We start from the raw sequence: 448,925 nt of genomic DNA on the forward strand, positions 1-448,925 counted from the left end.
TCAGCGTCCCCTCCCACCTTGATCGAGCCCCCGACAACGACCTCGGCTGCCCTCAGGTTCCCGGTCACGCTCGCCGCGCCGCCTATCTTCAGCGCCTCGACCTCCAGGTCCCCGTCGACTTGTAGAGACCCCCCTACGTCGATCCTACTCGCTTTGATAGGGCCCCTCAACTTGACGCTACCGCCAACCCGGAGCTCTTCTATGCCCACCGAGCTCACCCGGTGACCACTTTTGGCTCGCAGTCTAAAATAGGAGACTCACGAAATGTGAGCTTTTGTATACACGTGAGTAACTAGCCCCTTAGTACAGCTTCGAAGCGCACTCAGAGGGGTCTGCGGCGCGTGGTGTAGACCCGAGGGCGTGGGGCTCTCGCGTTTTCCTCGTCTCAAGACACCTACCTCTCTTCCTTCTAGGGACGTCGTCCCGATACGCGTGGTGCCGGCTTGAAGCTTCCGATACCTAGCCTTTCGATTTCTGACACCGGTGTCACGTAATGTAAGGATTCAGTAGGCACCCCTACCTCTCCACGGAGGCGAGGACTGCGGAAGCGCGCGAACAGCAGTTTTGTACCCGACGGCAAGGGGGCTAGCAAATCAATCTGCGTAAACAAAACAGGCCTTGGGGCCGGCCCAAGGGGTGGTAGTGTGAAAAATGAGGTGAGGGAATACAGGCTTACTTGCACTTCTTGGCCTTCTTCTCCTCAGCCTTGGGTTTCGCCTCGGCCTTCTCTTTCTTCGACATGCGCCTACCTCGGTCTTCACAGTAGTCTACAATGACCTCAGTATAAAACCACTAGGAAGCCACAAGGGGTCGGCTCTCCACTTCGTCAACGCTGTAGGACCCGAGCCCGCACTGTCCTCTGGGCCCCTAGCGGCCCTACCGTTGGCCAACTCCGCTACTTCTTCCACACGTCTGCTTACCGCGGTACTAGACCACATCTATGTTACCGTTAACAGTGTGATTTACACCGCTTGCGGACCATGACTCGTGTAGGAGAGTCGTGGCCGGTAAAAAGATATAGCACGCCTAGGGGGGTGCGGGCCTGCCGAGGGATAGGGGCGTGTAAAAAACGGTGTGGGCTCATCCCGTGGTCTTGTAGATGGTGTAGTAGGGCATCAGCATAGGAGGCCCTATCTCGACGCCGTGTACGTTCTTGGAGTGCACCACCATTAGGTTGCCCTGTAGTAGTGGTATGAACGGGGCGTCCTCCGCGAGGATCCTCTGGACCTGTACGTATAGCGCCTCTCTCTCGGACTGGCTCGTCTTGACCATGGCCTCCCTGAGCAGGTTGTCCACAGTCGAGTTCGCGTAGCCCGAGCCGGTCCACTTGTTAGCCGTGCTCAGCAGGAAGGGGGAGAGGAAGTCGTCCGGGTCGATGTAGTCGGGGTACCAGCCGAACAGGCTCAGCATCATCCTCCCGTTCCTAGCGTTGTCCACGTACGTAGCCCACTCGGCGCTCTTGACCTCGACCTGTATCAAGCCTGTCGCCTCGAGCTGGCTCTTGATCAAGGTGGCGACGTCCGCCTCTGTGTCCCCGTAGTGGGTCGGTGTGTACCAGAGCTCCAGCTTCAGCTTGTTCGACTCGCTGTACCCGGCCTGCCTCAGCAGCTCCCTCGCCAGCGTCAAGTTGGGGCCGGGGCCGTAGGCGTCCTTGAAGGCGTCTATGTGGCTCCACATGCCGGCCGGTACGAGGCTGTAGAGAGGCGTCATGGTGCCGAAGAACACCCTCTCGGCGATCTCGCTCCTGTTGAGGGCCGCCGCAATAGCCCTCCTGACGAGCACGTTGTCGACGGGGCTCATCTTGGTGTTGACTATTATGTACCTTATGAAGGAGCCGGGTATGCTCTCCACGACGAAGTTGGGGTTGCTACCGAGCGCGACGTAGTCCTGGGGCCTTAGGGTCCTCCAGGCGATGTCCACTTCGCCGTTCTCCAGCGCGAGCCTCAGCGATGTGGCGTCCCTGTAGAACTTGATCACGACGGTCTTGGTCATCGGTTTCTCGCCGTAGTAGTAGGGGTTGGCCTCTAGGACTATGTACTCGTCCCTCTTGAAGTCCTTAATACAGTACGGCCCCGCCCCACCCCACGTCGCGTCGCTCACGATCTTGTCGTCGGGGTAGTTCGGGCTCACAGGGAAGTACGGGGGCGTGGCCGCTAGCGCGAGGAAGTAGCTCGCCGGGGTCTTGAGCTTGAACTTGACCGTGAAGTTGTCGAGCGCGACCACGTCGTCCACGAACTCGGTGACTAGCCAGGAGGGGTCTCCCTGGATCTTCATAACCCTCTTAACGCTCCTCACCACGTCCTGGGCAGTCACCTGCCTCCCGTCGCAGAAGTACACGTTGTTCCTCAGCTTGAACACCCATTCAGACCCGTCGGCCGAGACGCTCCAATTCGCTGCTATACCCGGTACCAGCTGGTCTGTGCCAGGCTTGTACTTCACGAGCCCGTCCATAATGTTGGTCAAGACCTCCCAAGTGAAGAAGTCGTAGGCGTTGGAGGGGTCGAGGTCTGTCACCTTGTCTGTGACCCCTATAACGATCTTCTCGGCGTAAGCGGGTGTTGTAGTCGTAGGCTGGGCCGGCCTGATTGCGAGGTAGTAGTACGAGGCGACGGCCACGGCGGCCACTAGGACGACGGCTACGGCGATGAATATTCCTCTACGCATCAAACCCCCACCACTTTTCCAATATGTAATAGTCCGTTCGAGTTAAAAGCATATTTGTGATAAACATTGGTGAAGCCATATTACCGGGTGAGTAATGGCATGGGTTTGCTTAGATATGTGGCTATAAGAGGTACGTTGATCATACCCACAATCCTTATCCTCTATACTTTGGTCTTCATAGTCCTCAGAATCCTGCCGGGCAACCCCGTACTCGCCGCGCTGGGCACGAAGAACATACCGGAAGAGCAGTTGAAGGCCATCATGGCGGAGCTGGGCCTCGACAAGCCCCTCTACATCCAGTACTTCGAGTACCTCGCCAACTTCCTGAGGGGCGACATGGGGATGTCCATGGTTGTGAGGGGTAGGCCTATAACGAGCGACATCGCGGACAAGCTCCCGGCTACACTGGAGCTGACCGTCTGGAGCATTCTCGTGAGCCTCGTCATCGGTGTCGGCACCGGCTACCTGGTCGCTAAGCGGAGGAGCAGGTACCTAGAGGCCTTCGCGAGGGTCTTCGGCTCAGTCGTGTTCGTGGTCTTCATACCCGCGCTCGGCCTAGCCCTACAGCTCGTCTTCTCGAGCTACCTCAAGATACTCCCGTCCGGCGGGAGGATATCGAGTATCGAGGGGTTCAAGCCCATTACAGGGATCTACACCCTCGACGCACTAATCGAGTTGAACCCCCGCGCCTTCGTAGACGCCCTCTCACACCTGGTACTGCCGTCTCTCACACTCGGCCTCGTAATCTCCGGGCCCTACATCAGGCTGGCTCTAAACAACCTAGAGGCCGTCATGTCGTCCAAGATGGTGGACGCGTACAGGTCGAGGGGGATCAGGGAGCCCAAGGTGATAAGGCACGCCTTCAAGCACGTCTTGATCCCCATAGTCACTTACACAGGTCTACAGTTCTCGCTCTTGATGGGCGGCGCGGTTTTGACCGAAACGACCTTTAACTGGCCGGGTATCGGGACATACCTCGTCGACAAGGTCATGTACAGGGACTACACGGCTATACAGGCGGTGATACTGATCTTCGCCTTCATAGTCGGCTTGACAAGCCTCATCGTCGACGTGGTCTACGCCTTGATCGACCCGAGGGTGAGGTACTAGGTGGTGGAGTTGAGGCTCGCCCACATATTTAGAGACGCCTACATAGCAACGGGCCTAGCCATAATAGTGTTTTTCGTACTACTCGCGCTCCTAGCCGACGTCATAGCCCCCTACTCCCCCGTGAACTCTGTAGGTGCGCCACTACAGCCGCCCAGCCCCGGGCACATAATGGGGACGGACAACCTCGGCCGGGACATCTTCTCGAGAGTGGTCTACGGGTCCAGGATAGTCCTGGCGATCGTCGCCCTCTCCATCGCTTTGAGCGGCTTCGTGGGGACCCTCCTAGGCCTCGTGAGCGGTTACCTGGGCGGTCTGCTCGACAGGGTGCTTTCCTTCGTCATGGACTCGATATACGCCTTCCCATCCCTTATACTCGCCATAGCCCTCTCGGTGGCCTTGGGGCCGAGCCCCGTAAACGCCGCTGTCGCAATAGCTGTCGTCTACGTGCCGACGTACTTCAGAATGATCAGGGGACAGGTCCTCAGCGTGAAAAACGAGGGGTTCATCGAGCAGGCCCGCGTCCTGGGCTTACCGCCCTCGAGGATCGTGGTGAGGCACATACTACCTCACGTGTCGAGGACTATGATGGTGGTCTTCAGCATGAACAGCGCCGACGCTATTTTGACAGAGGCGGCGTTGAGCTTCATAGGCTTAACTGTTCAGCCCCCAACCCCGGACTGGGGCTTCGACTTGTACAAGGGGAGGGGCTTCGTCTTGGACGGCAAGTGGTGGCTCATGGCTTTCCCGGGCCTCTGCATAACACTGCTGGCACTAGGCTTCGCCCTTGTGAGCGAGGGGGTGTCGAGAATAACTGGTGCGAGGCTGAGGTAGGTTGGCCGGCCACGTCCTGGAAGTCGAGGACCTGTGGGTGAAGTACTACACGATGAGCGGGGTTGTACACGCGGTCTCCGGCGTGTCCTTTAAGCTACGGAGAGGCGAGATGCTGGCCGTAGTGGGCGAGAGCGGCAGCGGGAAGTCCACGCTAGCGTACGCTCTGATGAACATGGTCCCGAAGCCGGGTAAGATCGTAAGGGGGAGGGTCCTACTCGGGGGTGTTGACCTGTTGACCCTCATGACAGAGGAGCTCAGGAAGGTCAGGGGGAGCAGGATATCCATAGTCTTCCAAGACCCGTTCACTACACTCGACCCTCTGAGGAGGGTCGTCGACCAGTTCACCGAGTTCCTCATGGAGCACGGGCTCGACAAAGCCACAGCACTGCGTGTAGCCCGGGAGTACACGGAGGCCGTCGGCCTCCCCGAGAGAGTTCTCGAGTCCTACCCGCACCAGTTGAGCGGGGGTCAGAAACAGAGGGTGGCGATAGCGATGGCGATCAGCCTGAGCCCCGAGGTGGTTATCGCGGACGAGCCCACTACGGCGCTGGACGTGATAGTCCAGAAGCAGATCATGGACTTAATAGACGATGTCAGGAGGAAGTACAAGTCCTCGTTCATCCTGATAACACACGACCTAGCCCTAGCCCTAGAGAGGGCGGACACCGTCATGGTGATGTACGGGGGTTACGTGATGGAGTACGCCGATAAGAGCGAGCTGGTCCGCGACATGCGACACCCCTACACGAGGGCCCTCTTAGAGTCGCTGCCCAGGCTCGGCCAGAGGGGGCTGCCCAGCTTCCTCCCCGGCTACCCACCCGACTTGAGGAACCCGCCCAGCGGCTGCGTGTTCCACCCGAGGTGCCCCCTGGCGAGGGAGAAGTGCCGGGCCGAGCAACCGCAACTCGTGGAGGTCTCGAAGGGGCACTACGTGGCCTGCCACTACGCGGGGGTGGTGAAATGAGCAGGGTGGTCGAGCTCAAAAGCGTTGTCATGGACTTCGAGGTCAGCTTGTTCGGTCGTAAGAAGAGGGTGAGAGCAGTCGACAACGTGACGCTCGGCATCGCGGAGAACGAGATCTACGGCCTCGTTGGGGAGAGCGGTAGCGGGAAGTCGACTATTGGGAGAATCACGCTGAGGCTCTACAGGCCGACTAGGGGCAGGGTCTTCTTCGAGGGGGTCGACATAACGGACTGGAGCGAGAGGAGTTTGAGGAGGATTAGGAGGAGGATGCAGCTCATCCCCCAGGACCCCTACAGCGCTATAAACCCTGTCCAGACGTTGGGCGAAGCCCTAGCCGAGCCCTTGATCGTCCACGAGAAGCTCGATAAGCGTGAAGCCCTCGATATCGCGGCGAAGGCCCTCGAGGAGGTCGGGCTGGTGCCCCCTGAGGACTTCATTCACAGGAAGCCCCACGAGCTGAGTGGTGGCCAGTTGCAGAGGGCGGTGATAGCGAGGTCCATGATACTGAGGCCGAGGTACGTCGTTGCAGACGAGCCGACCAGTAACCTAGACGCCTCTATTAGGGCCTCGATCGTCAAGCTGCTCTTAGACCTCAAGAGCCGCTACGGCTTGTCCATGCTCTTCATAACGCACGACATAGTACTGCTCAGCCTCATAGCCGACAGGATCGGTGTCCTGTACATGGGGCAGCTCGTCGAGGAGGGGGCCGCTGACAAGGTCGTGAAGGAGCCGCTACACCCGTACACGAAGGCCCTCTTATCGGCCATACCCCGCGTCGGGGGTGAGGTGGAGACCGAGAGAGTAGACCTGAAAGGGGAGATAGGAGACCCCTCCAACCCGCCACCAGGCTGCCGCCTCCACCCCAGGTGCCCCTTCGCGACGGAGAGGTGCCGCAGAGAGGAGCCGCCCCTCGTCCGCGTCAACGGCAGGTGGGTCAAGTGTTGGCTTTTCTACGGTAAGTAGCCGTTTACTGCTAGCGAGACGTGGAGGGCCCGTGATCGGGCACTCACGATGAGAATTATCGCGTAGACCCGCCAGGGGACCGGCGAGGGTTTTAGTAGTGGAGACGGCATAGGTCGCCCGCCCACGCGAGGGCGTAGCAACATTATGGCCCGACCTCTAGGCACCTAACACCTGCTTTTAGGTTTAGCGAGTAGAGTGCTGAGACCGCGCCGAGGACTAGAGATTAGCCCCAACCGCCGCTCTCTAAAAGACACTCTTCCGTATCTTGCACTACAGAGTTCTCACACGCTAGGGAACATCGTGTGAACCTCTTGTTGGGCGGGGTATTACTCACACACGGCGTGCGTGGTGATCCCGCGTTGCCGGGTTCTAGAATTCGTAGTTGACTTCAAGGCCGAGCTCGCTCTTGACCGCCTCGACGAACTCGTAGAACTCCACGCTTCTCAGCACGAACTCCAGCGTCCTCCCGTCGACGGTCTCCACTACCACGTAGGCGCATCCATGGCAGGTGAAGGTCGTCTTGGAGATCAAGCCCAGACCCCACACCACGTCGGCTAGGATTTGAAAGGCGTTGATGGTGCGGATGTCTCCCCTCGTCAAAACTAACCTTTTACGCCTGAGAAACCCCATGACGACTTCGAGACGCCCGTACAAGACCGCCACGACAACGGGCTCCCGGAAGAGTAGAACGAACAAGATGAAACCGAAGAGTGCTGTGAAGATTAGGAGTAAGAACACGATGAAGTTGAGTGGACCGAAGACTGTTATAATCACGTTGAGCATGAAGAAAACGTAGACGAGCAAGAGGGAGCCTAAAACCACCATCGAAAAAGCGTAGGCCTTGTGTACTATGTAAGCCCCCAAATCTAGTCCCCAGTACTCAATATTCACAGAAACAGAAAAATAAAAAGTCCAAATTTACATAGTCACGCGCGACTCTATTGAGGCCAAGCAGCCCAGACGAGTGAGCCGCGGCACCTCCTGAACAGGCCCAACCTGGCGCGCCTGCCTCAAGCACCCAGTAGGCGAGGGGCTCACGGCTACTCGTCAGCGTCCAGGCGGCCGCGAAGACATAGCGTGGTTTGGACCGAGAGCGGGGGCGACTTCGGGTGCGGGCGAGGTCTACCCGGCCTTTTTAAGGTAGTCCTCGACGATCTTAGCCAGCTCGTCCATTCTCTTCACGCCCTCGACCTTCACGCTCCTCGCGATCCTGCCGCCGTTCTCGACTGTCATTATCAGAGTCGTGGGCGAGGCGTGGACGTCGAACTTCTCGAACGCCTTCGAGGCCGCCTTGCTCCCGCAGTCCTTGCTGAACCAGTTGCACAGGACTACGAGGTAGCTGAAGGGGTAGGCGTCACCTAGCAGCTTGACGAACGGGTACCAGTACATGTCGTAGACTCTACACGCGGGGCACTTCGCGTTGTCGAAGTAGACGACGTAGTTGCCCGGCTCCAGCTTCTGAGCGAAGTCCTCGTCGTCGACGGATATCAGCACCCACTTAGAGGTCTCCCTCGAGTACCTGTACACGCCGTGAGGCGAGTCCACGTCGACCTGGTCGAGCGCGAGCCCGACCTCGCCCTTCGCAAGAGTGCTCTTCTCCTCGGCCCTCAGCAGCTTCCTCAGTATGGTGATAAACAGGTCGCGGTCTTCCAACGGTTAAGCACCTCTCTATTCAGGGTCAAGTAATATTATTGGGCTATATATAAAATAAACAGCCTTCAGGCGATCTCTATGGGCCCCACGTTTAGAGTCTACAACGGCGGCGTGAACCTCGTGTTCGGCGTCAACGGCCTCGCGGATTTCAAAAACGTGCTGTCGTCGATGCGAATGCCTGTTATCGTGACCGGGAGGCGCTCGGCAGTGGAGAGCGGCGCGCTAGCAGAGGTGACGAAGATACTAGAGGAGAGCGGTGTGAGCTACGTGGTCTACGACAGGGTGACGCCTAACCCGACCCTCCAGCAGGCAGAGGAGTTGGCCGAGTACTACAGGAGCGAGGGTTGCAGGGAGTTCATCGCTATAGGGGGTGGGAGCGCGATAGACCTGGCCAAGTCTGCTAGGGCCCTCGTAGCGGGGGGTGGGAGTATACGCGAGTACTTCTACGGGATGAGACAAGTCCCCAAGGAGAAGCCGCTGTTGTTCGTCGTGAACACTACGCACGGGACGGGTAGCGAGGTGGACAGGTTCGCCGTCCTCACCGACGAGGGGGAGGTCGAGAAGAGGGGCTTCCCAGCGGGCTACCCCGACTACGGGGTAGACGACCCGAGGTACACGCTCACGTTGCCCCTCAACCAGTCGGTCTACACCAGTATAGACGCACTGTCCCACGCGATCGAGGCCGCGACGTCCAGGGTGTCCAGCCCCTACACGGAGTTGCTGTCCGTGGAGGCGTCTAGGAGGGTCTTCGAGTACCTGCCCAGAGTGGTTGGCAGCCCGAGGGACTTGGAGGCGAGGTACTGGCTACTATACGCCTCTATGCTCGGAGGAGTAGCAATAGACCACTCGCTAACACACCTTGGGCACGGCTTGGAGCACCTACTCAGCGCCTACAACCCTAAGCTACCCCACGGCGCGGGACTCGCCCTCGTCCACGCGAAGCTAATCGAGTACATCTACAAGGCGAGACCCGAGACCACTTGGCGGATCCTCTCCTTACTAGACCCCGGCTTGAGGCCGAGGAGCGAGGATGCTCCCAGAGCCGCGTCTGCCTTCAGGGGGTTCCTAGAGCGGGTGGGGTTCGGTGAAGGGCTCGGCGACTACGGTTTCACACCCGGTGAAGTGGAGAGGCTGTTCAAGGCCATCGCTTCGAGGAAGAGCATGAGGAGGTACTTGGAGCTGGCCCCCTTCGAGGTGACAGAGGACCTCTTATCTGAGATCGCGGCCGGCCTACCCTATTAGCAAGGTTAACTTTATTAACTTCGGTTTTAATCTAAGAGTTAGGAATCCGAAAAGGTGAGTTAGATGAGCGAGCTGGGCAACCTCATATACACGCCTCAGAGGGCTAGCGGGGAGGCGATCACCAAGGTAGAGTCCCACACGCCTAAAATACACGCCCCCGACAAGGTGAGTAAGAACACCCCGTTCAAGGTCAGGGTCGAGGTGGGACCCCACCCCAACACCGTCGAGCACAGTATTAGGTGGATTGAGCTCTACTTCAAGGAGGAGGGTAGGGCCTTCAACCCCGTGTTCCTGGGAAGGTACGTGTTCGAGCCGGTCTACCACGAGCCCGTGGTAGAGGTAACCCTCAAGCTCGCCAAGAGCGGGAGGCTCATAGCGGAGTCCTACTGCAACCTCCACGGAGTCTGGGAGTCCTCCAAGGACATAGTCGTCGAGTAAGGAGGTGGTTCTTTTTGGACAAAAACAAGAAGTATTTTTTCGTGCTAAAGTCCATAGAGCTCTACAACAGGTTCCGGGCCCCCGAGGCCGAGGCTAGGCTCGTAGACGTGAGAGACGACGGTACCGTGGTCGTCGAGTTCCAGGGGTCCTTCTGCCACACCTGCGGTATCAGGGACTGGGTCGAAGACCTCGCCTACGTGATGAAGAGCCTGGGCGGGGACGCCGAGTTAAAGGAGTACATAGAGCCGGAGGGCGAAGAGGACTATAAGAGAGTCGGCGTTTTCAGGGTAAGTAAAGTGCCGGACAGGTTCGATGAGGAATGGTCGACGAAGTAGACTTGCGGATAATCGATAAGTTGCTGAGGAACGCCCGCTCCACATACAGCGAGATCGCGAGAGAGATCGGTCTAAGCGACGTGGCGGTGATGAAGAGGGTCCGGAAGCTGGAGCAGGAGGGCGTCATAAAGAAGTACACCGCTATAGTAGACCCATGGAAGCTCGGCTACGGTAAGGTCAGTATCACGGGTGTGAACGTCCAGCCCGACAAGCTGTTCAACGTGATAGAGGAGCTCAAGAAAAGAGACTATGTGAAGCACCTGGTAGTGACCTCCGGAGACCACAACGTGATCGCACTCATACTCGCGAGGTCGTCCGAGGAGATGATAAGGATACACGACGAGATATCCCGGTTAGACGGGGTAGTCAAGGTCTACCCCGCTATTGTGAGCGACATTATCAAGGACGAGATGAGGATCTAGCCCCCGGGCCTGAAACACCCTCCTCGGGCTCCACCCTATAACTGTGTGTGCCCTCGTACGCGAGGCGTATTTGAATACGGGGCTCAGTAGTATACACTCAGGTGAGACGCCCCTGGCTGGGAGAGTAGAGGAGGTCTACTTACTGTCTAAGCTGATGTGCAAACTGTACGCCGCGTCTAGGAGAGACACCCTCACCAACATCTCGAGGAGGCTGGGCGTGTCTGTGCAGGAGTTGAGCAGGATAATGCACGGCAAGGAGCCGGTAGGCGCTAAAAGAGTAGCCGACCTGGTCTCTAGGCTGGCGTACGTTGACGAGGACGCCGAGCTGAGGAGGAGCATCCACGAAGCCCCGCTCCCCTTCCCCCACTTGAACAACTTGACGTCACGCTACCCCCTCAGCCTCTACTGCTTCCTGTACAAGGCCATGGACGCGGTTAGAGGCCTCGAGTTCGGCTACATAGTCACCGTAGAGGGGGCCGGGCTGGTCCTGGCCACCCTGATGGCGGTAGCCCTCGGGAAGAGGCTGGTCTACGGTATAAAGGCGGCTAAGGTGGCCGGGGGCCGCTCCTTTACAGCTGGTCAAGGGCCGGTTTACTCCCTCGACGCGACTCGTAGGATAGTCTCCTTCCCCAGCGCACTGGACCTCAAAGGAGAGATGGCTGTTGTCGTGGACGGGGTGGTGTGGACGGGGGCGACCGTGAAGTCTATGTCCAGGTACGTCGTGAAGAAGGGGGGTGTGGTCGAGGCCGCCGTTTTAATGGTGACGACGCGCGAGGTGGTAGAGAAGCTGGAGAGGGAGCTGGAGTACCCAGTACACGCCCTCCTGACACTATGACGACATGTACGCTGGCGGGATAAAAAACTTAGGAGACGAGGACCTCCACGTCTACCTCGAAGACCCTCCCGCCGCGCAGTACCTTGAGCGTCACGTAGCCCCTGTCGATAGCCTCCTCAACCGTCTCCCTCAAGTCGCTGGTCCTCGCGAGCTCCCTGCCGTCGGCCTCCAAGAGGATGTCCCCGTCTCTCAGTCCACTGTGGTGCGCGGGTGTCCCGGGGATAACCCTGGCCACTATAAGGCCCTTCTTCACTCCCAGCTTGTAGAAGCCGGCCACTGTGGGGTTGAGTGGGGCGACGTAGACGCCTATCCACGCCCTGACAGGCCTGCCGTACCTCTCGATCATGAGTATGAACCTCTTCACCGTGTTGATGGGTATGGCGAAGCCTATGCCCTGGGCGTAGGGGACGATGGCGGTCGTCACCCCGACGGCCTGGCCGCGGAGGTTGACCAGAGGCCCCCCGCTGTTACCCGGGTTTATAGCGGCGTCGGTCTGGACCAGGTCCTCGAGCATAAGCTCCTCGGTGTAGATGTTCCTGCCCGTCGCGCTAACGACCCCCATCGTGACGGAGTGCTCGAAGAGCCCCAGGGGCGAGCCGACGGCTAGCACTATCTCGCCGACTCTTATCTGCCTGGAGTCCCCGAGCTCTATGGGCGGCCTGTAGTCCGGCACCTCGAGCAGTGCGAGGTCCCTGCTGGCGTCGGCGGCTATCACACCAGCCTCGTGCGAGTAGCCGTCGCTGAAAGTCACGGCTACTCTAGAGGCGTTCCTGACGACGTGAGCGTTCGTGACGGCAATGCCCTTCCCCACGATGAAGCCGGAGCCGAACCCCCTCAACGACTCGTAGCCGAAGAAGAGCAGGGGCACCTTGATCTCTGTGGCCACCGTTATAACCGAGTCCTTGACCCTCTCGACGATGCCCGCGATCTCCTCGTTGAGCTCCTCCAGCCTCACCTAGACCACCTACTCCTCCCCTGCCTCGACTTTGTAGAGTAGGTACCTGTCGTATAAGTCCGTGGACAGTATGTCGAGGAGGGCGATGAGTATGAGCTCCTCGTCCTGGCTCAGCTCCTCCTTATTAAGGAGCTCCACAGCCCTCTTGACTATTCCCGCGGCACCCTCCCCGCCCTCGCCCCGCTTCCAGAGGAGCTCGATGTACTTCGCCTTCATGTTGTTGTAGAGCGTGTCCAGCTCGTCTGCCAGGTCAACGGCCTCGTCCTCGCCCAGTTGGAAGTACCTCTCGACCGCCCTAGCGAGCTCCCTTCTCTCCATGAGGACACCTGTCTATAAGTGTGAGCAAGGGGCTATATGTACATTACCCCTTAGGCCTACCTAACGCCGCAAACTATTTTTACCACGCATACACCTTATTGAGAACCGTGGTCCTGTCATGGTAGAGTTTACGCACCTCCTTTTCGCGATCCTCGCGGCCCCCTACATCGCCGCTGTCTTGATGTACACCGCTAGGGCGGTGAAGGGGCCCACTGTACCCGACATAATCCTCGCAGTCGACTGCATATCCTACGACCTCGCAGTTTTCCTAGCCCTCCTCTCGGTCTACTACCAGTCCCCCCTCATGATCGCCCCGGCCATCCTCCTAGCCCTCTGGGCGTACCTACTAGACGTCTTCGCCTCCAAGTACCTGGTCTCCAAGGAGGTGGGGGCTTGACGAGCGACCTCGTCTTCTGGGCGGGGGCCGTGGTGGTCTTGGTAGGAGGGGTCTTCGACTTCATAGCGGGGCTGGGGATGCTGAGGTTCCCAAACTTCTACGTCAGGCTCCACGCGGCTACGATAGGGGCCATCTACGGCGCTGTCCTACCGCTGATCGGCGTGGCCCTCATGGCCCTCGGCACGCCTATACCGAACAACGCCTTTATCGCGGGCGGCTGCCTAGCCACAGCACTCGTCCTCTTCCTCGTGGCGCCCATAGGAAGCCACCTGCTAGCTTACGCAGCCCACAAGGCGAGGGCGGTGGAGTGGAGCCCCGTCGTGGACCAGCTGGGTGAGGAGGAGTGATACTGGTCTACCTCGCCCTGGTGTTCGCGGGTCTCCTGAGCACACTATTCACGTACCTGGCTGTCACGGAGAAGGACCTACTGAAGGCAGTGGCCTACTCGGCTGGGCAGAGCATCGCTTACAGTATACTTTTCCAAGTCTTTGCGGCGACAGACATACTCTTGGCCTACATCGCCATCTCGGTCGGCGTGTACTCCGGACTACTGATATTCATTGTGAGTAAGACCGAGAGGTTCGAGGTGTAGGCCTTGAGCAAAAGGCTGCTGGGTCTAGTCTTCGTCTACTGCCTTGCGATAGCACTGGCCCTACTAGTTTATGCTACTGGCAGCCTCCAAGCACCCAGCGAGATCAAACGGCTCGGGGTCTTCTACGTGGAGGAGACCTTCTTCGGGAACATGACCGCGATGAGCCCGGAGGCCGTGACCGCTATCGTGTGGGACTACAGGGGCCTCGACACGGTCTACGAGACCGCAGTCTTCTTCCTCGCCGTAGTAGCGGGTCTAGCCGTGTTCAGGGTATCCAAGACCCCGCCGTTGAAGAGGGGCGTGGGGCTGACGGAGATATCCCGGACCTCCACGAAGATAGTCGCAGCCCTGATAGTCGTGGTCTCCGCCTCTATAGCCCTCCACGGCCACCTGACGCCGGGCGGCGGGTTCCAGGGCGGCTCAACCCTCGCTATAGCCCCCCTACTAGTGATCCCAATATTCTCCTACTACGCGCTCCTCGCGAGGAGGTTGACCCCGGGCCTCCTCGTCACCCTCAGAGGGCTGGCCCTCACGGCGATAGGCCTAGTGGCGATCCTACCGGTGTTCAAGGGCCTCGAGGTAGTGACAAACATAAGGTTCTACCCCGCCTACATCCTGGGCCAGCTCGTCAGCGGTAGCCTGTTCCTCTACAACTCGTCGGAGTACATAGCCGTAGCCTCCGGGTTCGCTGCGGTTTTCCTCTACCTGTCCTTCGAGGAGGAGTTCTACGAGGAGGAGAGGGGCGAGGACCGTGAGTGAGGCCGGGCTAGTGTGGAGCCTTCTCGTAGGGCTGCTGGCAGTCAACCTCCTGGTGTCCGTCTACGGGATTATTTACGGGAGGAGCCTGACGAAGAAGCTTATCTCCCTGACGATCTTCTCGGACACGGTCTACGTCTTCTTCATAATGGTGGGCTACAGGCTCGTCTACCCCACTGTACCACCAGTCTACGTGGAGCTTACACGCGACCAGCTGGAGTACCTGGCGAAGCACGCGGTGGACCCCGTACCCCAGGCCCTCGTATTGACGGGCATAGTCATCGGGATGGCCGTGAACGCCCTGATCGGCTTCGGGATCATTCAGGCCTATAGGCTGAAGAAGACCGTGACCGCGAGGGAGCTGGTCGGTTTCGAGGAGGTGGAGTAGCGTGTTCAGAGAGGTCCTAGTCACCCTCTGGCTCTTCCTCTTCTACATCGTCTACACCGGTAGCAACACCCCCTACGACGTAGCCACCGGACTAGTCGTCGCCGCGCTCGTCGGGGTCCCCGCCTCGAGAGTACTCGTGTCAGACGAGAGGAAGCTACTGGACGTCAAGCGCTACATCCACCTCTTCTACTACGCGCTGAAGTACATGACCGTGATCGAGTTCAAGGCGCACATGGACGTCGTGAAGAGGGTGTTCACGATGAGGCTGAACCCGGGCATCGTGAAGATACCCGTGTACGCCAAGAGCAGGTACGGGAGGCTGTTGATAGCCGTCTCGATCACCAACACACCGGGAACGGTCGTGGTCGACGAGAGAGACGGCTGGTTCTACGTCAACTGGATAGACGTCACCTCGACCAAGCCCGAGGAGGCGAGGCTGGCTATAAGCGCAGAGTTCGAGGACTACGCCTTCAAGATATTCGAGTAGGGGTGGGACCTTGAAGAGCCTGGTTGGGCTAGTCCCCCTCACCACCGTCCTCGGGGCCTTCACAACGCCCGTCGTCTACCTCGTCACGAAGTCTAGGAGGGCCACGTTCGCCTACGTGACGCTCTTCTCCTTGTCCGCGCTCGTTCTCAGCCTGGCCGTCGCCGTGGAGGTCTACGCCGGCAAGGAGGTCGTCGTCTACAACGCGGGAGGGTGGCCGGGGCCTGTCGGGATCGTCTACGTGGTGGACGAGGTCAACGCCCTCCTCGCGCTGGTGACGGCGCTCGTCTCCTTCCTCGTCTTCGTGTACAGCTACGAGTACATACGCGACTCGGGCTACCCGTGGTACCTGGTGATGCTGCTCGGGGCCGAGACTGGGCTGCTCGGCGTCATATACACGGGGGACGTCTTCAACCTGTTCGTCATGATCGAGGTCACGGCGATATCCAGCTACGGGCTCGTCATGTACTACAGGTGGAGAGCCACCTCGATCGTCTCGGGCCTGAAGTACGCCTTTATAGGCGCCCTCGGGACCACGGGCTTCCTCCTCGCACTCGCGATAGTGTACGCCGTGTTCGGCAGCCTGAACCTGGTCGACATAGGCCTTAAGGCCATGGGCTACCCTGGCAGCTCGGTGACAGGGGGGCCGCTGGAAGACGCTGCGCTAGCCGTCGGGCTTGTCCTCGCCCTCTCGCTCTGGGCCTTCACGATCAAGAGCGGTGTTTTCCCCAACCACTTCTGGCTCCCCGACGCCCACCCAGCCGCCCCCACCCCCGTCTCCGCCCTTCTCAGCGGGCTTGTCGTCAACGCTGGGGCGGTCTCCTTGTACAAGGTGCTGTACCTCGGCTTCAGCGCGTCTCAGCTACCCGGGGTAAGGGTAGTCGTGGAGTCGGTCTCGCTCATCGCTCTGGTGACGGGGTTGGTCTCCAGCTTCCTGGGAGGCCTGCTAATGGTCGTCCAGGCAGACGTGAAGAGGCTCATAGCCTACTCTACAGTCATGAACATGGGGTTCGTCTTCATGAGCATAGCTACGCTCTCGCCTATAGGAGTACTGGGCTTCGTCTACTACACGGTGGTCCACTCGCTGGCTAAGGCCACTCTGTTCCTCTCCGTGGGCCCGGTGATCAGGGCCGCGGCCTCGAGGAGGCTCGACAGCATAGCGGGCCTCGGGCGGAGTATACTGCCTTCGGGTGTGGCCCTCGCTGTGTCGACCCTTACGCTCGCCGGGATACCGCCTCTACCGGGCTTCCTCGGTAAGCTCCTGATATACCAGGCCCTCTTCCAGTACAACGTCGCTGCGGCTGTCCTGTTCGTGGTATCAAGCGCTATAGGGCTGGTCTCTTACATGAGGCTCTTCTACGTCCTCCTCGTCTCCCCACCAACCCAGACCCCTGCGCCCGTTCACGCGCCGCTCATGAAGAGCGTGCTGGTTGTTCTAAGCATCCTCCTCGTCGCGGCGGGCCTGGTGTTCACCTTCAATAGGGCCGCCTTCGACTACGTGTTCTACGAGCCGGTAAAGGTCGTGGGAGACGTCGCGTCGTACCTCAAGTCTCTGAGCACCAGTCTCTACGGGCTGCCCGGATAGCGCCGTTTTTGCTACCGCTGTCTATATTGTTAGTCCCACCCGAGTAGCCCCTCCTTGATCACACAACGAGTGGGACTCACGTAAAATTTTGTTTGTATAATGTATTTATAAGAGTCAATACGCTTAACTTTACATGGGGGGCTACTTGGACTACATGAACTTTGCTTTCCTCTGCCGCAGCAAGCCCACGTCAAAGAATCTGAGGGTCGCGGTGATCGGCGCTGGGCCCGCCGGCCTCGCCGCGACGGGCTACCTTGTCTGCCGGGGCTTCGAGGTCGACGTCTTCGACAAGCAGCCCCTCCCCGGGGGTATGATGGTCTTCGCGATACCCCCCTGGAGGATCCCGAAGCAGAGGGTGCTCGAAGGCGTCAAGAGGCTGGAAGAGGTCTTCGGCGTCAGGTTCTACACTAGGACGAAGGTGTTCGCTGGAGAGGTGAGGCACGAGGAGGGAGACTCACTGGTCGAGAAGAGCCTCCCCCTAGAAGAGGTCGTCAACGACTACCACGCTGTTCTCATCTCGACGGGTACCTGGGAGTCGAAGATCCCGAGGCTCCCGGGCGTGGGCTCCGAGGGGGTGACCTCGGCCCTCGACTACCTCTACAGGGTTAGAGTCTTCGAGCTCGGCTTCACGGCGTCGCCTCCGCCGAGGTCGAGGAGGGCTGTCGTGATAGGAGGGGGCTACAGCGCTATCGACGCGGCTGAGCAGGTCAGCAGAATGGGAGGCGACGCGACCATAGTGTACAGGAGGACCATTAGAGAGGCGCCGGCCGGCGTATACGAGGTCGAGAGAGTCAGGAGAGAAGGCGTGGAGTTCGTGGAGCTCGCCTCCCCTGTCGAGGTGGTAGCCGAGAACGGCCGGGTGAAGGGCGTGAGGTTCCAAAGGATGAGGCTCGGCCCACCAGACGAGTCGGGTAGGCCTCAGCCGGTCCCCATAGAGGGTGCCGACTTCGTCCTAGAGGCAGACCTGGTCATCTTCGCGACGGGGGAGGCACCCACTCCGCCGGTCTCGCGTAGCGAGGATGTCTTGAGGAAGCTGGGCCTTAGCCTCAAGAAGGACGGGTCTGTATCGGTGAACAGGATCTACCAGACCAGCAACCCGAAGGTCTTCGCAGCAGGCGACGTGGTGACAGGGCCCTCCAGGGTCGGGCCCGCGGTGAGGTCCGGGCTTTACGCGGGGAGGTTCGTCGAGAACTGGCTCGAGACGCAACTGGTTAAAGCCCCCTTGACTGCGAGGTGAGCTCGCGTGGCGTCCGCACCCCAGCCCAAATACCTTAGGGTCATAGACCTAGGCGCGTGCATAGGCTGCGGCGCGTGTGAGGCGGTGTGCGACTTCCTACACGACGGCAGGCCGTTCATTAAGGTGTACAGGACATCGCTAGGCCTGGACATACCCCTCTCGTGCTTCCACTGCTCGAAGGCCCCCTGCGTAGAGGTCTGTCCGACGGGCGCCATGACGAGGGACCAGTCCGGGGCGGTGTACGTGGAGAAGAGCAAGTGCATTGGCTGCCTCGCCTGCCTCTACGCCTGCCCGTTCAGCATACCGGAGCTGGAGCCAGTACTCAAGGTCTCCAGTAAGTGCGACCTGTGTAAGCCGCTGAGAGAGATGGGGCTGACACCGGGCTGCGTGTCGATGTGCCCAGCCGGCGCGATCCTGTACGGGGAAGAGGCCCTCGTCTACGAGGCTGGCAAGAAGAGGATAGCGGAGTCCATGGCCAAGGCAAGGTTCGAGGCGTTAAGGTAGCGGGTATATGTCGCCCCTCCCCGCGACTACACTGGCCTTGTCGCTCAGCGCGGCGACCCTAACCCTCTCGGCGGGTAGACGCGGCTCAGCTGGTTTGCTCTTAGCCCTCTCATCAGCTTGTTTGTTCACTTTCGCCGTGCTCCTCCTGTACAACTACTCTGTAGTCGACTGGGTTTCGCTAGTACTCTCCGTGACGTCTTTCGCTCTAGTAGTAGTCGTCACACTCTACACCACCTACTACGTGGAAATGGAGAGACTACCGAGGTTCTTCCCCTGGCTAGTCTCGCTATTCGGCTTCTCCATATCTTTGACCTACCTGGCTGTGAACCTCCTCTTGTTTGTCATAGCCTGGAGCTTCATGGAGATCATCGGCTTCGTGCTCGTCAGGATCGGCGAGGAGTACTCGACGGAGGGGTCGCTGAGGGCTGCCAGGGGGTACCTGCTCACCTCCACGACCGCTTTCGAGATAACCGTGTTCACGCTCATCGTCCTCTCCGTCCCGTCGATCGTGTCGTCATACAACCCGAGCGTCTTATACCAGCCCTTCGCTTCGGTGACCCCGGTTGTGGAGGTCTCTAGCCCGGTGCTCCTAGGCCTTCTCCTGGCAGGTTTTGTTGCAAAGGCAGCTCTCTTCCCCCTCCACTTCTGGCTACCGGGAGCGCACTCTACAGCGCCCTCGCCCGCGTCCGCCCTGTTGAGCGGCCTTACAACACCTCTCGGCTTCTACGGGCTCTTCAGGCTGACCGAGATAGTCGACCTTACAGCGTGGTCGCAGCCGCTTGCCTACCTCCTGCTAGCCATGGGTCTGTCCTCCATCGCTTACGCGGGGCTAGAGGCGCTGGGACAGAGGGACGGCAAGATAATGCTGGCGTACACGACTATCCTGACCAACGGCTTCACAGCCGTGCTCTTCGCGCTCTACTTGTCCAGCCCTGCCAGCACCCTCCTACTGGTGGCTGTAGTGCTCGTAATGCTCATGCAGATGAGCTACAAGACCGTCCTGTTCTGCGGCATGGGGCTAATAGAGCTCGCGTACGGGACGAGGTACATCCAGGGCCTCGCGGGCGTCTCCCAACAGCTGAGGACCTCCAGCCTGGGAGTGTTGATAGCGGTGTACACACTCATCGGAGTGCCCGGCACGGTCGGTTTCCTAGCGAAGCTCCTGTCGATGTACCTGCTACTCACCGACGTCGTAGAGGGAGGCGGCCCACCAGCGGTCGCGGCTCTAGCGGGGGCCGTCCTCTACATAGCCCTCTCCGCAGTAGTGGGGGTGAGGGTCCTCTCGGTGTACACGGCGAGCATGAGGTCTAGGAGGCCGTCCCTCGAGTTCAAGCAACCGAACACCCCGCTTGAAGCCGCGGTTCTGGTGATGGGCTTGCTGAGCCTCGCCCCGTCAGCCCTGCTACTACAGGGCCTGGGCGGGCCGGGGTGGCTTGTAGCCCTGGTTGTGTCGACGCTCCCAATCCCGCTCTTGGTCTCCCTGCTACAGACTGCCAGGGTGGTGACAGGCGTTGCCCGAGCCCCTGTTTAAGGCCCTGGTCGACGCCCTCGCCATGGGGCTCGTGCTGGCGGGCGCCCTCTCGGTCGACTCGCGCCCGAGGCTCAGCAGGGCGCTGAGGCTAGCGGGCTTCGCGGTGCCGCTGGTCTCCCTGGTCTACGCTCCCTACGGGCTCCTGTGGTTCCAGTACTTCTTCCTTGTCCTCTCCTTCCTCGTCTCGATCGGCGTGAGCCTGCACAACGAGGACTACTACAGGGTAGTGTACGGCTCGGCCTCTTACCCTCAGGCTGTCATAGACCTCAGCCTAGTCCTGCTCGAGGTGGCGTTCTCCTCGGTCAACCTCATCGAGCTATTCGTCGCCTGGTTCACCCTGGACCTCGTCCTGCTCCTCGTGATCCTGCTCGAGAAGGGGATGGAGAACTACAGGGTGGCCGTCACGTACATAGTTCTGAGCATGCTCCCCTGCGACCTCTCCCTGTTCACCTTCTGGGTGCTCGTCTCGGCCCGCACAGGCGTCTACGAGGCGTTCACAGCGAGCTTCAGCGAGCTCGCGGCAACGCCCGCGAGCGTGGGCCTCGTCCCAGCCCTGCTACTAGTGGCCGGCTTCACGGCCAAGCTAGCCCAGTTCCCCATTCACATGTGGCTACCGATCGTCCACCCGGAGGCCCCCTCGCACGGCTCCGCCATCCTCAGCGGCCTGGTCGTGAAGCTAGGCGCCTTCATGCTCCTCATGACGCAGACCCTGTTCCAGTACCCGGCGGTGGTCAACGCCGTCCTGGTCGCCCAGGGCCTGGTATCGTCGCTGTACGGTTTCCTGGCCGCGTCCGCCCAGGACGACCTGAAGAGGCTGCTCGCCTACAGCACCATAGGCCACACCGGGGTGATAACGGTCCTACTAGGCCTAAGGGGCCTACTACCCGTGGACACGGCTCTGCTGGCTGTCCTCTACGTCTTCTACCACGGCTTGACGAAGACGCTCGGCTTCCTAAACGCTGGGCTCCTAGAGCAGGTCGCCGGCTCGCACAACCTTTACGACCTCGGCTACGTGGACAGAGTGGCCCCGGAGGCCACTACGCCAGCCGTCGTGGCGGCCATGAGCCTCGCCGGCGCCCCGCCGACGCTCGGGTTCACTATGAAGGCCCTCACTATATACGCCGTCTTGACAGTTGCGCTGAGCCGGGCGGCCTCCCCCGAGGGACCCGCTTGGTGGGCGCTTGTGGTAGCGGCCGCCCTAGTGGTCTCGAGCGTTCTCTCGGTGATCTACAGCGTCAAGCTGGTGGCCTCCTACACTTCCTTTCCGGCCAGGGCCGGGCTTAATAAGCCGGAGGTGGGGAGGCTCGAGGTGGCCAGCGAGAGATTCCTCTCCGGTCTCATAATCGCGAGCCCCGCCCTCGCACTACTGGTCCCGTCCGCCCCCGCGGTCTTCGTGCTCGTGTCCTACGCAGCGCTAGCACCCTTCGTCATTGGGCTCCATCTCAGGAGGGCCGCGTTACCCGAGGAGAAGCCCTGGGCTACGGGTGTCGAGCTATGACGTCCTACTTCAAGTCGTCTATAGGCAGGGTGTTGGAGGAGCTCAAGGAGAAGACTGTGAGCAGGCTCAGGATGAGGGGGCTGACCTTCCTAGACGTCACGTCTTTCACCATGAGGCTGGGCGAGAGGGTTTTCTCCACAGTCTCCTACGTATTCGAGAGGCTGGCGGTCGTCTTGAACAAGATGCAGGTGAGGATGATAGAGCCCATGATCATGGCGGCCATCTGGTCGTGTATAGTCTTCGTGGTAGTAGTGCTCGCATCGCTGCTGTTTAGGTGATGGCCGTGGAGGAGGCCCTCGCAGCCACTATCGCCACGTCCGCCACACTAGTCCTGCCGCTCTTCATGGACGGCGTCGAGAGGAAGGTAAAGGCCTGGGTCCACTCCAGGATCGGCCCGCCGGTCACCCAGACCCTACTCGACGCCCTCAAGCTGTTGAGGAAGGAGACGCGCGTCTTCGGCTCGATACCCTACTACTTCTACCTCTCCTCGACGGCCGCCGTCCTGACAGCACTTGGCGTGTTCAGCGCTTACATGTACTTCGCCACGCTCAACACCGCGTACGTCGTCTACACCCTGGTCTTCTACCTCACGTCGCAAGCCGCGCTAGCGCTGTCGTATTTAATCATCCCAAACCCATACAGTGTTATAGGAGGCTTCAGGGAAGTCTTTGTGTCCCTCGTCAACGAGCCCTTCATGGTCCTGGGAGTAGTCCTCTACGCGGTCTCCTTCTCGTCCCGGCCGGGTCTCTGGGGCTACGTGGCAGCCGGCTTCTCGTTCTCCGCAGTCCTTGTAGCGAGCTACGTCTCCAGCCGGAGGACCCCGTTCGACCTGAGCGAGGCCGAGCCCGAGATCGCCTCAGGGGGGTTCATCGAGCTGAGCGGCAAGGCCCTGTTCCTCGCCCTCTACAACCTCCTCTTGTCGAGGTCCCTCTCGCAGCTGATACCCCTGTCCCTCGTGGCGATGGCCGCGGGCCCGGGCGGCCCGCTGGCCCCCCTGGCCTACCTGGCGTCACTCGCCGGCGTGTGGGCGTTGTACGGGCTCGCCTCGACTCTCATGGGAAGGGCTAGAGTCGACACGGCGTTGAAGTCCCTAGTCAAGCTCTACCTTGTCCTCATAGCGGGTGCTTTCGTGGGGCTGGTGGTGTAGATGCCCGGGGTAGAGGAATACGTGAGGCTGGCCCAGGAGCGGGGAGGTAGGTGGGTCGTCCACGGTGACACAGTACACCTGGTTGTCGACCCCTCCGACCTGAGGCCCATAGCCGACAAGATCTTCAACGAGTACGGCGCGTGCTTCAGGACTTGCGTGGGGACGGACGAGAGGCCTTTGAACAACCACTTCTCCATAACCCACCTGTTCACAGACGACAGGAGCGGCCTCTACATAGCGTTGAAGTCCTACCTAGACCCAGAGAACCCCGTGGCGCCGAGCATCGCGGACGTGGTCCCGGCGGCCGACTGGTGCGAGCTCGAGGCCTGGGACATGCTGGGTATAAGGTTCGAGGGGAGGAGGCTGGAGAGGCTCGTCCTCCCCTACTGGTGGCCCGAGGGCGTCCACCCCCTGAGGAAGGAGTTCGACTACAAGAGCAGGCCCGACGTCTCGCTCGCGAGGAGCGAGAGGGTCACGCTGAGGAAGGAGGTGGGCACCGTCCCGCTCGGCCCCTACCACCCGGCCCTGCACGAGCCGGAGTACTTCGAGCTCTACGTCAAGGGGGAGAGGGTCGTAGACGTGAGGTACAGGGGGTTCCACGTACACAGGGGTATTGAGAAGCTCGCGGAGTCGAGGATGAACTACCAGCAGGTCAACTTCCTCGCGGAGAGGATATGCGGGATATGCGGCTTCGAGCACAGCACGTGCTACGCCCTCGCAGTGGAGAAGGCCGCGGGGGTGGACGTCCCGGAGAGGGCGCAGTTCATAAGGTCGATAGTACTGGAGGTCGAGAGGCTCCACAGCCACCTGCTACTGCTAGGCGTCGCCTTCCACTTACTGGGCTACGACGCGGGCTTCATGCACATGTGGCGCGTCAGGGAGAGGACCATGGTGCTGGCCGAGATGCTGACCGGCAGTAGGAAGACCTACGGGATCAACCTCGTGGGGGGCGTGAGGAGGGACATCAACGAGGAGAAGAAGAGCAAGGTGCTGTCCGAGCTAGGGGAGCTCGTCAAGGACTTCAAGAGGGTCGTCGAGATCGCCGTCTCGGCCCCCAACGTAAAGAGGAGGCTGACGGGCACCGGCCTACTCCCCAAGGAGGACGCGCGGAGGCTGGGGGTCGAGGGGCCCGTGGCTAGGGGCTCGGGGATAGACAAGGACGCGCGGAGGGACCTGCCCTACGCCGCCTACAAGTACGCCTCGTTCAGGGTACCCGTCTACACCGAGGGCGACAACATGGCGAGGGTCCTCGTGAGAGTGGAGGAGGTCTTCGAGTCCGTCTCGATCATAGAGCAACTGCTCGACAAGCTGCCCAAGGGGCCGATCATGGCCGAGAAGGTCGAGATACCCCCGGGCAGAGTGGGCGTACAGGTCGTGGAGGCGCCCAGGGGCGGCGACGTACACTACGTCCTCACGGGCGACGGGAGGCCCTACCGCTGGAGGGTCAGGGCCCCGACCTACGCGAACATACCGGCGCTAAAGGTCATGCTTAGGGACCAGCGCCTCGCGGACGCCCCGATCACCATCGCGAGTATAGACCCGTGCTTCTCCTGCACCGACCGCGTAGTCGTCGTAAGGGACGACGGGGTGGTTGAGAGGCTGGAGGTGGGGGCGTCGTGGTGAGAGTACTCAAGCCAGTGGAGCTGATAGTCGTCGCGTCGGAGAAGGGGAGGGTCACAGTAAAGTACCCCTACCAGGAGCCTCTCGTCACGAGTGACTTCAGGGGGGCTATCAGGATAGACGCGTCCAAGTGCATAGGCTGCGGGGCCTGCGTCAAGGCCTGCCCGCCCAACGCGCTGGAGCTGTTGGAGTCCCCGGAGAGGCTCGTGATAAGGTACTTCGTCGGCAGGTGTATATTCTGCTGGAGGTGCGTCGACGTCTGCCCTGTCAAGGCCGTCGTCGGCACGCGTGAGTTCGAGCTCGCCACCGACAGGGTGGAGGACCTCTTCAACTACACGGTTCACAGGAGGGCTGAGTGCCGGGAGTGCGGTAGCGGGTTCGCCACGAGGAGGATGGTCGAGTACGTGACCGAGAAGTCCGCTGTGTCGGAGTACTACGCCAACGAGTGCCCGGAGTGCCGGAAGGCGAAAATACTGAATGCGGTCGCGAGGAGGAGGGGCGGTGTCTGAGAGCGTCAAGAGGAGCATATGGGTCTACCACTTGAACACAGGGGGTTGCAACGCCTGCGATATCGAGGTCCTCGACGCTCTCACCCCTTGGTTCGACGCGGAGAGGTTTGGCGTCAAGCTTGTCCCCTCGCCGAGGCAGGCCGACGTGCTACTCTTAACCGGCCCAGTGACTATCGAAGCCTTACCCAAGGTCGTCAACGCTATAGAGGCCATGCCTAGGCCCAGGTACATCGTAGCACTCGGCTCGTGCGGCGTCGGTGGCGGTATCTGGCACGACACCTACTCGACTATAGGTGGGGTGAGAGAGCTCCTCAAGATCCTCGAGGCCCGCGGGGTAAAGGTGGACGGTGTCTACTACGTCCCCGGCTGCCCCGTGAGGCCGGAGAGCATACTCTACGCCATCGCCCTCTTCAAGGGCCTGGTCGAGAAGAAGGTCAAGAGCGAGGTGGCCTACAGCGACTGAGGAAGTGAAGGTCTACAGGTGTACCCCGAGGGAGTACAAGCCCCCGTTCCCGAGGCACTTCATAGCGGACATTCACCAGTGCGTCGAGGAGGCCTCGATAAGCCTAGAAAGGGCGAGGGGGGTACTCCCCGAGGACCTGTTCAGGGAGTTGGTGAGCAAGAAGAGAGTGCTGGTGACAGACCACGAAAACGCTAGGAAGATTTTAGGAAAGGAGCTCTTGGGTGAGACTTACCTACTACTCTCTCTCGAGGCTGGGGGCCCGGGGTTAAAGTAATATAGCTTAAGGGCAGATTAGGAAGTGGGGTGAGGGCCTTGTTGAAGACCCCGATCATACACCCCGAGCTCCTCTACGAGCTATCCAAGCTCGGGCACACAGATGTGTTTGTCATAGCAGACGCAGGACTCCCCATACCACCTGGCAAGAAGAGGATAGACCTGGCATTCGCCCCGGGGAAGCCAGGCTTCCTAGAGGTCTTGGGGGTGGTGCTGAGCAACGTGGTGGTCGAGAGAGCCGTTCTAGCCAACGAGATAAAAGACCGGAACCCCGAGATGCACAAGAAGATACTCGAGCTGATTGAGGCCAACAAGGCGTCGTGGAAGAACTTCGAGCTGAAGTACGTGCCTCACGAGGAGTTCAAGGCCGTGTACGTGGCTTCGTCCAGGTTCGTGGTGAGGACGGGCGAGTACACGCCGTACTCTAACATAGCTCTAGTCGCTGGCGTCCCCTTCTAGGAGTGGGGTCTCAGCCCACCTAAAGTACTACACGTAGTAGAAAAAGCTAAACGTATATATCGCACGAGTATAAAGAGTTATTTAAAGTCCGTTAACGTGAGGTTAATGATAACAGTCCTCGGAAGTATACACGTGGACTTCGTAATTAGAGTTAAGAGGTTCCCGCACCCCGGCGAGACGATCCTGGGACACGGCTTCACGATACTCCCCGGGGGTAAAGGCGCTAACCAGGCCGTGGGCTGCGGGAGGCTGGGAGTAAAGACCTTCATGGTGGGTAAGATCGGTAGGAGCTTCCGGGACATGCTCGTTGACAACTTCAAGTCGAACAACGTCGACACCTCCTACATAACGTTCACGGACGAGTACGAGACCGGTGTAGCCGTCATCTACGTCAACGACGAGACAGGCGAGAACATGATAGCCGTCGACCCTGGGGCGGACTACGCGTTGTCGAGAGGGGACGTAGATAGAGCTGAGCCAGCCCTCTCCTCCTCCAGGGTGTTCCTCACCCAGTTGGAAATACCCATCGAGCTAGTCGAGTACTCGCTCGCGAAGGCGGCCGAGTACGTCGACTACGTAGTGCTAAACCCCGCGCCCGCGAGCAGTTTGCGTGGAGAGGTCTTGAGGCACGTAGACGTCATCACGCCAAACAGGTCGGAGGCCTCGCTCCTCACGGGTGTGAAGGTCACCGACGTCAAGAGCGCGGTGGAGGCGGGTCGGAGGCTAATTGAAATGGGTGTAGAACACGTGGTCGTTACAATGGGGTCTGAGGGAGCGGTCCTAGTCGCGAGAGACCACGCACTGTTGTTCCCGGCCTTCCGGGTGAGCGTGGTAGACACGACTGGAGCGGGGGACGCGTTCAACGCCGGCCTGGCGTACGGGCTGGCCGCAGGCCTCCCCCTCCCGGAGTCCGTGAAAATAGGCGTCGCGGCAGCGGCTATAAAGGTGACGAAGCCGGGCGCCCAGACGGGGCTCCCGTGGAGGGCCGACCTAGACGTCTTCGCCCAGAGGAGGGAGTTCCAGGAGTACGAGCCGGTCGTGGTGGCCTAGATGAGCACACCCCCCGCGGTCAAAGCCGTCAACTTGACCAAGACATTCCCGGGCGTCGTGGCCCTAAACAACATCGACTTCGACGTCATGTACGGCGAAGTCCACGCCGTAGTGGGGCAGAACGGGGCCGGGAAGTCCACGCTTGTCAAGGTACTTAACGGTATACACCCCCCTGACAGAGGCGAGATCTACGTCGACGGGAGGCAGGTGAGGATCAGGAGCCCGGCCGACGCCAAGAAGCACGGTATCACCCTCGTACACCAGGAGCTCATGGTGTATCCGAACCTCACAGTAGCGGAAAACATATTCGTGTCGAGGATGTCGCGTGGCCGCACGTCTAGCTTTGTTATAAGTAGGAGGGAGCTGGACGACTACGCCGTCAAGTACCTTAAAATGGTCGGCTTGGACGTCGACCCCTCGACGAAGCTGAGAGACCTCGGGGTAGGGGAGCAACAGCTGGTGCAGATAGCCAGATCGCTCGCGGAGGACGCTAAGGTTATCTGCCTCGACGAGCCCACGAGCGCCCTTACACCCGGCGAGGTGGAGAGGCTGTTCAGCGTGATAAGAGAGCTGAAGTCTAGGGGGAGGGCAGTCGTGTACATAACGCACTACATCGACGAGGTCTTCAAGATCGCCGACAGGGTCACCGTGTTGCGCGACGGGGTGAAGATAGCCACTAAGAGAGTCGCGGAGACCAACGCGTCCGAAGTGGTCTCCCTAATGCTGGGCAGGAGCCTTTCAGAGTTCTACGCTTATAAACCGGTCTCCGAGACTACAGGGCACCCCCTGTTAGTAGTCAAGAACCTCAGCACCCAGCCGACTAGGCCGTCTGAGGTGCCTCTCAAGAACATCAGCTTCGAGTTAATGAGGGGCGAAGTACTCGGGGTCCTAGGCCTCTTAGGCTCTGGTAAGACCGAGCTCGCCAAGTCGCTGATCGGTATGCAGAGAGTGGTCTCTGGAGAGATATGGGTTGAGGGGAGGAGAGTGGAGGTGAAGAGCCCCCTCGACGCCGCGAGGCTGGGGATCTTCTACCTCCCCGAGAACAGGAGGCTGGAGGGCATCGTCCCTCTCATGAGCGTGAAAGACAACATCCTACTGCCGTCAATAGACCTCGTCGACAAGTTCGTCAGGAAGAACTCGCTGGAGGAGACTATAGCAAGCGACTGGGTTAGAAGGCTCAACATCAAGACGCCCTCCTTGTACACGAAGGTGTCCAACTTGAGCGGGGGGAACCAGCAGAAGGTGGTCATAGCCAAGGCCCTGGCACGCAGGTCCAGGATACTCATATTCGACGAGCCCACGATGGGCATAGACATCGGCGCCAAGGTAGAGATCAGGAGGATCATCGCCAGACTGTCCGAGGAGGGGCACTCGATCATCCTCGCGACCTCAGACGTCGACGAGGCTCTTACTCTCTCCGACAAGATACTCGTTCTGTACAAGGGGGAGGTCAAGGGTTATTTACGTAGAGGAGAAGTAAGTAGAGACAAGGTCGTGAAGTTGATGTCCGGCTACGGGGGTTGAGCCGTGGGCTTAAAGGGGACCAGCCTGTCTGCTCTCGTGAGGAAGTTTCTGTCTCTCGAGGAGTCTAAGCCTCTCGTAGCGCTGCTAGTCCTGTACCTCGCCTCAGCGGTGATCTCGCCCTACTTCCTAACGGTCTACAACCAGAAGATCCTCCTACTACAGGCCTCGCCCCTGGTCATGCTAGCTCTAGGCGAGTCCATGATCATTATGATGGGGAGTATCGACCTATCGCCCGGTTCGACAATGGCGCTCGCAGGCCTAATAGCCGCGCTCGCGAGCAACGTCTACGGGTTCCCCCTAGTACTCAGCGCGCTGATCGGGGTCGGGGTGGGTGCTTTGATCGGCCTCGTCAACGGCCTGGCTGTGACCAAGGCGAAGATCCCCTCCTTCGTCGCGACGCTCGCCTCCATGGTCGCCGCGAGAGGCCTAGTCCTCCTCGTGACGGGCGGGACGTCCATATACGGGCTGGTGGGCTACGAGTGGCTCACCGACGAGACAGCTGGCCTTGCCAACATGGTCTGGCTGTTCATCGCCTTCACCGCCTTAACGTACTTCATACTGAAGAAGACCACGCTGGGCTTGAAGGTCTACGCTATAGGCGGCAACGAGGAGGCTGTAAGGTACTCCGGGTTGAACGCGGACAACGTCAAGATCGCCGTGTTCACGATAGCGGGGTCTTTCTACGCCATCGCCGGCCTGATGATGGACGCCAGGCTCCAGGCCGCTTACCCGTGGACAGGCTACGGTAGCGAGCTCGACGCCATAGCAGCCTCGGTGCTAGGCGGGATACAACTCACAGGCGGTGTCGGGTCGCCCGTGGGCTCGTTCATAGGAGCGTACATTCTGACCTTGATATCGAACATACTCATCCTCCTCGGAGTGAACCCGTACCTCCAGTGGGTGGTCAAAGGCTTCATACTAGGTGTAGCGGCCCTCACGCTGACCCGCGGGCTCCGCTACGTCAAGTAGGGCTACCTCGGTAAACACGTATTCTATTTTCTGTAAGTACGAACACGTGTTCAAGTTAGACTTATATACTACCAGGCTAAACTAGTTATTTAAAGTGCGACAGTTGAGTCCTATGGGTAAGGCCCTGTCTAAAACCATAACCTACGTCATTATAGCTATTGTCGTCATCGCCGTTGCCGGCGGGCTCGCGTACTGGTACTACAGTAGCCAGAAGCCCTCTGGGATCAAGGTAGGCCTCTTCATAAGCAACCTAGGCAACCCGTACTTCGCGCTTCTACGCGACGGTGCCCAGGCGGCTGTCAACGAGCTCAAGAACAAGGGAGTCAGCATAGAGATGGTGGTCTACGACGCTAAAGACGACCCTTCGCTCCAGTCCAACCAGATAGAGACGGCTGTGGGCCAGAAGTTCAGCGCCCTCGTCGTCAACCCAACGGACATACAGGCCATCCAGCCGTCGCTGAGCAAGGCTAAGAGTGCTGGCATACCTGTCGTGACGACTGACCGTGACGTGGCCGACAAGACCCTGAGGTTCGTCTTCATCGGTACCGACAACGTTAAGGGCGCTGAGCAGGCGGCCAACGCGCTGATCCAGGCCCTCACAGAGAGCGGTAAGCCGACCCCGTGGAAGGTCGTGATACTCAACGGTATCCCGGGCACCACCGCCGCCATTGACAGGAACAAGGGCTTCCACAACGTCCTAGACCCGCTTGTATCGCAGGGTAAGGTCGTGATCGTCGCGGAGGAGGTCGCCAACTTCAGGAGGGACGAGGCCCTGAGCAAGATGGAGTCGATACTAGCCGCCAAGAAAGTGGACGCGGTGATAGCGGCTAACGACGAGATGGCGCTCGGCGCTATACAGGCCATCAAAGGGGCCGGGCTCACGCCGGGCAAGGACATCATAGTAGTGGGCTACGACGCCATCCCAGACGCCGTCGCCGCCGTGAAGGCGGGAGAGATGTACGCCACGATAGCCCAGTCGCCCTTCCTACAGGGCTACTGGGGTATCCTGGCCGCGTACTACAGGGTCACCCAGAACTGGAACCCGCCCGCAGACTGGATCCCCACACCGACCGTCGTGGTGACGAAGGCCAACGCCGACACATTCCAGCAGGAGGTCTCCACGCCTAAGCCGCTGCCTGGAGCCCCGTAGAACCCTTACCATTTTTCCCCTTCTCACCTCAAACCCCCTTTTTAACCCAGGCCCCCCATTAGGTGTACCAGGGTGCGGGGCCTTGTCGCGGCAGGAGTACGTTGAGGTCTCGGCCCGGGCTGGTGTCTCGAGGGTTTTAGCACGGGCTGGGTACGAAGTCCTAGAGGTCGCCCTCGGCGTCCTAGCGCTCGCGGCCTCGAGCAAGGCCCGTTTCGCGACCCCCCTGTCCCCCGTGCCGTTCACGCTGCAGACGCTCGTACTCCTCTACATCATCCTCGTGTTAAGGGAGAGGGCTTGGAGGCCCGTCTTGTCGTATATCGCCCTCGGCCTAGCGGGCCTGCCGGTGTTTGCTTACGGGGGTGGGCCGGCATACGTGTTCTCCCCCACCTTCGGCTACCTAGTAGGCTTCCTACTGGCCAGCTTCGTGGGAGGGAGGCTGGCGTCCGGGAGGGTCCTGACCCCCAGGAAGCTCGTCTTGTCCTCCCTCGTCTCGACACTGGTGATCTACGCGGCCGGCTACGCCTACTTGACGGCGTGGCTCGCGGCTGTGGCTAGAACCAGTCTGGCCGCAGCCCTGGTGGCGGGGCTCGTGTCCGGTGTGCTCATATTCATACCATGGGACCTGCTCAAGGCGCTCGCGGCGGCCGTCCTGGTCGTCGCCACCAACAAAGTGAGGGCGAGGCTGCTCAAAGAGCTGAAAGAGTACGCGTCGCCCTAGAGAGCCCTCTGCGCCAACCCCTAACTCCGACAGGCCGCCGGTGGGCGTCTTCCCCCGAGGTCCCTACTGCCTCCCCAGGTAGCCCTCCACTTCCCTCCTCAGGCTGCTCTTCAGCTCCCTTATCCTCTCGGCCTGCTCGAGGGCCCTGTTTATCCAGTCCCTGCTCGCCTCAATACCCTTCCTCGTGAAGTAGGCCACGGCCTCGCTCCTGCTCTTGAATACACCGGCGTCGACGAGCCTGTCTATGAGCTCCAGGTCGCTACTGTGGATCCTGGCCGAGACGACCACGGTCTCGGCCACCGCCCTCGTGACCTCCCTGAAGACCTCGCGGAGGTTCTTGAAGGCGTCCTCGGCCGTCCTCGCCGTGTGCCTAAGCGCCTCCTCCACCATCTTCGAGAACGCGCTGCTGAGCTCCGCGGCCTTCGCAGCCGCCCTCCCCTTGTGCTCCGACACCACCTTGTCGATGTGCTTCCTAAGCTCGTCTAGCTCGGCCTCGATCCTCGACTTGAACTCCTCGACCTCCCTCTCCAACCCCTGCCTCTGGGCCTGGCCGAGGCTGGCCTCTAGGAACTTGCTGATCTCGGCGATCTCCCTCGCGATCCTCTCGAGCCCCTCTGCCAGGGCCTTGACCGCCTCGCCCTCCCTACCCTCCCTGTAGAGCTCCTCGAACCGCTTCTCCGTCTCGGAGACAAGCCCCCTAACTCTAGCCAAGAACTCCTTCATCTTCTCCGAGAAACTCTCCCCGCTCATGTTTACCCCATTACAGTATTACAAGATTACAGCCTTTTAAGCGTTACAGGGGCCCACCCCGAGGGCGGAGCAGCCGGTTGAGGAGGGTTGAGACCCCGCGCAGGATAAACAGGGTGACCTCCACACGGGTCAAGGCCTGGCCGAGGCCGCGGACCTCACCCTCGTCGTAGAGCTAGGCGAAAAAGTGGGGGCGAGGTCAGCGGAGAACTGTGCGTAAACGTTCGTGTACAACGTCGCCCAACTACCCCTGGCTACAGGAGCGCTGTACAGCCACTGCGTCTCTCTGAGGCCGGAACTAGGGTGCTGAGCGGCATAGGCGTCGTGCTTAACCCCCTAGGGCTGCTGAGAGCGGGGCCAGCTAGCGCGGTCCACCCCGTGCCCTGGAGGCCTCTCACGGGAGGACAGAGAAGCCGCGGAGAGCATCGTCAAACACACTGCTGAAGAGGGCGGCGAGGCGCTCTACAACGCTCCAAGATACTGGGCAGCAGTCCTCGTACTGGACGAGGACGAGAATTAAGCCTTAGACGCGGCGCGACCGATTAGAGGAACGGCTGCTAGAAAAGCCCCGGCTTCGGCCTGGGGGTTCGTAGTGCCGGCGTGTCCTTGAGAGAGTTGGGGGGAGGCCCTCTAGACAACGACTACTCTAACGCCGGCTTTGACCGCCGCGGTGGCTTGCGAGCTCTCGCTGGTGACGGGCTCAGTGTTCTTCTCGAGGGCTAGCGCTATGAAGAGCGCGTCGTACACAGTTGTCTTGTGCTTTGAGGCGAGCTCGAAAGCACCAGCTAGGTAGTCCCTCTCGTCTACAGCTGGTATAGCGTCTTCCAGTAGAGCCCTAATATAGTGAGCGCTACGTTGTAGTCGATTTCGCCCCTGGTAACCCTCTTCCATAGGGCGTTCGCGACTTCTTTAACGGCGAGGTCGAGGGTTACGACGCCATCCATTAATAACTCCCTGACCTTCTCCCACCCGGCTTCACGTGTAAAGTACTTCACCAGAGCGGACGAGTCAACGACTCTCACGGTCCTCCCTCACGGACAGTGCCGAAAAGCCCTCCTCGGCCGGCTTGACTTTGCTTAACAGCTCGTCCCAGACCTTCACGTACTTCCTGGTCTTGACCCTTGCTGCGAGCTCTTCGAGAAACCTCTTTACCTCCTCGCTAATGTCAACACCGCTCTCCTCAAGCAGCTTCTTAACCTCTTCTCTAACTCTCACACAAACGACTACCGTCTTCAACGGACAACCCGCTTTATACCAGCCAACTACTAGATTATAAACGCACATGCCTACAGTAGTGTAGACATAGCAAACCTCACTGAGCGACGCTGCTACACGAGCGCCGAGCCCCGAGTACCTCGCGGCGTCAACCCCCCTTATTGTAGTAGAAAGAAGCCCCGTGGCCTGGGGCACTGTCTAAGCCTGTGTTGCGCGGGGGGAGACCGCTCGGCAGTTAAACCCCGTACTCATAACGGCTGGTAGTGCTTCTACACGACTCGGCCGCCTGTTGTACCGGTGGCTGACAAGGTGCTTCCACAGTAGTACCAGGAGTGAGGCGACCGCCCGGGTAGAGGGTGTGAGGGGCGCCGGGCCGAGAAGAAAAGGTGGTCTCAGACCTCCACGTGGCCCTCGTTCGCTCGGTAACACGGGCGGCGGCTCGACAGGCCCGGGCTCTCGGCGGGCTGTCAGAGTTCTAGGGCTCGCTGGTACTCCTTGCTGTGCTTCCCCAGCTCCTCGAGCGCCTCGGGGTTCTTCTCCACGAGCTCGTTGACTATGCTGAGGTACCTCGCCACCCTGACGGCGTTGGGCGATATCTTCTTCAGCTCTCTTCCGTCTACTACCACGTAGTGCTCTCTGTCGACTTTCTCTCCGAGTATGTACTCCGCCTCGTTCACCGACGCCTGGAGGGCGAAGCAGTGGGGGCTCCCGTCGATTGTCACGACAACGAGCTTCCTCGGCTTCGTGGACCTTATCATGCTAGCGAGCTTGCCGTAGTAGGCTGCGCTCTCCCGCTCCGGGCAGGCCAGTAGGACCGCGCGGTTCTTGGAGAGCTTCTCGAACAGCTCCGGGTTTACAACGGGCAGGCAAGCGGAGGCTACTAGTATCTCGCCGCCCTCTAGGTGCGGTGCCTTGACCCACGTGCTCCATACCCAGGAGACTCCGCGCCTCTGCTCCTCAGAGCTCAAGGCCCTCACCGTACCTCTCGAGTAGCTCCTCTACCGAGGGCTCCCTCCTGCCCCGCGTGTACTTGTCTAGGAGTAGGAATACGCAGTACTGGCCGCACATTGTACAGGACTTCAACGCGGCACCGCCGAACTGACCCCTGATCTCCGCTGCCCTCTCCGGGTCGTACGCGTTCTTCAGCTGGTACTCCCAGTCGAGCTTAGCCCTCGCGACGCTCATCTTGACGTCCGGTAGAGCCGCCCTCCTTCCGAGCTTGACTAGGTCCCCGGCGTGAGCGGCTATTTTGGAGGCTATCAGGCCCTCCTTGACCTGTTCCTCGTTTGGGAGGCCGAGGTGCTCGGCTGGTGTCAGGTAGCATATCAGGTCTGCGCCCGCCGCTGCCGCTAGGGCTGCCCCTATCGCCGCCGCTATGTGGTCGTACCCGGCCGCCGTGTCCGTTACGAGGGGGCCTAGCACGTAGTAGGGTACACCGCCCGAGAGGGACTTCGCGAGCTTGACGTCCGCCACCACCTTGTCTAGCGTCACGTGGCCTGGGCCCTCGATCATCACCTGGACCCCCTTCTCCACGCTCTCTCGCGCGAGCTTGGCGTTCAAGAGCAGCTCGCCCACTTGGAGCTCGTCGAGGGCGTCGGCCGTCGCGCCCGGCCTGAGGGCGTCGCCCAGGCTTATCACGGCGTCGTACTCCCTGAACAGCTCCAGTACCTGCCCCCAGTTCTCGAGGTACGGGTTCTCCCTGCCGGTCTCCAGCATCCACGCGGAGACCATTGAGCCGCCTCTACTCACTATGGGCATGACCCTCCTGCTCTTCACCGCCCTGGAGGCGAGGTCCCTCGTTACGGCCGCGTGTATGGTCATGAAGTCCACCCCGTCCCGCAAGTGCCTCTCCACCACCTCGAGGAACCAGTCAGGGGGTATGCTCGCCACGCTACCGTACCTCCTCACGCCCTCTATCCATGCCTGGTAGGTGGGGACTGTGCCGAAGGGCGCTCCCCCCGACTTCTCTATGAGCCTCCTCCTCACGTAGTCGAGGTCGCCGCCCGTGCTCAAGTCCATCAGCGTGTCCGCCCCGTACCTCAAGGCGAGCTCCACCTTCCTCTCCTCCAGCTCGTAGTCCACGTAGACGCCGCTCGTCCCCACGTTCACGTTGACCTTGGTCGTAAGCCCTTCACCGACCCCGACCAGCCTAGCCCCCTTCTTCCTGTTGTTCCTCGGTATAACTACTCGGCCAGCCGCGACCCTACGCCTCAGCAGGTAGTAGTCGACACCCTCCCGGGAGGCCACCTCCCTAATGAAGTCTACCTCGCCCCCCGACCTAGCCTCCAAGATCAGGGTCATAAACCCACCGCATTACAGGTATATTATAATCAGGATATAAACAGATCAATAACCGGGTTATAACACCTTGCTGGGCTTACTTCTCCCCTCACAAGGTTGAGACACCATCCAGCCTGCCTGCTACTACATTTCTATGATGGAAATGTCCCCCACCACGGAGACGTGGTTCAAGACGCCTCAGAAAGTGAATTACAACTATGACCCTGGGCATCTCTATTGGTTGGGTCGTCTATGCTCTGATGCTTGCCCATTTTGCTGTGGTGACTACGCGAAGTGTTTTCCCTTTGTACAAGGAGATTGATAAAAGGTAAGGTAGTGAAGGTAAGGTAGTGGTGGTTATAGCACGACTGTCTTAGCAGGAGCCTTAATAAAAAAGCGTGAAGGACCTAAGGTTTGGTCCCCGTGCACTGCTTTAGCTCGTCTGCTAGCTCTACTTTCCAGTACTCGACATACAGCCTCCCTACCTCGTCGCTGCTCGTCCTCCTCTCATAATCCGCTACTAGGTTGTCAGCAACTATTAGGGCGCCTGTAATAGACGTGACAAGCCTGTGAAGGACTGCCTTGTCAACGTTGGGATATCCAGAGAGACTGTCGAGCGACGTGTAGGACTTCGCGTAAGTGCCTACGTACGCAGCAACGTTCTCGAACTCTGTGCCTTTAACCGCCTTCATGACCTCGAGCACCTTTGAGCACTGCCCGCAATAATTCGAGTTCCTGCACACGCCTTCAAGCTTGTTCAGGAAGGTCTTGACACGTGGATTGGTAAAGCCTTTGATGGCCCTGGCCATCACCTCTGCGTTTTTCTCCGCGTCCTCACTAAGGAGCACCTTTGCGGGGTGCCTGCCGGGCTGTGCTGCGTGGTGTCTGCTCACGACCTTTGCTAGAAGGTCGTAATAGGCCTTCAAGTGCTCGTTAGATTCGCGAAGCGCCAGCCACTCTAATACTACTCCAACTACGTGCTCGTGTAGGGGGAACGTGAGCTCCTTCTTACTCTGTCTCCGATAGTTTTTCTTGAATTCTTCGAGGTAGTACCCAGAGGCCTTACCAAGGTCGTGCAAAACACCGGCGCAGTAGGCCAGTTTAAGGGGGTCGAGAGCTTCGGGTAGCTTGTTGCCTAGAGCACTCTTTAAGACCTCTAGTCTGTCTCTAAACAAGCATACCATGGTCTCCGCAACGTCATGGAGGTGATTCACGAGCGGGACAATGATTTGTTGCCCGCAGTCGGCGTAAGCGAGAGGCCAATTATTCTCAACAAGGTTGGGGCAGTCTACTGCCACAATAACAACCCCTCCCCATTCTTGTAGCAACCTTCTTTTGCCTTCAAGTAGACGCCTTCAAAGCTCTCGCCACGCTTGGCAGTTGGGTACAACCCTTTGATCGCCTGGATGAGGTTAGCTTTCATCAGGTTGCGAGTACTGTCTTTAGATGTGCGTTCTTCGAAAACCTCGATGTTGTTAACGCGCTTCACGATTAAAACCTTGAGGTACCTGGACTCACTCCCCTCTTCCTTCTTAATTTCTGTTTCGAGACACTTGTACCCGCTCTTCTCCTCGTACTCTATGAGCTTTGATAACTCTACAGCCACAACCTCTAGATTTTTGTAGTTCACTGGTTTTCCGACACGCACGTTGCTGACAACCACAGATACAAGCACGCCGCTCCTTGCTAATTGTTTCACGTACCCTTTTTCTAGTATGGTGGCGAGATCGTCCGGTTGTGCATCGCTCTTCAAGTAGCTTTCAAGAATTGTAGACTTAGACATAGCCGCGTATTCTAGGATCCTGCCCGCGCCAACTTCCTCTAGTAGCTCCGCGAAGCTCCTGTAACCATCTCTGTTGCTGAGGAGTCTCCACTCTACTTCCTCTCCGCTTTTTAGAACTTCGCTTATTTTTTCAATTGAGCCACGCACGCGTTTCTCATCGTACATGTTCGCGAACTCCTTGGCGACTTCATCGGCTGTTTTGTTGCTTGGCATGATTATATGGACTTCTGCCCCCCTCTCCTTGCACGCGCCGAAAAGCGGAGATGTCTCTCTACAAAGCCTTCCAGCTCTCTGTGCCAGGTTTTCCATTGGCGCCGGGTCTGTGAACAGCACTCTGCCTCCGAACTCTACCCCGGCCTCGACGACCTGCGTTGAGACTACCGCCCCACGGCAGTTTTCTAAGATGTTTTTAATTCTCCGCAGTGCATCATCCCTGTCCTTGTTGCTGAGCAAACCGTGGATGAGCACAACGTCGCCGCCGCATGCTTTTCTCTCTACCAGGGCTTTGTAGGTTTCTACAGCAGACTTCACGGTGTTCTTGATTACGAGCACAGGCTCTTTACTACAGTATATCTCTACTTTACCGACTAAGTCGCTCGGGTCTACGAAGTACGTTCTCCAGGCTATTCGGTGGCTTCCCTCGAAGCCGCTGTCACATATACGTATAAGCTCGCCGTTCTTTACCAGCTTCTCCAGATTGTCCAGTTGTGTGTTTCCGCAACCAACGTATATAATTGGGACCCTGCGGTCTTTTCCTTCCGCTATCTTCACTAGCTGCTCTATAATACTGCTATGCATTGTGGCCGTTTCTACCACGAGCGGTAGATTTAAGTCTAAGAGGTACCTCAGCGCTGCGAGTAGGGCAGTGTAGGAGTCCTCTTCGCGTCCGAAGGCGTCACCGCCGAGGTAAATGTGCGCCTCGTCGAGAACCACTGTGGAGGTGTTTATCGAGAGCTCGAGAGGATAGTAGTGGCCATGCGTTACAAATTCCTTTCCGAGGACTTTGAACATTTCTGCAACAGGGACCCTGTAGAGGTTGTAGACGAAGCTGTCGAGCGTCGTGACCACTAGCTTTTTGAGGAAGTAGGGGGACTTACCTTGAGGGTCAACGTCGTCCATAGACTGGTAGCCGGAGCCGTTGTAGTACCTCTTGAACTTCTCGAGGTAGATCTCCTTCACGAGCGCCCTGTAGGGGACTACGTGAATGAGCCCCGCCGCTATCTTCCCGTGGTAAGCCTCCTCGAAGAGCCACAGAGAGGTTAGGGTCTTGCCGTAGCCCGTAGGGGCAATAAGCACTACTGTCTTCGTCTCAACGAACTTCTCTACTAGCTCCTTCAAGGCTTGTCGAGAGCTGAAAAAACTACTGAGTTGTTCGGGGTATTCCATACAGAGACCTCGCTAGCTAAGCCAGCTTAGAGAGCAATTTTAGCAGCGAAGCGTAGTCATTGACGGCACTGCAAGCCACTTTATCGTCCTTAGCGCATTCAAGGTAGAGTTTGTCATAGACCCTTGCGAGCCTGCTGCCGCACGAGGCCAGCGCGTCGATGAAAGACGTCTCTACGTAGGCAAACAAGTCTTCGATGCAGCTAGCTATAATACTGTCGAGGTTTTCGATTTTACCCGCCAAGTTCTTGAGGTGGCCGATTGCTTTATCGAGGTACTTCACCAAGGCCAGTGCGCCCTTAGAGTCGAGCATGCTCAGTACGTGTGTGAGCGTTAGAGGTCTCTCCCACACGACCTGGGGTCTCTGCTGTCCGGCTCCGGTTATGTTGATCAGCCTGAACGCCTCTGGTTTATCGTAGAGAATGCTGGCTGAACTGATCAAGTTGTAGGTTTTGTAAGCGTCGTAGGCGAGCATTGTAAAAGCCAGTAGAACCGCCAGCTCTAGGCTGAGGCTTTCCACTTGAGACGCATGTCTCAAGTAGCTCTCGATAGACGGCGTACCGCCCACTTTTTGTCTAACAACAGCACCCACATGCATAAGTGAGTACATGAGAGGTGCTGCCGATAACGAAGCGGCGGACGCGTCCGGGACTAGGAATAAGTCGTAGATCTTCCTCTCACCACCTACAATCTTAGTGACCTTTCCAGTAATCGATATCACGCTGCCCGCTAAGGCGAGGTAGAGTGACCCGACGTTTATCTTTTCTTTACTTGCCAACACTCCTTCTTTATATGCTGAAAACACGTACGTCCTTAGCAGCATTGGCACGCTAGTGGTTATTGCGGCATTGTTCACTAAGCCCCCGTTCTGGTAGAAGTCTACAAGCGCGCTGCAAAAGTCTTTTCCGGTAATGTCGATTCCAGCGTTCGCAATGATTTGTTTATCGGACGTATTACCAGCTTTATAGAGACTGGGCCTACTTCTCTTCACATCACATACATTAGTATTCAGGAACGCTGCTACCTCCCTGCATAGCGTGTCAAAATCGGTTACACTGAGCCGCGCTACTCCGGTTTCAAAGCCATTTAGGATCTCACTTTTTGTGTGGGATGGGAGCTTGTCGTATACCGCTCCTATGGCCGCAGCCTGGAAGTACCTTCCAATGCTCCTCTCGCCGAGAATTTGGACATCGATTATGCTTGTAGTGCTCATGGCTAACCCCCACGAGCATCTCGGCTAAGGGAGCACATACCGTCTCGTGGGGTTCTACAGCTCTGCGCTAATACCTTTTTGGGAGTGAGAACTACTGTCATAGCTCATCACCACCACAAGTCCTTCGACTTCTGGTGCCTGTACTGCCCTGCAGGGCTCTACTAGCTTAAAGAGCGGCAGAACGTGTTCGGGTAGGGGGACTACAACGTTATGCGATGCGAGCTGCGATGGCACGTAGTAGCGCTTCGACCTATAGTTTAGGTCTGGCATGGGTAGCACTTGCGTAGCTACCGGGTCAAGAGACTCTACGCACGTGCTGTCAACGTATAGCCAGGTTCGAAACTTGTCCCCGGGTCCAAGCAACTTTACGTTTTTGACGTACATGGACCTCGAATAATCGACTGCTAGAAAACCCTCTTTACTCCCCAGCCTCACGACGCCGAATGGAGCTTTCTCGGCAACAGCGTCTAGCTTCTCAAGCTGTATCCCCAATTCCCTAGCTAGCTTATCACCATCTACAACCCACGCCAATCCAACTGTCACGCCTGGCGCATACGTGGCCCCGACTCCCTGTACCGGCATCGCCCTCGGGATAGCGCTTTCAAAAGGCTCCGTCTTTATTCTCCCGCGTTCCGTGTCGCCCTTGTAAGGGCTGGCTATGATTCTTCCAGGCTCCTGTGCCGTTGCGAGGCCCGTGCTGTGGGGGTGCGCGCGGACCCCCGCCGCGGCCGCTATCGTCGCCTCTAGGAACACCTTCATGGTCGACGATATCAACCTCCCATCCCCCCACTTGACCTCGCTCTCAGCGTTGGGATTCAGCCCCAAGACCCTAGCAAGTGGGTACGCGAAAGCCCCCACAACAGTAGTGGGCGGAGGGAGGACATAGGCTGGCTGTGCGGCCGAGGCCCCCCTGTGCCTGACTACAAAGCCCCAGGAGAGGAGGGCCTCGGTGTAAAAAACCCTAATCGCGCTCAAGGAGACCATCTGCTGCTACACCATGAACAGTAGTTCGAGCAACTTAGCTAGCTTCTCCCTAGCCTTCTCTAAGGCTTCCGTATGCGTTGAGGCTTTCTCGAACGTCACGTCTTTCAGTTGACCCGCTACTGTTGGTTCCTCTAAACCCTCTCCATTATAGGCGAATATGTTGATGGTCTCTTTACTACCCTTTTCGTTGAGGATCTTTGTAAGCGACACAGCTCTCTCGTACGTCTTCTTGATATAGTCCCGCGTGATACCGGGGCTCGTGACGAACTCTACCGGCCCCTTGCTCAAGGAGGCGACTAAGCTCTTGACTTCCCACACTGGTGTGTACCTAGACCGCTTGGCCCCGAAGACCATGCCGTCGACCATAGCTATGAGGGCGTCCACTGCCGCCTTTGCCCTTTCGGGTGCCTGCTTCTTCAGGTCTTGGTCTAGCTCGCCGTAATACAGCCTAGAAATATCGCTTGCAACGAGCTCGGCTGAGAACGTGTAGACGGCTGTACCGCTCTCGATGTAGAAGAGCTTCTGAGCCCCCGCAAGCTCGGGTGGCGAGTACCTCGTGTGGAGTTGCGGCACAACTGCAACACCGCCGCCTTCAATGGCGTCAAGTGTTGGGAGCATGTAGCTGAACCTGATCGCCGAGTTCCTCTTCACGGTCTTCGGCGTGTAGAGGAAGCCGGCGACGTCTGCGACCACGCTTGCCTTCACAAACGCCTTTTCTATTGCAGCAGCATTGGCACTCTTGAGCCATTGATCAACACTTGCTGAGCCTGTGACTCGCGTGAGTTCGCCACCATAGAACGTTGTTACCACGGTGTCATCCGAGAACTTCAAGAAGTAGCCTAGCTCATCCATTCTGGTCACGGGTAGACCCCTTTCCTTGGCTATTTGTGCTAGGAGTAGCTGGTAGCTGTGCGCCAGTGACTCTCCGCTGACGGCTGGGACGTATACGACTGTATAGCCGTTTTCGGTCTTCAAGACTACGGGGGCTTTGCGGTGCCTGGTATAGTTGCCAACGGCCTCCGCCATGTTCAGCGCTTCAGCGTTAACGGCGACCCTAACCGAGAGGGAGAGCGACAAGATCACGGTCCCACCCTACTGCTGTGCCTGTGGAGCTGGCTGTTGTGCTTGCTGGGTTGGCTGTTGCGCTTGCTGAGCGGGCTGGCTACACTTAAGCTTATCCCTGACCACCGGTATCTCGGCGTATGCCTTTAGCGCGATTTCCCTTGACAGCTTTATCATCTCCACCCTAGTCGACTTGCCGAGCTTGGCGAGCATCACTGACACGGCTTTATCAATACTCTCTGCGTCAATGCTTGGGCAGTACACGCCCAGGTTCTTCTCCTTATCGTAAATGACGCACTTGGTCTCTCCCAGACAGTTGGTGTAGTAGGCCCTGATGGCATCCCTCACGGACTCCATGAGGGTTACTTCGTCAACGGCGTTGCCGATTCGGTCTATGTAGCTGTAGTCGCCTATCGCTCCAAGGAAGGCGAGTATCTCGATTATCTCCGGGTACATTATTCCACCCAGGGCACCCTTGGCCCTACTATATACTCTGTAGCGGTCTCCTTATAAACTTTTCTCAAGTGATGGGATTATACAATAGCTTGGAACAAGATCGGTAATGACTGAAGTTCCAAAACCCGAAACACTACTCCCTGCACGTTATAGTTGCGTGCGGCTTGCTCGAGTAAACCCCCGTAGCGACCTCCTGGACAAGCCCGGACTCCATTAGCTCGGTAAGCCTCCTATGGGTGGTGGACTTGGGCAGACCTGCTTCCCTGGCGATCTCTGAGAGCTTGGCTCTCCCGGCCTCTAGGGCGCTCACTATTCTAGCGCTCTTCTCGTCGAGCCTGAGTTTCTCGGCCAGTACGCGCGGGTCAACCCGCATTTCGCAGTCAAAGCCCTCTCCCTCGACCACCACTCTCACCTTTCCGGCGAGCTCCCCGGGTAACATTAGTGCTGCCACGAGGAGAGCTGTGACGAGCATTCGCGGGCCTCCCGTCAAGTAGAGCTCTAACTCCTGAGCTTCGGAAGCGGCTTTGAGCAACGTCGAGTAAACAGACCTCAGCATCTTCTCATCGGGTACTACGGGCTCTAAGGTGCACTCCACTCTCATCGATGTGCAGATTAATGAGAGCGTAGCAAAGGCCTTCTGTACCCTTTCAAAGCCTCTAGCAGTCTTGAGCGCTAGCAACAAGACTTTATCGAACTTGCCAGAGGCCATCTCCCTAAATACGAAATCTATGTCGAATCCGAAGCTGGCGACTAGATAACGCATCGCCCACCCCACATCAATTATCTGAAACACCCAGTTATAGCCTGATCGAGTAGCCGCAACACAAACTCTCACGAGACAGTATGCTCGCGGGCAAGCATTAAAGACCAGGGCTCTTCTGGAGCTATTTGAGGCGCTCCCCGGACTTCGGCGAGGACTTCTCGTTGAGGGGCTTCACAGGACTTAGCGTGAGCCCGGCGGCACGCTGGTGTTCCGCCTAACGCGAAAGGGGCGCATTAAGCTCTGCGGGAGAGTTCGCAGGGGGGCTATGGTCTCCTCGAGGGCAAGACGCTTAGGTCAGTTAAGGTGAAGCCAAGCGCTGGTGAAGGGCCCGGCTGAAATCCTGAGGGCCGGAGTAGCAGACCTCAGAGACTAGTCCTGAAGACAAAGGTCGTGCTAAACGCTTTCCGGGACAGCCTGCATACATGGAGATGGGAAGGGGCTTAAAGCAGGGGACGCGCACGGTCAGTCACTATTGTAAACACAACTATTTCGCGCTCTACCAACGAGCCCATTTGGTGGTTGCCCCAGCTAGGTCTTCCCAGACAGCTGAGTGTTACGCGGAGAGTGATAGGCTTTATGCGGGAGTCTCGTCTCATCTCCTTGATAGCTTCGCTAGGAGGTCCTTCCACTTCTCTAGGCTACTGTGGAGGTTTACTATGTCCTCGTAGCCTAACACGGTGAGCCTGTCTTTTATCTTAGCAAAGGAGGCCCTGAGGCGCGGCTCGACGAGGTTCATGACTCTTGAGGCTTTGGCCTCGTCGCTTACGACCAGGTACAGTTGCTCGCAGTTCCACATATCCTTTGCGTGCGCCAACCTGGCCAGCGCCACGTCTACGTTTCCCTTGACGTCTACTTCGAAAGCCTTTAGTGGGGCGTGCCCGGGGGCGTCTCTCTAGGTAACATCCAATATATAAAGACCATCCGGCGTTTTCTCTTCTACCTTAACTACGAAGCCCAGCCACTCTCCTATGTCGCGAACCATTTCCACCAGCCTGCGATGATTCGGAGTCTCGGAGATGTAGCCTCTTTCTCGCGGGGACTCCACGTCAAACCTAGCAGTGGCGACAAGAACCCCCGCCGCCTTGTCTCTTATGCCATTGATAATAGTATCGATGATCCCGGGCCTTATGAGCGTGAAGCCGTGTATTTGCCACTCACTTAGAGGTCTCCTCCCCTGTGGCACGATATCGCCACACTCTCCCAGCTTTACAGGCCTTTTATACGCAGTTAGCCCTCTGAACTGTATGACCCAGGCCCACTCTCCAATTCTCGAGAAGGGTGCTTCGCCAACTTCAAAGGCACGCGCACAGTACTTTTCTTCGAACTCGCTGGCATCGACGCGGGCAACCTTTTCAACTGTGAACTCCCCGAGGAATTCCCACTCGTTCCTAGGACTTCTTGGCGATGGTTTCGCCAGCACTAGACACACGCTGCCCTCAGTAAGATTCTTAATCCCTGGAGGTTGCCTGCCAGGAGGAAAGTGAAAAACTTCGCAACTGGTCTCAAGACACCTGTCAAACCACTCTCGGGTTGTTAACACGATACAGCCGTACTTTCCCACCCCAGCCAACCAAACCCCCGCCATCTAGTTGTGTGAATTGAAAAGCGAGCTTATAGTCTTTTGCCAGCTGGCGACGCCGACCCCAAGACACTATTAACCCTGGTGTGTATGACAAGGTACAAATACGGTGTTCTCAGCTTCACCTTTTGATTACCTGAGCTCGGAGTACTGCCCATACTACTGGTGGCTACTCACGCGTAGCGGTGGCTCGCTTGCCCATATAGTAATAATGTTTCATGACCTGAGTGCTTGGAGAGCGACGTCCTCGAATGATTATCATAGCTATGCCCATATTCGAGAAATGGCGTAACGGCATGGTCTAGCCCAAGCATTCACACATTGTTCGCCGTAGGGGACGTATGATAAACGTGTTATAGGAGTCTTATTAACCTGATTATAACGTAGTGTTTGTGGGTGGGTTCCTTGGAGCTCGAGTCTATTATAACCAGGCTTGTAGTGGAGGAGTCGGCGCGGGAGCTGGTCGAGCTCTCGGAGAGCGACGTGCTGGTCGTGGGTGCGGGGCCCTCGGGTCTGACGGCCGCTAAGTACCTGGCCGACAAGCACCTCAAAGTGGTGGTCCTGGAGAAGAGGCTCAGCTACGGGGGCGGGATCGGGGGCGGTGGCAGCCTGTTCCACAAGGTCGTGGTCGACGAGAGGGCTCTCCCCGTCCTCGGGGACTTCAAGGTGAGGTACAAGGCGGCGGGTGTCGCAGGCTACTACGTCGTGGACTCCGCGGAGCTCATGAGCAAGCTGGCGGCGGGCGCCCTTGACTCCGGCGCGAAGATCATCCTAGGCGCCGAGGTCGAGGACCTCGTGGTCAGGGACAACCCGCTCAGGGTGGTCGGGGTCATGTTCAAGTGGAGCGCTATAACAGCCGCCGGCCTGCACGTAGACCCCTTGTTCGCCCTCTCTAGGGCTGTTGTGGACGCGACCGGGCACGAGGCGGTGCTGGTCAGCATACTGTCGAGGAAGAACAGGGTCGCCGGCGTCGCCGTTCCCGGCGAGAGGTCCGGCTTCGCCGAGAGAGCCGAGAGGGACGTCGTGGAGTACACGGGTAGGATGGTCCCGGGGCTCTACGTGGCGGGGATGTCGGTGGCGGCAGTCCACGGACTCCACAGAATGGGCCCAATCTTCACGGGCATGCTCCTCTCGGGTCGGAAGGTGGCGGAGGCGATCGCCAGAGACCTGGGTGTCCCGCAGTGACGAGCTGGAGAATACCCGTGGCTATGACCATCGCCGGCAGCGACTCCGGCGGCGGGGCCGGCGTTGAAGCGGACCTGAAGACCTTCAGCGCGCTGGGGGTCTACGGCACAGTCGTCATCACGAGCGTGACAGCCCAGAACACCCGGGAGGTCAGGGGGGTGTACGACCTGCCCCCCGACTTCGTGTACCTGCAGATCAAGACCGTTGTAGAGGACATCAGGGTGGACGCCGCTAAGACGGGTATGCTGAGCAACCCCGGGATAGTGGGGGCCGTCGCCGATGCCGTGGGGGAGTTCGGGATCAGGCTCGTCGTGGACCCGGTCATGGTGGCCAAGAGCGGCGCGAGACTACTGAGGGACGACGCGCTAGAGGCCCTCACGAGGAGGCTGCTCCCCCAGGCTCTCTTGGTCACACCGAACGCGAGCGAGGCCGGCGTCCTCGCGGGCTTCCCCGTCGAGTCCGTCGAAGACGCCAAGAGAGCGGCTAGGGCCATACACGATAAGTACGGCGTCCCCGCGGTCGTGGTCAAGGGGGGCCACTTGAAGGCGGACAGGGTTGTCGACGTACTGTTCTACGAGGGCGACTACTACCTGTACGAGGCCGAAAGGATCGAGTCGGGCTGCCTCCACGGAGCCGGCTGCTCATTCTCGGCCGCGGTAACGGCCTTCCTGGCGAGGGGGTTGAAACTGCCGGAGGCCGTCAAGATGGCTAGGGGGTTCATGGACTACGCTATAAAGTACGGGGTCAGGGTCGGGGGCGGCCACTGCCCGGTGAACCCGATGGCCTACCTAGAGGTGCCGGCCTACAAGTACGCCGCCATAGAGAACGTCAGGAGGGCTGTGGAGGCCCTCCTAGAGAACCAGGCCCTCGTAATGCCCTACGCTCCGGAGGTGGGCATCAACGTGGTGGAGGCGCCGCACCCGCTCTACGCTACGAGCCCGGGCGATGTGGTTGGTGTAGAGGGGAGGATCGTCAGGGCGGGGGGCAGGCTTGTCAAAGTAGGCGATGTCAGGACTGGCGCTTCGAGCCACCTCGCAAGGCTCGTACTGGCGCTGGTCAAGAGGGGGCTCAAGGTGAGGGGGGCCGTCAACGTAAGGTACGGCGAGGACCTGGTGGAGAGGGCTAGGAGAGCCGGTCTAAGAGTTGTGTTCGTGGACAGGAGGCTGGAGCCCCCAGAGCTGAAGTCCCGCGAAGGGGGTAGCATGGAGTGGATCGCGGGGCTCGCCGGCGGGGAGGAGCCCGACTTGATTTACGACGTAGGGGACGTCGGCAAGGAGCCCATGGTCAGGGTCCTCGGAGAAGACGCCGTGGACGCGGTGACGAAACTGCTCTCGATCCTCAAGACAGGCTGAAGCCGAGGCTTATCCACCCGGTGGAACCTAGAGTCCCGGCGACCCCGCGGAAAAGGAGTACACTGCTTACTTCAGTCTACCACCGGGGTTCGCAGGGGCGGCGTAGAGCTGGAAAGCCCAGCAGCTCTTATCTAGGTTGGCTACAGGCGGCTCTTCGCGACTCTTCCGGCAGGGTCGCGCACCTGAGGTCCGCGCTCTTACTACTCCTAGTGCAGAGAGCTCTTGGTTTCAGCAAGTGCGTGCTCTCGCAGGCCGCTTTATTCGAGCCGAGTCTGAGGTGGGTGTACAGGTAGAATCGCCGTGGTCTCGGGCCGCTAGACGGACCCGCAAACAACGGCCCTCGTAATACGCACGGATCACCTTTGTCTATGGAGACCCTCCGGTGTCTCGCCACCGCCGGCCAAGGAGGATCTAAGCTATTAGCCCGGCACGGCTACTAGGAGTCTTGGGGGCGTGGGTCCTTGGCCCGGAGCAGCGCCGTCAACGCTATGAGGCACTGCGCGGGCGCGCTCGCCGAGTTGAGGAGGTGCGCCAAGCTCCTCCCGGGTTCGAGGGTCTCGCTCACCGAGGGCTGCGAGGAGCTGCTGGACAAGTTCCAGGAGTGCGTTGCCCTCTCCTTCGTCCCCCTTGAGGAGGTGGAGAGGGCCCGCCGCTACGTCCAGGAGCTGAACAGCCTGCTCTCCGAGGTCACAGCGAACCTCGGCGGGAGGGGCTGGGCCCTGCCCAGGGAGACCAGCGACTTCTCGAGAGACCCTCTCGAGCACCTGAAGAAGAAGATCACACTCTACACCTACGACCTCCTCAGGAGGAAGACGACCATCACAGAGTACGCGTCGAAGGCGAGGTCCGCGCTGGGCTCTAGTATGAGGTCTAACCTCAGGATAGTCTTCGAGGTCTACGTCCTCGCATCGGTGGTCAAGCACCTCGCCGGGCACGGGGCGAGAATAGTGTACCCGGAGCACAAGTTCATTTACTTCGACAGGCAGGGGAAGCAGGCCTCTGGCTCCATACCCCCCAACCTGGCCGTGGAGCTGGACGAGGGGGTCCTCAGCTTCTTCCTGGAGGCCCCTAGGCCCCTGGGCTGGAGGGGCCTCAAGGACCTGAGCAGGGTGTGGAGGTTCTACGTTACCCTGAGGCCCGACATCATGGTCTACTCAGGCCTGGTCCTGGACATAGTCGACCTCTCTAGTAACGGGCCTCCCGTTAAGCGGCCGGACGTGATAGTCGAGTGCAAGGAGCTGGAGGACTGGTACGCGAGGACCAGGGAGCTCAAGGGGCCCGTGAACCCGTCTCTCAGCTTCAGCGAGTGGTTCAGGAGGTGGTTGTCCGGCCTCTGGAGCGGGCTGGCCGACGTCCTCGGAGTGGACCCCAGCGTGGTGAGAGAGGTCGCGGAGGGGGAGAGGAGGGGCGTGAGGGTCACGGAGGCCCAGCTCGTCAAGTTCTACAAGGCCTTCTACGACCCCAGGAGGTTCTACCTCGTCTCCTCACCCAGGCTACCCGGCTACGTCCGCTCCGACCTTGAGTCCTCGGGGATAGTGGTCTACGACGGCGTGAGGATCGGGGAGCCCGGCGCACTAAGGGAGCTCGCCGAGGAGCTCGCGAAGTTCGCGGAGCCCGTGGAGGAGCCCTCGAGGCACTTGAGGAGGGTGAGGGAGGCCCTCCGAGGGCTGGGTCTCGAGCTCAGCGAGGACGAGCTGTCGAGGCTGCTAGCCGAGTTCGCCCTCAGCAGGTTGGGCGAGTTCAAGGACTTCACCCTGTCTAGAAGGGCCGAGACAGCCGCGTAGACAGCCGCGCCCATGGGCGCAGGCGGGGAGCCGGTCGAGATCCCCGAGACAGCCCTCACTACTCGGGACGCGGCCTCTAGGCCTCATCCCGGCCAGTAACCTACTATGTCACACACCCCTTAAAGCATGACAGGAGAGAGGGGGTCAGTAGTGCGCGACCACTTCACCCCTCAGCCCTGCAGCCCTCTTCACCCCCGGCTCAGAGGCCCCCCAACAAGCCTTCATCCCCTCTCCGAGTCGTGGAGTCGTCGTCACAGCCCTTATAACAGTTTCCCCGTTTCACCGGTATAAAGGCCTAGCCGCACCCCCACGGTGGGCCGGTACATGCGGCGGGGCCCTACCCCACTGCTCCTCCGGCGACCCTGCCCGTTTATTACCTCGCTAAGCCCTCATAGATCCGTGTGCTGCCTATGGCGTCGGGCATATCCGCGAAGAGGCGGTGGATGGCCAGCGAGAGGATCGCGCTGAGCGTTCTCGGCGAAATGGGTTTCAGGGTGCTGGAGACGGGGAGGAGGGTGGTGGTGAACGGGGTCGAGGTGGGTGAGGTCGACGCGATCGCCGAGGACTCCGAGGGGAACGTCTACGCTGTCGAGGTGAAGGCCGGGAGGCTCGACGTGAGCGGTGTCAGGCAGGCCTACGTAAACGCCCTGCTCGTGAACGCCAAGCCGATGGTGGTGTGCAAGGGCTTCTCGGACGACGCGGCCAGGGAGCTCGCGGAGAGGCTGGGTGTCAGGGTGGTCCAGTTGTCGGACGTCTTCCTGGTGGAGAGCGAGGAGCTCTACTCCCTTATGAGGGAGGTCGTGGAAGAAGTTTTGACGGACTACCTAGAGGTATTCTACGGCTACAGCCCCCAGCTCAAGCAGGAGCACCTCGAAGTGCTGCAGGCCATAGCCTCGTCGGCCGACATCGGCGACGCGGCCGGTAAGCTGGGCATCGACGCGCAGGCCCTCGCCAGGAAAATCGAGGAGCTGAGGAGGGCGGGCGTACTGCCGAGGTGGGCGGTCAAGTACTCATCGGTGAGGAGGGTGGCGCAGGTCCTCGTGTGGAGGCGCAGCCTCGCCAGCGCGCTGGAGGAGAGCAGTAGGCTGGTGGAGACTGCGAGAGTTCTGAGAGAGGAGCTCAGGGAGCTCAAGGCAGCGGTCAGCGGCCTCGCCGCACAGCTGAAGAGGCTTTCGGAGACAGCCGCGGCGGTGGAGGAGAAGTCGAGGGCCTCCCAGGCCCAGGGGCAGCAGTAGGGGCCCCGGCACTCCAGGACGCGGCGGGGCCCGGGTGGTGTCTAGCCCACCCTACCAGGCGGGCTCTGGGGGTGTGCGTTAAAAGAGGTCTCAGAGGTTCGTGTGGGCGGGTGCTACGCGGGCGGCCTCCCACTACTCCATACGCTCTCGAAGTAGCTCGTGACCTCCTGTGCCAGCTTGGTCGAGTCGACTAGCAGGGTCGTCTCGTGGTTCCTCGTCAGCGCGCTCTCGGTCCAGTTGTGGCTACCTATGAAGACGTACTTCCCGTCGATGATGACTATCTTGGCGTGTGTGGTGACGCTCTTCGACTCGTCCAGCTTTACGGGCACGCCGTTTTGGACGAGGTAGTTGATGGTGTCGGGGTAGCTAATTAGCGTCTGGTCGTCTACGACCACCCTCACGTCTATGCCCTTCTTGTAGAGGTCTACGAGCTTCCTCAACAGCTTGTTCACCGGGTCGTCGGGGTATCTCGGGTCGTACTTGACGACGTACATCACGACGTAGACGCTCTTGTTCGCCCTGTCCAGGTAGTAGGTGAGGTTACCGTAGTACGCTCTGTCGGGCAGGAAGAAGACTCCCCCCTCGGGCGCCGCGGGTTGCTGTCCCCCGGGGCCCGCCACGTGTAGAGCCACGTAGTAGCCCACCACCAGGCCGGCGATGAAGACGGCCACGAGGGCGCCCAGGCCCACGCCCCTCAACACAGACACCCCCATCTTGATCAGGGGGGCGGACGGCTTTTAGGCTTTGTATTCGTTGGCCCCTTGATCGCACGGTCGTCGAGGTAGAGGGGGCCTCAGTGGACGGGGCCTCGACCTACTTATTAGACTGTGTAAAAATAGTTGCACGAGGTCTGCGGGATGCAGTGCCCTCCAAGGGACAGGCTGCTAGAGGCGTTGGTAGAGGGGCTTGTCAGCGCTTTCAAGAGCGTCTTCGGCGATAGGCTTGTCTCCCTCGTCCTCTACGGCTCCTACGCAAGGGGGGACTACAGGTCTGACAGCGACATTGACCTGATAGTAGTGCTGGAGGAAGTGGGCGACAGGCTGGAATTACACAGGGAGCTGGACCTAGTCGAGGAGGCCCTCCGGCCAGTCTTCGACTGCTTGAGGGAGGCGGGGCTCAGGCCGGTCCTGTCCCCCGTCGTCTTGGACAGGCAGTCGGCCTCTATTACTAGGCCTCTCTACCTCGACGCCGTGTTCGACGCGAGGGTCCTCTACGACAGGGGCGGCTTCATGACCAGTGTCCTAGAGAGGGTGAGGAGGCGGCTGGAGGAGTACGGTGCGGAGAGGAGGAGAGTAGGCAGCAAGTGGGTGACCGTCTTGAAGAGGGAGTACAAGTTCGGGGAGGTGATCGAGCTTTAACAACGTCGAGATGGCGAAGTCCTACTTCGAGGAGGCGGAGAAGAGGGTAAGGGTTGCCGAGATGATGTTGGGCGAGGGCTCCTACGCGTACGCCATAAGGCAGTGCCAGGAGGCTGTAGAGCTCTCCCTCAAGGCGTCGCTGAGGCTGGTGGGCGTAGAGCCCCCTAAATGGCACGACGTCGGCCCTGTCCTAGTAGAGCTCTCCGACAGGTTCCCCGACTGGTTCAGAGACAAGATACCCGAACTGGCCGCCATCTCGAGGTGGTTGAGGAGGGAGACGGAGCCCTCCATGTACGGCGACGAGGAGACGGGACTACCCCCTTCCAGGCTCTACACGAGGCCGTACGCGGAGAAGGCCGTAGAGGCGGCGAAACTCGTGGTCTCCTACGCCAAGCGCCTACTATCCGAGTACACGCGGGGGCCGGGCTGACCGCCACGCAGCAGCGCCCGTTGTCCTCGGGCCGGCCCTCCTGCTACGTGGCCACTCTCGCCACCCTCCTCGTGGCCACCACATCAGTACAGCAGACGTCTCTCAACACTACGTCGCCTATGTTGACGGGCGCCCTCAAGACGACGTCCTTTAGCTTCTCCATCACCAGCCAGATACAGCCTTTGGGTACCGGGCGCCTCGTCTTGACGGAGACCGCTGGCGCATCGCCCGTGGGAGCAATGCCCCAAACCCCGCGGACCTCAACCTAGACGGGAGCCGTGTGCCGTTGGGCTCGACAGCCGCCCATGAGCCCACACGGGTACCCAAATCCCTGTAGGCGAGGTGGAAGTCCCTACACCTGACCATGAACGGATGTAAAATAATTGAAATGGAGGTGGAGGGGCAAACGGTTTACAAGAAGTACGCGGCTAGGGAAGGGAGCAGGGAGAGGGACTTTATAAACAAGCTGATGGCAGGTCCGAGAAGGATACTACCAAACTCTATCCACGTCTTCGAGGATCTAGATAAAGGAAATCTTGTTAGCAGAAAATGGTTAAAAAGAGGAGAAGGAGAAACGCTGGAACGCCTTGGAGGAGCATACACAGGAGAGTGTCAGAAGCAGCCCTAGCAGCTTTCGTCAACCCCGAGAACACGCCCCGCGATAGCCCCTACACTAATTAGCTGGCGACAAACAACCATAAAGGGTTATCTATCAGCATGAAAAAGGATTCGACCCTAGAGGCTAGGCTCTCGGTTATACCCAGGTTTTTTTAGTCCATTCTCGAGAGCTTGAATATAGGGATGGCCCTTGGCCACCGCAAGTAGCGGCACGGTCAGCCCCGAGGAGGACGAGAGGCTGAAGGAGAGACTCGCGGAGGCGGCGGTCTCGGCGCTTGACGCGGGCTTGGAGCTCGCGAAGTGGCTGTACGTATTTGAGGCTCTGCACTTATGGGGCGCGTCCAAGACGGTGGGTATCCGCTTCTTGGACGGTGGGTACGTGGAAGTGGACTTCTGTAGTGAAGAGGGTTGCCTTAATATCCTGTCCGTTGAAGGCACTAGTCTCGTGATCGACGCCAAGTCTCTGTGCCAGCTCATGGGCCTGGACGACGGGGTGTGCAAGGAGTGGGCCTGGTACCCTAGACCCGAGTATTCGCACAGGTTATTGGTGGGAGAGTTCTTCGACGTTGTCCACAAGATGGCGAGGAGGGGCCTCCTAGACAAGCTGGTGGAGTTGCTCGACGCGGCTCTCGAGAGGGCTGAGCGGGGCGAGTACCAGTACGACGGCGCCCTCAAAGAAGCGAGAATAATCGTCCCCACAGAGGGCGACCCGCTGAAGACCCACAGGGGAGTCGCCGTAATAGTCGGAACCGAGGACGGGGGCAGGGAGACCGCGGTCGAGAGGCTGAGGTGGGTGCGCGACCTGGTCAAGACGCTCAGGGACTTCTCGAGACGGCTCTCGGAGTCGGGCTTGGTGGACAGGGTTGCGGACGGGGTGCTGGAGGGCGCGCTACGCCGGGTTGGGGAGGTCGTGGAGTCCATGGCGCAGGATCGGGGGGCGCTGGAGAAGCTCGTCAGGGACGCGGTGGGGAGACAGGTCGACTTTCACCTCTACCATTTCAAATACGAAACTGAGCACGGGTCTATTAAAATCGAAGAACTGGCGAGGTCTGCGGTATCCCCCTTTTATGACTACGAGTACGCCGTGTCCCTGCCAGACGGGGAAGTAAAGAGGGGGTGGAACTTAGATTGGACTCCTAGAAGCTGGGTGAAGCTGGGTGAGGTCGAGTTCCCCGATGTTGATTCGCTTGCCGACCTCGTTGTGGAGGCTGTGCGACCAAGTCACGAGGCGCCCACCTCTTCCTCGAACCAGCCACCCGCGGCGCGCTACGAAATGGTCCTTGAACTGGGCGAGTGCATAGGGGGTCACGATCCTAGGGATGTCAAGCCTTACGCTCTCCTCAGAATCGGGGGTATTTCGCTCGCCGCCCTCGTGCCCGCCAAAGGCAGGGATGAGACGGAGGTGTACCTGGTGGTGTCGGGTCTGACCGCCCTCGGCCTAGCCGAGAAGGTGAGGCCGGGCACTACAAGAGAGGTTCTGCGGAAGCCCGAGGAGGCAGTTAAGGAGAGGTTGCGGGACGCTGTAGTGACGGAGCTATTCTACAGTTTGCTGAGGGAGCAGTACGGGTGGCAGGGCCCGGGCGCCTAGCGTGGCGGCCACGGCTACGCCCCCAAGCCTAGACGGGGCCGCTCTTCCGCTCACCTACCCGCCCGACTCGCGTCGCCTCCCCCATAAGCTGGGCCGCTCCACCGTTGTTTACTCGAGTGGGGTTCGAGACAGCCCTGTACCTCGTGCCGGGAGCGGCCTTAAACCCCCCGTTGGATAATAAGGGCACTGAGGGTGATGACGGCATCCTAGCCCGACCGCGATGAGGAGGGTCGCGGAGCTGACGCGGCCCCGTCCACCCAACCTACTCGGTGAGCGGCCAGCGTGAGCTGAGCCGCCGTGCCCCAAAAGCCTGGCGCCGCGACCAAGTAGACCGCGGGGCACCCAGCTCGGCGAGTTATACGGCCCGGCGCGAGGGTTCGACCGGCCCTGTCTACGAGGGGGTGCGGGCGCGGCTCCCGCGGCCCGTTAACGGGGTCCCCAGAGAATCGGTTGGCCGGGGCCGCAGCCTGGGCTGCCGGTGCGCTCGTGTGCGCTCAGATCCCCCTCATCAACGCGATCGCCGCCCTCTGTAGTGTGGCGGGGATGTACCTCATGTACTTGAGCGCGCTGTAGCTGTCCCCCCACAGCCTCAGGTACCTGGAGGACGCCTCGTCTAGAAGCCTCACGTCTTCCTCGCCGAGGGTGAGCTCCGCGGCGCCCGCGTACTCCTCGACCCTCTCGGGGGTCCTCGAGCCGGGTATGGGGATGGCCCCCTTGGCCACCAGCCAGGCCAGGGCCACCTGGGCCATGGTCGCGCCCCGCCTAGACGCCACCTCCTCTAGTGCGGCCCTGAGCCTGACGTCGCCCAGCGCCTCCCTGAACACCCTGTCCCTCCTCTGAGCTGGCGCGGAGGCCTCCCTCGCGCCCGCGAGGGCCCCCTTGGCAAGGGGGCTCCAGGCTACCAGTGCCAGACCCCTCTCCCTCATGAAGCCCAGCAAGTCGACCTCCGGCGTCCTGTAGGCGAGGCTGTACTGCACCTGGTTGCTGACGGGCTCCACCCTCTTCGCGCACTCCAGGGCCTCCTCCAGGAGCTCTCGGGGGAAGTTCGAGAGCCCGTAGTAGCCGGCGAGCCCGCGTGCGACCGCCTCCTCGAGCCCCCTCACAGCCCAGCAGACGGGCCAGGGGTGGGGCGGCGGCCAGTGCAGCTGTATAACGTCGACCCTGAAGCCGAGCCTCCTGTTAACGCCCTCCACGCCCTTAAGCACTGAGTGCCGCGTAACCCTGTAGCCGGCCACCTTGCTGGCGACAACGAAGTTGTCCCTTCCGAGGGCCCTGACAGCCTCTCCCAGCACCTCTTCCGAAAGGCCGCCCCCGTAGGTCTCGGCCGTGTCCAGGAGGTTGACCCCGTGCTCCAGGGCCTTCTCCAGGGTCTTCGACACCCTCTCCCTCAGGCCCCCGTCGCGCGAGCCCCAGAGCCTGGACCCAGCCTGCCAGAAGCCGAGGCCCACGACGCTGACCCTGGGCCCCGCCCTCCCGAGGGTCGTGTACCTCATCGCGCACCCACGCCTCCGGCAAGGGCGCGACAGGTGTATACTATTGCTTGAAGAGGGCTTTTAGGCGCGGGTTCGGCTCGGCCGCGATCAGGGTCGAGGAGGCCGCGGTCTCCACACGCATGTCCTCCCGAGCCTCCCGACAGGCCCTGGTCCAACCTCCCGCGTAGTCCACGCCGCCCCTCGAGTAGTGGTGCGGGTGCATGGGGAGCGGGGCTCCGGCGCCCGCCCCACCTTGCTGGGTTCACTTGACCCTCCTGGCCACGACGAGCCTCGACTTCTTGTCTAGCGCCTTCACCTCCTCCACGGCGTAGTTGAACTTCGACAAGAAGAGCGCGATTAAGCCCTCGGGTATTTCGTCTGCGTTGAAGTACACCCTTAAAACGTCCACGCCCTCGCTCTCCGACATACGCAACTCGTTGACGAGCACGAGGGTGGAGTTGGAAGTGCAGGTGGTGGGGACGTTCCTGACGTCTATGACCCGCTCCTTCACTCCTGATCACCTCCTGCCCTCGTCAACCTGCGGTACCCCTCAAGCCCCTCACCTTCACCTAACACAGGCCTCTCCCCTGCCGCGCTGGCCGCGTACTCCGCGACCCCCGCGCCCACGAGGGGCCCACGGCCGTTAGGGTCCTCGAAGACCCCGAGCACCCATGAGGCACAGGGGTGGGGTGTCCCAGCGCCCACGCCCGGCACCTACGAGTCGGTACTGTAAAACTGCCTATTATAACCGGTAGCGTTCGCTCGACGCTGCGCCGCCTAGCCGGTCCCCCTCTCCGCCCTCGCGTACCTCTCTAGCGACAGCCTGATCCTTAGGGGGTCGAGGTAGAGCTCGCTGGCCCCGATCTCCATGAGCGTCTTGAAGGCCTCCTCTACGACGCTACCGCCGAAACGCCTCGCGAGGCCGTAGAGCGTCTCGCTGAAGGACCAGGGGTAGAAGACCCAGACCCACCTCTCGAGCCTCTCCACGTAGTAGTCTGGCACCAGCTTGCTCGTAGACTTGTAGTGTAGCACGGCCGTCTTCACCTCCCTCGCCCCCATGGACGAGACGAGGCCGACAACCTTGCTCATGGTCGCCCCTGTGTCGACCACCTCGTCTACCACGAGCACCCTCTTTCCGTCTACTTCGAGGCGCTCGTGCAGCCTCAACTCGGGCTCCTCTCTCACCCGGCCCCCCACGCCCCAGAGCCTGCTCCTCAAGACGACGAGCTCGTCCACTCCGAGGACGTCGCTGACGATCCTCGCCGGGACGAGCCCGCCCCTGGACACCGCGACCACGACTTCGGGGTCCTCACCCGCGTCGAGCAGCATGGAGGCCAGCCTGTAGCAGTACTGGAGAGCCTTGCTCCAAGGTATGTAGACCACGTCGACGCCCCTCAACCCAGGCCGCCCCCAGCCCCTCAGCACGGCTCGATCGTGCTCGGCGGCTTACCCGTCACGGCGTACGCCACCATCGTAACGTCGTCGATGCTACTCGTTATCTCCCCCGATATCTCGTCCAGGACCTCGTACGGCAGCCTCGAGTAGTCCGCCGTCATCGCGTCGGCGCTCTCGACGACCCTCACGATGACCACGAGCCCGTGCCTCCTCGAACCGCCCTTGACCCCCACCCACGTGTCGTCGCCGACCACTGCGAAGGCCTGCCAGACCCTGTCGTAGAGCCCCCGCCTCCTCAGCACCTTCTCCACTATGGCCGTCGCCCTCCGGCAGACCTCCAGCTTCCTCCTGTTGAACGGGCCGACCACCCTGGCCGCCAGGCCCGGGCCGGGGAACGGGTGCCTCTTGAGGAAGTAGTCGGGCAGGCCCAGGGCTCTGGCGAGCTCCCTCACCTCCTCCTTGTACAGGTGCCTCAGCGGCTCGAGCACGGCGTACTTCTCCCTGAACCAGGTGGGTAGGCCGGCCACGTTGTGGTGCGTCTTTACCCTGCCGCCGCCCGGCCTACCGCTCTCCACAACGTCCGGGTATATCGTGCCCTGGACAAACACCCCGGCCCGGAACTCCGTCATCAGCTCGTCGAACACCCTCGCGAACTCCTCTCCAATCACCCTCCTCCTCTCCTCGCAGTCTGCCAGCCCCTCCAGCTTGCTCAGGAACCTCTCCCGCGCGTCCACGTAGACCGGCTCTAGGCCCGCCCTCTCAAGCTCCTCCCTGACCTCCTCCACCTCCCCCTCCCTGAAGAGGCCGTGGTCCACCAGCACCGGGACCAGCCTGTCGCCGAAGACCCTCCTCGCTAGCAGCGCGGCTGTAGCCGAGTCCACGCCCCCGCTCACGGCTGCCACGACCCTCCCAGGTGCGCCCGCGTACCTCTCCAGCTCTTGCAGCGCCAGGTGGTAGTAGGCCTCCACGCCCCAGCCCCTCACGGCCCCGGCCAGCCTCAGGAAGTTGTCCAGGAGTACCAGTCCCCTCCGCGTGTGGTGGGCCTCGGGGTGGAACCGCACCCCGTAGACGGGCCTCCCGTTCACCTCGGCCCTGAAGGCCGCCACGGCACCGTCCTCCGACACCGCGAGGACGGTGGAGCCGGGGGGCGGCTCGAGAACGCACCCTCCCCGGCCCACCCACGCCTCCTCTGTCTCCCCCCACCCGTCGAAGACGGGGTCCCTCACCAGCACCCTGACCCTCGCCGTGCCTTGCCCCCCGCACGCCTCGACCTCGAAGTACTCCGCGCCGGACAGGCTGTAGAGGTTGACCAGCGCGTGCAGCGTCTCGGGGACGACCCTGAGGGGCTGCGGGGGCCTCAGGTGCTTGTAGGCCTCGCGGGCCCCGCCTACGTCCACCCTGACCTCGCGCAGCTCCGGGTGGAACTCTATGAACTTGAAGGCCCACCTGGGCATGTAGCCGAAGAACCTGTAGCCGTACCTAGCCTCGTCCCTCACGAGGAGGTACCTGGCCCTGCAGTCCCCCGCCTTCAGGCACTTCTGGAGGAGGATCAGGGCGTAGATCTTCCGGCCGGGGGTTATGTCGAGGACTACGCGGCCCGGCAGCTCGAGGGACGCCCAGGCCCTCAGGTCGTCGCCCAGGACCTCGACTCTGAGGCCCGCCCCCACCGCCTCCGCGAGCTCCCGCAGCCGCCGCTGCTCCGCGTCGCCCACCTGCGCCTCCGAGACGACCACCACCTCCTCGAAGCGTTCGCCGGTGAGGAGCTCGTAGCCCAGCGAGCCCGCCAGGACCTGCAACCTGGGCGAGTACTGTAGAACCAGCCTCATCCGACTGTACCGTGTCTAGACTTCTCCCCCGGGCCTGATAAGCCTTCTGGGCCCGGCCCGAGCCCTACTGGGTCCCGCCCGCGGCGGCCCTGGACGCACCCCTATCCGCTCCCAGCTCCGCCGGCTCGAGGAAGACGTGCCCGAGCCCCGCCGCCCTCCCCGTCCCCGTCCCCAGCGCCACCGCTGTCGCGAGCACCCCCTCAATGGCCTCCCTCAGCCCCAGCCTCTTGCTGTACTCCTCGTAGTAGTAGTCGTTCACCGCGTACTTCGCGTAGCCTATCAGCCCCGGCTCGGGCCGCTTCTCGTATACGAACCAGGTCAGCTTGACCGTCTTGAGAACGGTGTAGGTCTCGTTGAAGACCCTGTGCAGGACCCTGAGGAGCTTGAGGAACCTGCCCCGCTTGAACCCCCACCTCTGGTAGACGTAGATGTAGGCGGGGGTGGAGAAGACGTTGAGGGGCGACGGCAGGAAGGACTTGTGCCTCCCCCTCCTGAACGGGTCCCTGAGCTGCGTGGGGCTGGAGAACACCACTTTGAGCCCTCCCCTGGAGGCGGCCTCGTCCAGCAGCCTCGAGGCCAGGGAGTGTGGGTCTATGTACTCGACCTGCCTCACCGAGACCCTGACCTTCTGCTTCATGAACTCCAAATACCCTTCCAGGCTCGTCAGCCCCGATAGCACTCTGCCGGGGTCCACCAGGCTGGTCGAGAGGCCCAGGTAGAAGGTGTACAAGCCCTCGAGGAAGACGGGCCTCGGGACCCCGTCGTCGCACCTCGCCAGTTGACCCCCCTTACACGAGAGCCTGGTGTAGACGGCCTCGACCCTGCCGCCGGACTCCCTGTAGAGGGGGGAGACGTGGACCAGCTTGGGGGGAGAGCCCGAGGAGGGCTGGAAGTGCGGCGCGAGCTCCGGCACCGCCGTGATGACAAGGGTCTTCGACAGCTTGCCCGTGTAAACGAAGCCCCTGAACCCGTCGAGGTAGGCGGCCACCTTGAAGAGCGCCAGCTTCGACTCTACAGCCGACATGGAGACCAGCGGCTAAACTCTATTGCAACAGGGAATTTTTAGCGTAGTCCACGCAACGCCCGGCCTCCACGGTGCTTTCAATTCTTCTCGATTGCTTCACAGTAGCACTAGCGACGGCGTTCACCGCGTATGAGTTGAAAGCTTTCAATTCTTCTCCATTGCTTCACGTTAGGATCGAGATTGTACACGTTTATGTGCGACGGATCCTTTCAATTCTTCTCGATTGCTTCAGGAAAGAGATCACAGCAATCATCGCCTCACTAATACTCGTAATAATCTTTCAATTCTTCCTGATTGCTTCTCGTGTGGGCGTACTGTGACTACCACAAGAAGTACGACATATGTACTTTCAATTCTTCTTGATTGCTTCCTTCTGCAGGCACGCATCCAGTGTAGCGTACTCGCTCAAGCTTTCAATTCTTCTTGATTGCTTCACCGAGGAGCAGAAGAAGGTGCTGGACGCCCTCAACGAGCTGATCCCTTTCAATTCTTCTTGATTGCTTCTTGTTCACGAGTTGGTTGTAGTACTCCGTCAGGAGATATCTGATTACTTTCAATTCTTCTTGATTGCTTCGGCTGTGACGCGGAGGAGGGACATCCTAGATGCGTACCTTTCAATTCTTCTTGATTGCTTCTTTCCTGGAGGCGCGTGGAGGACCTTCTAAAAGACATTTACCTTTCAATTCTTCTTGATTGCTTCATGAGTTGATCAACAAATACAATAAGGGCGAGTTGATCCCTCTTTCAATTCTTCTTGATTGCTTCTAGTAGTCCCTCGCAGTTCTCAACGTGTACGTAAACATGCCCTTTCAATTCTTCTTGATTGCTTCTGGCAGAGAGGTAGGGCGTGAACCTCGAGACGAGAATACTCGTCTTTCAATTCTTCTTGATTGCTTCAGAAAATGTATGTCCGCACATACCCAAGGAATACATAGAAACTTTCAATTCTTCTTGATTGCTTCTCACTGGCGTCAAGAAGAGGTACGTGGCTCACGTGGTCTGGGCTTTCAATTCTTCTTGATTGCTTCACCTCCTGGCAGAGGCTGACGCCCTGCTCAAGAAGCAGGAGATCTTTCAATTCTTCTTGATTGCTTCCTCACCTAGGGGTCGTCCTCGTAGTCGTCGTCCTCGTAGTCCTCTTTCAATTCTTCTTGATTGCTTCATTGAAGACTATCTTGTCCTCGTCCACACCCTTGATGCACTCCGATCTTTCAATTCTTCTTGATTGCTTCACGGGTGTCGAAGAAGGGCGAATGGGGCGCGGGAAAAAAACTTTCAATTCTTCTTGATTGCTTCAATATCGGCGAGAACGCGTTTCGTATCGCGTCGAAGATACCGCCGACTTTCAATTCTTCTTGATTGCTTCTTGAGATGCGTTAGGTTAATTAGCCCGCATTAACTGTATATAATCTTTCAATTCTTCTTGATTGCTTCTAATTCCACCTGTTGTACCCGCTCCAGTCCTCCTCCACCCTGAAGTACTTCCGCGCTTTCAATTCTTCTTGATTGCTTCACTAGAAGTGTATCGTGATGTTCTGTGGTGGTACCACGATCCTTTCAATTCTTCTTGATTGCTTCACCCTATCACCGTGAGAAGTTATGTGTTAGAGGGAAAAACTTTCAATTCTTCTTGATTGCTTCTTCTTTCAGTTTTTCATAGGTGGGAGTCCTAACATAGATTGCTTTCAATTCTTCTTGATTGCTTCGATAGAGAAGCCGAGCTGGCTCGACCCGATTCTGCGAGACTACTTTCAATTCTTCTTGATTGCTTCGCCTGGGTGCTGACGCGCCAAGGCATCGAGATAAACGTCCTTTCAATTCTTCTTGATTGCTTCATGCTGTGTGGAAGGCGGCGCACAAGAGGCTCGGCCCGATACCTTTCAATTCTTCTTGATTGCTTCTCGACTCCTCGAGCTCTGCTAATATCTCCTCGTCGAGAACCGCTTTCAATTCTTCTTGATTGCTTCATGGTGAGGCTGTAATCAATGGACGCAGAATTGTATTCCCATACCTTTCAATTCTTCTTGATTGCTTCCTGTACTCGTGAAGCTGGTTCACGACAGTTTTAATTTTCGCGCTTTCAATTCTTCTTGATTGCTTCAGCCAAAAAGCTGGAGCTATACATGGGCTTTATGCTAAGCGGTAAACTTTCAATTCTTCTTGATTGCTTCCCGGGATAGACGTGGACAAATACGCCGACTCGATACTGGAGCTGACACTTTCAATTCTTCTTGATTGCTTCTTAATGTACGCCACTTTTCGGGCGGTACACGTATCTTTGTTTCTTTCAATTCTTCTTGATTGCTTCGGCGACGGAAATAGTTAAATCGGAGTGCGAGGTGTTAAAGACTTGCCTTTCAATTCTTCTTGATTGCTTCAGCTCACCATGCGGATAACTAACTCCGACTCGGCGGCTAGGCTTTCAATTCTTCTTGATTGCTTCTGGTGCCTCGAAGCGTACGAGGCGGGGCTGAAATATGCTGGCGGCGCTTTCAATTCTTCTTGATTGCTTCAGAACCTGGCCACGCGAGAGGAGGCGGCAGAGATACTGCGTCACCACTTTCAATTCTTCTTGATTGCTTCAAGTATTTTAACATCACTGATCCAAGCCTCATTCCATCTAACCTTTCAATTCTTCTTGATTGCTTCTCGCGCGCGTGGGCGCCACCACAGCTGTGTACGCCAAGACTTTCAATTCTTCTTGATTGCTTCGTTGCGGATGTCGAGTTCGAAAGCGGCAGGCACGCGGTCCTTTCAATTCTTCTTGATTGCTTCGTCAACGAGGTAGGAGTCTTGGAGCTTTGGATATTCAAAATTGCTTTCAATTCTTCTTGATTGCTTCTTCCAAGCCGTAGAGCGTGATAAGACCAATGAACACTATAACTTTCAATTCTTCTTGATTGCTTCCCCCGAAGAAACACTTTTTTCATCGCGGGTAATATTCCCTGCTTTCAATTCTTCTTGATTGCTTCCCCGTCTTCTTCGACGCCGTGTACACCACGTAAAGCTTATCTTTCAATTCTTCTTGATTGCTTCCCCACGACCTTCAAGGCAACACACCCCCACAAGCTTATTAGCCCTTTCAATTCTTCTTGATTGCTTCATCGGGCCGAGGCGCTTGTGCGCCGCCTTCCACACAGCATTAGCTTTCAATTCTTCTTGATTGCTTCACGTCGAGCAGGCTGTAAACCCGGGCTATTTAGCCGTGAACTTCTTTCAATTCTTCTTGATTGCTTCTGAGGAGGTACCAGCCGCCAGACTGGTGGAACATACCTGCCCTTTCAATTCTTCTTGATTGCTTCTGAGCTTCGCTCCTTAATTGTTTGTTTAAACTAGATCGGCTATTTAAGCCTTTACGCCCCCTGGTTTTTGTCTGCCCCAGGGGCCTCTTCGGGGCCTGATCGCCCCAGCCCCCTCTCGTCCGGAGGCTGTGCGTCCCATGTCCCTCCTGGGACGATCGCCGCCTGCGCCTGCTCCCCGTCGCGCCTGCTGGCTGGTGTAATGTCCCCTCTTTACACGTGTGATCGGTCCTCGGCGTGTTCCCGTTTTCCGCCCCCGCGGCGCGGGCTCCCCGGCGGCTGCCCGTCCCATGTAGCACGTGGGATTTCCCCCCTGGCGTTTGACCGCCTGTTTTAAATCCCTGCCCTCCCAGAGCCTCCCCCGGGTGCCGGGGTTGTTCGCTAGGAGGCTCGTCCTGAGGAGCGTCCGCAGGCTCTACGCGTGGTCCAGGGCGGACCCCGTGGAGGAGGAGCTGAGGGGGTGGAGCTGGGACAGGCCGCCGGTGAAGCCCAGGGCCTACCTGGGCCTCGGGGTGAGCGAGGTGGCGGGCAAGTACTGCCCGACGAGGAGGGACGTCTGGCTGAGGAGGAAGATGGGGCTGGCGCCCGAGACCACAGAGCCCCTGGCCAAGGGGAGGCTGGTTCACGAGGCTGTCACGGCCGCTGTCCGCTGCGCCTCCAGGGGCCTGTCGAGGGGCTGGGAGACGTGGGACATACTCACCTACTGCCTGGGCAGGTTCAGGCCGCAGGGCAACGGGGACACGGCCACGGCCCTCAAAGCCTACAAGTCGACGCTAGTCACGCTCCTCGGCGAGGTCGAGTACGAGAGGCTCGTGAGCGGCGGCAGCGGCCTGCCCGTCGTCAGCGAGATGAAGGTCGACGGGACGCCCCTGGGCCTCTCCCCCCAGCTCTCCATAGACGTCTACGCCGAGAACATAGTCGTCGACTTCAAGACGGGCGCGCCAAGGGACTTCCACAAGCTCTCCATAGCCGGCTACGCCCTCGCCCTAGAGGCCGAGTACGAGGTGCCGGTCGACTACGGGATCCTGGTCTACGTCAACCCCTCCGACAGCGGCCTTAGAGTCCTGTACAGGCCCGTCTACGTGAGCAACGAGCTGAGGCGTTGGTTCTTGGAGGAGAGGGACGAGATAGTGGACATGCTCGTATCTAACAGGGAGCCCCCCAAGGACAAGAACTGCCCGCAGACGTGCCCGTTCTACAGGGTGTGCCACCAGTGAGGGACCTAGTGGTCTCAGAGCCGGGGACGGTCCTCAGGTTCAGGAAGGGCGTCTTCGTCGTGGAGAAGAAGGGCTCGAAGACGGAGATACCCCCGCTCGAGGTCGAGAGAGTCTTCGTGGCCAGCAGCCGCGTCGGGCTGTCGAGCAAAGTCCTGCTGAAGGCCGTGGAGTACGGTATAGACGTGGTGCTACTCGACAGCAGGGGGGTGCCGGTCGCCAGGGTACACCCCCTCTTCAACAACAAGCTCACCGAGACCAGGAAGGCCCAGTACAGGGCGCTACTAGACGGGAGGTGGGCCCTGGTAGCGAGGGAGGTCGTGTACTCCAAGGTCATGAACCAGGCCGGACTCCTGAAGAGGTACTACTCGTACACCAGGGACCAGGCGCTGAGGGAGGGCTACGAGAAGCTCTCCACGCTCGCCAGCGAGGCCAGGCTGAAGGAGGGCGTGGCCCTGTCCGAGCTCAAGGAGTGGCTAAGGGGCGTGGAGGCGGAGGCGGCGAGGGTCTACTGGGGCCTCTACGCCACTCTACTGCCCAGGGAGCTAGGCTTCCAGGGGAGGGACCAGGAGGGGGGCGACCCCGTGAACGCGTCGCTCAACTACGCCTACGGAATACTGTACTCGGAGAGCTACAGCGCTCTGGTGATCGCGGGGCTCGACCCGTACGCGGGCTTCCTACACGAGGACAGGCCGGGCTCGACGAGCCTCGTCTTCGACTTCGTCGAGCAGTTCAGGTTCATCGCCGACGCCGCCCTCCTAGACCTCCTGAGGCACGGGTGGAGGCCCTCCCTCAGCGGGGGGCTGCTGGACTACGAGTCGAGGAGGAGGGTGGTGGCGGGGGTCCTCGAGAGGCTGGAGAAGGCGAAGACGAGGAGGTTCGGCGAGGCGCCGGTCTCGCTGAGGGGGGCTATGAGGAGGAGCGCCCTCTCCCTAGCGTCGTACCTGAGGGGGGAGGGGGGTCTTCCAGGGCTTCGTCTACGAGTGGTGAGCCATGATAGTCCTGGTCGCGTACGACATAGAGGACGACGAGACCAGGGCGAAGCTCAGCGACTACCTGAAGTCCAAGGGGCTGACGAGGATCCAGAGGAGCGTCTTCGTTGGGAGGCTGCTGCCGTCCACGGCGAAGGACGTGGAGAGGGCGCTACCCAGGTTCGTGAAGGGGGAGAGGGACGTGATACACTACATCCCGCTCCTCGAGTACAGCCTCAGGTACCTCAAGTACTTCGGCCACCCCCTCGCGGTCCTGTCCGTGGGCAGGGAGCCCCTGGTGGTGTGATTTGAGGTTCGCGGGCAACCCGCTCTCCCCCTCCATGGTCAAGGAGATGGTGTACTGCCCCGTGATCGCCTGGCTGAAGGCGAGACACCTGGTGCAGGAGCCCGCGACGGACAGCATGCTGGCCGGGAAACAGGCCTCGGGGGGCGGGGGGCTGTACGCGAGGGCCGGCGGCTACAGCGCGCTGGTCGACGAGGTCAGGGAGGAGGGGGGCGGGGTGGTAGTGGTGGAGAGGAAGGCCTTCAAGGCGAGGGACGCGCAGAGGTACATGGCCCAGCTCGTCGCGGGGGCCTACATACTGTCGCTTAAGGGCGTGAGGGTCAGGAGGCTGGTCCTCGAGATGGGGGGTGTCAGGAGGGAGCTGGAGTTCACGGGGGAGCTCGTGGAGGAGGCCAGGAGGTACCTGGGGGAGCTGGAGAGGCTGGCGTCTAGCGACAGGCCTCCGCAGCCGACTAGGCCCGGTAGGCGGTGCTCCTCCTGCTGGTACAGGAGGTTCTGCCCCTACACGGAGTAGAGTGCTGCCGCGTAGGGTGTGGGCTCCAGCGCCTCGCTCCTACCCCTCTTCTCCAGCAGGCCCTTACCCCTCAGCCTGGACGCTATGTTCCTCACCGTCTTCTCGCTCCAGCCCGTCTCCCTCGCGGCCTCCGCGACCGTTACGCCGGGCCTGGAGACTGCTAGCCTGAGCAGCGCCTCCTCGGGCTTGCTGAGCCTCAGCTTCACCGCCTCTATGAAGCCCCAGGGGACCTCAACGGGCTGGTCCAGGCCCGTCTCGGGCTCGTAGTGTATCGTGTACCTCCACCCCAGCCTCTCGAGGACTAGCGAGGCGAGGTGGCCGAGTATCCTGGGCCCCGTGCCCACCTCTAGCACCGCCTCCTCCGGCTCTCCCAGGTCCCTGAGCTGCCTGAGGAGGGCTGGGAAGGCCTCGTAGAACCTGCTACACGAGACCTCGACTAGCAGGGGCTCGGGCAGCCCCTGCCTCAGGCACTGGGCTCTCAGGGACTCGAACGCCCTCCTAGACCCGGGCGCCAGCGGGCTGCAGGTGACCGCCACCAGCCTGTCCCCGGGCGAGGCCCTGTAGTGCACCAGCATCCTGAGGACGGAGTCCTCGTGAAAGCCGAGAGGGGCTATGAAGACCCTCAACAAGGCACCCAGATCAACTAAAAGGGGGCCGGGGATAAAAGCTCTCCCGCGCAGGCAAAATCCCACGCAAGCCGTGGGATGAACAGCCGCCGAGGAGCCACAGCCGCGGGAGCCGGGCACGTCCAGGGCGGCGAGGGGTGATCACACGTGTAAAGAAGAGACATTACACCGGGCATAAAACGAGACAGGAGGCGGGAACCAGAAGAGGCCGTCCCATGAGAGCCATGGGAGACACAGCCCTTCAACAAGAGGAGGCAGGGGCGATCAGGCCCCGCAGAAGCCGCCGAGGCTGGCAAAAACCTTGGAGCGTAAAGGCTTAAATAGCCGATCTAGTTTAAACAACCAATTAAGGAGCGAAGCTCAGAAGCAATCAAGAAGAATTGAAAGCGGACACCACAGCTGTGGCACCACAGGCTACGGCACAGGCTCCGGAAGCAATCAAGAAGAATTGAAAGACGATCGAGGAGGTCACGATACGAGACCCGGTAACTAAGCAGCGAAGCAATCAAGAAGAATTGAAAGGAACTCGATCATTGCGACCTGGCCTCAGTGCTTGCGCTTCTTCGAAGCAATCAAGAAGAATTGAAAGGCATAGCCGAGCTCGCCGAGACCAGGCTGAAGGGGGGTGCGGGCAGAAGCAATCAAGAAGAATTGAAAGCGAGCATCTGCTTGAAAGCCGTGAACAATCCGAGCTCGGGGTATGGAAGCAATCAAGAAGAATTGAAAGAGCACTTGACTCGCTCTAGAGAAGTCGTAGCCATACTCATGAAGCAATCAAGAAGAATTGAAAGTACAAGGTGATGGAAGAGGCCGCGTACACCACTCCGAGCCGAAGCAATCAAGAAGAATTGAAAGTTAGTACTGGTTTACCATCGGTTGTTGTAAAGTACTCTACTTTGAAGCAATCAAGAAGAATTGAAAGCATTTTTACCCTTCGCCCCTACGGTAAAGAATAGCCGTGGAGAAGCAATCAAGAAGAATTGAAAGTTACTAACTGCTTGAACAGCTTTCCGCGTTCATTGAGTAGTAGGAAGCAATCAAGAAGAATTGAAAGCCTTAGAGCTCTTGAAGGGGATGACAATCCTGTCGTCCTGAAGCAATCAAGAAGAATTGAAAGGTTTAGCGTCGTGTCGAAGATTTCGTATTCGTCGAAGATTCGAAGCAATCAAGAAGAATTGAAAGACTTGAGAGTAGCCTCGTGAGTTTAGCATAAACATACTCAGAAGCAATCAAGAAGAATTGAAAGCGGGGACGGAGAGCAGCTCGTCTTCGACGAAGTGTACGAGCGAAGCAATCAAGAAGAATTGAAAGACTCCATGATACAAAAACGCCCTTTCAAATTTCCCTCCTTTAGGAAGCAATCAAGAAGAATTGAAAGGGCGACTACTACGACTACGAGTGGAAAATCTTCAACGAATATGAAGCAATCAAGAAGAATTGAAAGTCAGCTAACCCATCACTCACTATTGGAAACACAACATACACCATCCCAGTGAAGCAATCAAGAAGAATTGAAAGACTACCGCATATTGACCAGCCTGACCCAACCAGAGGTTAAACAGGAAGCAATCAAGAAGAATTGAAAGTTTTACCCCAGTCAAACAGGACATCTATAATGTGATACTTGAAGCAATCAAGAAGAATTGAAAGTTTATGGTGTGGACCGCGTACACGTACCCGCGTTTCACAGTGAAGCAATCAAGAAGAATTGAAAGGTACTTTTTCCCAGTCTTCAAGACCCACGGATCCTTAAGAAGCAATCAAGAAGAATTGAAAGTTTTTTAAATATAAGTTGCATACCCTTCTCCTAGGTGATGAGGGAAGCAATCAAGAAGAATTGAAAGAGACAGATAATCATTCCACCCCAGAACATCACGGTGCACTTGAAGCAATCAAGAAGAATTGAAAGTTCCACGGGAGTCGCCTTTTATTCTTATTTATAAATATTTAGAAGCAATCAAGAAGAATTGAAAGTGAATGGAAACCCGAGAGATGGGGTTAGGCGATTTACAGCGGCCAGCACCCAAAAGTAGTTATTTTTATCCAATATTCAATTTTTATAATCTTAAAAACACAGCAAATAAACACGGCTATTTGTTGTTAATGCTGGGACGTCCAAACCTGATGAGACCCACCGTACTGTGGCAGCACGGTGTTGGCCTTACTCATTATCAAACCCTATTGTTGGAGGACCGAGATCACGCCTTGGCTTACTTTTTGTTATATAGGGAAGTCACAAATTATAAGTAAAGATGCAGAACCAACGCTCAGCGTCAACACCAATCCTATTCTCAGCTCTCTTTCCCCCAACCTCAGTTAAGCGATCATGAAGGATTAAGAGGCCCGTTCTACTTTGCGAAGGGTGTTTTGAACCGCTGTTTACCTTGTGTTGTGCCGCTGAGGCGTGCACGGGGGTGGGTGAGGGGGTGTTCAGCGGTGCGGGGCCCGGCCTCATCCCCCGCCGCTGTGGGTGTTGGCCGGGTGTCGCGGCCCGCCTCATCTGTGGTGTCCTTGATGCCTCTGAGGGCTTTAAGCCTGCCTCTCGTCAACTAGGGCGCCCTCGTGGGCTGCGGGTGCTGGGATGCTGGGGGTCACGGCCCTGGCCACACCCGCTACGGCCTTCTCGTCGAGCTCCACCGGCCTGTACTCGCCCGCGGCGTTCTTGAGGACGCCGAGCTCTATCCCGGTGAGGGCCGAGTAGTACTCCAGCCACTTGTCCGGCTGCCTCCCGTACTCCTCGACGGCCTCCCTGTAGGCCCGGGCGGCGGCCGCGGCCAGCCTCTCGCCCAGGCTGTTGGAGACGCCGAGCGTGCAGCAGAACTCGACGCCGAGGTCGTCGGGGCCGAGCACGGGCTTGAAGCCCCTCCCCGCGAGCTCGAGGTAGACGGGGTGCCAGGCCACCACGAAGCCCCGCCTCGGCGGACTGGAGGATACCTGGGAGGGGTCGTCGAAGTAGGCCGTCCCCTCGGCCTCGAGGAGCCCCCGCGAGACGGCGACGCCCCTCGCGTAGTCCATGGTGCTTATCATGCTGGAGTAGACGGGGCCGGGCCTACCCGACGCCATCACCCTGAACCCGCCCCTGACCCCCGCCGGCACGACCCTGAAGGTCCTGTAGGCCGGGTAGAGGTAGAGCTGGCCCGGGAGGGGGGAGAGGGCCATGTCCACAGCCCCCTCCGCCAGGGCCCTGGTAGCCCTGAGGCCGTCCCTGAACACCACGACCTCCACCCTCACACCCCTCGACTCCAGCCTCTTGACGAAGCCGCCGAGGAAGAGGTACTCGCTCGAGTAGACGATGCCCAGCCTCAGCACCCTCCCCCCGGGCTCCCGCGCCCTCTCCGAGAACCCCGGGTACACGTAGACCACCTTGCTCCTCCCGACCACCTCCCTCGCGATCAGGCCCTGCCTCTCCAGCTCAGCGAGTATCTCGCTCACCCTGCTCTTGCTGGCCCCGAGAGCCCTGTGTATAAAGGACTGCGGTACCCTCGACCCCTGGTACCCGCTGAGGAGCTCCCAGACCCTCTCCCTCAGGCTACCCGGCATCCTCCACCACTAGGCCTTTAAAACCGGGGCCGGTAATATGCCTTAACAGGGGGTCGAACATGTGTTCGGGGAAAAAGCTAAACAGGCTGCTGGCGGCCCTAGAGCTCGCCCTGCTCGCCTCCTTCTTCGCAGTCCCCTACACGCTGCTGGCTGGCTCCAGGGGCCTAGAGCTCCTAGCCTACTGGACGCTGGCGACCGTCGCGGCGGGACTACTGGCCCTCCTACACCTCGAGCTCGAGGCGGGTGAAGAGGGGTGAACGCCGCCTTCTTCCTGGCCCTGCTCCTCTACGCGGCTGCGGGATCCGCCCTGGCCCTGTTCTCGAGGAGGTACTTCAGGAGGGACATAAGGGACTACTACGTCACGAGCGGGAGGCTGGGGGGCGTCGTCTCGGCGCTGACCTACGCCGCGACCACCTACAGCGCGTTCATGATGCTCGGCCTCGTAGGGCTCGCCTACGCGACGGGCGCGGGGGCGCTGGGCTTCGAGCTGGCCTACCTAGCCAGCACAGTGCTCCTGCTGTCGACGGCCGGCTACAGGATACACAGGCTGTCGAGGGAGAGGGGCTGGATCTCCCCCAACCAGATGCTGGCGGACATGTACGGCAGCAGGGCCCTCGGCCTAGCCGCCTCCCTCGTCTACCTCTACGCGATGCTGCCCTACCTCGCCGCCCAGGTCCTCGGCCTCAGGATAGTCTTCGGGTACGGGGGGCTCGGGGAGGCCGAGTCCCTGGCCGCCTCGGCGCTGCTCGTCTACGCGTGGATAGCCGTGGCGGGGATGTGGAGCGTCGCGTTGACCAACCTGCTGCAGGGCTCGCTCATGCTGTTCGGGGGCCTGGCCTACCTCGGCTGGCTGCTGCTCTTCTTCACCCCCTCGAGGGGCCTGACGCCCGGGAGGCTCCTGGACGACCTGGGCTCCGCCGGCTACCTGGGGCTCACCGGCTTCTGGACGCCCAGCGTCTTCCTCGCATACACGATACCCTGGGTCTTCTTCGCCGTGTCAAACCCGCAGGTCGTCGCGAAGCTCTACCTGCCCAGGAGCGGTAAGGCGTACAGGGAGACGGTGGCCTACTTCTTCGCGTACGGGCTGCTCTACACCCTGGTGGTCGTGGTCGCCGGCCTCGCAGCCAGGGGGCTGGCCATAGAGGGCGTGCTGCCGGAGGACATACCGAGGGACAACGTGACCCCGACGCTACTGGGCTACATGGACCCCGCCCTGGGCTCCGTGATAGCCGTCTCCATCATAGCTGCCACGGTCGACACTGCCAACAGCATCGTGCTCGCCGTCTCCAGCAGCGTGGCTACCACGCTGGGGGCGAGGAGCGTGAACGCGGCGAGGGCGCTGGACGCTGCCCTGGTGGCGGCCGCCACGGCCATAGCCGCACTCAAGCCGGGCTTCATCGTCGACCTCTCCGTGCTCACCAGCGTGATACTCCTGCCCGTGGGCCTCGTGACCCTCGTCGGCGCCTACACCGCCGGCGAGCGCAGCGCGGCGCTGAGGTACGGCTCCCTCGCCTCACTCCTGGCCGGGGCGGGGCTCGCCACCTACTACGCCGTCGCGCTGGGCCCTAGGAGGGCCTTCACGTACACGGTGGCCGGGCTACCCGTCTCGGGCCTGGTCGCGGCCGTCTCGGGGGCGGCGCTACTGGCCTCCTACGCCGCCCACAGGCTCTCCCGGGGGTCACCCCGCGGGTCCTGAGTAGGCGGCTTTTTCACCCCTCCGCCAAGCACCTAAGCCCGGCGGGCCTATAAGACTTATATCTCCGGGGCCCGATCCACGGAGACCAGGTACGGGTTCTTGGAGGCCCCGCTCTACAGGGGAGGGCTAGAGGACGTAGCGAGGCTGTACGCGCTACTGAGGGACGAGAGGGGGCTTGTCGTCTACGGGTACAGGCTGGACGGCGGGTCGATAGGCTTCGGCGTTGTCCGGGGAGCGTCCGAGCTCCCCCTGAGAGTGGAGGCGGAGGCGGAGCCGGGGCGCTACAGGCTGAGGAGCGGCGTGGGCTTCACCACCTCCCACCAGTCGCCCAAGAACTACCTCCACCCGCCGAGACAGGTGGTGGCCAGGGTCCGCGAGGACCTCTCAGTCGAAGAGCCGGAGGCGGGGGAGGGGGGCGTCGCCCTCTTTGCCGTCAAGCCCTGCGACCTTTCTGCCGTAGAGGTCCTCGACGAGCTGTTCAGGGCGGGGGCTAACCCGCTGTACGCCGCTAGGAGGGGGAGGGTGAAGTTCGTGGTCGTAGAGGAGTGCCTGAGGCCGGGCAACACCTGCTTCTGCTCGACGACGGGCTCCGGCCCCACAGCGCGGGAGGGGTTCGACGTAGCCTACGCGAAGCTGGGCGGGGAGGCCGTACTCTTCAAGCCCGGCTCGCCCGCGGGGCAGAAGGTGCTGGAGGAGATGGGCCTGGAGGAGGCCTCCGAGGGCGACGTCGCCGAGTACCGGGGGCTCGCCGAGGAGGCTTCGAGGAGGGCCTGCCTCGGAGTAGCGGTGGAGGAGGCGCAGAGGGCGCTGAGGAGGCTACTGGGCGACAGGGGGTTCTGGGAGAGGGTGTCGGAGCGCTGCCTCGCCTGCTCCAGCTGCAACATGGTGTGCCCGACGTGCTTCTGCACCGAGCTGGTAGACGAGTACGACGGCAGGGTGGACACGAGGGTGGCCCAGTGGGTGGGCTGCCTCTCCTACACCTACGGGATGGTGGCCGGCGGCCACTTCAGGAGGGAGCTGTACACGAGGTACAGGCACTTCGTCCTCCACAAGTTCCTCTTCTACCCGATGCAGACGGGGAGGCTGGGCTGCGTGGGCTGCGGTAGGTGCGTCACCTGGTGCCCGGCGGGCGTGGACCTCCGGGAGTCCCTGATCAGAGCGGTCGGGGAGGGCGGGGGTTGAGGAGCCCGTTCGCGGAGCTGAGGAAGGGACTGGTAATAGGCGAGGTCTACGAGGCGCCCGGCGTGAAGACGCTGGCCGTGAGGCTGGTGGACGAGGTGCCGCCGCCCAGGCCGGGCCAGTTCAACATGGTCTACGTCCACGGCCTGGGCGAGGTGCCCCTCTCGGTCTCGGGCATACGCGAGGGGGGCAGGGTAGTGGAGCACACCGTTAGGGCGGCTGGCGCCGTCACGAGGGCCCTCGTCTACAGGGAGTGGAGGGGGTGCTTGGTAGGCCTGCGCGGGCCCTACGGGAGGGGCTGGCCGCTCGAGGAGGCCGAGGGGCACGACCTGCTCGTCGTCGCCGGTGGGATGGGGTTCGCGCCGCTGAGGCCCGTCTTGAAGTGGGTCGCGGAGAGGAGGGAGAGGTACGGGAGGGTCAACGTGCTCGTGGGCGCCAGGACGCCCCGAGACCTCCTGTTCAAGTACGAGCTCGAGTCCTACAGGGGGCTGCCGGGCACCAGGCTGCTCCTCTCCGTCGACAGGCCGGAGGGGGCTTGGGAGGGCCACGTCGGGCTCGTCACGGACCTGATAAGGCTCGCCGACGTAGACCCAGGGGGCTCCTACGCCTTCGTCTGCGGCCCCGAGCCAATGATGGTCAACACGGTGAAGGCCCTCAAGGAGAGGGGGTTCAGAGAGGACAGGGTCTTCCTCTCCCTTGAGAGGAGGATGAGGTGCGGCACGGGGTTCTGCGGAACCTGCCAGCTCGGCCACTACTTCACGTGTAGGGACGGCCCGGTGTTCAGGCTCACGGAGGTCTCGGACTACCTGGCGGTCGAGGGGGTCTAGTTGAGAGTAGGGGTCGTGAAGCTGGCCTCGTGCTCCGGCTGCGTACTAGAGGTCGTGAGGGCCCTCACGGAGGCGGTGGGGCACCTCCGCGGCGTAGAGGTGGCGGCCTGCAGCCTAGTCCTGGGGGAGAGCAGATTAGAGGGCTTCTTCGACCTCGTGCTGGTCGAGGGCTCGGCCTCTACGGAGAGGCACGTCAAGCTGCTCAAGAGCCTCAGGGAGAGGGCCGGGCTACTCGTGGCGTTGGGCTCCTGCGCCATCGAGGGGGGCGTCCAGGCATTGTCCAACGGCCGCGTAGAGGAGGCCAAGGCCGCCGTATACCCGGAGCCCGGGCTCGTCGAGTCCGTGGGAGGGTTCACACCTGTGACGGAGGTCGTCAGCGTGGACCTCGCGGTCCCGGGCTGCCCCGTCAACTACGAGGCCGTGAAGTCCCTGCTCCTCAAGCTCTCGCGGGGGGGCCTGCCCGTCGAGATACACGAGAGCGTCTGCGCGGAGTGTAAGAGGAGGGGGCTCGACTGCCTTGTCGTCTCCGGGAGGGCCCCTTGCCTGGGCCCCCTGACCCGCAGCGGCTGCGGGGCCCTCTGCCCGTCCAATAACAGGGGGTGCTACGGCTGCTACGGGCTCAAGACGGGCGACCTCGGCAGGGCGAACGTCGGGTACTACCTTGAGAGGCTCGCGGGGGCGGGGTGGCCGAGGGGCCGGCTGGCGCTCTACCTGAAGGCCTTCTCCAAGAGGACCCTGGGGGCGGCCGGGCTGGGTGAGGGGCTTGAGTGAGTGGGGGCTGGGCAGGGTAGAGGGCGAGGGGAGCGTAGAGGTCTACGTGAGCGGTGGCGCTGTGGCGGTCAGGGTGAACATAGAGGAGGCCCCGAGGTTCTTCGAGTACCTCTTGAGGGGGAGGGGGGCCGACCAGGTAGTCGACCTCGTAACCAGGGTATGCGGCCTTTGCGGGGTCTCCCACGCCCTGGCCGCTGCCATGGCGCTCGAGGGCTGCCTAGGCCTAGAGGTGGACGAGCGCGCCGCGGAGCTCAGGGTGGCGATGCACCTGGCCGAGAGGGTGAAGAGCCACCTACTCCACGTCTTCCTCCTCAACCTACCCGACTACATGGGCGTGGGGAGCGCCATAGACTTGTGGGAGAGGAGGCCGGGGCTTTTGAAGAGGGTCTCGAGCGCCCTCGCCAGCTCGGCCAGGGCCATGGAGGCCCTGTGCGGGAGGACGCACAACGTTGTCAACCTGAGGCTCGGCGGCGTCTACAAGGCACCGAGCAGGGAGGAGGCCGAGGCCGTCAAGCGCTACGTCGAGGGGGCGAGGAGGGTGCTCGAGGAGCTGTTGGACGAGGTGCTGCCCTCGCTCGAGGTCCCGTGCGAGGGCCTGGTCAAGCCCCTGCTCCTGGTCCACGACCCAGGCAGGTACCCGCACGACGGCGCAGCCGTGCTCTTGGAGGACCTGGGGGGCTCGCTTGAGAGGATAGAAGTGGCCGGCTACGAGGCCGCCCTAGAGCCGAGGCAGGAGAGGGGGAAGAACGCGGTCGTGTACAGGGTGAGGGGCCGCGCAGTCGTCACAGGCCCCCTCGCGAGGTTCAACCACGCCTGGGACAGGCTGTCCGGCGAGACAAGGGACCTCATGAAGCGGCACGGGTGGAGGCCCCCGCTCAGGGACGTGAGGCAGGGCATAGTCGCGAGACTGGCGGAGGTGCACGACGCCCTCGTCGCCATTAGGTCCGTCCTCGAGTCCCGCAACTGGGACTCCTACGCAGGCGGGGGCCGGGCCATGCCGAGGAGGGCGGGAGGTAGGCTCCACTGCGCCTACCTCGTAGAGGCCCCGAGGGGGGTCCTCTACCACAGGTACACTCTGGGCGAGGATCTGAGGGTCGAGTCGGCGAAGATCGTGACCCCGACGCAGCTCAACGTACCGTCCATGGAGGAGCTGTCCGCCCAAGCCCTGGCGGCCAGGCCCCCAGCGGGTGTGGGCGACGTCAAGAGGACGGTGGAGGTGGTGGTGCGGTCTCTCGACCCCTGCCTCTCGTGCTCGGTCCACAGAGTGGTCCTCGAGGCGTAGCGGGGGCCCAAACGAGAAGGGCCGCTCTCTGATACGTCGGTGGAGGAAAAGTATATATCTGAATGGGGGGATCAGGCCTTCTCCGGTGGGCGGATATGGGCCTGGGGGACGTCGCTAGGGTCGTCGAGTCGATAGTCTACACGCCGACCTACACGCTCCTGGGCGTGGACTACAGGGGCAGGGTAGTCTACCAGACTATGGAGGGGGGTTTCAACTCGATATGGGCCTACGACCCGGCTACGGGGGAGAGGAGGAGGCTGGTGTCGGCCACTGTCCACTGGCCGGGCGAGGTCAGCCTGGACAAGCGTAGAGTGCCGTTCACTCGCGACGTGGGGAGGGGGAGGGAGGCCCAGGTGATAGGGTTCGTGGACTTGGAGAAGGACGAGGAGGTGGTCGTGGAGAACATGGAGCCGGTGAGAGTCCTGGGCTTCAGGGACACGGGCAGCGAGATCGCGTTCGCCGGCGCCTCGGCGGACAGGATATCGCTGTATGTCTACAGGAGGGGTAGAGTAGAGGAGGTGCTGCGGCTGGACAGCTACGCTCACGTCTCCGACTTCGACGGCAGGCTGGTAGTCGGCTCGGGCAACCTGAGGAAGGACCCGAGGTCGAGCGAGGTATTCGTATACGACGCGAGGACCGGGGAGATGAGGGTTGCCACCCCGAGGGAGGGGAGCGTCAACGAGTCCCCGGTCATAACGAGCGGGGGGAGGGTGCTGTTCGAGACCAACGCCTACACGGGGGACGCGAAGGAGCTGGCCTTCTACGACCCCGCCACCGGGGAGTTCCAGAGGCTCGGGTACCCGGGCTCAGACTACGAGGCCTACGGGCCCGTCGAGCACCTCTTCTACAGGGAGTTCGGCGGGAGGCTCTTCGTGGTCGGGAAGAAGAACGGTAGGTCCAGGCTGTTCGTCGACGGCAGGGCCGTTGAGACGCCGCCCGGCACGGTCGTCAACGCCTACCCGCACGGCGAGAGGGTCTACTTCACCTACACCAGCCTGAGGAGGCCCACGGGTATATACGCCTACGAGGAGGGCTCGGTGAGAGAGGTTCTGGTCTCCAAACTCCCCCCAGAAGTCGAGGAGGCCTTCGGGGAGGTAGACTTCGTCGTAGCGAGGTCGCCAGACGGTGTCGAAGTCCCCACCTTCGTCTTCAAGTCTAGGAGGCCTAGGAGGGAGTTCGTGGTCTACGTCCACGGGGGCCCCTGGTGGGAGACGGCCGACGAGTGGAACACCCGCGTAGCCCCCCTCGTCGCCCTGGGCTTCAACGTGGTGGCCCCGAACTTCAGGGGCTCGACCGGGTACGGGGAGAGGTTCAGGCTTATGGACATAGGGGACCCGGGCGGCGGGGACCTACTCGACGTCGAGGCCGCTACTAGGTGGGGCCTGGAGGCCGGCCTGGGCGAGAGGGCCTTCATATGGGGCTACAGCTACGGCGGCTACATGACTCTCTGGGCGATGACCAGGAGGCCGGAGCTATACAAGTGCGGCGTAGCCGGCGCCCCCGTAGCCGACTGGGCGGAGATGTACGAGCTCAGCGACGCGGTGTTCAGGGAGTTCATCGACATCCTCTTCGACAAGAAGAGGGAGCTGTGGAGGGAGAGGTCGCCAAGCACCTACGCTGAGGACCTCAAGAGCCCGCTAGCCATAGTCCAGCCCCAGAACGACTCTAGGACGCCCCTACAGCCTGTCCTCCACTTCGTCGAGAAGCTCATGAAGGCGGGGAAGACGTTCGAGCTCCACGTCATACCCGACATAGGCCACGCCATAACGAGGCCCGACAAGCTAGCCCAGGTATTGGTGTACGCCGCGAACTTCCTCGACAAGTGCTCGCAGCTCTGAACCACCCCAATGTCTACTAATTTCTTTTCCCACTTATATTGGCAAAAGCACATGTTTATATACCGCCCCCGCGTTTAGAGAGGACTATAAAAGTGGGGTGGGAAACATAGAGGCGCGCGTCTTAGCCCCCTTAATCGTGTTTGCCCTCCTCGCACAACTGGCTGGGGCGCTGCCCCTAGTATCAAGGGCGGAGGCGCAGCGGCCGACGGTTTTCAACTACATAATCAGAGACCCGAACATCGTACCCGGCGGCGTCTTTAGGGACCCTATGATGGGCGAGGCCAATACGCTGAACCCCTGGATGTACACGACGTCCTGGGAGTACATGATACTGAGCGTGGTGTACGACACCCTGACAACGGTAGCCCCCGACGGCAACATCGTGGGGGTGCTAGCGAAGAGCTGGGAGGTGAAGGACAACGGGACCGTCTACATATTCCACTTATACGAGAACGCCTCCTGGCACGACGGCTACCCGGTCACTGCCGAGGACGTCGCCTTCACCTACAAGTTCCTGAGAGACTACGGTAACCTGACCAGGTTCAAGGACTACGCGCCCTACATAAAGGACGCCAAGGCCCTCGACAACTACACCGTGGAGATAGACCTGACGCAGCCCTACGCGCCCTTCCTCACCCTCGTGGCCTCCTCGATATTCATAGTGCCCGAGCACATATGGTCGAAGATACCTCCCACTCAGGTGCCGACTTACAAGAACGAGCCCCCCATAGGCAGCGGCCCGTTCATATTCAAGGAGCACGTCCCGCAGCAGTACTACATGCTGGTGGCCAACCCCAAGTACCACCTGGGCAGGCCCTACATAGACACCTACGTGCTACCTATCATACCGAACCCCGATGCGATGCTGCTCGCCCTTAAGAGGGGCGACGTGGACGACGTAACGTGGAGCGTCCCATACGCGACGATACCAGACCTGTTGAAAGACCCTAACATCAGGATATGGAACGTAACCGAGCTGGGCTCCAGGTTCATGTACTTCAACTGCATGAGGTACCCGATGAGCGAGACGCTGTTCAGGCAGGCGGTCCACTACGCGATAAACCTGACCGAGGTCGTCGACGTGATATACCAGGGCTACGCTTTACCAGGGTCCCTGGGCAAGATACCTCCCATAGAACAGCCCTGGTACGACCCGAACCTACCCCCCAAGGAGGTGAAGTACCCGTTCAACCTAACTAAGGCGGCCGAGCTATTAGACCAGCTGGGCCTGAAAGTGGGCCCCGACGGCTGGAGGACGTACCCCAACGGCACGCCGATCACCCTGACGATTTACTCGCCGGCCTACGACCCCCTCAGGGTTAGGGTCGGGGAGCTGCTGGCCAGCAACCTGAGGAAGATCGGCCTGAACGTCAAGCACATGCCCCTCGAGTGGACGACCCTGGTCTCGAAGCTGCTCTCGGGAGACTTCGACATGCTGATAATCGGAGGCCTGGGCTCGATAGACCCGGACCTCTTGAGGCAGATGTTCGCCTCTAACGGGACTTGGAACATGGGCCACTGCGTCATACCCGGCCTAGACCCGCTGCTCCAGCAGCAGGCCGTAACGCCAGACATCGAGGCCAGGAAAAAGATCGTGTGGAGGATCGAGGAGATACTAGCCGACTACGTGCCGATACTCAACTTCGTCCACCAGCAGTTCGTCTTCGCGTACAGGGTGGACAGGTGGGCCGGCTGGGTGCTGTACCCGCTGGCCCCGCCCGACAACTGGTTCAGCCTCATGAGCCTCTACAACATCCAAGCGCAGCAGTACAAGCCGTCGGCCCCCGTGGTGATAACCTACACTACAACCCCCACGGCGACGCCCACCCAGTACACCACGCAGTACACCACTACTACAACACTGCCCACTACTACAACCACTACAACCCCCACACCCACGACCACGACAGCTGCGCTGACCACCACGCCGACCACAGCCCCGGCTAGCACGGGGGTCCCCGTCGCCATCGTAGTAGCGGGTGTCGTAGCGGTACTAGCAGCTGTCGCGGGAGCCGCCCTCTACACCTCTAGGAGGAAGTAGGGGGAGGGCGGTAGATGGGTAGACTAGCCTATTTTTTGGTCAGGAAGGCTATTGCGCGCTTCGTGACCTTCTTCGTGATCCTCACCCTGACCTTCGTCATCCCCCGCCTCCTACCCGGCGGGGCCTTCGCTTACCTGGTCGCCAACCCGAGTGTACCACCAGACATGAGGAACGTCCTGATACACGAGTTCGGGCTCGACAAGCCCATATGGGAGCAGTATGCTATTTTCCTGAGGCAGTTCTTCACCACCGGGAACCTGGGCATATCCTTCAGTAGGCTCGAGCCCGTCAGCCAGGTGATAATGGAGGCCCTCCCCTGGACGGTGTCGCTGGTCACCGTCTCGCTACTGGTGTCGGCCGCGATAGGCATGCTCTCGGGCATGTACGCCGCGTACAAGAGGGGCGGCAGGTTCGACACGGCCTCGATGAGCGTCTTCATGTTCGTCAGGTCGATGCCGGGGTTCTGGCTCGGCATGGTCTTGTTAATAGTTTTCGGCTTCTACCTTGGCTGGGCGCCCCTCTACGGGGCCTACACCTACGGCGCTACTTACACGAGCCCCTGGGAGAGGGTCGCGGACATACTCTACCACATGTGGCTGCCGATGCTCACCCTCATAGTCCTGACGATACCGGGCTACCACATACTGATGAGGAACAGCGTGGTGAACATACTGGGCGAGGACTACATAGTCGTCGCGACCGCGAAGGGGCTCTCGGACAGGCAGCTACTCCTCAGGCACGCCTTCAGGCCGGCCAGCCTACCGGTCGTGACATCCCTGGCCATAGACGTCGGCTTCTCGATAAGCGGGGTGATGCTGATCGAGAACGTCTTCTCCATACCGGGCGTCGGCAGGCTGGCCTACCAGGCGGTCTACCAGCAGGACTACCCCCTACTGCTGGGTATAGTGGTGTACACCTCTGCCCTCACCCTGTTCCTGGTGACCGTGGTGGAGGTAATGTACAGCTTCATAGACCCCAGGGTGAGGCTGGAGTGAAGAGCGCCGGCTACTCGACTACCCAGCTACTAAAGGACCTCGTCTCCGCCGTGCTCAGGAACAAGAAGGGGCTGGCCGGGGTAGTCCTCCTGTCGATCCCCCTCGCGATGGCGATAGCCCCGCAGTTGATAGCCCCCTACAACCCGAGGGACATAGTCGGCCCTCCCTTCCAGCCCCCCTCGCTACAGCACCTGCTCGGCACGAACGACGCTGGCTACGACATCTTCAGCGAGCTCGTCTACGGGTCGCGTATATCCCTGCTCGTCGGCTTCGCGGCGGCGATATCCGCGGTCGTGCTCGGGACTGTGGTGGGTCTGCTCGCTGGGTACTACGGTGGATTACTCGACGACGCGCTCTCCACGGTCACCGACGTAATGCTGCTGCTCCCCGTACTGCCGTTCATGATACTCATGGCGGCAATACTCGGGCAGGGCTACCAGAACATCGTCTTGACCATAGCGGTCTTCACCTGGCCGGGTATAGCCAGGCTGGTGAAGGCCCAGGTGGTCTCCCTCAAGAGCGCCCTGTACATCGAGGCCGCCAAGGCATACGGAGCCAGCAACGCGAGGATAATGAGGACGCACATACTCCCCCAGCTCTACCCCCTACTCGTAGCCTTCGTGATCCTGAGGATAGGGGGTGCGATAATAGCCGAGGCCTCGCTGAGCTTCCTCGGTCTGGGTGACCCGACACAGGAGTCCTGGGGTAGCATGATATACTGGGCCATGAACAGCGGCGCTATTTCGAGCGGGAAGTGGTGGTGGATCGTGGCCCCCGGCCTCATGATAACGCTCACAGTCGAGGCCACGGCCCTTATAGGTGTCGCCATTGAGGAGTTCGTCAACCCCAGGCTGAGGAGGGCCTAAGGAGGGCGTGCCGAGCCTCTAGCCCACGAGCTCTCTGAGGCTCTTGACCTCCACGATCCCTTGAGCCCTGCTCCTCAGCCTCTTGTCCTCGGTCACGAGGGTCAAATCGTACCTCTCCGCGAGGACTACATAGGACGCGTCGTAGACCGTCACCCCTAGAGCCAGGGCCCTCTCGTATATCTCTCTCTCGAGGCCGGCTGGAGACAGGACTTCCATGTACTTCAGGACCTCGGCCAGTACTTCGACTAGTACAGCCGCCTTCTCAGCTCTTATAGCCCGGTGTAAATAGACCTCCTTCCACACTCCGTTGAGCGCCTCGTAGAAGGTCAGCCACTGGACGTAGTTCCGCCTGAGTAGGTCCAGTCTCCTCTCCTTCAGTGCGTAGAGTAGAGAGGAGGAGTCGAAGAGAAGACCGCTCCTCAACGCGCGTCCCTGTCCTCTCTTATGTGGCCGGCTATCCTCTCTATGTCCAGCGACTCTAGGACGTCCTTGATCTCCTCGAGCCGCCTCCCGAGCAGCTCGAGCTCCCTCTTCTCCACCTCCTCTTCGAGCACCCTCCTGAGGAACTCGGAGATGTTTATACCCAGCCTCCTCGCCCTCTCCACAACCTCCCTTCTCACCTTCGTGGAGACCGTGACGTAACCACCCAATATGTCACCCTTCTATGACTACTATCTAGGGTTCCCTATAAAGTCTTCACAGCGTGCCTCGGGACGGCCCATACCGAGCTACTCGCCGACCCCCGGCTCCATCCGGTTAGCCTTCGACGTATCTCGAGAGCTCTAGCAGTGCCTTCGATATTCCAGCCCCGGGCCAGCTTGGGAGCTTGCTACTACTTATGCGTATGGCACGAACTACGAGTTCCCGCATAGCTGTCTCGTAGCTCTCATCAGTGCCCGTGCTCGGCTTCACAAATAGCTTTGCTTAGGTTGTTTCGGCGTGTCGAATGTGTAGAGTGGACACCCCCTGTTGCCGAAGTTAGGTGGCGCCCTTTTCCAAGACTTGTAACGATGAGCTCACCTGTCCACCATACATCCAGAGGCCTTGATGAAAACACTACGTGCCTGAAGCCCACACGAGGCCCACTTACGCTGGGGAAAAAATTATCTCCTCTACAGTCAAAAAATAAACGTGTTGTGGTATGTCCTCCGAGGCCATCGGTCCTAGAGAGACCTGGGGTACGAGGATCGGATTGATCCTCTCGATGGCAGGCAACGCCATAGGCCTCGGCAACTTCCTGAGGTTCCCTGGCAGAGTGGCCCTGTACGGTGGCGGGGCATACCTAATACCGTACTTCGTAGCGCTAACACTACTAGGCCTCCCAATAATGTGGCTCGAGTGGTCTATTGGGAGGTACGGTGGACAGTACAGGGCGCACTGGCTAGCGCCGATGATGTACGTAGTGAGTAAGAGGAGGCTGGGGGACAAAAAGGCTAAGATCGTGGCGGGGATAGCCGGCGGGCTAGCGCTCTCCATAGCCATACTGCTGAACGCCTACTACACGAACCTCCTGGGCTGGGTCAGCTTCTGGGCTGGAATGTGCATGACCGGGAAAATAGTCGAGGTGACCGAGGTAAAGGACTCGATAGGCTGGCTCCTGCAGGTCATCGGAAACCCCGTTTACAACCTACTCCCATGGGTATTCACCCTGGTTATGACAGGGATCATAGTCGCGCCTGGTGTCAGCAAGGGTCTCGAGCGCGCGAACTTGATCATGATGCCGCTACTCTTCCTCTTCTCAGTAGTGCTACTGGTCACGGGGCTGACTTGGAGGACTCCGGTGAAGCCAGAGTGGGACTCCATCAAGGGCTTCCTCTGGCTCTGGACTCCGAGATTCGAGAAGCTGGGCGACCCGGCTGCGTGGCTCGAGGGCGCTGGGCAGATATTCTTCACGCTGAGCCTCGGAATAGCCGGCATAATACCAACCTACGCGAGCTACATTAAACGCGAAGACGACATAGCCTTGGGCGCATTGACGACCACGGCTCTAAACGAGTTCGCCGAGGTGATATGCGGTGGCACAATAGCGTTCACCCTCGGCTACGCGTTTGGAGGAGTACTCCCGATCGGAATGGTCTACGTCGACAAGAAGTCGCCGTTCTTCCTGTCAATGGCCGTGTACCCGGCGTTCTTCGGTAAACTCGGCGCTGTAGGTGCTGTACTGGGCTTTATGTGGTACGTGCTGCTGTGGTTCGCGGGCGTGACATCGGCTATAGCGATAGCAAACGTAATTGTCGAGATGCTACAGGGCTTCGGCTGGAAGAGGGCGCAGGCAACGGCCGTCTCGGTACTCCTGTTCTTGGTATTCGGTGTTTTCATAGCGCTAGAGGGCTACATGACAAAAGACTACAGCTGGGGGCCTTCAACGGTTTACCTGGACTTCACAGACTTCATGGTGGGCTCTGTAATGCTAGTCGTGACAGCGCTCTTCGAGACAATAATCGCGGGAATGTTCTTATGGCCTGAAGGCTACGAGGAGGTCAACAGAGGCGGGCTAATCAGGGTGCCAAAGGCCCTCTGGAAGTACGTGCTGTCGATCATAGCCCCGATATACCTGGTCGCAATGCTCGTGTGGCTTCCAATGAGCACTAGAATAGAGACCATCATTTACCAGACCGGTGAGCCGCTGACGTGGCTGGGCCCGGCACTAGCCGGCCTCTCGGCAGCGTTCACCGTAGCCTTGTTCATTGTGGGCTTCGTACTGGGGGTGAAGTCGACGAAGCAGTTCGAAAAAGTTGCGGGGTGACGGCGTGGTGGAGACCATAGGCGTGTACAAAGACGTGCCGCTGACCGTAGACCCGGTCCTGGCAGTGGTGTTCGCTGCCATAGGCTGGTTCGTGGTGCTGATACTGGTGTTCTACTCCCTACACCGCTGGTGGAAGCCAAAGAAGCCAGCCGAGGTTGCCAGTAAGGCTTGAAGCACGGCAAACTAGCCGAGGACCTGACTCAACTCTCTTTTTTACTATCCCACCGTGGCCTAACTCGCGCTCATACCCTCTGCTCTAAGGCTGCCGGGGTACTCAAGCAGACCCCCGAGCCTCGAGGCGAGAGCGGCGACTACTCCAGCGTCTTGTCCAGGCTCGCAGACTCTATAAGCGTGCTCAGGCAGTGCGCGTCCTCTGCTACGCCGGGCGAGAAAAAGGCGTGTAGTAGCGAGGCCAGGTCCGTCTACAGGTACTCTGTGCTCCTAAACCTCGTGTCTACCGGGAGGGTGAAGGAGCTTGTACGCGCGAGGAAGGCGGGAGTCGCAGCAATAGCGCTGGGGCTCCCAACGGCGGCCCTCTTCGGCTTTCCCCCAATGGGCTTAGTACTGGTGTTTCTAGGAGTCTTGTGGACCTACTTCTACTTTGTGAGACTCAAGCTCATTGGCTGGACCACTTTCACGGCATCGCTGCTCCTGCTCACGCCGTTCCTAGTCAACGCGGTCATGTACTTCGCGTACGCTGTCACGAGCCCAGGGGAAGTCGGGAGCGTGGCGAGCGAGCTGGGGGTGTCGCAAGGCATATCGTTAACCGTGCTCACCGCCTTGCTAATTATATCCGTAGCCGCGCTGGCGCTCGAGCTGTACGCGCTCTACAAGCTAGTGAAGTACAGAGTAGTTTTTGAGTAGTTTTCAACCCCATGACCGAGGTCGCCCCAACGCGCTTGATTGCAGGGTCTTCGCGGATACTCTAGTACATCGAGCTCGGTCAACAGAGTGGTCCTCGACGCGTAGAGGGAATCCGGAGAGCGGCTCTCTAGTATAGTATATTCGTGGATCACGTCTAGAGGTGGGCCAAGGTCTGAGGCGGGAGATGGCCGTGTACCGTGGCCTGCGGTCTCGAAATGACACTGGTAATCGAGACCTCGGCACCTGTGGAGACCGCCATAGGACGGTTCATCGACCTCACGCTAAGGAGGACTTGAGATAGGCGTGTCTGGCTTCTAGCCTACGAGCACTCCCTCCTCCAGCTTCCTACCGAGAAACTCGAAGACATCTACACCCAGCATTCCAGCACGGCGTCTTCTGCGTCCTGGAGAAGCTCCCACGGGACTGAAACGGCTCTGTGAGGTTTTCAAGGGTAAAGCCCACGCGCCCCGCTGCGATATCAAACCACTCGCTCTAAACCTCCTCGAAGTTATTATTCGCACCAGGTCTCACAGAAAACACCAAGTTAGACCCTCTTCTTCACACAGATTCGCCGCGCCAGCCGAGCCCATATTTCTGCAAAGCAAATTGATCAGTTCGCGAGCCACGAAAATGAGTCTGTATTCTACATCGTCCTGGCCTCTCACGCACAACACGCTCTCGGCCCATTATCGCTGAGACATGCCTAGATATCGCCGATTATCTGAAGAAGCTCGCTAAGACCTCCGCCTCCCGGGCGCACGTTGTCTACTACGATCACCCCGCGCGTTCTAAGCGAGAGCTTGAAAGAGCCTGGAACGGTCTTCGCGGACGCCAAGACGACTGCCTCGGGCTGAAATACCTCCTTGTATGCGATGAGCTGCTTCTCCACGTCTCTTGACCAGCGCTCGAAGTCCTCGTTCTTGCACTCTACTATAGCCTTCACTCTAAACCCCTCCTTGAGCTCCTCGCAACTGAGGCCTCCTGCGAGTATTGCTATGTCCGGTCTCAAGGGTGTTCTCTGCAGACCCAATCTTTGCTTGACAGCATTTGCGCGCTCGTAGAGCTCTTCTAAGGCTGGGGGCACCGCGAGGGATAATCCCTCCTGCCACAACATACCCTTACACATTGTGTGAGGAGTCGCGTCGAACTCGTACCAGAGCGAGCACAACCCGTCTCTGCACGTGAACGAAGCCACAGGGTAATAGGAGGTCTGACCGAAGTTCAAGTAAAGGTTTTGGAGCTTATTGCGCCTACGTAGTTCTCTAGCAATACCTGCTATTACCCAGAGCTGGTGCACCCACTTAGTGAGCTGCTCCAGCGACCTCTTCCTGGCAGTGTCGTTGTAAGGTATCAGGTAAGAAAGCGGATAGCTTGCCCCGCTCTCCAACTGGCATTCTACAAGCTCTGGGAGAATGACGCGGGCAGGATACCCCAGGGCGTTCCAAGCGGAGTTGGATAGTTCGGCGATGAAGCCGCGTAGGTCTTCGATCATTGGCGTATAGAGAGGTCTCCACTCGCTACTCAAGAAATCCTGCTCTCCACGTGAAAGGTGAGTAAACGTGTACTCGTTGAGGTACGATAGCGGTAGTGTGGCCCCTCCGCTACCTCCAAGAGCGATGTTCTCGGCTGGAAGTACACGGGCGTAACAGGATATCCCCCTATTGCTAGCTGATATTATGACAGCCGTCTTTCCTCTGAGCACGCTTAAGTCGACCACGTACTGGGCTTCGCCAACATCTGGGTCATACTTTTTGAAAGTGGCATAACGAGAAATGTGTACAAGTGACTTACCCTCAATGATGAAGTAGTACATGCTGCTCTTGCTTAAACCTCCATGCCACTCGGTGACGGTCACATATCCGGTAGTCACTCTCTCCCCCCCTCTCCTCTCCAATGCTCCAATATGCTTCTTAGTTAATCAATGTTTAGTTAAATGTTTTACCGAAATGAGATTCACTAATAAGATGTGAAGCTATGCTTCGATGTGGTGTTTCATTGAACTTCTTGCCCTACTTACATATGCTTGCGAATTAACATGTAATTGGAGCCCTACCGTAAAATGTAGCATTTCCTCCGCGCTTCGTTATAAAGTTCATTGTAATCCAGAGGTTCTGCGTACCGCACAACGTCTAACTCGCGTCAAGCGCTTCGACGTGTAAACTTTGACTACTTGTTTAGAGGCGCGTACTGTGGAGAGGAGATAATCGAAGCCTTTGATCCGAGGAGGCGCGGAGAAGTCTTGAGGAGACTTGTGAGCGAGGCAGGTAAAAGAACCGCCTCTATGGACGGGCTGTTGAGCAGAATCTACTACTTCTAAAACCCGCCTCTTAGACTTTTCCCAGTATTAAATTCCCGCACCCCTTGCGCCGGTAAGCGTGTTGTGAGGGTGCCGCGGGCTACGAGTTAGTCTACGCCGATCCATTACAGCCGCGTGGCCAGGCCGTATATATGTGCCCGCGGCTATCCAAGAACGGTGAGGGGTTTGTGTCTGGGTGAGCGTGTGAGGGGCGTCCTTTTCGACTCCGAGCTCGAGTCGCTGCTGAGGGACGACCTACACCACCTGGACTTGACCACGGTTTACATGGGGGTCGAGTCCGAGAGGGGCGTCGCGAGGCTCGTGTCGAGGAGTAGAGGGGTGCTCGCTGGTGTCGAGGAGGCCGCTGACGTCTACGAGAAGGCGGGGGCTACCGTCGGGTACCTCCTGGGCAGCGGCTCCGAGGTGTCTAGCGGGGCAGTGGTGCTGGAGGCCGAGGGGAGGGCTTCTTCCCTCCACGCCGCCTGGAGGGTCGCGCAGGCCCTCGTCTCCTACATGAGCGGCGTGGCCACCTACACACGCTTAATGGTCGAGGCGGCGAGGAGGGTCAACCCGAGAGTCGTCGTGGCGACCACGAGGCAGACCCCACCGGGCTTGAGGAGGCTTTGGCTGAAGGCCGTCTTGGCTGGCGGGGGCGTAGTCCACAGGCAGAGCCTCTCGGACGAGATCCTCTTGTTCAGGAACCACCTGGTTTTCGCCGGGGGCAGGGGGCTGGGAGAGGTGGTGAGGTCTCTTAAGGCCAGGGTGGGCTACAAGCGGGTCGGGGTCGAGGTGGGCAGTCTCGAAGAAGCACTCGAGGCGGTCGAGGCTGGTGCGGACTACGTGCAGTTCGACCACGTAGACCCGGCAACCCTGAGGAGCTGGGTGTCGAGGCTGAGGAGCGAGTTCAGCGGTGTGTCGATCGGGGTCGGAGGCGGAGTAGACCTGGAGAACGTAGGCGAGTATGCCGCGACGGGAGTAGACGTCATAGTGACCTCGGCCCCCTACCACGCCAAACCCCTTAGCTTCACAACAATAATGGAGAGGAGGCCATAGCCTGAAGACTAAGCGAGTCTCCGTCAACACAGCAGGCTCTCGGAGGCTTTGGAGTAGATGAGCAAAAGGCTTGGGAAAAAGAGTACCTTTGACCAGGAGTCGAGACCGCACGCCCCGAACTTCTACACCTTACCGACTCTCGTCCTGACCGCCTCGTAGTGGTTTGGTAGCCCCTCTACGAGAGACAGCTCTTTGAGGTGGCTCGCTAGCTTTTCCAGCGAGGAAGGGTCTGCGACATATGTTACGTCGATTACTTTCATGAAGTCGAGTACTCCCAGCGATCCTCTTTTCTTTGCCCAGCCCCCAGTGGGTAGTACGTGGTTTGTCCCTACAACGTAGTCTCCTAAGGGGACAGGACTGTACTTGCCTAAGAATACGGACCCCGCATTCTTTATTCTCGATAGTACTTGGAATAGTAGACTGTCCGAGACGTGTACCTCTAGGTGTTCGGGGGCGTAGTCGTTTGCAAACTCTATCGCTTCATCGAGACTGTCCGTGACCACTATGGCGCTATACGCTTCGAGAGCCTTCTTCACAATGTCGCTCCTCGGTATTTTCTCGACCAAGGTCTCAACAACATCCTTAACCCTTTCTGCTAAGCTGAGACTGGGCGTCACTAAAACCGCTGCCGCCGCCTCGTCGTGTTCTAGCTGCGAAATCAGGTCTCTGGCAACGTACTCGGGATCGGCAGTTTCGTCGGCAATTACGAGGATTTCCGAAGGACCGGCGAGAAAGTCTATGTCGACATCGGCGTACTCCTTTATAATCTGCTTAGCGGCAGTAAACCACAAGCCCCCGGGTCCAACAATCTTCTCGACTCTCGGGACAGACTCCGTTCCAAAAGCCAAGGCAGCAACGGCGTGAGCTCCTCCAACCTTGAATACCTCTCTCACGCCGAGGTAATCTAAGGCAACGAGTATATGAGGGTCCACGCTCCCATCGGGGGCTGGAGGAGTTGTAACAACAATCTCACTGACGCCCGCGACTTGAGCCGGTATGACTGTCATGAGAGCTGTTGAAGGGTAGAACGCCTTGCCACCCGGCACGTAAACACCCACGCTCTCTATAGGTCGAGTAACCTGGCCTATGTAAACACCTCTCTCGACTTCAATGAACCACGAGTCCTTGGGCTTTTGCTCTTCGTGAAACCTCCTTATGTTCTTGGCAGCGTACTCCACGGCTTTAACGAACCTTTCGGACACGGCGCTCCAGGCTTTTTTAAACTCGTTTTCGCTAACTCTCAGAGATTCAAGGACTCTCTTACCGTAAAACCTCTCGTAGAACTCGAGTATAGCCATATCGCCCCTCTCCTTAACGCTCTTTATAATCTCCTCGACACCTGCCCTGATCCCGGTGATGTCAAGCCTAGACCTGAGCTTGATCCTTGTAAGGAGGCCCGGGTCTGCTTCTCTCAACTTCACAATTCTTATAGCCACACATACCACCCACAGCTTACTAACCGTTAAACGTGTATAGATTTATTTGGTAAACACCTAAATAAATATATTTACCCCTACGTAGAACATATAAACGAATAGTGTAACCAGGTAAGGGAAGGTTCTATGGAGGAGAAAATACTTGCCTCGTGGATTGGGATAGCGCTATACACGGTCCTGGTAACGTATGTGGGCGTGAAGTACTATGCTAAGATCAAGAGCATAAGCGACTTCGTGGTAGCGGGGAGGTCGCTTGGGTTCTGGGTTACGTGGGGCACTATTCTCGCAACGTGGTTCTGCTCGGGGACCTCTCTGGGAGGTGCTCAGATGACGTACCTGTACGGTATGAGAGGAGTTGTAATGGACCCCATAGCCTCAGCGCTCGCAGTCATACTTTTTGGTCTCTTCTTCGCAGCTAAGTTAAGAAGGTTGAAGTACATCACGGTGGCCGACTTCTTCAGGTACAGGTATGGGCCTGAAATGGAAATAGCTTCGGCATTAGTCCAGATACTTGGGTACATTGGATGGCTGGGAGGGCTACTACTAGCGTACAGCGTTGTCTTCCAAATACTACTAGGCTGGGAGAGAGAGCCAGGGTTGTACTTAGCCACACTCATAACAATATTCTACACAACGCTAGGCGGCATGTTCGCGGTAGCCCTACTAGACTTCATTAGAGTATTCATTTTCTGGGTAGCCATGTGGATCGGGCTCTACTTCGCCTTCGCGTACCTGGGAGGGGTAGACGTGCTGGTTAGCAAGCTCTCGCCAGACGACTTCAGCATACTTCCCGGCAGAGGCTACGAGTACCTGGGTTACGTGGGCTTATTCGGGCTCTTATACTACATTGCTTCGTGGATTAACCAGCCGCTCGGCTCGATATCATGCCAAGACCTTGTCCAAAGAGGGCTCTCAGCCAAGGACGAGAAGACATCTTCGAGGGCCGCAATCGCGGCTGGGGTCAGCTACTGGATCATAGGTTTAACGGGCGGAGCCCTGTACGGGCTCATAGCCAAGGTGTTGTTCCCGGCACTCGATCAGCCCGAGATGGCCATGCCAATGGTTGTAATGTACACGGCTCCAACGTGGGCTTTCGCGCTATTTGTGGTAGGCTTACTGGCTACGATAATGAGCTCGGCCGACTCGGCGGCTCTAATACCACCCTCCATGTTCGCGAGAAACATCCTGCCCTACATAAAATCGGTGAGCGAGGAGAAAGCAGTCCAGATAATGAGAATCATAGTAGTAGTAGGGACTCTGGGAGCTCTGTGGATAGCTCTGTACCTGCCACACATATACTTCCTCACTCAAATGGCTTGGTACATGATGATGTTTGTTCAGACAATACCTTTCATTATGGGGATATACTGGAAGAAGGCCAACAGGATAGGCGCTATAACTCAAGCTGTTTTCAACGTAGCGATGTGGATAGTCCTCGGATCGTACTTCTACGGGCAGACAGGCGACGTGTGGGCAGCATTCTACATGCCAGGACCCATAATAATGCCGCTTGGACTAGTAGTATTTGTAGTGACATCACTACTAACACAGCACATATCACCACCTAAAGAACTAGTTGAACTGCCAGCTTAGATCTACTAGAGGACTTTTTCCCACACACTCCTCAGTATCGCCTTTTACACGCTCCCAATATCTTGTGGCGTATCAAGCAGTAGGGACTCGGTATACATGTAATACCTCTACCAACTATGGATAGGGAATACGGCCTTGAGCCACTATGAGTAAAGCCTACCGCTCGTCCATCGATCTCACCGTTAAACACGTTACCACATTACACCCGTACTCTAGGGTGTGAGGTCTCATCGGAATTGGAATGTTGAAGTGAGAAAAAAGTGTGCTGACTCTGGTCGCATACTCAGCTCCTCATGCTTTTAATTCACTTCTCTTACCTCTCTAGTAACTCGCTCGCGATTCTCTCCTCGCTAATATTTTTGACCGCGTCGTCTTTGACCGCCAGCTCCCCGCCGGCTAGCACTTCTGCGCCACTGTTTCTTTAGAGACAGCTTATAACGGTCTCGACCGGGCTGTAAACAGGCATGTCCTCGCCGCATGCCTGCTGAGCAGTCACGTGGTTTTACGGGAGGAGAGAGGAGGGGGAAGAGGGCGGCCCTCTTTAAAAACAGGCTCGGAGCCTACAGGCCTAAGATCAGTTTTATCAGGGCCATCCTGGTGTACAGCCCGTTCTTCGCCTGCTCGAAGTACATTGCTTGGGGTAGGACGTCGACGTCTGTGGTGAGCTCCCACACCCTGGGTAGCGGGTGGAGGATTATTGGGATCCTGCTGAACTTCTTCAGGTAGTCGTAGGTGATGATGTAGCTCCCCTTGAGCCTCTCGTAGTCCTCGGGCTTCATCCTCTCCTTCTGCAGCCTCGTGACGTAGAGGACGTCCAGCTTCTCCATCACGTCGTCGGGCTTCTCGTAGAGCTCGTACTTCACCCTCCGCTGGTCGAGCACCTTCAAGACCTCCTCTCTGGGCGAGAGCTCCTTGGGTGAGATGAAGTAGATCTCGACGTCCCTGAAGTTGGAGAGCGTGTAGGAGAGGCTGGAGATGGTCCTCCCGTACCTCAGGTCGCCCATCATGCCCACTTTTACCCCGTCCACCCTGCCGAAGACCCTCCATATAGTGTAGACGTCCAGCAGGGCCTGGGTGGGGTGCTCGTTGTACCCGTCGCCCGCGTTGATCACGGGAGCCTTGCATATCTCCGCGGCCTTCTTCGCGAACCCCGGCTCCCTGTGCCTGACGACTACTAGGTCCGGCCCGTAGCTGTCGACGGTCCTCAAAGTGTCCTCGGGCGTCTCCCCCTTCGCCATGCTACTGACCTCCTCCGGCCCGAGGTCCACGACGGAGCCGCCCAGCTTGACCATTGCGAACTGGAAGCTGAGCCTAGTCCTCGTGCTCGGCTCGAAGAACGCTGTGAACATCACCCTGCCCCTAGCGATGTCGAGCCTCTCACCCCTCTCCACTGCTCTACGGAGGTCCTCGGCGACCTGTATCAGTAGCTCGACGTCGCTCCTAGAGAACTGGAGGGCCGACACTACGTCCATGCCCTTGTACAAGGTTTTCACCCGACCCGACAGGTATAATATCAACGCCGGAGCGGTAAATAGATTGCGTAGAGAGCGGGCCCACCGAATATTTACGGGCGGCCGCGGCGTACTTACGCGTTTAGATTTAAAAACCGGCGTCAAGATAGGATTCAAGGGCACTTGCTGGTAGTAGCCCTAGATCCACCCTTCAGCCCAGTCCTTGGAGAAGACTACCTGAGAATAGTTAGAGAGGTCGACCCCTACGCGCAGGGCTTCAAGGTGGGTCTACCACTCATCCTGAGAAGGGGGGTCGACGTTCTCGGGGAGATCAGAGAGGCCACGAGGAAGCCCGTCATAGCTGACTTGAAGCTGGCCGATATAGGGGACGTGATGGCCAGCGCCCTGTGCGTCCTCGCCGAGCAGGGCGTCGACGCTGTCATAGCACACGGCTTCGTCGGCGTGGAGGGCTCGCTGGACAAGCTCGTGGAGGAGGCGGAGAAGCTGGGCGTCGAGGTGATAGTAGTGGCCTCCATGAGCCACAGGGGGTCCGAGAAGTACATCGACAAGCACGTGACCGAGATAGTCGAGGACTCCCTGAGGCTCGGTGTCCACGGCCTCGTCCTGCCGGCTACGCGGCCTAGTCTCATCAGGCTCGCCCGCGGGCTCGTCGGCGGGTCGCTGAGGATCTACTCACCGGGCGTCGGGCACCAGGGCGCCCAGCCCGGCGACGCCCTCTGCGCCGGGGCCGACTACGAGATCGTGGGGCGGGCTATAACCCGGAGCGAGAGCCCCGGGCAGGCGGCGAGGGCGGTCCTCGAGAGGCAGCTCGAGAGGGTGAGAGCTTGTCGTGGATAGCCGCCGACCTGTACAGGCGCGGGATGGTCAAGCTAGGGCTGTTCAAGCTGACGTCGGGCCTCGAGAGCCCGTTCTACATCGACTTGAGGAGGCTGTACAGCTACCCCGAGCTCGCGGTGCGCGTTGTCGAGAGGGCTCTCTCTACGGTACCCTTCCACGGCGTCGAGGTCGTAGCCGGTGTAGAGACCGCCGGGATACCCCTCGCCGCGTTCCTCGCCTGCCGCACCGGCCTCGCGATGGCCTACGTTAGGAAGAACAGGAAGAACCACGCGACGGGCCAGGCCGTTGAGGGGGACGTCGCAAACAAGAGAGTCATGGTAGTGGACGACGTGGTCACGACAGGGGGGACGTTGCTGAGGTCTATAGACTACCTGAGAGAGGCCGGCGCCGCTGTGGTTAGGGCCCTCGTGGTCGTGGACAGGGAGCAGGGCGCGAGACAGCTCCTGACTAGACACGGAGTCGAGTTCTACGCCCTGACAACCGCTAGAGAAATATTCGAGGCGCTCTGGAGAGAGGGTCTCATCGCACACGAAGAATACAAGCGAGTAGTGGACTACCTAGACTCCTTCAAGCTACCCTAGCTCTTTTTCCCCACTACCCGACGTCTCTACTGGCCTCCAGTACGAGAGACCGTATACTCTGCTACGAAAGGGCTTATAGCAAGCTACCCCTACACACCGTGGTGGGCCGTCTAGGTCTTACACCGGCCTCTTTCTAGAGCCCCTTATCTTCAGTAGCCCGGCGACCAGCAAGGCGAGGCCGAGTAGTATGGTCCCCGCGATTATGACCGGCAATTTCTCCACGTAGGGCATCGCGTTGTAGGCCCTCTCGCTGGCGTAGTAGACCTCCCTCATCTTAGCCGCCGCCTCGCCGACACTCCCTAGAGCGTTACTGAGAGAGGTCAGCCCGAGCTGGCTGAGCACGCTCGCCAGCTTATCGGTGTAGTTACCGAGCGTCGCCAGGGCGTTCATTGAAGAGACGTAGGGTTGGGAGTGGGTGAGGTTGTAGAGCCTCTCGACCTCCTCTCTCGACACCTTCACCTCCCCGGCGACTAGGGCTAGAGCGGCCCCTACAAGGAGGAGGCAGAGGCCGAAGCCGGCTAGGAAGCCCCCCAGAGTCGAGGCCACGAGACCACCCTCCCAGTCTGAGTAGGGCTAGGGAGTAAAAAAGTACCAGGTCTCACCCGCCCTCGTAGAGTGGTGGCATCACTGTGACCACGTCCCCGTCCCTGAGCCTAGTCGTGGGGGCCGCCTGGAGGTCCCCCACGAGGAACCAGACGAGGTTGAGCCTCTCCTCGAGCCTCCTATAGGACTCGAACTCCCTCAACTTCTCGACCAGCCTCCTCAGCTCCACCTCCTCCTCGTCGAACTCGACGTCTACGAACCTCCTCCCGAAGATGCTCGCGGCCTCGCCCACGAAGAAGACTCTTACCCTCAACTACCCTCCTCCCAGGGCCTTGGCGAGGGCCTTCACTATGTTCACGTAGCCGGTGCAACGGCAGAGGTTGCCGCGTATCAGGCTCCTTATCTCCTCCTCGCTGTAAGCCCTCTTCTTACTCCTGAGGTACTCCCCCACCATGACGAACCCCGGTGTGCAGTAGCCGCACTGTATAGCCCCCTCCTCCACGAGCGCCCTCTGTACCGGGGTCGGGTTCCCGTCCTCGGACACTCCCTCGACGGTGACGACCTCTCTCCCGTTCACGTCGACGGCGAGCGTGAGGCACGAGAGGACGGGCTTCCCGTCGACGAGGACTGTACAGGCACCGCACTCGCCTATCCCGCAACCGTACTTCGTGCCCGTCAGCTTCAGCTTGTCCCTCAACACGTTGATCAACAGCTCGTTGGGCGCTACGTCGACTTCCACCGGCTTCCCGTTGAGCTTGAAGCTGACCCTCAAGCCATCCCACCCCTACTCCTCTCGAACGCCTTCATTAGAGCGTCGTAGACTAGAACCCTCGACACCTCCCTCCTGTACCACGCCGTAGCCCTCACGTCCGTTATAGGGTTGACCTCCTCGCTGACCACCCCCAGCAACTCGAGTAACTCCTCCCCAACTCTCCGCCCCCTGAGTACGGCCTCGGTCTTCCTGGCCCTCATGGGGGTCGGGGCTACAGAGCCCAGGGCTACCCTGGCCTCCCTGACCACGTCCCCCTCGAACTCCGCGTAGACCGCCGCGCTTGCTATCGCCAGGTCCATGCTAGTCCTGGAGAGCTTGACGAAGGCCGAGGACCCGCCTCTCACGGGGACCCTGACCTCCACGAGGAGCTCGTTCGGCTGCATTACTGTCTTGCCAGGGCCCACGAAGAACTCCTCGAGCTTGACAGTCCTCACCCCCTTCACGCTCGCCAGGACCACCTCGGCGTCGTAGACCAGGAGGGGAGGAGCGGCGTCCGCGGCGGGGGAGGCGTTGCAGAGGTTGCCCGCTATCGTGCCCATGACCCTTATCTGCAGCCCGCCCATCTGCCTGACAGCGTCGGCGAGAGCGGGGAATCTCTCCACGGCCGGGTCTTCCTCGAGGTCGTGCCAGGTCGTCAAGGCCCCGATCCTGAGGACGCCCTCCTCCAGCCTTATGTAGCGGAGGCCGGGTATCCTCTTTATATTGACTATGTACTTCGGGCGCAGGGCCCCCGTCTTCATCTTCACGAGGAGGTCCGTGCCACCCGCGAGCACCTTGGCGTCGCCGCCTAGCCTGTCCAGCAGCTCCAGGGCCTCGCCGAGGCTCTTTGGCTCGTAGTACTCGAAGCTGGGCAGTATGTGCGTGTTCATGTAGTTTATGGCCGAGGGCCTCAAGCCGGTCCCTCCCTCTCCCTTATCAGCTTCAAGAGCTTGTCGGGCGTGACGGGCAGCTCGTAGACCCTTACACCGGTCGCGTTGTAGATGGCGTTGCAGATGGCCGCTGCCGCAGGGTTCATGGCCGCCTCCCCCAGCCCCTTCGCCCCGAAGGGGCCGGAGGGCTCCTTGGTCGAGGCGATCACGACCTTGAAGTCCTCTAGGCGGGGCAGGTCCTGAGCCGTCGGTATCTTGTAGTCGGTTATGAGGAACCTGTTGGCCAGCTCGCCTGTCTCCGGGTTGTAGGGGGTGTCCTCCGAGAAGACCATGCCCCAGGCCATCGCGAACCCCCCGTGCAACTGGCCCTCCACCATGTCGGGGTTTATCGGGGTACCCACGTCCGCGCCCGCGACGACCCTCACGGGCCTGACCTTACCAGTCCAGGTGTCGACCTCCACCTCGACGTAGTACACTGTGAAGCTCGGGGGCGCGCTGGTAGCCCTGTAGGTCACCACCGCTGCTATGGTGCCCCAGTTCTTCTGCCACACCTTCCTCGCCAGCTCCCTCAAGGTTATGCTGTACTGTGGCATGCCCTCGACGTAGATCACCGCGTCCTCCCTGGCCGGGTCGTACCTGATCCTGAGCGCCTCAGGGTTGACGGCCATGGGGAGTAGCCTGACGGCCGCCTCGAGTATCTTCTGCTTTACGATGGACGCCGCCCTCCTGGCCGCCTCACCGCCCACGAAGACCCCTCTCGAAGCGTGTGTACAGACGTCGTAGGGGGTGTTCTCCGTGGTAGCCAGGGCTAGGTTTATCCTCTCCGGTGGCACCTGCAGTTCCTCGGCTATGATCTTGACGTGGGCGTCCAGCGTCCCCCCGCCGTGGTCCTGCAGCGCGGTGATGTAGTCCAGCGTCCCGTCCTCGTTGAGCTTGAGCACCGCCCCGGTGAAGTCTATGACCTCTCCCGAGATCGGGCCCCCAGCGCCAGACGTGTGGAAGCCCCTGCCGAGCCCCACGCCCCTCCTAAAGCGACCCTTCTTCTCCTCCGGCCTCCCCCTCTTATCCCAGCCGATGAGCTCCCTGCCCTTCAGCAGCAGCTCCGGTACCCCGTCCGACTTGATGACAGACCTGACCGTCGGGCCCTGGCCCCAGAATATGTCGCCCCTTCCGACGTAGTTCTTCAGTCTGAGCTCCACGGGGTCCATGCCCAGCTCCTCCGCCAGCTCGTCGATCACCGTCTCCACAGCCCACTGGACCTCGGGGGCCCCGTAGCCTCTCAGGGCGCAGCTGGGTACTTTGTTGGTGTAGACCGCTACGCCCTCGTACCTTATGTTCTTCCACTTGTACATGGAGACGAACCAGCCCAGCGAGGTGCCGAGCAGCGGGTAGGCCTGGATCTGGTGGGCCCCGATGTCGAGTATGTTGTGGAACTCCCCCGCAATTATCTCGCCGTCCCTCTTCGCGCCCACCTTGAGCCTCATGTGGAAGACGTAGTTGGAGTGGTCTAGCATGTCCTCTTCTCTAGTGTACGCGATCTTCACGGGCCTACGGGCCTTGAGGCACAGCGCCACAGCGATCGGGACCAGGTAGTTGACCTGGATGCTGGACCCGAAGGACCCTCCTATAGGGACTTTGACTACTGTGATCTTGCTCTCTGGTATGTCGAAGAGCTGGCTGATCAAGATCCTGGTGTTGTGTATTGTCTGCGTAGTCGTGTATATTGTCAGTTTACCGCCCGGCTCCGGGACGCATAGGACCGCCTTGGGCTCCAGCTGCATGTGGTACCTCTTACCGCTCTTGAAGCTCCTCTCGATCACGACGCTGGCCTCTCTAAACGCCTTGTCGACGTCCCCCTCCGTGTACGTGAGCCTGGCGGCTATGTTCCTCTCGACCTTGAGCACCTGGTCGCCCTTCATGATCTCCTCGTGTATGAGGGGGGCGGACGGGCTCATGGCCTCGAAGGGGTCTAGTACCGGCTTGTAGACCCTCTCCACCTCTATCCTGATCGACTCGATGGCCCGCTGCGCGAGCTCCTCGCTCGGGGCCGCGACCGCGGCTATTGGCTCGCCTATGTAGCGCGGCCTCTTGGTCAGTATGAGGTGGTCCTTGAAAGTTACCTCGTCGACGCTCACCAGCCTGGGGTTGAAGAGCTTGTGCGGCACCTCGTCGGGGGTGATAACGACCGCCCCGAGTCTCTCGGCCTCGGACACGTCTACCCTAGCAATGTCCGCGAACGCGTAGGGGCTCCTGTATATCCTGCCTATGAGCATCCCCGGGGCCTCGAGGTCGTTGACGAACTTGAGGGCTCCCGTCACCTTCGGGATGGCGTCGTGTCTAGGAGCGCGCCTGCCTATGAACACGTACTCGCTCATCGTCTCCACTCAATTAGTTATATCTACGTGATAGGATATATGTCGTTATTGAAGTGGGGGATATGAACGTTCTCGTGAGAGGGGGGCTAATCGTAACACCCGAGTACGTGTACCAGGCGGACGTCCTCGTGGAGAACGGGGTGATCAAGGAGGTCGGTAGAGGGCTGAATGCGCCTCCCGGCTTCGAGGTCATAGAGGCCGGCGGGATGCTCGTCCTCCCGGGCGTGGTAGACGAGCACGTCCACATGCGCGAGCCGGGCTTGACCTACAAGGACGACTTCGAGCACGGTACCAAGGCGGCTGCGGCAGGCGGCGTGACTACGGTCGTCGAGATGCCCAACACGCTCCCACCCGTGGACTCCGCCGAGAGAGTTGCCGAGAAGGCCAGGCTTCTACAGGGGAAGGCCTACGTCGACTTCGCCCTCTACGGGGTCATCCACGACGGGAGCGTGGGCAGGATAAGGGAGATGCTCGACGCGGGCGTCGTGGGGTTCAAGGTCTTCCTAGGCCCCACGACCGGCAACATACCGCCGCCCAGGCTGGGGAGCCTCGTGGAGGTGATGGAGTCCTCGGAGAAGTACGGGTTCACGGTCGCCTTCCACGCCGAGACGCACGAGCTGGTCGAGTACTTCACGGCGAGGTACAGGGCGCAGGGGTCTAAGCCCTCCCTCCACGACTTGGCGAGACCGCCTCTGGCGGAGGCCCACGCCATTAGAACGATAGGGTCGATACAGGAGCACGCCGGGGGCAGGTCTCTGATAGTCCACGTCTCGTCGAAGCAGGCGCTCGAGGCCGTCGAGGAGTTCAAGAGGAGGGGCGTCTCCATGTACGCCGAGACCTGCCCGCACTACCTGGTCCTGTCGGCGGACGACTACGAGAAGTACGGCCCCCTAATCAAAGTGAACCCGCCTATAAGGGGGAGGGACCACGCCGAGGCCCTGCTCCGCGGGGTGAACAGCGGGCTTATCGACACTATTGGTAGCGACCACGCGCCCCACGCTCCCGAGGAGAAGAGCGGGGACATATGGTCGGCGGCCTCGGGTATGCCCGGTGTACAGACGCTGCTCCCGCTCATGCTCGACCTGGCGCTCAGGGGCTTCATCGACGTGAGGAGGATACCCCTGCTAATGGCGAGGAACCCCGCCAAGCTGTTCAAGCTCTGGCCGTGGAAGGGCGAGATAGCCCCCGGGAGCTCCGGGGACCTCGTCGTCGTAGACCCGAGAGAGGAGTACGTGGTCAGGGAGGAGGACTTGTACTACAAGCACAAGCTGTCCCCCTACATAGGCTGGAGGCTCAAGGGGAGGGTGAAGTACACGATACTGAAGGGGGTAGTGGTGGCTAGAGACGGCGTCGTGGAAGGCAAACCGGTGGGCTCCTGGGTCAGGCCGGTTCGGTGAGCAGGTAATCTTCAATTTGGTAGGTTTATTTTATTATCCAAAAAGAATTCTAACACGTGGGTGGTCTGATGACGGGTGTCTCGCGTAGGAGCAGGGCGATCAAGACCTCGCCTCACAGGGTTCTCGTAGCGCTCGCAGACCAGCTGAGGAGGAGCGGGAGGAGGGTCATAGACTTCACGGCGGGGCAGCCCGGTCTACCGCCGGACGCTAGCGCTCTAGCCGAGTTCATAGAGTTCATGTCGAAGAACACTTTCACGGCCTTCCGCTACGCCCCCACCCAGGGGCTGCCGGAGCTGAGGGAGGAGATAAGCGCCGACCTGAAGAAGTACGGGGGTGTGGACGTCCCGCCCGACAACATCGTGGTCACGACCGGGGGGCTGGACGGCATCATCCTCTCGCTGTACGCTACCACGGACCCCAACGACAGAGTCCTGCTCCTAGAGCCCTGCTACAGCATGTACTGGGACACCCTCACCTTCCTCGGCTTGGAGGCCGAGTGGTGTAGCGAGAGCGTCGACACGGGGTTCCAGCCGAGCGTGGACTGTATCCTAGACAAGATGAAGAAGGTCAAGGCCGTCCTCCTAGCCAGCCCCGACAACCCGACCTCGAGGGTGATAAGCAGGGAGGTGGCGAAGGCCATTGCCGAGGAGGCCTCGAGGAGGGGCGTCTGGATACTCTACGATGTGGCCTACAAGCACCTGGTGTACGAGGGGGAGCACGTCTGGTTGGAGAAGTACGTGGAGAACCCCGACGTGCTCGTGAACATTGGTAGCTTTTCCAAGGACATCGCGATACCGGGCGGTAGGCTCGGCTACGTTTACACGTTCAACAAGGAGCTGGCCCGCGAGATGGTGAAGCTCAAGGGGATACTCGGCATCGTGGCCCCGGTACCGATGCAGTGGCTCGCGACACTGTACCTGAGGAAGGGGTATAAGGAGAAGTACCTCGACTACGTCCTCCCGATCTACAGGAAGAGGAGGGACGCCGCCTACGAGGCTGTGAGAAAGTACCTCCCTAGGGCGAGGGTCGTGAAGCCAACGGCTAGCATGTACGTGTTCCCAGACCTCTCCAGCTACCTGGCCGAGAAGAAGGTCAGCGACCTCGACCTGGCCGTTAAACTAGCGGAGGAGAAGGGCGTGGTAGCGTTACCGGGCTCCATATTCGGCCCGTCCGGTGTCAACCACTTGAGGATAACCTTTGTCACCAACGACGAGAAGACTATTGAAGAAGGGGTCAGGCTCATAGGGGAGTACCTGGGCGAGGCCTAGTGTCCGCCTACGCTGTTAAGGGGGTCTACCCCGTCAGGCTGGAGAGGAACTCCCTCGTCCCGGACGCCATCGCTACCGCCGTTCTCGAGAGGGGGCTGAGGGGAGGGTTGGTGCTGGCGATAGGGGGCTTGAAGCACGCGGAGCTCGGTGTCTACGACAGGGGGGCCGGCAGGTACGTTGTACAGACGCTCGACGCGGCCGCAGACGAGACGCTCGAGGTGGCGCCGATGCTGGGCAACTACCTGGTGACGAGCAGCGGCCACGTCTCGGTCCACCTCCACGTCAACCTGGCGTGGCGTAGGGGTAGCGCCGCCGGCCACCTGGTCAGCGGTCTAGTCGACCCGTTTCTAGAGGTGTTCCTCGTAGAGGTCGGCGACGTGGTGAGAGAGGTTTTCTTCCACAGGGACGTCTAGCCTCATGTACGTCTTCACCACCTTCACGGAGAGCGGCTACAGGAAGCTGGCCTCCTTTATTAGGCGTGTGCGCGGGTCGGTTGCCGTACCAATCCCGGGCTCCCTGTGCGAGGACGCCCGCCGACTAGGCCCGGACAGCCTGAGGAAGAGGGGGGTCCCCGCGAGCTTCGCTAGGGTCTGGCGGCCCGTCCTCGGCCTGCTCGCCTCCACTAACACGCCGCGCGTCGAGTGCTACCTCGGCGAAGTGGACTTCGAGGAGGCTAGGTACAGGGCCGTTGATGCGGCCTCCCTCATCATTAGAGCCGACGTGTACGGGGTAGCCGACTTGGAGGAGTGGGTGCGAGTGTTCAGGAGAGGCGCCCAGCCGGTGCGGGAGGTGGGGGAGTTCACGGTCGTTGACGACTACGTCAAGGCCTACGCGACCCTCAAGGCGAACCCTGGAGCCCCCTACACCGCCCTCGAGGAGGTCGTCCCAACCCCCTTCGACCTGCTCGCCCTACTCGCGCTAGGGGAGCTGAGCCGGGACTTGTTCGGTAGGCTCGTGGAGTTCTCCCTGAGGTACTTCAACGACTACCTGTTGAGGTCCGTGAACCTGACGAGGGCGTATCGGAGGCTCGTCAGGGACCGGGAGTACATGGACTTCCTCGTCTCGCACAACATACCTGTTTTCGAGTAGATATATACGGATATGTGTAGTACTTATTAACTAGGGGTGCTACATGCCCACCGCACTCCCTAGAGGGGTATCCGAGAGGGTCGTCGAGGTCCTTAGGAGGTATGCCGACAGGGAACACCTGGAGAGGCTCCTCGCGATCCCGGACCCCCGCCTCCACAGCTGGGTCGCAGACGTGGCAGAGACCGCCGACCCGGAGAGGATCTACGTCAACACGGGCTCGCCTGAGGACTTGGAGTTCATAAAGAGGCGTGCCCTAGAGAACAGGGAGGAGCTCCCTACGAAGTACAAGAACAAGACCGTGCACTTCGACGGGCTATACGACCTAGCGAGAGACAGGGAGAACACGAGGATACTAGTCCCGCCCGGGCACAGTATAGCCATGGTGAACACGCTCGAGAGGGAGAGGGGCCTAGCCGAGATCAGGGAGCTCTTCAAGGGCGTGATGAGAGGGAACACGATGTACATTGGGTTCTACTGCTTCGGGCCGAGGGACTCGCCGTTCTCCCTCTACGGGGTCCAGATAACGGACTCGGCGTACGTGGCCCACAGCGAGAACATACTTTACAGGGTCTGCTACAGCGTGTTCGTGGAGAGGGGCGGTAGGCTGAAGTACATGAGGTTCCTGCACGCGACTGGTGAGAGGAACGAGCTGGGCTGGAGCAAGAACGTCGAGAAGAGGAGGATATACATAGACCTCGACGACCACATAGTCTACAGCGTGAACACCCAGTACGCCGGGAACACGGTGGGCCTGAAGAAGCTCTCGCTCAGGCTGTGCGTGAACCAGGGCAAGAAGGAGGGGTTCCTCTGTGAGCACATGTTCATAGTCGGGGTCAAGGGGCCGGGGGGCCGGGTGACGTACGTGACGGGTGCCTACCCCGCCGGCTGCGGCAAGACGTCCACCGCGCTAGTGGCAGACACGCTCGTCAGCGACGACCTGGCAATAATACACGCCTACAACGGTGAGGCCAGGGCGATAAACCCCGAGGTGGGTTCCTTCGGGATAATAGACGGGATAAACCCTGTCGACGACCCGGAGATCTACAGAATACTCCTGGACCCCGAGACCGAGGTGATCTTCAGCAACGTCCTCCTCACGGAGGACGGGGATGTCTGGTGGAGGGGGAGGCCCGAGCCCCCCAGGAGCGGGTTGAACTACGCGGGTCCCTGGAGGCCGGGGCTTAGGGACGATAAAGGGAGGGAGGTGCTCCCGTCCCACCCCAACGCCAGGTTCACGACGTACCTCAAGTACCTGAAGAACCTGGACCCGAGGATAGAGGACCCCTTGGGCGTCCCCGTGGAGGCGATGATATTCGGCGGGAGGGACTCGGACACGAACTTCCCGGTTGAGGAGGCCTTCGACTGGGTACACGGCAACGTGACGAAGGCCGCCGCCCTCGAGTCGGAGAGGACGGCCGCGGTCCTCGGCCAGGTTGGGGTCAAGGAGTTCAACCCCTACGCCATACTAGACTTCCTCTCGGTGTCCCCCGGCGAGTTCCTGAGGCTTCACCTGGACTTCGCGGGGAGGTTGACACGCTTACCCAAGATATACAGCGTCAACTACTTCCTCAGGGACAAGGAGGGCAGGTTCCTGAACGAGAAGACAGATAAAGTGGTCTGGTTGAAGTGGATAGAGCTGAGAGTACACGGCGACGTGGAGGCTCTCGAGTCGCCGACGGGCCTCATACCAGTCTACGAAGACCTGGCCAAGCTGTTCAGAGACGTGCTTGGAAAAGAGTACACGGAGCAGGCCTACAGGGAGCAGTTCAAGGTCAGGGTGGCCAAACAGATAGAGAGGGTCAACAGGGTTGTAGAGGTGTACAAGAAGATCCCCGACACTCCCCCCGTGTTCTTCGACGTGATGAGGGAGCAGCTGAGGAGGCTCGAGGAGGCGAGGCTCAGGTACGGGGACTACATTGACCCGTTCCAGCTGGACAAAAAGTAGTCTGTTCAGTATATCAGGTAGGCCTTCTTCAACATCTCGTTAGATAGCAGGCTCCTGCCGTCTCCCTCGAGCACGACCCTTCCGTTCTCGAGGACGTAGCCGCGGCTCGAGATCTCCAGTGCGTTCTTGACGTGCTGCTCCACTACCAGCATCGTGAGCCCGTACTCCTTGTTCAGCTTCACTACGAGGTCGAAGAGCGCTAGTACCACCTTAGGCGCTAGTCCCAGGCTCATCTCGTCGACCAACAACAGCATGGGCGAGGTCATCAGCCCCCTGCCAAGCGCAAGCATCTGCGCCTCGCCACCCGACAGCGAGCCCGCTAGCTGGCCCCTCCTCTCTTTGAGCCTCGGGAATATGCTGTACACGAGCTCGAGCCTCTCCCTCACCTTCGACTTGTCCCTCTCGAGGTAAGCCCCCGCTAGCAGGTTCTCCTCGACGGTGAGGTTAGGGAAGATCCCCCTGCCCTCCGGCACCATTGTGAGCCCCAGCGCCACCCGCTCGTGGACTCTCTTGCCGGAGATGTCGACAGACTTGAAGACGACGCTCCCGCTGTACAGCGTGGTGTAGCCCATGATAGTCCGGAGTAGTGTCGTCTTGCCGGCTCCGTTGGGGCCTACGACGGCGACTATCTCGCCTTTGTCGACGTAGAGGGAGACGTCGTGCAGGACCTTGAACTCGCCGTAGCCCGCGTTAACCCTCCTAAGCTCGAGTAGGCGGGTCATCCGACCACCTAGACGGGCTTGATACCAAGGTACGCCTCTATCACCCTGGGGTTCGAGGCGACCTCCTCTGGGGGGCCCTCGGCGATCACCCTGCCCTCGTGGAGTACCACGACCCTCTTGCTCAGGGACATTACGAACCTCATGACGTGCTCGACCACTACGATGGTCAAGCCCCGGTCGCTCCACACCTTCTTGATGACCTCGGCCAGCCTCTCCTGCTCGTGGGGCCTGAGGCCGGCGGCGATCTCGTCCAGCAAGAGGAGTTGGGGCCCGGTGGCCAGGGCTCTAGCCAGGTCTACAAGCTTGTGCTCCATTAGCGTGATCTCGCTCCCCAGCCTCCCCCATTCCTCCCTTGGTAGACCGATCAACTCTAGGACCTCGACGGCTGTTTTACGGGCCTCCTCCACGCTGTCCGTCCTCAGGAGAGCCCCTGTTGTCACGGCCTCTAGGACGGTCAGGTTCCTGAAAGGCCTCACCTTCTGCCACGTCCTGGCTATACCCAGCTTCGCCACCTCGTGGGGCTGTAGGCCGGTTATGTCCCTACCCATGAAGAACACCCTGCCCCTGTCAGGCTTGTACACCCCGGTGATACAGTTGAACAGCGTCGTCTTACCGGAGCCGTTGGGCCCTATGAGGCCGACTATCTCCCCTCTACCCACGCTGAGGGTGACGTCGTTGAGCGCCACTACACCGCCGAACCTCTTCGTCACGTTCTCGACCCTCAGGATGACTTCCGGGCCGCTCACTTCCTCCACCACCTCCTCAACTGGTTGAAAAGCCCGGCTAGGCCCTCTGGCTTGAGGATCCCGACGACTATCAGGGCCACGCCGTAGAGGAGGAGGTCTAGGCCGGGGAAGACCCCGCCCAGGGTGCTACGCAGGTACTCGCCTAGAGCCCTGAAGACCACGGCGGCCGCTATCGCCCCGCTAATAGAGCCTAGGCCCCCGATTATCCCCATTATAGCGATGCTTATAGCGAGCCCAGCGTCGAAGAGCCTGTACGAGAAGCTCGAGTATATGACCACCTGTAAAAACCCGGCCGCGCCCGTTATGAACGAGTATATGGCTAGAGCTATCAGCTTGTAGAGCCTCGTGTCGACGCCGATAGCCTCGGAGACGAGCTCGTCCTCCTTTATATTCCTCAAGTAGTAGCCGATCTTGGAGCCCGTGATGTAGATGTTGACGAGTATGACCGCCAACAAGACCACGTCGACTATGATGAAGAGCTCGAAGTAGGTCCTGGGCCTCAGGTACAGCCAGCCCCACTTGTTCGGCAAGTAGAAGTCCCAGGGGCCCATGAAGTACCTGAACAAGTTGTTCAGTATGACGACAAGGGAGGCTGTCATCAGGGCGTACCAGACCTCTCTGACCCCGAACCTGAACGTGGGTATACCGATCAACACTGCCAGACCCGCGGCCACGGCGCCGCCCGCCCACACGCCCACCACTGGCGGTAGCCCGAGCCTCATCCACAAGAGCGAGGTCACTATACCCCCGAGAGCCATGTAAGCGCTCGAAGCCAAGTCCAGCTGCCCGGTCAGGCCGCCGATGATGTTCCAAGCGGCGACGAAGGACGCGAACAGCGCTACCTGGGTCAGTAAGAGCATGTAGTAGTTGTTCCCCGACACTAGGAAGCCCACTGCCAGTAGGGCGGCTTGGAAGAGGGCGATCGAGAGTAGAGTGCTCCTCGTCAACACATCTCTTCACCTCTTCGCGAAGAAGCCCCTCGGCTTAAACCACAGTATGAAGAAGAAGATCAGGTATACCACGGCCATCTTCACCGAGGGGCTTATGAGGCTGCCCATAGACTCGGCTATCCCGATGATCACGGCCGAGACGACCAGGCCCCGTATGCTGCCGAGCCCTGCTAGTGCGACGGCCACCCAGGAGACCAGGCTGAAGGAGGTCCCTAGGTAGGGCCACACCTGCCCCATCTCCATCCACAGGCCCGAGGCGATCCCAACCAACACCATTCCGATCGCGAACGTGAGCATGTAGACTCTCCCTACGTTGATGCCCATGAGCATGGCACTAGACCTATCGTCTGTAACAGCCCTCATTGCCAGGCCTAGCTTAGTCCTCGACAAGAACTGGTCTAGTAGGAAGAGTACGAGGACCGATATGGCCGCCGACAGCACCTTTGACTCGTATATCACGAACGGCCCTATGCTTAGGCCTTCCGAGAACACGGGGTTAGGGTAGCCCCTCGGCTCGGCCTTGAAGTAGCCTAGGGCTATGTTCTGGAGCACGAAACCTAGCCCGACCGTTACAGCTATCTGGATAAGGGGTTCCTTGCCGAGTACAGGGTTTATCAGCCCTTTCTGTATCGCGAGCCCCAGCACAAACAATACTGGTAGCACTAGGAGCATCGACAACAAAGGGTCTATGTTCAGGTATGTCGATATCAGCCACACGAAGTACGCCGAGATCATGACTAGGTCTCCGTGGGCGAAGTTGATTATGTCCATGACCCCGAATATGAGGGCTAGGCCTGAGGCTACTATCGCGTAGAACAAGCCTAGGAAGACACCGTCCATAACCTGCTGTAGGATGGCGATCAGTACTCCTCCAACCGACATCTATACAACACCCCGTACGTGCGTGTACGGATGTGTCCTCTGTATATAGGTGTGGGACGATTCTTAATAAAATTGGCTTGGTTAGGGAGCAGTCGGGGACGTAAAAAAAAAATCAGCTACCGGGTCTAGGGAATACGGGTTGGACGCCCTCCTGTGGCTGAGGCCACACAACGACAGGTGTTAGAGTGCCGTTTATCAACTGTACTTGTAGTACGGCTGTACCCGCGTACAGGTTCTCGCCGTTCGGCGCGAACTTGATCCTGCCCGTCGGGTAGAGCTGGGCGGCTATGCTGTTGCTCTCGTTCAGGTCTAGGCTGAGGAAGGCCTGCCTCAAGTGGTCCGGGTTCAACGGGTCGTCCGGGAACATCTGGCCGGCCTTCTCGAGCGCCTCGTAGATCGTGAAGAAGGAGTAGAAGACCTCGCCGGCAGCCTCGGTCGGCATCTTACCGTACCTCCTCATGAACTCGCTGACCAGCTTCTTGTTCCACTCCGTCGGCTTCGCCGGGTTGTAACTGTAGGTGTTGGTGTAGTACAGGACGGCGTCGCCGGCCGCCTTAATGGAGTCCGGGTCCGTGAAGCCGCACGCGCCGGCGCCGGCTATGAACTTGGGGTTCAGCCCGGCGGCCTTCGCCGTCTTTGCGAACAGGACCCCGTCGCTGAAGTAGGGGACAGCTATTATGATGTCAGGGTTCAACCTCTTGATCTGGTCTATGATCGGGCTCATGTCCGTGATGTCGTACGGGTAGGTTATGTGCGACGACACCTCCACGCCGTACTTCACTAGCTGGAGGTGGGCTCCGTTGCTAACCGTAGTCCCGAACACTGAGTCCTCGTTGATGATCACGGCTGTCCTAATGGTCACGTTATACTTCTTAGCCATATCCATGACGAAGTCCACGGCCGAGACTCCGTGAGCGCTGGCTCTGGGGGCCACTCTGAAGAAGTACATCCAGCCCTGGTTAGCCAGGTCGTCTACTAGGGCGTCCGTCACCAGGATGACCTTGTTCTGCTCGGTCACAGTACCCATCGCCATCGTGAACCTGCTGATGTACGCCCCGTATATTATGGGGACGTGGTACTGCGAGATCAGCTTCTCCGCCGCCAGCCTAGCGGACTCGGGCGACGTACCAGCGTCCTCGACCACGATGTCCAGCTTCGCGCCCCCGAGCGACCTAACCCCGCCTAGCTCGTTGTTGATTATGTCCACGACAAGCCTGGCGGCGTCGACCGCCTCTCTACCGAATATAGCGTAAGGGCCCGTCAAGGGCTGGACAACGCCGATGACGACCTTCTCAATCTTAACCTTGGTAGGGGTTGGAGACGGGGAAGGTGTCGGACCGGGCTTCGAGGTGTAAATGTAGTAGCCCAGCGCAGCCGCAACTATCGCTACGATCACCACTATGGCGATTATTAAGGGGGTTCGAGAGGGTTTACTAGCCATAAAACCGACCCACTCCTTATACATATATGTGTAGTATGGTGAAATAAAAACTTTAGTGGGAAAACTGTTTAATCGCGTTGATTCACTTGATTAGCCTTGAGACAGCCCTGAGGATCTTAACGTAGCCGGTGCACCTGCACAGGTTACCCTCGATAGCCTTCTTGGCGTCCTCCAAGGTCTTTATCAGCCCCTTCTTCAACCCTGCGTACACGGTCAGGACAAAGCCCGGCGTGCAGAAGCCGCACTGGACAGCCCCCTCCTCTACCAGGGCCTTGACTATCCTCCCCGCCAGCTCGTCCCCCTGGAGCCCCTCGAGCGTCACCACCTCTCTGCCCTCGACCTGCGGCGTTAGGACTAGGCACGAGTACACGGGCTCGCCGTCGATCAGGACGGTGCAGGCGCCGCACTCTCCTCTCTCACACCCCCTCTTCACGCTCGTGACCTTCAACCTGAGCCTGAGGGTGTCAAGCAACACCTCGTTGGGCTCGACGTCCACCTCAACGGGTTGGTTGTTCAGCTTGAAAGAGACCCTCACACACCTCACCTCCTGAGCTTCCCTGCGACCTCCCTCAAGGCGTCCTTGAGTAGAGTGGAGGCGAGGTGCCTCCTGTACTCCGCCGTGGCCCTTACGTCCGTGATCGGCGATATGTCCTGCTGGACTAGCCTCGAGGCCGTTTCAATGGACTCGTCGCTCAACCCCTTCTCGTTCAAGTACGCCTCTACAGTCACAGCCCTTACAGGCCTCGGCGCCACGGAGTTCAAGGCCACCCTGAACCTCAGCTCTCCCCCTGGTCTGACCTCGACCCCTAGAGCCAGCCCTACTACAGAGAGCGTGAAGGCGCTTCTCCGGCCGAACTTCCTGTAGGCCCAGTACTCGCTGAGCCCCTCTACCACTGGGACCTCGAACTCGGCGATCATCTCACCGGTCTCCATTGCTGTTTTACGCGGGCCTAGCACGAACTCCCCTAGGTTAATAGACCTCGACCCGCCGGGACTCCTCAGCTTCACGACAGCGTCGTGGACGAGCAGGGGCGGGGCTGTGTCCGCGGCGGGCGAGGCGTTCGCTATGTTCCCGCCGATCGTGGCGACGCTCCTGATCTGCCAGCTAGCCATGTTGTACACGGCTTGGTGGAGTAGTGGTAGCTTCTCCTTGACCACGTCGGACCTCAGAATCTCCTCCAGGGTCGTCAAGGCGCCGATCCTTACCTTGGAGCCCTCGTCGACTACGTACCTGAGCTCCCTCAAGCCGCCCAGGTCGATGACCGCCCTCGGCCTGTAGCGCCCTATTTTCAGGTCTACTAGCAGGTCTGTACCCCCAGCCAGAAACTTGTAGTCGCCCAGCTTGCTAGCTAGCTCTACAGCCTCCTCGACGCTCCCAGCCCTGTAGTACTCGAAGGAGGGCAACTTGTAGAACATCCTATCACCTCTTCAGAGAGCCTGTCAGCTCCAGGACGTACTCCGGGGTGATGGGAAGCCTGGTCACGTTGACGCCGAGCGCGTGGGAGACAGCGTTGGCGATAGACGCCGGGATCGGTATGAGCGCCATCTCGCCCACCCCCTTAGCACCCATAGCACCGTACTTGTAGACGTCCTCCACGTAGATCGGCTTCTCGACCTCCGGCACCTCCATGACCGTGGGTATAACGTAGTCCGTGAAGTCCGCGTTTAGTATTGAGCCCTTCTCGTCGAAGACGAGCTGCTCGTAGAGAGTGTAGCCTATACCCTGCACGACAGCACCCTCGACCTGCCCCTCGACCTGGACCGGGCTTATGATCCTACCGGAGGCGAGTGCCGGCCACACCCTCAAGACCCTGACGACTCCTGTCTCCGTGTCCACCTCCACCTCGCTCACCACCACGATGTAGCTGAAAGCCGGGTAGGCGAAGCCCTGCCCAACCGTGTCGTCGAACTTGCCCTTGGGTAGGAAGAAGTAGCCGGTAGCAGAGAGCTCTACGCCCTTGGCGTAGGCCTCCCTCACGAGGTCCACCCACCTCACGTACCTCTCCGGGTTGTCCCTCTGGTAGACCCTCCCGTCCCTGAAGACGAGCTTGTCGGGCTCTACCCCGAGTACGTCGCCGGCGAGCCTGGCGAGCCTCTCCCTTATCCTCCCCGCCGCGACCTCGACACCTATACCGCCAATCCCGGTCCCCCTCGAGGCGTGTGTAGCCCCCGTGTCCGGGGCCTCGGTGGTGCCGAAGACGACCCTGACGTTCTCGGGTGGGACGCCCAGTAGCTCTGAGACTATCTGGACGTGCGAGCTGGTCGGGCTCCCCTGGCCCATCTCGACTATCCCCGTGTACACCGTGACGGATCCGTCCTTCTCCACCTTCACCACGGCGTTGGACCAGTCGGGGACGCCCCTCGAAGTGCTTATGCCGTGCCAGGCCACGCCCACGCCTATACCTCTCCTCCACCTGCCGTCCTTCTTGTTGTACTCGCTGTACTCCCTCCTCTTCTGGGACCACCCGGACTTCGCGGAGACCTTCTCCAGCGCCTCTCCCACGCCGACCGAGTGGTCTAGCACCTGGTTTGTGAGAGTCCTGGAGCCGGGCCTGAGGATGTTCTTCAGCCTGAACTCCACCGGGTCTAGCCCCAGCTTCTCGGCTAGCAGGTCCATCTGCCTCTCGACCGCGAACTGTACACTGGGGTTGCCGAAGCCCCTGAAGGACCCCTGGTACACCTTGTTCGTGTAGACGGCGTAGCCGTCCACTCTCGCGTTAGGCACCTCGTAGGGACCAGAGGCATGCATCGTGGCCCTCCACAGTATGAAAGGCGCCCTGTTAGCGTACGCGCCGGTGTCGTGTATGATCGTCACGTCGATCGCCGTCAGCTTACCTTCCCTGTTCGCGCCGCTCTTGTACCGTATTATGGTAGCCTCCCTCTTCGGGTGGACCTTGATCGACTCCTCTCTCGAATAGACGATGAAGGCCGGCCTCCCCGTGAGGTAGGCCACTAGAGCGGCCTTCGCGACCGTGAGAGGCCCCTCGTCGTCCTTCCCGCCGAACCCGCCGCCCAGGTAGGGGACAACTACCTTAACCCTACTGGCTGGCAGGCCTAGGACTCTCGCAGTGATATCCCTGGCGAGGTGGGGGTGCTGCGCCGCGCCTATTATCGTCACCCTCCCCTCCGAGTCCGGGATCGCTAGTGCGGCCTCTGTCTCCAGGTAGGCGTGGTCTTGGTGGTGGGTCCTGTACTCGTTCTCTACGACGACCTCGGCCTCGCTAAACCCTCTCTCGACGTCGCCCTTCCTCACCTTTGTCCTGAACGCGATGTTCGACCCGGCCTCCTCGTGTACTAGCACGTCGCTCCTCGACATGGCCTCAAGCGGGTCGAGGACGTAGGGCAGAGGCTCGTAGTCGACTCTGACGAGCTGCGACGCCTCCACAGCCCTCTCCCAAGACTCGGCAGCGACGAGGGCCACGACCTCGCCGACGTACCTGACCTTCCCCTCCGCTAGCAGGGGCTGGTCGGGAAGAGCGTAGCCGACCTGGTTGACGCCCGGTATGTCCCTGTGCGTTACTACGGCCCTGACCCCGCTGACGTCGAGCGCCTCCTTTAAGTGGAGCCCCTTGATCCTCGCGTGTGGGTGCGGGCTCAACACCTGCTTTACGAAAAGCGCGTTCCCGTACACGTACTTCACGAAGTAGTCCTCTGTGAACAGGGCTCTCCCCAGGGCTTTCTCCAGCGCGTCGACCCTCGTGAACTCTCTGCCCACTACGAAGTACGACTCTGCTGACAGGTACTTCTCGAGTATAGAGTATGGGTCCTCCAGGGACAAACGAGGAGCCCTCTGATATAAAGTCTAGGCCCCGTAGAATAATAACCTTTCCTTTTTCACCCGTCTCGAACTACTTAGACGTCCTAAGCTTGTAGAAGACCGACTGTACGACTGTGCCCTTGGCCCCCTCCAGGTAACGCCCCACTACAACCCCGTTAGATATAAGTATGTACTCCCTCCCATTGGGGTAGACCACCACGACCATCCACTCGCCTGACTTGACCTTGCTGGCCAAGTAGTGGGCTTTAGGTAGCCCGTCCGAGGCGTGAACCAGCTCGACCTCCCTCAAGTACTCGGCTCTAACCAGTGCGAGAGAGAGGTCTACCTTGATGTCCACTGGCATCGTCTCCCAGAAAGGCTTCTCCTCTACTTCCACTCGTGGGACTCTAGGGGACCTAAGCCTGTCGGCGATGTCGACTTTACGGCACCTCCCTTCGGCTAGGGCGGTGTAGTTGGAGAACAGGGTCGAGTAGACCTTGGCCAGTTCCCTCTTGGCAAAAAAGCCCCCAGCGACCTCGTACTCTAACTTAAAGAAGGCGCCTCCGAGGTAGTAGAGCCTCAGCCACCCCAGGTAGGCGCTCGTCTTCGGCTCAGGGCCCTTTCTAAGCTCTATCTTCCAGCCCCGGGGCTCCTGCCAGAGCTTGTACTCGCACGCGTGGTCTACCGGCCTAGAGAACTTCACGCTTACACTGTCACCAGATATCTCGCAGGAGGACACCACGGGTAGTATCCCGAGGAATAAGCAGGGCTCTAGTATCAAGTAGTCCACGAAGCTGGGCGGGCACCTGCCTACCTCTATCTGAGTGGACATCATCTAGACAACGCTGACATACTTTTCTCGACTAAGCAAACTATGTAGTAATATGGGCGAAGGATTTTAAATAGTCAGCTCAACTAAGCCTCGAGGTGTGGGGCAACGCGTCTCAACACTTCCTCCACCAGAGTGTTTGAGAGCGCGGCGTCGTTGAGCCCCTCCTTCACTAGCCCTCTCACAAACAGCATACTTGCCTCCCGTAGGTCGAGCCCACGCGAGGCCAGGTAAAAGAGCTGCTCGGTACTCAACTTGACGTTCCTGGCGTAGTGCCTGGCCTCCGCGACGTTGTTCGTCTTTACCTCTAGCCTCGGCTGCATGAAGGCTAAGCCCCCGAGTTGGAGGGCCTCGATACCGTAGACGAGCGAGCCCTCCTTGGATCCCTCTTCGGCTACGAGAGTGCCCCTGGCCACAGCCGTGGACTCGTCTAGGCTTACGAGCAGTTGCCTCACGTGGAGAGCCGGGCCAACGCCTCTCGCGAGCCCATAGATGTCGAGGTCTACGACGCTCCTCCCTAGAGCCAAAACAACAGTCTTCTCGTTGAGCGTCGACGAGTCTACTGAGACGAGCTCTTCGACTTTCAGGACGCGGGTGGACTCGACCAACTGGGCTCTCTCGCTCGCGCAACAGCCTTGTCTAGAGACTAACCGGAGATAGCTCGCCGGACCTTCCCCGGCCTTAACTCTCAGCAGGAGTCTAGACCCTGGCCCAGCGTCTAGTGTCAGAGACAGGCTGAGAGACCCCTTCGAGTTGAGGTTCAACTCCAACACGTACAGCCCGCTACCACTGGCTACCAGGTTGAGTCCTACCGCCGAGAACAGGTTACTGGAGTCTACGTTTACCACAGCCTTGCCCGGTGCACCTCCGAGTTCTATATCGTACCGGCCCGACTCGTACTTCTCGTGGAGTAGACAGTAGACACTACTACACTCACCCGTGGGTTCGCCTCGTATTGGAGACTCTGTGACCCTAGCGCCTTCCACGCGGACAACGGGCCCGCCGATACCGTCCGCTCTAGAAGCCTCCTCGACCAGCCTAGCGTACTCGTAGGGGTTGATGTAGTGTTTTATTGTCGGGGAGTCGCCTACAACCTGGAGCAGGCCCTTCAACCTACACCACCGTACTCCTCGAACTCCAGCTCGACCACTCTCTTCAGCATACTGGCGAATTCGAAGGGTAGCTTTCTGAGTACGTCTCTGACAAAGCCGTTTACTACCAGAGAGACGGCCTCGTTCCTCCTCAACCCCCTCGACATCAAGTAGAACACCTGGTCCTCGCTCAGCCTGAGAGTAGAGGCCTCGTGGCCTACGTCGGCGTCTCTCTCGAGCAGGTGGACGATCGGGTAGGTGTAGGACCCGCTCTTCTCGTCGAGTATCAGGCTCTCGCACTCGACGTGGCTGAACGAGCCTACAGCCCCCTTGTTGACCTGAGTGAGCCCTCTGTAGACGCTGAGACCGCCGTTTGCTACGATACTCTTCGACAACACCCTGCTAGAGGTCCTCGGAGCGGCGTGTATGACCTTAGAGCCCGTGTCCTTTATGTAGCCACCGTTGCTGATGCTGAGGAGGGTCGAGACGGTCTTGGCTCCCTCGCCCCTGAGGACGGTGGAGGGGTAGGTCACCGTGATCTTGCTACCGATGCTCCCCTCAACCCACTCCACGAAGGCGTTCTCCTCGGCGACGGCCCTCTTGTTGTTGAAGTTTATGACGTTCCTGCTCCAGTTCTGGACTGTGACGAAGGAGACTCTTGATGAGGGGTGGGCGTATATCTCGACCATGCCGTCGTGGAAGCTCTCCCTCCTAAGCCTGGGCGCGCTACAGCCCTCTATGAAGACCAGCTCGCTACCCTCGTCTGCTACTATGAGCGAGTGCTCGAACTGCCCCTCCATCTCCTTCCCTAGGAAGAAGAAGGCCTCGACCGGGTAGGGGACTCTCACCCCCTTCGGCACGTAGACGAAGACGCCGCCGCTCCACAACGCGTAGTGTAGTGCGGCGAACTTGTGGTCCGTGTACGGGAAGACCCTCGAGAAGTACTTCTTCACCAGGTCGGGGTACTTCTGGACGGCTTCCTCCATCGGCACCATTACGACGCCTAGCCTCCTCAGGAAGTCCTTCATACCCACGAAGACGCTCTCGCTGTCGAGTACGGTTGTGAGCCCGGCTAGGTACTTGGCGTACGTCTCGGGTAGGCCCAGCCTCTCGTAGATCCTCCTCACGTCCTCCGGGAGGTCGCTCCAGTCGCTCGCCACCTCGACGTCCGGCTTCGTGTAGAGCGTCGTTATCTCGTCGAGGTCTATTCTCTGGATGTACGGTAGCCACTGCGGTACAGGGGCCTTCTCGAAATAATCTAGTGCCCTGAGCCTGAGCCTCCTCATCCACTCGGGCTCTTTCTTGGACCTGCTGATCTCCTCTACTAGGCCCCTGCTGACCCTGCCAGTTATCTCCACTCTACTCCTGTACTCGACGCCCGTGAGCTCTTCTAGCTCAAAAACCCGGATGTCAAAGCCCATTCTGGGACACCACGGAGGAGTAGCCCTCCCTTGCGATCTTGTCCACTAGCTCTACTCCCCCAGAGGACACGACGACGCCGTTGTGCATCACCAGGACTCTGGAGGGCCTGACAAGCTGTAGTAGTGAAGGGTAGTGGGTTATGAGGAGGACGCAGGCCCCCTCCCTCACAACGCTGTTCATGTAGTCGACGAGGAGCCTCACCCCCTCCAAGTCGAGCCCGCTGTCCGGCTCGTCCATTAACAGGCACTTGGGTTTCAACAGGAGGGCCTGTAGGAACTCCGACCTCTTCTTCTCCCCACCCGAGAACCCCTCGTTCAGCCCCCTGTCTAGGAGCTCCCTCTTAAGCCCCAGCTTAACCGCTGTCTCTTCCAGTAGAGGGTCGACCTTCTCTATCTGTCTCCACGAAGTGTTGATGGCGTTGAACAAGTCCCTTAGAGAGACCCCTTTGACCTCGACTGGGTTCTGGAAGAAGAGGAACAAGCCTCTCCGGGCCCTCTCGTAAGGTGGGAGGCTGGTGATGTCCTCCCCGTTCAGGACAACCTTCCCCTTCACTACCTTGTAGCCCGGGTGGCCCATAACCGCGTAGGCGAGACTGGTCTTGCCGCTACCGTTAGGCCCCATTAAAGCGACTATCTCCCCGTCCCCTACCTCGACGGTGACGTCCCTGACAACCAGCTTACCGCCCACTTCGACGCTAACGTTTTCTACCAGCAGCAATGTAAGCACCCTATTGCAATGTCAGGTTTGGTTAACCTAATAAACTTAGTGGGACTGGTGGAGAAAGGGTTGTTAGTTTGAAAATAGACAAATCCCACTCAGGAACCGGCTACTTCGTACGCTATGACAGTCAACGGCTCGCCGCTACAGTCCTGATCGCAGAAGAGGCCCTGTACAACTCCGTTCTCGACTACCACGTACCTCTTACCCGAGGCGTAGGTCTCCACGACGAGCCACGTCCCTTTAACGAGCTCGCTCGAGGTTATTTGCTCTACTTTGACGCCGCCGGGTAGGATCTTGAAAGAGCGTGACTCCCTCATGAGCCTCGCCCTGGTCCTAGGGTCGGACAGGTCGTACTTGAACGTGGCGGCAGGCTGGGGAGGCGGCTGCTTTACCTCTTCGGCTTTCGCTGGTCTCGGAGGCTGTTGTACAGCTCGCGGCGGTTGCGGGGGCGGTAGCGGTGGCGGGGGCCTCTCTTCGCGGGCGGGCCTCCTCTCCTCCAATGGCTGTCCAAGCCTCGAGCACACTACCGGGATTACGCCTCGCAGCGCCAGCAAGCTCGTCTCGAGGTTTCTCTGAGCCTGTCCCCTCACCCTGAACCCGGCCTCGAGCTTGTAGTCTATGCTGAGGGTGTTGCCCTCGAGTGTAAGCCAGAGCTCTGTCAGCCTAGCCCTCGGCTCCCCCTCCTCCAGGTAGTCGAGAGACAAGGCTATCTTGGTCTCGGTCTTCTCTAGAGCAGTGTAGACTCCTACGGCTTTAAAGAACTCGTCGCTGAAGGCGAGCCTCACCGTGTCACCCGAGACGGAGCAGTCGGAGACGATGGGTATCATCTTCAGCAACTCGCACGGCTTGGACATGAGCCTCTTGACGCAGTCGACGTCTTCTTGCCGTATGCTGATGTTTAGAGCCAAACAGGACCCCTTTACTCTTATGTAGAGTTCTAACACTTATGTAATATAACGTTGATTTTCAATAAGTACGTCAAGGAAGCAGGGCTTCTAAACGACCTGGCTTTTAGTTAAAGGGACGTACTTCGACTGGTCTATCTTCTCGAAGACCTTGTTTAGCACTGCCCTCAGGCTGACCTCGCCCGGTATACCTGCCGCTCTCGCGTGACCGCCCCCGCCCAGGTCTCTGGCGATCGACGAGACGTCTATGTAGTCGCTCCTCAGGCTGACACCTCGCGGGTACCTGACGATGTAGAGATGGGCTATAAGACCGTTCTTCTCCGATACGTCGACGATCTCGCCGGGGTGTACTCGTGGGTCTACGTCGGGGAATACCATTATCCTGAACCCGTCTCTCTCGACGATGTCCATCCTGGCGATCGCCTCCCTGATTAGGTTCTCGTAGACCACCGAGACCTCTCTGTTGTACAGCTCGATCATCCACGCAGGGGCCAGGTCTCTCCTCTTAAAGGACTCCAACGCCTTGTACCTCACCTCCCAGCCGTACCACCTCAGCACCCTTCTCCACCTCACTGTAAGCTCGTACTTGTTGAGGAAGAAGTCGTCGTCGTAGGAGAGCTTGAGGAGCTCTTCGACGAACTTGTCTCCTCTCAACCCGAGTTTGCTGGCGACAAGGTCGGCCGCGGTGTAGTTGGGGTCGACCACGTATGTCAGCACGTCGTCGAAGCCCACTAGCTCTCTGTACACGCCTGGGTCCCACTCGTGGTGGTCCAGCCAGTAGACCCTGATCCTCCTCTTCTTGGCCTCCTCGAGGAACGTAATCAGGGCTTTCAGGCTAGACACCTGGGGGTTCAAGTCCGCTATCCAGACCTCTCTAACTGGCGGGGTCTGGCGGAGGACTTCTAAGAGGTAGTTGGGTAGCGAGGTCACCGAGGCCAGTATCTGCTGTACCGGCCTAACCTTGAAGTAGATGAAGGCCGCCGACGCGAGGCCGTCGATATCCCAGTGCGTTATCGAGACTCTACTCAACACTACCTACCCAGGGCGTGTAAGTTAATTTGTAAGCACTGTTTAAAAAACTAACGTGGGTTATGCGGGAGCCTCTGCGCGACATACAGGCTCCTCGTGTACGAGGACACTACGCTACTATCGCTGAGTAGCAGGATAGAGACAGGCGCCTCTCCGGCAGACGTCGCCCGGACCCTGAAGGCTACGTTGTTGACTGTCCTAGCCTTCAAGACGACCTGCCTGGGGGCCCCGGCTAGGTCCCTGAGAACGTAGGAGTCTACGAGTATGTTGACCTTTACGTCCCTGTCTAGGTTGTTCTCCACGGAGGCGACGAGCTCGCACTCCCCTCCCATGTAAAGGTCCCCCCTGACCTTGACGTCCACAACCTTGACTTTACCGAGCCTGTCCTGCAACACCCTGTAGGCCTCGTCGAGCCACGCGTTTATGACCCCGGGGCTCCAGAACTCCGCCCACCAGTAGTCGCTGTCGAGGGCGTGCCATAGTGCGTACCTCGCTGACGCGCTGTAGCTGTCCCTCCCCTGGATCATGTTCTCGTAGGCCCTGAGGAGCCTCAGGGCCTCGGCCACCCTCGTCCAGTGCTTCTCCTGCTCAGCGACCTCGCCACGCCACTTGTTGAAAGTCCCAAGCCACGTGTTGGTGGGTATGTTGGTGAGCACCCTCCTCGCCGGCACCTCCTCGAGGGCCTCCCTGAGGTGCGTCGTCTTGATGAAGTTGAAGTCGGACAAGGCCTCGAGGTAGAGGAGGAGCTTGTCCGAGAAGTACGCGGTGAGGGGAGGGTTCTTCGAGAACGCCATCCAGTTCTCGCCGTCGAGCGCTATTGTCACTATCCTCGCCGCCTTCTCGAGCCACTTCCCCGCCACCATGTACGCGAACTCGTACGCGTTCCTCCAAGCGTGTAGCTCGGACACGAAGTTGTTCTGGAAGCTCAGGACGTTGCTGAGGTAGCTGTCCCTGAAGAACACGGTTATGTGGCTCCTGGTGGAGGGGTCTAAGAGGATGTACGGCTCGTAGTGCGTCGCCCTCTCGCCCTCCGCGTAGTAGAAGTGGTTGGAGTCGTCCAGCACCGTGTACTCCAGCCCGTTGTCCTGGAGTATCTTCACAAGCTTCATAGAGAACGCCATCTCGGGGGTCCAGAACCCCAGGGGCTCGTACCCGGCTAAGACCTCCTTGCTCACCTTGACCCCGTAAGCGACCTCCTCGGCGACGACGTCGGGTGCGTCTAGCACGTCTGTCAGGAAGCCCAGTATCGTGTGAGCGTACACGCTGGTCAGAATGTCTACCCTACCGCCCCTGGCGAACTCCACGTAGGATTTCAGTGTCTCCTCAACTAGCTTCACCTCGTCGCTCTCCCTGGCGAGCCCCCTCCCGTCTTTGAAGACCACACGCCCCTTGACGGCCATGTCCCACTGGTAGAGCAGGCTGGGGCTAAGGTTGAACGTAGCGGAGTAGCTCGGGTGGTTCTTCAGCAAGACCGCGTGGTAGTGGTAGGGGCCACGGCCGTAGGGGTTGAGTATGTCCTTGTAGACGTACGTGAAGGCCCAGTCCGCGTGGAACCTGCCTGCGGGGTCGTAGTTAGGGGCCTGGTGGTTGTGCCACACAAAGGCCACTTTAACAGGCCTCCTCGACGACGGGTCGCCCGTGATGTAGGCTACCTCGTCGACCGCCGAGGAGTCCAGGTAGAGCTTCAACTTGTGTATACCGGGCTGTTCGATCAAGGAGACCGAGGTTATGTCTACGACTCTCTCCCCCGCCTTCAGGTTCACCGTCTTTTCGGCCTGGACAGCGTTCTTCTCGTCGACCAGCCTGACTCTCAGGCTTCTCTCGTTCCCCCTGTTCTCGAGGAGTATGTGCGCCTTGGCCTCCCCGCCGGGCTTGTAGAGCGGTTTGTCCAGCACGAGGTAGGCCTCTACGCCGTTTACGTGTTTAAAAGGGACGATGCTAGACAATCAAACCGCCCCGTATACCTCGAGTAGCCTCGAGACAGACCTCGCCCAACTGAAATCCACCGATCTATGGACACAAGATCTCCTTATAATCGATGGAGCTCTAGGCTCCTCCTCGAGCAGCCTCCTTATAGCCGGGTCCACTATCTTTTTAGACACCCGTGTGGGTTGAGCTTTGCTGTCCCCGGCGGCCATGAACAGTGTTAGGTCTGCTAGGTAGGAGGCTAGCTGCTCCACCGACCCGTTCTCGAAGAGCACCCCTGTCCCACGTACCCCGTGTACCCTTATGTCGAGGACTGTCGTCTTGAACCCGCCGGTGTCGCTCGCTAGAACCGGGGTGCCCGAGGCCATCGCCTCTAGTGCTACGAGGCCGAAGGGCTCGTAGATGCTCGGGGCGACAAACACGCTTGCGGCGTAGTGGGCGGGGACGAAGACCCTCTTCTCCACGTGGCCGAAGACTATCTTCAGGTTCTTGTCGAACAGCCTGAGCCTCCTGACCATGAACTCGAGGATGCTCTCGGAGCCTGGCACTGGGATGACCATTAAGAGTACCCTGACCGAGGGGTTCCTGACCAAGACCTTCTCGAGGGCGTTGAGCAAAAGGTCGAAGCCCTTCTGCCTGGAGACCCTACCGGTGGCCAGTACCAGGTTACCGTCCTCCTCGAAGCACTGGTGCCAGGTGTCGCTCGCGGCTTCCACTCCCAGGGCCTTGAGCGTCCTGTAGGCCTCGTCGGAGAGTTCGCTGACGCTCCCCGAGCACAGCTCCTTGAACACGGCCCTCCTCGCTAGGGCTCTGTCGGCCACCCCCCTGTCCCCCGCTAGCTCCTTGACGTGCTTCTGGACAAACTCGGGCGTCCACGAGCTCGCGTTTGGCACCGTGAGGACTCTCAGGCCGTGGTTGAGGCCCACCCACTTCTCGACGGTCCTAGCGTAGTCGTCGCTAACGGTGACCGTGGCGTCGGAGACGAGGGGGACGAGCTTGTCGGTAAACCCCTGTGAGGCCTCGTAGTAGAACCTCAAGTCCCTCACGCCGTGCTTACCCCTAACCCGCTTCCCGCTCGCCAGGGACTCCAGGTCCTCTAGCCTCGCCCTCGACCTCGAGAGCAGGTGCACGTGGTAGACAAGCCTCGTCTTCACCCCCTTCTCGAGGGACAGGCTGTTCACCGCCACGATTGAGAGGCCCGAGTGCCAGTCGTTGGCGTGGAGGACGTCGGGCCAGGCACCCTCGTCCAGGGACTTCTCGTACAGGGCCTTCACCACGCGCGTGAAGACGAGGGCCTTCGCGTAGAGGTCGCCACCGTAGACGTCGCTGCTGTTGAAGAGGCCGCCGCTGACAATGTAGTGCCTCAAGCCGGCGATGTCCGAGGAGAACACCTTGTAGACCTCGCCATCGACCTTGTACTCTAGTAACACCTCCCCCTCGGGGGTGAGTCCATGCGAGGGTGTCACTAAAACGGCCTCGACTCCCCTCTCGTTGAGGCCCCTGGCCAGCTCCGGCGGTACTTCGGCCAGACCGCCGACCTTCCTCGTCGTCTTGGACTCGAAGGTCAGGATCCAGGCCCTCAACTCTAGACTACCACGCGACCCTCGTCTCTACGGTGAGCCTGACCTCTCTCCCCGGGTCTAGCTCGACCTGGTCCACGAACTGGACTGCTAGCCCCTGGTACATCTCCATAAGCCCCTTCTCGGTCCTCGCTAGAGTAGACAGCGGTGCCACCCACACCTCCAGCTCTCTACTCGCCGACAGCACTACGTCGGGGTAGACGGGGCTCGACACCCTTACAGAGCTGGCCCTGCCCACGTACTTGTCCCTGACGCTCATCCGCGAGCCGCCCACCGAGTAGGAGAGCTCCCCCTCGCCCACCCTGTCTACCTTAGGCGCCAGGTGGTACTCGTAGCCCACCTTGGCCCTTACGACACCGCCCCTCAGGTTCCTCACTGCGTAGTCGATAGCGAAGCCGTTGTCTAAGAACCTCACCCTCTTCTCCACTTCGACCTCGGCGACCCTACTCCCGAAGACGTAGTAGCCACCTGTAGCCCTCAGCGTCACACCCTCCTTGTCCATGTGAGTGAGGTAGTGCCTAGCCAAAGCGAGGTCGCTGAGGTCCTTGAAGGGCGTGTTCCACAGCCAGTCGTCTATCCCCGTGTCGGTGCTCCACAAGTGGACTCTAGCGCTGACACGCCTGTACCAGTCGGGCGTGAACTTCGCCCCCTCGAGGTAGGGCTCCGCGTACCTGCTCATCGTGTCCTGGAGGTTGTGCTCGAGCCCCTTCCTCTTGACGTCGAACTCGAAGACAGTGCCGCCGTCCCGGAGGTCTATGTAGACGTTGTAGTCCTTGCCTTCGACCAGGAGCTCGTCTAGGCCGTCGTAGTCGAAGTCCTCTAGGAGGAGTTTACGGGCCTCCTCCTCGAAGTAGCCCGCGGCCTCCTCGGCAGCTCTCTCCGCCTTGATGTAGTTCTCGTAGATCGCCTGCCTGAGGTGGGACAGGTACACTCCTCCGAACAAGCCGTGCCAGTACGCGTCGTTGCACTGCGCGAGCAGGTAGCTCCTCCAGGCCTCCTCCAGCCCGCCGCCCGCGCGCTCCAGCTTCCTCCTCACCCACAGCATCTTCTTGTGCATGTTGTTGACCTCGGCGTACTTGACGATGAAGTTCCTGAAGAACCCGCCGCTCCACTCCAGCATCTTGTCGTAGCTGCCCGGGGGCAGGTAGACCAGGCCCTTGACCCCGAACTGCTTCAAGTACTCGGAGGGGTGTATGGTCTGTATCTCCCTCTCGAACCTCAGCTTGTTCAGGAACTCCCTGAGCCACCACCTTGCCCAGCCGGGGTCTCTCCACTCGCCGAACTTCTCGGCGTCACTACCCCAGACAAGCACGGGGTTGTCGAGGCCCCTTACTCTGGTCTTCATGAAGTCGATCACTCTGTCCGGGTGCTCCCAGGGGAGGACGTACCGGAGGGCTGTGTCTATGAAGAACGCCGCGAGTCTACTCCCCGCGTCCTCTGTTAGCCAGGGGTACAGGGAGTCACTACTGGCCTTGTTCGCCCTCTGGAGCGTGGAGTCGTCGAGTAGGACGTACTCTATACCGCTCCTCGCGAAGTGCCCGACTAGTCCGGGCTCCCAGACCCTCTCCGGTAGCCAGGCACCTCTCGGCTTGAGCCCAAAGACCTTTTCTGCGAGCCTCATGTACTCCCGTAGCTGGAGGTCCCTGTCCTCACCGGGGAGTATCGGGAGGATCGCCTCGCCCAGGCTCCCTCCCAGCACCTCGACCACACCGTACTGTGCTAGCTTGGCGAGCTCGTTGAGCCAATCGGGGTAGTACTCGCTGGCGTACAGTAGGAGCGGGCCGCTCACGTGTACTGTGAACTTGAGGTCGCTGAACTCCTTCAGCACCTCGAGTAGTAGCTTGTAGCTGTTTTCGAAGATCCTGTCGTTGACCTTCTTCAGTTGCCCTGTCGGCTGGTGGAAGTGTATTGCGAACACGAAGTAGCCGGGCAAGGCTATACACCCAGGTACTCGTTTATATGCCTCGCGATCAGCTCCTTGGCCTCGCGGGGCTCTCTCTTCTCGGCCTCACTGATCCTGTCTGCTAGGTCGCCGAGCATAAAGACGTTTCTCACCCAGCTCGAGAAGTCGCCCCTCCTCGCGTGGAAGAGGACTATGTCGTCCGGCACGCCCCTCACCTGGTCGGCGAGCTCCAGTAGGCTCGAGGCCTTGAGGCCGATGAAGCCCTCGAGAGGTGAGTAGAAGTAGAAGGCCTTCTCGGGCGGCGTCTTGAACCTCCTCGCGAACCCCCTCGGGTTCCTGGCTATCGAGCTGGCCACAAGCATAGACAGGACCCCCACAGCCTCCATGAACAGGGCGTAGGCGTCCGGGGCGTTCTTGTAGGGCGAGAAGTATGCGTGGACCTCGCCTATGCTACCGAACTTCGTGGCTTGGTAGTACAGGTGGTCGCTTATCGTGAGGAGCTTCCACAGCCTCCTCAACCCCGGCTCGTCAAGCGCCACCACGTAGTAGTAGAGGTCGTAGAGCGCCTTCATAGAGGCCTGCTGCATGCTGTTCCCCAGCCAGGCGCTCAGGTCCCGCTCGTCCGCCCAGCTTATCGAGGACCAAGGCGGGACGTCGAATACGTCCCTAGCCGGGTACTTGTCTACCACCTCGCTCGGCGTAGAGAACGAGAGGTTCGTGTACTTCAGGACCTCGCCGGGGAGCCAGCGGAGGAACTCGTGTATGCCGGTCTCAGGCCAGTGGTGCTCGCCGAAGGTCTCGTAGTCCACGGCTATCATAATCACGTCGCCGGGGGTGGCAGCCAGCCAAGCCGAGTACTTGTCAGCCGTCAACGGGTACTGGTCCCAGTTCCTGTCGCTGAACCTGAACCCTACGTCGTCGCTCAGCCTGTAGTTCCTCGTCAACACCCTTATCTCGCTACCGTACGCCTTGTAGACGTAGTTCGGGGACCTCCAGCCCAGTACCCTGTCGACGCCCTCCGTCAACACGACCTTGTAGCCCAGCCCGGCGAAGACGGCGGCTATGTCGTTGTTGTACGAGAACTCCGTGTTCTCGATGCTAGTAGGCCTGTAGCCGACGGTCTCCTCCATTAGCCTCCTGTGCTCTGTGACCTGCTCGACGAGCTCTTTGTACTCGGGGACGCCGAGAAAGGCGACCATGCTGTGGTAGTAGGTCTGGCTCGCGAACTCCACCAGGCCTGTCTCCGCCAGCTTCCTGAAGAGCTCGATCACTTGCGGAGCCCACCGCCTAGCCTGCTCTACGAAGACCCCCGAAACCGAGTAAGTGACCTTGAACTTCCTGTCCCAGTCCTTGTAGCGGTTGATGTTCTCCAGTACGATCTGAGTAGCGGGTATATAACACTTGGCAGCCGCCCTCTCCATCACGAGTTTGTTCAGGGGCTGGTCGAAGAGAGCCTCCTCCACGTCTCTCAGCGTGAGCTCGCCTTTGAGGGCCCTCTCGACAAGCCTCTGGTAGACGTTCCTAGCGAGACGGTAGGGCTGGTGGACCTCGAACACGAAAACAACGTCGGGCATTTAAACACCAGTATTACAGATTACTCTAAGCCAAATAAACCATAATGACGGGATCTTTAAACATGTGATTAAACTGTTCAGTATAGTCGCAGTAGGCCCAGTAAGGGTATGGGGGTCCAGTCAGGCCTGTACATCAGCTCGTAAGCGAGCTCGTAGAGGGCCCTCTCGACGATCCACGGCTTTAAGAGGCTGTCCACGTCGCGTACCAGCCTGTCGCCAAGGCCGTGTAAGCCGAGGGGGCCTGTCCTCGCGAGGTAGGAGTACACCATTGAGGTCAGGTGGGTCCTCCTCCAAGCCTGTGCGGGGTCTTCCTCGAGAACCCTCCTTGCCAAGCTGTCTACGCTGCCTCCAAGCGTGTTGAGCAAGGCCGCAAAGGAGAGGTAGTGGAAGCTCCTCACGAGTGAAGCGACGTCTCTTAGAGGGGGCTCCTTCTCTAGCCTCTCCTCGAGGCTCCTACCGGGCTCGCCCTCGAAGTCTATTATGTAGAACTCGTTCTCGCCGGGGTCGTAGATCATCTGGAGGAGGTGGAGGTCCTGGTGTATCCTCGCCTTGTAGGCGTGGAGGAACCTGTCCAGGAGGCTACGCGCCTCCTCGACGGCTTGTAGACCCCTCTTCTCGAATACCTCCCTCCAGTAGGCCAGCCACTCGAACCCCTTAACCCTCGCGTACTCGTCGAACTTCTCTAGTATGAACTTCACCCTCTTGCTCAGCCTCTCCTCCCACTTCAACACGTCTCTGTCAGACACCTCCTCGAGGCCGAAGAAGCCTCTGTCGCCGGGCTTGTTTAGAGCGCTGTGTAAGCCGCCTGTTATCACGCCCAGCTTGGCCGAGAGGCCCACGTTCAGCCTCGTCCCCTGGTTCTTCAGCCACTCGGTGAGCTCGACGTAGAACGGGTAGCCGGCGTCGTTGTAGCCTGGTATGTACTGGAGGAGCATGGCGATAGGCTCTCCGTCCTCGTAGACGAGGCCTCTCACGCGGGGGGCGTTCTTGAACCCCTCCCTACTCAACTTCACGAGGCACTCGTACTCCATGTTGACTCTGGGGAGTAGCCTGTAGCTCTTCAACACCAACCTCTCGCCGCTCACAGTCTCTACCAGGGAGAGGACGTTCGTAGAGTCGAGCGTTAGAGGTCTAGCCGAGACCACGACTGGGGTTAGGTCGCTCGACAGCTCGACGTCTACGCCGGGCACCCTCTTCACTGCGTCGAGGAACCTCTTGTCGTACTCCGCCTCGTATATGAACCTCCCCTTGTAGGGTATCAGCCTGTCGCTCGGTAGACCCGGGTGGTCGCCCAATATGAATGATGCCTGGTAGACGTTGTCCCCGTCGCTGAACTTGAGGTGGGCGATGTCCTCTACGAAGGCCGTTTTAACCAGGACTGGTCTTCTCCCCCCGGTCTTCCACGGCCACCATCTAGCTCTAGTGATGTAATCTTCCAGTAGCCCGAGGGCCCCGCTCCACTCACCCGTTCCCGACATTACTTCTCGACCGCTACCAGCTGGAGGATCATTTTGAGGTAAGAGAGCAGGTCGTTCGAGTTCTTCACCCCACCGCTCTGGATGAGGCTCGCCAGGTACTCGTCCCCGACAGCGTCTCTAGCCCAGTTAGCCAAGTAGCCTTGGGCGATGTGCTTGTCTACAAGGGTCTTGTCCACGAGGTCGTAGGCCAGGAGAGCGTACAGCTGGGCGTAGCTCTTGAAACTGACTGGTACGGGTTGCCCCGTGGAGGGGTCGGTTATCAGGTATGCGGGGACGTCTCTCTTCGTCTTCAGGTTGAGTATGGTCTTCTTCAGCTTCAGCCCCTTCTCGGTCAAAACGAGGCCCTTCTCGCTCCTCGCTACTAAACCGTCCTTCTCGAGCTGGCGTACGTACTTCCTGAGACTTGACATGGTCAAATTAAGTTTCTGCTGAACGCTACCGAGGTCCAAATAGCCGTTTTCATCGCTCAATAACAGGATCTTGAGGTGGGACTGCTTCAAGAGGCGATCCCTCACAGAAATAAATAGCGGGTGTTGTTAAAAACTTATCCAGCAACCTATTTAGCTAAGAGGATCTTCTCGGGGCTCACGCTCTTGACGCCCACGTACAGGAGTAGTATGCTGACCGCTACCAGCACTGCCAGGTGTAGCATGGAGTAGTAGACCATTCCGTACACGTAGTCCTGTATCACCAGTATCGAGTGCGTGTAGGGTAGTACCATCAACGGGTACAGGATGCTCGGCTCGATCTTGGGGTAGTCGATCATGAAGCCCGAGAAGAACAGCGCCATGCCGATCATGTTGACCATGGTCGCGATGTTGCTCGCGCTCCTAACCCCCTGGGTCCTGGTCACGAACGGGGTCGCGATAGCCACCGTTACGAGGATCGTGAAGAAAGCCGTAACAGCGTGGAGGAGCACCAGCTTTAGGTCTATGACAAGCCAGAAGAAGCCGCCGACGGAGAGGGCTATCAAGTACATGTAGACCATTAGGCTCGCCACGTCCGAGAGGCTCGACACTAGTCCGAGTATAGACGCTGCTATCAGCTTCCCTGTGATGACCTCCGAGACGCCCAGCGGTGTAGCCAGCAGCAACTCAATGGTCTTCCTCTCCCTCTCCCCCACGATACCGTCTACCACGTACATGGAGGCTGGGGACACGACGAAGATGAGGCCGAGTATCAAGACCTTGGCGATGAAGGGCTTGATCTGCTCTAACGGCGAGGCTGGGGCTCCCGAGGGGGTGATGACTATTATGGGGCCCGCCACGACGGGTTGAAGTATGGAGTCCACGCTGAAGGATCCAGGCCCGAGCCCGGACATCAGGGCGAGCTGCCCGACCTTGACCTCCGAGAGGTTCCTCGAGAACTGGGAGAGGGTGGAGAGCACCGTGTTCTCCGCGTTGAGAGCCGGCTGTACACTGGCCTTCCTTATTATCTCTACTCTCGCCTGCTCCGTGAGGCTGGTCGCGTTACGCGAGAACCACTTCGGTACTACGACTACCAGGTCGTATAACGTCAGGTTGCCCGGCTCATACGTGTATGCGTGGACGTTGCATCCAGTGGCGGCGAGCGCCCGCGTCAAGTTGCCCACCAGCCACTCGGAGGACACGGTTACGTTGAGAGTGGGGTTGCTGTACGTAGTGTTGTCCATGTCCACTATGGCGACGTTAACGGGCTGCTGTGTCGACAGTAAGAGGACTGTGAGCCCTATAAGGGGCATCGACACGACGGGGAGTAGAATTGCTGCGAACAACGTCTTCTTGTCCCGCCACAGGTCCAGCAACTCCTTCCACACCACGACCTCCACGGCCCTAGGCCTCATCTCAACCACCCGTCGCCCTCACGAAGACCTCCTCGAGGTTGCTGGCGCCGTATTTCCTCTTCAAGTCCGACGGGCTGCCCACCTCTACGACGCGGCCCTTGTTGATGAACGCCACCCTGTCACACACGTACTCGACCTCGAGCATGTTGTGGCTGCTGAGGATTATAGTCGACTTGTTCTCCCTAGCGAAGCCCTTTATCAAGTCCCTTACCTTAATGCTGGAGTAGACGTCGAGCCCGCTCGTGGGCTCGTCTAGGAGGGCTACTTTCGGTTTCCTCATCAAGACGAGGCTGAGCAGTAGCCTCCTCTTCATCCCCTTACTGTACTCCCCGGCCTTCTTGTAGAGGTCTCCGCCCAGGCCGCTCACAGTAGCACCGTACCTCACGGTCTCGTCTACGTCACCCCCGTAGATGCTCGCGTAGAACTTCAAGTGCTCTAGACCGGTCAGCCGGGTGTAAACGTCCGCCTCCTCCGGGAGGTAGCCGAGGACTCTCTTTGCCTCGCCCGACTCCTTGAACGGGTCTAGACCCATTATGGAGACCATCCCGCTGTCCGGCTTGACGAGCCCGGCGATCATCCTGAGCGTAGTGGTCTTCCCCGCCCCGTTGGGCCCTATGAGGCCGAAGATCTCGCCCTCGTAAACCTCGAGGGTCACGTCCTCGACGGCCACCACCCTGCCGAAAGCCTTCCGCAGGTGCTCCACTCTGACGGCTACGGCCAAGCCGCCACCCTCCGGTGATAGCCGGGTATTACTTGCACTCCGTGGAGGGGGTATCCCTGGGTACGGGTTACCTATAAAAATTAACACACGCATCCAAATTAAGTGAACGGGGTATTGTTTTGAGCCCTAGCTCTGTTTACGACCGTGTGAGAGCTTTCCTAGACAAGTACGGTGACAAGGGCTTCCTTGTTTTAAAGGCTGCTCTCGAGGTGGCTGGAGACCCGAACGTCGACCACAGGTACGGCGACTTCAGCTTCAAGCACCTGGTCCTAAAGCTAGCGAGGCTGGGCTTCAACTACAACCCTGTCAACCTCTTGAGGAGCCTGGAGAAGGAGTACGGTGTCGTGGAGAAGTCCTACACATCCAGCAACCAGACGTGGTGGAGGTTCATAGACGTCGAGGCTGTGAAGAGCGCTGTGTACGGGGGCGCAGGTGAGCCCGACGACCCCAAGCTGGCTTTACTGAAGCTGAAGTACGAGAGCCTGGAGCCCGCCAGAGTGAGGAGCACCCTCTTGAAGCTCGCCTCTAAGCCCAGCCTCAGCAGCGTAGACAAGGAGTTGTTCAGGGGCATCGTCTTCAACGAGTTGACCAAGCTGGTGGAGCTCTACTACGAGATGTCGAACTACGAGGAGTACTTCGCCGCCCAGTTGAGCGAGGTGAGAGAGCTCCTCAGGCTAGCCGAGCTCGTGTCGGCGAAGATGTCAAAGGATAAAATGCTGGGCGAGAGTAAACTCCGCCTAGAAGAGACCCTGAGGGCCTTCGGACTACATGATAATACATGACATCGCTAGTAAGAAGATCCTCCCCCACCTAAGGGGGCTCTTAATCCACGAGCTACACCGGAGGAACATTAGCCAGCACAGGATATCCAAGCTCCTCGGCGTCTCCCAGCCCCTGGTAAACAAGTACTTGAGCAAGCCCTACACAGGGTACAAGGAGAAGCTCGTCGCAATGGGGTTCTCCGAGGACGAGATCCTCTACGTGGTCAACAACCTCGCCTCGTACCTCGAGAAGGGCGACGTCCTCAGGTTCGTGATAGTCTCCAACTACTACGTCAACGAGTTGGCGACGAGGTACGCCTGCCGGCACTTGTACTGGCTGAGGGAGTTCTGCGTGAAGGGCTCGCTAGTGGACCCGTTCATCGACGAGTACAAGGACTTCGTCAACAAGCTGTTGTCGAAGCCGATGCTCTACAAGCTGATACCCGAAGTAGGCACGAACATAGCCTACGCACCCCGCGAGGCAGTAGACCTAGGCGAGGTGATCGCCCTCACGGGGAGGATAGTGAGGCTGGACGGCGAGGTGGCTTACGCGGGCGAGCCAATGTACGGTGCTAGTAGGCACCTGGCTAGAATACTCGTGCTAGCCCGGAAGTACAACAGAGGGAAGAGGGTCGTGATGAACTTGGCGAACCTTCCTTGGATAAGCGAGCTCTCGGCCAGGATGGGCCTGAAGGTCGTCGAGACGGGCCCGCACGACAGCCAGGACTCCTTCTGGAGAGCGGTCGGAGAGGCCGTCGCCCAGAAGCCGGACGTTATCGTGGATCAGGGCGGTAAAGGGCTCGAACCCAACATCTACCTGTTAGCACGCGACTTCGTGGAGCTTGAGAACGTGCTGGACTACATACTGCAACACGGCGTGGTCTGACATGCCGGCCTACGCCAAGTACTGTATCGTGGGAGGGGGTGCTGTAGGGTCCGTTCTAGCCTTCTACCTGTCGAGAGGAGACCCGGGCCAGGAGGTCGCCGTCTTCTACAGGAGGAGCGAGTCTGTGAAGGCCGTCGAGAAGGCTGGTGGAGTGATCGTAGAGTTCGGGGGTAGTACGAGCCTAGTACGTGTAAGGCCCCTCCTCTACACTGAGACCGGGGTGGAGTGCGACTACGTTATAAACGCCGTGAAGGCCGTCGACGTCCCCTCCACGCTGGACTTGATGAGGGCTGTATCAAGGTTAGCCCGCTTAATCCTAATGGTGCAGAACGGGTTCGGGAGCCTCGAGCTAGCCGAGGAGGCCTTCCCAGACAAGTGCGTGGCGGGCGGCGTCGTCTACTTCGGCGCTGAGAGGGTCAGAGAAGACTACGTGAAGCACACGGGAGGCAACTCCGTTGTCGTCGGCTCGAGGAGAGGTTGGTGCGAGGGCCTCGACGAGCTGGCCGAGTCCCTCAGGAGAGGCGGCTGCGACGTCAAGGTGGTGGACAACATAGACTTCTACAGGTGGCTCAAGCTCGGCTTGAACAGTGTCGTGAACCCTTTGACGGCGATCGCCCGCGCCAGGAACAAGGTCGTGTTACTAGAGGAGGCGAGGTCCCTGGTGGAGATGATACTGAGCGAGGTCGTAGAAGCAGCGAGGCTCCACGGCGTCTCGCTAGACAAAGAGAAGCTCCTTAGACACGTCCTCAATGGGGCTCAGGCGACAGGGGAGAACTACTCGAGTATGGCGCAGGACTTGATGAAGGGGAGGAAGACCGAGGTAGACTACATTAACGGGTTCGTGGCGAGGACTCTAGAGTCTGCTGGTTGGAATATAAGCGTGAACAAGGTTATCACACTACTAATACACATGATCGAGGGATGGCATGAGCAAGAAGGTCACAGTTAGAGACATTATAAAGAAGAAGGGCGCAGAGAAAATAGCCGCCATAACAGCCTACGACTACACCACGACGAAGATCGTAGACCAGGCAGGGGTCGACATCATCCTTGTAGGAGACAGTGTTGGCATGGTCGTACACGGCCTACCCTCTACTATCCCGGTGTCGATGGAAATGATGCTGCTTCACGTGGAGAGCGCCGCGAGGGCTAAGCCGAGGGCGCTACTAGTGGGCGACATGCCCTTCCTGAGCTACGAGGCGAGCGTCGAGGACGCTGTCTACAACGCTGGCCTGATGCTCAAGAAGGGGGCCGAGGCCGTCAAGATCGAGGGGGGTGCGGAGATGGCTGACGTCATAAAGGCCATGGTCAAGGCTGGTATCCCTGTCATGGGCCACATAGGGCTGACACCCCAGAGGTACCTGCTCCTCGGGGGCTACAAGAGGAGGGGCGTGAAGGCGTCTGAGGTAGAGAAGATCGTCGAGGACGCGAAGGAGATAGAGAAGGCCGGGGTCTTCGCGATAGTCATAGAGTTCACTGCCGCCGACGTAGCCGCGGAGGTCACTAAGCAGGTCTCTGTGCCGACTATATGCATAGGCAGCGGCTGGATGTGCGACGGGCAGATACTAGTCCTCCACGACGTGCTCGGCTTATCGGAGTCGACTCCCCCGTTCGCCAAGAAGTACGCCGACCTGAGGGGGGCCATCCTGAGTGCCGTGTCCGAGTACGTGCGGGAGGTGAAGGCCGGCCTGTTCCCCGGGAAGGAGCACTCGTTTTTCTCGGACGCTTATAATCGAGGAAGCGAGTAGTTAAACAGGGGGTTTAAATGGGCTTGAAGTACAAGCTACTCTACCTCGTAATCGACGGGGCCTCGGACAGGTTGAGCGACCCCGTCACCACGCTGGAGGCATCCCACAAACCCTACCTGGACAAGCTCGCGAAGTACGGGGTCTGCGGCCTCATGTACACAGTGGGTAGGGGTATAGCGCCGGAGAGCGACGAGGCGGTGATATCGCTACTGGGCTACGACCCCCACGAGGTGTACACTGGGAGGGGGCCTATAGAGGCTGTTGGCGCTGGCATGTCCTTCAAGGACGGCTACGAGATCGCCTTCAGGTCGAACTTCGCCACTATAGATACCTCTACCAGGCAGATAGTAGACAGGAGGGTGGGCAGGAGCCTCACGAGTGAGGAGGCCAGGATGCTGGCCGGGCAACTGGACGGCATGGAGCTGGGGGTGCACGACGGCTACGTGAGGGTCAAGGCTACCATCGGGCACAGAGCAGTGGTGATAATCGGGAGCCGATCCCGCAGGCTCTCCCCCATGGTGAGCAACAACGACCCGGCTTACGTGAGGAAGGGGCTGATAAGCGTAGCAGTGAAGGACTTTCAGCCGTACATAGCTAGGGTAGAGCCTCTCGAGGACACACCCGAGGCTAGGATAACCGCCGAGCTCGCGAACGCGTTTGTGGAGAAGGCCATCGAGGTCCTAGACAAACACCCGGTGAACGAGGAGAGGCGGAGGAGGGGTCTACCCCCGGCCAACGCGATCCTCCTCAGAGACGCGGGAGGGTCGTTACCGAGAGCGCAACCCCTGACGGAGAAGTACAAGTGCAGGTTCGCAGTCCTAGCAGAGATGCCCGTCGAGGTCGGCATAGGCAGGATATTCGGCGCCGAGACAGTAGTCCTCGACCCCCCGAGCGGGAACCCGAGAAGGGACTACGAGGAGAGGTTCGAGGCCACTATGAAGGCGCTCAGCAACAACGAGATCGTCTACGTCCACCTCAAGGGCCCGGACGAGCCCGGGCACGACGGTGACTTCGAGCTGAAGAAGAGGAGGATCGAGGAGATAGACAAGTACTACGTGAGCCTCCTGGTCGAGAACAGGCCTAGCAGGCTCGCCGTGATAGTGACAGCCGACCACTCCACCCCGCCTAGCGTGAGGGCGCACACCGACGACCCAGTCCCCGTCGTCTTCAACGCGGAGGGCGTCGCGCCAGACGACGTGGACGCCTTCACGGAGAGGAAGTGCGCCAGGGGGAGGCTGGGGGTCTACGAGCACGGGTGGCAGCTACTCCCAGACATCTACTCCAGGTTCTTGGTGTAGAAGCCGTTGGGCAAGGCGAGAGTTTTTGCCCGCGTACCCCTCCACGTCTCCGGCTTCTGGGCCCCGGTCAAAGGCCCCGACGCCCAGCACACGGGTAGTTTAGGGGCCGGGCTCGTCCTAGACCTCTGGGTAGTCGCTAGGCCCTCTAGTAGTGGTTGCTATATCGAGGCCAACGGGGTGAGGGCGCTAGAGGGCCACGCCCGCAGGATCTGCGGGCTGGAGGGCTTCAACTTAGGCGTATCCGCGTCGTCTCCTGTAGGCCTAGGTAAAGGCTTCGCCCTGTCTAGCGCCCTGTCGCTCTCCCTCAGCACCCTGATCTCGGTGGCTCTGGGCAGAGGAGTCTCCGAGAGGTCGACGTGGAGCGCCCACGTAGCAGAGGTAGAGCACAGTACGGGTCTTGGGGACGTAATGGCCCAGTTCCACGGGGGCCTGGTTGTCAGGACCAGGCCCGGACCCCCGGGCGTCGGGGAAGCCGTGGTTGTGAGGGGTCTCAAGCCCGCGCTCGTAGTCGCCGAGCTGCCGGGGTCTGAGCCCACGCCGGCGGTTCTCTCCAGGATGGGCCCGTGGGCCCGGGAACTAGTCGATAAAGCCGTGGAGAGGCTCTTGGAGACCCGCGACGTCGCCCTCTTCTTCGAGCTGTCGAGGTCCTTCACGAGGAGGCTTTTCGACTACAGTAGGGTGGAAGACCTGCTCGCTGGCGTTAGGGGGGTGGCGGGGTTCTACTTGAAGAAGAGCGCCCTCGTGGTCTGGGTTGAGAGGGAGTGGAGCCACGACCTTGCCTCTTTATTAAAGGGTCGTGGGCTAAACACGTTTGAGACAACGGTGTCGGACGAAGGTGTCGGGCTTGTACATTCCACCGAGCCACCCGAGGCGGGAGAGCCTGCTGATAAGGGAGAGGCTGGTCGAAGGCTTTAAGAGGGGGTACGTGGTCCCAGAGGGCTTAATAGCCCATGGTCGGGGCGAGTGTTTCGACTACCTGATAGGGGAGGAGACGAGGGAGTTCGCCCGTAAGGCTATAAGGGCCGCTGCCGCCGCGCTACTCCTAGCGAAGCACCCGGTCATATCCGTTAACGGTAACACGGCCGCTCTTGTCGCAGAGCACGTTGTAAGGCTCGCGGAAGAGGTCCTGGCGAGGATCGAGGTGAACCTCTTCTACAGAACACGCGAGAGAGAGGAGCTTATCGCCGGTGTCCTGAGAGAGGCTGGCGCACGAGAGGTGTTGGGGGTGGGCGAGGACGCCTCCGCGACCATACCGGAGCTGTTCAGCGAGAGAAGGAGGGTGAGCCCCAGGGGGATCCTCGTCGCGGACGTCGTGTTGGTGCCCCTCGAAGACGGGGACAGGACGGAGGCTCTTAGACGGATGGGTAAGACCGTCATCGCGGTCGACCTGAACCCGCTTTCGAGAACCGCGAGGGCGGCGAGCATAACGATCGTAGACAACGTTGTGAGGGCAATGCCCGCTCTAGTGGAGGAGGTGAGAGAGCTCAAGAAGAGGCCTAAAAACGAGCTACAGGCGATACTGGCCTCATACGACAACAACCAAGTGCTGGCGGAAGCCCTGGACTTCATAAGGGACAGGCTAGCCGAGATCGCGAGTAGTATGCGGGGCTCTAGCACTCGATAGGGCTACGAAAGGGCTAGGCGGGAGTGGAGTAGAGGGTAAACGCCCAGCAGAACCGTGGAAATAGGCGGGTTCTACCCCTAAGATGGCACCCTACTGGTGGCTACCGGGCATCAAACCCCTTGCTCGCTCACCGGACCAGCTGTATCCCGTTAATCCCCCTGGCGGCTTGGTCGCCTAGCGAGGCCCAGCACTTGCTGGACTACTCTCTCGGCACCTGTCGACGCCTCGAAGGGCTTTAGCTCAAGCACTACTACGTCGGGGCACCCCAGCGACTCCAACAACTTTTTGGCTTCGACGCCTTTGCCTCCCCAGCCGTGGACGTCTACGAAAAGCACCTTGCCGCAGCCTGTCTTGTGCGCCACCAGCTCGAGCGTGTACTTGACGAGGGGAAACATACTATTCTCGTACACGGTTGAGACGACCACAATTAGGCCGGCTCCGAGAGCGTCGTTGACGATGTCGCTGACGTGGTGGCGGTGCTTGTCGTTGAAACCGTGCAGGCTGACCTCCACGCCCTCTTCTTTGAGGCGCCGGCTCAGCTCTACAACTAGCTTCTCCGAGTGCCCGTACATTGAGGCGTAGAGAAGCAGGACCTTACCGCCTCTGCTAGTAGACCAGTCCAGGTATAGGTCGAGTAGACCGCTTGCCTCCGCTCTATCTAGGACGAGTCCGTGGCCGGGAGCCACAAGCTCGCTCGACGATATCGCCTCTTTTAGCTTACCGGACGCCTTCACCACGAAGTCCCTGTAGTGGGCTACGACGTCGGCGAAGTACTTGCGTGCGAGGGCGTAGTACTCTCTCCTCTGCTCCTCGCCGAGCTCCCTTAAAGCTACGGCCCTGTGGGAACCGAAGGAGCCGAAGATGTCGCAGGTGAAGAGCACGCCCAGCTCTTCTACTTGCGACACGATGGTCTCAGGCCAGTGGAGCCACGGGACGTGGCTGAACCTCAGGGTCAGTGAGCCTACCGACATCCTCTCGCCGTCGGCCACCGGCTTGAAGTCGGGCTCCAGCCCGTAGAAGTCCTTGATGAGCTTCCTGGTCAGGGGGTGGCCGAGGACCCTCACCCCCTTCTTAGCCTCGAGCACTTCAGGGAGGGAGCCCGAGTGGTCTGGCTCCATGTGGTTGACTACTACATGGCTAAGCCTGTCGAGGACGCCTAGCTGCCTCAGCTTGTCGACTAGGAGAGGCCCGTAGCCGGTCTTCCAACCGTCGACGAGGATCACGCCCTGCCCATAGTCGACAACGTAAGCGTTGTAGGACACACCCTCGGGGATCTCCCAGAGGGCCTCGAAGAACTTAGTCTCGCCGTCGACCAGCTTAAGGACCTTAACGCCCGGCTTGACCTCGCCTACAACCACCTGGAAAGACCCGTGGTCTTCCACCGAGTAAGCCGGCACCGTAAACCCTCACACCCCGTTATGTCAGTAGATTCTAATAAGCTCAGAACCACGAATCTTAGGAGTTTCTCCCCTGCCAGCTGGTATCAGAGGACTCGTCCCACCCTGTTTAGGCGTTGACCACAGTGCGCAGTGTGCCCCGGGATAGGAGGCTCAAGGACTCACTTCTCCTGGCCTTTCTAGGCGTGGAGTGTGGTGAATCCGGGATACACGAGGGGCTTAGCCTATAAAAGGGGTTTAAACCGCTACTCGCCGGAGTTACCCGGCGCTATAACACACGAGATCGACCGGCTGGGATACTAACGCGAAAGGCCCGTGTCGTTTGGGGGGAGGGGAAAAACTATTTGATCTTCCTCCTAGCCAGGAGGACGACAACGTACCCAATGACCGCTATAGCCATCAACGACCCCACGTACAATGGGTCGGTGTACTTCTCCATGACGGTCACGAGGCTGACAGACGTCCAGGTTGTAGTGCTTGTCTGTGTTATAGTACTTGTCTGTGTTAGAGTCTGCCAGGAGGTGACCGTAGACGTTACATACGAGGTGACCGTTTCAGTCTTCGTCTCCACCATTATGGTGTAGATTGGGCCTGTTATTGGTAGAGGGGTGCCAGTAGAATTCAGCGGTGGCTGTATACCGAGTAACATGGCAACAGTCGGCGCTACGCTAGTGGACTGGACCAGCCCGAGGACGCCGTGCCCGACGCCGGCCCCCACAGCGGCGAAGACCGCGTAGAGCTCGGGGTAGTAGGGCAGGTCCTGGTGGTTAGCGGTAATGGTCTTCAGCGGGACTACGTCGACAAACGGGCTCCCGGTAGGGGAGAAGCCTCCCAATGGAGCGTAGCCGGGCTTCGTGCTGATAACCACGTCCCCGACTCTGTCACCCCAGAGACCGAAGGCCGCTGCCTCGCTCTTCTTCATGACCACGCTGAACACCGGCTCCTGGGTCACGGGGTCTCTGACAGAGGCTAGGGCGTCCATGACCTTTGCGACAACGCTGTCGTAGTCTGACGGGTCTACGATCCCGCCTGCCTCCCTGCCCTTCAAGTTGATGAATACCTGGTTGTACCCGTTGTACCACGCAACCGTCTCGTTCAGTAGGACTACTCCACCACTCCTCTTCAAGAGGCCGGCGTTCTCGAGAATGTTGTTTACGTACACCAGCTTGGCCACAGGCCACTGGCCGTGGTCCGACACAACGATGACCGCCGTGTTCGAGAGGTCGACCTCCGTGAGTATCATTTGTACGAACTCGTCAGCCCACTTCACAGCCTGCTTCACGTAGTTGACGTACTTGGGAGCCGTCTTCGGGTCGTAGTAGGGCATGCTCGGGTCTGTAAGGCCGAGGAACTGGTGGTAGACGTTGTCTACTATCGGGGTGTAGGTCATCAGGAGATTCCAGTCCGTGTTCTTGATAAGCCACCTCGTGAACTCCATGAAGAACCTGTTCGCGAAGTAAACCGTCTCCATGTAGGTGTCCTCGTCGTACCAGCCGTTTGCAAGACCGAAGTAGTCGCCGTCCGTTATCATACCCGTCTTCGTCACGACCTCGTTCCAAACCCTCCAGGCAACATCCCTATTGCTGAACCACCTAGTTGCGGTCTCAAACGGCCTCGTGAGGCTCCTGTATACTCTGAAGTTTGTCAAGGAGAGGTTGAGGGCCTTGAAGAGCGGCGCTATAACGTATGTGTTCCCCTTGTAGACGAGGGTTGTGTTCAAGGGCTTGCTCCACTCCCCCTCTCGCAGGACAGCCAGGGCGTTACTCAGGTCCTTAGACCTCGGGACTATAGCGACCCTGTCGGGGGTGCCCGAGCCGGTGGTGTCTACTATGTAGAAGTACCAGGTCTCGTCGCCGAACGTGAACGAAGCCTCCCAGGCCTTGTACACGGTGAGCCCAGGCAAACTACCGGTCCAGCCGGAGGCCTCCGCCACGTTCACGTAGTAGGCGGCAGGGACCGAGCGGTTGGTCGTGTAGAGGGCCGAGTTGGACGGCGGGCCCATGGAGGAGTCGTAGGGGTTGAACACCATCGAGCCCCTCATCTTCCCCTCCCAAGCCCACGGGTCGCTCTGCGGGAAGGGGTTCTGGTTTCATAGCGGTTTGTGTTGGTTGATATCTCCGCTCGCCTCATCACCCCCTATCTAGCCTCCTCACCCGCTCTTCGGGAGCCTGTCTCCCTCGAGCGAATGAGGTGCTTCATAGAAGCCCTTCCTCCCCCTCACAACTGCTCATCGAGTTCATAGTGGGCTCCTCAATATATTTATTTTGGACAGAAACGTTTATAAGCATTTCTGTCATTCGATTATGTAGGGGACTGATGATGTCTGAGACTTTCGTATTTAGGGCCACTCTTTCTAAGCTTGGGAGAGGAAAGTCCCTTGGCATCTATATTCCTAAGAGTGTTGCTATGAAGATGAAGCATCTGTATGGTAGAGAGGTGGTTGTGGTTGTCTACACTGTTGTTGAATAGAGAGAACATAGGGCGACTCATTGAAGCGGTGGCGGTGAATGGAAAACTGGTAGTAGAAGACGGGGAAGACTATATGAAGCTACTTAGGCTGGCGAGAGCCTATTCAAAGACCGTGAAGGCATCGGTGAATTATGTCATTAAGGGTGTCTCGCACAGCGATACGTCTAAACGCCTATACAGTATATTACCGGACTATGTGTATCTCGAAACAGCTTATAAAAACGCTAAGACCATAGTGTCGTCTGCGACAAAATGTGAGATAAAGAGGTTCTGGACTGCCTCGAGGGGGAACAGGTTCGACTATGGGAATAGGAATATAAAGCTGGTACCTAGAGAAGGCTTCTTTGAAGTACTGATTAAATATCCTTGGGACAGAAGCTGGATTAGAGCTAAAGCCTTCTTCGGCGAGAAGTACATTCCCATGCTTAGAGAGCTCGTGGAGCTGGCAAGCAGAAGAGAAGAAGGCTATGGTGTGGTAATAAGCTTTAAGGAGTATCCCAAGATACATATTCAGGTTCCTATACAGCTATACCTGAAACACTTCTCGAATACCCAGCAAACCAGTGGCAGAGGCTTTGTGGCTGGTTTTGATTTGAATAGCGATAGGGTCAATATGGTAATTGTGGATAGAGATGGCGAAATAGTTTATGTGAAGAGTGTTAGGTTCCCCGAGGTGACGTCACACGGTTCTCCTGCCGAATTAAACAAGCAGAAAAGACTGCAAGCATTGTCTCGTTTAATCAGGTTAGCAAAGCTAGTGGGGGCAACCCATGTAGCTTTCGAAAACCTCCTCGATATTAAAAAGAGGAGGTATACCAGAAGCCCTAGTGCTAATAGGAAGATAAGTAGATTCGCTAAGAGGCAGCTTTTACTACACGGTATATTGAGGAGCTTGAGAGAGGGATTGTGTGTAGTGCTAGTAAACCCGAAGGGCACGACAAAATCAGAAGAGCACGAGAGGATCATGAAGACGAGAGGGCTAGACAGACACATGGCATCCGCATACCTAATAGCCTTAAGAGGGCTAAGTAGGATTCATATCAATAGCTATAAACAGACATAAAACCCAAAACAGCGGTCGTAGGGCGTAACTCGGCGGTGTGACCGAGACCAATAGGACTGCGAGCACTATAGCGAGGACGAGCGCCCTATTCATACAACACCCTCATTAGAATAAATTTGTCGGCGCGAGGGTATAAGCCTGCGGAGGGTAGAGCGTTCAAGAAACCAGCGACCACGAGCACACAACGCCTAAGCTAGATGACAAGCCACAGAGTAGGGCTACGGGTTGGCCTAACGGGCCGGGCTCAGCCCTTTTCTTCACTTCACCAGTCCGTGGAGGTGCATTTCATCACTACTCTAACTATCCCGCTAAGACGGCTTATAATCCCCCGACATGGGCGGGCAGCGTTTAGTCGTAGACCCACACTTTCTTCCTAACCTCGTCTATCAGTATTATCGCTGCCGACGGTAAGAAGGCTATGACCGCTAGTTCGACCGGGCCTAACGGCACTACGCGAAACAGGCTGCTGAGCGGGGTGTACAAGACGATCAACTGGAGTCCCAACGAGGCCAGGAGAGCCGGTGGCAGCCACTTGTTCCAGGCCAGCCTGAAGAGCGAGTGCCGCTCGCTACGCGAGGCCATCGCTCTACCGAACTCTGAGAGGGCTATCGTAGTGAAGGCGACCGTCCTGGCGTACTCGAGCCCCTTGGAGAGGGACTGAGCGAACAGCCCTATCGCGAAGGCCGCTATGACTACACCGGTGAGCGTGTAGTAGAGCAGCTTCTTCCCTGTTACCAGCCTCGCCCCTCTCGGCCTGGGCGGCCTCGTGTAGAGGCCCGGCTCGGGGGGCTCTAGACCCAGTGCGAGGGCTGGGAAGGCGTCTGTCGTCACGTTGATCCAGAGGAGGTGGACCGGTTCGAGGATGTAGGGCAGGCCTAGGAGCTCCGCTCCGAAGACGGAGCTGACCTCGCCGAGGTTGCAGGAGAGTAGGTAGGAGATCGGCTTCTTCAGGTTTTCGTATATCCACCTCCCCATCTTGATCGCCTCCACGATCGTAGCGTAGTTGTCGTCTAGTAGAACCAGCTGAGAGACCTCCTTAGCGACGTCCGTCCCCCTGACTCCCATCGCGACCCCGACGTCGGCCTCCTTGAGCGCTGGGGCGTCGTTCACGCCGTCCCCTGTCATGGCGACCCTGTACCCCCTCTTCTTCAGCGCCCTTACGATCCTCAGCTTGTGCTCGGGCGTTACCCTCGCGTACACGGAGACCTTGTCAACTACCCTCGCGAGCTCCTCGTCGCTCATCCTGTCTAGTTGCCAGCCCTCTAGGACGTTGTCCTCGCCTACCTCGAGGCCGATCATCCTCGCAACGGCCATGGCTGTGAGCTTGTGGTCCCCCGTGACCATGACCGTCCTCACACCCATCCTCTTGGCCTCCTCGACAGCCTCCCTCACACCCTCGCGTGGAGGGTCTATGATAGCCATCAAGCCGACGAAGACGAGACCGTTCTCTGGGTCGTCCCCCTCGCCTGACAGCCTCTTGTACGCGATGCTGAGCACCCTGAACCCCTGTGAAGAGTAGTACTCGATCCTCTTCATGACCGTCTCCACGTCTAGTGGCGTAATCGCCTCCTCGCCCGAGGGCCGCAAGATGCCCGCGGAGTTCTTTAGTACCACCTCGGGGGCGCCGGTGACCACGGAGACTAGGCCGCCGTTGTGCTCGTGCACCGTGCTCCTCATCTTCCTGAACCGGTCGAACGGGTTCTCCGAGACGAGCCTGTACTTCTCCTTGACCTCGCCGACCCTACCTGGGCCGACGACCTTTACACCCATCACGAAGACGGCCAGCTCGGTCGGCGACTTCCTAGTCGCCAGGCTCTCCAGGCCCGCGACGTCTATCGTGTAAGCAGTGTGTGCTAGGGCCAGCTCGCCCACTTTCTCGAGCAGGCGATCGTCGGCGTCTCGCGTAATCGGTCTCGCCTCCCCCTCGACTCTGAAGCCCTCGCCCGTGAACTCGAACTCGCCGCCTGTTGTCCAGAGGTACTTGACCATCATCTCCCCCCTGGTCACAGTACCCGTCTTGTCCGTGCAGATCACGTTGACCGAGCCCAGCGCCTCGACGGCGGCCAGTCTCCTCACAAGGGCCTTCTTCTCCGCCATCTTCCTAGCCCCTATCGCGAGCAGGCCCGTCGCAATGGCGGGGAGCCCCTCCGGGACTGCTGCGACGGCCAGCGCTATGGCTACGAGGAGGGCTGTCAGTAAACTGGTCTTCTCGACGAGGAGCGTAGTCGCGAAGACGACGCCGGATATCCCGAGTATTACAAAGCCCACCTTCCTACCCAGGTCCTCCAGCTCCACCTCTAGGGGAGTTGGCTGCTCCTCCGCCTCCTCCACGGCCCTCGTTATCCCCCCCAGCAATGTCCTCGGCCCTGTTGCCACCACGACACCCCTGCCCCTCCCCCTAACCACTGTGGTTCCCATGAACGCCATGTTCGCCCTGTCGCCGAGGGGGGTCTCAGGCGGGAGTACTTGCTCGTGGTCCTTCTGGACTGGAGCGGACTCGCCCGTGAGAGAGGACTCGTCTACCTCTAGGTTGTCGCTCAATACAAGCCTGAGGTCGGCCGGTACCCTGTCCCCCTCCTCTACCAACACTATGTCTCCCGGCACCAGCCTAGAGGCCTCCACGACCTTGGTAACGCCGCCCCTGATAACCTTGGCTGTCGGCGACGCGAGCTTCCGCAGCTCTTGCAGCGCTCTCTCGGCCCTGTACTCCTGGACAAAGCCCATAACGCCCATGACGAAGACCACGGCGAGGATCAGGGCGGCGTCTAAGAGCTCCCCTAAAAACCCCGAGATCACGCTGGCGGCCACGAGGATCAGTATCAGGGCGTTCGTGAACTGCCTCGCGAAGATCAGGGCCGGGTGCCTCCGCTTGGCCTCGAGGATGTTCGGGCCGTAGGCCTGGAGCCTCCTCTCCGCCTCCTCCTCGCTCAGACCCCGGAGGCTCGACCCCAGCTTCTCAAGAACCTCGTCCACGCTCAGCGAGTGCCACGGAGCGGTCTCGACGCTTGTCTGCCCCAATACGGTTCCCAGGACGAGTTAATACCGGTGACCGGGTAATATAAGAGAGATGGCAAGCCGGGTGGTCTAGCGTCGACACAAGGGTAGGCGGTCTAGACCGTCCATGGCCCCCGCGGGCGAGGCTTCAGGAGCCCCTGCGAGACGGCTACGCTAGGTGCCTCGTCTGCGAAAGGGGGTGTACTATACCCCCCGGTGGGCGTGGGGCCTGCTGGAACTACACCAACGTGGGCGGCGTCCTCTACGCGACGGGGTACGGGAAGCTGAGCGCAGTCGAGGTCAGGCCGATCGAGATCAAACCCCTGTTCCACTACTGGCCTAACTCCCTGGCACTGACCTACAGCAACTACGGCTGCAACTTCTACTGCCCCTGGTGCCAGAACAACCACTTAAGCTACGCTAGGCCACCGGAGCAAGGCGAGGTCACGCCTCTGGAGGAGCTGGTCGAGCTCGCCATATTGAGCGGGGCCGACGGGTTGTCGGCGAGCTTCAACGAGCCGGCTACCCAGTTCGACTACGTCGTCGACGCTACCTTACTCGCTAGGGAGAGAGGGCTCTACTCGATGGTGGTCACCAACATGTACTACACCGAGAGCGCGCTCAGGAAGCTTGTGGAGGCGGGCGTCGACGGCTTCTCGGCGGACGTCAAGGGGTGCCCGGGTATGACGAGGGCGCTCAAGGGAGTAAGCCACGAGGTGGTGTTCAGGAACGCGAGAGCGGCACTAGACCTAGGGGCGCACGTCGAGATGGTCTACCTCGTCGTGACAAACACGAACGACAGCGAGGACTGCTACAAGTGGATAGTAGACAAGCACCTCGATTTACTCGGGACGGACGTCCCTCTCCACGTCAACAGGTACTACCCGGCCCACAGGTGGAGGGAGCCCCCGACACCGCTGAGCAAGCTCATGGAGATAAGGGAGTACGCTAGGAGGAGCGGGCTGAACTACGTCTACGTGGGGAACGTCGGCGACCCGGAGCTCGAGACTACCCGCTGCCCGAGGTGCGGTAAAGTGCTGGTCAGGAGGTCTGGTTACAGGGTCACGTACTTCAACGCTGTTCGGGAAGAGGGGAAGTACAAGTGCCCGAGGTGCGGGCTCACTATACCGATACGGGGCAGGTACGTGCCGTGAGAGCACAGCCTCCCGCGGGGTCTTCAGAGGGAGGAATTCCTTTCATCTAGTCAAGGCGACCGAAAGGTCATCATCTGTATTTACAGAAGTTATTTTACTCCGTTATTAAATCCTAATCTGTAGGGTGGTCCCCTTTACACGGAAGCCTGTTCTCCCTACCCCCTGGCACCCGGCTCGCGCTGATGGGTAACGAGGCTATTGCGAGGGGGGCGTGGGAGGCTGGCGTCCGGGTGGTCACGGGCTACCCCGGGACGCCCTCCAGCGAGGTCATCATGACTTTCCACGAGGAGGGGAGGGGTCTCCCGATTTACGTGGAGTGGGCTGTCAACGAGAGGGTCGCCTTCGAGATAGCCTACGGAGCCGCTATAGGCGGCGTAAGGGCGCTGGTCACGATGAAGGCTCCGGGCCTGAACGTAGCCAGCGACCCCGTGCTCTCGGCGGCCTACTCGGGCGTTGAGGGCGGGCTGGTGATACTGGTTGCGGACGACCCAGGCCCTCACACCACGCAGACGGAGCAGGACAGTAGGTGGTACGCTAAGCTCTCGAAACTCCCCATGTTCACCGCGTCTACCCCGCAGGAGGCCAAGGACACCGTGAAGAGACTGTTCAGGGTCAGCGAGGAGCTGAAGCTTCCGGTCATCTTCAGGACGACGACTAGGCTCAACCACGCTGTGGGCGACGTAGTCCTAGGCGAGGTCGAGGAGCGCGACGCGAGACCGTCCTTCAAGAAGGACCCCCCGAGGTTCGTGAGAGCCGGGATGAAGTGGAACTTGGAGAGGCACGCCTGGTTGAACGGTGTTTTGAGGAGGGTCGAAGAGGTCGCGTCTAGCCTCGGCTTCAACAAAGTGGAGGGCTCGGGCGAGTACTGCGTGGTCACAGAGGGCGTCGCCTACAACTACGTCTACGAGGCCCTCAGAGGGCTCGGGGAGGCCCGAGTCAAGGTCCTGAGGGTAGACCAGCTGTACCCGGTCCCCAGTAAGTTCCTCGCGGAGAACCTGTCTAGCTGCCGGAGGGTGATCGTTGTCGAGGAGCTGGACCCCTACCTCGAGGCCGAGGTCAAGAAGCTCGCGTACGAGGAGAGGCTCGGCGCCGAAGTAATGGGGAAGGAGGAAGGCCTCCTCCCGCTGGAGGGGGAGCTTAACCCGTCCCTCGTAAAGGGGGCCTTGTACAGGTGGCTCGGGGTACCGCAGGGGCAGGAGTCCACGCCGGCCGCTGACGTGAGATTGCCCGAGAGGCCTCCCCCTCTCTGCCCGGGCTGCCCGCACGCCTTCAGCTATATAGCGCTGAAGCTCGGTATAGCCAGGGCCGGGTACAAGCTCAGCGAGGTCCCGGTCTTCGGCGACATCGGCTGCTACGCGCTCAGCGTGAACAGGCCTATCGAGGCGATCTGGACCGAGCACAGCATGGGGGCGAGTATCTCGATGGCTATGGGGCTCAAGGTCGCCGGCTACGACAAGCCCGTAGTCGCCACTATCGGGGACTCGACTTTCTTCCACGCGGGTATACCCTCCCTCATAGAGGCCGTCCACAAACGCGTCGACATGTTGGTGCTGATCCTAGACAACAGAGTTGTAGCCATGACAGGGCACCAGTCGACACCCAGCTGGGAGGTCACCGAGTCGGGTAGGCAGGCCCGGGGGATCGACATAGTCGAGGTCGTCAAGTCCATCGGGGTAGACGAGGTGGCGGTAGTAGACCCCTACGACTTCAACAAGATGGTCGAGACTGTAGCGTCCATGATCAAGAGGCCGGGGGTCAAGGTGTTAGTAGCCCAGCACCCGTGCCGACTAATGGAGGTCAGGCAGCTCAAGACGGTCAAGAAGTACAGGGTTATAGAGGACAAGTGCACGGGTTGCAGGGCGTGCGTCAACGTGACTGGCTGCCCAGCACTCTACATCGAGGACGGGAAGGCGAAGATCGTGGAGGACGACTGCACAGGCTGCGGTCTGTGCGCTAGGTTCTGCCCGTACAAGGCTATAGTCGAGGTGGGCGGGGCTTGAGCAGGGTGTTCAACATCCTCATATCCTCGGTAGGCGGGCAGGGTGGACTGACGCTGTCGAGGATAATGGCCGTGGCCGCTGTGAGGCAGGGGCTCAGCGCGAGGACTGGAGAGACGTTGGGGATGGCGCAGAGGTTCGGTAGCGTTCTCAGCTTCGTGAGAGTCGGTGAGGACGTCCAGTCACCGATATTCGGCCCGGGCGAGGCGGACTACATCATCGGCCTGGAGCTCTTCGAGACTGTGCGGGCCACGAGGTATCTCCGCGACACCGGAGTTGTCTTCGCAGCCGACGAGTACAAGCCGCCGGTCAGCGCCAGCCTCAGCCCGAAGCCAGCCTGGGGGAGGGAGAATGTCCTTAGGTCCCTTAGAGAGACACTGGGCGAGAAGCTCCTAGTGGTCCCCGCCAGGGACCTAGCATTGAGGGCCGGCTCGGCTAGGGCCATTAACGTGGTCATGCTCGGGGTCTTCAACGCGCACGCACGCCTCTTCGCCGACGACGTCGTGTACGAGGCTATCAAGAGCGTTCTCCCGGGGAGGGCGGGGGAGGTCTCCGTCAAGGCTTACGAGCTGGGCAAGGCCTTCTACGCAGAGAGGGCGAAGAGCGCCTGACCTCCTGGTGGTCGTGTTTGGGGATCAGGCTGTGCATAGGTAGCGTGAACCCGTCCAAGGTGCGGGGGGTCGTGAGCGCCTTCCAGAGCTACTTCCCCGTCTCGGATGTCAGGGCGGTGAAAGTGGAGACCGGCCTACCGCCGCAGCCGATCGGCCTCGACGTGATCGTCAGAGGGGCGGAGCTGAGGGCTAGGCTCGCGATGAGCGGGGACTGCGACTTCAGCACGGGGGTCGAAGCGGGTTTCTACAGGTTTGGCTCGACCTACTTCGACGTCGAGGCCGCGTACGTCGTCTCGAGGGAGCTCGGGGAGTCGCTGGGGTTCTCCCCCTCGTTCCCGGTACCCCCGTGGTTCGTCGATGAGATACTGTCGGGGAGGTTCAGGGAGCTGGAGGAGATAGTCGACAGCCTCTACAAGACGGAGAACATAGGGGAAAAGACGGGCTTTATCTCGCTCCTCACCAGGCACGTCGTGGTGAGGTCTGAGCTGTCGAGGCTGGCTACCCTGATGGCGTTGACGAAAATACTCAATAGAGAGCTGTACGAGAAGGGCGCTCTACGCTAGCTCCTTCTTCCTCCTCACGTACAGGTCTATCTCCTCAGCAGCCCTCTTCCCGTCCGCCATGGCCTCAACGACCGTCGACTCGCCTCTTATAGCGTCGCCCCCCGCGAAGACGCCGGGCAGGCTCGTCATGAGGTGGTCGTCCACGGCTATCGTCCCGTCCTCGTTGAACCTCAGCCCGCTCTCCTCCATCAGCACCCTGTTGGGTTCAAGCCCTATCGCTATGACCACAGCGTCCGCAGGGATCTCGACGTACCTACCCGTCCCGACGATCTTCTTCTTCCCTCTCTGGTCGAGCTCGTTCAGGGGCTCCATGACCTCGAACTTAACAGCCTTGACGAAACCGTTCTCGTCGCCGATGAACTCGACTGGCTGCAGGTAGTACTTGAACTCCACGCCCTCTTCCTCCGCGTGCAGCACCTCGTCTCTCCTCGCCGTCTTCAACATGTCCTCCCTGTCCCTCCTGTAGACGACGACCGGCTTACTGCCCAGCCTCAGGGCTACCCTTGCCGCGTCCATGGCAGTGTTACCGCCCCCGATTATCACCGTGGTCTTCCCGACGTTGATCGGGGTATCCCACTCCGGGAAGAGGTGTGCCCTCATCAGGTTGACCCTGGTGAGGAACTCGTTCGCAGTGTATATGTTGTTCAAGTCGACGCCCGGGACGTCGAGTAGCTTGGGTGTACCGGCGCCGCTGCCGATGAAGACGGCGTCGTACTCGCTCGTAAGCTCGCTCAACAGGACGGTCTTCCCCACAACGTGGTTCAGCCTGATCTCGACGCCTAGGTTCTCGATTTTCTTGAGTTCGTGGTCTAGGACGCTCCTGGGCAACCTGAACTCGGGTATCCCGTAAGCCAGCACGCCGCCAGGCCTGTGGAGGGCCTCGTATACGACGACTTCGTAGCCTCTCAGCCTGAGCCAGCCGGCAACTGACAGCCCGGCAGGGCCCGAGCCGACCACCGCCACCCTCCCCTTGACCCCGCTGTTCTTGGACACCATCTCGGCAAGGATCTTCTCGTCCAGTCCGTTCTCCCTCGCGTAGTCGCCGACGTACCTCTCGAGGAGGCCGACGGAGACGCTCTCGCCTATCTTGGAGACGACGCAGTTGCCTTCACAGAACCACTCCTGGGGGCAGACCCTGCCCGTTATAGAGGGGAAGAGGTTGTCCTCGTAGACCTTCCTGGCGGCCGCCTCGAGGTCGCCCTTGACAATGTACTCTAGGAAGGCCGGGACTTTGACCTTCAACGGGCACGCCTTCGAGCACGGGGCGAACCAGAGTGGGCAGCGGAGGCATCTCGAGGCCTCTCTAACAGAGGTCTCGTAGTCGTAGCCCAAGACCACCTCGCCGAAGCTCCTCAGCCTCTCGCTTACGGACAGGACCTCGGGCGTGAACCTCTTCTTGACCACACGTGACATGACCGCTCACCTGGCCAGGTACTTCTCCAGTGCGATCTTCTCGATCTTCTTGAACCTTGCGTCTCTCCTCAGGACGTCGTCCCAGTCGACCAGCCTGGCGTCGAACCAGGGGCCGTCCCGGCACGCGTAGGCTATCACGCCGTTGTACCTGACCCTACAAGACCCGCACATCCCCGTCCCGTCCACCATTATCGTCCTAACGAGAGCGTAGACCTTCGCGTCCAGCCCCGCCGTTGCCTCTGCGAGCTTCTTGAGGCTGGCCAGCGCGCCCCCGGCGAAGACGGCCTTAACCTCTCTGCGGGCCACGAGCTCCCTCAGTAAGTCGATGTAGTGCCCCTTATACCCGGCAGTACCGTCTAGCGTCGTTATGTAGTGCTCGTCGGCGTACTTCGTAGTCAAGTACTTCTCCGGGTACACCTCCTTCTCTGTCTTGAAGGTCTGGATCGATATCACCTTGTTACCCAGCTTGGCGAGCTCCTGGGCTAGACCAAGCTGCTCGGCGTGGCCGCAGACAGCGTCGGACGCCAGCACCACTGTCCCGTAGTCCTCCAGCTTCAGGGGCTTACCCAGAGGGCCTGATACAGCGTACAGCGAGCTCCCCACCCTGAACTCTCTGTAGAGCTCAACCGAGGTCTTCCCGAGCTTCTTAATGAACATCCCCACCCTGCCACCGTTAATTGTTGCGACCGATAAGGGGACGCGCTCCCCCTTCTCGTGGGTCATGATTATCACGAACTGGCCTGGCTTCCAGTGCTTGGTGACGTGGGGGGCCTCTACCTCTAGGTAGTAGTCCTGGTCGTTCAGGTCTTCCTTCATTGTCACACGGAACATGTTAACACCTTTCGTTAGACCTACCTAACCAATAATTATGGTAAGGATATATAAACGGGCTATGTAGTAGACGTTCGGCTATGTACGCCACACCCTCTCTACTCATATGTAAAGCGTTGCCGTGTAGTAGTGGGTGAGGAGGTGTACGGTGAGCTCTGAGTACCGCGAGGAACTCGTCTCAGAGGCTAAAGGGCTGGTCGTGAGAGCCCTCTCTGACTACCTGGCCTCCTGTTGCCGGGCTCTCGTATCGGCCGTGGAGATAACGGGGCAGAAGAAGGTCACCATATCGCTCCGCGGGTTGTACAAGCGTTTCACCCCTACACCCGGCTTCGACAAGTTGAACCATGCTGTAGAGTACTTGCTCGAGTGTGTGCCAGGGGAGGAGCTGAGGGCCCTCCTCAGGGTAGTGGAGATCGGTGCAAGCGGGAAGGAGTACTACATCGTGGTCGACTCCGCTATACTGAGAGAGGTGTGCCGTAGCCTGGCCGGGGGGAACCTTTAAATCCGCTAGACGGGGGGTTACAACATTGGATGAAGAACCGTCGAGCGGCCGAGCGGTGAGGAGATCCCCCTAACGGACACGGCCGGTTCTACTCCTCACCCCCGGCTCTCGGGCCGGACGAGACGGAGTAGCAGGACTGCTGAAACGGTGTTCGAGAAGAGGCTGAAGACCGCCACTAGGCTCGGGGAGGAGGCGGCGAGTACGAGTGCGACGAAGCCGCCGACCATCCAGGAGAGCCCGAAGAACACGCTGAGTAGCCCGTAGGCCAGGGGTCTAAGACCCCTGTCCACAACCCCGACCAGCCCTGCTCTCACAATGCTCTCCTCGCCGCTCATTACGATACCCCAAGCTAGTGAGGACGCTAGGGCTAGTACCCTGAGCCTCGTGGAGAGGAGGAACGCGAACAATGTCGAGAGCGCTGGGAGTACTAGGAGGGTCTTCAACGAGTGCTTGTCGTAGAGGACCCCGAGAGGGACGGCGACAACGGCGTCGACGAGCATGGCGGCAGTGTAGGCTAGCCCCACCTCCACGTCGCTCATGAGGCCCCACGTCTTGTAGAGGTAGGACGCAACCGACCAGTGTATGAAGCCCAGGCCGAGGAAGCTGATCGAGGCGGTGTAGAGCCAGAACCTCGAGCCGAGCTCCCTCATACCCGCCCTTACACTCCTCTTCACTACACTCCTCACTCTAGGGTAGAGAAACGCCGAGGTTACCACTAGCGCTATCGCGAATACGCCTGGGACAAACAGGAGGCTGAAGGCTAGAGGGTAGCCGCCGAGACTCAGGCCCGCCACCACTATTAGGGGGCCGGCGAAGGCGCCTAGCTGGTCGAGGAGCTCGTGTACTCCGAACCCCTTCCCGACCCCTAACGGCTCCGCTACCTCGGAGAGTATCACGTCCCTGGCAGGCGTCCTCAGCCCTTTACCCACCCTGTCCACGGTGTAGAGGAGCACAGCCTGCCCCCACGAGGTGGCAAAGGCGAGGAGGGGTATGCTCAGGCAGGTCACAGCGTAGCCCGTCACCGTTAGAGCCCACAGCGCGGCCGAGGAGCCTATGTAGGTGGCCAGGAGTCCGCTGAGGAACCTGAGCAGCGTCCCCACGAACTCGCCTAGACCAATTAAGCCGACCATGACCTGCGGTGTCTTCAAAAACTCTAGGAAGGCCCCGCTGACGCTCCTACCACCCTCGTAGACCACGTCGGCCATTAGAGACACTAGGCTCAGCAAAAGGAAGACCAGTAGAGTCCTTCTCAAAGCATGCCCTCCCTCCGCCTGTATTGTCCGCCTCGGTAAATAACGGTTAGCCTGTGAGTGAAGGAGGCTACTTGCCAAGGGCAGCCCTGGCCCTATCTACGAGCTCTCTCATAAGCTTGCTGAAGAGGAAGCCGCGGGCCCTCTCGCGGGCGTTTCTCGACATCTCCTTCCACCTCTCCTCGTCTTTCAACAGCGCGTCTACAGCGCTCGCCGCGCCGTTCACGTCGTCGGGGCCGTTGACGTGCACACCGTCTACCCCGTTCCTCACCAACCACTTCTGCCCGTAGACCGCCGAGGTCACCACCGGGACCCCACCGTACATGAACTCGAGCTGTGTAAGACCGAAGCCCTCCATCCGCGACATTATGATGTTCAGGTACGAGGTCTTGACCAGAGCCGCCTTCTCCTCGTCCTTCAGCTCCCCAGTCAACACTATGTTCTTCAGGCCTCTCACAGTCCTCTTCACCTCCTCCCACTGGTCTCCGGGTCTACCAGCTATCACGAAGAAGACGTCCCGCCTGTCCTTGAAGTGCCTCGCGATCTTCGCAACGGCAAGGGGGTTCTTCCTGTACTCGACAGTCCCCAGGTAGGCGACCACTTTAGCGTCCTCGGGTATCCCGTACTTCTCCCTGAAAGACCTCGTGTCAGCCCTGTCTACAAGCTCCGCGAAGTCGTCGTCGAGGCCTCCTGGGAACAAGTGGATGGAGTCCGGTGGAGCGCCCATAGTGACCATCTCCTCCGCTTCAAGGGGAGTGAGGACTAAGACCATAGAGCTGGCCTTGAAGATGAACGGGAACGCTGTAGTGTTCCAGGCCATCCTGTAAGTCCTCTCTACGAGAGAGTACCTAAGGGGGTCGGGGGGCTGGTAGTGGCTCATGTGCCCCATTACTGTCGGGGGTATTCTCTCGCCCAGGCTCCTCATGAGCTTCTTCCAGAGGACCCACCTGGCAGTCTCCTCCGGCCCGTTCCAGAGAGTCGAGTGAGTCACAACGAAGTCGAGGCCCAGCTCCCTGTCTATGTTGATGAGTACCGTGACGAAGTCCCTGAACACTATCCTCCTCGGGGGCCAGGTCGTCTTGTAGCTCGCCACTCTAATAGTCGGGAGCTTTATCGCGGGGTCCTCGCTGTACACCACGTAGTTCTTACCGGTCAGCTCTGCCTCTCTCTCGCTAACCACAGGGTTGCCGTCGTGGTATATGCTAGTGATGTACCACGCCTCCAGGCCGAGCCTCTTCGCGAACTTGACCATTCGCTCCGCGACCAGCTCCTGGCCCTTGCTCGCAGAGGACTGGTACATTATGCTCGCGAAGTTCATTGCCTCTTGACCCTGCCCAGGATGTCGGAGACGATTTTGCCTACCGTGAGGATGATCATTATCACCGTTAGGCCCCAGACTATCGGGATGAGTATCTGTGTCAGGGTCTTCACGTTGATCCCGCCGACGTCGAGTGCGAAGACCAGCACCGCCAGGTAGAAGAGTAGCCTGAGGTACTCTCCTACGGGGGTGAGGAACTCGAGCGTCCCACCGGGCTCGCCGCCCTTGTACACGTAGCCTACGAAGGCGTCGACTAGGATGAAGCCCACGACTATTACGATAAAGGCCTTCACGAAGCCGAAGACGTAGACGTATACTATGTCCAGTATCACCGCCGCGGCTACGGTGTTGTTGACGAGGCTGAACCAGGTGGCGAGCCCGAGTAAGGTCCCAGCGACCAGTACAACCCACATCGAGACCCTACCGAAGAACTCGCCTACGGTCATACCCGACCTCAGGATCGCCCTCCCTAGGTGGAACTTTATCATCCAGTCCGAGAAGCCCGTCTTACCCGCCATGTAGGTTATGAAGTACTTTACGAGCCTGCCGATGACGTATGTGACGATGACTATTGCGAGGAGTATCAGAGTGGCTATTACGTAGTCTAGGAGAACGCTAGTGGAGAAGAACACCCATAAGCCACCTGTGTAAGTCCTTGAACTCGACTATGTAGTCGAAACTTAAAACTCTAACCATGTGCCGGTTGTACTCGTGGAGGACGAGAACCTTCACGTCCGCCTTCTCGAAGGCTGGTACGTCGTTCTCGCTGTCGCCGAAGTAGTACACCCTCCCGACCCCCAAGAGCCTCCGTGCCACGTCTATAACCCTCGACTTGTCGGGCCTCGCCGCGTAGACGTCGACAAACGGGCTGCCCCGGTAGCTCAGCACGTACAGCCCGCTCTTCTCGGCCTCGTCGAGGAACGAGCCCAGCCCCTCGGGCTCGCTACCGCAGGCCCTGTAGTCTATGGAGACCCCCAGTAGCCTCTTCTCCAGCGACCTCTTCTCCTCAACGAAGACGCACTTCTCCCAAGGGTACATGTGCAAGAGCCTCTCGAGCCCCTCCGATCTCCCCCTCTCAACCACCTCCCTCGCAAGCAGGTAGTAGTCGCCAGCCACAATCTCGAGCCCGGTGACCAAGCCCAGTATTCTGGCCCACGGCGCCCTCTCCTTCACAAACCAGTAGTCCTTGCTGGTCGCGACACCGAGGAGAAACTTCTTAGATAATCCCTCCAGCACGGACGCGAGCTCGCGGGAGGGGAAGGCCCTCTCCCTCGGGGCGTCAATGGGGCTGAGAGTACCGTCATAGTCGAAAATCAACGCCTCCATCCCAACACCACAGGAAACTACTAAGAAGGACCACCCCTTATAGCCTAGAGACTTTTAATAGCGTTCACGACGAGAATAGTTTAAGTAGGGGTTGTTTTGTAAAAACCAGCTCTGACAGGGATGGGATAGCCATTGAGCCGCGGCTACCAATGGTTTGCCGATGCGGCGGCGTCTCGGATAGCCTTCAGTACACGACCAAGGCCGGGAAAATACACTGTACTGCTCTCACTTGTGACCCTAGTCCTCATAGTAACGTCGCAAACCCTAGTAGCCACAGTCTTCAACTACAGCCCTGTTACCTCTAGAGTGCAGCCGACCGCACCTCCAGTTACACTACAAGGGATACCCACCACCTACTGCCTACTGCTCAGTAGAACGAGTAGAGGGGCCATATACTACACAGACTTCGAGCAGTACCCTCCCCAGGGATGGAGTGCTAATGGTGGAGCTTGGCAGAACACGACAGGATACAAGGGGAGTGGTCTATCCGGTAGCGACAATAATAGAGGTATTGGCGGGGCATCCCAGTACTACTACAACACACTGGTGTCATCCTACTCCTCGCTCTGGTTCTCGGTGAAGGTAAGGTACACTAGCGGAGGTGGGTATTACGGACTAGCTATTCTGGACTCAAGGGTAAGGTCGATGGTGACCATAGAGATCACTACGGGGGGAAGTCTTGAAAGCTGGTCGTATATTAATGCGTGGACTCGATTGTATTCCACACCAATACCAAACTACAACTCGGCAAACTGGTATGTGATAGTAGTCAACTACACCTACTCGGCGGGGACGCTCACCCTCCAAGCCCGAGTCTACGACGTCTCGGGGAACCTGCTTGTCCAGCGCACGTGGTCAGTAGGGTTCACACCCGGGTACATCGCGTTGGAAGTCGATGGCGTGACCGCGGTCTTCGACGACTTCATAATCTCCGTTTCTGACCCCAGGTATGTCTCCTTCGTGAACATACCCGCGGGCTACAGTGTTGAGGTCTGGGACAACCTCGGCAACCTTGTTTCCTCCGGGGTCTCGACCGGGGCCACCTTGTCTCTCAACGTTGTCTCCGACATAGTTGTCGGGACAGGCACAGACGGCAGGATACTAGTCAAGGGTTCAGACGGGGCTCTATGCCTCATTTACACGGAGCCGGACTCTATCTTGGGGGATGACGTGTACAGCCTAGTGCTCGGGTCTTTAAGCTATAATCTCGGCGCGAACAGAACCTCTATAAGCGTTAGTGCGACCTTGTCCAGCTCGCCCACGTCCTACACGGTGGTCGCTTTTCTAAACGCGTCGAACACGGACTCCAAGGCCTACTACGCTAGGCTGGTTCTCGATACGGCTTCTAGTAGCTTAACCGGTTTAACAGCCAATATCGCTCTCCGCTCACCCGGCGGGTACTCCACGCCTATAGTAGTGGTCAACGGCGTCGCGCAGACGACCTCGACGAGCTTTGTCCTACTACCCACGGGCGGATACGTTGTCGCCAATTTAACGGGCTACGCGACTGCGGGTAGTAGCGGCGTCCTGAACATGCTGCTGGAGTACTGCTCCCTCGGCAACGAGCAAGGAGTGTGCGTTTACTACCCTGTTACGCTCTCCTACCGGGCGTGACGACCTCGAGCCGGCCGCCTCCCAGCAGGCCTAGTCCAGCGGCTTGGCAATGTAGATCCCGTCCTGGTTCTCGACGACTCTGGCCCTGACCTTCCTCGGGGTATAGTCTTCGACGCCGACCAACGTGACGACCACCCTCTCCTCGGGGTCGACGGCGATCGCCTCCCCTCTTAGCCAGCCGGGTAGCCTCACGTGGAGGTCGACGACCTCGCCCCTCCTGTAGATCAGCGGTATCCTCGGGGCTCTCCTGAACCCCATGTCTATCTTCCTGTAGTCGAGGACCACTCCGAACCTCTCCTCAAGGGCGTGGATGTAGTCGTAGAACTCTCTCCAGGAGGGCTCCCTAGCCCCGGGGACCTTCCTCCCGTACTTGTGGGCCTCGTACTTCTGGACCCCGAACCCGGGGAACCTCTTCCCGACGCCTATTCTGAGACCCCACTCTATTACCCCGACGATGTCCTCGTCGTTGACCCCCGGTATCCAGACGGGCGCGAGCATGACGTCTACCCCGGTCTCCCTCACCGTGTACTCCACTACTTCCACGACCTTTTCGACCCTGTACCAGGGGACTCCTGTCAGCCACCTCGCCTTCACAGGGTCCAGCGTGTCGACGCTCACGTTGAGCCTGTCGAGCCCCGCGTCCCAGAGCCTGTCCACGAGCTGTCTAGTGAGCGTGAAACCCCTCGTCTCCATCGCCACCCTGGGCACGAACCCCTTCAGCTCCTCCACTACCCGGGCTATCTCCGGGTGCGTCGGGGGCTCCCCCACCCCGTCGAGCAACGCCTCGACCACCTCCCCGTTCTTCAGCCTGTACGCTAGTCTCGCCCAGTCCAGTAACCAGTCGGCGTCGACCACGAACTCGCTCAGCCTCCTCCTCGAGTAGGGGCCCGCGTCGACGCTACAGTAGACGCAGTTGTAGGGGCAGAGGGTCGTGGCCCTGACCTGGAGTACGTTAGTCCCCCTGTCCAAGACGCCGAATGCTATGTGCCCGAAGAGCGGGAGGTCGTCAACGTAGACTAGGGTCCTGCCGCCCCACACTCTGGTCGTCTTCAAGGGCCTACACCGCTCTACTCGCCTAAGTCTCGCTGGGCGAGTGTCGGCCTACTGCTCACACCAGCACGCTACTGTTACTGTTTATTAATCGCCTCGGATAAAGATAGAGGGGAGACTGGGAGAATGGTTATACCAGGGGGCAGCTACAGGAGGGGCCCGCCCCCCTACCTTACCATAGGGCTGATCGCCGCGAACACGGCTGTCTACGTCTACACCAGTTATCAAAACTACCTTTTGGAGTCCTCGGCGTGGTCTATCTACAGCTTGGGGTTCACCCCCTACCTGCTCTTCTCCAGCCCTGTCCAGGGGCTCATCAGGGTCTTCACAGCGATGTTCACCCACGCGGACATACTACACATATTCTTCAACATGTACTTCCTCTACTTGTTCGGCTACAGCGTGGAGAACTACCTGGGCAGGCTCAGGTACCTCCTCGTCTACTTCGCCTCCGGGGTCGTCGCAAGCCTCTTCCACACCGCCTTCTCCTCCGTGTCGAACTGGGGTCTACTCATGACGCCCGCTGTTGGGGCTAGCGGGGCGATATCAGGTGTCCTGGGCGCGTACCTCATACTCTTCCCCAACACCAAGATGAGCATGTGCACGATACTCGTCATCCTCCCCGTGTGCTTCCCAGTGGCTTCCTACGTCTTCATGATACTCTGGTTCGCCCTCCAGGTGATATACGGGTACTTCACAGCGACCACCATAGCCACCTTCGCCCACGTAGGGGGCTTCCTGACGGGTATACTGGGCACGTGGCTCATAGCGCGGAGGCTCACGAAGCAGTACCAGCAGACTACCGGGATGTCTCTAGCAGACATACTAGGCTCGCTAGGGATAATACTCAGGGGTAGGAGGGGCCTGGGTAGGGTAGCGAAAGGCGTCCTAGTGGCGCTCATACTCGCTGTCGTAGCAGGCTACCTCTACGGTGCTCTAGGGTCGGTCTTAGCAGGGCCCCAGACCTACGTCTTGAGCGTGAGCGCCGACGGTGTCGGCGACAAGGTCTTGATGGTCCTCCAGGGCGGGGCGGTCTACGTGACGACGAGCCAGGTGGACGAGGTCAGGGTCTTGATCAACAGGCTACGAGACACGTTCTTCTACGACCCTGGCTCGGCTAACAACACTAGGGTAGTACAGGAGTCGTACGCCACGCAGGTCTCGGGCGTCTCTGTACCGGTCGAGCTTAATGCCGAGGTCACTTACGGCTACAGTGGTGTACTCGAGAACGCGACCGGCGTAATGCTGTCACGTGTAGTCAACGTCAACCCCTACACCGGGGTCGGGCGGCTGGGGCCTAGTATACAGATATCCTTCAACATCAGCGCTGCCGAGGTGAACTGGGCCGTGGGCGTCCTAGCCCTGGACGTCCTGGCGATCGCAGTCTCGTCTGCCACTGTTATGGCCGTACTGAGGTCTGACGAAGCCTCGGCGATAGGCGAGGAGCTCGACTTACTGCCCTTCGCCTAGCCCGGTATCAAGCACCCGCAATGGGCCCCCTTCGCGTACAACGTATCAAGCAGGGCACAGGCAATCCGAGGGGTTCCAACAGTACAACGCTAAAGAACGAGTAGGCCAATGGAGGGGCTGGGTTCAAAAACTACGTTGAAGGGGCCGCCCGGGTCTCGAGCATTCTCTTGACCTTTATAGCCCTTATAGTCTCCTCTCTGTAGGCCTCGTCGAACTTCATCGATAGGTACCTTATAGTCCTCTCGAGGCGTGGGATGTAGACTTTCTCCAGCATGTTGACCACCCGCTTGAGCCTGGAGATCTCCGCCCCGATGTTCACTAGTGTCTTCTCGTACTCCACGACCCTGGCCACGGACTCCAATATGTTGTTCCTCACAGCTTGTAGAGAGGCCAGCTCGGGCAACAAGTCGGGCTGGGGCTCCAGTCGAGTAGAGGGCTCGTAGGTGAACGTCCAAACCCCCAGTATGTTCTTGTACCTCGCGTTCAAGTAGACATCCCCCTTTACGGCTACTGTCTGGGCCTCAACAGCCCGCCAACCGTGGATAGACATGGCCGTGTAGTAGGAAGCCAGGGCCTCGGAGAGGAGCTTGTTCAACCTCCTCCTCTCCTCCACGAGCTTGATGAGGGTCTCGCGGAAGGTCTGGAGTAGGAAGGACTCCCTGTCCTTGAGTATGTTGTAGTACCTCCTCGCCAGGGATAGCCTCTTCCTCAGCCTAATAAGCTCCAGCTTCGTGGGCCTGCTGATCTTGATTAACTGCGTGCTCACCTAGACACCCTGTACTTCGGGTGGTACTTCTTCACGAACTCGTCCCTGATCTTAAGCTCCTCTTCGGGGAGTATTGCCAGCAAGTCCCAGGCCAGGTCGAGCGTCTCCTCTATGCTCCTCCTCTCGGTCTCGCCTTGGTTTATGAACTTCAGCTCGAACTCGTCGGCGAACTCGAGGTACTTCTTGTCCTTCTCGCTCAGGGACTCGACGCCGACAATCGCGATTATCTCCCTGAGCCTCTGCCCCTCCGCATAAGCCGACATCAACTGGGAGAACACCTGGTGGTGGTCCTCCCTGGTTTTGCCGGGGCCTATACCCTCCTTCATCATTCTCGAGAGGGATAGGAACACGTCGACTGGCGGGTAGATGCCCTTCCTCCACAGGTCTCTCGAGAGGACTATCTGGCCCTCGGTGATGTACCCGGTGAGGTCTGGTATCGGGTGTGTTATGTCGTCGTCGGGCATTGTTAGGATCGGCATTATTGTGACGCTCCCCTTCTTCCCCTCCACTCTACCAGCCCTCTCGTACATCGTGGCTAGGTCAGTGTACATGTAGCCAGGGTAGCCCCTCCTACCAGGCACCTCCTCTCTAGCAGCCGATATCTCCTTCAGGCTCTCGCAGTAGTTCGTCATGTCCGTGAGGATCGCCAGGACGTGCATGTCCTGTCTCCAAGCCAGGTACTCCGCGGTGGTGAGCGCGACGCGTGGTAAGGCGAGCTTCTCCACGGGGGGCGCCGAGGCGGGTGCCAGAAACGCCACAGTCCTGTCTATTGCGCCCATTCCTTTCAGCTCGTTTATGAAGTACATCGCCTCCTCGAACGTGACCCCCACAGCACCGAAGACCACTGCGAAGCTCTCGCCACTGCCCTTCACGCTCGCCTGCCTGACTATTTGCATCGCAATCTTGTTGTGTGGTAGCCCGGAGCCGGAGAATATGGGGAGCTTCTGACCCCTCACCAGCGTGAGCATGCCGTCTATGACCGAGATACCCGTCTCGATGAACTCCGACGGGGGCATCCTGAGAGCCGGGTTCAAGGGGTCGCCGTGTATGTCAAGGTAGTCCTCGGGGAGTATCTCCGGGCCCCCATCTATAGGCTTGCCCAGCCCGTTGAATATCCTGCCCAGCATGTCCGTGGACACGGGTATCTTGAGCGTCTCGCCTCTCAGCCGGACGGTCGTCTTACCCGGCGTTATCCCCAGGGAGGAGCCGAACACCTGTACGACCGTGATCTCCTGGCTTATGTCAACGACCTGCCCCAGCCTCGTTTCTCCCTCTACGTCGATCTCGACTAGCTCGCCGTAGGCCACCTTGGGTAGCGACTTGACGAAGACCAGCGACCCCTTTGCGCCGGTTATCTGCCTAGTCTCCCTGACGTAGAGGGGCATGGCCTCAACCACCCGTAAGCTTCTTTACCTCCACCTCTAGGGTCTGTACGTAGTCGTTGTAGACTTTCTCTACTTCGTGTGGAGCGTAGAGCTTGAGCTTGTAGACCATGTAGGGCGACTTCAACTCCCTGATCTTGAACAGGGGCACGTTGCTCTTTATCAGCGAGAGGGCTACCTCGTGGAACCTCCTTATCGCCTCCATGATCAGGAACCCCTTCTCGAGTGGTGAGAACGCGTCGTTGGGGTCGTAGGCGTACTGCTGGAGGAAGCCCTCCCTGATCATCCTCGCGACCTCGAGCGTGAGCTTGTCCTCCTCGGGTAGGGCCTCGGGCCCCACCAGCCTGACGATGTCGAGTAGCTCGGCCTCGCGCTGCAGAATCTTGACGAACATGTTCCTCGTCTCGTGCCACCTTCCAGCAGAGCGCTCGTCGAGGTACTCCTTTACGTAGTCTACGTAGAGGCTGTAGCTCATCAGCCAGTTTATAGCGGGGAAGTGCCTCCTCGTAGCCAGGTCGTAGTCGAGAGCGTACAGGGCCTGGACGTACCGGAGCGTGTTCCTTACAACGGGCTCGCTGAAGTCGCCGCCCGGCGGTGAGACAGCGCCGAATATAGTCACGCTACCCGTCCTCTCCGGCCTACCGAGGGCTACGACCCGGCCGGCCCTCTCGTAGAACTCGGCGAGCCTCGAGGCGAGGTAAGCGGGGAAGCCCTCCTCGCCGGGCATCTCCTCCATTCTCCCGCTTATCTCCCTCATCGCCTCCGCCCACCTGCTCGTCGAGTCCGCGACAAGCAGCACGTCGTAGCCCATGTCCCTGAAGTACTCCGCGAGCGTCACCCCGAGCAGGACGCTTGTCTCACGGGCGGCCACCGGCATGTTGCTAGTGTTGGCTATGAAGATGGACCTCTCCATCATCGGCCTGTTCCTCCTGACGTCGTGGAGCTCTAGGAAGCTCTTTAGGGCGTCCGCCATCTCGTTGCCCCTCTCGCCGCAGCCGACGAAGATTGCTATGTCGGCGTAGGACCACTTGGCTAGCGACTGTAGCAGGACCGTCTTGCCCGTCCCGAAGCCGCCCGGTACAGCCGCTTTACCGCCCTTCGCGATGGGGAACATCAGGTCTATAACCCTGATACCAGTGGTCAGGGGCTCGGAGGGCGGGAGCTTCTCCTTGTAGGGTCTGGGTATTCTCACAGGCCACCTGTGGTAGAGCTTGACCTCGTGCTTCTTGTCGCCCGACTCCACAACTGCCACAACGTCCTCTACGCTGTACTCTCCGTCGCCTGCTCTCCAGGTCAGCGTCCCGCTAACCCCCGGTGGAATCATGATCTTGTGCGTAACGATCGGCGTCTCCTGTACAAGGCCTATCGTGTCCCCGGGCTCCACTTTGTCGCCTACCCTGACCCTCTGGTCGGCCGCGAACACCCATTTAGTCGACCTGTTCAGCGAGTTGACCCTCACTCCTCTCTTGATGAAGATGTCGTTCACGGCTTTGGCGATCTCGACCTCTGGCCTCTGGAGGCCGTCGTAGATAGTGCCTATCAAACCCGGGCCCAGCTCGGCCGACAAGAGCTCGCCTGTGGCCTCCACTCGCTCGCCGACCGTTAGCCCGGTCGTCTCCTCGTAGACCTGGATGTAGGCTCTCTCCCCCCTGACGCTTATTACCTCGCCGATCAGGCCCTCCTCGCCGACGTAGACGACCTCGTACATCATGGGGGAGGGTATACCGGTCGCTACCACCAGGGGTCCGGCTATCCTGTGGATCCTACCGGTCCTGGAGGGCAAGCTAAACACCCAGCTGATACCCTACTATTCGTGAGGCAAACTTTAAGTAATATGCCTTTGGATCGGATTGGAGAAAAACTTCTTTGTCTGGTACGAGGGTCACCACTGGCCCGAACCCCTTCTCGTTCAAGGCGAGGACGTCTAACCCGGCTTCCCTGGCAAGAGACTCCTCGACAAGGATAGCAGCTGTGTGCTTGTCGTTTTTGAGCTCGCTTAATAATCTCCACACCTCCTCCTTAGTCGCCACGACCACGTTCTTAAAACCGATCAGCCTGTAGAAGTGCTCGTGGTCTTTCCTCGAGACGACCACCAATCTTCTCTGCTCAACCGACACGCAGGATCCTCCTCGAGACTAGGACTCTCAAGAGCTTGGATTCGTAGTACCTTGTAATCAAAAAATGGGTTAAGAGGTTTAGTAGACCGCCGGGGAAGTAGAGCGCTGTCTTGGATGTCTCGTTTACGATTTTTGCCTCCTCGGCGAGGTACTTTGCGGGGTCTCTCTCCCAGAGCGACGCTATGCTCGTGAACCTACTCAAAGCGCCCGCGTAGTAGACCAGGCCCGCGCCTCCAAGCGGCCTCACCAGCTCGTTGAACGCGGCTTCGGTGTCCCACACTTGTTTTATCCCCAGTTTCTTCCACGACAACGCGTACCTAACGAAGATACCGTAGAGAGCCAGAGCCACCACCGACAAGGGCCCACTGGCCTCCTCGCCCGTGGCCTCCATAGAGCTCCTCAACTTCTCTACGTACCTCTTGATCAGGCAGTTTAAGTCCCCTTCGCCACAGGCTCTCGCGAAGTCGTACTGGCTGGGGAGCCTCCCCGGGTCTACCAGCGCCGACTCCAGATCCTGTAGTACCAGTAGGTCTCCGACTACCCCCCTGTAATCTCCCGGGAGGATCCCCGAGACCTCCCCGACCTCCCTAAGGAGGATTTCCCTCAGGGACTCGTCTAGCTCCTGTAGCGTGGTAGCCCCGATCGCCTTCGCCAGCTCGAGCCTCGAGTAGGGTGTTGATTGGAGTCTCGAGACGTCTAGCTCTAAGCCTTCGAGGACTAGACCGATGAGCTCCTCGAGGTAGGGCGGCTTAGACAACCTTATGTAAAGTAGGGCTGTTACGTCCTCCTTGGTCAAATGGGGAGGTCCCTCGACACCTCTTTTTGGAGCGCGGTGAGCACCCTCTTAAGCCTGGTGTTGTAGGTATTGTCTACGACGACCTCACCGCCGCAACACGAAATTCTGACACCACCCATAATGCTGGGGTCCTCGTGCACCTGGTAGTCTAGTCCTCTCTCCTTCAACAACCGCTCTACTGCGGCTCGGTCAACCGGCGAGACGTACACCTCTAAGGGGGATTGCGGTCTAGCCCCACCACCTAGTTCGCTGAGAGACTCCTCTAGAAGTATCTTGAGAGACTCCTCTCTTCTAGCACCTCCTAGGCTCCTGAGAAGGGTTATAGCCTTCTCCTCTATCGCTCTAGCCACCTCGGCTTTAGCACTGGAGACAATGAGGCGGGCCCTCCTCCTCGCCTCTCCTATTCTACTCTCTACCTGGAGCTCGGACCTGATCTTGGCCTTCTCGCTCTCGATAAACCTCTTCCTCCTCTCCTCAGCGTCCTTTACAATGGCCTCAGACTTCTTGATGGCCTCCCTTATAATCTCGTCTGCCTCTGCCTTCGCTTTCTCGAGGACAACCCTCTTGAGCTCTTCTACGCTCATCTCCACTACCTTCGGCTTTCAGTTGGCTACTACCACCCGACGATTATGAAGGCGATGACCAATCCGAAGACCATACCGAGTATGCCGATTAGCTCCTCGTAGGCTGCCAGTATTATACCGGTTCCGAAGATCCCTCCCTTCGTCTTTATCAGCTGAGCGCCAGCTTGTCCACACACTCTCCCCTGCATCCAGGCAGACACCATCTCCGCGAACCCTACGAAGAGGCTTACGCCGAACACTACGCCGGCTATCTCAGGGGGCAGTGCACCGCCGTGTTTCGACAAAATGCTTGGTAGGATCATGTAGTACATCAAGAACATGTAGACGAACCCGTAGACGAGCGTCTGCGTCATTGGCAAGAAGGCCAGGATGAACACTCTACCTCTCTGTCCCGGGTCCTCGCCTACAGCAGGTATCCCGGACGCCGTTGCCTCGGTTATCCCTATGGTTGTCCCAATAGCTGCTAGGCCTTCAGCAAGACCTGGCCCTATGAAGCCCAACACCGTAATCCAGTCGGTCACGCTCCACCACCGCATGCTAGATGATGCGTGGCGAAGATTAAAAATTATGTATGAGCTATCTCAGCCCGCCGCCCACTCTCACCACGAGACTGCCGACACCGCTCGGCGCGATCCTCCGCCCACCGCCCTCATAAAACTTGGACGAGACCTCGTACATTATTAGCCTCAGAGAGTGGACGAAGGGGCTTATAGAGGACAAGCCGAGGTTAACGACGTGGAGGGAGAGAGCTGCTAATAACCCTACAACGAACCCTATGACCGGGTATATCATGCCAGCTGTGCCAGCGACGTTGAACACGAGCGAGTTGATTAACTCGGCCATAATAGCCCCTCCGAGGGCTATACCAGCAATCCTGACGAAGGACAGGACGTCGGCCATTACCCCCAGTACGTCGAAGATCCAGAGCATGACGCCGAATGGCCGGTCGACAACCGACTTGAAGACCGCGTACAACACCAGTACCCCGACCGCGAGCTTTGAGGCCATGTCGCCTGGTATAATCCTCAGTAGACCTAAGACGTCTACGTTGAACCTGAACATCACCTTGATGGCGGGCGGGGCGATCAAGATCAGGGATATCAAGAGTACTTCCGCCACCACGCCTACCCTGTTTTTGTTCACGAGGTTCTTGTAGAGGCCTATACCGTGGGAGAACAGCACCATGAAGTAACCCACGCCTAGCGCCAGTCCGAGGTACCTGATTATAACGGGGCCGATCTCCTCCAAGGCTCCCAACTTTGGTGGCAGGCTCGGTAGGACCGAGGGGATTACCATGGCGATGTATTGGCCGAGTAAGGAGCCGAAGAAGCTGCCCGAGAGCAGCCCCGTTATAATACCTGTCACCCCCGCGTATGTGGCGATCTTTATCAGCCTGCGCAGCGTGTCCTTGTTCTCGACGAAGTAGGGGAGGACCAGCCTGGCACCTATGATCAGGCCTATCGCGTACCCGACGTCGGGGAACATCAGGGAGAAGAAGACTAGGTAGAGGTACGTTAGGAGCGGTGTGGGGTCCCACTCTGTCGGCGAGGGGTAGCCCATTATCTCAGTGAAGAGCTCGAACGGCTTAAAGGGCTTGAGGTTGTTGAACTCGACTGGAGGGTCGGGGGCCTCCTCGAAGAGCGCGACGCCCCTGTTCTCCCTGGCCACCCTCTCCACCTCCTTTGCTCTCGACTTGAGCGCCCAGCCAGCGACGAGGGTCAGGTACTTCGACTCGAGAGCATCTCTAAGTACGCCAATCTTCGACTCCACCGTCTCCGCGAGAACCTTGGCTAGGGCTATCTCGTACACCTTCCCCGAAACGACCTCGCCGACCTTCTTCCTCAAGTCCCCGGCTCGCGTCCTCGCCTCGTTAAGCCTCTCCTCGATGGCCTGCTTCAGCTGTCCCAGGTCGCCGAGGGGGAGGCCTGCGACCTCTACTCTCAGGCGCTCGACCTCCTCCCTAACCCTCTCGTAGGACTTCCTCTCGAAGACGAGTACTGCGACCTCTTTACCGGGCTGAGCCTCGATCTTGGAGAGGGTCTTGAGCGACGCCTCCTCTAGCTTTGAGACCTCCTCTCTACTCCCGTAGACCGTCCTCACCACGACTAGGTCTCCGTCGTACTCTAGTACGAGCCCTTCCTCCCCCCGCCCCTGAGCAGCGTCGACGATCTTCTCTAACGCGGCGAGCCTCTCTGCCCTCTGCTCCAGCTCCGCGAGCTCCCTCTCGAGCCCCCTGACCAGCCTTAGAGTGTCGAGGAGCTCGTTGTACAGCTTCGCGAGCCCCTGGTCCAGGTCCCAGGGTAGCTCCTTCACCTCGACCTCGACCGGTGCGGCCAGCCTGTTGGAGAGCTCCTGTACAAGCTTCGCGGTCTTTGACGCGAGCTCCAGCTTCTCGGCAAGCTTCTCGGCCTCCTTCTTTGTCTCTGTTACCGGAAGAGGCTCTAAGAGGCTCTCCTTGACCAGCTCGTCCAATACTTTGTCGGCGTTGTCGGCTGGGACTACTATGTACGTCTTCACGGCAACGTCCGGCCTGTTGAGGAAGAGCTTAGATAGCTCGGCCAAACCTCAGCCGACCTCTACGCCTGCTACGAGAGACGCCAGCTTCTTAGCCCAGGCCTCCACCTTCGGAGCAGCCTTCTCCTTTAGCTCCCGCGCCTTTTCCTCCGCCTCAGCCGTTATCCTCTCCACCTCTCTCTCGACCTCGTCCTCGAGCCTCCTCTTCTCCTCGGCTATAATCGCCTCGTAAGACCTGTCTCTCAGGATCTCCTCCGCCTTCCTCCTTGCGTTCTCCACTATCTCCCCTGCCTTCCTCTTAGCTTCCTCCAGTATCTTGAGGGCCTCCGCCTCTATACTGGACACTAGGTCGCTCAACAAACAACACCCAGCTACCCTTAAGCACTACAATCTAGCTCTATTACGCGACGGGTTTTTATAACATACGCATGGGCAAAAACATAGTGGGGGTCCAATGGCTTCTACAACCTTTCAGTCCCCTGGCCGTTCCCCAGTACTGCGCGTCTTCGTAGCACTATCGCGGCGTGGGGCTTTATCATCGCGCAGGTGACCACACGCTCGTACGCGCCAGTGGGCTAGGGGAGGGAGGTTCGTCTAATCGTGGGTCGTTCCAGTCGTGCCCCGTGGTCGGTGCTCTCGAGCGCAGCGTTTCCACACCTCACGAGAGCACATTTATTGCGGGCCCGCATAAACACTGTTAGCTCGCTACCGGCGCGGCGGTTCGTGTTGAGGAGGCTCTCGCACGCAATGGTTGGATTTTCGACCGGGCTCCTGGTCGGTAGAATCTCCGTCTCCGACGTGCTTTTACTGTCGATTCTCGGAGTCCTCGGAAGTGTCTTCCCGGACTTCGACCTCCGCTACGCCCACAGGATAGCCCTCCACAACCTGCTGTCGTCTGGGTTAGTCTCTCTAGGCCTCTACTCAGTCCTAGCCATGGCGGGGGTAGACACGCGGACGCAGATCCTGGGCACAGCGTGCTTCCTCGCTGGCTGGCTGAGCCACTTGCTCCTCGACTCTCTGACTCTCAGGGGCGTCGCGTTGCTCTACCCCTTCAGTAGGAGGATGTACGGGCCGAGGCTTCTCAAGTCTGGGGACTGGAGAGGAGAGGCTCTCGCCTGGGTGATTAGCGGTCTACTAATCTACGCGGCTCTCAAAACATGGTGAAAAACTCGCGTGTTAAGGCAGCCGAGATGGTCAGCCGGCGTACTTGAGGCCCCTTCTCAAGACTACGTATAGACCCACGTTGAGGACTACCACGGCGGCTAGACCCATAGTCACGTATAGCCTGGCCTGGTTTAACATGTTCTCCGCCTGACCGATCCTGCTCTCGTACTCGTTGAGCTTCACCGTCAGGTTCGCTACAGACGCGTTGCAGTTCCCCGCGTTAACCAGCAGGACGTTGACCGTCTCGTTCAGGCTAGCCACCTGTGTCCTGAGGCTGTCGACCGTCTTCGTCAAGTTGTCGATGTAGCCCTGCATCTGGAAGCCGGTCGATACGAGTGCCGAGGCAGACGGGTAGTAGAGCCTCGAGTACGACAGCAGAAGTGTCTCGAATACTCCCTGGTCTACCACGCTGCCGAGTGCCAGTGTCTGGTTGAGGCCGGCCGGCCTGAGTACAAGGGCTAATCCCTCCGAGTAGCCCAGCTTACTGTAATCCCTTACCTCGACCAGGACCCTCGTGCCGGTCCTGACCACGTCTAGGCTGTAGCCCTGGGATACCAGTGAGCCCACGGTCTCGGGGCTCGACGTGGCGTCGTAAACACCTGGCTGGACGACTGGGAGACCTATGCTAGCCCCGCCCGCGACCACTGTGAACGGGCTGTAGACTACCACCGTCGAGTTGACCCCGAGGAAGGTGCGGAAGTCGTTCACGATGGATAGGACGTTGGTTACGGTCATGTTCAAGAGGGTGTTGTAGGTCTTCTCGTCCACTAGACTCTTTAAGGCGCTGAGCCTCTGGAACAACGGGTAGTACATCAAGTAGACGCCGCCGCTAGTGTACCAGGTCGCCTTGACGACTAGGGTGCTGTAGAACCTGCAGGACTGGTTGTACGCCCAGACGAGGGCGTCGAGCGGTAGAGACTTGATTAGGTCCCGGGGGTAGAGCTCGAGTAGGACAGCGGGCTCGGTGAAGCTGCCGTAGAAGCTGTTGAGCCACCCGCTGGACTTAAGAGTCCCCGGGAAGAAGAGCGTGGCCTTGTTGCTCGAGATAGAGACTATCTTGAACTTTAGGTAGTAAATCCCCTGGGAGACGTTCAGCCCCGAGGGCACCGAGACCGCGAAGCTCGGGGTCTCCAGCGTCTTGTTGTCGAACTGTTGTACGACGTCGTAGTTGGTGAGGTTGAGCGCTAAGCCGCTACTCGTGTTTGTCAAGACGATCGACGTGTTGAGGGCGCTCCAGTAGACGCTCCCGTTGAAATCCACAGTGAACAGCTGCGGCGGTATGTAGTTTCCTGTTATGTTGAAGTACGGGTTTATACTCATGGCCGTCGAGTTCGGATCGACACCAGGCACCCCTATGAACACCGTGAAGTTCCCTCCCCAGACCTCGTTGACGAAGGACTGGTTGACAGAGGAGGCGAGGTCGACCGGCTTGTTGTCGACGAGAGCCGTCGTCTCGTTGACCACTACAGTAGCGAGACCGAGCGAGGGGTCGACGAGCTTCAGCAGGTGGTAGAGGTAGTCGTAGGGGGGCTGAGGTCTCACGAGCTCGACTACTGTGCTGTTGGCGTTGAGGGCTCCCGTCGCGTTCAGCAGGTTTAGGTCTGCGCCGGGCGCGTATATTACGATCAGCCTCATGGTCTGAGAGAGGTTCTGGGATTCCACCAGGGCGCCACCGGCCAACAACGACAATGCGATGACCAATACTACTAGCAGGGGGAAAGCTCTAATCACAGCTGTACCACCGTTAATCCTAGTTTAAACAGCACACGAAGTTAAAAAGACTACCTAGAGTCGCGGATCGCCCACGCGAACAATTTAATTCGGTGTTGGGCTTCAGCAATGAGAGGGCGAGGCCTTGTCCCGGCCATGAAACTGCTCGTCGCAGGCCTACTCCCGTTCGAGTCTGGCAAGACGACGCTTGTCTTGGGACTCGTCGAGGAAATGAAGGAGAGGGGTCTCAAGGCCGGTTACTTCAAGCCGGTGGCTGGCCACAACGGGTGGTTTCAGGCGGACACCCTCGAGTACACGGTCTCGCTTGGTGTTCTGGTAGGCCACGACGTGTACGTGGTGGCTGAGAGGCTCGAGATCGTCGAAAAAGTCGCCCTCTTAAACCCGGTTGACGTCCTCTCACTACCGATCGACCCCTTCAGTGCGAAGACCACACCTAGAGGCTACGTGGACTTGATGAGCGCCAGCTTAGGGACGGCCGTGATAGCGCGTTTCACTAGGTTGAGAGGGGGTGTCGTCGAACACAAGTACTACATGGTCGAGGACAACGTTGCCAGGCTGTCGCCTGTTTCGGTCGAGCTTCTCTCGAGGGTACTAGAGGCCGTCGCGGGCGGCGGTACCCTCGAGAGAATTACCGCGAGGAGCCTCGAGAAGCTCCTAGACGACCCATCGACTTACGCGGAAGTAGACCGCTTCCTCGAGCTACTTGGAGGCTACGACCACCTGATCATCGAGGGGTACAACGACGTCTCGGCGCCAACACCCGGCTCCTGTACGGTCGACTACGTCGTAGTCGTGGCGCCCACTAGAGCGGCGCTATACGACGGCCGGAAGTACTGTAGGGCAGTAGAGGTGATCGCCCCTGGTAGGCCGTGGGTTGTACGCTCCCTAAGCGTAGTCGAGATAGTCGGGAAGCCGATTAAGGTTTTCAACGTTCATCCAATGGGCCATGGTGCTGAGTTTAAAAGAAGCGTGAGCGATATACTTGATACAATAACTGGAGTGCGTGGACGGGATGGGCGAGCTTTCTAAGCACGGTTTCGCCCCGAGGGCTACGGGTAGTGAGCTTTTAATGGACCTCTTGGACGAGTCTCTCAAGGTGGCCGCTGAGAGGGACTGCAGAGGCCTCGTGAGGTTCCTCAGGGATAAGTACCTTCTCTACGCCAGGGAGAGGCCGGGTTCCGCCGCATTGTTCAACACGATCAGGTCTCTCCTGAACTACATTAGGGAGAACGGGTGCACTGGTGTGCGGGGGTTCGTCGAGGAGTTCAGGGAGAGGTACGACAAGGCTTTGTGGGCTGCCAGCGAGGTGATGGCTAAGCGTGTCGTCGACGGGGACGTTGTTATGACGAACAGTAATAGCGTGGCCGTGAGGAGGCTCTTCGAGATACTCGTGAGGAACAAGGTCAAGTTCAGCGTCTACGTCCTCGAGTCTAGGCCCGGTATGGAGGGGCTTATACTAGCAGACTACCTCGACAAGCTCGGGGTCGAGACGTACCTCGTCGTCGACTCCGCTGCGAGGTTCTTCATGAAGAACGTGAACAAGGTCGTGTCGGGCGCAGAGGCGGTGGCCGTGAACGGTGCCGTAGTTAGCAAGGCCGGCACGAGCCTTATGGCTCTCGCCGCTAGCGAGGCCAGGGTCAGGTTCTTCGCTATAGCCCCTACGCTCAAGATCAGCCTCGAGACGATCTACGGCGAGCTAGTCAAGCTACCGGAAGGCGACTGGAGGCTGCTCATGGACGAGGATACGAGGAGGGCGATGCCCGAGAAGTACGCTGCCAGGGCCCCTCTCTATGACGTCACACCTCCGAACATGGTCGATGGCATAGCGACCGAGCTAGGCCTTTACCCGCCCCAGTCGATCCCAATCCTTGTCAAGACGATCTACGGGACCTACCCCCCGCAGTTGAAGCCCCTGGACACGCTCTTCGCCGAGTTGTTGGGAGGTGGTTGAGTTGAGCACGATACCACAGGAGGTACTGGATATAGCCGAAGGGATAAGGTCGATGAGGATCAGGGGTGCGGGTAAGATAGCGAGGTCTGCCGCCGAGGCCCTGAGGATAGCCGCGGAGAAGTACCAAGGCGAGAGGGAGCCCTCCGTCTTCAGGAGGTACATGGCCAAGGTAGCAGACACCCTTATAGAGACGAGGCCGACCGCGGTAAGCCTACCCAACGCCGTCATGTACGTGATGCAGGCGGTCTTCCAGCAGACAAGCGACTTCGACGAGCTGAAGAAGGGTGTGATAGACGCCGCAAACAGGTTCATCGAAGACAGTCTCAACGCCGTGAAGAGGATAGCCGAGTTCGGGAGCAAGAGGATCAGGGAGAACTCCGTCATACTAACGCACTGCCACAGCACGGCAGCGGTGTCGGTGATAACAGAGGCTTACAGGCAGGGGAGGGTGGTGAAGGTCTACAGCACTGAGACGAGGCCCTTCTACCAGGGCAGAATAACCACGAGGCAGTTGCTCGAGAATGGGGTGCCGGTAGTTCAGATCCCGGACAGTGCTGTGAGGTACATCATGCACGAGGTCGACCAGGTCGTGATCGGTGCCGACACGATAACTAGCAACGGGGCAGTGGTCAACAAGATAGGGACTAGCCAGGTCGCGCTAGCCGCTCACGAGGCTAGGGTGAGGGTGTTCGTCGCAGCGGAGACTTACAAGTTCTCCCCGATGACCGTTATAGGGGAGCTGGTGCCGATAGAGTTCAGGGACCCCACCGAGGTCGTCCCCCAGGAGTGGTTGGAGAAGCACAAGAACGTGAGGGTTCTCAACCCGTCCTTCGACGTCACTCCCCCCGAGTACGTCGACGCTATAATCACGGAAGTCGGTGTGATCCCGCCGCAGGCGGCCATAATGATCTTGACCGAGAGGCTCGGGTGGGCGATCGATAAGATTAAACAGGCTGGTTTAACAAAGCTTAGGTTTGAAGACCTCGTGGAGGATTGAGATGAGCGAAGAGACAGCCAAGCTGAAGAGCGAGATAGTGAGACTGATAGACGAGAGCAGGGACGTGGAGGTCAAGATGGCCTTCTACAGTGACGAGAGAGTGCAGTCGATAATGGACAGGCTGAATAAGGAGTGGGAGAGCAACGGGTACAAGGGGATACCCCTGGACTATGCCACGGTAGACGAGTTGAAGACCCTCCACGACCTAGCCAGGTTCTACTCGACGCACCCCACGGGAGCCTATAGGGAGTTCATGAGGGCTGCCTACGGGATCCCCACAGCTAAGCCCGAGAAGAAGAGCTGGTGGAGGAGGCTCCTGGGCTTATAGGTGTCCTTCATGAGCGGGGCGTCCAACGACGAGCTCAAGAAGAAGGTCATAGAGGTTCTCGAGACTATAGCGGACCCAGAGATAGGGATAGACGTCTACAACCTGGGGATGATATACAGCCTCGAGGTCGGCGATAACAAGGTCAAGATAAGAATGACCTTGACCACCCCGTTCTGCCCTCTCGCCAACATACTGCCGCTCATGGTCGAGGAGGAGTTGAAGAAGAAACTAGGGGTGGAAGTGGAAATAGAGCTCGTCTTCGACCCACCGTGGAACCCGCTGATGATGACCGAGAAGGGCAGGAGGATGTTCAAGGAGAGGTTCGGCTACGACATCGTGGAGGAGTACAAGAGGCAACTGGAGTCGGAGAGGTTCGAGTTCTAGCGACCAAAAAGATTTTTACAATCCGTCTCCTTTTCAATTCACATTGTGAACCGGGGCGAGCTACGTGAGCTGGAGTATACTCAAACTTCTTAGGGAGAACCCTGAGGAGCTTAAGAACCACGTCAAGAAGAGGTTCATGGACGTCTCCATAGTTGACGAGGCCCTCAAAGCAGACTTAGAGTGGAGGAGGATACTCGCGGAGATACAGGAGCTCAGGCACAAGCACAACGTGATCAGCAGAGAGGTCTCGAGGCTACAGGGCCCCGAGAGAGAGGAGAAGATCAAGGAGGCCAAGGAGCTCCTGTCGCTCATCGAGGTGTACGAGAAGAAGCTCAGCGAGGTCGAGGCTAAGAGGGAGGAGATACTGCTGAAGCTCCCGAACATCGTCCACGAGAGCGTCCCGATCGGCCCGGACGACTCTTACAACGTCCCGATCAGGTTCTACGGGAGGCCCAGGGTCTGGAAGGGGTACCTGGAGCAGTTCAAGCAGCAGACCGAGAAGTACGGGTTCAAGGTCGACTACGAGCTGATCGACTGGAAGCCAGTTGGGCACGCCGACATGCTTGAGAACGTGCTGGGGCTCGGCAACACGGTCAAAGCGGGCGAGGTGGCTGGTAGCAGGTTCTACTACCTGTTCGACGACATAGTCTTCCTCGACATGGCATTGCTCGCGTACGCCATAGACTACCTTACATCGAGAGGCTACACCCTCGTCCTACCCCCGTACATGCTGAGGTTCAAGTACATACAAGGCGTCTTAGACTATGCGACCTTCAAAGACGCCATATACAAGGTCGAGGGCGAGGACCTGTACCTGATCGCCACCGCGGAGCACAGCCTAGCCGCCCTGCACGCCGACGAGGACATACCCGAGGAGGCCCTCCCTCTGAAGTACGTTGGTGTTAGCCCGTGCTTCAGGAAGGAGGCTGGGGCCGGTAGCAGGGACCTGAAGGGTATCTTCCGCGTCCACCAGTTCCACAAAGTCGAGCAGTTCGTGTACGCGAAGCCCGAGGAGAGCTGGGACGTAATGGAGGAGCTGATAAACAACGCCGAGGAGCTGTTCAAGGGCCTGGAGCTCCCGTACAGGGTCGTGAACATAGCCAGCGGGGACCTCGGAGCCCCCGCTGCGAAGAAGTACGACCTCGAGACCTGGATGCCGGCCCAAGGCCTGTACAGGGAGATGGTGAGCTGCAGCAACGTGACGGACTGGCAGGCCTACAGGCTGAAGATCAGGCTCGTGAGGAGGAAGGGGATGGTGAAGGAGTACGTCCACACACTGAACTCGACGGCCATAGCCAGCACGAGGACTATAACGAGCATACTCGAGAACTACCAGGAGCCGGACGGCGTGGTAGTCGTGCCCAGGGCTCTGAGGAAGTACTTGGAGCCCTTCAGCAAGGCGCCGAAGGACGCTATACACCCCGTTAAGAGAGAGAAGGCCGTGTAAGACCCTCTCCTACAGCCCGGCCTTTTGTACCAACCAGGCCCGCGACGCTCAACGCCTGCTCAGTGCTTTAAAAGAGATCCCGGTGTCTAGTTTAGCCTGTGACAGGGCGTGGTCTTGTTGGAGGAGCCGGACATCAAGGTGGAGGTCTACCTGGTACTGGGGTTTGACGAGGAGAGCGACAAGGCGCTGAAGGTGGCCTGGGGTGTCGCCGAGAAGATGCTCGAGAGGGGTATCTGGGTCGTCGTGACGCCCTCTCACGACTGGCTCCTCGACCCTATGCTAGTAGAGGCCTCGGACTACCCCAAGGTCTTCGTCAACGGGAGGCTGATGTTCATAGGGAGGTCGCCTACGGAAGAGGAGCTCGTGAACGCGATAGAGGACAGGCTAGGGCTTAAGACGAGGCCGAGGAGCGAGGAAGCAGCCGTGTACGGGTCGCGGGGTGACGAGGGGTTTCGTGAGGTAGCAATTGCCTACGTTTAGACTCCTATTCTCACGCTTATAAGGGTCTTTAAACAAAAAGGGAATTGCAGAGCGGGGCTCTACCCAGGGCGGTTTGAGCAAAGCCCGCTAAGTTTCAGCGGGCTCGTATGGCTATTTCAGTACACAGTATACGAGCAGACCACCAAACGAGTGACCTAAGGATTCCAGTGGTCACGTTTAGAGTACAGGGCTTTTTTAGAGAGCTTTAGTAGGGTGGAGCCCCGCGATGAAGCACTACCTCTTATCCCTCTCCAAAAGCCACTTGTCCGTCTCTTCGAGCGCGTACTCGACGGCCTCCCTCACGGGCAGCCCCTCTACGACTCCAACGAATAGCCTGGCCAGGAAGTAGTCCCCGGACCCCGTCTTGTCCCTCACCCTTACTCGCTCCTGCCCGACTACCTCGAAGCCCCCTCTGTGGACGACTACAGGCGGCTTGAACCCCTCCGTGACGACTACGTAGCCGTCCCGTAGTAGTTTACGCAATTTCCCGAGAGCCTCGTCTTTACTGCTTGACCCGGTCAACGCGAGGAGCTCAGCTGTGTCCATGTGTAGCACGTCGAAAACACCTATGACCTCGCGCACGTCCGCGCACCCCCTCAAAGCGAGAGGGCCCAACCTCCTCTCCCTCACAAAGCCCTGTACGTCACCTGCCAGGACGATCGACTTTGTCCTCACACTCTTCAACAGGCTCGGCGTGACCTCCCCCAGCACTGGGTTGACCACCGTGTAGCACGAGCCCGAGTGCTCGTCTACGCCACTGAGTTGCGGGGACATCTCCGCGACTTCCATTACTCGTTCTGTGTCGAGGTAGGTTATCCTGAACACCATAGAGGTAGCCGAGTAAGAGGGGTTGGCTTTGAACTCCATTAGCCCGTTGACTAGGAAGAGCCAGTGTGGGCCCACGGAGTAGACCTCTGGTTTAACGCCCTCGTCGAGGAGAGAAAGCGCGGTGTAGTAGACTCCGCCGCCGGTCCTAACCGCGGCCCCACGGCTCGTCACGATGATGTCAACCGTGGGGTTCCCGTAGACGCAGACCCTCCCACGCAACTCCCGCCCCCTAGCGAGACTTAGCCCTGAAAGCGCTCCTCGCGTGGTAGTCCCGTATGTGGTATATCAGGTCTTCGACGGTGTAGAAGAAGACCGGCTCTTGCTTCCCCTTCCCGGCGTTTCCGCCGAGGCAGGTCTCCCGGGCGTTAACGCATACCGGGCAGGTGATCATCCCGGTTATCCTGTCGCGACACGTATAGAAGACGATCCCATGCGACTCTACCCTGAACTTCTCCCAGCGCGGCTCCCATGTGTAGCTCATTCGACCACCTAGTACCCCTCAATGCCGATATCCTGGCTGGGCCGTTTAAACTAGGCAGGCCCCGAAGACAAAAAACCCGAGTGTCGAGGCTTTAGCCAGTCAACACGCGAGTGATCAGCCGGTTGATCCCTCTTCATCGCCTCCAACTCGGCGGCCTAAAGTAGTCATCACCTAGTCTTATACCATCTGAAGTAGTCTCTTATAACGTTCCAGATCAACAGTATCTCGTTAATCCTCCTCTCCGCCTCTACTTTCCTCAAGTACATCTTCTTGACCATGAACTCGAGGCTTGCCTCTTTAATAGCCTCGAGCTCGCTCCCTACCGACTCGTAGTGTTTAACCTCCTCGCTCATTTCCACCACTAAGGCGGTGAAGGGACGACGACCTTGCCCTTGTAATCCTCCAGCTTGAAGGTGTTGGTGGGGAGCTTGACCACCTCGTAGCCTTTCACCAGCTTCAGGAAGTCGTCGACGGGGGCTATGGGCAGGTTCAGACCCCTCACCCAGTAGTGTATCGGCATGGCGTTGACGGGCTTCGCCTTCTCCACGGTCTCCCAGGCCTCTCTAGCGTCTATGGTGAAGGTCCCGCCGACAGGGAGTATTAACAGGTCTACGCCGGTGAGCTCGGTTAGGACGTCGCCTGATGGCACGTGCCCTATGTCCCCTAGGTGGGCTACCCTGACCCCCTCCGCCTGCACTACGTAGACGTAGTTCTTCCCCCGCCGCCTCCCCTGCGCCTTGTCGTGGTACGTCACAAAGCCCTTTACGACCACGTTGTCGAGCCTGCTCTCACCTGCGAACTCCATTAGGACCCTGCTCTTGTCCTTCCTCACCACCTCCACGGCGTTGTGGTCGAAGTGGGTGTGCGTGACGAGTATCAGGTCGCCCTTGACAGAGGGGGGCTTTAAGCCCAGGCTACCCCCGTCGTGGGGGTCTATGACGATGGTGTAGCCGTTGGAGAGAGTTATAGAGACGCACGCGTGCCCGTGCCACGTAATGGTGACCAAAACAGCCCCCTAACACTAAAATAGCTGAAGGCTATCTATTAAGTCTATCCTGGTGCCAGGTTTGAGCCCACTCGACTTGACGGGACTAATCGGGGTCGCCTTGTTTCTCCTGCCGCAGACGTTGTTCTTCGCGTTCTACAGCCTGCTCGGGCTCTACTCTAAGAGGTACTCCGAGAAGAGGGGGTTGGAAGCGTACCTAGGCGAGACGGTGTCTATCATCATACCAGTGAGGGGGGAGCCCCCCGACTACGTCGAGATGGCGTTGAAGAGGGTGAGCGAGCTGAGCAGTACTGTGGATGTTGAAGTGATCATAGTCTCCGACGACCCGCCCGAGTTCCTCGAGTACCTCAGGAGGCTCGTAGACGAGTGGAGCAGGAGGCTCAAGGTCTACTACGTGTGGAGGAGCGAGCCTAGGGGGTTTAGAGCGGGCGCCCTTAACGTGGGCCTGTACGCCTCCACGGGGGACTACGTGTACGTTATGGACGTTGACTCCTTCTTCGACCCCTGCCTCGTCCTGAGAGGGGTCTCACTACTCAAGTCTAGCGAGAGGCTAGCGGGCGTCGTGGGGAGGTGGAGCGTGTGGAACAAGGGTAGCAGGCTCAGCGAGGCGCTGGCGTACAACATGGAGTACGTAGTTAACGTGTTGTTCAAGGCGAGGTCCGCCCTCTCGCTCGACATCTTCCCCCTCGGCACCGGTACTCTATTCAAGGCGAGCGTGCTGAAGGAGCTTGGCGGGTGGGACGAGGAGAGGTTACAGGACGACATGGACTTGGGCGTGAGGCTGTACAGGAGGGGCTACAGGGTTGAGTACATAGACTCGTGTAGGGTCTACGTTGAGGCCCCAACGAGATACAGCTCCTTGAGGGTACAGCAGGAGAGGTGGGCTTACGGGGCTACAGACGTCCTGCTCGCGAGGCTCGGCGCCCTCCTGAGAAGCCCGGTGAGCCTGGTCAGCAAGGTCGAGTCAGCGCTGTTCTTGGGCCAGTACACTGTAGTCCTCCTACTGTGGGTAGGCTTTGCTGTCACCGCGACCGTAAGCCTCCTAGGAGGAGTGGACTATACAGCCAAGTACGCGTTTATTACCGGGGCTTGGCTGTTCTCCCAGGCCCTCTTCGCTGCTGTGGAGACCTACACCCTGGGAGCCGGGTTGAGAGAGAGCGCTGTTAACCAGGGGAGAATGGCCGCTGTCACAGTCGCGTTGTCGGTGCCGATACTCAGGGGTGTGGCGAAGGCCCTTGCCAGGGCGAGACAGGAGTACAAGAGAACCCCGAAAGGGCTCTTCGAGAGGAGGATGCGCGGGAAGGGGGTCTCCGGGGAGCTGGCGCTACTAGTGGCTCTAGCAGTCGTCTTATTCCTCGTCGCTCTCCGTAAGTACGTCCTGCTGTCTCTTATTACATGCATGTACATGGTCAGCGTTGTATATACTTTAATAAGGTGGCCTAGAGATATAATCGGGTTGAAATAGCCCGGTTTAAATCCAAACCTTGGTATAGTAGGTTGGAGGGGTCGCGGCTTCTAATGGAGTATGCCAAGGACAACCTCAGCGACGACGAAGTCCTGGGCATGCTGCTGCCTTTTGTGAGAGCCTGGTTTACTCGGAAGTACGGCAGGATGACCCCGCCGCAGAGGATGGCTATACCGTACATTATGCAGGGACGGAACGTCCTGATATCCTCGCCCACGGGGACGGGTAAGACACTCGCCGTCTTCCTCGGGATCATAAACAACCTGTACAAGGAGTACCTCGAGAAGGGGGGCCTCCCCGAGGGCATCGTAGTCGTTTACGTCAGCCCTCTCAGGGCCCTTAACAACGACATGAGGAGGAACATCTACGAGCCGGTCAAGGAGATAGTGGAGGAGGCGAGGAGGCAGGGAGTCGAGCTCCCGGAGATCAAGGTCGCCGTGAGGACGAGCGACTCTAAGCAGAGCGAGAAGCAGAGGATGCTGAGAGACCCGCCTCACATTCTAATAACCACCCCCGAGAGCCTGGCGCTCTCCTTGAATGCCCCCAAGTTCAGCGAGAGGCTGAAAAACGCTAGGGTCGTGGTGGTCGACGAGATACACGAGCTCGCCTCCAGTAAGCGCGGTAGCCACCTGAGCCTCAGTATAGAGAGGCTCGAGAACTTGACGGGCAGGGAGCTCCAGAGAATAGGGCTCAGCGCGACGATCGCCCCCTTAGAGGATGTAGCGTTGTTCCTCGTGGGATACAGGAACGGGGAGGAGCCCCGGGACTGTGTGGTCGTCGACGCGAGGTTCGCGAAGCCGATCGACATAAGGGTGATCGCCCCCGTCAAGGACCTGATACACACCCCGGCCGACGCCGTGAACGAGGCGATATACAAGTCCCTGATAGGGATGATCAAGAGGCACAAGACGACACTGGTGTTCACGAACACCAGGAGCGCCACGGAGAGAGTCGTGTACAAGCTCAGGAAACTCATGGAGAGCGAGAAGGTGGTAGACGTCGACGAGGTCGAGGCCCACCACAGTAGCCTCAGCAGAGACGTGAGGCTGGAGATCGAGGAGAAGCTGAAGAGCGGGGCCCTGAAGTGCGTCGTGAGCTCCACTTCTCTGGAGCTGGGGATAGACATCGGCCACATAGACCTCGTGGTGCTCCTCAGTAGCCCTAAGAGCGTTACGAGGCTTTTGCAGAGGGTCGGCCGGGCGGGGCACCACATAAGAGAGGTGAGTAAGGGCAGGTTAATCGTGGTGGACAGGGACGACCTAGTCGAGTGCGCCGTCCTCGCAAAGGCGGCCATGGAGAGGAAGATCGACAAGATAAGGATACCCAGGAACCCGCTAGACGTCTTGGCCCAGCACGTAGTGGGGATGGCGCTCGAGAGGAAGTGGGGGCTCAGGGAGGCGTACGAGTTAGTCAGGAGGTCTTACAGCTTCCGCGACCTCCCCTATGAGGACTTCGTGAGCGTCGTGAAGTACCTCGCGGGACAGCTCGGCGACTTCTACGAGTACAACAAGGTCTACTCGAAGATATGGCTCGATGAAGAAGAGGGGGTGTTCGGGAAAAAGAAGAGTACGAGGATGATCTACTACCTCAACCTGGGCGTGATACCCGACGAGAGCAAGGCCCACGTCTTCACCACCGAGGGCAAGTACGTGGGAGACCTGGAGGAGGCCTTCGTGGAGTACCTGGCGCCGGGAGACCTCTTCGTCCTGGGCGGTAGGGTCTACGAGTACCTCGGTAGCAAGGGGCTGAAGGTCCTGGTGAGGAGGGCGGACGGGGCTAGGCCTACCGTGCCCAGCTGGTTCAGTGAGATGCTCCCGCTGGCCTTCGACTCGGCCCTGCTCGTAGGCAGGTTCAGGCGGGCTGTAGCCGACAAGCTCGCGAGAGACGGCTTTGAGGAGGCGGTGAGATACGTCGCGAAGGAGTACAACCTCGACAAGGATGCTGCCAGGTCCATTGCGGAGTACGTCTGGGAGCAGTACAGCTACACCGGGGGCCTAATACCGAGCGACAAGCTGATCTTGATCGAGGTCTTCGACGAGGAGGACAGGCGCAACGTTATAGTCCACAGCCTCTTCGGTAGGAGGGCCAACGACGCCCTGTCCAGGGCGTACGCGTACATCGTCTCGAAGACTGTAGGAGCCAACGTCAAGATCACGGTAACCGACAACGGCTTCATGCTGACTCTCCCGGGCCACCCCAGCGCGGACTGGGTGGGGCTCTTCAAGTCGATAAACCCCGACGAGCTCTACGACATCCTGGTCAGGGTCTTGAGGAGGACCGAGCTACTTAAGAGGAGGTTCAGGCACGTGGCTACGAGGTCGTTTATGCTCCTCAGGCGCTACAGGGACGTGGAGAGGAGTATCCAGAAGCTCCAGGTCAACGCCGAAGAGCTCCTCAAGGCTGTCGAGGAGATAGATAACTTCCCCGTCCTGAGAGAGACGTACAGGGAGATCCTGGAGGACTACATGCACATAGACGAGGCTAGGAAAGTCCTCGAGTGGGTGAGGGAGGGGGAGGTGGAGGTCAGGCTCTTCGGGCCTGTAGACGTGCCCAGCCCCTTCGCTCACTCGATAGTAGTACACGGCTACAGCGACGTAGTGCTCATGGAGGACATGAGGAGGATGCTCGCCATACTATACGACCAGGTAATGGAGAAGCTGAGGAAGCTGGGTGTACAGCTTCAAGCTGGTGGAGTCGAGGAGGTCTCCTGACCCTCCTCTAGCGACAGCACCTCCCGCAGCCTCTCTTTTGGAACCCCGAAGACGTTCTCGGCTATAACGGCTATGTAGTCGTCGCTGGGAGTCGACTTGGGGAATCCCAGCCTTATCGCTAGTGCTCTCTTGAAAGCCTCTTTAAAGGTCTTGTTCCTGATCTCACCCTTCTTTATGCCCTCCGCTATCCTCAGCGCGATGAAGAATCTGATGTAGCTCTTGATCGTCTTCTCCTCCTCGCTCATGTTCTCGGAGACGACCTTGAACACCTTCGCGACCTCCTCCTCGCTCATGAAACCGAGTACGAACTTCACGAGAGGGAGCCTCAGCATTCTAGCCACCGTGTTACTGTCGACGACGTTTGTGGGGGAGACGCCCTTGAGTATGCTCTTCGCCTTCTCCTTGTCCCCGCTCATCAGGCTCGACAAGGCCTCTTCAAGCGCCTCCTCGATGTAGAAGATCTTCTTCAAGACCTCCGGGTAGTCCCTGTCTATGTTGAGCCCGTACTTGGCTATCACGTAGATGGTCGCCATCTCCTTGTCGTATATGTCGCTGGGGACAGACTTCCCCATTATTGGCTTCAAGCCGTGTCTCTCGTACTCCCTTCTCAACATCTCGACGGCGTCCGCCCTCCCTATGTTCTCGATGTTGTGTATGAACTTGCTCAGCAAGTAGACGGCCAGCTTGATCCTCTCCCTGTGGGGGCTAGACTCCACCCGTGACACCCCTACACTCCAAGACCTTCTGGAGGACTCTCTTCAACCCTATGTCCAGGCTCACTGCACCAGAGTACACTCTAATAGTGTTTTTCCTAATATTGATTACAACCTTAACAACTTTTTCCTCCCTGACACGGAAGAACAAGTTTATCTTGGACGACTTGATCTCGACCCCCGCGAGCTCCGTGTGCCCGAGTCTCCTCTTCAGGTATCTCACTCCCGCGTCGACCAGGCCCTCAACAAGCTCTTTCGAGGGGGGCACGCGTGGTCACCTCTACCTCCAGCCCTCTCTAAGCCTGACGAGCCCGAGCGTCTCGCACGCCTCGACTAGCCACCCTGCGTACAGGAACGACACGTAGTCGCAGGCCTGGTTGTCGGGTACTACCACACCCTTGCTGAGCCTCATCGCCTCGGAGGCCAGTCTACAGTCCAGCCTGGGGGCGATCTTCCTCTTCAACGCGTCGATCACCTCCAGAAGGCTCCTCCGCTCCTCGAAGAGCCGCATAGCGTACTCCATGTCCTCCCTCGTTAAAGTGTAGTCCTCGGGCTTAAGACCCCTCTCCTTCGCGAGCTCGACGTACCTGAGAAGGGTCTCGTAGTCGCCTACGACCCTCCCAGTGGCTAGTAAGGGCCTCCTCTCATCACTCCCCTGCGACCGACTCAACTATCCTCTCTCTCGCCTTCTCCCTCAGTCTCGGGTCGTCAATCATAGTGATCAAGGTCTTAACCGAGCTTAATATGTCTTCTATCAGCACCTCGTAGACCCTCTCCTTCTCGTAGGGGGCCAGTATGCTCAGGGCCCTGGATATCACCTCGTCGTCGGGGTACGCCCTCCTGTAAACGTACTTCCGGACAGCGGTCGGGGAGACGCCTAGCTCGGAGGCCAGCTGCTTTATACTCCTAGATGATAGGAGGACGTCGATTATCTTCAGCCTCGCCTCCCTGCTGACCCAGTGGAAACTCATGGTTCTTCATCACAATAATAAACCCAGTTCAGGGTAACATAAATACCTTGAAGCTTTCGCCACGAAAGTGCAGGGTGTAGTGTTTTGAGGAACAAGGCAGTGGTTTATGATGGCTCCCTAGCTTACGCTGACCTACCGGCAGTAGTCCTGAATAGGGGTATGGTGCTAGTCAAGAACAGTATGGCCTACGTGGGATTCCAAGACGAGGAGCTACTAGAGGGGCGCGAGCCAGTAATCCTCCCGAGGTTACTGGGCTCTGTTTGCGCCGGCCGGGTGATCGAGTCGCCCGAGCAACCCTACTTAACGGGGAAGTTCGTAGTAACAAACCCGCTCGTAAGCGGGTCCAGGAGCGTCCTCGACGTGGACGGCTGCCTCTCGACGTACTTCCAGGTCGACCCCAAGAGGGTCTACGGCACCTACCCTACCGTAGAGCCGGTCAACTTGCTCGAGCCCTACGCTTCCCACGCCCTAGAGCTCGCTGGCGAGTCGGAGGGGAACACGCTCGTCTTAGGCTGCAACATCGTCGGGCTCATGACAGCGACCGCCCTGAGGGACAGGGGGTTCGAGCCGTACTTGCTGTGCGAGAAGTCCCTTGCTCAGGCCAAGAGGTTGGGTCTGAGAGTCTTCAGGAATGTCGGCGACCTGCCAGTCGACCTGGAGACGCTCGTGGTAGTAGAGGTCACGCCGGCTTTGTGGGACTTAGCCGACAGGAGCCCGTTGAGGAGGCTCGTTGTCTCGGGTTTCTCGGGTACGAGGAGCCTGCGCCTAGGCCTGTCGAGAGAGCTGGTGGTCGTCTACCTCGACACCGCAACCCCCGCTTCAAGCGGGGGGGCCAGGAGGCTGGCCGAGAAGGCCTTGGGTCTAGTCAAAGTCTTCAACGTGAAGAGCGTCGAGGATGCTGTAGGCTTCCTCCCGCCGAGGGGCCTCGGCACGATACTGAGGCTCTCCGGGCCTGGTGAAAAGAGCGAGGCCGGTGGCGAGCAGGGCGGGGGTGCGAGCTCTACTCGTTCTTGATTAAAGCAGACAGCCTCCTCACGCCCTCGTATATCTCGTCGAACGTCGGGTAGCTGAAGTTGATCCTCATCGTGTTGTGCCCGGTGCCATCCACGAAGAAGCTGGCTCCCGGCACGTAGGCGATCTTGTACTTGGTGATCGCGACCTCGAGGAGCTTGGTTGTGTTGAAGCCCTCTTTGTCGACCTTCACGAATATGAAGAGGCCGCCGATGGGCTTCGTGTAGTCTACGTAGTCCGGCAGGTAGTCCTCCATAGCCGAGAGCATGGCGTCCCTCTTCGACTTGTAGTAGGGTGTGGCGACCTTCACCATCCTATCGATCAAACCCTTCTTCACCGCTTCAGCCACTATGAACTGCGTGAGGGTCGGGCTGTGCAGGTCCAGGTACTGCTTGACCAGCTCGAACTTCCTCGTGAGGTCGTCTATCGCGGCGATCCAGCCTATCCTCAGCCCTGGAGCCAGCACCTTGCTCACGGTGCTCAAGTAGATGACCCTGCCGTACTTGTCGATGGCCTTCAGGGGTGTCGTGTCTGCGCCGTCCTCGTATATTATGTAGCTGTAGGGGTCGTCCTCGACCACCATCACATCGTACTCCTCTGCTAACTCGATGATGTGCTTCTTCCTGTCGAGCGTGAGGGAGGTGCCTGCGGGGTTGTGGCCCACGGGTATGGTGTATATGAACTTCACCCTCTCACCGCTGTTCTTAAGCGACCTAAGCTTCTCCTCCAGCTTGTGCGTGTCCATACCGTGCTCGTCCATCTCGACCCCCACCAGCTTGGCACCGGCTATCTTGAAAGCCCCTATTGCAGCGAGGTAGGATGGGTTCTCCGTTACGACGACGTCGCCTGGGTCTATCATGCCCCTGGCCACGATGTCCAGGGCCTGCTGGCTCCCTGTCGTTATGATGAGGTCCTCCGCGTCTGTCTGGATCCCCTTCGTCCTCCTCATGAAGTCCGAGAGTGTCTCCCTCAGCTCGATCAAGCCCTTCGTCTCGCTGTACTGGAGAGCGTCGTCGCCGTACTTCAGTATGACCTCTCTCGCTATGTCGGCCAGCTCGCTTTTGGGGAAGAGCTTCGGGTCTGGTATACCCCCAGCGAAGCTTATCACGTCCTTCCTGTGCTTTATGATCGCCAGCAACTCCCTGATGTCCGAGGCCTTAATACCGACGGCCAGCCTACTATAAAACTTGTCGTAAGCGGGCATCACAGAGCCCGATTAACAGATATCCAGATCATATATTAAAAACTTTACCCCCCAAAGTGTGTATATATAATACTTACTCGTTTATACCTACTTTTTAAAGACTGAGTGTAGAATCACAATATAAAGCCGCGGTGTTAAAGCTGGTCGAGTTAAACAGGGTGTTGAAAAACCCTCTCAGGGTCAACGCGAGAGTCGCGTACGTCTACCCCGGTAAGTACGAGGTCATGACGTCTAGTCTAGCCCACGACATCGTATACATGTACGTCAACAGAAGAGACGACGTGTATCTCGAGAGGTTCACCGCGGACAGGGGGGAGGCCGGGTACAGGAGTATAGAGACGGGTAGTCCACTGAGAGACTTCGACGCGGTGTTTACCACGCTACACTACGAGCTGGACGTCGTCGAGCTCGTCGAGGTCTTGGAGTCCTCGGGTGTGCCGGCAAAGCGGGAGGATAGAGAGATACCCGTGATCGCGGGCGGGCCTGTTGTCATGGCCAACCCAGCTCCGTACACGAGGATAGTCGACGCATTCGTGGTGGGCGAGGTCGAGGCCACGATCGACAGGGTCGTTGACGCTGTCTCCGCTAGGGCTGGCGAGAGGAAGAAGGCCGTCCTCGAGGAGTTGTCCCAGCTCGACTTCGTCTACGTCCCGGGCCTCAACGAGGGGGCGGTGCGTAGGTACGCACCAAGCCTAGACGACGTCGAGTACCCTGTGAGGCAGGTCTTCGACCCCGACAGGCAGCCGGCCTTCGGCCTCGGGTTCAAACTCGAGCTGTCCCGGGGGTGCTTGTTCCACTGCTCTTTCTGCATGGAGTCCAGGCTCTTCCAGCCCTTCAGGCACAGGTCTCTCCAGAAGGTTGTCGAGCTCGTCGAGAAGGGGCTCGAGTACAACGGGCTCGAGAGAGTGGTGTTGTACGCTCTCTCATTCCCTGTGACGAGAGAAGACGTGAAAGTACTGGAGTACCTGTCTGGGAAAGGTGTAAGGGCTGTTCTACCCTCTCTCAGGCTCGAGAAGCTCGACGATGAAGTCCTGGAGTTGATAAGGCAGGTAGGGCAGAGAGAGCTCACCCTAGCCCCGGAGTCCTTCAGTGTTCTCGCCCAGAGAGTCCTGATGAAGTACCCCGGGCTCGTGGAATTGGCTAAACACAAGGTCGCGTCGGTCGTAAGAGCCGGTTTCGACGTTAAGCTCTACTTGATATACGGGGTCAAGGGGACGGGGGTCGAGGATGTGCTGGAGACTGTGAGAGCCGCCAGAGAGCTCGCGGGCACGGCAAAGGAGCGGGGGAGGAGGCTCGTCTTGTCTTTCAATCCGCTCATACCCAAAGCTAGGACACCGTTCGCCTACATCGGTATGATGGGCTCGGACAGGCTCTCGAGGCTGGAGAAGTTGATAGACAGGGAGTTAAGGGGGTTCGCTAGGATTAGGGAGTTCAACGTGAAGACCTCGTTTGTCCAGGCGTCTATCTCGCTGGGCGGTGAGCAGGTCGCCGACTTAGTACTGGAGTGGTCGTTGAGAGGCGGGGGCTACGCGAACTGGTTGAAGTTGGCGAGAGATAAGGGTGTAGACCTGCGCTACGTCTACGACGGGCTTGACCCCGAGTCGGAGCCGCCCTGGTCCAGGATAGTCGTGGACAGGCTGGAGGAGAAGGTGTTGAGGGCCCAGGTCGAGGCTATTAAACACCTCGTTGGGTCAGTGGGTGAAAAAGAGTAGGGGCTCTACAGTGCTACTTTACTACCGGCCTGTACGAGACCAGGTAGTATATGAGCCCCGACTCCCCGTCCTCGTTTACCCTCCTTAGTACAGGCTCGAGTAGCATACCCGTCTTCAACTCGCTCACGTCTACGTCTGTTATCCTGGTCAACAGCCTCGCCTTCGACTCCGTTGTCTCCACAATACCTATCACGACCGGCCTCTTGTCCTCGAACCCCTCGGCGGCGCTGTAGATCACCGTGTAGGTCAACAGGACTGCCCTCTCGTTCAGTAGCTCCACCTCCTCCACTCTCGTTGAACCACAGAGCCGGCACCTGTCGTTGTAGGGGTAGACAACGCGGCCGCAGTCCAGGCACTTCGCGGCTTTCAACCTGTAGTAGGTCTGCCTTTCACGCCAATACCTGGGTATAGAGAACCTCAAGCCGGTCACCCTATCCGCTTGATCAAGTTCCTCGACCTGGCGTAGAACGCGTAGTCGACAACCTTCTTCCTAGACAGGTAGTCTACGACCTTAGGGGCCTTGTCCCTCTTCTCCAACACCTTGTCTGTCACCACTATACTGTACGCGTCGCTCCCAGCCCCGCTACCGAAGGGGGCGAGCAGTATCCTGGAGCCCGGTCTAGCCTCGTCGAGCACCTTGGAGAGGCCTATAAGAGCCGAGGAGTTGTAACTGTTACCTATCAACGGCGTGACGAGACCCGGTTTGACCTTCTCGACGGGGATGTCTAACATCCTGGCCACCTGTACGGGGAACTTGCCGTTGGGCTGGTGGAAGATCGCGTAGTCGAAGTCGCTGGGTCTGAGCCCGGTCTTCTCCATCAAGCCCTTGACAGCGCCCACGATGTGGTGGAAGTACGCTGGCTCCCCTGTAAAGGCCTCTCCGTGCAGCGGGTATGGGACGTGAGCCCTCCTCCAGAAGTCGGGCGTGTCCGTCACGTAAGTGTAGCTGGCCTCGAAGACCGCAGCCGCCTCGCTACTAGGCCCTATGACCAGCGCCGTGGCAGCGGAGGAGGCCGTGTACTCGAGGACGTCGCCGGGGTTCGCCTGGGCGGTGTCCGAGCCTACGACTAGGGCGTACTTTACGAGGCCGGACGCCACCGACGCGATGCTTATCCTGATCGCCTCGCTTGCGGCCCTACACGCGAACTCCAGGTCCGTCGCCATGGTAGAGGGCGTTATACCCAGGGCCTCGGCTATGACGGTGGCAGAGGGCTTGACAGCGTAGGGCTTGCTCTCGGTCCCGAACCACACCGCCCCTATCTCCTTGGGGTTGACACCCGCTCTCTTGAGCGCGTTTAGAGCCGCCTCCCAGCCCATTGTAATGGCGTCCTCGTCGTAGCCTGCGACGCTCTTCTCGGCTACGTCTAGTTCTCTCGGCTGCTCTGGGTTGAAGCCCCAGACCCTGGTTATCTCGCTGAGGGGCATACGGTACCTCGGTATGTAGCTACCCCAGCCGACGATCCCGGTCAAGTCCTCGGGCTTCATACATGCTACCTCTTCGCGTAGAGCCAGCAGGCGACGTAGTGGCCTGGCTCGACCTCGACCATAGGGGGCTCCTGTTTGTCGCAGACGCCCCTCAGCTCCCGGTGCTCGTCTAGAGCCACGCACCTCGGGTGGAACCTGCAGCCTGGCGGTATGTTTACCGCGCTGGGTACCTCGCCCTTTATCGGCACCTCCCTAACCTTCAGCCTGTTCGAGGGGTCTGGTTCAGGGACAGCCGATATGAGGGCCCTGGTGTAGGGGTGTAGCGGGTTTCTGATGACCTTCTCTGTATCGCCCATCTCCACTATCTTGCCCAGGTACATTATGGCGATCTTGTTCGCGATGTACCTCGCTATAGCCAGGTCGTGGGTGATGAACAGGTAGGTCAGGTTTAGCTTCTGCTTCAGCTCCAGCAGTAGCTCTATGATCTCGGCCCTGATAGACACGTCTAGCATGGAGACCGGCTCGTCGGCGACGATGAACCTTGGGTTCAGTATAAGCGCCCTGGCTATGACCACCCTCTGCCTCTGCCCGCCGGAGAGCATGTGGGGGTACCTGTTCATGAAGTCCTCTGGCGGTGTGAGCTTGACCAGCTCCAGCGCCCTGTGGATCATGTCGTACCTGTCCGACCTAGTGAAGCCGAATTTGTGTATTATCAGTGGCTCCTCGAGGATCTCGAATATCGTCAACCTAGGGTTGAGGCTGCCGTAGGGGTCCTGCCATATCATCTGTATCTCCTTGCGTAGCGGGCGCTGGTACTTCCTGGGCACCTTGGAGAGGTCGATGTGCCCGTACTCGGTTATGTACTCGGGCTTGTAGCCCAGCTTCGTGAAGGAGTCTACCAAGTCCTGGGAGGGCTTGTAGCCTATCTGCCCTCCCGTCACCTCGTAGAGCATTAGCACGGACTTACCCGTGGTGGTCTTGCCACAACCACTCTCCCCTACCAGCGCGAAGACGTCTCCCTGCTTGACCTCGAAGCTGACGCTGTCTACGGCCCTAACGTAGAGCGGGGGCCTCCTAGCGAGGACGTCGGTGATCCCCCTTCTGACGGGGAACCAGACCCTCAGGTCCTTCACGAACAGGATGGTGTTAGAGTCTATGTTCATGAAGCCGGGCGTGCTCACGAAGGCTCACCTCTTCGCGTAGAGCCAGCAGGCGACGTAGTGGCCTGGCTCGACCTCGACCATAGGGGGCTCCTCCTTTGAACAGGGCTCGAACACGTACTTGCACCTAGGGTGGAACCTGCACCCGGGTGGCGGCTGTATTAGATCAGGTGGGACACCGGGTATAAACTCTAGCTTCTTCAGTTCCTTCCTGAGGCTGGGTATACTGTTGATCAAGGCCCTGGTGTAGGGGTGTAGGGGGTTGTTGAAGACCCTATCCGAGCTCCCTATCTCAACTATCTTACCGGCGTACATTATCGCTACCTTGTCCGCTATCTCTGCGATCAAGCTCATGTCGTGTGTGATGAGGATTATCGACATCTTCAGCTCCCTCTGAAGCCTCTTTAGCAGGTTCATTATCTGCGCCTGCACAACGACGTCTAGAGCTGTGGTCGGCTCGTCGGCGATCACTAGAGGAGGCCTGAGCGCTAGAGCCATGGCTATCACGACCCTCTGCTTCATGCCGCCGCTCAGCTCGTGCGGGTAGCTCCTCACTCTTCTAGGGTCAAGACCCACCATCTTGAGGAGCTCGGCCGCCTCTTGGAGGGCCTCCCTCTTCGTGAGACTCCTGTGTAGCATTAGGACCTCGGCGATCTGGTCTCCCACCGTGTAGACCGGGTTGAGGGCGTTCATGGCGCCCTGGAAGATCATCGATATGCCCTTCCACCTAACCTTGACCCTGAACTCCTCCTCCGGCATCTTCAGGATGTCCGAGCCCATGAAGGATATCCTACCGCCAACGATCCTGCCGGGCGGGGGGACGAGCCTTATGATCGAGTAGGCGAGAGTACTCTTACCGCAGCCGGACTCTCCTGCTACACCGAGTACTTCGCCTTTGTTGAGTTTGAACCCCACGTTGTCGACGGCCTTGACTATACCCTTCGAAGTGTAGAAATACGTCTTGAGCCCCTCGACCTCTAGTAGCACTTCACTCAACTCAAATTACACCCGCACCGCGCTAATGTATGGATATAGAGCGTATATTTTAAAATGTTTTTATCTTAGACTGTCCTCAACTAAGAGTAAGACCCCTTATTCTACCCGGAGCCTGACAGCCTTCTCTTAACACGAGCGTGTCTCTGTGTGTCGCGTACGTTGTGAAACGGTCTTAAGCTTCGTGCCCCATAGATTAGAGCTTGGTGGTCAGGGCTTGAAGAGGGAGTTGCTCGACAAGCTGGTACCCGAGTGGGCTAGAGACCTGTACTCGAAGAGGATGTTCTCGATCCGCGACCTTTTCAAGAACGACAAGGCGATCATAGGCATGGTACACTTACTCCCCTTACCGGGCGCGCCCGGGTACAAGGGTTGGAGCATAGACGTGGTCGAGGAGCACGCGCTGAGGGAGGCGAAGATATACGAGGAGAACGGCGTTGACGGCGTTATAGTCGAGAACATGTGGGACCTCCCCTACTACAGCGGTGCCTCCCGTATACCACCCGAGGAGATGACTGCTCATGCCGTGGTGGCTAGGCATGTAGTGAAGAACGTGTCGATACCCGTCGGGATAACCGTTATACACAACGGCGGGAGGGTGGCCCTCGCGATAGCGAAGGCGTCGGGTGCTAGATTTGTAAGGGTCTGCCTCTACACGGGGGCGGCTGTCTGGGACACCGGCGAGTTCGACCACGGGGTAGCCGCGGACCTCGTTAGGATAAGGAAAGCCCTCTACGCGGAGGACATCAAGTTCTTCGTAGACGTGGTCAAGAAGCACAGCGTGGTGTTCCCCGGTATCGACATCGTGACCCACACGAAGTGGGCCGACTTCTACCTGGCCGACGCGGTGATCGTGACGGGGAGGATGACGGGCGAGGAGCCCTCGGTGGAGGACGTCAAGCTCGTCAAGTCGATTGTCGGCGACACACCTGTGATCATAGGCAGCGGGCTAACCCCGGAGAACGCCGAGAAGTTGCTGAGGTACGCTGACGGGGCAATCGTGGGCACGTACTTCAAGGTCCACGGGCTGACCCAGAACCCCGTCGACCCCGAGAGAGTGAAGCGCCTCATGAGCGTCGTCAACAGAATTAGGGGTAAGGCTTGAGCGAGAAGCGCGTCTTCGTATACGGCGACCTCAACCTCGACGTGATATACTTCCTCGACACGGACGATCTGGTGTTCAGGGACGTCTCCTACGTTGCGAGGAGAGGACTTTACGTCCCTGGTGGAGTAGCGGGCAACCTTGCCGTGGCTGCGAGGAGGCTTGGCTCCAGGACGAGCGTGATGGCAAAGGTCGGGGAGGACGTGGTGGGGATGGTGCTGGTCAAAGACTTGGAGACCGAGGGGGTAGGGGTAAGGTACGTGGCCGCTACTCGCGAGGAGCCCACGGGGACTATGAGCATCTTGGTCAAGCCGGGCGGAGGCAGGGTCATAATCGGGTACAGGGGCGCCAACAAGCTGAACACTCCAAGTAACGAGGTGATAGAAAGCGTTGTGTCGAGCGCTGACGCCGTCTTCGCCTACGGGTTCGCAGCCCGTAACGTGGACAAGGGCGAGTCGCTCGTGGGGCTCCTCACGAGGGCTAGCAGGGAGTCCGTTGTAACAGGGCTCGACCTCAGCGGCTTCAACAAGGGGGACAGGAGCCTCTTGCTCAAGCTCAAGAAGAACGTCACCTACGCGTTCATCAACATGGACGAGCTCGAGGAGCTCGTCGGCTCGGCCTCCGTGTCGGCTGCCGAGGCGCTGTACAAGAGCCTCGAACCAGAGGTCCTCTTCCTCAAAATGGGTGGGAGAGGCTCGATGGCGATAGCCGGGGACAAGAAGGTGTCTGTGAAGGCGTTCAACGTAAGGGCCGTCGACACGACCGGCTCTGGAGACGCGTTCAACGCCGGGGTGCTCTACTCGTTGCTCGAGGGGTTCGACCTAGAAAAGGCCCTGCTATACGGTAACGCGATGGGGGCTTACAAGGCGATGGGCGTGGGGGCGAGACACCTACCGAGGTCCCTGAGGGAGCTCGAGGAGTTCATCGAGGTGGTAGGCAGGCTCAGCGGGCGGCACGCGCTCTGACCACGAGGAAGCTAGCGCCTGGTGCTAGGCCTAAAACGGGCGGCTCGAGAACCTCGGGCGAACCTGGCGGGTTGCGGAGGGTGGAGACGAGTAGCTCCGTCTCGAACCCCGAGAGCTCGAGCATCCCGGTTAACTCGCTCAGCGAGTAGAACCTGGCGTGCGAGTAGAACTTGTGCCCTCTCTCCTTGAGCCGGCTGTAGAAGGTGCCCCATGGACTGTCCCTAGGTATGAAACCCACCACCAGCCTGCCCTCTGGCTTCAGTATTCTCCTGGCCTCCCTAAGCGCCTTCAAGGGCTCGTCGAGGAAGCATATGGTTATGATCACGAAGACCCCCCCAAAGCTCCCGTCCGGGAACGGCGTGGACTCCGCGAAGCCTTTGACCACCTTTACTCCGCGTCGAGAGGCGAGCTCCAGTAACCTCTCGGAGGGGTCTAGACCAACGTCTACACCTAGCGGTGCCGCGAACCTCCCGCTACCCACACCGATCTCCACCCAGGGCCTTGGGACGCCCCGTGAGGCTAGCTCGACAGCCCACAGCTCGGACCTGTATATGTTGGGGTGCTCATCGTACCAGTTGTCGTACTCAAGCCAGAACTTCTCGAAGGGGTCGACTACCATGACAGCCACAACCCGAGTAAGTTGGGTCTCACGACTGCCCGCCCACGTTTACACGACAAAACTCAGCCACGGGTGAAACACGTGTGGGTGAATACGTCCCCGACCTACTCATCCACAGGCCTAAGCCTGAGTTGTAGGTCCGAAAATAATATTGTTCCAAGAGAACTTATATATGTGTCAGGTGAAACCCTTTGAAGGCCCTCCTCTTAAAGGGCCCGCGGGAGCTGAGCATCGAAGACGTGCCTGAGCCCCGACCCGAGCCAGGCTGGGTCTTGGTCAAGACCTCTGCGGTAGGCATCTGCGGGACGGACAAGGCCTTCTACACCGGCTCATACCCGTTGTTCAAGAAGCCGATAGTACCGGGTCACGAGGTGGCTGGAGTGGTCGTCAGCGAGGGGGAGCTCAAAGGCAGGCTGGTCGTCAGCGAGATCAACTTCCCGTGCGGCAGGTGCGAGTACTGTAGAAGGGGCTTGTACACCCACTGCCCATACAGGAGGACGCTCGGCATCGACTTCGACGGCGGTTTCGCTGAGTACTTCGTCGCCCCGGAGCAGGCGCTCCACGTAGTAGAGGGGTTGCTCGACCCGGTGGAGGCGACGCAGGTAGAGCCGCTAGCAGCCGTCCTCAACGCGTTCGCCCAGTACCCCCCTGAGCCCGGGGACAACGTCGCAGTAGTTGGCACGGGCAACCTCGCCCTACTCGCCGCCCAGGTACTCAAGTGGATGGGGGTGGACCCCGTGGTCGTGGCGAGGAGGGGTAGCTCGAAAGCGCACTACTTCGAGAAGATGGGGTTCACGGTGATGTCTCTCGACGAGGTGAGAGAGTACATAAAGAGGAGGACCCCCGAAGGCCTGGGCTTCGACATGGTAGTCGAGGCGACTGGAGGGACGCAAGGGCTGGACACAGCGATCGAGATCGCGAGGCCTAGAGGAGTCGTGCACTTGAAGTCGACACCTGGGTCGAAGTTCACAGTGGACTTGACGAGAGCTGTAGTCAAAGAGGTGAGGATCGTGGGGACGAGGTGCGGGACCTTCAGGGAGTTCAGGAAGGCGATCGAGCTAATGAGCAGGGGGCTAGTGAAGCCGGTCATCACCAGCGTCTTCGAAGGGATAGACAGCTCCGTAAAGGCGTTCGAGAAGTCCCTTAGTGAGGGGGAGGTAAAAGTAGTGGTCAGACTCTGAAGCTCGCCAGTGCCTCTAGGAGGATGTCCCCGTAATCCATGGTGTACTTTTTCAGCTCCTCCGCGGTGGGATATCCCGTCTCCTTTACGAGGCTGTTACTCACAAGTAAAACCGAGAGAGCCCTGAACCCCCTGATCTTGGAGAGGACGTAGAGGACCGCGGTCTCCATCTCCACGCTAATAGCGCCCAGGCTCGTCCACTCCCGTGCGAACGCGAACGGGTCGACGTAGAACCTGTCCGCGCTGACCACACTGCCGACGTAGTACCTGACACCCCTCTTTGCGAATCTCTCCTCCACGTGCTTCAGCAACGCGTAGTCGGCTGCGGCACTTAGCGATATGTTCCCGGGGAAATACTGGGAGTAGATGCCGCCGCTGTAGTAGCTCGCGTCCGTGGCCAGAACTATGTCCCCAACGTTGAGTTGTACAATCAAGGCCCCCGTTGTCCCGAACCTCGTTATAATCTTAGCGCCCAACATCCGCAACTCCTCGAAGACTATGTGGGCGGACGCGGCCCCGACCCCGTGGACGGCTATCGAGATCGGTACGCCGGAGTACTCCCCGGTGTACACGTAGAAGCCCCTGTTCTCGTTCACCAGCCTCGGGGCTGAGAGGAGGTCTTTTAGTAAGTGAGCCCTCTTAGGGTCGCCGACCGTGACAACCCTCTCGGCTACGTCGCCCGGCTTTGCTAGTATGTGTAGAGGTTTTCTGAAGTAGCTCATAGCGTCAACCTCCTGTAGAGCTCCTCCGCCATGTCGCTTACCCTGACTATCCTACCTAGCCCTAGCTTCGAGGCAATTACGCTGACCTGTAACGGTATGTAGCCGTTGGATTCAAGGAAGGCCACGTCCCCGATGACCTCCTCGGGTGTTCCCTCCCGGACTATCCTGCCCTGGCTCATGAACACTACCCTGTCGGCGAGCTCGGCAATCAGCTGGAGGTCGTGGGCTATTAGTACGACAGAGTGCCCCTTCTTCGTCAGCTCCCTGAATATCTCGAGGAGGTTGAGGCTCCTCTTGTAGTCGATCCCGGCGAAGGGCTCGTCCAGTACGAAGACGTCTGGGTTAAGGGCTAGTACTGTAGCTATCGCTAGCCTGTGCCGCTCGCCGAAGCTGAGGACGTGTGGGGATATATCGAGGGGCTTCTTGAGGTCCACCACTTCGAGAGCCCACTTGATTCTCTCCTCGATTTCCCCCGCCTTGAAACCGAGCTTCTTGAGCCCGACGCTTAGCTCGTCCCTGATAGTGGCCGAGTAGATCTGCGAGTCCGGGTTCTGGAAGACGTAGCCTACGTGCCTCGCTAGCCTCGAGGTGGGTACTCTCCTCGTGTCCATACCGAGCACTCTGACTTCTCCTCTCCACGGCTTTAAGAGGCCGTTGAAGTGCTTGGCGAGCGTTGTTTTCCCAGCGCCCGACTCGCCTATGATGCCGACGAACTCGCCCTTCTTCACCGTGAAGTTGACGTCTTTCAAGACCCAGTCCTGCTTCTTGTTGTACTTGAACCAAACACCCTTTGCCTCTATCAAGACCTCGCTCAATCTACCTCCCCCCGCTCAGCCTGCCCTTGATCAGCTCCACCGCCTCGCGGGCTGTGACAGGTATTCTGTCCACCCTGACCCCCTTGTCCATTAACTTGTAGAAGACCTCGGAGATCATGGGCGGCCTAACGCCCACCCTCATGATCAACTCGTAGTTAGAGAAGACCTCGCTAGGCTTACCCACTGCGACAAACTCCCCCTTGTCCATGATCACGATCTTGTCCGCGATCTTGCTAGCCCACTCAATCCTGTGCTCGACTACGATTATCGTCATCTGGTAATCCCTCTTGAGCCTGTCGAGCAGGTCGAGCACCCTCCTCGTGCCTCTGTGGTCTAGCATTGAGGTAGGCTCGTCGAGTATCATCACCTTCGGCCTGAGAGCTAACACAGACGCTATCGCGAGTATCTGCCTCTCCCCGGCCGACAGGCTCCACGGCGAAAGGTCCTTCTTCTCCCACAGCCCCACGTACTTTATGATCTCTTCTGCCCTCTCCCTTATCTCGTCCGGCGGGAGACCCAGGTTCTCGAGCCCGAATATTACCTCCTCGAGGACTGAGGGCATAATGATCTGCGAGTCTGGGTTCTGGAAGACGAAGCCGACGTCCCTCACTATCTCCTGGGGCTGTAACTTTAGGATATCCCTTCCGAGTATCCTAACCGTGCCCTTTATGGTCCCCTTGACCATGTTAGGGATGATGCCAGTGAGTATGTACATTAGAGTGGACTTCCCGCAGCCAGAAGGGCCCATTAGTACGACGAACTCCCCTCTCTCAACAGTCAAGTTGAGGTTCTTGAGCGTCCAGTCCTCGGCCATTAGGTACTTGAACCACAGGTCCCTGATCTCGACGGCGGGCGCGCTCATCTCAGACCCTCCACGTAAGCGTACGTCGAGAAACCCGCTAACTTCACCGCGATTACTGAGAGGTAGAAGACGGCCAGCACAACGAGCGCTATCATGTCCCTCCTACACCACTTCAGCGGCTTCATGTAGCTCCTCTTACCCGCACCGAACCCCCTCACCATGAGGGTTATAGCGGTCTCCCACGTTATGCTCATGATCCTTATGATTAAGGGGACGAATACGGGGATCGTGTAGGCTATTCTCTTCACCGGGTTAGGGGAGTCGACCTCTATACCCCTGGACTTCTGGACGTCGATTATCTCCTTGAGCTCCCTGAACGTGATCGGCAGCAGTCTCAGCGAGAGGAAGAGTGTGAAGCCCGCCTTGTATGGCAGTCTAAGCTTGTCGAATGTCTGGACAAGGTCGTATGGCTTAACGGTCGAGAAGAAGAGTAGCATAGCCGTGATCGGGTTCACTATGAGGAAGAACTTGCCCGTGCCGACCAGTAGACCGACGTCCGTCACCACGAGGTTTGCGAAGCCTATGTAAAATAAAGGTCTGCCCACGTTCTGATAGAAGCTCGCCCACACGAGTATGGTGACTATGAAGAAGACTACGCTGTAAGTTATGGTTATTAGCAGCCTCGCCAAAGACAACCTGGCTAGTATAATCCCCACGATCAGGCTTATGAAGACGAACACGCCTACGCTCCCGTCGAACTGGGTAGCGATCGAGGCGGCGAGTGCGAGTATAAACCAGGCCAGCTTTACTCTAGGGTCCAGCCTGTGTATAACGCTGTCGGCCTCGTAGTATAGGCCTATCTCACCGCTCAACTCCACCACACTCGAGTAAATCTTGGCGGACTTCACGGATTTTCTCAAACACTATGTGCTTTAGCCTATTAAACTCCGCGCTTTTGTTCACGGCCCTCCCCGAGACGACTACCAGCACCGGCCTGTAGTACTGGTGGTCGTAGACGAGGCTGAAGGCCGCGTCGGTCGGGGACATCTCGCTGGGGTCGACCCAGGGAGGGGGCTCCCAGAGGACTATGTCTGCCGGCGCGCCCGGCGCTATACCGATGTACTCCCACCCGAGCGCCCTACTACCCTCCCAGACGCTACTCTTGAGCAGGGCGTACACGTCCAGCGGCACCGGCCGCGCGTACCTGCTCCCCTGAGCGGCCAGAGCTACTTTCATCTCGAAGAGCGGGCTCATCACGCCGTCTGTGAGAGGTCCGTCTGTGCCGACTGTCACAGGTATGCCTCTCTCGAAGTACTCTAGGACTCTCGCCACGCCGGAGCCCCAGCTCATGATCGTGAACGGGCAGTACGACACGTAGGGCCTGCTTTTTGCCAGTAGCTCCAGGTCCCCGTCGTCGACGTAGACAGCGTGGGCCAGGAGGGGTCTCACCGAGAGCAGGCCCAGCTCGTCGGCCAGCTGCGCCGGCGTCTTCTCGTACCTCTCCTTAGTGAACCTGACCTCGTCTAGCGACTCGGCAAAGTGGATGTGTATCTTAACCCCTTGGTCTCGGGAGGCCTCGACCGCCCTCTTGACAGAGTCGAGGGATACCGAGTAGAGGGCGTGGACTCCTATCATGCCCCTAACAAGCTCGTCGCTCATGTATCTCGCCGCGAATCTTATGGAGTCCTCTATACTGTGCTTCGGCGGTCCCTCGAACAGCTCTATGACGCCTAGGCTCAGCGACGCCTTCAGCCCTACCTCCTTGGTGGCCTTCGCAACCTCGTCCTCGAAGAAGTACATGTCGCCGTAAAGTACAACGCCGTTTTCCACGAGCTCGACTAGCGCGGCGAGAGCCCCGTAGTAGACGTGCCTGGGCTTAAGGCAGCTCTCCATCGCCCAGACCTGCCTCAGCCACTCGAAACCCGTCTTCCTAATAGGGGTGCCCTTGAAGACGTACATGGGTATGTGGGTGTGGGTGTTTACAAGCCCCGGCGTGACGAGGTAACGCCTCCCGCCAACTATGAACTCCGGCCTGTGCTCAAGGGCCTTCTCGTACGGTAGCACGCCGTGTACAACACCCCTCTTACTGTCCACTAGAACGACGTGGTCTTTCAGGAAGCGGTCCCGCTCGTCTAGAGTGAGGATGCTCCCCCTAATCCCGTAGAGCAAAACCTCCACCGGGACGATGCGGTTAAGTGAGGAAAAAATGTGTTTAAGGTTGGCCGACTCTGTCCTTCCAGTAGAGGCCCCTCATCTTGATCGGGGGGTACAGTAGGTAGCCTAGTATGGGCGTTATGGTCGACGTCACGATGGCGTCGTTGAATATGACCCAGGGGGCGAACCAGCCCCATATCAGCGGTCTCGGCAACCCTATCACCGGCTCCAGGGCGTCGAGCCACCAGGATATGTACAAAGCTACGTAGACGCTCCCTATGACGGCGCCCCATATGTAGTACTCTATTATGCTCCTCGGGCTCCTGAAGCTGTGGTCTTTCATGAACTTGTACGGTAGGTAGGCTATCATGAAGTTGCCTATGAACCCGCCGATACTGCCGATGCTGAGGTAGCCTGTGAGCGCGTCCGCTATAAAGTTGCCTATTGCAGTCCCGAGCGCGCCGGGTACGCCGAAGAGCATGCCGAAGAGCGGCGCGAGGGCGTTGCCCGGCCTCAACCACGTGAAGCCGGGGATTATCGGGATACCGCCTGTAGCGGCGAGCGAGCCGCCGTAGATCGCCGCGGAAAGTGCCGTCACGGTGACGTCTACCGCGTCCCACTTCACGTTGTTCTTGACTATCCTGAAGCTCCTGTCGATAGTGTCGCCGGAAACCTCCATGAAGAATATAACTGTACCGATCACCCAGAGTATCCCGGCGACGACGAACCAGAAGTCCCTACCCAAGGCTATGAACGGGCGCGAGATGATCCATTCCTGCCAGTTCGAAAGCCCCTTGCTCACGATGTCGTACGCTACGTAGATGAAGAAGGCGGCAAACAGCAAGCCTATGACTATGCTAAGAGTCCAGAGACCAGCACCCTTCCCGCTCACTTCTTACCACCCCTCCTAGCCACGTAAACGGCCAGTGCTATGCCCACTATCAGGATTATGAAGCCTAGCGTTGTCGTGACGGCTGGGCCCATAGAGCTCTGGTTCAAGCCCACGGCCGCGTAGAAGCCCATCGTCGAGTAGACGTAGTATATGATCATGGCGAAGAGCCACAAGGCGCCCAGCGCTAGCAACACCAGCCCTCCCCGCTTCTTCGCAAGGTAGAGCGCGATCCCTATTATCAAGAGGATGATCCCGAGCGTTAGTAATACTATGTCCTGCATCAAGAGTTGTCCACCTTACGTGTCTTAGTCATATATTTGAGTAGGTGGAAAATATAAACGTTTACACAGATCTATGTGCCGCTTATAGGAGGTAAGCGGCTATATCCTGATTAAGGGGGTGCTCCCTTTTAGTAGAACCTCTGCCAGCCTCCTAGTCGAGCGGGTGACCAGGCTGCTTGCCGCAGCCTCGCGGAGGTCGAACCACTCCACCCTCCTCGCGTCTCCGCCGGGCCTCAGCTCGCCGCTCAGGGTTTCCGGGTCGAAGAGGACGTCTACTATCACGTAGTGGTACTTGACCCTACCGTCGTCCCTCACGATCGACTCGGACACCCAGACTACGCCCACCGGCCTCCCCGTAACCCCTGTCTCCTCCTCGAGCTCCCGGACAGCAGCGTCCAGTATCGACTCGCCGGCCTCTATCGCCCCGCCTGGAACAGCCCACAACCCTACACCGGGAGGGTAGCCTCTCTCGACCAAGATTATCTTCCCGTCCTTGACCACTACAGCGCCCACGGAGGCTATCGCGTACTCGGGGTACTCGCGGGGCAAAAGGGCGCACCCGCAGCGGCCTTTTCACAGCCTTGATAGGATATTATTCCGTTCACAGGGGTAAAAACGGGTTAGCCTGGCGCGGGCCCGGGGGCTTACTCCCTCTTGTAGGGCACTCCCACGTACTTCGGCGGCCGGGACTTACCAATGACCCCTGCCACGACTGCCAGTGTCGCCACGTAGGGGATCGTGTTGAAGAGGTCTACCGGTATGATCTCCTTGAGCCACCCAATGTTCTTCACCCACTCGCCGAGAACCCAGAAGAAACCGAAGAGGAAACTACCCAGTATCCCGAGTATCGGGTTCCAGTTGGCGAAGTTTACTGTGGCCAGCGCTATGAAGCCCCTCCCGGCCGAGATCTGCTTCGTTATCCCAGCGTTCCAGTCGATACTCAAGAAAGCCCCTGCCAAGCCGGTGAGCAGCCCGGCTATTGCTGAGGCCGCTGTCTGGACCAGCTCTACTCTCACGCCTACGGAGTCGGCTGCCTCGGGGTTCTCTCCGCAGGCTCTAATAGCGAGCCCGGCCTGCGTCCTGAACAAGAAGTAGTACGATAGGACGGCTATAACCACTGATGAGAGCGCTATGGGCGACAGCCCGAAGACCTTGGGGACCGTGAGCGATATGTCTATCGTGTAGTAGCCCGCAACGTGGAAGAAGGCTATAATCGAGTACGCCACGAACCCTACGGCGAACAGGTTGACGCCGGTACCCGTCACTATCTGGTTACCCTTCATGTAGGCTGATATGAACCCGTGGACTAGCCCCAGTAAGAGTCCCGTGGCCACGCCGGCGAGCACGCCGAGCCACGGGTTTGCGAAGAGGCTGTCCACGTATATTGAGGTGAAGGCAGAGATCAGCATAATGCCCTCTAGTCCGATGTTGGCTACCCCTGCCCTCTCGCCTATTATCTCGCCTGTCGCCGCGAGGAGTAGGGGTGTAGACGCGTTGAGGGTCTGGACAAATAACTGCCAGAGCATGGACCACTCCATCTACTTCCACCCCCTAGCCTTCCTGAGTATCAGCCTCATCAGGCCGGGTATCGAGAGCGTTATTATTATCAGGCCCTGTACCGTCTGGACCATCTCTAGCGGCACGTGCGCCCAGATCTGCATGTTCCTAGACCCCGCCTTCATGACCCCGATGAAGAGAGAGGCGAACAAGATTCCCAGGGGGTGGTTGTTGCCTATGAGCGACACCGCTAGGCCGTCGAAGCCGAGACCCATCAAGTTGCTCAAGCCTGTCGTTATCGCGTACGACGGGGGTCTACCGGAAACCTCGCACACGCCCGCGACGCCTGCTGTCATTCCACCGATTATGAAAGAGTAGAGCGAAACCCTACTCACGTTTATCCCGCCGTACCTCGAGGCCACGGGGTTGTAGCCCACAGCTCTTATCTCGTAGCCTACGGCGGTCCTCCACAGCAGGAGGTACGTGATCAACAGTACTACTACCGACACTATGATGCTCGCGGAGAGCTCCGTCCCGCTGACCAGGAGAGGCAGCCTGCCGGCCGGAGGCACGGAGACGGTCTTAGACGCGTCGAGAGGGTTTGGTATGACGTATATCCTCATGGTCTCGACCACCCAGTAGGCTATCCAGTTCAGCATTATCGTCGACACGACCTCGTTAACGCCTCTGTAGGCCTTTAGCACCCCCGCTATCAACCCCCAGAGGACGCCGAGGGCAGTGCCAAGCGCGAACTCGAGGGGCAGGTAGAGGAAGGATGGCAGTGCTACAACGCCGAACAGCACCGCGCCTAGCGCGCCCATGTACATCTGCCCCTCGGCGCCTATGTTGAACAGGCCTGCCCTAACACCGACGGCGAACGTTAGAGCCGTCAACATTATGGGTGCCGCGAAGCTGAGGGTCATCTCCAGCCCGTAGGTCGTCGTGAGCGTTGGGACGAACAACTGGTAGTAGGCGTTCCACGGGTTGTACCCGCCGAGAGCCATGACCAACGCGCCTACCAAAATGCCGACTAGTATAGCGACAGCGACTTCCAGGAACGAGAGGGCGTACTCCTTGAGCACCGCGTCGGCCATTCTAGCCACCCCTCAACTGCCTGGCCTGCTCGAGGGTGTAACCGCCCATCATCAAGCCCAAGAGCCTCTCGTCGGCCTCTTTCGCGTCTACTACGCCCATGAACCTACCCTCGTACATGACCGCGATCCTGTCGCTCAAGTCCATGACCTCGTCTAGGTCTGCTGAGACCAGGAGTATCGCCTTCCCCTGATCCCTCATCTCGATGAGCTTCCTCCTCACGAACTCCGTTGAAGCGACGTCGAGGCCTCTCGTGGGGTTGGACGCCACGATGATCGAAGGGTTCTTCGAGAGCTCCCTCGCCAATACGAGCCTCTGCTGGTTACCGCCGCTGAGACTCCTCGCCGGGTTGTTGATGTTCCCTACCACGATATCGTACTCCTTCACGATCTTCGAGACGTGCTCGACTATCGACTTCGTCTTCAGCAGCCCGAGGCGGTTTGTGAAGAGCCTGCTCCTCTGCAGACCCAGAATCCCGTTCTCGGCTACACTCATGTTTATGACTAGGCCCATCGCCACCCTGTCCTCAGGTATGTGAGACAGGCCCAGCCTGTACAGCTCCTGGGGGGTCTTGTTGGTGACCTCTCTCCCGGACAACAGGACTTTGCCTCTATCGGCCCTGCGGAGGCCCGTTAGGGCCTCAACCAGCTCTTTCTGACCATTGCCCTCGACGCCGGCTATGCCGAATATCTCGCCTTTCCTCACGCCGAAGCTGACGCCTTTCACAGCCCACCCGCCCCTATCGCCCCTCACCCACAGGTCTTCGACGACCAGTACCTCCTCGCCCGCTTGAACGGGCCTCTTAGGTATTTTCAGGAAGACCTCTCTACCCACCATGAGCCTAGCCAGCTCCTCTGGAGTCGTCTTACTCGTGTCGACGACCCCTGTGACCACGCCTCTCCTCAGGACAGTGATCCTGTCGGTGATCGAGAGGACCTCCTTCAGCTTGTGCGATATGAACACTATTGACACGCCCTGGTCTCTCAACCTCCTCAGGGTCTTGAAGAGCTCCTCTGTCTCCATCGGGGTCAGGTTCGTGGTCGGCTCGTCTAGGATTAGGACTCTCACACCCCTGTAGAGGATCTTGAGTATCTCGGTCTTCTGCCTGAGGCCCATGGGCAGCGACTCCGTCACGGCGTCTAGGTCGACTTTCAGCCCGGTCTCCTCCATGAGCTTAGCGAGCTTCTCCAAGCTCACCTCGTGCCTGCTCAAGCCCAGGAATACGTTCTCTTTCACAGTAAAGACGGGGACTAGAGCGGGGTACTGCGCCACCATACCTATACCAAGCCGGAGCGAGTCGCTCGGGCTCGAGAAACTGACGGGCCTGCCGTCCACCTTCACCACACCTCTTGTGGGCTTCAGGATGCCGGCCAGGATCTTCATCAGAGTCGTCTTGCCGGCACCGTTCTCACCCAACAACCCGTGTATCTCCCCCTTCCTCAACTGGAAGTCTACTCCTCTGAGAGCTACTGCCCCGTCGGGGTAGACTTTCACTATCTTCTCCATCTCTACGACGTTCTCAGGTGGCAAGGCTCCACCTCAGGCTTACTAATACTATATATATTGTAAACAGTCACGCGGGATTATTTAAAAAAAGCTTGTGATGATAGGCGGTCCTAACCAACGTTTAGGGCCTGCCTGACCTGAGCGATCTTAGCGGCGTCGAAGGGCACCATGTCCTCGATCTGCGCGAACGTTAGGTTACCTACTTTCACTCCAGCGGGGTTGCTGATCAACTGGCTCCTCAGGTTGCTCACGGCCTCCCATATCCAGCTGGGCATCTGGCTCCTCATGGCCTGGACCTTCTGGATAATGTCGGTCGCGTTAACCTGCCTACCGGCCTGCTGGGCTATCTGGAGGAAGGTCTGGAGGTCATCGACGCTGCTTATGTCGACGCCCCTCACGCTGAGGCCTAGCTCTAGGACACCTCCGTACTGGCTTATCTTGCCCTCCCTGTACTCCATGGCCCTCTTCACAGCCTCGAAGACGCCTACGTCCACCCTCTTCTCCATGCTGGCTATCACGAAGCCCGGCGCGATCCAGTCCTGGTCGCTGTCAACACCTATCGCGAAGGGGGGACCAAACTGCTTGCCCGCAGCCTTGCCCGCTGCCTCGGCCGCCTGTATTATGCCGAGGCCCGTCGCGCCGGCGACGTTGTAGACCACGCACGCGCCCTGGGCCAGCTGGGCCTCGGTCGCCGTCCTGCCCTTGGCTGGGTCGTTGAAGGAGCCGGTGTAGGTGTAGAGTATCCTGAGGGGCTTCACCTGCTGGCCGGTCTGCTGCGCGTAGACCTGCTCGCCGTACCTAATACCCCAGTAGTAGCCTGCCTCGAACTTGTAGAGGACTGGGATCTCCATGCCCAGGACTACGCCGACGGCTGAGCAGTTGTAGTAGTGGGCCACCATGCCCGCCAGCGCGCCCACGAGAGCGCTACCCTCGTGCTCCTTGAACAGGACGCTCAAGACGTTAGACCTGTTCACGTATGCGTCTATGATGGCGAACAGCTGGTTGGGGTACTCCTGCGCCACCTGGTCTACAGCGGACGACATCAGGAAGCCGACTGCTATTATCACGAGGTACTCGCCGCTGCTCGCTAGCGTCCTCAGGTTCGGCAGGTAGTCCTGCTCCGTGACGCTCTGCACCTCTCTCACGTCTACGCCCAGCTCCTGCTTGGCCCTCATAGCTCCCATGTAGGCCATGTCGTTGAAACTGAGGTCTCCTCTACCGCCGATGTCGTACACCACGGCTATCTTGTACTTTGTGGCCGGAGTGGTCGTGGTTGTCGCAGGTGTGGTCGTCGTAGTAACCTGTGGCGCCGGCTTCTGGGCACTGTAGTAGTACCAGACACCTAGGCCCGCGACCACGACAACAATTATGATCAAGATAGCTACTAGGGTACGAGAGACCCCTCTCACCGCGCACACCCGTACACTTCATGGTATTGGGGGGAGGTCGTATATAAGCGTAGTGTATAGGTATGGTCGCAATGGAGCACTACTTATGACTCGTATATCGTATACCCGTACGTCTTTTCTCCGAGCCAGTTTTCCGACGAGATGGCCTATCGGGGCTCAATAAACCCCCTGATAACATAAATAACATCTAGTAACGATATGACGAATTCATAGCTTAGTGTGAGTGGTGTTATGGGCCTCCTCGAAGTACGAGACCTGACAGTTGAGGCGGGCGGTAAAGTCGTCGTCGACAACACGAGTCTGGTAATAGAGGAGGGGGAAGTACTCTACCTGCTCGGGCCTAACGGTACTGGCAAGACCTCTCTGATAAGGAGCATCGTCGGCTACCCCGGCTACAACATCGTGAGAGGTAAAGTCCTGCTTGAAGGCGAGGACTTGACGGGGAGGCCAATGGAGTACAGGGTCTCGAGGGGGCTCGGCCTCGCACACCAGTTACCCCCCAAGCTGAGCGGCCTAAGGGTGAGGGCGCTCTTAGATGCTATTTGTTCGAGAACTAAGTGCTCCACCGACGAGATAGCCTCGGCGCTACAAATACAGTACCTGCTGGACAGGGACTTCGGGAGGGGCTTCTCAGGCGGAGAGCTGAAGAGGGTCGAGCTCGCAACACTCCTCGCGATGAGGCCGAAGGTCGGCCTAATAGACGAGCCGGACAGCGGGGTGGACGTGGACTCCGTCAAGGTGATCGCTGACGGGATCAGGGCCCTCATGGGTGTCTCGAGGTCGGTTCTCATTGTGACCCACAGCGCCTTGATATCAAAGTACATTAGGCCTACAAGAGTATGCCTGATGTTGAACAGGCGTGTACAGTACTGTGGGGGCCCTGAACTAGTGGAGGAGGTGTTCGAGCACGGCTTCAAGGGGCTGGTTAGAGGAGATCAGGTCTAGAGCCCGCGCTGCCCTTTCAAAGCCGGCGACGTACGGGGACGACGTCGACCTGGCAGAGTATACAGAGGCTATCGGGAGAGGAGACTTCGACCCCGCCAGGGCAGAGGAAGTGGGGTTCACAACGTCCAGTAAGGCCTACTACCTCCAGATCGACCAAAACTACTTCAAGTACCTGAGCAGGTTCAGCGGCGTGGAGATCATGACGACGAGGGAGTTCGTCGAGAACAGGCCCGACGAGGCGAGGGAGTACTACTGGAGGCTGATAGACCCGGCGAGGGACAAGTACACCGCCACGGCCGCACTCCTCGAGAAGGGGGGTTACTACATCAGGGTTAAGAGGAACACTAGGTTGCAGGAGCCCATACTGGCGTGCCTCTTCCTGAGTACGCGGGGGATACAGGCACCACACAACATCGTGGTGGTGGAGGAGGGGGCCGAAGCCGTCGTCACGACGGGTTGCACTATAGCCCCCGAGATGATCGGTGTCCACATCGGGATATCGGAGTTCTACGTGGGCGAGAAGGGGAAGCTCACCTTCGTCATGGTGCACTCCTGGAACCACGTCTCTCACGTTAGGCCTAGGACGGCCGTTGTAGTAGGCGACGAGGGCTACTACCTCAACTACTACGCTAACCTGTCTAGGGTGAGGACGCTCCAGACCTACCCTGAGGTTAAGCTCGGCACGAGGGCTAGAGCGGGTGTCTACTCGGTTATACTCGGACTAGGAAAGGCGTCCATAGACTACGGGGGCGCGGTCTACTTGAACGGGGACGAGGCGAGCGCCGAGGTTGTGTCGAAAGCCCTCGCGAGGGAGGAGGCGAAAGTAGTCACGCGTGGCAGGCTCCACGCCAGGGGTAGGGGGTCGAAGGGGCACCTGGAGTGCAGGGGGCTCATGCTATCCGAGAAGGCCTACATGTTGGCTGTCCCAGAGCTGTCGTCGGACACTCTGGACGCGGCTCTCACGCACGAAGCATCCATCGGCAGGCTGGCCGAGGAGGAGATAAACTACCTGGTGAGCAAGGGCTTCAAGAGAGACGAGGCTGTCAGCCTACTCGTGAAGGGGTTCATCAGCGTAGAGGAGAACATGTTTCCTCCTAGAGTGAGGGGGATCATCAGCAGCGTCGAGAAGCTAGTTGTCGAAAAGTCGTTCTAAAAGCAGCCGCCTAGCTGACCCGCTTGCTTCCTTGCCCAACTTACACGATAACTTTGATGAAGCCTCCGCCGGGAGTTATTAGACCTATATCTCAGCGTCAAGGCTGTCTCGGACTGGAGAGACTAGGTTAAGGCATATACTCGGCGCTAGCAAGTCGCGGCCCGAGCCAGGGAGTAGGCTTTTTATGCTAAGCCCGCTGCCCGTGAACAGTCCGGCCACGAGGTTAACAACCCAGCCCTCCGCATAATGTCCAGCGGGTCGGCTAGCCTGGAGCGGTCGACAGACACACCCTCTGGCGTTGTTTTCGTCGAGTCTCGGGCGTGGAAGGGGGAGACAGGTAAGCACGCACACGTTTATGCGGCGAGGCGGGGTCGGATCGAAAAACTAGACTGGTGGGGGTAGGGGGCCTGTAGGCTGGGGCTGGACTGGTGGCGGTGGGGCCTGTCTCGCCTTCTTTATGCTGTCTCCCAGCGCGATGTAGAGCAGGATCCACGCTACGAATCCGGCGATCGAGGCGAATATCGCTATGATGAAGAGTATCCCGGCGGCCAAGTAGAGGGCGTTTTTCTCGACGTCGTTCAGCTTGAAGGAGAGTATTATCAAGCCGATGTACCCTATGATGATTAGTATGATCCCTACCAACATAATAGGTATCCCAACGATGAACACTACCAAGAGAGCCCCTATCAGGAGCAATATGAGCCCGTAGTAGAGCCCGACCCTGATCAAGGTCGCCGATGTGGAGAACTCGGGGTTAATCTCCGCGAGCTTCCTTACGCCCGGTACGAAATATCCCCATAACCCCACGAGGGCTATGATAGCCCCGACGATCACCACGACGACCATGGCGGCGAGGGCGCCCATGGCGCCCGCTAGCCCGCCCCCAAAGTGGCGTGGAGCTAAGAAGGCCCCCGTAAACACGGCGAAGAGAGTGAGCGACAGCCCGATACCTATAAGAAGCCAGGCGATCAGCAGGAACAGCACTCCTCTCCGCATTGTCTCAAACGCTTCGGCTTGAGGGTTGGATACTACTGTCACTCTTCCACCTCTCCCACTTTAATCAAAAGGCGGGATAAGTAATATAGTTTGTGTCGAGTAAGAAGACACTAAGGGCCTTGAGAGCGGGTTGAATTGTACTCTAGATATCCGTAGGAGACGAGAAATGCGTACTCGATGTTTAAGTTTAACAGGTTTTAGACCACGTCACCGCTCATGTTAATGCCGTATTTGTGTGTGGGCATCGGTACTGTCGGACACGGGGACTAGACGCACGTGGTCTGTCGTTGTCTGGTAACCACAAGAAACCAATGAAGCTAGTCGAATAGACTCACCAGCCCTGTAGAGAAACCCGCTACCCCTACACCCAGGCCTACACAATGCGGGCAGGGCTACCACGGTTACGTAGTCTGAGCTCCACTAGCCTACCTCTAGACAGGGAACGACCCTAGCAGGCCGCCGGCTATGTCTGCTAAAACGCCCCTCCCCACTATTGGCTAGCGGTTGGACAGTGGTCGTCTCCGCCCGAAGTGGCTACGCCGATCCCTTCATCTAAGTTTTCCCACAACTACCCGCTCATACACAGGCCCAGGGGTTCTAGACCAAGCTAGACGGGTGTTAGTACGCGGTAACCATACCCCTAGTCGCTGATGCCGAGTTCTCTCTTGACTCTCGCGTCTATCTCCGCCCCTATTTCCAGAGACCTCCTGTACGCCGACTCGACCGCCTTCATGAGGGCTGCCTTAACCCCCTCGGACTCCATGGCTATAAGGCCTCTTATAGTGGTGCCCGCGGGGGTCGTCACGTCGTCTCTGAGCTTGAACGGGTGTGTACCGGACTCCCGCAGCAGTCTGCTCGTCCCCTCTAGAACGTCGAGAGCCGCGCTGTAAGCGAGGTCTCTCGGCAAGCCCACGAGGACCCCTGCCAGCACCAGCGCGTCTATGATCTCGGCTATGAAGGCCGGCCCGCTGCCAGCGAGCGCTGTCCAGGCGTCGAGGAACTCCTCGGGAACCCAGTACACCCTCCCCATACACTTCAGGAGCCTGTCCACGGTGGCCATGTCTCTCGTACGGGTGCCCTGGGCAACGGCCGTAGAGCTCAACCCGACCTCGGCGTTCAGGTTGGGCATAGCCCTGTACACCTCCGCCTCAGCCATCGCCTTCTCCAGCGTAGCTAGCCGGGCGCCGGCTATGAAGGAGACGACGGTTCTGCCAGCCCACGAAGCCGGCTTAACGGACTTGACGACCTCGGGTAGGTGGTGTGGCTTCACGGTAAGGAAGACGATGTCGCTGGAGGAGACGGCGTAGTCGTTGTCCCGGGTCGCCTCTGCGCCGAGGGATGCCGCGTTCTTGAGAGTCTCGTCTCTCCTGCCCGTCGCCACGATTTCACTGTAGCCGCACCTCACCAGCGACCTCACGACCACGGACCCGATCCTACCCGCCCCTATCACCGCCACTCTCAATACACCGCACCCGTGGAGGCAAGCGTGTACGGGCGGTGTATATTTCTAGGACTGGAATATAAACGTGAATGTAAGAAAAAACTATATCTGGGGCTGTAGTTTCTCGCCTATAATCCTCGTGAGGAGGACCGTACAGGCGTTGTCGCCGCTCGCGTTTATCGCTGTCCTTATGGAATCGGCTATCGGGTCGATGACCATCATAATGGCTATGCCTTCCAGCGGCAGCCCCACAGCGGCGAGGACGTAGGCTAGCATTATTGTCCCCCCACCCGGTATGGCGGCTGTGGCAACGCTACCTATAGTCGCAGCCGCGATGATCAACCCCACCTGGTACGGCTGGATGGGGATGCCGAAGAGTTGCGCTATGAACATTGCGCTGAGGGCCTGGTAGAGGGCTGTCCCATCCATGTTCACCGTCGCCCCAATTGGTAGAGTGATGTTGTATATGTAGTCCGGCACACCCATTTTCCTGGACGCCTCCATGTTGTAAGGTAGCGTAACAGCGCTGCTCCTCGTAGTGAAGGCCACGATAAAGGGCGTGGACTGCGCCTTGAAGTACTTCACGGGGTTGAGACCGCCCAAGGCCACAAGCAGGGAGTATATCACAAAGAAGTGCATCAGCGTAAACGAGTACTGGGCTACCAGGAACTTACCGTAGGCCCCCAGCATCTTTGCCCCGTACTCGCTCATTAGCCAGACTGCGTATCCGAAGATCGCTATGGGGGCGTAGTACATTATTACCCTGACCGTCGCGACGCTGAGGTCGCTACCGATTTTCAGGTAGCCCGCAATTCTCCTACCCTCCTCGCCGAGCAGTAGTGTCGAGACGCCGAGTATCATGGCGAATATGATCATTGTCATAGAACCGCCTACTGTGAGGACGTGGCTGAAGTCCAGCTGGAAGAATGACATGAGTATGTCGACGCCGGTTGGAGGTGTCGGCGGCTTATAACCGGCAGGTGGTGTCAGTCCCACCCCAACCCCCGGCTGGAACAACACGCCCGCTAGGTAACCCCAGAACGATGCCAGAATTGATGTGCCTATGTAGAGGACTAGCATCCAGAACAGTATTATGCCAAGCTTCCTGGCATCTGCTATCGAGGCAGTGGCGGCGGCGATCGTGAAGAATATCAGCACGGGTATAACTATCCTGATCAATCGCACGAAGATGTCGCCGAGAGCCTTGAACCACGAGTCCACGGACGCCCTTGCCGCAGTCTCGGGGATAGCGAGTGTCAGGATGTACCCTATTAGCAGACCTAGCACGAAGGCTATAGCTATTAAAATCCCGTAGCCTTTCTTGACTGATATATATATATGCTCACCTTATGAGAATATATTGTCTTTACATCTTCTTATATACCTGATAAAAGGGGAAAACCGCATGGCGCATCCTCCTACCACCCTAACCCTGACTTGGACATAGAGTGGTGGTCCGCGTTGTTGGTCCTCCACCCATTCGCCGTTCTGAACCCCTCTCGCCTTAAATTGTGGGGGTTCCTCATGGGCGGTTCACGGGTTTGTGGTTTACCACCTTCATATCCATGCTTCATAGCTGGCGGGAGTTACCCGCACAGCTCTACACGTCCAGCGGTAGACCACGAACCCGGTCTTAGGCCTAACTACTCCCCTCCCTCACTGTAAGTGACCTTTAACCCAAGATTCTCTGGGACTAGAGGCGTGTCACGTCCCGAGCGCGGGTGAGAGAGCCCTTCTCGCGAACTCGTATAGTCTCCTGGTCTCGTCCTCGGTGAATCCGCCTCCACCGAACCTACTGACGACAAACACCCTCTCGATGCGCGAGAGCTCCACTAGGGTATCCGGGTCCTCTATAAGTCTCTTCGCGGCGGAGTCGTGTTCCGCGAGAGTGGCCGCTAGGCCGACCAGCGAGTAAGAGTCCACTAGACCCCCGGTCACCTCGAGTATCCTCGCCGTGAGTGAGAGCCTGACGTACTCGGCTACGTAGTAAGCCGCCCGGTCGTACTCGCCTCTGTCTATCAGGCCCGGCACGTCCTCCAGTAGCCTTCGAGCCCTCACCCGGAACTCGGCCGGGTCCCGGCTAGCCTCGTCAGCCATATATGGCTCTAGCCCTCTTCCTCCTCTCGTGCTCGTTCAGGCAGAGGTCTCTCACCAGCTCATCGACGTCCCGGTACTTCTTGACCGGGGCTAGCCTCCTGTCGTCCAAGTACTCGGGCCACTGTGATATGGCGTCCGTCGGGTACCCTGTCGATACCAGGGCGTAGACCGGCTTCCCCTCCGTGTAGGCTGTCACGGCCTCCTGGAGACAACCGGAGCCCCCGCCCAGAACCACCAGCAGGTCGGAGCTCCTTACCAGGGCGACGCTCCTACCTCTGAACGAGAGCCCTGTCTTAACGACCACTGCTCTGTCCGGGAAGGAGACATCTTCCTCCTCTACAGGGGGGAGGACGACCACGGTGAAACCCGCGGAGAGGGCCTCGTCCACCACGGTCTTCATGAGACCCCAGTACCCTCCCACCACGATCCTGTGCTCCACGCCACACCTATCCTTGAGGAGCTCTACGAACCTCTTGGCTACTCTAGCGAGCTCTACGCTGGGCTCGCCGCTGTGTGCGGCAACACCTACGTACATGCCCTTTCAGTCCCCGGTAGAGACAATGCCCAGAGAGGTTAATTTACTCTGGTTGAGAGAGAACTATAGAGGTGGCACCCCTGACCTACACCTGCCGGGCCGGCTACGTGACGATCCAGGTGGTCAGCGGCGACATAACCGAGTTCGAGGGTGACGCCATAGTCAACCCGGCCAACACCCTCATGATAATGGGCGGCGGGGTCGCGCTGGCGATCAAGAGGAGGGGCGGGGCGGAGATCGAGGAGAAGGCCAGGAGGCACGCCCCTGTCCCAATAGGTGGGGCCGTCGCGACAGGCGCGGGGAGGCTGAGGGTCAGGTACGTCATCCACGCCGTTTGTCCCTAGATGCTCATTCCAATCATTTTATTATGAATTCATGGTCGCATCTAGGGACTTCCGCCTCGCCCACAGGGCTTTGGGCACCCGTGTGGGCTCATGGGCGGCCGTCGAGCCCAACGGCACGGGGCTCCCATCTACGCTTAAGCCCGCGGGGCTTGGAGCACTGCTCCCACCGCCCCGCAGGGCTCTGAGGAGGAGGTTCCACACGGCTACCGCGTCCCTGTGCCAGTGCTCGCCGCCCCTAGTGCACCTCCCAACCCTAGACCCGTCCTCGTAGGCGATCTCCGAGCCGTGAACCGGGCAGAGCCTAGAGGTGTTCCTCGGATCCACATAGACTACCGGTACGCCGTGCTCTCGAGCTTTCTCCTCGATCGCCCTCTGCACGCCTCTAAAGGCGGCTTGGAACACCCTGTGCCTCAGCTGGTCATCACTCATTCTAGCAATCATTCGTTCAGCCGGCCTCCTCCCAAGTCTCTCCATGACTATGGCATAGCCTCTCTTGGAAGCCTCTCTCACAATTATGTTCGCAATCTTCCACCTAGCGTCCAGCTTCTTCCTCCTTTCATTAAGCTTCTTCAGGATCTTCCTCTTGATTCTGGACTTCACACCGTAGAGCTTATCGTACTTCTCCTGCACCCTCCTCCTACGGTAGTAGTAGCCGAGGACTATTCTCCCAATGTTTGTCTCGAAGAGGTAGGCAGTACCGTCGATTAGTGCGGTGACATTGTTCTCGTTAAGATCAACAGGCACGAAGCCACGTGGTCTATGCTCCTCAGCGTCTTTCACGAAGGTCAGGTAGACTAGCAACTTCCTGCTCTTTCTGTCTAGCTTAATCCTCGCCTCCGAGGCAAGCCTCCAGCCCCTATTGATGTACTTCCAGTACTGTTTGTGCGGAATAACTTCGAGAGGTATCCAGCCCTTATGGGTAGCCACTTCGATAGATGTCAAACCACTTGCTCTCCACAGGTGGTCGTCCAGCCAGATAGAGACGCTGTTGACTTCCGGGTGCTCTCTTTCAGCCAGCTCTTTCTTCTTCAGCCTGAGGAAGCTCTTGGCTCTAGCAGAGGCGTCTTGGCACGCGGTGTAAGCGTAGTGTGAGGGTAGCTGAGGGTAAAGACTCCTCAACTCACGATACTTCAAAGCTTTCAGCCTTGTGAAAGACGCGACACCCTCCCTCACAGCGTACATTGTCAGTTGCTCGACCATGTTCCGGTACATGCCCTCGAGCTCGACGAAGACCCTGAACAGCCTCCGCGGGAGAGGCGGCGTCTCGACGACAACGGTTCTAGCCACTCTCGCCACCGCCCTTTTCGACCTCTTCCACTAGCTTTTTGAAGCCCTCAACGAGCCTCTTTTTCCTGTGGCTCCTCATACCGTAGAGCTTGCCAGCAAATGAGGTGACTATCGATAGTAGATCCTCCACAAGCTCCTGGTGCGCGTCCTTGGGCTCATCACCATAGACGACCTCTATCCTGACCCCGTACTGCTTGAAGAAGTACTCTAGGTACTCGAAACCAAAACGAGTTAGTCTATCCCTATATGTTACGACAACGACGTCTACCTGCCTGCTAACTACGTAGTTGAAGAGCTTAAGCAAGCCCCTGCGATCAGTCTTCAGCCCGCTAGCAACATCGCTTAAGACGTCGACTACCCTATAGCCCCTGGCAGAGCAGTACTGCGTGAGGTACTCTACTTGCCTCTCTAGGTCGCTCTTCTGGTCGCTGGAGCTGACGCGAGCGTATACTACCGCCCTGACCTCTCCCGCTGGAATGCCTTCAATGATCCTCCTGACCTCGCTCTCGGGAATCCTGTACTTTCCGCCAGCAGTCCTAATGGCTTTGATCCTGCCTTCTCTAACCCACCTAGAGAGAGTAGAATAGCTTATGCCAAGCCTCTGGCAAACCTCTTTAGGTCTAAGCAACCTCTCTGAAATAAGCAACACCAATAAACACAAACAAAACCAAAGCTCATAAACCTCACGCTCCATTATCAACAATGAAACAGCCCCGAGCCCCGAGAGGGGTAGGGGTAATGGGCCGGAGACCCGGCCCAGGGCTAAACCCTCCCAGAGGGGATGTAGCCCAAACCTCCCAGCCCTAACGGGCGGGACCCTCGCCCTTTAGGGCGGGGAGGAGGTCAGCGGGGTTTTCCCGACCCGAGCTCGAGAAGGCGCTGGGAGAGAAGGGGTTTGAGTACAGGTGGATGGGTGCCCTCGGCGCCCTCGGCATCAGGTACGAGAGCAGGTTCAGGTGCGTCGACTCGCCGACTTTCAACTCGTACGTCAACTACCTCGTCTTCAGCGAAGAGGCGCGGAGTGCGTTGAGGGAGCTCGCGGGCCTGGCCTCGGAGAGGAAGACCGCGCTGCTATGCCGCGAGAGGGACCCTAGGTTCTGCCACAGGCAGTATATAGCCGACTACCTGGTCCACCTCGGCTTCTCCATCGTGCACGTAGTGGGGAGCACGACCCGGAGGCACGAGCCAAGCCCGTGCTATGCCTACCTTAGTGTGGAGCCGGGCTAGGAGCCCAGCACCTCCGAGTACAGCTCCTCGACAGCCTTCTCGACCTTGGACTTCGGCCTCCCCCTCGTCTTCTCGAAGAACTCGAGAGCGATGTCGGGGAAGATGCAGTAGGTCACCACGTCCTCCTCGCTGGGGTTAAAGCCGTGCTCTAGGAGGCCCTTCCTACACTCCTCGAGGGCTGGCTTCAACAGGTCCGCCGGCCTGGCGTCGATCGGCTTCTCACCCTTCAACACCAGGTCTATGACCTCCCGCTTGATCGGAGCCGGTGGCCTCCCGTACATCCCCTTCACGTACTCCCTCACCTCCTTCGTGACAACGCTGTACCTGCCATTGACCACGTTGAGGAGGGCCTGTGCGCCCACAATCTGCGAGGTCGGCGTGACTAGGGGCGGCCAACCCAGGTCTTCCCTGACCCTCCTCACCTCCTCTAGGACCTCCTGCAGCTTGTCCTCAGCGCCGACCTGCTTGAGCTGCTGCATGAAGTTGGTGATCATGCCGCCGGGGATCTGGTGGTCTAGCACGTTTGGGTCGGGCATGAAGACCCTGATGTCCAGGAGGTCCCTGTACTTGGTGAACAAGACCCGCTCAAGGTAGGAGGATATCTTCCTTATCACGTCCATGTTCACCCTCGGCTTCAACTCACCTGGTAGGGCGTAGTAGAGTGACTGTATACCCGGCTGCCCCGTCCCATAGGCCAGGGGGCTTATCGACGTGTCCACGAAGTCGACTCCGGCCTCTACCGCCTTAACGTAGTTCGCTATGGCTAGCCCTCCGGTGAAGTGGCTGTGTACGTCTACCGGGATCTTCAGCCTCGCCTTGATCTCCTTGACCAGGTTGTACGTGGTGTAGGGGTCTAGTAGGCCCGCCATGTCCTTTATCGTGATGTGGTCTACCTCGAGGCTCGCGATCTCCTCGGCGAGCTTCAAGTAGTAGTCGAGGGTGTGGACGGGGCTCACGGTGTACGTTATAGTCCCCTGAACGACCGCCCCCAGCTTCCTGGCCTTCTTTATGCTGACTGCCATGTTCCTAACGTCGTTTAAGGCGTCGAAGACTCTGAAGACGTCTATACCGTTCTTGTAGGAGAGCTCCACGAACTTCTCGACTACGTCGTCGGGGTAGTGCCTGTAGCCCACGAGGTTCTGTCCCCTCAAGAGCATCTGGAGCTTGGTCTTCCTCACCCTCTCTCTAACGAGCCTGAGCCTCTCCCACGGGTCCTCCTTCAAGAACCTCAACATGACGTCGAACGTGGCCCCACCCCACATCTCGATACTGTAGAAGCCTGCCCCGTCGATTAAGTCCAGTATTGGGATCATGTCCTCTGTCCTCAACCTTGTCGCGATCAGGGACTGGTGGGCGTCTCGAAGAGTAGTGTCGACGATCTCGACCATGGATAGCACCCGGGACTACACAGCATGGTGTTATATATCTATGCTGACCCTAGATAAAAACAGGTATTGTCGTTGGACACAGTTTGCCTAGCCGACAGGGGAGCCTGCGAGGCTATAGCCTGGAAGGAAGAGGCCCCGGGTGGACCTGTGGGGAGGCACCGGCGAGTGGTGATCGTAGAACCCAGTCTCAGGTCTGCCCTAGCCCTAGCCATCGAGCTACTTGTAAGGGGTAGGCCTGCGAAAGTCGTGGTCGCACCGGCAGGGGGCGGCTTGTCCAGAGAGAGCCCTCTCATACGCGGGCTACTAGTCGCGCTGCTGAAACTAACCACCCCCTTTACCCGGGTAGAGGTCTACTCTTGGAGAGACTACGCTGTTCTGTCAGCGGCCCTCGGCAACGTTGTACGCCTAAACCCGTCCGCTGCAGTGTTCAAGGTGTGGAGAAGGCACCAGCCATACCCGGTCACGCCCGTAGTCGTCGTTGCTGGTGGGGAGCCCCGCGACCTGGACAGGATCGCGGACTACCTGTCCGAGAACAGGCTCGGGCTAGTAATAGTAGTCTCCCCGGCCCCCCCGAGGGCTGCGAAGGCGAGCCCACTCGTGGTCTACGTTGTCTCTGACTGCTACGGCGACGTCGCGTGGTCGGCTAGCATCTGCCTCACCCCTTCCACGTCGATACACTCTATTCTCGCAGCCTCAGAGTGTCTGAGGAGCGGGAGGGCTGTCGTTGCCCCGGAGGGCCTCCCCCTCCTAGTTGGTAAGAGGTTGAGGGAAGCCGTGGTCTGGGCTAGGGACTTGAGCCTGGAAGAGCTGTTGTCAGCCCTGTTGACCGCTATCAACAGGCTCGGAGACCTGAAAAAGCTCTTCCTCCGGGAGCGGGAGACAGCCTAGACGGCTCCGAATAGCCTGAACGCCATTATCTTCGCCGCGTCTGTCAGCATGAGTGTCACGGCGACCGAGTAGAGGAAGCCCACCACCACGGCGTGTAGTGGTATCGCGGGTATCACCCAACCTTGATAGACTAGTACAGTCCCCGCGATTATGTCGCCGACGATCGAGAGGGCCACGGTTAAGCTGGGCTTACTGCTCCAGAACCAGCCGGTCTCCCTGAAGTTGAGTATGTTGAAGAGCCCGGACAGTAGCAGGACGTAGAAGACGAACGTCCTTGTCTGGTCAAGCGGGAGGGCCAGGTAGTCGATCGCGATGTAGAGCGCTAGGAACAGCTCGAGAATCTTCACGAGGCCCAGCACCACGGATATGGTCACTAACTTCCGTATGTTCCACCTCTCTGGCTTCTTACTGGGCCTCAGCCTGTCGGTGCTGATCGAGAGGGTTACGAAGTCGTAGAGGAACAACATGAGTATCATGTGGGTCGGTGTTAGAACGGGTAGGCCGAGGAATAGCGTGGATATCGCGACGAAGTAGACGATCTGGAACGTCTTGACGACCTTGTTCAGAGACCAGACAACGATCCTCCTGTACACCATCCTGCCGAGCTTGATTATGTCCACTATATTCCTCAGCCCCGGCTTAGTGAGGACAACCGACGCCGACAGCTTCGCGATGTCTGTGGCGTTGCTCACGGCCACGCCCAGGTCGGCCCTCTTCAGTGCGGGGGCGTCGTTGACGCCGTCGCCCGTCATGCCTACTACGTGCCCCTTCTTCTGCAGGGCGACCACGATGTCGTGCTTCTCTTCGGGTATCACCTCTGCGAAGGCGTCTATGCCCTCCACGAGGCTCGGTATCTCCTCCCTTGGCACTCCCTTGAGCGTGACCACTCTCCCGCCTATACCGACGACCCCCGAAATAGTCTTAGCCACGTAGACGTTGTCGCCTGTTATCATGATGGGCTTGACGCCCATCTCCTTGATCTCCTTGATGAAGAGCGGTGAGTCGTCCCTGGGCTTGTCGTATAGGCCTAAGAGACCCACGACCTTGAAGACGCCGCTCTTCTCGACCCCCACCGCTAGGGGCCTCTCGCCTCTACTGCTCATCCCCTTGATCAACGTCTCGTACCTCGACTTGTCCAGGCCCTTGTCCATCTCGGCGAGTACCTGTGGAGCTCCCTTAACGGCCCTTACCTCTACACCGTTGACTCTCGCTATTGCCTCTGTCCTCTTGGTCTCGGGGCTGAAGGGCCTGAACTCTAGTACCTCGACGCCTTGTTTCGAGACGCCTTTTTCTTTGGCCGCTTCTAGTACGGCCCTGTCGATCGGGTCTTTGCTGTCATCCTCGGACGCTAACAACGCGTAGAGTAGGACATCTCTCTCGGAGTACTCGCTAGAGAGGGGTACGACCTCCCTGACCGTTATCCTGTTCTCGGTGATCGTACCCGTTTTGTCCAGGCATATCACGTCCATCATAGAGCCCGCCTCTATCGCCTCCAGCCTCCTCACGATGACCCCCGCCTTCGCTAGCTCAATGCTCCCCAGCGCGAGTGTTATAGTGGTCATGGCAGGCAGTGCTATCGGTATAGAGGCTATCAGGAGGGTTAGCGTGAAGGGCAGTAGGTCGAGGAAGCTCGTCCTGCTCATTACGAGCTTTATGGCTACCAGGACTATGAAGAAGACGTCGGCGGCCAGGAGGCCCTTGGTTATGCTCGCAGTTATCTCCTCTATAATCAGCCTAGGCTTGCTGACCTGGACTAGCTCGACCGTCTTCCCGTACCTCGTCGACACGCCCGTCGCGGTGACCTTGACTACCCCCTCACCTCTCAGTACCGTGCTACCCGCGTACACCTTGTCGCCCGGGTTCTTGTCGACCGGGAGGGACTCGCCCGTCAAGGCGGACTCGTCGACGATCAGGTGGCCGGTGACGAGCTCCCCGTCAGCCGGGACTACGTCGCCCAGCTTCAGCTTGACTACGTCGTCAGGCACTATGTACTCGGCGGGGACGTCGGTCCACTCCCCGTCTCTCAGGACTCTCACAACGACTCTCAGCTTGGACTTGAGGAGCTCTACAGCCTTCTCGGCCCTGTGCTCGTGTATAATGCCTATCACAGCGTTGACGAGTAGTAGGGCGACCATGACGGTGAAGTCGACGTACCTCCCAAGCACGAACGATATAGCGGCGGCCGCCTCGATGGTGTAGGGGGTGAGTCCCGTGAACTTCTTCAGGAAGAGCTTGATGAGGCTCTCCTTCTTCTCCGGTACGACGTTGAGCCCGTACCTCTTGATCCTCTCTTCAACCTCGGCTTTTGTAAGCCCGCGTAGGCTGCTCAAGTAGAGCCACCTCTACTCCGCGTCTACAACAAGTAGAATTATATTGAGAAGAGGTTAAGAGCCTACTTCGAGTGGAGCAGGTACACGTACTCGTCGTTCGCGTCCATCTTGAAAAGGCCGAGGAACGCGCCCCACTGGAGTATGTTCCGCTTAGCGTCGTTCAAGTGGAGGTGGTAGTACTGGGAGAGAACGCTCTCGTACTCGTCGGAGGTTATGACCTTCCTCCTGGAGAGCACGTCGAGTAGCGTGCTGAGCGGCTCTACCCTCTTGGCGTTCTCCCTCAGCAACTTCTTAACGTTCTTTATGTTGCCCGTCACGATTCTCTCGCCCAGCTCTGTGAGCACCACGTCGCCGTTGGGGGCGATCGCGACTAGCCCGAGGCTCTCCGCAACGTCGATTACGTGGGGCAGTATGTCGATGTTCTCGCCTAGCAGGTCCCCCAGGTTCATGGGGTCTGCCTTCCCGCCCAAGCTGTGGAGGGCCTCAACAAGGCCGAGTAGGTGGTCCGGTGTTAAGTAGTACGGTAGCACGATCTTCTTTGTATCTTGTGACAACCCCCTCTAAGCACCCCGGTGGATATATTAAATGCTCTGGATCCTAATAAACTTGACAACATGGAACGGTGTCTGCTTTGGTCCCGGAGCTCGTCGTGGCAACGCTTATGAGCCTCTACAGGATGTTCGCGGCATACCTTTTATCGCTCTTGATCGCCCTGTTTACGGGCATCGCGATGGCCAGGAACAGGGTCGTCGAGACGGTTCTCCTACCCATCCTAGACGTCCTCCAGTCCATACCCATACTGGGCTTCTTCCCCGTCGTCTTATCCGTGTTTGTCTACGCGCTGGGCCCGGGTGTGGGGGGCGAGCTGAGCGCAATAGTCCTGATAACGACGAGCCTGGTCTGGAACATGATCTTCGGCGTGTACGCGTCTGTTAAGTCCCTCGACCCCTCCTTCGACTTGATGGCCAGCGTGTACAGGATACCGCTCCCCCTTAAGGTGGCCTTGGTGTACGCCCCCGCCTCGCGCACGTCTCTTCTCTCCAATAGCATAATATCCTGGGCGGGCGGCTGGTTCTTCCTCACGAGCGCGGAGGTGATCTCGATGGGGTCCCAGACCCTCAAGCTGGTCGGGCTGGGGAGCTTCATATTCGACGCCTCGAACAGGGGGGACGCCCAGGCCTTCGCGGCCGGCATAGCAGTCTTATTCGCCGTCATCCTCGCAACCTACATACTCCTCTGGAACCCGGCTGTGGTGAAGTACACGGGGCTCGCCATACTCCCTGGTGTGGCGGCGGTCTACGACCTCCTCGAGAAGCTTACGAGGCTTTTCTGGGGGCTCGTGGTAAGGGCTGTCCTGAAACTCTGGGTCTACTCCAGGAGGCTCGCGCTACCTGCCACGGCCTTAATCCCGGCCGCTCTGCTGGGCCCCCGGGTGGAGCTACCCGGGGTCTCCGCCGTCACATTCTACGATAACATGGTCAAATACTTGGACATGTTCCTGGGCAACGTCTGGCTGACGCTGGTCAGAGTCTACGTTGTAGTGCTCGTCTCACTACTAATATCTCTCCCGCTCGCGTACCTATCGCACAGGAGGAGGGCCACGGGGCTGGCCGCTTGTACGGCTGGGGAGCTCCTGTCGTCGATCCCGGCCGTGATCTGGTGGCCTCTACTACTACCTGTCGCCCACATCGCCCCCTGGTTCGTCATGTTCTTCGTCTACCTCCAAGGCGCCCTGTGGTACGTGTACTTCAACGTCATGATCTTCGGGCTCCAGTACGTGAAGAGGGACGTCATCGAGCTGGCGGACGTGTACAGGGTGAGGGGGTTCCTGTACTTCAAGTCCGTGTTCATACCGGCCATGCTCCCCTCTATATTGACAGGTCTAATCTCCGCCTCGGGGGGTGCCTGGAACGCCTCTATAGCCGCAGAGTACATCGCACTCGAGAACTTCGAAGTAGACATGGGAGGGGTGGGGAGCCTCATAGACAAACTCGCGGCGGGGGGCGACGCGCTCGGGGTCTTGTTCGTAGCTTTATACATGAGCCTCGTGATAGTCTTGCTAAACAGGCTCGTCTGGCGCAGGCTATTCGCTAGGATGGGGTCGAGGTTCGTTGTCGACTAAGCTCACGCTCAGCATCAGGGGGCTGACAAAGAAGTACAAGGCTTCCGGCAGGGAGGTCCTGGTCTTGGACAACATAAGCTTCGACGTAGGCGAGGAGTTCATTGCCATACTAGGGCCCAGCGGCTGCGGGAAGTCGACCCTCCTCAGGATCATAGCCGGCGTGGAGAAGCCCGACTCCGGGACCGTGGAGTTCCACCTCGGGCACGAACCGAGAGTAGGCTTCGTCTTCCAGTTCCCCACCCTCCTGCCGTGGATGACGATCCTATCCAACGTAGCGCTACCGCTGCTCGCCAGAGGGGTGGGGGAGGGCGAGGCCAGGGAGAAGGCCAGGAGGGCCCTGACCCTCGTGGGGCTTGGGGAGTTCGAGGACTTCTACCCCAACGAGCTGAGCGGGGGGATGAAGCAGAGGGTGAACATAGCAAGGGCGCTCGCGGTCGAGCCCGACTTCCTCCTACTAGACGAGCCGTTCTCCAACCTCGACCCGCTTACGGCTGAGACCCTGAGGAGCGAGGTGCTCGACCTCTGGCTCTCCAGCGTCCTGCCCCTGAAGGCGATCATAATGGTCACCCACAACGTGGAGGAGGCAGTTTTGATGGCGGACAGGATCATAGTCCTGTCGCCGCGGCCCGCGAAGATCGTGAGGGACGTCCGGGTGGACATCAAGAGGCCTAGGAGCAGGAAGATGCCCGAGGTGCAGGAGCTGGTGGACAGGATATACGAGTACGTCAGCTAGCCGGGGGCCCGAGCCCCTCCCCCACCCCCACCGAGCACACGCTACGTATGCCACAGCGAACTGTAGACCGGTACGCGTGGCGGTGCTACCCGAGGCCCTCAACGCCGCTCTCCTAGCCCACTTGCCATACCCCAGTTCTAGGAGGCACTCGTTCACGTCCTCCTACCTCGCTTTGACAGTGCGAACCTCAGGTACCTAGGGGGCGCGACACCGCAGTTAAGCGTATACTGCGCCTGGTAATCCCCTCACCCCGCTATTTGCCTTGAAAAAGTCTCTGCGATCGGGGGCGCAATGGCCTCTCGACGGAATCCACTCGAGCTAGGAGAGGCGGCGGCCTAGTACTGCCTCGGATACCCGCCTTACCGTCTATGAAACGTATACCACAGCAGGACGCTACATGTAGTACCCGCCCCGAGCTACAGGTTGACCCCGCATAGCCGCCGTCGAGAGGGAATACCTCGTAGTGTGATCCGCAACCGGCTAAGCCCTCACCGCGACCAATACTAGCTTCGCGGCACGAGCTCGGACCATATCATGGTGAACCGAGTGCGAGACCTTTACCCACACCTGGACTAGCGCTGACACTTCAGCCCGCGTCCTGGGCGCTCTAATAGGCGAGGCGGTTATGGAAGTACCAGAGCTGGAGGGCAACGTCCTATAGACTGCCGTAAGGCCGTCAGACCAGAGACCTCCAAACTACCATGCCCGCCTATGAAAAATAAACCATATATAATCAGCAGGGAGTTATTAATCATGCACACTGCTTGGTGTTATATGTTGAGCTCCTTCCTCGAGGCTGGGGAATTCCCGGTCGAGGTCGTCAATATCGCCAGTAGTAAGGAGAAGGGCCCTGGCAGGCCGCCGTTCTGGGAGATGGTGTTCTGGTGGACTAGGAAGCCTCTCGCCAGCGCTAGGGCTGTTATACTGGCGAGCCTACTGCCCGCCGACTTTAACTCGAATACCTTCCTCAGGACGGTCTACCCGAGCTATCAGGGAGGTGGGAGGTTCGGTAAGACGCCACACTTCCTCAACCCTAACTTGGGGAACCTGAGTAGGGAGCTGAGGGAGAAGATAGGAAAGGCAAGGCTCCTCGACCCCTTCGCGGGCTTCGGCTCCATACCCTTGGAGGCTGTGAGGCTGGGTGTAGGCGAAGTCGTGGCAGCAGAGCTCCTGCCCACCGCCTACATCTTCTTGAAGGCGGTCTTGGAGTACCCGAAGTGGGCTTCCAGCGAGAGGCTGGGGGAAAGGCTCGTCGGGGACGTCGAGAGGTGGGGTATGTGGGTCGTTGAGAGGCTTAGAGAGGACCCGGATCTGAGAGAGCTATACGACGAGGACGTCGCTGTCTACATAGGCACGTGGGAGGTGAAGTGCCCCTACTGCGGCAGGTACACTCCTCTAGTCGGCAACTGGTGGCTTGCGAGAGTGAAGGGCGAGAGGGGCTTTAAGGCGCTTGCCTGGATGAGGCCCGTGTTAGAAGGAGATAGGGTCGAGATCAGGGTCGAGGAGGTCACAGACCCCGGAGAGCTGGAGTCCGCAACGCTGGTCAAGAGGGGCGATAAGATCGCCGCGGTCGAAATAAACGGGAGGAGGCTGACCGTGGGGGACCCGGCCCTCCAGGGAGACCCCAACATTAACGCAAGGAAGAGCGAGGCGATATGCCTAGCCTGCCACGCGAGGATCACGGGGAGCGGGGAGAAGTGGCACGTGAAGAGCTCGCTGAGGGAGTGGAACAGAAAGCTCGAGGAGTACCTCAGAGGAGAGATAACACTAGAACAGCTCAGGCAGGCACCGGCGAGGCCTAGGATACTCGTAAAGGTCAAGATACGGGGGGACAGTCTACACTTCGAGCCAGCCACAAGCATGGACGACGAGAAGCTCTGGAGAGCGCTTGAGAAGCTGAGGCAGATTTGGGGAGACCCAGACATACCAACAGAACCGATGACACCATACGGTGGACCCACCTTAGGAGATCCACCTTTGATCTTTAGAAACTTTTACAAGCTCTTCAACCCGCGCCAGCTCCTAACCTTGGTTAAGCTCGTCAAGCTGGTCAGGGAGGCCGGGAGGAAGGTCGAGGAGGAGAAGCTCGGAGAAGGCTGGGACAGAGAGAAAGCACACAAGTACGCGGAAGCAGTAACAACATACCTGGCAATAGCGCTAGTAAAACAAGCCGATTACAATAGTATAGTAGTAGCTTGGAATCCTGCGACGGGTTTTGGATCATCATTAGCATTACTACATGCAGGGCATACATTATCATTTAGAGGCATAGCTATGGCCTGGAACTTCGTAGAATATAATTTCATAATAGACAAGGTTGGTTATGAGAAGTTTACCTCAATGGTTATTGATGGTCTTTCTTATCTCGTCTCTGCTGTTAGTGGTAGTCCTAGTAGGGTTAGGGTTCTGCTCGACGATGCCACTGTTCTAAGTAAGCTCGGGGGCGAGAAGTTTGACTTGATCGTCACGGACCCGCCTTACAGGGACGACGTACCCTACGCTGAGCTCAGCGACTTCTACTACGTGTGGCTCAAGAGGGCCTTGAGCGACGTTGAGGGCTCGTTGCTCAAGCCCAGGTTCCACGCAGATGCCTTCTTCAGGGACGGCGTCGAGGTAGCTACTCAGTGGGAGTGGTTCGCCTCCAGGGAGGTCTCTCTCAGTCTAGGGCGGTGTAAGTACTTCGAGGGGCTCGCCGAGCAACTCTGTGAAGAGAAGTACAGAGAAATGCTCGCCAAGTCTTTCAGGGCTATGGCCGACAGGCTCAGCGAGGACGGAGTACTGGTAACCTACTTTGCCCAGAGCTCCAGGGAGGGCTGGATCGCCCTAATAGAGGCGGGGTTGTCTAGGGACCTCGCGCCCACCTCCGCATTCCCGGTACTGACGGAGAGCGAGGAGAGCGTGGTCGCAAGAGGTAAATCCGCAATAACAGCCAGTATTGTCGTCTCTTGGAGGAAGGTGAAAGAGGCGAAACCCGTTGACGTTGCCGCGGATTACGAGCAGCTCCTAGACAAGGCGGTCAAAGTGGTGAAAGAGGTCGAGTCCTCGCTCGCCAAAGCCCACGAGAAGGTCGCCCCGAGCATGTTCGGGGTCACGGTGTACGTCATGTCCTACGCGAAGGTTTTAGGGTTGCTGACCAGTGGCGGGAGGCCCGTGAAGTCCGGTAAGCAGGTGGGCTCCGGCGAGATCGCCGAAATCGCCTCCGAGCTACTCGCCCGCGCCTACGCGCGGGGGGCTGGGGCAAACCTCTCGCTCGGGGACTCGGTGTTCTACTTCCTCGTCAAAAAGGTTTTCGCGAGGGGCGGGGAGGGCAGGAGGCTCGCGTCCAGCAGCGACCTAATACTCCTCAGCTACGGTACGCAAGCAGGGGGGGCCAGGCCGCTGGAGGGGTTCTGGAAGAGGGGTATAATCAAGGCCTACGGGAGGGAGGAGGAGACAGAGGTGTCGAGTAGGAAGACCTACATCCTCGTAGAGCCCTCCAGGGCTGGCGACGAGGTGGAGCTAGCCGAGGTGCTCAAGCTCCACGGGGTAAACCCGGAGAACCCAAAGACCTTCAAGAGCCCCGTCCACGTGCTCCACGCCCTGATGCTGTACTCCATGAGGCCCAAGGACGTGTTCAAGAAGTACTACGACAAGGCCTACTCCGAGAACCCCCAGTTGACGTCTGAGGCCTTGGAGCTAGCCAAGGCGCTCTCCACCCTCGGCGGCGACCCGGAGGCGGAGCTGTCCCTCCGAGTCCTGGACTACGTAGGTGTCAGGGTCGAGAGACAAAACAGGGGGGTGAGCCTGCTTGACTACCTCAAGCGTTAAGCCATTTACCAGCGTGCTCAAGCCCAGGAAGGAGGTTCTCGAGGGCAGGATAATCGAGGCCCTAAGCCTCGCAGACGCTTACATAGCTAACGAGTTGAGAGGGAGGGTCGAGGGCGTCGAGAGCCTGCCTGAGAGCCCGCTGTACGAGCCCAAGGAGTTCCTGAAGAGGACATACTTTAGCGAGTCCATGAAGAGGGTCCTCCTGAACGTTATGGGGTCTTTAGCAGGTGTCCAGTACCTCTACAAAGACAAGGAGGGGCTAGACAAGTTTAAGGTACAGAATAGGATTCTAATTATACCCAGCCACCTAGGGGGCGGGAAGACCCACCTCCTCACCACCCTCTACTTCGTGGCGAAGCTGGTTAACGAGGAGGGGGCGCACGCACTAAGGTACCTGGAAGTGGACGATAAGACAAGGAATGCGCTCAAGCACGCTATAGACGTATTAGTCCAAGCGGGTAGGAAGATACAGGTAGTCGCCCTAGTAGGAGACAGGAAGTACCTCGCGCCCAGCCCGCTGAACCCCGTGACCGTCGACGGAGTGAAGGTCAACACTCCCTGGGGCCTCCTCGCCCACCTCCTACAAGAGTACGATAAAGTCCGCGTAGGAGACGAATCCTTCGCCGCCCCCTTCACCGATGAAATAAAGAAAGTACTGCGGGACAAGACCGTGCTGATACTCATAGACGAGGCCGTAGAGTACTTAGAGCACGCCACGGGCGTCTCGCGTAGAGTGAAAGACTACGACGAGTCCTACATATCCTTTTTAAAGCGGCTCGCTGAGGCTGTCAACGATACGCCAAACAGCGTGTTGGTAGTCACTTTACCCGCAGAGTACAGAGAGGGACGGCTAGAGCCTGGCCCCCAACACCCTGAGTACGTGAAGAAGATCTTCGCTGAATTAGAGAGAGTTGCACCACTGAAGCTACCTCCCATGGAGAAAAAGGAAATAGTGGAAGTGTTTAAGAGAAGGCTCTTCGAGAACGCCTACGAGAGTGATGCCAAGAGGTGTGCGGCGGAGGTCGCCGAGGAGGCTTTTAATAAGGCCAGTGCGGACAATGCCCTCTCGGACGCTATCAAAATCAGGTACGGAGACATCGCCGCTTTCAAGAGGAGCCTGGAAGGGCATTATCCGTTCCACCCGTACTTTGTGGAGACGCTCGTCAACATAGCCTCGACAAGCCCAGAGCTCGGGCTGACCAGGCACTTGATATCCTACGTCGCGAGACTGGTAAAGGAGGTCTACGACACTGCATCACAGCGTAAGAGAGAGCCTCGTACAGCCCTATTCACAACCTGGCTCATACCGCTCGACGCGCCCGAGTTCAGGACTGACCTGTTGAGTAAAATGCCATCAGACGTCCAGAGCGACTTCCAGAGGATCTACGAGGAGGACGTGAAGAAGAAGTTCGGGCGGAAAGTAGAGGAGTATATATGGAGCTTGGACCCCGCCTCTCCGCAGGAGGCCCGCGACTTCGTAAAGGCAGCCGTCGCTAGGACGGTCTGGCTCACGTCTATACCCGGGCGGGGTAGCAAGAGGAGCGAAGTTGCGAAGCTCTACCCAGTATCCAAAGAGCTACCCGCGCTCGTCTACGACCCGCTCGCATTCCAGAGGGTCTTCATGGCCGACGTCGTCAACGCCGTCGATGAGCTACTAAGCGAATCGACCTACATGGTCAAGACGGATGAAAACAGGGTGCTCTACGCTAGGATCGCAGACTTGACCAAGATACTCCGCGAAAAGTACTTGAGTGTAACAGAGCACGACGCCCTCTCAGTTTTAGAGGGTTTAGTTAACGAACAGGCCATCAAAGGCGGGAGGAAGATCAGGAGAGTCCGGCCGATCACCTCACACAAGTTCCTCGAGCTCGACCTGCTCAGGAAAGAGGTCGAGGAAAACGATGATCCACTCGTGCTTATGTACATCGGCTTACAGGAGCCCGACCAAAACCTAGTCGAGTCCCTCTTGTCGAGGAACAACGTGCTGTTCCTGCTCCCCGACTACAACATGGACCCCATGGATTGGGGGCTGATGTACACCGAAACCATCAAGGCGATCGCCGGCAGAGAGCCCGACACTATGAGGGACTTCTTGCTCAACCTCCTCAAAGTCGTCAAGGCTGTCAGGGACTTGGCGAACAACCGCGAGTACCTTTTGGAGGTCGTGGGCGAGGAGCACCTGGACGATACACGGAACAAGCTGAAAAGGTTAGAGGAGGAGGTTGTAAGACATGTCGTGCTCGCGATATACACCATGATGAGGAGGGTAGTTATAGGGACGCGGAGGCAACAGTACGAGGTGGAATTGAGGCCCACGGAGGGGGTCAGCGACTTATCGAACATAGTGAGGCTACTAGAGGGGGCACTGGAGAGGAGAGGCGTCATAACTAAGTGGGAGTGGAGCGACGTCTACAACCAGCTCAGCGGGTTCAAAAAACTGTGGGACAGCAACATGAGCCTTAAGGAGCCGATCAAGGTCAAGGACCTCTGGGATCAGCTACTCAACGCCCGCGATGTAGAGCCTCACATAACGGGCTTCAGCGACCTCCTCGACGCACTGAAGACCGCGTACGAGAACTGTATGATCGCTTTCAGGTACAAGGGCGAAGTGCTGTGGATAGACTACCCGTTCTCCGAGGCCGAGGCGGAGCAGTTCTACAGGACGGGTAGGAAGTATGCTTGCAGTTGGCAGAAGGACGTCGCAAACAAGATGGAACGCCTCGGCGCCAGTGTCAAAGAGCTGGAGGCCGTGCACCCAAGCTTCGTCCTAAACGAGTACCTCGAGAGGCTACGTGCCAAGGCATCCACCAAGCCCGGGGAGAGGGTGGTACGTAGACTCGCAGTGTACATGCCCGACGGTAATAAAGTGGACCTCACGACCTTCCTCGAAACGTCTAAACAAAACATTGTTGAAGCTTTGTCCTCCCACCCAGTGGTACTCGTGGAGGAGACCCCGCCAAGGGTCTTCAATATGAGGGTGACTAGTGTCAACGGGAAGCAGCTCGGGAAGGAGCCCGTCGAGCTAGGAGGGGAGGGGGGTCTGGAAATCGTCGTTGAGGGCTCGATGGAGAGCGCCGAGGAGTTCCCTGTGGAGATAGAGCTCAAGGCCGTCGAGGAAATATCGAGACAAACGGCGTCCAGCAATAGAGTGGAGGCGAGATCCAAAGGATCGTTTACAGCAAAAATAACGGTGAACCAGCCAGGCGAGTACATCGTAGTAGTCACAGCTAGAGACGCCGCGGCGCCCAAGGGTTACAGGACAGAGGAGGTCCCGGTTGCCAGAGTCAGGGTCAGTGGAGAGTACTGTGTCAGTCGGTCGGTGAAAGGCGTGGACTTCGCCAATTGGGAGCCTCCAGTTGGCGTGAGGCTCGAGTTGACCAAGCTCAACATCGAGGGCCGAATCCTTAAAGGCGCGATCAAAAGTCTAGCAGACCTATTGAACTCTCTCAGCACGTACAGGATTTACGCAGACGGCTACGTTGAATTGGAGAACCAGGGCGAGGAGCTGAGGATAAGCTTCAGAAAGGCGAGCACGAACAGGCTCTCCAGGCTCCTACAGTCGCTGGGCGTGGACGTGGACGTGTACGCTAAGATAGAGCTCCAGAGCGCCGGGTCAAACATCAGACTGGCCGACCTTATAAAACTCGTTGAGGACAGGTTTAAGTCTCTCGAGGCCGTGCTGAGCCTGGATTACAGGGAGTGCAGGAGCGTGTGAGCATGGGGTTGCAGATCGGCGCGAACCTTAAAGTCGTGATCCAGCCCGTCCCGGCCAAGAGGCCGTACTACATGCTCCGGGTGTACGACGAGGGCAGACTATTCCTACAGGCCAAGAGGGTGCTCAAGCCCGAGTACGTCTTGAAGTGGGTTATCTACAACCAGTCTCTCATAGAGGGGGACTTCATGAAGATAGAGAAGAGGAAATCCGGCACCGTTGTTATTTCTGTGAGCAGGGCGGCTGACAGGCACTTCAAGCTCCTGCTCTTCCACTCGCTCAGCGTCCTCAACATAAAGTCGTCCAAGAAGGCCGACTGCCTAGCTACTTGTTGGTCCAGCATAGACGCTATAAGCCCCGTGATCGACGCCTTGTGGAGCCTCATGATGGTCGTTGACACGAGGAGGTTCTCCAGCCTACTAAGAGGATATTGCTTATGCAGGTAGAGGAGCCGGCGCTACCACTGAAGGGGGTTCTCAGCCTAGTTCTAGAGCCGTTATTCAAGTACAACCCTTTCTTCAGCCTCTACTACAACCCGTTCTCGTCCCCTCCAGAGCCCCAGGTTGTCTCGAAACCGTACCTCAACTTCCTCCACCAAGTCTCCCTAGTATTGGACGTGATCCCCAGGAGAAGGGTGAGGCTTCTAATAGGGGACGAGGTGGGGCTCGGCAAGACTGTCGAGGCCATCCGCCTTATCAAGTACCTAGCCATGGTGGGTGAGGCCTCGAAAATCCTGATCATCGCCCCAAGAGCCCTTATCCGGCAGTGGCTCTACTACGAGTTGTGGGACCTCCTTCACGCCCCTGGCGTCCTGAGGGTGCTTGGTAAAAAGACGGTGGAGGCAGTAAAGAGAGAACTCGAGGAGGGTGGTAAGCCCCTCATAATGGTAGCACCGCTGGACTTGGCCAAGCGTGGCACGGCGGACAAGCACGCCTATGGCCGGTACAAGCCTTACATCGAGGTACTGTCTAGTGTAGACTGGGACCTCGTGGTGTTGGACGAGGCGCACCAGGTCGGGTTCACAGGCCCCAAGCCGAGTCTCAGAGTGAAGAGGCTGAGTCCCATCCTCAAAAGAGCCAAGCACTTGATCCTACTATCTGCCACCCCTTCCAGGGGCACTCACAAGGACATGATCTTGAGGATGTCCCTTCTCATTCCCGACGCAGACACTGCGCTGCGAGAGCTAGCCGAAAACCCCGAAAAGCGGAAGAGACTCTACGAGGACGCGGCCGGTCTACTAGTCTACAGGAGGACAAAGGAGCACGTCAACCTGGCAGAGGGCAGAGAGGTGTTTACGAAGCTCAACTCCTTCATGGCCCTAGTCAAGCTAGGCGAGGCAGCGCAACTCTACGAGAGGCTCGGCAAGCTCCTAGGGAGGCTTCTAGGCCTGTTTGGCTCCAACGCGAACACCCTGCTAAAGCTGGTGTTGTTGAAGAGAGCGCTTTCCAGCCCTTACGCCTTCCTGAAGACGTTCATGAAGGTGGTGGAATCCCGCTCCACTCCAGAGCCCGAGCTTAAGAGACTACGCGTTTCCGACCGCCTCGTCGAGGAAAACCCCGACGCTCTTGTAGAGGAGGTTCTCTACTCGACTATCAGGTCCGTACCAAGCGAGCTCCGCGATGAAGCAGCACTCCTCTTGTCCGAGTTCCAGAAGCTATACGAAGCCGGGGACCCCAGCTTCAGGGCCCTGGCCTACTTGCTCTACTACTCCGCGACTGGTAGAGGCGGGGCCCCGAGCGAACTGAGAGGCGACTACATAGTGTTCAGCGAGTACAGCGACACTGTGGACTACCTCTTCTCGAAGTTCACGGAGTTCCTGAAGGGCGTGGGCTTCACCGAGAGGAGCGACCTACTCGACAAGTTGCTGGGAGGAGTTTCCGAAAAACTCTCCCAGCGGGCACCATACGCGAGGCTCAAGAGGCTCGAGTCCGTGAGAAACTCGTTCAAGGTTCTCGAGGGACAAGGCAAGTTCTTCGTCGTGGGCAAGGTCTCCTCGAAAAACCGTGAGCTCGTCTACGCGCTCCCGGCCCTCGGCGAGACGGCCGGTGAGGTGCTGGGGGCTGGCGTAGTAAAGGTCCTGTTCAGTACCGACGTAGCCTCCGAGGGATTAAACCTCCAGGAATTCAACGTCGTCGTGAACTACGACGCGACCTGGAGCCCTGTGAGGAGGGAGCAGAGGATTGGTAGAGTCTACCGTCTGAGACAGACCAGGGACTGCAGCGTAGTCGACTTCGTCAGGTACACCACTGTAGAGCTCGCGTTCTACGAGAAGCTCGTGTTAAAGCTTCTCAACATGCTCGAGCAGAAAGTCGCCACGAGGCCGATCGAGAGCCTGCTGGAGCTATACCTGGAAAAGGAGGGGTCTGGGGGCGGGGAGAGGCTCGTGGTCTCCGAGAAGTCTATCGGAGCCGCTCTGCTACACGTGTTCGAGGGCTACTACGCTAGGAGCCTCCCCATCGAGCCCCTCCTCGAGGAGGCCTACAAAATGCTGCTGGAAAAGCTGAGGACCTACAAAGACCTAGCCGAGTCGCTCACGCCGAGTTACGAGGAAGTGCGTAGGCTCCAGAAATATGTCTGGCATTTCACGGGTTGCTCCAGCCACGAGGAGTTCCAACGAGTTGTCCTCAGACTAGTGGAAGTATTCCTCGGTAGGCGCTATACGGAGCCTTCCAGGGCGATCAGGGAGCTATATAAGGCATTGGTGGGTCAGAAGCCCGCGACCGACCACGTGGTTGTTGTAAACGAGAGTGGGCTCGAGGAGGGCTATATCGCCGTAGTCGATTTCAAGCTCGGGGGGACGACCAGGTTTTCTACCCCGGTAGCTGTTCTGAGGAGAGGGGGCAACGTCGAAGTTCTAGTCGGGCTACAGGTACTGGACTGGCTGGCTCAGAAGCAGTCTGAGGGTAGACTTGATGTCCTCAAAGCAGATTGGGTGGGTAGCAAGCCACCGAGGATTTTGGAGGATGAGGTCTCTAAGTTAGCCAAGAAGCTGGACCTGCTATTATACGAGCGGCTCTGGAAGAAGCGGGATAGACTCGTAGAGCTCACAAAGACCAGGCTCGTAGACTTGGAAAGGCTGGAGGCGGAGGTCGAGAGCCCCTTCATACACGTAGTTGGAGTCGGAGGCGTCGAAGAGTACGGGATCGACTGGCAGTCACTGCCCCCCGAAAAGAGGGAGTGGATGGAAAGGGTTAGCGTTGAGCACGTCGCCAGCTTATTCAGGGAAAGGGGCTGTAGGGTTCTCGAGATTAATATAGGGAAAGCGAAGCCCTACGATGTACTCGTAGAGTGCCCGGGACCTGGTGGACCGGAGAGGCTGGAGGTCGAGGTGAAAAGCCACCTGGAAAAGGTCTTCGTCGCCGGCTTAACGGATTGGGAGACCAAAGAGGCAGAGAAGAACCCAGCGAAGTACATTGTCTGCAACGTGGCTGGGTTGAAAGAGCCCGACAGGTCTTCGTGGGTCACTGTTTGCGGAAGGTACGCCGACCTACCTAAGAGACTTGTCGTCCAGGTTAAGGAGGAGAAGCGGGCCATCATCTTCTTCGGAGGCCGCCAGGACGTTTAAGCGGCCTGTGAATGGAGCTGGGCGGAAAGGCCTCCCAGCTAGCCCTCGACCCCCGCTGGACTCCCGGGCGCAGAGGGGGTTTTGTGGTTGCCGCGGCTCAGCGTCGGGGCTGCCCAGCCTCTCCGCGCTCGCTGCTTCCACCACGCGGACGGGGCTGCTGGCGGCGGGGGCTCGAACCCGTGTATGCTTTAGATCCCCCGGGCCATGTGTAGGGGTTGGCGGGCTAGCGGGGTGTAGTGGAGTGTCGTGCGGCCAAGTCGGCGCGAGTGAACTCCTTTCCTCTGTCAGAGAGAGGGTCGTAAGGTGGGCTCTGGAGCACAGGTTCGACTACCCTTGGAGAGTGGAGAGGACGCCGTACAGGGTTCTGCTCGCCGAGTTCCTTCTCAGGAGGACCACAAGAACAGCGGTGGCCAGGGCCTTCCAAGCCCTCGTCGAGAGGTTCCCGGACGTGGAGTCGTTGCACAGTGCCCCCCTAGAGGAGGTTGAGGAGGCCCTAAAACCCCTCGGGCTGTACAGGGTGAGGGCCAGGCAGTTGAAGGAGCTCGCGGCCGTTATCGTGGAGGAGTACGGTGGCAGGATACCCGACTCGTGGGAGGAGCTGGTGAGGCTGCCGGGGGTCGGCCGCTCACCCGAGAGCGGTCTTTGACTGCCTTTCATGTTTATCGATTGCCGCCCTCGGGTTCCCCGCGGTCTCCCCGAGCCCCCTCACCGCCCTTCTGGAGCGGATCTCGGAAACCCGGGGTCACCAACAGGCTTAAAGGGAGTTGGGGTTTATAAGCCTATCTGGGGAATCCCCACATGAGCTACATCACAATCGCCTTGCCCTTCAACATCGGTGGAGAGGTCGCTGGCAAGATACTGTCCACGGCTTGGCTATTTAAAGCGGCTACTCACAGAGTGCTCCACCTTGCCAAGAGCTCGCCCGCCCTTCCGGGCTCCGACATTGGGTGGAAGGCGACCTTCAGGAAGGACGCTTACGCGGTCATACCGAACCGCAGATATGCCGACGGGGCTGTAGTATTAGTCAGGGGGATATACGAGTCCTGCAGGGAACTCGGAGTAGACTTCAGAGGAGTTGAGCTGGGGGATTGGCTGATGTTCCAGCAAGCCGAGAAGGAGTACCCCGCAAGAAACATAACCCTGAGACCGGGGGGAGAGATCCACGTGACGACCATAAGCTACAGCGGCGCAGTCGAGAGAGTGGTAGTCAAGCCCACTATCCCCAAGAGCTACGCCGCTCTCGTCGAGAAAATACTCGAGGAGAAGCAGGAGCACGCGGCTAGAGTCGTCGTCAAAGGTTACGGCGTCAGAAAGGGAGTTGTCTGGGTCAGCGGCGAAGTGCAACTGACAATTCCATTGACCTTTTACTACAGGCACATGGCAAGGTATAGAACCAACAAGGGGAGCCTCTACGGAGGCGTTGACGTAAATGTAGACAGAGTAAACTTAGCGATAATTGACAACAGCGGGGAGCTGAGAGACACGTACACGTTCTGGTTTAGAGAGGTCGTCGCCAGAGGCTATCCTATGAGGAGCGCCAGATCAGTCATTGGCATGAGAGTCCACGAGTTGCTCGAGTACGCCTACCACCACGGCGTCAAGGTACTGTTCCTAGAGAACCCTGCAGTTCTCGGGCGGCTCAGGTTGCTGTGGGCTAGGAGCACGGAGAGGGGGAGCGAGAACTACAACTGGAAGGTGAGCACCTTCAGGAGCTCCATTATAGAGATGATCGCATTGAAGGCGCCGCTCTACGGCATAGAGGTTGCCTACGTGAACCCAAAGGGAACGAGCAACTCGCGAGAGCACAGCGAAGCCATGAAGAAGCTCAGGCTAGACAGGCACGCGGCCTCGGCGTACCTCATAGCGCTAAGGGGGTTGCGAAGCAAAGTAAACGAGCCCAATGATCATGAATTACGTTACAGCCCTACACTGCGGGGGCGCTTCTAAGCTTCGCCTACGGCAAGCCCGCGCCAGTGGTGGACGGGAACGTGGCGAGAGTGCTCGCCAGGCTGACGGGGCACGCCGCGAGGAGGTGGGGGGACTACCTGGCCCCCCTCCGTAGGCTGCTACCCGAGGACAGGCACCAGGAGTTCAACTACGGGCTGATAGACCTCGGCGCCCTCGTCTGCCGGCCCAGGAACCCGAGGTGCTGGGAGTGCCCTCTCAGAGACCTCTGCGCCTACTACCAGAGGGCAGTGGGGGAGGAGGCCTGCGCGCGGCGGCTAGAGGAGGCCTACGCAGAAGTCCTTCGCCCCTGAAGAGGCGCGGCTTGCGCGGTCTAGGCCAGCTACCCGTCGCGGGCCTCCCGCTCGCTATATGCGGGCGAGGAGTACCTCGAGCTCCTGGTGTCGAAGAGAGTGGTAGAGGAACCACCCGGAGACGTGGGGCTGGCGGTGTCAGAGTAAGCCGTCTACAAGCTTTGTCAATGACCACTCTATTGCTCTCCACCCTTGTAGCGTAAAGGCGCTGAGCGCCGGGCCCCCTACTGATGCCTCTTATTTATCTTCGACAACGAGCTAGACTGGCTTCTGGGGGTTTACCAGGCTCATCAACAGCTTAGCGAGGTTTAGGTCCCGCTTCGACAGCTCTGCGTTGAGTAGCTCGTAGACAGTCCTCCTAGTCTCCGGCCTTACATGGGCGAGAGAGTCGACGTAGTCTAGGGGCGTGGGGAAGCCCGTCGACCCCGTCACCCCGGAGAGCGCCGCTAGGACTTCGGGCAACCCCCAGCCCCCTGCCTCGTAGACCTCTACTTTGACCGCGAGGGGGGATACGGCGAGGCGCGGCTTGTAGAACACGACCTTCACCTGGCCCGCCCACGAGCCGTACACGGTGTTCAGCCTCTCGAGCCACTCGAGCCTCGGGTAGAGGGCCCTCGCCACCTCACCGCCCGCCCTCCTCGCCGCCTCTGCCAGCCTGTCCCTCAGCTCCCTGTAACTCCCGAGGACAAAGTACTCCCCGGGCTCGAGCACGAGCGACATTAGGAGCCTGTCGTTGAGGGGTATCCCGCCCGCCCTGTAGACCGCGGAGATGTCCCTGGAGTAGCTCCTCTTCAAGACCCCCACGAGAGGCGTGCCGGTCTCGCCGGCCAGTCTCATCGCGTTCTTGGTCTCCTCCGCGACCCGCCAGTACGCCGCCCACTCCTCCTGCGAGAGAGTAGGCTCGGCCTCTACCCCGCCCCTGTAGAGCAGCTCCCCGTCGACAACGGCTATGTCGAACCTCGCCCAGCCCTCCTTCTTCTCCTCGAGCCTTTTTACGAGGGCCCGCCTCTCGAGCAGCCTGGCCTCGACCTCGGTCAAGTCCCTCGTGGAGTAGTGCCTGACATGGGCCACCACCCTAGGTGGCCCGCCGCAGGAGTGCCCCATTAAGACCTCGGCGACCTGTATGACGCCTATGAAGCCTCCAGCCACCTCGATCGGCGGGGCCGTGAAGCCGCTGTCTACACTGTAGAAGCAGGCTTCTCTAGCCTCGGGGAACTTGTTTATCAGCCCCTCCTCGCGGAGCTCCTCGCCGAGCTTTAGGACCTCGTCAACGCCCTTGGCCTGCTCGAAGACCGTCTCCGCGGCCTCTCTAACCGCCTCGTATACGACCTCGGGGGCTACGTAGACCTCCTCCTCGCTGCTCATACGGTCTTCACCTTGATCAAGACTGGGTGTCTCAGCGGGTTGCCTAGGCCAGCGAAGTAGAACTCCCTCTCCCTCAACAGGGCAATGTTCTCCTGGGTTATACCCCCGAGGTCGAGGTCGCCCTGGAGGTTCTGCAGGTCGCCGGGTGTCTGGAGCCTGCTGAAGAAGTAGGTGTTGATGTTGTTCCTCACCCAGGTGCTGAAGTCCACGACCCTCTGGCTCACGAGGACCAGTCCAAGCCCCCACTTACGCCCCTCTCTCGCGGTCCTCTCTATTATGTCGACAGACCCGCACTCCCTGCAGGCGTAGTTGTGGGCCTCGTCTACGACGACGAGCGTGTTCACGGGCGTCTTGGTCTCGTCGATCCTGTCCCAGAGCCTACCCAGGACGGCGTTTAGTATAGAAGCCCTCTCCTCGTAGTCCACAGTGCTCAGGTCCACTACTAGGACCCTCTCCTTGTCTAGCCTCCCCAGCAACTCCCCTACTGAGAGCCTCCTCCGCTTGAGGGACTCGAAGAACCCCCTCGCCTTAGACGCTAGTTTGACCCTGTACTTGGCGGGGGTGGTCTTCTTCGCCCCCAGCGCCTTCGCGACCGATGACAAGACCTCCCCGAACTTGGCGAGGTCCCAGTTAACATGCTTCAACGCTTCCTCCGGGTTCGTGCTGAGGAACTCGGAGATTATCCCCTCTAGCCCTCCCTCATCGGTCCCGCCCTCTCTCCTCCCGAACTGCCTCACCTCGCTCTGTAGCCTGGACTTCACAGCTCCCGGGTCTCCTCCCGCGACTATGTAGGCGATGAGGGTGTAGAAGAGGTAGGCGTCCTCCTCCCTCTCCTTCACGATGTTTGCGAGGTGGTTGTAGATGTCCTCGACGTCGGGTAGTACCTCGTCGGCCGATACGGCCTTGTCTGGGAAGTAGGGCTTGTAGTCCAGGCCCGAGTGGTCGAAGACCAGCACCTTCCAGTCCGTGTTGGCGAGCACCTCCTTTATGAGGGCTATGGCCAGCCTCGACTTCCCTGTCCCAGTGGCCCCCACTATCCCTATGTGGTACGGGAGGCTCTTCGGCGACAGGGGGATCTCGATACCGCTGTACTTGTGGCTCCCGACGACCAGACCCTTCTCCAGCTTCAGGTTGACGTCGCTGGGTGACTCGACGAGGTAGACCTCGCTACGAGGAGTGGGCGGCTGCGTGGAGGGCTCTAGTGAACCGTCCTCTCTCAGCACGCCTATGATCCTCACGGCCGAGGTCTCGAAGACGACCTCCCTCCCCATCCTCGCAAGGCCGGGGTTGTCCACTACACTAGACCTAAGGTTGGGGCTCAAGAGGGGGTCCTGCATTCTCAGGTTGCGGAGTACTCCCAGGTAGTTCAGGTTCTTGGCCTCGTCCTTCACGACCACGAAAGCCTCCTCTTTCGCGTCGAGCTCGCACTGCTTGTACACCTGGATTGGGGCTATAGCGGCCGAGGAGCCGCTGGCCACGACACCGATAGGCTTCATTTAGACCACGACAATAGTTTTGTCATCGTGGTCATATAATTGTTGCTCAGGCAAGAAGCGTGGGATAGCCAGACCCGTCTGCACCGAGGCCGCCGGAGTACGCTCGCCGACGTCGTGGCCGGCGTGGTGGAAGGCCCTCCTAGTAGTGGGCGGTTTAACGGCGAGAGGATGCGGAGTGTTCAAGTAAGAGGTTTTGTTTACCGCTATCCAAGTTTTTCTCGGAAAAGATCGCTTTTCAGACAAGCTCTAGGAGCCAATTGCCCTTCCGCACGAGATGCGGCGGCTTAAACGCTTATAGAAGACCTCAACTTAGGGTTGTAGACCTCCTCTAACCCTACCCCGAGTAGCATGAAGCCTAGGACTAGCCCCAGCAGCATTAGCCCCGGAGGGGTGAAGTACCACCAGTAGCCCGCCGTGAAGCTACCGGAGGTGTAGGCGAAGTGTAGTATGGTCCCCCAGCTTATGTCGTTTATGTTCCCTACGCCGAGGAACACTAGAGCTGCGTGGGAGAAGATCGCGTTGGCGACCGAGAGCATCGAGTTGGCGAAGACTACTGGGGCTACTATGGGGAATATGTGCTTGAACATTATCAGCCTGTCCACGGCCCCCATAGACCTAGAGGCCTCGACGAAGGGCCACTCCTTAACCGTCAACACCATGCTCCTTATCACCCTGGCTATCGGGCTCCAGTTAAGGAGGCCTATCACCAGGATGATGTTGAGGAGGCTCGACCCGAGGAGAGACCCGATGACTATCATCAGCATGACAGGCGGGACTATCAGGAGGAAGTCGGTAATCCTCATCAAGACCTCGTCTACTACACCACCGTAGTACCCGCTGACGAGGCCTACGACGGTGCCCACGAGGATCGTCACGAGGGTTGCGAAGAGACCTACTATGAGAGACGTCGAGATGGCGTACATGTTCTCCGTGAAAAGGTCTCTCCCGGCGTCGTCTGTCCCGAACAAGTGCTGTGGGCTGGGTGGCTGGAGTATACTGTTGATGTCGGTCTCGTAGGGGCTGTAGGGCGATATAAATGGCGCTAGGATTGCGAGGGCCACGTAGGCGAGTATCACGGCAAGCCCCACCCTGCTCTTCCTGCTACCCACTACTGCGTTGAGGGCGTTCTTGAAACCCCCTACCACCACACCTGTCCTCAACCCTAAGCTAACTCCTATGGCCCTCGCGAGGCCTCCTACAGCCCTCGAGAGCCCTCGCCCAGCCATGTACGCTCACCTACCTGTACTTTACTCTAGGGTCTAGGAGACCGTAGACTATGTCCGCGAGGAAGTTGGCGAGTAATACGCTTACCGTTATGACTAGGAAGCCTGCCTGGAGCAGGGGGTAGTCCCTGTTCGATATCGCGTCGAAGATAAGCCTCCCGACCCCCGGCCAGTTGAACACTGTCTCGGTTAGCACGGAGCCCGTCACGGCTGTGCCGAGGCTGACGGCGGTGAGACTCACGGTGGGGAGCATGGCGTTGGGGAGTGCGTGCCTGCTCAACACCCTCCAGCTACTCAGCCCCTTCGCGACGGCAGTCCTAATGTAGTCCTCGGAGAGGACGTCTAGTAAAGCCCCTCTGACCGTCAGAGTGAAGCTACCGTAGGAGACCAGGGTGAGTGTGGCGAGGGGTAGAGCTATGTGTGCGAACAGGTCTCCCAGGTAGGCGAGCGCGTTGTTGTGGTCGACACCGTAGTTCAGCATCCCGCCGACGGGCAGCCTCCAGTAGTTTATTGAGAGGAATACGAATATCCCGCCAAGCCAGAACGTGGGTAGGGAGTAGAGGCCTAGCGAGACGAAGGAGACGAAGGCGTCTGTCAAGCCGCCCCTCTTCCACGCCGCTACTACTCCCGTAGCCACCCCAAGAATGATCGAGAGCACGGTGGCGGGGATGACCAGTATCAGCGAGTTGATTATCCGGGGTATAAGTATCTCCATTATAGGCTTCTTGTACGCGAAGGAGATCCCCCACTCGCCTCTGAGCAGGTTCCAGAGGTAGACGAAGAACTGCTCCCACAGAGGCTTGTCCAGCCCGAACTTGTGGTACAGGTAGTTTATCTGCTCGGGCGTGAGCCTGGGGTCTCTGAATAAGAGCATGATAGGGTCTCCGGGGAGTAGCCTGAACAGTACGAAGTTTACGAGTGTTATGATAAAGAGGGTCAAGACTAGAGTAAAAAACTTCCTCAGGAAGTAGTTCCTGTAGGCCAAAGGCGTCACCTCCTCTTCAACGCGTAGACTGTGAGGGCCGCGATTACGACTATTGCTACTACTCCAACAACCAACCACGTACTGGAGGGCTGGGCGCTGGACTGTAGTGCGGGGGTAGTGGTACTCATGCCTGTGGGAGCCGCTGTGGGGCTACTGCTCGTGGGATTGTAAGTGGTGGTCGACGGTGAAGAGGAGGCCAACTGGACGTTCAGGAAGGTCCTCCAGTCGCTACCGCCGAAGGGGCCGGACGGCCAGTCGTAGTCGAAGCCTGTGAAGGCCTTGCTGTGAGCCTGGACAGCCCACACCTCGCAGAGCGGTATGTAGGGGAGGTCGTTGTGGAGCATCTCCTGGAGGCTGTAGGCTATGCTCTTAAGTTCGTCGAGGCTGGTCGCGTTGTAGAGCTTCTCAAAGGTGGCGTCGTAGACAGGATTGGCGTAGCCGGAGTCGGACACTCCTGTCAGCTTCATGCCGGAGAGGAAGACGTTGAGGAACAAGACGTCGTTGGGTGCGACAAACCAGTCCCATATGTCCGTGTCGTGGCCCAGGACTATGGTGTCGTTGACCTTCTTCCATATTATAGCGGACATGCTACCGGTGTCCATCGGCTGGACGTTGGCCTTAACGCCTATCTGGCCCCACCACTGCGCTATCACCTGCGCCGCCTTAATCGCCTCGGGCATGTTGCTGGGGACTAGCAGGTTGTACTCGAGCCTCACGCCGCTGGGCGACGCCCTCACCCCGTCGGCCCCCAGCTTGTAGCCGGCCTGGTCTAGTATCTGGGCTGCCAGCGTGAGGTTGAAGCTGTACGGCTTCAAGTCCTTGTCCGCGAATATGTTGGTCGAGGGCATGACGGTGCCCATCGGCTCTCCGGCGCCAGGCCATCCTATCCCGCAGACGTACGAGACGTTTATTGCGTGGGCGAGCGCCAGCCTGACGTTCAGGTCTCTCAAGGTGGGGTTGCCTGTGCCGTTTGGGTCAACGTTGAAGGCCAGGTAGAAGTACAGCGTAGGCGGCGACTTGAACAAGTAGAGGTTGGGGTTGTTAGCGACCGTTTTTGTCAGCGTGGAGGCGATGTAGGGGCCGACGGCGTCTATGTCCCCAGCCAGCAGGGCGTTAGTAGCCGAGGTGACGTCGCTGTAGAACTTCACGATTATCCTGTCGACCTTGGGCAGCCAGCTGGGGTAGTAGAAGTTCGGGTTGGGCTCTAGGACAGCGTACTGCCCCTCCTTGAACTCCACGACCTTCAACGGCCCGCTCCCAATAGGCGGGTTGTCTGGGTAGGTTGAGGGGTCGCTAATACTGGCCCATATGTGCTTGGGGACTATGGGTATGTTGATGGCGGCCTCGAGCATGAAGAGCGTGGGGCTCGTCACGTAGAACTCGACCGTGTAGTTGTCTAGGACCTTGATGCCCTTAACCATGTCCACGTAGGGCGAGAGCGAGCTCCAGCTCTGGTTGGCCAGGTAGTAGCTGTACGCTACGTCCTCGGCGGTGACAGGGTAGCCGTCTGTGAAAGTAGCGTTGTGCACGAGGTGGAATATTACAGTGTCCCCCTTGATCTCCCAGCTCTCCGCTAGGTCGGGTACGAAGCCCGTGTAGTTCTCCGTGGGCCTCACAAGCCTACTGTAGACGTCGAGCGTTAGCCACACAGAGATCGTCGCGTAGGTGGTGAAGGGGTTGAACGTGTCGAAGCTAGTACCTCCCCACCCGACCCTGAACACCTTGGTGGCCTGGGCCACGCCCACCTGTGTGACTGGTAGTATGGAGGCTAGCACAAGAGCCGCGACCAACACCAATACTCCGGGTCTCCTCAAGCACACCACCCTATAGGCGCGGGTTGACCCGCGGTACAGGTATTTAAAGAGTGCTTACGATCGCGTCAAACCCTATACGTGAACGTGTAACAAATGTAACATACAGATAGATCATGCGAGGAGGGGCTTTAAGACGGCCGCGTAGAGGTGCCTGGCAGCCATCGCTAATAGGGCCACGCCTATCCCGATCAACATCAGCGTGTAGAACTGCGTGGAGATTACGAACCCGAGGAACGAGAGGAGGGTGAGCCAGGCGTAGTCTATTGAGACGTGTGAGACGTAGTACCCCAGCTTAGCGAGCGAGCGGGCTTCGCTGAACACCTTCACTACAGGGAGGCCGACAGTCAGCCACCAGGCTATGAAGTAAGCGTTCAAACCTGTCAACAGGAAGCCCGCTACGAGTGCCGACAGGAGAGTCGTGGCCCCCGCGGCGTTGCTGCTGGAGGGGTCTAGTGCGGACTTGAACGTGAGGTAGGAGAAGTAGAGGGCTGAGGCGACGAAAGCAGCGTCTAAGACGAGCCTGACTCTCCTATTCCGTAGAGCCCCGCCTACACCTTTCGCAAGGACCATGGTGAAGGGTAGCTCGAAGGCCATGTGCCCTGTCGCTATCATGAGACCCCCGAGAGCCCCTACGTAGGCCCCCGAGGCCACTGCGGTAAAGGAGAGTGGGCCCGGTGCAAGGGCGCCAGTAGAGCTAACCGCCATCACGCTGAGGAGGTTCTTCTTGACGCTCATGTCTAGACGCCGTTGGGGAGGGTTTTAAAGTGGTTCAGATTAATAAGCGTGTATGTACATCCTGTTTCAGTGTTGAAACAGGTAGAACACTAACCAATGGTGTGCGGCCGTGGAGGAGAAGAAGGAGTCTATCACGGGTGTCGTCGAGAGGATCGTTGAGAACAGCCCGCTTCTCAAAGAGTGTCTGGCGTCCGGTGTCGCGAACTACTCTAGTATGGCCAGGATGATCAAACCCGTGGTAGACGAGGAGCTGGGCTTCGACGCGTCTGTCGAGAGCATTAAAGTGGCCCTTGTCAGGCTGTCGAGGAAGATGAGCCCGCTAGACGTGTCGAGCGTCGAGAAGATCCTCAACGAGACGAGTATCGAGGTGAAGACCAGGGTCACCGTCATGACCTACGACTCGAGCTCGACCCGAGACGTGCTGCGTGTCGTCTCGGGCGTCCAGGGCGCCCGTTTCCTGTCGGTGGTCACTGGTATAACGAACGTGACGGTGATGGTTGGCGACGAGCAGGCTAGGCTATTCACCGAGGGCGTTGGGTCTAGGCCGCTCTTCCACCAGGGAGGGCTTACAGCAATAGTCCTCGTGAGCCCCGTGGAGAACGTTTACACGCCGGGGCTAATAGCGTACATAACCAGCCTCCTCGCCCAGGCCGGGATAAACATTATACAGATAACCTCCAGCTACAGCGAGACGGTGATAGTTGTCTCCCCGGAGGACACGATGAAGGCCTTCAACGTACTCAACGACGCGATCTCGAGGGCCAGGAAAAAGTCTGGGAGGCGGGTTTGACGGCACGTCTCTATGGCGGAAGGGCTTCTGGCTTTACTAAACGCGTTTACGCCCAGCTCCTCAGCTACCCTTACACTACCCCATGCTAACTAGTTGTAACCCCTCATCAAACGTGGCACCAGGCGATACGCGAAAAACGGGTGGGAAAAACAACTGTGGTAATTAAACCTAGGCCGCTAAGGGAGGACGACCTGGACTGGGTAGGTCTTGCCGCTCGCGGTGTGTAGCTTGATCTCGACCTGCTGACCAGGAGAGAACGCCAGCGCCTGGCCAGAGCCTTTCGGGATGTACAGCTGTATACTTGTGTCTTGTCCTGGAGAGAGCGTGATCGGTAAGGGGGTCGGAGACGCGAGTGATATAGTGGCCCCTGCTGGAGATGTTAGCGTTATGGACGTGTACGGTATCCCGTTCACGAATATCTGGTCTATCGTGGCCGTCGTTGTACCAGCGTTTTTAACGGACAGGTATACGTCCCACCCCGCCCCGCCGGTTCTCGCCAGAGCGTAGGCGTTGACTATCTGGAGGTTCTCGGTGCCGGTGAAGCCCCCGACCAGGCCTGTCATCCAGAGGGCTACAGCGATCGCGACGGCTATTGTCACCGCGACGATGATGACGGTGGCTATGACCGGGCTTATTGCCCTCACGTTTTCCACCCCCGGTATAGTAGTATTGGCTGGCTTAACTTATAAGTGTTACAATAATATTCCTGCGGAGATTGCTTAGGGTAATATTCGGGTATTAAACTGTCTCTTTTCACCATAAATGTTCCCTTTACCTCAACACTTTTATCCCGCCCCTTACAAGATTTTATTTAGGTCGACAGCTATGCTTAGGAGGCTATTCGGCGGTAGGCCCCTGCGGGGGCGTAGAGGGCCCAGTATCGAGGTTGACACCGCGATATACGCGGGTGGCAAGTACTACACTGCTCTCCTCCTAGAGCTTGTTAACAAGCCCGGTGTAGTAGCGAGGATCGTGGACGAGATCGCCAAGAGGAGAATCAACATCGTCAAGGTGACGACCCCGTACCTCGTGACAGGGGACAGGGGGCACCTCCTGATCATACTCGAGGACTGCGACGAGAAGTGCGCGGGGGAGCTCAAGAGGGTTCTCGAGGGGATGAGAGAAACCGTCCTCGCGGTGGAAGCGGCGAGCGGCATGGACATATTCCTATTCCCGAAGCTGGGCGAGCTCAGGTTCTTAAACGAGAGGGGGCTGGTCCTCTCGGCGGGGATGGTAGCGGAGGCCCTTAGAACGGCCTCTAGGAGCGTCGGAAGGACGGAACACAGCAGCGTGCTCAGGTTCGCCGGGAGGGGCGTGGGGAGGTACGTGTACCAGGGCGTGTACTCGCTTATGTCGGCCCCGCAGTCCCCCGAAGCCCAGTTGAAGCTCTCCCTCGACTTCCTCGTAGACATGTTCAAGGCTCTGGGGCTGGGGGACGCGGAGTACGATGTACGCGGGTTGGAGGTCAGGTTCAAGGTCAAGGACAACTTCGAGTGTGCGGCAGCTAAAGAGGCTGGACTCATCGGACCAACAGGGCACTTCACTAGCGGGCTGATCGAGGGGTTCCTCGAAGGGGTCTTCGGTAGGAGAGTCGAGGTCGTCGAGGAGAAGTGCATAGCGCGCGGCGACCACCACTGCGAGTTCAGGGCTATGATGTACGAGGCGATCCCCGGGTAGGGCTACACCATCTCAGCCTAGATCCCCTTTCTAAAAGCCCGACCTGTTTTAAAGGATCCCTAGATCCAATGGATCAGATCGGGTGTGTGGAGTGTCCGAGACTAAGACCGCCAAGGAGATAGTCCTCGAGGTTTTGAAGAGAGAGAAGAGGCCTTTAACGCCGAAAGAGATACAGAAGCTGACAAACCTGAACTACAACACTGTGAGGGGCAGGCTACAGGACCTCAAGAAGGCGGGGCTGGCCGTGAGGACCGAGCAGGGCTGGGTATACAAGGAGAGGAAGTAGCCTTCGTACCGCGACCGCCATCACGTTTTTAGCCACCTAAACACCATTTTTCCCACAAGGTGGTTTGTTGAGCCTTAGCAACCTTTCCTGGAAGGAGATAAGCGACCCTATTTACGGGCACGTCTACTACAACAAGGAGATCGAGGAGAGGGTTTTAGGCACACTCCCCGTCCAGAGGCTCAGGTACATACTGCAGTTGCAGACAGCCCACCTCGTCTACCCGGGGGCAGTCCACACGAGGTTCCAGCACAGTATAGGCGTGATGCACCTCGCGGGCATAATGGCCGAGGACGTCCTCAGGAAGCTTGTGAGGTTCGTGGGGCCCGAGGCCCTTGGTGGCTACAGTATAGACGAGCTCGTGGAGGCGGGCAGGTTAGCGGGCTTACTCCACGACATCGGCCACGGTCCGTTCGGCCACACCTTTGAAGAGGCTGTGCTCTGGCGTGGGGGCGTCGAGCCGGAGGTCGCGAACCACGAGAGAGTGGGGCTACTGGTGTACAGGCACACCTTGAAGGACCTAGTAGACAGCCTGGGTAAGAGGAGCGGGTTCAGCGACCTGGCGGGCGTAGTGGAGGAGCTGCTCGGCCCGGAGGAGCCCCGCGCACCCGTCCTAAGGCTTGTGAGGAGGGTGATCAAGGACAGCTACTACCCCGCCGACGTCCTGGACTTCCTGAGGCGGGACAGCTACTACGCGGGCACGGGCGAGTACGGGTCTATCAACTACGAAAAGCTGGTCAAGAACACCTACCCTAACCCCAGGGACGTCTCGGAGCTGGTGCTGGAGAGGGGCGGGCTCGGGGAGTTCAAGGCCTACATGACCGCCAAGGCGAGCATGTACCACCACGTCTACTACCACAGCGTTGCTAGGGCCTTCGACAGGATCCTCTACGACATACTCGTGCTACTCGACGAGGAGCTCGGGTTGAGGAGCGCCGTCAACGCTGTTGCCAGGGGGGAGGTGAGGGACTTCCTGCTCCTGACGGACGCGGGGCTCTACGACCTGATGCTTAGAGAGTCGGTGAGGGAGGGAAGTAGGGTGGGCCAGCTTGCGAGAGCGCTTCTAGTTGAGAGGAAGCCGTCGTGGAAGCGGGTGGGGAGGGAGGTGGTGGTAACGCCCTTCAAGAGGGGTTGGAGCACGCTTAAAGTCCTGAGGCTGGCCTACGATAAGAGTATCAGGGAGAGAGTGAGACGAGAGCTCGAAGAGGAGCTCGCGGGGGCTGTCGGCTTGGCGAGGGAGGACATCTGGGTGGACGTCGTGGACATTACACCGCTACCTAGGAGCGTGATCTACTCGCTCAAGGGAGAGCCGCTCATAGCTCTCGGGACCTGCGAGGTGTCGGGGAACAGGATAGTGCTGGACAACCCGCTAGACCTTGTCGCGGAGGGCTTACCGCTCACGGTGCTGGTTAGAGGCTACGTTAGGAGGGAGAAGTACAGCATGGACTACGAGCCCAGGTTCTCGGCTGTGGTCAACGACTACCTCGAGGAGCTGGCCGGCGAGATCCCAGAGTCGGCCGTCGACTTGGAGGCTTACCAGCACATGAAGATAACCTCTTGAGGTGGCGGCCGTGGGCAAGGTCGTCCTCTACCTCTACCCCATGTTCGAGGAGTACGCGGTTAAGGCCTTCTACTACAGCGACGAGGGGAGGCTCGCTGAGACCTGGGAGTTCAAGGAGGTCAAGAACGTCGTGATAACGGCCAAGCAGGTCTCCCTCAGCAGGCAGCTGGCTAAAGAGCCCCTGGCAATAGTCGTGGACGTCGAGAGGCCTGTAGTAGAGTTCAAAGGGGGGGTCCTGAAGATCGCTGGTGGTGGCCGTGAGTAGCGTAGTGGGAGAGTTCCAGGTGGAGTCCTCGAAGAGCAAGAGCGGGAAGCACGTACTGTACAGCAACGTCTACGTGTACTCGAGAGCCGCCTCCAGGATACTCCCCTGCGATAAGTACATCGCGTCATCCTCCGAGGCCAAGCCCGTGTACGTCAGGGGTAGGGCTAAAAGGGTCAGCTTGAGGGTCGAGAAAGGGGACTTCGTCATCTACGTGTGGATGGTTAGGAACTACCTGAAGAGGGTGAAGGGGTATATCCTGCTGTTCAACCACAACGGCGAGCTTGTCTACAAGGCCAAGTACGTCGACGGAAGCCTACGGAGGAGCGTGGGGAGCCCTGTCTACGCGTGGCTCGTGAGGCTGTTCGTGGAGCAGCTGAAGATCCCCGTGAAGGAGACTAAGTTGGGTGACGAGGGTGCCTAGCATACTGGAGCTCGCCGAGAGGGTCCTGAAGGCTTTCAAGCACTACGAGGCCTTCATATTCGAGGCTAGCGAGCTAGCGCAGGTGAGAGAGCTGGTGGCGAAGAGCGAGCTCACGGGGCTCGTGGTCATAAGGCGGGTTGACCCGAGATACGAGGACATCTACATCATGGCCCCCTGGTCTCTGGACTTCGAGAAGGACTGCCTGAGCAAGATACAGCAGCTGCTCGCGGAGGGGAGGCTGAGCCCGGAGGAGTACAAGAGGAAGAGGCTGAGCCTCCTAGAGCAGTGCGTCAACAGCATGGAGAAGGAGAGGGCTAGGCTTATAATAGGAAAGTTGGAGAACTACATTAAGAGCATTAAAGGAGCCTGAGATGAGCAGGCTTCAAACAGGTCTAAGGGCGCTCATGTACGGTTACGTAATAAGGGTTTTCCCCATCGTCTCCCTAGCGGGCTTTGTGGTCTCTGCCTACGGGTGGTTCAGGCTATACCAGTGGTCTAAGAATAGGGCTCTTATACTCGCTCTAGTAGGTGTACTCGCGATCATCGGATTAAACGTAACTCTGGTGCTGACACCTCCCCAGCAGGTTACGGGTTTGTCTGAGAACATGACTTCGAGCGAGATGGCCAACGCGCTTGTAGCCCTTGAAAACCAGCTGGAGAGCCCGCTAACAGTAGTGACCTTGGTGGTACCTTCCATAGGCCTACTCTTCGAGTCTACGGGGCTCATACTCCTCCGCAAGCTCTACAACGGGAGGCCCCCTCTCGTAGCCCCGGCGTTGCTAATCGCCTACGGCCTCCTCTTACTCGCCCCCCTAGTCTATTTGCCCTGGATAGAAGCGGGCATCAAGTCTGTTAGGGAGAGCCTCGTCAACGGGAGCCTAAACACGACTACAGCGCTGAGCAGCCTCGGCCAGCTATACCTGCCCTTCAATATAGTCGAGTTCGTGGTCATGTTCACAAGCCTCCTAGCATACATCGTCCTAGCGTTCTTCTTCTACAACATGAGTAGAAGTGCTGAAGAGTAGGGCCTGACTCTAAGCCGCGTGCGTTGCCTCGCCTACCAGGTGAAGTAGAAGAAGTAGAGTAGGGCGCTGACAGCGATCACCACGAGGTAGACTACGGGCTTCCATCTCAAGACTTTCGAGCCGTCTAGCGGCGGGACTGGGAGCAGGTTGAAGAGCGCGACCCAGGCGTTAACGTAGCCAACGTTGTAGAGGAGGCTCACCAGCAGGGGGCCTACAAGACCGGGCGCGAGTTGGAGTATGCTGACCGAGACGATGGAGACGACGATGTTGTAGAGCGGCCCCGCTAAACTGACCAGGCCGTCTATCCTCCTCAACTCCTCCCTGTCGTATGTGAGAGGCGAGACCAGCGTGAACCCTGGCATCACGAACTTCACCGGGACGAAAGGGAGCGAAGTCGCCAGCGTGACGAGGAGCCCTATAGGGGAAAGGACGTACCTCGACCAGCAACCCATCCTCCTAGCCGTGTTCCTGTGAGCCAGCTCGTGGGGTATTACCGCCAGGAAAGAAGCTACCGCCGCTACCGCGAAACAGGCAAGGCTGCCCCCCAGTAGGCAGCCCGAGCCGAAGGCCAGTGAGACGGCTACGCCCCCTATTAAAAGTGCCACCGGCTCGCTGAGACCCAGCAGCCAGCTCATGGCTAGACAGCTCCCGTGTAGAGGGATTGGCTCTCGGCGTAAAAAGCGTTGCCAGGAGCTAGAATTGCGAGGTGGGGCTAGACTACTGTGCCCGGCGGGAAGCTGGCTCTCTCGTCGCCGAACAGGTCGAAGGGTATGCTGTCGACCCAGTCATATGAGGGCGGATTGGTGTTGACATAGAACTTGAAGACTAGCTTCAGCCCGGTCAGTAGGTTGAACCCGTATATCTCGACCCCTAGGAGGCCCGCCCAGAGGAAGGCCACGGTGACCTTCCTCCTCAACATGTCCAGTGCCGGCTGCTTTGGGTCGGGGAGTGACAGGCTGTAGGGTGGTGGGTAGCTGTCGTCGCAGTAGGCTGAGCTCAACACGAGATACCTCCAGACAGCGACCTCCTGGAGCCAGGGCCAGTAGTAGCTCGGGCTTATTGGTATCCTGAAGACGAGGTACGTGGTGCCGTTCCCGTAGTAATACGCTGCTACAGGGGTCATCGTTATGTTACCCTTGTTTGTCTGCGTGAAGTTCAAGAGGGCCAGGCTCCCGCTGTATACTGTCAACCTAGTCGTGTTCGGGTTGACGATGTAGCTTGAAGGGACGCCGTTGAAGTTCGCGTAGGCTGTAACGTAGACGGGTAGGTAGAGCCCGTCGTACTTCCAGTAACCCTGCTGGAAGACAGCTGTGTAGCCTATCTCCACCCACCTCGTAATCCTCTTGTACCCGAGATAGGGGTTGTATACGTCAACAGTGACGTTGACGCGTAGCGCGACCCTGCTGTAGGAGGAGCCCGTAGTGATGTTGCTGGCTATAGTCGTGGCGTAGGACGCGTTCACTATAACCCCCGAGGGGTACACCGTGTAGCCGAGGGTATTCATGAGCCCAGCCCAGTTCCTCACCGTATTGTAGAGACTAGAGGCAAGGAGCGTGGACACGGACTGGGCCGAGAGATTGACAGCATTGTAGAACCTGGCGAAGGACTGGTTGAAGCCCCGCGAGGTGTAGTTGGACTCGCATAGGCCGTAGCACACGTAGTCGTCGTAGTTGTAGACGACGTCCCACCTCATCGAAGTAGGGCACCTCTGGAAGTTCCCTGAGACGGGGTCGTAGTACCACTCATATTTCGCGCTGCTGTTAAAGCGAACCAGGGATGACTGGTAGCTGAAGTACTCTGCGTAGTTGCCCCAGAAGGTAGACGTGAACAACGAGCTCGCGTTACTACTGAGCCTCGCTAACGTGGACAGTATGATCGAGTCGATCTCGTCCCCTATCACGCCCCAAGCCGCTTGCTCGGACCCAGAGGGGGTGGACACGTAGTTTAACGTTGAAGTCGAGTAGTATATGGTCGCCACTATTAGGCTTAGGACGAGCGCTAGGGCCACGACTACGGGCATCTCCCCCCTCATCACGGAGCCACCCTCACAACGTAGAAGTATACGAGCCCATCTCTCGTCTCTCTCATGTACGTGTAGACCCTGTAGTAGCTGGAGGACTGAGACGACCTCAGCTCGCAGTAGTCCACACTTAGAGTCCTCCCGGTCTGGAGGTCGATCACTGTCACATTCACGAACACGTAGGAGACCCCCGTAGAGTTCTTCAGGGCGTACGCCAGCTCGCAGGCACTCCACGTCATCTTGGAGCCTATGACACTGTAGACGTTAGACCCCACTTCCATCACCCTGTAGGAGGAGACGCCTGATAACAAGTTCAAGTAGAGGATGGAAGCTACGGCTACGAGGAGCCCTATCGCGGCGATGGATGCGATTATCTGGACTTGCCCCTTCACCGCTGCCACACCTTCACGTCTACTACGTAGTCGAATACGCCGAGCCTAACGTAGAAGGTTGTCTCCCAATAGCCGCTCGAGGGCGGTCTCTCGCCTACGCTGAACACCCCCCTGTAGACGGGTGCCGTTATCGAGTTCGAGCCGTCGTAGAGTACCGTCATGACGAGGTTGGATATGGGGAGGGTGAGGTTCCTGGTGTTCGCCCAGCTACTCACGTAGACCGGGTTCGAGCAGTAGTAGTTGCCGGAGTACCACTGGCACGTCAAGTTGACTGTGACATGGGATTCGCCCACGAAGGTCCTTAAAGTGCTGTATGTCGAGTTCCAGGCTCCAGTCAACCTCGAGTAGTAGCCTATGCTACTCCGGTTCAGCGTCACGTTGTCGTAGCTCCCCGGGTTGAAGACGACCCATACGAGCGGCTCGTAGTAGGTCGAGCTGTACGCGTTGAACGTGTTGTTTGCGTAGTAGAGCAGGGTCGTGTTGTACACGGTTGAGAAGTTCGGGTGGTTGTACGCCTTTACTGTTGAGAGAAGACTGTTAGAGACCGCCAGCATCACGTTCCCTGAACTAGAGTACAGGTAGGCCGACGCGGACGGGTCCTGGAACCAGTAGTTGACGAACCTGGCAGAGGACGACTCAAGGACCGCCACAACAGCCTGTGGGGTGTTCTGGAGCGTGAAGGTGTAGGTGTAGGTCCCCGAGCTAGGGTCGAAAGCGTCGGGGCTCGCCTTTGAGAGCGTGCTCCAAGCGCCGCCTTTAAATACCAATAGTACTGCGAGCGTCCCGTTGTATAGGGTCTTGACGACCAGGCTACCCCCGCTCACGGTGACGCCCGTGATCCCGGAGGAAACAGTGGCGTTAAAGCCGTACCTGCTGTAGATGGTCTCGCCCACAGCGCTCTTGACGTAGCTCACAATGCTGTTGTAGAGCTCCGGAAGCTCCGGTGTAAGGTTACCGTTGGAAAACGCGTTGCTAAGGGCGAGCGATACGGCCGTGGCGTATATGTCTACCACGTTCGTCTGGGGCGTCCTGACTAGGGGCTTGTAGTAGACGTTGACCATCATGTTGAAGACCGGTATTACCGAGAGTAGTATTATGAACGCCAGCACGTACTCGACTATCTCCTTCAACTACTCCTCGCCCCCTTGACCATTACAACGACAACCTCGTCGCCCGAGGGCGTGACAACCAGTGCCACGTCTACTAGGAGCTTGCTTCCGAAGACAACCACCGGCCTCAGAGAGTAGCTTATGACAGGCATAGAAGGCGGCGATGCGCTCTCTACCGGGCCGAAGTACACCGAGGGCTCGGGGTAGACGAAGGGCCTCGCTCTCACGTAGTAGTAGAAGCCGGACGTGGGCACTGTCTTCAAGTTGCTGTACCCGTTCGCCGTCCCTATTACCACTAGGCCCGTGTCTACGTAGCCGTAGTAAACACTGTACAGGTAGAGGTAGCTGTACGACGAGTTGATGTAGTAGGCTGTAGTGTTGTATAATACGTAGTACGCTGTGCTGTTGAAGTAGGCGACCCCCGCGAGAGCCAGAGAGCCTATGCTTACAGGGATGTTGGTGTTCAGCCAAGCGTCGAGACTCGAGTTCTTGAACACGACCGTGTACTGAGGGGTGTCCCCCTGGGCAGGCTGGCCGGATGCGTGGACTGCCACCCCGTACTGTTGGACAGGTTGTGTCAGCTGGGGTAGGAACCTGAACACTGTACCACCTGATATAGTCTGGTTCAAGACGAAGGTCGTCACGATGTTGCCCTGGTCGTCGTAGACGACTATGTAAACTGGTGTCGTGACCCCCAGGATGGGGTTCAGGGAGACGTCGACCACGGCTACACCGCTCTCGTTCGCCACTGCACTGTACGTCAGGTTGTCGCTGAACAGGGTCACGCTCCAGCCGGCCGGCAGTCCTACGAAGGTTATGGTTGTCAAGTCGACTGTCTGCTGGGCCGTGTTGTACCTAGCGGCTACGAGGTCGTCGTAGAGGGAGTTCTCTGGCGTGTAAATGCTGTAGGGGGAGACTGCTACGGCTCCCACGTAGTTGGGGTCTGAGGGTATTAGGCCGCTCTGCTTCGAATAGAACAGGAGCGTTCTCCCAGTCTCCGCGTCGTAGACTCTGACCGTCAGGTGGTTTGAGACTCCTGGGCCGAGTATGTCTACGTATATGAACACCCAGCAGGGCTCGTCGAAGCCCTTCGGGCTAGCAGAGTCGACCTTGGTCCAGGTCTTCGCGTTGTTCAAGTCGCCTATCCACAGCTCCAGGTCCTCGCCGCTACTGTTCACCGCGACGAAGAAGTTCTTGAAAAGGCTGGTGTCCTGGGCCAATACGAGACCTCTCAGGACATCGTCAGGTTTAACCAAGACCTTGAACAGGACCTGGTACTCCTCCTGCCCTCTAGGGGCGTTGGACGGCGGGTTCCACCTCACTATCGCAGCAGCCCAGTAGTCCGAGTTGGAGATCGTGACTTTACTGTAGTTGTAGGCGTTTAAGAGGGTATCCGACTCTGACGACACTATGCTCCAGTTACCGTAGATGACCGTGTAGTTCGAGAGGTTGACGAATGGGTCGATGACAGGGGGGATGAACTGTACACCGAACCACTGTAACCCGCCTGTTATGTTGTAGAGGGCTAGCCTCCAGTCCTGGTCGTTCAGTGTGAGAGGCGCACCGTAGCCCTCTACTATCACGCCCTGTCCACTAGGCGTCAGCGTCAAGGGTGTCTTGTAAAACAACGTGAGCAGCGTGGGGGATGTCTTGCCGGGGAAGGTCGCGTTAACCGCCACGCCCGACAGTCCGCTGAGGTTGTACTGCGTTATGCTCCAGCTAGTGGCGTTCACTGGTAGTATGCCCCACGCACTCTGTATCGACTGCTGATCCACGCCGCTGAAGTTGTAGAACACCGGGAAGACCCCGGGGTCGCTCCTAGACGTCGCAAGGGGGGCACCCCAGTACATGAATATCGTCTTGTTCGTTTTGGCGGCTAAGTAGGGGACCTGAACCCACACGACGGCGTTGGTGGAGTTCCAGTACTCGATCCAGTACCTGAGCGGCGTGACACCGTCGCTGTCAGCGAACCTCAAGTCGTTGTAGGAGGGTGTGAAGTTGAGGAGACCGTAGGTGCAGCGGAGGCTCGACGGGTTAAACACTACTCTCACCAGGTAGTTCGTGAGGTTTAACCCGGAGTTCTCTTTGACGTAGAGGGCCTCCCTACACAGCCAGGGAACCCCCGACTCCGCGTAGCCGGTGTTCGGGTCGAAGCCCACACGCGTCGCGTTGTAGACCCAGCTCCCCGTCGCGACCATCACTTGCCTCCCCTGGAGGTCGGCGGGCTTCAGCACTAGGCTGACAGACCAGACCTTGTTGTCTGGTGCAGCGGCCACCACATAGAGAGCCGTCGGGTCGTAGTCGGCCCTCTGCCTAATGGTGGGGAAGTACTGTGCTAGAACACTACCGTTACCGATGTAGACGTTGTAGCCGGCACCGTAGTAGACCTCAACCGGGAGGTTGAGCGTAAGGAGGCTACCATTGGCACCCGATATCAGGAGGTTCCTGAGGGAGCCCGCGAGAATAGACGAGACAGCGCTCAGCACGTTCTCCATGTTCCTCCTGTTCATTACGTCGACTGTGGTGAACGCGTACAGTGAGAGCGCGACGAAGACGGCTATCAATGCCGCGAAGCCTATCAAGTGCGTGAGGACGGGGGCCGGCACTAGCCCATCACCACCGTTACGTTGACTACCGTGAGCGAGACTGTCACAGGTCCACCCGTGTACTGGCTATATATGTCCCTCGGCCCCAGGGTAGCCGGGCTACTGAGGGCCGGGCTCTTCACCACTACTGTGAGGTTGTAGACGTTCGAGTACCAGTAAGTAGAGGAGCTGGACGCGTACACCTCGGCGAACCCCCTGCCCGGGGCTAGCACGGGGTTGAGTACTACGACCACTACGTTGAAGTAGTAGAACGAGCCCAACCTGTCGAAGGTCGCCTGGACGCTCGCGTAGAGACGGCAGGTGTCCAGCTCTATCCGGGCCGAGCCGTTCTCGTAGAACTCCCTCACGCTGGGTAAGAGCCTTGGATCGTCGACTACTAGAGAGCCGTTTCCGTAAAGGTAGCGTGAGGACTGAGTGTACGTGGAGTAGGAGGCGGCTGTTACAGAGTAGCACGGTAGTTCGAGGACGGGGCTTGTGCTCGAGTTCACGTATACCCTCACGTAGCCAGACTGCCTGTAGCCCAGGGCCATGGTGGACTTGGGGTAGGTCACTACGTAATCGCCGCCGTTCAGCACGTAGTACATGTTGGTCGCCATGTTTAGAAGGACTTGCCTGTAGTAGATGTACTCTGCTCTGTAAACGTTGCCGAAGCCAGTTAAGTAAGAGTAGCCCAAAACAATAGAGAGCAGAGCGAGCAGAACGCCCGTCATTATAACGGTGGCAAAAACCTCGGAGACACCGTTCAAACTAGCACACCTTACCCAGCCATTACTTTTAGACTTGTGCAAATGTCTAAATTAAGTTTTCCTCGCATAGTCCAAAATTGAGTCCTGGCACGCAGACCGGTGGGTTTGTTCGGGTTTTAGAGCGTACTCTCCTTTCTCTCCAGCCAAGTGTCAGCCTACCATTACACCTATTTTGATGATCCGGAGTTCGACCTCTATCCCGTAGCTCGAGCTAGACAACGCAGCCTGGATGTCGGGTGGTAGCTGGACTTGTTTACCGTTTATGTAGATGGTCAAGCTCGTTACGTTGGTGTACAGTATGTCGACGTCCCTACTCGGGTCGTGCCTCAGTACTAGCAGGCCCTGCCCGTATACCTCGGGTGGCCGGTCAGGCCTGTTTAACCCTGTGAAGTTCGATACCATGAAGGTAACCCTGGCTTTAACGCCTTGTGTGGAGTTCACGTAGACTACCTGGTATGTTACTACAGATGGGTCTAAGACGAGGAAGCTCGCGCCCTGCTGGTAGTACTCGTAGACCAGCATACCAGGGTGTCCCGAAGGTAAGAAGCTCGAGTTGACCCCGTAGACGATGTTGAATCCCTGTACGAGGTTCCTCCTGACTACGGCTGTTAGAGCCGTGATGTTCCCCACTACCCTCGGGTTGTTGTTGACTACGAGCGTGAGGTTGAAGGACCTCGTGGTGAACCCTATGGAGACGTAGTTAAACGGGTAGCTGTACTCGAGCTTGAACGGCTGCTCTAGGGCTGAGACTGCTATGTTCCTGAACACGGACTTGACGTAGCCGAATTCTACAGAGGCCTGGTTCCTGTCCAGGTAGAACATCACGTACATGAACCCGGCTACAGATATGCTCAGGGTGACGGCGAAGAGTATTACTGCCGAGACTGCCTCGCTAAGCCCTCTCAGCTCAACCACCAGCCATTCCCACTAGCCCGCCCCCGAACATCGGCGTGAGGACGAAGAACGCGACCGAAGCTATTGTTAAGATAAGCGCGTGCTTGAAGCCGGAGGCCGTTGACTCGTTTGCCACTTTACCCGCGACAAGCCCCATTATGTAGCTGTTCAGTACTATACTGGGGAGTACCTGGCTAGCAGCGGCCTGGTAGGCACCGACGCTTACTGGGAGTTGCCCCATGAAGCTCGCCATCAGTACGACGGTCATGGACGAGAGTATGGCGCCCATGTAAGGTACTATCATCAGCGTCCTCAAGCTACGCTTCTTCTCCAAGTCCATTGCCTCAACGCTCTCTGCGAACCCGGCGAGAGACTCGAGTACCTCGATGGTGCCGCCGCCTACCTCGATGCTGTCTGTGAGCATGTACAGGAGGATCTTGGCCCTCCACACCCTTATCTTCCTGAGGAGCTCGTCTATGATCCTCCCCAATGGTATACCCAGCTCTAGCTCGAGAGCTATCTTCCTCAGGTAGCTAGTGAACACACCGTAGTTCCTCCTACTCAGCTCGAGAATACTCCTCTCGGGGGAGAGGCCAGTCTTCCTGACCTCGACCAGGTCTCTTATGAACCTCGTGATGCCGTTTATGATCTTGTACTCTCTCGAGACGTACTCGTAGTAGGCGACCGCTGGGATGGTGGCATATATCAGAGCCATACCCAGAGCTACGCTGCCGTAGGTGTAGCTCGGTAAGTGGTAGAGCTCCGCCGGCCAGACCAACATGTGGTACATCCCGCTAAGGACAGGGTTGTACTTGAGGGGGTGGTAGGGGGGTATACTAGTGTATAGGACCCAGCCGAAGAACAGGAACAGCGCTGTTAAGGGCATTGTGAGGCCTAGCGCGACTATGTAGGGTCTCCAGTCCATCCAGGGCTCCTTGAACTGGAGGAGGTCGGCGAAGTAGATGACGGCAAAGGACAAGAGGGGTAGGAGTATGTACAAGAGCATGAACATACCTCCACCAGTCAAACCGAAGGGGAGGACGCCGGCGAAACTCTGTGTGACGAAGTACATGACCGTCATTGTGAGGAGCGTCAAGAGGACTACAGCGAGGTAGGACTCGAGGAGGCCTCCCAGCCTGTCGGCTGTTATCTTGATTCTAACGAGGAGGTCGTTGAATAGGGCTCTAGCCTTTTTGTTCAAGTAGTCGATCACGTCGCCGCCGGCCCTCACCGTTGTGACGTAGCCTGCCAGCACGTCTCTCACGATAGGGCTGGGAGACCTCTCGCCTAGTAAGCTGAAAGCCGTCAGGGGGTCTTTGCCGAGGACTCTTACAAGTAGCGTGAACCTCTGCCCTATCTCAGCGCTGTGGGGCATTATCTTGCCGCTCCTCGCCACCCTCTCGAACGCTACGTACGGGCTCATACCGCTCTGGACTAGGACGCTCAAGTAGCTCATAGTGTAAGGGAACTCGGTGTCGATAGCCGAGGCCTTGTTCGAGACGCGCAGGCTCGGGTAGGCCACGAAGATTAGGAAGACGAGGGCGGGTAAGACGACCACTACGACTCCCAAGATCACGAACCTCAAGACGACGGCTAATGCGAGGAGGGCTACTGCGACCCCCGTGGAGATTGCCAGGGAGAAGACGATCAGGGAAGCGTAGACGGGAGGGTGGATGTGGAGGTCTGACCTCCTGATAGAGGTGCTGATAGACGGGTAAACGTCGAGTATCTTCAGACCTAGGGGCTCAAACCACTTGTACACCTTGTCGAGAAAACCCATTAAGCGACCCTCACACAGTTAAATATCACAACCCCCAACTTTATATTGTTGCTAACAAGAAATATAATTGTCGGGAGGGAGCTTTTGCCAAAACTGTCGATTAAACTCCCCTTGCAGAGGGTGAGGAAGCCGAGGAGCGAGTTGGGCGAGCTCGTCAAGGCCATAACACCGGTCGAGGAGCCCCTGCGGCTCCTGATTAGGGAGCCGGGCTCTAAGGTCCTGGACTCCTACTACGTTTACAAGCCTTTTGTCAAGGTCACGGTCGCAGAGACTAAGGAAGGCATTGTGTACTATGTAGAGGAGTTCGGGCTGACCGAGGAAGACAGGGCGGTCCTAGAGAAGCTCACGGACATCGTTATGGACGAGATGAGGCCCCCGGCGAGACCCGGTGTTGTCAAGGACCTAAGGGAGTACGTCTACTCGGAGATACAGAGGATAGCCGACAAGTACAAGGAGAAGCTGGGGCTTGTGGGCTCCCGTAGGATCAAGCTGATGTACTACCTGGAGAGGAACCTGATAGGCTACGGCCCCATAGACCCCCTGATGAGAGACCCCAACATCGAGGACATATCCTGCAACGGCGTCAAGACCCCGGTCTTCGTCTGGCACAAGAGGTTCGAGAGCATCCCCACCAACATAGTCTTCGAGAGCGAGGACTACCTGAACGAGTTCGTCATGAAGCTAGCCCACATGTCCGGGAAGCACATCAGCGTGGCCTACCCGATAGTCGACGCGATGCTACCGGAGAAGCACAGGCTCGCCGCCACGTTCGGGAGGGAGGTCTCCGTCAAGGGACCCACCTTCACTATAAGGAAGTTCAGGGAGAGGCCCTTCAGCCCCGTCGAGCTCATCGAGGGTAAGGTAATAGACTCGGTGGTGGGCGCCTACCTCTGGACGCTCATCGAGCACGGCAAGACGGCGATGGTAGCCGGCGGCACTGGTGCCGGCAAGACCTCGTTGTTGAACGCGATCTCGCTGTTCATCAAGCCTGGAAAGAAGATCGTCACGATCGAGGACACGCCGGAGCTCAACCTCCCCCACGTCAACTGGACGCAGCTAACCAGTAGGGAGACCTTCGTGGTCGGCCAGAGCGTCGGGACTAGCGTTAGGCTCTACGACTTGGTCAAGCTCAGCCTGAGGTACAGGCCAGACTACATAATCGTCGGCGAGGTCAGGGGGGAGGAGGCCTTCGTGCTCTTCCAGAGCATGGCGACTGGGCACGGTGGCCTCTCAACCATCCACGCCGAGACACTCGACTACGCGATAAAGAGGCTCACAAGCCCCCCGATGAACATACCGCCGGCCTACATGAAGCTGATGAACGTGTTCATACACATACAGAGAGTCCTCACAAGAGTCGAGAAAGGCGTTGTCTCCGTGAGGAGGAGGGTGACAGTACTACAGGAGGTTGAGGACGCCGACAAGTACATCAAAATCGCGCAGTGGGACCCGCGGACGGACAGCTTCATAGTAGACCTCTCGAAGAGCATACACCTCAGAGACATAGCCGAGAAGAGGGGCCTCGACTTCGAGGACATACTCGAGGAGATCGAGAGGAAGGCAACCATCCTAAACTGGATGAGGGTTAGAGGGATAGCCGATGCCTGGGATGTAGCAGGGATCATATTCGACTACTACCATGACCCCGAGGCGGTCTACAAGAGGGCTCTTGGAGAGCTGGAAGAAGCGCACGTGGAGATCCCGAGACTCGCCGAGAAGACCCCTATCGAGATCGAGAAGACTATCGAGATATCCTCCGGGGGGAGGTCTACTGCTCAAGGGAAACAAGGATCTTGACCGGTATATTGACGTCGTACTTTGAGGCCAGGAGTTCGAGGTCTTTCTCGATAGCCTCCTTCAACTTCAAGTGCTCGCACTTCTTCATAAACCCCGCCCTCTTAACGCTCACTCTCACGTAGAGCACGCCCTTTGATAGAGAGACACCGTACGACAATACCTTACAGCCGTAGAAGCTGGAGTAGTCGTTGACCAGTCTCTCCAGCTCTGAGTTGAACGACTTTATCTTCTCGGCCTCCACGGCCAAGAGAGACTGTTGCACACTGGGTGCCTCACCTTTCTGGGCCTCGGCTCTCGGCTTCTCGGGTACTTGACTAGTCTTCTCCTCCTCCACTAGGGGTAGCACCTCGTAGACGTATGCCGTAACAGGCCTGTCTTTAGCAGACATAGCTAAGACCACGAGAGGTTTTAAACCCGCTACTCTCGTTGAGGACTGTGTGAGGCTAACCATTGAAGAAGAGACTAGAACCCCCTTCTCGATGTACACGGTGAACTTGTAGTCCTCGAGTCTCACGGTCACTAGTATGTTCTTGTCTGGGCTGAGAGACGTGATGTTCAGGACGTCGTCGTAGCCCAGCTTGACGACCTTGACCAGCTTGCTCCTGAGGAGGAGGTTAGCCTCGGCGCTCAGGTCTTTCAGCAACTCCAGTCTAGAGTAGTCTATGTTGAGCCTTGTTATGAGGTTGTAAATCTCCTGCTCTGTGACCAAAAAACACAGCCCTGAGGCTAGAATTATACTTACGGTTACTTATAAGCAAGCCCCCGAGAAGTGGACCGGCCGGGATTTGAACCCGGGACCTCCGCCGTGCGAGGGCGGCGCTCTTCCAGCTGAGCTACCGGCCCTTAATACTATTTAAATAAGAGGAGGATTTTAATACTTCAATCAAGCCGATTCCGCCTATACACATAGTAGAAGGGTGTGCTTAGTTGAGTAGCGAGGTCGAGCACAGGAAGCGTGTTAGAGAGGAGCTGATCTCGAAGAACATCAACCCATACCCCCACAAGCCCCTCTACCAACCGGCCAGTTTGAGGAGTATCCTAGACAACCCCGTGGAGGGAGCCGAAGTCGCTGTAGCGGGCAGGATAGCAGCCGTGCGGAGACACGGGGGCCTTGTCTTCCTCGACATAGTCGACGACGGGCTACGCATCCAGGCGTCGATCGACAAGAGCAAGACTGGCGACGTCTTCGAGTTCTTCGACAAGTACGTTGACCTTGGAGACTTCGTGAACGTGAAGGGGGTGTTGTACAGGACTAGGAGAGGAGAGCTGACCGTAGACGTCAGGGGGCTTCAGCTACTAGCGAAGAGCCTTCGCGCACCGCCTGTGAAGTACGGGCACAGGCTGCTCGACCCGGAGGTCAGGTACAGGAAGAGGTACCTCGACATAATGCTGACACCAGACGTTAGGAGAGTGCTCGAAGTGAAGTTCAAGGTTCTGGAGGAGACGAGGAGGTTCATGTGGGGGAAGGGCTTCGTCGAGGTCGAGACCCCGGTTATACAACCGATCTACGGTGGTGCGGAGGCTAGGCCTTTCAAGACCTACGTATGGGCTCTGAACACCGAGTGGTACCTCAGGATCAGCCTTGAACTACACTTGAAGAGGTTCATTATAGGGGGGTTCAACAAAGTCTTCGAGATCGGTAAGGTGTTCAGGAACGAGGACATCGACGCCCAGCACAACCCCGAGTTCACGATGCTAGAGGCCTACCAGGCCTACGCGGACTACAACGACATGATGGACTTGACGGAGGAGCTCATAAGCCACTTGGCCGAGAATGTCTTGGGTAGGCATGTCATCGAGGTACCCGTCGGAGACGTCAAAGAGAGAATAGACCTCTCACGCCCCTTCAAGAGGATGACTATGTACGAGGCCTTCAAGGAGTACGCCGGTATAGACGTCGAGAAGCTAGGTGACGACGAGATCAGAGACCTCCTGGCTAAGAACGAGATAAGCCTGGCAGGCGGGTACGACAGGGGGAGGGCTATAGTGAAGCTGTTCGACAAGCTCGTGGGCAGGAAGTACCTGGTTCAGCCTGTGTTCATCACCGACTACCCGAGGTCGTCATCGCCGCTGGCAAAGCCCCACAGGTACAACCCTGACCTAGCAGAGAGGTTCGAGCTGTTCATCGCCGGCATGGAGATCGCCAATGCCTACACGGAGCTTAACGACCCGGTTCTACAGGCAGAGTACTTCAAGGCCGAGGAGGAGAGGAGGAAGAGAGGTGATGAGGAGGCGCACCCGTTCGACTGGGACTTCGTGGAGGCGCTGGAGTACGGGATGCCCCCTACCGGGGGGCTCGGAGTCGGGCTAGACAGGGTGAGCATGGTTCTAGCAGGAGTCTCGTCGATAAAAGAAGTGATATCTTTCCCGATGATGAAGTAGGCGCTCAAGCGGGGAGGTTGAAGCCGGCCTCGAGGGCTTTGAAGTTTGCCTTGTGATACCTCATGTCCAGTATCTCTGCTATACCCATCTTCACGTAGTCGAGAGGCAGTAGGTTCGTTACCTTGACGACGTGGCCCAAGAGGAGTATGTTCGCGACTCTCGGGTTGTTCAGCAGCCTCTCTGCCAGCCTCGTGTACTCCTGGGCGTAGAGCTTGGCCTCTGTTCTGACCTCCCCCTGGTAGAAGGTCCTGTCAAGGAAGACGAACGTCTCTTTCCGGGCTAGCTTGAGGTAATTCTCGAGGTTGTAGGGGTACAGGAGTATCATTACGTAAGGGTTAGTGACGGAGACGAAGTTTAAGGCCTCCTCGAGACTGTCAGCTATGACCATGTCGACCCTGCTCTCACCGCCCCTCGTCTCGGAGGCGTAGTGCTCTGTCCCGGACGTGTAGTAGTTCATGTACTTAGACGCCACCAGGCCGATCAGCCTGCCTAGTAGCAGGACGCCCTGGCCCCCTCTCCCGACGATGAGTATCTCGTGCCTCAACCCTCAACCCCTCTTGACCAAGTCGAGGTACGACGGGTTATTCCTGACGACGTACTCCCCTATGACGATCCCCTTCTCCCAGTCTATGTCGGACTCGTCTATCACCGGGTTGGGCTTGTACTTCACTCTCTTCTTCAGCTCCTCGAACATCGTAACCGGGTTCCTCAACCCGATGTGCCTGCCGTAGACCTCGGGGCACGTGCTTATCACCTCGAGGAACCTGAACCCCTTCATCCCAAGAGCCTTGTAAGTGAACATCTCAATGTAGTGCGGTGTCGTGATGCTGGCCCTCGCAACGTAGTTCGCGTTGAGGCTCGCGACCAGCTTTATCACGTTGAGAGGCGGCTCGGGGTTCCCGTGAGGGGTGGTAGTCGTGTAGACTTTCAACGGCGTGGTCGGGGCCAGCTGACCACCGGTCATAGCGTACACGAAGTTGGTTATCATCACGACGAACAAGTCTATGTTCCTCTTGGCAGCGTGCAGCAAGTGGTTGCCGCCTATACCGGCTACGTCCCCGTCGCCACCGACGACTATGACCTCTAGGCTCGGGTTCGCGAGCTTGACACCCGTGGCGAACGGTAGGGCGCGCCCGTGGAGCGTGTGAGCAGAGTCGAAGTCTACGTAGAAGGAAACTCTAGCGGAGCAGCCGATACCGGTAACGAAGACGACCTTGTTCCTGTCGAGCCTCCCCTCGTTTATCCTCCTGTCAATGGCCCTCAGCATTGCGCCTAGTGCTATGCCTATCCCGCAACCGGGGCACCATATGTGGGGGAGCCTGTCGGTCCTCAGGTACTTGTCTAGGGGGTGTAGGGTCAGCTTGGCTAGAGCCATCTGGCGACGGCCTCCATCACCTCGTTGAACTTAGGAGGGTCGACCGTTATAACCGGGGAGAAAAACGTCCTCGCCGAACCGGCGATCCTAGCGACGTCCAAGTAGAGTCTCCCCGTGTTGTTCTCGACGACTACGACCTTGCCCGCCCTCGAGAGGGACTTCCACAGCCATTCCTCGTTTAGGGGCCAGAGTGTCTTCAGCCTCAAGAAGCCTACTCTAGCCCCTCTCTGCCTCAGAGCCTTTACTACCGGGTATACCATGCGCGCGGTCGACCCGTACGCTACCACGACGACGTCTGAGTCCTCGACCCAGTACTCCTCCTGCTCGTAGATGTAGCCTACACCCCTCCTAATCTTCTCGTTGAGCCTCGTGACCATCTCGCGGTAAGTCTCGGAGTCCTGGCGGTAGTACCCCAGCTCGTCGTGGACAAGGGACTCGACTATCACCTTGTAGCCCTCGCCGAAGACGGCCATCGGCGGCACGAGGTCCTCGTCCGGCTTGTAAGGCCTGTAGTCGTCTGGGGGCGCTGAGGGCTTCTTCCTCTCTATGATCTCCACTTCGCCTGGCTCCTTGACGTAGAGCGTCTCCCACATGTGGGCTATGTTGGCGTCTGAGAGGAGCACTACGGGCGTCCTGAACTTCTCCGCCACGTTGAAGGACTTAATGGTCATGTCGTAGCAGTCCTGGACGCTCCAGGGGGCGAACACCGGGATCGTGTAGTCCCCGTGCGCCAGCCAGCGGGCCTGGTACACGTCCGACTGCGTTGCCTTCGTCGGTATCCCGGTGCTAGGCCCCGCCCTCATAATGTCGACCACCACGACCGGGGTCTCGGTGGCGACCGCGAGGCTTACCCCCTCCGCCATCAGTGAGAAGCCGGGTCCGCTCGTAGCAGTCATGGCTTTGACGCCCGCCCAAGAGGCGCCTATCGCGGCGTTTATACTCGCTATCTCGTCCTCGAACTGGACCACTATGCCGCCGTACCTAGGCAGTTTCTCTGCTAGGTACTCCATGAGGTCCGAAGCCGGCGTTATCGGGTAGCCGGCGTAGAACTTGAGCCCCGACAGTATCGCGGCCTCAGCGATAGCCCTGTTACCCGACAAGAACTCCCGTCTCAACTCCTGCCACCCTTTGTCACGTATATTGCGAACTCGGGGCAGACGTACTCGCAGAGTCTACAGCCGATGCACTTGTCGGGCTCTGTCACCACCGGAGGCCTGTAGCCGAAGCGGTTCGCGTCCTGACCCTTCACTAATATTTTAACGGGACATATGGTGATGCAAAGCTCGCACTCCTTGCACCTGTCCCTGATCACGTTGACGACGAACCTAGCACCCGCGTACTCGTTTACAGCTAGTGTTAGCATTTGCGTCAATAGCCAACACACCCTTAGCCACTAAATTCATACTACTAGGTGCTCCTTTTAACGATACGGACACGACGTGTTTAACACTTGTGTATCTGTTCACCCGTACAAATACGTTCACAAAGGAAGGCGTATAGCCCGATTCTAACTTATTCAAGATAGATATTTAAATCAACTCACGTGATAGATTGAATTCGGTGTCGGGATGCTCATTGAGATAACGTGGTATGGGAGGGGAGGACAGGGAGCGTGGACTTCGAGCAACATCCTAGCAATGGCAGCAGCCCTTGACGGGAAGCACGCTCAGAGCTTCCCTGCCTTCGGACCTGAGAGGTCTGGAGCCCCTATGCTGGCCTTTACGAGGATAAGCGACGAGCCGATCGAGATCCACAGCATGGTCTACAACCCTGATGTCGTGATCGTGTTGGACGACAGCCTCATATCCCCCAAGGTGTACGCGGGTATCAAGGAGAACGGCGTCCTGATCCTGAACTACGAGGGGGACAAGGAGTCGCTTTTCAAGAGGCTCGGTGACCTCCCGGAAGGCGTGAAGGTCTACACTACGCCTGCTACAAAGCTCGCACTCGAGATCCTGAAGGCTAACATAACCAACACAGCTATGATAGGCGGGTTGATGAAGGCGTGGAGTATTGTCTCCTGGGGTAGCCTGGAGAAGGCGGTGAAAGTGAGGTTTAGGGGAGCTGTCGCAGACAAGAACATCGATTTAATAAGGAAGTCGCATGACTCGACTGTGAAGGTGAAGTAGATGTCCCAGCAAGCCGGTTGGAGAAGCCTCCCTAAAGCAGGTGTGACCTTCAGGCTGTCAACCGACTACAAGACTGGGGACTGGAGAGCCCTCAAGCCGGTTATAGACTACAACAAGTGCACGAAGTGCATGCTCTGCTGGTTGTTCTGCCCCGACATGGCGATAGTCTGGGACGGTGAGAACGTGGTGGTGAACTACGACTACTGTAAGGGCTGCGGTATCTGCGCAAACGAGTGCCCGGTTAAGGCCATAAGCATGGTACCCGAGTTCTAGGTGGTAGCCGTGACCCAGGCCGTGGTTAAACCCCGAGTACCCTTGGAGAAGCAAGTCATGATGACCGTGAACGGCGACGAGGCAGTGGCGTACGCCGTCAAGCAGAGCCTAGTCGACGTCGTCGCCGCGTACCCGATCACACCCCAGACGATCATAGTCGAGAAGTTCTCGGAGTTCGTTGCAGACGGCGAGGTGAAGACCGAGTTCGTCCCCGTAGAGTCGGAGCACTCCGCCATGAGCGCCTGCGTCGGGGCCGCGGCCGCGGGCGCCAGGGCCTTCACAGCGACCTCCTCGCAGGGGCTCGCCCTCATGGTGGAGATACTGTACATCGCGTCCGCCCTGAGGCTACCCATAGTCATGGCGGTAGTCAACAGGGCCCTCTCGGCCCCGATCAACATACACAACGACCACAGCGACGCGTACCTCATGAGGGACTCGGGCTGGATACAGCTCTTCGCCGAGAACGTACAGGAGGCCTACGACACCACTATCCAGGCCTTCAAGATAGCCGAGGACGAGCGGGTGCTCTTGCCCGTGGCCGTTAACCTGGACGGCTTCTTCCTCAGCCACACGCTCGAGAACATCTACATGCTCCCCGACGAGGTCGTCCACGAGTTCCTCGGCGGCTACAGGAAGGTGAGCAAGGTGAAGGTCGACTACTTCGACGAGGAGGTACCCCTCGCACTCAACCCCGCTAGGCCCCTGAGCTTCGGCAACCTGGACTTGTACGACTACTACTTCGAGCACAAGGTCCAGCAGGTGGAGGCGATGAAGAGCGTCCCCGAGGTCGTACGCGAGGTCAACGAGGAGTGGTTCAAGCTGACTGGGAGGAGGTACGGCGACGGCATACTAGACCCGTTCGAGGTGGAGGACGCCGACGTAGTCCTAGTGGGTATGGGTAGCGGCGTCGGGACCATGAGGAGCGTAGTGAGGAGGCTGAGGAAGGAGGGCCTCAAGGTGGGGCTGGTGAAGCTCAGGATGTTCAGGCCGTTCCCGTTCAAGGAGGTCGTTGAGGTGTTGAAGAACGCAAAAGTCGTAGCGGTAATGGAGAAGGGGGTGAGCCCGGGTAGCTACGGCCCGCTATTCCTCGAGGTCAACACAGCCCTGTACGACCTGAAGAGCAGGCCAGCGCTGGTCAACTACGTCTACGGGCTAGGCGGTAGAGACCTCGTCCCGGACCTCGTCGAGGGGATGATAAGGGGGCTGTTTAAGGAGCTCGAGAAGGGGGTATTCGAGCCCAAGCTCAGGTACCTCGGCGTGAGGGAGTGAGGTGGTAGGCGTGGTCGTGAAGACCCTGCCCGAGTTCCCCGTCAAGAAGGGCGAGCCGGCGTACAAGCTCTGGTTGTTCGAGCCAGGACAAAAAGTGGAGATGCCACTGGTCTTCAACCTCAGGCAACTAGCTGAGACGAGAAGGCCCGCCCTACTGCCGGGCCACAGGCTGTGCGCTGGCTGCGCTGCCCCAATAGTAGTCAAGCTCGCGAGCTTCGCCTTCAGAGGCCCCACTATAGTCGTCACGGCAACGGGCTGCCTCGAGGTCTCGACCACCATCTTCCCGTACACCAGCTGGGCTGTCCCGTGGATCCACAACGCGTTCGAGAACGCCGCGGCGACAGCCTCCGGTATAGCGGCCGCTGTAGAGGCCATGAAGAAGACCGGGAGACTGCCCTACGAGCACGTCGACGTCGTCGTCTTCGCGGGCGACGGCGGCACCTTCGACATCGGCTTCCAGGCCCTCAGCGGTGCGGCAGAGAGGGGCCACGACTTCCTCTACATACTCTACGACAACGAGGCGTACATGAACACCGGGATACAGAGGAGCGGCGGCACGCCCAAGTACGCTTGGACCACGACGTCGCCCGTGGGGAGCGTGCTGCCGGGTAAGATGGAGAACAAGAAGCCCATAGCAGAGATAATGGTGGCTCACAGGATACCCTACGTAGCGACCGCGACGCCGGCCCACTGGATGGACTTCATGAAGAAGGTGAGGAAGGGTATAGAAGTGAAGGGCCCCGCTTTCATACACGCCCTGAGCAGCTGCGACAGGGGTTGGAGGCACGACACAGCGCTGACGCTAGAGGTGACGAGGAGGGCTGTCGACACCTGCTACTTCCCGCTGTGGGAGTGGACGCCCGAGACAGGCTACGTGCTCACCGATAGGAGCCTGGCCATCGCCAGGAACCCCAAGCTGAAGCAGCCGATCGAGAAGTACCTCGAGCTGCAGGGTAGGTTCAGGCACCTGCTGAAGCCCGAGAACAAGCACCTGGTGAAGGAGCTACAGGAGCTAGTCGACGCCGCCTGGGAGGAGCTACTCAGGAAGGCGAGTAACGCCCCAAGGTGAACGGCGAGGAGTAGAACGAGTTTTTTAGACAAGATCGATTTAAGGAGTAGCCTCGTCGCCTGCGTTGGGTCCCCGCTGAGGGGAGACGACAGGATAGGGCTTATCGTGTGCGAGGAGCTTTCCAGGTGTGGAGTCCCCAGCGTGGTCTGCGAGTACGGCCTAGAGAACTGCCTCTCACACATCTTCTCGGCCAGGCCCGAGAACCTGGTAGTGGTGGACGCGGTCTACTCGGACAAGCTGGGCGAGGGGGACGTAGTCCTAGTAGACCTCGACAAGGTCTCCGAGTACTACATCCCCACCACGCATAGTCTCCCCCTCAGGATGCTCGTTGACATGCTGGTGAGAGGGGGTGCTGTAAAGAGGGTCTACATCATAGGGGTCTCGGTCAAGAATCTGGACGTGTCCCTGGAGGTCTCGCAAAGGGTGTTAGAGGCCGGCATGAATCTCTCTAAAGCGTTATGCGACGCTTTTAAAGAGGGTAAGGTAGACGAGGAGGGGCGACGCAGCGGTCTTCAGGATTAGCCTGAAGTGCTCGTCGTAGTCGAGAGGGTTGAACAACCCGCTAGAGCTTACGACTTTTAATATAGGCGGTGCTAGCTCTGGTACTCCAATGCCCGAGAACCCCCTCTCCAGCGAGTTCAGACGCGCTAGTCTCTTGACCTCCCTCTCGTAAGTCGCCGGGTTCTCAAGCGACTCGACGAGAACCCTAGCCAGCCTGGCGACGTAGTAAAGACCCCCGTAGGTGAACGGCTTCACCAGTCCGAGGGCGTCCCCTATAAAGAAGACCCTACCACGTATGTGAGGCCTAGACAATTGCCCCGGCTTGACCACCACCCCTCCGAAGAAGCCCAGTAGCCTCCTGTACTTTACCCCCGCAACGCCGAGCACCTTCTTGACGGCCGACCCGGGGTCTCCGACGTGCCTCTCGGTCAGGTACCCCGCTAAGCCGAGGCCGTCGCCTATCGGCACAAACCAGGAGAACAGCGCGCCGCCTACACCGTACTCTACGTGTATTGTGTCCTCGCCTCCCTCGTGTTCAACGAGTGCCTGGAGACCATACAAGTACTCCCGTCTCCTCCCGTTGAAGAACCTGAAGAACTCGCCCGTAGAGCCGTCGGCTACAACGAGCCTGTCGAAGCGTACAATGCCATCACCCGCCCTCACGCTGTACGTGTCTAGCGGCTTAGCCCTCACGCCCGTCTGGAGGCTGTGGCCGAGCCTGCTCGCCTTATCGGCTAGCTTCTCCTCGAGTAGCGGTCTCTCGAGGTAGAAGGCGACCTCTCTACTAAACTCCACCAGGTAGCTCCCCAGCCTGGTGTGGAACAGGAACCTCTTGTAGCCCCGTTTAACGACCCTGGGTGTTAAAAGCTTGGCGAAAAAGCTCGCAGTGTAGAGGCCGACGATGCTTGTACAGTGACGTGGCTCTCCGAACCTGGGGTGCTCCTCGTAGAGCAGTACATCCCGATCCCTGATCAGTGACGCTACCGTGAGGCCGGCGGGGCCGCCGCCGACCACTACGACTCTACTCATTCTCCTCCTCGTAGTCCCTCGAAGACGTCCGCAACGTGTATCTCGCGGCTCTCAGGGCCTTCGCGATGTACTTGAAGGCAGCCAGGGGGTCGGTCTTCTCCCCACAAGTGTATACGTCTACCGTGGCGAAGGAGTACTCGGGCCACGTGTGTATCGATATGTGGCTCTCGAGGACCACCGCGAAGACTGTAACGCCCGGGTCGATCTTCCACGTCTTCACGTCTAGGATCGTGAAGTTGCCCACCTTAGCCGACTCCTCGACGACCTTTCTCAAATACACGGGGTCACTCAACAAATCTGGGTCGCAACCGTAGAGCTCGCCGTAAACGTGCTTCCCCACGACCTTCTTTTTCAAACTCTCTATGTAAACACTCATCCCTGAATCACCCACTAAATAACTCCCCCCTGGGGGCTTTTAAAGGTTTCACCCCCTCCCCCCTTCCCGTGATCAAGGGTATGGGGGGTTGGCCGCGTGTATGGGGTGGGTGTCTGAACGTGATACAAAAAACAGGTATATATCGTGGTATACTATTGCTTTAACCGGGGTTTTGGTTTGAGACTCTTCGGCACTGCCGGCATTAGGTTACGGTACCCCGGCGAGATAGACCCTGTTCTATGCTACAGGATAGGGCTAGCAGTCTCGAGGCTGGGGCTTTCCCGCAAGGCGTTTATCGTCCACGACTCAAGGACGACAAGCCAAGTCCTGACACTCGCTACGGCTGCAGGCCTTATGGCTGGAGGGGTGGACGTCTACTTAGTCGGCTTAGCACCCACGCCCGTCGCGGCTTACGCGGCTAAGAGGGGGAGGGGGGTCGGCGTCAGCGTAACTGCAAGCCACAACCCCCCCGAGTACAACGGGCTCAAGTTCTACGACCCGGAAGGCTTTGAGTTCGTCAGGGGCCTGGAAAAAGAGGTCGAGGAGGCAGTCTTCAACAAGGCCCTATCACCCCTGGGGTGGAGCGAGGCGGGTAGGTTCTACACTGAGCCGGGCCTCGTGGACGACTACGTCGAGGACCTGTACGAGTTGACGCGGCCGCGGAAGATGGCCTGGAGGCCCGTACTAGTAGTCGACCTGGCAAACGGGGCCGCCGGCCATGTGACGCCCGCTCTCCTGAGGATGATGGGTGCCATCCCCCTCACGGTCAACGCAAACCCGGACGGCTTCTTCCCTGTGAGGACGCCCGAGCCGAGGAAAGACGTCCTCGAGTCTTACATAGACCTCTACTCCAGCGTCAAGCCGGCGGCCGTCCTCGCACACGACGGTGACGCCGACAGGCTAGCAGTACTCGACCCAGTAGAGGGCTTCATAAAGCAGGACAGGGTCATAGCCTTCTTCATCGACGAGCTGGGCGGAGGCTCGAAGGGGAAGGTAGTCGTGAGCGTGGACACTGGGCGGGTCGTGGACGAGGTCGCCGAGAGGCACGGGCTCAGCGTAGAGAGGTACCTGCTTGGCAAGACGCACGAGAAGGTGAAGGAGGACCCCGATATCGTGATAGCGGCAGAGCCCTGGAAGCTCATCTACCCCAGGTGGGGGCCCTGGGTCGACGGCGTGCTACAGGCCGCGCTGATAAGCAGGGTAGTAGTAGAGGAGGGTAAGAGGTTCGCCGAGGTGTTAAAGGATAGGGGGATTAAGGAGTACCCGTGGGACAGGAGGAGCTACAAGTTGAGACCCGAGGAGAAGCTGGACGCCGTCTACCGCAGGCTGGCCGAGAACCTCAGGAACAAGTTCGGGGAGCCCGTGAAGGAGACCCTCATAGACGGGTACAGGTACGACTACGACGACGGCTCCTGGGTCTTGGTCAGGCGCAGTGGTACGGAGCCTAAGATAAGGTTCTACATGGAGGCCCCTTCGAGAGACAAGCTCAAGACAATGGTGGTTGCCGTGGAGTCGGAGGTAAGGAGAACGGTAGGAGAGTACTCTGCGATGGTCGAGGAAGTGACGGTGGGCTAGAGCAGCCTCTTCAAGAACACGGGCAGGTCTTGTTGCCAGACCTCTACGACCCCTAGCGGGTTTAGGTGACGGTTGTACTCGTTCCTGACAAAGACGGGGTGCTCGACCTCGCCGAACACCTCTATGTCGCTCTCGCTGTCCCCGAAGAAGTAGGCCTCTGAGACTCCGAGAAGCGCCCTGGCGACCCTCAACCCCGCGGCCTTGCTCGTCTCAGCTACGTAGACCTCTATGAACGGGCGCTGGTACTTGAACACGAAGAGCCCCCTCCTTTCAGACTCCTCCTCGACCGCGATGACATCCGCCGGCTTATTGGGGCACCTCCTCCACCCGACCCCCAGCCCGAGAGCCCTCCCTAGAAGGCTCTTCTTCAGCTCTACCCGTAGGCAGGGTTCTCTCAGCCTCATGTACAGCTCCTCGACGTCTCTAGACCTGCGCTCGTCGAGAGCCCTTAAGGGGTACACGAGGTAGCCCCCCGCGAGGACCTCGAGGCCGTTAACCCCGATGTACGCGTCGGCAGAGGGGACTTGCTCGACCAGAAAGCTCGTGCTCCTCGTAGAGGCGATCAGCAGCCTGTACTTCCTCTTCAGCTCTCGGAGGACACCCTGTACCCAGGGCAGTGGGATGTCCTTCCCTATCTCCGCGAGTACCCCGTCGTAGTCGAACACGAGGGCCTTGTCTACCAAACGTGTCTCCACCAGCGCTCTGACTTGGTTAGGCTCACTCTCCGAATGCCCTGTCTCCTGCATCACCTAGGCCGGGGACTATATAACCCTTCTCGTTGACTGTGAGGTCGACCGCTGCTGTGTAGATCGTGGCGTCCAGGTTGTACTCCTCGACCACCTCTCTAACCCTGTCGATCGCGAGCGGTGTAGCAATAGCGCCCACGACGAAGACCTTCCGGGGCCTGCTCTTGGACAGCACTATCTTGAGGACCTCTCTGATCGTCGAGCCCGTAGCCAGCATAGGGTCCACTATGATGACGGTGTCCTCATTACTTATTTTCGGCAGCCTCACGTACGTGATCTCGACGTCGAAGGTTTTGTCAGCGCGCATCCCCTTCTCTTCCACCCTCCTGGCGGAGACTACGCCTTGCCTAGCGTTGTAGAAGATCTTTATCAGCCCCTCTGTCATAGGCATGCCTGCTCTCAAAACGGTTATTATCACCACCTTGTCCATGTCCTTGAACCTGACTCCCTCTGTCTTGACGCCTAGTGGTGTCTCGACTTCCACGCGCTCCAGCTCTAGGTCTCTCGTTATCTCAAAGCCCATGGCCCTGCCGAGCCTTACCATGGCCTTCCTGAACTCTATCTGCCTGATGTTCTTGTCTCTTAGAGTGGTGAGGACTACCTGTATATACGGGTGATCTAGTACTCGGACCTTTAGCAAAGCCCTGGCTAACTAATCCCCCTGGAGACTATTAAACTTGATGTAACGGATAGGGATATTACCCCACTGAGCTAAAAATGGAAAATGTGAGGCAAATGCGCGAGGACCTATACGGCTACGGGGACAACAGGTGTAGGGTGATATACGAGCAGAGGCCAGGCATACCAGTCCTACTCCTACACGGGTACAGCTTCACTAGCGATGTCTGGAGGGACATAGGGCTCCTAGACGAACTCGACGGGAGGAGGATCCCCTACCTCGCGGTAGACATGCCGTACGGCAAGGTCTCGAAGTGCATTAAACACACTAGGAGCCCCGTGGAGAACGTGGAGTTCGCCAAGAGCGCCTACAAGGCTTTCTTCGGCGAAGTCCCGCCCCTAGTCATAGGGGCGAGCCTCGGCGGCTACATCGCCATGAGGTACGCTGTGTCAAACCCTGTCGCGGGTCTACTACTAGTGGCGCCCGTCGGGGCAGGGGAGTTTGTAGACGCCTTCAAGAGGATGAAGGTGAGAATGAGGATATTTTACGGGGAGAGAGACGACGTAGTCGACTACGCCGAGCTGAGGACCTTCGCCTCAGCCACGGGTGGGGAGCTAGTGGTCTACGAGGGCGCGGGCCACGCGTTGTACCTAGACCAGCCTGGTAGGTTCCTCAGGGACTTCGCAGACTTCTACAACAAGATTCTGTCTAAACCTCCGTGAGCTGATATCGCACCTTTTTAAAACACCCTTGAGTCTCAGAGTGTTTAGAGAGCGTGGTCTACAGTGGTCGAGTACGCCGTCATAACACACACCGACATGGACGGTGTAGGGGGCGCCGGCATATACGCGCTGGCGTCGGGGGAGTGGCCTAGGTACGTCTACTTCACCGAGCCCTACAAGCTGCACAGGCTCCTCGGCGAGAAACTGAGCACGATCAAGGGGGTGGAGAAGCTGGTGCTGATAGACCTCGGGATCAACCCAGGCGGTTTCCCGGAGCTGGTAGGCTTGGCCAGAGAGCTTACGGCGAAAGGGGTGAGCGTCGAGTGGTACGACCACCACTTGTGGGACGACGAGTGGGTGTCGGCGGTAAGCGGGGCCGGCGTCAAGCTCTACCTCGACACGTCGACATGCGCGACCGGTGTCGTGTACAGGTACTACGCTGCGGGGAGGGTGAACAGGGAGATAGCCGAGGAGCTCGTCCCAGGTGTCTGCGCCGGGGACTTGTGGACGTTCGACCACTGGAGGGGGGGCTGGTACCTCAGGCTCATAAGGAGAGGCGACAGCGACTCGTGGAGGCTTAAGGTCATGAGAGAGGTCTTCAAGGGGAGGGCCTGGGCTAGTAGCTTCACAGAAAAAGTGGAGGAGGCAATGGACGGGGAGCTCAGGGCTTTATCCAGTGTAGAGAACATCGTCGTGAGAGAGGCAGACGGTGTACGCGTGGTCGCGGCTTACGAGAACAGCGATGTCGAGAACAGCTTCCTCGCAGCCTACCTGCTCACCAGGTACAGCGCCGACGTCGCCGTGATCGCATCGGTAGACGGAAAGCTGAGCCTGAGGAGTAGGAGCGTAGACGTCAGAAGGGTCGCGGTGAAGCTGGGTGGGGGAGGGCACATGTACGCCAGCGGCGCCAAGGTGACGATTCCCCTGTCGAGGAAGCTCCTCTCGATCGTAGACAAGAAGGCGCTCCTGAACTACGTAGCCGACAGGGTATACTCCGCTCTAGTCTGAGCCCCCGCACACCGGGGGCAACAGGTAGATCCTGCCGTCCACGCCCTCTACCTCGACGACTGCGCCCTCCACGTACATGAGGCTCACAGCCGAGGCTACCACCGCGTCCTCCTCGTCCCTCGTGAGCCTGCCCGGCAAGACCAAGCCTAGCTTGGACACCAGCTCCCCGAGGCCGCGGCACTTACTCGACTTTAGCGCACTCCTTGGGTGTGTCTCGAGCACGACTACGCCCATGCTACTCAAGCGCGAGGCGAGTCTCACCCCCCTCTCAACGAGCATGCTCATGCCCCTCCAGCCGGGCGGGAGCACCCTGAAGCCCAGCCTGACCATAACCCTGTCGACGTGCCTGTAGGAGGGGCTGTGCGAGAGAGGGGAGTCGATGGCGACAACCAGGGCTCTATGGCGCGTGAGGAAGTCTACTATCTCCTCGTCGCTGTAAAGCGACTCGACGCTTAGGTCTCTACCCGATATCACTGCTACGCCCGAGGGCCTCCGGTCACTCCCCCGCAGGTCTACGCCGGCTACTGTCACCATTTAACTCTAGGTCCCCTGTTGAACCCTATGAGCCTCGCGTACTCGTCGAACAGCTCCTCGACTCTACTCGCCCAGCTCCTAATCCCCTCTGGGCTCCTCGGGTACTCGTCCCTGTACAAGGTCGTAACCTTGTTCATGTAGTTCCTGACTATCCTCAGCTCACCCAGCAGGCTAGGCCTCCCGAGGAGCTTGATCACTGTGCTGATAGAGCTGACGACCCTGTCCCCCAGGCTGCCCTTTACGCCTATGTCGTATACGGCCGAGCCGTCTACCAGCCTGTTCCTTATTATCCAGTCGAAGTCGTCGTTTGACAGCCTCTGGAGGTACATGCGAAGGACGTCGAGACTGGCCTGTTTGACCCCGTACGCTTCCAGGTACTTCAAGTTCACCTCCCACATATTGCCCGTGTCCGGCTCCCCCTGCTCCAGGACGTTCGCCAGGTGCGTTGCTAGTATGTTCGCGGCCTCCATAGTCGACCCTATCCCGCCTCCGTGAACCGGGTTCACGGTGTACGCCGCGTCTCCCACGCTCCCTACGTTACTCCAGACCATTGTTGGGAGGGGCCTCCTCGTGGGCACTATGCCACCCCCCGCGTGGACTACCCTCCCCTTGAACCTATCCCTCAAGTACCTGTCGTAGTTGTGCCTCGGGTTGAACCCCGACCCTCCTATCACCCCGAGCCCGACGTTCACCACCGTGCCCTCTCTGTTCTTGGGGAACATCCACCAGTAGCCGCCGGGGGCGACTCTCGCGTTGAGGTATATGACGGCGTAGTGTATGTCCGCCTCGCTCACCCCGCTCTCGAGCTCGACGACCTCCCTGTACGCGAGGTTGAAGTCCGTCTCGTACGGCCTCTCGGAGATAGGCCAGTCCTCGGGTAGCCTGGTCCTCAGAGCAGGCCTCGCACCACTCGCGTCTATGTAGAACCTCGCCCTGAGGTCGACTACCCTGCCACCGGTCTTCTTCACCTTTACACTGCTCACCCTCCCTTCTCTCACCTCTACGCCAACCAGGAAGTGCTCGTCGTATAGCTCGACACCCCGGTCTAGGGCGTTTTTCAGGAGCCACTGCCCGAACCCGACCCTGTTGACGCTGATTCCTTCTCCTGGGACAATTATCTCGTGCTCCTCGCTGGGGCTCTTTATCTTCACACCCCTGTACCTGTGGTCTACCACGCTGTCGGGGATTTGTAGCCCGATGTGCTCGAAGTGGTGTACTCCGATCGCGTCGCCGCAGGTCTTGTCCCCGATCTTCCCCCTCGGCTTGCTCTCAACGAGGGCTACCTTGAAGCCCTTGTAGGCTAGCACGAGCGAGGAGTAGAGCCCGCCGACCCCTGCGCCTACCACGACTACGTCGTACACGCGAATACACCTCTGCACTGGGTGAGGCTAATCCCTGTTGAATGAAATAAGCTTTAAGCGGAGCTAGGGGGTCACGGGAGAGTCTTCAGCAACATGCCCTCCACGGTTATAACGGAGTACTTCGACGCCAGCGAGATGGCCTCCTCGAGCCTGCTCTCGCTGTTACTGTATATGGTGAACAGGGGGTCGCCCTTGTTGACCCTGTAGCCCACCTTCGCGTGGAACTGTACCCCGGCGCCCTTGTCGAACGGGGCCCCCGCCGCTCTAGCCACCATGGTTACCGCCGCGTTGTCGATGTACGTCACCGCCCCCTCTAGAGGCGACTTGAACGTGTAAGTGTACTTACCCAGCGGGACCTCCTCTGGTTTAATGTTCGGTTTGCCGCCCTGGGCCTCGATTATCTCCCTGAACTTCTCGTAGGCCTTGCCCGAGGAGAACAACTCCCTAGCGTAGCTCTCGCCCTGACCAGGCGGCACCTTCCCGCTCAACTCCATGGTCAAGCCGGCTATCAGGATAGCCTTGTCGACGAGGCTCCTCGACCCCCTCTTGTTCAACAGGGCCTCTAGTGCCTCCTTGGCCTCGAGGGCGGGCCCCACGCTCATGCCGATCGGCTGGCCCCCGAATGTTATGGCTACCTTGACCCTCATGCCTAGCTTTGCGGCCTGCCTTATGAAGAGGCCGGCCAACTGGTCTGCGTGAACCGGCTCCTCTATCTTCGCCTTCTTCCCGACGGGAATGTCTATAACTAGGGACTCGACGCTCATGGCGAGCTTCTTACTCAGTATACTCGCGACCATCTGGTGCCACGGGTCTATGGAAAGCTTCCTCTCCACGTTCACGAAGATGTCGTCTGCTGGGGCTAGGTTGAGCTTCCCGCCCCAGACCAGGAGCCCTCTCGTCTTCTTAGCGAGCTCTCTAATCTCTTCCGCTGTCAAGTCTACTCTTGCTAGGACCTCCATCGTGTCGGCCGTACCGGCCGGGCTGGTTATAGCCCTGCTACTAGTCTTCGGGATGAGTAGGCCGAACGACGCGACTATGGGTACCGCCACCATCGCGACCTTGCTGTTCCCCGGGACACCGCCGATACTGTGCTCGTCGAAAACGGGCTCGTCGAAGCTTATTTTCACTCCTGTCTCGACCATGGCCTTTATCAGGCTAGTGAGCTCGTCCTCGTCTAGGACGTAAAACTGTTGGCTGAGCAAGAAAGCGGCTATCTCGGCCTCGTCGTAGGCCCCGTTCACGACGTCCTTTATTATCGAGTACATCTCGTTGTAGCTCAGGCGCTCTCCCCGAATCCTCTTGAGCAGGGAAGCGTACGACCCGGGGAGGCCTGCGGGCTTGACCTGGACTGGATAGCCCTCTTTCAGGCCGAGCTTCTCGGCCAATTCAATGGACGCGAGAACCCTCCCCTTCGCTACCATGGTCTTGGTCAGCGTGACCGAGGCGTAGGCCTCTCTGCCCTCGTACTTGACCATGACCTTGGAGTGGGGTGTTAAACTCATCTCGAACGCGTCTTGCTCGTTCATGACTAGAAGAGGACTCCCCGTGGAAACCTCTAAGACGCTCACAGTAAAATTCCTGGCCTCCTTGGATACGAGCATTCCCACTACCCTCAAGACGGGCCGTAGGGGATACTTTTCTATCTCCTTAAGGGATTAAAAACCTGGTCAAGCGGGCTCTCCGAACACGGCCTCAGCCGGTCTCCTCCACGTCTATGCTCCCGTCCCTCATCAGGTAGATCTTGACCTTCTTCTTGAGTCTCGGGTAGCCAGCGCCTGCCTTGAAACGTAGAAGCCCGAATATGTAGTCGAAGTTCGCCTTGACTTTGACGCCCGCTTTGTCTGCCTCGTCGATGACCGTCCTGGGTACGTCCACTAGCCTGACTCCCTCGTCGAGCGTTATCACTTTCACGGCCATGATCTCCCGGTAGACCCTGAGAGTCTCGGCCGCGAGCTCTATCTTCCTGAGGGCCCTCTTCTCCGCGATAGCAACCGCCGACCTAGACATCCCCAGCCTAGAAGCGACCTCTGCCTGGGTGAGACCCTTGGCTCTCAGCTTCAAGACCTCGTACTGCTTCTCGGTCAAGAGGCCGTACTTTCCCATACTTACACCACTTACTGCTTTAATACACGGAGCGGCTCTATAAAGTGAAAGCTTTTATACTGAGGTGGCCTCCGATATGGGGTTGGTGGGACCATGTTGGAATGGAGTTAAGGTCTTCCCAAAGACCCGACCTCCTACCCAAGTCCTGGTACAACATAGTCCCAGACCTCCCGGAGAAGATACCTCCCTACATCCTGCCAGACGGAACCGTTGTGAAACCCGAGATGTTCCACGCCCTGTTCGCCAGGGAACTCGTCAGGCAGGAGTTCAGCGACGAGAGGTTCATTAAAATACCCGACGAGCTCTCCGAGTACTACCTTCAGGCCGGGAGGCCCACGCCGCTGCTGAGAGCGAGAAACCTCGAGAAGTACCTCGACACCTGCGCGAGGATATACTTCAAGTACGAGGGAGTCCTGCCGGCGGGCTCCCACAAGTTCAACACCGCGATAGCCCAGGCGTTCTACAACAAGCTCGAGGGCGTCAAGAGGCTCAGTACAGAGACTGGCGCCGGCCAGTGGGGTAGCGCCCTATCTCTAGCCGGTAGCCTAGTGGGCATCAAGGTAAGGGTCTTCATGGTGAGGGCGAGCTACAACCAGAAGCCCTTCAGGAGGATACTGATGGAGACCTACGGGGCCGAGGTCTACCCCAGCCCCTCCACTATAACCTCTTTCGGCAGGAAGCTACTCCAGGAGAACCCGGACCACCCGGGCAGCCTCGGCATCGCGATATCGGAGGCCATAGAGGACGTCATCAACAGCGGGGGAGAGGCCAAGTACAGCCTCGGGAGCGTCCTCAACCACGTCCTCCTACACCAGACCGTGATAGGGCAGGAGGCGATCAAGCAGTTGGAGGAGTTGGGTGTCGGAGTCGAGGACGTATCATACGTCGTGGGGGCTGTCGGCGGCGGGAGCAACTACGCCGGCCTGGCGTACCCCTTCCTCTACTACAGGCTTAGAGGGAAGACGAGCACCGTCTTCGTGGCTGTAGAGCCCAGAGCAGTGCCGTCAATGACCAGAGGGGAGTACAGGTACGACTTCGGGGACACTGCCGGGCTGACGCCGATGCTGAAGATGCACACGCTCGGGCACGACTTCGTCCCGCCCCCCATACACGCCGGGGGCCTCAGGTACCACGGGGTGGCGCCGTCGCTAAGCATACTCGTAAACCACAAGCTGGTGGAGCCCGTGGCGTACGGGCAGAGGGAGGTGTTCGAGGCCGGCGTCCTGTTCGCGAGGTTGCAGGGGATAGTGCCCGCCCCGGAGAGCGCCCACGCCGTGAAGGCCGTGATAGACATAGCGAGGAGGTACAGAGGATCCTGCGAGAGGCCCGTCATAGTCTTCAACCTCAGCGGGCACGGGCTACTCGACCTAAAGGGTTACGAGGAGTACCTCTACAACGCCCTACCGGACACGTAACTTTTATTTTTTCGAGAGTAGGAAAAACAACATGGGTAGGCTCTTGATCAAGAAGTGGAGGGTCTACACCCTCGAGCGGGGGCTTGGCTGGTTCGAGGTCTTCCTCTGGGTCGTCGCCAACCCCGTAGCCTCGGGCTTCACCTTCTTCACAGTCCAGATGCTGGGTACGCCCGGGCTCTACGGGGGCTCGAACCTACTGGCCTACCTCCTCGCGGGCCTGGTCTACGTCCCGGTGGTCCTCGCCTTCATGTACGTCGCGCTTAACGTCCAGAGGGCGGCCGCGCCCTACGTGCTGATATCCAGGGCCGTCTCTCCCGTCGTGGCCTTCATTGCGATCTGGTACTACATGGCCGCCAGCGGTGGTCTACTCTCTCTCGGCTTCCTCGTATACTACGGGTTCAAGGCGCTGGCGGGGAACGTCCTCTTGGCTGGGCTCGCCTCCGGCGACCAGCTCCTGGTGGACCTGGGCGTGGTGTTAAACCAGCCTTTGACGGAGCTCTACCTGGGCGTACTAGTTGTAGCGGCACTATTCATCCTCGCGAGCGTGGGGACTAGGCGGCTGAAGTGGGTCCTAGCCCCAATAGTAGTAACGCCGCTGTTAATCACGCTCGCGTACACGGTGGCCCTGTACCTCGCAGACCCTGGCACTATATACGAGAACTGGGCTAGAGCCACCGGTTTAAACCCCGTGCTACTCGAGGACGTCGCGTTGAAGGGGGCCCTCAGAGGGGTGACCCCTCTAACCCCGGCTCCTCTCGCGGCCGCCACCGGTGGTATGATGGTCGCCGCTCTCTGGGCTTACGCGGGGCTGGAGTCGGCCAGCTTCGTAGCCGGCGAGGTCAAAGACCCGGTGAAGTCGTACACGAGGGGCTACCCGCTCGGCTTCCTGACAGTCTTCGCTCTCTACCTCCTAGTCCCCTTCGTCGTCGAGACCAAGCTAGGGGTAAGCCTCGTCGCGTCGCACTCCTACCTCTACTACAACTACCGCGGAGTCTTGAGGAGCCTCAGCGGGAGACCCCTAGTACCCCCGTCGATCTTCGTGTACCTGTCCCTCTTCACCAGCGACAAGTACCTGATACTACTGGCTGGACTAGCGGCTTTCATGTGGTTCCTCAACACAGCTTACACAATCTGGCTGGCAGCAATTAGAATTTTATACGCCCTCGCGGTCGACAAAATGGCGCCTTCGTCGCTGGCAAGGGTGACCGGTGTCAGAGGCGTGCCTATAGTTGCTAACAATGTTGTCTTCTCGTTCGGGATAGTGGGACTCCTCCTAGGCTGCTTGACCGTGAAAGGCCTGATACCAGTCGCGTCTCTCCTGAAGCTCTTCGGCTTCAGTTACAGTATACTCGTCTGGTTGACAGGTCTCTCCCTCGCGGTTCTGCCCTGGACCCGGGGCGGCTTCTACGAGGGCCTACCCTTCAAGAGGCGCGTCTTCGAGACCGCTGTCGGCGCGGCCTGCTTCGCCTCGGGCTGGTTCATGCTGCTCTACTCCGGGTCTAATGTGAGTCTCGTAGAGGTCGTCGCAAACTCCTTCATAGGTCTGCTAGCGCTTGTATCACTGCTACTGGTGATGAGGAGGTTCTGGGCCCCCGAGGCGGTAACTACCTAATGTGACCGGGGCCCTCTGCTTCGTGGGGCTTCGGCGGCCAGCCGTAGCCTGTGTGGAGTAGAGTGGAAAGAGTGGAGGACAGGAGTGTTGCCAAGGCCAGTACTAGGTGTACCAGGGGGTTCAGCAGTAGGCTCGTGTAGGGGAATTGCTGCACGTTCGACGAGCCAAGTATCAGCCTCCCAGCCGAGGTAACGTGGTCTAGGCTGAAGGACAGGCTCGCGACAGCCCTCGTGAAGAAGTAGCTGTAGAGACCCAGGAACACCGCCGAGGAGACCGCGCCCACCAGCCCTCCCGTGAAGCACAGCCTGAGCTGGGTGGTGTAGTCCTCACCCTCTAATAGGGCGAGCAGCAGGTTAGCCCCGCTGAACACCATGTAGACGGTGAACAAGACGAGGGGTGCGGCCATGTAGCTCGTTCTGTCGAGCTCGTCTACCGTTATCGGCGTGCCGTAGTAGGTGACCCGGTAGTAGGAGAACGCGACTAGGCCGTCGAGGACCCCGTAGACCCGGTAGAGCGGTAGCACTAGTGCGAGGACCATGTAGACTCCGTAGAACAGGGTGAGGAACCCTGTGACGTAGTGGATCTTCCTGTACCTCTCCTTCTCAGTGGCTACAGGACTCGACTCTCCCAACCCAGACCACGCTCTCGTTCCCGTAGTAGTAGGAGACTCTTACGTATGCGTAGTCGAATACCCCCTGGAGCTCCAGCCTGTACGTCTTCAGAGGCTGTACTGTCACGTCAAAGGACTCCTCCCGGCTGTGCACAAGGTTCACTAGGCCGGCCCACGTGGAGTTCACGTAGGTGACTTTTACCGAGACGTTCTCGAGGGGGAAAGGCAGGGTGTTCTCCACGAGCAGGCTACAGCCCTCTACCTTCACCGCTGGCTTGAGTAAAGCGAAGTGTACCGGGTAGTAGCCTATGAGGAGTCCCTTGTCGAGCTTCGCGGTCAGGTTCACGTAGAAGTAGTTTAATCCGGCCTGGAAGAGCTCCTTGTACAAGCTTGTTGGTACACCGACCTCCACCCTGCTACCGTTGACCACCTCTGCGAAGGTGCAGGGGTAGACGCCTACCGCGCTTATACTGCAGTTAGAGACGCCGACTATAGTAGTGTTGAAGGTCGTGTAGTCCAGTGTGAGAGCCGTGTAGTCCCCCGAGATCTCGTAGCCTGCGAGCTCGAGGCTGGGGGCTTGGAGGACGGTTCTATAGGGCGGCTGGCCCACCACGTAGAGGGCTGTGAACACCGCGTAGAGTGTTACGAACAGGACGAACAAGGTGGTCTCCAAGTTCAGGGGCTGGAAGAGTCTCCTCAAATCCCAGAGGGGTACGAACAGCGGGGTCGTAAGGAACACTGCCAGTGGGAGCCACACCTCCAGCGGTATAACAAGGACTGCTCTGTACTTGACAGCCTTCTCCGGGAATGGCGGGTCTGGAGCCGGGTTGAAGTCCCCCTTCGTCAAGACAGTTCCCCCGGCTACTTCGACCACCCTGTGTATCACGCAGTGGAATAAGCCTGTACAGTAGATCACAACGTCGCCTTTCGAGAAGCCCGTCAGCCAGACGGCGGTGCTCAATACCAAGTCGCCCGGCTTGAGAGTAGGGTACATAGAGTAGCCGGCGACCAGGCTGAGGGCAAGAGGCAGGAAGCCTAGATAGGGGGCTAGGAACGCCGTGCTCAGGAGTATCGCTACAACTAGTAAGGGCAGGTCCCTCGGGTACATGATAGCACCGTGAAGGTTGATAGAGATGATAAAAAAGTGGTTTTATAGAGTCGTGTTTACGGCGGTGTCTCGGTGGACGGGCTGTAGACTAGGAGTAGCTGTGCGTTAACTGACGCAGGTAGCTGATAGCCCTCTGGTATGTACACGTAGACGTCGAGCTCTATCGCGTTACCCGCCGTAATCGCTATCTGGGGGGTCTGCGAGGTGGTGGTCAGGTCGAGGCTGGTGTGATAGCCCGACGGCGTGGGCGTCGGGTGGCCCGAGAGGCTCCTAGCCGCACCCTTGCTGTACACGTAGAGGACCAGCTTGGAGTTAGCCGGTAGACCCGAAGCGGTGGTTACGACCTTCAGGGTCACGTAGTATGTCTTCGAGTCTCCGTTCACTATGAGGCTGATGTTCTTGTAGTACGACACCTGGTAGGTTGGGTGTATAGTTATCTCGAGGCTAGTCTTGTTAGACCCGAGGTTGACGGCTATGGTGTTGGCTCCGCCTAGATCCGGTTGGTTGGCGTTAGTGCCGTATTCGAAGTAGACAGGTGGTGCTACGGGGCTGACGGCCACTGAAACCGGGTAGTACACGAAGACGCTGGCGAAGACTATGCTTGTGAAGACTGCTACTGCAACTAGGGCTAGTATTCTCCTGTCGAACCTCATACTGAGCACCACTAGGGGTTTGTATCACGAAATAATCTATAAATTCGCCTTTTAAGCTTTGTGCCCTGTAAGGCCTGTAGGCACCTCCTCCAGGCCCCGGAAACAGTTTTATTTTTCGAGGCACTCAATATTTTCTGTCAAACATTAATGTGATAGTGATGCCGGACCTGGTCAGCGACGCTATAGGGGTTGTCGAGGGGCTAGCCATAGCCTACATGGCTATTCTCGCTATAGGTTTGACGGGCTACATCCTGTACAGGCCTAAGAGGGAGGGCGTGAAGGCGAGCAGCTTCGAGATCGTCGTAGTCTCCAAGGCCGACGAGAGGGTGAGGAAGAGCCTGTTCGAGACGGTCCGCTACCACGCGAGGAGGTTCGGAGGCGTAACGCTGGTAGTAGACGAGGAGTCTCCGCTACTACCCGAGCTGAGGAGGCTCGGGCACGTCAAGCTCGTGGTCGTCCCCAGGTGGTACAGGAGGGACCTCGTCGGTAAGGGGAGGGCCCTCAACTACTTCATCGAAAACTACGTGGACAGGGAGAAGTGGTACGTCTTCATAGACGACGACAACATTATACTAGACGACAACTTCCTCTACGAGATACCCTACTACGAGTCTAGGGGTGTTTTCGTCGGGAACGGCGTCCTCGTGCCGAGGATGGGTAGGAGCAAGCTGGCCTACGTCATGGACTGGGTCAGGTTCCTAGACGACGTAACCCTGTACAGGTTCTTCACAGGCCTGCTCGGGAGGCCGCTCCTAGGGCTACACGGCGAGCTACTCATAGTGAAGGGGAGGGTGTTGAAGGAGGTGGGGTTCAGCTACAGGAGCATCACCGAGGACTTCAGGTTCTCTGTAGAGCTCGTCAAGAGGGGGTACAGGACGTGGCAGAGCAGTACGAGGGTCCTCATCAAGAGCCCCAACAGCATAGCCGACCTGATCAAGCAGAGGGGGAGGTGGTTCAAGGGGGTCATCTCGGACGTCAAGCACAGCCCCCTGCCCATGAAGCTCGTTGTAGGGTTCAGGGCGTTCTTCTGGAGCCTAGTCTTCACCGCGTCCTGGGCGATGCTACCGGCTGTACTGGCAGCAGGTATATTCTGGTTCATACTACCAGCCGGCCTATACTACGCGTCGGCGTACCTCTACGGCTCATACAAGGCTGGAGAGCCCGTACTCGTCTTCACCATCCCCTTATTCGGCTTGATCGAGGCCTCCGCGAGGATCTACGGGCTTCTAGCCGTGAAGGACTTCATCGTCATAGACAAGAATTAAATAGGCTTGTAGAGAAAATTAGTCAAGGTGAGTAAAGTGAAGCCTTTTAGACTGAAGCACGAAGAAGTGACACTCTATTTCGGGGAGAACTCTCTCGAGAAGGCCGCGTGGTTTCTCGAGGGTAAGAAGAAGGTAGGTATAGTTATGGGCCGCCAGTCGGCAAAGGTCTCCGGTGCCCTCGACGACCTCTTTAATATTCTGAACGAGAGGGGGGTCGAGCACGTTGTCTTCAGCGACGTGACTCCGAACCCGTACCTTAGCCAGGCGCTCCGAGCGGGCGAGCTGTTCTGGCGGGAGAGCGTTGACGCAGTGGTGGCTGTAGGCGGGGGCAGCGTGATCGATGTAGCGAAGGTCGCCTCGGTGATAGCCGTGGCCGGGTCGAGGTTCGAGGACCTACTGAAGGGGGCCAAGCCGAAGAGGAAGCTCCCACTACTCGCCGTCAACCTGACCCACGGCACTGGCACTGAAGTCGACAGGTACGCTGTCGTCACCGTCGACGAGACGAAAGAGAAGCACGGTCTTTCGGTGACCTACCCGGACGTCAGCGTGGACGACCCCAGGTACACCCTTACGCTCAGCTTGGAGCAGACCATTTACACGAGCCTCGATGCTTTCTACCACGCCTACGAGTCCGCTACGTCCACTGTCTCCTACCCCTTAGTCGAGACGCTGTCGTACGAGGCGATCGCGATAATAGGCGAGAAGCTCCCTAGGCTAGTCAACAACTTGAAGGACATAGGTCTAAGGACGAGTATGCTCTACGCTAGTATGCTGGCGGGTCTGAGCATAGACATGGCGTCTACTCACCTCGTCCACGGGATAGAACACGTCCTCAGTGGCTTCGAGCCCAGGCTAGCCCACGGAGCGGGCCTAGCGTTGCTGGGGCCAAGGGTGGTCTACTACACCCACAAGGTTCTCCCAGAGGTGTCCGCGAGGCTACTCAAGCCTATAAACCCGTACATCAAGCCTGTCGCCGAGGACGCCGAGAGGGCTATGAAGAGCGTAAAGGCCTTCCAGGAGCGAGTCGGCTTCAAGGAGAGGCTAAGCGACTACGGCTTCACGGAGAAAGACGCGGGTAGAGTCGCGGAGTTCTTGTTCAGCAGACTGAAGTACATGGTTGGGAACACGCCCTTCCCTGTCACCGAGGAGGTAGTCAAGGACGTGTTCTTGTCGGCTCTGTAGACCCCTCGAGTTTTGCCCCCCGTCCTCACCCCACGCTTTTTCCGCACATAGGACCCTTCGGGCATCAGAAACAGCTCACTGGACACGAGAGGAGTTGGCCATTGTGGCAACAACTGTGGTTCTACTCATCACACTGGTGGGCCTTCTGACCCTGCTACTAGTCCTTCCCTCGCTCAAGCTCATCGGTGCGACCCGACCGTGTTATCCTCTACGGGTGGACTCTCGTAGCTTGGGCGGCCATTTAAGGCTAATCAAGGTAGACGGGTACGACCTCGCCCTCCTCGAACCCCTCACTACCCTCCTCTAACCTGATGTACGAGTTCGTCTCCGCTAGGCTTCTCAACAACCCGCTACCCCTCAACATGAACGGCTCCACTAGCGGTAGCCCCCCGACGCCGGCTGTCAACGTGCTTCTCACGAACGTGGTGTAGCCCGCCTGGTTAGGCAGTCTCCTCGTGAGCTTGGCGTAGACGATCAGGTTGCCGAGCCCCTTTAAGCCAAACGCTTCCACGAGCGCCGCCTTAAAGACCCCCTCCAGGCCGACCCACGCAGCCAGGGGGAAGCCGCTGAGGTGGAGCACGGGCTTCCCGTCGACCACCGAAGCACTGGTCGGCCTACCGGGCCTCATCGCCACCCCCCTGAAGACCCAGGCCCCGCCCCTCTCGACGAGGTCGTAGACCAGGTCTCCCTCGCTAGGGCCTGTTCCCCCGGTGGTTATGACAATGTCGTTCAACGCGAGCGCCCTGGTTACGAAGTCAGCGAGCAGGTGTAGGTCGTCGGGTATGACGCCGTAGTACCTAGCCTCAATGAACGGGAGCCTCCTCAAGTATGACAACACAACGTATCCCGTTGAGTTGAAGACACGGCCTCCCTCCAAACCAGCTGTGCCGGGGCCGGGCTCGACGACCTCGCTACCTACAGTTACCACGCCTACTCTCAGTCTCCTAAAGACTCTTACAGTGCTGTAGCCAGAAGCGTATATGATGGGTATCTTCCTGAAGTCGAGGACTGTTCCAGCCCTGACCAAGACCTCGCCTCTAGCGAAGTCTTCAGCGCGCCTCGAGACGTTAGAGCCCTGGGCTACTGGCTTGTACACGAGTATCTTCCCGCCGACCCTCTTCACGTCTTCCTCCATGACCACGGCGTCGGCCCCGCTCGGCAGGGGTGCGCCGGTACTGATCGGTCTAGCCTTACCAGGGCCTATGACGGGGGCGTCTACCAACTCCAGCTCGGCGGGATTGAACACGCTGGCACTATACGTGTCGGAGCTGACGACCGCGTACCCATCCACCGCACTCCTATCGAAGCCCGGGTGGTCTACTAAGGCGACGACGTCGCCTGCTAGGACTCTACCATAGGCCTCTGCCACGTCTACTTCTTCCACGTCCAACTCTATCTTCGCTAGTACTCTCGCTAGTCTAGAGACAGCCTCGTGTATGCTGACCAGCTCTTTAATGCCTTTCACTCCCAACGTAAACACCTTGCGTGCTGTTTGCTCTATAATTAGGGTACCCAGGTAATTTATCGGTTCAGAGTAGTCTTGCCAGGAAATCTCTCAGCCTGGTATAGAAGACGACGTAAGCCCCGAGTATCCAGCCGAGTACAGGGATGCTCCTGGAGATCCTTACCAGGAAGGAGAGCTCTACGTCGCTTAGTGCGTTGAGGGCCGCCAAGAGTACGCTGTAGAAGAGGGCCGTGAACGTAAAGCCGAGTACGAGTCTAGCAACGGAAAGCGCCAGGAGCATTGTTAGGGGGATTGAGGCGAGGACGGAGAGCACAGACGCTACAGCTGTCTTCAGGTACTTCGAGTACTCCATCCTAAACCCGGAGCCCTCTAGGTATGAGAGCTGGTAGACTAAGACGGGTATACTGGCCAGGGCGCTGGCTATAGCCAGCCCGGCTACGCCGAGGGTTAGGCCCAGACCTAGGTAGAGGAGGACGCCAGAGACCAGCGATATCGTGTTGGAGAGCAGGATCACCCGCTTGACACCGTAAGCCTGGATCACACTGCCCGCGACGACGCTGAAGGGCCATAGGAGTAGAGAGACGGATATTACTGTATAGTAGAAGCCTGCTTCAGCATACTCCGGGCCGTACACTGTCCTGATTACGTCGCCGGAGTACAGGATCGAGATTAGGGATAGCGGTAGTGTGAGGGCGAAGAGGGTCGCTAGCACCGCCTCGACTATGCCTTTAAAGCCCTCCTCGTTCTTCGACTGGTGGACGAAGAGCGGGAGGAGGGGTGTTGCCAGAGCCCCGTAGACCGCTCCTATAGCGCCCAGGAAATTGTATGCGGCGTTGAAGTAGCCCGCCACGCTGTTGCCGACCACGCCCATGGGGGCCGTTATGAACCCTAGTAAGTAGCTCTGGAGCCTCGCGACAACAGCTCCAGCCACGCTCCCCGTGTAGACCGTCAGCGCGTACCCGACGACCTCGTTCATCTCGAAACCGCAGCCACGCGACGACAAGACGTCCTTTACCAAAGTTAGTGATACTGTGATACCCACCACGTAGGAGACGGCTAGGGCGAGTATCGCGTTTTCAACTGTTGGACCCACTAGACTGAAAAGTGCCAGTACTGCTGCCAGCCTCGCGAGTGGTTGGGCTATGACCACTATAGTCCTGGACCCCGCCCTCCCCAGGCCGACCATGAGGCTAGCGGCGTCTGCGACGAGTACTTGGGGGACTAGCACGAGAGTATAGAGGGAGACGTAGAGTCCGATACCGCTCCTGCTACTCAGGGCTTGACCTAGAGGCTCCGCCAGTAGGAGAGCCGGGGCTACAACCGATAGGGACAACGTGAGCTTGAGTAGGAACGCTCTCTTAGCCAGCGAGGCGACCCGGCAGACCTGCCCTCTACTAGCGTAGAGGGAGGAGTACCTCAGCACCGCCGCGTCTATCCCGAAGTCTGTGAGCAACGACAACACGCTTACGGGTATAGACGCCAGGTTGTAGAGGCCGTAGTTGGCAGGACCAAGTAGCCTGGCCACGACCATTAGTGTAACGACTTGGACTAGTAGATAGACGATTGTTGAGGCGGCGTAGAGGAGGGCGTGAGCGCCGGCCCTCTCTACGGTGTACTCTAGCTCGCTCATTTAAACCCCTATTCGAGAGGCCAGGATAGAATATTTATCGCCTTCTCTTAAAATGAGTTAGGTGCCCTAATGAAGCTGGGAGAGCTCACGGAGAGGCTCTTCATCGAGGGCGTGCTACGCAATTACCTCGGTAAGAGACCGCCCTTCTCGCGGCTCGGTTTCCCAGACGACGCAGTGGACTTCCTGCCGCTAGCTCCTAGGATCGTAGTCTCAGTCGACGCCTCCTCTATCGCGAGCGTTAAACTCCCTTGGAGGAGCCTCGGGGACGCGGCTTGGGCTATCGCTACGGGGGCTGTTAGCGACCACATCGCCAAGGGCTCGAGACCGGCTTACGCGCTCGTCTCGCTCGGGCTGAGCCCCGACCTGGACCTGTCCGAGGCGAAGGCCATTGTCCGCGGGCTGAGCGAGGCCTTCAACTACTACGGTGTGAGCTGGGTTGGTGGCGACACTAACAGTTCAAGGGACCCCTGGATATCAGTGACGATGATCGGCTTCACTACAGCCAAGAGGCCCCCGCCCAGGAGCGGCGCTAGGCCCGGAGACGCCGTGGTCGTCACGGGGAGGTACGGGGCGATGGGCTACGTAGCCCTTAGAGGTGTAGAGGAGGCCTCGAGAACCACCTGGGTTGTCGAGAAGACGAGGAGGCCCCTCGTGGACGTGAGGGTGGGGACTGTGATCGCCCTCAACTACAAAAGCATCCACGCAAGCATGGACGTGAGCGACGGGCTGGGGTTCACCATCATGGAGATCTCTAGGTTGAGCGGGGTCGGCTTCAGGGTCGAAAAACCGCCTCTAGTCTTCAAGGAGGTCTACGAGCTCTGCGAGGGGAGGCTCCAGTGCTTGTACGAGCTGTCCTTGAACGGGGGAGAGGAGTACGGGGTAGTCATGACCGTGAGCAAGGAGGGTCTCGGCAACGTCGTCGAAGACCTTGAGTCCTACGGCGTGGAGTACGAGGTGATAGGCGAAGTCGTAGAGGGCTCCGGGCTCAAACTAGAAGGGGTCAACAAAGTAGCTATCTACGGCTGGGACCAGTTCGGGGGCTACGTGAAATCCGCCTGACTACACGAGACACCCCCGTTTAAAAACTAGACGCCACGGGAGTTAATTCTGGCGAACCATATGTGGCTCTATATAGCCGGTCTAGCGCTAGCGACACTGGGCGTCATGGACTTACTGGTCAACATCGTAGCTGTCAGGTTGCTCAACTTCACCCTAATCGAGCTCGGTATACTCAACGCCTTGTGGACCGCCGCGGTCATTCCCTCGCTGAGACACTCGAACGTGCTCTCAAACGCCGGTTTAACCAAGAGGCCTACCTTGATAGGCTTCTTGGTGTTCGCTTCCTTCTTCCCTCTCTTCTACATGTCTGTCATGTGGAAGAGTGCGACCTTGCTGTACACGGCGTACGTGCTCCACGCGGTCACGTACTCGTACGTAAAGACAGGCTGCCAGACGGCTGTTCTCGAGTCCTACCCAAGCCACCAGTGGTCTCACTACAGCAGGAGGCTCGCACAGCTGGCCGTCCTATTCGAGGGGCTACTTTTGCTGGGTATCTCCAGGGTGTGGAGTAGCCTATTGGAGGCCTGGTACTTTCAGCTCATAGCAGTATTCGTATTAGCCGGTAACGCCCTCCTAATACTGGAGATACCGCAGCCGTCACTGCGCTTCGAGAAAATACTGACTAGAATAGAGAGCTACCTGAAGAAGGGCCTTACAAGGATACACGGTTACCTGACCATTTCCAGCCTGGACTACGCGGATGGCGAGAAAGTCAATACTATCATTGAGAGGTTTGTCAAGGACGGGATTAGTTTGAGTCTCATCGCCGCTGCGCTGGCCGCCTTCAGGGTCGGTAACGAGTACCTGTTCACGCCTCTACCATTCGTATTCATACGATTAATGGGCCTCAAGACCCCTGACGTCATCACCTTATACGGGGTGGGGAAGATGATCGGGTTCACGGTAATGCTCGTCCTACCGCCGAAAGTCGTTAGCAAAGGAGCCTTCACTCTGGCCACTCTAATCAAGATCGTGAGCGTGGTGGGGATCATATTCTGGAGGCCTGACCTCGGCTTCTCCTCGGTTCTCCTGGCGGCGATCTACATCTCTAACCTGGTGATCGACACGACGATTTACACCCTTTACGTAACTACGACGAGCGGGAGTAACGTAGGCCTGTTCAACATGGTAGCCGAGGCCTCAAGCCTGGTAGGCACCCTGACGTCTGGCTTCGTTATGACTATCCTAGGGCTCAACACGACGGTGTTTCTACTAGTGATACTCAACCTAGTACCGTTGCTCCTAGTGAAAAAAGGTTGGTAGGCGTTAGAAGACTAGCTGGCTCTAGACCTTATGACTATCTTCTGGGCGACGATCATGGAGCTCGGTATTAGGACTGTCAGTCCGTCCCTCCTCTTAACGACTGTGAACATAGACCCTATGTCCTCTACTGTAACCTCGCTCTCGCCAGCTATGTCGACCACATCCCCTATCTTGAACGGCCTCGCCAGTAGAATGAACATGCCCGCCACGGCCTGGCTCAGCACGTTCTGAGTGGCGAAGCCCACCACTAAGCCTATGAAGCCTCCAAGGGCCACCCCGGCCGCCCCGCCTGCCACACCACCGGCTATACCCGCGAGGAGGCCGCCGATACCCAGTATCCTGATCATGCTCCTCACGGCTGCTGCCGTGGACTTGCCGTACTTGGGCAGTGTCATGGCGTAGAAGAGCGAGGCCACAGCGTTTACGATCATCCAACCGAGCACCAGCAACACTATTATGTAGACGTACACCGCGTAGTCCTTTAAAGTCAGGAAGCCACCTAATTTCGTGGCCTCGTAGAGCATGCTGAGGCCCTGAGTGAAGAACCACTGGAGGACGCCCATCACGAGGCTACTAAGATCGCGTAGAGTATTACCCTGGTCATAGCCTTTGAGACGGGCTCCTCTGCCAAGGTCCCCCCTGTTATTTTTCCTCACGGGTAAAATTTAAACTTTGCGGCCAAGAAACAGGTGGTCAGCGCCCGCTTTAAGTCTATCATGTCATCGCTCGAGGCTACATTCCCGGGTTCTTCTTCATCCCACCTACTTCTTACATCCTGCTCCTGATAAAGCTTAGTACCCTTGTCACCGACCTGGCTAGGTGCCTAAAGGGCTTTACGAGGGCGTCGGCAACAGACACGAGGACGAACTTTAAGGTCGTGGCCAGACCGCGGCTAGCGTATAACTCGGTCGCTTTGACCCAGTCCACCTGCCCGACTACGTAGACTACGATGACCGTCAACGCGATGAGCAGGAGTGTGGACAGCCAGAGTGGGAGGCCCAGTTTCTCCTCGAACAGGTTTAACACTGTCCTCCCGTAGACGACGGCCAGTATCGAGTGGACTATTTTGCCCAGGAACACGGCGATCGCGTACAAAGCAATGCTGTAGGACGCGAACCCCATCGGTATCAAGACGACGTCGTCGGGGGCTGGTGTAATAGCCACGAACAGGATTGCGAAGAAGCCCGCCACCCTGTGCCTGGAGGCCAGGTACGACCAGTTCCTGACAGTCCTCGAGGCGGGCGATATGCTGCTAAAGCCCCTGCCTATAAAGTAGATGATGATCTTGCCCAGTCCAGCACCTATCCCGCTGACGACCGCTATGAGGACCAAGCTCCTGAAGTCTGTGAACCGCGAGGCGTAGACGACTATGTACACCAGGTAGGGTAGAGCAACGAAAGGGATAGAGTTCGACACGAGCGAGACAAAGAAGACACCGTAGAGCCCCGTACTCCTCAGCACTCTCTCGGCGAGCGCGAATACCTCGTCCACCACTCTGTGGAAGGGCATGTCGTTTCTCCTTTTCTTACAACAACAGCTCTCCGCGCTTCTCTACGGTATATGAAGGGTATTATACTCAAATAAGCTTATAGACAGTCGTAGCGCGGCCGGTGGCACGCCGGATGATGATCAGGCTCTACACTGGCGTGGTCTACGAGTCGATCGCCTCGACGTACGTAGACGGCGCGGTCTACCACACGCCCTTAGGGTTCCGGGTCTCCGGCCACCTTTTGAGGGCGAGGCTCTACCCGGAGACGAGGCTCTACAGGGTCGTAGACCAAGTGAGGTTCGTTGTGCTGAACCTGGCTAGGAACCCTTTCTACTACTTGGCCTCCGCTTTCAAGGGCCGCGTCGAGACCCGCCTAGAGTTCGTGGACGCCCGCTGCGTTAAGGCGCCGCGCCTAGTCGGGGCTGAGGCGTATATAGAGACGCTCGTCACCGGTGTACGGCCCTCCAACGGCGTCAAGGTAGTAGACCTCGAGCCTCTATGCGTAGACTTGGGGGAGGCCCTCACCCCCTACTCCAGGGCCGACGCCGCGCTGATCGAGATGATCGTGTACGCGACGAAGGTACCCGTCCTCAGGGAGAAGGGCGACGTGGAGGGCTCGAGCTACTACACCACGCTCTTCAATGTGGTGAGGGGGATAATAGGGAGGGTGTCCGATAACAAGCTGTATAAGGACGCGGTGGAATTCCTCGGTAGAGTGGTGTCGGGATGAGCAGAGGCGTCGAGGTGTCGGCCCCGTCGCGTCTGCACTTCGGGCTGGTGAACCCGCACGGCGTGGCCCCTTACAGGCTGTACGGTAGCGCCGGAGTGGCAGTGAAGAGCCCGCGCGTAGTAGTGGAGGTCTACCCGAGCGACCGCTTCGAGCTACCGCCTGTACTGGAGGAGGGTGAGAAAGCTACGCTGGCGAGCGTGTTGCGTGGTAGGGGCGTCAGGGGCGTAAGAGCCGTCGTAAGAGAGGTCCCTCCCAGGCACGCTGGTTTCGGGACCACTACTCAGCTACTCCTGTCAATTGCCGTGGGCGCCCTGAGGCTCCACGGCATAGAGTACAGCCCCCTAGACCTGGCGTGGGAGCTGGGTAGGGGGAGAGTGTCCAGTATAGGGGTATACTCCTTCATGAGAGGCGGTTTCATAGTGGACGCGGGGCGGGGTAGGAGTACGCGTATAGCCCCACTCGCCGTCAGGCTGGACTTCCCCGAGGAGTGGAGGTTCGTGCTCATCCTGCCGAGGGGCACAGGGTTGAGCGGTGAAGAAGAGGAGAGGGCGATGAGGAGGCCCAAGTTCTACGAGGTGGCTAGAGTTCACGAAGCAGCGTGGCTCTTACACTACGGGCTAGTCCCCGCTGTCATCGAGAGAGACCCGTCCACCTTCGCCGAGGCGCTGGGCAGGCTGCAGGAGCTCGTTGGCGGCTTCTTCCAGGAGGAGCAGGGCGGCTTGTTCAATCCGGCCTCCGCGAAGGTGGTCGAGCACCTGGAGAAGCTGGGTGTGAGAGGTTACGGTCAGAGCTCGTGGGGGCCCCTGATCTACGTCTTCGCGGAGAGCGAGGGCAGAGCTAGGGAGGTAGCTGACTCGGTATCGAGGTTAGGCGAGTACAGGGTCTGCGTAACAGGGGCGGACAACAGAGGTGCCGTGATTAGGGAGGTCTAGTCGCTCTAGAGGGACGTGAGTATCACGTAGAGGGATATCAACACGAGGGCGAGCCCTGTAAGGAAGTTCAACACGCTTGAGTTACTGGAGAGCCACTTCGCAAGCCTCTTCTGCCTCACGGCACTCTTTACTACGACCAGTATCACAATGAGAGGTAGGACGAAGATCAGGTTGTAGAGCAGGAGGAGTGCGATCGCTAGCATTGGCGCCACGCTCTTGAGGATTGCCGCGAAGACAGCGTATGGCCCAGCCGTACACGGTAGTAGAACCGTGACAGAGATTATAGCGAGGAGGACTGCTGTAAGGTAAGAGACGCTACTCGAGACGTTGATCCCGAGCCTCTCGCACCACCCGCACTTCAACTTCTCCAAGGAAGATGGCGTGCTCGGCCTCAGCGTATTGTAGACGCCTATTGCGAGTGCTACGAGTGCGAGGGGGAGTGGGTTAACGACTCTCGCGAAGTGGTATAGACCCAGGCCTAGTAGGAAGTAGCCAATATAAATGAGTAGTATGAAGAGTATGGGTGGTCCGTAAGACCTTCTCTTCCCGCTAATAGAGGTGGTCGCGAGGCTGAAGAAAGTCACTAGCTCGCACGGGTTGACGGAGTCGAGTAGGCTGAGGAACACCAGTGATGGTATCAAAGCGAGGTAGTCCACACCGCTCACCGCCACGCTGACCATGGGACCCGTACTACCGTGGCTGTAGAAGACGTCGTACTTCTCTAGTAGCGCCTGTTGCGACGCCCCTGTAACGTTGCTCACCTCAAGAAGCTTTTTGTTGAAGATGACGTAGGCTTTCACCGTAGTGGAGTTGTTGGGCGCCAGCAGAGGGTCAAGTATACTGGGGCTGTTTACCGTGTAGTTTGATATCTCCCCCATTACGACTCCGGATATAGTGTTGTCGACCACGAAGAGTGTTATTGGCACCGCCTCGTAGCCCTCGTAGAAGTCCCTCGCGATGTTCTCGTAGCACCTCTGGCAGGAGCTGTTGGACGATATGTCACAGAAAGTTACGTCGGACCCGAAGAGGCTGCTCAGGTAAGCGTAGGTGTTTCTACAGTGAGGGCACCTCGGGTCTCCGTAGATGATGATCTGCCTCCCAGCCTCCGACCAGGCCTGGTAAGCCAACGCGAGAACCGATATCACCAGGAAGACCAGCGCTAGAGCTAGAACCCTCATACCCGCCCCTTCTACTCTATCGTGATTCAGCTCGACATTTTATCTTTTCACACCTTTTTAGGTGTCCAGACCCGTGCTTAGTGTAGTGTGTAAATAGAGGCCAGGATTACGCCTAGCAAGGAGGGTGCTAGAGAATACTTGGCCATGACGTCGAGTGCCTGCTCGACCCTCAGCCTGCCCATTGAAGCCCTCAGTAGGCTCGACGCCAGGAATACGAGCGCCATCTTGGCCGCGAGCAGTACCAAGCCCTGGACTGAGAGGTGGGGGTAAGGGTAGGGGCCTCCGAGGACCAAGTAGACTATCGACAGCATGGTGACGGAGTATTCGATGTCGTGGAACAGCCTGGCCAGCCCGAGAACGGGGCCCGAGAACTCGGTCTCGAAACCCGCTATGATCTCCTGCTCCGCCTCGGGTACGTTGAACGGGTTGAGCATCGCCCTTGCCTGCAGCGTCACGAGGGACGAGACAAGGGACAAGACCATTAAGGGGGCCGTTAGCGGGTTAGCCCAGTACATGTAGACCGACCTTGACGTGGCGTAGATGCTGTAGCCGGGGTCTACCCCGCTCGAGAGCACCATTGGTATTAGGAGCGAGGCGAAGTACGCTGGCTCACAGACCGTGACGAAGCTCAGTATTCTAGAAACTCCCACCACGGTGTAGGGACCGGGCATCGAGAGGCTGGCAAAGATCAGCAGGAGTGGTGACACTAAGCAACAAAGGTACATGTATATGAAGAAGTCGAAGGGCGCCGATATAGCGTAAGGGTTGAGCGGTGTGAACAGGACGGCCACTACTAGGGACGATATCCCGAGTGCCAGCAAGGACTCGGCTAGTCTCGGCATCGAATACCTGTTGGCCACCACCTCCTTGTCTCTGACCAGCTTAAGCAAGTCCGCGAACGGCTGGAGCACACCGCCCGGTCCCGTATACGACGGGCCCATCCTCCGCTGCATTCGGGCCACTACCTTCCTTAAAGCGTATTCTACGAGCAGCGAGAACACGAACAGGAATAGCAGGCCGGGGAAGACGAGCGCCGTGAACACGAGCATTAAGTAGTCCATCCTACCACCTCGCCGCCAGGTACAGCAAGCTTAAGATGATCGATAGCAGTACGAGCACGCCTAGCCACGACGAGATGAAGTAGAACCAGTCCGCTAGGCTACCCGTCTGGACCCTGTCCAGTAGTAGTCTGTAGACCCTCCTCGCGTACTGCCTTATGAAGGCCCAGTACAGCCCTCCTACGCCAGGCGTCGGGTTTGACACGACGTCTTCGCCCTCAGCGGACAAGTATACACTCGTGTACCTCACGTTCTTGTTGCGTACTAGCAAGTAGAGGCCGTAGAGTGCAGCGAACACGAGTACCATGAGCCCCGTTGTCAGGATGACAGCATGGTAGACGTCGAGCTCTAGTACCCTACCCATACGGACCACCGAGCGTCTTTCTAGCCTCGAGGTAAGCCTTGATGTAGTCGTCCACGCCCTGTGGTGTAAGGCTCGAAGCCGGCTGGGAGAAAACGCCTGGGTTCAGCCCGAGGATGAGCCCTAGTCCCAGGAGGCTCGCGGTCATCGCGACTAGGAGGACCTCTACCGGCTCGATCTTCGGGCTCGAGACAGGCGCGTCCTTCTTGAAAGAGAATGCTATCGAGTAGATAGGCTTCATGTAGCCGAGTAAGCTTACCGCCGACACGAGTATCACGATGAACGCGAGGATCGGTAGGCCCGCGTCTAGGAAGGCCTGGTACATCATAAGCTTCGAGAAGAAACCTACGAACGGTATGAAGCCAGCCAAGTTCATGAAGGAGACGGTCATAGCGATAGCGGAGAGAGGCCTCACACGCCCAAGCCCTCTCATCGCGTCGAGGTCTCTCGACCCCGCCTCGTGTATGAACACTCCACTGGCCATGAATAACGTGGCTTTACTAATGCTGTGGGAGACCAGGTGGGCGACCATTGCTGTGAGCGCTAAGACTAGAGCACTGCCCGCTACCACGAAACCCAGGGAGCCGACCATTAGAGCTAGGCCTATGTGGCTGATAGTGCTGTAGGCCAGTAGCCTCTTGATATCTCTCTGGACGAGCATCATGAAAGCCCCTAGTAAGGCACTGGCGCACCCGAGTAAGAGTAGTGCCAGTAGTACAACGTGACGGTATACACCGAGCGCGTTGTTGTACCCGAATATGGTGTACAAGAACCTGGCCACAGCGTAGACGCCGATGTTGACGACGAGCCCCGACAAGGCCGCGGAAACCGGTGTGGGCGCTTCTGGGTGCGCGTCGGGGAGCCAGAAGTGGTTGGGGAAGACGGCCGCCTTGTACGTGAAAACCCATAGTGAGAAGGAGACCGCCAGGAGTGCTGGTAGAGGCGACGCCAAGTAGGCCCTACCGACCAGGGCGAGGTCGGCCATGTTGAGGGTTGAGTAGTTCCCGTATATTATCACGAGTGCCAGGAAGTACATGTTGGTGGCCACCGCGCCTATCAGCGCGTACTTGCTCGCTGCCTCAACAGCCTCGGCCCTCTGCTTGTGGTAGGCGACCAGCCCATAAGCGGAGATGCTTAAGACCTCTATCATCACGAACAAGTTGAAGGCGTCGCCTGTGTACAGGCACCCTAGCAGGCCTATCATGAGGCCTACTAAGAGAGTGTAGTACCAGACCGGCTCGTCCATCTCCTTCTCATACCACTTGGAGTAGATGGTTATCGCCAAGACCACCCAGCCGGTTAGCAAGCCTAAAACCCCGTTGAAGGCGTCGATCTCGTACGTTATGCCTATCGGTGGAGGCCACCCGCCAAACGGGTAGACTAGCGGTCTATCGCCCGTTGCGACCGCGGCGTAAACGACGGTCGCTGTGACCGCGTCGAAAAGAGCTGCGAACATTGCTAGTGCCCAGGGAACACTATTCCGCGCCCTTCCTAACAGAGGGATGGCGAACGCCACGATTGCTGTCACGGGTAGGAAAACACCCAGGAGGTTGAAAGCCAGCTCTCTCAGCATCCTCCCACCTAGTCGAATATTTTCTTCGAGTAGTACTCGAAGGTCTCGGAAACACCCTTCTTTGCCTCCTTGGGCTCTGTAGACGCGACGTCTATCCAATGGACGTAGAAGACCTTGTTCTTCTTGTCTACTTCTACCACAACAGTACCGGGTGTATTCGTTATCGAGTTCGCGATAGCGGTCATGGTGTAGTCCGACTCGGCGTCGAAGGGTACCATTACTATACCAGGGTTGACAGGCATTCGCGGGCTCAGTATACGCTTGGCGACGTCGATGTGACACTTGGTCTCGTCGATTATGAAGTACCTGAGAGCATACCTCGAAGCCCAATACCACCTCTTTGGAGAAAGGAGCTTGCTCGGTCTCTCGACTGTTATATTGGCGAATAGTGCTCCTACGACCACGGACACCATGAGCCCTGTCACCAAGTCGTAGCCACTCGTGCTACCAGAGAACACGATGTAAGTGACGAAGGCTAGTAGCACGACCGGTATAGCCTTGGCTGCCCTCACCCTCTCAGCCTCCTGATCTCCCTCATGTCGAGTGTTCCGTAGTGCTTGAACAAATTGTCTCCCAGGAAGATCAGGAAGACCATTACCGCCAAGCCTATGACGACAGCTGTTAAAACGAGTGCCTGGGGTAGAGGGTCTACAGCTCTAGAAGTGAACTCCACTAGGACACTCGTGTTCTCGAAAGGATAAGTGAGGAGGATCGGCGGCCTGCTAGGAGTGGTGGGGGTTGGCCAAGCCCTGTAGCCGAGGAAAATCGTGAACATGTTCAAAGTGTCCCCGAGGATACTCAGCATTATCAGCTTCTTAATATAGTGGGGCTTGTAGAACAGGCCGAAGAGCGTTAGCCCTAGGTTCACGAAGAGCGATAGGTAGATGACGGTGAACATGTACTCGGCTAGGAAGCCTACCACTTCTCCTCAGCCTCCGGGGTCATAAGTATTATAAAGGCGAGCGTGAAACCAGAGGAGACCGCGAGGAACTCGAACAAATTGAACCACCAGAGAGTACCACTCAATAGAGCCCCGTGAACGTCGTAGGGCATCGAGAGAGGTGAGGTTGTCTTGTCTATGTTCTGGAAGACGTAGGATGGGAGTCCGAGTAGTAGTCCTGCCAGGAAGAGCGCTATCGACGTAAGACCGATCCCTATCAACCCGGCACTCCTTAGAGTCAGCATCCTCTGCGAGGAGACGCCCTTCCACAACAAGTAGAAGGACGAGAACACTACGATGAAGACCACGGGTACGACAGCCGCAGTAGCCCCGCCTTGGAAGCCTCCTCCCGGAGTAAGGTGCCCGTGTAACCCTATCGAGGCAGCCACTGCGAGTATCATGGGGCCTGTTATCTTCGTAACGGTCTTGACTATGGGGGAGAGGCCTGACTCGTCTGTGGGTTTCTGGTTCAGCCTCTTGACACCCCTGCCTAGGGCTAGGCCAGCTATTATAGCGAGGTAGAAGACGGTCGTCTCGTAGAGCGTGTCAAGCCCTCTGTAGTCCCAAACGATCGCCGTAACCGACTCGGGGCTCCAAACAGTAAAGTCCGGTAGGTACGGGTTGTACGTGGTGTTCAAGTAAACTACTGCGAGCCACCGGAGGTTCTCGGAGGGGTAGAAGGACTGCCCCGAGAGGACTATGAGGAGGCTCATCCCGAGGACAATACTGACGAGCACAGCGAGACTTACGACCCTTCTCATTCCCTCTCGAACCTCTCGGTCTTACTTATCAAGACAAGTAGGAGAGCGGGCAAGACGCCTCCTGCCACAGGTAGGTAGACCAGGACTATGTCGGGCGACATGAACAAGTAGAAGAGTAGGGAGTAGAACACGCTCTGAATAGCGCTGTATATCACGGCCTTCACGAGGTCTCTCTCGACTAGAGCGAGGTACACCGCTACCACGGACATCAGGGACGCCGCCGCGCCGACCGCGTATATCAAGAGGTCTAAACTCACGAGCCGCCACCCCTGACGCACATGGAGGGGTCTAGCGCGTCGTGTACACAGGGCTCGACGAGGGCTTGCCTCGTCTTGTGTGCGGCTCTAGCGAGTGCGTGAGAGCCGGCTGGCGAGAGGATCAGGATTAGGAAGGAGGTCACAAACGCCGCCCCCGCCATGAAGGTCGAGTAGGGCCCGAGCTCCTTGTAGCCCAACGCTACGAGCCCGGCACCAGCGATCGGGTAAACACAGCCCCATATAGAACCTATCGTAGCAGCGTGAAGCCTCAAGTAGAAGTTCCTGAACCTGTTAACACCAATCCCCGAGACCAGCTGAGCGAAGGCGCCGAGTGCGATCAGGCCGAGCCCCGTGTACACCAGGAGCTCCTCTATCAAGCCCCCATCACCTTCCTCTCCAGGTACTTTGCCACGTAGATGTCGAGAGCGTAAATCCAGAGAGCCAGAGGTATAGCCGTGACTATCAGTATCGGCTCCTCGAAAAAGATGCCCAGGACTATGAATAGCACTGCGAGGTTGTAGCTTAGCAGGTCTACTCCGAGGACGTGGTCTGGTATCGTTGGGCCTTTCAAGGCCCTGTAGAGGTAGAGTACTGTCGCGACCAGGTACAGGGGGATCACGGCTGCTATGAACTCCTGGACAAACACTCAGACCACCTTTTCGAGAGTGGTAAAGCTCAACTGCTCGCTCGTGTTCTCCCTCGGCCCCGCCATCTCGTAGAAGTTCGTGGTGACGTACGCGTCGAACGGGCACACCGTCACACACCTGTAACAGAACACACACCTTCCGTAGTCGATCTTGGGGTAGACTCTCCTGGGGTTGGACTTCGGGGCCTCGAAGTGTGCCGGTATCTGAGTCATAGTTATCGCGTCTGCTGGACACTCGATCGCGCAGAGTGAGCAGCCAGTGCACTTCTTCAGGTCAGCGTAGTGCCTGCCTCTGTAGGACGCCTCGACATCCGTCTTGACGTAGGGGTACTGTACTGTTGAAGGCCTCCCTAGGAGGCTCTTGACTATAGCAGGTAGAAGTCTCGGCCTCGCCACTTCCTATCCACCCCGCTGAGCTGGGTGAAGGGCACGGTCCTCCGTTCACCCGTCCTGAGATCCGTGACGACAGCCCTCTCCATACACGAGATACACGGGTCTAGACTCGCGAGTATGACGGGAAGGTCCGCTATCGTGTAGCCCTCGTAGAGGAAGGCGGAGTTGATGATGTTGGTGAACGAGGGAGTCCTAATCTTGACCCTATAGGGGTTAGCCTTCCCATCACTCATTACGTAGTAGGTGAGCTCCCCTCTCGGGGCCTCTACTCTAGTATAGGCCTCCCCGGGCGGGAACTTTCTCGGCAACTTTCTCTCGTCGGGGACAGGGCTGCCGTCTCTCGGGAGCTTACTCAGCGCGCCGAGGACTATCTCGGCCGATACCAGTGCCTCGTCCCACCGCACCATCATCCTAGCCCAGCTGTCGCCCTCACCCCGCACTACCACCTCCGGGGGTAGCTCGTCGTAGGCGTCGTACTTGTCGCTCACCCTCGCATCGATCCTCACGCCACTGGCCCTGGCAACAGGGCCTAGCAGCGTGTGCCTGACGGCGTCGACTCTCTTCAAGACGCCTACCTCCATTAGCCTCTTGGATATCGTGGTGTCCTCCTCGAACACCCTCTTGTAGTAAGACAGCCTCTCCCTCACTTGCTCAACGAGCTTGGATATCCTCCCGGCGTCCACGTCGCTCAGGTCTCTCCTGACCCCTCCTACCATCATGTAGTCGGCCATTACGCGCGCCCCCGTTAGGATCTCCTTGGCCTTCATGACCTTTTCCCTGTCCAACATGATGTTCATGAAGAGCGTGTCGAAGCCCACTACCTCGGCCATGACCGCGTTTATCAGCATGTGGCTGTGTATTCTCTCCAGCTCCATCGCCACGACCCTTAGATACTTTGCTCTCCTGTTAGGCTCTAGGCCGAGTATCTGCTCCAGGGCCCTCACGTACACGTCGGTGTGGACTGTGTTGCAGATCCCGCAGACTCTACCCACTATGAATATGTCCTTGTAGAACGTGTTCTGCTCGCAGAGCTTCTCGATCCCCCTGTGGTTGTACCCCGTGTTTACTTCGACCTTGACTACCGTCTCGCCGTCGACGTAGGCCTTCAAAAGGATGGGCTCGTGGAGCGCCGGGTGTTGCGGGCCCACAGGTACCTCAATGCTGACAGGTAGCTCTACGACCTTGTCCACCATTCTAACCCCTCCTCAACGGGTAGACACCTTTTTCGGCGACGTCGCTGGGGACGAAGAACCCCCTCCTGAGGTGGGGGTTGCCCCGGAACAAGACTCCAAGGAGGTCGTGAGTCTCCAGCTCCCCGCTCAGCGCCCCGGGGACGATGTCCACGATACTGTCTACTACTGGGTTGTCCCGCGGAACCGATGTACGGAATACCACTGTCTCTTCCTCGGGTAGTAGGACGACGAAGTAGTCTACTCTGATCAAGCCCTCCTCCTTCAAATCCACGCCGACAATAGTCGAGACGTAAAACCCCTCCTGACCTCTCTCCCGGACCAAATCCAGGAATACATTCCTGACTCTGGAAGGCTCTACGGTGAAAACTCTCCTGTTCGGTTTTACGAATCCTCCCGCTTGGGCTACAGTGGTCGTCATAGGACTCTGTGAGTTTTTACTTCGAGACAAGGCTAATAAAACGAGTGTTAGTATGGGTAACCAAACACCTCGGTTTTTACACTGGTCGAGCACTCATAACTAGTGGGGCGTGCGGTAAGGTGAAGTGTAGATTCGTTAGGTACTCTCCCTGGTTAGTCCACTTTAATACCGGTGCTTGTAACGGTTGCGATATAGAGGTCTTGGCTGCGATCACGCCCTTGTACGACCCGGAGAGGTTCGGGGTGAAGCTGGCCCCCTCCATAAGGCACGGGGACATACTCGTTGTGACAGGGGCCTTGACGAAGAAGAGTGCCGAGAGGCTCAAGAGGCTCTACGACCAGATGCCCTCGCCTAAGTTCGTTGTAGCCGTGGGCGCCTGCGCTGTTGACGGGGGGGTGTTCCAGAAGTCGTACAGCGTACTGAGGGGGGCTGACAAGGTAGTGCCCGTGGACATCTACGTACCAGGGTGCCCGCCTAGGCCCGAGGCCATACTAGACGCCATTGTAAAGCTCAGAGAGAAACTGGCTCAGCCACAGTCCTCAGAGACCAAACAGTAGACGACCTGCCCAAACGAGACCCCCTCGTCGTTCGGCGGTACTCTTGAGGGTAGCAGTAATTTGAGGCCCTCCTCCCTCACGACCCTCTCTAGGCCCCTCACTATAAACTCGTTAACGGCTGCACCCCCGGAAACTACGACCTCGCTTCCTACACCTAGCCCCCGCGTAGACCTGATTAGCAGCCTCCCGAGGTTCTCGCCTAGCGACTCCAGGAAGGTCCTCGCGATAACCGGCCTAGGCTCGTCTATCTTGTCCAGTACCCACTCGACGTAGCTCCAGGTGTCCAGCCTGAACACGCCGTTCTCTTCGTATAACGTGACCTCGGGTGGGTCGGCGTACTCTCCCCTGAAGGCTTCTGCTTCTAGCCTTATAGCCGGCTCACCGTCGTAGGACCTCTCGCGGCACACGCCGAGTACCGCTGACACGACGTCGATCAGCCTACCCGTGCTCGAGGCAGGCCTGTACAAGCCCTTCTCGACGAGCCTGCGTACTAGTAGAAGCTCGCCGGACTCTTTCTCCCCGACGCCTATTCTCCGCAACACTCTTGCGAGCTCCTCCTCGCTGTACCCTCTCAACGTCATGAGGCCGGCGAATACCCTGAGTGGTCTCAGCGTGTCCATGTCTCCTGTGAGAGGGACGGGGCGTATGCTCGCGACTCTCTGGTAGGCCCCGCTCTCAGCGTCTACCACAATGACCTCTCCACCCCATATAGTGCCGTCGTCGCCCCAGCCTAAGCCGTCGATCGCGAGGCCCGCCACCCTCCCGTTGAGGCGGTGGTCTCCGACAACCGATAACACGTGTGATAGGTGGTGCTGTACACTGACTAATCTAGCACCTGTCTCCCTGGAGTACTCCCTTGCCAGCGCGGTGGACACGTAGCCGGGGTGTTTGTCTGAGACCACAACCATGTCTTCTCTGCTAATGCGGTAGGACGCGATGAGGAAATCTAGGTACTCTCTCAGCTCCGAGACGGTCTCGACCTCGTCTAAGTCCCCCACGTAGGGTGACACCACCACCTTGTCCTCGAACCCTACTGCTATGGTGTTGTTCAAGTCGCCGCCGAACGCTACGACGTTATGCCTAAGTTTCTGTGGTAGCCTGGTCCACAGCGGTGCGTAGCCCCTACTCCTCCTCAACAGGACGTACCTCCCGTTTGTCTTCCTCACCACGCTGTCGTCTACTCTGTGGACGATCTCCCGGTCGTGTACAAGGAAGTAGTCCGCTACGTTCTTTAGCTCCCTGAAGGCGCACTCCTCGTTCTTGCACATGGGCTCCCCCGATAGGTTCCCGCTCGTCATGATCAAGAACTTGTCGCGTGTAGCCCTCAGTAGGAGGTAGTGGAGTGGGGTATAGGCGACGAATACCCCCTCGTGGCTCAGCCCCGGAGACACCAGGGGCGAGACGGGGGTGTCCTCTCTCTTGGGGAGCAGGAGGATGGGGGCTTGCGGCGAGTTTAGGAGCTCCTCGTCCTCCTCTGTGATGTAGACCAGTCTCCTCAGGACTACCGTGTCTATACCCATGACAGCGAACGGTTTACGGGGCCTACGCTTCCTAGCCCGAAGTACCGCCACTACGTCGTCGCTTGTTGCGAGGGCAGCGAGGTGGAAGCCCCCGACCCCCTTGACTGCGACTATCCCCCCTTCTTCGACAAGCTTCGCTGCTGTCTCTATCGGGCTTTTCTCGTCGACGACCGAGCCGTTCCTGTCTAGCAGGAGCAGTCTAGGGCCGTCACGGGGACAGCTGATGCCCTGTGCGTGGTACCTCCTCAAGTTCTCCGGGTCTCTGTATTCTAGCGTGCACTCGCCGCACAGCTGGTACTTCCTCATGCTCGTGTTCTCCCTATCGTAGGGCACTCTGTAGATCATGGAGAACCTCGGGCCACACCAGGCGCAGGAGTTGAAGGGGTAGCCGTACCTCCTGTCCTCGGGGTTGAGCACCTCGAGTAGACAGTCGTGGCACATTGCCAGGTCTGGCGGTATGTTCGACCTCGCCTTGAAGTCGTAGCCGCTGGGCTTTATAGTGAACCCGCTGTAGCCCTCCGGCTCCACGTCCTCGACTCTCAGCTCCTCGATGAAGGCGGGCGGCGGTCTCTCGGAGACCAGCCTCTTGACGAACTCCTCGAGTACGCCCTCTTCCCCTTCGACCCAGATCTCGACCTCTGAGCCGCCGACATTCCTCACGTAGCCCGCGACCTTTAGCCTTCTCGCCAGCCTGTCTATGAAGGGCCTGAAGCCGACGCCTTGTACCAGGCCGACTACCACGATCTTCTTTGCGCGCATACCCTCCTCCGTCAACTACCCAGCTCTCTCATTATGTCCCTGTAAAGCTCGAGTATGTCCTTCAGCTCTTCTTCCTCGATCTTCGATATCGCGACGCCCGCGTGGACTATTACGTAGTCGCCCTTCTTGACGCCCTCGACTGCGAGGATCACCTCTTTGACTAGCCCCCCTATCCTCACCTTGGCCAGCGGGAGACCCCTCTCGGACTCGTAGATGTCGACTACCTCGGCTGGGTACCCCAGGCACATCTGGCACCGCCTCAGCATATCCTCGGGAGGTTCAACGGGTTGGACGAAACTAAGACAAGCCCCCCGACCTCTGTACGGGCTACCACTCTGCCTTTGAGCTCCGGCATCTCGACGACCTCCCCCACGATCCTAGCGTCTCTCTCCCCGGCTCTAGCTAGCTCTCTTACCACCTCGTCGGCGACGGATGCGTCGACGCTTAAGACGGCTACACCCTCGGACGCGACGTTTAAGGGGTCGACACCCATAGCCTCCAAGAACCCCCTAACCTCGTCCCTGACCGGCACCTCGCTCCTGTCGACTACAATGCTCACCTCTCTCCCGTAAACCCACTCGTTTAAGACCCCCGCTAGTCCACCGCGGGTGGGGTCCCGCGCCGCGCTTATGTACGGCCTGTACTTCTGGATCACGGGGAGGACGGTCTTCACCAAGGGCCTACTATCGCTCTTCAGCCCCTTGTTCTCCTCTAGGAGGCCCAGCTGGGCTGCCAGTATCGTCGAGCCGTGCTCCGCGATGGGGCCTGTGACGATGACCTTGTCACCCACCTTCGGGTAGTCGATTATAGGCTCGTAGCTCGAGACGCCAATGCCGAAACCGCTCACGACGATCTTGTCCACGCTCCCCCTGGGCATCACCTTGAAGTCGCCCCCGATCAACGCCACGTTGTTCTCCCTCAAGACCCTGAGCATGGACTCCACGACCCTGTCGAGTACGTCTAAGTCCAGCCCCTCTTCGACGACTATGTTGTCCATGAAGGCAACTGGAGTCGCCCCCATTACCACGAGGTCGTTCAAGACCCCGCTGGCCGCCAGGTGGCCGATGTCTCCTCCTGGGAAGAAGATCGGGTTCACTGTGTAGGAGTCGCTGGTGAACACCAAGTAACTGTCGCCGACCTTCACGTACGAGCCGTCGTCCATGACGTCTACTCCCCTACCGTTCATCGCTCTCCTCAACGCGTCGGGGACTCTCGCTACGATCAGCTTCGACACGACCTCGAACGTCTCTAGACCTCCCGCCCCGTGTAGTAGCTCGACCTTCCTCGAATACATGGAGTTAGCCCCGAGAGAGAAGACGTCGACCTTTATTCCATGTTAATCTATAACGTGGTCCGGGGGATTTAACAAATCATGTTACAAAAACGGCTCACTTTATCGATAGCTTCTTGAGGACGTTGTAGACCCTGGAAGGCCTGAGACCGAACTCCTTGGCTATCCGGTATATGGAGTAGCCCTCCAAGTAGAGTCTCTTTATCCTCTCGATCTCCTCCTCGGTGAGTTTCCGGTGAGACGACTTCCTGAGCTTCTCCCCCCTCTCCTTCAGAGCCTTGTACAGGGTCTTGGTAGAGATGTGCACCTCCTCGACTATCTTCTTGATCGGTGCGCCCTGCTTGTATAGCTCGATGGCCCTCTCTATCTTGTCGCCCACACTCAATTTTCCCACCGCGTTTTTTGTTTTCCACTAACCCTAATAAACTTAACTACGAGGTACTGGCGTAGACGAGGGTTGGTGTCATATCAATCTTATTACGCTGGGTAATTGCCTCAAGGAGGACACCACGGCCAACCCGAGCAGGTTTATAGAGAGAGTCAGCTTTAAGTCCCTCCTGATCAGGACTGCCTTCATACCCATGCTCATGGGCCCTCCAACGTCCTCTATAACGTTGTCGCCGACGTGCACTACTGACCCGGGCTCGACCCCTAGCTTCTCGAGAAGAGCTATGAAGAAGCCCCTGTCCGGTTTGTTGAAGCCCACCTCGTCCGAGAACACCCTAGCTTCGAGGAACTTGCCTAGACTTAGCCTCTCGAGCAGCCTCCACGTGTAGGAGCTAGGCCAGAACAGGACGTTGCCGGCCACGGCCAGTCTTAGACCCTCCTCGTAGAGGTCTTCAACTGTCTCGACTACGTCGTCGTAGACGATCCTATGAGGGTCGACTTCCTGGAAAGCCTTGTGGATTAACGAGTCAACCCCCGACGGGTCTACACCGATGTGCTTGGCGAGTATTGCCTGGCCCGTTTTAACGGTCTCGTTGCCCGGGATAAGGGATGATCGCCTCACCTTACGGGCCTCCTCGTGGGCCTTGAGAACCCTACTGTAGACGGTCTCGAAGGGGGCTCCCAGCGCCTCGGCTATAACGCGGCTGGCTTCTTGAAGCGTCTTGTCCAGGTCTAGGAGAGTCCCCCACACGTCGAAGGACACGGACTCGACCACTGCTACCCCACCCGGTGCGCGCCCGTTATTCTCGAAGACTCCTCCAGTAAGTGGTGAGCTATCTCTAGTAGAATACTTAAACCTACCTCGACTCCGTCAGCGCTACCGGGCAACACTGCCATTACCCTCCCGTCGAACGTCTCGTAGAGGCCGGCCCTGGACAACAGGGCTCTCAGCCCCACTCTGTTAATCGACCTCCTCCTGAACTCCTCGCCGAAGCCAGGGAACTCCCTCCAGGCAATAGACTCCACGACGTCGACAGAGACGTCTCTTGGGCTTGGTCCGGTGCCTCCAACGACTACCACGAGCCTGGCGTCGTGCTCCCTCAGACTCCTTATTATTTCGGCCGGCTTATTCGGTGAGACCACTTTCACGACCTCGAAACCCCTCTCCCTCAACATCCTCACCGCGAGCTCGCCACTCGTGTCTTCCCCTCTACCCTCGTAGACCGTGTCGCTCACGACTAGGACGAGTGCCTTCAAATCCCGGCCACCACGTGTTCTTAAGAACTACCCCGTGTTATATTAACTGCACCCGAGCTGGTGCCCTTGGCGAGGATACCACTCCTAGTGTACGAACGCGGGATATTCAGAGAGGCACACCTGGAAGACCTGAGAGAGGCCGTTTACATGCTAGTGTCCACCATACCGGTGGGGAAGGTCGCAACTTACAAGTGCATCGCAAACATTCTCGGCGTCAGCCCCCGGCTGGTGGCCCTCGTCCTAAAGGAGAACAAGCAGCCGATTGTAGTCCCCTGCCACCGTGTGGTGATGTCTAGTCTCAGAGTAGGCGGCTACAGTATGGGGGGGAGTAGAGTCAAGGAGAGGCTCCTGTCCATAGAGGGCGTCACAGTAAGGGCTGGCGGGGTCTCCGAGAGCAGCGTCTTAGACGAGTGTAGAGTCGGGAGTACTAAGGGGAGGCGAAAATCTTGAAGCCTAAGGAACCGATAGCGGGCCCCGGCTCGCTGGAGACTACTTCTCGGAGACCTTCGGTAGCGGTGCAAAGGGAGGCCTCCACAGGCTCGCTACCAGCGTTGAAGAGGCCGACTACCCTCCCCTTAAGCCATCTCTCGACCACGATCACGTCGTCGCGGCACAGCCTCACACTTGCGAAGCCGTGTCTGAGCTCCTCGAGCTTCTTGTGCAGGTCTATGAAAGTCCTGTAGGCCTCGTAAACCTCGAGGTCCCAGTCTTTGCTATCCCATGGCATGGGCCTTCTATTGTCGGGGTCGTCTCCACCCTCTAGCCCGACCTCGTCGCCGTAGTACACCGCCGGGGAGCCGGGGAGCGTGAAATTGAGCGCTATTAGTAGCTTCAGGAGCCTCTTGTCGCCTTTAACGAGCGTCTTGACCCTCGGCGTGTCGTGGGAGCCGAGGAGGTTGTAGAGGGAGAGGAGCTGGGGGTAAGGGTGGTTGGCTATCTGGAGGTTTATCATCTCGACTGCCTGCCTCAGCCCCGTCTTTTTGAGGGCTATAGAAGAGACCAGCCAGTATCTCAGCCAGTAGTTCATGTAGGAGTCCATGTATTCCCTGTAGAGGAACGGGTAGTCGCATATCTCGCCTAGGACTAGGAAGTCGTCGCTCAGCTCCTTGACTCTACGGTAGTAGCTTCCAAGCCACTCCTCTTTGATACCGTGGGCTACGTCTACCCTGAAGCCCGCTACCCCTCGCTCCATCCACGCCTTCGCTACCCCGACGAAGTAGTCTAGGGTCTCCGGGTTCTCGTGGTTGATCTTCGGCATAAGCCAGTTGGAGAAGAAAGACTCGTAAAAGGGGGTAGTCAGTGCTCTCCTACGAAGGTACTCCCTGAGTGCGGTGACGTCGCAGTCTCTTAACATCCTTACGACTCCTTGGTCGACGTACTTCGACGGGTCGTCGAGGAAGTTGTACCACTCCCAGTACCTCGACGCCCTCCCGTGCTCGAGAGCGTCTACGAAGAACGGGTGGCAGGCGCCCGTGTGGTGTAGTGTGATGTCGAGCACGAGCTTCAGCCCGCGTTTCTCGAGTTCCCTGACCAGCTCGTTGAATACGGAGATGTCGCCCAAGTACTTGTCCACGGACAAGTAGTCTCTCACGTCGTACCTGTGGTAAGTCCCTGCGGGGTATATCGGAGTGAGATAGACGGCTTCGACGCCGAGCCTCACTAAGTGGTCTACCTTTGCTAAGACCCCCTTCAGGTCGCCCCCGTAGTACCCGTGCTCCCTCGGTGCCAGCCGCCTTATCTTGACGGGCGGGTCGTTGCTGGGGTCGCCGTTGTAGAAGGAGTCTACGAATATCTGGTAGTAGACGGTGCCCATGAACCACTTGGGCTTGTCCAAGCCCGGTAGTTCGCGTCTACGGGTCTTGATCGGGCGGACCCCTCTACCCACCCCGTTGAAGCCGTACTCTAGGCACACACCCTCAGCACAGACCTGGAAGTGGTACGAGAACGACTCGCCTAGGCGTTCCTCGGGGACAACGAACTCGAATACCCTCTCCAGGGGGAGGTCGTGGACGGCTGTTGGCCCTTTATCTCCCCCCTCTATGTGTAGCCAGGCTGCCTCAACCCGTTTACCAGTCCTGAGCCTGAAAACCACGTACCCCGAGAAGCGGTGTAGGTACGCTGGGTCCTTCTCGTCGTGAATAACGTATTCGAAAGGGTCGTCTGGAACAGCCAGGTCGAGGAGGCTACCTTTAATCCCCGGCTTCTCGGGGTGCATTATGTTCGGGAGGACGGCCGTCCGCTCGTTCTCCTCGTCTAAGATAGGCGTCGGGGTGTTGTCGGCTTGGAACCAGTAAGCATAAGTACCGGGGTAGAGGTAAAGTCTAGCGTGCCCCTCCTCCCCGGTTTTAGCCAGCCTCTTAAATCCCGGAAACCAGCTAGTGAAGTTGCCCACGAGGTACATCCTCTTGGCTCCCCGTCTCCACTTGGTCTTGAAAAATACCTCGAACTCCTTCAACCTCCCGCCTTGGATGACCCTTCTACCCACGACCTTGTACAAGTCCCACACCACCCGAAGAAGCACTCTACGAACGCCGCGGCTGCTGATGAGGCCGGTAACTAGTTAATCAGACCCCCACAAAATAGTTTTACGGTACAGCACGGATCCTACTATACGCAGGGAGTGCGATCCTTGGAGTACACGGTGATCTACGACGACCTGCCCAGTTTTATCGAAGGCTGTACTAGGGACTTCGGGCTCTCAGTCCACATATCGCTGGAGGGCTTAAGCCTACTCTTCGACGCGGGAAGTAGACCCGAGGTATTGCTGAAAAACTCGAGGACGGCTGGCCTCGACCTGTCCAAGATCCGCTTAGTGGTGGTCAGCCACCCGCACACCGACCACACAGGGGGTCTGAAAGCCCTTGCCTCAGGCGGACCCACCGTGTATGTCCCACACGGACAGCACAAGGGGTTGCAGGAGTGGCTCAATTTGATCGGCCTCAAGGAAGTTGTAGTCGTGAAAGGGGTAAGAGAGTTGTACAGAGGCGTCTACGTTATACCCTTCCCCGAATCCCAGATATCCGAGCAGGCACTACTCGTAGAGTCGGGCGGCGGCTATACTATGTTCGTGGGCTGCAGCCACCCCGGCGTTCACTACATGGTGGGCAGGGCTGTCGAGGAAGGGTTCAAAGTAGAGAGGGTTGTAGGCGGGCTACACTTGTCGGGGCAGCCCGAGTACAAGGCGAGAGCCACGGTTATGGAGCTCAAACGGCTCGGCGTGAAGGAGTTGCTCCCCCTCCACTGCAGTGGAGACCTGGTACTCCAGTACGCCAATCTTCTCGGGATGCTACGCGAGAAGCCCTCTCTATGCAAGACCTACCGTGCCTGAGGTGTGGTTTAAAGGCTTCCAAAGCGTAGGCTAGGTCGGGTGGGGAGAAAACCCTTTCCTGGAGACCGGAGTCGATGAAGAGAGTGGCCAGGGCCGACATTTAACGTAGTTCACGGCGGTTTCTCGATGAGGCTCTCGACGAACGCCCTGTAGTTCTTGTCCAGTTCCCCCTCGTACGACACCTGTGTGGCTCCTTCGCGTAACACCAGCCTTACCCTAGTAGACCCCGCCTCTAGCAGGTCCGTGTCGTGCGTTACTACGACAATGTGCGCCCTCTGCTCCTCGTCAAGCTTGTTTAACAGGTCCCTGAGCCTGGCCACGAGCTCTCTACTTAGACCTATCGTCGGCTCGTCCAACAACAGCGTTGAGTCCTTGAGCCGCGGGCTAATAGCCCTCAGGGCTTGGTTCACGGCTAGCCTGAGGGCTAGCGACGCCACCGACTGCTGTCCTCCGCTTGGTAGGACTACCAGCCCCCTCCCCTTCTCGGTCGCGTAGTAGAAGCGGATCTCGTAGTCCTTGCTCAGCTCTATGCTGAGAGCCTTGTCCGGCGCTAGCATGGTGAATATTGTGGTGAAGCTCTCGGAGACGAACTTGAAGGTCTCCTGTGCCAGCACTCTACTGACCTCGTCGACCATATCGGCCACTTTCTTGACGACCTCCCTACTGTTCACCAGCTTGTTGAGCTCTGATCGAAGAGACTTCAGTTTCTCCTCCAACACCTGGATCTTCTGGAGCTGGTCGTTCAGGGTCCTCAACTCCCCTTCCAGCTCTGAGAGCCTGTTGCTCATAGCCCTCTCGGCCTCCCGTAGCCTGTTCAGCTCGTTCTTCAGGCTGGCGTACTTCTCCTTCTTCTCCCTCAGCGTGGCCTCGAGCGACTCTACCTCCTGCTGCATCCGCTTGATGGCCTCCTCGTTCGAGGCGACTTCGGCGACCCTCTCCATTAGGCTCTTCAACTCCAGTAGGAGCTTCTCCGCCTCCCGGACACGGTCCTTTGTCCCGGACAAGTCCACTAGCTCCGCTTGTACTTTATCGATCTCGGACCTCAGCCGGGACCTCTCCTCTCTTACCACCCCGCGTCTCCTCCGCGCCTCCTCTAGTTCCTCCTTTATCTTCGCTGCTTTCTCCCTTAGCTCTGCCAGTAGCCTGAGCCCGTGCTCGTGGGGTATTCTCTGGCCACACACGGGGCAGATCCCCTTCTTGACTATCCCCTCCTTCTCCCTGTAGTCGCTCTCGACCTCGCCCAACCTCCTTTCTAGCATCGCGATTTCTGCGTCGAGCCTGTTCTCCTCGGCTATCACATCCTTCTCCCTGGTTATGAGAGCGTTGAGTCTCTCCCTTAGCCCCAGCTCCCTCTGCTGGATCGCGCGGATCTCCTCCTCGACCTTCTTAGTCGCCTCGTCCAGGTTGTCTAAGGAGACCCCGAGGACCTGCGTGTAAGACGCTAACTTGGACTTGACAGCGTTGATCTTGTCTCTGAGAAGCCTGTTCTCCTGTTGCAGCCTGGAGATCAAACCCCTCTTCTCCTGTATAACGGAGTTTACCTTGAGGATGTCGTTGTTGACGTCCTCGAGCTCCTTCTCGGCCTTTTCTCTCGCAGAAACCACCTTCTCGAGCTCTCTCTTTACTCTGGCCTTCTCCTCTTCAATCTTCTTGACTCTTGACTGGAGCCCCTGCTTGTCGAGGCTCCTCAACGTGTCCTCTAGCCTCGAGAGCTCTAGCTGGACTCCTTTGACCTTCTCCCCGATGGCGTCGATCACTTTGGACACGTTAGCTCTGAAGTCGGTGTACCGCGATAGACCGAGTGCTATCTCTATAACCTCCCGTCTCTTGGATGGCTCGAGTTCGAGTATGCTCGTCAAGTTGAACTGTGGGGAGTAGATGATGTTCGTGAACACCTCGGGCCTCTGCCTGCCGCTTTTCTCTACGAGCCCGAGTAGACTCCGGAGCTTCTCGATGTACTCGCCCGAGCTGAGCCTGAGCTTGAGTACAGGCTTTACCTGTAACCCGCCTTCTCCAAGTAACTCGTACACGTATATCGCATTACCGCTGTTAACCACCCTGTCGCCCTCCCTCTGTAGAACCCGCTCGAGGAGGAACAACCTATTGCCCTGCTTGACCAAGACCCGTATGAGACCTCTAGACTCCCCCGTCCTGAGGAGGTGCCTCGGCTGCGGTGTGGCGAAGGCGTCAGCGTACTCTACCCGACCCCCTGTCGGGGTCTCGAAGGCGTAGGCGATGGACATGAGGATACTTGTCTTCCCCGACCCGACCTCCCCCTGGATGACCGTTATGCCTCTTGGCGGGAAAACGATCAGCCCCTTGCGGAAGCTCCTGATGTTCTCCAAGTAGACGCCCAGGATCCTCAAGACCCTTCTTCCTCTGTGAGCATCTTGTAGACCTTTTCGTCTAAGACGGGGTGGGCCTCCTCTCCACGGCTCGAGAATATCAAGTCCTCCTCGAAGTCGCCGGGCAGGTACACTGGTAGGGGTTTTCTGATCGGGATGTCGACAGAGTACAGGTACGCCTCTCTCTCGCCCAGGAGAGGTAGAGTCTCCTCGGGTATGCCTATGCTCTTGAAGAACTCTAGGTCAGGCTCGTGGTTGGTGCGCATCGCAATAATGGTGTTGAAGTTGGAGAGGATCTGCCTATCCATCATCGTGGCCATTTGCGTTATAGCCACTATGCCTATGTTGAATTTCCTGCCCTCTCTCGCGATCCTGGCGAACGGGTTGTACACCGACTTCACCTTTTCGCTACTCAGGTAGAGCGGTGCCTCTTCGGATACAAGCGCTACGGGGGGCAAGGACGCCGCTGTGGCTGGGCCCTTCCGCATCCTCTCCTCTAGGATTCTCCGCGCGATAGCGAGTGCTACCACATCCCCCTCCCTAGTGGTGACCCGCGAGAGGTCCACTACGAACAGCCTCCCGTCGTCTAGGTGGGAAGCCAGGTCGGTCAACGACATTCCTGGGTCGACCGTGACTGGTATTTGACTAGCTCTCGCGATCAGCTCTTCTCTCACTCGGGAGTCAAGTCCTGGAGGGATGAACTTGTACGGCCCGGTACTCGGGTATGAGTCTAAGCCCTTGAGTCTATTGAGAGCATAGAGGAGGACGTAGAGGATCGCTGCCACACTCTCCGGCTCCTTCAGCGGTTCGATGGTCTTGAAGACGCTTGACGAGTCGTCTACAACGTGGACGTACCTCCTGTTACCCTTGGCGTCGACGTAGACTTTGGGCCGGGTTCTAATGTTGAGTGTCTCCGTTATCTCCCTCTTCATCTTCCTCAAGACTTGAATACTCTGGAACCCCTTGTTTAGGAGGTACTCGTGGAAGCCGTACTTTGTCTTCGTCTCCACACTCATAGCTGCCTCTGCTCTTATGGCGTTGTCGAACAACAGCAGGTACAACGAGAAAAGGTGCCCCCTGGGTACGACTTCGTCGCCCGTCTGCGTGATCAGGTGCTGGCACACCGAACCGCTCAGCAAACGCTCACTACACGCCTCGAGCACGACAATAGAGAGAGCCTCCAGCAACTCCTCTAGTTGAGCAGAGGAGTCCTCGCCGAGGTTCATCGCCGTAGTGATGTCGTCTACTTCTATGTCGGCCAGGGATATCGGGGTTCTCCTGACACCCAGTGCGGTGTCTCCAGCCGTGTAGTCGAGGACGATAGTGTCTATCACGACGTTCTTCCACGTGCTGACGACCTCCAGGGCCCTCTTGAAGTCCACGCCGCCGGTGAGGCCGGAGTACTCGCCGTGTCTATCGAGTATCACCCAGTTGATCGGGCGGTCTGAGTAGGCGGTCGCCGAGACCACGATACCCTTCACGCCACTCGTTTTACCGGCTCCGGTCTGGCCCGATACAAGGATGTGCTTCGGTATCATTTTGTCTACTGGGAGCCTAATCTTCGAGGAGAGGAAGTACGTCCTTTTTCTAAGCCTCGCGTGCGTCGCGAGGCCTGCTCTGAGGTAGCATGCCGGGACTCCTTCACTGACCGCCTCGCCGATCTTACTCAGTATGCTAGTGCTTGTAACGTCCAGCGGGTCTACCTTGAAGACCGGGCTTCCGGGCCTCGGTAGTGAGGATGGTGTGTAAAGCGCTCCCTCGCTCTCGTCGTACTCGAGGAAGGGTTCTGCGAGCCCTGTCTGCGTGTACGCGTCCGATATCAAGGCCGAGGAGTGCAACGCCTCTATCGCGGGTACCACGGCCTCCATCCAGCTGTTCAGGGACGTCAACTGTAGAATGGTCTTCCTACCCCCCTGGTTTACGTAGTAGAAGTCTCCTATAGCCGGGCTAAAGTCCCTGGCGAACTGTATAACTACTCTGTTCTCCCTCCAGCCCGCTATAAAGCCAGCCGTGCTCAAGTGCGCCCCCTCACATAGCCCAGTCTCTTCTCGAAGCTGGGTCTGAAAAACTCTGCTAGAGGGTGGTATTTACCACCAGTTTCCTCGATGATAGACACCAGCATCCTGGGCTCGAATTTGTTACTGATGTACTCCTTCTTCAATCTCACCAGCGCGTCGACTTCTAAGAACCCTAGTGGAGGATAGCCGGGCGCCCGCGTGAGCCTCGAAAAAACAGACTCGACGGCTGTTGATAGCCTGCCAGACGAGTCCTCGACGACCTCCTCGTTTACAGAGTAGGCTTGCCTGGCGTCTATGAGGGGGCCTCGAGTGTAGAGTCCAAACATGAAAACGTTCACTCCATCAACAGTGACGGGTGCCCTTAAAGCGTGGATACTGTGGTCGTTGTCGTGGAAGACAGGGGGGTTCACTATGTTGAGCAGGTGCTCAGTGAAACTCTTCGACCTCGCGCCTAAATCGCGTAGAAACTTCGCCGCTCTCTCCACGCTCTCAGAGCCTACTGAGCCATAGCCTCCCCCTACTGAGCTCAGCAGTGCTCTGCTCCTTGCGATAACCGTGAACTTCGTGGTCTTCGCTATGCCGTAGATTCTCCAGAGGTGGCGGCTCAGGATCTCCTCTCTACTGACCCCCGAGAGTATACTGGCGATATCTAGCCCGTCGAACCCGAGCCACGCCCGTAATTGGACTGCGCCGAACCACCTAACCAGGGTCCCGTCCAGTACGCATATCGAGTCTTTGATTGTACTAAGCACCTTGACGCAGTACGAGAGTTCAACGAGGGATATCAAGTAGTTAGCGGCGCGCCTAAAGTACTTAACACCCATCTCCCAGTAGTCTAGACCGCCTCTGAGGAATCTGTTGTAGCCGCGTGTCACTAGGCTGGTCAAGCTCTTCGAGACGTCCTCGGCTCGCGAAGCGTCCACGAGGAGAGAGTTGTCGTCTAGAGGGTGTATCGCCACCTTGAAGCCGTCAGAAGTTATCGAGGCGTACAAGATGTACCCCTCGACCTCTGGCCCCCCGGCTCTATGCCCGAAGTACTCTATCTTTTCGCCGCTCCTGAGCACTCCACCAATGTTCATGAGTACTAGGTAGAAGCTGTCTGTCGAGTAGGACCTGCCGGTGTGGCCTGAGTCCACGAATACAACGGTCTGGTCGACTCCGCCCCTGAACGGGGTGGGCACGTAGAAGGACTTGAAAAAGTCGTCCCGGACGCGGAAGACCTCTACCTTGCCGAGGCTCCTGTAGTCCTCGAGCATCAGCTTTACAACAGCCCTCAACTTGTCGCTCAGCTCATCCCTCCTACCCGACATCGCTGACCGCCTCGACTACATCCTCGACTAGCTCGTCCAGGGGGGCACCTCTAGAGACCATGTCGATCAGCTCCTGCACCCTCTCTGGTGTCAGTTTTAAGCCGTACCTAGGGAGGAGCTGGGCGATGAGCCTCTTCTCGCCCTCGATTAAGTCCGCGACTTGGACTATGCTTGGGAGAGTGAAGGGGGAGGTGTCGTCTACGCCCCTAGTCCTGAAGTAAACGAAGGCGCCCTCCCTCTCGGCCGTGCTCCTCAGCCTGTTGAGGACGTTGCTGTCCGTGCCCTTGCTCAGAGAGACCACCACGACCCGCCACCTCCCCTTGAGCCTTGCCAGAGCCTCAGCCAGCCTGTTTTGAGCAGTCGCAGGGTCGACTCTCTCGGGTAGCTCGACGTACTCCACGTCGGGCGTATTGGAGAGCTCCACCGCCTCGTAGACTGGAGGCTCCTTGTCTAGGTCGACTACGAGGACCCTCCTCCTGAATCCCTTGCTCTTTAGGAAGAACGTGTCCAGCAGGTCGTTCGAGTCGTAGCCGACGGGGGCGCCAGGGTAGGCGGCCCTTACCTGCCCCCGCCTGTCTAGGGGTACTGGGTAGTGGACGTGCCCTAGAGCGAAGTACCTGGCCTGTGGGAACAACTGAGTGACGTCCCCCCAGGCTATAGACTTTAGGCCGCTCAGCCTGGGGACTAGCTCGCCGACCCGGGCGCCTCCTATGTCCACGATACTGTGGAGCATGACTACCATGGGTTTACTCGACGCGCCGAGAACCCTAATCCTCCTAAAGCCAACGTAGTCTACCTCGGAGGAGTTCTTCAAGCCCGGTATGGCCGCGAACGCGAGGTCGCCTAGCTCTAGCGGTTTAGTCTCGATAACGTCGCCTACCCTGACACGCGGCTTCAACAACAGCTCCGCTCTCTCGAATATCTCTAGGACGCCGTTCTCGTCCACGTGGTAGTCGTGATTACCCGGCGAGACGACTACTCTTACACCTCCTCTCCTCAACTCCCTGAAGATGTCGATGGAGTTGAGTATGGTCTCGGTGTCCAACCTGTTGAGGGTATTCGCGTCAAACAAGTCACCGGCTACGACCAGGTAGTCACAGGACTTAGCCGTGGCCACCTCGGCGATCTCCCTGAGAGACTCCAGGAACACCCTTTTGAAAACAGGGCTCTCGGAGAAGAGGCGCGAGCCTAAGTGTAGGTCAGACGTGTGTAGAACTCGCAAATAACCGGCCCCTACTAGGTTCCATAAGTTAAGTGAGCCTATAAAAAGCGTGTGGTAGTCTGCCTAGTTAGGATGCTACTAGGAGTAGCCGGCTTATCCCCAGTTTGAGCACTAGGACTAAACCAGGGCTATACTTAGACTGGGAAGACAGAAGCACCAGACCCGCCAGCCCGGTTCGCCCGGGCTAGCGAACCCGGCGCCTTGCCCTCCCAGCCTAAGCTTCACCCTAGCCTAGACCTAGCGCCCAAACCTGGTGTAGACCCGGCAATTAATATTCTATCCTCTCCCCTATATAACTGTTTTGCATATAATACGTTAAAGCTTTGCCCCCGGTCTTAAATAATTTTTGATCATGTGCTTGGAAATAACCTACCCTTGTTGACTGTGACCTGTTAATCCCCCGTTGGGAGCTTTAAGTTTTACGAGCTCGAGGTACGGGGAGATCAGGGACACACCCCTCTTCTTGGCCTCCTCGATAGCTGTCGGGTGGAGGTATAGTCCGTACATCACGAGTACCGGGTCGCCTACGCATCCGTTGTGCCCTAGTATCCTCTGTGCCTTCTCGTGGAAGAGCCTGACGTCCTCGCCGTGGATCCTGGCCTTTGCCTCCCCAACGACCACGACTGCCTCACCCTCCGCCAGCCTCTTGCCTAGCCCGTAGATGTCCACTTCTACTGTCTTACCGTCCAGCTCGAAGAACCTCCTCTCAAGGCTTTCAACCGAGACACCCATCTTGGTGAACAGGATACTGGGTAGGACACTTCGGGCTATGTCCTCGACTATGTGGCCGAACGACTCGGATAGCTTGTAGACCTCCCTCTGGAGGCTCTCGAGCCCGGACGACAGCTTTGATATATCGGCCTTCATGTCCATGGTCGCCCTGCTCAGCACGTCGAGCCGGTCGGATATCTCGCCAACCTTCAACTTGAGCTCCTGTATCTCATGTGCCAGAGGGTCCCTCGCTTCCCCCTCGACGGGCTCGCTTGACACTTAGTTTCCCCCTGGTTGAAGTCGCATGGGATCCTCTTAAAGAAGGAAACACCTGTAGTGCGCGACCTTGTAACCGGGAGTGACCGTACGAGTCGTTCTGGCCACACGGCTGTAGTTGAGATCCTATCGGGGGAGTGGTGTCAACGTACTGATCTATACTCGGTGTACAAGTAACTTTGTTAAAGGCCTAATCGGCGAATTCGGCTAGGGGCCTTTCACCGGCCTCGTTATGTTCCTCGGTGGACTACCAACGGCGACACATGCGTGGAGGGGGTCACGGGCTTAAAGCCCCAGACCCTAAATAGGGGTGGGGCTTCGAGCCTGGCGAGACAGGAGTGTTTCTAGTTGATTCTCCGGTACACACATTGAGTTGCTCGGAGCCAGGACTACCAACCGGTGTACCACGAGACACGCCCTCGGCAGCGTCCAGATAGCCTTGTCAAGCACCGTACTCGTTGTCTCAACTCTACTGGGTTATAGGGTCGTGCTGTAAGGGTTGCTCAGACTGGGGATTAACAAACAGGGCTTCCGATAAACCTCAAGACGAATATTTGATTTTCCCCACACTCTTTTACCCGATGAGCTGTATTAAAGGTGCCATCCGTGACAGGCCGGGCGGTGAAGCACGTTGAGGTTTACAGGTATTAACTACCTCTCCAGCTCCTCTACTTGCCTGTACCACGGCTTTGAAGTGCCGATCTTAGACCTCTTAATCCAAGCCTTGCTCTTGGGTGTAGACTCGACCTTGTTGACTAGTGAGTTGACTCTACCCAGCACCAATTCGACTACGTCTTTTGTCAACGCCCCCTCGGCGAGCTTGTTCATGAGCATGTCTCTCAGCTTGGCCAGGTTTATCATGGCGTCGTACCAGAAGCCCCAGTCGTCGGAGAGGACGGATGCTATGAGGTCGTCGTCGATACACTCTCTACTCTTAGACCCCTCGAGGCTACACAGGTTGTGTGAGTAGAGCAGGACTGCGAGGTCGACTAGGTCCTTCCAGTTGATCTCGTGTATCTGGAGCTTCTCCAGTACAAGGTGTGCTAGGGAGATGGTGGGGTAGTCGAGTTCGAGCAACCCCTTGCCAGGCTTACTGCCGAAGTCGATGTCGTGGCTGAACTCGAGCTTGTCGAAGAATATGTCGACGTGGTAGAGGTCCTGGGGGTGGTAGTAGATAAGCCTCTTACCGGCGAACAATGCCTTCACGTAAGGGTCGTAATTGAACTTGAGCTCCTTCTCGAACAGGTCAATGATCTCCTTCCTCTGCTTACTGTACCCTATCAGGTCGAGGTCTGTGAAGACGAGGCCTTCCCCCTTGAACCTCCCCAGCTTCTCGTACAGACTGATCGCGCCGGGTTTGTCGGCGGAGTGGATGTACACTCCCAGCGCCCCTATTATTCTTAGCACGACGCCTCTCTCCGAAGCCTTTGAGACTATCCCAACCGCCTCCTTGACGAACTCGTCGGCGCTTAACGCAACGCGCTTCGAGGACAAGGCGGTTTACCCCTCTATCTTGTAGTAGTTAACTAGCCTCTCCCCCTCGATCTCCACGATGTAGGCCTTAAGTACCCCCTCGCTGTACTCGCTCCCGGGATTCACGACAACCGTCCTACCGATCATGTCCTGCCCGCCCGACTCGTGTATGTGACCGTGTAGACCTATAACGGGCTGGTACTTCTCAATCACCTTTCTCACAGCCTTAGAGCCCACATGCTCGAACTGTGGTACACCGGCGACCGTAACAACCCTGAGGTCCTTGGTGAGCTTGGGCGCCAGGTCTAGCATCGTGTTGTAAGGCGGAGCGTGGAAGTTGAAGATCGACTTGGACGGGTCGGACAACTTCGATATAAGTTTCTCCAAGTACTTCTCGAGGTCCTTCTCGTCCTTTTCTCGCGGGGTTTTCCAGGGGGTCGGGTTGACGTAGGGTGACGACGCTACCTCTAGCTTCTCCACCGTGAAGACCTTTTCGAGGGGGTACACCACCCCCTTGTCCTCGAACTCCTTTATCACGTCGTCGATCACCCACTCGTCGTCGTTACCGGGCATCACAACCGTGGTCACACTCCTCGTGTCGACCTTGCTGACGAGTAGCTCCAGCCACTTCCTCATCCTTTCGACCATCTTCTCAACCATGACCCTGTTGACTAGGTCTGGGTTGTTCTTCAGCTCTTCCAGCTCTCTCTCGTCGACCCTTACGTAGTAGGCCCCAGCACCCTCCAGCTTCTCCTCGAAAGCCGCCACCTCGCTCTCGCTCTTCATAACCCACCTCGAGCCGAAGTAGCGGGCCGTCCAGGACCCGTCGCTGTGCCTGACGATCGGGACCAAGACTTTACCGGTCAAGTCGCCGGACAACACCAGGACGTTGGCCTTGTACATCTCCTGTGCTTTGATCCACTTCCTCCATACTAGTGTAGAGCCGTGGACGTCGACCGAGAAGAATATACGGGAGACCATACCGGTGCATCTCACACTCTATTCTATGGTTTGAGAGGTAAAAAACGTGGTTTCAAGCGGGGGGTATCTGCCCGTAGATCTTACTCGGGTCTATACCCTTCGCTCTGTTCTTGGCCATCATGTACACGTAGATCGATACGCCTAGTACGCCGGCAGCGATATTGACCATTTGGACCGAGGGCTCAGGGTACGACGTGTAGAGCATGAGCCACCAGCCGATGGCGAAGACTATTATACCCAGCACCGAAGTCGCTACTTTCGACCTGAAAACCGTCCTCTCGAAGATCTCGGGCCTCCACCAGGGTAGTAGTGTTAGTGCCAGGCCGACAGGCCAGACGAATATGAACAGACTGAAGTCTAACCAGGAGATCAGGGCAGTGGCGAGGGTAGCGCCTAGGTTCTCGTAGTACGTTATTATGGCGCCCAGGCCGGCTATAATGGCTGTGATGTGGTTGGCCCAGGTAGGGGCGGCAAACCTGGGCGATACAGAGGCTAGCTTCTCTGGCAGGGCTCTGTCGAAGCTCATTGAGAAGAAGCCTCTCACGGCCGCTACCCAGACCGGTATAGCGGTGTTTAGGTACCACAGGAAGTAAGCCAGGCCTACTATGATGGCTAGGACTGGGTTCGGGAAGGCGATTGCTATGTAGAAGGGTACAGAGGGCTCTGGTAGAGGTTTGCCGGGTAGGATGCTCGCCAGGGCGTCCGGGTAGTTTGCCCTCAAGTAGGCGTAGGCGGCGAGGAAGTCGTAGTTGAAGACGTAGGGTAGTATGATGGCGTTGAACAAGTAGAGGGCCATGACCACCGCGTAACCGGTGAAGAGCCCCTTGAGGTAAGACCTGCTGGGGTCCTTCACCTCGCTACCTATGAAGGTAGTCACCTCGAGGCCGGACCAGGCCCATAGTGTCCAGAACAGCATCCCGTACGTACCGATCAGCAGTGGGTTGGCTGTCAGAACAGGGACGTTGTACTGCTTGCTGACAGCCTCGTTGAAGGCGACGCTCATGATCTTGGAGGTGCTCCCAGGCCCGTAGACGGAGTCGAAGGCCGCCATCCCGTTGTCGGCCCCCACGAAGGCTAGAGCTGCGAGCGTGAGAACTGTGACAACTAGGGGTAATATCGTGGCTATTCTCATAGTCCACTTTATGACCTTGATACCGCCCATGTTGAGAGCCCAGAGTACGGCCACTAGTATTATCGATATCACTAGCTGGTTTACGGGGTCTATGAGTGCGTTAGCCATGCTGATCAACGCCGGGTTATTAGAGGCGACCCCGGCAACAGCGAGCGGGCCGCTGAACGCCTTTAAGCCGATGTACATTACGAACCCCGCTGTCATGGCACCGCCACCGCCCACGATGTAGTACCAGAACGGGATGTAGCCTAACACTGAGTGGAGCGTCCTGGAGACCACGACATACATGCTACTAGACCTCGGGAAGGACGCCGTAATGTAGTAGAACGCTATGGTCAACGGGAGGAATATCAGTCCCGCTAGGAAGAACGCTAGCGCTATGTTGCCACCGTAGGTATCGGGGTAGCCCAGTACTTTAACAGCGTAGAAGGTCATACCCGACGCGGCGGGGCAGGCTATAGACCACAAGGCCACGTCGATCCACGACAGTTCCCTGACGAGACCTGACGCCCTCCTTACAAAAACCACTTCTTCCGACATACCACGCCACAAATGTATATTTTTCCCTGAAGAATATAAATTTTAGCATCGTGTAAGTAGAGGCTTTACGTGTATGGATGTTGAAAAACTTATTCTAGAAGAACGTAAAGTAGTTCCACGACCGTTCGTCCTCAAGTACTTCCCTCTTGTCCCTTTGAAGGGACGGGGTTGTAAGCTCTACGATGAGACAGGGAGGGAATACATTGACCTCACGTCAGGGGCCGCAACCTACATAGTGGGATTCAACCACCCAGACGTCGTTAGAGAAGTCGTAGAGCAAGTGGAGAGCCTCTTCAACTACACAACGCTCTACTTCTACAACAGACCATCCATTGAACTGGCCGGGAAGCTCGTGAACCTTACGCCGGGGGGCTTTCCAAAGAAGGTAGTGTTTGGCTTCAGCGGGGCGGACGCCATGGAAATAGCCCTCACGGCGTCTCTAAACTACACGAGGAGGGGGAGGCTGGTCAGCTTCACCGACTCCTTCCACGGGACCCTCGTCCTCCCAGCGAGCGTCAGCGGGATTATACGAGACGCTCTCGAGGGTCTAGGCGGCCCGTGGTACAAGGACGTTGTTTTCGTCGAGTATCCCAACCCGTACAGGAACAAGTGGGGTGTGGATGGCTACGAGAAGCCGGGGGAGCTGACGGCTCTGGCGCTTAAAGAGCTAGAGGAGGTCTTGAGAGGCACAGGAGGCGTGGCGGCCGTCGTGATAGAACCCGTCCAGGGCGACGCGGGAGTGGTTGTCCCGCCCAAGGACTTCGTGAGAGAGGTGGCTAGGCTCGCCGGCGAGCACGGCTCACTTCTAGTCGTCGACGAGGCGCAGACCGGGCTCGGGCGGACAGGGGCGTGGTGGGGCGTCGAGCACTACGGTGTAGCACCCGACGTACTGGTATCGGCTAAGGCGTTGGGGGGCGGTTTCCCCTTATCCGCCGTGGTGGCTAGGAGCGATATACTCGAGGCGTTACCAAGGGTTGGTCTAGGGTTCACAAACATGGGGCACGCTGTCTCGTGTAGAGCTGCTCTTGCCACGATCAGGGTCATAGAAAGAGAGGGACTGATAGAGAGGGCCCGTACCCTTGGGGCCTACTTGACCAGGAGACTGAGAGAGATCCAGGAAAACCACCCCGTGATCGGCGACGTCAGGGGCCTCGGTCTCATGGTGGGTGTAGAGGTCGTCGAAGACCATAGGTCGAGGAGGCCCTCTAGAGTCAAGGCTCTGAAGGTCGCTTGGGGTGCGTGGAGAAAGGGGGTTATAACGACCACCCTGGGCAGGCACGGAAACGTCCTCCGGCTTACGCCGCCGCTCAACATCCCGCTCGAAGACCTAGAAAAGGCGATAACGGTATTGGAGGAAGCCGTTAAAGACGTGGAGGAAGGGAGGGTACCCGACGAGGTCGTCGAAGGCGTCGAGGGTTGGGGGTCGTGGAGTTAGAGCCGGGGGCGGGATTCGAACCCGCGGTTAAACGGGTCTCTGAGCCCCTGACTCGAGAGCGCCCTGCAGCCCGCCGCCTTAGACCGCTCGGCCACCCCGGCTTCAAGTCTAATCTTGTGTTAGAAGGGGTTATAAGCTGTCTATCATGCAGCGACTATACTGCTTTAAGGTTATTGTCTGTATGTTCAGGGCTGTTTAGGACGTCCTGCTCTTTTACCCCTGTTTTCCTACATTAAGTTTTTTGCGTATATATTCGGTCATGTAGCCTGCGGTTAAGTATTTAAGGGTGTTAAGAAGATATGTGTGTGAAATACACGTATGTAATGAAAGGGGGCGTATATGGCGAGCGTAGAGAGGAGGAAGGTACAGAAGACTGGTAGCTCATCGTTTATAGTCACTCTTCCTAAAGAGTGGGTCGACGCCGTAGGCTTGAAGAGCGGCGACTACGTCTACATATACGAGCACGGCGGTAGGCTCGTCATAACCCCGGGGACCTTCGAGATAGGGCAGCTACAGGCCACTATCAGGGTATTCAGCGAGGCTAGGATCGAGGAGATCTTCAGGACGATCGTGGCCTTCTACCTAGCGGGCTACACGAACCTGACGGTGTCTTTTGACCCCTCGCTACAGAATCTCGCGAAGAAGATAAGCGACCTTAAGAGCATGGTCAGAATAAAACTGGCAGGTATAGAGGTCATAGACGAGACGTACAACACGATCTCCTTCAAGATACTGCTAGACCTACGCGAGCTACCGTTAGAGAGCAGCCTGAGGAGGCTCCACTTGATAGTCTCGAACATGATGAGGGACAGCCTCTCCAGCTACAAGAGCGGCGACAAGGCACTAGCGGAGGCGGTCATCCAGAGAGACGACGAGGCGGATAGGTTCCACTTCATGATCGTCAGGGAGTTGTCCATGGCGCTACTCGACGTCAAGGTGATGCACGACCTCGGGCTCTCATCACCCGTTGAGACGATCAACTACAGGATTATAGCGAGGAACCTGGAGAGAATAGCCGACCACAGCGTCAACATAGCAAAGAACGTTATAGTGTACGGTAAGCCCTCTAGCATGGCCGACGACATCTACAACCTCGGCACATCGCTAATAGACCTGCTCAACAGTGCTATGGGGTCTCTCTACAAGCTCGGCAGGCAGGACGCCGAGGAGGTCATACAGAAGACACGCGAGACCGTGAGCAAGATCGACGACCTAGTCGCGAAGGTCGTAGTAGCCAACATACCAGACCGCGAGAAGGCCTTCCACATCATGGTACTGGACAGCCTGAGGAGGATAACGAGGTACTCGAACGGTATTGCGGAGACGTCGATCAACATCAAGGCCAGTAAAGTCTCGTCGATAGACATAAAGTAGGCGCTTCTCCAGAGCAGCGGGTAGCCGAGTTTATAACCCTACTAGAGAATTGTTTTTCTAGGTGACCCCGGTGCCCATGCTACGCCCCCGTGTACCGGGGGTGGGTGACCATGGGTCGGGTCACTCCCGGCTCACATAAAACCTCCTGCTCCTCTCCCTCGCCGGGATAAACCTCCTGTCCTCCTCCCCCGTCTCACGTATCTCCTCGTGAGCCTCCGCGTCGACCTCTAGCTTTTTCTCGGCGATGTAGGCTTTGATCAGCTCGAGGGGTATGTTGTCGAACCTACCTATGATGTGGGTTATACCCTGTAATCTCAACCACTCGATGAAGTCTTCTTCGAGTCCTGCCTGGACTATGAGCTCGAGGTACTCCCTCCTCTCCCTTGGTTCGAGGAAGGACAATTCGACCGCCATATTTTACTTGGACTCTACGTGTAAAAACCTTAACGTCAACCAGCCTTGTACCTGAGTATCCCGGCTATGCCGTTGAAGGTCTTGTAGAACCACTCGCCTTCAGGCATATCGTTGTTGATCACCACTACTCTTGCCCCGTGGTTCTTGGCCTTCTCCAACCACTTCTCCACGTCACCTCTCTCCTCAGAGACCACGAGCACCTTGACGGCCCCCATCTCCAGCGCGTTGCTCACCTCGTCCTCGCCATAGACGACCATCCCGTCGTCTTTAACCAGGTGGAGCTTGAACTCCTCGATAACCTGCAGACCCTCCACGTACTCTTGCTCCTTGAGCACGTCTTGGGCCTTCATCACCATCTCTCTTAGACCTGCCTCGCCCTGGTAGGAGACGTCGACTAGCTGGTTTATTAGGATCTTTTTCAGCCTGTAGTCGAGGTAGTCTCCTTGAACAAAGTCGTACTTGCTGTAAGCGGGTCCACCCACGAGTACGGCCTTTAACTTGCCCTGCTCGAGCAGAGGCAGGAAGGCCTTGTTGGCGTGCTCGCCCACCTTCTTGTAGAAGTCCTCGACCATTTGCTCTATGATCCTGTCGTACCTCCTTTGGCTCTGCCCGCCTTTCTCGTGCTTGCCGGGTATGTACTCCTCCATCTCCTCCAAGACCACGAGCCTGTTCCCCTTCAGTAGGCCGAGAGTAGCGGCGTCCCGCTCGACGATTATCAGCCCTATGACGTTGTGTTCGTAGACCATCTCTTCGAGGAACTCCGTGTGGAAGTACTTGTCAGTCCTGTAGAAGAAGAGCCTCACTTCCTCTGGCGGGATCAGCATCACGGATATGAAGTCGCCGGTCTCCACGTCCTCGCCCGCGAAGTAGACTAGACCGTTGTCTGGTATCTTGGTGACCTTGCTGAACCTGTCGATCGCCGAGGCAAGCGCCCTCTGCACAGCGTTCTTAGTCCTCTTCAGCTTGATGTTGTCGGATATCGACAACTCCTGCCTGAGCAGGTTGACAACGTCGCTAACAGGCCTGCCAGGTGGGACGTAGAGCGAGAGCAGTACTGTAGCAGGGGCCTTCCACTTCTTCAGCTCTTTTATGATCTCCCTGAGCCTTTGTTTGTCGACTCTGAGGGCCTCTATCTTCTCCTCGCTGTAGCTAAAAGCCCATACCCAGCACCTGGACCACTGATTTCTTTGACTCCTAATAAACGATACGATTTTAAATAGTGAGGCCAAGATAGACCTCCGACCACAGGCTCCGGCACAACAGGCTTGCTCCGATGAGGTCGCCGGAGGAGGCCCATGATCAGGGTCGCTGAAAGTGATCACGTGTGAAAGTGGGTGTGGACGTTAAAAAGTGGGCGGTGTCGGTAGTAGTGGTGTTCGCCACCATACTGGCTTACAGCGTTGTCACTTCCAGTTATACCGCGGTCTTTAAAACCCCGCTCATAAACCTCGCCCTAGCGTCCGCGATATTGATGTTCGGCTACTTCGTCTCCTCTGTAAGGCTGATGATAATACACTCGAGGTACACGGGCACTAGACTAGGCGTGTCAGAGTACTACAAAGCCAGGCTGATGGGGAACCTCGTAGGGTTTCTCACACCGTCCGCGGTCGGAGGCGAGATCGGTAGAGCGGGCTACCTCTCATCAAAGGGCTTCCCATTCACGGACATGGTCGCGGTGTCGTACTACGAAGTCTTCTTCGACGTCGTCTTCTGCAATATCATGGGCATCGTGTTCTCCGTGAACCAATTCCCCTGGACTCTCCCAGTCCTCGTAGTGGCCTCGTTCACCCTCGCTACGTGGGTCGCTATTTCAGCCGTACTCCTCTACGCAGGGGGAAGACAAATCTCCAATAGCCGGACGATCCTTGGCTGGAGGGGGCTTGGGGAGCGGGTTCTACAGGTGGCCACCAACATAGCTAGGGCTTTCAAGTCCGTCTCCAGGAGAGTGGGGGCAGTAGACCTAGCGTATATCGTGTTGTTGACTACCGCCTCCCAGGTGTTACAGGCAGCGTCCCTACTCGCTATCACGGGTGTTTACGCTGCTAAAGGGCTGGTCGTCTCGATGAGTGCTTACTTCTACTCACAGAGCCTGAGCTCTATCCCGACGCCAGGGGGCGCTGTCACCTCGGAGTACGGGCTCAGCTTAGTCCTAGAGCCCGAGGCCGTGGTCTCGTTCAGGCTCGTTTACGCGCTCGCTAACATAGTCCCCGGGCTTATTATAATGCTTAAGGCCTATACTGGTAAGAGAGGGAGGGTTTGATTGGCCGAGATCGGGGAGAAGACCGCCTCCGCCTACCTGTCTATCCACCTCGTGCCCTGCGACGCCAAGAGCGAGTGCCCCTTCTACAAGCTCGAGAAGGCAGAGGAGGACCAGTGCGTGGCTGTCTGTACTGTGACCGACAGAGTCTTGACCAGGTCTAGCGCTAGGAAGTGCCTCACCCTCTGGAGAGAGTGCCCCTTCTACAAGCTCGGTGTCGAGTCAAGCAGTAGCTAAACCTGTCTCCCCTAACGAGGGTGTGATCGGGATAGTTATCCTACTGGCCACGACAAGCACCTCGACGAGCTCCCTAACGCTGGGTACGTCCACTATGTGCAGCTCTCTCACGCCGTCGATCTCGAGGTTGACCCCCTTGAAGCCCTCTAACACGACCTCGTAGACCTCTACTTTGACACCGTACTCTCTCCTGGCGATCTCCACGGCAAAGTCCACTATGCTCTTGATCATCATGGACCATTCGTCGTTACCGTAGATTACGGTCAGGTCCATGCCGCGCACCCTTCCTGTAACTGGGCCGAAGTTTGCTTTTAACCGGTGTGAGAAAAAACTTAAAGCGGTGATTGACAGAAATCATCTCTTGTGGAGAAGAGGTGTACGCGTTGTCCGAGTTCGTTATCGACTTCTCAGACGTGCCCTTGAACCCGTTTGGGACGCGTGACGAGCAGAAGCTGGAGGCCGCACTGATAGTTGGGACGCTTTACAGCCCGGAAGTAGTCGAGCTGTTGAAAGACCCGGTCGAGAGGACGACGTGGATCGACAGCTTGGCCGTGGCAGCGGCTGCCTATGCTAAGTACAAGGCGGGGAAGCCGGTAAGCAAGATCGCAGAGGAGGTCGGGAGGAGCGAGCACACGATCAGGGCCCACATACAGGGCAAGACCAAGGCGGGCAAGCTTATCATATCGACCTACGAGAAGCTCAAAGCCGGGACCCTGAGGGTCGCTGTGCCGTTCGTTTCTGGTGCACCCCAGGTCGAGGCAAAGACAAGCGAGCTCGAGAGAAAAGTCCAAGAGCTGACCAGGGAGAAAGAGAGCCTTCTCGCGAAGGTCTCGGAGCTCGAGAAAGAGGTCGAGAACCTCAGGAGACAGCTCGAGGCGTGCCGGGAGGAGAGCGGCAAGCTGAGCCGCGTAGTCGAGGCCGTGAAGAGCCGGTTGCAGGCACTCGAGGAGATCAAGCAGCTGCTCTCCGAGCTAGCGTGACAACCCCTTAATACCGTGCTATACCCCTTTAAAACATCCCGACCACCACTTTAAGAGAGGGTCTGATGGAAGAGGCAGTGCTACTCGTCCTGGATCTAGGTGGTAGACTACTAAACTTCGTCGCAGACATGAACACGCCGCGCGAAGTCGTAGAGTCCCTCTCCAAACTAGGCTACGGGGCCTACAAGGCCCTCAACGGCCTCTCGGCCATTGTCGGTCTAGGCAACGTTCACAAGTTGAGCTTCGAGGTAGAGGGGCTCACAGTGACGGTAACGCAACAGGGCGGCAGAGTTATAGTCGTAGCACACAGGAGTACAAACGTGAAAACGGCCAAGTCCAGCGCCGTGGCGGAGGCCTAAACCTCCCTACTCCCCCTTTTTACCTGAACAGCCTTAGGTAGTTCCTGTAGAACAGGCTTTCCAGGTAATCCCTGCTAGTCCCCCTAATACTTGCCAAGGCGTCTATTGTCTCGCTGATTAGGCGAGGGTTCAGCTTCAACCCCTTGTACTCGTACGGGGAGTCGCTCTCTGTTAGAGCCCTCTCTAGGTCGGCTACTTCGAGGACGCGCCTGTGCTTGTCCTGGATTTTGAAAGCCGGGTTTAGTCCAACGTAGTAGCCCTTCTCCTGGATCTCCTCCAGTAGGTCGAGGGGGCCAGTATACCAGTGGAAGTAGGCCCTCTCGATGTCGTTTCTCAACAGAAGCTCGTAGACCTCTCTCCAGGCTCTAGGCGTGTGGAGGTTTAGGACTAGGCCGTAGTCTCTAGCTAGTACCAGCAACTGCTTGAAGAAGTCCAGCTGTCTGTCGAACGTCTCTGGTACAAACTGCCTGTCCAGTCCCACCTCCCCCAGGCACTTGACCGTGTCCGCGTTCCTCTCAACCAGCTCTACTACACTCCTGTAGTCCTGCCTACCGATCTCCCAGGGGTGGAGGCCTATACACGGTTGAACCTCGATCTCGTCGCTCAGCTGGAGCGTCCTCAGACTAGACTCGTAGTCGTCGCTGACACATACGAGAACGTAGCCCTCCTCGACGAGTGTTCTGAGCTCTCCGGTGTCCACCTCGTGGCAGTGGACGTGCATGTCCACGATCTTCATCTGAGCTCCACCCCCTCGTCTCCCAGGCACTTAGCCTCGATCTCCCCTTTAACGACCCTGTCAATAACTTCCACGTTGATAAGCCTCCCCTCCACTGCGTTGAAAAGGCAAGTAGATGCCCCGCCGGCAACAACCGAAAGCATGTCGCGTATTTTGCCGAGGATCGCCTCCTCTACGGACTGGCCCACCGTGATAGCGTTGTCTAGCCTCCCACCCGCTTTCGATCCCCCTTTGAGGAGGAATATCGGCCTCCCTCTCGCTAGAGCCTTCAGTACACTTGCTAGGTATCCGTCTATACTTGTCTCGGCTAGGTCTGTGTCCGTGGGAGTGACGATGTAGACTCCTTCCTCTATCTCTATTAGGCGGCCCTCGACGCTAATACAGTCGAGGTGGCCTCCCTCCGGGTGCCACGCAGTGTACAGGCTACCGCCCCACGCCCCCACATTGAAACTTGTGCCGTCGCAGATTACCCTCTGTGTAGGGCTGTGCTTGAAAACCACGGGGCCAACACTCTTCGGCTTGACCCGGTAGACGCCATTTTCGACGGCGACCTCGGCGTTCAGACACTCGAATCCGTCTCCGACCTCGCAGACCGCCGTGTAGCTCATTTAAAAACCCCCTCGACACTCAACAATTCTAGATGATGAGTTTGCCGAATATATGATTAGGTGAATTGTCTCCCGAAGACTGACGTGACCCTCTATGACACGCTTCAGAATCCTGGTGTCGGACTACGACCTGACGCTCGTGGACAGCCTTATGGACTTCTACCACGCCTTCGCGGAAACGCTCCGGTCGCGTGTTGGTACAAGCCTCGACTTTGACACCTTCTACAGGCACTTCGAGTCGGACAACTTGAACGACCTGATACCGGGGCGAGTTGACAAAAACGATTTCTGGAGGCTTTTCAGGGCTGTATACTCGAGCCGGTTCACTTTCCCCTACGGTTACACGAGCCAGTTTCTCAGGATGGTGAAAAGCGCGGGCGCTAGAGTGGTGATTGTTACAGGGCGCTATACGCACTCATTGAGCATCTGGGAGGATCTGCGGAGGTTCGGGCTCGACGAGTACGTCGACGAGGTGTACACAGCCTACGACATAGACCTCATGAGGGGCTCCGAGGAGTACGTGTTCGACAAGACCTGGCTATTGAAGTGGATCACATGCAAGCACGGGGTCCGGCCCTGCGAGGTGGTATACGTCGGCGATTACACCTCTGACCTTGAGAGCGCGCTTAAAGCCGGCGTCAGGTTTGTAGGCGTGGCCAGAGAAGATGGTAGGAGGAAGATCCTCGAAGAAAACGGGGCTAAGGCTTTCCGCGACCTACTAGAGGTCTCGATCTTCCTCTTCTCAGACACTATACTGGGACTGCCCTGTAACGCCCGTCAGGCCCCGTGATCACGAGCCCGTTCTCCACTAAGTTCGAGAGAGCCCTCCTGATCTTGTCCTCGCTCGCTATCCCGCTTAAGACGAGGTGCACTTCTTTCAGATTCAACGGTTTCTCAAGTAGGAGGGCAAAGATTATGTCGGTCAACTGCTCCTCGTTAGGGGCCGTCATCAACACAACGTCGTCATCCTCATGGAGGATCTTGAGCCGGACTTTCCGACTGAGTCTCTCTAGTTCGTCAGGGGTCAGCTCGATGTTTGCCATAAGAACCTCCTCGGGAAACTATTTATAAATTAATTAGAGGTGGTCTTGGGATAAGCTTTTTGGTGGTTTTTTGAGAACAGCTTTCGTTCTGTACCTGGACAGGTATACTAGGTACAGCGTCTACAGCGTAGCCGCTCTCCTAGACAGGTTGAGAGGTGTCTCCACCCTCCTGGTAGAGGGCCGCGAGTCGGTATTTAGGGTTATAGACTATGCTTCGTCCAACTACACGAAGTGTGTTGTAGGGCTCAGCTTGTTGACTACGAGGCTCGCGGACGATACCTTCAGGTCTATCGCAGCGTCAATCATAGAGCTGGCCAAGAAGCGGAACTGTGTTACCGTGGCAGGCGGCCCCCACGCGTCGGGCGATCCCCTGGGCGTCTTGTTTAACATGGGGTTCGATATCGCCATAGTGGGTGAGGGAGAGCCCGCAATAGAAGACTTCGTAGACTACCTCGCAGGTGGTAGAGAGCTGGCCAAAGTGAGGAACGCGGTTTACAGAGACGCGGACGGGAGAATCCTTGCCGGCCCCCGCGCCGAGCCCGTCGAGCTCGACGAATACCCTCCGTTCCCGTACTGGAGGCACTTGTACACCCCTATAGAGATAACAAGGGGGTGCTTCCACGGCTGCTGGTACTGCCAGGTCAGCTACACCCACGGTTTCAAGGTAAGACATAGGAGCGTAGGCAACGTAGTTGAGTACGCTAAGATCATGGTAGAGGACGGTGTTAGAGACGTCAGGTTCATCACGCCGGACGCGCTTTCGTACAACTTGACCAGCATGACGCAGAAGGTCGACGAGGACGCTATCGAGGAGCTCCTCGGCTCGCTGTACACGGCCGTGAGAGCCAGGGGGGCCCGTATATTCTTCGGGAGTTTCCCGAGCGAAGTGAGACCCGAGCACGTCACCGAGAGAGTAGCCAAGGTATTGAAGAAGTACGTGTCTAACAGGGAGATCGTCGTGGGCGCCCAGTCGGGCAGCGACAGGGTCTTGGAGAAAATACGTAGGGGGCACAGAGTTGAGGACGTGCTGAACGCTGTGAGCATACTCGTCAAAGAGGGGTTCAAGCCCAGCGTCGACTTCATATTCGGGCTACCCGTGGAGACGGAGGACGACATGGCCGAGTCCATTAGACTCGCGAGGAGGCTCGTGGAGATGGGGGCGAGGATACACCTACACTACTACCTCCCCTTACCGGGAACACCGCTGTTCCCCCGGATTCCCGTGAAAGTACCGGAGAGGATTAGAGCCGAGATAATGAGGCTCGTCGGGTCCGGTCAAGCCTACGGTGAGTTCCTGGAGCAAGAGAGGCTTTCTGCCAAGATAGTGGAGCTGGTGAGCAAGGGCTTTATACGCCCTACAACTAGGCGACCAGTGCTAGAGACCGGCTGAGGTGTCATCGGCTTCAAAACAGCGCCCGGTCTCGTCACAGCTCGGCTCCGCCATAGTCCCTCTACATCGCCTTCATGAATGATCACGGCTCACAAAGGTTAATAGGCTTGGGGTGATAAAATGAAAGTGTGGGACGCAATGCCCCGCCTAGAGGATGTCATACGGAGGAACCTGGAGAACTCCTCTAGGGGTGTCATACTCAACATCATAGTCCAACCCGGGTCGCCGACAGAGGGGTTGGTCATCGAGGGCAACGAGCTGGTGTTCCAGACAGTCGAGCCCGAGGGTAGAGGGCGGGAGAACGCGGCCCTGGTCAGGTACCTCAGCAAGAACCTTAACATACCCGTCTCGAAAATAGACATCGTGTACGGAACTAGGGAGAGGTATAAGCGGGTCCTCTTAATGGATATCAACGAAGAGAGGCTGATTACACTCCTGTCGAGGATCCTCGCTTGGCCGGGCGAGGGGAGGTAGGTTTTCACCTCGTTTCTCGCATGCTACTGTAGTATTTTTCCACTATGGGCAGGATCATTGTCAGATTATCCACTACCCACCGGCTCTAGAGCCGTTAGTGTAGGTTATTAGTACTCGACGTACCGGACATATTCTGGACGTGTTCCTCGGGTCTACGTATTCCTCAACATAGACGAGCTAGAGGTATTGTTAGGACCTAGTAGTATCCGGGCAACCGAGTCCCTATTTAAATTCCTCGAGCCGGAAGCACTATTCCTTGAAACGGGAAGACGAGGGTTCTACGGTTATTAGCAGAGGGGGGCGCTAGGATAAGAGCACTTGGTATAAAGCCTTTCGTAAATTTTATATTTACGTCGGCAAACTCATTATTTTGGTGTAATATTGTGAGGCACGATTTAGTCTTGGCTGGGTTATTCCTCCTGTTTTCAATAGTCCTAGCCTCAGCTGTTATTCTAGCAGAGCTGGGCTATGGCCCGGGCGACTGGCTGAGGTACAGATATAGCATCTCGGCTGGAGGAGCTAAATGCGTATACGTTATCAAAGTAACTGTTAGAGACGTCCAGGGCACTGTTGTCAAGTATGATGCTGGGATCGAGAAGCTTGAGAGCGGTGATAGCACGCTGTGTTCTTCTCTTAGTGGTCTACTGGTTCTCGGATTAGCTTTCTCAAGCGCTACGTCTAAAGACGTTTCAAGCCAGGGGCCTGAGGGAGGAGACTTCTTTATAAGCCCACAGTACTCGGGTGACTACACTACTAGTAGCGGGTACAGGGTCTCCTACAAGAACGGCGTCTTGGTTAAGATAGAGGGTGAGTCCACAACCGGCGTAGTAGCCACCATCAGCGCGGAATTAATTGATACCAGTATAGGATGGCTTAAGCAGGGGATAGGACAAACCCTGTTCACACAGCAACTCCTAATAATTATAGCCATAGTAGCAATAGCCGCAATAGGGATAGCCGTATACTTTATTGCTAGAAGGAGAGCTGTAGAAACCCCGCCTTCCCAACCCCAGCAGCAGCCCAGCGTTCCAGGCAGTTAGAGAGTCGGTCCTAAACCTGTCTTTCAGCTTTCCCCAACCCTTAGACAAAATTGTTTTCCGCACTTAAACAGACACCGGATGCATCGTGGCATGCATTATCCAACCTTTCCACCCCTACTCGATATTGAAGAACACGCTAGCCTCGGCGACTGAACACATCTAGCCGAGAATACAACATGTACGAAGCACTTAGCGATACTCGCACTTTAAATCACGTAACCGCGCTTAGCTGGCTGAGTAGCCATCAAAACTCTCAATTAATGCGCGGTTCAGATGTGTCAAGAAGACTTTTAGGCTATCGCTACGCTTTACCTTACTCGTGGCGCTTGTATATGGCAAGCCCCAGCTCTACTAAGTACCAATTGCTTCCTCACTGCGCCACGCATGCCGAAGGGCTAATAATCGTAGCCACCTGCGATGGGGCTTCATCAGTGGGGCAGATAGGTAACGAAGTGGCTAGAATCCTAACCAAGACCTTCCCAGACAAGGTGAGAATGTGCTGCCTCTCGGCTGTAGCTGCTGGAAGCAAAACACATGTAGACATTTTCAGAAAGGCTAGAGCAGTCATAGCTATCAATGGCTGCCAATTAATGTGTGCTTCAAAGGTATTGAGGGAAAAAGGCATAGCGCCTACCTACGAAATCGTAGTGGCTAAAGAAGGAGTAGACAAGCTACCGACACTAGACTTCGACGAAGAAGATGTTCAAAGAATAGCCAATAAAATTTCAACGGAGTTTATCCAGAAGTTCCAGCAATAAGAGACTTGGCGAGAAAGGAATCCATGCCACGAGCATTTCAACTTTTTCGCTTTTTACTTCATTTTCTATAACTCACCCCTACACATATGTGTGAAGCCGCACCGTTGGTCCCAACTTCCGTCTGCGATCCCACGGAGGTACATGTGGGCAGGGCAGAGCCAGGCGCAACTGTGAACAAGCACGAAGCATCAGAGTAAGCACCTAGGAGGATACAAGTGGTGGATTCCTGGATGCAGGCTCAATGAGCTCCTCCGGGGCATTTCTACTCTCCTACTCGGCATCGAGAACGCATACTCCTAGCCGGCTACTTGGCCAAGCCTTGTCCTGAGCCTGCTAAGCTCGTCTACAAAGGCGTCTACGTCTCCTTTGTCGTTGTACAAGTGCGTGGAGACCCTGACTCCAGACACCCCTAGGGCTCCTCTGTAGGACACCACTACGCCTTTCTCGCGGAGCTCCTCGGCTACCCTGATTTCTCTCCCCTTCTCTAGGCCCGTCTTAACCAGGGTTATGCCGGGCCAGTGCTTTTTGTCTCTCGTGCAGCCGTAGACGTTATAGCCCTCGCTACTCAGCTTATCAATGAGGTTCTTCTTGACGCTCAAGACGTGGCTTTCGACGCTCTCAATGCCAATGCTGTTTATGAATCGGGCTGCCTCGCAGAGCGCTACTATTGAGATGTATGACCTTCCCCGCCCCACTCGAACTTCGAGACGCTCTTAGAGACCGGCGGCGACCAAACGTCCTTGCCTGGGTCAGGCCAGTAGCCGCTCCAACCGCTACCGGGCTCCTCACTGTTTAAAATGCCGTAGGGGGCTGGGTTGAGTCCTTCAAGCAACTCTTTGCTGATATGCGTGAAGCCCGAGCCCACGTGGGGGTTTAGCATCCACTTCTCACCGCCAGCGCAGAGGACGTCCACGCCTCCTTTGTCGGCGTCGGGCCTTAAAGCACCCACGTGCTAAACCCCATCAACTACTAGAATGGCTCCATGCTCGTGGAGCTCTCTCGAGAGCTCTCTCTCAGATCTATTCTCCACCCGGTAATCCACTGGACCGAGGACACCACCGCTACCTTGACCGAGTCGTCGGGCTTCTCGAGGTCTCCCGTCTCGTAGATCCCCATGCTCCCGGCTACCTTGACTCTGCAACCCCTGACTTCGCAGAGGGACTTGACGAGGGACGTAATAGTGGGGGACTCCAGGTCTAGTGCGAGGACGCTGTCACCCGGCCTCAGGTCGAAGGCTCCCAGCACGTTCTTCAAGCCCTCCGTGGTCTGAACCGTAAAGGTTACTTCATGGAGATCACCACCGACTAGCCTGGAAACCTCCCTCCTGGCCTTCACCACGTACTCCTCTAGGTCTTCAACGCCCAGCTCGCCGCTGCAAACGGCTTCTAGCAGCTTCTGCAGAGATTCGTACACCGGCGAGGGCATTAAGCCTACAGAGGCCGTGTCGAGGATCCTCGCTTGGCCGGGTGAGGGGGGTAGGTTTTCACCTCTTTTCTCGCATGATGCTGTAGTATTTTTCCACGATAGGCAAGATCTCTGTCAGATCCTCAACTACCCACCTGGCTCTAGAGCAGGCCTCACCACAAGGCTTCACGGCTACCGAGTTGCCCACGACGTTGAAGATGTCTATGTCCCACACGTCGTCGCCCACGTAGGTCACCTCTCTCAGATCGAACCCCAATTTCCCGGCCAGCTCGGCGATGACCCTGTGCTTCTCCATCAAGGGGACCCTGACCAAGCCCCCCGGCACCAGCTCGTCGCCCTCGTACCTTAACTCGTTGTAGTAGCAGAGACTTATGCCGAGCCTGCTACATACCCTGCCCACGACCTCCCCTATCCCGGAGCTCACGACTGCGACCACGTAGCCCTCCCTCATGAGGCGGCTCACAACACCGGGGGCCTCTTCCCTGACACCGATCCACGAGACGGCCCTTTCTACGTCCTGTCTCCTTATCGGTTTCCCGTAGCTGTGGATCATCAGCGCGACGTCTATCTTCATCCACTCCTCGTAGGTTATTATGCCTCTCCTGTAGTAGTCTGCGAAGAGCCTGTTGTCCCGGCTACCGAAGTACTCGTGTAAGACGGCCCAGCTGCTCTTGGCTGTGGTCAGGACGCCGTCGCAGTCGAAGACTATTAGCCCTTTACCCACCCGCGACAACCTCCCTCAGCCTCTCCACGTCTCTTTTATCCAAGAAAGTCGTTCTGCACTGGACGACCCTGATTCTGCCCCCTTCGTACGAGATTCTGACTACGAAGTCCTGGCTTACCCTCAGTAAGACCTCGTTCCCTGCCAGGGACGCCTCATAGTTGGAGAAAATGGACTTGACCCGCTCGAATAACTCGGCGAGCTCCGACTTCACGGGCTCGCCCACGCTCAGCCTCTGAGCTATGTCTAGTGCCTTGGCCCTCACCTCGGGGAGGTCTCTGTACTCCTCTGCGACCTCTCTCAGGATATCTACGAGGACTTCCAGCGCGTTACCGCCCTTGAACGCGCTGACGAGTAGCTCGAAATCCTTGCTGTTAAAGTAGTCTAGTAGCTTCTCGGGGTTCCCGCCGTATACGCTGAAGCCGTACCTCGACTCCGCTTGGGATATGAGCCTCCTCACCTCGTCCACGGTGTTGGCCTGGATCTTCCCCTCTCTGATAGCCCTTCCAAGATGGGGGTTCACGATGTTCCTCAAGAAGTCCTTTAACACCATCAGTGTTCAACCCATGGTTTTTAAAGGGGCTCTTACCTTATATATCAGCGACAACACGTAGTGGATGGGGTAATTAGTGAGTAGACACCAGAAGAAACACTCGTGGGCTCCTTACACGAGCGACGTCCAGAAATTCAGCATCTACCCCAGCATCAAGAGGCCGGAGGAAGACAGGGAGCTGAGAGTTGGCTCGATAGCCGTCCTGAACATCGACGAGGTAGACGAGAAGGGCAACGGGATCGCCAAGTACAAGAACGTGAGGGTAATCGTGAGGAATGCTAGCCTGGGCTCCAGAGTCAAAGCGCGTATCCTCAAGCTCGCCCCCGACTACGCGGTCGCAGAGGTTGTGGAAGTACTAGAGGACTCCTACGTGGATTACTGATGCCCGGAAGAAGCTTGTTCTCCGAGATAGCGCAGGTGGTCGGGGCCGAGGTCGCGTCGACACTCGAGCTAGGGGAACCCATTGAAGGAGAGGACGCCTGGCTGGTGCTAGACTACCTGTTGGAGAACAAGCCTGTCGAGGTCGTTGACGAAGAGGAGGTTGTAGAAGGAGGAGAGTGCTACCACGTCGCCCTGGTCGTGGAGGGCTCCTACCTCTTCTACCTGTTGAAGATGGGTAGGGTTAGCAGGTGCGTCCTTATAGAGGTCGGTAAAAACAGAGTGGAGAGCTTACTCGACGAGGTTTTTCGTAGGCTGGGCAAGTGCGGTGAGGAGGGCTAGCCGGCCTACTTCTTGTAGCCGATCTTCCTCAGGAAGCCGTGCCTCTCTTTTTTGTCCTCGTCCCCCTCAACGCCTAGCGGCGTGTAGCCGTCGACTACGCCGACTACTGCCCTGCCCTGGTCAGTCTCGGCTACTATGACTTGGACAGGGTTCCCAGTCGCAACGTAGATGGACACGACTTCTTGCACGCTCTTCAGCTGGTTTAAGACGTTTATCGGGTACGCGTTCCTTATGAAGAGGACGAATGTGTGGCCCGCTCCGATCGACAAAGCAGCGTCGACAGCAGCCCTGGTCAGCTCTTCGTCATTGCCCTCGTATCTCACGAGCCTCTTCCCGCTGGCCTCGTTGAAGGCCAGGCCGAACTTGATCCCAGGTACAGATGTGACGAGCACCTCGTATATGTCCTCGACTGTCTTGATGAAGTGGCTACGCCCTATTATAACGTTGGCTCCCTCGGGTATTTTGACAGGTACCACCTTAAAGGACACGGACACCCGAGAACACCATACTAAATATTCGCACGAGTTTTCGTATTAAGGTTTCCTCGGCCAATACAAGGAGCCTTCTTGATGTTGAAGGATTAAATAGGTGATACGACCTTAAGAGGAAGCAGAGCCCCACTGTTTAAAAGGGTTTGATATGAGGGCTGTTTTGAAGATCGTGGATTTAAGTCCTTATACCGAGAACGACGGTGTCGTCTCGGCCTTACTCTACAAGCAAGAAGAGAAGTGGGACGAGGTGGAAGTCGGCGAGGGGCTTGAAAGCCTTCTTTCAGTGGCGGGAAACACCATATCCAGCAACCCACCCCAGGTGAACGTCCTCAGATTCGTTGAAGTAGAGGCGCCGGGTATGAAGGTAACAATAGGTGAGGGGTCTGTTGACGGCGTCGAGACTGTTATATCCCCAGTCCCGGCCTACTTGAGGTCTATCAAATTCGTCAAGGTCGAAGGAGAGAACCCCGTAGTCGTGCACGAGTTCAAGCCGGGTAACCCCAGTATCGTTTACGACTCGTCTATCTCCTTCGGCAAGAAGTTGGAGTACGACTTAATCCTCGTCGAGACAAGCGAGGGGGTTAGAATAGTCTTCCCCCACGAGCTCCTTCTCGAAAAGGTGAAGACGGAGACGAAGAAGAGGAGGAAAAGGCGGAAGTCGCGGAGGAGTAGGAAGAGTAAAGCAGAAAAGAAGAAAAAGAGGAGGAGCGGTAAGAAGAGGAGGAGGGCTCGTAGATGAGCTTCAGGGAGTTACCCCACATAAAGGCCAGACCAGGAGATATAGCAAAAAACGTCATCGCCGTGGGCGACCCAGGTAGAGTAGACCTGTTGAGCCAACTCCTCGAGGAGAAGAGAGTCGTCAACGAGCACAGAGGTCTAAAGGTGGTGACGGGAACCTACAAGGGCGTAAAAGTCTCCATAGCCACGCACGGGATAGGCTGCCCCTCCGCGATGATAGTGTTCGAGGAGCTAGGCATCCTGGGTGCCAGGCGGTTTGTGAGAGTCGGCACGACAGGGGGCCTGAGGAGGGACATAAGGGTCGGCGACGTTGTGGTAGCCACGGGAGCCGGCTACACGCAGGGGGGATGCGGCCTAGGGCAGTACATGCCCGGCATATGCGGTGCCACGAGCCCACACTCGGTCTTAACGGCTAGGATAATGGAGTCGTTGAGCAGAAACGGGGTCAAGTTTTTAGCGGGGCCAGTCTACAGTAGCGACGCCTTTTACGCTGAAGACCCCTCTTTTGCCGAGAGAATGAGCCACCTAGGATTCGTTGCCGTGGAGATGGAAGCCGCCGGCTTATTCGCGCTCGGCTGGATGAGGGGTTGGGAGACAGCCGCCGTGCTAGTGGTCAGCGACGTTCTACCGTCCGAGGAGAAGGTGTTTCTCACAACTGCCGAGCTCGCCGACAAGTTTACTAGCGTCGCGAGGGCTGTCCTAGACGTATTCTCGGAACTAAGGGACTAGAGGGTATGGAGGTAAAGCTCTATAACACTCTGAGCAAGGAAGTAGAAGTCCTCAGACCCGTGGAAGAGAGCACCGTGAAGATGTACGTCTGCGGCCCCACTGTATACGACTACACGCACATAGGACACGGTAGGACGTACGTTGTGTACGACGCGTTAAAGAAGTACCTATCGATTAGGGGCTACAACGTCATACACGTCATGAACATCACCGACATAGACGACAAGATCATTAGACGGGCCCAGAGCGAGGGGAGAGACTGGAGAGAGGTCGCCGACGAGTACACGAAGGACTACCTAGAGGGCCTCTCCAAGCTGAAAGTCACTATAGACCACCATCCCAGAGTAACAGACCACATAAAGGAGATCATAGAGTTCATACAGGTTCTAATAGACAAGGGCTACGCATACGTCGCTCAAAGCGGTAGCGTGTACTTTGAGGTCGACAAGTACCCGGACTACGGGAGGCTCTCGGGGAGAGCTAGCAAGGAGCTTTGGAACCAAGAACCCGAGTTCCTCGGCGAGAAGAAGAAGCCCTACGACTTCGCGCTATGGAAAGCGAGCAAGCCCGGGGAGCCGTATTGGGAGAGCCCCTGGGGTAAGGGTAGGCCGGGTTGGCACATAGAGTGCAGTGTTATGAGCTCTAGGTACCTCGGGGGCCGGTTCGATATACACGGTGGCGGGACAGACCTGATATTCCCACACCACGAGAACGAGAGGGCCCAGAGCGAGGCGTACTACGGCGGCAGGTGGGTGGGTATCTGGATGCACACGGGTCTGGTGATGGTGGGCAGCGACAAGATGAGCAAGAGCCTAGGCAACATAGTGCCTTTGAAAGAGGCTTTTGACAAGTGGGGGCTGGCCCTGAGAGTCTGGTACTTGTCCTCGCACTACAGGAAGCCGCTGGTCTTCTCGGAAGAGGCGCTCGAGCAGTCTAAGAGGTTCTACGAGAGGTTCGTGAACACGTGGAGCCTGTTGACGAGGCTGGAGAGGGAGGCCGTCGACAGGCACTACGTCAGAGACGAGGACATAGCACAAGCCAGAAAACTCCTTGAACTACGCAACAGGTTCCACGAGTCTCTGTCAAACGACTTTAACACCCCCGAAATGCTCGCCGCCGTCAACGAGCTTATGAGCTTCGTAAACAGGGAGCTGGCCTACAGGCCCGTCCACATGCTTGTGTCGATCGCCAGGAAACTGTTCAGGGAGGCTAACGCTGTCCTGTCCCTCGTAGAGGAGGCCGAGACCTCGACAGAGGAAGAGGTGGACTCGCTGGTTAAGCTGATAGTAGACGTCAGGAGGGAGCTGAGGAGCCTGAAGTTGTACGAGCTCGCCGACAGGATCAGGAGCGAGCTCATGAGACAGGGGATAATACTACAGGACAAGGGTTTGGAGACCACCTGGATCAAGAAGAAAACTCTTTGACCCCTCGCGACGAGTGCGTAGAGGTGCGTTAGAACCCTCTTTTATATACGACACAATACGCGTTGTGCCGGCTCCCCATTGGATGAGTGGAGTTCGAGCCCTACCGCGGGCGTAATAAACGTTTATTTACTCTATGGTCACTCCAATATCCTATGTACAGGTATAAGCCTGCTTATCGAGAGCCAATGCTAAGCCGGGGGGCGGTTATTGAAGGGCTACAGGATAGAGGAACACCCTATCCTGAAATTCAGGCGAGGTAGAGTTGTCAAGTTCCGCTTCAACGGTGTAGAGGTTGAGGGTTACGAGGGCGAGAGCGTTCTAGCGAGCCTCTACGCTCTGGGCTACAGGGTCTTCTCTTACAGCAAGACCGGTAGACCTCGCGGCGCTTTCTGTATGATAGGCAAGTGCTCGAGCTGCCTAGCCAGAGTCAACGGTGTCCCGAACACCAGGATCTGCGTCGAGCCCGTGAGGGATGGTCTCGTCGTCGAGACCCAGAGCGGTCTACCCGAGATCCCCTCGGAAACACACGGCGACGTCTCCGAGGAGGAGATCGAGGCTGATGCCGTGGTTGTCGGTAGCGGTCCAGCCGGTCTCCAGGCAGCCCTGACGCTCGCTGGACACGGGCTAGAGGTCGTGCTCGTGGAAGAGCACCCCAAGCTCGGTGGACAGCTAGTCAAGCAGACGCACAGGTTCTTCGGTGACACGGCGTACTACGGTGGTGTGAGAGGGTTTAAGATCGGTGAGCTACTAACGGAGAAGGTTCGCGCTAACCCGAATATAAAGGTCTTGACCTCTACAAGGGTCTACGGGTTCTTCGCTGAGGGCTACCTGGGCGCAACAACGGTTACCGGCGAGCCCAGGCACTACCTGATCAAATCGAGGTACACCATCGTCGCCACCGGCGCCTCGGAAAGGCTCGCGTTGTTCGAGAACAACGACCTCCCGGGGGTAATGGGCGCGGGAGGGGCCCAGACGCTAATGAACGAGTACGGTATTAGGCCAGGGGACAGAGCTCTCGTTGTCGGGAGCGGTAACGTGGGGTTGATAGTCGCCTACCAGCTACTCCAGGCGGACGTTGACGTGAAGGCGATACTAGAGCTCAGGGACGAGATCGGCGGGTGGTTTGTCCACGCAGCGAAGATCAGGAGACATGGTGTTCCAATCAAAACGGGCCGTACTTTGTTGAGAGTGGAGGGGTACGAGAGAGTGGAGAAGGCCGTGTCCGTGGCCGTTGACAGGGGCTACAATTTGTTGCCTGGCACCGAGGAGGTGTACGACGTCGACTTAGTCCTGCTGGCCGTCGGGCTCCAGCCGAGCTATGCTCTGCTTAGCCAGATGGGGGCTGTAGTAAAGCACGTCCCCGAGCTCGGGGGTCTGGTCCCCGTGAGGACCTGGAGCATGGAGACCTCGGTACCGGGCGTATACGTGGCCGGCGACCTCTCTGGCGTGGAAGAGGCTACAGCGGCTTTCCTCGAGGGAGAGCTGGCAGCGCAGTCGATCCTGGAGAAGGAGGGGTTGGGGAACGGGAAGAAGGCGGAGGTGCTACACTACCTGTGGAACGTGTACAGGACGAGCCCCGTTCTCGAGAGGGCAAGGAGAGGTAAGTTGTCGGTGACACTGAGCGAGGACGAGATGGAGCACTTGAGGAGGGGGGCGAATTGAGCTTCCGGAGAACCGGAGTACTGTCCATCGAAGAGCTGGCTAGACTGGGCATCATACCACCCGAGGAGAGGGTTAAGAAAAAACCGGTTGCTATGATAGAGTGCCCGGAAGAAGTCCCCTGCAACATATGCGTATCCGCATGCCCATTCAACGCTATCAGAAAGGAGACTCTCTACTCCCGCCCTAGGCTGGAGGAGTCCAAGTGCATAGGGTGCGGGGTCTGCGTCGTCAAGTGCCCCGGTCTAGCGATATTCGTGGTCGACCTCCGCGGCGAAGACGCTCTCCTCACACTCCCCTACGAGATGAACCCGCCGCCGGCAAAAGGGGACAAGTGCCTCTTACTCGATAGGGAGGGGAAGATCGTGGGCGAGGGCGAGGTCGTCAAAGCGTGGTCCTACGACTCGACGTGGGCCGTCACGGTGCGCGTCCCGCGCGATATGTGGCTCCACGTGAGGGCTATTAAGGTGGTGAAGAACCGTGCTTGACGCGAAGAAGGTAATCGTGTGCAGGTGTGAGGACGTAACGCTCTACGACGTCGAGAAGGCCATAGACGAGGGGTTGACAGACCTCGAACTCTTGAAGAGGAAGCTGAGGATCGGTATGGGGCCCTGCCAGGGCTCTGGCTGCCTACTGCTAGTCGCATCCGTCCTCGCGAGGAAGAAGAGGACCCCCGTATCCGAGGTACCCCTCCCGGTTAGCAGGCCCCCGATAACCCCGGTTCAGTTAAAGTTCTTCGCGGGTGGTAAGAGTGGCTAAGCGGCTGATCGTAGTAGGTGCGGGCGTGACAGGGCTCATGACAGCCAAGTTCCTGGTCGACAGGGGCTTCAGCGACATTCTCGTCATAGACAGGAAGTACCCGGGCTCGGGCGGTAGCTTCAGGTGCGCTACGGGCGTTAGGGCGAGCTTCACTAGTAGAGAGCACATTAAAGTGATGCTCAGGGCAATAGACCTGTGGCCGAAGCTGTCTAAAGAGCTCGGGATAAAGTACTCGAGAGACGGTTACCTGTGGCTCCTGTCGAGGGACAGGGACGTCGAGTTCTTCAGAGAGGCGGTGAAGTTCCAGAACAGCCTGGGCGTCCCTACCAGGCTCGTAACACCCGAGGAAGTGAGGGAACTGGCCCCCACGATAAACGCGTCTAGTGTTGTCGCCGCCGTCTACGACCCCATAGCAGGGAAAGCCAGCTGTTTCGACAGCGTGACGAACACGCTTACACACCTCCTAGCCAGAGGAGTCGAGGTCAAGTGGGGTGTAGAGGCTAGAAAGATAGCGCGCGAGGGTAGAGGGTTCGTCGTCGAGACGAACATCGGCTCCCTTAGAGCCGACAGCGTCCTGGTAGCGGCCGGGGACGGGAGTAGGAGGTTGCTCGAGACCTTGGGCGTCGACCTGCCGATAAGGAGCCTCCCCAAGCACGCCCTAGTCACGGAGGCGTTTAGACCCGTCTTCAAGCCCTTGATCATAGACTGGGCCACCTCATCCTACATCGTCCAGCTGTTCAACGGCAACTTCTACATTGGCGCCGACATACCCGAGGTCTACGACACGGTGGCGAAGGTGAAGCTCGAGTTCCTCAGGAAGGCTGCGAGAGTGTGGACGTCTTACTTCCCTTGGCTTAGAGAGGTCTACGTGCTGAGGTACTGGACGGGGTACTACGACATGACGCCCGACCACCACCCCGTAATAGGCCCCGTGGAGGGCCTCGAAGGGGTCTACGTCGCCGCAGGCTTTAGCGGGCACGGGTTTATGATGGCCCCTGCTGTTGGCGAGGCCCTAGCGTCGTACATACTCGGGGAGAGGCCGCTCGTCCCCGAGTTCGAGAGACTATCCCCTGGCAGGTTCGCGAGAGGGGAGCTTATAAAGGAGATAGCCGTATTCGGCTAAAGTAGACCTAGTGGTTTTCGATGCTCGTAGACAGGTTTGGTAGGCCTCTCACGAGCCTTAGGATCAGCGTCACCGAGAAGTGCAACCACAGGTGTGTTTTCTGCCATAGAGAGGGCCTCCTAAACTACGAAAGTGAGAGCGAGCTGGGGGCAGAAGACTGGGGCTTCGTGGCGAACGTCGCGAGCTACCTCGGCATAAGGGACGCTAAGCTGACCGGCGGGGAGCCGCTAGTCCGTAGAGATATAGTGGAGATCGTTAGGGAGATCACGGGGAACGGGCTGAGCACCTCAATAACGACAAACGGTAGCCTGCTCGACAAGTACGCCAAAGGGCTCGCCGAGGCCGGCGTTGACCACGTGAACGTGAGCCTGCACTCCCTCAGGGAAGACGTGTTCAAGGCTATAACAGGCGGGGACCTCAAGCGGGTTCTCCAGGGTATCGAGGCCGCGCTACAGTACGGGATCAGGCTGAAGCTCGACTTCGTCGTATTGACGTGGAACAAGGACGAGGTCGCGGACCTAGTCGAGTTCGCGTCTAAGAGGGGGCTCGAGGTAAACATGATCGAGCTGATCCCGCTCGGAGTCGACGCTGAGCTGTACAAGAGGTTACACGTCGAGTTGAGGGGGGTCGAGGAGTACCTAGAGAAGAGGGCGGTCAAGGTCGAGGTCAAGGAGTTCCAGAGCAGGCCCGTCTACCACCTCGACAACGGCGTGAAGGTCACACTTATTAAAGGCTTCTGCAACCCCGAGCTGTGTGCTAGGTGTACCAGGATTAGGTTCACCCCGGACGGGAAGATCAAGCCGTGCCTTTTCAGGAACGACAACCTCGTCGACGCGAGGCCCTACATCCTATCCAGGGACTTCCACGGGCTGGTCGAGGCGTTCAAGAGAGCTAATAGCCTGAGAGAACCCTACTTCAAGGTAGTCACGAGGTGACCGCCTTGAGTATGGTGGACGTCACCGAGAAGAAGCCGGTCTACAGGGAGGCTGTTGCCGAGGGCGTCATACGGCTTAAACCCGAGACGCTCAGGTTGATCAAGGAGGGCAAGGTAGAGAAAGGGGATGTGCTCGAGGTGACCAGGGCGGCTGTTGCTATGGCTGTGAAGAAGACCAGCGAGCTCCTCCCGTTATGCCACCCTATCCCTGTCACCCACGTAGAGACCAGCTTCGACTTCCCGTCAGACGACGAGCTCAGGTTGACGGTGAAGGTGAAGACAGTTGCTCAGACGGGCGTCGAGATGGAGGCGCTGACGGGCGTCGCGGTGGGCCTCCTCAACGTATGGGACATGGTGAAGAAGTACGAGAAAGACGCGGAGGGCCAGTACCCGGACACCAGGATAGAGTACATAAGAGTGGTCAGCAAGGTCAAGACCTCGCCCTCTTCACCCTAGTCTCGTCGCCGATAACCCAGTACTCGCCGTCCTCCCTCACCTCGAGCTTGAATATCGGGGCCTCTTTCTTCACCCTGTCTATTATAACCCTCGTAGCTCTGTTGACCTCGTCCCTCCCTCTCCCTGCCGCGACGATGATGACTGTTGCCTCGCCGGGCCTCACCTCTCCCAGCCTGTGGAGGATGACCACGGCCTCTAGGCTGTTCTTCTCCGCCTCCTCTCGTGCGATCCTCTCGAGCACCCTCTCAGCGACCTCCTTGTAAGCCGTATAGACCAGCTTCTCGACCTTGAACCCGCCCACCCTCCCCTTGACGACTCCCATGAATACCTCTACTCCGCCGACTTCCTTGTCCACAGCTGTCTTACTCACCTCTTCCAGGATACCCTTGAGCCTGCCAGCAATGTCCCCTTCAACCAGCTCGGCTCTCACGATCAACGTCAACCACCCGAGGAAGGCGGCAACAGCACTACCCTGTCCCCGTTGTAGACCACGCGCGACTCTGGTGCCGGCTCGTCGTTCACGAAGACGACGATGCTAAACCTCCTCCTCACCTCGAGAGGGACAAGGGTCTCCACCAACTCCCGCACAGTGACCCCCTCTCTGAAAGTGTAGCGTCCCTCCCTGACGTAGTCCCCGAGAACCCCGTACGCCTTGATATATACCTCGAGCACGAATCACGCACCTGCGACGAGGTTCAACCCCAAGTTGCCAACCATGTCTTTCAAGCGCTTTAAACCCGAGCAGTGGAACGCCCGCTACAACGACTTGGGCAGGACGCGGGAGGGCCCCTGTTTTCCCAATGCCCAGGCCCGAGTTGATCGGGTCGGTTTAAACGATCTTACGATAATATACGGTAAGCTTTTAATTATAGACTGTTAGTAATTATTTGACGGTGGAATATTGAGGGCAATCGACCCAGTTATAGCCACAGTTATTATTGTTGCGGTGACAATAGCCGTAGCGATCGCTGTAGCCCTCTGGATGACGGGCCTGGTCGGGGGCTTTACAGGCACCGAGAACCTCCAGATAGTCAACGCCTACGCTCTGGCGACCACAAAACCCGGGCAGGGCTGGAATATAACACTCACAGTAAAGAACGCGGGGACGACCACGGCTACGATAGACCAGGTATTCGTGAACGGGATACCGTATGATGCGATTATCTTAACGTCTACTACTGGTGCCACAACCACTACAGTCCCCGTAAGCTTGGGCGTGAGCCTGCCACTGACTCTCTCGCCAGGTAATAGCACTACAATACAGATTTTCATACCCTTGGGTACGAGCTCCGCGCTGAGCTTCTCGTCAGGGCAGCAGGTCGAGATCAAGCTACACACCGCGAGCGGCAAGACCTACCCAGTCCAAGTCGTCCTACCTTAACAGTAAATTCTGAACCCCGATACGTTTTTACAGATTTTTAATAACTCCTCGAGACATACTCCTATGGGGTGCTTGTTGACCGACGACCGATGCCTAATGATAGCCAGGTTCCAGCCGTTCCACTACGGTCACTTGAACGCGCTAAAGTTCTGCTACGAGAGGTTTGGCGAGGTCGTGGTCGTTGTCGGGATGGCCAGCCAGAGCCACACGCCGGAGAACCCCTTCACGGCGGGCGAGAGGGTCCTGATGATCAGGGAGAGCCTTAAGTGGAGTGGTCTACCGCTAGACAAGCTAATTACAGTAACGCTCCCGACACTAGAGGTCAGCAGGGTTGCCGTGCACTACGTCAAGCTCTACAGCCCCCCGTTCAAGCACGTCGTGACGTTGAACCCCGTCATACAGAGGATATTCATGGAGGAGGGGTATACGGTGGTGGAGCCCCCCAGACTGGCGAGGGAGAACTACAGGGGTAGTATCATAAGGAGGCTCATAGCCGAGGGGAGGAGTGAGTGGGAGCAACTGGTTCCGCCACCCGTTGTCGACGTTATTAAGAGCGTTGACGGTGTAGAGAGGATCAAGATGCTCTACAGAGAGAGGCTGCCCGGCTACTACGCGACCGTGTAAGGGGTAGTACATGAAGTTCGTGTGCACACTCTGCGGCGACTGTTGCCGGGCGAGCCCCGTAAGCCTACTGCCTCACGAAGACGTCATTCTCAGGGAATTAGCGGAGACACTCGAGCTACCTTACAAGAGCTACAACGGGTACTACATGTACGACAGGGTATCGGGCTACAACCTGGCCTTCAGCTACGTGATGGACTTGGTAGACGGGAAGTGCCCTTTCCTCTCGGGGAACCTCTGCAGGATACAGAACATCTACAAGCCATTCATATGCCGTAGCTTCCCCTACATTCCGAGACAGGTCAAGTACAACATCGACTCCTACAACCGAGTCGTCTACGCCACAGTTGAGTACGGGCTCAGCCTGATGTGCCCTGTCATAAAGAAGGACAGGAGCGTACTGGAGAAGTACAGCGAGCTGAACCCTGGGATACTCTCAGAGTACATGCCCTACGAGTACGACGCGGCAAACGAGATGGAGCGTATACGGAGCCTATTCCTAGCACTGCTCTCCACGCTCTGGAGGCTTGGGGTTGTAGAACTCGAGCCCGGGAGGCCCGGGGCACCCGTCTACAACCTCTACTTGTTCCTGACGCGGCACTACCCCGACCTACCACACATACTCAAGGTAGACCAGGTTACAAAGAGGCTGGCGGAGTTGAAGGCCTATGAGTGAGCAGCCGGGTATAGCCGAGCTTCTGCTCCTAGACCTGCTAAGCGCGAGGAGGAGCGTCGGATTAAACGAGCTATCGGGGGAGCTGGGACTCGAGGGGGAAGAAGTCCTGAGGCTTGTCGAGAAGCTATCGAGGAATTACATCATCAGGCTAGAGGGGGGTAAAGTATCGTGGTTCAATGGAGACAACCCTAGGGCTTTCAAACCCTGGGGCTGGATGCTGCAGTACAAGGTAGTCACGGGTTCGACTATGACGGCGGCCAGGCACCTCAACCCTTGGAGCATAGTAGTTGCGGAGTACCAGCTGGCTGGGAGAGGGAGGTTTGGTAAGAGCTGGGTAAGCTCCCTGGGGGGCCTCTGGGTCACCTACAAACTGAGGGTCTCTCCAAGGGCCGCTTCGATATCGTCCCTGGCTGTCCCCCTGTACGTGATCGAGTCCCTCGAGAAAGTCAGTAATAATACGTTCAACGTGAAGTGGCCGAACGACATAACTTTCAAGGGGAGGAAGGTGTCCGGTGTACTCCTCGAGGCTGAGTCGATAGGCGAGGACATTGTACTCTACGTGGGGGTAGGGATCAACGTGAACAACGACCCCCCTCTACCCACCGCTGAGTCCCTCAAGAACGTCACGGGCGAACTCGTGCCGAGGAATAAAGTCCTGTCTGTCTTAACGAGCCTAATTTCCAGAATCGAGCACTACGCTAGGAGGCCCGAGACCATAATGCACAAGTACACGAGCAGGCTGGAGACGCTAGGTAGGAGGGTAGAGGCAGAGACCGAGGAGGGCACTGTTGAAGGCGTTGTGGAGGACGTTGACGAGCAAGGTAGGTTAGTCTTGAAAACATACAGGGGCGAAGTCCGGCTCGAGCCTTACAGAGCGAGGAACGTCAGGTACGTCGACTAGCCGCCTGACACCTTGGCCTCAGCGATGTACAGGCTGGGGGTTACGTAGTTAGCGTTTACTTCCGCGTCCGACCCTACCTCGACGAGCTTGCCGCCCAGCCACTCGTATATGTTCCCCGCTACGACAAACGACTTTACGGGCCTTACTCTCCCACCGTCTACGAGTAGACCGTGTGTGACCGTGAAGTATGCCTGCCCCGAGACGAAGTTGCTCATCCAGCTACCTATGGTCGAGTAGACCACGATACCCCTCTTCAACTCCCTGGTGAACTCCTCTAGGCCTCCGCTACCCTTCTCGAGCACGACGTTTGTTGGAGTCGGGACCGTAGACGACCCGGGGAGAGCCCTGAAACCGTTACCAGTCGACTCCATGTTAAGCCTTCTAGAGACGTAGTAGTTGGTCAGAGGAGTCGCGAAGACCCCCCTGTCGAACACTGTCTTGGAGTAGACGCCGACACCCTCGTCGTCGAAACTCCTAGAGCCGTAGTGGAGCGGGAGCGTCGGGTCGTCACGTATAGTGACCTTCTCGTTGAGCACGGGAGCCCCGATCCTTCCCTTCAACGGGCTCCTGCCCTCGACGATGTTTAGACCTGAGACAGCTGGTATGAAAGCCGCCATTAAGACCTCGGCCGTGACCCTGGGCGCCAGCACTACTGGGTACACGCCGGATTCTGGTGTGGCGGGGTTCCGGAACATAGTGGTGTAGTCGACGGCCTCTACCACTCTCTTCACGAGCTCTTCTTCGGCGATCTTTCTGCTCCACAACGAGAAGTCGTACGTCGACTCGGTGCCGCCGAACACCGACTTCACGCTCCCGTAGGCCCCGAACAGGCTACACCTTTCGCTCACGTCTACACCGTTCGTGTTGGCCACTCTAATGTTCACCCTAGCCAGCTCCACTAGCCCCTCCATAACAGTAGTCTTGTCCGCCCCTACTACACGACCCCGCTCTACCGCGCTGTCTACTACCAGCTTAGCCAGCTCGACGGCTTTGTTTGGCTCCAGGTAGTCAAAGGGTTTAGAGTACGTCTCTGACCTGACCCCTCTATCGATTTTCGGCGGAAAGCCCTGCCAGTAGGGGTCCTCGGGGGAGCTCCTCACCGCCCTTTCTAGGTCTCTCAAGGCCTCCTCTAGACTCGTACCCAGGTCGCCGACAGATATCCCGGCCACCCTCCTACCGATCGCCGCCCTCAACCCGTACGTAGTCCTCGCACTGAACAACACTGGCTTGATCTCGCCCGAGACAATGGAGGCCGTGACCCTCTCCGTGCTGATGACCACGACTTCGAGCTCGCTCAGCCCTCTCCTCGACCCTTCCCTTAGGATCGCCTCAGGGTCAAGCCTAGCCTCCAAGAGCCACACCCCTAATTCTTACGTGGGGGCCCCCGTCGCCGACCCTGACCATCTGACCGCCTTTACCGCAACCGCCAAAAACGCTGGTCTTGACCTCCAGGTCTAAGCCGACGGCGTCCACGTTGAGGAGCGTCTCCAGGATGTTCCCTGCTATCATGACCCCTCTAACCATCCCCTGTACCTCCCCTCCCTCGATTATGAAGCTAGGGCCGCTCGTGAAGGTGAAGGAGCCGGTCGCGGGGTTTACCTGGCCCCCGGAGGCGCCGCGGCCCTTCAGGTACACCCCCCTCTTCGTGTCCTGTATGATCTCGTATGGGTCCCAGTCCCCCGGCTCGAGGTATATGTTGGTCTGCCTCACGAGTACGTTGTCGGCATAGGTCATGGACCTCCCGTTGCCCGTCGGACTCGCGTTGAAGAAGCCCGCTGTCTCTAGGTTGTGGAGGTAGCCCCTGAAAACCCCCTTCTCTATCAGGTAGACCTTTACCTTGGGAGACCCCTCGTCGTCGTACGGCAGGTACACGCCACCACTAACCCTCCCGTCGTCAACTATTGAAACGAGCTCGCTGGCCACGACGCTACCCACTCTATTCTCGAGAACGCTCCCCCCGGACATCACTATGTCCGCCTCTGACGCGTGGCCGAAGGCCTCGTGGATGAGCAGGCCCACCATCTCGTTGTCCAGCACCACGTCGTACTTGCCGGGCGGGAGGGTCTTCGCTTTAAGGGCCCCTACTACGAGCTCGGCGTTCTCTCTAAAGAGCCTCTCCCAGTCGAAGTTCTTGACAAACTCCCATCCTGCAACCCTGGACTCCCCGTGAGAGAGCCTCTCCATAGAGCCCTCGGCTTGTGCTACAAGGACGCCGCCTACGCCCACCATCCTCCTCGTGAAGTCCACGTAGTCCCCTCTCGAGGAGGCGATCACCCTCCTGTCCTTTTCAAAGGCGTACCTCAAAACAACGCTGGACAGCGCCTTCTCCTCTCTAAGAGTACCGTGGATGGCCTTGAGCAAGTCCACTTTTTCCGACACGTCTACGTCAATTGGGTCGATCGAGTAGTCGCTCACGACCCTCTCCCTGTGAACGCCGCGGCTCGCCACCCTTGCAGGCCTGGACCTGCCCTCCAGCGCCCTGGCAATCCTGAGCGCCTGCTCTAGGGTATTTTTAAGAGAAGGCTCGTTGAGGTCGTTCGTAGACGCGTAACCAACAAACCCCTTGTAGAACACCCTGAAGCCTACTCCCCGGCTCTTGGAAACAGTCGACTCTCTCACCACGCCGTTGTCCAGTAGGATGATTTCGTAGATGTGCTCCTGGTACCTGATATCGACGTAGTCCGCTCCCATTTCCTCGCCTTTCCTAATCCAGGACTCGGGGTCAAAGCCCAACGAGACCATCTCAGCCAATAATAAGCACGGAGTGAAATTAAATGGTTTTCTTGTATAGGTTTTAGTTGTGTAGCAGTTAGTGCGAGTAACAACCCATGATAAGAGACAGGCTACTACTGGAGGTCAACAGTGAGCTGGTACAGCTCTACCCCCGCGCCGGAGCCTCTATTATACACGAACACGTGGAGGAGTCCGTCGAGCCCGAACCAGGCCCAAGCGTAGAGGAGTTAAACTTACCGGAGGACCTGAGGCGGACGCTCCTCAAGGCAGGCATTAGTAGGCTCTACAAGTTCCAGTACGAGGCCTTCGAGAACATATTAAACGGCTTCAACACGGTGATAGTGGCCGGGACAGGGACCGGCAAGACGGAGGCCTTCCTCATACCCATACTAGTCGACGTCCACCGCAACCCTTCACCCCTGCCGAGAGCTGTAGTGACCTACCCCACGAAGGCGTTGAGCAGAGACCAGCTGGCGAGGCTCCACAAGTACTTGGTCTTCGGTAAAGTATCGGCGGGCGTCTATGACGGCGATACGCCGGTCGAGGACAGGAGGAGGATGAGGTCTCAGCCACCGGCTGTACTGATAACGAACCCCGACATGATACACGTGGGGCTAGTCCGCAGCCCCGCGATCAAAATGTTTGTCGACCGTGCTAAGTTCTTCGTTGTCGACGAACTCCACGTCTACGAGGGTGTGCTCGGCACGCACCTGAAGTACATAGTGGACAGAGTAAAGCTCGCTAGGGAAGGGGGGCTACAGTTTATAGCATCTTCAGGCACCCTCAGCAACCCCAAGGAGTTCGCTGAGAGCATCTTCGGAGTCGACGTGGTGGTCGTCAAGGGACCCAGTAGGAGGAGAGGCGGGGCCGTACACGCCCTAGTGTCAACGGGCTACTTGAGCAGGTGGACTATAACGGCAGCCCTATCGAGTATACTCGCAAAGAAGGGTGTCAAGCACATAGTCTTCGTAGACAGCCAGCAGATGGCGGAGCTCGTGGCAAGGATCGGTAGGAGTTTCGGGGCAGAGGTCGTAGTCCACAGGGCTGGGCTCCCACCCGAAGAACGTAGAAGAGTTGAAGAAAAGCTGAAATCCGGCGAAGTGCTCGCCGTCGCGGCCACGCCTACCCTAGAGCTCGGAATAGACATAGGCGACCTCGACGCCGTTGTCATGTCATCGCCGCCGCCCAGCTTCACGAAGTACGTCCAGAGGGCTGGTAGAGCCGGTAGGAGGGGGAGACCTGGCTACGTCTTCACGATACTAGCCGACGACCCCATAGACTCGTACTACGAGAGGTACCCGACCCAGTTCTTCAGCCAGGATATACCGCAATCGGTCATAGAGCCCTCCAACATAGAGGTCGCAAAGGTTCACCTACTAGCCCACCTACTCGAGAAGGGGCGCGTACACTTAGACAGCCTCCCACCTGTCTGGAGGAGAGCTGTAGACCTCCTCATAGAACAGGGGCTCGCGTACACTAGGGGCTACTACGCCTACCCCCGCCGCAGGCTCGCAATAGGTTTCCTCGAGGAGTACAGCAGTATCAGGAGCGGGGGGCCCATCGTCGAGGTTTACGACGAGGCGACGGGCGAATTGGTGGGGTACAGGGAGTTACCACAGGCGCTCTTAGACCTCTACCCCGGAGCCGTCTATTTCATTCAAACCAAGCCCTACGTCTCGCTGGGGGTCGATATCGAGAAGAGGGCCGCGTACGTGAAGAGGCTGGATAAGGACGTGGATTACTACACTAAGCCCTTGTACACCGTGGACGTGGTCGACTACGAGGTCCTCGACGAGCGTGTCTCCGAGAGAAATATACCCCTTACCTACGCGAACGTCGAGCTCGAGATCGCTGTCGAGGGTTACGTCGTCAAAAACGCTTTCGACGACAGAAGCGGCGAGAAGTACTGGTTCGACACCCCCCTCCACTACTCCTACCCGACTAAAGCCGTCCTGGTCAAGTACCCAACAATCGAGGAGTGGGATAGGCTCGGCCACGCAGAGGCGTTCCACGCAATCGAGCACTCCCTGATCTCCGCCGCGAGAATAGTCTGTGGTGCTGGTTTAACGGACATGGGAGGAGTGAGTTACCCGAGCGGCGACATCGTGATCTACGACGCTGCGCCGGGTGGTAGTGGGCTCGCTAGGTTGCTTTTCGAGAGGTTCGAGAAGGCTGAGGAAATAGCCCACGACATTGTCTCCTCCTGCGACTGCGAGGATGGATGCCCTAGGTGTATCTACTCTCCGTTCTGCGGCAACAACAACCAGGTGCTCTCCAGGAGGAAGGCCGCGTATTACCTTACAGGCCTACTCGCGGGTAAGCTGGTCGAGCACGGTAAACCCCTGGAGGCGAGGTATGGGAAGCCTATCGCCTGAGGTTATCTAAGTTTTAATCCCGGGACCCGCCTATATTGAGCCGGTAGACGGAGTTGAGGATAGGCGTATACGAGCACAAGGCTAGAAAGGGGCTGATTAGAGTCAGCTTAAAGATCGTAGAGGGAGTGATCGAAGAAGCGACCATTACAGGCGACTTCTTTATATACCCCGAGGACGCCTTGTTCGAGCTGGAGTCTACACTCAGGGGGACTAAGGCGTCTTGGGCGGAGGTCTCGTCTAAGCTAGACGAGTTCTTCAGCCGGGGTGTAGAGCTGGCGGGCTCGACGCCCGAGGACTTCAAGACTGCTTTGAAGAAGGCTCTTGTGGAGGCCGGTGTACATGGGGAGGCTTAGGGTCCTCTTCTACGAGACCCCGGACAACCCCTTCTACAGCCTAGCGTTCGAAGAGGCGATATTCCAGAGCGTTATGCGCGGCGCCGACACGACGCTGAGGTTCTGGAGGCATAGCAACGCTGTCATTATAGGCTACTTCCAGAAAGCTGACGAAGAAGTCAACATCGAATATGCGAGGAAGATGAACATCAGTATCGCGAGAAGGTTCACGGGTGGGGGAGCAGTCTACCACGACCTCGGGTGCCTCCTCTGGACAGTAGCCACTAGGGGCCCCGAGAAGGGGTCTGTCTCCTACCTCTACGACCACCTGTTGGAAGGCTTCGTGAACGCTCTGAGAAGGCTGGGCTTCACTGCTGCACGCGAAAACGTCAACGACGTTGTCGTAACGATTGGAGACAAGTCCTTCAAGGTGTCTGGGGCAGCAGGCAGTTTCAGGGGTGGTGCCTACCTACTCCACGGTACTCTCCTTTTGAATACCAACTTAGAGGTGTTGTCGAGGGTGCTCAGGGTCTCGAAGGCCAAGCTAGCCGACAAGAAGGTCAGCGACGTGAAGTATAGGGTTACCAACCTGGCGAACCTGAACCACTCGATAGGCGTCCCAGACGTGGTCAAGGCAGTGGTGGAGTCCTACAGCGAGTTACTGGGGTTAGACCCGTATTACGACTTACCGAGCAGGGAGGAGGTCGACCTGGCTAGGAGACTGTACGAGGCCAAGTACTCAAGGGCCGAGTGGAATCTCCTCAGAATGCCTCACTCATACTTCGAGTCGGCCAGCACCACGTAAAGCTGTTTTTATACCTCTCAAACCTTTATACGAGTACTGGATGGGGAAGGAACCGAACGCCGAGTTGAATGACGAGTACTGTCAAACCGACAACATGTTTTCTACACTCACACTTCCTTTCATGAACTTGAACAGTCTGATCAGCGGGCGCTTACTCACTATAAACACGATCTTCTGGTCGCTGTCGGGGTTGTAGAACCCCACCCTCCTCTCGTCGAGGACCGCTGGCTTAGGCTTGTTGTGGCAACAGCAGTCCTCGCACACCTTAGCCGAGTCGATATCAGGGTAGACCGAGTGGCAGTAGTCGCAGACGTAGTACACGAGCCCGTCGACCTTTACGGAGATCACGCCTCTCACCCACCCTCAGTTTTGTATCGGAACTAGACCCTTATCACTTTTTTCACGGGAGGACGACGTACAGGAGTACAAGGCCCAGAGACGCCGCCGCGAGAAGCGCGGTGTGCCTAGCCGAGCTCCTCGTTGGTATGACTCCTTTAACACGCCCCCCTACCTTGAGCCAGTTGTACTCCTCGACGAACCCGCCGTACTCCAACATTATGGCGACAGCTGGTGCCAACCTCCTATGAGGCTTCTCCCTCTTCAAGACGCCTATGTGAATGGAGTCAACGAGGACTCTTAGTCCGTAGGGTATAGTACGCCAGGTAAGCAGAGGGTAGTAGCCCGGGGCCCGTAGTCTAAGCAGTATGTTGGCGGCCTTCACCGGACTGAGGGTCGTAGCGAGAAACAAGATCAGGAGAGACACTGCTAGAGACCTGACTAGGACAACGACTGCGCCTACGACGTCTACGCCAGGTAAGCCCACGTAGCCGCTTGCGTACGCCGTGAAAGAAAACCACGTGGCTGGTATAAGTGAGAGTACGAGAGCGCTGTAGAGCCAGCTCCACCCCGGCCAGACAACGGAGAGAGATAGAGTAGAACCCGTCACGACGAGTGCCGAGACGACACCCGGCTTGGTGACCATGAGTAGACCGGAGGCCAAGTATAGTAGCTTAGACCACGTGTAAGCGAGCCTGAAGCCCTCCTCCCCCCTCAAGAAGAGGGCGCGGTAGACGAGGTTGACTAGAGCCGCTATGATGTTCACAATACAACACCACGGTCGATAACCACTTTCCTCTCGACGGCCCTCACCAGCCTATCGTCGTGACTCGCGATAACTACCGTTTTACCCTCCTCGACGAGTCTCTCGACCACTTCCACGACCCTGCCGGCGTTGAAGACGTCCAGGCCTCCAGTCGGCTCGTCAAGCAGGTATATGTCAAAACCGCCGAGGTAAGCCGATGCGATCGCTAGCCTCCTTCTCTCCCCCGAGCTAAGGTCTGCCAGCTTACTCCCCATAACCCCTCTGAGGTTGAACAACTCAGCTACTTCTCTAGCTCTGTCCTCGTCACCGCCCACCATGTACACCAGCTCTTCCCACGGGGTGGGCATCGAGAAGTACGCCAACGGGTTCTCCGGTATGTAGATCGGCCTACCTTTAACAGTAACGCTACCTCTACTGGGTCTCAGGAGCCCAGCCACTAGTTTTAAGAGCGTGGTTTTCCCAGAGCCGTTTCTACCCATTACCACTGTCAGGGTGCCGGAGCCGACCTCTAGGTCGACGCCTCTCAAGACCCAACCGTAGCCGGGGTACCTAAACCACACATCTTTAAGCCGGACGGCAAGCCTGCTGCCTCCCCCTCTCCCTACCCGAGGACTCTTCACCTCCCAGGCCCAGCTAAGCGAGTAGCCATCGTACTCTACGACGCCGTGGTTCATCAGTATAAACCTCGGTCTAAGCTCTGCCCAGAAGAGCGGGTCGTGGTCTACGATTACAAACCCCTTTCCCTCACTAAGTTGCTGTTGGACGAGACTCTTCATTTTCGACCTCCCGGCCTCGTCGAGGTAGACAAGGGGCTCGTCCATCACGATAACTCTAGCACCCGTGGCAAGCGCCTCAGCCCACAGCAGTAACTGCGTCTGCCCCGCACTAAGCCCGTACGTTATGAAGTCCTCCATGCCTCCGAGACCGGCCTCGTTTAGAGTCTTCATGTCGCACTTGTCTCGCACGATAAGCTGAGTGTAGCAGAACTCCGACATCACGGTGTAGCCTATTATCCCGTACCAGGGCTCCTGGGGTATGTAGGCTAGTACTCCCGCCAGGTCACCCGGCTGGTACTCCTTCACGCTCTTACCGAGTAGGCGTACGTCGCCACGGAGGTAGCCTCCACGTAGGGTGATAGTGTTGGTCAAAGCCCTTGCCAGAGTCGTCTTGCCTGAACCAGACCTGCCCGTTACGACTACTAACTCCCCCTCGTCTAGCTCGAGGCTCACACCTCTAATTCTAAAGCCTTTAGGGTAACCAGCCTCGTCTATCTTGGCCTCTAAGAGCAAGAACGTTCCCTTTACTGTGGACACTACTTCTGTTTCACGAACCCTGCCCTATATAGCCACACCGCCACCGGTAGAGATATTATGACGCCTGACACGGCCTGCCCTATGTTCACGGGGACCTCGTACAACGCGTTAATGGGGGGTCTACCCGTAAGGGGGTTACTGACGAAGTACTCGTAGAGGAAGTAGCCGGTAACCATTAACGAGCCCGCGATGAGTAGGGCGAGCGGCTCAAGGGACTTCACTATGTATTTCGTCACACCGTATACTACTACAGCCCCGAGCAGAACCGTGACAAGAAGCCAACCGTACCATGGTATGAATGCCTCGATAGACGACAAGCTGAACCAGAGCCACGAAGAGGGCCCAAACACGACCCTGCCAGCCCAGTAGGACACCCCGTAGTACAGGCCTAAGGCGTAGACCGCACCCACACTAGCAGCCGCGACGGCCTTCTGCCTGGTTCTCCTGAAGAGCCCTACTAACACCCCTGCTAAATAGCCCTCGGCGAACTTTATGACAAAGGTGGCTGGTGCAAAGATGGCGTATCCTGTGGTCAGATCAGCTAGAGAAGCACCGACACCGCCTGCTACCGCTGCCACTATCGGGCTACTGGTCAGGGCGGCCAGGTAGATCATGGACTCCCCTAAGTTGAAGTAGCCTCCTGTGACAGGCTGGTATATCTGGAGAGCCACCGTGGCTACGTATACGAGAACCGTGAAGACTACAGCCTCGAGACCTCTCCTCACTCCTCGTCACCAAAGATCGTTATGTCTTCTCACATTTTAAAGTTAAAACTTTAAGAAGGGCTTTAAGTCACTTTTCCACGTAGTACCTCTTCCTACCCCCTTCTTCAACTACCTTGATGAAGCCCTTCGATGCCAGCTCTCTCAAGTGCTGGTAGACAGCTTGAGGTGATATGTTTAAACCGAGCTTCTTCCAGACCTCGTACCCTGTAAGGCCGGGGTGGTTCGTTAACACCTCGAGTATGAGCCTCTTAGTCACCCCGGGGAAAACCTCTGTGAACTTGAGCCTCCTGGCTCTGGCGTAAGCCTCCGGGGACTTAAGCCCGTGACTTGTGACTAAGACAACACTCTTGTCTAGCGGCTGTTTCAGGAAGCCGGCGAACCCCACCGCGGAAGAGGCCTCGGCGAAGAGGCCCTCGTTGCGACTCAACCTCTCGGCGGCCTCTATAGCCTGCTTCCTAGTCACGGTGACGACGTCACCGTTCTCCTCGATCAACCTCAGTACGTGCTCGTAGATGACCGGCCTGTAGTACCTGAGCCCGGGCAGAGGCTCCTCGCCACACGGGGAGACGTTGTACAACGCAGAAGCGTACAACGGCCTACCACAGGGCTCCACACCCACGAGAAGCGGGATCCTCCCTAAAACACCTAGCACTACGAGCTCCTTGAAGCCCTGGTAGAGGGAGAGTAGTGTTAGCCCGCTACCTAGTGGTAGGTAGACTGCCTCCACGGAAGAGCCGAGCTTCTCGTAAATCTCGAAGGCGATCGTCTTCAAGCCTTGAACAGACAGGTAGTTGAATGTGCTCGAAGCATTGTATAGACCCTCTTTCCTGCTTCTCTCGTCGACGTACTCCAGAAGCTCGTCCAGGCTCTTGGTGTCGACGATCACCCTGGCCCCAAACGACTTCATCAGTATGATCTTCTCCTCCTCAACCCACTCTGGGACGTATATAGTGGCGGAGAGGCCCGCCCTCGCAGAGTAGGCGGCTATGCTCGCCCCCGTATTCCCGTCACTAGCCAACACGACTCTCCGCTGCTTACTAGACAGGGCGTCGCTCACCATCAAGGCAGCCGCACGGTCCCTGAAACTGCCTGTAGGGTTCCTTGTCTCGTCCTTGAACCATACCGCCAGGTCTCCTTCTACAGCTCTTCTAGCTGCTAGTAGGGGTGTAGAGCCCTCGCCGAGTGTCACTTTCTCCTTAATACCCGGTAGGAGGCTGGAGAACCTCCAAACCCCCTCGCCTGCTTGCGTCTCCCACCTTGGCTTGTAGACGGGTCTCACGAGCCCTCCGCAGTACGGGCATACGAGGTACCTCTCGTGGACATAGGTGCGCCCGCACTTCTCGCACCTGGCGAGTAAACCAGCCGTCACAAGGGTAGCCTCTTCTCCTCTTTCGCCACCCTGAAGATAATGCTAGTCCTGCTCTGCTTTATATAGGGGTGTTTAAGGAGCCACTTGACGAATTCGTCTAGCTCGCTGATGCTCTTGAAAGAGGCTATCACCGCGACGTCGAACTCGCCCGTTATATCGTAGACTGCCTCGACGTTCTGGTGCCTCGAAATGTCGCTCTCGACGTCTAGTATGTGCTTCCCGTCCACGTTCAGTAGGATGAGGGCTTTAACGGTGTATCCAAGCTTGCTGTAGTCGACCTCTACAGTAAACCTCTTGATAACCCCCGCCCTCACTAGCCTCGCTACCCTCTCGTGGACCGTCGATACTGGCTTAGCGAGCTCGTGAGCGATATCTTTCAATCTACGCTTGGAGTCCTCCCGTAAAATTTCCAATATTTTCTTGTCAACCTCGTCGAGTACACCTGGATAGCTTTCAAGCCTCCTCCTCATCTTCTGGAACCCATTCACAAACTAGCATTTAGACTTTTTAAACTTTCCAGTATTATTAATAGGCCCGTTAAACGGTGGCCGAAATTGTTGACACACCTGTTGTTTACCGACTTGGCGGGAAGGCTTAGGAAAGTTACTCTGAGAATAGACGGGGACCCGTTGCTCCTTGAGGGTTTAGAGACAATAGTCGACGGCTCTAGTTTACTTGGCTTCCTGAGAGTCGAGGAGAGCGACCTACTAGTTAAGCCCGTGTCGAGTAGACCTATTGTGACGGGATACGTTGAGGGCAAGCATTTCATATCTGGCCTCTACAAGGACAAGAATACGAGGTATAATAAAGACCCGAGATTCGTAGCAGAGCGACTCGTCGAGTACCTTAAGGAGGTGGAGCTCGAGGCACGTGTTGGCGTGGAGCTGGAGTTCTATATTGTTGAGTCGGTGGAGTCCAGGCTTACACCCGTATCTCAGAGCCTTAACGTTAAACCAATAGGAGAGGCGGACTATCCCCAGTCCTCGCTGTGGTTTGTCAAGACTTACGACTCTCCTGGAGAGGACAAAGTAGGCAAGCTATTGGGTAGAGTCCTGGCGGAGCTCGAGAGAAACGAGCTCTACTTCAGTAAAGTCCACAGGGAGAACGGGCCTAGAGGGCAAGTAGAAGTCTCGACGCCCGCCGGGACACCTATCGAAACCGCCGACTTCGTCCAGCACTTCAAGTACATGGCAAGAGTAGTGGGGGGTAGAGAGGGGTTCAGGCCGGTCTTTCTCGCAAAGCCGTTTCCAGACGACTACGGTAGTGGAATGCACGTCCATGTAAGCCTTTGGCAGGGCGCCTCCAACATATTCGAGGAGGAGGGAAAGTTAAGCGACGAAGCGCTCTACTTCATAGGGGGTCTACTAGAGCACGCGAGGAGCCTGGCGGCCTTCACTAACCCAACAGTCAACAGCTACAGGCGGCTCGTGGAAGGCTTCGAAGCACCAGTCTACGTGTCTTGGGGCCTAGGTAACAGGACTACGGCTATAAGGGTTCCAACCCAGCACCAGGGCAGAGTCGAGTACAGGCCGCCCGACCCCACGTCTAACCCTTACCTCTCGATCTCGGCTATCATCATGGCCGGTCTAGACGGTATCAGGAAGAAAATAAGCCCGAGTGAGCCGACGTCGCGTAACCTGTTCGAGGAGGCAGCGGGCTGGGGTACTGGTGGCAGGGTGCTCCCGAGAAGTTTGGAGGAGGCTTTAGAAGAGCTTGAGGCGGACAACGACTACCTGCAACCGGTCTTCGACCGCGAACTACTAGAGTCCTACATCGAGTTGAAGAAGAGAGAGGCGAAAGCCTTCAGGTCTTACCCGACACCCGTGGACTACTTGTTCTACCTCGAGTATTGAGTTTTAAAGTATCGCCGACTTTATCACACAATAGGCAAACAGTATGGCAGGTGGCCAGCCTTGAGCCATCTTCTGCTAACTCCTGTAGACGTGATAATAGACAGTAGAGAGGACTCCAAGCACCCCGACTTCAGGAGGGCTCTGAGCGTGCGGGGGATGAGGGTCGCTGTCCAACCCCTTCCAGCGGGTGACTTCCTACTGCTCGCGCCCCCCGACAAGCAGTGTATCCTGGTTGAGAGGAAGACTGTGGACGACTTGGCCAACAGTATTAGGGACAACAGGATATGGGAGCAGTCCAAGCTCTTACGCGAGGCGGCAGAGAAAGACGGGCACCAGCCCCTCATAGTAGTCGAGGGCTGGATCGGCGCCCTGGAGAAGTACAGGGGTTGGAAGATACAGAGCGTCCTGAGAGTTTTAGACACACTTATGCTGGACTTCAGGATACCCGTACTCAACACGCCTAATGCTGAAGCCACTATCGAGTGGATTGTGGCGAAGTCTAAAAGCCTCGGGGAGACCAAGGACAAGAGGGTCTTGAGGATGAGGGTCGAGAAGAAGCCCATGGACTTGAACGAGAGGATCCTCTACGTTGTCGAGGGTCTAGCCGGTCCGACCATTGCCAGGAGGCTACTCTCCCACTTTAAGACGATCAGGAATCTAGCGAACGCCACCATATCCGACTTGCTGAAAGTCGAGGGTGTAGGTGAGAAGAGAGCACAGGAGATATACGCGGTCTTGAACACTCCTTGGAGGGAGTCGTAGTTGGACGCGATTACACTACTCTTCACTCTCCTATCCGCGTTGGTGTCCTTTGTCAGCTCCCTCGTTGGCGTGAAGTGGTGGATAGGTAGAGCCCACGCGATCGGTTTCGTGGGTAGAGACATGAACAAGCCAGGGCACGTAGAGGTGGCCGAGGCCGGCGGCGTTTGGGTCTCGCTAGGCGTGGCACTAGGGCTCCTGACCTTCATAGGACTGGAGACCTACGTCTTGAACGACCAAGACCTCTTTAAGGAGTACGTTTCGCTCGCATTACTGCTCTTCATGTCAGGTTACCTCGGTTTCCTCGACGACGTACTGGGCTGGAAGAAAGGGTTGAGGGCACTCTACAGGGTCTTACTCATGGCCCCTATCTCACTACCGCTCGTCATTCTCAAAGTGGGTATACCGACCATAACACTACCATTGATAGGTACCGTAGACCTCGGGCTGATCTACTACCTCGTACTGATACCCGTCGGCGTGACTGGGGCTAGCAACGGGTTTAACATGCTGGCAGGCTACAACGGGCTTGAAGCCACACAGGGGGTCCTGCTAGTCCTGTTCTCGGGACTACTCGGCTTAATTAAAGGGTTCGACGGCTTGTTCACAGCGTCGCTGATAATGGCGGCTGGGATAGCTGGTTTCCTAGTATTCAACAGGTATCCCGCCAAGGTCTTCCCGGGCAATACCTTCACGTACGCTACCGGCGCGTACTTTGCCGCACTAGCTATCCTGTTCAAGACCGTGAAATTCTCTCTAGCCCTCTTCACTCTCTACTTCGTCGAGCTAGTGCTGTTCTTGAGGGGGTTGAGAGATGGTGTCTACAAGGAGAACTTCGGGAAGCCCCTACCTGACGGGACCCTGCTACCCCCCTACGACAAGTCCTATAGCCTCACTCACGCCGCCCTGAAGGCGTTGGTCAAGATTAAGGGGAGAGCCAGGGAGCCCGACGTTGTCGTGTTTATCGCGCTACTCCAGGCTCTGATCGGGGTTGCAACACTAGCGTTGAGTGCGTTGGGCCTGCTTTCCTAGTACTTTGTTACATAGTCGGGGGTCAGACTCCTGTCCCCAGCGTCTCCTATGCCCGGTACAATGAAGAACCTGTGGTCCAGCAGGGGGTCGACCTCGATGGCGTAAACGGGGACACCCGGGTGTCTACTCCAGAAGTACTCCAGACCTCTCTTAGAGGCGAGAATAGTCGCCGCGATAATGTCCCGCCCACCCCTCTCCGATACTAGCTCGACTACTTTGGTCATGGTCTTACCAGAGGCGAGAGTAGGGTCTACTACTATCGTTGTGTAGACCGCGAGATCCGAGGCGATCCTCTCGTAGAATATCTCCACCTCGAGTTCGCCGTCTACAACCCTCCTCCTCGCCCCCACGAGGCCTAGACCAGCCCAGGGTAGCGCGTCCCAGATCCCGTGCATCATCGGGATCGAGGCACCAAGCACACCTATTATGTAGACGGGTCTCGAAGGGTAGACTCCTTCAGCCTTGGCGAGGCCCGTCTCGACGAAAAGCCGCCCCCACTTCAGCCTCCTAGAAACCTCGTAGCCGACTATGAAGCCTAGCTTCCTGACGGCGTCTCTATAGGACCTCGGCGTCGTGTTCTTGTCTCTTAGAACGCTCAAGTAGTACTTCGCGAGCGGGTTATCTATTAAAACAAGCTCTCCCAACTAAAAACACCGGGGTTGAAATATTCTCACAGCCGGCTTTTTAACAAACTCGCTTCATCCAAAAATCGTGTCTACTAGTTACTCCTGCCCGTGGATGTGTTTAGTCTCCGCTCACCAGTCTGTCTACGATTTTCTCGAAGAAGCCCCTCAACGGGCAATTCCTCACGTTCTCTAGAGACCCGATACAGTTGTCGAAGCCTGGATAGAAGGGCACGTAGCCTAGGTAGGTTACCCCAGGCTCCTTAAACACGTCCACTAGACCGCCCTCGCCCATGTTCTCCACCAAGAGGATCTCCCTCAGCCCGGACTCCCGGAGGAGAGATATCATCTTCCTGACACTGCTCACCGACAAGGGGCTGGGAGTCGTTACTACCACTGGCTTAACGACTTCTCCTAGTCCGTAGATTATGTCCATGTGCTCGTCGCTCATCCCCGGAGGCGTGTCAATGAACAGGTACTTTAGCCCGTCCAAACGGAGTATAGAGATCAGCTCGAAAAGGGCTCTCGACACGCTTTCCCCTCTCAGAGGTAGCGGTGAGTCCCTTGTGAAAGTCGCAGGGGTAACGTAGCTAAGTTTCCCGACTAAAGCCGGGATTATACCCTTCTCCTCCACGTACCTCACCTCCCTCGGGTCGACACCTAGCACTATGTGTGTAGACGGGTTTGTGAAGTCCAGGTCTATTAGACCTACTCTTATGCCCCTCTCGGCGGCGTAAAATGCCAGCAATGACGAGAGCGTTGATTTGCCTACACCGCCTTTACTGCTGAGTACAACGTAGGTCTTCTTAAGCGACGTCAACTTGTCTTTGACGAGCACCAGCCTGTAGTCCAGACGCACCACCCCCAGACTAGCCAGGGACCACCTCGGCTACCTCCAGCCCTCTCCCCTTGACTACCTTGAAGTCTCTACTACCGCATTTCGGGCACTTGGTGTAGGCGAAGACGGCCTCGGGCAGGAAGTGTATAGACTCCTTCACCTCCTCTCCTAGGTCACCCGGGTTGAAGGACCACTCGTAGCCACACCTGTTGCACTTGAATAGTGCCTCCTCGTCTTCCAGTACTACGTCTCCTAGACTCACGTTGTACAAACCAGCTAGCTCGCGTATCGAGAACAAGAGTACCTCCTTGTCGATACTCTGCAACACGCCCACTCTCAGCTTCAAGGTCTTGATCCTAGGACCGTAGACGCTCGCAACGTACCTTAAGAGCGCCTCCGCGAGGCTCCACTCGTGAACCATTCGGTCACCCAATGTGTAGATCTCCGCTCATAGTATATAAGCGAGATACGCTGTAGAGGCAATTCCGATAACGAACGACGTCACAAGCGAGTTGAAGGGGTTTAGTACTGTATACATGAGCCCTGCCACGTACGAGGCGAACGCTCCTCCCAAGGTCTCGAGTGTTCTCTGGATGCCTGTAGCCCTACCTCTCAACTCTATAGGGAGGACGTGTGTTAGAATCGAAGATATAGCTGAACCGACTACCAAGCCGCCGGCGTTCGAGACTACCACGCCCACGTAGACGAGGGCTATCAGCCCCCTGTTGATGTACGGGAGGGCTAGAAAGAGCTGACCGAGGGCTATCAGAGAACTCGCTGCGACCGTTAGTTTCCTGCTGTGCACGCTTATACGCGCGGAGAGAAAGAGAGAGGTCAGTATTGAGGAGGCCGTCCCCAGTGTTGTCGCGACCCCCCAGTCTACAGCGCTCATACCAAGTCGGTTAATGGCGTAGATCGCCCCAAATGTGTTGACCACTGCGAGTGTCAACTGGTTGAAGAAGGCGGTGTAAACGTAGTACTTGATAGCCTTGTTCAACACCGGGCGGTAACCGGCTAACTCGACTATCACACCTGAAAAGTCCTTGTCCCTCGGGCTGAAGGTCTCTTTCAACGCCTTGATCCTCAGTATGGACACGACTAAAGCTATTACGCCCGATAGTACAAACCCCCACCTGATACCGCTAACACCGTACATGTCGAATAGGGCACCCCCTACCACCGGCATGAACAGCCACGGTAGGCTGGAGAACGCGTTCAATACCATGAAGCCCTTCATGGTCTTGTCCCTCGGCATGGAGTCCATTAGTATAGCCGTTAGAGCCGGCTGGTAGAAGTGGCTCGCGTTGTCAACAACCCAGATTACGGTAAGGTACCTCCAGTCCGGTGCGAGCGCGTAGAAGAACTGTATGGTCGCGACCATGAAAGTGCCTATTATAATAGGCTTTACTCTACCCCAGATATCCGTCAGTAGCCCGCCTATCGGCAGGAACACCGCGAGAGCCACGAGGCCCAGTGACCTCATAATGGAGATCTCGATGTCGCTAGCACCCAGGCTCTTGGCGTAAACGGAGAAAAACGGCATTACTATAGCGCTGCTCAGGGCGAACAAGAACCAGGATATCGCCATTACGCCGACGTTCCCGGACAGTAGGAGCCTCAGCTCTACCAGGTAGCTCTTCACACTACTCAAGAAGCTGGCACCTTCGATTGAGAGGTCTAGACCTTCTCTCCTCTTAAATATGCCTCGAGCAGCTGCTTCGCGTACTCGTAGCTGATCTTACCGTCTCTCACCATTCTGTCGGCAATCTTGTCGACGAGATCCCCTGTAGCACCCGCGGTTATGACCAGGTTCCTGGCGTGCAACCTCATGTGGCCACGCTGAATACCCTCAGCGACGAGCGCCCTCAACGCGGCCAGGTTCTGCGCTAACCCTACGGCCGCCATGACCTCGGAGAGCTCCTTCGCCGTCTTAACGCTCAGTATCTTGAGGGCTATCTTCGCTATCGGGTGTACTCGGGTAGCGCCGCCGACGGTCCCCACTTGAAGTGGTATCTCAAGGGATCCCACAAGGTAGCCGTCCTCGTCGATCTCCCACCTACTGAGGGGCTTGTAGACACCCGACCTAGCCGCGTACGCGTGAGCCCCCGCTTCTAGGGCTCTGTGGTCCTGTGCCGTCGCGAGGGCAACTGCTATGATCCCGTTCATTATACCCTTGTTGTGGGTGACAGCCCTGTAAGGGTCTGCCTCAGCTATTATACTCGCCTCGACTATCCTCTCCGCGATCTCTCTCCCGCCCACGTTTTCGGGGCTGGCTCTCGCCCATGCCCGCACGATCCTTCTCGTCGCGTAGTTCGAGAGTATCCTTAGCCTCGCCTCCCCACCCGTTATCCTCTCGACGAGTGGGGCTATCGACTCGACAACGGTGTTGATCGTGTTGGCACCCATCGCGTCGACGACGTCGACGATGACGTGGACGATTAAAATAGGCCCCATCCTCGAGTCCACGACCCTGACCTCGAGGTCCCTGGGGCCGCCGCCCAGGCCGACAATAGTCGGGGTGCTCTTCTTCGCCTCCTCCAGTATCTCTTGTTTCGCTTCGAGGATCTTCATAGCCTTGTAGTGGGGTGCCCTACACCCGACTACGTGTATCTGGCCGATCATTTCCTGCGGGCCTGCAAGGCTTCTGATCCCCTCGCCCTCCCTCAACATCTTTGCGGCGTTACTGGCGGCTGCGACTACACTCGGCTCTTCAATGACCATGGGGACTAGGTAGTCTCTACCGTTTATCCTGAAGTTAACTGCGACAGCGAACGGGTAGGTCATGCCGCCTACGACGTTCTCTATCATGGACTCAGCTACTTCTCTCGGCAAGTTGCCGAGGTTGCTTAAAGCCCTTACCTCCTCCTCGGTTAAACCGGCCCAGTCCGCCACGATCTTGAGCCTCGCCTCCATGTCGAGTTTGTAGAACCCCTGTATCCTACTAGTCCTCTCCACGCTAAACACCGATAAGACTACTATTTCCCTCGCAAGGTAATAAACGGGTCTAGTTAGCCTTCGACCCTAAAGCCCATGCTCCTCAGTTCCTCGTAAATAGACTCGACTAGCCTAACACCAAAGCCTGGGAGGGATAGTAGCTTGCTCCTAGGCGTCTTCGCAAGGTCTTGAAGGGTCCTAATACCATGGTTTATCAGGATCCTCGCCCTGACCCTCCCGATCCCCCTGAGTCTTATCAGCTCAAGAGCGTCTTCCTTAACTCCGTACTGGACCCGGACCGATAGCCGGTTCAATCGCGTAGAGAACGTGACGTTGCCTAGAAGTCTCTCGATCTTGGCGAGGGAGCCGGCGATCCAGGCGACCGTCTCTCTCATGGTGAAGAGGTCGCCTGGGCCGATCTCGTACTTGCTCGCTATCCTGTCCTCGTCCACCTCGTTTATCCAGTCTCTGAGGACGAGCGCGTGGACGTAGCCCGTTATCAAGTTGTCTATTTCGACCGAGCTCATTCTGCCCAACCCTACCCTCCGCGCTAGGCCCGAGTGGAGAGCCTCGTCCTCGAAGACCTCCACTACGCTGTCGGGTATGTAGGGTCTACTCCTGACATAGTCGACAGAGGTTGTAATCAAGTGTAGGACGTCCAGCTCGTCGAAGTCTTCTGGTCTGTACTTGATGCAGTAGTGTACCGTTAGTGGGTCGAGGTACGTGAACGACGTGAGCTTACCGAGTCTAGTCGCCTTAAGACCGCCATCGAGTTCCTCGACCATTCTCATCTCGACTAGCGCTCTTATCGCTTTCTCGACTTGGTTCGAGAAGACTTCTATACCGCCGTACTGCTTGGCCCCTAGCGTCTGGCTGTAGATATCCATCACCTTCTTTAAGTCGCCCGCGTCTCCCCCGGCTATCAGCGAGAGGGTGTGAATCCTCAGACTCCTCTCGCTCGATACCTTGCTCACGATGTTTTCGGGGCCCGAGTTTATGTACTTCAGGGCCTCCTTCTCGCTCTTCGCGTCGGCTATGATCGCCTCGCCGATCTCGTCGTATCTAGGTCTACCGGCTCTACCCGCCATCTGCTTGTACTCGAAGACCGGGATGTTCACCATCTTAGACGATGTAGGGTCGTACCGCTTTATTGAGACAATGACCCTCCTGGCAGGCAGATTGACGCCTGCGGCGAGAGTCGGGGTCGCGAACACGGCGCTGAGGGCTCTAGCCCTAAAGGCCTCCTCGACGGCCCTCCTCGCCTGAATAGACAAGCCCGCGTGGTGGTAGCCGACTCCTTTCTCCATCAATGCGAGTAGTTTTTCTCTCTCCATTCGACTGGGGCTCTCTGACAACCTCTCTACAACGTCGCTTGTAAGCCCCTTGGACTTAGAGGCGCCGATCAACGCAGCCGTGGTCTCGGCTAGCTCTTCAACCCTCCTCCTGTTGTGGACGAAAACCAGGACCTGGATGCCCTTAGAAAGGGACTGGGAGACCAGGTTGAGTATTTTATCATCGAACTCGTCTTCAACGTCCTCCGATCCCCCGTCGGCGTAAACTATGCTACCAGACCTCTTGTCGTAGTAGCCCTCCCTCAGCTTGACAGGCCGCCACGCTACGTCGACTAGCTTCGCGCTGAGCCACTCGGCCAACTCCCTAGGGTTCCCTATCGTCGCCGACAAGCCTATAACCCGCGCGGAGAGCGACCTGAGCCTCGCTATTATCATCTCGACAACGGGACCCCTCTCCGGGTCGTTGATCATGTGGAGCTCGTCTACCACGACTGTGCTAACCTTCCTGAGCCAGAGCGGCTTAATCCTAAGAAGGCTGTCGAACCTCTCATACGTCGCGATCACCACGTCTTTGTCTTCGAGGTCTTCCGCGGGGGAGTCGTAGTCTCCTGTCGATATACCCACTTTGAAGCCCAGCTCTTCGAGCGCCTTGAACTCGTCGTACTTCTCGTTAGCGAGAGCCCTTAAGGGGAGCAGGTAAACCCCTTTACCCCCTTCTTGAACCGCCTTGACGATCCCCATCTCTCCTACGAGCGTCTTGCCGCTTGCTGTAGGGGCTGAGACAACGATGTTGAGGCCGGAGAAGAGGCCGCCCTTCACGGCCTCCTCCTGTACTGGGTTGAGTACCTCTATACCCCTCTTAATCAACAGGTGGATGTACTCCCTTCTCAGCCCGTAAGACTCGAGCTCTTCAACTCTCAAAACAACACCTTACCCAGACCTCACTACTCCCTTCTGTCTCTTAAAAGACGGAGCCCTTTTACAGGACCAGTTTTATCTCTCACGGTAGATATAATCGTTACCAAGACTAGGTGACCCGGGTTTGTCTAGGAAGCTCTTTCACAGCTTAGTGGGGCTCGAGGAGGCTTTTAGGATAATTAGTTCGTACTACAGGCTCGAGCCGCTGGGAGTCGAGAAGGTCCCTCTGGGTGAAGCCCTGTTTAGAGTCTTGGCACAAGACGTGTACTCACCAGTAGACTACCCACCATTTGACCGTAGCGAGGTGGACGGTTACGCTGTACGGTCGCTCGACACTTCGTGGGCCGACGAGCTGAGCCCGGTAAAGCTCAAGATCAAAGGGAGAGTTGAGGTCGGCGAGATCCCCTCCCTGAGCGTTGAGGAGGGTGAGGCCGTAGAAGTGGCCACGGGCGCTATGGTGCCGAAAGGTGCTGACGCCGTCGTGATGGAGGAGCACGCCAAGGCTGGCGACAACGAGCTGACGGTCTACAGGAGCGTATACCCGGGGGAGAACATCAGTACGACTGGTAGCGACGTATCAATAGGTGACCTCGTGCTTCAGAAGGGCGTCGTCCTGACCCCCGAGCGTATAGGTCTGCTAGCTGGCTTGGGTATCCGGGAGGTCGTAGTGTACAAGAAGCCGCGTGTAGCTGTGTTCTCGACGGGTAGAGAGGTGGTGCCGCCGGGGTCCCCGCTACTGCCCGGGCAGGTCTACGACGTCAACAGCTACCTAGCCGTGTCCTTCCTGAACTCCATCGGCGCCAGCGCCGTTAACCTAGGTATCTTGCCAGACGACGAGAGGACTATACGCGAGGAGGTCAGCAAGGCGGTGGAGGGGTTCGATCTAGTCCTTACGAGTGGAGGGACGAGCGCTGGCGTCAGAGACGTCGTGTACAGGGTGTTCGACGAGCTGGGCGAGCCAGGCGTCATCATTCACGGGCTCAGGATTAAACCCGGTAAACCGACGGTTGTCGCGGTTGCGCGGGGCAAATTACTCGTAGGACTACCGGGGTTCCCTCTCTCCTGCTACATCGTTCTCCAGAAACTAGTAAAGCCTATTATCTACAAGCTAGCGGGCTTGAGCTCGCCTGAACAGGAGGTCGTGAAGGCGGTGCTACCGGTGAAGATCAGGAAGAGAGCCGGTTTCACGATGTTCGTACCCGTGGGGCTCGTGTCCTCGGATAAGGGGTTCACCGCATACCCTCTCCAGTCGAGTAGCGGCAGTATAAGCTCCCTCGTGTACAGCGACGGGTTTGTCACTATAGGAGAGAACGTCGAGCTAGTGGACGAGAACGAGCTGGTGGAGGTCGAGCTGGTGAAGAGCTATAAGCCCTCCGCTAGGCTCGTTGTAATAGGCAGTAACGACCCCCTGCTCTATAGGGTTATCAGCGAGCTCGGACTAGCCGATAAAGCCAAGATAATACCAGTTGGTAGTATGGGCGGCTGGCACGCTGTGGCTAGAGGAGAGGCCGATATCGCTCCAACTCACCTATTAGACGAGGAGACGGGTCTCTACAACACCCCATACCTCGAGAAGACGGGCTTGAAAGGGAAGGCCGTGATCGTTAAGGGGTACAAGAGGCTCATCGGCCTTGTGTTCCCTAAGGGTAACCCGAAAAACATCAGGGGTATCGAGGACTTTCTCAGGTCTGACGTCAGAATAGTTAACAGGAACAGGGGGTCTGGTGTACGGGGCTTCTTGGACATCGAGTTGAAGAAGCTGAGCGCGAGATTGGGCATAGGATTCGAAGACCTAGTCAAAAAGATCAACGGTTACTTCTACGAAGTTAGAACACACACAGCGGTAGCAGCCGCAGTTAAACACGGGAGAGCTGATGTGGGGATCGCGGTAGGCTGGGCCGCTATGATGTACGACCTAGACTTCAAACCATTGGGCTGGGAGGAGTTCGACTTCCTAGTCTCCGTCGACAAGCTTGGAGGAGGAGAAGTGGCCAGGTTTGTAAACGCGTTGAGAGACAGGGAGTTTATAAAGAGGGTCGCGAGCGAGTTCAAGCCCTACTACCAAGTAACTGACGCCACTGGGAGCGTCGTGTACTAGAAGACAACACCCAGCGATTGCCGTGTAGGCCTAGACACGAGCCGGATACGCCCCTACTGTTAACTCGCTTTGCCGCTCTTCACTTGGTGAGCAGGTACTTAACCTCCACGTGGAAGCTCCTGAACCTGTCAACGAACTCCTCTAGCACGGCGAGCTCCTTGAAGCATACGATCGGGGTCAGCGAGCCGAGTAGAAGGGGGCCTAGGGCTATTAGCTCGTCACTCACACTTGTACCAGGTCTGAGCCCGACTCGGCGAGCCCCTATCTTCTGGGTCACGGACTCCTCTACTATCTCTGCGTAGTTTTCTATACTGTTAATCGCGACCTTGACCTGGGCTAGGAAGAACGAGTTCAGAGCACTGTAGAGCTCGAAGAGTACTACAGCGTAGAAGAACGTATTGTACGAGATCAGCGAGAGTATACCAGCTAAGATCGCCAGCGGGTACCACTCCATGTAGGTCTTGAAGCCCCGTTCAAACTCCAGCGTAGCCACCTCCAGCGTCTCAAGCCTAACCCCTGTCCTCTCCCACACGAGCCTGGCAAGTATAGAGCCATACTCGTTGAGGCTCTCGGCCAACCGGCTCGTCGACGAGATCAAGTATACTATCATGGCTGTCGTGAAAACGACCCCGAGGAACCCGAACATGAGTGCTATCCTCAAAGAATCTTCTGGGAGCTCTAGCAACTCCATCAGAGCCAAGAAGAGGACGTAGGCTGGGCTCAGCGAGCTGACGTAGAGTGACACTAATACAGCTCTGTTAGAGGCGCTGATCCCTGCTAGCTCCCTGACAATATTGTCCATTCTTTTGGTCAGACTCATAGTGAGCCCTTTTTCAAGAGCTTCTCGACGCGGGACAGAAACCTGCTCGCCTTTACGGCTTCGTGAGAAATCTCTATTACCTCGCCTTCGTGGATTACGAAGTGCCTTCTCTTCACGTTCTCTGGATTCATTATCTTGAATACCTCCTCGACCATCCAGTGTAGTTGAGTACAGTGCATACTGCCGTCGACGGTTAAAACGGAGACCTCTTCGTAGACCCCTCTTCTAAGCATGCCTGCCAGCTTGAAGCCGACCATGTTCACGTGCTCTGCCTCCAGGCAGACCGTTAATGGGCAGTAACCGCTATCCACAAACCTCTTGTACACGTCAGGGTGCTCTACCTCTACACACCTCCCAACGACCAGGATTTTCCGGCACCCCCTTAGAAGCCTCGACTTGGCATTTAAGTCGATGAGCCTTGGGGCAGTATATACCAATTCACAGCACCGTACAAGATGTAATCTGGTTGCTTACGAGTAAAAAATATTATAGGGGTTTAACAAAGCAATATTTGGGAAAAACATGTCTGTAGTGAAGACGGGCCCCGTCCGCCTAAGCGGGTATGCTATCAAGTTGAGGAAAGTGGTAAACGCCTCAGTTTCTACTGCTCTCAAGAACAGGCCCGAGGTCTCTAAGAAGGACGTCCAGAAAAAGGTCAACGAGGTGTTGACTAACCTGAACAGGGTGATCTACCAAGTCCTCGTAGAGAAGTACATGGCGCCGAAGGATGCTATCGTGAACATTGAGCTCGAGTACGAGTTGGTAGACACCGAGTTCAAGATCAAGAACTTGAAAGTCGATCTGTACGAGCTGAACACGTCGATCTCGGAGGAAGCCACAGCCGAGCTAAAGAAAATACTCGAAATAGGAGCCTAGTTTTTACCCGCTTATAGGCATACATTACTGGTCACGGTCTAGTGGGGGTAGTGGGGTTGGCAGACTCTATCACAGTGGGTATTGTCCAAGCAGACCTGAGCGCAACACCCCTCGAGAACGCGGAGAAGATCGACAGGTTGGTGAGAAAGGGGTTCAAAAACGCAGACGTGGTATTGACGCCTGAGTACAGTATGGCAAACCCGTTGAAGGTCAAGGACCCTAATCTATTCTACGACATAGCCGAGAATGTCGGGGAGAGCAGGTTCCTGGACGTTATCGAGAGGGTCGCTCGGGAGACGGGTTCCGTTGTCGTGACTCACTTCGTAGAGAAAACGGCGACCCGTCCGAGGACGCTTAGCTCGAGTATTATGGTCGGCCCAGACGGCTCACGTAGGAGGCTGTACAGCAAGATCCACTTGTTCGACGCGTTCGGGTACAGAGAGAGCGACTTCTTCGATGAAGGCGAGGCACTTAGCGAGACGGTCAACTTGAAGAACTTCAAAATGAGAGTAGCCATCTGCTATGACCTGAGGTTCCCCGAGTTGTTCAGGCTGTACGCACTAGAAGGGGCAGACATAGTCCTGGTACACGCGGGCTGGGTTAAGGGCTTCATGAAGGAATCTCAGTTAGATTTCCTCGCTAAAGCTAGGGCGCACGAGAACACCTTCTACCTCGTCTTGTCGAACCAGGTGGGCGAGCTATTCACGGGAGGTAGCGGTGTGTACAGTCCCTTAGGCTACAAAATCCGGGACCTAGGCTTCAAGGAGGCCTACGTCGAAGTAACCCTCGACGTAGAGGAGCTTAAGACAGCGAGAGAGCTCGTGCCAGTCGTAAACCAGGCTATAACGAAATGGAGAGTAGAAAAAGTAAAAAAGAGAAAATGAGGCTTAAAACTCACTTAAGGGCTTCCAATCTCTTCATTATCTCCTGGTACATCTCCTCGCTCGCGAAAACAGCCTCGACCTCGCTGTCCCTGACCTTGACTACGAGACCCTCAAGCGGGTGCTTAGGCGGGTCGGGGAGGGTGGGATCGGGCTTCTCCTTACCGATGTAAACCCATCTGACACCGCCTTTCTCGCTACGCTCAATCTTGTACCAGTACCTACCGTAGTAGTAGTACTTTGTCTTGACCGTCTCCTTCTCCTTCCTAACAGCGATGTGAACAGGTTTTAGGTAGTAGCCCTTCTGGCGAGCCATGTTGTTGTACTCGTAGATCTGCTGGAGGTAGTCCGCTATTACAATGTTCAACTTCTTGAGGAAGTCGAGCGACTCCTTCACCTTCTTCTTCATCCGTCTTACCGGTACCTCCATGTTTTCAGCCCATGGGAGTCCTATCACTTGTTATCAAAAACGTATTTTCATCATCCTATATAAATTTTAGCACAAAAAACTTATTAACTGTTTTTTTAGCTGGACGTATTGTTTATCAAACAACTAGCCCTGACTGGTCCGGTTATCCGGTGCCCTTCTCACCCCTTCGTCGTCGATTTGGACCACGAGCGGTGCTAGGCCTAGGGACTTGATTTTCTCAATTACGCTTGGAACCTTACTGGTTTCCACTAGTCCTATAACGATACCTCCCCGGCCGGCCCCACTTATTTTAGCACCAAGCGCACCAGCGTCGCGCATAGCCCACACTATGCTCTCCAGGACTCGCGAGGACACGCCTATTGAGGATAGGAGCCCGTGGTTGATATTCATCAACTCTCCCAACCTCGCGAAGTCCCCTGTCTCGATGGATTTGATAGCGTCGCGGACGAGCTCCGAGGCCGCGTCGTATATCCTCGACATCACCTTGGAGTACTTATCGTACCTGTTTAACACATCTGCTACTACGCTACCAGTCGACCTCTTGACACCGGAGTCCGCTATCACGATCAAGACGTCGTCTGGCCACCTCGTTTTAACCCTGTTGAAGACTCCTCTCTCGTACACCATTACGCCCCCGTAGGTCGACAAAGTGTTGTCCACTCCACTCGGCCTGACGTGGTAGACCTTCTCCGCCTCGAACGAGACCTCCCACACGACTTTTTTGTCAGGCTCTACACCGGCAAAAGACAGGAGAGCGTGTGTTGTAGACACGGCAACGGCAGCCGAGGAGCCCATACCAGAGGAGATCGGTATTTCCGAGTCTATAGTTGCGTGGAAGTCTCTCTTTAAGCCAAACCGCCCAGCTAGCTCCTCGACTACCCTGTAGAGCCCCTTGTCGTTCACAGTGTTCGAGGACAAGTCTAGTAGTAGCCCTAGTTGCCTGGACTCGACCCTGCCCTGCCCCCTGGATACGCATACCCTCGCGTATAAGGTCACTGCTGCGCCTATAGCCGGCATACCCTTGACGACAAAGTGCTCGCCGAGCAAAATCACCTTGCCTGGGGCTAGAGAGCAAACCATCCTAGACACTCAACTATTAAAAGAGGAGTGGCCGTTTTATAGGATTTGAGGAGTCTTATGAGCGGGACGAGGCAGATCCAGCCAGTATTCGCCCTCCTCAACAAAGCCAGGGACAGGGTCGGAAAAATAAAGCACAAGATAATGGTGTTGAGCGGGAAGGGAGGTGTGGGGAAGTCCTTCATCTCTTCAATGCTCGCATTAGCGCTAGCCGAAAAAGGTTACAAGGTTTCAATACTCGACGCAGATATACACGGCTCGAGTATCCCGACCATACTCGGACTCCACGGTATGCGGCACTTCGCCGACGAAGAAGGTATTCTCCCCGTCGAGGGCCCGCTCGGAGTCCAGGTTGTCGCGATCAACCTGATGCTGGACTCCCCAGACGCACCAGTCGTGTGGCGCGGCCCTCTGAAGTCGAGGGCGATAACAGAACTACTCGCCAAAGTCAAGTGGCCGGAAGGAGACTTCCTAGTCATAGACCTGCCGCCCGGGACCGGCGATGAGGCGATAACAGTCGTCCAGACGATAAGGGACTTAAGCGGGGCGGTGATCGTCACGGCACCAAACATGCTGTCCGAGCTCATAGTCTCGAAGGCCATAAACTTCGTGGTCAAGAACAACGTCAAGCTACTGGGGATCGTGGAGAACATGAGCTACTTCAAGTGCCCGGGAAGCGACGTAGAGTACAACCTTCTAGGGAGGAGCACTGGAGAAGAGCTAGCCAAGAAGTACCAGACTAAGCTGCTAGCTAGAATACCCTTGGATCCGCTTATAGGGAGAGCACTTGAGGAGGGCGTACCATACCTGCTAGCCTACCCGGAAGGGGAGGCGGCTAAGGCAATTAGATCCCTAGCTGAAGAGATATTAAGGATTGTTCAATCATAAGATATTCGTGGCTTACGGGACCCGGTGGTAAATTGGAAGACGCGCAAGAGGTAGGCCAGAAAAAGCCCAATTGGATGTTGATCAAGGAGGCATCTCTAGAACTCGTCAAGTCCGGTAAAAACTTTTTCACGAGGAGGGATATCATAGGCATCGCTAAGCAAAAAGACCCCTCGAGATCGGATATGAGCCTGGACTTCGAGATAGACCTCGTCACAGTAAATAGCAATAGCAAGGACAAGTACAAGGACCCGGAGAAGCTCTTCCTCTTCAGGGTAGACAGGGGCACGTACACCCTTTACGACCCGGAGATCCACGGCCCTATTGAGAAGTACATTGAGCTCGCCAAGTTCAGCCCCGCGAGAAAGCAGGTGATTGCGCAGGTGATCAAAGACCTGGAGGAGAGAGGGTTCGAGGTCTCGGAGAACAAGACGTCTAAACCACTACTCCCCGACCTAACCGCGTGGAAAGACGAGAAGAAGATCGGTGTGTGGGTTATAGACCCTAGCGCTGATAGGGCTACACAGCTCAAGAACCTGTACTTAGCTATCGGCTCCTCCATGGTAGACCAGAGCTACGACGGCTACTTCATCGTAATGCCACAGGACTTAGCCGACAAGCTCAGTGACAGGGTAAAGGGGGTTCTGGAGTCCTTCAACACGAAGATTATAATCCTGAGAGAGGAGAAGAAGTACACTCTACTTATTTAGACCTGGGGGCTGAATATTCTCGCTCTCCAGTTTCGTTTTCAGGAGACTCCTAGCCTCCTCGAGAACCCTTCTAACGTCGGGGGTCTCTGTAGTGTCGTAAGATAAGGGCGGCCCCACGTCGATGTCAGCGCTCGCCAACTCCCGTATAGACGAGTCCAACTCCGCGAAGTAAACGGCTAGGTCTGGCATTCTCGACTCCGGTATCTTCTTTATTTCGCTGACAATACTCGAGACTTCGTCTGCTATTAGCTTGAAGTCCCTCATCGTGATTGCGAGGTCGATACTCAGAGAGACCTTCTCAAGAACCAACTTCAACACTTCGAGCCTACTCCTCATCTTATCGAGCTTAGCGATCTCCTCAGCGTACCTCTTAGCGAGGAAAGTCTCGCCTCTCGCCTGAAGGTCTACAGCCATATCCATGAGCTTGCTTCTCCTGCTACTTATCCTGTCGATTAAGGAGTCGAGACGCTGGATACTAGCCCTTACATTATAAAGCGCTGTCAAAGCCGACTTTAAAGGGTCAACTTTCTTCCTCCTGAGAACCAAATCAGCACACCACTCTAGTAATAGCTTAGGGCTTTATTTATAAAACAATAGGGCTGTGTAACCGCAAGAGTGTTAGGGTTGACACGGTAGTAGTCTACGTGGCGACAAATGGGCTTGTAAGCGTTGTGGGAGAGCCGGTTCCATGGTCGCAGAGTTTGAGCACCTGTCTTGCGAACACCTAACCCTCTAAAAGACGAGACGGGTAAACGTGTTTATCGGCTGGTCCCCGGGGCTTGGAACCCTGAACACGATATTGTTCCGTAGCAAAGGAGCCTCGGGGATTAGGGGATGTTAAGCTTGTGATGGGTAGACTACTTGGTATATCGTTATTACCTCGTACAAGTAGGCTCCGTTGATAATCACCTTGTTCCCGTTCTTGTCGTAGAAGGGCTCAGCTATGATAGCGTACGGCTTGAAGTAGGGGCTGTTGGCCAGCGGCCTCTGTTCGTAGGTGAGGGTCTTAACAGACAGCACACGTATGTAAGTTGTCAAGTTCAGCTGTTCGACTACCCCACTTAACTGAGGGTACTGCGCGGTCAGGGTTGACACCGAGTCGGCTATACCGGTATACCACATGAAAGTGACGTTCGCGTTCCACTGTTTGTTCAGGTACAAGATCCCGTCTACGAGCAACCTGTAGAGTAGCGGTGCGTTAGACAAGTCGTCAAACCTCGGAGAGATGACAATGTTGTTCTGGAAGAGATAAAGGTAGAAAGCGTCGCCCAGGTTCCTGTAGGAGACGTTCACACCCATGGACTGTAGCTGGCCAACTATAGAATCCCCAATCCTGATCATCCAGATGCTCTTTGGTATGTCGTCAAGGCCCACCATGAGGCCTGGTATCACGGGTGTCACCACGTAGGAATCGTTGCCGGAGGGCCTGAAGTTGAACACGTCGAAGACCAGGATGTAAGTGTTGTTTACCGGGGTTTGTAGGAGGTCGAGCAACCTCAACACCTCGGAGTCGTTCTGGGCAGTCAACGTGAGACCCAGTATGCCTATCTGTGTAGTGTTCAGTGTTGAACCGTCGGCCACTGTAGGTCTTTGCCCCAGGACGCTTATTGGGTAACCGTAGTCCCACCAGGCCACGATAACCGAGTCTGGTGTAGTGTTCCTGATCACCTCTATCGCCTTATACCACGCGTCCGTCCAGTAGGGTAGGGACGTGTAGCCCGCTTTGATACTAGGCACCACGTTGTTCATTTGGCTGTACGTGTTGTACCCCGCCAAGGCTATGTTCGCGGTCATGAAGAGCGTCAAGAACAACGACGCATAGAAAACCTCGGGGCTCGTCTTCTTAACGTACATCCTCTTCTTGTCCCTCGCGTAAACAGCCTCGCTGGGGATCAGTCTAGATGCTATGACCCCGGCGAAGACCCCCGCAATTGTCAAGCCGGTCGTAGCCGCTGTCACCTCCATGTAAGCGGCGTTCATGTAGGCGTAGACTGCTAGCAGGAAGGCCACAGAGACTAGTACTCTGTCTGCCGTACCCTTGTACAGCAGATACAGGGCTCCCATGACAGCCAGTATGAAGGGGGAGACGAAGAAGAGCCAGTCCGAGTACGTGCCCCAGCTCCTAAGTATAGCCGAGATCCCCATTACAGCGAGAGCTGGCTGGTGCTCCTCGACGCTCTCGAAGATGGGGTTTGAAGCTATCGTCCTTAGACCCAGTATCCACGCGAAACGTCCTGGGATGTCGAGCTTACCAATGTACATCAAGGCGGCGCCGAGTGCGACGATCAGCAGGAGGACTAAGAAATAGCCGGCCCGCTTAAGAAGCGGTCTCTTTAGTCCTAGTAGCTTGTACTCATAGAATTGGAGGGAGAAGAGCAACGGTATAAGGGTGGAAGCCAACAGGAGGCTCCCTAGGCCGGTCAGTTTAAAGGGTATTATCTGTAGCATCGCCGTTATTGCTGGCGAGCCGAGTACTACGACCATGGTCAGTGCTAGTATGGCGATGTTCAGTAGGACGAACCTAGGGGTCGCGTCTTTAACTGAGAGAAGAGGGAGTAGCAGGAGGTAGGCTACAAAGCCCCCTAGGACGTAAATGAACCCACCCCACGACCAGCCTAGTAGCCCTAGTGCTAGCGATGTAAGTACTAACAACACCAGCGTCTTGGTTGACAGGCCTCTTGCGGAGTAGCTCTTGTAAAACAGGACGTACAAGTAGAAGAACAGGGTGGCGAACATTATACCTATACCGTACTTTGTCGAGAACCCTATTATGCTCCTACCTGTCGCGGCGGGGACGAACGCGTAGAACGCTGCTGCAAGTAGCCCGGCCAAGTGACTGCCTCTCGTGAGTTCGTAAGCTGTTAAGTAGACGAACAAGATTGTGAACACAGTGAATATCAGTGGCTGGACAACACACCAGTCCTTGAACGAGACGCCCGTGAACTTGACTAAGTTGTAGGACAGCGCCTCCCACATCGGTAAAGCCGGGTACTCCGAGTGTGCGAAGTCTCTGCCCCAGGGGTACCAGAATATGTGGGTAGCAGGGTTTTCGGGTGTCAGCGTATACCACGAGAGTAGCCCATGCTCGTAGATGTACTTGGCTTGCCAGTACACTACAAACGGGTCGGCCTCGTAGAGCTCTAGCCCGAAGTTGATTCCTGGAAGGGCCCTGATGTAGACGCCTAGGACTATCACTAGTGCGAGGAGACCATAGACTAGTAGCTTGAACTCCTTCTCGTGTTCAGCCTTAAACCTGTAAACAGTCTTGCCGAGCCTGTAGCTGAGCTCCGACAAGCATTACACCTCGCGTTCAGAGAGCCTATATAATGGGGTTGAAGTATAAAAAAGGTGTTTTACGGTATGAGGAGTGCTAGAATGGCTTTTTGGACGTGCTTCCTGTTCTCCGCTTGGTCCCAGACCACGCTCCACTTCCCGTCGATGACTTCGTCGGTGACCTCCTCCCCCCTGTGGGCGGGTAAGCAGTGCATGAAGATGGCGTCCTGCTTTGCCTGCTTCATTAGGAGGCTCGTGACCTTGTACGGCTCGAGGTCCTTAACCCTCTTCTCCCTCTCTTTCTCCTGCCCCATGCTCACCCACACGTCGGTGTAGACCACGTCCGCGTCCTTAACCGCCTTCCACGGGTCTCTCTCTATCTCGAAGCTACCGCCGTATCTGGCTGCTGTCTCGTTAAACAACTTCACTACAGAGGGGTGCGGGTCGTAGCCTTTAGGCGCGGATATAGTGACCTTCCCGCCTAGTATACCGACAGCCAGCATCAGGCTGTGAGCTACGTTGTCTCCCCCGTCGCCCACGAATACTATCTTGAGCCTCGTAATGTCCCTTCCCTTCTTCTCCACAATTGTGAAGACGTCTGCCAGCCCCTGCGCGGGGTGGTGGAGGTCGCTCAACCCGTTGATCACAGGCACAGTACTGTACTCTGCCAGTTTTTCCAGTTTGTAGTGCTCGTACACCCTCGCCATTATCCCGTCAACGTACCTGGACAGTGTTCTAGCCGTGTCCTCTATTGTCTCGCCCCTGGCCAATTGCATCTCGCCGTAGTGTAAGACTATCGCGTCACCTCCCAGCTCTTTAATAGCGGCCTCGAAGCTCACCCTAGTTCTAGTACTAGGCTTCTCGAATATCATGGCCAAGTGCCTGCCCGGGAGAAGGGGGATTGCCCTCTCGCCCATCTTATAACGTAGCTTGAGGTGGGCGGCCGTCTCCAGCATTACGGTTAGCTCTTCCTTCGTGAACTCGGCGAGAGTCAGGAAGTCCCTGTTTTTCAGGCCGCTATACAAACCCTCCTCCCCAATTCGAGTCTAGTCCAGGGTAAGAATATAAAAATCGATTAGACAGTACGTGCGATGTTTAAACTCTTATCCGACCTAGTACTCATTGATGGTTTTTATGAGGCCTGTTGTCAGGTCTGTAACCTACTTTGCTCCGCTGGTAAAGGAACTAAGCGAGTTAGAAATGGTACTTGACAGAGCAGCGACCCTGTTAGAAGAGGCCGGGAAAGCGCTTGAAAGTAGAGGCTACAGCGTCTTCTCTAAACGGGTGTCGCTCCCGCAGAACGAGCTCGGTCTGCCAAAGGTCCTCGAGCTTGTAGACAAAACAGGTGCCATCAGCAGGGGGGTTCTAGTCAGCGTGGGGTCGCAACCCATTAGGAAGGCCGACTTAGAGGACGTGGCACATGTCTTGGTAAACGGTATGTACGCTAGCCTCCTCTTCGACTATGAGAGGCCCATAGACGCGTCTAAGACGGCCTCCACGGTTATTCACAGGGTCAGCGAAGTAGACCCTGTGGCAGGTACGAGACTAGCCATAGGCTTCCACGAGAGGCCTCTCGAGACCCCCTACTTCCCCGACTCTACGAGCAGTGGAGTAGAGGGGATCGGCCTATCGTTCCTCTACCCCGAGTACCTTAGGAGGCTCGCGGAGTCAGGAGCTTCCGTCAGCCGGGCTTTCGACAAGCTGGGCGAGGAGGTCGACAGCGTAGTACACCTAGTTAAGGGTGTAACAGGGCTAAGGGTCGTAGTGGACTACAGCCTATCACCGTGGAAGGATAACAGTGTTGTCAGGCTGATGGAGGCGATCGGCTACTACGCGAGAAAGCCGGGCTTCCACTTCGGCGTCATGACGCTGAACGCGGAAATAAGGAGAATAGCAACCTCTAGTGGACTGGCTTCAGGGTTCAACGAAGTCATGCTACCCTACGCCGAGGACGACTCTCTTGTACGGCTCGGCTCTAGAGGTGCCCTCACAGCTTACGACCTCCTCTCGTACACGTCTGTCTGTGTTGCAGGGCCCGACATGATCGTTGTCCCCTGGTCGGTCGACGACCTCGAGATGTTCATCCTAGACACATACAGTGTGTCCCTCGTGAAAGCCAGGCCAGCCGCTTTAAGGGTCATCCCCGTCACCAGAGAACCCACGGAAACCGTAGACCTAGGGAAGTTCGGTAGAATCCCCGTTATCCCGTACTATCCGCGGAGGTAAACGTTATATATGTCCAGCTCCATTAGATGACTCACCAGAAGGGTGTACGAAATGAGCGAGTCGTGGTTCCTAGGTCTACTGGAAGGGAAACACTGGCTATCCAACGCGGACTACGACATAGACACCATCTTCACCGTCCTGAAGGCGGCTAAAGAGCTCAAAGAGATGTTCCACAAGGGCGTCAGGAAGGTCAACTGGCTGGACGGCAAGACGCTGTACCTGATATTCTACAACAAGAGCTTGAGAACTAGGAACAGCTTCCAGACAGGCATGTATCAGTTGGGCGGGCAGGCCATATACATCTCTCCAGACCAGGTGTACACGCCGACTCTACCAGAGGACATGGTGCCATACGCCACTGAGGCCATAAGCGACGTGGCCAGAGTCCTGAGCAGGTACGGTAGCGGTATTGCCATCAGGATCTACGGCGACGCCGCGAAGTGGATCATCGGGAGAGGTCATAGGATCATACAGGAGTTCGCGAAGTGGAGTAAGGTTCCCGTGCTCAACATGGAGGACGACATATGGCACCCGTTCCAGTCCCTGGCAGACGCCCTAGCAGCGTTCGAGGCGCTAGGATTCCCCAAGGACCTGAGAGGGAAGAAGGTAGTAGTGAGCTACGCCTACAGCGGCGGCTTGAAGCCTCTCGCAGTACCACAAGACGTGGCGACCACCTTCGCCATGCTCGGCGCCGACGTCTACGTGGCGCACCCACCAGGCTTCGAGCTGCTAGACGACGTCATGAACAAGGCCAAGAAGTTCGCCGAGCACTGGGGTAGCGAGTTCAAGATAGTCTACAACATGGACGAGGCCTTCGAGGGTGCGACAATAGTCTACCCGAAGGCCTGGAGCCCCAAGGGCTTCTTCCCACCCTTCAACAGCAAGGTCGACAAGGAGGGCGCCACGGCATACCAGAACAAGTTCAAGGACTGGATCGTTACGACCGAGAGGCTGGAGAAGGCCGGTAAACCGTTTTACATGCACTGCGGGCCGGCTGACAGAGGGCAGGAGGTTACAGACGAGGTTCTCGACAGCTACCCGAAGAGCCTCTACTTCGAGGAAGCCGAGAACAGGCTCCACGTACAGAAGGCTGTAATGGCCATGACCATGGGTAGCAGGAAGTGGTAAGCCAGCTCTCTTTTTTTCTTCTTTCTCCTCTTTAATTCACATTCATAAAATCGCCCATTCCTATGTCCTGGTGTTGGGAGTAGCCTATCAATGTACGTCAAAGGTATAAATTATGGCCTAACCCTCTACTACTCGTACCTCCTACCCTTGTTCGAAGTAGAGGAGGTTTCCGGGGGCTTCGTCTTCGTTAAGAGGCGTGGGACGTGCTCTGGGCTGACATGCAGGTTTGGAAAACAAAGCCTCGAGACGGCCTGTCGTGTACCTCGGGCGTGCCGGCTAGACGAGGTTGAGATGCTACTGGGCCTTCGGAAACGCCCTCTATTCCACGAGTTGGGTGTAGCAACTAACAGCGTGGGGGTGGTCGACCAGGTTACTCTAATGTACACTCCAGGGGACAGGACAGCTGTTGCTTACTCAATTTACCTGTCGCAGAACACGGACTACCACGTAAACACCGTTAAGTGGGTGAGAGACCTGTTAGAGAGGGGGTCAATTGAATCGAGCTCCTACCAGGTATCGGCCTTCCGGCTCATTAAAGCTGGTGTGGACCGCTCAACGTCGATCGGCGACCCGTACGCAGAGGCTGTCAGCCTGTTGAACGTTAAGGGACTTGGTGTCAAGTCCGCTAAGGCCTACCTACTACACGCATACGGCCTAACAGAGCACGCGCCGGTCGATAGACACTACAAGAGGTTACTAGCTCTCAGCCGAGACTTGAGAGTCCCCGACAAGGCTTGGTGTGCTAAGGTCGGGCTCAAGTGCTCGACTTGCCCGTTCTCCTCGCGGTGCTTGTACGGGGTGTTGTTCAATAGACTCGGTGCGTTTAACGGGGTAGTCCAATCCCTTGCTTTCATAGCTGGTAGCTTAGAGAGGGTCGGCAAGGACTACTTTTCAAGAACCCTTGTGGGGGGTTTCGAGTATCTCAGCGATTTATTAAGGACTGTTATAAGCTCTTACTTACTCGGGAGATTCGAGGATACAACGGGCTCTCAATGCCGGGGCTAGACCCGTTTAAACTAGCAGAGGAGATCTACAAGAGAGTCGCGAGATTGACTGGTAACGTTGAGGAGAGGAGGTACTACAGGTTCAGGGGGGGTAGGTGGTACGGTGGTATCGCCACAGCCGACGTCGTTGGATGTAACCTGAGGTGCAAGTTCTGCTGGAGTTGGAGGTACAGCTACTTCACTGACAAAGGGAATTTCTACGACCCGTCGAGAGTTTTCAGCATTCTCACCGATATCGCTAGCGGGCGGGGGTACAGATACGTTAGGCTGAGTGGTGGGGAGCCGACCATCTCTAGGAGGCACTTAGTAGACCTATTGAAACTCTTCGAAGAGACCAAGTTCATCTTCATCTTGGAGACAAACGGTCTCCTCATAGGGAGAGACGAGAGATTCGCCAGCGAGCTCTCTAGGTTCCACAACATCGTGGTAAGGGTCTCGTTCAAGGGGGCTACACCCGAGGAGTTCGAAATGCTTACGGGAGCCGACAGGAGCTACTACGAGTACCAGTTCAGAGCCTTGGAGAACCTGATGAGCTCTGGTCTTAGACCTGGCGAGGACTTCTACCCGGCGATTATGTTGAGCTTTAGTACAGAAGAGAACTACAGGGTTTTCAAGAAGAGGCTTTCCCAGATACACCCCGCACTAGTCGAGTCCATCGACGAAGAGTACGTCATCCTCTACCCCCACGTCGTCGAGCTACTTAAGAGGAGCGGTCTCAAGCCCCGCGTCGCGTACAGGCCGGACGGCGTGCCTGACTTTATGATCTAGTAGAACATATATACGCGAATAAACAAAGTTGGAGCAGTATTTGATAATTTAAAAACTCCTAGTAGAATCACACTTAATCCAAGCAAGGTGGTTCGAGTGCCCAGAGACGACAAATACATGGTGATAGCGTTCGGAGGAAACGCGTTCCAGTCCAAGGGAGATAAGGGGACCCCCGAGGACTACTGGAGAAACGCCTACAAGGCCGCAGAGATAGTGGTGTCGCTAATCGAGGAAGGTTACAAGATAGCGCTGACGCATGGAAACGGCCCCCAGGTGGGCATAATAGCCGAGTGGATGATGGCTGGCTTGAAGATGAAAGAGCTCCCCCCGATGACGCTCGACATCGCGGGTGCGATGAGCCAGGGCTGGTTGGGCTACCTGCTCCAGCAAGCCCTGTATAACAAGTTGGTTGAGAAGGGCCTTCTCGGCAGTAAGGTCAAGGGTGTCGTCACAGTAGTGACGCAGACACTTGTCAGCAAAGACGACCCGGACTTCAAGAACCCCAGCAAGTACATCGGGCCCTGGTACGAGAAGGAGGAGGCCGAGAAGCTGGCTAAGGAGTACGGGTGGTTCATAAAGCCTGACCCCAGGGGCGGTTATAGAAGGGTAGTGCCCTCACCGGACCCACAGATACAGGTAGAGATTGAGGCGATCCGGACTCTGCTCGACAACGGGTTCATTGTGATCTCCGACGGCGGTGGCGGAGTACCAGTGTACAAGGACGAGAAAGGCCTGCTCCACGGTGTCGAGGGAGTCATAGACAAAGACCTGGGAGCTGAGAGAATGGCGACAGCCCTGGGTGCGAGCGTACTAATGATATTGACCGACGTGGAGAAGGTCTACTTGAACTTCGGCACTCCCAACGCTAAGCCGTTGGACGTGTTGACGGTCAGCGAGGCCAAGAAGTACTACGCAGAGGGTCACTTCAAGCCCGGGAGTATGGGGCCTAAAGTGCTCGCTGGAATAAGGTTCGTGGAGAACGGGGGTAAACTCGCCATCATCGGCCACCTCTTCAAGGCGAAGGAGGCACTGGAAGGAAAGTCCGGAACCCGTATCATACCCGGATAACGGAGGTTTTAGACTGGAGACTCTCTTTTTTCTTTTTCCTTACTCTCTTTCCATCTAGACCGCACTGACGTGATCGCGTGGTAGTCTATGAGGGATAGGGTAAAGGGGCTATTAGCACTGCTCGCCACCTCCCTGATTTGGGGCTCTAGTTTCGTTTTCATAAAGTTGAGTGTGTCGGATATCGACGGTGTAGCCTACACGTTTTATAGGTCTCTAATAGCGCTAGCACTACTAACACCAGCCCTCTTACTGGGGAGGTCTAAGTTTAACAAGGGTAACTTTAGAAAAGGGTTCGTAGTAGGCTTGTCCTACGTCTCGGGACTCGCGTTACAGGGTGTGGGGACACAGTTCACCACCCCCTCGATATCCGCTTTCGTCACAGGTCTAAACACGGTCTTCGTCTACATATACGAGTTCTTGAGGGGCACCGCCAATAAAGTAAAGCTCGTCGCGTCTCTAGCACTCTCCACGATCGGGCTGTACCTGCTCACGGAGCCGGCCGGCGAGCTGGGCTTAGGGGTGGTACTGGTTCTAATAGGCGCTATCGCCTGGGCCGCCGAGATAGTGTTAGTGGGCGTGTACAGCGCGGAGCTAACCCAGAGTACTATCTCCTTCTTATATGGTCTTCTACTCCCTGGCCTATTCATCACACCGTACGTGGCCCTACACGCAAACACCCTGCCCAGCCTTAACACGGTACTCTACATCTTCTACTTGAGCCTGTTCTGCACCATAATAGCCTCCGTACTCCAAGTAGTGGGGCAGAAATACGTCCCTGCCTACGCGGCGGCAACCATCTACTTGTTGGAGCCTATATCCGCAGCCGTGTTCTCTGCCTTGCTATACGGGGAGAGGCTCTCGCCTATACAAGTGGTGGGGGCCTCCCTGATCATACTAGCGATCTACATAGTGTCAAAATAGTAAGCAGGAGCCCATAAGGTCTTTTAGGAGAATGGTTTATTTCCCACCACGGTAAATTTGAATACGAGGGTAGAGTGTATGAGGGAAAAGGTCGACATCCTCGTCTCCGACTCGCTAATCGTGACAATGAACAGTGAGCGCCGCGTCGTCCCGCGAGGATACGTCGCAGTGAGAGACGGAACGATCGTGGACGTGGGAGTCGGCGACGGGAAGGACAAGTACACTAGCGAGGAGGTTGTTGGGGGCGGCAGGTCTGTCGTAACGCCTGGCTTCATCAGCGCGCATACGCACTTCTACGGGGCCCTCCTAACGGGTAGCCCCTGGTTCGGGAAGATCGAGCCCCCCACGGACTTCATGCAGAACCTCCAAAGGATCTGGTGGGCCCTTGACGTGATGCTGTGCCACGACGAGGCCTACGCGGCGGCTCTGATCGGGTCTCTAATGTACGCGAAGTCCGGGGTGACCAACTTCTTCGACAACATAAGCGCGCCCAACTGTATAGACGGTATACTCGACAGCATGGAGAAGGCTGTCAACGAGGTGGGTATCAGGGGTATTCTAAGCTTCGAGGCGACGCAGCGAAGAAGCTACGAGGAGGGCGTGAGAGGCGTTAGGGAGAACGAGAGGTTTATAGTTAAGAACAACAAAGACCCTAGAAAACTGGTCAAGGGCGCCATCTACCTGCACGCCAGCTTCACGGTAACAGACGACCTGTTCAAGATGGCGAAGGAGCTCTCCGAGAAGCACGACGCGCTTGTGGCAATACACACGGAGGAGGGGCTGGTCGACGTCTACCACAACATCGAGAGGTACGGTGTACGGCCTATAGAGAGGATGTACAGACTAGGCTTCCTCTCCCCGAGAGTCCACCTCGTCCACGCAGTACAGGCGACCGATGAGGAGATCCTGATCATCAAAAAGACTGGGGCACACGTAGCGCACAACCCTATGAGCAACATGCTCAACGCCGTGGGTGTCCCGAAGATACCGAGGATGCTAGAGCTAGGTATCAACGTAGGGCTTGGCGACGACGGCTACATATTCAACGTTTTCGAGAACATGAGGGCAGCCTACTTGATCCACAAAGTCTGGAACCTGGACCCCAGGTTGATGACGCCTCTACAGGTCGTCGAGATGGCAACAGTCAACGCTGCTAGAATGTTCCACCAAGACAAGGAGCTGGGTAGTATCGAGCCCGGGAAGAGGGCCGACATCGTTGTCATCAAACCCAGGACACCTCCAACGCCAATAAACGAGAAAAGCGTTTACGGCCACCTCGTCAACTCCTTCACACCGGACGACGTGGACACAGTAGTAGTTGACGGGAGGTTCGTCGTTAAGGAGAAGAGGTTCGTCAACGTAGACCTCGACAAGGCTTTAGAGAAAGTCCACAGCACTGTCGAAAGACTATGGGACAAGATGATGGTTGAAGGAAAATACCAGTTGGACTACCTCAAGTAGTTAGACCCTGCCTTTGCTCATAAAATATCATTTTTCTACTACACTCTTCGCATCTAATTTGTTCCTCCTATAACCACGGAATCTGTTCTATTGGGAGTTCATTTTTTCTAGCTGAATATTAAGCTGTAATATCGGCACATTAACGTTTTATGGTTACTTGTGAAAAATTATATAAACCCTTAACAACTAATATTTCTAACAGGTGATTGCGATGGCTGCTAGAGAGCCGTGCAAAAACGCTGTTAAAGTCAGGACTCCTTCGGGCAAGGAGCTCGAGCTGATCCCTAGGAAAGTCTGGCAACTGACCCCCAGCGGGAGAAAGGGCGTAAAGGTAGGGTTATTCCAGGACCCCGAGACCGGGAAATTCTTCAGGCAGAAGGTCCCAGACGACTACCCACTCTGCGGCTAATGCGCAACCTTCAAGCTTGTTTTTTACCCCGTCCTCTAAATTACAGGTCTAAAACTTGGAAAAATATTTTACTTCAGCCTCTCTAAATCTATGATTTTAGAGGTGTGAAATTGCCTAGTCTAGAAGTCGAGATAGCCGGGTTGAGGTTCAAGAACCCCCTGATGAACGCAGCGTGCCCTGTCTCGAGAGACGCCGAAATGATGAAGGCCCTTATCGACAACGGTGTGGGCGGAGTAGTAGCCAAGACGATAAGCGTTAAGCCGGCTATTGTCCCCAGGCCTAGCATGGCGGCCGTCGACAGGGGTATGGCGAGAATGCAGGTCTTGAAGACTATCAAGCCGGGCGACATAAGGATCGTCAACGTCGACAGCGGGAACAACAGGTTCATCTACGGCGTGTTGAACGCCGAGCTATGGAGCGACATACCGGCCGAGCACTACCTTGAACGCGAGTACCCCATCGTCAAGGAGTACGCCAAAAAGAACAACGTCCCGTTCATAGCCAGCATAGGCTACACCCCAGAAGAACTGTCCAACCTGGGTCCGAAAGTCGAGAAAGCCGGGGTAGACGCGATAGAGTTCTCTACACACTACATTGGTAGAGACTACAGGCCAGTCGTCGAGGCCGCCAAGGCCCTCCGCGAGAGTGTGAGTGTACCGATCTTCGCCAAGCTGAGCCCGTTCACCCCGAACATACCCGAGCTGGTTAAAGAGCTGGAGAAGGTCGGCGTAAACGGCATAGTGGCAACCAACACGATCGGCCCGGCTCTTAGTATCGACGTCGAGACAGGAATGCCTATAGTGGGCGGGCCTTACGGTTACGGGTGGTTGAGCGGCCCGGCCTTGAAGCCGCTGGCGCTCGCCGTGGTCTCCCAAGTAGCCCTCAACTCCAAACTCCCAGTTATAGGCGTGGGCGGGATATCCAGGGGTGTCGACGTAATAGAATACTTCATGGCTGGTGCGTCGGCTGTCCAGATATGTACAGCTGCCCTTATCGAGGGGCTAGGGGTCTTCAAGAGGATCCTAAAGGAAGTAGAGGATTGGCTCGCTAGGCACGAGTACGACAGTATACTAGACGTCAAAGGTCTAGCACTCAAATACCTGAAGCCAGAGCCGCGCAGGGTCTGGGCAGAGCCGCCCGTAGTAGACGAGAAGAAGTGCATCGGCTGCGGTTTCTGTGAGCAGGTGTGTAACTACGATGCCGTACACGTGTTGCCAGACGAGAAAGGCAAGAGGGTCGCAAGAGTAGATATCAACAAGTGCTATGGCTGCGGGCTCTGTACTAGCGTGTGCCCGACACGAGCTATAGCTTTCAAAGAGTACATTACGTAACCCCGTTTTTATTTTTCTTTTCTTTTAATCATCTACATAAACTTCGTTCTCCGATCCCCTCTCGCATCTTTTTTACTCATTTAAATAAATTTTTAACGTAGACTTAAATACGAGAGCCTGACATCACTTATGTACGGTGGATCAATGGACAACTCCCTCCTCGACCTTCCGACGCTTAAAGACCTGGATATAACTAGACGCAGGGTCTTTATGAGGGTAGACATCAACTCGCCTATAGACCCCGAGACCGGGAAAATTCTGGACGACAGGCGGATAAGGGTCCACGCGAAGTACATCAAAGAGATAGTCGACAAATACGAGCCTGCTCTCGTAATAGGGTCTCACCAAGGGAGGCCAGGTGAACGGGACTTCACCACTCTCGAGGAGCACGCAGAGCTCTTGAGCAAGTACAGTGGTGTCCAAGTTAAGTTCGTGGATGACGTAATGGGGCCAGCGGCAAGGAGCGCGATCTCGGAGTTGAGGCCTGGCGAGGTCCTTCTACTGGATAACCTTAGACTGGTATCGGAAGAGGTTCTCGAGGGTGCGCCCGAGGCCCAGTCTATGACCGTGTTCGTTAGGAGGCTGTCCGGTTTGTTTGATTACTACGTTAACGACGCCTTTGCTACTGCTCACAGGAGCCAGCCGAGCATAGTAGGCTTCCCGCTGGTGTTACCCAGTGCTATGGGCCCGCTCTTCGAGAAAGAGGTGATCGCTGCCGCTAAAATCTTCTCGTCCACTTCGGGACCCCGGATCTTCATACTAGGTGGTTCTAAAGTACACGACCTTCTCAGAGTCATCGAGAACCTCGTAAGAAACAGGCTCGCCGACCGGATACTCACTACGGGGCTCCTCGCACAACTCTTCCTAGTAGCTAAAGGTGTGAGACTGGGCGACGAAAACGTGAGGCTTCTAGAAGAGAAGAACATCCTCACCCTCATACCCCGGGCGAGGCTCCTGCTCATGAAAGGCGCGCCCATAGAGACCCCCGTTGACGTCAAGACCCACAACGAGAAAGATGACGCTGTGGAAAACGTGTCCATAACCAAGATTACTGGGGTGATAAAGGACATCGGCGAGACTACGCTCGAGATCTACTGCGAGCTTATCAAGGAGGCCTCGTTGATCGTCATGAGAGGCCCTGCTGGAGTAATCGAGGACAGCAAGTTCAGAGAAGGGACGCTTAAGATACTCGATGCCGTCTACAATTCCAGGGCCTTCGTTGTCATAGCTGGTGGCCACCTGGGCTCAATGATCGACGAGACTAAGGTAAACGACAGGATCCATGTCTCCACAGGAGGTAACGCTCTACTCCTCTTACTGAGTGGAGAGGAGCTACCCGCAATTAAGGCGCTCCAGATGAGTAAGTCCATCTTCCACGGTGGTAAGAGATGAAGGCTCCCGTTGCTGTTAACGGTTACGGTACGATCGGGAAAAGGGTCGCAGAAGCGATAAGGCAGATGCCCGACTTGGAGCTGAAGGGTATCGTAAAGTACACACCCGACTACAGCGTCCTAGTGGCCTACAGACAGGGCATCCCAATATATGTGCCGAAGGGAAAAGAAGGGGTGTTCGAAGAAGTCGGGGTTAAGCCCTCCGGGACTGTCGACGAGTTGTTCGGGTCGGTTAGTCTCGTCGTAGACGCATCCCCTGGTGGAAAAGGGGCGCAGAACAAGAGGGTCTACGTGGAGCGGGGCCTAAGCGCCCTCTTCGAGGGCGGAGAGAGCCCGGATGTAGCAGAGGTCAGCTTTAGCACGCTCTGCAACTACCGGCAGGCCCTTGGTAAAAAGTACATTAGAGTGGTCAGCTGCAATACTACGGCCCTGCTTAGGCTGATATGCCTCCTAGACAGGCACATCGGCGTCAGGAAGGCCAGAGCGGTTATTGTCAGAAGAGCTAGTGACCCAAAGGAGGACAAAGGTATCGTCAACACAGTGAAGCTAGACCCACCCAGTATACCCAGCCACCACGCAATAGACGTGAAAACAGTCTTACCCGACCTGGACATTGAGACTGTCGCACTTATAGTGCCGACGACACTGATGCACGTCCACGTCGTACACATCCAAACCAAGAGGAGTACCAGCATAGACGAGGTCGTGGAGACGTTGTCTAGTACTCCTAGGATAGTTGTCCTGGAAGGCGCAAAGATAGGTATAGACTCCACCAGCAAGATCGTCGAGTTCGCTAGAGACCTCGGCAGGAAAAGGTACGACATCTACGAGAACGTGGTTTGGAGGGACATGATCAAAGTAAACGGAGACGAGCTAACTATAGTTCAGGCAGTCCACCAAGAAGCAATAGTGATACCAGAGAACATCGACGCGATAAGAGCGGCTCTGCGTCTAGCCGAGAGCGCGGAGGAGACGATGAGGGTGACAGACAAGGTTCTTAACGTCGGTTTACAACGTTAAAAGGGGGGTGGGAGTGTGTCTGAGGCACCGACCTACGAGATCAGTTTCATGCTGAGGAGAATTCTCGTCCCCTTCGACGGGAGTAGCCTCAGCCTGAAGGCTCTCAACATAGCCGTCGACCTAGCGAGGCACTACGGTTCTCAGTTGACAGTCCTTTACGTGAAGGTGCCCGGCGAAACCGGGGATCCACTAAACCTGGCCAGGAGCGCTGTCGGCAAGAAAATAACGAACGTGAGGTACAAGACTATAGAGCTCAAGGAGAACGAGAGTATCTCGTCGATCATCCTTAAGGAGGTAGTTGAGGAGAGCTACGACCTGATAGTCGTGGGGGCTAGAGGAAAAACGAGCTACTTTGACTTGAGCATCGGGAGTATACCCTTAGCCTTGGCAGTCAACTCTACTTGTTCCGTCTTGATAGTCAGGTAGGGAGTTTTTTCTTCTTCAGGTACCCTAGAGCCGCCTGGGGGTAGTCCTTAGAGCCCATCTCGCTCAACAGACCACTGTAAAAGCTAGCTACACCGCTCGAGACTACACCTGGATAACCTCTGCTCTTCAGCTCACCCGATATTAAACGGAAGTCCTTGGCCACCCCTGCCACCGTGAACCTCGCCTTCTTTTCCTCGACGATCCTGGGCCAGTACCTCTCAAATACGCTCTTCAGCCACGAGGCGTTTGCAACCTCTAAGAGCTTATCGACAGCAACGTTGTACGCCTCGAGGATCTCCAGCGACTCGCCTATCAGGGCCGGAATAGCCAGGGCTATGTTGTTAACAGCGAGCTTCAGAGCCGTAGCCGCTGGAATGTCTCCCGCGTACACCGTCTTCGAGGAGTACTGCGAAACTAGGGACTCGACCTCACCGAGCTTGCTACTCTCCCCAGCGACCATGGATAACAGCCTGCAATCCCTAGCCTCGTCAACGCTCCCGAATATTGTCCCCTCGAAGTAGTCGACGCCGTGCTGCCGGAATATTGACGATAACATGAGACTCGTCTGGGGTGATATTGTTGACGTGTTGACAACGAAACGTGTCTTGACCTTCTCGTAAAGTCTTTTGCTAGCCAACACCTCTATGTTCGCCATGTCGTCGAACAAAGAAACTAGTGTATAGTCCGCTGAGACGCCGTCTAGGGTCTCCACTGCTTCACAGCCTATTTCCTTGCATAGTTCCACTGCTTTACTCACTGTTCTGTTGTAGGCTAGGAGCTTGAACCCCTTTCTCGCCAGACATGTCGCGATCGAGGAGCCCATTAAGCCTGTTCCCACTATTAGGACTCTCATCTCACAATGCCTCCAGATAATACTTATGTAGCACACGCCGCATATCAACCTTACTCGGGGTCTTCAGGGCGCTGTTGAGAGAGACCTCCCAGTACTTGTCTTTGTCTCTATGGTACATGTCGATCAGATCGAGGAGTTTTTTCTTAAACTCGTTGTACTCCTTCTCGTCGATCTCTTTTGCCCTCGGGTCATCGTATATGTTTATGAAGTCCCTAATGTCTGTTCCGAAGAACCACCCCGTCACGTTGTCCTCTATCACCTCCAAGGCGGCCCCGTCTCTCGAGGAGAGCACTGGGACTCCGTTGACGAGCGCCTTCATGAAGCTAGTACCGCTAGCCTCCCACCCACTGAATGGTGTAAACAAGAGGTAGTCGCTACCCTGTAACACCGTCTTAGCTGTGGGTACATCGTAGTCGTTCAAGAAAACAACGTGGTTTATTTTCAGGTGTAGGTCCCTGAATTTCCTAGCGTAGCTAAGCCCGTCGAAGTCCTTGGGGTGGGGCTTCCCGCCCAGGACGAAGACTGCCTCGACGTCCGGGTTCTCCTCTATAAACCTGGCGACGAAGTAGGGTCTCTTGTACCTCGCCAGCCTCCTCGTCCAGGCTATGATCGGCTTATCATCAGCTGTCAGCTCGGGCTTCACGCTCTTCAACAGCGAGACAAGCTTTTTCCTGTTATCGAGCCTCACGCCGATCAACAGCTCCCGGTTCAACGCGTTTTTGTTGTATGCTTCGTAAAGCCTAGGGTCCATCCACCTCTCAAGGCTTACACCGTTTGTTATGGAGACTATTTTACCCGAGTGCTTGACGAACAACTTCTTTATCACGTCTTCCTGCTTCTTGGAGACGACGATCCCCTTCCTCAGTTTGCCCAAGGCGTAGTCCGTTAGCAGTATGTTGTCCCCGAGGAAGAGGCCGAACTCCCTCGCGATCAGACCTCCAGGGAACGAAGGGTGCCCCCAAGGCCCCGGAGTGTGGATTATGATTCTAGCCCTGTCCTCCACGTTAAGTGCCATTAAGAGTAGTGCTGTGTGAGCCTCTTCAAGGTCTATCACGCTCACGTTCTCTAACCCAATGAAGTCCCGTATGAAAGTAGCTGAGGCCTTAGCCAGTAAGGCGTAAACTAGGAACTGGTTCTCGAGGGTGTCGGCCATGTAAACCCTGTCTGTGAGGGCCCTAGCCCAGTTCGGGCAAACCGCCTCGAAGAAAACGGCCTTCGCCGTTTTGTGAGTGTAGACGAGTGGTTTTATAACGACTTCCTCGCCCTTTAATGTCACGGTGAACTCGTCCCAGGGCTGCAACTTAGCCAGTACGCTCGGGGACTGCTTCTCCGGCTCTGCTACTGGCTCAGTGCCGTTGAACTTTAGTCTGACGTAGCCCTGCCTGTAGTATAAAGTGAGAGCCCAGTAGTCTAAGCCCATCTCCCCCGCCGTTATCACTTTGTCGCCCTCGAGTACGCCGAGACCACCAGCATACGTTTTCAACTGGTCGATAGCGATTTCAGGAGTGACGCTCACGATAACCATTATACCACCACAAACAGAGGCTAGAGTTTATTCAAGTCTCTCAAAGTATTTAAGCTGGACTTTATACACTCATGGAAAAGGTGTCTTGTACGAACCTCAAGGAACAAGTCCTAAAGCTCCAGAAAGAAGTCCCCCGGACACTAGGTATAGACATCGTAAACGTGCTCTCCAGCTACAGTAGAATTACCGGGTCGACCGGGCTAGTGAAGGCCGTTGAAGGGCTTAAGGAGGGGCTGGAGAACGCCGGGCTCCCAGCCAAGGTCTACAAGGTCGAGAACAACGCCAGGAGAGGCTTCATAGAGACCCCGACTGGTTGGGACCCATTAGAGGCGGAGCTGGTCATTAGAATAGGCGAAAAGGTCTTGGGCAGGTTCAACCTGCTAGAGCACCCCACTCTCCTGTCCGCTCATAGCCCCGGTGGGGAGGGGTGTGGCAGGCTAGTCGTGTGCGAGAGGGAGTGCTCGGGCGAGGTCGTGCTAACAGACCTCAACCCGTACGACGCCTATCTAAGCGTTGACGCCAAGCTCATTCTCCACTACGACAAGAATAGGTTCCACGAAGCTGTCCCCTACACGGGGTTGTTCCTAAAGGCTAGTGAGGTCAAGCAAGGTAAGGTTGTCATGAACATACCCTACCGTCTGGCTACAGACTTGATCTCGAGGCTACTAGTTAACCCTTCGCTGGAGGTAGAGGTTTGCTGGAAAGCGAGAGTCAGGTTTCACACCGCCGGGCTACCGGTCCTAGTCTCTTGTGGAGGTCGCCCAACCACGCTTATTGTAAGCCACGTATGCCACCCTAAGCCCGGCGCCCACGACAACGCTAGCGGTAGCGCGGCCAACTTCCTGGCAGCTTTCGCAAAGGGGAACTTGAGGGACCCCTCCCTGGGTGGCGTCTGCCACGTGTGGGTGCCGGAGTATACGGGAACGGTCTTTCTGAAGGATATCCTGGGAGAACTACCTGAACACGTAGTGAACCTGGACATGGTCGGCTCAAAGCAGAGTGTGACGGGCTCAGTCCTATCCGTTGTGAACCCACCCCTGTTTATGCCGGGCAGAGTCGCTTCCGCGATGTACGTCTCGGCGAGGAGCGTATTAGACGCTGTTGAGAGTTTCGAAGGCGTGCACCAGCCGTCTATCAGATACGACATATCGCCCTACAGCGCGGGGAGCGACCACGACGTGTTCATAACCTGGGGTGTCGACTCCGGGATGCTCAACGAGTGGCCGAGTAAATACTACCACACAGACATGGACACGCCAGACACCATATCTCCGTCCCAGCTGTCGAACACGGCAGTCATCGCCCTTCTCACCTCCTACGTCTTGAGCGACCCTGGACTTTCCGAGAGAGCCAACAAGGCCTACCGCGAGTACCTGGCTGGGTGGTACAGCGTTAAGTCGACCCTCACAGGGGTTGAGGCCCCGTCTCTGGGGGACCTCAATTCCGGGTATAGAAGGCCAACGGGCTTAGAGTCACCGGTGTCCATGAGGTTCATATACAAGACCCTCGGTAGAGACACTTTCTACAAGTTGAGGAAGATCAAAGGAGCCTACTCGTACTTAACGGTCTACGCCCCTGTAGCCGAGTCCATAGGGCTTAAAGACCACTTGAGCAGGTACATAAGAGAAGGGCTTGTAGAATGGAGCAAGGAGGAGGCTGAGACTCTCGCCAAGGTTTGGGAGGAGCTCAAGGCCGTAGTGGGGTGGTAACTTGCCTACGATCACTGTGCGTGTAGACGACCTCTACAGGCTTCTAGGTGTTGAATTGGATGTAAAGAGCTTGGTTCGGCTAATGACGAAGCTAAAGTGCGAGATAGAGGACTTGGCGGGCGGCAACCTAGTTTACGAAGCCAACCACGACAGGCCCGACTTGTTCAGTGCCGAGGGGCTATCCAGGGCTTTGAAGTTCATGCTCGGGTTACCCGTTAGGAGGCCCCCTGTATCTGGCTGTGGAGTAGTGGCTTACGCGGAGCCTGTCCCCGATAGGCCTTTCGTAGCTTTCGCGATTGTTAGAAACGTGGAATTGGACGACGAGGCTCTAAAGCAGATAATCCAGCTACAGGAGAAGCTCCACACCACTTACGGTAGGAACAGGAAAAGGGCCAGTATCGGTTTGTACGACCTAGACATGGTCAAGCCGCCTGTCTACTATAGGGCTGTCGACCCCGATGAGACTAGGTACCGCCCACTAGGCTACGATAAAGAGATGTCTCTGCGGGAAGTCTTGAGTCAGACAGACAAGGGAAGAGAGTACGGGCACATAATCAGTAAAATGGAGAAGTACCCCGTCATAATGGACTCCGAGGGTAGGATACTGAGCTTAGCCCCCATCCTTAACAGCGAAGACGCGAAAGTGACCACGTCCACACGGAACGTGCTGATAGACTCGACAGGGCTAGACCCGAGAGTAGTCGTTGACATGGTTACAATAATGGCTTACAGCCTGGCTGAGAGGGGGCGTGACACGGAGATCTGCCTCATGGAGACCCAGTTTAGTGACGGGAAGAGGCTCGCCGCTCCGAGAGTCGAGGGAGTAGTTCAAGAGCTCACCATAGGGCAGGTCAACGACCTGCTGGGTACAGAGATTAGCGTTAAAGAGGCAGCCAACTTCCTGGGGATGTTCGGGTACGACGTAGTCGAGGCCGCCGGAGATAAGCTAGTGGTCCGCGCGCCCCCCTACAGAATCGACGTGTTGGGCTGGGTTGACGTGGCCGAGGACATAGCGATTGGCTATGGTTACGAGAGACTAGGCGAAGAGGCTACCGGGCTACCCCCTTCACGGAGCAGCGGTAGAGAGGACGAAGTAGAACACCTGTCCGATCTCCTCAGGAGAGTCCTGGTCTCGATGGGGTTTAGCGAAGTAGCAAACTACATGATGACTAGTGCTGAGGTTGACGTTAGGCTGTACAACAGGAGAGTGGAGCCGATTGTGGTGGCAAACCCCATAAGCGAGAGGTTTACTTCGTTGAGGACGTGGCTAACAGCCGGCCTCGTGAACTTCATCGTAGAGAACAAGAACAAGTCGGCGGAGTTCAGGATCTTCGAGGTAGGCGATGTAGTTTACGTCAGAGAGGGCAGGGTGTACGAAGAGAGGAGGGTTGGAGTGGCTATCTCTTCGCCGGAGGCCACTTTAACCGACGGTCTTGCCGTCGTCAATACTCTCCTAAACGCGATCGGGCTGAGCCCGGCGTTTAGAGAGGGTGAGATAGACGGATTACTAAGGGAGAGAACCGCTGAGATCATAGTCCGCGACGACAATGTGGGGTTTGTGGGCGAGGTCCACCCAGAAGTACTGCTAAAGCTGGAGTACGACCGGCCTATCGTCACCATAGAGATCGACGTAGGAAAAATATTAAAAGTGCTCAGGGCACAGTAACTCTTGGCGAGGATGAGGCTTGGAAGGGATGACCGTAAGGGGGATGAATTGACGGGCCTTTCTGAGGGGTGGATACGTTGAGTGGTTTCATAACCGCATTGATCGTCTCCGCTCTATTCCTCCTCGCCGGGTACATAGCAGAGCTTGCCGTTAAAAAGGCCTCATCGCGAAGGAACGTAGTATAACTGGTTCTCCCAAACTACTTTCGACGCGACCTTCCTGTCGACAAGGCTCTCGGCCGCCATAACGCCGAAATCCCCGTAGACCTCGCCGACCTCGTTCACTCTAAGGGGCTTCCTCAGAATGTGGTTGTAGACCTCGACGAATGCTCTTCTGGACTTAACACGGTGGATCGCCGGGGTTCTCTGACAGACTAGTACCTCGACACCTTCACTCTCCAGCTTCTCTCTCACCATGTCCAAGAAGCGCCTCGAGACAGGTTTAATACTCTGGTCTCTAACAGGCCTGTCGATCGTCTTTAGGAAAACTCTTTTTGCCCCTATCCTCCTCGCCTGGACTATGTACTCGTCTAGGTAGCTCACTAAAACGTTCTCTGGCCCTTTCCTCGCCACTATGATCTCGAGCACGAGCTTATCGGACGACCGTGTTCTACTGAATAGTTCGTGTAGTCTTCCGTAGTACTCGCTCTTCGTCGTGTTGGTTCTGGGCTGGTAGAGGGAGTCCCACTCCATGTCGGCGACATAGAACGGGATCAACAGGGTATCCACCACCTCGAGGACTTCGTCGATCGCTCTCTGGAAGTAGCCCGGTGTTCTCGTGACAAGTTTGGCGTTTGCAGAGTCGGATATACGCCTCAGCTCTCTGAGTAAGCGTGCTAGGTCGTCGTACAGGAACGGGTCGGACGAGCCGTAGACGTAGAGCGTGTTCACCTTGACCTCCCTTTCCGTGAGGTCTCTCGCGACCCTCTCGGCTAGCTCGCTCGTAGTGTAACTCTTGAGAGCTCTCGCCTGGCGGAAAGAGTGGCACATGGCGCAGGCCATATAACACCCTCTCGAGAAACTTACGGGGTCTACTCCCAGCGAGGCTCCAAAGCACCTACTGGGGTGGGGGCCGTAAACGGGCTCTAAGATCAACCAGAGAACACCCTGCTATCCAGTAGAGCTAAGTACATACCCTGACCGTCTACCACGTTAGGCATTATCCTGTACGTGTAGTCACTAGACTTAAACCCCTTATACGCCTTCGACAAAAACTTTTCAGAGATCCTCACAGGCTCCGCTAACCCCTCGCGGAGGACCTCGTCGACTACCGCCTCACCCTCTTCAGGTAGCACGCTACAAGTAATGTAGAGAACACTCCGGCTGTTGGCAAGAGCTCTCCTCAACAGCCTAGTTTGGATTTTTGTCAGGCTCTTCAGCTTCGCCGGCGAAAACCTGACTTTGACAGTGGGGTCGGAGTAGACGGCCCCGCTCCCTGTACAGGGGGCGTCTACAATGGCCTTCTCGAAAACCCTGTAGTAGTCGACAATCGTGGAGTCGCCGTTTATGATCACAGCCCTGTCTAAGCCGCCGTACTTCGACAACACTCTGTACACGTACTTGACTCTCTTAGGCGAGTAGTCTACTGCCACGGCCGTGGAGTCTCTGTACAAGGAGAGTACCAGCTGTAGTTTGACGCCGGGGGCACTACAGGCGTCAAGGACGCTCCTCTCGTAGGGTCTACCCGCGAGAACGGAGAGTACGCTGGAGACATCCTGGGGGACCAGTATTCCCTTCTCAACGCACTCGATCGACGAGACCGGGCTGTAGACGTCACCTAAGATCTTGTAGGAGAGGTCTGTGTACTTCGACGCCTCAAACCTCAGGCCGTGCTTCACGAGACAATCCACGGCCTCCTTCACGGTGGCGGCCAGCGTGTTGACTCTCAACCACCTCTTCCGCGTGTTGAGGCTCCCCAGCACCTCCTCGAGCTCGCCTTCATCCATGAACTCCGAGAGCCGGTGGACGATGAAGGGAGTGTAGCCGTACTTGACAGCTAGACCCTCTAGCCCGCCTAGCCTGTCCGCGTACGACTCTATCTCCCTGCGGACGGCGTCGAAGTCGAACTTCCTCGATGCCAGGTAAGACGCTATACCAAAGGGTGTTTGGTTGAAACCCTCTCTACGAGCGAGCAGCCTGAGAGAGTGATAGTATATTAACGTCTCATACCCTACCCGGAAAAACCTCCTGAGAGCTGAGGGTGCCAGACGCCTCTTGCCCGCTACAACTTTAAAAGCCCTCTCGAAACTCACCCTTCTCGTCATAACTACGTGGAGAAGCTGCGCGGTCAGGAGCTTCAGTTCGTGGACGGATATCTCGTGGACACCTCTCGGTCTTCTACTCGGGGCTTGGTCTAACCACTACATCTCTCCCACTAGTAGTACCAAGGAAGTACGGTAGCGGTTTTTTGGCGATGCTTCTCAACAAGTCCAGGTCTTTCGCGAACAGCAGTCTTATGTCGTCTATCCCCATAAACCACATAGCGAGCCTGTCGACCCCGATACCCCAAGCTACCGCCCTGTACCCCCCGGCACCCAGCATCTCCATAACCTCTGGCCTGAACACGCCGCCGGGGAACACCTCGACCCAGCCCAACACGGGGTGTTTGATATACCCCTCTACGCTGGGCTCTGTGAACGGGAAGTAGCCTGGCTTAAACCAGACGTCCTTTATACCCAGAGCTGCCGCGAACTCTTTGAAGAAGTAGAGTAGATGCTTGAAGTTGACATCCTTGCCTACGATAATGCCGTCGAGTTGGTAGAACTCCATACTGTGCTTCGCGTCCAAGTTCTCCGGTCTGAATACTCTGTCTATTGTGAACGCCCTGTACTCGCCGCCACCCCTATAGTATATAGTCCTGGCCGAGACAGCAGTACACTGAGTTCTCAAGACGAGCCTAAGAGCCCTAGATGGGTCCCAGGTGTACTTCCAGCCCTCTTCGTGGACTCTCTTAACCACTTCTAGAGCTTGGGTAGGGACGTCCACCAGCGCCTTATTGAGCACGAAGAAGGTGTCGTGTATCTCCCTAGCCGGGTGGTCCTGCGGCTGGAACAGCACATCGAAGTTCCAGAATTCGGCCTCGACATGGGGGCCTCTGACCTCCTCGAAGCCCATGGAGACGAGGATTTCACGTAATTGCTTAATGAAGTCCATGAAGGGGTGGGTTGACGAGTACCTAATACTTGGAGGCGGGACGTTTAAGTCAAACTTCTTTACGACAACACCCTCTGTCGCCTTGTAGTGAGACGGTAGTACCACTGTCAAGAGCTTGCCTGGGACGACATGCCCCCTCCTGATCATCTCCGCCAAGTCTCCTCGAGCCCTGACCACGAGTATGCTCTTCCGCTTCGCGACGACCATTTTACGTCTCTTTAAAGTCTCTAAATCCTGAGCGCTAACCCCGGTACCCCTGCTTAGATTCGATAGCGCTGACCTCAAGTAGGCTGACTGCTCTCTCAGCTCTAAGCACCTAACCTCGTCTCCGAGCACCACGACGCTGTTGGGCCCGACCTTAACACAGTTACTCTTAACGAGGATTTGTAGAGCTACATTAGCGTCTTCGAGCGTCAGTTTACTGTTTTTCGCCAAACACTCAACGAACTCGCCGATCTTTGAGTTCAAGCACTTCCTAAATACTTTGAGGGCCTGCTCCTCGGGCAAGCCGTCGTTGAGGTACCTCTCCCCGTGTTCGGTCAGCTCGTGCAATACCGCTTGTTGAGAGGTCAGCTCGACCAGGTTTTTACCCGCTAGCTCGGCCAAGTCCCTCATGACGTCTTCAGGGGAGAGGCCGATCCTCGAGGACAACGTATATACGTCAACGCTCCCGAGCTCCGCAACGACCCCTAAGATTTCAAACTGTTTCTTTGTGACGACTATCCTCTCCGCCAATCCGACACCTCTGGTTTAGCACGCTGCCCGCATCACATAACAATACTAAATGGATTCCATCATATAGCTTTTAACTAGGAGCCTCGTGTACTCGTGCCTAGGTCTTAAGATCACGTCTTCGAAAGAGCCCTCCTCGACCACTCGGCCCTCCCTAAGTATGACTACTCTGTCCGCGAGGTATTGGGCAACCGCGAGGTCGTGTGTCACTAAGAGAACACCGATCTTGTACCTCTCGTATATGTCGTTGATCAAGTTCACGATCTGGGCCTGTGTGGAGACGTCGAGAGAAGAGGTCGGCTCGTCTAGTACTAGATACTTGGGCTCGCCGACGATCGCCCTTGCTATTAGGATCCTCTGTTGCATGCCGCCGCTCAGACTCCTAGGGTAGAGGTCCAGTACATCCTCGTGAAGCCCGACCAGTTTGAGAACCGATCTCACCCTCTCCTCTATTTCCTTTCGCCGCATACCTGTTTTCTCCAGCGGCTCGATGAGGCTCGTTCTAATCTTTACCCTCGGGTCTAACGACCTGTAGGGGTCTTGCGGGACATAGCCGAGTTTTCTGACGCTTCTCAACCAGGACGCCCTGTCCCGATAAATGTCTCTGCCGTCGACGACCACTCTGCCTTTGACGGGCCTCAAGAGTCCAAGTATAACCTTTAGTAATGTCGTCTTACCGCTACCGCTTTCACCTATTACAGCGACCCTCTCGCCTGATCTTAAACACAAGTTCACGTCTTTCAGTACCGGTGTAAAGCTTCTCCTTATCGAGAGAAGAGACCTGGTTACACGATAGCCCGCTACAACTCCCTCTAGCTTAATAAAGCACTCTCCTTGATCAGGGGCCTCCAACACTTGACCACCCTCCCATCGACCTCCTGAGCAGGTGGAGTCTTGACACACTCGTCTCCTCTAACAGGGCACCTTTCGTAGAAGACGCAGCCCTCCATGACTTGACCAGGCCTAGGAGGCTCGCCGGGTATAGACTCCAGCTTCTTCTTGTAGCCCAAGACGGGGACCACGCGTGTCAAGAGCTTTGTGTAAGGGTGTAGCGGGTTCTCCAGTAGCTCTTTGGCACTGGACACCTCGACTATCTCGCCCCCGTACATCACTAGGATTTTATCGCAGATCTTGCCCGCCAGCAGGACGTCGTGCGTTATCAGGACGATCGTAACCCCGTACAACTCCTTGATCTCCCTGAACAACCTCATTAACTGTAGCTTGAGGTGCGCGTCTACGCTTGAAGTAGGCTCGTCTGCCACGAGGAGTTTAGCACCTGTAACCAAGCTTAAGCCTATGGCTACTCTCTGCTGCATGCCTCCGCTGAGTTCGTGCGGGTAGTGGTCTAGAACCTCTGTCTTTAGGTTTAGAAGTCTCAGGATTTCTGCGACTTTTTTCTTTGCCGTCTCCTCTGTAAAACCGTGGGCCTTCATAACACGCCAGAACTGGTCCCACACTCTCATATAGGGGCTTAGTGAGGAGCCGGGGTTCTGGGGTATGTAGGACACTAGCCGCCCCCTTACACCCTCGTAAAACCTCAGCTCGTCCTTCACGACTAGTTTGCCGAAAAGGTACAGCAACCCCTTCGTAACGGAGTACGGTGGTAGGACGCCCGCGATAGAGTTGCCTAGGGTGGTCTTACCCGAGCCACTTTCGCCGACTAGACAGCACACTTCACCCTCTTCTACACTGAAAGAGGCGTTCCTAACCACCAACACCAGATTATCGTCCTCGTCGAGGTAGCCGATGCTTAAATTCCTCGCTTCCACGGCTAGAACCACAGCCTCCACCTCCTCCTCAACTTCGGGTCGAGCTCGTCTCTTAACGCGTCGCCTACCATGCTAAAACCCAAGGCCGTTACCATGATGAACAGGCCGGGGATGAGGCTGATCCACGGCATTTTCAGGATGTAGTAAAATCCGTTCTGGGCTATTACACCCCAGTCCGGGTAGTCCGGGGGGAGGCCGAAACCTAGGAAGTTTATCGCCGAGGCCTCTAGTAGGACGCTCCCGAAATCTGTGACGGCCTGGACCACCACTGGAGGACTGGTGTTACTCAAGACATGTCTAAAGATTATCTTGTAGCCTGGTAGACCTGAGAGCTTTGACAGCGTGACGAACTCCATCTCGCATACACTCCTAGCGTATACGTTAGCAACTCTTCCATACCACGCCCACCACGTGAGAACCATCGCCATAACGACGACGTGTAGCCCGGGACCCAAGACCATTCTAAGCGGGACCGCTATCAAAATAGCCGGTAGTGCCAAGAAGACCTCTATCACGTAGTTTAGCACGGTATCGAGTACTCCTTTGTAGTACGCCGCGAATACCCCGACCGTCATGCCGATGACGAGGCTTAGCCCTACTACGAGTACGATCTGGAGCAGAGCCGTCGAAGAGCCTAGGAGAACCCTTGATAAGAGGTCTCTGCCCTTGTCGTCGGTACCGAATAAGTGTGCTAGGCTGGGCGGTTGCCCGGCTTGTCCCGTCTGGTTGATCGGGATGAGCCCCCAGCCTTCACTCGGATAAGGGACGACGAAGGGTGAGAGAAACGCCAGAACTGTAATGGCGGAGACGATGACGACTCCAACTCTAAACCTGGCACTCCTCTTCCAGGCCCTTGCCAGGTAATAAGAGAGCCCCCCTAGCGTGGTTGCCCGCTGGCTGGGCGCTATCACAGTACCACCCTCGGGTCTATCCAGGACTGGACTATGTCCGTGATAGTGTTCGCTAGGATGTAGAAGACGCTGATGACTATGAGTATCGATGCGGCGAGTTTAAAGTCGTTGGAGACCACAGCGCTCACGAGGAGACTGCCCAGCCCCTCCCTACCAAACACGTACTCGACGACCATGGCGTCCACGAGGCTGTACGCGAAGGCTAGACCCATCACTTGCGTTAAGCCGGGGACTGTACCCCTAAACGCGTAGTCCCATATAACCTCCCTCTTCTCGACGCCTAGAGCGACAGCCTGCCTGACGTAGTCCTCGCCCAGCGCTTCCGACATCATCACCCTCACGACCCTGATTCCAACCCCTGTGGGGTAGAGGGCTACGACGAAGGCAGGGGGTAGTATCCTCTTCAAGACGTCGAGGAATAATATGATGTCGCCTTGAAGCAACGTGTCAACGGTGTAAAAACCTGTTATAGGCTTAAACCCCAACATTGCTGCTAGCTTCGCGTCTATCCTACCGTAGGAAGATACGCCTAGTACTTCGGCGAGTATTAGGAAAACCGCCATGCTGGTCCAGAACGAGGGGGTGTTTGCGATAACGAACCCAACTGATTCTAGGGCATCCCCGCGAGGAGTACCCCTCTTAAGTGCCGAGTATACACCTAGTAAAACTCCGAGGGGTATACCAATCAAGTACCCGAAGATAAGAAGTTCGAGCGTCGAGGACAAATGGGCCCATATAGTAGCCAAAATAGGGGTCTTTGTTGAAATAGAGACACCTAGATTGCCCGTGAACACGTTGAGTATAAAGAGCGATATTTGGACGTAGAGGGGCTTATCCAGGTTTAGTTCGGCCCTAGCGACCTCGATCGCCTTTTCAGCACCAGGACCTCTAGGGTTGCCAGCCCACCTGGTGGCAGGGTCTCCGGGTGAGAATACGATAATAGCGTAGGTCACAACGATAACGCCGATTATCACGAGAAGGGAGTAAAAAAGGCGTTTCAAGACGTAGCCTAGGCTGACAGCCAAATACTATGCCACCTTCACGTACTGGTAAAATATAACGTACATGTACAGCGGGTTGATCGCTTCTTCGGGTATTTCGAGCCTCGGGTTGTAGACAAATACTTTCACCTCGTCCCACAAGTTGACGGCTACCCCATGGGTGAACAGTATCTCTTGGGCCTGCTTGTACAACTCCATGGCCTTCCCGTAGTCGACTCCTTCAAGAGCGAAGGACTGGTCTATGAGGCTGTTGAACGTCTCGTTCTCGAAGCCACTCCAGTTCCACTCCTTGCTATCGCTGTGGAACAGGTTGTACAGGTAGTCGTACGGGGATACCGTTGTCGGCCACCAGTCGTTAATGATCAAGTGAGGCGCCGAGTCCGGGTTGCTCCACACCGCTTTTCCAGCCTCTTTCATAGACTCCCAGCTCGCGGGGAGAAGCCTTACGTTGACACCTATCTGGGCTAGCGAGGTCTTGAGTATGCTCGCGAAGTCCTCCTCCTCAAGGTAGTCGGCTTGGTACATGAACTCTATTGTCACGCCAGGCCCTACACCGCTTTTCTCCAGGTAGATCTTTGCCAGGGTGAGATTCTGTTTGTAAGTCAAGCCTTCAACGAAACCCGGGAAGTAGTGTGGAACGTACCCGCTCCCTAGTAGCGCGTAACCCTTCATCGCCTGCTGAACAATCCTGTCCCACGGTATAGCATAAAGCACGGCCAGCCTGAACTCGGTCATGTTGGTCGGGTACCTCTTGGTATTGAAAACTAGGAAGTAGCTGTGGAAAGTCGCGAACTTTATGTACTTGTAGCCCCTGTTGACCAGGTCCTCTATGCTCGTCCGGGGGACACTCGTCACTATGTCTAGGCTCCCACTTACCAGCCCATTGAATTGGCTCTGCGGGTCTGTCACTATTTTGATTATCACCTTGTCGGGAGCCTTGTCGTTGCCCAACTGGTTCCACCCCCACCACTTGTCGAACTTCACCAGGACGACCTGGTTGTAAGGGTCGTAAGACTCGATCATATAGGGGCCTGTGCCCTCGTCGACACCCTTGTTGAACCACTCCCTCAACCGTAAGTCGGTGGGATCGGATACGCCAGCCTTTGCTAGGACACCCGGATTGAAAATGTAGGACGCGTAACTAGATGCTACTATTAGATCCAGTCTCTGGGGGTACTTCAACTTGAACTCAACAGTGTACTCGTCGAGAGCTCTCACCTCGTCTACCGCGTCCCATATAAACCCCGCCCCTATCCCGTACTTCTCGTAGACTTCTTTAGCCCTCGTTACACTGAGAACTACTGCAGTCGAGTTAAAAGGCGACCCGTCGTGGAAGACCACTCCTCTCCTCAAGTAGAAGACCCACACCGTGTTGTTCTCGCTAGACTCCCACCTCTCTGCGAGGGCCGGTATAGTCCTGTTATGGACGGGGTCGTAGTACAGGAGAGGCTCGTAAACGCTGCCTAGTACGACTAGGCCGGTGTCGTCCTCGAGGCTGGGGTCTATACCTGTTATCTTGTCGTTGTACGCGTAGACTACGACCCTTGTTTTACTTACGCCTTGTCTCATCGACACGAAGTACGCTGAGAGGCCTGCGACTACGACGATCACTAGTAGTGCGATTACTAGTGTCCTCCTCATAGAGCAACACTGTGAAACCCTAATCCCGCTAGGGTTTTAAAACGTGAACCCGACGGTCGCCCACGAAAATACCCTGGCCTCTTAGCCGCTGGGGACACGAAGGGACAGGCTATTCAAGTATTTAACCTCCCACCTAAGTAAGAGGGGTTTAAGCGGAGAGTGGGTGTCATGCCCTCGCTAAGGTACCTCGTAAGGGAGTTGAGTGGGAAAGACCTGATCTCCACGCTAGAGTGGAGTGACGAGGAGATCGACATAGCCCTGAAATTAGCAGCCGAGTTCAAACAGTTAGCGAACTACTACGGCGTCGAGGCTATCCCCAAGGTGCTGGAGAGGAAAGTCTTCTACATGCTGTTCTTCGCGCCTTCCACGAGGACGAGGGCGGCGTTCGAGTCCGGCATGTACTTCCTAGGCGGCCACGCTGCATACATCGACGCGACGACAACTAGAATGGCGTTCGGCAAACAGGAGAAGGCGGGCGAGGCTGTTAAGGACGTCGCCGCTATGTACGACTTGTACGGCCACGGCCTAGGCATCAGGATCCTGGACAAGGCCATTGACTACCTGTACGGGGTAGGCAACGCTTACATAAGGGAAATGGCTAGGGCGGCGAAGATCCCAGTTATCAACATGGCCGACGACATGTTCCACCCCACGCAGGGACTGGCGGACATATTCTCCTTCATTGAGAGGTTTGGGGACCCGCAGGGTAAGAAGTACGTGATAATGTGGGCCTACAGCCCGGAGATCAGGGGCTGGTGCAGCCCCCAGGAGGACATGATACTATTCCCGAGGTTCGGTGTAGACGTCGTCATTGCCAGGCCTCCAGGATTCGACCTAGACCCCAAGCTTGTTGAGAAGGCTAAGGAGCTCGCCAAGGAGCACGGCGGCTCCCTCGAGGTGACTGACAACCTACAAGAGGCGTTGAGGGGTGCTCACGCGGTCTTCCCGAGGAACTGGGCTACACCGACACTAGTCCAGGTCGGCTACAGCAAGTTCAAGGACGAGGAGCTCAAGATATACGAGAAGTACAAGAACTGGAAGGTGACAAGGGAGTTAATGGACTTGATGGACAAGCGCGGAGTCTTGATGCACGTACTACCGATATTCAGAGGCTACGAGGCGGACGAGGACGTCATCGACGACCCGAAGAGGTCGATAATCTACGAGCAGGCGGAGAACGGCCTGTGGACGAAGATGGCCGTCCTAGCGTTGACAATGTACGGAGTCAAGTAGCTCTCACAACGTTTTTTCTCTCCTCTCTTACTTCTAGCTCACTTAACGTAGTCCTCGAAGTCTACCTCCCTACCCTGCTTCACGAACTTGATCCTTAGCTCGGGCCTCACGTCGAGGCCGAGCCTTCTCAAGACTGCTAACACGGTTAGACCGTCAAGCTTGTCTATAATCCCCCTATTCAACATCTCATACAGCACGGAGACGACCACGGGGTATTCTCGCGGATACAACTGTTTCGTCTTCTCGACTAGTTCAAGCGCCCTGTCGTCGGACAGCTTACTGTAGACCACCCTCTCTGGATCAACGGGCTGGACTTCTCTCTCCTCCTTTTTCTGGGCCTGAGCGGAAAGGAGTCTCTTCAACATCTTCAACCTAAGTTCGTCGGGGAGTGCGTCGTCCAAGAATTACACCCTGCCCTCGTCCTATGCGAGTGCTTTACCACCTGTATATAGTCTAGATAAAACTTATGGAGACTCACGGCTTAAAACCCGCTCTACTAAAGTCGTCTAGGAGACTAAGCCTATGAGTTGTAGAGAGGCAAGGAATGCAAAGTATACAGCAATGTTTACCAGTGTCACTATAGCGCCGATCTTCGCAAACCTCGTGAAGGTGATGGTGATCCCCATCCTAGACTCGAGGTACTCTACGATGATGATGTTGGATGCCGCCCCGAGGATTGTCAGGTTCCCAGCTATCGTCGTGGACATCGCTAGTGTCAGCCAGGGTAGGTCTTGTTTTCCTGAGTAACCCGCTTCGTGAAGCTCGGTTATCATCAGCCTGGTGAAAGGCACGTTACTTATCAGCTGGCTCCCAACTACCGAGAGGGCCGAGATCGATAGAATACTGAGAGGTGTGTCGACCGGTTTTCCCGAAACAAACAGTGCTAGGAGGGGGTTTAGGAAGCCGCTTCTCCAGACCCCTTCCATGGTTATAAACATCGATATGAAGAAGACTATAGTGCCCCAGTCCACCTTACCTAAGACCTCACGTGGGTTCTCCGAGAACACATATATGGCCGAGGCGACGACAAAGGGGATAATCCCCCTCTCCTCTACGTAGGGGAGCCCCATCAGCTGTAGTAGATCGTTCACCACGAGCGCGGACACCGAGACGGCCAGCCCTATACCAGCCAGAGCAGCGTCTCTCCTGCTCTTTACCGTCTCCTCTGGGACGAGTAGTACCTCGCTCTTCCTCCCGTTTCTTACACCAAATAACTTCATCAAGATTAAGGGCGTGACGAGAAGGTTGAAAACAGTCGGTATAGACAAGTAGAGTACAAACTTCACGAAGGGCGCCGACATGCCAGACCTGACAGCGATTAGCATGTTCTGCGGGTTACCAATAGGTGTCATGACGGAGCCAATGGTCAAGGAGAAAGCCAGTAAGAGCATCATCATCTCGGAGTCGACGCCGATCGCTTTCGAGATAGTGTAGGCGATCGGCGGGCCCATCAACGCCACGGTGTCGTTGACAGCTAAGGCTGACAGGAGCCCAAATAACAGAGAGGATGCTACTACGAGCGACCTTTTTGTCTTGAACAGGCGTATGAACCTGCTCGCCATGTAGTCCAATAGCCCGGACCTCTCGGCTAGGCCTGTGATGCTGAACATGCCTATCAAGAACAGCACGACGCTGAAATCTATCACGCTGTTAAGCTCGTCGAGCCTTACGAGGCCTGATGCTACAGCAATGAACGCCGTGAATGTCATGATACTCCATATAGGGGTCTTCGGCCTCTTACCCCGAATAACCAAGGATACCATTAGCAACACTACTATGAAACCACCCGCCGCGAGCTTGACGTTCACTTCCTTCACCAAGCCTAACTATGAAGTGTGAGCTAGCTTAAAGGCGGGGCCCCCGCGATGACCCAGCAAAGGGGTCCCGCGGGCGATTCTCTAATAAGCCTTTTTAGACGCGAACTGTGGGATAAAATAATGCTCTGGCGGGACTCGGGGAACATGTTCGCGCTCTACGCTTCTATAGTCAAGAATCTCCGCGGGGTGGTCCTGTTCGATCTCGACGAAGAGGGTAGCTGGGACACTGTGGAGTGGTTGAGGAAGAGGTTCAAGTACAGGGACCTCGGCTTGACACCAAGACTCGTGGAGAAGTACAGGGACAAAGTCGAGAGGTACCTTCAAGGGAACCCCTTCAGAGAGCTGACGTTACCCATTACAGGGCTTGAGCGCATGGTGGAGCTCCTGGAGAACGGGGGCGTGTCGCGGGAAGTCTCCGAGCTCTTGGTGTTCTCTTCCGTCTACATTTCGCCAGCTATGTGTATTGGCGAGAGGTACTGCAAGGAAATAACGAGGCTTGTGGACGGAGCCGTTAAAGTGTGTAAGGATATGGGCGTAAACGGTTGGAAGCTACATCTAAGAATAGCAGACTACTCAATACTCGACTGGTACGAGAAGTGTGTTAAGACGTCTATGGACGTGATCAGGCGGAAAGACCCGCGTCTTTTGGAGGAGGTGCTCAAGGCTAGGGCCCAAATGATCGAGAAGGACAAGAAGAGGTACTGGCGGATTGATTGCCGCGATGGTAGGGTCTTTCTCGGCTACGTGGACTTGCTGGGACTGTACTATAGGCTTGGGCTGATCGACCGCGTCGACAAGCCCGACTATTCTACAAGCCTCGCAATAGTCCCCGTGGTATTCATACCAGGTGGTATGAAGTAGTTTTATAGTAAGGTAGTCTGCATTAAAGATCTGTTAGTGATGGGCGTGGTTGGAGTATTCATCGTAGTACTGGGAATAGCGATCAGCCTCGTAGGCTTCCTACTGATGCTGTTCGGGGCCTTACTTTCTGGGGAGGAGGATAGGGGAAACAGAGTAGAGGGTGGGGGTGTTCTGATCATCGGGCCGATACCCATCGTCTTTGGGACGAGTAGAAGGGCTGCCCTAGTAGCGGCGATTATCGGGTTAGTATTAGTGGCTGTAACCATAGCGTTCCTAGTGCTAACCACGTGGTGATGGTATGAGCGGCCTAACACGCATAGGCTTCCTGCTCTTCGTGGCAGGTATTGCAATGTCGATTGTGGGGGTTTTACTAGTAATCTTTGAGTCCTCGACGTCGGCTACCAACGTGTCGACAGGGTTCTGCGTAGTACTGTTCTTCGTTCCGATCTGCTTTGGCTCGGGCCCAGCTGGGGGTGTCCTGTTGGTCATCTCTCTACTGGTCGCTTTATTGATAGTAACCTCTACTCTCCTACTCGTAGTAATCTCGCGTAGACGCACACCCACCCAGTCGCCTAGCCTACCGAGCTAGGCTGGTCGCCGGATACCTGACGCGTTTCGCCCGCTACTGCCTTTCCGATAATCCATCTCCTAACCACGAGACCCATTGGCTGACCTAGGGCTCTCCTCGTAAACCTACAAAACGAGCACTCGGTCCCGCTACTTATGAGGCCGCAACTAGCACAGGCCTTCGGCTGGGCCTGCTCTGCCGACCTCATAGACATTGTTCTCCTAGCGTGAGACCTGAGTAGTGAGACCTTGAAGCCGGGTGACTCCTCCTCAGCCCTGTCGAGCAGTTCTCTTACATAGCTCTCGAGCCAGCCTACGTGCTTGAACGGGCACTTTACGCTCACGAACGGTAGTCCGTACAGCTTCGCAAAGGTCTCGACCTCGAACTCGTAGAACTCGTAGAGCGGCTTCACCTTTCTAGCGGCGAGCCCGGGAACCTCGTAATTAACGGGGGAGATCTTGTATAGCTGGTCGTAGTCCTGTAGCAGGAAGCTCTTCACTATGTACACGGCCATGTCGTCCCCGTGGTGAGCGGTAGCCAGCGCGTCGTAACCTAGGTCCATGGTGAGCGCGTTCAGTACGTACCTCTTCACCATGCCGCACACACTGCAGGGGCTTCTCTTGGTCTTCGCGACAAGCTCGGGGATGCCAATACCGTACTCGGAGAGGTCTACAATGAGGTAGTCTAGGCCGTGCTCTACACTGAACCTTCTCACGGTCTCCACGGATATCCTGGAGTACTCTCCTATGGCCAGGTTTACGTGGACTACGAGCATTTTCGCGAGGCCGGACTCCGAAAGAAGCTTGGTGAGGGTTACGCTGTCTTTGCCGCCAGAAACGCCTACGACAACCCTGCTACCTTTACCGAACATCTTGTACCTATTCACGCTTCTCTCTAGCTTGCGTAGGAGGTACTCCGCGAAATGCTCTCTGCAGAGGTTGAGCTTAGCATAGGGCAACCTCACAACGGCTTCCCTCTCGCAGTAGTGGCACTTTACCATGACGACACCTTGGTTCGGGGCACTAGCTTTTTACATAAACCTGCTGATAGACTTATCAAGGTGCTGCCTAGCTTGGGCAATGGCGTCCCGATGGACTTCGCCATCCTAATCCCCGTGCTGAACGAAAGAGAGGGGCTGGAGAAAACCCTTAAAGAGATAATCGAGTTGGGTTACGACCCGGCCAGGATTCTCGTCGTAGACGGAGGCTCGACAGACGGCACACCCGATGTCGCGAGGAGTTTCGGGGTGAGAGTGGTTCAACAAGAAGGGCGTGGTAAGGCAGACGCCATAAAGTCCGGCTTAAAGTACATAAACGACAGCGTAGTTGTAGTAATGGACGGCGACTACACTTACCCAGCCGAGCACATCCGAGACCTTATAAAAAAGGTCAACGAGGGTTACGACCTAGTAATAGGGGCCAGGAAGCACTTCGAGAAGGGGGCCCAGACCGCTGTCTACAGGTTCGGCAACTGGTTCCTGACCAGCATGTTCAACATCTTTTACGGCGTGAAACTGAGCGACGCGCTGAGCGGCATGTACGCGGTGAAAAAGCGTATCCTAGACGAGGTCGAGTTCGAGTTCAAAGACTTCAGCATAGAGGCCGAGATCTTGTCCCACACCCTCTCGACAGGCTACAAAGTAGCCGAGATCCCCATCAAGTACAGGAGGAGAGTGGGCAAGAAGAAACTAGGTGTTAGGCACGGCTTCACGATACTCTTAAGCATGTTGTTGCTGACATGGAGGTACAACCCGACTTTCACCGTGTTCTTACTCGGAGCCCTGACCCTAATACCGGGACTGTACTTCGACTTCTACGTGTTCCTTAAGTACTTTCTAACAGGCGTCATACACCACATTAGGGCCCTAGTAGGGGCCATATTCACGACAACGGGTATTGTGAGCTTCTCCCTCGCGCTGGCCGTATTCTACATGAAAAGAATGGAGGTGAGGTTGCTAAGGAGGATATCGCAGTACTGTCGTGACTGAGTCGTGGAAGTAACCGAGTCTAACAACACGTTTTTATCCCTTGAGATACTTTCTGAATATGGGGGTTACCAATGAACAGGGATCAAATGGTCGGGTGGGGTCTAGTCGTTGTGAGCATCGTAGTCATAGTAGTGTACGGCTACATACTTTTCATGACCCCCTACTGGGTACAACTACTCCAGTTAACAGCGATGATAGCTGTCCTAGGCGTGTTCGGAATACTGGCTTGGATCGGCTACACTCTTGCCACTACACCGCCTCCTAAGCCAATTGAAGAGATAGAGAAGGAGATAGAGGAGGAACTCAAGAAGCTGGAACAAGAGAAGTCGGGGACGCCTAGTTAAGCCGGCTATTAGAGCCGCTCTAAATTGCCACGGCTATCACACCGAGAGGTGTTTTTGCTAACTCCTTGAATCGAGAGCATAAAACACCTAGACTGGATCTATTCTCTACTAGGATGATGAGTTACTCCCGGTTAGATAGGTGAAGAGAACTTACCTGGCTGAAACCTCACCCCCGAGCAAGAGGCCATTACTCGAGGGGTTAGTGGTATTCGACGAGTGCTCACGAGCGTTTGAACGACAGATAATTACGTGCGGTTAGGGCTCGCGTGAGAAAGCGGGTGGCTGTCGACTTCGTGTCCCACGAGCACGTTAAAAACGCTATCGCGAAAAGTGCTTGCCTTACTCCCTCTACAGCGTCCTCAGCCTCGGCTCAACGATCCTCTCGATTGCTAGACCCACCAAAACGAAGGCCAGGCTTGTTATCGAGATCAGGATACCCGGAGGTAGGATCCACCACCACACGTCGTACCTGTTGGAGTCCCTTGCCCTACTGAGTACTGCACCCCACGTGGGGTACCCCGACCTTATACCCAGCACACTTAGACCCGCCTCGGTCAGTATGGCCGACGGCACTGAGAACACCATGGAGGCTACACCGTAGGCTGCCACCTGCGGTAGTATGTGCTTGAGGATCACCCTGCTGTTGCTCGCGCCAAGCGCTAGCGCGGCCTCGATGTACGGCTCCTCCTTGATGCTCAGGGTCATCGTCCTGACGGTTATCGCGAGGCCTCCCCAGCCGAAGACTATCAGGACGGTGATTATGGTCATCAGCACCATGAACGGGTTGTTGACGAACACCAACAACGCGATCTGGCCCAGCAGTATAAGGATCGGCAGGAGCGGTATGTTACCTATGACGTCAACGGTCCTCTGGATCGCCTCGTCGACGTAGCCTCCGTAGTATCCGCTTATGACGCCCAGTATCAGCCCTATCAGTGTTGTCGCCACGGCTGCCGTCAAGCCTATCGCCATGGCAACGGGGAACCCGTAGAACAGTATGACCGCTAAGTCTCTGCCGATGTCGTCTGTGCCTAGCAGTCCGAAAGCCGAGCCCTTGAATATAACACGCACGGTCTTAACAGGTAGCCCTGGCAGCTGTGACAGCGGGGCCTCCGTGGAGTAAGACACGATGACGTCTGCAGTGTACGTCCCCGTAAGCGGCTGCGTCTGTATTTCGATGTTGTAGTACTTTGTAGTCGTCTCGAAGTCGTTTATAACTTTCGAGAGCGACGTCATCGCGGAGGACAGGGCACTCGACATCTCTGGTGTGAGAGTGTTGTAGGCGACCGAGAAGGCGTAGGCCTGAGTCAAGTTGCCGAGCGCGGCGTATAGGTGTGGTACCATATCGGAGGGGGTCCTCGAGGTCAGCGCCGACCTCAGCTCTGAGAGGGCTCTGCTGAGGCTATCCTTGACCAAGTCAGAGCCAGGTGCGCCGGGAGTTACGCTGTTCGCGACTGTCTCAACCTGGTGGTATACCGGTAACAGGTCAGAGGACACGTTTCCGAGAGTCACGGTTACCTTGAGCTTCCCGAATATGTAGAACTGCGGGAAGCTCCTCATCAACGTCACAATGTTGTTGATTATCCCGAGCCTCACGACGGACAGCAGAGTCGCGTTATTCCCTATAACGCTGGATAGCTGCGTCTCGTTTATGTACTTCGACCCGAGAGCCTCAGCTATTCCACCGTAGTTGGTCGTCGCCAGTTTCACGTCGGTGGTAACATAGAGCCCAGTTATGTTGCTAACGGTCGGGGTCGAGGTTGTCAGAGTAAACGTCAGGTTGTCTGGCCTCGTCAGTTTAAGGACTATTGTCGGGGCGATCACCTTTGAAGTACCGTTTACCTGGACGTTGAACACGGCGACACCTTGTACCTTGACGAGTATGTCTTGCGGGTACTGCGGCTGTGTCAACGTGTACTTGACAGTGTATATGTAGTACATGAACCCGGCTTGCTCCATCGACGTAGTGGGCCTAGTTAATACGTTGACGCTCTGCGGAGCAACCGGCTGGCCCAAGTAGGCGACCCATGCTGGAGGGACTAGCAGGGGGTTCTCGTCCCAGAAGGACGGGCTCTCCCACATGGCAAGCAAGTTAGAGGGCATTGTAACGGTCGCTACCGCGGATACCCCGACGAGTACGAATAGTAGAGCGAGACCTACTTTACCCGTGCCGAAACTCCAGACCTCTTTGAGGCCTCCCCACAGCGGCTTGACGAACTTCTGCTTTATTAACGTGGTTAGAGAGGGCTGCTGAGCCGCCATAGCTAACCCACCCTACCTGTACCTGACTCTCGGGTCTAGGATGATGTACAGTACTTCTAGTAGCAGCCTTGCCAATATATACACTAACACTAGGATGAAGAAGACGCCCATAACAGTGTTCACGTCGCCTGTCGTGATGGCGTAGTACGTCAGCGTCCCCATGCCAGGCCAGTCGAAGACGGACTCCGTTATTATCAGCCCGCCGAGGGAGCCCGCGAGGGCGAGGATCACGTACGTCACTATAGGAGGGGCCATGACCCTCACGATATACTTTCTTGCTATATCCTTCTCGGGCAGCCCCTTCGCCTTGGCCACCATGACGAAGTCCTCTCGCACGATTCGCAGTACCATGGCCCTGATCGAGTACAACCAGGTGCTTAAGAACGCTATGACAAGTGTTATGACTGGGAGCGTCGCGTACCATGATATGTACAGCGTGTTGACCAGGGGGTTGCTCCAGAACGAGTTTATGTACGTCATCAAGGCTCTGTAGTTGGTCGGGAAGATCCTGAGCGTGTAACCGAAGACCGAGAGTAGGATCATAGCTAGCCACCAGACCGGGACAGCGTTGAAGAGCGCCGCGTAGCTGACTATGAGCCTGTCCCACAAGGAGCCGTGCTTATAGGCTATCCTGGGAGCTAAAGGTAGCGCTATCAAAGCACAGACGAGCTCGGCCACGGTGGCCATTAGGATAGTCCTCGGTAAGACGCCCGCTATCACGGTTATAACGGGCTGAGGTGGCAACTTACCTATTAACCCGGTTATCCCCTCCTGGTTAGTGTAGCCGAAGTCGAACTTGAGGCTGTTGAAGACCAGCTTCCACATCCTAATGTAGGGTGGAACCGGGTTGCCGTTGGCGTCTATGAGGCCGTAGTACTCCATCCAGTACTTTGTCATCTGGTTCTTGAAGTTCTGGATATCGGCCGGTGACGCGCCCGGGTGCGTCCTGGCGTATACCTGTACATCTGACTGCACGTTTTGCGTCACAAGTGCCTCGTATATCTTTTGCGCGAAACCAGTGCCCTCGAGTATAGCGGCTGTTAGTATCACTATAAGTATGAAGGCGATCGTGAGTAGTACCGCTCTCCTTAATATTACCCTACCAGTGCCCGGCATAGCCCTCACACCCGTACCGCTAATATAGGGAATTAGAAGGAGTATTTATACGTATCCTCTGGGCAGGACTGTATTAGTGTGGGTCGAAAAAATATTTATGTTAAAATTAGGACGTTACTTCCTTCTAGCTAGGCCAATACCGCTGACTATTAGAGTCACTACTACGAGTCCGAGAGTGGCATAGACTAGGTTCTGTAGCGTGGAGACCTGGCTCTTCAAAGCCTCCACGTCGCTGGCCGAAGCGGCTCCCTGTAGCGTCGTCTGCATGCTGGCTAGTGTGCTCTTTATGCTCGAGAGGTCACTGGATATGGAGGAGAACTGGCTGTTTGTCGAGCTCTGGAAGTTCGTCAATGTGGCCTGTGTTGTGTTGACAACGTTAGCCAGGTTGGTCAGCACGTCCGAGACGGTCTTGATGTTCTGGGTTAGAGCCGTCATGACAGTCTGGATCTGCTGCCCTAGCATGGCTGTGAGAGTAGAGTTCAACTGCGTTAGCTGGCTGTTAAGCTGGTTAATCTGGTTGTAGACGCTGGATATCTGCTGGTTCAAAGCGCTCTGTAGCTTATTCAACGCCTCTTGGTTCAAGCTCTGCATGTACTGGAGCGCCTCCGCAGTCGAGGCCGTGGTCAACTCTATCTTCTTCATGTCGGGCATCGCTACTATGTCAGAGTAAGCCAGGAGTATCAGGTAGTATGTGGTCCTGTAGTCTAGGTTGATCGTGAAGTCGCTTGGGAAGGAGATCAGGAACGCCGTCTGGTTGATCTGGGCTGCGTCGCCAGTCGACAGTATGTTGCCGGCAGCGTCCTTCAGTATGTACTCCAAGTGTAACGGTGGTATGCCGTTGACTATGACCGTCAAGTTGGCCGGGCTACCCGGCAGTATCTTACCGGGTATTACTGTGCTGAGAGTGTAGCCACCTATCAGTGTCGTGATGGGCTTGCCGAAGTACCAGTCGCCCTTCTTGAATGGGTAGGTCGGGTCTCTGAAGGCCTTGTAGACAGCCGTTTGCGCGTCTTTATCGAACTTGTCCATGTAGAACGGGCCCTGGCTTATCCAGGCATGACCATGGGCGTTGATCCAGTTCAGGTCGGCCTGAATCCTGGCGTTCCACTCGTCCATTGTGAGGAGGCCGTTCGCGTACGCGTTGGCCTTCGCAAAGACAGTCTGGTTGTTAAGGTACGTGGCAAGAGTGTTCTTCACCAGAGCCACGTGGTCGGGGTAGACAAGGCTGAACCACTGGTATCCCTTCCTCTGGTAGAGTACTAGGCTCGTCTGGTTCCTCTGGTCAAGTGCCAACTGCCACGTCACGGTGTGTATCTCGAGCGGGTTGGCTATGCCTAGAGTCGCCATCGCAGCTATGTAGTTGGTGTCGAAGAACCAGTAGTCTATGTAGACGATCAACCTCTTGTTCTGAGCGTCGAAGACCAGGCCCTTAATTAAGTCTAGTGTCGGCTTCAGGTTGCTCGCGATCCTGGGCTCCAGCGCGCTGTACTTCGAGTCGTAGGTTATATCGAATGCGTAGGCCCAGGCGGCCACGACGTCAGCCATTGTTATTGTCATACCGTTGTGCCATTTAGTACCGACCAGCTTGCTGAGGTCGAAGATGACCATGCTAGTAGCCTTAGTGCCGCTTGGCACGGGGACCCACTTCTTGGAGTTCACGTCCCATATAATGGCGTTAGATGGTACGTCCAGCTTGCCAGTGGGTCCCGCCGTCTGCACGACGTACGGCGTCCTGAACGGCATAGGCTCACCGTTGAATGGGTGGTTCCAGGTCAACGGGTCGTAAGTGGCGTACATCTGGTCAACGTAGTACACGCTCGAGAACCCACCCCAGTAGTTCCACGCGTCGCCCGCTGTGTAGACCCACAAGTGGCCTACGGTCAGGGCAGGCTTACCAGGTATGAACGCCTCTCTGACATTCCATATACCTCTCAAGCCGGCTCCCAAGTCCAAAGTAATGCCCTGTACCTGGTTTACGGTAACCCAGGTGTCTAGCCTGGTGGCGATCCAGACCCTAACGGACTCCTGTATAGCCATTTCCGTTGCCTTCCTATACAGCTGTACGAACTCGCTCTGGCTGGTGAAGTTGCCCGTGTAGATCCTGAGCGTGAGGTCGTCTATCGTGTCGTTCTGGTAGTTCCAGAAGGTTGGCTCCTGCCAGCCAGGCATGTATCCGAACCACGGGGCGGAGAACTGTGCTACTGTAGCGGTATCCCACCTGGTTATGCCGCCCTTACCCCAGCCCTCCGTGTAGATGTGCCACGCGAATTCCATCGGGTCGGTGGCGTACACGGTGTTGATCGCTTCGGTGAACCTCATCGGCAATACGTTCACTGTGAAGCCCAGCAGTTTTAGGTCGGTAGCCACCATGTTACCGATGTCGTTCCTCTCGTCCTCAACCCTGATAACGAAGTTTATCGCTATCGGCTTACCACCGTAGTACCATACACCGCCGATCTTCTGGGCGCCCACTGATGTCAGGACGCTGGTTATGATGCTGTCAGCGTACGATGGGTCGTACCTGAACTCGTACCTCGCCACGATGTCGGCTATTATCGTGTAGGTAGGGTCGTACTGGCTCAAGAAGGTGTACATCGGTACACCGAAGCCCTTGAGGATCTGCGAGACTATAGTGTCTCTGTCGACCAGGTAGTTCATGGCCCACCTAATCTGCTTGAAGGCAAACGGGTTGATACTGCTGGTGTTGGGGTTAGCGCCCAGCTCGACGATCGTCTGGTTGCCGGAAGTCCTGAAGCCCACGATAGCCGCCAGTGGGACGCCTAGAGCAGCCGCGGCCTGCTTTATGGTGAGCGTACCGTTGAGCGTTATGACTGAGACCGGTGCCGGGTTAAGTATCAGGTCTATTAAACCGGCCGGCGCCTGATAGAGCACCGCGTTAGGGACGTCCTGCTGTATCTTCTGGGCCTGTAGGGGTCTCAGAGCGAAGTAGTACATGTCGATCTGGTTGTTCTTGATCGCGTCGGGGACCTGCTCTATAGCGACCCTTATGAAGGTGATCTGGTCAGATGCTGGGCCTGGCTGAACCTGCTGAGCGGCTCCCAGATTTGCTAGAGGGATTATAGCGATCAATATTATAGCCAATAGTATAGAGGAGACTCTCGTGACGAGTCGCATGCACTGCACCACATTTATTGGAATACGCGTTGAATATATAAACATTTTGTGCTTTGATCGACTCACCCACCTGTCTTCCACCTAGAATAAGTGTACAACGCCACTGGAATTGCTAGTAGTCCTGCGATAACAGGCATATTGTCTTTTAGAGACAAGTACGTTGAAGAGCCGTCAACTCTCGCTGTCAGGAAAAACACGCGGGCGTACAAGACGGGGTGTACAGCAGTGTAATTCCCTACGAGGTGAATGCTCGTAGAGGAGCGTGGTCGCAGATACAGTTTTTCTTGGACGGATGTTCCATTAGCAGAGGCCGCGTTCAATACACCGTACACGTCGAAACCTAGATTGTTGGTCACAGTGACAACCGGGCTATCGATGTAGATTGTGAGATTCGAGTAGACAGTGGCGTAGCCGGCCTGGTGGAAGAGGAGTAGGTAACTCCCGTTACCAAAACTCACCATCCCGCTAGGCGGCATCGGGGCTAGATAGAGGGCCGGGAGCTTAACCAGTACACGTAATCCCGTGTTCAACGGTATATCGGCCATACTCTTGTTGAGGCGGATGCACGAGCCCCCTATATCATCGTAGAAAGAGAGGTTTGTGTAATACCTGAAAGACGCCAGCCTGTACTCTGCTGAAGAGTTGCCCGTGTATAAGTACACGTAGACCGGTACGTCGAGCGGATCACCCGTTTGGGGTTGCAAGTAGAGAGTCACGTTCTCAACGTAGAAGCAGTAGTAAACATCCTCGTAACTCAGAGAAACTGGCGCCCCCTCACTACTCAGAGTCACCTGCGGAGTAAACCACAGGGCGGCGATTAAGAGGAGATAAACTATCACCGGTTTAGCGAGCACAGCTTTCAAGGTACGCGGGCGGGCCCGCTTCCTACTTTTCTTCGCAGGCATGTTTAGACCTCGTCGCGTCGATACGCTTAAATAAAGATTATGGGAGGGTTAGTATTTATTGACGCTGAAACAGGTTTGCCGGGTGGAAGATTGAGGACCTCAGTAGCTTTTTTCATTGTCGCGATCGCGCTACTCGTGGGTTCGAACCTGTTGTCCATAGAGGCGTCGAGAGAAGTACTTGTGACCAAGGAGTCTGTTTTCGACGTACTCGTCTCAAACCCTCCCCGCTTCTTCCACCTGCTCTCGATGCTCAACGAGACAGTCCCCCTTGAAGCCCCCTGTAGCTTGACTATCCACAACCGAGGCAATAATAGTGTCAGAGTGAACATCACTCCTAGCAACATGTCCTCGATAAACCTGAGTATCCCACCCGGGGGGAGTACGACATCGTCTTTCAACGACTCGAACATCTACATAGAAGTCGCTGACCCGGGTACTCTCGTGTTCGCCTACAAGACCTCGTTCGAGACACGCCCACACGCCATCCTCGTTATACCGGCGATCCTTCTCTTCGTGCTGGGCTCCGTAACGCTGATACTGGCAGTCGTAACCTACGTTTACGAGAGAGAATGAGGAGCGGGCCCGCCGGGATTTGAACCCGGGACCTACGGGTTAAGAGCCCGCCGCTCTACCAGGCTGAGCTACGGGCCCACCATCCCAATTCCTTAAATGAACGGGGCTTTTATATTTAACCCGCCTCTTCGTGGTTGCTTCCCAGGATTACGTCTCAGGCGTGAAGAATAATAAGATTTTTGACCAGTTGATCGAGTCTGAAAGGTGTCTGGCTCTGGTCGGGACTAAGCCAAGCCTTTACAAGCTGGTCGACGGGCTGTACATCTACCCCGGGCTCCCCTTCGCCTACTTGAGCGAGCTGGACGCCCTGGTCATGTCGGACCTCCACCTCGGCTTTGAAGAGGCGGCCGCAAAGGGCCTTGAATACAGCCTGAGGGGGAGGAGCGGGTACGCTGGCGTGTTCCTGCCCAGGATCCAGTTCAGGCGCACCGTAGAGATGCTCGCGAGGGCTTTCAAGATTCGGAGGCCGGGTAGGGTCATCATAAACGGGGACCTGAAGCACGCTTTTGACAGGCTACTGAGGCAGGAGAAGGAGGAGGTGTCGAGGTTGATCGACTTTATAAGAGAGGGCGGCGTCGACGAGGTTACGGTCGTCCGAGGGAACCACGACAACTTCGTCAAGAGAGTTCTCGAGGAAAAGGACGTGTTAATCGTCGACTCCATCGAGACCAGTAGCGGGTTCCTCATCACCCACGGCCACTTGGACGTAGACCCCTCGCGCTACAGCCATGTCGTGATAGGGCACGAGCACCCCAGCATACGCTGCTTCGGGGGGAAGATGCCTGTCTTCTTAAGGATGCCGTTGACCGGAGGGGGCGAGCTAGTAGTGTTGCCTGCCACGGGGCCCTACCACCCGGGTACGACGTTTTCACTGTCGAGAGAAGACTACCTGTCCCCGCTGATCAGGAAGTACGGCGTCCTGGAAGAGGCGAGCTTTGTGGCCTGGGTCGAGACGAGCTACACGGGCCCCGCCCTGTCAGATGCCGACGTTAGCAGGCACGAAAAGCTCGTCGGGCTTAGCGAGTACAGGTTTGACAGCTCCATTGTCACGCTAGTCCACATCGAAAACCCGGTGCTGTTACAGGCCTTATGCGAGTTCTGAGAGTAGTCAGCCAATCGACCCTTCTTCACGCGGTCTGCTTATGTCGGCCTCATCACTCAGGCAGTTACTCTGTACTTAGAGGTTTAAAAGTTGAGACGGGCGGTTGAGGCTTGTTGGGAAAAAAGGGTTTGTGTGATTCCCCTACTTCTTCCTCAGGATCCCGGCTAGTAGACCCAAGGCTATTACTACGAGGACTCCTCCGACAGCCATAGTCGGCGTGTAGTCGTAGGTCGTCACGTACGTGGTGGTCGTGTAGGTGGTCGTGGCGGTCGAAGTGGCGGTTTGAGTAGCGGTCTGTGTGACCGTCGTTGTCGTAGACTGGGTCACCGTGACGGTGGTGACGGGCACAGAGGGCATTGTTGGTGGCGGTGTGGGCGATACGAGCTCGCCTTTCAAGTTCACACCGTACACTACAGCGAACTTCCCTGTAGCGGTGTCGTAGCTACTGAGCATCCTGTACTGGTCCTCGGCTGTTGGGGCCACGATGTCGATGGCTAGAGGCTGTACACCCGCCAAGACGGCCTTGGGGTCGGCGCCTCCCAGCACCCACTGGCCTGGGTCACCGGGCTGGGCAGTCCTTACCTTCATGTACCCGAGGCCGTCGTAGCTGGCCACCGCTACCAGGTAGACCCATTTGTCGGCGTTTGCCGAGTCCTTTAATAGGCTCATCGCCACCTGGGCTACGATCGTGTTGTTGTCAGCCGGGTCGACGTAGACCTTGAATAGGGTTGCGTTGTGGTAAGCGTCGGCTACTAGGTTGCCAGAAGAGTCGTATATTGCGGAGACCTGCCCGTCGGGGACAGGAGTGTCGCCCCAGCCCGGCGCTAGGAGGATCGCGTAGTTCCAGCCGTTACCAACAGTTATGTTGAGGCCGTATGTCGTGGTGTTCTTCGGTAGAGTGGTGTCCGTGGTCAGCACGTATACCTGGACGTACTGCAGGCAGAAGCCGGCCGGGCCGTTCCACGGGTTGCCGCCCAGGTCCTTGAAGGTGGTCTTGAAGTACAGGTACTGCCCGTCACTGTAGACGGCGTACTTGGTTATGTCGAACACGCCGGGCTTAAACACGTCGGCTGTCGGGTACTTCAGGCCGCCGTAGCCCTTATCGTCGCCAACGGGGTCTGTCACAGAGCCAAGTAGCTTGAGAGGTGGAGTTGTTGGGGTCGGGGTAGGGGTGGGTGTTGGAGTTGGCGTTGGGGTAGGTGTCGGGGTAGGAGTCGGGGTTGGGGTCGGGGTTGGTGTTGGAGTTGGGGTGGGGGTCGGAGATACAGTAGTAGTCGTGGTCGTCGTAGTAGTTGTCACGGGGGTTGTTGTAGGAGTCGTGGTTGGTGTAGTTGTAGGTGTGGTCGTCGTAGTAGTCGTGGTAGTGGGTGGGGTGGTGGTTGGCGACACTACTTGTCCTGTCAGTGTGATCATGTATACTGTAGCAAATTGTGGCGGCGAGACGCTGTAAGACGACAGCATGGACTTCTGGAGGTCGACTGTGGGTAGCAGAACGTCTATGGCGAGCGGCTGTACGCCTGCGTTGATCGCGGCTGAATCGCCTCCACTGAACTGCCACTCTTGAGCAGGCTCAGCTACTATAGGTCTAACCTTCATAGGCCCATAGCCGTCGTAGCCCGCCAGCATGATTGAGAAGTACCAGTTGTTGACGAGTGTGTCTTTGAAGATGCTCTTCGAGACAACGGCCAGGACCGTGTTGTTTATCGGGTCTACGGTGACCCTGAACACAGTGGAGTTGTGGTAAGCGTCGGCTACCAGGCTACCAGTCGCGTCGTATATCGCGGAGACCTGCCCGTCGGGGACAGGAGTGTCGCCCCAGCCCGGCGCTAGCAACAGAGCGTAATGCCACCCCGGATAGACCGAGACGTTTAAACCGAAGGTAGCCGTGTTGGCAGGCATTTCCGCAGTCGTCCTAATGTATATATGGATGTACTGTAGGCAGAAGCCGGCCGGGCCGCCCCACGGGTTGCCGCCCAGGTTGTTCACCTGTACCTTGAAGTACCAGTAGTTCGAGTCCTGGTACAGGTAGAACGCCTTCAAGTCGAAGACGCCGGGCTGGAAGACGGAGTTCGTCGGGTAAGTTATGTTGCCGGCCCCGAAGTCGTCTCCCAACGGGTCGTACAAGACCGCGACTCTAGTGGAGGTTGGTAGGTCGACGCCTACAGTGCCCACGTATATGCTAAGCATGGAGGTGTATGTCGAGTTGACGCCCGAGTACACTATTACAAAGTTGGAGCCAATCGTCCTCAGACCTAGAGGTGTCATGTTGAAGCCGGTTGTGGAGATGATGGGCGAGGACACCATGACGCCGCTACCCAGCTCGTCGAACGCGAACGCGAAAATAGATGACGGGTTGTTGGCCAGCCACGCACTCACGTAGAAGCCTCTCGAGAAGGACAGGAACGGCATGTTCTGTGGGCTCATGAAGGAGCTCCCGCCTCCTGCCGACAGTATAACGGAGTTGACTACGGAGCCTGTCCTAGCATCGTATATCACAGCCACGGGATACCCTGTCGTAATACTGGTCCCCTTGATGTAGGCGACGGCGAACGTGGTTTGGCCCGAGACCACGTGTGGTCTCAGACCGACATCGACGTTGATGTACGAGACCGTCAAGGTCGGAGTTATCTTCAGTAGTTTGACCATTCCGGAGCCGTAGGCATACACGGGCACGTACAAGTTGTTGTTGATGACTGTGTAGCCGTAAGGCCTGTAGATTGTGTTATTCCTCTGCGTGGTCGGGTTGTAGATGTACAGTACGTCACCAAGGGTCTCGTTCTCGCGAGGCGTGACTATTGCGGGCAAGTCTACGTAGCTCCCGTCCGGCTTTATGAAGTGTATAGCTATGTCCCTGTTAGTTGTGTCAGTGTTGTTAACTATCTGGTGCATGAATACGAAGCCGTTAAGGAACGGGGCTATCTGCAGCGAGACGGTCGTGTAACTGATGTTTGCCCCAATAGTCGTGAACGGCCCTACTGTAATGTTGGTCACAACAGTGTCGCCCGAGAACTTCAATAAAGTGACATTGAACTGCGTAATTGGCAGAGGCGACGCTGTAGTGCCTGAGAGGAAGTAGGCTACCGCGTACATGTCCACGATAGGGTTGTAGGCAACCACGGGGTACTCCTCGTAGTACTTAGTAGCCGATACTGTGAAGGGGCCTACAAGCTTCCCTTCAGTGACGTTGTACAGGTATACGTATAAGTCCCTGTAGCTCGTTGTGCTCGGGAACTCCGTCACGGCGATCAGAATCGAGTCCTTGCCGGCAACGGCGTTCACGTCGATAGCTAAACCGGAGGTGTCGACTGCGAGCCGTGTGCCGCTGTTGGTCGCCGGGTCGTATATGTACAGGCTCACGTTGCCCTCCGCGAACGTAGGGTTAGAGACGTTGACGTAGGGTACGTAGACCTTACCACCGAACACCACTATAGCCGGCTCGATCGTCGTAGCATATGTATAGCTACCTCCCTGTATCTCCTGCGTTACACCTGTAGTCGATGCTGGGGGAGTGACTGGCTTGGGCGCCAGGGTGCTGGCTGTGTAAGACACGAGTGGGGCTACTAGGATCGCTAGCAGAAGTAAATACGATACCTTCGCGACAGGACTATTCATTCACTACACCCATATTTATATCTCATAGAGGCGTAAGTTTTAACCTTTTTCTAAAACCTTCGTCACTGACCTGGTTTTACCGATTAACCGTTTTTAAAAGACTGATTAAATCTATACAATTCCTTTCTCCCAGATGAAGTCCACGACCTCCTCGTGGCTGGGGGCCTCGTGCGAGCCCAGCCTTGTGATTTTAAGGGCTGCGACAGCGTTGGCGTAAGAGAGCGCTTTCCTCAAGCTGTAACCCCGCAACAAACCCGCGATAAACCCTGCCGCAAATGCGTCGCCTGCGCCAGTCGTGTCGACGACCTCTCTTACACTGAAAGCGGGGACCTCCTCCTCGACATCCCTGGTCTTGAGGTAGGCCCCTTTCTCCCCCCGTTTCACCACCGCGATCTCTGCCCCCGCCTCCAGCACCTTGGAGGCAGCCTGCTTGTAGTCGCTTACCCCCGTCATGTTCTGGTACTCTTGTTCGTTGGCGAGTACTGCTCTCACCCTCTTTATGACCCTCTCTAACTCGCTCCAGGGCCTCTTCGATATCAGGCGCCCTGGGTCCCAAGAAGTCGCCACCCCGTGTTTCTCGGCTATATCGAGCACTCTCGTAGTTGTTTCTAGGTTTAGGCTCGCCACGTGAACCCACTTACTCTTCGATATGACGTACTCGCTGACCTCTGTGGGTGCCAGCTCTTCGGCTACTCCTTTATAGCCGTACATTATGATATTTCCCCGCGAGTCGATCACCACGATGGTCACACCGGTGGGGAGGAGTCCGATCCTGAGACCGCTGATGTCCACGTTCTCCCTTAGAAGCTCGTCCACGATGAGCCTGCCGAAGTTGTCGAAGCCTATCTTGGCGATGACAGACGTCTTCAGCCCTAGCCTCCTTCCGGCTATAGAGACGTTCACAGCCGACCCGCCGGCGCCCCACGTCTGCTTCTTAACGTCCGCCTCCTGGTCTGGCTGGGGGAACTCGCTTACTACGAGCCTTATGTCGACCAGGGCGTGCCCGACGGCCACGAGGTCTATGTTCTTATCGCTACTCAAGACTACTTCACCAGCTCGAAGGCCTCCTCCGCCGTCCTGCCTTCGTGGACTACCGCGGCTATGGCCTTAACCGCCTTCTCGGGGTGCGAGTGCCTGAAGACGTTCCTGCCCACCACAACACCGCTGGCCCCGGCCCTCATAACGCTCTCGACGTCGCGTAGGAAGTCTAGGAAGTTCTCTCTAGCGGGCCCTCCGCTCATTAAGACCGGTGTACCAGCAGCCACCTTAACCACCTCCCTGAAGGTCGCCTCGCTACCGGTGTAGTAGGTCTTAATGAGGTCGGCCCCGCTCTCGATAGCTGCCCTCACCCCGTACTTGACGACCTCGACGTCGTATATGTTCTTGATACTGGGGCCTCTAGGGTAGGCCAGCTGGAGGCACGGGATCCCGTGCCTGTCTGCTCTGTCCTTTACACTGAACCACCTCTCGAGCATCTGGTCCTCGAACTGGCTGCCCCAGTACACGGTTAACGCTACAGCGTCCGCGCCGAGAGCGACCGCATCCTCGAAAACACCGAAGACGCTCTGCCGAAGCCTCTCGTCGGGTGGCCTCAGGTTCGTCTTACTAGTCAGCTTCACTATCAGGCTTGTTTTCCCAGCCCAAATATCCCATGTACGGTAGGCCATAGCCGGCAACATCATGATGGCGTCAACTCCCCCTTCTACGACCTTGGATACTATACTCCTTGGGTCGATCGATTCGGGGGGAAAGTCCGAGGGGCCGTGTTCAACACCGTGATCGAAGGCGAAGACGACAGCTTTACCCTGCTTGAGAATCCTGGAGAGCCTCAGTTTCTTTCCTACAAGGGAGTACAACCGCCGTCCCCAAAGGTAGAGTATGACTGTCATGGTATAATAACTTGTTATCGCCGCTCATACGCAATGATGTTATACAAAAGAGTGAGGTTCATAGCGAGGGGCAGGGCTCTTCATGAAAAGACCAGGTTCACAGGTAGCGACCGGACACTAGTATTAGTGTAGAGACGAGGGATATCAGGACATTGTCGTCTAGGTAGGGTGGGAACTCGAAGTGCTCGACTAATGAGGCTGCTACGCCGGCTACCACACCCAACAGACCCGCGTAATGGTAGCCTATGACTGTCGCTACGGCGAGCATGCCGATATTGCCTAGCCACGACTTTGTCCTGCGACCGTACACTAGGTTCCTTATTACCCCCGTAATGGCGTCTCCGAAAGAGATAAACAACGGCGGCACTACGGCGTAGAACGGGTTTGAGGTTGCTACCCACACTACGAATAGGGACGTCCCCCATGCTAGACAGAAGTTAACCTCGTACCAGTTCTCGCTCGTCTGAAACCAGTTAAGTAGCTGTCCGCTTCTGTGAGGCACAGTTAGGAGGACCGCTAGCGCTATCGCGAACAGGAACGGGATCAGTGGCGACGTGAATATGTAGGGTGTGAGGGCGGCTGTAACTCCACCGGCCAGCATGTGTATGATTTTCCTGTTGTAGTAGACGGCCACGTTGTTTTTGACTCCTCGTAGCACGAGTACGCGGTAGAGCACTTTGGTCAGCCAGAGGCTAGCTAACACTAGCCCCAGTAAGAGAAAGGCGTAAACCACCTCCTCCGCCGGTCGTTGGGGGACTAGAGTACTAAGCCAGTCCATTCGCAACCCGCATATCCCTTCATCACAAAGTTTTGCTTAGAGGGCAACAAATAAAAGTTTATCCCTTACCATGTGAGCTTGTACGCGTTTGCTACCTGGCCGGTCTAGCCCGAAGACAACAAGTTAATTAAACAGGGAGAGTGCTAGTTATAGTTGGATCGATTGAGTAGACAGGGTGGTATGGTGCTTAGTGGGCGGATCGTGGCGTTTGTTTTGCTAGCCGCAGTACTTATATCTCCTCTCGTGTCGTCCTCGGAACTCGTCAACTACAAGTACGTGAAGACGGTTGTATTACACGCCCCAGCAGTTAGCTCGAGTGGGGCCGGGATTCTCACCAATATAACACTGAGCATCGCGTACCCGGGTAAGGGGCGCGTCTACTTCTCCGCACTACCACTCACGGAGCTAGACACCCAAGCAGCAGCTCGTGTTGCCGCTTGGGTCGCCGCTAGCATTAGTGGTGCCAGCTTCTACGACTACGACTACTTCGTCTCGATGGAGGCGAGCGCGCCGGTCGTTGGCGGGCCGAGTGCCAGCGGGCTTATGACCGTGGGCTTCCTAAGCCTCTTCCTCAACACCACTACTAAGCCGTACGCTACAATGACGGGTATGATCAACCCGGACGGCTCGATCGGCCCTGTCGGCGGGATTAAGGAGAAACTGGATGCAGCCAAAAGTATGGGCTTCACGCTGTTCCTCATACCCTACGGGCAGAGGTACTACACGTATCCCGTTGTAAACCAGACGGTCACGCCATTCGGTATAATCAGGCGTGTCACCTACGTCACCATAGACTTAGTCAAGTATGGGCAGGAGATAGGCGTGAACGTGGTAGAAGTTAAGACAGCCAGAGAGGCATTCCAGTACCTCACAGGCTATTCTATCGCCTGCCCTAAGCAGGCCGAGATCGCCCTACCTAATGTCGTGACAAACACCGTGAATAATGTCACGTTTAAGACTCTAAACGAGACTTCGAACAACCTAGACCGGGCCCAGGCGATGTTGAAATACATATCAGCGAATGCCCTCTACTACGACTACGTCGCCCAGTTAATAACCCGGGCGAGAAACTATGCAGCGAACGCGACCCACTACCTGGCCTTGAACATGAACATAGTAGCGAACTCATTCGCGTTCAGGTCGCTCGTCTACTCTACATACGCTCTTTGGCTCGCGCAGTACTTGAGCGGGAGGCTGAGTTTCGATGACATAGTTAAAAACGTCAATGACACGATTAACGAGGCGTCCCGCCTCTTCGAGAAGGTACAGCCATTCAGTCTCACGTACTTCGGCCTGGAGGCGTTTATTGACAACCTGGCCTCGTACTACGACTCGCAGATACTGCTCTACACCGCGCTCAACTCGACCAGTCTAACCAGCCAGCTCTATTTGCTGGCCTACGCCTACAGCGAGGCGAGCTTGCTCAGCGACTGGATGGGCCTCGTCGAGTCTTTGAAAGGGGGACCCTTAGTTAACGAGAGCCTAGTGAGTCAACAGGCTATGACCCTGTACTCTCTCGCCTCGACTACTGTACCTTACGCACAGACTCTCTCTAGCGAGGTCGGCGTAAGCGTGGACAGCCTCACCCTGGCTAGTGACTACTACGCGGCCGCCCAGCAGGCATTAAACTACAACGACACACTAGCCCTAATAGGGCTAAGCATCTACGCCTCAGCTTACTCTAGCCTGGCTCTCCACCAGATGTTCTCTCAAGGGCAGGCGATCACGAGAGACCTGGTGAAAACTGTGGGAGACGAGGCCTTCTGTCTCTTAGCGAGCACTAACTACTCCTCCATAATGGCGCAGATATACTACGAGTACGGCCTCGAAGCTTTGAACGCCTCCTCGTTGGACGAAGCGCTAGCAGCGTTCTCTATGTCGATCCTTTACTCGCAGGCAGTCGAGCAGGTAGGTGCTAGAGCGACTAGCTACATCTCACCCTTCACTGAAACACCAGTTCCGCTAACAACCACGACAACGCCTCCTCAGCAAACCACAACGACTGGTAGTGTAACCCAGACACCAGCGTCTCCTAGAATACCTTTAACCACGGCTGTGATCATAAGCGTCATAGCCCTGGTCTCATTGATCATTGGCATAATACTGCTTCTCAAGGGCACGAGGTACCCTAGATGAGAGAGTTGATAGACAACAAACGTAGCGTAGGAGTCAATACAGACAAGAGACTTTTCAAGGCGAGCCTGTTTTTTATAGCAGGTCTACCGGCCTGGATCTCCGGTATACTGATCTCAGCGACCTCAGTAATACACATCATCATGTACGCTCTCAGGATCTCGACAACTATAGGGATCCTCAATTATCTACCCGGTATCGCTCTCATCGAGACGGGCTCTCTCCTCCAGCTAGTCGGGCTCTACTACCTGTGGACTTTCTTGAAGTCGTCGTACTGGGACGACCACGTATTGAGACCTTTGAGCACGGTGGTTTTGGCCGGTTTTGTCGGTGGCCTGGTAACGTCCATGTCGCTAGCACTAATCCCCCTCTCATTTCTGTTTATGAGCATAGGGTACATAGGCCTCGGGGGTGTACTACTGAGGCTGTATAAACTCACTAACTCACCAGAGCTTTACGGTGCCTCTATCGTTTTCCCTATAAGCATATCTACATTACTTACGTTGAGTATAGTGGGCTGGGTACTCGTCCTATCCGTCTCAGCGAGAAGTCCCCGTACCTTGTAAGACCTCGTAGGCTGTTGTCAAGTTTATACGCCAGGCAAGTCATCTCTAGAGATAGTCAGGTGATATGATGAACATACTCTACGGGCTGTGGTGGTACAACCCCCTGGCAATGCTCTCGATAATGGTAGCGTACGTCCTCGGCATGCTGGTCATGATTCTTGGCTCGTACGTCATAGCACCGAGGCTGGCGAGCAGAATAAGCGGAAAACTCTCCTTGAGAACCTCGATGTTCCTGCTAGGGGCTGTAATAATAATAGGCGGTATAGCCGGCCTACTCTTCCTCGCAGGGCTGGTACTAGCTGCTATCGGTGTCCAGGCCAATCCGTCTACCGGCCTCGCACTAGTTCTCGGCGTAGTCCTCATGGTTCTTATTCTAAACGGGATAACATACTTGATTTCGCCGCTGATGATCAACATTATGTACAGGGCCCGCAGAGACGAGGATCTTCAGAAGGTCGTGGACGAGGTGGCCCGCCAGGCGGGTTTCAGGAAGCCCCCGAAGGCCGTAGTGGTTGAAGGGCCTCCCAACGCGTTTGCCTACGGGAACTTCCTCGCCGGGAGGTGGGTTGCGGTATCTAGCGAGATGCTTAGGATCACCAGCAGAGACGAGCTGAAGGCCGTGATAGGGCACGAGTTAGGCCACCACAAACACGGCGATAACGCTATAATGCTGTTCATGGGGCTGATCCCCAGCGTCCTGTACTACTTCGGGCTCATGCTGGTCCAGGCGAGCTTCTACTACTCGGGCCTCTCGTCGCGGAGAGACAAGAGTAGCGGGGGTATAGTGTTCCTGGTAGCCGGAGTCGCGGCTATCATCCTCAGCTTCCTCACGCAAATACTAGTGCTGGCCTTCAGCAGGTTGAGGGAGTACTACGCCGACGCCCACGGGGCAGCCGTGGCTGGCGCTAGGAACATGCAGAGAGCCCTTGCTAAGCTCCACGTGTACTACAGCTACAACAAGTACGCTAGGGCGTCTCTGAGCGAGAGCAAGCTGAGAGCCTTGTTCATATACGCCTTCACGGAGACCTACGCTAACCCCTACTACCCAGCCTTCTTACCCAGGCCCCCCGGCGACTTCTCAGGCATCGACATAGACGATGTAATCGACGAGCTGAGGAGGACTCAAACCAGTAGCCCCGAAGAGTTCTTCAGTACACACCCGCCTATCCCGAAGAGGATAAGGTTCCTCGACCGCCTAGAGACAGGGGTCGAAAAACTCTAAAGTTTTCAGTGTGAGCTTGAGGTCTTCATCTCTTTTTCCGAAGCTGCCCACTTCATCACTAGAGTGCTATATTTACAAGAGAGATTTTATTCCTGTTCTTCCAGCCTAGGGCCTATTATACACCCGAGGTCTGTGAGCTCCTGGGCTATCTTCTTGGCGGCCTCCTCTACCTCCTTCTCCTCCTTCGCACCCGTAATAACCATTTTACCGCTACTAAAGATCAGGAGAACTACGCGCGGCTCCCGCATCCTGTGAATTAGGCCCGGGAACTGCTCGGGTTCGTACATGCTGTCCTCGAGCATGTAGGCGGCCCTCTCCAAGTTCACCAGTGCGTGGATGTCCCCGCTAGCGACGATGTTCTGGATCTGTATCCTGGGTTTACCGGTTATCCTTATACCGTGCCTCGCCAGGATCCTTATCATCCTCTTCACTACCTCGATCAGCTCGTTGGTGCTCTTCGTACCTGTCACAACCATTTTGCCCGACCTAAAAATGAGCGCAGTCGCCTTAGGCTTGTCGAGGCGGAATATTAGCCCGGGGAACTGGTCTGGCCTAAATGTGATGTTGGGTATCTTTGACTCGAGGAGGTCTAGGTCTATTCCGTGCTCCAGTATTACGGTGGCGACGATGTTCTCGATCCTTGTCGTGGGCCTAGCAATAAACTCCATTAAAAGCACCTTATCACGAATCATATCTAGTAGTGCAAGGTATTTAAGCATATTAAACGGTTGATTCAAGCCGCAATGTTCCTATATGGTTGACCTGGTTACACGTACCAGCGGGTAGTCCGTAAGGGGCTAGACCGGAAACAGGGTGAACAGTATCCTAGATAACAAGGGGGATAACAGGAACACGTAGAACAGAAGTAGAACCGTTGTCTCTAAGTAGCTCTTCTTGAGTAGATAGACTAGCTCGTATGCGGCGTTGTTCAACAGTCTCAGCTTCACAGTAGACGTTGTCATGTACAACCCTCTCGAGAACGGTTTCGATACGAGTCTTTTAACGCCGTCTTTTAAACGCAGTATCGCCTCATCAGTCAAGTGCACCGGGATGTAAGTTATGTGAGCCCTGACACCGGTCTCTGTATGCTCGTCGTTCGTGAGAACCTCTATAAGACCGTTATACTCCCCTTCAAGGGCGTTCAACAAACGGTCTCTAGACCCGGGTGCCATGTTGTTCCCCCTGAAGAAGACCATGAGTACCGGGTCTCTTCCATCACTACCCCTGATCTCCACGATCCTTGCTACTCCTTTGACTACCCCGGGGGCTTTCACGTTAACCGATATAGACCTGACCATAGGCCACGTAGGGTCCCTCTTCCTAGTCTCCAAGGCTGCCTCGACCGCCTTCACAAGGGCGTCTTCTAAACCACTAGTGTCGACTTTTCCAGCCCTCTCCCAGTTGTGGGACTCCACCAGCAGTAGGTTGCTGTTCATTTTTCTGAGCACGAGGTCCTTTAACTTCAGGCTGAAGGAGTATGGGAGGTCGTCGATTCCGACGTGGGGTCTCGACACCATTAAGAGCAGTAGTTTGTCGAAGACTAAACCGAGGACTCTCCACTTCTCGCTTGTCGTTATCTCGAAAGCGCCGTGGTAGAGTAAGCTCTCCCCCTCCTCGTTTACTAGTTTGACCAGGTGGGGTCTCAGCTTGGCTAACTCCCTTGTCGACACGACGTCGCGGTCGTGGCTACCAAAGCCGTGGAATACAATGACGTTGTAGTTCCCGGAAAAGGCCTTCTCGAGCTCTTCGGGTAGGAGGCTGCTTCCTACATTAGAGAACGGGCCGTAGTGCAGGCTGGTGTAGACGAGGAGTGTGTCCCCCGACTTGAGCACGGCGAGGTCTACGTCCCTAGGCGATCCGACGCTCTCGAAGAATTCCTCTATCGACTTGTCCCTGTCCAGCCAGTTCCTCAAGAATAGCGTGCCAATGTCTGCGGCGCCGTAGCCTCCGATCCTTCTTCTGTTGATCACCCTATACACCACGTAGTCTAATGCGGCGACTACAACAGCCCCTACCAGCGCGTAGGCTATCAGGCCCTTCTTTAACGTAGTGAGTACGGTGTAGAGGGAGACAGGTATCGACGATATCGCGACGGGGACGGTGTATCGCACGAGCTTTGTTCCATCAAGGCTTAAGACCACTACGGATAGGAGGGACGCAGACGCCACCGCCGCTACTACCCAGCCCCCTAAGAGCCAGGCGTATATGAGGACGTATATTAAGGCCGTGAGGGACAGCCCCAAAACCCTCTTTGGTTTCCAGAAAACCGTCCCTTTTGAGAGGCGCGAGTAAACGTACAGTACAAGGAGGGAGACAGCGAAGTACGTCAAAAATGGCAACGACCCCTGCCCCATCAAGACTACTATTGCCACCAGAAAAACTACGATAACCGCCGCGAGTACTTTCCAGTGTGGCAGGGAGAATAGGACGGTGTAGTACTTGCTGACCACTGACTTAGGCCTGTACAGCTTCAAGCCTCTGACCCTACTTCTTGAGTCTCGCTTTTGCCAGGATCGCAAAAATAGCCATCAGCACCACGAGTACAACTGCGATCTCTACACCCGCGAGAGAGCTAACCGAGATGTAAATCAGCGCTAGACCGGCTAGGGCTGCTATCACGGAGATGATGTAGTCTACTATAAGGTAGATGATCACGATCAATACAAGCGATAACAAGAGCGTGTAGAGTAGGTTAAGCCCAAGGTATGAGCCCGCTATTAGCCCTATGCCCAAACCGGCGATCACGGATATAGACAACTTGAAGACTGTCCAACCCACGAGAAACCCTATAACGAACAACACCAAGACCGCCACGATCTCAGCTAACTGGCCTACCTTCATTAAACTTAGTACCCTCAACCCCAGGTAAGCAAGTAGGATGCCGAAACCCACGCTAACTATAGTCTTGATGAGCAGCCTGCCGGCAAACAACAGGGCAATGCCTGCCAAAAGCAGTACTAAGGCTGAGCCCCACCCCGCCTTGCTCAGCTCTACTGCTGTAATTGAGGTCAAGTTCGTCAAACCGAATCCAGGGTTCATGAAGACACCTTGCTTTCTACGTCTATCCCTTTATCAGAACAGTATAAAAACATAGCCCTCCTACGTTACGTCAGGTCACCACAGCCACAAAAGGCCTCGTGTATAAGGAAGTGTAGCTCCTCTAGGCCCTCCCCCCTAACAGCCGAGACTGCCACAGCTCTGAAGGCGCCGCGCGTCTTGTTCACCAGGTGAAGGAACTCTGGTACGAGGTCTGCAACTAAACCTTTTGCTTCAAGCATATCGAACAGTCGTGAAACGTCAGCATCTCTGTCTACTATACTTTTCAGAGCATCAATGTTCTTCGCGAGGTCGGCCTTACTCAAGACGGGCACGACGTCTAGACCCAGCTTGACCTGTACGAGGAAGCCTAGTAGCCATAGAGTTATCGCGTCGGCAACGTTCTCCACGACTGACGAGTCTATCAGGTAAACGACTACCGTGTTACCTCTTTTCGATAGTTCGTGTAACACCTTGCTACCGGCCGGCCTGAGGACGAAAGCGTTTCCCCATCCACGGTGCTTTTAATTGGTTTCAATTACTTTTAATTCCGTGGGTGGGGTTGGCCCTTGGTGCGGGTTCACTAGCTTCACCCGCACCTCATGGGGCCCCGTCGAGCCCAACGCCACGGGGCTCCCATCTGCGGTCAGGTGCTTCAACCCTATGTTTACGGCCCCGACGACGTCCCTGTCTAGGGTCAGCCCGTTGCTCAGCCTGGCCAGCCTTAGGACGACCTTGGCTACCCTCACCCTCCTCCCTCTCACCGCAACGCGGATCACAGAGGGGGCGTAGCCCTTGATGGGCTCCCCGCTGAAGGGATCCCTCGAGGAGGAGTACGCCTCCGGCACCTCGACGACGTGTATGGGCTTGTTGTCCAGTACCTCCACCAGCTTCGAGACGCTCCACTGGTGGATCCTGTGCCTGAGCCTATTGCTCCCTGCTCTGCTGGCGAGCTTTCTCTTACCCTTGCGGACGTCCCCGACAACCACGACAGCGCTGTTCGCGTAGGCCAGCTCCTCGATGAACCTGGCGACCTTGTAGATAATGTCCATCTTCCTCCCCCTCTCCCTCAGCCTCCTCAGCGCCCTCCTCACACCCCTGTCCTTAGTCGACCTCCCCTCCGCGATCCTCCTTCTCCTCTCGGAGTATGCGATGACCATTTTGCCTAGGCTGGTCTCGACCCTATAGACCTCGTACAGCGCTCTATTCTTGAAGACAGCCAATGTGACGTTATTCTCATTAACATCAACAGCAATGACGTTGTTAGGGTTGTAGGAGACCTCGAAGTCTTTCTTAAAGGTCAAGTAGAGCAATACCCTCTTTCCATCAAGCTTGACCCTAAGCTCGCTTGAGAGACTCCAGCCGCTGTAGAGGTACCTGCGCAGTTGCTTGTGGCTCCTGTAATGGATCGATATCCAGCCGTTGTGCGTCCTCAGCTCGACGACCCCGCTCCCCAACCTCCAGTCCTGCGAGTCAGAGTAGGTCACCGTGATGTTCTTCACCACCGGCTTGTCGCCCTGCGCGAGCCCCTTCTTCTTCAACCTCAGGAAGCTCCTAGCCCTCCTGACCGCGTCGCGGTAGCAGCCCTTGATCACCCTGGTCGGTAGCCAGGGGTACTCCTCCCTGAACCTGCTGTAGAACACCCTGTGTAGGGTGGCCTGCGAGGCGTTGTGCTCGACCGCGTATTCGACCATCTCCTGGAGCATGGCTCTGTATGCTTCAAAGACCTCCCTAAGCGCTCGCCTGCCAGCACTATTAACCCAGCCTTCTAAGACTACTGTCCTCTTAAGGGTCTTTAACAGCTTGCTCAACGGCCTCCACCACCTTCCTGTACTTGCGGCTACGCTTGCCGTAGATTTTGCCGGCGAAGCTGGTGACGATCGCCATTAGGTCCTCGACTAGCTCCTGGTAGTAGTCTTTGGGCTCCTGGTCGAAAACGACTACTACTCTCACACCATATGCCTCGAAGAGCTTCTCGAGATAGGTGAAGCCAAACCTGGTCAGTCTATCCCTGTAAGCCACCACAACAGCGTCTATCTGCCTCTTCCTAGCCATTTCAATGAGCTTCCCTAAACCGCGCCTGTCCTCCTTAAGACCGCTAGCGACGTCCCTGACAACCACGTACTCGGCTTGTGGAAACTGTTTTCTAACATAGTCTTCCAGCGAAGCCACCTGCCTCTCTAGGTCGTCCCTTTGCGTACCACCGCTGACCCTAGCATAGATAGCGACTCTCTTCAAACCAGCGTAGAACCCCTTAGTCAGTCTTTCAATCTCGGACTCCGGGATATACCACCTGCCGTGGATGTTGACAGCCCTAACCCTCCCAGTCCTAATCCACTTTATCACCGCGCTACGGCTCACGCCGAGAACCCTAGCGAACTCGCTAAGCTTGTACAGCTTCTCCATCTTCATCAAG

The 448,925-nt window shown here is 57.5% G+C and carries 444 protein-coding genes, 3 tRNA genes, 2 pseudogenes and 2 CRISPR repeat arrays (1 of these 451 cut by a window edge); of the genes and pseudogenes, 200 read left to right on the top strand and 249 right to left on the bottom strand.

Features of this window, described 5'->3' with window-relative positions:
* Both TCELL_RS07550 and TCELL_RS05035 read right to left on the bottom strand, forming a co-directional pair.
* On the bottom strand, window positions 1–218 hold the 5' end (the start) of the coding sequence (locus TCELL_RS07550) for a polymer-forming cytoskeletal protein (RefSeq protein ID WP_048163215.1). The gene continues 436 nt to the left of window position 1, outside the view; only the first 218 of its 654 coding nucleotides appear in the window; it begins with the start codon at window positions 216–218; the stop codon falls past the left edge of the window.
* 862 nt (window positions 219–1,080) lie between these two features.
* Entirely contained in the window at window positions 1,081–2,664 is a 1,584-nt protein-coding gene (locus TCELL_RS05035) for an ABC transporter substrate-binding protein (RefSeq protein WP_014737643.1), read from the bottom strand.
* Between the two features lie 99 nt (window positions 2,665–2,763).
* On the opposite strand from TCELL_RS05035, the gene TCELL_RS05040 reads away from it, so the two are divergent.
* From TCELL_RS05040 to TCELL_RS05055, 4 genes are read left to right on the top strand one after another with little or no spacing between them, the layout of a single operon-like run.
* Window positions 2,764–3,774 (top strand): ABC transporter permease, encoded by a 1,011-nt coding sequence (locus TCELL_RS05040; protein ID WP_083830026.1) that lies wholly within the window; start codon window positions 2,764–2,766, stop codon window positions 3,772–3,774.
* On the top strand, window positions 3,775–4,605 hold the full coding sequence (locus TCELL_RS05045) for an ABC transporter permease (RefSeq protein WP_014737645.1): 831 nt from the start codon (window positions 3,775–3,777) through the stop codon (window positions 4,603–4,605).
* Between the two features lies 1 nt (window position 4,606).
* A complete protein-coding gene (locus tag TCELL_RS05050; protein ID WP_014737646.1) occupies window positions 4,607–5,569 on the top strand; it encodes an ABC transporter ATP-binding protein in 963 nt (320 codons plus the stop codon).
* Window positions 5,566–6,531, top strand: coding sequence for an ABC transporter ATP-binding protein (locus TCELL_RS05055; RefSeq protein ID WP_014737647.1), 966 nt, complete (start codon window positions 5,566–5,568; stop codon window positions 6,529–6,531). The genes TCELL_RS05050 and TCELL_RS05055 overlap by 4 nt, the downstream gene beginning before the upstream one ends.
* 369 nt (window positions 6,532–6,900) lie before the next feature.
* Here the strand turns inward: TCELL_RS05055 and TCELL_RS05060 are convergent, their stop codons facing one another.
* The gene (locus TCELL_RS05060; protein ID WP_014737648.1) at window positions 6,901–7,395 is read right to left on the bottom strand and encodes a hypothetical protein; all 495 of its coding nucleotides are present in this window, start codon (window positions 7,393–7,395) and stop codon (window positions 6,901–6,903) included.
* 258 nt (window positions 7,396–7,653) lie between these two features.
* A complete protein-coding gene (locus tag TCELL_RS05065; RefSeq protein ID WP_014737649.1) occupies window positions 7,654–8,184 on the bottom strand; it encodes a hypothetical protein in 531 nt (176 codons plus the stop codon).
* A 78-nt stretch (window positions 8,185–8,262) separates the two neighbouring features.
* Here TCELL_RS05065 and TCELL_RS05070 point away from each other — a divergent pair, with 78 nt between their 5' ends.
* The 5 genes from TCELL_RS05070 to TCELL_RS05090 all read left to right on the top strand — a co-directional run bounded on the left by TCELL_RS05070 (window position 8,263) and on the right by TCELL_RS05090 (window position 11,456).
* Window positions 8,263–9,426, top strand: coding sequence for an iron-containing alcohol dehydrogenase (locus TCELL_RS05070; protein WP_014737650.1), 1,164 nt, complete (start codon window positions 8,263–8,265; stop codon window positions 9,424–9,426).
* 63 nt (window positions 9,427–9,489) lie between these two features.
* Window positions 9,490–9,864 (top strand): class II SORL domain-containing protein, encoded by a 375-nt coding sequence (locus tag TCELL_RS05075; RefSeq protein ID WP_014737651.1) that lies wholly within the window; start codon window positions 9,490–9,492, stop codon window positions 9,862–9,864.
* 14 nt (window positions 9,865–9,878) lie between these two features.
* Entirely contained in the window at window positions 9,879–10,199 is a 321-nt protein-coding gene (locus tag TCELL_RS05080) for a hypothetical protein (protein ID WP_014737652.1), read from the top strand.
* On the top strand, window positions 10,184–10,621 hold the full coding sequence (locus tag TCELL_RS05085; protein ID WP_014737653.1) for an Lrp/AsnC family transcriptional regulator: 438 nt from the start codon (window positions 10,184–10,186) through the stop codon (window positions 10,619–10,621). The genes TCELL_RS05080 and TCELL_RS05085 overlap by 16 nt, the downstream gene beginning before the upstream one ends.
* A 43-nt stretch (window positions 10,622–10,664) precedes the next feature.
* A complete protein-coding gene (locus TCELL_RS05090) occupies window positions 10,665–11,456 on the top strand; it encodes a phosphoribosyltransferase (RefSeq protein WP_162097839.1) in 792 nt (263 codons plus the stop codon).
* 28 nt (window positions 11,457–11,484) lie between these two features.
* Here the strand turns inward: TCELL_RS05090 and TCELL_RS05095 are convergent, their stop codons facing one another.
* The gene (locus TCELL_RS05095; RefSeq protein WP_014737655.1) at window positions 11,485–12,411 is read right to left on the bottom strand and encodes a S1C family serine protease; all 927 of its coding nucleotides are present in this window, start codon (window positions 12,409–12,411) and stop codon (window positions 11,485–11,487) included.
* A gap of 9 nt (window positions 12,412–12,420) precedes the next feature.
* Window positions 12,421–12,729, bottom strand: a complete 309-nt coding sequence (locus TCELL_RS05100) for a hypothetical protein (RefSeq protein ID WP_014737656.1) — start codon at window positions 12,727–12,729, stop codon at window positions 12,421–12,423.
* Between the two features lie 118 nt (window positions 12,730–12,847).
* On the opposite strand from TCELL_RS05100, the gene TCELL_RS05105 reads away from it, so the two are divergent.
* The 9 genes from TCELL_RS05105 to TCELL_RS05145 all read left to right on the top strand — a co-directional run bounded on the left by TCELL_RS05105 (window position 12,848) and on the right by TCELL_RS05145 (window position 18,672).
* Entirely contained in the window at window positions 12,848–13,126 is a 279-nt protein-coding gene (locus TCELL_RS05105; RefSeq protein WP_014737657.1) for an MrpF/PhaF family protein, read from the top strand.
* Window positions 13,123–13,473, top strand: coding sequence for a monovalent cation/H(+) antiporter subunit G (gene mnhG / locus TCELL_RS05110; protein ID WP_014737658.1), 351 nt, complete (start codon window positions 13,123–13,125; stop codon window positions 13,471–13,473). Before TCELL_RS05105 ends, mnhG (TCELL_RS05110) begins: the two co-directional genes overlap by 4 nt.
* The gene (locus TCELL_RS05115) at window positions 13,470–13,718 is read left to right on the top strand and encodes a hydrogenase subunit MbhD domain-containing protein (protein WP_014737659.1); all 249 of its coding nucleotides are present in this window, start codon (window positions 13,470–13,472) and stop codon (window positions 13,716–13,718) included. Before mnhG (TCELL_RS05110) ends, TCELL_RS05115 begins: the two co-directional genes overlap by 4 nt.
* A 3-nt stretch (window positions 13,719–13,721) precedes the next feature.
* Complete coding sequence (locus tag TCELL_RS05120; RefSeq protein ID WP_014737660.1) at window positions 13,722–14,477, top strand: MnhB domain-containing protein; 756 nt, start codon at window positions 13,722–13,724, stop codon at window positions 14,475–14,477.
* Entirely contained in the window at window positions 14,470–14,862 is a 393-nt protein-coding gene (locus TCELL_RS05125) for a Na+/H+ antiporter subunit C (RefSeq protein ID WP_014737661.1), read from the top strand. The genes TCELL_RS05120 and TCELL_RS05125 overlap by 8 nt, the downstream gene beginning before the upstream one ends.
* Before the next feature lies 1 nt (window position 14,863).
* Complete coding sequence (locus tag TCELL_RS05130; RefSeq protein WP_014737662.1) at window positions 14,864–15,349, top strand: Na+/H+ antiporter subunit E; 486 nt, start codon at window positions 14,864–14,866, stop codon at window positions 15,347–15,349.
* 10 nt (window positions 15,350–15,359) lie between these two features.
* The gene (locus TCELL_RS05135) at window positions 15,360–16,931 is read left to right on the top strand and encodes a proton-conducting transporter transmembrane domain-containing protein (RefSeq protein WP_014737663.1); all 1,572 of its coding nucleotides are present in this window, start codon (window positions 15,360–15,362) and stop codon (window positions 16,929–16,931) included.
* Between the two features lie 133 nt (window positions 16,932–17,064).
* Entirely contained in the window at window positions 17,065–18,168 is a 1,104-nt protein-coding gene (locus TCELL_RS05140; RefSeq protein WP_014737664.1) for an FAD-dependent oxidoreductase, read from the top strand.
* Between the two features lie 6 nt (window positions 18,169–18,174).
* Entirely contained in the window at window positions 18,175–18,672 is a 498-nt protein-coding gene (locus tag TCELL_RS05145) for a 4Fe-4S dicluster domain-containing protein (RefSeq protein WP_014737665.1), read from the top strand.
* Here TCELL_RS05145 and TCELL_RS07555 read toward each other — a convergent pair.
* On the bottom strand, window positions 18,664–18,801 hold the full coding sequence (locus TCELL_RS07555) for a hypothetical protein (RefSeq protein ID WP_014737666.1): 138 nt from the start codon (window positions 18,799–18,801) through the stop codon (window positions 18,664–18,666). The two genes, TCELL_RS05145 and TCELL_RS07555, sit on opposite strands and share 9 nt — an antisense overlap.
* 7 nt (window positions 18,802–18,808) lie before the next feature.
* Here TCELL_RS07555 and TCELL_RS05150 point away from each other — a divergent pair, with 7 nt between their 5' ends.
* From TCELL_RS05150 to TCELL_RS05215, 14 genes are all read left to right on the top strand, one after another.
* Complete coding sequence (locus tag TCELL_RS05150) at window positions 18,809–20,203, top strand: complex I subunit 5 family protein (protein ID WP_014737667.1); 1,395 nt, start codon at window positions 18,809–18,811, stop codon at window positions 20,201–20,203.
* Window positions 20,184–21,701 carry a proton-conducting transporter transmembrane domain-containing protein gene (locus TCELL_RS05155; RefSeq protein WP_014737668.1) on the top strand — a complete coding sequence of 506 codons (1,518 nt, stop codon included), beginning with the start codon at window positions 20,184–20,186 and terminating at the stop codon, window positions 21,699–21,701. Before TCELL_RS05150 ends, TCELL_RS05155 begins: the two co-directional genes overlap by 20 nt.
* Window positions 21,698–21,979 (top strand): hypothetical protein, encoded by a 282-nt coding sequence (locus tag TCELL_RS05160; RefSeq protein WP_014737669.1) that lies wholly within the window; start codon window positions 21,698–21,700, stop codon window positions 21,977–21,979. The genes TCELL_RS05155 and TCELL_RS05160 overlap by 4 nt, the downstream gene beginning before the upstream one ends.
* 5 nt (window positions 21,980–21,984) lie before the next feature.
* The gene (locus TCELL_RS05165) at window positions 21,985–22,848 is read left to right on the top strand and encodes an NADH-quinone oxidoreductase subunit H (RefSeq protein ID WP_157864711.1); all 864 of its coding nucleotides are present in this window, start codon (window positions 21,985–21,987) and stop codon (window positions 22,846–22,848) included.
* The gene (locus tag TCELL_RS05170; RefSeq protein WP_014737671.1) at window positions 22,849–24,471 is read left to right on the top strand and encodes a hydrogenase large subunit; all 1,623 of its coding nucleotides are present in this window, start codon (window positions 22,849–22,851) and stop codon (window positions 24,469–24,471) included. It begins immediately after the preceding gene.
* Complete coding sequence (locus TCELL_RS05175) at window positions 24,465–24,977, top strand: 4Fe-4S binding protein (protein ID WP_014737672.1); 513 nt, start codon at window positions 24,465–24,467, stop codon at window positions 24,975–24,977. Before TCELL_RS05170 ends, TCELL_RS05175 begins: the two co-directional genes overlap by 7 nt.
* Window positions 24,970–25,440 (top strand): NADH-quinone oxidoreductase subunit B family protein, encoded by a 471-nt coding sequence (locus tag TCELL_RS05180; protein WP_014737673.1) that lies wholly within the window; start codon window positions 24,970–24,972, stop codon window positions 25,438–25,440. Before TCELL_RS05175 ends, TCELL_RS05180 begins: the two co-directional genes overlap by 8 nt.
* 4 nt (window positions 25,441–25,444) lie before the next feature.
* Window positions 25,445–25,714: a histidine phosphatase family protein gene (locus TCELL_RS05185; protein ID WP_014737674.1), complete on the top strand. Its 270-nt coding sequence runs from the start codon at window positions 25,445–25,447 to the stop codon at window positions 25,712–25,714.
* A gap of 29 nt (window positions 25,715–25,743) precedes the next feature.
* A complete protein-coding gene (rbsD, locus tag TCELL_RS05190) occupies window positions 25,744–26,172 on the top strand; it encodes a D-ribose pyranase (RefSeq protein WP_014737675.1) in 429 nt (142 codons plus the stop codon).
* Window positions 26,173–26,277: 105 nt separating this feature from the next.
* Entirely contained in the window at window positions 26,278–27,222 is a 945-nt protein-coding gene (gene rbsK, locus TCELL_RS05195; protein ID WP_014737676.1) for a ribokinase, read from the top strand.
* On the top strand, window positions 27,223–28,746 hold the full coding sequence (locus TCELL_RS05200) for a sugar ABC transporter ATP-binding protein (RefSeq protein WP_014737677.1): 1,524 nt from the start codon (window positions 27,223–27,225) through the stop codon (window positions 28,744–28,746).
* Window positions 28,747–28,749: 3 nt separating this feature from the next.
* A complete protein-coding gene (locus TCELL_RS05205) occupies window positions 28,750–29,715 on the top strand; it encodes an ABC transporter permease (protein WP_014737678.1) in 966 nt (321 codons plus the stop codon).
* 112 nt (window positions 29,716–29,827) lie between these two features.
* Window positions 29,828–30,865, top strand: coding sequence for a D-ribose ABC transporter substrate-binding protein (locus tag TCELL_RS05210; RefSeq protein WP_014737679.1), 1,038 nt, complete (start codon window positions 29,828–29,830; stop codon window positions 30,863–30,865).
* 82 nt (window positions 30,866–30,947) lie between these two features.
* Window positions 30,948–31,583, top strand: coding sequence for a biotin transporter BioY (locus TCELL_RS05215; protein ID WP_014737680.1), 636 nt, complete (start codon window positions 30,948–30,950; stop codon window positions 31,581–31,583).
* A gap of 63 nt (window positions 31,584–31,646) precedes the next feature.
* Here TCELL_RS05215 and TCELL_RS05220 read toward each other — a convergent pair whose 3' ends face one another.
* The 15 genes from TCELL_RS05220 to TCELL_RS05285 form a co-directional block, all read right to left on the bottom strand.
* Window positions 31,647–32,333 (bottom strand): hypothetical protein, encoded by a 687-nt coding sequence (locus TCELL_RS05220; RefSeq protein WP_014737681.1) that lies wholly within the window; start codon window positions 32,331–32,333, stop codon window positions 31,647–31,649.
* Between the two features lie 627 nt (window positions 32,334–32,960).
* Window positions 32,961–33,221 carry a PIN domain-containing protein gene (locus TCELL_RS07415; protein ID WP_202945688.1) on the bottom strand — a complete coding sequence of 87 codons (261 nt, stop codon included), beginning with the start codon at window positions 33,219–33,221 and terminating at the stop codon, window positions 32,961–32,963.
* Complete coding sequence (locus TCELL_RS07570) at window positions 33,134–33,352, bottom strand: type II toxin-antitoxin system VapC family toxin (protein WP_052307227.1); 219 nt, start codon at window positions 33,350–33,352, stop codon at window positions 33,134–33,136. The genes TCELL_RS07415 and TCELL_RS07570 overlap by 88 nt, the downstream gene beginning before the upstream one ends.
* Complete coding sequence (gene vapB, locus TCELL_RS05230; RefSeq protein WP_202945689.1) at window positions 33,339–33,740, bottom strand: type II toxin-antitoxin system VapB family antitoxin; 402 nt, start codon at window positions 33,738–33,740, stop codon at window positions 33,339–33,341. Before vapB ends, TCELL_RS07570 begins: the two co-directional genes overlap by 14 nt.
* 272 nt (window positions 33,741–34,012) lie before the next feature.
* A complete protein-coding gene (locus TCELL_RS05235; RefSeq protein WP_014737685.1) occupies window positions 34,013–34,522 on the bottom strand; it encodes a hypothetical protein in 510 nt (169 codons plus the stop codon).
* Window positions 34,503–35,846, bottom strand: coding sequence for a phosphomethylpyrimidine synthase ThiC (gene thiC / locus TCELL_RS05240; protein ID WP_014737686.1), 1,344 nt, complete (start codon window positions 35,844–35,846; stop codon window positions 34,503–34,505). The genes TCELL_RS05235 and thiC overlap by 20 nt, the downstream gene beginning before the upstream one ends.
* 386 nt (window positions 35,847–36,232) lie before the next feature.
* Complete coding sequence (locus tag TCELL_RS05245) at window positions 36,233–37,123, bottom strand: CRISPR-associated endonuclease Cas3'' (protein ID WP_157864713.1); 891 nt, start codon at window positions 37,121–37,123, stop codon at window positions 36,233–36,235.
* Complete coding sequence (gene cas3, locus TCELL_RS05250; RefSeq protein WP_014737688.1) at window positions 37,114–38,946, bottom strand: CRISPR-associated helicase Cas3'; 1,833 nt, start codon at window positions 38,944–38,946, stop codon at window positions 37,114–37,116. Before cas3 ends, TCELL_RS05245 begins: the two co-directional genes overlap by 10 nt.
* A gap of 64 nt (window positions 38,947–39,010) precedes the next feature.
* Entirely contained in the window at window positions 39,011–40,204 is a 1,194-nt protein-coding gene (locus TCELL_RS05255) for a hypothetical protein (protein WP_014737689.1), read from the bottom strand.
* Between the two features lie 54 nt (window positions 40,205–40,258).
* A complete protein-coding gene (locus TCELL_RS05260) occupies window positions 40,259–41,188 on the bottom strand; it encodes a Cas5 family CRISPR-associated protein (RefSeq protein WP_014737690.1) in 930 nt (309 codons plus the stop codon).
* Window positions 41,189–41,194: 6 nt separating this feature from the next.
* Complete coding sequence (gene cas7a / locus TCELL_RS05265) at window positions 41,195–42,271, bottom strand: type I-A CRISPR-associated protein Cas7/Csa2 (protein ID WP_014737691.1); 1,077 nt, start codon at window positions 42,269–42,271, stop codon at window positions 41,195–41,197.
* Window positions 42,272–42,280: 9 nt separating this feature from the next.
* Window positions 42,281–42,706, bottom strand: coding sequence for a hypothetical protein (locus TCELL_RS05270; protein WP_014737692.1), 426 nt, complete (start codon window positions 42,704–42,706; stop codon window positions 42,281–42,283).
* A gap of 133 nt (window positions 42,707–42,839) precedes the next feature.
* Entirely contained in the window at window positions 42,840–43,469 is a 630-nt protein-coding gene (gene csa3, locus TCELL_RS05275) for a CRISPR-associated CARF protein Csa3 (RefSeq protein ID WP_014737693.1), read from the bottom strand.
* A gap of 592 nt (window positions 43,470–44,061) precedes the next feature.
* Window positions 44,062–44,298: a hypothetical protein gene (locus tag TCELL_RS05280; RefSeq protein WP_048163233.1), complete on the bottom strand. Its 237-nt coding sequence runs from the start codon at window positions 44,296–44,298 to the stop codon at window positions 44,062–44,064.
* Window positions 44,299–44,361: 63 nt separating this feature from the next.
* Entirely contained in the window at window positions 44,362–45,030 is a 669-nt protein-coding gene (locus TCELL_RS05285; RefSeq protein WP_157864715.1) for a hypothetical protein, read from the bottom strand.
* Between the two features lie 423 nt (window positions 45,031–45,453).
* Between TCELL_RS05285 and TCELL_RS05290 the strand changes: the two genes are divergently transcribed.
* The 4 genes from TCELL_RS05290 to TCELL_RS05305 all read left to right on the top strand — a co-directional run bounded on the left by TCELL_RS05290 (window position 45,454) and on the right by TCELL_RS05305 (window position 50,604).
* Window positions 45,454–46,233 (top strand): sulfide-dependent adenosine diphosphate thiazole synthase, encoded by a 780-nt coding sequence (locus tag TCELL_RS05290; protein ID WP_014737696.1) that lies wholly within the window; start codon window positions 45,454–45,456, stop codon window positions 46,231–46,233.
* A complete protein-coding gene (locus tag TCELL_RS05295) occupies window positions 46,230–47,585 on the top strand; it encodes a bifunctional hydroxymethylpyrimidine kinase/phosphomethylpyrimidine kinase (RefSeq protein WP_014737697.1) in 1,356 nt (451 codons plus the stop codon). Before TCELL_RS05290 ends, TCELL_RS05295 begins: the two co-directional genes overlap by 4 nt.
* 461 nt (window positions 47,586–48,046) lie before the next feature.
* Window positions 48,047–49,369: a hypothetical protein gene (locus TCELL_RS05300; RefSeq protein WP_052307228.1), complete on the top strand. Its 1,323-nt coding sequence runs from the start codon at window positions 48,047–48,049 to the stop codon at window positions 49,367–49,369.
* Between the two features lie 410 nt (window positions 49,370–49,779).
* Window positions 49,780–50,604, top strand: a complete 825-nt coding sequence (locus TCELL_RS05305; RefSeq protein ID WP_014737699.1) for a recombinase RecB — start codon at window positions 49,780–49,782, stop codon at window positions 50,602–50,604.
* Window positions 50,605–50,717: 113 nt separating this feature from the next.
* Here the strand turns inward: TCELL_RS05305 and TCELL_RS05310 are convergent, their stop codons facing one another.
* Window positions 50,718–51,293, bottom strand: coding sequence for a phospholipase D-like domain-containing protein (locus TCELL_RS05310; RefSeq protein WP_238529058.1), 576 nt, complete (start codon window positions 51,291–51,293; stop codon window positions 50,718–50,720).
* Window positions 51,294–51,443: 150 nt separating this feature from the next.
* Between TCELL_RS05310 and TCELL_RS05315 the strand changes: the two genes are divergently transcribed.
* Together TCELL_RS05315 and TCELL_RS05320 are read left to right on the top strand one after the other, a co-directional pair.
* Window positions 51,444–51,962, top strand: a complete 519-nt coding sequence (locus TCELL_RS05315) for a nucleotidyltransferase domain-containing protein (RefSeq protein ID WP_014737701.1) — start codon at window positions 51,444–51,446, stop codon at window positions 51,960–51,962.
* Window positions 51,963–51,972: 10 nt separating this feature from the next.
* Complete coding sequence (locus tag TCELL_RS05320) at window positions 51,973–52,392, top strand: HEPN domain-containing protein (protein WP_014737702.1); 420 nt, start codon at window positions 51,973–51,975, stop codon at window positions 52,390–52,392.
* Window positions 52,393–52,435: 43 nt separating this feature from the next.
* On the opposite strand, the gene TCELL_RS07615 is transcribed toward TCELL_RS05320, so the two are convergent.
* Window positions 52,436–52,633, bottom strand: a complete 198-nt coding sequence (locus TCELL_RS07615; protein ID WP_083830029.1) for a DUF1667 domain-containing protein — start codon at window positions 52,631–52,633, stop codon at window positions 52,436–52,438.
* A gap of 147 nt (window positions 52,634–52,780) precedes the next feature.
* Here TCELL_RS07615 and TCELL_RS05330 point away from each other — a divergent pair, with 147 nt between their 5' ends.
* Both TCELL_RS05330 and TCELL_RS05335 read left to right on the top strand, forming a co-directional pair.
* Window positions 52,781–53,020, top strand: coding sequence for a hypothetical protein (locus TCELL_RS05330; protein ID WP_157864716.1), 240 nt, complete (start codon window positions 52,781–52,783; stop codon window positions 53,018–53,020).
* 180 nt (window positions 53,021–53,200) lie between these two features.
* The gene (locus tag TCELL_RS05335) at window positions 53,201–54,598 is read left to right on the top strand and encodes an SPFH domain-containing protein (protein ID WP_014737705.1); all 1,398 of its coding nucleotides are present in this window, start codon (window positions 53,201–53,203) and stop codon (window positions 54,596–54,598) included.
* 494 nt (window positions 54,599–55,092) lie between these two features.
* On the opposite strand, the gene TCELL_RS05340 is transcribed toward TCELL_RS05335, so the two are convergent.
* From TCELL_RS05340 to cas6, 6 genes are all read right to left on the bottom strand, one after another.
* A complete protein-coding gene (locus TCELL_RS05340) occupies window positions 55,093–56,091 on the bottom strand; it encodes an aldo/keto reductase (protein WP_014737707.1) in 999 nt (332 codons plus the stop codon).
* A gap of 241 nt (window positions 56,092–56,332) precedes the next feature.
* Complete coding sequence (locus TCELL_RS05345; RefSeq protein ID WP_014737709.1) at window positions 56,333–56,581, bottom strand: hypothetical protein; 249 nt, start codon at window positions 56,579–56,581, stop codon at window positions 56,333–56,335.
* Window positions 56,578–56,784 (bottom strand): hypothetical protein, encoded by a 207-nt coding sequence (locus TCELL_RS05350; protein WP_162097841.1) that lies wholly within the window; start codon window positions 56,782–56,784, stop codon window positions 56,578–56,580. Before TCELL_RS05350 ends, TCELL_RS05345 begins: the two co-directional genes overlap by 4 nt.
* Window positions 56,785–56,847: 63 nt before the next feature.
* Window positions 56,848–57,468: a phosphoribosyltransferase gene (locus tag TCELL_RS05355; RefSeq protein ID WP_048163247.1), complete on the bottom strand. Its 621-nt coding sequence runs from the start codon at window positions 57,466–57,468 to the stop codon at window positions 56,848–56,850.
* A gap of 20 nt (window positions 57,469–57,488) precedes the next feature.
* Window positions 57,489–59,291 carry a glutamine-hydrolyzing GMP synthase gene (gene guaA / locus TCELL_RS05360; RefSeq protein ID WP_014737712.1) on the bottom strand — a complete coding sequence of 601 codons (1,803 nt, stop codon included), beginning with the start codon at window positions 59,289–59,291 and terminating at the stop codon, window positions 57,489–57,491.
* 64 nt (window positions 59,292–59,355) lie between these two features.
* Window positions 59,356–60,315 (bottom strand): CRISPR system precrRNA processing endoribonuclease RAMP protein Cas6, encoded by a 960-nt coding sequence (gene cas6 / locus TCELL_RS05365; RefSeq protein ID WP_014737713.1) that lies wholly within the window; start codon window positions 60,313–60,315, stop codon window positions 59,356–59,358.
* Between the two features lie 74 nt (window positions 60,316–60,389).
* Window positions 60,390–63,617: a CRISPR direct-repeat array (repeat unit 24 nt; unit sequence CTTTCAATTCTTCTTGATTGCTTC).
* A gap of 362 nt (window positions 63,618–63,979) precedes the next feature.
* On the opposite strand from cas6, the gene cas4a reads away from it, so the two are divergent.
* Genes cas4a through cas4 form a run of 3 tightly spaced genes read left to right on the top strand, consistent with a single transcriptional unit; the run spans window position 63,980 to window position 66,617 of the window.
* The gene (gene cas4a, locus TCELL_RS05370; RefSeq protein ID WP_014737716.1) at window positions 63,980–64,831 is read left to right on the top strand and encodes a type I-A CRISPR-associated protein Cas4/Csa1; all 852 of its coding nucleotides are present in this window, start codon (window positions 63,980–63,982) and stop codon (window positions 64,829–64,831) included.
* Complete coding sequence (gene cas1, locus TCELL_RS07630; protein ID WP_014737717.1) at window positions 64,828–66,111, top strand: CRISPR-associated endonuclease Cas1; 1,284 nt, start codon at window positions 64,828–64,830, stop codon at window positions 66,109–66,111. Before cas4a ends, cas1 begins: the two co-directional genes overlap by 4 nt.
* Window positions 66,108–66,617 (top strand): CRISPR-associated protein Cas4, encoded by a 510-nt coding sequence (gene cas4 / locus TCELL_RS05385; RefSeq protein ID WP_014737718.1) that lies wholly within the window; start codon window positions 66,108–66,110, stop codon window positions 66,615–66,617. The genes cas1 and cas4 overlap by 4 nt, the downstream gene beginning before the upstream one ends.
* Here cas4 and TCELL_RS05390 read toward each other — a convergent pair.
* Window positions 66,605–67,243, bottom strand: coding sequence for a CRISPR locus-related DNA-binding protein (locus tag TCELL_RS05390; RefSeq protein WP_014737719.1), 639 nt, complete (start codon window positions 67,241–67,243; stop codon window positions 66,605–66,607). The two genes, cas4 and TCELL_RS05390, sit on opposite strands and share 13 nt — an antisense overlap.
* A gap of 363 nt (window positions 67,244–67,606) precedes the next feature.
* Window positions 67,607–69,217: direct repeats of the CRISPR family, unit length 24 nt; unit sequence GAAGCAATCAAGAAGAATTGAAAG.
* A gap of 555 nt (window positions 69,218–69,772) precedes the next feature.
* Window positions 69,773–70,783, bottom strand: a complete 1,011-nt coding sequence (locus TCELL_RS05395) for a DUF7343 domain-containing protein (protein WP_014737720.1) — start codon at window positions 70,781–70,783, stop codon at window positions 69,773–69,775.
* A 59-nt stretch (window positions 70,784–70,842) separates the two neighbouring features.
* On the opposite strand from TCELL_RS05395, the gene TCELL_RS05400 reads away from it, so the two are divergent.
* From TCELL_RS05400 to TCELL_RS05445, 10 genes are all read left to right on the top strand, one after another.
* A complete protein-coding gene (locus TCELL_RS05400; protein ID WP_014737721.1) occupies window positions 70,843–71,040 on the top strand; it encodes a hypothetical protein in 198 nt (65 codons plus the stop codon).
* Complete coding sequence (locus TCELL_RS05405; protein ID WP_014737722.1) at window positions 71,037–72,479, top strand: sodium:solute symporter family protein; 1,443 nt, start codon at window positions 71,037–71,039, stop codon at window positions 72,477–72,479. The genes TCELL_RS05400 and TCELL_RS05405 overlap by 4 nt, the downstream gene beginning before the upstream one ends.
* Window positions 72,480–72,578: 99 nt before the next feature.
* Window positions 72,579–73,661, top strand: coding sequence for a 4Fe-4S dicluster domain-containing protein (locus TCELL_RS05410; protein ID WP_014737723.1), 1,083 nt, complete (start codon window positions 72,579–72,581; stop codon window positions 73,659–73,661).
* Entirely contained in the window at window positions 73,658–74,485 is an 828-nt protein-coding gene (locus TCELL_RS05415) for an FAD/NAD(P)-binding protein (protein ID WP_014737724.1), read from the top strand. The genes TCELL_RS05410 and TCELL_RS05415 overlap by 4 nt, the downstream gene beginning before the upstream one ends.
* Window positions 74,486–75,256 (top strand): NADH-quinone oxidoreductase subunit B family protein, encoded by a 771-nt coding sequence (locus TCELL_RS05420; RefSeq protein WP_014737725.1) that lies wholly within the window; start codon window positions 74,486–74,488, stop codon window positions 75,254–75,256.
* Entirely contained in the window at window positions 75,249–76,538 is a 1,290-nt protein-coding gene (locus tag TCELL_RS05425; RefSeq protein WP_048163256.1) for a Ni/Fe hydrogenase subunit alpha, read from the top strand. The genes TCELL_RS05420 and TCELL_RS05425 overlap by 8 nt, the downstream gene beginning before the upstream one ends.
* A 95-nt stretch (window positions 76,539–76,633) precedes the next feature.
* Window positions 76,634–78,376: a S9 family peptidase gene (locus TCELL_RS05430; RefSeq protein ID WP_014737727.1), complete on the top strand. Its 1,743-nt coding sequence runs from the start codon at window positions 76,634–76,636 to the stop codon at window positions 78,374–78,376.
* 97 nt (window positions 78,377–78,473) lie between these two features.
* Window positions 78,474–80,417 carry an ABC transporter substrate-binding protein gene (locus tag TCELL_RS05435; RefSeq protein WP_014737728.1) on the top strand — a complete coding sequence of 648 codons (1,944 nt, stop codon included), beginning with the start codon at window positions 78,474–78,476 and terminating at the stop codon, window positions 80,415–80,417.
* Window positions 80,418–80,431: 14 nt separating this feature from the next.
* Window positions 80,432–81,412: an ABC transporter permease gene (locus TCELL_RS05440; protein WP_014737729.1), complete on the top strand. Its 981-nt coding sequence runs from the start codon at window positions 80,432–80,434 to the stop codon at window positions 81,410–81,412.
* Complete coding sequence (locus TCELL_RS05445; RefSeq protein ID WP_014737730.1) at window positions 81,409–82,278, top strand: ABC transporter permease; 870 nt, start codon at window positions 81,409–81,411, stop codon at window positions 82,276–82,278. Before TCELL_RS05440 ends, TCELL_RS05445 begins: the two co-directional genes overlap by 4 nt.
* Before the next feature lie 18 nt (window positions 82,279–82,296).
* On the opposite strand, the gene TCELL_RS05450 is transcribed toward TCELL_RS05445, so the two are convergent.
* Window positions 82,297–82,701, bottom strand: coding sequence for a type II toxin-antitoxin system VapC family toxin (locus TCELL_RS05450; protein WP_014737731.1), 405 nt, complete (start codon window positions 82,699–82,701; stop codon window positions 82,297–82,299).
* Window positions 82,698–82,928 (bottom strand): type II toxin-antitoxin system CcdA family antitoxin, encoded by a 231-nt coding sequence (locus tag TCELL_RS05455; RefSeq protein WP_014737732.1) that lies wholly within the window; start codon window positions 82,926–82,928, stop codon window positions 82,698–82,700. Before TCELL_RS05455 ends, TCELL_RS05450 begins: the two co-directional genes overlap by 4 nt.
* 491 nt (window positions 82,929–83,419) lie before the next feature.
* On the opposite strand from TCELL_RS05455, the gene TCELL_RS05460 reads away from it, so the two are divergent.
* The 3 genes from TCELL_RS05460 to TCELL_RS05465 are packed head-to-tail and all read left to right on the top strand — an operon-like array spanning window position 83,420 to window position 85,888.
* Complete coding sequence (locus TCELL_RS05460; RefSeq protein ID WP_014737733.1) at window positions 83,420–85,024, top strand: SLC5/6 family protein; 1,605 nt, start codon at window positions 83,420–83,422, stop codon at window positions 85,022–85,024.
* A gap of 4 nt (window positions 85,025–85,028) precedes the next feature.
* Window positions 85,029–85,196: a hypothetical protein gene (locus tag TCELL_RS07505; RefSeq protein ID WP_014737734.1), complete on the top strand. Its 168-nt coding sequence runs from the start codon at window positions 85,029–85,031 to the stop codon at window positions 85,194–85,196.
* Window positions 85,193–85,888, top strand: coding sequence for a hypothetical protein (locus tag TCELL_RS05465; protein ID WP_014737735.1), 696 nt, complete (start codon window positions 85,193–85,195; stop codon window positions 85,886–85,888). Before TCELL_RS07505 ends, TCELL_RS05465 begins: the two co-directional genes overlap by 4 nt.
* 703 nt (window positions 85,889–86,591) lie before the next feature.
* Here the strand turns inward: TCELL_RS05465 and TCELL_RS05470 are convergent.
* On the bottom strand, window positions 86,592–87,758 hold the full coding sequence (locus tag TCELL_RS05470) for a hypothetical protein (protein ID WP_048163260.1): 1,167 nt from the start codon (window positions 87,756–87,758) through the stop codon (window positions 86,592–86,594).
* A gap of 300 nt (window positions 87,759–88,058) precedes the next feature.
* On the opposite strand from TCELL_RS05470, the gene TCELL_RS07510 reads away from it, so the two are divergent.
* Together TCELL_RS07510 and modD are read left to right on the top strand one after the other, a co-directional pair.
* Complete coding sequence (locus tag TCELL_RS07510; RefSeq protein ID WP_014737737.1) at window positions 88,059–88,205, top strand: hypothetical protein; 147 nt, start codon at window positions 88,059–88,061, stop codon at window positions 88,203–88,205.
* A gap of 183 nt (window positions 88,206–88,388) precedes the next feature.
* On the top strand, window positions 88,389–89,237 hold the full coding sequence (gene modD / locus TCELL_RS05475) for a ModD protein (RefSeq protein ID WP_014737738.1): 849 nt from the start codon (window positions 88,389–88,391) through the stop codon (window positions 89,235–89,237).
* Between the two features lie 122 nt (window positions 89,238–89,359).
* On the opposite strand, the gene hisD is transcribed toward modD, so the two are convergent.
* Window positions 89,360–90,673 (bottom strand): histidinol dehydrogenase, encoded by a 1,314-nt coding sequence (hisD, locus tag TCELL_RS05480; RefSeq protein ID WP_014737739.1) that lies wholly within the window; start codon window positions 90,671–90,673, stop codon window positions 89,360–89,362.
* A 126-nt stretch (window positions 90,674–90,799) separates the two neighbouring features.
* Here hisD and TCELL_RS05485 point away from each other — a divergent pair, with 126 nt between their 5' ends.
* A complete protein-coding gene (locus TCELL_RS05485) occupies window positions 90,800–92,266 on the top strand; it encodes a sodium:solute symporter family transporter (RefSeq protein WP_014737740.1) in 1,467 nt (488 codons plus the stop codon).
* Window positions 92,267–92,826: 560 nt separating this feature from the next.
* Here TCELL_RS05485 and pyrB read toward each other — a convergent pair.
* Complete coding sequence (gene pyrB / locus TCELL_RS05490; protein ID WP_048163263.1) at window positions 92,827–93,750, bottom strand: aspartate carbamoyltransferase; 924 nt, start codon at window positions 93,748–93,750, stop codon at window positions 92,827–92,829.
* Between the two features lie 150 nt (window positions 93,751–93,900).
* On the opposite strand from pyrB, the gene pyrF reads away from it, so the two are divergent.
* On the top strand, window positions 93,901–94,575 hold the full coding sequence (gene pyrF, locus TCELL_RS05495) for an orotidine-5'-phosphate decarboxylase (protein ID WP_014737742.1): 675 nt from the start codon (window positions 93,901–93,903) through the stop codon (window positions 94,573–94,575).
* Complete coding sequence (gene pyrE, locus TCELL_RS05500; RefSeq protein WP_014737743.1) at window positions 94,563–95,156, top strand: orotate phosphoribosyltransferase; 594 nt, start codon at window positions 94,563–94,565, stop codon at window positions 95,154–95,156. The genes pyrF and pyrE overlap by 13 nt, the downstream gene beginning before the upstream one ends.
* 117 nt (window positions 95,157–95,273) lie before the next feature.
* Here pyrE and TCELL_RS05505 read toward each other — a convergent pair whose 3' ends face one another.
* From TCELL_RS05505 to TCELL_RS05525, 5 genes are read right to left on the bottom strand one after another with little or no spacing between them, the layout of a single operon-like run.
* Window positions 95,274–95,702, bottom strand: a complete 429-nt coding sequence (locus TCELL_RS05505) for a hypothetical protein (RefSeq protein ID WP_014737744.1) — start codon at window positions 95,700–95,702, stop codon at window positions 95,274–95,276.
* Window positions 95,703–95,754: 52 nt separating this feature from the next.
* The gene (locus TCELL_RS05510; protein WP_014737745.1) at window positions 95,755–96,012 is read right to left on the bottom strand and encodes a hypothetical protein; all 258 of its coding nucleotides are present in this window, start codon (window positions 96,010–96,012) and stop codon (window positions 95,755–95,757) included.
* Window positions 96,013–96,471: a (2Fe-2S)-binding protein gene (locus TCELL_RS05515; protein WP_014737746.1), complete on the bottom strand. Its 459-nt coding sequence runs from the start codon at window positions 96,469–96,471 to the stop codon at window positions 96,013–96,015.
* Complete coding sequence (locus tag TCELL_RS05520) at window positions 96,468–97,364, bottom strand: FAD binding domain-containing protein (RefSeq protein WP_014737747.1); 897 nt, start codon at window positions 97,362–97,364, stop codon at window positions 96,468–96,470. Before TCELL_RS05520 ends, TCELL_RS05515 begins: the two co-directional genes overlap by 4 nt.
* Window positions 97,361–99,715 carry a xanthine dehydrogenase family protein molybdopterin-binding subunit gene (locus TCELL_RS05525; protein ID WP_048163269.1) on the bottom strand — a complete coding sequence of 785 codons (2,355 nt, stop codon included), beginning with the start codon at window positions 99,713–99,715 and terminating at the stop codon, window positions 97,361–97,363. The genes TCELL_RS05520 and TCELL_RS05525 overlap by 4 nt, the downstream gene beginning before the upstream one ends.
* A gap of 62 nt (window positions 99,716–99,777) precedes the next feature.
* On the opposite strand from TCELL_RS05525, the gene allB reads away from it, so the two are divergent.
* The 5 genes from allB (at window position 99,778) to TCELL_RS05550 (ending at window position 105,414) form a co-directional block, all read left to right on the top strand.
* Complete coding sequence (gene allB / locus TCELL_RS05530) at window positions 99,778–101,112, top strand: allantoinase AllB (RefSeq protein WP_014737749.1); 1,335 nt, start codon at window positions 99,778–99,780, stop codon at window positions 101,110–101,112.
* Window positions 101,113–101,180: 68 nt separating this feature from the next.
* Entirely contained in the window at window positions 101,181–102,380 is a 1,200-nt protein-coding gene (locus tag TCELL_RS05535) for a pyridoxal phosphate-dependent aminotransferase (RefSeq protein ID WP_014737750.1), read from the top strand.
* Window positions 102,380–102,793 (top strand): PPC domain-containing DNA-binding protein, encoded by a 414-nt coding sequence (locus TCELL_RS05540; RefSeq protein WP_014737751.1) that lies wholly within the window; start codon window positions 102,380–102,382, stop codon window positions 102,791–102,793. Before TCELL_RS05535 ends, TCELL_RS05540 begins: the two co-directional genes overlap by 1 nt.
* Before the next feature lie 4 nt (window positions 102,794–102,797).
* Window positions 102,798–103,469 (top strand): hypothetical protein, encoded by a 672-nt coding sequence (locus TCELL_RS05545; protein WP_014737752.1) that lies wholly within the window; start codon window positions 102,798–102,800, stop codon window positions 103,467–103,469.
* Between the two features lie 43 nt (window positions 103,470–103,512).
* The gene (locus TCELL_RS05550) at window positions 103,513–105,414 is read left to right on the top strand and encodes a phosphoenolpyruvate carboxykinase (GTP) (protein ID WP_014737753.1); all 1,902 of its coding nucleotides are present in this window, start codon (window positions 103,513–103,515) and stop codon (window positions 105,412–105,414) included.
* Between the two features lie 5 nt (window positions 105,415–105,419).
* Here the strand turns inward: TCELL_RS05550 and TCELL_RS05555 are convergent, their stop codons facing one another.
* From TCELL_RS05555 to TCELL_RS05660, 22 genes are all read right to left on the bottom strand, one after another.
* A complete protein-coding gene (locus TCELL_RS05555; protein WP_014737754.1) occupies window positions 105,420–106,136 on the bottom strand; it encodes an ABC transporter ATP-binding protein in 717 nt (238 codons plus the stop codon).
* Between the two features lie 8 nt (window positions 106,137–106,144).
* The gene (locus tag TCELL_RS05560) at window positions 106,145–106,882 is read right to left on the bottom strand and encodes an ABC transporter ATP-binding protein (protein ID WP_014737755.1); all 738 of its coding nucleotides are present in this window, start codon (window positions 106,880–106,882) and stop codon (window positions 106,145–106,147) included.
* Window positions 106,879–107,832: a branched-chain amino acid ABC transporter permease gene (locus TCELL_RS05565; RefSeq protein WP_014737756.1), complete on the bottom strand. Its 954-nt coding sequence runs from the start codon at window positions 107,830–107,832 to the stop codon at window positions 106,879–106,881. Before TCELL_RS05565 ends, TCELL_RS05560 begins: the two co-directional genes overlap by 4 nt.
* Before the next feature lie 6 nt (window positions 107,833–107,838).
* A complete protein-coding gene (locus TCELL_RS05570; protein WP_014737757.1) occupies window positions 107,839–108,714 on the bottom strand; it encodes a branched-chain amino acid ABC transporter permease in 876 nt (291 codons plus the stop codon).
* 112 nt (window positions 108,715–108,826) lie between these two features.
* Window positions 108,827–110,155: an ABC transporter substrate-binding protein gene (locus tag TCELL_RS05575; protein WP_048163272.1), complete on the bottom strand. Its 1,329-nt coding sequence runs from the start codon at window positions 110,153–110,155 to the stop codon at window positions 108,827–108,829.
* A gap of 82 nt (window positions 110,156–110,237) precedes the next feature.
* Window positions 110,238–110,690, bottom strand: coding sequence for a (2Fe-2S)-binding protein (locus TCELL_RS05580; RefSeq protein WP_014737759.1), 453 nt, complete (start codon window positions 110,688–110,690; stop codon window positions 110,238–110,240).
* 5 nt (window positions 110,691–110,695) lie between these two features.
* Window positions 110,696–111,571 (bottom strand): FAD binding domain-containing protein, encoded by an 876-nt coding sequence (locus tag TCELL_RS05585; protein WP_014737760.1) that lies wholly within the window; start codon window positions 111,569–111,571, stop codon window positions 110,696–110,698.
* Window positions 111,572–111,575: 4 nt separating this feature from the next.
* On the bottom strand, window positions 111,576–113,933 hold the full coding sequence (locus tag TCELL_RS05590) for a xanthine dehydrogenase family protein molybdopterin-binding subunit (RefSeq protein ID WP_014737761.1): 2,358 nt from the start codon (window positions 113,931–113,933) through the stop codon (window positions 111,576–111,578).
* A gap of 70 nt (window positions 113,934–114,003) precedes the next feature.
* On the bottom strand, window positions 114,004–114,747 hold the full coding sequence (locus TCELL_RS05595) for a hypothetical protein (RefSeq protein WP_014737762.1): 744 nt from the start codon (window positions 114,745–114,747) through the stop codon (window positions 114,004–114,006).
* A gap of 80 nt (window positions 114,748–114,827) precedes the next feature.
* Complete coding sequence (locus TCELL_RS05600; protein ID WP_014737763.1) at window positions 114,828–115,853, bottom strand: SufD family Fe-S cluster assembly protein; 1,026 nt, start codon at window positions 115,851–115,853, stop codon at window positions 114,828–114,830.
* Window positions 115,850–117,253 carry a Fe-S cluster assembly protein SufB gene (gene sufB, locus TCELL_RS05605; RefSeq protein WP_014737764.1) on the bottom strand — a complete coding sequence of 468 codons (1,404 nt, stop codon included), beginning with the start codon at window positions 117,251–117,253 and terminating at the stop codon, window positions 115,850–115,852. The genes TCELL_RS05600 and sufB overlap by 4 nt, the downstream gene beginning before the upstream one ends.
* On the bottom strand, window positions 117,243–117,980 hold the full coding sequence (gene sufC / locus TCELL_RS05610) for a Fe-S cluster assembly ATPase SufC (protein WP_338064502.1): 738 nt from the start codon (window positions 117,978–117,980) through the stop codon (window positions 117,243–117,245). The genes sufB and sufC overlap by 11 nt, the downstream gene beginning before the upstream one ends.
* A gap of 89 nt (window positions 117,981–118,069) precedes the next feature.
* Entirely contained in the window at window positions 118,070–118,882 is an 813-nt protein-coding gene (locus TCELL_RS05615) for a hypothetical protein (protein ID WP_048163277.1), read from the bottom strand.
* An 87-nt stretch (window positions 118,883–118,969) separates the two neighbouring features.
* Entirely contained in the window at window positions 118,970–119,911 is a 942-nt protein-coding gene (locus TCELL_RS05620; protein WP_014737767.1) for a DHH family phosphoesterase, read from the bottom strand.
* Window positions 119,912–119,958: 47 nt separating this feature from the next.
* Window positions 119,959–121,854: a glycoside hydrolase family 57 protein gene (locus TCELL_RS05625; protein ID WP_014737768.1), complete on the bottom strand. Its 1,896-nt coding sequence runs from the start codon at window positions 121,852–121,854 to the stop codon at window positions 119,959–119,961.
* Complete coding sequence (locus TCELL_RS05630) at window positions 121,855–123,417, bottom strand: glycosyltransferase (RefSeq protein ID WP_014737769.1); 1,563 nt, start codon at window positions 123,415–123,417, stop codon at window positions 121,855–121,857.
* Window positions 123,418–123,424: 7 nt separating this feature from the next.
* On the bottom strand, window positions 123,425–125,347 hold the full coding sequence (locus TCELL_RS05635; protein ID WP_014737770.1) for an alpha-amylase/4-alpha-glucanotransferase domain-containing protein: 1,923 nt from the start codon (window positions 125,345–125,347) through the stop codon (window positions 123,425–123,427).
* Between the two features lie 2 nt (window positions 125,348–125,349).
* Window positions 125,350–126,891, bottom strand: a complete 1,542-nt coding sequence (locus tag TCELL_RS05640; protein WP_014737771.1) for a glycoside hydrolase family 57 protein — start codon at window positions 126,889–126,891, stop codon at window positions 125,350–125,352.
* A gap of 77 nt (window positions 126,892–126,968) precedes the next feature.
* On the bottom strand, window positions 126,969–128,369 hold the full coding sequence (locus tag TCELL_RS05645) for a trehalose synthase-like protein (protein ID WP_014737772.1): 1,401 nt from the start codon (window positions 128,367–128,369) through the stop codon (window positions 126,969–126,971).
* Window positions 128,369–128,884 (bottom strand): winged helix-turn-helix domain-containing protein, encoded by a 516-nt coding sequence (locus TCELL_RS05650; protein WP_014737773.1) that lies wholly within the window; start codon window positions 128,882–128,884, stop codon window positions 128,369–128,371. The genes TCELL_RS05645 and TCELL_RS05650 overlap by 1 nt, the downstream gene beginning before the upstream one ends.
* Before the next feature lie 41 nt (window positions 128,885–128,925).
* Window positions 128,926–130,191: an ABC transporter permease gene (locus TCELL_RS05655; protein WP_014737774.1), complete on the bottom strand. Its 1,266-nt coding sequence runs from the start codon at window positions 130,189–130,191 to the stop codon at window positions 128,926–128,928.
* 1 nt (window position 130,192) lies between these two features.
* Window positions 130,193–130,912 (bottom strand): ABC transporter ATP-binding protein, encoded by a 720-nt coding sequence (locus TCELL_RS05660; RefSeq protein WP_014737775.1) that lies wholly within the window; start codon window positions 130,910–130,912, stop codon window positions 130,193–130,195.
* Between the two features lie 146 nt (window positions 130,913–131,058).
* Between TCELL_RS05660 and TCELL_RS05665 the strand changes: the two genes are divergently transcribed.
* From TCELL_RS05665 to TCELL_RS05695, 7 genes are read left to right on the top strand one after another with little or no spacing between them, the layout of a single operon-like run.
* Complete coding sequence (locus TCELL_RS05665; RefSeq protein WP_238529001.1) at window positions 131,059–131,694, top strand: hypothetical protein; 636 nt, start codon at window positions 131,059–131,061, stop codon at window positions 131,692–131,694.
* A complete protein-coding gene (locus TCELL_RS05670) occupies window positions 131,681–132,559 on the top strand; it encodes a thiamine-phosphate synthase family protein (RefSeq protein WP_014737777.1) in 879 nt (292 codons plus the stop codon). The genes TCELL_RS05665 and TCELL_RS05670 overlap by 14 nt, the downstream gene beginning before the upstream one ends.
* Before the next feature lies 1 nt (window position 132,560).
* Complete coding sequence (locus tag TCELL_RS05675) at window positions 132,561–133,508, top strand: ketopantoate reductase family protein (RefSeq protein WP_014737778.1); 948 nt, start codon at window positions 132,561–132,563, stop codon at window positions 133,506–133,508.
* A complete protein-coding gene (panB, locus tag TCELL_RS05680) occupies window positions 133,486–134,307 on the top strand; it encodes a 3-methyl-2-oxobutanoate hydroxymethyltransferase (RefSeq protein ID WP_014737779.1) in 822 nt (273 codons plus the stop codon). The genes TCELL_RS05675 and panB overlap by 23 nt, the downstream gene beginning before the upstream one ends.
* Before the next feature lie 17 nt (window positions 134,308–134,324).
* Window positions 134,325–135,605 carry a BPG-independent phosphoglycerate mutase family protein gene (locus TCELL_RS05685; RefSeq protein WP_014737780.1) on the top strand — a complete coding sequence of 427 codons (1,281 nt, stop codon included), beginning with the start codon at window positions 134,325–134,327 and terminating at the stop codon, window positions 135,603–135,605.
* A gap of 6 nt (window positions 135,606–135,611) precedes the next feature.
* On the top strand, window positions 135,612–136,520 hold the full coding sequence (locus TCELL_RS05690; protein WP_014737781.1) for a pantoate kinase: 909 nt from the start codon (window positions 135,612–135,614) through the stop codon (window positions 136,518–136,520).
* Window positions 136,450–137,229, top strand: a complete 780-nt coding sequence (locus TCELL_RS05695) for a 4-phosphopantoate--beta-alanine ligase (protein WP_048163285.1) — start codon at window positions 136,450–136,452, stop codon at window positions 137,227–137,229. Before TCELL_RS05690 ends, TCELL_RS05695 begins: the two co-directional genes overlap by 71 nt.
* 149 nt (window positions 137,230–137,378) lie before the next feature.
* On the opposite strand, the gene TCELL_RS05700 is transcribed toward TCELL_RS05695, so the two are convergent.
* Together TCELL_RS05700 and TCELL_RS05705 are read right to left on the bottom strand one after the other, a co-directional pair.
* Window positions 137,379–138,626: an oxygen-binding di-iron domain-containing protein gene (locus TCELL_RS05700; protein WP_014737783.1), complete on the bottom strand. Its 1,248-nt coding sequence runs from the start codon at window positions 138,624–138,626 to the stop codon at window positions 137,379–137,381.
* 340 nt (window positions 138,627–138,966) lie between these two features.
* Window positions 138,967–140,667 carry an alkaline phosphatase family protein gene (locus TCELL_RS05705; RefSeq protein ID WP_014737784.1) on the bottom strand — a complete coding sequence of 567 codons (1,701 nt, stop codon included), beginning with the start codon at window positions 140,665–140,667 and terminating at the stop codon, window positions 138,967–138,969.
* A gap of 384 nt (window positions 140,668–141,051) precedes the next feature.
* Here TCELL_RS05705 and TCELL_RS05710 point away from each other — a divergent pair, with 384 nt between their 5' ends.
* Window positions 141,052–142,158, top strand: a complete 1,107-nt coding sequence (locus tag TCELL_RS05710) for a hypothetical protein (RefSeq protein WP_014737785.1) — start codon at window positions 141,052–141,054, stop codon at window positions 142,156–142,158.
* A 348-nt stretch (window positions 142,159–142,506) separates the two neighbouring features.
* Here the strand turns inward: TCELL_RS05710 and TCELL_RS05715 are convergent, their stop codons facing one another.
* Complete coding sequence (locus tag TCELL_RS05715) at window positions 142,507–145,176, bottom strand: cation-translocating P-type ATPase (RefSeq protein ID WP_014737786.1); 2,670 nt, start codon at window positions 145,174–145,176, stop codon at window positions 142,507–142,509.
* Window positions 145,177–145,400: 224 nt separating this feature from the next.
* On the opposite strand from TCELL_RS05715, the gene TCELL_RS05720 reads away from it, so the two are divergent.
* The 4 genes from TCELL_RS05720 to yjjX all read left to right on the top strand — a co-directional run bounded on the left by TCELL_RS05720 (window position 145,401) and on the right by yjjX (window position 149,477).
* Window positions 145,401–146,306: a radical SAM protein gene (locus TCELL_RS05720; RefSeq protein WP_014737787.1), complete on the top strand. Its 906-nt coding sequence runs from the start codon at window positions 145,401–145,403 to the stop codon at window positions 146,304–146,306.
* A gap of 182 nt (window positions 146,307–146,488) precedes the next feature.
* A complete protein-coding gene (gene iorA, locus TCELL_RS05725; RefSeq protein WP_014737788.1) occupies window positions 146,489–148,306 on the top strand; it encodes an indolepyruvate ferredoxin oxidoreductase subunit alpha in 1,818 nt (605 codons plus the stop codon).
* A gap of 5 nt (window positions 148,307–148,311) precedes the next feature.
* On the top strand, window positions 148,312–148,914 hold the full coding sequence (locus tag TCELL_RS05730; protein WP_238529060.1) for an indolepyruvate oxidoreductase subunit beta: 603 nt from the start codon (window positions 148,312–148,314) through the stop codon (window positions 148,912–148,914).
* A 17-nt stretch (window positions 148,915–148,931) separates the two neighbouring features.
* Window positions 148,932–149,477 (top strand): inosine/xanthosine triphosphatase, encoded by a 546-nt coding sequence (gene yjjX / locus TCELL_RS05735; RefSeq protein WP_014737790.1) that lies wholly within the window; start codon window positions 148,932–148,934, stop codon window positions 149,475–149,477.
* Here the strand turns inward: yjjX and gltA are convergent.
* Window positions 149,469–150,890 carry an NADPH-dependent glutamate synthase gene (gene gltA, locus TCELL_RS05740; RefSeq protein ID WP_048163291.1) on the bottom strand — a complete coding sequence of 474 codons (1,422 nt, stop codon included), beginning with the start codon at window positions 150,888–150,890 and terminating at the stop codon, window positions 149,469–149,471. The genes yjjX and gltA overlap by 9 nt on opposite strands.
* Window positions 150,891–150,896: 6 nt before the next feature.
* Window positions 150,897–151,721 carry a sulfide/dihydroorotate dehydrogenase-like FAD/NAD-binding protein gene (locus TCELL_RS05745; RefSeq protein WP_238529002.1) on the bottom strand — a complete coding sequence of 275 codons (825 nt, stop codon included), beginning with the start codon at window positions 151,719–151,721 and terminating at the stop codon, window positions 150,897–150,899.
* Window positions 151,722–151,869: 148 nt separating this feature from the next.
* Between TCELL_RS05745 and TCELL_RS05750 the strand changes: the two genes are divergently transcribed.
* Window positions 151,870–152,223, top strand: coding sequence for a hypothetical protein (locus tag TCELL_RS05750; protein ID WP_048163294.1), 354 nt, complete (start codon window positions 151,870–151,872; stop codon window positions 152,221–152,223).
* Between the two features lie 95 nt (window positions 152,224–152,318).
* On the opposite strand, the gene TCELL_RS05755 is transcribed toward TCELL_RS05750, so the two are convergent.
* The 4 genes from TCELL_RS05755 to TCELL_RS05770 all read right to left on the bottom strand — a co-directional run bounded on the left by TCELL_RS05755 (window position 152,319) and on the right by TCELL_RS05770 (window position 156,117).
* A complete protein-coding gene (locus tag TCELL_RS05755) occupies window positions 152,319–153,476 on the bottom strand; it encodes an MFS transporter (RefSeq protein WP_014737794.1) in 1,158 nt (385 codons plus the stop codon).
* A 67-nt stretch (window positions 153,477–153,543) separates the two neighbouring features.
* Window positions 153,544–154,791, bottom strand: a complete 1,248-nt coding sequence (locus TCELL_RS05760; RefSeq protein WP_014737795.1) for a glycosyltransferase family 4 protein — start codon at window positions 154,789–154,791, stop codon at window positions 153,544–153,546.
* Window positions 154,788–155,423: a hypothetical protein gene (locus TCELL_RS05765; protein WP_014737796.1), complete on the bottom strand. Its 636-nt coding sequence runs from the start codon at window positions 155,421–155,423 to the stop codon at window positions 154,788–154,790. The genes TCELL_RS05760 and TCELL_RS05765 overlap by 4 nt, the downstream gene beginning before the upstream one ends.
* Window positions 155,407–156,117: a trehalose-phosphatase gene (locus TCELL_RS05770; protein ID WP_014737797.1), complete on the bottom strand. Its 711-nt coding sequence runs from the start codon at window positions 156,115–156,117 to the stop codon at window positions 155,407–155,409. Before TCELL_RS05770 ends, TCELL_RS05765 begins: the two co-directional genes overlap by 17 nt.
* Before the next feature lie 231 nt (window positions 156,118–156,348).
* On the opposite strand from TCELL_RS05770, the gene TCELL_RS05775 reads away from it, so the two are divergent.
* Window positions 156,349–157,731, top strand: a complete 1,383-nt coding sequence (locus TCELL_RS05775; RefSeq protein WP_014737798.1) for a hypothetical protein — start codon at window positions 156,349–156,351, stop codon at window positions 157,729–157,731.
* Between the two features lie 30 nt (window positions 157,732–157,761).
* On the opposite strand, the gene TCELL_RS05780 is transcribed toward TCELL_RS05775, so the two are convergent.
* Complete coding sequence (locus TCELL_RS05780) at window positions 157,762–158,784, bottom strand: radical SAM protein (protein ID WP_014737799.1); 1,023 nt, start codon at window positions 158,782–158,784, stop codon at window positions 157,762–157,764.
* A gap of 123 nt (window positions 158,785–158,907) precedes the next feature.
* Between TCELL_RS05780 and TCELL_RS05785 the strand changes: the two genes are divergently transcribed.
* A complete protein-coding gene (locus TCELL_RS05785) occupies window positions 158,908–160,251 on the top strand; it encodes a rhomboid family intramembrane serine protease (protein WP_014737800.1) in 1,344 nt (447 codons plus the stop codon).
* A gap of 130 nt (window positions 160,252–160,381) precedes the next feature.
* On the opposite strand, the gene TCELL_RS07340 is transcribed toward TCELL_RS05785, so the two are convergent.
* The 9 genes from TCELL_RS07340 to TCELL_RS05830 are packed head-to-tail and all read right to left on the bottom strand — an operon-like array spanning window position 160,382 to window position 168,767.
* On the bottom strand, window positions 160,382–161,017 hold the full coding sequence (locus TCELL_RS07340; RefSeq protein WP_014737801.1) for a V-type ATP synthase subunit D: 636 nt from the start codon (window positions 161,015–161,017) through the stop codon (window positions 160,382–160,384).
* Window positions 161,014–162,402 (bottom strand): V-type ATP synthase subunit B, encoded by a 1,389-nt coding sequence (locus tag TCELL_RS05795; protein ID WP_014737802.1) that lies wholly within the window; start codon window positions 162,400–162,402, stop codon window positions 161,014–161,016. Before TCELL_RS05795 ends, TCELL_RS07340 begins: the two co-directional genes overlap by 4 nt.
* A gap of 4 nt (window positions 162,403–162,406) precedes the next feature.
* A complete protein-coding gene (locus tag TCELL_RS05800) occupies window positions 162,407–164,182 on the bottom strand; it encodes a V-type ATP synthase subunit A (protein WP_014737803.1) in 1,776 nt (591 codons plus the stop codon).
* 1 nt (window position 164,183) lies between these two features.
* Window positions 164,184–164,516, bottom strand: coding sequence for a V-type ATP synthase subunit F (locus TCELL_RS05805; protein WP_048163301.1), 333 nt, complete (start codon window positions 164,514–164,516; stop codon window positions 164,184–164,186).
* On the bottom strand, window positions 164,506–165,312 hold the full coding sequence (locus TCELL_RS05810; RefSeq protein ID WP_014737805.1) for a hypothetical protein: 807 nt from the start codon (window positions 165,310–165,312) through the stop codon (window positions 164,506–164,508). The genes TCELL_RS05805 and TCELL_RS05810 overlap by 11 nt, the downstream gene beginning before the upstream one ends.
* Entirely contained in the window at window positions 165,309–165,896 is a 588-nt protein-coding gene (locus TCELL_RS05815; protein ID WP_048163303.1) for a V-type ATP synthase subunit E, read from the bottom strand. The genes TCELL_RS05810 and TCELL_RS05815 overlap by 4 nt, the downstream gene beginning before the upstream one ends.
* 29 nt (window positions 165,897–165,925) lie before the next feature.
* Window positions 165,926–166,432 carry a V-type ATP synthase subunit C gene (locus tag TCELL_RS05820; RefSeq protein ID WP_014737807.1) on the bottom strand — a complete coding sequence of 169 codons (507 nt, stop codon included), beginning with the start codon at window positions 166,430–166,432 and terminating at the stop codon, window positions 165,926–165,928.
* Between the two features lie 40 nt (window positions 166,433–166,472).
* A complete protein-coding gene (locus TCELL_RS05825; RefSeq protein ID WP_014737808.1) occupies window positions 166,473–168,458 on the bottom strand; it encodes a V-type ATP synthase subunit I in 1,986 nt (661 codons plus the stop codon).
* 3 nt (window positions 168,459–168,461) lie between these two features.
* The gene (locus tag TCELL_RS05830) at window positions 168,462–168,767 is read right to left on the bottom strand and encodes a hypothetical protein (protein ID WP_157864719.1); all 306 of its coding nucleotides are present in this window, start codon (window positions 168,765–168,767) and stop codon (window positions 168,462–168,464) included.
* A 369-nt stretch (window positions 168,768–169,136) separates the two neighbouring features.
* Between TCELL_RS05830 and TCELL_RS05835 the strand changes: the two genes are divergently transcribed.
* Window positions 169,137–169,574 (top strand): metal-dependent hydrolase, encoded by a 438-nt coding sequence (locus TCELL_RS05835; RefSeq protein WP_052307230.1) that lies wholly within the window; start codon window positions 169,137–169,139, stop codon window positions 169,572–169,574.
* A gap of 30 nt (window positions 169,575–169,604) precedes the next feature.
* On the opposite strand, the gene TCELL_RS05840 is transcribed toward TCELL_RS05835, so the two are convergent.
* Window positions 169,605–171,305, bottom strand: coding sequence for a hypothetical protein (locus TCELL_RS05840; protein WP_014737811.1), 1,701 nt, complete (start codon window positions 171,303–171,305; stop codon window positions 169,605–169,607).
* A gap of 108 nt (window positions 171,306–171,413) precedes the next feature.
* Here TCELL_RS05840 and TCELL_RS05845 point away from each other — a divergent pair, with 108 nt between their 5' ends.
* From TCELL_RS05845 to TCELL_RS05875, 7 genes are all read left to right on the top strand, one after another.
* Window positions 171,414–172,334: an AAA family ATPase gene (locus TCELL_RS05845; RefSeq protein WP_052307231.1), complete on the top strand. Its 921-nt coding sequence runs from the start codon at window positions 171,414–171,416 to the stop codon at window positions 172,332–172,334.
* Entirely contained in the window at window positions 172,318–173,256 is a 939-nt protein-coding gene (locus TCELL_RS05850) for an eIF2B alpha/beta/delta subunit family protein (protein ID WP_014737813.1), read from the top strand. The genes TCELL_RS05845 and TCELL_RS05850 overlap by 17 nt, the downstream gene beginning before the upstream one ends.
* Window positions 173,257–173,308: 52 nt before the next feature.
* A complete protein-coding gene (locus TCELL_RS05855) occupies window positions 173,309–174,253 on the top strand; it encodes a ribose 1,5-bisphosphate isomerase (protein ID WP_048163749.1) in 945 nt (314 codons plus the stop codon).
* A gap of 1 nt (window position 174,254) precedes the next feature.
* On the top strand, window positions 174,255–174,581 hold the full coding sequence (locus TCELL_RS05860) for a hypothetical protein (RefSeq protein ID WP_014737815.1): 327 nt from the start codon (window positions 174,255–174,257) through the stop codon (window positions 174,579–174,581).
* A 9-nt stretch (window positions 174,582–174,590) separates the two neighbouring features.
* Window positions 174,591–174,965, top strand: a complete 375-nt coding sequence (locus tag TCELL_RS05865) for a metal-sulfur cluster assembly factor (RefSeq protein WP_048163308.1) — start codon at window positions 174,591–174,593, stop codon at window positions 174,963–174,965.
* A 64-nt stretch (window positions 174,966–175,029) separates the two neighbouring features.
* The gene (gene serS / locus TCELL_RS05870; protein WP_014737817.1) at window positions 175,030–176,412 is read left to right on the top strand and encodes a serine--tRNA ligase; all 1,383 of its coding nucleotides are present in this window, start codon (window positions 175,030–175,032) and stop codon (window positions 176,410–176,412) included.
* A gap of 117 nt (window positions 176,413–176,529) precedes the next feature.
* Window positions 176,530–176,892: a hypothetical protein gene (locus TCELL_RS05875; protein ID WP_083830033.1), complete on the top strand. Its 363-nt coding sequence runs from the start codon at window positions 176,530–176,532 to the stop codon at window positions 176,890–176,892.
* A 234-nt stretch (window positions 176,893–177,126) separates the two neighbouring features.
* Here TCELL_RS05875 and TCELL_RS05880 read toward each other — a convergent pair whose 3' ends face one another.
* The 4 genes from TCELL_RS05880 to TCELL_RS05895 form a co-directional block, all read right to left on the bottom strand.
* Window positions 177,127–177,939 (bottom strand): PfkB family carbohydrate kinase, encoded by an 813-nt coding sequence (locus TCELL_RS05880; protein ID WP_014737819.1) that lies wholly within the window; start codon window positions 177,937–177,939, stop codon window positions 177,127–177,129.
* Window positions 177,940–177,949: 10 nt separating this feature from the next.
* Window positions 177,950–178,201 (bottom strand): hypothetical protein, encoded by a 252-nt coding sequence (locus TCELL_RS05885; protein WP_048163311.1) that lies wholly within the window; start codon window positions 178,199–178,201, stop codon window positions 177,950–177,952.
* 167 nt (window positions 178,202–178,368) lie between these two features.
* Window positions 178,369–178,554: a hypothetical protein gene (locus TCELL_RS05890; protein ID WP_014737821.1), complete on the bottom strand. Its 186-nt coding sequence runs from the start codon at window positions 178,552–178,554 to the stop codon at window positions 178,369–178,371.
* Between the two features lie 8 nt (window positions 178,555–178,562).
* Entirely contained in the window at window positions 178,563–179,207 is a 645-nt protein-coding gene (locus TCELL_RS05895) for an MBL fold metallo-hydrolase (protein WP_014737822.1), read from the bottom strand.
* A gap of 61 nt (window positions 179,208–179,268) precedes the next feature.
* Here TCELL_RS05895 and TCELL_RS05900 point away from each other — a divergent pair, with 61 nt between their 5' ends.
* Both TCELL_RS05900 and TCELL_RS05905 read left to right on the top strand, forming a co-directional pair.
* Complete coding sequence (locus tag TCELL_RS05900; protein WP_052307232.1) at window positions 179,269–180,672, top strand: glycosyltransferase family 2 protein; 1,404 nt, start codon at window positions 179,269–179,271, stop codon at window positions 180,670–180,672.
* A 53-nt stretch (window positions 180,673–180,725) separates the two neighbouring features.
* Window positions 180,726–183,383 (top strand): ATP-dependent helicase, encoded by a 2,658-nt coding sequence (locus TCELL_RS05905; protein ID WP_014737824.1) that lies wholly within the window; start codon window positions 180,726–180,728, stop codon window positions 183,381–183,383.
* Here the strand turns inward: TCELL_RS05905 and TCELL_RS05910 are convergent.
* The 4 genes from TCELL_RS05910 to TCELL_RS05925 are packed head-to-tail and all read right to left on the bottom strand — an operon-like array spanning window position 183,353 to window position 185,067.
* Window positions 183,353–184,099: a DUF2192 domain-containing protein gene (locus tag TCELL_RS05910; protein ID WP_014737825.1), complete on the bottom strand. Its 747-nt coding sequence runs from the start codon at window positions 184,097–184,099 to the stop codon at window positions 183,353–183,355. The two genes, TCELL_RS05905 and TCELL_RS05910, sit on opposite strands and share 31 nt — an antisense overlap.
* The gene (locus TCELL_RS05915; protein WP_014737826.1) at window positions 184,089–184,364 is read right to left on the bottom strand and encodes a hypothetical protein; all 276 of its coding nucleotides are present in this window, start codon (window positions 184,362–184,364) and stop codon (window positions 184,089–184,091) included. Before TCELL_RS05915 ends, TCELL_RS05910 begins: the two co-directional genes overlap by 11 nt.
* A gap of 12 nt (window positions 184,365–184,376) precedes the next feature.
* Entirely contained in the window at window positions 184,377–184,766 is a 390-nt protein-coding gene (locus TCELL_RS05920) for a hypothetical protein (protein WP_014737827.1), read from the bottom strand.
* Window positions 184,744–185,067 carry an HTH domain-containing protein gene (locus tag TCELL_RS05925; RefSeq protein WP_014737828.1) on the bottom strand — a complete coding sequence of 108 codons (324 nt, stop codon included), beginning with the start codon at window positions 185,065–185,067 and terminating at the stop codon, window positions 184,744–184,746. Before TCELL_RS05925 ends, TCELL_RS05920 begins: the two co-directional genes overlap by 23 nt.
* Window positions 185,068–185,151: 84 nt before the next feature.
* On the opposite strand from TCELL_RS05925, the gene TCELL_RS05930 reads away from it, so the two are divergent.
* Window positions 185,152–186,081 (top strand): MDR/zinc-dependent alcohol dehydrogenase-like family protein, encoded by a 930-nt coding sequence (locus tag TCELL_RS05930; RefSeq protein ID WP_014737829.1) that lies wholly within the window; start codon window positions 185,152–185,154, stop codon window positions 186,079–186,081.
* On the opposite strand, the gene TCELL_RS05935 is transcribed toward TCELL_RS05930, so the two are convergent.
* Window positions 186,068–187,282: an aminotransferase-like domain-containing protein gene (locus TCELL_RS05935; protein ID WP_014737830.1), complete on the bottom strand. Its 1,215-nt coding sequence runs from the start codon at window positions 187,280–187,282 to the stop codon at window positions 186,068–186,070. The genes TCELL_RS05930 and TCELL_RS05935 overlap by 14 nt on opposite strands.
* A gap of 131 nt (window positions 187,283–187,413) precedes the next feature.
* On the opposite strand from TCELL_RS05935, the gene TCELL_RS05940 reads away from it, so the two are divergent.
* Window positions 187,414–188,994, top strand: coding sequence for a B12-binding domain-containing radical SAM protein (locus TCELL_RS05940; protein ID WP_014737831.1), 1,581 nt, complete (start codon window positions 187,414–187,416; stop codon window positions 188,992–188,994).
* 13 nt (window positions 188,995–189,007) lie between these two features.
* Here the strand turns inward: TCELL_RS05940 and TCELL_RS05945 are convergent, their stop codons facing one another.
* From TCELL_RS05945 to TCELL_RS05960, 4 genes are read right to left on the bottom strand one after another with little or no spacing between them, the layout of a single operon-like run.
* A complete protein-coding gene (locus TCELL_RS05945; protein WP_014737832.1) occupies window positions 189,008–189,424 on the bottom strand; it encodes a Zn-ribbon domain-containing OB-fold protein in 417 nt (138 codons plus the stop codon).
* Window positions 189,421–190,479, bottom strand: a complete 1,059-nt coding sequence (locus TCELL_RS05950; RefSeq protein ID WP_014737833.1) for a hydroxymethylglutaryl-CoA synthase — start codon at window positions 190,477–190,479, stop codon at window positions 189,421–189,423. The genes TCELL_RS05945 and TCELL_RS05950 overlap by 4 nt, the downstream gene beginning before the upstream one ends.
* 5 nt (window positions 190,480–190,484) lie before the next feature.
* Entirely contained in the window at window positions 190,485–191,582 is a 1,098-nt protein-coding gene (locus TCELL_RS05955) for an ABC transporter ATP-binding protein (RefSeq protein WP_048163753.1), read from the bottom strand.
* A gap of 24 nt (window positions 191,583–191,606) precedes the next feature.
* Window positions 191,607–192,575, bottom strand: a complete 969-nt coding sequence (locus tag TCELL_RS05960; RefSeq protein ID WP_048163317.1) for an ABC transporter ATP-binding protein — start codon at window positions 192,573–192,575, stop codon at window positions 191,607–191,609.
* A gap of 181 nt (window positions 192,576–192,756) precedes the next feature.
* Here TCELL_RS05960 and TCELL_RS05965 point away from each other — a divergent pair, with 181 nt between their 5' ends.
* A complete protein-coding gene (locus tag TCELL_RS05965; protein ID WP_014737836.1) occupies window positions 192,757–193,677 on the top strand; it encodes a BtpA family protein in 921 nt (306 codons plus the stop codon).
* Window positions 193,674–194,639, top strand: coding sequence for a carbohydrate kinase family protein (locus TCELL_RS05970; protein WP_014737837.1), 966 nt, complete (start codon window positions 193,674–193,676; stop codon window positions 194,637–194,639). Before TCELL_RS05965 ends, TCELL_RS05970 begins: the two co-directional genes overlap by 4 nt.
* Here the strand turns inward: TCELL_RS05970 and TCELL_RS05975 are convergent.
* Window positions 194,617–195,258, bottom strand: a complete 642-nt coding sequence (locus TCELL_RS05975; protein ID WP_048163755.1) for a class I SAM-dependent methyltransferase — start codon at window positions 195,256–195,258, stop codon at window positions 194,617–194,619. The two genes, TCELL_RS05970 and TCELL_RS05975, sit on opposite strands and share 23 nt — an antisense overlap.
* Before the next feature lie 191 nt (window positions 195,259–195,449).
* Here TCELL_RS05975 and TCELL_RS05980 point away from each other — a divergent pair, with 191 nt between their 5' ends.
* On the top strand, window positions 195,450–196,439 hold the full coding sequence (locus TCELL_RS05980) for an MDR/zinc-dependent alcohol dehydrogenase-like family protein (protein WP_014737839.1): 990 nt from the start codon (window positions 195,450–195,452) through the stop codon (window positions 196,437–196,439).
* Here TCELL_RS05980 and TCELL_RS05985 read toward each other — a convergent pair.
* From TCELL_RS05985 to TCELL_RS06040, 12 genes are all read right to left on the bottom strand, one after another.
* Window positions 196,429–197,160 carry a purine-nucleoside phosphorylase gene (locus TCELL_RS05985; protein WP_014737840.1) on the bottom strand — a complete coding sequence of 244 codons (732 nt, stop codon included), beginning with the start codon at window positions 197,158–197,160 and terminating at the stop codon, window positions 196,429–196,431. The two genes, TCELL_RS05980 and TCELL_RS05985, sit on opposite strands and share 11 nt — an antisense overlap.
* Window positions 197,157–197,975, bottom strand: coding sequence for an energy-coupling factor ABC transporter ATP-binding protein (locus TCELL_RS05990; protein WP_014737841.1), 819 nt, complete (start codon window positions 197,973–197,975; stop codon window positions 197,157–197,159). The genes TCELL_RS05985 and TCELL_RS05990 overlap by 4 nt, the downstream gene beginning before the upstream one ends.
* Window position 197,976: 1 nt before the next feature.
* Window positions 197,977–198,837, bottom strand: coding sequence for an energy-coupling factor ABC transporter ATP-binding protein (locus TCELL_RS05995; protein WP_014737842.1), 861 nt, complete (start codon window positions 198,835–198,837; stop codon window positions 197,977–197,979).
* Window positions 198,834–199,685, bottom strand: coding sequence for an energy-coupling factor transporter transmembrane component T family protein (locus TCELL_RS06000; protein ID WP_162097842.1), 852 nt, complete (start codon window positions 199,683–199,685; stop codon window positions 198,834–198,836). Before TCELL_RS06000 ends, TCELL_RS05995 begins: the two co-directional genes overlap by 4 nt.
* Window positions 199,639–200,955: an amidohydrolase family protein gene (locus tag TCELL_RS06005; protein ID WP_014737844.1), complete on the bottom strand. Its 1,317-nt coding sequence runs from the start codon at window positions 200,953–200,955 to the stop codon at window positions 199,639–199,641. Before TCELL_RS06005 ends, TCELL_RS06000 begins: the two co-directional genes overlap by 47 nt.
* Window positions 200,956–200,989: 34 nt before the next feature.
* A complete protein-coding gene (locus tag TCELL_RS06010) occupies window positions 200,990–201,823 on the bottom strand; it encodes a QueT transporter family protein (RefSeq protein ID WP_014737845.1) in 834 nt (277 codons plus the stop codon).
* On the bottom strand, window positions 201,820–202,107 hold the full coding sequence (locus TCELL_RS06015) for a hypothetical protein (RefSeq protein ID WP_048163325.1): 288 nt from the start codon (window positions 202,105–202,107) through the stop codon (window positions 201,820–201,822). Before TCELL_RS06015 ends, TCELL_RS06010 begins: the two co-directional genes overlap by 4 nt.
* A gap of 96 nt (window positions 202,108–202,203) precedes the next feature.
* Window positions 202,204–202,653 carry an NUDIX hydrolase gene (locus TCELL_RS06020; RefSeq protein WP_014737847.1) on the bottom strand — a complete coding sequence of 150 codons (450 nt, stop codon included), beginning with the start codon at window positions 202,651–202,653 and terminating at the stop codon, window positions 202,204–202,206.
* Window positions 202,654–202,748: 95 nt separating this feature from the next.
* Window positions 202,749–203,642 (bottom strand): ABC transporter permease, encoded by an 894-nt coding sequence (locus tag TCELL_RS06025; RefSeq protein WP_014737848.1) that lies wholly within the window; start codon window positions 203,640–203,642, stop codon window positions 202,749–202,751.
* Complete coding sequence (locus tag TCELL_RS06030) at window positions 203,643–204,695, bottom strand: ABC transporter permease (protein ID WP_014737849.1); 1,053 nt, start codon at window positions 204,693–204,695, stop codon at window positions 203,643–203,645.
* A gap of 1 nt (window position 204,696) precedes the next feature.
* Window positions 204,697–206,223 carry an ABC transporter ATP-binding protein gene (locus TCELL_RS06035; RefSeq protein ID WP_014737850.1) on the bottom strand — a complete coding sequence of 509 codons (1,527 nt, stop codon included), beginning with the start codon at window positions 206,221–206,223 and terminating at the stop codon, window positions 204,697–204,699.
* Between the two features lie 86 nt (window positions 206,224–206,309).
* Window positions 206,310–207,608, bottom strand: coding sequence for a BMP family lipoprotein (locus TCELL_RS06040; RefSeq protein WP_014737851.1), 1,299 nt, complete (start codon window positions 207,606–207,608; stop codon window positions 206,310–206,312).
* Window positions 207,609–207,827: 219 nt separating this feature from the next.
* Here TCELL_RS06040 and TCELL_RS06045 point away from each other — a divergent pair, with 219 nt between their 5' ends.
* Window positions 207,828–208,553, top strand: coding sequence for an ATP-binding cassette domain-containing protein (locus TCELL_RS06045; protein ID WP_238529003.1), 726 nt, complete (start codon window positions 207,828–207,830; stop codon window positions 208,551–208,553).
* A gap of 109 nt (window positions 208,554–208,662) precedes the next feature.
* On the top strand, window positions 208,663–209,706 hold the full coding sequence (locus TCELL_RS06050; RefSeq protein ID WP_014737853.1) for a SufB/SufD family protein: 1,044 nt from the start codon (window positions 208,663–208,665) through the stop codon (window positions 209,704–209,706).
* Between the two features lie 384 nt (window positions 209,707–210,090).
* Here the strand turns inward: TCELL_RS06050 and TCELL_RS06055 are convergent, their stop codons facing one another.
* From TCELL_RS06055 to TCELL_RS06075, 5 genes are all read right to left on the bottom strand, one after another.
* The gene (locus TCELL_RS06055; RefSeq protein ID WP_014737854.1) at window positions 210,091–210,744 is read right to left on the bottom strand and encodes a DUF973 family protein; all 654 of its coding nucleotides are present in this window, start codon (window positions 210,742–210,744) and stop codon (window positions 210,091–210,093) included.
* 598 nt (window positions 210,745–211,342) lie between these two features.
* Window positions 211,343–212,164 (bottom strand): pyrroline-5-carboxylate reductase, encoded by an 822-nt coding sequence (gene proC / locus TCELL_RS06060; protein WP_014737855.1) that lies wholly within the window; start codon window positions 212,162–212,164, stop codon window positions 211,343–211,345.
* 81 nt (window positions 212,165–212,245) lie between these two features.
* Window positions 212,246–213,481 (bottom strand): dicarboxylate/amino acid:cation symporter, encoded by a 1,236-nt coding sequence (locus TCELL_RS06065; RefSeq protein WP_094179295.1) that lies wholly within the window; start codon window positions 213,479–213,481, stop codon window positions 212,246–212,248.
* Window positions 213,482–213,847: 366 nt separating this feature from the next.
* The gene (locus TCELL_RS07345) at window positions 213,848–214,240 is read right to left on the bottom strand and encodes a HEPN domain-containing protein (protein WP_014737857.1); all 393 of its coding nucleotides are present in this window, start codon (window positions 214,238–214,240) and stop codon (window positions 213,848–213,850) included.
* Complete coding sequence (locus TCELL_RS06075) at window positions 214,233–214,775, bottom strand: SLOG cluster 4 domain-containing protein (protein ID WP_014737858.1); 543 nt, start codon at window positions 214,773–214,775, stop codon at window positions 214,233–214,235. The genes TCELL_RS07345 and TCELL_RS06075 overlap by 8 nt, the downstream gene beginning before the upstream one ends.
* Window positions 214,776–214,846: 71 nt before the next feature.
* On the opposite strand from TCELL_RS06075, the gene TCELL_RS07515 reads away from it, so the two are divergent.
* On the top strand, window positions 214,847–215,119 hold the full coding sequence (locus TCELL_RS07515; protein ID WP_014737859.1) for a macro domain-containing protein: 273 nt from the start codon (window positions 214,847–214,849) through the stop codon (window positions 215,117–215,119).
* Between the two features lie 21 nt (window positions 215,120–215,140).
* Here TCELL_RS07515 and TCELL_RS06085 read toward each other — a convergent pair whose 3' ends face one another.
* Window positions 215,141–216,406, bottom strand: coding sequence for an RNA-guided endonuclease InsQ/TnpB family protein (locus TCELL_RS06085; protein ID WP_014737860.1), 1,266 nt, complete (start codon window positions 216,404–216,406; stop codon window positions 215,141–215,143).
* Complete coding sequence (locus TCELL_RS06090) at window positions 216,399–217,100, bottom strand: IS607 family transposase (RefSeq protein ID WP_238529062.1); 702 nt, start codon at window positions 217,098–217,100, stop codon at window positions 216,399–216,401. Before TCELL_RS06090 ends, TCELL_RS06085 begins: the two co-directional genes overlap by 8 nt.
* A 158-nt stretch (window positions 217,101–217,258) precedes the next feature.
* Between TCELL_RS06090 and TCELL_RS06095 the strand changes: the two are divergent.
* Window positions 217,259–217,633, top strand: a pseudogene (locus tag TCELL_RS06095) (DUF488 family protein); the annotation flags it as partial.
* On the opposite strand, the gene TCELL_RS06100 reads toward TCELL_RS06095, so the two are convergent.
* Window positions 217,630–219,021 (bottom strand): pyruvate carboxylase subunit B, encoded by a 1,392-nt coding sequence (locus TCELL_RS06100; protein ID WP_014737863.1) that lies wholly within the window; start codon window positions 219,019–219,021, stop codon window positions 217,630–217,632. The pseudogene TCELL_RS06095 and the gene TCELL_RS06100 overlap by 4 nt on opposite strands.
* Window positions 219,022–219,093: 72 nt before the next feature.
* Between TCELL_RS06100 and TCELL_RS06105 the strand changes: the two genes are divergently transcribed.
* Window positions 219,094–219,909 carry a hypothetical protein gene (locus TCELL_RS06105; protein ID WP_048163333.1) on the top strand — a complete coding sequence of 272 codons (816 nt, stop codon included), beginning with the start codon at window positions 219,094–219,096 and terminating at the stop codon, window positions 219,907–219,909.
* Here the strand turns inward: TCELL_RS06105 and TCELL_RS06110 are convergent.
* Both TCELL_RS06110 and TCELL_RS06115 read right to left on the bottom strand, forming a co-directional pair.
* On the bottom strand, window positions 219,906–222,239 hold the full coding sequence (locus TCELL_RS06110) for a plasma-membrane proton-efflux P-type ATPase (RefSeq protein WP_014737865.1): 2,334 nt from the start codon (window positions 222,237–222,239) through the stop codon (window positions 219,906–219,908). The genes TCELL_RS06105 and TCELL_RS06110 overlap by 4 nt on opposite strands.
* A gap of 62 nt (window positions 222,240–222,301) precedes the next feature.
* On the bottom strand, window positions 222,302–222,793 hold the full coding sequence (locus TCELL_RS06115) for an AAA-associated domain-containing protein (protein WP_238529004.1): 492 nt from the start codon (window positions 222,791–222,793) through the stop codon (window positions 222,302–222,304).
* A 68-nt stretch (window positions 222,794–222,861) separates the two neighbouring features.
* On the opposite strand from TCELL_RS06115, the gene TCELL_RS06120 reads away from it, so the two are divergent.
* The 9 genes from TCELL_RS06120 to TCELL_RS06160 all read left to right on the top strand — a co-directional run bounded on the left by TCELL_RS06120 (window position 222,862) and on the right by TCELL_RS06160 (window position 238,436).
* Window positions 222,862–224,361 (top strand): ABC transporter permease subunit, encoded by a 1,500-nt coding sequence (locus TCELL_RS06120; protein ID WP_238529005.1) that lies wholly within the window; start codon window positions 222,862–222,864, stop codon window positions 224,359–224,361.
* Window positions 224,351–225,094 (top strand): ABC transporter ATP-binding protein, encoded by a 744-nt coding sequence (locus TCELL_RS06125; RefSeq protein ID WP_014737868.1) that lies wholly within the window; start codon window positions 224,351–224,353, stop codon window positions 225,092–225,094. The genes TCELL_RS06120 and TCELL_RS06125 overlap by 11 nt, the downstream gene beginning before the upstream one ends.
* A gap of 774 nt (window positions 225,095–225,868) precedes the next feature.
* Window positions 225,869–228,901, top strand: coding sequence for a DUF1156 domain-containing protein (locus TCELL_RS06130; protein ID WP_014737870.1), 3,033 nt, complete (start codon window positions 225,869–225,871; stop codon window positions 228,899–228,901).
* Window positions 228,882–232,616 carry a DUF499 domain-containing protein gene (locus TCELL_RS06135; protein WP_048163335.1) on the top strand — a complete coding sequence of 1,245 codons (3,735 nt, stop codon included), beginning with the start codon at window positions 228,882–228,884 and terminating at the stop codon, window positions 232,614–232,616. Before TCELL_RS06130 ends, TCELL_RS06135 begins: the two co-directional genes overlap by 20 nt.
* A gap of 2 nt (window positions 232,617–232,618) precedes the next feature.
* Window positions 232,619–233,059 carry a hypothetical protein gene (locus TCELL_RS06140; protein WP_014737872.1) on the top strand — a complete coding sequence of 147 codons (441 nt, stop codon included), beginning with the start codon at window positions 232,619–232,621 and terminating at the stop codon, window positions 233,057–233,059.
* Entirely contained in the window at window positions 233,050–236,178 is a 3,129-nt protein-coding gene (locus TCELL_RS06145; protein ID WP_014737873.1) for an SNF2-related protein, read from the top strand. Before TCELL_RS06140 ends, TCELL_RS06145 begins: the two co-directional genes overlap by 10 nt.
* 241 nt (window positions 236,179–236,419) lie before the next feature.
* A complete protein-coding gene (locus TCELL_RS07520) occupies window positions 236,420–236,824 on the top strand; it encodes an endonuclease III domain-containing protein (RefSeq protein WP_014737874.1) in 405 nt (134 codons plus the stop codon).
* 152 nt (window positions 236,825–236,976) lie between these two features.
* Window positions 236,977–238,125 (top strand): hypothetical protein, encoded by a 1,149-nt coding sequence (locus TCELL_RS06155; RefSeq protein ID WP_014737875.1) that lies wholly within the window; start codon window positions 236,977–236,979, stop codon window positions 238,123–238,125.
* A 41-nt stretch (window positions 238,126–238,166) separates the two neighbouring features.
* Window positions 238,167–238,436, top strand: a complete 270-nt coding sequence (locus TCELL_RS06160) for a hypothetical protein (RefSeq protein WP_048163338.1) — start codon at window positions 238,167–238,169, stop codon at window positions 238,434–238,436.
* Between the two features lie 258 nt (window positions 238,437–238,694).
* On the opposite strand, the gene TCELL_RS06165 is transcribed toward TCELL_RS06160, so the two are convergent.
* The 6 genes from TCELL_RS06165 to TCELL_RS06190 all read right to left on the bottom strand — a co-directional run bounded on the left by TCELL_RS06165 (window position 238,695) and on the right by TCELL_RS06190 (window position 246,054).
* On the bottom strand, window positions 238,695–239,801 hold the full coding sequence (locus tag TCELL_RS06165) for a DNA double-strand break repair nuclease NurA (protein ID WP_014737877.1): 1,107 nt from the start codon (window positions 239,799–239,801) through the stop codon (window positions 238,695–238,697).
* Window positions 239,798–241,297: an ATP-binding protein gene (locus TCELL_RS07350; RefSeq protein ID WP_014737878.1), complete on the bottom strand. Its 1,500-nt coding sequence runs from the start codon at window positions 241,295–241,297 to the stop codon at window positions 239,798–239,800. Before TCELL_RS07350 ends, TCELL_RS06165 begins: the two co-directional genes overlap by 4 nt.
* Before the next feature lie 284 nt (window positions 241,298–241,581).
* Complete coding sequence (locus tag TCELL_RS06175) at window positions 241,582–242,523, bottom strand: ABC transporter permease (protein WP_014737879.1); 942 nt, start codon at window positions 242,521–242,523, stop codon at window positions 241,582–241,584.
* A 10-nt stretch (window positions 242,524–242,533) separates the two neighbouring features.
* The gene (locus TCELL_RS06180) at window positions 242,534–243,505 is read right to left on the bottom strand and encodes an ABC transporter permease (RefSeq protein WP_014737880.1); all 972 of its coding nucleotides are present in this window, start codon (window positions 243,503–243,505) and stop codon (window positions 242,534–242,536) included.
* Window positions 243,506–243,510: 5 nt separating this feature from the next.
* Complete coding sequence (locus TCELL_RS06185; protein WP_014737881.1) at window positions 243,511–245,328, bottom strand: ABC transporter substrate-binding protein; 1,818 nt, start codon at window positions 245,326–245,328, stop codon at window positions 243,511–243,513.
* 102 nt (window positions 245,329–245,430) lie between these two features.
* The gene (locus TCELL_RS06190; protein WP_014737882.1) at window positions 245,431–246,054 is read right to left on the bottom strand and encodes a LysE family transporter; all 624 of its coding nucleotides are present in this window, start codon (window positions 246,052–246,054) and stop codon (window positions 245,431–245,433) included.
* Window positions 246,055–246,163: 109 nt separating this feature from the next.
* On the opposite strand from TCELL_RS06190, the gene TCELL_RS06195 reads away from it, so the two are divergent.
* On the top strand, window positions 246,164–246,844 hold the full coding sequence (locus TCELL_RS06195) for an ACT domain-containing protein (protein ID WP_014737883.1): 681 nt from the start codon (window positions 246,164–246,166) through the stop codon (window positions 246,842–246,844).
* Window positions 246,845–247,020: 176 nt separating this feature from the next.
* Here TCELL_RS06195 and TCELL_RS06200 read toward each other — a convergent pair whose 3' ends face one another.
* Window positions 247,021–247,488, bottom strand: a complete 468-nt coding sequence (locus tag TCELL_RS06200; RefSeq protein WP_048163342.1) for an archaellin/type IV pilin N-terminal domain-containing protein — start codon at window positions 247,486–247,488, stop codon at window positions 247,021–247,023.
* 181 nt (window positions 247,489–247,669) lie between these two features.
* Here TCELL_RS06200 and TCELL_RS06205 point away from each other — a divergent pair, with 181 nt between their 5' ends.
* From TCELL_RS06205 to TCELL_RS06235, 7 genes are all read left to right on the top strand, one after another.
* The gene (locus TCELL_RS06205; protein ID WP_014737885.1) at window positions 247,670–248,521 is read left to right on the top strand and encodes a V4R domain-containing protein; all 852 of its coding nucleotides are present in this window, start codon (window positions 247,670–247,672) and stop codon (window positions 248,519–248,521) included.
* A 91-nt stretch (window positions 248,522–248,612) separates the two neighbouring features.
* On the top strand, window positions 248,613–248,807 hold the full coding sequence (locus TCELL_RS06210; protein ID WP_014737886.1) for an HTH domain-containing protein: 195 nt from the start codon (window positions 248,613–248,615) through the stop codon (window positions 248,805–248,807).
* 67 nt (window positions 248,808–248,874) lie between these two features.
* Window positions 248,875–250,365: an HD domain-containing protein gene (locus tag TCELL_RS06215; protein WP_014737887.1), complete on the top strand. Its 1,491-nt coding sequence runs from the start codon at window positions 248,875–248,877 to the stop codon at window positions 250,363–250,365.
* A 10-nt stretch (window positions 250,366–250,375) separates the two neighbouring features.
* The gene (locus TCELL_RS06220; protein ID WP_048163345.1) at window positions 250,376–250,630 is read left to right on the top strand and encodes a hypothetical protein; all 255 of its coding nucleotides are present in this window, start codon (window positions 250,376–250,378) and stop codon (window positions 250,628–250,630) included.
* Complete coding sequence (locus tag TCELL_RS06225; RefSeq protein ID WP_014737889.1) at window positions 250,623–251,051, top strand: hypothetical protein; 429 nt, start codon at window positions 250,623–250,625, stop codon at window positions 251,049–251,051. The genes TCELL_RS06220 and TCELL_RS06225 overlap by 8 nt, the downstream gene beginning before the upstream one ends.
* The gene (locus tag TCELL_RS06230; RefSeq protein ID WP_014737890.1) at window positions 251,044–251,421 is read left to right on the top strand and encodes a hypothetical protein; all 378 of its coding nucleotides are present in this window, start codon (window positions 251,044–251,046) and stop codon (window positions 251,419–251,421) included. The genes TCELL_RS06225 and TCELL_RS06230 overlap by 8 nt, the downstream gene beginning before the upstream one ends.
* A 1-nt stretch (window position 251,422) precedes the next feature.
* Window positions 251,423–252,076 (top strand): hypothetical protein, encoded by a 654-nt coding sequence (locus tag TCELL_RS06235; protein ID WP_014737891.1) that lies wholly within the window; start codon window positions 251,423–251,425, stop codon window positions 252,074–252,076.
* A 32-nt stretch (window positions 252,077–252,108) separates the two neighbouring features.
* On the opposite strand, the gene TCELL_RS06240 is transcribed toward TCELL_RS06235, so the two are convergent.
* The 8 genes from TCELL_RS06240 to TCELL_RS06275 form a co-directional block, all read right to left on the bottom strand.
* Window positions 252,109–252,711, bottom strand: coding sequence for a site-2 protease family protein (locus TCELL_RS06240; protein ID WP_014737892.1), 603 nt, complete (start codon window positions 252,709–252,711; stop codon window positions 252,109–252,111).
* Window positions 252,712–252,788: 77 nt separating this feature from the next.
* Window positions 252,789–254,108, bottom strand: a complete 1,320-nt coding sequence (locus TCELL_RS06245; RefSeq protein WP_014737893.1) for a hypothetical protein — start codon at window positions 254,106–254,108, stop codon at window positions 252,789–252,791.
* Window positions 254,108–254,488 (bottom strand): hypothetical protein, encoded by a 381-nt coding sequence (locus TCELL_RS07355; RefSeq protein ID WP_014737894.1) that lies wholly within the window; start codon window positions 254,486–254,488, stop codon window positions 254,108–254,110. The genes TCELL_RS06245 and TCELL_RS07355 overlap by 1 nt, the downstream gene beginning before the upstream one ends.
* Entirely contained in the window at window positions 254,485–255,618 is a 1,134-nt protein-coding gene (locus TCELL_RS06255; protein ID WP_014737895.1) for a hypothetical protein, read from the bottom strand. Before TCELL_RS06255 ends, TCELL_RS07355 begins: the two co-directional genes overlap by 4 nt.
* Window positions 255,615–258,203 carry a DUF2341 domain-containing protein gene (locus TCELL_RS06260; protein ID WP_014737896.1) on the bottom strand — a complete coding sequence of 863 codons (2,589 nt, stop codon included), beginning with the start codon at window positions 258,201–258,203 and terminating at the stop codon, window positions 255,615–255,617. Before TCELL_RS06260 ends, TCELL_RS06255 begins: the two co-directional genes overlap by 4 nt.
* A complete protein-coding gene (locus TCELL_RS06265) occupies window positions 258,203–258,949 on the bottom strand; it encodes a hypothetical protein (protein WP_014737897.1) in 747 nt (248 codons plus the stop codon). Before TCELL_RS06265 ends, TCELL_RS06260 begins: the two co-directional genes overlap by 1 nt.
* Window positions 258,950–259,099: 150 nt before the next feature.
* Window positions 259,100–259,864 carry a hypothetical protein gene (locus tag TCELL_RS06270; RefSeq protein WP_014737898.1) on the bottom strand — a complete coding sequence of 255 codons (765 nt, stop codon included), beginning with the start codon at window positions 259,862–259,864 and terminating at the stop codon, window positions 259,100–259,102.
* Entirely contained in the window at window positions 259,857–261,623 is a 1,767-nt protein-coding gene (locus TCELL_RS06275) for a type II secretion system F family protein (protein ID WP_014737899.1), read from the bottom strand. Before TCELL_RS06275 ends, TCELL_RS06270 begins: the two co-directional genes overlap by 8 nt.
* Before the next feature lie 93 nt (window positions 261,624–261,716).
* Between TCELL_RS06275 and TCELL_RS06280 the strand changes: the two genes are divergently transcribed.
* Window positions 261,717–263,420 carry a type II/IV secretion system ATPase subunit gene (locus TCELL_RS06280; protein ID WP_157864766.1) on the top strand — a complete coding sequence of 568 codons (1,704 nt, stop codon included), beginning with the start codon at window positions 261,717–261,719 and terminating at the stop codon, window positions 263,418–263,420.
* Here the strand turns inward: TCELL_RS06280 and TCELL_RS06285 are convergent.
* Window positions 263,392–264,129: a hypothetical protein gene (locus TCELL_RS06285; protein ID WP_014737901.1), complete on the bottom strand. Its 738-nt coding sequence runs from the start codon at window positions 264,127–264,129 to the stop codon at window positions 263,392–263,394. The two genes, TCELL_RS06280 and TCELL_RS06285, sit on opposite strands and share 29 nt — an antisense overlap.
* Before the next feature lie 61 nt (window positions 264,130–264,190).
* A tRNA-Ala gene (locus tag TCELL_RS06290) sits at window positions 264,191–264,263 on the bottom strand.
* An 84-nt stretch (window positions 264,264–264,347) separates the two neighbouring features.
* On the opposite strand from TCELL_RS06290, the gene lysS reads away from it, so the two are divergent.
* A complete protein-coding gene (lysS, locus tag TCELL_RS06295) occupies window positions 264,348–265,802 on the top strand; it encodes a lysine--tRNA ligase (RefSeq protein WP_014737902.1) in 1,455 nt (484 codons plus the stop codon).
* A 4-nt stretch (window positions 265,803–265,806) separates the two neighbouring features.
* Here the strand turns inward: lysS and TCELL_RS06300 are convergent, their stop codons facing one another.
* Genes TCELL_RS06300 through TCELL_RS06315 form a run of 4 tightly spaced genes read right to left on the bottom strand, consistent with a single transcriptional unit; the run spans window position 265,807 to window position 268,540 of the window.
* Window positions 265,807–266,346 (bottom strand): 2-oxoacid:acceptor oxidoreductase family protein, encoded by a 540-nt coding sequence (locus TCELL_RS06300; RefSeq protein ID WP_014737903.1) that lies wholly within the window; start codon window positions 266,344–266,346, stop codon window positions 265,807–265,809.
* 3 nt (window positions 266,347–266,349) lie between these two features.
* On the bottom strand, window positions 266,350–267,177 hold the full coding sequence (locus tag TCELL_RS06305) for a thiamine pyrophosphate-dependent enzyme (protein ID WP_014737904.1): 828 nt from the start codon (window positions 267,175–267,177) through the stop codon (window positions 266,350–266,352).
* On the bottom strand, window positions 267,168–268,292 hold the full coding sequence (locus TCELL_RS06310) for a 2-oxoacid:acceptor oxidoreductase subunit alpha (protein WP_014737905.1): 1,125 nt from the start codon (window positions 268,290–268,292) through the stop codon (window positions 267,168–267,170). The genes TCELL_RS06305 and TCELL_RS06310 overlap by 10 nt, the downstream gene beginning before the upstream one ends.
* Window positions 268,289–268,540, bottom strand: a complete 252-nt coding sequence (locus tag TCELL_RS06315; RefSeq protein ID WP_014737906.1) for a 4Fe-4S dicluster domain-containing protein — start codon at window positions 268,538–268,540, stop codon at window positions 268,289–268,291. Before TCELL_RS06315 ends, TCELL_RS06310 begins: the two co-directional genes overlap by 4 nt.
* A gap of 205 nt (window positions 268,541–268,745) precedes the next feature.
* Here TCELL_RS06315 and TCELL_RS06320 point away from each other — a divergent pair, with 205 nt between their 5' ends.
* From TCELL_RS06320 to TCELL_RS06340, 5 genes are all read left to right on the top strand, one after another.
* A complete protein-coding gene (locus tag TCELL_RS06320; RefSeq protein WP_014737907.1) occupies window positions 268,746–269,306 on the top strand; it encodes a 2-oxoacid:acceptor oxidoreductase family protein in 561 nt (186 codons plus the stop codon).
* Window positions 269,307–269,579: a 4Fe-4S binding protein gene (locus tag TCELL_RS06325; RefSeq protein WP_014737908.1), complete on the top strand. Its 273-nt coding sequence runs from the start codon at window positions 269,307–269,309 to the stop codon at window positions 269,577–269,579.
* A gap of 60 nt (window positions 269,580–269,639) precedes the next feature.
* Window positions 269,640–270,848, top strand: coding sequence for a transketolase C-terminal domain-containing protein (locus TCELL_RS06330; RefSeq protein ID WP_420834841.1), 1,209 nt, complete (start codon window positions 269,640–269,642; stop codon window positions 270,846–270,848).
* Between the two features lie 10 nt (window positions 270,849–270,858).
* The gene (locus TCELL_RS06335) at window positions 270,859–271,917 is read left to right on the top strand and encodes a thiamine pyrophosphate-dependent enzyme (protein ID WP_048163353.1); all 1,059 of its coding nucleotides are present in this window, start codon (window positions 270,859–270,861) and stop codon (window positions 271,915–271,917) included.
* Window positions 271,918–272,022: 105 nt separating this feature from the next.
* Complete coding sequence (locus TCELL_RS06340; RefSeq protein WP_238529006.1) at window positions 272,023–272,439, top strand: hypothetical protein; 417 nt, start codon at window positions 272,023–272,025, stop codon at window positions 272,437–272,439.
* Here TCELL_RS06340 and TCELL_RS06345 read toward each other — a convergent pair.
* Window positions 272,374–273,447, bottom strand: a complete 1,074-nt coding sequence (locus TCELL_RS06345) for an NAD(P)/FAD-dependent oxidoreductase (protein ID WP_014737911.1) — start codon at window positions 273,445–273,447, stop codon at window positions 272,374–272,376. The two genes, TCELL_RS06340 and TCELL_RS06345, sit on opposite strands and share 66 nt — an antisense overlap.
* Window positions 273,440–273,823 (bottom strand): adenosylmethionine decarboxylase, encoded by a 384-nt coding sequence (gene speD / locus TCELL_RS06350; protein WP_014737912.1) that lies wholly within the window; start codon window positions 273,821–273,823, stop codon window positions 273,440–273,442. The genes TCELL_RS06345 and speD overlap by 8 nt, the downstream gene beginning before the upstream one ends.
* A 177-nt stretch (window positions 273,824–274,000) precedes the next feature.
* Between speD and TCELL_RS06355 the strand changes: the two genes are divergently transcribed.
* Window positions 274,001–275,398, top strand: coding sequence for a phosphohexomutase domain-containing protein (locus TCELL_RS06355; RefSeq protein ID WP_048163356.1), 1,398 nt, complete (start codon window positions 274,001–274,003; stop codon window positions 275,396–275,398).
* Here the strand turns inward: TCELL_RS06355 and TCELL_RS06360 are convergent.
* Both TCELL_RS06360 and upp (TCELL_RS06365) read right to left on the bottom strand, forming a co-directional pair.
* Complete coding sequence (locus TCELL_RS06360; protein ID WP_014737914.1) at window positions 275,395–276,081, bottom strand: HAD hydrolase family protein; 687 nt, start codon at window positions 276,079–276,081, stop codon at window positions 275,395–275,397. The two genes, TCELL_RS06355 and TCELL_RS06360, sit on opposite strands and share 4 nt — an antisense overlap.
* 34 nt (window positions 276,082–276,115) lie before the next feature.
* A complete protein-coding gene (gene upp, locus TCELL_RS06365) occupies window positions 276,116–276,784 on the bottom strand; it encodes a uracil phosphoribosyltransferase (RefSeq protein ID WP_014737915.1) in 669 nt (222 codons plus the stop codon).
* A gap of 95 nt (window positions 276,785–276,879) precedes the next feature.
* Here upp (TCELL_RS06365) and TCELL_RS06370 point away from each other — a divergent pair, with 95 nt between their 5' ends.
* Window positions 276,880–277,485, top strand: coding sequence for an alpha/beta fold hydrolase (locus TCELL_RS06370; RefSeq protein WP_048163360.1), 606 nt, complete (start codon window positions 276,880–276,882; stop codon window positions 277,483–277,485).
* Window positions 277,486–277,548: 63 nt separating this feature from the next.
* Window positions 277,549–278,493, top strand: coding sequence for a DHH family phosphoesterase (locus tag TCELL_RS06375; RefSeq protein ID WP_014737917.1), 945 nt, complete (start codon window positions 277,549–277,551; stop codon window positions 278,491–278,493).
* On the opposite strand, the gene TCELL_RS06380 is transcribed toward TCELL_RS06375, so the two are convergent.
* From TCELL_RS06380 to TCELL_RS06395, 4 genes are all read right to left on the bottom strand, one after another.
* The gene (locus tag TCELL_RS06380; RefSeq protein ID WP_014737918.1) at window positions 278,485–279,027 is read right to left on the bottom strand and encodes a DUF429 domain-containing protein; all 543 of its coding nucleotides are present in this window, start codon (window positions 279,025–279,027) and stop codon (window positions 278,485–278,487) included. The genes TCELL_RS06375 and TCELL_RS06380 overlap by 9 nt on opposite strands.
* Window positions 279,021–280,388 carry a geranylgeranyl reductase family protein gene (locus TCELL_RS06385; protein ID WP_014737919.1) on the bottom strand — a complete coding sequence of 456 codons (1,368 nt, stop codon included), beginning with the start codon at window positions 280,386–280,388 and terminating at the stop codon, window positions 279,021–279,023. The genes TCELL_RS06380 and TCELL_RS06385 overlap by 7 nt, the downstream gene beginning before the upstream one ends.
* A gap of 71 nt (window positions 280,389–280,459) precedes the next feature.
* On the bottom strand, window positions 280,460–281,989 hold the full coding sequence (locus TCELL_RS06390) for an AMP phosphorylase (protein ID WP_014737920.1): 1,530 nt from the start codon (window positions 281,987–281,989) through the stop codon (window positions 280,460–280,462).
* 91 nt (window positions 281,990–282,080) lie between these two features.
* Complete coding sequence (locus tag TCELL_RS06395) at window positions 282,081–282,491, bottom strand: Tfx family DNA-binding protein (RefSeq protein WP_014737921.1); 411 nt, start codon at window positions 282,489–282,491, stop codon at window positions 282,081–282,083.
* A gap of 101 nt (window positions 282,492–282,592) precedes the next feature.
* Here TCELL_RS06395 and TCELL_RS06400 point away from each other — a divergent pair, with 101 nt between their 5' ends.
* Together TCELL_RS06400 and TCELL_RS06405 are read left to right on the top strand one after the other, a co-directional pair.
* A complete protein-coding gene (locus TCELL_RS06400) occupies window positions 282,593–283,906 on the top strand; it encodes a TrpB-like pyridoxal phosphate-dependent enzyme (protein WP_014737922.1) in 1,314 nt (437 codons plus the stop codon).
* 31 nt (window positions 283,907–283,937) lie between these two features.
* Complete coding sequence (locus TCELL_RS06405; RefSeq protein WP_014737923.1) at window positions 283,938–285,518, top strand: APC family permease; 1,581 nt, start codon at window positions 283,938–283,940, stop codon at window positions 285,516–285,518.
* Here TCELL_RS06405 and TCELL_RS06410 read toward each other — a convergent pair.
* Genes TCELL_RS06410 through TCELL_RS06420 form a run of 3 tightly spaced genes read right to left on the bottom strand, consistent with a single transcriptional unit; the run spans window position 285,511 to window position 287,889 of the window.
* Entirely contained in the window at window positions 285,511–286,149 is a 639-nt protein-coding gene (locus TCELL_RS06410; protein WP_014737924.1) for a hypothetical protein, read from the bottom strand. The two genes, TCELL_RS06405 and TCELL_RS06410, sit on opposite strands and share 8 nt — an antisense overlap.
* Window positions 286,121–287,236, bottom strand: a complete 1,116-nt coding sequence (locus TCELL_RS07360) for a signal peptidase I (protein WP_014737925.1) — start codon at window positions 287,234–287,236, stop codon at window positions 286,121–286,123. Before TCELL_RS07360 ends, TCELL_RS06410 begins: the two co-directional genes overlap by 29 nt.
* 56 nt (window positions 287,237–287,292) lie before the next feature.
* Entirely contained in the window at window positions 287,293–287,889 is a 597-nt protein-coding gene (locus tag TCELL_RS06420) for a hypothetical protein (RefSeq protein ID WP_048163365.1), read from the bottom strand.
* 158 nt (window positions 287,890–288,047) lie between these two features.
* On the opposite strand from TCELL_RS06420, the gene TCELL_RS06425 reads away from it, so the two are divergent.
* On the top strand, window positions 288,048–289,154 hold the full coding sequence (locus TCELL_RS06425) for a glycosyltransferase family 2 protein (protein ID WP_048163368.1): 1,107 nt from the start codon (window positions 288,048–288,050) through the stop codon (window positions 289,152–289,154).
* Window positions 289,155–289,181: 27 nt separating this feature from the next.
* Window positions 289,182–290,336 (top strand): iron-containing alcohol dehydrogenase, encoded by a 1,155-nt coding sequence (locus TCELL_RS06430; protein WP_014737928.1) that lies wholly within the window; start codon window positions 289,182–289,184, stop codon window positions 290,334–290,336.
* A gap of 247 nt (window positions 290,337–290,583) precedes the next feature.
* On the opposite strand, the gene TCELL_RS06435 is transcribed toward TCELL_RS06430, so the two are convergent.
* A complete protein-coding gene (locus tag TCELL_RS06435) occupies window positions 290,584–291,801 on the bottom strand; it encodes a molybdopterin molybdotransferase MoeA (RefSeq protein WP_014737929.1) in 1,218 nt (405 codons plus the stop codon).
* 64 nt (window positions 291,802–291,865) lie between these two features.
* Complete coding sequence (locus tag TCELL_RS06440; protein WP_014737930.1) at window positions 291,866–293,431, bottom strand: oligosaccharide flippase family protein; 1,566 nt, start codon at window positions 293,429–293,431, stop codon at window positions 291,866–291,868.
* Between the two features lie 69 nt (window positions 293,432–293,500).
* Here TCELL_RS06440 and TCELL_RS06445 point away from each other — a divergent pair, with 69 nt between their 5' ends.
* The gene (locus tag TCELL_RS06445; RefSeq protein WP_014737931.1) at window positions 293,501–294,490 is read left to right on the top strand and encodes a thiamine-phosphate kinase; all 990 of its coding nucleotides are present in this window, start codon (window positions 293,501–293,503) and stop codon (window positions 294,488–294,490) included.
* A gap of 60 nt (window positions 294,491–294,550) precedes the next feature.
* Window positions 294,551–295,753: a hypothetical protein gene (locus tag TCELL_RS06450; protein ID WP_014737932.1), complete on the top strand. Its 1,203-nt coding sequence runs from the start codon at window positions 294,551–294,553 to the stop codon at window positions 295,751–295,753.
* Window positions 295,754–295,764: 11 nt separating this feature from the next.
* Here TCELL_RS06450 and TCELL_RS06455 read toward each other — a convergent pair whose 3' ends face one another.
* Window positions 295,765–296,316 (bottom strand): mechanosensitive ion channel domain-containing protein, encoded by a 552-nt coding sequence (locus tag TCELL_RS06455; RefSeq protein WP_014737933.1) that lies wholly within the window; start codon window positions 296,314–296,316, stop codon window positions 295,765–295,767.
* A gap of 205 nt (window positions 296,317–296,521) precedes the next feature.
* Window positions 296,522–297,262, bottom strand: a complete 741-nt coding sequence (locus TCELL_RS06460) for a VTT domain-containing protein (protein ID WP_014737934.1) — start codon at window positions 297,260–297,262, stop codon at window positions 296,522–296,524.
* Window positions 297,263–297,375: 113 nt separating this feature from the next.
* Here TCELL_RS06460 and TCELL_RS06465 point away from each other — a divergent pair, with 113 nt between their 5' ends.
* Window positions 297,376–297,972, top strand: coding sequence for a DUF447 domain-containing protein (locus tag TCELL_RS06465; protein ID WP_014737935.1), 597 nt, complete (start codon window positions 297,376–297,378; stop codon window positions 297,970–297,972).
* A complete protein-coding gene (locus TCELL_RS06470; protein ID WP_014737936.1) occupies window positions 297,969–298,904 on the top strand; it encodes a beta-ribofuranosylaminobenzene 5'-phosphate synthase family protein in 936 nt (311 codons plus the stop codon). The genes TCELL_RS06465 and TCELL_RS06470 overlap by 4 nt, the downstream gene beginning before the upstream one ends.
* Before the next feature lie 5 nt (window positions 298,905–298,909).
* On the opposite strand, the gene TCELL_RS06475 is transcribed toward TCELL_RS06470, so the two are convergent.
* The 13 genes from TCELL_RS06475 to TCELL_RS06535 all read right to left on the bottom strand — a co-directional run bounded on the left by TCELL_RS06475 (window position 298,910) and on the right by TCELL_RS06535 (window position 307,682).
* Window positions 298,910–300,082 carry a cytochrome c biogenesis protein, region gene (locus TCELL_RS06475; RefSeq protein WP_014737937.1) on the bottom strand — a complete coding sequence of 391 codons (1,173 nt, stop codon included), beginning with the start codon at window positions 300,080–300,082 and terminating at the stop codon, window positions 298,910–298,912.
* Between the two features lie 77 nt (window positions 300,083–300,159).
* Entirely contained in the window at window positions 300,160–301,143 is a 984-nt protein-coding gene (locus TCELL_RS06480) for a complex I subunit 1 family protein (protein ID WP_014737938.1), read from the bottom strand.
* A gap of 1 nt (window position 301,144) precedes the next feature.
* A complete protein-coding gene (locus TCELL_RS06485; protein WP_014737939.1) occupies window positions 301,145–301,504 on the bottom strand; it encodes a hypothetical protein in 360 nt (119 codons plus the stop codon).
* Window positions 301,497–303,074, bottom strand: a complete 1,578-nt coding sequence (locus TCELL_RS06490) for a proton-conducting transporter transmembrane domain-containing protein (protein WP_014737940.1) — start codon at window positions 303,072–303,074, stop codon at window positions 301,497–301,499. Before TCELL_RS06490 ends, TCELL_RS06485 begins: the two co-directional genes overlap by 8 nt.
* An 8-nt stretch (window positions 303,075–303,082) precedes the next feature.
* Entirely contained in the window at window positions 303,083–303,586 is a 504-nt protein-coding gene (locus tag TCELL_RS06495; RefSeq protein WP_014737941.1) for a Na+/H+ antiporter subunit E, read from the bottom strand.
* Entirely contained in the window at window positions 303,583–303,996 is a 414-nt protein-coding gene (locus TCELL_RS06500; RefSeq protein ID WP_014737942.1) for a sodium:proton antiporter, read from the bottom strand. The genes TCELL_RS06495 and TCELL_RS06500 overlap by 4 nt, the downstream gene beginning before the upstream one ends.
* Entirely contained in the window at window positions 303,990–304,775 is a 786-nt protein-coding gene (locus TCELL_RS06505; protein ID WP_014737943.1) for a Na(+)/H(+) antiporter subunit B, read from the bottom strand. The genes TCELL_RS06500 and TCELL_RS06505 overlap by 7 nt, the downstream gene beginning before the upstream one ends.
* Window positions 304,772–305,032 carry a hydrogenase subunit MbhD domain-containing protein gene (locus TCELL_RS06510; protein ID WP_014737944.1) on the bottom strand — a complete coding sequence of 87 codons (261 nt, stop codon included), beginning with the start codon at window positions 305,030–305,032 and terminating at the stop codon, window positions 304,772–304,774. The genes TCELL_RS06505 and TCELL_RS06510 overlap by 4 nt, the downstream gene beginning before the upstream one ends.
* On the bottom strand, window positions 305,029–305,409 hold the full coding sequence (gene mnhG / locus TCELL_RS06515; RefSeq protein WP_014737945.1) for a monovalent cation/H(+) antiporter subunit G: 381 nt from the start codon (window positions 305,407–305,409) through the stop codon (window positions 305,029–305,031). The genes TCELL_RS06510 and mnhG (TCELL_RS06515) overlap by 4 nt, the downstream gene beginning before the upstream one ends.
* Complete coding sequence (locus tag TCELL_RS06520) at window positions 305,406–305,678, bottom strand: MrpF/PhaF family protein (RefSeq protein WP_014737946.1); 273 nt, start codon at window positions 305,676–305,678, stop codon at window positions 305,406–305,408. Before TCELL_RS06520 ends, mnhG (TCELL_RS06515) begins: the two co-directional genes overlap by 4 nt.
* Window positions 305,679–306,074, bottom strand: coding sequence for a 4Fe-4S binding protein (locus TCELL_RS06525; RefSeq protein WP_014737947.1), 396 nt, complete (start codon window positions 306,072–306,074; stop codon window positions 305,679–305,681).
* Window positions 306,044–307,264: an NADH-quinone oxidoreductase subunit D gene (locus TCELL_RS06530; protein WP_014737948.1), complete on the bottom strand. Its 1,221-nt coding sequence runs from the start codon at window positions 307,262–307,264 to the stop codon at window positions 306,044–306,046. The genes TCELL_RS06525 and TCELL_RS06530 overlap by 31 nt, the downstream gene beginning before the upstream one ends.
* 1 nt (window position 307,265) lies before the next feature.
* Complete coding sequence (locus TCELL_RS06535; RefSeq protein ID WP_014737949.1) at window positions 307,266–307,682, bottom strand: NADH-quinone oxidoreductase subunit C; 417 nt, start codon at window positions 307,680–307,682, stop codon at window positions 307,266–307,268.
* Window positions 307,683–307,801: 119 nt separating this feature from the next.
* Between TCELL_RS06535 and TCELL_RS06540 the strand changes: the two genes are divergently transcribed.
* A complete protein-coding gene (locus TCELL_RS06540; RefSeq protein ID WP_014737950.1) occupies window positions 307,802–308,239 on the top strand; it encodes an NADH-quinone oxidoreductase subunit B family protein in 438 nt (145 codons plus the stop codon).
* On the opposite strand, the gene hypF is transcribed toward TCELL_RS06540, so the two are convergent.
* From hypF to TCELL_RS06570, 6 genes are all read right to left on the bottom strand, one after another.
* A complete protein-coding gene (gene hypF, locus TCELL_RS06545; protein WP_338064504.1) occupies window positions 308,209–310,533 on the bottom strand; it encodes a carbamoyltransferase HypF in 2,325 nt (774 codons plus the stop codon). The genes TCELL_RS06540 and hypF overlap by 31 nt on opposite strands.
* Window positions 310,530–310,766 carry a HypC/HybG/HupF family hydrogenase formation chaperone gene (locus TCELL_RS06550; protein ID WP_014737952.1) on the bottom strand — a complete coding sequence of 79 codons (237 nt, stop codon included), beginning with the start codon at window positions 310,764–310,766 and terminating at the stop codon, window positions 310,530–310,532. Before TCELL_RS06550 ends, hypF begins: the two co-directional genes overlap by 4 nt.
* Window positions 310,767–310,777: 11 nt before the next feature.
* Window positions 310,778–311,812 (bottom strand): hydrogenase expression/formation protein HypE, encoded by a 1,035-nt coding sequence (gene hypE, locus TCELL_RS06555; RefSeq protein ID WP_014737953.1) that lies wholly within the window; start codon window positions 311,810–311,812, stop codon window positions 310,778–310,780.
* Window positions 311,813–311,906: 94 nt separating this feature from the next.
* Entirely contained in the window at window positions 311,907–312,188 is a 282-nt protein-coding gene (locus tag TCELL_RS06560; protein ID WP_014737954.1) for a helix-turn-helix domain-containing protein, read from the bottom strand.
* 84 nt (window positions 312,189–312,272) lie between these two features.
* Window positions 312,273–312,971 (bottom strand): HAD family hydrolase, encoded by a 699-nt coding sequence (locus TCELL_RS06565; protein WP_014737955.1) that lies wholly within the window; start codon window positions 312,969–312,971, stop codon window positions 312,273–312,275.
* A gap of 2 nt (window positions 312,972–312,973) precedes the next feature.
* Window positions 312,974–313,453, bottom strand: coding sequence for a MogA/MoaB family molybdenum cofactor biosynthesis protein (locus tag TCELL_RS06570; RefSeq protein ID WP_014737956.1), 480 nt, complete (start codon window positions 313,451–313,453; stop codon window positions 312,974–312,976).
* Between the two features lie 60 nt (window positions 313,454–313,513).
* Here TCELL_RS06570 and TCELL_RS06575 point away from each other — a divergent pair, with 60 nt between their 5' ends.
* Window positions 313,514–313,903: an MGMT family protein gene (locus TCELL_RS06575; protein WP_420834836.1), complete on the top strand. Its 390-nt coding sequence runs from the start codon at window positions 313,514–313,516 to the stop codon at window positions 313,901–313,903.
* Here the strand turns inward: TCELL_RS06575 and TCELL_RS06580 are convergent.
* Window positions 313,881–315,959 (bottom strand): alpha-amylase family glycosyl hydrolase, encoded by a 2,079-nt coding sequence (locus tag TCELL_RS06580; protein ID WP_420834842.1) that lies wholly within the window; start codon window positions 315,957–315,959, stop codon window positions 313,881–313,883. The two genes, TCELL_RS06575 and TCELL_RS06580, sit on opposite strands and share 23 nt — an antisense overlap.
* A gap of 123 nt (window positions 315,960–316,082) precedes the next feature.
* Here TCELL_RS06580 and TCELL_RS06585 point away from each other — a divergent pair, with 123 nt between their 5' ends.
* Window positions 316,083–316,781, top strand: a complete 699-nt coding sequence (locus TCELL_RS06585; protein WP_014737959.1) for an MBL fold metallo-hydrolase — start codon at window positions 316,083–316,085, stop codon at window positions 316,779–316,781.
* A 110-nt stretch (window positions 316,782–316,891) separates the two neighbouring features.
* On the opposite strand, the gene TCELL_RS06590 is transcribed toward TCELL_RS06585, so the two are convergent.
* The 8 genes from TCELL_RS06590 to TCELL_RS06625 all read right to left on the bottom strand — a co-directional run bounded on the left by TCELL_RS06590 (window position 316,892) and on the right by TCELL_RS06625 (window position 328,789).
* Window positions 316,892–319,147: an AAA family ATPase gene (locus TCELL_RS06590; RefSeq protein ID WP_014737960.1), complete on the bottom strand. Its 2,256-nt coding sequence runs from the start codon at window positions 319,145–319,147 to the stop codon at window positions 316,892–316,894.
* Window positions 319,144–321,144 carry an ATP-binding protein gene (locus tag TCELL_RS06595; protein ID WP_014737961.1) on the bottom strand — a complete coding sequence of 667 codons (2,001 nt, stop codon included), beginning with the start codon at window positions 321,142–321,144 and terminating at the stop codon, window positions 319,144–319,146. The genes TCELL_RS06590 and TCELL_RS06595 overlap by 4 nt, the downstream gene beginning before the upstream one ends.
* A complete protein-coding gene (locus TCELL_RS06600; protein WP_014737962.1) occupies window positions 321,141–322,454 on the bottom strand; it encodes a hypothetical protein in 1,314 nt (437 codons plus the stop codon). The genes TCELL_RS06595 and TCELL_RS06600 overlap by 4 nt, the downstream gene beginning before the upstream one ends.
* Entirely contained in the window at window positions 322,444–323,676 is a 1,233-nt protein-coding gene (locus tag TCELL_RS06605) for a metallophosphoesterase family protein (RefSeq protein ID WP_014737963.1), read from the bottom strand. The genes TCELL_RS06600 and TCELL_RS06605 overlap by 11 nt, the downstream gene beginning before the upstream one ends.
* A 369-nt stretch (window positions 323,677–324,045) precedes the next feature.
* Window positions 324,046–324,666: a DUF8196 domain-containing protein gene (locus tag TCELL_RS06610; RefSeq protein ID WP_014737964.1), complete on the bottom strand. Its 621-nt coding sequence runs from the start codon at window positions 324,664–324,666 to the stop codon at window positions 324,046–324,048.
* 648 nt (window positions 324,667–325,314) lie between these two features.
* A complete protein-coding gene (locus tag TCELL_RS06615) occupies window positions 325,315–326,157 on the bottom strand; it encodes a hypothetical protein (protein WP_014737965.1) in 843 nt (280 codons plus the stop codon).
* 6 nt (window positions 326,158–326,163) lie between these two features.
* Window positions 326,164–327,117 (bottom strand): metallophosphoesterase family protein, encoded by a 954-nt coding sequence (locus tag TCELL_RS06620; RefSeq protein WP_014737966.1) that lies wholly within the window; start codon window positions 327,115–327,117, stop codon window positions 326,164–326,166.
* A gap of 52 nt (window positions 327,118–327,169) precedes the next feature.
* On the bottom strand, window positions 327,170–328,789 hold the full coding sequence (locus TCELL_RS06625; protein ID WP_014737967.1) for an APC family permease: 1,620 nt from the start codon (window positions 328,787–328,789) through the stop codon (window positions 327,170–327,172).
* A 73-nt stretch (window positions 328,790–328,862) separates the two neighbouring features.
* Here TCELL_RS06625 and TCELL_RS06630 point away from each other — a divergent pair, with 73 nt between their 5' ends.
* The gene (locus TCELL_RS06630; RefSeq protein WP_014737968.1) at window positions 328,863–330,224 is read left to right on the top strand and encodes an aspartate aminotransferase family protein; all 1,362 of its coding nucleotides are present in this window, start codon (window positions 328,863–328,865) and stop codon (window positions 330,222–330,224) included.
* Here the strand turns inward: TCELL_RS06630 and TCELL_RS06635 are convergent.
* A tRNA-Cys gene (locus tag TCELL_RS06635) sits at window positions 330,225–330,325 on the bottom strand.
* A 238-nt stretch (window positions 330,326–330,563) separates the two neighbouring features.
* On the opposite strand from TCELL_RS06635, the gene TCELL_RS06640 reads away from it, so the two are divergent.
* On the top strand, window positions 330,564–331,598 hold the full coding sequence (locus TCELL_RS06640) for a phosphate uptake regulator PhoU (RefSeq protein ID WP_014737969.1): 1,035 nt from the start codon (window positions 330,564–330,566) through the stop codon (window positions 331,596–331,598).
* Window positions 331,599–331,718: 120 nt separating this feature from the next.
* Here TCELL_RS06640 and TCELL_RS06645 read toward each other — a convergent pair whose 3' ends face one another.
* Window positions 331,719–332,000 (bottom strand): hypothetical protein, encoded by a 282-nt coding sequence (locus TCELL_RS06645; protein WP_193386229.1) that lies wholly within the window; start codon window positions 331,998–332,000, stop codon window positions 331,719–331,721.
* A 47-nt stretch (window positions 332,001–332,047) separates the two neighbouring features.
* Window positions 332,048–333,145 (bottom strand): peptide chain release factor aRF-1, encoded by a 1,098-nt coding sequence (gene prf1, locus TCELL_RS06650; protein WP_048163776.1) that lies wholly within the window; start codon window positions 333,143–333,145, stop codon window positions 332,048–332,050.
* 191 nt (window positions 333,146–333,336) lie between these two features.
* Here prf1 and TCELL_RS06655 point away from each other — a divergent pair, with 191 nt between their 5' ends.
* Both TCELL_RS06655 and TCELL_RS06660 read left to right on the top strand, forming a co-directional pair.
* On the top strand, window positions 333,337–334,272 hold the full coding sequence (locus TCELL_RS06655) for a lysylphosphatidylglycerol synthase domain-containing protein (RefSeq protein ID WP_014737972.1): 936 nt from the start codon (window positions 333,337–333,339) through the stop codon (window positions 334,270–334,272).
* On the top strand, window positions 334,273–334,506 hold the full coding sequence (locus TCELL_RS06660; protein ID WP_014737973.1) for a hypothetical protein: 234 nt from the start codon (window positions 334,273–334,275) through the stop codon (window positions 334,504–334,506). It begins immediately after the preceding gene.
* On the opposite strand, the gene TCELL_RS06665 is transcribed toward TCELL_RS06660, so the two are convergent.
* Window positions 334,492–334,779 (bottom strand): hypothetical protein, encoded by a 288-nt coding sequence (locus tag TCELL_RS06665; protein WP_014737974.1) that lies wholly within the window; start codon window positions 334,777–334,779, stop codon window positions 334,492–334,494. The genes TCELL_RS06660 and TCELL_RS06665 overlap by 15 nt on opposite strands.
* A gap of 101 nt (window positions 334,780–334,880) precedes the next feature.
* Here TCELL_RS06665 and TCELL_RS06670 point away from each other — a divergent pair, with 101 nt between their 5' ends.
* Together TCELL_RS06670 and TCELL_RS06675 are read left to right on the top strand one after the other, a co-directional pair.
* Entirely contained in the window at window positions 334,881–335,486 is a 606-nt protein-coding gene (locus TCELL_RS06670) for a transcriptional regulator (RefSeq protein WP_014737975.1), read from the top strand.
* 65 nt (window positions 335,487–335,551) lie between these two features.
* Window positions 335,552–335,845 carry a hypothetical protein gene (locus tag TCELL_RS06675; RefSeq protein WP_014737976.1) on the top strand — a complete coding sequence of 98 codons (294 nt, stop codon included), beginning with the start codon at window positions 335,552–335,554 and terminating at the stop codon, window positions 335,843–335,845.
* Between the two features lie 19 nt (window positions 335,846–335,864).
* Here the strand turns inward: TCELL_RS06675 and TCELL_RS06680 are convergent, their stop codons facing one another.
* Together TCELL_RS06680 and TCELL_RS06685 are read right to left on the bottom strand one after the other, a co-directional pair.
* Window positions 335,865–336,581, bottom strand: coding sequence for a TatD family hydrolase (locus tag TCELL_RS06680; protein ID WP_014737977.1), 717 nt, complete (start codon window positions 336,579–336,581; stop codon window positions 335,865–335,867).
* Window positions 336,578–337,189, bottom strand: coding sequence for a hypothetical protein (locus tag TCELL_RS06685; protein WP_014737978.1), 612 nt, complete (start codon window positions 337,187–337,189; stop codon window positions 336,578–336,580). Before TCELL_RS06685 ends, TCELL_RS06680 begins: the two co-directional genes overlap by 4 nt.
* Window positions 337,190–337,283: 94 nt before the next feature.
* Between TCELL_RS06685 and TCELL_RS06690 the strand changes: the two genes are divergently transcribed.
* The gene (locus tag TCELL_RS06690) at window positions 337,284–337,979 is read left to right on the top strand and encodes an HAD family hydrolase (protein WP_014737979.1); all 696 of its coding nucleotides are present in this window, start codon (window positions 337,284–337,286) and stop codon (window positions 337,977–337,979) included.
* On the opposite strand, the gene TCELL_RS06695 is transcribed toward TCELL_RS06690, so the two are convergent.
* Window positions 337,939–338,232, bottom strand: coding sequence for a hypothetical protein (locus TCELL_RS06695; protein WP_014737980.1), 294 nt, complete (start codon window positions 338,230–338,232; stop codon window positions 337,939–337,941). The genes TCELL_RS06690 and TCELL_RS06695 overlap by 41 nt on opposite strands.
* A gap of 70 nt (window positions 338,233–338,302) precedes the next feature.
* Here TCELL_RS06695 and TCELL_RS06700 point away from each other — a divergent pair, with 70 nt between their 5' ends.
* From TCELL_RS06700 to TCELL_RS06715, 4 genes are all read left to right on the top strand, one after another.
* Complete coding sequence (locus TCELL_RS06700) at window positions 338,303–339,622, top strand: TIGR04013 family B12-binding domain/radical SAM domain-containing protein (protein WP_014737981.1); 1,320 nt, start codon at window positions 338,303–338,305, stop codon at window positions 339,620–339,622.
* Window positions 339,623–339,742: 120 nt separating this feature from the next.
* Window positions 339,743–340,096, top strand: coding sequence for a DUF167 domain-containing protein (locus TCELL_RS06705; RefSeq protein ID WP_014737982.1), 354 nt, complete (start codon window positions 339,743–339,745; stop codon window positions 340,094–340,096).
* Window positions 340,097–340,479: 383 nt separating this feature from the next.
* A complete protein-coding gene (locus TCELL_RS06710; RefSeq protein ID WP_014737983.1) occupies window positions 340,480–341,136 on the top strand; it encodes a hypothetical protein in 657 nt (218 codons plus the stop codon).
* A 332-nt stretch (window positions 341,137–341,468) separates the two neighbouring features.
* On the top strand, window positions 341,469–341,894 hold the full coding sequence (locus tag TCELL_RS06715) for a putative zinc-binding protein (protein ID WP_048163779.1): 426 nt from the start codon (window positions 341,469–341,471) through the stop codon (window positions 341,892–341,894).
* Between the two features lie 296 nt (window positions 341,895–342,190).
* Here TCELL_RS06715 and TCELL_RS06720 read toward each other — a convergent pair whose 3' ends face one another.
* Genes TCELL_RS06720 through TCELL_RS06740 form a run of 5 tightly spaced genes read right to left on the bottom strand, consistent with a single transcriptional unit; the run spans window position 342,191 to window position 344,593 of the window.
* Window positions 342,191–342,589, bottom strand: a complete 399-nt coding sequence (locus TCELL_RS06720; RefSeq protein ID WP_157864724.1) for an aminotransferase class V-fold PLP-dependent enzyme — start codon at window positions 342,587–342,589, stop codon at window positions 342,191–342,193.
* Window positions 342,559–342,843: a hypothetical protein gene (locus TCELL_RS06725; protein WP_048163383.1), complete on the bottom strand. Its 285-nt coding sequence runs from the start codon at window positions 342,841–342,843 to the stop codon at window positions 342,559–342,561. Before TCELL_RS06725 ends, TCELL_RS06720 begins: the two co-directional genes overlap by 31 nt.
* Window positions 342,844–342,863: 20 nt before the next feature.
* Window positions 342,864–343,346 (bottom strand): aminotransferase class V-fold PLP-dependent enzyme, encoded by a 483-nt coding sequence (locus TCELL_RS06730; protein WP_274379105.1) that lies wholly within the window; start codon window positions 343,344–343,346, stop codon window positions 342,864–342,866.
* A 31-nt stretch (window positions 343,347–343,377) separates the two neighbouring features.
* Window positions 343,378–344,043 carry an HAD-IB family phosphatase gene (locus TCELL_RS06735; protein ID WP_014737985.1) on the bottom strand — a complete coding sequence of 222 codons (666 nt, stop codon included), beginning with the start codon at window positions 344,041–344,043 and terminating at the stop codon, window positions 343,378–343,380.
* On the bottom strand, window positions 344,036–344,593 hold the full coding sequence (locus tag TCELL_RS06740; protein ID WP_014737986.1) for a hypothetical protein: 558 nt from the start codon (window positions 344,591–344,593) through the stop codon (window positions 344,036–344,038). Before TCELL_RS06740 ends, TCELL_RS06735 begins: the two co-directional genes overlap by 8 nt.
* Before the next feature lie 76 nt (window positions 344,594–344,669).
* Here TCELL_RS06740 and TCELL_RS06745 point away from each other — a divergent pair, with 76 nt between their 5' ends.
* Window positions 344,670–344,975 carry a TRAM domain-containing protein gene (locus TCELL_RS06745; protein ID WP_014737987.1) on the top strand — a complete coding sequence of 102 codons (306 nt, stop codon included), beginning with the start codon at window positions 344,670–344,672 and terminating at the stop codon, window positions 344,973–344,975.
* Window positions 344,975–345,313: a hypothetical protein gene (locus tag TCELL_RS06750; protein WP_048163389.1), complete on the top strand. Its 339-nt coding sequence runs from the start codon at window positions 344,975–344,977 to the stop codon at window positions 345,311–345,313. Before TCELL_RS06745 ends, TCELL_RS06750 begins: the two co-directional genes overlap by 1 nt.
* A 5-nt stretch (window positions 345,314–345,318) precedes the next feature.
* On the opposite strand, the gene TCELL_RS06755 is transcribed toward TCELL_RS06750, so the two are convergent.
* Window positions 345,319–345,807 carry an adenosine-specific kinase gene (locus tag TCELL_RS06755; RefSeq protein ID WP_014737989.1) on the bottom strand — a complete coding sequence of 163 codons (489 nt, stop codon included), beginning with the start codon at window positions 345,805–345,807 and terminating at the stop codon, window positions 345,319–345,321.
* 145 nt (window positions 345,808–345,952) lie between these two features.
* Here TCELL_RS06755 and TCELL_RS06760 point away from each other — a divergent pair, with 145 nt between their 5' ends.
* The 9 genes from TCELL_RS06760 to moaC all read left to right on the top strand — a co-directional run bounded on the left by TCELL_RS06760 (window position 345,953) and on the right by moaC (window position 353,626).
* Window positions 345,953–346,543 carry a hypothetical protein gene (locus TCELL_RS06760; RefSeq protein WP_014737990.1) on the top strand — a complete coding sequence of 197 codons (591 nt, stop codon included), beginning with the start codon at window positions 345,953–345,955 and terminating at the stop codon, window positions 346,541–346,543.
* Window positions 346,540–347,271, top strand: a complete 732-nt coding sequence (locus tag TCELL_RS06765; RefSeq protein WP_014737991.1) for a purine-nucleoside phosphorylase — start codon at window positions 346,540–346,542, stop codon at window positions 347,269–347,271. The genes TCELL_RS06760 and TCELL_RS06765 overlap by 4 nt, the downstream gene beginning before the upstream one ends.
* A gap of 5 nt (window positions 347,272–347,276) precedes the next feature.
* Window positions 347,277–348,695 (top strand): cysteine--tRNA ligase, encoded by a 1,419-nt coding sequence (cysS, locus tag TCELL_RS06770; RefSeq protein WP_014737992.1) that lies wholly within the window; start codon window positions 347,277–347,279, stop codon window positions 348,693–348,695.
* A gap of 207 nt (window positions 348,696–348,902) precedes the next feature.
* The gene (locus TCELL_RS06775; RefSeq protein WP_014737993.1) at window positions 348,903–350,357 is read left to right on the top strand and encodes an FAD-dependent oxidoreductase; all 1,455 of its coding nucleotides are present in this window, start codon (window positions 348,903–348,905) and stop codon (window positions 350,355–350,357) included.
* Window positions 350,354–350,842 (top strand): 4Fe-4S binding protein, encoded by a 489-nt coding sequence (locus TCELL_RS06780; RefSeq protein ID WP_014737994.1) that lies wholly within the window; start codon window positions 350,354–350,356, stop codon window positions 350,840–350,842. Before TCELL_RS06775 ends, TCELL_RS06780 begins: the two co-directional genes overlap by 4 nt.
* Window positions 350,835–351,113 carry a (2Fe-2S)-binding protein gene (locus TCELL_RS06785; protein ID WP_014737995.1) on the top strand — a complete coding sequence of 93 codons (279 nt, stop codon included), beginning with the start codon at window positions 350,835–350,837 and terminating at the stop codon, window positions 351,111–351,113. The genes TCELL_RS06780 and TCELL_RS06785 overlap by 8 nt, the downstream gene beginning before the upstream one ends.
* Window positions 351,106–352,236, top strand: a complete 1,131-nt coding sequence (locus tag TCELL_RS06790) for an NAD(P)/FAD-dependent oxidoreductase (RefSeq protein ID WP_094179297.1) — start codon at window positions 351,106–351,108, stop codon at window positions 352,234–352,236. The genes TCELL_RS06785 and TCELL_RS06790 overlap by 8 nt, the downstream gene beginning before the upstream one ends.
* 20 nt (window positions 352,237–352,256) lie before the next feature.
* The gene (moaA, locus tag TCELL_RS06795; protein ID WP_014737997.1) at window positions 352,257–353,171 is read left to right on the top strand and encodes a GTP 3',8-cyclase MoaA; all 915 of its coding nucleotides are present in this window, start codon (window positions 352,257–352,259) and stop codon (window positions 353,169–353,171) included.
* Window positions 353,172–353,182: 11 nt separating this feature from the next.
* Window positions 353,183–353,626, top strand: coding sequence for a cyclic pyranopterin monophosphate synthase MoaC (gene moaC / locus TCELL_RS06800; protein WP_014737998.1), 444 nt, complete (start codon window positions 353,183–353,185; stop codon window positions 353,624–353,626).
* On the opposite strand, the gene TCELL_RS06805 is transcribed toward moaC, so the two are convergent.
* Window positions 353,601–354,056: a molybdenum cofactor biosynthesis protein MoaE gene (locus TCELL_RS06805; RefSeq protein ID WP_238529063.1), complete on the bottom strand. Its 456-nt coding sequence runs from the start codon at window positions 354,054–354,056 to the stop codon at window positions 353,601–353,603. The genes moaC and TCELL_RS06805 overlap by 26 nt on opposite strands.
* An 8-nt stretch (window positions 354,057–354,064) precedes the next feature.
* A complete protein-coding gene (locus TCELL_RS06810; protein ID WP_014738000.1) occupies window positions 354,065–354,298 on the bottom strand; it encodes a MoaD/ThiS family protein in 234 nt (77 codons plus the stop codon).
* A gap of 226 nt (window positions 354,299–354,524) precedes the next feature.
* On the opposite strand from TCELL_RS06810, the gene TCELL_RS06815 reads away from it, so the two are divergent.
* The 4 genes from TCELL_RS06815 to TCELL_RS06830 all read left to right on the top strand — a co-directional run bounded on the left by TCELL_RS06815 (window position 354,525) and on the right by TCELL_RS06830 (window position 357,205).
* Entirely contained in the window at window positions 354,525–355,007 is a 483-nt protein-coding gene (locus TCELL_RS06815) for a DUF4352 domain-containing protein (protein ID WP_420834843.1), read from the top strand.
* Window positions 355,008–355,070: 63 nt separating this feature from the next.
* Window positions 355,071–355,631, top strand: a complete 561-nt coding sequence (locus tag TCELL_RS06820; RefSeq protein WP_048163400.1) for a nicotinamide-nucleotide adenylyltransferase — start codon at window positions 355,071–355,073, stop codon at window positions 355,629–355,631.
* A gap of 10 nt (window positions 355,632–355,641) precedes the next feature.
* Window positions 355,642–356,304: a YkgJ family cysteine cluster protein gene (locus TCELL_RS06825; protein ID WP_014738003.1), complete on the top strand. Its 663-nt coding sequence runs from the start codon at window positions 355,642–355,644 to the stop codon at window positions 356,302–356,304.
* Complete coding sequence (locus tag TCELL_RS06830; RefSeq protein ID WP_014738004.1) at window positions 356,297–357,205, top strand: biotin--[acetyl-CoA-carboxylase] ligase; 909 nt, start codon at window positions 356,297–356,299, stop codon at window positions 357,203–357,205. The genes TCELL_RS06825 and TCELL_RS06830 overlap by 8 nt, the downstream gene beginning before the upstream one ends.
* Here TCELL_RS06830 and TCELL_RS06835 read toward each other — a convergent pair.
* Together TCELL_RS06835 and TCELL_RS06840 are read right to left on the bottom strand one after the other, a co-directional pair.
* Entirely contained in the window at window positions 357,202–358,557 is a 1,356-nt protein-coding gene (locus tag TCELL_RS06835; RefSeq protein ID WP_014738005.1) for a TldD/PmbA family protein, read from the bottom strand. The two genes, TCELL_RS06830 and TCELL_RS06835, sit on opposite strands and share 4 nt — an antisense overlap.
* Window positions 358,547–359,947 (bottom strand): TldD/PmbA family protein, encoded by a 1,401-nt coding sequence (locus TCELL_RS06840; protein ID WP_014738006.1) that lies wholly within the window; start codon window positions 359,945–359,947, stop codon window positions 358,547–358,549. Before TCELL_RS06840 ends, TCELL_RS06835 begins: the two co-directional genes overlap by 11 nt.
* An 86-nt stretch (window positions 359,948–360,033) precedes the next feature.
* Here TCELL_RS06840 and TCELL_RS06845 point away from each other — a divergent pair, with 86 nt between their 5' ends.
* Genes TCELL_RS06845 through TCELL_RS06855 form a run of 3 tightly spaced genes read left to right on the top strand, consistent with a single transcriptional unit; the run spans window position 360,034 to window position 363,450 of the window.
* Window positions 360,034–362,313 carry a DEAD/DEAH box helicase gene (locus TCELL_RS06845; RefSeq protein ID WP_014738007.1) on the top strand — a complete coding sequence of 760 codons (2,280 nt, stop codon included), beginning with the start codon at window positions 360,034–360,036 and terminating at the stop codon, window positions 362,311–362,313.
* Window positions 362,314–362,366: 53 nt separating this feature from the next.
* Window positions 362,367–362,666 carry a lipoate-protein ligase small subunit gene (locus TCELL_RS06850; RefSeq protein WP_014738008.1) on the top strand — a complete coding sequence of 100 codons (300 nt, stop codon included), beginning with the start codon at window positions 362,367–362,369 and terminating at the stop codon, window positions 362,664–362,666.
* On the top strand, window positions 362,653–363,450 hold the full coding sequence (locus TCELL_RS06855) for a lipoate--protein ligase family protein (RefSeq protein WP_014738009.1): 798 nt from the start codon (window positions 362,653–362,655) through the stop codon (window positions 363,448–363,450). Before TCELL_RS06850 ends, TCELL_RS06855 begins: the two co-directional genes overlap by 14 nt.
* An 81-nt stretch (window positions 363,451–363,531) precedes the next feature.
* Here the strand turns inward: TCELL_RS06855 and TCELL_RS06860 are convergent, their stop codons facing one another.
* The 6 genes from TCELL_RS06860 to TCELL_RS06885 all read right to left on the bottom strand — a co-directional run bounded on the left by TCELL_RS06860 (window position 363,532) and on the right by TCELL_RS06885 (window position 368,447).
* Entirely contained in the window at window positions 363,532–363,798 is a 267-nt protein-coding gene (locus TCELL_RS06860) for a hypothetical protein (RefSeq protein ID WP_157864725.1), read from the bottom strand.
* Window positions 363,799–363,850: 52 nt separating this feature from the next.
* Window positions 363,851–364,552 (bottom strand): hypothetical protein, encoded by a 702-nt coding sequence (locus tag TCELL_RS06865; protein WP_014738011.1) that lies wholly within the window; start codon window positions 364,550–364,552, stop codon window positions 363,851–363,853.
* A complete protein-coding gene (locus TCELL_RS06870; protein ID WP_014738012.1) occupies window positions 364,549–365,841 on the bottom strand; it encodes an ATP-binding cassette domain-containing protein in 1,293 nt (430 codons plus the stop codon). Before TCELL_RS06870 ends, TCELL_RS06865 begins: the two co-directional genes overlap by 4 nt.
* Window positions 365,842–365,864: 23 nt before the next feature.
* Complete coding sequence (locus TCELL_RS06875) at window positions 365,865–366,590, bottom strand: ECF transporter S component (RefSeq protein WP_014738013.1); 726 nt, start codon at window positions 366,588–366,590, stop codon at window positions 365,865–365,867.
* A 67-nt stretch (window positions 366,591–366,657) separates the two neighbouring features.
* Window positions 366,658–367,959: a pyridoxal-phosphate dependent enzyme gene (locus TCELL_RS06880; RefSeq protein WP_014738014.1), complete on the bottom strand. Its 1,302-nt coding sequence runs from the start codon at window positions 367,957–367,959 to the stop codon at window positions 366,658–366,660.
* The gene (locus TCELL_RS06885; RefSeq protein WP_238529008.1) at window positions 367,956–368,447 is read right to left on the bottom strand and encodes an Lrp/AsnC family transcriptional regulator; all 492 of its coding nucleotides are present in this window, start codon (window positions 368,445–368,447) and stop codon (window positions 367,956–367,958) included. The genes TCELL_RS06880 and TCELL_RS06885 overlap by 4 nt, the downstream gene beginning before the upstream one ends.
* A 93-nt stretch (window positions 368,448–368,540) precedes the next feature.
* Here TCELL_RS06885 and TCELL_RS06890 point away from each other — a divergent pair, with 93 nt between their 5' ends.
* The 3 genes from TCELL_RS06890 to TCELL_RS06900 are packed head-to-tail and all read left to right on the top strand — an operon-like array spanning window position 368,541 to window position 371,603.
* Window positions 368,541–369,812 carry a glutamine synthetase family protein gene (locus TCELL_RS06890; RefSeq protein WP_238529009.1) on the top strand — a complete coding sequence of 424 codons (1,272 nt, stop codon included), beginning with the start codon at window positions 368,541–368,543 and terminating at the stop codon, window positions 369,810–369,812.
* A 60-nt stretch (window positions 369,813–369,872) separates the two neighbouring features.
* Window positions 369,873–370,574, top strand: coding sequence for an ERCC4 domain-containing protein (locus TCELL_RS06895; RefSeq protein WP_048163411.1), 702 nt, complete (start codon window positions 369,873–369,875; stop codon window positions 370,572–370,574).
* Window positions 370,575–371,603 carry an MraY family glycosyltransferase gene (locus TCELL_RS06900; protein WP_014738018.1) on the top strand — a complete coding sequence of 343 codons (1,029 nt, stop codon included), beginning with the start codon at window positions 370,575–370,577 and terminating at the stop codon, window positions 371,601–371,603.
* On the opposite strand, the gene upp (TCELL_RS06905) is transcribed toward TCELL_RS06900, so the two are convergent.
* The 6 genes from upp (TCELL_RS06905) to TCELL_RS06930 all read right to left on the bottom strand — a co-directional run bounded on the left by upp (TCELL_RS06905) (window position 371,600) and on the right by TCELL_RS06930 (window position 378,211).
* Window positions 371,600–372,247, bottom strand: a complete 648-nt coding sequence (upp, locus tag TCELL_RS06905) for a uracil phosphoribosyltransferase (protein ID WP_014738019.1) — start codon at window positions 372,245–372,247, stop codon at window positions 371,600–371,602. The genes TCELL_RS06900 and upp (TCELL_RS06905) overlap by 4 nt on opposite strands.
* Before the next feature lie 100 nt (window positions 372,248–372,347).
* Complete coding sequence (locus TCELL_RS06910; RefSeq protein WP_157864726.1) at window positions 372,348–373,085, bottom strand: P-loop NTPase; 738 nt, start codon at window positions 373,083–373,085, stop codon at window positions 372,348–372,350.
* A gap of 10 nt (window positions 373,086–373,095) precedes the next feature.
* On the bottom strand, window positions 373,096–373,485 hold the full coding sequence (gene hypA, locus TCELL_RS06915; RefSeq protein WP_014738021.1) for a hydrogenase nickel incorporation protein HypA: 390 nt from the start codon (window positions 373,483–373,485) through the stop codon (window positions 373,096–373,098).
* Window positions 373,486–373,512: 27 nt separating this feature from the next.
* Window positions 373,513–374,706, bottom strand: coding sequence for an MFS transporter (locus TCELL_RS06920; RefSeq protein WP_014738022.1), 1,194 nt, complete (start codon window positions 374,704–374,706; stop codon window positions 373,513–373,515).
* 35 nt (window positions 374,707–374,741) lie between these two features.
* Complete coding sequence (locus TCELL_RS06925; protein ID WP_083830046.1) at window positions 374,742–376,043, bottom strand: hydroxymethylglutaryl-CoA reductase, degradative; 1,302 nt, start codon at window positions 376,041–376,043, stop codon at window positions 374,742–374,744.
* Window positions 376,044–376,072: 29 nt separating this feature from the next.
* Window positions 376,073–378,211, bottom strand: coding sequence for a DEAD/DEAH box helicase (locus tag TCELL_RS06930; RefSeq protein ID WP_014738024.1), 2,139 nt, complete (start codon window positions 378,209–378,211; stop codon window positions 376,073–376,075).
* A gap of 121 nt (window positions 378,212–378,332) precedes the next feature.
* Between TCELL_RS06930 and TCELL_RS06935 the strand changes: the two genes are divergently transcribed.
* Window positions 378,333–380,306, top strand: coding sequence for a molybdopterin biosynthesis protein (locus tag TCELL_RS06935; RefSeq protein WP_014738025.1), 1,974 nt, complete (start codon window positions 378,333–378,335; stop codon window positions 380,304–380,306).
* 79 nt (window positions 380,307–380,385) lie between these two features.
* Here TCELL_RS06935 and TCELL_RS06940 read toward each other — a convergent pair whose 3' ends face one another.
* Window positions 380,386–381,126 (bottom strand): hypothetical protein, encoded by a 741-nt coding sequence (locus TCELL_RS06940; RefSeq protein ID WP_048163417.1) that lies wholly within the window; start codon window positions 381,124–381,126, stop codon window positions 380,386–380,388.
* Window positions 381,123–381,563: a hypothetical protein gene (locus TCELL_RS06945; protein WP_014738027.1), complete on the bottom strand. Its 441-nt coding sequence runs from the start codon at window positions 381,561–381,563 to the stop codon at window positions 381,123–381,125. The genes TCELL_RS06940 and TCELL_RS06945 overlap by 4 nt, the downstream gene beginning before the upstream one ends.
* Before the next feature lie 85 nt (window positions 381,564–381,648).
* Between TCELL_RS06945 and TCELL_RS06950 the strand changes: the two genes are divergently transcribed.
* Together TCELL_RS06950 and TCELL_RS06955 are read left to right on the top strand one after the other, a co-directional pair.
* On the top strand, window positions 381,649–382,002 hold the full coding sequence (locus tag TCELL_RS06950; RefSeq protein ID WP_014738028.1) for a DUF2258 domain-containing protein: 354 nt from the start codon (window positions 381,649–381,651) through the stop codon (window positions 382,000–382,002).
* A 41-nt stretch (window positions 382,003–382,043) separates the two neighbouring features.
* The gene (locus TCELL_RS06955; RefSeq protein WP_014738029.1) at window positions 382,044–382,886 is read left to right on the top strand and encodes a nitrilase-related carbon-nitrogen hydrolase; all 843 of its coding nucleotides are present in this window, start codon (window positions 382,044–382,046) and stop codon (window positions 382,884–382,886) included.
* A 10-nt stretch (window positions 382,887–382,896) separates the two neighbouring features.
* On the opposite strand, the gene ubp is transcribed toward TCELL_RS06955, so the two are convergent.
* On the bottom strand, window positions 382,897–383,313 hold the full coding sequence (gene ubp / locus TCELL_RS06960; protein WP_157864727.1) for a UBP family nucleoid-associated protein: 417 nt from the start codon (window positions 383,311–383,313) through the stop codon (window positions 382,897–382,899).
* Between the two features lie 123 nt (window positions 383,314–383,436).
* Window positions 383,437–384,393, bottom strand: coding sequence for a mevalonate kinase (gene mvk, locus TCELL_RS06965; RefSeq protein WP_048163421.1), 957 nt, complete (start codon window positions 384,391–384,393; stop codon window positions 383,437–383,439).
* Window positions 384,394–384,450: 57 nt separating this feature from the next.
* On the opposite strand from mvk, the gene TCELL_RS06970 reads away from it, so the two are divergent.
* The gene (locus tag TCELL_RS06970) at window positions 384,451–385,278 is read left to right on the top strand and encodes an Mrp/NBP35 family ATP-binding protein (RefSeq protein WP_014738032.1); all 828 of its coding nucleotides are present in this window, start codon (window positions 384,451–384,453) and stop codon (window positions 385,276–385,278) included.
* A 32-nt stretch (window positions 385,279–385,310) separates the two neighbouring features.
* Window positions 385,311–385,985 (top strand): DUF7669 domain-containing protein, encoded by a 675-nt coding sequence (locus TCELL_RS06975; RefSeq protein ID WP_238529011.1) that lies wholly within the window; start codon window positions 385,311–385,313, stop codon window positions 385,983–385,985.
* Here TCELL_RS06975 and TCELL_RS06980 read toward each other — a convergent pair.
* From TCELL_RS06980 to argF, 3 genes are all read right to left on the bottom strand, one after another.
* Window positions 385,974–386,531 carry a Snf7 family protein gene (locus tag TCELL_RS06980; RefSeq protein ID WP_014738034.1) on the bottom strand — a complete coding sequence of 186 codons (558 nt, stop codon included), beginning with the start codon at window positions 386,529–386,531 and terminating at the stop codon, window positions 385,974–385,976. The two genes, TCELL_RS06975 and TCELL_RS06980, sit on opposite strands and share 12 nt — an antisense overlap.
* 291 nt (window positions 386,532–386,822) lie before the next feature.
* Window positions 386,823–389,279 carry an STT3 domain-containing protein gene (locus tag TCELL_RS06985; RefSeq protein WP_014738035.1) on the bottom strand — a complete coding sequence of 819 codons (2,457 nt, stop codon included), beginning with the start codon at window positions 389,277–389,279 and terminating at the stop codon, window positions 386,823–386,825.
* Between the two features lie 59 nt (window positions 389,280–389,338).
* Complete coding sequence (gene argF / locus TCELL_RS06990) at window positions 389,339–390,283, bottom strand: ornithine carbamoyltransferase (RefSeq protein ID WP_014738036.1); 945 nt, start codon at window positions 390,281–390,283, stop codon at window positions 389,339–389,341.
* 109 nt (window positions 390,284–390,392) lie between these two features.
* Here argF and TCELL_RS06995 point away from each other — a divergent pair, with 109 nt between their 5' ends.
* From TCELL_RS06995 to TCELL_RS07050, 12 genes are all read left to right on the top strand, one after another.
* Entirely contained in the window at window positions 390,393–391,484 is a 1,092-nt protein-coding gene (locus TCELL_RS06995; RefSeq protein WP_048163424.1) for a DUF711 family protein, read from the top strand.
* Between the two features lie 51 nt (window positions 391,485–391,535).
* On the top strand, window positions 391,536–392,612 hold the full coding sequence (locus TCELL_RS07000) for an ornithine carbamoyltransferase (protein ID WP_048163427.1): 1,077 nt from the start codon (window positions 391,536–391,538) through the stop codon (window positions 392,610–392,612).
* Window positions 392,613–392,702: 90 nt separating this feature from the next.
* A complete protein-coding gene (locus tag TCELL_RS07005) occupies window positions 392,703–393,617 on the top strand; it encodes an HhH-GDP family DNA glycosylase (protein WP_014738039.1) in 915 nt (304 codons plus the stop codon).
* On the top strand, window positions 393,605–394,384 hold the full coding sequence (locus TCELL_RS07010) for a radical SAM protein (protein WP_014738040.1): 780 nt from the start codon (window positions 393,605–393,607) through the stop codon (window positions 394,382–394,384). The genes TCELL_RS07005 and TCELL_RS07010 overlap by 13 nt, the downstream gene beginning before the upstream one ends.
* Window positions 394,385–394,480: 96 nt before the next feature.
* Entirely contained in the window at window positions 394,481–395,452 is a 972-nt protein-coding gene (gene arcC / locus TCELL_RS07015; RefSeq protein WP_014738041.1) for a carbamate kinase, read from the top strand.
* An 87-nt stretch (window positions 395,453–395,539) separates the two neighbouring features.
* A complete protein-coding gene (locus tag TCELL_RS07020; protein ID WP_014738042.1) occupies window positions 395,540–396,373 on the top strand; it encodes a DMT family transporter in 834 nt (277 codons plus the stop codon).
* Window positions 396,374–396,451: 78 nt separating this feature from the next.
* Complete coding sequence (locus TCELL_RS07025) at window positions 396,452–397,834, top strand: amidohydrolase family protein (protein WP_014738043.1); 1,383 nt, start codon at window positions 396,452–396,454, stop codon at window positions 397,832–397,834.
* 211 nt (window positions 397,835–398,045) lie between these two features.
* Entirely contained in the window at window positions 398,046–398,243 is a 198-nt protein-coding gene (locus tag TCELL_RS07030) for a chromatin protein Cren7 (RefSeq protein ID WP_014738044.1), read from the top strand.
* A gap of 110 nt (window positions 398,244–398,353) precedes the next feature.
* Complete coding sequence (locus TCELL_RS07035) at window positions 398,354–399,574, top strand: dihydroorotate dehydrogenase (protein WP_048163430.1); 1,221 nt, start codon at window positions 398,354–398,356, stop codon at window positions 399,572–399,574.
* A gap of 129 nt (window positions 399,575–399,703) precedes the next feature.
* On the top strand, window positions 399,704–400,966 hold the full coding sequence (locus TCELL_RS07040) for a phosphoglycerate kinase (RefSeq protein WP_238529012.1): 1,263 nt from the start codon (window positions 399,704–399,706) through the stop codon (window positions 400,964–400,966).
* Window positions 400,963–401,985 carry a type II glyceraldehyde-3-phosphate dehydrogenase gene (locus TCELL_RS07045; protein ID WP_014738047.1) on the top strand — a complete coding sequence of 341 codons (1,023 nt, stop codon included), beginning with the start codon at window positions 400,963–400,965 and terminating at the stop codon, window positions 401,983–401,985. The genes TCELL_RS07040 and TCELL_RS07045 overlap by 4 nt, the downstream gene beginning before the upstream one ends.
* A 15-nt stretch (window positions 401,986–402,000) precedes the next feature.
* Entirely contained in the window at window positions 402,001–402,411 is a 411-nt protein-coding gene (locus TCELL_RS07050) for a universal stress protein (RefSeq protein WP_238529013.1), read from the top strand.
* Here the strand turns inward: TCELL_RS07050 and TCELL_RS07055 are convergent.
* Together TCELL_RS07055 and TCELL_RS07060 are read right to left on the bottom strand one after the other, a co-directional pair.
* Window positions 402,404–403,264 (bottom strand): NAD(P)-dependent oxidoreductase, encoded by an 861-nt coding sequence (locus TCELL_RS07055; RefSeq protein ID WP_014738049.1) that lies wholly within the window; start codon window positions 403,262–403,264, stop codon window positions 402,404–402,406. The two genes, TCELL_RS07050 and TCELL_RS07055, sit on opposite strands and share 8 nt — an antisense overlap.
* Before the next feature lies 1 nt (window position 403,265).
* Complete coding sequence (locus TCELL_RS07060; RefSeq protein WP_014738050.1) at window positions 403,266–404,789, bottom strand: glycogen/starch/alpha-glucan phosphorylase; 1,524 nt, start codon at window positions 404,787–404,789, stop codon at window positions 403,266–403,268.
* A 71-nt stretch (window positions 404,790–404,860) separates the two neighbouring features.
* On the opposite strand from TCELL_RS07060, the gene TCELL_RS07065 reads away from it, so the two are divergent.
* Both TCELL_RS07065 and pheT read left to right on the top strand, forming a co-directional pair.
* Entirely contained in the window at window positions 404,861–406,498 is a 1,638-nt protein-coding gene (locus tag TCELL_RS07065) for a M28 family peptidase (RefSeq protein WP_014738051.1), read from the top strand.
* 1 nt (window position 406,499) lies between these two features.
* A complete protein-coding gene (gene pheT / locus TCELL_RS07070; protein WP_048163434.1) occupies window positions 406,500–408,164 on the top strand; it encodes a phenylalanine--tRNA ligase subunit beta in 1,665 nt (554 codons plus the stop codon).
* Between the two features lie 161 nt (window positions 408,165–408,325).
* Here pheT and TCELL_RS07075 read toward each other — a convergent pair whose 3' ends face one another.
* The 8 genes from TCELL_RS07075 to TCELL_RS07110 form a co-directional block, all read right to left on the bottom strand.
* Window positions 408,326–409,258 (bottom strand): radical SAM protein, encoded by a 933-nt coding sequence (locus TCELL_RS07075; RefSeq protein ID WP_014738054.1) that lies wholly within the window; start codon window positions 409,256–409,258, stop codon window positions 408,326–408,328.
* Entirely contained in the window at window positions 409,255–410,427 is a 1,173-nt protein-coding gene (locus tag TCELL_RS07080; RefSeq protein ID WP_014738055.1) for an RsmB/NOP family class I SAM-dependent RNA methyltransferase, read from the bottom strand. Before TCELL_RS07080 ends, TCELL_RS07075 begins: the two co-directional genes overlap by 4 nt.
* A 73-nt stretch (window positions 410,428–410,500) precedes the next feature.
* Window positions 410,501–412,051 carry a phenylalanine--tRNA ligase subunit alpha gene (pheS, locus tag TCELL_RS07085; RefSeq protein ID WP_014738056.1) on the bottom strand — a complete coding sequence of 517 codons (1,551 nt, stop codon included), beginning with the start codon at window positions 412,049–412,051 and terminating at the stop codon, window positions 410,501–410,503.
* 45 nt (window positions 412,052–412,096) lie between these two features.
* The gene (locus TCELL_RS07090) at window positions 412,097–412,900 is read right to left on the bottom strand and encodes an ABC transporter ATP-binding protein (protein ID WP_014738057.1); all 804 of its coding nucleotides are present in this window, start codon (window positions 412,898–412,900) and stop codon (window positions 412,097–412,099) included.
* Window positions 412,861–413,838: an ABC transporter ATP-binding protein gene (locus tag TCELL_RS07095; RefSeq protein WP_238529014.1), complete on the bottom strand. Its 978-nt coding sequence runs from the start codon at window positions 413,836–413,838 to the stop codon at window positions 412,861–412,863. Before TCELL_RS07095 ends, TCELL_RS07090 begins: the two co-directional genes overlap by 40 nt.
* Window positions 413,820–414,728: an ABC transporter permease gene (locus tag TCELL_RS07100; RefSeq protein WP_014738059.1), complete on the bottom strand. Its 909-nt coding sequence runs from the start codon at window positions 414,726–414,728 to the stop codon at window positions 413,820–413,822. The genes TCELL_RS07095 and TCELL_RS07100 overlap by 19 nt, the downstream gene beginning before the upstream one ends.
* A complete protein-coding gene (locus TCELL_RS07105) occupies window positions 414,725–415,753 on the bottom strand; it encodes an ABC transporter permease (RefSeq protein WP_014738060.1) in 1,029 nt (342 codons plus the stop codon). Before TCELL_RS07105 ends, TCELL_RS07100 begins: the two co-directional genes overlap by 4 nt.
* A 3-nt stretch (window positions 415,754–415,756) precedes the next feature.
* Window positions 415,757–417,370: an ABC transporter substrate-binding protein gene (locus tag TCELL_RS07110; RefSeq protein WP_014738061.1), complete on the bottom strand. Its 1,614-nt coding sequence runs from the start codon at window positions 417,368–417,370 to the stop codon at window positions 415,757–415,759.
* Between the two features lie 168 nt (window positions 417,371–417,538).
* Between TCELL_RS07110 and TCELL_RS07115 the strand changes: the two genes are divergently transcribed.
* The gene (locus TCELL_RS07115) at window positions 417,539–418,603 is read left to right on the top strand and encodes an ornithine carbamoyltransferase (protein WP_048163437.1); all 1,065 of its coding nucleotides are present in this window, start codon (window positions 417,539–417,541) and stop codon (window positions 418,601–418,603) included.
* Window positions 418,604–418,641: 38 nt separating this feature from the next.
* Here TCELL_RS07115 and TCELL_RS07120 read toward each other — a convergent pair whose 3' ends face one another.
* Together TCELL_RS07120 and TCELL_RS07125 are read right to left on the bottom strand one after the other, a co-directional pair.
* Window positions 418,642–419,004: a hypothetical protein gene (locus TCELL_RS07120; protein WP_014738063.1), complete on the bottom strand. Its 363-nt coding sequence runs from the start codon at window positions 419,002–419,004 to the stop codon at window positions 418,642–418,644.
* 105 nt (window positions 419,005–419,109) lie between these two features.
* Window positions 419,110–420,411 (bottom strand): ArsB/NhaD family transporter, encoded by a 1,302-nt coding sequence (locus TCELL_RS07125; protein ID WP_238529015.1) that lies wholly within the window; start codon window positions 420,409–420,411, stop codon window positions 419,110–419,112.
* 129 nt (window positions 420,412–420,540) lie between these two features.
* On the opposite strand from TCELL_RS07125, the gene TCELL_RS07130 reads away from it, so the two are divergent.
* Together TCELL_RS07130 and TCELL_RS07135 are read left to right on the top strand one after the other, a co-directional pair.
* Complete coding sequence (locus TCELL_RS07130) at window positions 420,541–421,281, top strand: hypothetical protein (protein ID WP_014738065.1); 741 nt, start codon at window positions 420,541–420,543, stop codon at window positions 421,279–421,281.
* A gap of 39 nt (window positions 421,282–421,320) precedes the next feature.
* A complete protein-coding gene (locus tag TCELL_RS07135) occupies window positions 421,321–421,575 on the top strand; it encodes a TIGR00304 family membrane protein (protein ID WP_014738066.1) in 255 nt (84 codons plus the stop codon).
* Here TCELL_RS07135 and TCELL_RS07525 read toward each other — a convergent pair.
* A complete protein-coding gene (locus tag TCELL_RS07525; RefSeq protein ID WP_014738067.1) occupies window positions 421,561–421,845 on the bottom strand; it encodes a hypothetical protein in 285 nt (94 codons plus the stop codon). The genes TCELL_RS07135 and TCELL_RS07525 overlap by 15 nt on opposite strands.
* Window positions 421,846–421,853: 8 nt before the next feature.
* The gene (locus TCELL_RS07145) at window positions 421,854–422,849 is read right to left on the bottom strand and encodes a PP-loop family protein (protein ID WP_014738068.1); all 996 of its coding nucleotides are present in this window, start codon (window positions 422,847–422,849) and stop codon (window positions 421,854–421,856) included.
* Window positions 422,850–422,921: 72 nt separating this feature from the next.
* Between TCELL_RS07145 and TCELL_RS07150 the strand changes: the two genes are divergently transcribed.
* Together TCELL_RS07150 and TCELL_RS07155 are read left to right on the top strand one after the other, a co-directional pair.
* The gene (locus tag TCELL_RS07150; RefSeq protein ID WP_238529016.1) at window positions 422,922–423,836 is read left to right on the top strand and encodes a glycosyltransferase family 2 protein; all 915 of its coding nucleotides are present in this window, start codon (window positions 422,922–422,924) and stop codon (window positions 423,834–423,836) included.
* A 71-nt stretch (window positions 423,837–423,907) separates the two neighbouring features.
* Complete coding sequence (locus TCELL_RS07155) at window positions 423,908–424,180, top strand: hypothetical protein (protein WP_048163444.1); 273 nt, start codon at window positions 423,908–423,910, stop codon at window positions 424,178–424,180.
* 348 nt (window positions 424,181–424,528) lie between these two features.
* Here the strand turns inward: TCELL_RS07155 and TCELL_RS07160 are convergent, their stop codons facing one another.
* The 4 genes from TCELL_RS07160 to TCELL_RS07175 all read right to left on the bottom strand — a co-directional run bounded on the left by TCELL_RS07160 (window position 424,529) and on the right by TCELL_RS07175 (window position 431,598).
* A complete protein-coding gene (locus tag TCELL_RS07160; RefSeq protein WP_014738071.1) occupies window positions 424,529–426,442 on the bottom strand; it encodes an ABC transporter permease in 1,914 nt (637 codons plus the stop codon).
* Window positions 426,443–426,454: 12 nt separating this feature from the next.
* Window positions 426,455–427,558, bottom strand: a complete 1,104-nt coding sequence (locus TCELL_RS07165) for an ABC transporter permease (protein ID WP_048163446.1) — start codon at window positions 427,556–427,558, stop codon at window positions 426,455–426,457.
* Between the two features lie 114 nt (window positions 427,559–427,672).
* Window positions 427,673–430,705, bottom strand: coding sequence for an ABC transporter substrate-binding protein (locus TCELL_RS07170; protein WP_238529017.1), 3,033 nt, complete (start codon window positions 430,703–430,705; stop codon window positions 427,673–427,675).
* Window positions 430,706–430,755: 50 nt separating this feature from the next.
* On the bottom strand, window positions 430,756–431,598 hold the full coding sequence (locus tag TCELL_RS07175; protein WP_048163449.1) for a hypothetical protein: 843 nt from the start codon (window positions 431,596–431,598) through the stop codon (window positions 430,756–430,758).
* A gap of 90 nt (window positions 431,599–431,688) precedes the next feature.
* Between TCELL_RS07175 and TCELL_RS07180 the strand changes: the two genes are divergently transcribed.
* Window positions 431,689–432,171, top strand: coding sequence for a hypothetical protein (locus TCELL_RS07180; protein ID WP_014738075.1), 483 nt, complete (start codon window positions 431,689–431,691; stop codon window positions 432,169–432,171).
* Window positions 432,172–432,175: 4 nt separating this feature from the next.
* Here TCELL_RS07180 and TCELL_RS07185 read toward each other — a convergent pair.
* Window positions 432,176–432,249, bottom strand: a tRNA-Lys gene (locus TCELL_RS07185).
* Between the two features lie 109 nt (window positions 432,250–432,358).
* On the opposite strand from TCELL_RS07185, the gene TCELL_RS07190 reads away from it, so the two are divergent.
* Complete coding sequence (locus TCELL_RS07190) at window positions 432,359–433,273, top strand: metallophosphoesterase (protein ID WP_162097845.1); 915 nt, start codon at window positions 432,359–432,361, stop codon at window positions 433,271–433,273.
* Window positions 433,274–433,414: 141 nt separating this feature from the next.
* Here the strand turns inward: TCELL_RS07190 and TCELL_RS07365 are convergent, their stop codons facing one another.
* From TCELL_RS07365 to TCELL_RS07215, 4 genes are all read right to left on the bottom strand, one after another.
* Window positions 433,415–436,885 carry a glucodextranase DOMON-like domain-containing protein gene (locus TCELL_RS07365; protein WP_014738077.1) on the bottom strand — a complete coding sequence of 1,157 codons (3,471 nt, stop codon included), beginning with the start codon at window positions 436,883–436,885 and terminating at the stop codon, window positions 433,415–433,417.
* Between the two features lie 111 nt (window positions 436,886–436,996).
* Window positions 436,997–437,926: a carbohydrate kinase family protein gene (locus TCELL_RS07205; RefSeq protein WP_014738078.1), complete on the bottom strand. Its 930-nt coding sequence runs from the start codon at window positions 437,924–437,926 to the stop codon at window positions 436,997–436,999.
* A gap of 2 nt (window positions 437,927–437,928) precedes the next feature.
* Complete coding sequence (gene fba / locus TCELL_RS07210; RefSeq protein WP_048163452.1) at window positions 437,929–438,774, bottom strand: class I fructose-bisphosphate aldolase; 846 nt, start codon at window positions 438,772–438,774, stop codon at window positions 437,929–437,931.
* Between the two features lie 97 nt (window positions 438,775–438,871).
* Window positions 438,872–439,507 carry a dolichol kinase gene (locus TCELL_RS07215; RefSeq protein WP_238529018.1) on the bottom strand — a complete coding sequence of 212 codons (636 nt, stop codon included), beginning with the start codon at window positions 439,505–439,507 and terminating at the stop codon, window positions 438,872–438,874.
* Between the two features lie 207 nt (window positions 439,508–439,714).
* Here TCELL_RS07215 and TCELL_RS07370 point away from each other — a divergent pair, with 207 nt between their 5' ends.
* The 3 genes from TCELL_RS07370 (at window position 439,715) to TCELL_RS07230 (ending at window position 443,473) form a co-directional block, all read left to right on the top strand.
* A complete protein-coding gene (locus TCELL_RS07370; RefSeq protein ID WP_162097846.1) occupies window positions 439,715–441,688 on the top strand; it encodes a S16 family serine protease in 1,974 nt (657 codons plus the stop codon).
* Window positions 441,685–442,251: a hypothetical protein gene (locus TCELL_RS07225; protein ID WP_014738082.1), complete on the top strand. Its 567-nt coding sequence runs from the start codon at window positions 441,685–441,687 to the stop codon at window positions 442,249–442,251. Before TCELL_RS07370 ends, TCELL_RS07225 begins: the two co-directional genes overlap by 4 nt.
* Window positions 442,252–442,318: 67 nt before the next feature.
* Window positions 442,319–443,473 (top strand): zinc metalloprotease HtpX, encoded by a 1,155-nt coding sequence (locus TCELL_RS07230; RefSeq protein WP_238529019.1) that lies wholly within the window; start codon window positions 442,319–442,321, stop codon window positions 443,471–443,473.
* A gap of 86 nt (window positions 443,474–443,559) precedes the next feature.
* Here TCELL_RS07230 and TCELL_RS07235 read toward each other — a convergent pair whose 3' ends face one another.
* The 6 genes and pseudogenes from TCELL_RS07235 to TCELL_RS07260 form a co-directional block, all read right to left on the bottom strand.
* Window positions 443,560–444,165 (bottom strand): TATA-box-binding protein, encoded by a 606-nt coding sequence (locus TCELL_RS07235; protein WP_238529020.1) that lies wholly within the window; start codon window positions 444,163–444,165, stop codon window positions 443,560–443,562.
* A 105-nt stretch (window positions 444,166–444,270) separates the two neighbouring features.
* On the bottom strand, window positions 444,271–445,947 hold the full coding sequence (locus tag TCELL_RS07240; protein WP_014738085.1) for a DUF2070 family protein: 1,677 nt from the start codon (window positions 445,945–445,947) through the stop codon (window positions 444,271–444,273).
* Between the two features lie 10 nt (window positions 445,948–445,957).
* Window positions 445,958–446,512: a hypothetical protein gene (locus TCELL_RS07245; RefSeq protein ID WP_014738086.1), complete on the bottom strand. Its 555-nt coding sequence runs from the start codon at window positions 446,510–446,512 to the stop codon at window positions 445,958–445,960.
* Window positions 446,513–446,577: 65 nt separating this feature from the next.
* A pseudogene (locus tag TCELL_RS07250) lies at window positions 446,578–447,000 on the bottom strand (ATP/GTP-binding protein); the annotation flags it as partial.
* A 33-nt stretch (window positions 447,001–447,033) separates the two neighbouring features.
* Entirely contained in the window at window positions 447,034–448,320 is a 1,287-nt protein-coding gene (locus TCELL_RS07255; RefSeq protein WP_014738088.1) for an IS200/IS605 family accessory protein TnpB-related protein, read from the bottom strand.
* Window positions 448,295–448,915 (bottom strand): IS607 family transposase, encoded by a 621-nt coding sequence (locus TCELL_RS07260; RefSeq protein WP_048163790.1) that lies wholly within the window; start codon window positions 448,913–448,915, stop codon window positions 448,295–448,297. Before TCELL_RS07260 ends, TCELL_RS07255 begins: the two co-directional genes overlap by 26 nt.
* Window positions 448,916–448,925 lie beyond the last annotated feature (10 nt).

Origin of the sequence: Thermogladius calderae 1633 (assembly GCF_000264495.1) — an archaeon.
Taxonomy (GTDB): Archaea; Thermoproteota; Thermoprotei_A; order Sulfolobales; family Desulfurococcaceae; genus Thermogladius; species Thermogladius calderae.

Excerpts from the sequence above, each read along its gene's own strand:
- TCELL_RS05035 (WP_014737643.1), bottom strand. The coding sequence starts at position 2,664 with ATGCGTAGAGGAATATTCATCGCCGTAGCCGTCGTCCTAGTGGCCGCC.
- TCELL_RS05040 (WP_083830026.1), top strand. The coding sequence starts at position 2,764 with ATGGGTTTGCTTAGATATGTGGCTATAAGAGGTACGTTGATCATACCC.
- TCELL_RS05055 (WP_014737647.1), top strand. The coding sequence starts at position 5,566 with ATGAGCAGGGTGGTCGAGCTCAAAAGCGTTGTCATGGACTTCGAGGTC.
- TCELL_RS05070 (WP_014737650.1), top strand. The coding sequence starts at position 8,263 with ATGGGCCCCACGTTTAGAGTCTACAACGGCGGCGTGAACCTCGTGTTC.
- TCELL_RS05075 (WP_014737651.1), top strand. The coding sequence starts at position 9,490 with ATGAGCGAGCTGGGCAACCTCATATACACGCCTCAGAGGGCTAGCGGG.
- TCELL_RS05085 (WP_014737653.1), top strand. The coding sequence starts at position 10,184 with ATGGTCGACGAAGTAGACTTGCGGATAATCGATAAGTTGCTGAGGAAC.
- TCELL_RS05100 (WP_014737656.1), bottom strand. The coding sequence starts at position 12,729 with ATGGAGAGAAGGGAGCTCGCTAGGGCGGTCGAGAGGTACTTCCAACTG.
- TCELL_RS05105 (WP_014737657.1), top strand. The coding sequence starts at position 12,848 with ATGGTAGAGTTTACGCACCTCCTTTTCGCGATCCTCGCGGCCCCCTAC.
- TCELL_RS05140 (WP_014737664.1), top strand. The coding sequence starts at position 17,065 with ATGGGGGGCTACTTGGACTACATGAACTTTGCTTTCCTCTGCCGCAGC.
- TCELL_RS05160 (WP_014737669.1), top strand. The coding sequence starts at position 21,698 with ATGACGTCCTACTTCAAGTCGTCTATAGGCAGGGTGTTGGAGGAGCTC.
- TCELL_RS05170 (WP_014737671.1), top strand. The coding sequence starts at position 22,849 with ATGCCCGGGGTAGAGGAATACGTGAGGCTGGCCCAGGAGCGGGGAGGT.
- rbsK (WP_014737676.1), top strand. The coding sequence starts at position 26,278 with ATGATAACAGTCCTCGGAAGTATACACGTGGACTTCGTAATTAGAGTT.
- TCELL_RS05200 (WP_014737677.1), top strand. The coding sequence starts at position 27,223 with ATGAGCACACCCCCCGCGGTCAAAGCCGTCAACTTGACCAAGACATTC.
- TCELL_RS05210 (WP_014737679.1), top strand. The coding sequence starts at position 29,828 with ATGGGTAAGGCCCTGTCTAAAACCATAACCTACGTCATTATAGCTATT.
- TCELL_RS05220 (WP_014737681.1), bottom strand. The coding sequence starts at position 32,333 with ATGAGCGGGGAGAGTTTCTCGGAGAAGATGAAGGAGTTCTTGGCTAGA.
- TCELL_RS07415 (WP_202945688.1), bottom strand. The coding sequence starts at position 33,221 with ATGGAAGAGGGTTACCAGGGGCGAAATCGACTACAACGTAGCGCTCAC.
- thiC (WP_014737686.1), bottom strand. The coding sequence starts at position 35,846 with ATGACCCTGATCTTGGAGGCTAGGTCGGGGGGCGAGGTAGACTTCATT.
- TCELL_RS05255 (WP_014737689.1), bottom strand. The coding sequence starts at position 40,204 with ATGAGCACTACAAGCATAATCGATGTCCAAATTCTCGGCGAGAGGAGC.
- TCELL_RS05260 (WP_014737690.1), bottom strand. The coding sequence starts at position 41,188 with ATGGTCTCCTTGAGCGCGATTAGGGTTTTTTACACCGAGGCCCTCCTC.
- TCELL_RS05270 (WP_014737692.1), bottom strand. The coding sequence starts at position 42,706 with ATGTACCCGGAGATAATCGAGATACTCGCCTTCCTTGGAGCGATAGGC.
- csa3 (WP_014737693.1), bottom strand. The coding sequence starts at position 43,469 with ATGCGTTATCTAGTCGCCAGCTTCGGATTCGACATAGATTTCGTATTT.
- TCELL_RS05305 (WP_014737699.1), top strand. The coding sequence starts at position 49,780 with ATGGCGTCGGGCATATCCGCGAAGAGGCGGTGGATGGCCAGCGAGAGG.
- TCELL_RS05320 (WP_014737702.1), top strand. The coding sequence starts at position 51,973 with ATGGCGAAGTCCTACTTCGAGGAGGCGGAGAAGAGGGTAAGGGTTGCC.
- TCELL_RS05330 (WP_157864716.1), top strand. The coding sequence starts at position 52,781 with ATGGAGGTGGAGGGGCAAACGGTTTACAAGAAGTACGCGGCTAGGGAA.
- TCELL_RS05340 (WP_014737707.1), bottom strand. The coding sequence starts at position 56,091 with ATGAGGTACACGACCCTCGGGAGGGCGGGGCCCAGGGTCAGCGTCGTG.
- guaA (WP_014737712.1), bottom strand. The coding sequence starts at position 59,291 with ATGAGGCTGGTTCTACAGTACTCGCCCAGGTTGCAGGTCCTGGCGGGC.
- cas6 (WP_014737713.1), bottom strand. The coding sequence starts at position 60,315 with ATGTCGGCTGTAGAGTCGAAGCTGGCGCTCTTCAAGGTGGCCGCCTAC.
- TCELL_RS05395 (WP_014737720.1), bottom strand. The coding sequence starts at position 70,783 with ATGCCGGGTAGCCTGAGGGAGAGGGTCTGGGAGCTCCTCAGCGGGTAC.
- TCELL_RS05400 (WP_014737721.1), top strand. The coding sequence starts at position 70,843 with ATGTGTTCGGGGAAAAAGCTAAACAGGCTGCTGGCGGCCCTAGAGCTC.
- TCELL_RS05430 (WP_014737727.1), top strand. The coding sequence starts at position 76,634 with ATGGGCCTGGGGGACGTCGCTAGGGTCGTCGAGTCGATAGTCTACACG.
- TCELL_RS05440 (WP_014737729.1), top strand. The coding sequence starts at position 80,432 with ATGGGTAGACTAGCCTATTTTTTGGTCAGGAAGGCTATTGCGCGCTTC.
- TCELL_RS05460 (WP_014737733.1), top strand. The coding sequence starts at position 83,420 with ATGTCCTCCGAGGCCATCGGTCCTAGAGAGACCTGGGGTACGAGGATC.
- TCELL_RS05485 (WP_014737740.1), top strand. The coding sequence starts at position 90,800 with ATGGAGGAGAAAATACTTGCCTCGTGGATTGGGATAGCGCTATACACG.
- TCELL_RS05525 (WP_048163269.1), bottom strand. The coding sequence starts at position 99,715 with ATGAGCGAGTACGTGTTCATAGGCAGGCGCGCTCCTAGACACGACGCC.
- allB (WP_014737749.1), top strand. The coding sequence starts at position 99,778 with ATGAACGTTCTCGTGAGAGGGGGGCTAATCGTAACACCCGAGTACGTG.
- TCELL_RS05535 (WP_014737750.1), top strand. The coding sequence starts at position 101,181 with ATGACGGGTGTCTCGCGTAGGAGCAGGGCGATCAAGACCTCGCCTCAC.
- TCELL_RS05545 (WP_014737752.1), top strand. The coding sequence starts at position 102,798 with ATGTACGTCTTCACCACCTTCACGGAGAGCGGCTACAGGAAGCTGGCC.
- TCELL_RS05550 (WP_014737753.1), top strand. The coding sequence starts at position 103,513 with ATGCCCACCGCACTCCCTAGAGGGGTATCCGAGAGGGTCGTCGAGGTC.
- TCELL_RS05555 (WP_014737754.1), bottom strand. The coding sequence starts at position 106,136 with ATGACCCGCCTACTCGAGCTTAGGAGGGTTAACGCGGGCTACGGCGAG.
- TCELL_RS05570 (WP_014737757.1), bottom strand. The coding sequence starts at position 108,714 with ATGTCGGTTGGAGGAGTACTGATCGCCATCCTACAGCAGGTTATGGAC.
- TCELL_RS05575 (WP_048163272.1), bottom strand. The coding sequence starts at position 110,155 with ATGGCTAGTAAACCCTCTCGAACCCCCTTAATAATCGCCATAGTGGTG.
- TCELL_RS05585 (WP_014737760.1), bottom strand. The coding sequence starts at position 111,571 with ATGTTCTACAAGTTGCCCTCCTTCGAGTACTACAGGGCTGGGAGCGTC.
- TCELL_RS05595 (WP_014737762.1), bottom strand. The coding sequence starts at position 114,747 with ATGATGTCCACTCAGATAGAGGTAGGCAGGTGCCCGCCCAGCTTCGTG.
- sufB (WP_014737764.1), bottom strand. The coding sequence starts at position 117,253 with ATGGGCTTTGACATCCGGGTTTTTGAGCTAGAAGAGCTCACGGGCGTC.
- TCELL_RS05640 (WP_014737771.1), bottom strand. The coding sequence starts at position 126,891 with ATGCCCGACGTTGTTTTCGTGTTCGAGGTCCACCAGCCCTACCGTCTC.
- TCELL_RS05645 (WP_014737772.1), bottom strand. The coding sequence starts at position 128,369 with ATGTCGGGAACGGGTGAGTGGAGCGGGGCCCTCGGGCTACTGGAAGAT.
- TCELL_RS05655 (WP_014737774.1), bottom strand. The coding sequence starts at position 130,191 with ATGAGGCCTAGGGCCGTGGAGGTCGTGGTGTGGAAGGAGTTGCTGGAC.
- TCELL_RS05670 (WP_014737777.1), top strand. The coding sequence starts at position 131,681 with ATGATAATACATGACATCGCTAGTAAGAAGATCCTCCCCCACCTAAGG.
- TCELL_RS05675 (WP_014737778.1), top strand. The coding sequence starts at position 132,561 with ATGCCGGCCTACGCCAAGTACTGTATCGTGGGAGGGGGTGCTGTAGGG.
- panB (WP_014737779.1), top strand. The coding sequence starts at position 133,486 with ATGAGCAAGAAGGTCACAGTTAGAGACATTATAAAGAAGAAGGGCGCA.
- TCELL_RS05685 (WP_014737780.1), top strand. The coding sequence starts at position 134,325 with ATGGGCTTGAAGTACAAGCTACTCTACCTCGTAATCGACGGGGCCTCG.
- TCELL_RS05705 (WP_014737784.1), bottom strand. The coding sequence starts at position 140,667 with ATGAGGGGCTCGATGGTGTTCAACCCCTACGACTCCTCCATGGGCCCG.
- TCELL_RS05710 (WP_014737785.1), top strand. The coding sequence starts at position 141,052 with ATGGTAGAGAGGTGGTTGTGGTTGTCTACACTGTTGTTGAATAGAGAG.
- iorA (WP_014737788.1), top strand. The coding sequence starts at position 146,489 with ATGGGTAACGAGGCTATTGCGAGGGGGGCGTGGGAGGCTGGCGTCCGG.
- gltA (WP_048163291.1), bottom strand. The coding sequence starts at position 150,890 with ATGTCACGTGTGGTCAAGAAGAGGTTCACGCCCGAGGTCCTGTCCGTA.
- TCELL_RS05745 (WP_238529002.1), bottom strand. The coding sequence starts at position 151,721 with ATGTTCCGTGTGACAATGAAGGAAGACCTGAACGACCAGGACTACTAC.
- TCELL_RS05760 (WP_014737795.1), bottom strand. The coding sequence starts at position 154,791 with ATGAACTTCGCGAGCATAATGTACCAGTCCTCTGCGAGCAAGGGCCAG.
- TCELL_RS05770 (WP_014737797.1), bottom strand. The coding sequence starts at position 156,117 with ATGGAGGCGTTGATTTTCGACTATGACGGTACTCTCAGCCCCATTGAC.
- TCELL_RS05785 (WP_014737800.1), top strand. The coding sequence starts at position 158,908 with ATGGTTATACCAGGGGGCAGCTACAGGAGGGGCCCGCCCCCCTACCTT.
- TCELL_RS05795 (WP_014737802.1), bottom strand. The coding sequence starts at position 162,402 with ATGCCCCTCTACGTCAGGGAGACTAGGCAGATAACCGGCGCAAAGGGG.
- TCELL_RS05815 (WP_048163303.1), bottom strand. The coding sequence starts at position 165,896 with ATGAGCGTAGAAGAGCTCAAGAGGGTTGTCCTCGAGAAAGCGAAGGCA.
- TCELL_RS05820 (WP_014737807.1), bottom strand. The coding sequence starts at position 166,432 with ATGCGGTGGTGGAGCGTGACCGACTGGATTACGGTGTTGGGCTTCATA.
- TCELL_RS05845 (WP_052307231.1), top strand. The coding sequence starts at position 171,414 with ATGAGAGGGCGAGGCCTTGTCCCGGCCATGAAACTGCTCGTCGCAGGC.
- TCELL_RS05850 (WP_014737813.1), top strand. The coding sequence starts at position 172,318 with ATGGGCGAGCTTTCTAAGCACGGTTTCGCCCCGAGGGCTACGGGTAGT.
- TCELL_RS05855 (WP_048163749.1), top strand. The coding sequence starts at position 173,309 with ATGAGGATCAGGGGTGCGGGTAAGATAGCGAGGTCTGCCGCCGAGGCC.
- TCELL_RS05860 (WP_014737815.1), top strand. The coding sequence starts at position 174,255 with ATGAGCGAAGAGACAGCCAAGCTGAAGAGCGAGATAGTGAGACTGATA.
- TCELL_RS05865 (WP_048163308.1), top strand. The coding sequence starts at position 174,591 with ATGAGCGGGGCGTCCAACGACGAGCTCAAGAAGAAGGTCATAGAGGTT.
- TCELL_RS05885 (WP_048163311.1), bottom strand. The coding sequence starts at position 178,201 with ATGAGCTACACATGGGAGCCGCGCTGGGAGAAGTTCAGGGTAGAGTCG.
- TCELL_RS05890 (WP_014737821.1), bottom strand. The coding sequence starts at position 178,554 with ATGAGCGAGGAGGTTAAACACTACGAGTCGGTAGGGAGCGAGCTCGAG.
- TCELL_RS05905 (WP_014737824.1), top strand. The coding sequence starts at position 180,726 with ATGGAGTATGCCAAGGACAACCTCAGCGACGACGAAGTCCTGGGCATG.
- TCELL_RS05925 (WP_014737828.1), bottom strand. The coding sequence starts at position 185,067 with ATGAGTTTCCACTGGGTCAGCAGGGAGGCGAGGCTGAAGATAATCGAC.
- TCELL_RS05935 (WP_014737830.1), bottom strand. The coding sequence starts at position 187,282 with ATGCCCGCTTACGACAAGTTTTATAGTAGGCTGGCCGTCGGTATTAAG.
- TCELL_RS05950 (WP_014737833.1), bottom strand. The coding sequence starts at position 190,479 with ATGAAGCCCGAGGACTTGACCGGGATCGTCGGCTGGGGTAGCTACATA.
- TCELL_RS05955 (WP_048163753.1), bottom strand. The coding sequence starts at position 191,582 with ATGAACATAGACTCTAACACCATCCTGTTCGTGAAGGACCTGAGGGTC.
- TCELL_RS05975 (WP_048163755.1), bottom strand. The coding sequence starts at position 195,258 with ATGGTAGTCGACCCCTTCGAGAAGTTCTGGCTTGAGTACGACAACTGG.
- TCELL_RS05985 (WP_014737840.1), bottom strand. The coding sequence starts at position 197,160 with ATGAGCTACTTCAGAAAACCTCTACACATACTAGCAAAGCCGGGCGAC.
- TCELL_RS05995 (WP_014737842.1), bottom strand. The coding sequence starts at position 198,837 with ATGAGCGCGCCCGCCGTCGAGATCAGGGACCTGTGGTTCAAGTACCTA.
- TCELL_RS06025 (WP_014737848.1), bottom strand. The coding sequence starts at position 203,642 with ATGGAGTGGTCCATGCTCTGGCAGTTATTTGTCCAGACCCTCAACGCG.
- TCELL_RS06030 (WP_014737849.1), bottom strand. The coding sequence starts at position 204,695 with ATGGCCGACGCGGTGCTCAAGGAGTACGCCCTCTCGTTCCTGGAAGTC.
- TCELL_RS07345 (WP_014737857.1), bottom strand. The coding sequence starts at position 214,240 with ATGGCTGACGAGGCTAGCCGGGACCCGGCCGAGTTCCGGGTGAGGGCT.
- TCELL_RS06075 (WP_014737858.1), bottom strand. The coding sequence starts at position 214,775 with ATGTACGTAGGTGTTGCCGCACACAGCGGCGAGCCCAGCGTAGAGCTC.
- TCELL_RS06090 (WP_238529062.1), bottom strand. The coding sequence starts at position 217,100 with ATGGAGCGTGAGGTTTATGAGCTTTGGTTTTGTTTGTGTTTATTGGTG.
- TCELL_RS06100 (WP_014737863.1), bottom strand. The coding sequence starts at position 219,021 with ATGGTCGAGATCGTCGACACTACTCTTCGAGACGCCCACCAGTCCCTG.
- TCELL_RS06130 (WP_014737870.1), top strand. The coding sequence starts at position 225,869 with ATGTTGAGCTCCTTCCTCGAGGCTGGGGAATTCCCGGTCGAGGTCGTC.
- TCELL_RS06140 (WP_014737872.1), top strand. The coding sequence starts at position 232,619 with ATGGGGTTGCAGATCGGCGCGAACCTTAAAGTCGTGATCCAGCCCGTC.
- TCELL_RS06145 (WP_014737873.1), top strand. The coding sequence starts at position 233,050 with ATGCAGGTAGAGGAGCCGGCGCTACCACTGAAGGGGGTTCTCAGCCTA.
- TCELL_RS06155 (WP_014737875.1), top strand. The coding sequence starts at position 236,977 with ATGAGCTACATCACAATCGCCTTGCCCTTCAACATCGGTGGAGAGGTC.
- TCELL_RS06165 (WP_014737877.1), bottom strand. The coding sequence starts at position 239,801 with ATGAGCAGCGAGGAGGAGGTCTACGTAGCCCCCGAGGTCGTATACGAG.
- TCELL_RS07350 (WP_014737878.1), bottom strand. The coding sequence starts at position 241,297 with ATGAAGCCTATCGGTGTCGTGGCCAGCGGCTCCTCGGCCGCTATAGCC.
- TCELL_RS06175 (WP_014737879.1), bottom strand. The coding sequence starts at position 242,523 with ATGGCTGGGCGAGGGCTCTCGAGGGCTGTAGGAGGCCTCGCGAGGGCC.
- TCELL_RS06190 (WP_014737882.1), bottom strand. The coding sequence starts at position 246,054 with ATGAGCGTCAAGAAGAACCTCCTCAGCGTGATGGCGGTTAGCTCTACT.
- TCELL_RS06205 (WP_014737885.1), top strand. The coding sequence starts at position 247,670 with ATGCTTAGGAGGCTATTCGGCGGTAGGCCCCTGCGGGGGCGTAGAGGG.
- TCELL_RS06235 (WP_014737891.1), top strand. The coding sequence starts at position 251,423 with ATGAGCAGGCTTCAAACAGGTCTAAGGGCGCTCATGTACGGTTACGTA.
- TCELL_RS06240 (WP_014737892.1), bottom strand. The coding sequence starts at position 252,711 with ATGAGCTGGCTGCTGGGTCTCAGCGAGCCGGTGGCACTTTTAATAGGG.
- TCELL_RS06245 (WP_014737893.1), bottom strand. The coding sequence starts at position 254,108 with ATGAGGGGGGAGATGCCCGTAGTCGTGGCCCTAGCGCTCGTCCTAAGC.
- TCELL_RS06275 (WP_014737899.1), bottom strand. The coding sequence starts at position 261,623 with ATGGGTTTTCTCGACAAGGTGTACAAGTGGTTTGAGCCCCTAGGTCTG.
- TCELL_RS06305 (WP_014737904.1), bottom strand. The coding sequence starts at position 267,177 with ATGGCTCTAGCCAAGCTGACCCTACACCCCCTAGACAAGTACCTGAGG.
- TCELL_RS06315 (WP_014737906.1), bottom strand. The coding sequence starts at position 268,540 with ATGCTAACACTAGCTGTAAACGAGTACGCGGGTGCTAGGTTCGTCGTC.
- TCELL_RS06320 (WP_014737907.1), top strand. The coding sequence starts at position 268,746 with ATGCTCATTGAGATAACGTGGTATGGGAGGGGAGGACAGGGAGCGTGG.
- TCELL_RS06325 (WP_014737908.1), top strand. The coding sequence starts at position 269,307 with ATGTCCCAGCAAGCCGGTTGGAGAAGCCTCCCTAAAGCAGGTGTGACC.
- TCELL_RS06330 (WP_420834841.1), top strand. The coding sequence starts at position 269,640 with ATGACCGTGAACGGCGACGAGGCAGTGGCGTACGCCGTCAAGCAGAGC.
- TCELL_RS06345 (WP_014737911.1), bottom strand. The coding sequence starts at position 273,447 with ATGAGTAGAGTCGTAGTGGTCGGCGGCGGCCCCGCCGGCCTCACGGTA.
- speD (WP_014737912.1), bottom strand. The coding sequence starts at position 273,823 with ATGAGTGTTTACATAGAGAGTTTGAAAAAGAAGGTCGTGGGGAAGCAC.
- TCELL_RS06370 (WP_048163360.1), top strand. The coding sequence starts at position 276,880 with ATGCGCGAGGACCTATACGGCTACGGGGACAACAGGTGTAGGGTGATA.
- TCELL_RS06380 (WP_014737918.1), bottom strand. The coding sequence starts at position 279,027 with ATGGTGACAGTAGCCGGCGTAGACCTGCGGGGGAGTGACCGGAGGCCC.
- TCELL_RS06390 (WP_014737920.1), bottom strand. The coding sequence starts at position 281,989 with ATGCTCGTATCCAAGGAGGCCAGGAATTTTACTGTGAGCGTCTTAGAG.
- TCELL_RS06395 (WP_014737921.1), bottom strand. The coding sequence starts at position 282,491 with ATGGGAAAGTACGGCCTCTTGACCGAGAAGCAGTACGAGGTCTTGAAG.
- TCELL_RS06400 (WP_014737922.1), top strand. The coding sequence starts at position 282,593 with ATGGAGTTAAGGTCTTCCCAAAGACCCGACCTCCTACCCAAGTCCTGG.
- TCELL_RS06405 (WP_014737923.1), top strand. The coding sequence starts at position 283,938 with ATGGGTAGGCTCTTGATCAAGAAGTGGAGGGTCTACACCCTCGAGCGG.
- TCELL_RS07360 (WP_014737925.1), bottom strand. The coding sequence starts at position 287,236 with ATGTACCCGAGGGACCTGCCCTTACTAGTTGTAGCGATACTCCTGAGC.
- TCELL_RS06420 (WP_048163365.1), bottom strand. The coding sequence starts at position 287,889 with ATGAGGTTCGACAGGAGAATACTAGCCCTAGTTGCAGTAGCAGTCTTC.
- TCELL_RS06425 (WP_048163368.1), top strand. The coding sequence starts at position 288,048 with ATGCCGGACCTGGTCAGCGACGCTATAGGGGTTGTCGAGGGGCTAGCC.
- TCELL_RS06440 (WP_014737930.1), bottom strand. The coding sequence starts at position 293,431 with ATGAGCGAGCTAGAGTACACCGTAGAGAGGGCCGGCGCTCACGCCCTC.
- TCELL_RS06445 (WP_014737931.1), top strand. The coding sequence starts at position 293,501 with ATGAAGCTGGGAGAGCTCACGGAGAGGCTCTTCATCGAGGGCGTGCTA.
- TCELL_RS06450 (WP_014737932.1), top strand. The coding sequence starts at position 294,551 with ATGTGGCTCTATATAGCCGGTCTAGCGCTAGCGACACTGGGCGTCATG.
- TCELL_RS06455 (WP_014737933.1), bottom strand. The coding sequence starts at position 296,316 with ATGGGCGTCCTCCAGTGGTTCTTCACTCAGGGCCTCAGCATGCTCTAC.
- TCELL_RS06460 (WP_014737934.1), bottom strand. The coding sequence starts at position 297,262 with ATGCCCTTCCACAGAGTGGTGGACGAGGTATTCGCGCTCGCCGAGAGA.
- TCELL_RS06465 (WP_014737935.1), top strand. The coding sequence starts at position 297,376 with ATGATGATCAGGCTCTACACTGGCGTGGTCTACGAGTCGATCGCCTCG.
- TCELL_RS06470 (WP_014737936.1), top strand. The coding sequence starts at position 297,969 with ATGAGCAGAGGCGTCGAGGTGTCGGCCCCGTCGCGTCTGCACTTCGGG.
- TCELL_RS06475 (WP_014737937.1), bottom strand. The coding sequence starts at position 300,082 with ATGAGGGTTCTAGCTCTAGCGCTGGTCTTCCTGGTGATATCGGTTCTC.
- TCELL_RS06480 (WP_014737938.1), bottom strand. The coding sequence starts at position 301,143 with ATGGACTACTTAATGCTCGTGTTCACGGCGCTCGTCTTCCCCGGCCTG.
- TCELL_RS06485 (WP_014737939.1), bottom strand. The coding sequence starts at position 301,504 with ATGGGTAGGGTACTAGAGCTCGACGTCTACCATGCTGTCATCCTGACA.
- TCELL_RS06490 (WP_014737940.1), bottom strand. The coding sequence starts at position 303,074 with ATGCTGAGAGAGCTGGCTTTCAACCTCCTGGGTGTTTTCCTACCCGTG.
- TCELL_RS06505 (WP_014737943.1), bottom strand. The coding sequence starts at position 304,775 with ATGAGAAGGGTCGTAAGTCTCGCTGTGCTCGTCAGTATTGTCCTCGGG.
- TCELL_RS06530 (WP_014737948.1), bottom strand. The coding sequence starts at position 307,264 with ATGGTGGACAAGGTCGTAGAGCTACCTGTCAGCATTGAGGTACCTGTG.
- TCELL_RS06535 (WP_014737949.1), bottom strand. The coding sequence starts at position 307,682 with ATGACGACCACTGTAGCCCAAGCGGGAGGATTCGTAAAACCGAACAGG.
- TCELL_RS06550 (WP_014737952.1), bottom strand. The coding sequence starts at position 310,766 with ATGTGCCTGGGGTACCCAGCCGAGGTAGTCGACATCTACGAGTCCGAG.
- hypE (WP_014737953.1), bottom strand. The coding sequence starts at position 311,812 with ATGTATTCGAGGAAGGTCGAGCTACTACACGGGGCGGGAGGTCTAGAG.
- TCELL_RS06600 (WP_014737962.1), bottom strand. The coding sequence starts at position 322,454 with ATGTCGGGTAGGAGGGATGAGCTGAGCGACAAGTTGAGGGCTGTTGTA.
- TCELL_RS06620 (WP_014737966.1), bottom strand. The coding sequence starts at position 327,117 with ATGGTCTCCCGTATATTCTTCTCGGTCGACGTCCACGGCTCTACACTA.
- TCELL_RS06625 (WP_014737967.1), bottom strand. The coding sequence starts at position 328,789 with ATGTCGGAAGAAGTGGTTTTTGTAAGGAGGGCGTCAGGTCTCGTCAGG.
- TCELL_RS06630 (WP_014737968.1), top strand. The coding sequence starts at position 328,863 with ATGGATGTTGAAAAACTTATTCTAGAAGAACGTAAAGTAGTTCCACGA.
- TCELL_RS06640 (WP_014737969.1), top strand. The coding sequence starts at position 330,564 with ATGGCGAGCGTAGAGAGGAGGAAGGTACAGAAGACTGGTAGCTCATCG.
- TCELL_RS06665 (WP_014737974.1), bottom strand. The coding sequence starts at position 334,779 with ATGGACCTGACCGTAATCTACGGTAACGACGAATGGTCCATGATGATC.
- TCELL_RS06675 (WP_014737976.1), top strand. The coding sequence starts at position 335,552 with ATGGAAGAGGCAGTGCTACTCGTCCTGGATCTAGGTGGTAGACTACTA.
- TCELL_RS06680 (WP_014737977.1), bottom strand. The coding sequence starts at position 336,581 with ATGAAGATCGTGGACATGCACGTCCACTGCCACGAGGTGGACACCGGA.
- TCELL_RS06685 (WP_014737978.1), bottom strand. The coding sequence starts at position 337,189 with ATGAGCTACACGGCGGTCTGCGAGGTCGGAGACGGATTCGAGTGTCTG.
- TCELL_RS06690 (WP_014737979.1), top strand. The coding sequence starts at position 337,284 with ATGACACGCTTCAGAATCCTGGTGTCGGACTACGACCTGACGCTCGTG.
- TCELL_RS06695 (WP_014737980.1), bottom strand. The coding sequence starts at position 338,232 with ATGGCAAACATCGAGCTGACCCCTGACGAACTAGAGAGACTCAGTCGG.
- TCELL_RS06705 (WP_014737982.1), top strand. The coding sequence starts at position 339,743 with ATGAAAGTGTGGGACGCAATGCCCCGCCTAGAGGATGTCATACGGAGG.
- TCELL_RS06715 (WP_048163779.1), top strand. The coding sequence starts at position 341,469 with ATGGCAAGCCCCAGCTCTACTAAGTACCAATTGCTTCCTCACTGCGCC.
- TCELL_RS06740 (WP_014737986.1), bottom strand. The coding sequence starts at position 344,593 with ATGGTGTTAAAGGACTTCTTGAGGAACATCGTGAACCCCCATCTTGGA.
- TCELL_RS06750 (WP_048163389.1), top strand. The coding sequence starts at position 344,975 with ATGCCCGGAAGAAGCTTGTTCTCCGAGATAGCGCAGGTGGTCGGGGCC.
- TCELL_RS06760 (WP_014737990.1), top strand. The coding sequence starts at position 345,953 with ATGAGGGCTGTTTTGAAGATCGTGGATTTAAGTCCTTATACCGAGAAC.
- TCELL_RS06765 (WP_014737991.1), top strand. The coding sequence starts at position 346,540 with ATGAGCTTCAGGGAGTTACCCCACATAAAGGCCAGACCAGGAGATATA.
- cysS (WP_014737992.1), top strand. The coding sequence starts at position 347,277 with ATGGAGGTAAAGCTCTATAACACTCTGAGCAAGGAAGTAGAAGTCCTC.
- moaA (WP_014737997.1), top strand. The coding sequence starts at position 352,257 with ATGCTCGTAGACAGGTTTGGTAGGCCTCTCACGAGCCTTAGGATCAGC.
- moaC (WP_014737998.1), top strand. The coding sequence starts at position 353,183 with ATGGTGGACGTCACCGAGAAGAAGCCGGTCTACAGGGAGGCTGTTGCC.
- TCELL_RS06820 (WP_048163400.1), top strand. The coding sequence starts at position 355,071 with ATGGGGTGCTTGTTGACCGACGACCGATGCCTAATGATAGCCAGGTTC.
- TCELL_RS06825 (WP_014738003.1), top strand. The coding sequence starts at position 355,642 with ATGAAGTTCGTGTGCACACTCTGCGGCGACTGTTGCCGGGCGAGCCCC.
- TCELL_RS06830 (WP_014738004.1), top strand. The coding sequence starts at position 356,297 with ATGAGTGAGCAGCCGGGTATAGCCGAGCTTCTGCTCCTAGACCTGCTA.
- TCELL_RS06840 (WP_014738006.1), bottom strand. The coding sequence starts at position 359,947 with ATGGTCTCGTTGGGCTTTGACCCCGAGTCCTGGATTAGGAAAGGCGAG.
- TCELL_RS06845 (WP_014738007.1), top strand. The coding sequence starts at position 360,034 with ATGATAAGAGACAGGCTACTACTGGAGGTCAACAGTGAGCTGGTACAG.
- TCELL_RS06855 (WP_014738009.1), top strand. The coding sequence starts at position 362,653 with ATGGGGAGGCTTAGGGTCCTCTTCTACGAGACCCCGGACAACCCCTTC.
- hypA (WP_014738021.1), bottom strand. The coding sequence starts at position 373,485 with ATGGTTCACGAGTGGAGCCTCGCGGAGGCGCTCTTAAGGTACGTTGCG.
- TCELL_RS06940 (WP_048163417.1), bottom strand. The coding sequence starts at position 381,126 with ATGAGTCTGACCAAAAGAATGGACAATATTGTCAGGGAGCTAGCAGGG.
- TCELL_RS06950 (WP_014738028.1), top strand. The coding sequence starts at position 381,649 with ATGTCTGTAGTGAAGACGGGCCCCGTCCGCCTAAGCGGGTATGCTATC.
- ubp (WP_157864727.1), bottom strand. The coding sequence starts at position 383,313 with ATGGAGGTACCGGTAAGACGGATGAAGAAGAAGGTGAAGGAGTCGCTC.
- mvk (WP_048163421.1), bottom strand. The coding sequence starts at position 384,393 with ATGGTTTGCTCTCTAGCCCCAGGCAAGGTGATTTTGCTCGGCGAGCAC.
- TCELL_RS06970 (WP_014738032.1), top strand. The coding sequence starts at position 384,451 with ATGAGCGGGACGAGGCAGATCCAGCCAGTATTCGCCCTCCTCAACAAA.
- TCELL_RS06995 (WP_048163424.1), top strand. The coding sequence starts at position 390,393 with ATGAGGCCTGTTGTCAGGTCTGTAACCTACTTTGCTCCGCTGGTAAAG.
- TCELL_RS07000 (WP_048163427.1), top strand. The coding sequence starts at position 391,536 with ATGAGCGAGTCGTGGTTCCTAGGTCTACTGGAAGGGAAACACTGGCTA.
- TCELL_RS07005 (WP_014738039.1), top strand. The coding sequence starts at position 392,703 with ATGTACGTCAAAGGTATAAATTATGGCCTAACCCTCTACTACTCGTAC.
- TCELL_RS07010 (WP_014738040.1), top strand. The coding sequence starts at position 393,605 with ATGCCGGGGCTAGACCCGTTTAAACTAGCAGAGGAGATCTACAAGAGA.
- TCELL_RS07020 (WP_014738042.1), top strand. The coding sequence starts at position 395,540 with ATGAGGGATAGGGTAAAGGGGCTATTAGCACTGCTCGCCACCTCCCTG.
- TCELL_RS07025 (WP_014738043.1), top strand. The coding sequence starts at position 396,452 with ATGAGGGAAAAGGTCGACATCCTCGTCTCCGACTCGCTAATCGTGACA.
- TCELL_RS07030 (WP_014738044.1), top strand. The coding sequence starts at position 398,046 with ATGGCTGCTAGAGAGCCGTGCAAAAACGCTGTTAAAGTCAGGACTCCT.
- TCELL_RS07040 (WP_238529012.1), top strand. The coding sequence starts at position 399,704 with ATGTACGGTGGATCAATGGACAACTCCCTCCTCGACCTTCCGACGCTT.
- TCELL_RS07045 (WP_014738047.1), top strand. The coding sequence starts at position 400,963 with ATGAAGGCTCCCGTTGCTGTTAACGGTTACGGTACGATCGGGAAAAGG.
- TCELL_RS07055 (WP_014738049.1), bottom strand. The coding sequence starts at position 403,264 with ATGAGAGTCCTAATAGTGGGAACAGGCTTAATGGGCTCCTCGATCGCG.
- TCELL_RS07060 (WP_014738050.1), bottom strand. The coding sequence starts at position 404,789 with ATGGTTATCGTGAGCGTCACTCCTGAAATCGCTATCGACCAGTTGAAA.
- TCELL_RS07065 (WP_014738051.1), top strand. The coding sequence starts at position 404,861 with ATGGAAAAGGTGTCTTGTACGAACCTCAAGGAACAAGTCCTAAAGCTC.
- TCELL_RS07080 (WP_014738055.1), bottom strand. The coding sequence starts at position 410,427 with ATGACGAGAAGGGTGAGTTTCGAGAGGGCTTTTAAAGTTGTAGCGGGC.
- TCELL_RS07110 (WP_014738061.1), bottom strand. The coding sequence starts at position 417,370 with ATGAGGAGGACACTAGTAATCGCACTACTAGTGATCGTCGTAGTCGCA.
- TCELL_RS07115 (WP_048163437.1), top strand. The coding sequence starts at position 417,539 with ATGCCCTCGCTAAGGTACCTCGTAAGGGAGTTGAGTGGGAAAGACCTG.
- TCELL_RS07130 (WP_014738065.1), top strand. The coding sequence starts at position 420,541 with ATGCTCTGGCGGGACTCGGGGAACATGTTCGCGCTCTACGCTTCTATA.
- TCELL_RS07135 (WP_014738066.1), top strand. The coding sequence starts at position 421,321 with ATGGGCGTGGTTGGAGTATTCATCGTAGTACTGGGAATAGCGATCAGC.
- TCELL_RS07145 (WP_014738068.1), bottom strand. The coding sequence starts at position 422,849 with ATGGTAAAGTGCCACTACTGCGAGAGGGAAGCCGTTGTGAGGTTGCCC.
- TCELL_RS07155 (WP_048163444.1), top strand. The coding sequence starts at position 423,908 with ATGAACAGGGATCAAATGGTCGGGTGGGGTCTAGTCGTTGTGAGCATC.
- TCELL_RS07160 (WP_014738071.1), bottom strand. The coding sequence starts at position 426,442 with ATGGCGGCTCAGCAGCCCTCTCTAACCACGTTAATAAAGCAGAAGTTC.
- TCELL_RS07165 (WP_048163446.1), bottom strand. The coding sequence starts at position 427,558 with ATGCCGGGCACTGGTAGGGTAATATTAAGGAGAGCGGTACTACTCACG.
- TCELL_RS07175 (WP_048163449.1), bottom strand. The coding sequence starts at position 431,598 with ATGCCTGCGAAGAAAAGTAGGAAGCGGGCCCGCCCGCGTACCTTGAAA.
- TCELL_RS07365 (WP_014738077.1), bottom strand. The coding sequence starts at position 436,885 with ATGAATAGTCCTGTCGCGAAGGTATCGTATTTACTTCTGCTAGCGATC.
- fba (WP_048163452.1), bottom strand. The coding sequence starts at position 438,774 with ATGACAGTCATACTCTACCTTTGGGGACGGCGGTTGTACTCCCTTGTA.
- TCELL_RS07225 (WP_014738082.1), top strand. The coding sequence starts at position 441,685 with ATGAGAGAGTTGATAGACAACAAACGTAGCGTAGGAGTCAATACAGAC.
- TCELL_RS07230 (WP_238529019.1), top strand. The coding sequence starts at position 442,319 with ATGAACATACTCTACGGGCTGTGGTGGTACAACCCCCTGGCAATGCTC.
- TCELL_RS07235 (WP_238529020.1), bottom strand. The coding sequence starts at position 444,165 with ATGATTCGTGATAAGGTGCTTTTAATGGAGTTTATTGCTAGGCCCACG.
- TCELL_RS07245 (WP_014738086.1), bottom strand. The coding sequence starts at position 446,512 with ATGAACCCTGGATTCGGTTTGACGAACTTGACCTCAATTACAGCAGTA.
- TCELL_RS07260 (WP_048163790.1), bottom strand. The coding sequence starts at position 448,915 with ATGGAGAAGCTGTACAAGCTTAGCGAGTTCGCTAGGGTTCTCGGCGTG.